General features: G+C 39.9%; 399 protein-coding genes and 12 tRNA genes (2 of these 411 cut by a window edge). 229 read left to right on the forward strand and 182 right to left on the reverse strand.

Annotation, left to right across the window (positions count from 1 at the left end; translation table 11 throughout):
- The 3 genes from B1F84_RS05660 to B1F84_RS05670 all read right to left on the reverse strand — a co-directional run.
- Positions 1–500, reverse strand: the start of a protein-coding gene (locus B1F84_RS05660) for a PAS domain-containing sensor histidine kinase (RefSeq protein WP_131690818.1). Its footprint begins 982 nt before the window's first position; the window shows 500 of its 1482 coding nt (coding positions 1–500); its start codon is at positions 498–500; the stop codon falls past the left edge of the window.
- A 624-nt stretch (positions 501–1124) separates the two neighbouring features.
- Positions 1125–1201, reverse strand: a tRNA-Pro gene (locus B1F84_RS05665).
- A gap of 116 nt (positions 1202–1317) precedes the next feature.
- The gene (locus B1F84_RS05670) at positions 1318–1941 is read right to left on the reverse strand and encodes an arylesterase (protein WP_008114125.1); all 624 of its coding nucleotides are present in this window, start codon (positions 1939–1941) and stop codon (positions 1318–1320) included.
- Between B1F84_RS05670 and B1F84_RS05675 the strand changes: the two genes are divergently transcribed.
- The 20 genes from B1F84_RS05675 (at position 1942) to B1F84_RS05770 (ending at position 15731) form a co-directional block, all read left to right on the forward strand.
- Positions 1942–2655 carry an ABC transporter ATP-binding protein gene (locus tag B1F84_RS05675; RefSeq protein WP_010392805.1) on the forward strand — a complete coding sequence of 238 codons (714 nt, stop codon included), beginning with the start codon at positions 1942–1944 and terminating at the stop codon, positions 2653–2655.
- Positions 2645–5146 (forward strand): FtsX-like permease family protein, encoded by a 2502-nt coding sequence (locus tag B1F84_RS05680; RefSeq protein WP_131690819.1) that lies wholly within the window; start codon positions 2645–2647, stop codon positions 5144–5146. Before B1F84_RS05675 ends, B1F84_RS05680 begins: the two co-directional genes overlap by 11 nt.
- Positions 5147–5278: 132 nt before the next feature.
- Positions 5279–5803, forward strand: a complete 525-nt coding sequence (ruvC, locus tag B1F84_RS05685) for a crossover junction endodeoxyribonuclease RuvC (RefSeq protein WP_131690820.1) — start codon at positions 5279–5281, stop codon at positions 5801–5803.
- Positions 5804–5805: 2 nt separating this feature from the next.
- Positions 5806–6423, forward strand: a complete 618-nt coding sequence (gene ruvA, locus B1F84_RS05690) for a Holliday junction branch migration protein RuvA (RefSeq protein WP_008114133.1) — start codon at positions 5806–5808, stop codon at positions 6421–6423.
- Positions 6424–6430: 7 nt separating this feature from the next.
- Positions 6431–7438 carry a Holliday junction branch migration DNA helicase RuvB gene (ruvB, locus tag B1F84_RS05695; protein WP_008468403.1) on the forward strand — a complete coding sequence of 336 codons (1008 nt, stop codon included), beginning with the start codon at positions 6431–6433 and terminating at the stop codon, positions 7436–7438.
- A gap of 879 nt (positions 7439–8317) precedes the next feature.
- On the forward strand, positions 8318–9022 hold the full coding sequence (tolQ, locus tag B1F84_RS05700; RefSeq protein WP_008114137.1) for a protein TolQ: 705 nt from the start codon (positions 8318–8320) through the stop codon (positions 9020–9022).
- On the forward strand, positions 9009–9440 hold the full coding sequence (gene tolR / locus B1F84_RS05705) for a protein TolR (RefSeq protein WP_008114139.1): 432 nt from the start codon (positions 9009–9011) through the stop codon (positions 9438–9440). Before tolQ ends, tolR begins: the two co-directional genes overlap by 14 nt.
- A gap of 4 nt (positions 9441–9444) precedes the next feature.
- Positions 9445–10350, forward strand: a complete 906-nt coding sequence (gene tolA / locus B1F84_RS05710) for a cell envelope integrity protein TolA (protein ID WP_008114140.1) — start codon at positions 9445–9447, stop codon at positions 10348–10350.
- 8 nt (positions 10351–10358) lie between these two features.
- The gene (gene tolB / locus B1F84_RS05715) at positions 10359–11717 is read left to right on the forward strand and encodes a Tol-Pal system beta propeller repeat protein TolB (protein ID WP_008468400.1); all 1359 of its coding nucleotides are present in this window, start codon (positions 10359–10361) and stop codon (positions 11715–11717) included.
- Positions 11718–11752: 35 nt separating this feature from the next.
- Complete coding sequence (gene pal, locus B1F84_RS05720) at positions 11753–12289, forward strand: peptidoglycan-associated lipoprotein Pal (RefSeq protein WP_008114144.1); 537 nt, start codon at positions 11753–11755, stop codon at positions 12287–12289.
- Between the two features lie 13 nt (positions 12290–12302).
- Entirely contained in the window at positions 12303–13055 is a 753-nt protein-coding gene (gene ybgF / locus B1F84_RS05725; protein WP_131690821.1) for a tol-pal system protein YbgF, read from the forward strand.
- Between the two features lie 171 nt (positions 13056–13226).
- Positions 13227–13302 (forward strand) — tRNA-Lys (locus B1F84_RS05730).
- Between the two features lie 70 nt (positions 13303–13372).
- A tRNA-Lys gene (locus tag B1F84_RS05735) sits at positions 13373–13448 on the forward strand.
- A gap of 70 nt (positions 13449–13518) precedes the next feature.
- Positions 13519–13594: transfer RNA gene (locus B1F84_RS05740), tRNA-Lys, on the forward strand.
- A gap of 65 nt (positions 13595–13659) precedes the next feature.
- Positions 13660–13735: transfer RNA gene (locus B1F84_RS05745), tRNA-Lys, on the forward strand.
- A gap of 65 nt (positions 13736–13800) precedes the next feature.
- Positions 13801–13876: transfer RNA gene (locus B1F84_RS05750), tRNA-Lys, on the forward strand.
- A 189-nt stretch (positions 13877–14065) separates the two neighbouring features.
- Positions 14066–14141 (forward strand) — tRNA-Lys (locus tag B1F84_RS05755).
- Positions 14142–14206: 65 nt separating this feature from the next.
- Positions 14207–14282, forward strand: a tRNA-Lys gene (locus B1F84_RS05760).
- Between the two features lie 148 nt (positions 14283–14430).
- Positions 14431–15471: a quinolinate synthase NadA gene (nadA, locus tag B1F84_RS05765; RefSeq protein ID WP_131690822.1), complete on the forward strand. Its 1041-nt coding sequence runs from the start codon at positions 14431–14433 to the stop codon at positions 15469–15471.
- Positions 15472–15641: 170 nt separating this feature from the next.
- Positions 15642–15731 (forward strand) — tRNA-Ser (locus B1F84_RS05770).
- Between the two features lie 52 nt (positions 15732–15783).
- Here the strand turns inward: B1F84_RS05770 and B1F84_RS05775 are convergent.
- The 4 genes from B1F84_RS05775 to B1F84_RS05790 all read right to left on the reverse strand — a co-directional run bounded on the left by B1F84_RS05775 (position 15784) and on the right by B1F84_RS05790 (position 19773).
- Positions 15784–17433 (reverse strand): diguanylate cyclase, encoded by a 1650-nt coding sequence (locus B1F84_RS05775; RefSeq protein WP_131690823.1) that lies wholly within the window; start codon positions 17431–17433, stop codon positions 15784–15786.
- Positions 17434–17598: 165 nt separating this feature from the next.
- Positions 17599–18474 (reverse strand): c-type cytochrome, encoded by an 876-nt coding sequence (locus B1F84_RS05780; protein WP_131690824.1) that lies wholly within the window; start codon positions 18472–18474, stop codon positions 17599–17601.
- Positions 18475–18738: 264 nt separating this feature from the next.
- Entirely contained in the window at positions 18739–19128 is a 390-nt protein-coding gene (locus B1F84_RS05785) for a DUF2750 domain-containing protein (RefSeq protein WP_131690825.1), read from the reverse strand.
- Positions 19129–19194: 66 nt separating this feature from the next.
- On the reverse strand, positions 19195–19773 hold the full coding sequence (locus tag B1F84_RS05790) for a TetR/AcrR family transcriptional regulator (RefSeq protein WP_131690826.1): 579 nt from the start codon (positions 19771–19773) through the stop codon (positions 19195–19197).
- Positions 19774–19930: 157 nt separating this feature from the next.
- Here B1F84_RS05790 and B1F84_RS05795 point away from each other — a divergent pair, with 157 nt between their 5' ends.
- From B1F84_RS05795 to recD, 7 genes are all read left to right on the forward strand, one after another.
- Positions 19931–20974 carry an alkene reductase gene (locus tag B1F84_RS05795; protein ID WP_131690827.1) on the forward strand — a complete coding sequence of 348 codons (1044 nt, stop codon included), beginning with the start codon at positions 19931–19933 and terminating at the stop codon, positions 20972–20974.
- A 195-nt stretch (positions 20975–21169) separates the two neighbouring features.
- On the forward strand, positions 21170–23443 hold the full coding sequence (locus B1F84_RS05800; protein ID WP_131690828.1) for a TonB-dependent receptor: 2274 nt from the start codon (positions 21170–21172) through the stop codon (positions 23441–23443).
- A gap of 68 nt (positions 23444–23511) precedes the next feature.
- Complete coding sequence (locus tag B1F84_RS05805; protein WP_131690829.1) at positions 23512–24642, forward strand: alkaline phosphatase family protein; 1131 nt, start codon at positions 23512–23514, stop codon at positions 24640–24642.
- Complete coding sequence (locus tag B1F84_RS05810; RefSeq protein WP_131690830.1) at positions 24639–25700, forward strand: alkaline phosphatase D family protein; 1062 nt, start codon at positions 24639–24641, stop codon at positions 25698–25700. The genes B1F84_RS05805 and B1F84_RS05810 overlap by 4 nt, the downstream gene beginning before the upstream one ends.
- 165 nt (positions 25701–25865) lie before the next feature.
- Positions 25866–29165: an exodeoxyribonuclease V subunit gamma gene (gene recC, locus B1F84_RS05815; protein WP_131690831.1), complete on the forward strand. Its 3300-nt coding sequence runs from the start codon at positions 25866–25868 to the stop codon at positions 29163–29165.
- Positions 29152–32718 (forward strand): exodeoxyribonuclease V subunit beta, encoded by a 3567-nt coding sequence (gene recB, locus B1F84_RS05820; RefSeq protein ID WP_131690832.1) that lies wholly within the window; start codon positions 29152–29154, stop codon positions 32716–32718. Before recC ends, recB begins: the two co-directional genes overlap by 14 nt.
- The gene (recD, locus tag B1F84_RS05825) at positions 32715–34733 is read left to right on the forward strand and encodes an exodeoxyribonuclease V subunit alpha (protein WP_131690833.1); all 2019 of its coding nucleotides are present in this window, start codon (positions 32715–32717) and stop codon (positions 34731–34733) included. Before recB ends, recD begins: the two co-directional genes overlap by 4 nt.
- Before the next feature lie 13 nt (positions 34734–34746).
- Here the strand turns inward: recD and B1F84_RS05830 are convergent, their stop codons facing one another.
- Positions 34747–35379, reverse strand: a complete 633-nt coding sequence (locus B1F84_RS05830) for a trimeric intracellular cation channel family protein (protein ID WP_131690834.1) — start codon at positions 35377–35379, stop codon at positions 34747–34749.
- A 120-nt stretch (positions 35380–35499) separates the two neighbouring features.
- The gene (locus B1F84_RS05835) at positions 35500–36789 is read right to left on the reverse strand and encodes an amidohydrolase (RefSeq protein ID WP_131690835.1); all 1290 of its coding nucleotides are present in this window, start codon (positions 36787–36789) and stop codon (positions 35500–35502) included.
- Between the two features lie 333 nt (positions 36790–37122).
- Between B1F84_RS05835 and B1F84_RS05840 the strand changes: the two genes are divergently transcribed.
- Positions 37123–38181, forward strand: a complete 1059-nt coding sequence (locus B1F84_RS05840) for a hypothetical protein (RefSeq protein WP_131690836.1) — start codon at positions 37123–37125, stop codon at positions 38179–38181.
- A 164-nt stretch (positions 38182–38345) separates the two neighbouring features.
- On the forward strand, positions 38346–39407 hold the full coding sequence (locus B1F84_RS05845; protein ID WP_131690837.1) for a hypothetical protein: 1062 nt from the start codon (positions 38346–38348) through the stop codon (positions 39405–39407).
- 48 nt (positions 39408–39455) lie between these two features.
- Here B1F84_RS05845 and ttcA read toward each other — a convergent pair whose 3' ends face one another.
- The 11 genes from ttcA to ccoN all read right to left on the reverse strand — a co-directional run bounded on the left by ttcA (position 39456) and on the right by ccoN (position 49469).
- The gene (gene ttcA, locus B1F84_RS05850; RefSeq protein ID WP_008109797.1) at positions 39456–40370 is read right to left on the reverse strand and encodes a tRNA 2-thiocytidine(32) synthetase TtcA; all 915 of its coding nucleotides are present in this window, start codon (positions 40368–40370) and stop codon (positions 39456–39458) included.
- A gap of 92 nt (positions 40371–40462) precedes the next feature.
- Complete coding sequence (uspE, locus tag B1F84_RS05855) at positions 40463–41389, reverse strand: universal stress protein UspE (protein WP_008468158.1); 927 nt, start codon at positions 41387–41389, stop codon at positions 40463–40465.
- Between the two features lie 106 nt (positions 41390–41495).
- Complete coding sequence (locus tag B1F84_RS05860; RefSeq protein ID WP_008109801.1) at positions 41496–42233, reverse strand: FNR family transcription factor; 738 nt, start codon at positions 42231–42233, stop codon at positions 41496–41498.
- 42 nt (positions 42234–42275) lie between these two features.
- Positions 42276–42947: a sulfite exporter TauE/SafE family protein gene (locus B1F84_RS05865; protein ID WP_131690838.1), complete on the reverse strand. Its 672-nt coding sequence runs from the start codon at positions 42945–42947 to the stop codon at positions 42276–42278.
- Positions 42940–43107, reverse strand: coding sequence for a cbb3-type cytochrome oxidase assembly protein CcoS (gene ccoS / locus B1F84_RS05870; protein ID WP_008109812.1), 168 nt, complete (start codon positions 43105–43107; stop codon positions 42940–42942). Before ccoS ends, B1F84_RS05865 begins: the two co-directional genes overlap by 8 nt.
- A complete protein-coding gene (locus B1F84_RS05875; protein ID WP_008109814.1) occupies positions 43104–45476 on the reverse strand; it encodes a heavy metal translocating P-type ATPase in 2373 nt (790 codons plus the stop codon). Before B1F84_RS05875 ends, ccoS begins: the two co-directional genes overlap by 4 nt.
- Positions 45477–45484: 8 nt before the next feature.
- Positions 45485–45976, reverse strand: a complete 492-nt coding sequence (locus tag B1F84_RS05880) for a FixH family protein (protein ID WP_008109815.1) — start codon at positions 45974–45976, stop codon at positions 45485–45487.
- Positions 45977–46125: 149 nt separating this feature from the next.
- Positions 46126–47160, reverse strand: a complete 1035-nt coding sequence (ccoP, locus tag B1F84_RS05885; protein WP_131690839.1) for a cytochrome-c oxidase, cbb3-type subunit III — start codon at positions 47158–47160, stop codon at positions 46126–46128.
- Entirely contained in the window at positions 47157–47342 is a 186-nt protein-coding gene (locus B1F84_RS05890) for a cbb3-type cytochrome c oxidase subunit 3 (RefSeq protein ID WP_010389598.1), read from the reverse strand. Before B1F84_RS05890 ends, ccoP begins: the two co-directional genes overlap by 4 nt.
- Positions 47343–47348: 6 nt before the next feature.
- Positions 47349–48023: a cytochrome-c oxidase, cbb3-type subunit II gene (ccoO, locus tag B1F84_RS05895; protein ID WP_008109817.1), complete on the reverse strand. Its 675-nt coding sequence runs from the start codon at positions 48021–48023 to the stop codon at positions 47349–47351.
- A gap of 12 nt (positions 48024–48035) precedes the next feature.
- Positions 48036–49469, reverse strand: coding sequence for a cytochrome-c oxidase, cbb3-type subunit I (gene ccoN, locus B1F84_RS05900; protein WP_131690840.1), 1434 nt, complete (start codon positions 49467–49469; stop codon positions 48036–48038).
- 336 nt (positions 49470–49805) lie between these two features.
- Between ccoN and B1F84_RS05905 the strand changes: the two genes are divergently transcribed.
- The 3 genes from B1F84_RS05905 (at position 49806) to B1F84_RS05915 (ending at position 55167) form a co-directional block, all read left to right on the forward strand.
- Entirely contained in the window at positions 49806–50234 is a 429-nt protein-coding gene (locus B1F84_RS05905) for a hypothetical protein (RefSeq protein WP_131690841.1), read from the forward strand.
- A 755-nt stretch (positions 50235–50989) separates the two neighbouring features.
- Entirely contained in the window at positions 50990–53692 is a 2703-nt protein-coding gene (locus tag B1F84_RS05910; protein WP_008109820.1) for a TonB-dependent receptor, read from the forward strand.
- 107 nt (positions 53693–53799) lie between these two features.
- Complete coding sequence (locus B1F84_RS05915; RefSeq protein ID WP_008109821.1) at positions 53800–55167, forward strand: hypothetical protein; 1368 nt, start codon at positions 53800–53802, stop codon at positions 55165–55167.
- A gap of 36 nt (positions 55168–55203) precedes the next feature.
- Here B1F84_RS05915 and B1F84_RS05920 read toward each other — a convergent pair whose 3' ends face one another.
- From B1F84_RS05920 to B1F84_RS05945, 6 genes are all read right to left on the reverse strand, one after another.
- A complete protein-coding gene (locus B1F84_RS05920) occupies positions 55204–55458 on the reverse strand; it encodes a hypothetical protein (RefSeq protein ID WP_008468173.1) in 255 nt (84 codons plus the stop codon).
- Between the two features lie 26 nt (positions 55459–55484).
- Positions 55485–56321, reverse strand: a complete 837-nt coding sequence (locus tag B1F84_RS05925; RefSeq protein ID WP_131690842.1) for a peptidoglycan binding protein CsiV — start codon at positions 56319–56321, stop codon at positions 55485–55487.
- Positions 56321–59794 (reverse strand): transcription-repair coupling factor, encoded by a 3474-nt coding sequence (gene mfd / locus B1F84_RS05930; RefSeq protein WP_131690843.1) that lies wholly within the window; start codon positions 59792–59794, stop codon positions 56321–56323. Before mfd ends, B1F84_RS05925 begins: the two co-directional genes overlap by 1 nt.
- Positions 59795–59844: 50 nt before the next feature.
- Entirely contained in the window at positions 59845–60738 is an 894-nt protein-coding gene (locus tag B1F84_RS05935) for a carbon-nitrogen hydrolase (protein WP_131690844.1), read from the reverse strand.
- Positions 60735–61790 carry an agmatine deiminase family protein gene (locus B1F84_RS05940; protein ID WP_131690845.1) on the reverse strand — a complete coding sequence of 352 codons (1056 nt, stop codon included), beginning with the start codon at positions 61788–61790 and terminating at the stop codon, positions 60735–60737. Before B1F84_RS05940 ends, B1F84_RS05935 begins: the two co-directional genes overlap by 4 nt.
- 110 nt (positions 61791–61900) lie before the next feature.
- Positions 61901–62503 carry a PilZ domain-containing protein gene (locus tag B1F84_RS05945; RefSeq protein WP_131690846.1) on the reverse strand — a complete coding sequence of 201 codons (603 nt, stop codon included), beginning with the start codon at positions 62501–62503 and terminating at the stop codon, positions 61901–61903.
- A 286-nt stretch (positions 62504–62789) separates the two neighbouring features.
- Here B1F84_RS05945 and B1F84_RS05950 point away from each other — a divergent pair, with 286 nt between their 5' ends.
- The 4 genes from B1F84_RS05950 (at position 62790) to phnW (ending at position 68715) form a co-directional block, all read left to right on the forward strand.
- On the forward strand, positions 62790–63347 hold the full coding sequence (locus B1F84_RS05950) for an RNA polymerase sigma factor (protein WP_131690847.1): 558 nt from the start codon (positions 62790–62792) through the stop codon (positions 63345–63347).
- On the forward strand, positions 63344–64420 hold the full coding sequence (locus B1F84_RS05955; RefSeq protein WP_131690848.1) for a FecR domain-containing protein: 1077 nt from the start codon (positions 63344–63346) through the stop codon (positions 64418–64420). The genes B1F84_RS05950 and B1F84_RS05955 overlap by 4 nt, the downstream gene beginning before the upstream one ends.
- Positions 64421–64429: 9 nt before the next feature.
- A complete protein-coding gene (locus B1F84_RS05960; RefSeq protein ID WP_131690849.1) occupies positions 64430–67462 on the forward strand; it encodes a TonB-dependent receptor in 3033 nt (1010 codons plus the stop codon).
- A 155-nt stretch (positions 67463–67617) separates the two neighbouring features.
- Positions 67618–68715 (forward strand): 2-aminoethylphosphonate--pyruvate transaminase, encoded by a 1098-nt coding sequence (gene phnW, locus B1F84_RS05965; RefSeq protein WP_205988837.1) that lies wholly within the window; start codon positions 67618–67620, stop codon positions 68713–68715.
- Between the two features lie 53 nt (positions 68716–68768).
- Here the strand turns inward: phnW and B1F84_RS05970 are convergent, their stop codons facing one another.
- From B1F84_RS05970 to B1F84_RS06020, 11 genes are all read right to left on the reverse strand, one after another.
- Entirely contained in the window at positions 68769–69455 is a 687-nt protein-coding gene (locus B1F84_RS05970) for a GntR family transcriptional regulator (protein ID WP_131690851.1), read from the reverse strand.
- Positions 69456–69543: 88 nt separating this feature from the next.
- A complete protein-coding gene (locus B1F84_RS05975; protein WP_131690852.1) occupies positions 69544–70935 on the reverse strand; it encodes an FAD-dependent oxidoreductase in 1392 nt (463 codons plus the stop codon).
- The gene (gene phnX / locus B1F84_RS05980) at positions 70935–71744 is read right to left on the reverse strand and encodes a phosphonoacetaldehyde hydrolase (protein ID WP_131690853.1); all 810 of its coding nucleotides are present in this window, start codon (positions 71742–71744) and stop codon (positions 70935–70937) included. Before phnX ends, B1F84_RS05975 begins: the two co-directional genes overlap by 1 nt.
- Complete coding sequence (locus tag B1F84_RS05985) at positions 71741–73072, reverse strand: DUF5690 family protein (protein ID WP_131690854.1); 1332 nt, start codon at positions 73070–73072, stop codon at positions 71741–71743. Before B1F84_RS05985 ends, phnX begins: the two co-directional genes overlap by 4 nt.
- Positions 73073–73116: 44 nt before the next feature.
- Positions 73117–75933, reverse strand: coding sequence for a TonB-dependent receptor (locus tag B1F84_RS05990; RefSeq protein WP_131690855.1), 2817 nt, complete (start codon positions 75931–75933; stop codon positions 73117–73119).
- A gap of 169 nt (positions 75934–76102) precedes the next feature.
- The gene (locus B1F84_RS05995) at positions 76103–76546 is read right to left on the reverse strand and encodes a PA2169 family four-helix-bundle protein (protein ID WP_131690856.1); all 444 of its coding nucleotides are present in this window, start codon (positions 76544–76546) and stop codon (positions 76103–76105) included.
- Positions 76547–76717: 171 nt separating this feature from the next.
- The gene (locus B1F84_RS06000) at positions 76718–77656 is read right to left on the reverse strand and encodes a LysR family transcriptional regulator (protein WP_076919116.1); all 939 of its coding nucleotides are present in this window, start codon (positions 77654–77656) and stop codon (positions 76718–76720) included.
- Between the two features lie 16 nt (positions 77657–77672).
- Positions 77673–79391 (reverse strand): bifunctional isocitrate dehydrogenase kinase/phosphatase, encoded by a 1719-nt coding sequence (gene aceK / locus B1F84_RS06005; protein WP_008109841.1) that lies wholly within the window; start codon positions 79389–79391, stop codon positions 77673–77675.
- Between the two features lie 183 nt (positions 79392–79574).
- Positions 79575–80066 carry a DUF4124 domain-containing protein gene (locus B1F84_RS06010; RefSeq protein ID WP_036934386.1) on the reverse strand — a complete coding sequence of 164 codons (492 nt, stop codon included), beginning with the start codon at positions 80064–80066 and terminating at the stop codon, positions 79575–79577.
- Positions 80067–80212: 146 nt separating this feature from the next.
- The gene (locus B1F84_RS06015) at positions 80213–81709 is read right to left on the reverse strand and encodes a DUF3413 domain-containing protein (RefSeq protein WP_131690857.1); all 1497 of its coding nucleotides are present in this window, start codon (positions 81707–81709) and stop codon (positions 80213–80215) included.
- A gap of 5 nt (positions 81710–81714) precedes the next feature.
- The gene (locus B1F84_RS06020) at positions 81715–81927 is read right to left on the reverse strand and encodes a DUF1414 domain-containing protein (RefSeq protein WP_008109847.1); all 213 of its coding nucleotides are present in this window, start codon (positions 81925–81927) and stop codon (positions 81715–81717) included.
- A 63-nt stretch (positions 81928–81990) separates the two neighbouring features.
- Here B1F84_RS06020 and yejK point away from each other — a divergent pair, with 63 nt between their 5' ends.
- Positions 81991–83007 carry a nucleoid-associated protein YejK gene (gene yejK, locus B1F84_RS06025; RefSeq protein ID WP_131690858.1) on the forward strand — a complete coding sequence of 339 codons (1017 nt, stop codon included), beginning with the start codon at positions 81991–81993 and terminating at the stop codon, positions 83005–83007.
- A 920-nt stretch (positions 83008–83927) separates the two neighbouring features.
- On the opposite strand, the gene rne is transcribed toward yejK, so the two are convergent.
- Complete coding sequence (gene rne, locus B1F84_RS06030; RefSeq protein WP_131690859.1) at positions 83928–87149, reverse strand: ribonuclease E; 3222 nt, start codon at positions 87147–87149, stop codon at positions 83928–83930.
- 776 nt (positions 87150–87925) lie between these two features.
- On the opposite strand from rne, the gene rluC reads away from it, so the two are divergent.
- On the forward strand, positions 87926–88885 hold the full coding sequence (gene rluC / locus B1F84_RS06035) for a 23S rRNA pseudouridine(955/2504/2580) synthase RluC (RefSeq protein WP_008109857.1): 960 nt from the start codon (positions 87926–87928) through the stop codon (positions 88883–88885).
- Positions 88882–89541: an HAD-IA family hydrolase gene (locus tag B1F84_RS06040; protein WP_008109859.1), complete on the forward strand. Its 660-nt coding sequence runs from the start codon at positions 88882–88884 to the stop codon at positions 89539–89541. The genes rluC and B1F84_RS06040 overlap by 4 nt, the downstream gene beginning before the upstream one ends.
- Before the next feature lie 4 nt (positions 89542–89545).
- On the opposite strand, the gene B1F84_RS06045 is transcribed toward B1F84_RS06040, so the two are convergent.
- A complete protein-coding gene (locus B1F84_RS06045) occupies positions 89546–90151 on the reverse strand; it encodes a nucleoside triphosphate pyrophosphatase (protein ID WP_008467407.1) in 606 nt (201 codons plus the stop codon).
- Between the two features lie 131 nt (positions 90152–90282).
- On the opposite strand from B1F84_RS06045, the gene yceD reads away from it, so the two are divergent.
- From yceD to B1F84_RS06115, 14 genes are all read left to right on the forward strand, one after another.
- Positions 90283–90807, forward strand: a complete 525-nt coding sequence (gene yceD, locus B1F84_RS06050; RefSeq protein WP_008109862.1) for a 23S rRNA accumulation protein YceD — start codon at positions 90283–90285, stop codon at positions 90805–90807.
- A 9-nt stretch (positions 90808–90816) separates the two neighbouring features.
- Entirely contained in the window at positions 90817–90987 is a 171-nt protein-coding gene (gene rpmF, locus B1F84_RS06055) for a 50S ribosomal protein L32 (RefSeq protein WP_008109865.1), read from the forward strand.
- Positions 90988–90999: 12 nt separating this feature from the next.
- A complete protein-coding gene (gene plsX, locus B1F84_RS06060; protein WP_131690860.1) occupies positions 91000–92037 on the forward strand; it encodes a phosphate acyltransferase PlsX in 1038 nt (345 codons plus the stop codon).
- Positions 92038–92092: 55 nt separating this feature from the next.
- A complete protein-coding gene (fabD, locus tag B1F84_RS06065) occupies positions 92093–93019 on the forward strand; it encodes an ACP S-malonyltransferase (RefSeq protein WP_131690861.1) in 927 nt (308 codons plus the stop codon).
- Positions 93020–93030: 11 nt separating this feature from the next.
- Positions 93031–93777, forward strand: coding sequence for a 3-oxoacyl-ACP reductase FabG (fabG, locus tag B1F84_RS06070; protein WP_131690862.1), 747 nt, complete (start codon positions 93031–93033; stop codon positions 93775–93777).
- A 250-nt stretch (positions 93778–94027) separates the two neighbouring features.
- A complete protein-coding gene (gene acpP, locus B1F84_RS06075; RefSeq protein WP_008109873.1) occupies positions 94028–94264 on the forward strand; it encodes an acyl carrier protein in 237 nt (78 codons plus the stop codon).
- 275 nt (positions 94265–94539) lie between these two features.
- Positions 94540–95778, forward strand: coding sequence for a beta-ketoacyl-ACP synthase II (fabF, locus tag B1F84_RS06080; RefSeq protein ID WP_008109876.1), 1239 nt, complete (start codon positions 94540–94542; stop codon positions 95776–95778).
- 68 nt (positions 95779–95846) lie between these two features.
- Positions 95847–96644 carry an aminodeoxychorismate lyase gene (pabC, locus tag B1F84_RS06085; protein WP_131690863.1) on the forward strand — a complete coding sequence of 266 codons (798 nt, stop codon included), beginning with the start codon at positions 95847–95849 and terminating at the stop codon, positions 96642–96644.
- Positions 96644–97630 carry an endolytic transglycosylase MltG gene (gene mltG / locus B1F84_RS06090; protein ID WP_131690864.1) on the forward strand — a complete coding sequence of 329 codons (987 nt, stop codon included), beginning with the start codon at positions 96644–96646 and terminating at the stop codon, positions 97628–97630. Before pabC ends, mltG begins: the two co-directional genes overlap by 1 nt.
- Positions 97631–97635: 5 nt before the next feature.
- Positions 97636–98262 carry a dTMP kinase gene (gene tmk / locus B1F84_RS06095; RefSeq protein ID WP_008109882.1) on the forward strand — a complete coding sequence of 209 codons (627 nt, stop codon included), beginning with the start codon at positions 97636–97638 and terminating at the stop codon, positions 98260–98262.
- 1 nt (position 98263) lies between these two features.
- Positions 98264–99178, forward strand: coding sequence for a DNA polymerase III subunit (locus B1F84_RS06100; protein ID WP_131690865.1), 915 nt, complete (start codon positions 98264–98266; stop codon positions 99176–99178).
- A 12-nt stretch (positions 99179–99190) separates the two neighbouring features.
- Positions 99191–99517, forward strand: coding sequence for a PilZ domain-containing protein (locus B1F84_RS06105; RefSeq protein ID WP_008109887.1), 327 nt, complete (start codon positions 99191–99193; stop codon positions 99515–99517).
- A gap of 17 nt (positions 99518–99534) precedes the next feature.
- Complete coding sequence (locus tag B1F84_RS06110) at positions 99535–100314, forward strand: YchF/TatD family DNA exonuclease (RefSeq protein ID WP_024601403.1); 780 nt, start codon at positions 99535–99537, stop codon at positions 100312–100314.
- A gap of 4 nt (positions 100315–100318) precedes the next feature.
- Positions 100319–102178, forward strand: coding sequence for an alkaline phosphatase D family protein (locus B1F84_RS06115; RefSeq protein ID WP_131690866.1), 1860 nt, complete (start codon positions 100319–100321; stop codon positions 102176–102178).
- A 1608-nt stretch (positions 102179–103786) separates the two neighbouring features.
- On the opposite strand, the gene B1F84_RS06120 is transcribed toward B1F84_RS06115, so the two are convergent.
- The 4 genes from B1F84_RS06120 to B1F84_RS06135 form a co-directional block, all read right to left on the reverse strand.
- Positions 103787–105109, reverse strand: coding sequence for an O-antigen ligase family protein (locus B1F84_RS06120; RefSeq protein WP_205988839.1), 1323 nt, complete (start codon positions 105107–105109; stop codon positions 103787–103789).
- Positions 105110–105174: 65 nt separating this feature from the next.
- Positions 105175–105789 (reverse strand): hypothetical protein, encoded by a 615-nt coding sequence (locus B1F84_RS06125; RefSeq protein ID WP_131690868.1) that lies wholly within the window; start codon positions 105787–105789, stop codon positions 105175–105177.
- Between the two features lie 21 nt (positions 105790–105810).
- A complete protein-coding gene (locus B1F84_RS06130) occupies positions 105811–107817 on the reverse strand; it encodes an EAL domain-containing protein (RefSeq protein ID WP_131690869.1) in 2007 nt (668 codons plus the stop codon).
- Positions 107801–108502 (reverse strand): transglutaminase-like cysteine peptidase, encoded by a 702-nt coding sequence (locus B1F84_RS06135; RefSeq protein ID WP_131690870.1) that lies wholly within the window; start codon positions 108500–108502, stop codon positions 107801–107803. Before B1F84_RS06135 ends, B1F84_RS06130 begins: the two co-directional genes overlap by 17 nt.
- A gap of 262 nt (positions 108503–108764) precedes the next feature.
- Here B1F84_RS06135 and galU point away from each other — a divergent pair, with 262 nt between their 5' ends.
- Genes galU through B1F84_RS06185 form a run of 10 tightly spaced genes read left to right on the forward strand, consistent with a single transcriptional unit; the run spans position 108765 to position 120510 of the window.
- A complete protein-coding gene (gene galU / locus B1F84_RS06140) occupies positions 108765–109661 on the forward strand; it encodes a UTP--glucose-1-phosphate uridylyltransferase GalU (RefSeq protein ID WP_131690871.1) in 897 nt (298 codons plus the stop codon).
- A gap of 39 nt (positions 109662–109700) precedes the next feature.
- A complete protein-coding gene (gene wecB, locus B1F84_RS06145) occupies positions 109701–110834 on the forward strand; it encodes a UDP-N-acetylglucosamine 2-epimerase (non-hydrolyzing) (RefSeq protein WP_131690872.1) in 1134 nt (377 codons plus the stop codon).
- A gap of 33 nt (positions 110835–110867) precedes the next feature.
- The gene (gene wecC, locus B1F84_RS06150; protein WP_036982954.1) at positions 110868–112118 is read left to right on the forward strand and encodes a UDP-N-acetyl-D-mannosamine dehydrogenase; all 1251 of its coding nucleotides are present in this window, start codon (positions 110868–110870) and stop codon (positions 112116–112118) included.
- A 1-nt stretch (position 112119) separates the two neighbouring features.
- Positions 112120–113253, forward strand: a complete 1134-nt coding sequence (locus tag B1F84_RS06155; protein ID WP_131690873.1) for a glycosyltransferase — start codon at positions 112120–112122, stop codon at positions 113251–113253.
- Positions 113243–114433, forward strand: a complete 1191-nt coding sequence (locus B1F84_RS06160; protein ID WP_131690874.1) for a hypothetical protein — start codon at positions 113243–113245, stop codon at positions 114431–114433. The genes B1F84_RS06155 and B1F84_RS06160 overlap by 11 nt, the downstream gene beginning before the upstream one ends.
- Positions 114423–115622 (forward strand): O-antigen ligase family protein, encoded by a 1200-nt coding sequence (locus B1F84_RS06165; protein ID WP_205988841.1) that lies wholly within the window; start codon positions 114423–114425, stop codon positions 115620–115622. The genes B1F84_RS06160 and B1F84_RS06165 overlap by 11 nt, the downstream gene beginning before the upstream one ends.
- An 11-nt stretch (positions 115623–115633) precedes the next feature.
- The gene (locus B1F84_RS06170) at positions 115634–117820 is read left to right on the forward strand and encodes a bi-domain-containing oxidoreductase (protein ID WP_131690875.1); all 2187 of its coding nucleotides are present in this window, start codon (positions 115634–115636) and stop codon (positions 117818–117820) included.
- 23 nt (positions 117821–117843) lie between these two features.
- Positions 117844–119010, forward strand: coding sequence for an aspartate-semialdehyde dehydrogenase (locus tag B1F84_RS06175; protein WP_165489678.1), 1167 nt, complete (start codon positions 117844–117846; stop codon positions 119008–119010).
- Positions 119011–119049: 39 nt separating this feature from the next.
- Complete coding sequence (locus tag B1F84_RS06180; RefSeq protein ID WP_131690877.1) at positions 119050–119784, forward strand: WecB/TagA/CpsF family glycosyltransferase; 735 nt, start codon at positions 119050–119052, stop codon at positions 119782–119784.
- A 24-nt stretch (positions 119785–119808) separates the two neighbouring features.
- Positions 119809–120510, forward strand: a complete 702-nt coding sequence (locus B1F84_RS06185) for a class I SAM-dependent methyltransferase (protein WP_131690878.1) — start codon at positions 119809–119811, stop codon at positions 120508–120510.
- Between the two features lie 320 nt (positions 120511–120830).
- Here the strand turns inward: B1F84_RS06185 and B1F84_RS06190 are convergent, their stop codons facing one another.
- The gene (locus B1F84_RS06190; protein ID WP_131690879.1) at positions 120831–121787 is read right to left on the reverse strand and encodes an acyltransferase family protein; all 957 of its coding nucleotides are present in this window, start codon (positions 121785–121787) and stop codon (positions 120831–120833) included.
- Between the two features lie 355 nt (positions 121788–122142).
- On the opposite strand from B1F84_RS06190, the gene B1F84_RS06195 reads away from it, so the two are divergent.
- The 8 genes from B1F84_RS06195 (at position 122143) to B1F84_RS06230 (ending at position 131842) form a co-directional block, all read left to right on the forward strand.
- The gene (locus tag B1F84_RS06195) at positions 122143–124344 is read left to right on the forward strand and encodes a choice-of-anchor A family protein (protein WP_131690880.1); all 2202 of its coding nucleotides are present in this window, start codon (positions 122143–122145) and stop codon (positions 124342–124344) included.
- Between the two features lie 158 nt (positions 124345–124502).
- Complete coding sequence (locus tag B1F84_RS06200) at positions 124503–124853, forward strand: 3-phosphoshikimate 1-carboxyvinyltransferase (protein ID WP_240702017.1); 351 nt, start codon at positions 124503–124505, stop codon at positions 124851–124853.
- 190 nt (positions 124854–125043) lie between these two features.
- Positions 125044–126447 (forward strand): undecaprenyl-phosphate glucose phosphotransferase, encoded by a 1404-nt coding sequence (locus B1F84_RS06205; RefSeq protein ID WP_131690882.1) that lies wholly within the window; start codon positions 125044–125046, stop codon positions 126445–126447.
- Positions 126431–127645, forward strand: a complete 1215-nt coding sequence (locus B1F84_RS06210) for an outer membrane beta-barrel protein (RefSeq protein WP_131690883.1) — start codon at positions 126431–126433, stop codon at positions 127643–127645. Before B1F84_RS06205 ends, B1F84_RS06210 begins: the two co-directional genes overlap by 17 nt.
- Positions 127642–128163 carry a polysaccharide biosynthesis/export family protein gene (locus tag B1F84_RS06215; RefSeq protein ID WP_131690884.1) on the forward strand — a complete coding sequence of 174 codons (522 nt, stop codon included), beginning with the start codon at positions 127642–127644 and terminating at the stop codon, positions 128161–128163. The genes B1F84_RS06210 and B1F84_RS06215 overlap by 4 nt, the downstream gene beginning before the upstream one ends.
- 24 nt (positions 128164–128187) lie before the next feature.
- Complete coding sequence (locus B1F84_RS06220) at positions 128188–130395, forward strand: polysaccharide biosynthesis tyrosine autokinase (RefSeq protein WP_131690885.1); 2208 nt, start codon at positions 128188–128190, stop codon at positions 130393–130395.
- Between the two features lie 12 nt (positions 130396–130407).
- Positions 130408–131136 (forward strand): CpsB/CapC family capsule biosynthesis tyrosine phosphatase, encoded by a 729-nt coding sequence (locus tag B1F84_RS06225; RefSeq protein WP_131690886.1) that lies wholly within the window; start codon positions 130408–130410, stop codon positions 131134–131136.
- Positions 131129–131842: a VpsP family polysaccharide biosynthesis protein gene (locus tag B1F84_RS06230; RefSeq protein ID WP_131690887.1), complete on the forward strand. Its 714-nt coding sequence runs from the start codon at positions 131129–131131 to the stop codon at positions 131840–131842. The genes B1F84_RS06225 and B1F84_RS06230 overlap by 8 nt, the downstream gene beginning before the upstream one ends.
- Before the next feature lie 1393 nt (positions 131843–133235).
- On the opposite strand, the gene rsmF is transcribed toward B1F84_RS06230, so the two are convergent.
- The gene (rsmF, locus tag B1F84_RS06235) at positions 133236–134675 is read right to left on the reverse strand and encodes a 16S rRNA (cytosine(1407)-C(5))-methyltransferase RsmF (protein ID WP_131691907.1); all 1440 of its coding nucleotides are present in this window, start codon (positions 134673–134675) and stop codon (positions 133236–133238) included.
- A gap of 265 nt (positions 134676–134940) precedes the next feature.
- Between rsmF and B1F84_RS06240 the strand changes: the two genes are divergently transcribed.
- From B1F84_RS06240 to B1F84_RS06265, 6 genes are all read left to right on the forward strand, one after another.
- Positions 134941–135657 carry a GntR family transcriptional regulator gene (locus tag B1F84_RS06240; RefSeq protein WP_131690888.1) on the forward strand — a complete coding sequence of 239 codons (717 nt, stop codon included), beginning with the start codon at positions 134941–134943 and terminating at the stop codon, positions 135655–135657.
- Between the two features lie 70 nt (positions 135658–135727).
- Positions 135728–136606 carry a methylisocitrate lyase gene (prpB, locus tag B1F84_RS06245; protein WP_131690889.1) on the forward strand — a complete coding sequence of 293 codons (879 nt, stop codon included), beginning with the start codon at positions 135728–135730 and terminating at the stop codon, positions 136604–136606.
- Positions 136607–136631: 25 nt separating this feature from the next.
- Positions 136632–137759, forward strand: a complete 1128-nt coding sequence (gene prpC, locus B1F84_RS06250) for a 2-methylcitrate synthase (RefSeq protein WP_131690890.1) — start codon at positions 136632–136634, stop codon at positions 137757–137759.
- A gap of 114 nt (positions 137760–137873) precedes the next feature.
- Entirely contained in the window at positions 137874–140483 is a 2610-nt protein-coding gene (gene acnD, locus B1F84_RS06255) for a Fe/S-dependent 2-methylisocitrate dehydratase AcnD (protein WP_131690891.1), read from the forward strand.
- Between the two features lie 13 nt (positions 140484–140496).
- Entirely contained in the window at positions 140497–141666 is a 1170-nt protein-coding gene (prpF, locus tag B1F84_RS06260) for a 2-methylaconitate cis-trans isomerase PrpF (RefSeq protein ID WP_131690892.1), read from the forward strand.
- Between the two features lie 190 nt (positions 141667–141856).
- A complete protein-coding gene (locus B1F84_RS06265; RefSeq protein ID WP_131690893.1) occupies positions 141857–143173 on the forward strand; it encodes a sensor domain-containing diguanylate cyclase in 1317 nt (438 codons plus the stop codon).
- A gap of 26 nt (positions 143174–143199) precedes the next feature.
- On the opposite strand, the gene B1F84_RS06270 is transcribed toward B1F84_RS06265, so the two are convergent.
- On the reverse strand, positions 143200–144099 hold the full coding sequence (locus B1F84_RS06270) for a transporter substrate-binding domain-containing protein (protein WP_131690894.1): 900 nt from the start codon (positions 144097–144099) through the stop codon (positions 143200–143202).
- Positions 144100–144273: 174 nt separating this feature from the next.
- On the opposite strand from B1F84_RS06270, the gene B1F84_RS06275 reads away from it, so the two are divergent.
- Positions 144274–145197, forward strand: a complete 924-nt coding sequence (locus tag B1F84_RS06275; RefSeq protein WP_131690895.1) for a hypothetical protein — start codon at positions 144274–144276, stop codon at positions 145195–145197.
- Here the strand turns inward: B1F84_RS06275 and B1F84_RS06280 are convergent.
- Positions 145194–146006: an amino acid ABC transporter substrate-binding protein gene (locus tag B1F84_RS06280; RefSeq protein ID WP_131690896.1), complete on the reverse strand. Its 813-nt coding sequence runs from the start codon at positions 146004–146006 to the stop codon at positions 145194–145196. The genes B1F84_RS06275 and B1F84_RS06280 overlap by 4 nt on opposite strands.
- Positions 146007–146335: 329 nt before the next feature.
- Between B1F84_RS06280 and B1F84_RS06285 the strand changes: the two genes are divergently transcribed.
- Positions 146336–146833, forward strand: a complete 498-nt coding sequence (locus B1F84_RS06285; RefSeq protein WP_131690897.1) for a transposase — start codon at positions 146336–146338, stop codon at positions 146831–146833.
- 549 nt (positions 146834–147382) lie between these two features.
- On the opposite strand, the gene B1F84_RS06290 is transcribed toward B1F84_RS06285, so the two are convergent.
- From B1F84_RS06290 to B1F84_RS06305, 4 genes are all read right to left on the reverse strand, one after another.
- Positions 147383–147459 (reverse strand) — tRNA-Val (locus tag B1F84_RS06290).
- Between the two features lie 237 nt (positions 147460–147696).
- Positions 147697–147773 (reverse strand) — tRNA-Val (locus tag B1F84_RS06295).
- Positions 147774–148009: 236 nt separating this feature from the next.
- Positions 148010–149059 carry a DUF3080 family protein gene (locus B1F84_RS06300; protein ID WP_131690898.1) on the reverse strand — a complete coding sequence of 350 codons (1050 nt, stop codon included), beginning with the start codon at positions 149057–149059 and terminating at the stop codon, positions 148010–148012.
- On the reverse strand, positions 149037–150392 hold the full coding sequence (locus B1F84_RS06305) for an MATE family efflux transporter (RefSeq protein WP_131690899.1): 1356 nt from the start codon (positions 150390–150392) through the stop codon (positions 149037–149039). The genes B1F84_RS06300 and B1F84_RS06305 overlap by 23 nt, the downstream gene beginning before the upstream one ends.
- A 190-nt stretch (positions 150393–150582) precedes the next feature.
- Between B1F84_RS06305 and B1F84_RS06310 the strand changes: the two genes are divergently transcribed.
- On the forward strand, positions 150583–151209 hold the full coding sequence (locus tag B1F84_RS06310; protein ID WP_131690900.1) for a riboflavin synthase subunit alpha: 627 nt from the start codon (positions 150583–150585) through the stop codon (positions 151207–151209).
- Here B1F84_RS06310 and B1F84_RS06315 read toward each other — a convergent pair.
- Together B1F84_RS06315 and B1F84_RS06320 are read right to left on the reverse strand one after the other, a co-directional pair.
- Positions 151206–151409, reverse strand: coding sequence for a CPXCG motif-containing cysteine-rich protein (locus tag B1F84_RS06315; RefSeq protein WP_008464077.1), 204 nt, complete (start codon positions 151407–151409; stop codon positions 151206–151208). The genes B1F84_RS06310 and B1F84_RS06315 overlap by 4 nt on opposite strands.
- A 100-nt stretch (positions 151410–151509) precedes the next feature.
- Positions 151510–152373, reverse strand: coding sequence for a fructosamine kinase family protein (locus B1F84_RS06320; RefSeq protein WP_131690901.1), 864 nt, complete (start codon positions 152371–152373; stop codon positions 151510–151512).
- A 121-nt stretch (positions 152374–152494) separates the two neighbouring features.
- Here B1F84_RS06320 and B1F84_RS06325 point away from each other — a divergent pair, with 121 nt between their 5' ends.
- Complete coding sequence (locus B1F84_RS06325; protein ID WP_131690902.1) at positions 152495–153187, forward strand: DUF445 domain-containing protein; 693 nt, start codon at positions 152495–152497, stop codon at positions 153185–153187.
- 101 nt (positions 153188–153288) lie between these two features.
- Here the strand turns inward: B1F84_RS06325 and B1F84_RS06330 are convergent, their stop codons facing one another.
- Positions 153289–153651 carry a DUF3718 domain-containing protein gene (locus B1F84_RS06330; protein WP_076920381.1) on the reverse strand — a complete coding sequence of 121 codons (363 nt, stop codon included), beginning with the start codon at positions 153649–153651 and terminating at the stop codon, positions 153289–153291.
- A gap of 244 nt (positions 153652–153895) precedes the next feature.
- On the opposite strand from B1F84_RS06330, the gene B1F84_RS06335 reads away from it, so the two are divergent.
- The 3 genes from B1F84_RS06335 to B1F84_RS06345 all read left to right on the forward strand — a co-directional run bounded on the left by B1F84_RS06335 (position 153896) and on the right by B1F84_RS06345 (position 157418).
- The gene (locus B1F84_RS06335; RefSeq protein WP_075169343.1) at positions 153896–154681 is read left to right on the forward strand and encodes a hypothetical protein; all 786 of its coding nucleotides are present in this window, start codon (positions 153896–153898) and stop codon (positions 154679–154681) included.
- 100 nt (positions 154682–154781) lie between these two features.
- On the forward strand, positions 154782–156164 hold the full coding sequence (locus B1F84_RS06340; RefSeq protein ID WP_131690903.1) for an amidohydrolase: 1383 nt from the start codon (positions 154782–154784) through the stop codon (positions 156162–156164).
- 12 nt (positions 156165–156176) lie between these two features.
- The gene (locus B1F84_RS06345; RefSeq protein ID WP_131690904.1) at positions 156177–157418 is read left to right on the forward strand and encodes an amidohydrolase family protein; all 1242 of its coding nucleotides are present in this window, start codon (positions 156177–156179) and stop codon (positions 157416–157418) included.
- Between the two features lie 110 nt (positions 157419–157528).
- Here the strand turns inward: B1F84_RS06345 and B1F84_RS06350 are convergent, their stop codons facing one another.
- The gene (locus B1F84_RS06350) at positions 157529–159751 is read right to left on the reverse strand and encodes an NADP-dependent isocitrate dehydrogenase (RefSeq protein ID WP_076920385.1); all 2223 of its coding nucleotides are present in this window, start codon (positions 159749–159751) and stop codon (positions 157529–157531) included.
- Between the two features lie 453 nt (positions 159752–160204).
- Positions 160205–160423: a cold shock domain-containing protein CspD gene (gene cspD, locus B1F84_RS06355; protein ID WP_008110104.1), complete on the reverse strand. Its 219-nt coding sequence runs from the start codon at positions 160421–160423 to the stop codon at positions 160205–160207.
- A gap of 209 nt (positions 160424–160632) precedes the next feature.
- Between cspD and clpS the strand changes: the two genes are divergently transcribed.
- Together clpS and clpA are read left to right on the forward strand one after the other, a co-directional pair.
- Positions 160633–160941 (forward strand): ATP-dependent Clp protease adapter ClpS, encoded by a 309-nt coding sequence (gene clpS / locus B1F84_RS06360; protein ID WP_008110102.1) that lies wholly within the window; start codon positions 160633–160635, stop codon positions 160939–160941.
- Between the two features lie 68 nt (positions 160942–161009).
- A complete protein-coding gene (gene clpA / locus B1F84_RS06365) occupies positions 161010–163271 on the forward strand; it encodes an ATP-dependent Clp protease ATP-binding subunit ClpA (RefSeq protein ID WP_131690905.1) in 2262 nt (753 codons plus the stop codon).
- Between the two features lie 203 nt (positions 163272–163474).
- Here the strand turns inward: clpA and infA are convergent, their stop codons facing one another.
- From infA to trxB, 5 genes are all read right to left on the reverse strand, one after another.
- Positions 163475–163693, reverse strand: coding sequence for a translation initiation factor IF-1 (gene infA, locus B1F84_RS06370; RefSeq protein ID WP_002962494.1), 219 nt, complete (start codon positions 163691–163693; stop codon positions 163475–163477).
- A 90-nt stretch (positions 163694–163783) separates the two neighbouring features.
- Positions 163784–164488 (reverse strand): arginyltransferase, encoded by a 705-nt coding sequence (locus B1F84_RS06375; RefSeq protein ID WP_131690906.1) that lies wholly within the window; start codon positions 164486–164488, stop codon positions 163784–163786.
- Positions 164481–165197 carry a leucyl/phenylalanyl-tRNA--protein transferase gene (aat, locus tag B1F84_RS06380; RefSeq protein ID WP_131690907.1) on the reverse strand — a complete coding sequence of 239 codons (717 nt, stop codon included), beginning with the start codon at positions 165195–165197 and terminating at the stop codon, positions 164481–164483. Before aat ends, B1F84_RS06375 begins: the two co-directional genes overlap by 8 nt.
- Before the next feature lie 179 nt (positions 165198–165376).
- Positions 165377–168190 (reverse strand): bifunctional aconitate hydratase 2/2-methylisocitrate dehydratase, encoded by a 2814-nt coding sequence (locus B1F84_RS06385; protein WP_131690908.1) that lies wholly within the window; start codon positions 168188–168190, stop codon positions 165377–165379.
- 295 nt (positions 168191–168485) lie between these two features.
- Positions 168486–169436, reverse strand: coding sequence for a thioredoxin-disulfide reductase (gene trxB, locus B1F84_RS06390; protein WP_008110078.1), 951 nt, complete (start codon positions 169434–169436; stop codon positions 168486–168488).
- A 276-nt stretch (positions 169437–169712) separates the two neighbouring features.
- Between trxB and pssA the strand changes: the two genes are divergently transcribed.
- Positions 169713–171038 carry a CDP-diacylglycerol--serine O-phosphatidyltransferase gene (gene pssA, locus B1F84_RS06395; protein ID WP_076920393.1) on the forward strand — a complete coding sequence of 442 codons (1326 nt, stop codon included), beginning with the start codon at positions 169713–169715 and terminating at the stop codon, positions 171036–171038.
- 118 nt (positions 171039–171156) lie between these two features.
- On the opposite strand, the gene ald is transcribed toward pssA, so the two are convergent.
- Positions 171157–172278, reverse strand: coding sequence for an alanine dehydrogenase (gene ald, locus B1F84_RS06400; protein WP_008110075.1), 1122 nt, complete (start codon positions 172276–172278; stop codon positions 171157–171159).
- A 139-nt stretch (positions 172279–172417) separates the two neighbouring features.
- Between ald and lrp the strand changes: the two genes are divergently transcribed.
- From lrp to B1F84_RS06445, 9 genes are all read left to right on the forward strand, one after another.
- A complete protein-coding gene (lrp, locus tag B1F84_RS06405; protein ID WP_008110073.1) occupies positions 172418–172897 on the forward strand; it encodes a leucine-responsive transcriptional regulator Lrp in 480 nt (159 codons plus the stop codon).
- 197 nt (positions 172898–173094) lie between these two features.
- A complete protein-coding gene (locus B1F84_RS06410) occupies positions 173095–175584 on the forward strand; it encodes a DNA translocase FtsK (protein ID WP_076920395.1) in 2490 nt (829 codons plus the stop codon).
- Entirely contained in the window at positions 175584–176210 is a 627-nt protein-coding gene (lolA, locus tag B1F84_RS06415; RefSeq protein ID WP_131690909.1) for an outer membrane lipoprotein chaperone LolA, read from the forward strand. Before B1F84_RS06410 ends, lolA begins: the two co-directional genes overlap by 1 nt.
- Positions 176203–177546 carry a replication-associated recombination protein A gene (locus B1F84_RS06420; RefSeq protein ID WP_131690910.1) on the forward strand — a complete coding sequence of 448 codons (1344 nt, stop codon included), beginning with the start codon at positions 176203–176205 and terminating at the stop codon, positions 177544–177546. Before lolA ends, B1F84_RS06420 begins: the two co-directional genes overlap by 8 nt.
- Positions 177539–177919, forward strand: coding sequence for a fluoride efflux transporter CrcB (gene crcB, locus B1F84_RS06425; RefSeq protein WP_010389726.1), 381 nt, complete (start codon positions 177539–177541; stop codon positions 177917–177919). The genes B1F84_RS06420 and crcB overlap by 8 nt, the downstream gene beginning before the upstream one ends.
- Positions 177920–177928: 9 nt before the next feature.
- A complete protein-coding gene (gene serS / locus B1F84_RS06430) occupies positions 177929–179233 on the forward strand; it encodes a serine--tRNA ligase (RefSeq protein WP_024601694.1) in 1305 nt (434 codons plus the stop codon).
- A gap of 347 nt (positions 179234–179580) precedes the next feature.
- A complete protein-coding gene (locus tag B1F84_RS06435) occupies positions 179581–179991 on the forward strand; it encodes a hypothetical protein (protein WP_076920938.1) in 411 nt (136 codons plus the stop codon).
- A 310-nt stretch (positions 179992–180301) separates the two neighbouring features.
- Positions 180302–180628, forward strand: a complete 327-nt coding sequence (locus tag B1F84_RS06440; protein ID WP_131690911.1) for a 50S ribosome-binding protein YggL — start codon at positions 180302–180304, stop codon at positions 180626–180628.
- Between the two features lie 329 nt (positions 180629–180957).
- Positions 180958–181854, forward strand: a complete 897-nt coding sequence (locus tag B1F84_RS06445; RefSeq protein ID WP_131690912.1) for an alpha/beta hydrolase — start codon at positions 180958–180960, stop codon at positions 181852–181854.
- Between the two features lie 4 nt (positions 181855–181858).
- On the opposite strand, the gene B1F84_RS06450 is transcribed toward B1F84_RS06445, so the two are convergent.
- Positions 181859–183040 (reverse strand): PQQ-dependent sugar dehydrogenase, encoded by a 1182-nt coding sequence (locus B1F84_RS06450; RefSeq protein ID WP_131690913.1) that lies wholly within the window; start codon positions 183038–183040, stop codon positions 181859–181861.
- On the opposite strand from B1F84_RS06450, the gene B1F84_RS06455 reads away from it, so the two are divergent.
- The gene (locus tag B1F84_RS06455) at positions 183025–183486 is read left to right on the forward strand and encodes a hypothetical protein (protein ID WP_131690914.1); all 462 of its coding nucleotides are present in this window, start codon (positions 183025–183027) and stop codon (positions 183484–183486) included. The two genes, B1F84_RS06450 and B1F84_RS06455, sit on opposite strands and share 16 nt — an antisense overlap.
- 77 nt (positions 183487–183563) lie before the next feature.
- Here the strand turns inward: B1F84_RS06455 and B1F84_RS06460 are convergent, their stop codons facing one another.
- Entirely contained in the window at positions 183564–184763 is a 1200-nt protein-coding gene (locus B1F84_RS06460; RefSeq protein ID WP_131690915.1) for an Nramp family divalent metal transporter, read from the reverse strand.
- A 421-nt stretch (positions 184764–185184) separates the two neighbouring features.
- Between B1F84_RS06460 and B1F84_RS06465 the strand changes: the two genes are divergently transcribed.
- On the forward strand, positions 185185–186234 hold the full coding sequence (locus B1F84_RS06465; protein WP_131691908.1) for an endonuclease/exonuclease/phosphatase family protein: 1050 nt from the start codon (positions 185185–185187) through the stop codon (positions 186232–186234).
- A gap of 52 nt (positions 186235–186286) precedes the next feature.
- Here the strand turns inward: B1F84_RS06465 and B1F84_RS06470 are convergent, their stop codons facing one another.
- On the reverse strand, positions 186287–187450 hold the full coding sequence (locus tag B1F84_RS06470; protein ID WP_131690916.1) for a DUF3103 family protein: 1164 nt from the start codon (positions 187448–187450) through the stop codon (positions 186287–186289).
- Between the two features lie 267 nt (positions 187451–187717).
- On the opposite strand from B1F84_RS06470, the gene B1F84_RS06475 reads away from it, so the two are divergent.
- Positions 187718–188137, forward strand: coding sequence for an MAPEG family protein (locus B1F84_RS06475; protein ID WP_076920094.1), 420 nt, complete (start codon positions 187718–187720; stop codon positions 188135–188137).
- 52 nt (positions 188138–188189) lie between these two features.
- Here B1F84_RS06475 and yddG read toward each other — a convergent pair whose 3' ends face one another.
- From yddG to B1F84_RS06490, 3 genes are all read right to left on the reverse strand, one after another.
- A complete protein-coding gene (yddG, locus tag B1F84_RS06480; RefSeq protein ID WP_131690917.1) occupies positions 188190–189092 on the reverse strand; it encodes an aromatic amino acid DMT transporter YddG in 903 nt (300 codons plus the stop codon).
- A gap of 184 nt (positions 189093–189276) precedes the next feature.
- Positions 189277–191124 (reverse strand): ABC transporter ATP-binding protein, encoded by a 1848-nt coding sequence (locus tag B1F84_RS06485; RefSeq protein ID WP_131690918.1) that lies wholly within the window; start codon positions 191122–191124, stop codon positions 189277–189279.
- Between the two features lie 109 nt (positions 191125–191233).
- The gene (locus B1F84_RS06490; protein ID WP_076920097.1) at positions 191234–191689 is read right to left on the reverse strand and encodes a phosphate-starvation-inducible PsiE family protein; all 456 of its coding nucleotides are present in this window, start codon (positions 191687–191689) and stop codon (positions 191234–191236) included.
- A 258-nt stretch (positions 191690–191947) separates the two neighbouring features.
- Here B1F84_RS06490 and B1F84_RS06495 point away from each other — a divergent pair, with 258 nt between their 5' ends.
- Positions 191948–193342: a M28 family peptidase gene (locus B1F84_RS06495; RefSeq protein WP_131690919.1), complete on the forward strand. Its 1395-nt coding sequence runs from the start codon at positions 191948–191950 to the stop codon at positions 193340–193342.
- A 121-nt stretch (positions 193343–193463) separates the two neighbouring features.
- Positions 193464–193910 carry a DUF4826 family protein gene (locus tag B1F84_RS06500; protein ID WP_008110031.1) on the forward strand — a complete coding sequence of 149 codons (447 nt, stop codon included), beginning with the start codon at positions 193464–193466 and terminating at the stop codon, positions 193908–193910.
- Between the two features lie 80 nt (positions 193911–193990).
- Here the strand turns inward: B1F84_RS06500 and B1F84_RS06505 are convergent, their stop codons facing one another.
- From B1F84_RS06505 to B1F84_RS06520, 4 genes are read right to left on the reverse strand one after another with little or no spacing between them, the layout of a single operon-like run.
- The gene (locus tag B1F84_RS06505) at positions 193991–194458 is read right to left on the reverse strand and encodes a glycine zipper 2TM domain-containing protein (RefSeq protein ID WP_131690920.1); all 468 of its coding nucleotides are present in this window, start codon (positions 194456–194458) and stop codon (positions 193991–193993) included.
- Positions 194459–194473: 15 nt separating this feature from the next.
- Complete coding sequence (gene lpoB, locus B1F84_RS06510; RefSeq protein ID WP_041708999.1) at positions 194474–195094, reverse strand: penicillin-binding protein activator LpoB; 621 nt, start codon at positions 195092–195094, stop codon at positions 194474–194476.
- Between the two features lie 8 nt (positions 195095–195102).
- Positions 195103–195528, reverse strand: a complete 426-nt coding sequence (locus tag B1F84_RS06515) for a YcfL family protein (RefSeq protein ID WP_131690921.1) — start codon at positions 195526–195528, stop codon at positions 195103–195105.
- Between the two features lie 8 nt (positions 195529–195536).
- Positions 195537–196901, reverse strand: coding sequence for an adenine DNA methylase (locus B1F84_RS06520; RefSeq protein WP_131690922.1), 1365 nt, complete (start codon positions 196899–196901; stop codon positions 195537–195539).
- Between the two features lie 196 nt (positions 196902–197097).
- On the opposite strand from B1F84_RS06520, the gene B1F84_RS06525 reads away from it, so the two are divergent.
- Complete coding sequence (locus tag B1F84_RS06525; protein WP_131690923.1) at positions 197098–197967, forward strand: DMT family transporter; 870 nt, start codon at positions 197098–197100, stop codon at positions 197965–197967.
- On the opposite strand, the gene B1F84_RS06530 is transcribed toward B1F84_RS06525, so the two are convergent.
- The 7 genes from B1F84_RS06530 to B1F84_RS06560 all read right to left on the reverse strand — a co-directional run bounded on the left by B1F84_RS06530 (position 197964) and on the right by B1F84_RS06560 (position 204617).
- Positions 197964–198659 (reverse strand): M15 family metallopeptidase, encoded by a 696-nt coding sequence (locus B1F84_RS06530; RefSeq protein ID WP_131690924.1) that lies wholly within the window; start codon positions 198657–198659, stop codon positions 197964–197966. The genes B1F84_RS06525 and B1F84_RS06530 overlap by 4 nt on opposite strands.
- Positions 198659–199789, reverse strand: a complete 1131-nt coding sequence (dapE, locus tag B1F84_RS06535) for a succinyl-diaminopimelate desuccinylase (protein ID WP_131690925.1) — start codon at positions 199787–199789, stop codon at positions 198659–198661. The genes B1F84_RS06530 and dapE overlap by 1 nt, the downstream gene beginning before the upstream one ends.
- On the reverse strand, positions 199789–200133 hold the full coding sequence (locus B1F84_RS06540; RefSeq protein ID WP_131690926.1) for an ArsC family reductase: 345 nt from the start codon (positions 200131–200133) through the stop codon (positions 199789–199791). Before B1F84_RS06540 ends, dapE begins: the two co-directional genes overlap by 1 nt.
- Positions 200134–200137: 4 nt before the next feature.
- Positions 200138–200635 carry a PTS glucose transporter subunit IIA gene (locus B1F84_RS06545; protein WP_076920107.1) on the reverse strand — a complete coding sequence of 166 codons (498 nt, stop codon included), beginning with the start codon at positions 200633–200635 and terminating at the stop codon, positions 200138–200140.
- Positions 200636–200641: 6 nt separating this feature from the next.
- Complete coding sequence (locus tag B1F84_RS06550; RefSeq protein WP_175611415.1) at positions 200642–201025, reverse strand: ACT domain-containing protein; 384 nt, start codon at positions 201023–201025, stop codon at positions 200642–200644.
- A gap of 222 nt (positions 201026–201247) precedes the next feature.
- The gene (gene pta / locus B1F84_RS06555) at positions 201248–203401 is read right to left on the reverse strand and encodes a phosphate acetyltransferase (RefSeq protein WP_131690927.1); all 2154 of its coding nucleotides are present in this window, start codon (positions 203399–203401) and stop codon (positions 201248–201250) included.
- Position 203402: 1 nt separating this feature from the next.
- Entirely contained in the window at positions 203403–204617 is a 1215-nt protein-coding gene (locus tag B1F84_RS06560; RefSeq protein ID WP_131690928.1) for an acetate kinase, read from the reverse strand.
- A 263-nt stretch (positions 204618–204880) separates the two neighbouring features.
- Here B1F84_RS06560 and yfbV point away from each other — a divergent pair, with 263 nt between their 5' ends.
- Positions 204881–205327, forward strand: a complete 447-nt coding sequence (gene yfbV, locus B1F84_RS06565; RefSeq protein ID WP_008110007.1) for a terminus macrodomain insulation protein YfbV — start codon at positions 204881–204883, stop codon at positions 205325–205327.
- Here yfbV and rlmA read toward each other — a convergent pair.
- From rlmA to xthA, 3 genes are read right to left on the reverse strand one after another with little or no spacing between them, the layout of a single operon-like run.
- On the reverse strand, positions 205311–206114 hold the full coding sequence (gene rlmA, locus B1F84_RS06570) for a 23S rRNA (guanine(745)-N(1))-methyltransferase (RefSeq protein ID WP_131690929.1): 804 nt from the start codon (positions 206112–206114) through the stop codon (positions 205311–205313). The genes yfbV and rlmA overlap by 17 nt on opposite strands.
- Complete coding sequence (locus tag B1F84_RS06575) at positions 206111–206758, reverse strand: energy-coupling factor ABC transporter permease (RefSeq protein WP_131690930.1); 648 nt, start codon at positions 206756–206758, stop codon at positions 206111–206113. Before B1F84_RS06575 ends, rlmA begins: the two co-directional genes overlap by 4 nt.
- Positions 206759–206763: 5 nt before the next feature.
- On the reverse strand, positions 206764–207570 hold the full coding sequence (gene xthA / locus B1F84_RS06580) for an exodeoxyribonuclease III (RefSeq protein WP_131690931.1): 807 nt from the start codon (positions 207568–207570) through the stop codon (positions 206764–206766).
- Positions 207571–207810: 240 nt separating this feature from the next.
- On the opposite strand from xthA, the gene B1F84_RS06585 reads away from it, so the two are divergent.
- The 3 genes from B1F84_RS06585 to rluB all read left to right on the forward strand — a co-directional run bounded on the left by B1F84_RS06585 (position 207811) and on the right by rluB (position 209970).
- The gene (locus B1F84_RS06585) at positions 207811–208242 is read left to right on the forward strand and encodes an exonuclease III (RefSeq protein ID WP_076920114.1); all 432 of its coding nucleotides are present in this window, start codon (positions 207811–207813) and stop codon (positions 208240–208242) included.
- A 271-nt stretch (positions 208243–208513) separates the two neighbouring features.
- Positions 208514–209104 carry an SMC-Scp complex subunit ScpB gene (gene scpB / locus B1F84_RS06590; protein ID WP_076920115.1) on the forward strand — a complete coding sequence of 197 codons (591 nt, stop codon included), beginning with the start codon at positions 208514–208516 and terminating at the stop codon, positions 209102–209104.
- On the forward strand, positions 209101–209970 hold the full coding sequence (gene rluB / locus B1F84_RS06595) for a 23S rRNA pseudouridine(2605) synthase RluB (protein WP_131690932.1): 870 nt from the start codon (positions 209101–209103) through the stop codon (positions 209968–209970). Before scpB ends, rluB begins: the two co-directional genes overlap by 4 nt.
- A gap of 80 nt (positions 209971–210050) precedes the next feature.
- Here rluB and B1F84_RS06600 read toward each other — a convergent pair whose 3' ends face one another.
- Positions 210051–210797, reverse strand: coding sequence for a YciK family oxidoreductase (locus tag B1F84_RS06600; RefSeq protein ID WP_131690933.1), 747 nt, complete (start codon positions 210795–210797; stop codon positions 210051–210053).
- Positions 210798–211004: 207 nt separating this feature from the next.
- Here B1F84_RS06600 and B1F84_RS06605 point away from each other — a divergent pair, with 207 nt between their 5' ends.
- Positions 211005–213443 (forward strand): VolA/Pla-1 family phospholipase, encoded by a 2439-nt coding sequence (locus B1F84_RS06605; protein WP_131690934.1) that lies wholly within the window; start codon positions 211005–211007, stop codon positions 213441–213443.
- Between the two features lie 51 nt (positions 213444–213494).
- Here B1F84_RS06605 and B1F84_RS06610 read toward each other — a convergent pair whose 3' ends face one another.
- Complete coding sequence (locus B1F84_RS06610; protein WP_131690935.1) at positions 213495–214826, reverse strand: IS4 family transposase; 1332 nt, start codon at positions 214824–214826, stop codon at positions 213495–213497.
- A gap of 163 nt (positions 214827–214989) precedes the next feature.
- Here B1F84_RS06610 and sohB point away from each other — a divergent pair, with 163 nt between their 5' ends.
- On the forward strand, positions 214990–216006 hold the full coding sequence (gene sohB / locus B1F84_RS06615; RefSeq protein WP_131690936.1) for a protease SohB: 1017 nt from the start codon (positions 214990–214992) through the stop codon (positions 216004–216006).
- An 83-nt stretch (positions 216007–216089) separates the two neighbouring features.
- Here sohB and B1F84_RS06620 read toward each other — a convergent pair whose 3' ends face one another.
- Complete coding sequence (locus B1F84_RS06620; RefSeq protein ID WP_131690937.1) at positions 216090–217421, reverse strand: dicarboxylate/amino acid:cation symporter; 1332 nt, start codon at positions 217419–217421, stop codon at positions 216090–216092.
- Positions 217422–217606: 185 nt separating this feature from the next.
- Between B1F84_RS06620 and B1F84_RS06625 the strand changes: the two genes are divergently transcribed.
- Both B1F84_RS06625 and topA read left to right on the forward strand, forming a co-directional pair.
- Positions 217607–220318, forward strand: a complete 2712-nt coding sequence (locus B1F84_RS06625) for an Ig-like domain-containing protein (RefSeq protein WP_131690938.1) — start codon at positions 217607–217609, stop codon at positions 220316–220318.
- A 253-nt stretch (positions 220319–220571) separates the two neighbouring features.
- Positions 220572–223280 carry a type I DNA topoisomerase gene (gene topA, locus B1F84_RS06630; protein ID WP_131690939.1) on the forward strand — a complete coding sequence of 903 codons (2709 nt, stop codon included), beginning with the start codon at positions 220572–220574 and terminating at the stop codon, positions 223278–223280.
- Between the two features lie 166 nt (positions 223281–223446).
- Here the strand turns inward: topA and B1F84_RS06635 are convergent, their stop codons facing one another.
- A complete protein-coding gene (locus B1F84_RS06635) occupies positions 223447–223689 on the reverse strand; it encodes a hypothetical protein (protein ID WP_076920120.1) in 243 nt (80 codons plus the stop codon).
- Positions 223690–223932: 243 nt separating this feature from the next.
- On the opposite strand from B1F84_RS06635, the gene B1F84_RS06640 reads away from it, so the two are divergent.
- A complete protein-coding gene (locus tag B1F84_RS06640; RefSeq protein WP_076920121.1) occupies positions 223933–224487 on the forward strand; it encodes a TIGR00645 family protein in 555 nt (184 codons plus the stop codon).
- 60 nt (positions 224488–224547) lie between these two features.
- On the opposite strand, the gene B1F84_RS06645 is transcribed toward B1F84_RS06640, so the two are convergent.
- Entirely contained in the window at positions 224548–226188 is a 1641-nt protein-coding gene (locus B1F84_RS06645) for an alpha-glucosidase family protein (protein ID WP_131690940.1), read from the reverse strand.
- A gap of 659 nt (positions 226189–226847) precedes the next feature.
- Here B1F84_RS06645 and B1F84_RS06650 point away from each other — a divergent pair.
- The 6 genes from B1F84_RS06650 (at position 226848) to B1F84_RS06675 (ending at position 238978) form a co-directional block, all read left to right on the forward strand.
- Complete coding sequence (locus B1F84_RS06650) at positions 226848–229670, forward strand: TonB-dependent receptor (RefSeq protein ID WP_131690941.1); 2823 nt, start codon at positions 226848–226850, stop codon at positions 229668–229670.
- 114 nt (positions 229671–229784) lie between these two features.
- Entirely contained in the window at positions 229785–231278 is a 1494-nt protein-coding gene (locus tag B1F84_RS06655; protein ID WP_131690942.1) for a tryptophan halogenase family protein, read from the forward strand.
- Between the two features lie 138 nt (positions 231279–231416).
- Entirely contained in the window at positions 231417–233276 is a 1860-nt protein-coding gene (locus tag B1F84_RS06660) for an alpha-amylase family protein (RefSeq protein ID WP_131690943.1), read from the forward strand.
- Positions 233266–234756, forward strand: a complete 1491-nt coding sequence (locus B1F84_RS06665) for an MFS transporter (protein WP_131690944.1) — start codon at positions 233266–233268, stop codon at positions 234754–234756. Before B1F84_RS06660 ends, B1F84_RS06665 begins: the two co-directional genes overlap by 11 nt.
- A gap of 36 nt (positions 234757–234792) precedes the next feature.
- Positions 234793–237195 carry a glycoside hydrolase family 15 protein gene (locus B1F84_RS06670; RefSeq protein ID WP_131690945.1) on the forward strand — a complete coding sequence of 801 codons (2403 nt, stop codon included), beginning with the start codon at positions 234793–234795 and terminating at the stop codon, positions 237193–237195.
- Positions 237196–237265: 70 nt separating this feature from the next.
- Positions 237266–238978, forward strand: coding sequence for an alpha-amylase family glycosyl hydrolase (locus B1F84_RS06675; RefSeq protein WP_131690946.1), 1713 nt, complete (start codon positions 237266–237268; stop codon positions 238976–238978).
- 130 nt (positions 238979–239108) lie between these two features.
- Here B1F84_RS06675 and B1F84_RS06680 read toward each other — a convergent pair whose 3' ends face one another.
- On the reverse strand, positions 239109–240074 hold the full coding sequence (locus tag B1F84_RS06680) for an integron integrase (protein ID WP_131690947.1): 966 nt from the start codon (positions 240072–240074) through the stop codon (positions 239109–239111).
- Positions 240075–240412: 338 nt separating this feature from the next.
- Here B1F84_RS06680 and B1F84_RS17930 point away from each other — a divergent pair, with 338 nt between their 5' ends.
- The 11 genes from B1F84_RS17930 (at position 240413) to B1F84_RS06730 (ending at position 249034) form a co-directional block, all read left to right on the forward strand.
- Positions 240413–240574 (forward strand): hypothetical protein, encoded by a 162-nt coding sequence (locus tag B1F84_RS17930; RefSeq protein ID WP_165489679.1) that lies wholly within the window; start codon positions 240413–240415, stop codon positions 240572–240574.
- Positions 240575–241114: an ABC-three component system protein gene (locus tag B1F84_RS06685; RefSeq protein WP_131690948.1), complete on the forward strand. Its 540-nt coding sequence runs from the start codon at positions 240575–240577 to the stop codon at positions 241112–241114.
- Positions 241114–241617, forward strand: coding sequence for an ABC-three component system middle component 5 (locus B1F84_RS06690; protein ID WP_131690949.1), 504 nt, complete (start codon positions 241114–241116; stop codon positions 241615–241617). Before B1F84_RS06685 ends, B1F84_RS06690 begins: the two co-directional genes overlap by 1 nt.
- On the forward strand, positions 241607–243505 hold the full coding sequence (locus B1F84_RS06695; protein WP_131690950.1) for an AAA family ATPase: 1899 nt from the start codon (positions 241607–241609) through the stop codon (positions 243503–243505). The genes B1F84_RS06690 and B1F84_RS06695 overlap by 11 nt, the downstream gene beginning before the upstream one ends.
- A gap of 162 nt (positions 243506–243667) precedes the next feature.
- A complete protein-coding gene (locus B1F84_RS06700; protein WP_131690951.1) occupies positions 243668–244912 on the forward strand; it encodes an SIR2 family protein in 1245 nt (414 codons plus the stop codon).
- A gap of 90 nt (positions 244913–245002) precedes the next feature.
- Positions 245003–245773 (forward strand): hypothetical protein, encoded by a 771-nt coding sequence (locus tag B1F84_RS06705; RefSeq protein ID WP_131690952.1) that lies wholly within the window; start codon positions 245003–245005, stop codon positions 245771–245773.
- A gap of 213 nt (positions 245774–245986) precedes the next feature.
- The gene (locus B1F84_RS06710) at positions 245987–246403 is read left to right on the forward strand and encodes a hypothetical protein (RefSeq protein WP_131690953.1); all 417 of its coding nucleotides are present in this window, start codon (positions 245987–245989) and stop codon (positions 246401–246403) included.
- Positions 246404–246619: 216 nt separating this feature from the next.
- Positions 246620–246964, forward strand: coding sequence for a DUF6508 domain-containing protein (locus B1F84_RS06715; protein ID WP_131690954.1), 345 nt, complete (start codon positions 246620–246622; stop codon positions 246962–246964).
- Positions 246965–247581: 617 nt separating this feature from the next.
- On the forward strand, positions 247582–248232 hold the full coding sequence (gene yidC, locus B1F84_RS06720; RefSeq protein WP_131690955.1) for a membrane protein insertase YidC: 651 nt from the start codon (positions 247582–247584) through the stop codon (positions 248230–248232).
- A 27-nt stretch (positions 248233–248259) separates the two neighbouring features.
- Positions 248260–248685 carry a GNAT family N-acetyltransferase gene (locus B1F84_RS06725; RefSeq protein WP_131690956.1) on the forward strand — a complete coding sequence of 142 codons (426 nt, stop codon included), beginning with the start codon at positions 248260–248262 and terminating at the stop codon, positions 248683–248685.
- A gap of 109 nt (positions 248686–248794) precedes the next feature.
- Complete coding sequence (locus B1F84_RS06730; protein ID WP_131690957.1) at positions 248795–249034, forward strand: DUF3955 domain-containing protein; 240 nt, start codon at positions 248795–248797, stop codon at positions 249032–249034.
- Between the two features lie 9 nt (positions 249035–249043).
- Here the strand turns inward: B1F84_RS06730 and B1F84_RS06735 are convergent, their stop codons facing one another.
- Together B1F84_RS06735 and B1F84_RS06740 are read right to left on the reverse strand one after the other, a co-directional pair.
- Entirely contained in the window at positions 249044–249676 is a 633-nt protein-coding gene (locus B1F84_RS06735) for a trimeric intracellular cation channel family protein (protein WP_075169453.1), read from the reverse strand.
- Positions 249677–249966: 290 nt separating this feature from the next.
- Positions 249967–250983 (reverse strand): LacI family DNA-binding transcriptional regulator, encoded by a 1017-nt coding sequence (locus B1F84_RS06740; RefSeq protein ID WP_010389839.1) that lies wholly within the window; start codon positions 250981–250983, stop codon positions 249967–249969.
- A 290-nt stretch (positions 250984–251273) separates the two neighbouring features.
- On the opposite strand from B1F84_RS06740, the gene glk reads away from it, so the two are divergent.
- From glk to gap, 5 genes are all read left to right on the forward strand, one after another.
- A complete protein-coding gene (glk, locus tag B1F84_RS06745; protein ID WP_131690958.1) occupies positions 251274–252272 on the forward strand; it encodes a glucokinase in 999 nt (332 codons plus the stop codon).
- A 29-nt stretch (positions 252273–252301) separates the two neighbouring features.
- The gene (locus B1F84_RS06750) at positions 252302–253315 is read left to right on the forward strand and encodes a LacI family DNA-binding transcriptional regulator (protein ID WP_109874710.1); all 1014 of its coding nucleotides are present in this window, start codon (positions 252302–252304) and stop codon (positions 253313–253315) included.
- Between the two features lie 338 nt (positions 253316–253653).
- Positions 253654–255504 (forward strand): phosphogluconate dehydratase, encoded by a 1851-nt coding sequence (edd, locus tag B1F84_RS06755; RefSeq protein ID WP_131691909.1) that lies wholly within the window; start codon positions 253654–253656, stop codon positions 255502–255504.
- Between the two features lie 33 nt (positions 255505–255537).
- Complete coding sequence (gene eda, locus B1F84_RS06760) at positions 255538–256170, forward strand: bifunctional 4-hydroxy-2-oxoglutarate aldolase/2-dehydro-3-deoxy-phosphogluconate aldolase (protein ID WP_054200836.1); 633 nt, start codon at positions 255538–255540, stop codon at positions 256168–256170.
- Entirely contained in the window at positions 256167–257171 is a 1005-nt protein-coding gene (gap, locus tag B1F84_RS06765; protein WP_131690959.1) for a type I glyceraldehyde-3-phosphate dehydrogenase, read from the forward strand. The genes eda and gap overlap by 4 nt, the downstream gene beginning before the upstream one ends.
- A 283-nt stretch (positions 257172–257454) precedes the next feature.
- Here gap and B1F84_RS06770 read toward each other — a convergent pair whose 3' ends face one another.
- Together B1F84_RS06770 and B1F84_RS06775 are read right to left on the reverse strand one after the other, a co-directional pair.
- Entirely contained in the window at positions 257455–257964 is a 510-nt protein-coding gene (locus B1F84_RS06770) for a hypothetical protein (protein ID WP_131690960.1), read from the reverse strand.
- Between the two features lie 184 nt (positions 257965–258148).
- Entirely contained in the window at positions 258149–258703 is a 555-nt protein-coding gene (locus tag B1F84_RS06775) for a hypothetical protein (protein ID WP_131690961.1), read from the reverse strand.
- 223 nt (positions 258704–258926) lie between these two features.
- On the opposite strand from B1F84_RS06775, the gene B1F84_RS06780 reads away from it, so the two are divergent.
- Positions 258927–260051 carry a sterol desaturase family protein gene (locus B1F84_RS06780; RefSeq protein ID WP_131691910.1) on the forward strand — a complete coding sequence of 375 codons (1125 nt, stop codon included), beginning with the start codon at positions 258927–258929 and terminating at the stop codon, positions 260049–260051.
- 44 nt (positions 260052–260095) lie between these two features.
- Here the strand turns inward: B1F84_RS06780 and B1F84_RS06785 are convergent, their stop codons facing one another.
- The 4 genes from B1F84_RS06785 to B1F84_RS06800 form a co-directional block, all read right to left on the reverse strand.
- A complete protein-coding gene (locus tag B1F84_RS06785; protein ID WP_131690962.1) occupies positions 260096–261373 on the reverse strand; it encodes a protein kinase in 1278 nt (425 codons plus the stop codon).
- Positions 261374–261495: 122 nt separating this feature from the next.
- Complete coding sequence (locus B1F84_RS06790) at positions 261496–262209, reverse strand: YebC/PmpR family DNA-binding transcriptional regulator (protein WP_131690963.1); 714 nt, start codon at positions 262207–262209, stop codon at positions 261496–261498.
- A gap of 164 nt (positions 262210–262373) precedes the next feature.
- Positions 262374–264452 carry a M13 family metallopeptidase gene (locus tag B1F84_RS06795; protein WP_131690964.1) on the reverse strand — a complete coding sequence of 693 codons (2079 nt, stop codon included), beginning with the start codon at positions 264450–264452 and terminating at the stop codon, positions 262374–262376.
- 187 nt (positions 264453–264639) lie between these two features.
- Positions 264640–266430, reverse strand: coding sequence for an ABC transporter ATP-binding protein/permease (locus tag B1F84_RS06800; RefSeq protein ID WP_205988845.1), 1791 nt, complete (start codon positions 266428–266430; stop codon positions 264640–264642).
- Positions 266431–266543: 113 nt separating this feature from the next.
- Between B1F84_RS06800 and B1F84_RS06805 the strand changes: the two genes are divergently transcribed.
- The 5 genes from B1F84_RS06805 (at position 266544) to B1F84_RS06825 (ending at position 271272) form a co-directional block, all read left to right on the forward strand.
- Positions 266544–267005, forward strand: coding sequence for a hypothetical protein (locus tag B1F84_RS06805; RefSeq protein ID WP_131690965.1), 462 nt, complete (start codon positions 266544–266546; stop codon positions 267003–267005).
- Between the two features lie 108 nt (positions 267006–267113).
- Positions 267114–268952, forward strand: a complete 1839-nt coding sequence (secD, locus tag B1F84_RS06810) for a protein translocase subunit SecD (protein ID WP_131690966.1) — start codon at positions 267114–267116, stop codon at positions 268950–268952.
- Positions 268945–269874, forward strand: a complete 930-nt coding sequence (secF, locus tag B1F84_RS06815; protein WP_131690967.1) for a protein translocase subunit SecF — start codon at positions 268945–268947, stop codon at positions 269872–269874. The genes secD and secF overlap by 8 nt, the downstream gene beginning before the upstream one ends.
- Before the next feature lie 265 nt (positions 269875–270139).
- Positions 270140–270616 carry a GreA/GreB family elongation factor gene (locus tag B1F84_RS06820; protein ID WP_131690968.1) on the forward strand — a complete coding sequence of 159 codons (477 nt, stop codon included), beginning with the start codon at positions 270140–270142 and terminating at the stop codon, positions 270614–270616.
- A 104-nt stretch (positions 270617–270720) separates the two neighbouring features.
- Entirely contained in the window at positions 270721–271272 is a 552-nt protein-coding gene (locus B1F84_RS06825) for a hypothetical protein (RefSeq protein ID WP_131690969.1), read from the forward strand.
- 28 nt (positions 271273–271300) lie between these two features.
- On the opposite strand, the gene B1F84_RS06830 is transcribed toward B1F84_RS06825, so the two are convergent.
- The gene (locus tag B1F84_RS06830) at positions 271301–271636 is read right to left on the reverse strand and encodes a zinc ribbon domain-containing protein YjdM (RefSeq protein ID WP_076920245.1); all 336 of its coding nucleotides are present in this window, start codon (positions 271634–271636) and stop codon (positions 271301–271303) included.
- A 572-nt stretch (positions 271637–272208) separates the two neighbouring features.
- Between B1F84_RS06830 and B1F84_RS06835 the strand changes: the two genes are divergently transcribed.
- Genes B1F84_RS06835 through B1F84_RS06845 form a run of 3 tightly spaced genes read left to right on the forward strand, consistent with a single transcriptional unit; the run spans position 272209 to position 275280 of the window.
- On the forward strand, positions 272209–273603 hold the full coding sequence (locus B1F84_RS06835) for a RimK family protein (RefSeq protein WP_131690970.1): 1395 nt from the start codon (positions 272209–272211) through the stop codon (positions 273601–273603).
- On the forward strand, positions 273603–274754 hold the full coding sequence (locus B1F84_RS06840) for a GNAT family N-acetyltransferase/peptidase C39 family protein (protein WP_131690971.1): 1152 nt from the start codon (positions 273603–273605) through the stop codon (positions 274752–274754). Before B1F84_RS06835 ends, B1F84_RS06840 begins: the two co-directional genes overlap by 1 nt.
- A gap of 13 nt (positions 274755–274767) precedes the next feature.
- Positions 274768–275280, forward strand: coding sequence for an MgtC/SapB family protein (locus tag B1F84_RS06845; RefSeq protein ID WP_131690972.1), 513 nt, complete (start codon positions 274768–274770; stop codon positions 275278–275280).
- Positions 275281–275293: 13 nt separating this feature from the next.
- Here B1F84_RS06845 and B1F84_RS06850 read toward each other — a convergent pair whose 3' ends face one another.
- Positions 275294–276523, reverse strand: coding sequence for an EAL domain-containing protein (locus tag B1F84_RS06850; RefSeq protein ID WP_131690973.1), 1230 nt, complete (start codon positions 276521–276523; stop codon positions 275294–275296).
- A 228-nt stretch (positions 276524–276751) separates the two neighbouring features.
- On the opposite strand from B1F84_RS06850, the gene B1F84_RS06855 reads away from it, so the two are divergent.
- Positions 276752–277798, forward strand: coding sequence for a GGDEF domain-containing protein (locus B1F84_RS06855; RefSeq protein ID WP_131690974.1), 1047 nt, complete (start codon positions 276752–276754; stop codon positions 277796–277798).
- Here the strand turns inward: B1F84_RS06855 and B1F84_RS06860 are convergent.
- The gene (locus B1F84_RS06860; RefSeq protein WP_131690975.1) at positions 277787–278797 is read right to left on the reverse strand and encodes a helix-turn-helix domain-containing protein; all 1011 of its coding nucleotides are present in this window, start codon (positions 278795–278797) and stop codon (positions 277787–277789) included. The two genes, B1F84_RS06855 and B1F84_RS06860, sit on opposite strands and share 12 nt — an antisense overlap.
- Positions 278798–278925: 128 nt before the next feature.
- On the opposite strand from B1F84_RS06860, the gene B1F84_RS06865 reads away from it, so the two are divergent.
- Positions 278926–280833 carry a beta-ketoacyl synthase gene (locus B1F84_RS06865; protein ID WP_131690976.1) on the forward strand — a complete coding sequence of 636 codons (1908 nt, stop codon included), beginning with the start codon at positions 278926–278928 and terminating at the stop codon, positions 280831–280833.
- A 52-nt stretch (positions 280834–280885) separates the two neighbouring features.
- Here B1F84_RS06865 and B1F84_RS06870 read toward each other — a convergent pair whose 3' ends face one another.
- Entirely contained in the window at positions 280886–282070 is a 1185-nt protein-coding gene (locus B1F84_RS06870) for an acyltransferase family protein (protein ID WP_131690977.1), read from the reverse strand.
- 203 nt (positions 282071–282273) lie between these two features.
- On the opposite strand from B1F84_RS06870, the gene B1F84_RS06875 reads away from it, so the two are divergent.
- Positions 282274–282648, forward strand: coding sequence for a hypothetical protein (locus B1F84_RS06875; RefSeq protein ID WP_131690978.1), 375 nt, complete (start codon positions 282274–282276; stop codon positions 282646–282648).
- Here B1F84_RS06875 and fghA read toward each other — a convergent pair.
- Together fghA and B1F84_RS06885 are read right to left on the reverse strand one after the other, a co-directional pair.
- Complete coding sequence (fghA, locus tag B1F84_RS06880; protein WP_076920254.1) at positions 282602–283444, reverse strand: S-formylglutathione hydrolase; 843 nt, start codon at positions 283442–283444, stop codon at positions 282602–282604. The two genes, B1F84_RS06875 and fghA, sit on opposite strands and share 47 nt — an antisense overlap.
- Before the next feature lie 324 nt (positions 283445–283768).
- On the reverse strand, positions 283769–284890 hold the full coding sequence (locus B1F84_RS06885; RefSeq protein WP_131690979.1) for an S-(hydroxymethyl)glutathione dehydrogenase/class III alcohol dehydrogenase: 1122 nt from the start codon (positions 284888–284890) through the stop codon (positions 283769–283771).
- Between the two features lie 130 nt (positions 284891–285020).
- Between B1F84_RS06885 and B1F84_RS06890 the strand changes: the two genes are divergently transcribed.
- From B1F84_RS06890 to B1F84_RS06920, 7 genes are all read left to right on the forward strand, one after another.
- On the forward strand, positions 285021–285893 hold the full coding sequence (locus B1F84_RS06890; RefSeq protein WP_205988853.1) for a LysR family transcriptional regulator: 873 nt from the start codon (positions 285021–285023) through the stop codon (positions 285891–285893).
- Between the two features lie 136 nt (positions 285894–286029).
- Entirely contained in the window at positions 286030–287247 is a 1218-nt protein-coding gene (locus B1F84_RS06895; RefSeq protein WP_131690981.1) for a lipoprotein-releasing ABC transporter permease subunit, read from the forward strand.
- The gene (lolD, locus tag B1F84_RS06900) at positions 287240–287938 is read left to right on the forward strand and encodes a lipoprotein-releasing ABC transporter ATP-binding protein LolD (RefSeq protein WP_131690982.1); all 699 of its coding nucleotides are present in this window, start codon (positions 287240–287242) and stop codon (positions 287936–287938) included. The genes B1F84_RS06895 and lolD overlap by 8 nt, the downstream gene beginning before the upstream one ends.
- Positions 287928–289172, forward strand: coding sequence for a lipoprotein-releasing ABC transporter permease subunit (locus tag B1F84_RS06905; RefSeq protein ID WP_131690983.1), 1245 nt, complete (start codon positions 287928–287930; stop codon positions 289170–289172). Before lolD ends, B1F84_RS06905 begins: the two co-directional genes overlap by 11 nt.
- Positions 289173–289270: 98 nt before the next feature.
- Complete coding sequence (locus B1F84_RS06910) at positions 289271–289744, forward strand: DUF1456 family protein (protein WP_131690984.1); 474 nt, start codon at positions 289271–289273, stop codon at positions 289742–289744.
- A 403-nt stretch (positions 289745–290147) separates the two neighbouring features.
- Complete coding sequence (gdhA, locus tag B1F84_RS06915; protein ID WP_131690985.1) at positions 290148–291500, forward strand: NADP-specific glutamate dehydrogenase; 1353 nt, start codon at positions 290148–290150, stop codon at positions 291498–291500.
- Positions 291501–291644: 144 nt separating this feature from the next.
- Positions 291645–292733, forward strand: a complete 1089-nt coding sequence (locus B1F84_RS06920; protein ID WP_131690986.1) for a GGDEF domain-containing protein — start codon at positions 291645–291647, stop codon at positions 292731–292733.
- Between the two features lie 69 nt (positions 292734–292802).
- Here the strand turns inward: B1F84_RS06920 and B1F84_RS06925 are convergent, their stop codons facing one another.
- Both B1F84_RS06925 and B1F84_RS06930 read right to left on the reverse strand, forming a co-directional pair.
- Positions 292803–294536 (reverse strand): AMP-binding protein, encoded by a 1734-nt coding sequence (locus tag B1F84_RS06925; protein WP_131690987.1) that lies wholly within the window; start codon positions 294534–294536, stop codon positions 292803–292805.
- Positions 294537–294717: 181 nt separating this feature from the next.
- Positions 294718–295164 (reverse strand): DUF3010 family protein, encoded by a 447-nt coding sequence (locus B1F84_RS06930; RefSeq protein WP_008110482.1) that lies wholly within the window; start codon positions 295162–295164, stop codon positions 294718–294720.
- 374 nt (positions 295165–295538) lie between these two features.
- Here B1F84_RS06930 and thrS point away from each other — a divergent pair, with 374 nt between their 5' ends.
- From thrS to B1F84_RS06980, 10 genes are all read left to right on the forward strand, one after another.
- Positions 295539–297449, forward strand: coding sequence for a threonine--tRNA ligase (thrS, locus tag B1F84_RS06935; protein ID WP_131690988.1), 1911 nt, complete (start codon positions 295539–295541; stop codon positions 297447–297449).
- Positions 297450–297508: 59 nt separating this feature from the next.
- Positions 297509–298069: a translation initiation factor IF-3 gene (gene infC, locus B1F84_RS06940; RefSeq protein WP_008466946.1), complete on the forward strand. Its 561-nt coding sequence runs from the start codon at positions 297509–297511 to the stop codon at positions 298067–298069.
- A gap of 212 nt (positions 298070–298281) precedes the next feature.
- The gene (gene rpmI, locus B1F84_RS06945) at positions 298282–298482 is read left to right on the forward strand and encodes a 50S ribosomal protein L35 (RefSeq protein WP_004587840.1); all 201 of its coding nucleotides are present in this window, start codon (positions 298282–298284) and stop codon (positions 298480–298482) included.
- A 15-nt stretch (positions 298483–298497) separates the two neighbouring features.
- On the forward strand, positions 298498–298860 hold the full coding sequence (gene rplT / locus B1F84_RS06950) for a 50S ribosomal protein L20 (RefSeq protein ID WP_008110477.1): 363 nt from the start codon (positions 298498–298500) through the stop codon (positions 298858–298860).
- A 316-nt stretch (positions 298861–299176) separates the two neighbouring features.
- The gene (locus tag B1F84_RS06955; RefSeq protein ID WP_131690989.1) at positions 299177–300994 is read left to right on the forward strand and encodes a M14 family metallopeptidase; all 1818 of its coding nucleotides are present in this window, start codon (positions 299177–299179) and stop codon (positions 300992–300994) included.
- Between the two features lies 1 nt (position 300995).
- Positions 300996–301637, forward strand: a complete 642-nt coding sequence (locus B1F84_RS06960) for an MBL fold metallo-hydrolase (RefSeq protein ID WP_076920265.1) — start codon at positions 300996–300998, stop codon at positions 301635–301637.
- A gap of 84 nt (positions 301638–301721) precedes the next feature.
- Positions 301722–302180, forward strand: a complete 459-nt coding sequence (locus tag B1F84_RS06965) for an Lrp/AsnC family transcriptional regulator (RefSeq protein ID WP_008110469.1) — start codon at positions 301722–301724, stop codon at positions 302178–302180.
- 112 nt (positions 302181–302292) lie between these two features.
- A complete protein-coding gene (locus B1F84_RS06970) occupies positions 302293–303849 on the forward strand; it encodes a SulP family inorganic anion transporter (protein ID WP_131690990.1) in 1557 nt (518 codons plus the stop codon).
- Positions 303850–304054: 205 nt separating this feature from the next.
- Positions 304055–305128, forward strand: coding sequence for a histidine kinase (locus B1F84_RS06975; RefSeq protein ID WP_076920267.1), 1074 nt, complete (start codon positions 304055–304057; stop codon positions 305126–305128).
- Positions 305125–305949: a LytTR family DNA-binding domain-containing protein gene (locus tag B1F84_RS06980; RefSeq protein WP_076920268.1), complete on the forward strand. Its 825-nt coding sequence runs from the start codon at positions 305125–305127 to the stop codon at positions 305947–305949. The genes B1F84_RS06975 and B1F84_RS06980 overlap by 4 nt, the downstream gene beginning before the upstream one ends.
- A gap of 74 nt (positions 305950–306023) precedes the next feature.
- Here the strand turns inward: B1F84_RS06980 and pyk are convergent, their stop codons facing one another.
- A complete protein-coding gene (gene pyk, locus B1F84_RS06985; protein ID WP_076920269.1) occupies positions 306024–307460 on the reverse strand; it encodes a pyruvate kinase in 1437 nt (478 codons plus the stop codon).
- A gap of 350 nt (positions 307461–307810) precedes the next feature.
- Between pyk and gndA the strand changes: the two genes are divergently transcribed.
- Positions 307811–309184, forward strand: a complete 1374-nt coding sequence (gndA, locus tag B1F84_RS06990) for an NADP-dependent phosphogluconate dehydrogenase (protein WP_076920270.1) — start codon at positions 307811–307813, stop codon at positions 309182–309184.
- Positions 309185–309251: 67 nt separating this feature from the next.
- Here gndA and ansA read toward each other — a convergent pair whose 3' ends face one another.
- Together ansA and sppA are read right to left on the reverse strand one after the other, a co-directional pair.
- Entirely contained in the window at positions 309252–310262 is a 1011-nt protein-coding gene (gene ansA / locus B1F84_RS06995; RefSeq protein ID WP_076919580.1) for an asparaginase, read from the reverse strand.
- A gap of 70 nt (positions 310263–310332) precedes the next feature.
- The gene (gene sppA / locus B1F84_RS07000) at positions 310333–312198 is read right to left on the reverse strand and encodes a signal peptide peptidase SppA (RefSeq protein ID WP_131690991.1); all 1866 of its coding nucleotides are present in this window, start codon (positions 312196–312198) and stop codon (positions 310333–310335) included.
- A 297-nt stretch (positions 312199–312495) separates the two neighbouring features.
- On the opposite strand from sppA, the gene B1F84_RS07005 reads away from it, so the two are divergent.
- The 7 genes from B1F84_RS07005 (at position 312496) to B1F84_RS07035 (ending at position 317783) form a co-directional block, all read left to right on the forward strand.
- Positions 312496–314457, forward strand: a complete 1962-nt coding sequence (locus B1F84_RS07005; RefSeq protein ID WP_131690992.1) for an NADPH-dependent 2,4-dienoyl-CoA reductase — start codon at positions 312496–312498, stop codon at positions 314455–314457.
- Positions 314458–314545: 88 nt separating this feature from the next.
- The gene (locus B1F84_RS07010) at positions 314546–315229 is read left to right on the forward strand and encodes a DoxX family protein (protein WP_131690993.1); all 684 of its coding nucleotides are present in this window, start codon (positions 314546–314548) and stop codon (positions 315227–315229) included.
- A gap of 116 nt (positions 315230–315345) precedes the next feature.
- Positions 315346–315894 (forward strand): NAD(P)H nitroreductase, encoded by a 549-nt coding sequence (locus B1F84_RS07015; protein WP_076921092.1) that lies wholly within the window; start codon positions 315346–315348, stop codon positions 315892–315894.
- A gap of 203 nt (positions 315895–316097) precedes the next feature.
- Positions 316098–316475 carry a hypothetical protein gene (locus B1F84_RS07020; protein WP_205988854.1) on the forward strand — a complete coding sequence of 126 codons (378 nt, stop codon included), beginning with the start codon at positions 316098–316100 and terminating at the stop codon, positions 316473–316475.
- A 92-nt stretch (positions 316476–316567) separates the two neighbouring features.
- Positions 316568–316658 (forward strand) — tRNA-Ser (locus B1F84_RS07025).
- Positions 316659–316772: 114 nt separating this feature from the next.
- Positions 316773–317096, forward strand: coding sequence for a hypothetical protein (locus B1F84_RS07030; protein WP_131691912.1), 324 nt, complete (start codon positions 316773–316775; stop codon positions 317094–317096).
- A 69-nt stretch (positions 317097–317165) separates the two neighbouring features.
- On the forward strand, positions 317166–317783 hold the full coding sequence (locus tag B1F84_RS07035) for an FKBP-type peptidyl-prolyl cis-trans isomerase (protein ID WP_008112467.1): 618 nt from the start codon (positions 317166–317168) through the stop codon (positions 317781–317783).
- 89 nt (positions 317784–317872) lie between these two features.
- Here the strand turns inward: B1F84_RS07035 and B1F84_RS07040 are convergent, their stop codons facing one another.
- Both B1F84_RS07040 and B1F84_RS07045 read right to left on the reverse strand, forming a co-directional pair.
- The gene (locus B1F84_RS07040) at positions 317873–320287 is read right to left on the reverse strand and encodes a TonB-dependent receptor (RefSeq protein WP_131690995.1); all 2415 of its coding nucleotides are present in this window, start codon (positions 320285–320287) and stop codon (positions 317873–317875) included.
- A gap of 171 nt (positions 320288–320458) precedes the next feature.
- On the reverse strand, positions 320459–320848 hold the full coding sequence (locus B1F84_RS07045; RefSeq protein ID WP_076919574.1) for a YkgJ family cysteine cluster protein: 390 nt from the start codon (positions 320846–320848) through the stop codon (positions 320459–320461).
- 204 nt (positions 320849–321052) lie between these two features.
- On the opposite strand from B1F84_RS07045, the gene B1F84_RS07050 reads away from it, so the two are divergent.
- Entirely contained in the window at positions 321053–321478 is a 426-nt protein-coding gene (locus tag B1F84_RS07050) for a tetratricopeptide repeat protein (protein ID WP_205988847.1), read from the forward strand.
- Between the two features lie 72 nt (positions 321479–321550).
- On the opposite strand, the gene yfaE is transcribed toward B1F84_RS07050, so the two are convergent.
- From yfaE to ubiG, 5 genes are all read right to left on the reverse strand, one after another.
- Positions 321551–321823: a class I ribonucleotide reductase maintenance protein YfaE gene (yfaE, locus tag B1F84_RS07055; protein ID WP_076919572.1), complete on the reverse strand. Its 273-nt coding sequence runs from the start codon at positions 321821–321823 to the stop codon at positions 321551–321553.
- Entirely contained in the window at positions 321823–322953 is a 1131-nt protein-coding gene (gene nrdB, locus B1F84_RS07060) for a class Ia ribonucleoside-diphosphate reductase subunit beta (RefSeq protein WP_131690997.1), read from the reverse strand. The genes yfaE and nrdB overlap by 1 nt, the downstream gene beginning before the upstream one ends.
- A 73-nt stretch (positions 322954–323026) precedes the next feature.
- Positions 323027–325309 carry a class 1a ribonucleoside-diphosphate reductase subunit alpha gene (gene nrdA / locus B1F84_RS07065; protein ID WP_131690998.1) on the reverse strand — a complete coding sequence of 761 codons (2283 nt, stop codon included), beginning with the start codon at positions 325307–325309 and terminating at the stop codon, positions 323027–323029.
- 410 nt (positions 325310–325719) lie between these two features.
- The gene (locus B1F84_RS07070; RefSeq protein ID WP_131690999.1) at positions 325720–326400 is read right to left on the reverse strand and encodes an HAD-IA family hydrolase; all 681 of its coding nucleotides are present in this window, start codon (positions 326398–326400) and stop codon (positions 325720–325722) included.
- The gene (ubiG, locus tag B1F84_RS07075) at positions 326400–327110 is read right to left on the reverse strand and encodes a bifunctional 2-polyprenyl-6-hydroxyphenol methylase/3-demethylubiquinol 3-O-methyltransferase UbiG (protein ID WP_131691000.1); all 711 of its coding nucleotides are present in this window, start codon (positions 327108–327110) and stop codon (positions 326400–326402) included. Before ubiG ends, B1F84_RS07070 begins: the two co-directional genes overlap by 1 nt.
- A gap of 178 nt (positions 327111–327288) precedes the next feature.
- Here ubiG and gyrA point away from each other — a divergent pair, with 178 nt between their 5' ends.
- The 10 genes from gyrA (at position 327289) to B1F84_RS07125 (ending at position 338045) form a co-directional block, all read left to right on the forward strand.
- Positions 327289–329988 (forward strand): DNA topoisomerase (ATP-hydrolyzing) subunit A, encoded by a 2700-nt coding sequence (gyrA, locus tag B1F84_RS07080; RefSeq protein WP_131691001.1) that lies wholly within the window; start codon positions 327289–327291, stop codon positions 329986–329988.
- Between the two features lie 117 nt (positions 329989–330105).
- Positions 330106–331188 carry a 3-phosphoserine/phosphohydroxythreonine transaminase gene (gene serC / locus B1F84_RS07085; protein ID WP_131691002.1) on the forward strand — a complete coding sequence of 361 codons (1083 nt, stop codon included), beginning with the start codon at positions 330106–330108 and terminating at the stop codon, positions 331186–331188.
- Positions 331188–332465: a 3-phosphoshikimate 1-carboxyvinyltransferase gene (gene aroA / locus B1F84_RS07090; protein ID WP_131691003.1), complete on the forward strand. Its 1278-nt coding sequence runs from the start codon at positions 331188–331190 to the stop codon at positions 332463–332465. Before serC ends, aroA begins: the two co-directional genes overlap by 1 nt.
- Positions 332466–332572: 107 nt before the next feature.
- Positions 332573–333283 carry a (d)CMP kinase gene (gene cmk / locus B1F84_RS07095; protein WP_016899929.1) on the forward strand — a complete coding sequence of 237 codons (711 nt, stop codon included), beginning with the start codon at positions 332573–332575 and terminating at the stop codon, positions 333281–333283.
- Between the two features lie 95 nt (positions 333284–333378).
- Positions 333379–335046 carry a 30S ribosomal protein S1 gene (gene rpsA / locus B1F84_RS07100; protein ID WP_002961176.1) on the forward strand — a complete coding sequence of 556 codons (1668 nt, stop codon included), beginning with the start codon at positions 333379–333381 and terminating at the stop codon, positions 335044–335046.
- A 67-nt stretch (positions 335047–335113) separates the two neighbouring features.
- The gene (gene ihfB / locus B1F84_RS07105) at positions 335114–335401 is read left to right on the forward strand and encodes an integration host factor subunit beta (protein ID WP_008114744.1); all 288 of its coding nucleotides are present in this window, start codon (positions 335114–335116) and stop codon (positions 335399–335401) included.
- A gap of 21 nt (positions 335402–335422) precedes the next feature.
- Positions 335423–335704 carry a LapA family protein gene (locus B1F84_RS07110; RefSeq protein WP_008114742.1) on the forward strand — a complete coding sequence of 94 codons (282 nt, stop codon included), beginning with the start codon at positions 335423–335425 and terminating at the stop codon, positions 335702–335704.
- A gap of 2 nt (positions 335705–335706) precedes the next feature.
- Positions 335707–336843, forward strand: coding sequence for a lipopolysaccharide assembly protein LapB (gene lapB, locus B1F84_RS07115; RefSeq protein ID WP_010389928.1), 1137 nt, complete (start codon positions 335707–335709; stop codon positions 336841–336843).
- A 33-nt stretch (positions 336844–336876) separates the two neighbouring features.
- A complete protein-coding gene (gene pyrF, locus B1F84_RS07120) occupies positions 336877–337581 on the forward strand; it encodes an orotidine-5'-phosphate decarboxylase (RefSeq protein ID WP_131691004.1) in 705 nt (234 codons plus the stop codon).
- Positions 337582–337670: 89 nt separating this feature from the next.
- A complete protein-coding gene (locus tag B1F84_RS07125; RefSeq protein WP_010389930.1) occupies positions 337671–338045 on the forward strand; it encodes a hypothetical protein in 375 nt (124 codons plus the stop codon).
- 55 nt (positions 338046–338100) lie between these two features.
- Here B1F84_RS07125 and B1F84_RS07130 read toward each other — a convergent pair whose 3' ends face one another.
- Both B1F84_RS07130 and B1F84_RS07135 read right to left on the reverse strand, forming a co-directional pair.
- Positions 338101–338931, reverse strand: coding sequence for a S1-like domain-containing RNA-binding protein (locus B1F84_RS07130; RefSeq protein WP_054200878.1), 831 nt, complete (start codon positions 338929–338931; stop codon positions 338101–338103).
- Between the two features lie 2 nt (positions 338932–338933).
- Positions 338934–340256 carry a DEAD/DEAH box helicase gene (locus B1F84_RS07135; protein WP_131691005.1) on the reverse strand — a complete coding sequence of 441 codons (1323 nt, stop codon included), beginning with the start codon at positions 340254–340256 and terminating at the stop codon, positions 338934–338936.
- Positions 340257–340460: 204 nt separating this feature from the next.
- Between B1F84_RS07135 and B1F84_RS07140 the strand changes: the two genes are divergently transcribed.
- A complete protein-coding gene (locus B1F84_RS07140) occupies positions 340461–341468 on the forward strand; it encodes a rhodanese-related sulfurtransferase (protein WP_010389933.1) in 1008 nt (335 codons plus the stop codon).
- Positions 341469–341595: 127 nt separating this feature from the next.
- On the opposite strand, the gene B1F84_RS07145 is transcribed toward B1F84_RS07140, so the two are convergent.
- Complete coding sequence (locus B1F84_RS07145; protein ID WP_010389934.1) at positions 341596–342024, reverse strand: hypothetical protein; 429 nt, start codon at positions 342022–342024, stop codon at positions 341596–341598.
- Positions 342025–342266: 242 nt separating this feature from the next.
- Here B1F84_RS07145 and B1F84_RS07150 point away from each other — a divergent pair, with 242 nt between their 5' ends.
- From B1F84_RS07150 to B1F84_RS07165, 4 genes are all read left to right on the forward strand, one after another.
- Positions 342267–343262 (forward strand): efflux RND transporter periplasmic adaptor subunit, encoded by a 996-nt coding sequence (locus B1F84_RS07150; RefSeq protein ID WP_055013297.1) that lies wholly within the window; start codon positions 342267–342269, stop codon positions 343260–343262.
- Positions 343263–343264: 2 nt separating this feature from the next.
- On the forward strand, positions 343265–346348 hold the full coding sequence (locus B1F84_RS07155) for an efflux RND transporter permease subunit (protein WP_010389937.1): 3084 nt from the start codon (positions 343265–343267) through the stop codon (positions 346346–346348).
- A gap of 93 nt (positions 346349–346441) precedes the next feature.
- Entirely contained in the window at positions 346442–348337 is a 1896-nt protein-coding gene (locus B1F84_RS07160) for a DUF294 nucleotidyltransferase-like domain-containing protein (protein ID WP_010389938.1), read from the forward strand.
- 3 nt (positions 348338–348340) lie between these two features.
- Positions 348341–349042 carry a 3'-5' exonuclease gene (locus B1F84_RS07165; protein ID WP_131691006.1) on the forward strand — a complete coding sequence of 234 codons (702 nt, stop codon included), beginning with the start codon at positions 348341–348343 and terminating at the stop codon, positions 349040–349042.
- A gap of 78 nt (positions 349043–349120) precedes the next feature.
- On the opposite strand, the gene B1F84_RS07170 is transcribed toward B1F84_RS07165, so the two are convergent.
- From B1F84_RS07170 to pxpB, 4 genes are all read right to left on the reverse strand, one after another.
- Complete coding sequence (locus B1F84_RS07170; RefSeq protein WP_010389940.1) at positions 349121–350701, reverse strand: BCCT family transporter; 1581 nt, start codon at positions 350699–350701, stop codon at positions 349121–349123.
- Between the two features lie 778 nt (positions 350702–351479).
- A complete protein-coding gene (asnB, locus tag B1F84_RS07175; protein WP_131691007.1) occupies positions 351480–353147 on the reverse strand; it encodes an asparagine synthase B in 1668 nt (555 codons plus the stop codon).
- A 320-nt stretch (positions 353148–353467) separates the two neighbouring features.
- The gene (locus B1F84_RS07180) at positions 353468–354406 is read right to left on the reverse strand and encodes a biotin-dependent carboxyltransferase family protein (protein WP_131691008.1); all 939 of its coding nucleotides are present in this window, start codon (positions 354404–354406) and stop codon (positions 353468–353470) included.
- Entirely contained in the window at positions 354399–355058 is a 660-nt protein-coding gene (gene pxpB, locus B1F84_RS07185; RefSeq protein WP_131691009.1) for a 5-oxoprolinase subunit PxpB, read from the reverse strand. Before pxpB ends, B1F84_RS07180 begins: the two co-directional genes overlap by 8 nt.
- A gap of 178 nt (positions 355059–355236) precedes the next feature.
- Between pxpB and msrA (B1F84_RS07190) the strand changes: the two genes are divergently transcribed.
- Complete coding sequence (gene msrA, locus B1F84_RS07190) at positions 355237–356544, forward strand: peptide-methionine (S)-S-oxide reductase MsrA (protein WP_109874668.1); 1308 nt, start codon at positions 355237–355239, stop codon at positions 356542–356544.
- 638 nt (positions 356545–357182) lie between these two features.
- Here msrA (B1F84_RS07190) and B1F84_RS07195 read toward each other — a convergent pair.
- The 9 genes from B1F84_RS07195 to B1F84_RS07235 form a co-directional block, all read right to left on the reverse strand.
- Positions 357183–358061, reverse strand: coding sequence for a LysR family transcriptional regulator (locus tag B1F84_RS07195; protein ID WP_010389946.1), 879 nt, complete (start codon positions 358059–358061; stop codon positions 357183–357185).
- 247 nt (positions 358062–358308) lie between these two features.
- Positions 358309–358965, reverse strand: a complete 657-nt coding sequence (locus B1F84_RS07200) for a 3-oxoacid CoA-transferase subunit B (RefSeq protein ID WP_008114705.1) — start codon at positions 358963–358965, stop codon at positions 358309–358311.
- Between the two features lie 15 nt (positions 358966–358980).
- Positions 358981–359679 (reverse strand): CoA transferase subunit A, encoded by a 699-nt coding sequence (locus B1F84_RS07205; RefSeq protein ID WP_008114703.1) that lies wholly within the window; start codon positions 359677–359679, stop codon positions 358981–358983.
- A 28-nt stretch (positions 359680–359707) separates the two neighbouring features.
- Positions 359708–360607 carry a hydroxymethylglutaryl-CoA lyase gene (locus B1F84_RS07210; protein WP_131691010.1) on the reverse strand — a complete coding sequence of 300 codons (900 nt, stop codon included), beginning with the start codon at positions 360605–360607 and terminating at the stop codon, positions 359708–359710.
- A 1-nt stretch (position 360608) separates the two neighbouring features.
- Positions 360609–362591, reverse strand: coding sequence for an acetyl/propionyl/methylcrotonyl-CoA carboxylase subunit alpha (locus tag B1F84_RS07215; protein WP_131691011.1), 1983 nt, complete (start codon positions 362589–362591; stop codon positions 360609–360611).
- A gap of 8 nt (positions 362592–362599) precedes the next feature.
- The gene (locus B1F84_RS07220; protein ID WP_131691012.1) at positions 362600–363370 is read right to left on the reverse strand and encodes an enoyl-CoA hydratase/isomerase family protein; all 771 of its coding nucleotides are present in this window, start codon (positions 363368–363370) and stop codon (positions 362600–362602) included.
- A 12-nt stretch (positions 363371–363382) separates the two neighbouring features.
- Positions 363383–364990 (reverse strand): carboxyl transferase domain-containing protein, encoded by a 1608-nt coding sequence (locus B1F84_RS07225; protein ID WP_131691013.1) that lies wholly within the window; start codon positions 364988–364990, stop codon positions 363383–363385.
- Positions 364991–364999: 9 nt separating this feature from the next.
- Positions 365000–366175, reverse strand: coding sequence for an isovaleryl-CoA dehydrogenase (locus B1F84_RS07230; RefSeq protein ID WP_008114693.1), 1176 nt, complete (start codon positions 366173–366175; stop codon positions 365000–365002).
- Between the two features lie 35 nt (positions 366176–366210).
- Positions 366211–366645 carry a MerR family DNA-binding transcriptional regulator gene (locus B1F84_RS07235; RefSeq protein WP_008114692.1) on the reverse strand — a complete coding sequence of 145 codons (435 nt, stop codon included), beginning with the start codon at positions 366643–366645 and terminating at the stop codon, positions 366211–366213.
- Positions 366646–366974: 329 nt separating this feature from the next.
- On the opposite strand from B1F84_RS07235, the gene B1F84_RS07240 reads away from it, so the two are divergent.
- The 11 genes from B1F84_RS07240 (at position 366975) to B1F84_RS07295 (ending at position 378345) form a co-directional block, all read left to right on the forward strand.
- Positions 366975–368156 (forward strand): thiolase family protein, encoded by a 1182-nt coding sequence (locus B1F84_RS07240; RefSeq protein WP_010389953.1) that lies wholly within the window; start codon positions 366975–366977, stop codon positions 368154–368156.
- 72 nt (positions 368157–368228) lie between these two features.
- Positions 368229–369719, forward strand: coding sequence for a CoA-acylating methylmalonate-semialdehyde dehydrogenase (locus B1F84_RS07245; protein WP_131691014.1), 1491 nt, complete (start codon positions 368229–368231; stop codon positions 369717–369719).
- Between the two features lie 119 nt (positions 369720–369838).
- A complete protein-coding gene (locus B1F84_RS07250; RefSeq protein ID WP_131691015.1) occupies positions 369839–370996 on the forward strand; it encodes an acyl-CoA dehydrogenase family protein in 1158 nt (385 codons plus the stop codon).
- 10 nt (positions 370997–371006) lie between these two features.
- Positions 371007–371786: an enoyl-CoA hydratase gene (locus B1F84_RS07255; protein WP_076919543.1), complete on the forward strand. Its 780-nt coding sequence runs from the start codon at positions 371007–371009 to the stop codon at positions 371784–371786.
- Positions 371786–372943 carry an enoyl-CoA hydratase/isomerase family protein gene (locus tag B1F84_RS07260; RefSeq protein WP_131691016.1) on the forward strand — a complete coding sequence of 386 codons (1158 nt, stop codon included), beginning with the start codon at positions 371786–371788 and terminating at the stop codon, positions 372941–372943. The genes B1F84_RS07255 and B1F84_RS07260 overlap by 1 nt, the downstream gene beginning before the upstream one ends.
- Positions 372944–372947: 4 nt before the next feature.
- Positions 372948–373847 carry a 3-hydroxyisobutyrate dehydrogenase gene (mmsB, locus tag B1F84_RS07265; RefSeq protein ID WP_131691017.1) on the forward strand — a complete coding sequence of 300 codons (900 nt, stop codon included), beginning with the start codon at positions 372948–372950 and terminating at the stop codon, positions 373845–373847.
- 9 nt (positions 373848–373856) lie between these two features.
- Entirely contained in the window at positions 373857–374627 is a 771-nt protein-coding gene (locus B1F84_RS07270) for an SDR family oxidoreductase (protein WP_008114682.1), read from the forward strand.
- 389 nt (positions 374628–375016) lie between these two features.
- On the forward strand, positions 375017–376069 hold the full coding sequence (locus tag B1F84_RS07280) for a DUF262 domain-containing protein (RefSeq protein ID WP_131691018.1): 1053 nt from the start codon (positions 375017–375019) through the stop codon (positions 376067–376069).
- Positions 376059–376649 carry a HEPN domain-containing protein gene (locus tag B1F84_RS07285; RefSeq protein ID WP_131691019.1) on the forward strand — a complete coding sequence of 197 codons (591 nt, stop codon included), beginning with the start codon at positions 376059–376061 and terminating at the stop codon, positions 376647–376649. Before B1F84_RS07280 ends, B1F84_RS07285 begins: the two co-directional genes overlap by 11 nt.
- A 127-nt stretch (positions 376650–376776) precedes the next feature.
- Positions 376777–377418 (forward strand): hypothetical protein, encoded by a 642-nt coding sequence (locus tag B1F84_RS07290; protein ID WP_131691020.1) that lies wholly within the window; start codon positions 376777–376779, stop codon positions 377416–377418.
- A gap of 375 nt (positions 377419–377793) precedes the next feature.
- On the forward strand, positions 377794–378345 hold the full coding sequence (locus tag B1F84_RS07295) for a cytochrome b (RefSeq protein ID WP_131691021.1): 552 nt from the start codon (positions 377794–377796) through the stop codon (positions 378343–378345).
- 49 nt (positions 378346–378394) lie between these two features.
- Here the strand turns inward: B1F84_RS07295 and B1F84_RS07300 are convergent, their stop codons facing one another.
- Both B1F84_RS07300 and B1F84_RS07305 read right to left on the reverse strand, forming a co-directional pair.
- A complete protein-coding gene (locus B1F84_RS07300; protein ID WP_131691022.1) occupies positions 378395–379939 on the reverse strand; it encodes a methyl-accepting chemotaxis protein in 1545 nt (514 codons plus the stop codon).
- 182 nt (positions 379940–380121) lie between these two features.
- A complete protein-coding gene (locus tag B1F84_RS07305) occupies positions 380122–381639 on the reverse strand; it encodes a leucyl aminopeptidase (protein ID WP_131691023.1) in 1518 nt (505 codons plus the stop codon).
- 230 nt (positions 381640–381869) lie between these two features.
- Between B1F84_RS07305 and B1F84_RS07310 the strand changes: the two genes are divergently transcribed.
- Positions 381870–383687, forward strand: coding sequence for a phosphotransferase (locus tag B1F84_RS07310; RefSeq protein WP_131691024.1), 1818 nt, complete (start codon positions 381870–381872; stop codon positions 383685–383687).
- 56 nt (positions 383688–383743) lie between these two features.
- Positions 383744–384175 carry a DUF3859 domain-containing protein gene (locus tag B1F84_RS07315; protein ID WP_131691025.1) on the forward strand — a complete coding sequence of 144 codons (432 nt, stop codon included), beginning with the start codon at positions 383744–383746 and terminating at the stop codon, positions 384173–384175.
- Between the two features lie 57 nt (positions 384176–384232).
- Here B1F84_RS07315 and B1F84_RS07320 read toward each other — a convergent pair whose 3' ends face one another.
- The 3 genes from B1F84_RS07320 to B1F84_RS07330 form a co-directional block, all read right to left on the reverse strand.
- Entirely contained in the window at positions 384233–384649 is a 417-nt protein-coding gene (locus tag B1F84_RS07320; RefSeq protein WP_008114664.1) for a VF530 family DNA-binding protein, read from the reverse strand.
- Between the two features lie 72 nt (positions 384650–384721).
- Positions 384722–385714 (reverse strand): MDR family oxidoreductase, encoded by a 993-nt coding sequence (locus B1F84_RS07325; RefSeq protein ID WP_131691026.1) that lies wholly within the window; start codon positions 385712–385714, stop codon positions 384722–384724.
- Positions 385715–385763: 49 nt separating this feature from the next.
- Complete coding sequence (locus B1F84_RS07330; RefSeq protein WP_016900341.1) at positions 385764–386399, reverse strand: TetR/AcrR family transcriptional regulator; 636 nt, start codon at positions 386397–386399, stop codon at positions 385764–385766.
- 377 nt (positions 386400–386776) lie between these two features.
- Between B1F84_RS07330 and rmf the strand changes: the two genes are divergently transcribed.
- Positions 386777–386947 carry a ribosome modulation factor gene (gene rmf / locus B1F84_RS07335; protein WP_008114656.1) on the forward strand — a complete coding sequence of 57 codons (171 nt, stop codon included), beginning with the start codon at positions 386777–386779 and terminating at the stop codon, positions 386945–386947.
- A gap of 63 nt (positions 386948–387010) precedes the next feature.
- Here rmf and fabA read toward each other — a convergent pair whose 3' ends face one another.
- Positions 387011–387526, reverse strand: a complete 516-nt coding sequence (gene fabA / locus B1F84_RS07340; protein WP_008114654.1) for a bifunctional 3-hydroxydecanoyl-ACP dehydratase/trans-2-decenoyl-ACP isomerase — start codon at positions 387524–387526, stop codon at positions 387011–387013.
- A 195-nt stretch (positions 387527–387721) separates the two neighbouring features.
- On the opposite strand from fabA, the gene B1F84_RS07345 reads away from it, so the two are divergent.
- Genes B1F84_RS07345 through B1F84_RS07355 form a run of 3 tightly spaced genes read left to right on the forward strand, consistent with a single transcriptional unit; the run spans position 387722 to position 389830 of the window.
- Complete coding sequence (locus tag B1F84_RS07345) at positions 387722–388579, forward strand: 6-carboxytetrahydropterin synthase (protein WP_008114652.1); 858 nt, start codon at positions 387722–387724, stop codon at positions 388577–388579.
- Positions 388572–389390, forward strand: coding sequence for a M23 family metallopeptidase (locus B1F84_RS07350; RefSeq protein ID WP_131691027.1), 819 nt, complete (start codon positions 388572–388574; stop codon positions 389388–389390). Before B1F84_RS07345 ends, B1F84_RS07350 begins: the two co-directional genes overlap by 8 nt.
- Before the next feature lie 5 nt (positions 389391–389395).
- Positions 389396–389830, forward strand: a complete 435-nt coding sequence (locus B1F84_RS07355; RefSeq protein ID WP_131691028.1) for an acyl-CoA thioesterase — start codon at positions 389396–389398, stop codon at positions 389828–389830.
- 198 nt (positions 389831–390028) lie between these two features.
- Here B1F84_RS07355 and B1F84_RS07360 read toward each other — a convergent pair whose 3' ends face one another.
- The 11 genes from B1F84_RS07360 to B1F84_RS07410 all read right to left on the reverse strand — a co-directional run bounded on the left by B1F84_RS07360 (position 390029) and on the right by B1F84_RS07410 (position 400092).
- Positions 390029–391351 carry a Na+/H+ antiporter family protein gene (locus tag B1F84_RS07360; protein WP_076919526.1) on the reverse strand — a complete coding sequence of 441 codons (1323 nt, stop codon included), beginning with the start codon at positions 391349–391351 and terminating at the stop codon, positions 390029–390031.
- On the reverse strand, positions 391348–393321 hold the full coding sequence (locus B1F84_RS07365; protein WP_131691029.1) for a DUF3488 and transglutaminase-like domain-containing protein: 1974 nt from the start codon (positions 393319–393321) through the stop codon (positions 391348–391350). The genes B1F84_RS07360 and B1F84_RS07365 overlap by 4 nt, the downstream gene beginning before the upstream one ends.
- Positions 393314–394072, reverse strand: a complete 759-nt coding sequence (locus tag B1F84_RS07370; RefSeq protein ID WP_240702019.1) for a DUF58 domain-containing protein — start codon at positions 394070–394072, stop codon at positions 393314–393316. The genes B1F84_RS07365 and B1F84_RS07370 overlap by 8 nt, the downstream gene beginning before the upstream one ends.
- Positions 394073–394304: 232 nt before the next feature.
- Complete coding sequence (locus tag B1F84_RS07375) at positions 394305–395210, reverse strand: MoxR family ATPase (protein WP_131691031.1); 906 nt, start codon at positions 395208–395210, stop codon at positions 394305–394307.
- A gap of 7 nt (positions 395211–395217) precedes the next feature.
- On the reverse strand, positions 395218–395601 hold the full coding sequence (locus B1F84_RS07380) for a response regulator (protein WP_131691032.1): 384 nt from the start codon (positions 395599–395601) through the stop codon (positions 395218–395220).
- A 320-nt stretch (positions 395602–395921) separates the two neighbouring features.
- A complete protein-coding gene (locus tag B1F84_RS07385; RefSeq protein ID WP_131691033.1) occupies positions 395922–396335 on the reverse strand; it encodes a DUF1090 domain-containing protein in 414 nt (137 codons plus the stop codon).
- A gap of 39 nt (positions 396336–396374) precedes the next feature.
- Positions 396375–397343 carry an ATP-dependent 6-phosphofructokinase gene (locus tag B1F84_RS07390; RefSeq protein ID WP_131691034.1) on the reverse strand — a complete coding sequence of 323 codons (969 nt, stop codon included), beginning with the start codon at positions 397341–397343 and terminating at the stop codon, positions 396375–396377.
- Between the two features lie 189 nt (positions 397344–397532).
- The gene (locus tag B1F84_RS07395) at positions 397533–398105 is read right to left on the reverse strand and encodes a tRNA-(ms[2]io[6]A)-hydroxylase (RefSeq protein WP_013464932.1); all 573 of its coding nucleotides are present in this window, start codon (positions 398103–398105) and stop codon (positions 397533–397535) included.
- Positions 398106–398173: 68 nt separating this feature from the next.
- Positions 398174–398812 carry a sulfotransferase gene (locus B1F84_RS07400; RefSeq protein ID WP_131691035.1) on the reverse strand — a complete coding sequence of 213 codons (639 nt, stop codon included), beginning with the start codon at positions 398810–398812 and terminating at the stop codon, positions 398174–398176.
- Positions 398813–398818: 6 nt separating this feature from the next.
- Positions 398819–399718 (reverse strand): hypothetical protein, encoded by a 900-nt coding sequence (locus tag B1F84_RS07405; RefSeq protein WP_076919518.1) that lies wholly within the window; start codon positions 399716–399718, stop codon positions 398819–398821.
- A gap of 5 nt (positions 399719–399723) precedes the next feature.
- Entirely contained in the window at positions 399724–400092 is a 369-nt protein-coding gene (locus tag B1F84_RS07410) for an MAPEG family protein (protein ID WP_131691036.1), read from the reverse strand.
- A gap of 111 nt (positions 400093–400203) precedes the next feature.
- On the opposite strand from B1F84_RS07410, the gene B1F84_RS07415 reads away from it, so the two are divergent.
- Positions 400204–401571 carry a DUF2254 domain-containing protein gene (locus B1F84_RS07415; protein ID WP_131691037.1) on the forward strand — a complete coding sequence of 456 codons (1368 nt, stop codon included), beginning with the start codon at positions 400204–400206 and terminating at the stop codon, positions 401569–401571.
- Here the strand turns inward: B1F84_RS07415 and B1F84_RS07420 are convergent.
- From B1F84_RS07420 to ggt, 3 genes are all read right to left on the reverse strand, one after another.
- Complete coding sequence (locus B1F84_RS07420) at positions 401561–402271, reverse strand: SIMPL domain-containing protein (protein WP_131691038.1); 711 nt, start codon at positions 402269–402271, stop codon at positions 401561–401563. The two genes, B1F84_RS07415 and B1F84_RS07420, sit on opposite strands and share 11 nt — an antisense overlap.
- A gap of 109 nt (positions 402272–402380) precedes the next feature.
- Positions 402381–404075, reverse strand: coding sequence for an NAD-dependent malic enzyme (locus tag B1F84_RS07425; RefSeq protein WP_131691039.1), 1695 nt, complete (start codon positions 404073–404075; stop codon positions 402381–402383).
- 357 nt (positions 404076–404432) lie between these two features.
- The gene (gene ggt / locus B1F84_RS07430) at positions 404433–406211 is read right to left on the reverse strand and encodes a gamma-glutamyltransferase (RefSeq protein ID WP_131691040.1); all 1779 of its coding nucleotides are present in this window, start codon (positions 406209–406211) and stop codon (positions 404433–404435) included.
- A 95-nt stretch (positions 406212–406306) separates the two neighbouring features.
- Here ggt and rrtA point away from each other — a divergent pair, with 95 nt between their 5' ends.
- On the forward strand, positions 406307–406894 hold the full coding sequence (gene rrtA, locus B1F84_RS07435; protein WP_131691041.1) for a rhombosortase: 588 nt from the start codon (positions 406307–406309) through the stop codon (positions 406892–406894).
- Between the two features lie 42 nt (positions 406895–406936).
- Here rrtA and B1F84_RS07440 read toward each other — a convergent pair whose 3' ends face one another.
- From B1F84_RS07440 to B1F84_RS07475, 7 genes are all read right to left on the reverse strand, one after another.
- Positions 406937–409438 carry a prolyl oligopeptidase family serine peptidase gene (locus tag B1F84_RS07440; protein WP_131691042.1) on the reverse strand — a complete coding sequence of 834 codons (2502 nt, stop codon included), beginning with the start codon at positions 409436–409438 and terminating at the stop codon, positions 406937–406939.
- Positions 409439–409543: 105 nt separating this feature from the next.
- A complete protein-coding gene (locus B1F84_RS07445) occupies positions 409544–410713 on the reverse strand; it encodes an endonuclease/exonuclease/phosphatase family protein (RefSeq protein ID WP_008114616.1) in 1170 nt (389 codons plus the stop codon).
- Positions 410713–411642, reverse strand: coding sequence for a putative sulfate exporter family transporter (locus tag B1F84_RS07450; protein WP_131691043.1), 930 nt, complete (start codon positions 411640–411642; stop codon positions 410713–410715). Before B1F84_RS07450 ends, B1F84_RS07445 begins: the two co-directional genes overlap by 1 nt.
- A 3-nt stretch (positions 411643–411645) precedes the next feature.
- Complete coding sequence (locus B1F84_RS07455; protein WP_076919509.1) at positions 411646–411870, reverse strand: DUF2798 domain-containing protein; 225 nt, start codon at positions 411868–411870, stop codon at positions 411646–411648.
- A gap of 64 nt (positions 411871–411934) precedes the next feature.
- The gene (locus B1F84_RS07460) at positions 411935–413077 is read right to left on the reverse strand and encodes a 5-(carboxyamino)imidazole ribonucleotide synthase (RefSeq protein ID WP_131691044.1); all 1143 of its coding nucleotides are present in this window, start codon (positions 413075–413077) and stop codon (positions 411935–411937) included.
- A 2-nt stretch (positions 413078–413079) separates the two neighbouring features.
- A complete protein-coding gene (gene purE, locus B1F84_RS07465) occupies positions 413080–413562 on the reverse strand; it encodes a 5-(carboxyamino)imidazole ribonucleotide mutase (protein WP_008114610.1) in 483 nt (160 codons plus the stop codon).
- 153 nt (positions 413563–413715) lie between these two features.
- Positions 413716–415302 (reverse strand): ABC-F family ATPase, encoded by a 1587-nt coding sequence (locus B1F84_RS07475; protein WP_076919581.1) that lies wholly within the window; start codon positions 415300–415302, stop codon positions 413716–413718.
- 613 nt (positions 415303–415915) lie between these two features.
- Here B1F84_RS07475 and B1F84_RS07480 point away from each other — a divergent pair.
- The gene (locus tag B1F84_RS07480) at positions 415916–417124 is read left to right on the forward strand and encodes a porin (RefSeq protein ID WP_131691046.1); all 1209 of its coding nucleotides are present in this window, start codon (positions 415916–415918) and stop codon (positions 417122–417124) included.
- 96 nt (positions 417125–417220) lie between these two features.
- Here B1F84_RS07480 and B1F84_RS07485 read toward each other — a convergent pair whose 3' ends face one another.
- Positions 417221–417403, reverse strand: a complete 183-nt coding sequence (locus tag B1F84_RS07485) for a hypothetical protein (protein WP_131691047.1) — start codon at positions 417401–417403, stop codon at positions 417221–417223.
- Positions 417404–417514: 111 nt separating this feature from the next.
- On the opposite strand from B1F84_RS07485, the gene B1F84_RS07490 reads away from it, so the two are divergent.
- Entirely contained in the window at positions 417515–418036 is a 522-nt protein-coding gene (locus B1F84_RS07490) for a TetR/AcrR family transcriptional regulator (RefSeq protein WP_076919505.1), read from the forward strand.
- A gap of 353 nt (positions 418037–418389) precedes the next feature.
- On the opposite strand, the gene B1F84_RS07495 is transcribed toward B1F84_RS07490, so the two are convergent.
- Positions 418390–419286 (reverse strand): alpha/beta hydrolase-fold protein, encoded by an 897-nt coding sequence (locus B1F84_RS07495; protein ID WP_165489680.1) that lies wholly within the window; start codon positions 419284–419286, stop codon positions 418390–418392.
- Positions 419283–419792, reverse strand: a complete 510-nt coding sequence (locus B1F84_RS07500; protein WP_131691048.1) for a GNAT family N-acetyltransferase — start codon at positions 419790–419792, stop codon at positions 419283–419285. The genes B1F84_RS07495 and B1F84_RS07500 overlap by 4 nt, the downstream gene beginning before the upstream one ends.
- A 99-nt stretch (positions 419793–419891) precedes the next feature.
- Here B1F84_RS07500 and B1F84_RS07505 point away from each other — a divergent pair, with 99 nt between their 5' ends.
- Positions 419892–420095 carry a hypothetical protein gene (locus tag B1F84_RS07505; RefSeq protein ID WP_008115630.1) on the forward strand — a complete coding sequence of 68 codons (204 nt, stop codon included), beginning with the start codon at positions 419892–419894 and terminating at the stop codon, positions 420093–420095.
- A 1-nt stretch (position 420096) separates the two neighbouring features.
- Here B1F84_RS07505 and B1F84_RS07510 read toward each other — a convergent pair whose 3' ends face one another.
- The 3 genes from B1F84_RS07510 to B1F84_RS07520 form a co-directional block, all read right to left on the reverse strand.
- On the reverse strand, positions 420097–420570 hold the full coding sequence (locus tag B1F84_RS07510; RefSeq protein ID WP_131691049.1) for a GNAT family N-acetyltransferase: 474 nt from the start codon (positions 420568–420570) through the stop codon (positions 420097–420099).
- Positions 420571–420587: 17 nt separating this feature from the next.
- On the reverse strand, positions 420588–420782 hold the full coding sequence (locus B1F84_RS07515; protein ID WP_008115633.1) for a CPXCG motif-containing cysteine-rich protein: 195 nt from the start codon (positions 420780–420782) through the stop codon (positions 420588–420590).
- Positions 420783–420877: 95 nt separating this feature from the next.
- Positions 420878–421510: a MepB family protein gene (locus B1F84_RS07520; protein WP_240701988.1), complete on the reverse strand. Its 633-nt coding sequence runs from the start codon at positions 421508–421510 to the stop codon at positions 420878–420880.
- 91 nt (positions 421511–421601) lie between these two features.
- Between B1F84_RS07520 and msrA (B1F84_RS07525) the strand changes: the two genes are divergently transcribed.
- Positions 421602–422198, forward strand: coding sequence for a peptide-methionine (S)-S-oxide reductase MsrA (gene msrA, locus B1F84_RS07525; protein WP_131691050.1), 597 nt, complete (start codon positions 421602–421604; stop codon positions 422196–422198).
- 51 nt (positions 422199–422249) lie between these two features.
- Here msrA (B1F84_RS07525) and B1F84_RS17935 read toward each other — a convergent pair whose 3' ends face one another.
- Both B1F84_RS17935 and B1F84_RS07530 read right to left on the reverse strand, forming a co-directional pair.
- The gene (locus B1F84_RS17935; RefSeq protein WP_165489681.1) at positions 422250–422417 is read right to left on the reverse strand and encodes a hypothetical protein; all 168 of its coding nucleotides are present in this window, start codon (positions 422415–422417) and stop codon (positions 422250–422252) included.
- 45 nt (positions 422418–422462) lie between these two features.
- On the reverse strand, positions 422463–422702 hold the full coding sequence (locus B1F84_RS07530; RefSeq protein ID WP_008464905.1) for a hypothetical protein: 240 nt from the start codon (positions 422700–422702) through the stop codon (positions 422463–422465).
- A gap of 343 nt (positions 422703–423045) precedes the next feature.
- On the opposite strand from B1F84_RS07530, the gene B1F84_RS07535 reads away from it, so the two are divergent.
- From B1F84_RS07535 to bktB, 3 genes are all read left to right on the forward strand, one after another.
- Entirely contained in the window at positions 423046–423927 is an 882-nt protein-coding gene (locus tag B1F84_RS07535) for a LysR family transcriptional regulator (protein ID WP_131691051.1), read from the forward strand.
- 317 nt (positions 423928–424244) lie between these two features.
- The gene (locus B1F84_RS07540; RefSeq protein ID WP_276319963.1) at positions 424245–425570 is read left to right on the forward strand and encodes an aerolysin family beta-barrel pore-forming toxin; all 1326 of its coding nucleotides are present in this window, start codon (positions 424245–424247) and stop codon (positions 425568–425570) included.
- A gap of 232 nt (positions 425571–425802) precedes the next feature.
- Positions 425803–426996, forward strand: a complete 1194-nt coding sequence (gene bktB / locus B1F84_RS07545; protein ID WP_131691052.1) for a beta-ketothiolase BktB — start codon at positions 425803–425805, stop codon at positions 426994–426996.
- A 173-nt stretch (positions 426997–427169) separates the two neighbouring features.
- Here bktB and B1F84_RS07550 read toward each other — a convergent pair whose 3' ends face one another.
- The 3 genes from B1F84_RS07550 to B1F84_RS07560 all read right to left on the reverse strand — a co-directional run bounded on the left by B1F84_RS07550 (position 427170) and on the right by B1F84_RS07560 (position 428522).
- Positions 427170–427478, reverse strand: a complete 309-nt coding sequence (locus B1F84_RS07550; protein ID WP_131691053.1) for a DUF6419 family natural product biosynthesis protein — start codon at positions 427476–427478, stop codon at positions 427170–427172.
- Positions 427479–427600: 122 nt separating this feature from the next.
- Complete coding sequence (locus B1F84_RS07555; protein ID WP_131691054.1) at positions 427601–428179, reverse strand: cold shock domain-containing protein; 579 nt, start codon at positions 428177–428179, stop codon at positions 427601–427603.
- A gap of 109 nt (positions 428180–428288) precedes the next feature.
- A complete protein-coding gene (locus B1F84_RS07560) occupies positions 428289–428522 on the reverse strand; it encodes a hypothetical protein (RefSeq protein ID WP_008113861.1) in 234 nt (77 codons plus the stop codon).
- 118 nt (positions 428523–428640) lie between these two features.
- Between B1F84_RS07560 and B1F84_RS07565 the strand changes: the two genes are divergently transcribed.
- The gene (locus tag B1F84_RS07565) at positions 428641–429639 is read left to right on the forward strand and encodes an IS110 family transposase (RefSeq protein WP_131691055.1); all 999 of its coding nucleotides are present in this window, start codon (positions 428641–428643) and stop codon (positions 429637–429639) included.
- A gap of 481 nt (positions 429640–430120) precedes the next feature.
- On the opposite strand, the gene B1F84_RS07570 is transcribed toward B1F84_RS07565, so the two are convergent.
- Positions 430121–430927: a hypothetical protein gene (locus tag B1F84_RS07570; RefSeq protein WP_131691056.1), complete on the reverse strand. Its 807-nt coding sequence runs from the start codon at positions 430925–430927 to the stop codon at positions 430121–430123.
- Positions 430928–431303: 376 nt separating this feature from the next.
- On the opposite strand from B1F84_RS07570, the gene gloA reads away from it, so the two are divergent.
- Positions 431304–431831 carry a lactoylglutathione lyase gene (gene gloA, locus B1F84_RS07575; RefSeq protein ID WP_131691057.1) on the forward strand — a complete coding sequence of 176 codons (528 nt, stop codon included), beginning with the start codon at positions 431304–431306 and terminating at the stop codon, positions 431829–431831.
- A gap of 73 nt (positions 431832–431904) precedes the next feature.
- Here gloA and htpX read toward each other — a convergent pair whose 3' ends face one another.
- The 5 genes from htpX to bioB form a co-directional block, all read right to left on the reverse strand.
- The gene (gene htpX / locus B1F84_RS07580; RefSeq protein WP_128583812.1) at positions 431905–432768 is read right to left on the reverse strand and encodes a protease HtpX; all 864 of its coding nucleotides are present in this window, start codon (positions 432766–432768) and stop codon (positions 431905–431907) included.
- Positions 432769–432907: 139 nt separating this feature from the next.
- Positions 432908–433591: a dethiobiotin synthase gene (bioD, locus tag B1F84_RS07585; protein WP_131691058.1), complete on the reverse strand. Its 684-nt coding sequence runs from the start codon at positions 433589–433591 to the stop codon at positions 432908–432910.
- A gap of 10 nt (positions 433592–433601) precedes the next feature.
- Positions 433602–434435 carry a methyltransferase domain-containing protein gene (locus tag B1F84_RS07590; RefSeq protein ID WP_131691059.1) on the reverse strand — a complete coding sequence of 278 codons (834 nt, stop codon included), beginning with the start codon at positions 434433–434435 and terminating at the stop codon, positions 433602–433604.
- On the reverse strand, positions 434432–435586 hold the full coding sequence (locus B1F84_RS07595; RefSeq protein WP_131691060.1) for an 8-amino-7-oxononanoate synthase: 1155 nt from the start codon (positions 435584–435586) through the stop codon (positions 434432–434434). The genes B1F84_RS07590 and B1F84_RS07595 overlap by 4 nt, the downstream gene beginning before the upstream one ends.
- A gap of 14 nt (positions 435587–435600) precedes the next feature.
- Complete coding sequence (gene bioB, locus B1F84_RS07600) at positions 435601–436641, reverse strand: biotin synthase BioB (RefSeq protein WP_010390068.1); 1041 nt, start codon at positions 436639–436641, stop codon at positions 435601–435603.
- Between the two features lie 95 nt (positions 436642–436736).
- Here bioB and bioA point away from each other — a divergent pair, with 95 nt between their 5' ends.
- From bioA to B1F84_RS07630, 6 genes are all read left to right on the forward strand, one after another.
- Positions 436737–438038: an adenosylmethionine--8-amino-7-oxononanoate transaminase gene (bioA, locus tag B1F84_RS07605; RefSeq protein ID WP_131691061.1), complete on the forward strand. Its 1302-nt coding sequence runs from the start codon at positions 436737–436739 to the stop codon at positions 438036–438038.
- 179 nt (positions 438039–438217) lie between these two features.
- The gene (locus B1F84_RS07610) at positions 438218–439030 is read left to right on the forward strand and encodes a hypothetical protein (RefSeq protein ID WP_131691062.1); all 813 of its coding nucleotides are present in this window, start codon (positions 438218–438220) and stop codon (positions 439028–439030) included.
- A complete protein-coding gene (locus tag B1F84_RS07615; protein ID WP_131691063.1) occupies positions 439031–440077 on the forward strand; it encodes an ABC transporter substrate-binding protein in 1047 nt (348 codons plus the stop codon). It abuts the gene before it with no gap.
- Positions 440077–441576, forward strand: coding sequence for an iron ABC transporter permease (locus tag B1F84_RS07620; RefSeq protein ID WP_131691064.1), 1500 nt, complete (start codon positions 440077–440079; stop codon positions 441574–441576). Before B1F84_RS07615 ends, B1F84_RS07620 begins: the two co-directional genes overlap by 1 nt.
- Positions 441577–441588: 12 nt before the next feature.
- Positions 441589–442599 carry an ABC transporter ATP-binding protein gene (locus tag B1F84_RS07625; protein ID WP_055012107.1) on the forward strand — a complete coding sequence of 337 codons (1011 nt, stop codon included), beginning with the start codon at positions 441589–441591 and terminating at the stop codon, positions 442597–442599.
- A gap of 30 nt (positions 442600–442629) precedes the next feature.
- Entirely contained in the window at positions 442630–443259 is a 630-nt protein-coding gene (locus B1F84_RS07630) for a Vat family streptogramin A O-acetyltransferase (protein WP_131691065.1), read from the forward strand.
- A gap of 3 nt (positions 443260–443262) precedes the next feature.
- Here B1F84_RS07630 and B1F84_RS07635 read toward each other — a convergent pair whose 3' ends face one another.
- Positions 443263–443697 (reverse strand): ATP-binding protein, encoded by a 435-nt coding sequence (locus B1F84_RS07635; protein ID WP_008113825.1) that lies wholly within the window; start codon positions 443695–443697, stop codon positions 443263–443265.
- A 286-nt stretch (positions 443698–443983) separates the two neighbouring features.
- Between B1F84_RS07635 and asnS the strand changes: the two genes are divergently transcribed.
- Positions 443984–445381 (forward strand): asparagine--tRNA ligase, encoded by a 1398-nt coding sequence (gene asnS / locus B1F84_RS07640; protein ID WP_008113822.1) that lies wholly within the window; start codon positions 443984–443986, stop codon positions 445379–445381.
- Between the two features lie 126 nt (positions 445382–445507).
- On the opposite strand, the gene B1F84_RS07645 is transcribed toward asnS, so the two are convergent.
- From B1F84_RS07645 to B1F84_RS07655, 3 genes are all read right to left on the reverse strand, one after another.
- Positions 445508–446587 carry a heparan-alpha-glucosaminide N-acetyltransferase domain-containing protein gene (locus B1F84_RS07645; protein WP_008113820.1) on the reverse strand — a complete coding sequence of 360 codons (1080 nt, stop codon included), beginning with the start codon at positions 446585–446587 and terminating at the stop codon, positions 445508–445510.
- Between the two features lie 185 nt (positions 446588–446772).
- Positions 446773–447699, reverse strand: a complete 927-nt coding sequence (locus B1F84_RS07650; RefSeq protein WP_008113818.1) for an FAD-binding protein — start codon at positions 447697–447699, stop codon at positions 446773–446775.
- Entirely contained in the window at positions 447700–448449 is a 750-nt protein-coding gene (locus B1F84_RS07655; protein WP_010390086.1) for an electron transfer flavoprotein subunit beta/FixA family protein, read from the reverse strand. It lies immediately after the preceding gene.
- A gap of 220 nt (positions 448450–448669) precedes the next feature.
- On the opposite strand from B1F84_RS07655, the gene B1F84_RS07660 reads away from it, so the two are divergent.
- The 5 genes from B1F84_RS07660 (at position 448670) to B1F84_RS07680 (ending at position 454433) form a co-directional block, all read left to right on the forward strand.
- A complete protein-coding gene (locus B1F84_RS07660) occupies positions 448670–450316 on the forward strand; it encodes an electron transfer flavoprotein-ubiquinone oxidoreductase (RefSeq protein ID WP_131691066.1) in 1647 nt (548 codons plus the stop codon).
- 101 nt (positions 450317–450417) lie between these two features.
- Entirely contained in the window at positions 450418–450882 is a 465-nt protein-coding gene (locus B1F84_RS07665; RefSeq protein WP_008113812.1) for an acyl-CoA thioesterase, read from the forward strand.
- A 250-nt stretch (positions 450883–451132) separates the two neighbouring features.
- Positions 451133–451702 carry an outer membrane beta-barrel protein gene (locus B1F84_RS07670; RefSeq protein WP_013464990.1) on the forward strand — a complete coding sequence of 190 codons (570 nt, stop codon included), beginning with the start codon at positions 451133–451135 and terminating at the stop codon, positions 451700–451702.
- 172 nt (positions 451703–451874) lie between these two features.
- Positions 451875–452579 carry a tRNA (N6-threonylcarbamoyladenosine(37)-N6)-methyltransferase TrmO gene (tsaA, locus tag B1F84_RS07675; RefSeq protein WP_131691067.1) on the forward strand — a complete coding sequence of 235 codons (705 nt, stop codon included), beginning with the start codon at positions 451875–451877 and terminating at the stop codon, positions 452577–452579.
- A 129-nt stretch (positions 452580–452708) separates the two neighbouring features.
- Positions 452709–454433, forward strand: coding sequence for a proline--tRNA ligase (locus B1F84_RS07680; protein WP_131691068.1), 1725 nt, complete (start codon positions 452709–452711; stop codon positions 454431–454433).
- A gap of 198 nt (positions 454434–454631) precedes the next feature.
- Here B1F84_RS07680 and B1F84_RS07685 read toward each other — a convergent pair whose 3' ends face one another.
- The 3 genes from B1F84_RS07685 to B1F84_RS07695 are packed head-to-tail and all read right to left on the reverse strand — an operon-like array spanning position 454632 to position 457430.
- A complete protein-coding gene (locus tag B1F84_RS07685; RefSeq protein WP_131691069.1) occupies positions 454632–455840 on the reverse strand; it encodes an ABC transporter permease in 1209 nt (402 codons plus the stop codon).
- Positions 455833–456621 carry an ATP-binding cassette domain-containing protein gene (locus B1F84_RS07690; RefSeq protein WP_008113800.1) on the reverse strand — a complete coding sequence of 263 codons (789 nt, stop codon included), beginning with the start codon at positions 456619–456621 and terminating at the stop codon, positions 455833–455835. Before B1F84_RS07690 ends, B1F84_RS07685 begins: the two co-directional genes overlap by 8 nt.
- The gene (locus B1F84_RS07695; protein WP_131691070.1) at positions 456618–457430 is read right to left on the reverse strand and encodes a DUF3025 domain-containing protein; all 813 of its coding nucleotides are present in this window, start codon (positions 457428–457430) and stop codon (positions 456618–456620) included. The genes B1F84_RS07690 and B1F84_RS07695 overlap by 4 nt, the downstream gene beginning before the upstream one ends.
- A gap of 107 nt (positions 457431–457537) precedes the next feature.
- Here B1F84_RS07695 and B1F84_RS07700 point away from each other — a divergent pair, with 107 nt between their 5' ends.
- Together B1F84_RS07700 and B1F84_RS07705 are read left to right on the forward strand one after the other, a co-directional pair.
- Positions 457538–459163, forward strand: coding sequence for a M28 family metallopeptidase (locus B1F84_RS07700; protein WP_131691071.1), 1626 nt, complete (start codon positions 457538–457540; stop codon positions 459161–459163).
- 88 nt (positions 459164–459251) lie between these two features.
- Positions 459252–460421 (forward strand): putative manganese transporter, encoded by a 1170-nt coding sequence (locus B1F84_RS07705; protein ID WP_076918671.1) that lies wholly within the window; start codon positions 459252–459254, stop codon positions 460419–460421.
- Positions 460422–460510: 89 nt separating this feature from the next.
- On the opposite strand, the gene B1F84_RS07710 is transcribed toward B1F84_RS07705, so the two are convergent.
- Positions 460511–461373, reverse strand: the 3' portion of a protein-coding gene (locus B1F84_RS07710) for a dihydrolipoyllysine-residue acetyltransferase (RefSeq protein ID WP_131691072.1). Its footprint extends 712 nt past the window's final position; only the last 863 of its 1575 coding nucleotides appear in the window; its start codon lies beyond the right edge, outside the window; it ends in the stop codon at positions 460511–460513.

A 461373-nucleotide genomic window follows, 5' to 3' on the forward strand; every position in this document is an offset into this window, starting at 1 on the left:
ACCGCTTGTATAATGCCCGCTTGGTCAACTATTAACACACCATGTGGTGCAGCCTGAATAGAGCGTTGAAACATATTATTTGCGCGCAGCCTTTGCGATATATCTACTAATGTGGCTAAAACTAACTCTTGTTGTCCGTGTATTGGGTTTAAACCTATTTCAATTGGGATTTGCTTACCATTTTTTTGACTCGCAAATAACTCACGGCCTTCACCCATCAAGCGTTTTCGAGGGTTAACAAAAAACTGACTCATCAAATGGGTATGGTTCGCTTTAAATTGCGCCGGAAGTAAACTATCTATGTTCATTCCTATGAGTTCTGAATCCTCATAGCCCAGTATTTCAGATAGTTGACTATTGGCAAAAAGGATCTGAGCATCAGTATTAACTATCATTGCCCCCATGGGTAAACAATTAACTAGCTGAGTTAAAAATGCTTCATCCATATTTACATCTGCACTTGGCGAATTAGATTTTTTATTTACTTTTTTAAGGTCCATCAAGCATCCGGCAAGTAAATTTAGTTCCCATAATATAGTAATAGTCGAACAAGTAATGAACAGCAAACTTAGAGGAAGATCATGTTATTTAAATACCCATTTTAATAATTTCTTCTTATATTTTAGCGAGTCGTTATAGGTGAAAAAGGCATATTGATTTAGGGTTGGGGTGGGGAATATTAGTTGTAGTGCTTATTAGATATAGCTTTGTTTTAGATAACCCTACACTCTATCGCAAAGGATTCAAAAATGCTGATTTTAGTACGGCTACTATTTGTGTTAACTATTTATTGGCGCTCGGCATGTCTTGAAAACAAACTAATGTATAGAAAAGGCCAAATCTTGACTTCAGACATCATACTTATTGAATGCCTGCCCACAGCTGCATATCAATAAACTCAAGCCAATACATCAAAAAGTAAAAGTAGATACGTGCTTCTTTATTATTTGAAAGTATTTAAATGAGGCGTCACATAACCTCAATACCTTTGAAATCAAAAAAGCACAAAAACAGTCAATAAATTGGTTGGTGCGATAAATGTGCGATATTTTTTATTATTAAATTAGGTAGTACGACAGGAAAATAGTTTTAACTAGAGAAAATAGAATTTAAAGAGGGATTAATGGTCGGTATGGAGAGATTCGAACTCTCGACCCCTGCCACCCCATGACAGTGCGCTACCAAGCTGCGCCACATACCGACTTCGATAGCAATAGTACGTGTATTTATAAAAAAATCAATAAGCTTTTGTTTGTTTGGATGTTTATTGCGCAAGCGTGTGATTTTAAGCGCTTGCGCAGAGTGTTTTACACGGCCTTAGTCTTTATTTAACCACTGGTTGATCGTGTTATACATTTCATCTCGTAGTATTGGTTGGGCAGTTTTGTTAGGGTGTAAGTTATCGTTTTGCATTAGCTCGCTTTTTCCTGCTACTTTAAGCACAAAAAACGGCATTAAATGCGAGTCGGTAGCTTCACTAACACTGGCAAAACTATCGGTAAACATTTTACTGTAACGCGGGCCATAGTTAGGTGGAATATATATTTCCATAAGTGCGGTTTGCGCATCTGCAGCTTGGCTTTTTTCAATTAAAGCCGTTAAGTTAGCCTGCATTTTAGTGATAGGAAAACCGCGTAGGCCGTCATTAGCACCGAGCTCAATAAGTACGTGAGTGGGTTGATATTGCTCAAGTAGCGCGTCTAGTCGGCGCAATGCACCGCCGGTGGTTTCGCCGCTAATACTTGCATTAACTAAGTTGATAGGGCGTTGCTTGGCATCGTATTTATCTTGTAACAATTGCACCCAGCCTTGTTCTTGTTTTAAGCCATAGGCTGCGCTTAAACTATCACCAAGTATTAAAATCGTGTTGTTAGCTGCCGCGTGTAGTGGGTTAATAACTAAAAATAAAATGAATACACAACGTAGGATTGAATGAGTCATATGTCAGCGCTTTCTCAATTAAATATAATTCAAGTAAATGGTCTATCTAAAGTGGTTTCCACCTTTGAAGGTGAGTTGTCCATCCTCAGCGACATCAGCTTTAATGTCAAGCATGGCGAGTCTGTTGCCGTAGTAGGCACCTCTGGTTCCGGTAAGTCTACATTATTGAGCTTGCTAGCAGGGCTTGATACCGCCAGCAGTGGCGAGGTAATGTTAGATGGTGAGCCTTTGCACAAGTTAGATGAAGAAGCGCGAGCAGCACTGAGAGCCGCTAAAGTTGGCTTTGTGTTTCAGTCTTTTATGTTGGTGCAAAGTTTAACCGCACTTGAAAATGTGATGCTACCCGCTGAGCTTGCTGGCGAACACGACGCTAAAGAGCAAGCGCTCGCGTTACTTGAAAAGGTTGGCTTGAGCCATCGTATTGATCATTACCCGTCGCAGTTATCTGGTGGTGAGCAACAACGTGTTGCCATTGCCCGTGCATTTGTGGGTTCACCTAAAATATTGTTTGCCGACGAGCCATCAGCTAACTTAGATAGCAAAAATGGCCATATGATTGAGTCGTTATTATTTGATTTAAATAAGCAAAATGGTACTACGCTTATTTTAGTTACCCACGATGAAGCACTGGCGCAAAAGTGTGAACGTATTATTCAAATAGAGGCGGGGGAGCTGGTACATAACTCAACTGAGGAAATGGCAAATGTGGGCTAAATTAGCACTTAAACTATTTTCTCGTGAGTTTCGCCGTGGTGAACTAACGGTTATAAGCGCAGCCATTGCTTTAGCGGTATTAACCGTGCTTACTTTATCTATGGTGACCGAGCGAATCGCAGAAAGTATTGCCCAAAAAAGCAGTGCCTTTATCGCCGCTGATAGGGTATTGGCCAGTAACCACGCCATAGATACCGCTTTTATTACTCAAGCTGAGCAGCAAAACCTTGAAACAGCGCAAATGGTGTATTTTGACACTATGTTGTTTGCAAACGATGAAATGCAATTTAGCTCGGTAAAGGCTGCATCAAATAGTTACCCGCTTAAAGGTCAGTTAAAAGTTAAGGCGGGCTTAAACGCCGAAACAGAAGTTGCCCCGGGTGCGCCAACCCCAGGTAACGTGTGGCTAAGTGAATCGGTTTTTTACAGTTTAAACATAAATGTAGGCGACCAAGTTGAATTAGGCGCAGCGTTATTTAATGTTGAAAAGGTGATTGTAGAAGAACCTGATGCGCCGTTTAATGTGTTCTCTAGCAGCCGCAGGGTACTTATTAATATTGACGACGTACCAAAAACTGAAGTAATACAGCCCGGTAGCCGTGTATTTTACCGCCAGTTGTATGCAGGTGATGAAAGCGACATAAATAGTTTTTACGATTGGCTAAAACCCCAACTTAAAGAAAACCAAAATTGGTATGGTGTAAAAGATCGCCAATCGCCTATTTCAAATAGCTTAAACAGAGCTGAAAGCTTTTTGTTATTAGCCGGTTTGCTAGGGATTATTTTAGCCGCGGTTGCTATTGCTGTATCGGCTAAGCGCTATTGTGAGCGTCAATACGACCCAGTCGCAATGATGAAAACCTTAGGCGGCAGCCGCGATATGATCCGCAAAATTTACCTTATGCACTTATTAATGGTGTGTACCATGGCGGTGTTTGTTGGTCTAGCTATTGGCTATGGTTTGCAAGAGCTGGCTACCGGTTATTTAGCTAAAAGTATGGGCACCGAACTGCCCATGGCAGGCTTTAAACCTTGGCTAGTGGCTATTAGCACCGGGGTTATTTGTGCTGTTATGTTCTCTATTAAGCCATTGTTAGACTTATTTGATATTCCACCGCTTAGAGTACTTCGCCGCAACTTAGGCGATCGCCTTGCGGTAAGTAAAATTCATTTAGGGCTAAGTGCACTCACCGTGTTTTTATTAATGTGGTTATTTAGTAATAACATTAAAATTACCCTTATTTTGTTTGTCTCAACGCTTGCGCTTATTTTGGTGTTATTTTTAATTTCTAAGTTAATATTTGGTGGTGGCCGCAAGCTTGGCTTAAAGCCGGGTAACAGCTGGTCGTTGGCTATTGCGTCTATTCAAAAGCGCGCCAATGTTAATGCAGTGCAGTTAATTAGTTTTTCGTTAGCGATTAAATTACTATTATTTTTAATTGTGCTTAAAAACGATATTATTTCTGATTGGCAGTCACAATTACCAAGTGATGCACCTAATGCTTTTTTAGTGAATATTACGCAAAATGAACTGGATCCAGTTAATGAATATTTAGCACAAAAGGGCATTCAAGTGTCGGAGTTTTATCCGACTATTCGTGGTCGCGTAAATGCCGTCAACGGTGAAGCGGTCGCGCGTGAAGTGTCACTGCAAGACAACGAGAAAAAAGACGAAGAAGCCCGCTCAGGCATTGGTCGCGAACTTAACTTAACATGGCTTGACGAAGTCCCTTCACAAAATGACATTATCGATGGCCAGTGGTTTGGCGATGACGCTGTTGCCGAGGCCTCACTGGAAGAGTCGATGATGCAGCGCCTCGATGTTAAATTAGGCGATACCCTCACGTTTTTAATTGGTGCGCAGTCGTTCGACGCTAAAATAACCAGTGTGCGAAAAGTAAATTGGGCCACACTCAAGCCTAACTTTTTTATTATTTTAAGCCCTGATGTACTAAGCGACTTTCCGGCGACCTATATTTCATCGGTACGCATTGAACCTGAGCAAAAGCGCGACTTTAGCCAGTTATTACGTACATACCCCACGATTACAGCAATTGATGTAGATAACTTTGTTAAGCAAATACAATCGACTATTGAACAAGTGTCGTTAGCCATTGGTTTTGTATTGGCTATTGTGGTGCTATGTGGTGCGTTGGTATTAATATCGCAGGTGCAAGCAAGCTTAGGTGAGCGCATGCAAGAAATTGTAATATTGCGTACGTTAGGCGCTAAAAGCCGATTAATAAAAAATGCCACCTTGTATGAGTTTTTATTACTGGGCGGTTTAGCCGGACTAGTCGCTGCATTTTTCAGTGATATAGCACTGTTAATAGTACAGCAGCAAATGTTTGATTTGGCAGGTAAGCTGCATCCTAATATTTGGATTATTGGCCCCGTTGCTGGTGGCGTGTTTGTAGCAGGGTTAGGCTATTTTATGATTGCTCGTACGCTCAAACAAAATACTCAAGGCTTAGTGCGCGCTTTAGCGTAAACTTTGCGGCCAAATAGCGTTTAAATGCCTACTTTTTAAGTAGGCATTTTTGTTTTGGCTTGGTACTGGTAATTTATACAGTGCTCTGGCATTATTAGCATTATTAATGAATAACAATAATGAGAGTGCTGTTTGGCCATTATTTTAGGGATCGATCCGGGCTCGCTTTTAACGGGTTACGGTGTGGTTGCGCACCAAGGTGCTAAGTTTACTTACTTAGGCAGTGGCTGTATTAAATTAGCCGATCACGACTTTCCCACCCGACTTAAAATGATCTACCAAGGTATTACGCAGCTTATAGAGCAGTTTTCGCCTGAAACCTTTGCTATAGAAAAAGTATTTATGGCGCATAACCCTGATTCTGCTTTAAAACTTGGTCAAGCTCGTGGTGCTGCCATTGTCGGTGCCTCTATGGCCGACTTACCAGTGTTTGAATACTCAGCACGGCAAATAAAGCAAGCTGTAGTGGGTAACGGTGGTGCCGATAAATCGCAAGTACAACATATGGTTAAAAATATACTTAAACTGCCGGGTACGCCACAAGCCGATGCGGCGGATGCACTCGCGATTGCGATTTGCCATGCTCACTCTGAACAAAATTTAATAAAACTAGCGGGTAGCGCAAGCAAAACCGTTAGAGGACGTCTAAGGAAATAACAATGATAGGTCGCTTAAACGGCGTGTTAGTTGAAAAACAGCCCCCAGAAATATTATTAGAAGTGAGTGGTGTTGGCTACGAAGTACAAATGCCAATGACCTGTTTTTATGATTTACCCAAAGTGGGCGACAACGCCATTGTGTACACTCACTTTGTAGTACGCGAAGACGCACAGTTATTGTTTGGCTTTAATAATAAAACCGAACGAGCCTTATTTAGAGAGCTGTTAAAAGCCAATGGCGTAGGGCCAAAATTGGGTTTAGCTATTTTGTCGGGTATGTCGGCGCAGCAGTTTGTAAGTTGCGTAAATAATGAAGATGCTACCGCTTTGGTTAAATTGCCAGGGGTAGGTAAAAAAACCGCAGAGCGTTTAGTGCTCGAAATGAAAGACCGATTAAAAAATTGGGGCAACGATTTATTTACCCCGTTTAGCGATAGCGCCGTAATAGAGCCTGCGAGCGATGCAACTATAGCCAATAATGCGGCCGATGATGCGGTTTCGGCGTTAGTGGCGCTCGGTTATAAATTGCCACAAGCGCAAAAAGCAGTAAAATCAGTAAGCAAACCCGATATGTCGACTGAGGTTCTAATTAAAGAATCTTTGAAATCAATGCTGTGAGTAAATTATGATCGAAGCTGATCGCTTAATAGATGCTGCTGAAAAAACCAATGAAGACACCATAGACCGTGCTATTAGGCCTAAGTTACTGGCCGACTACCGTGGTCAGCCGCATGTTAAGCAACAAATGGAAATATTTATTGAAGCTGCGCGAAGCCGCAGCGAAGCGTTGGATCATTTATTAATATTCGGTCCGCCAGGCTTAGGTAAAACCACGCTTGCTAATATTGTAGCCAATGAGCTAAATGTAAATATTAAAACCACCTCGGGCCCTGTGCTTGAAAAAGCCGGCGATTTAGCTGCGTTGCTTACTAACCTTGAAGAGGGTGATGTACTATTTATTGATGAAATACATCGCTTAAGCCCGCAAGTAGAAGAAATACTCTACCCTGCAATGGAAGATTACCAGCTCGATATAATGATAGGTGAAGGGCCAGCAGCACGTTCTATTAAGCTTGATTTACCTGCATTTACCTTAATTGGCGCAACCACCCGTGCGGGGTCATTAACCTCACCACTGCGTGACCGCTTTGGTATTGTACAGCGTTTAGAGTTTTATTCTGTGGAAGACTTATCGCATATTGTGGGGCGCTCAGCGCATTACCTTGATTTAGTAATGTGTGACGATGGCGCCGCCGAAATAGCTAAGCGCTCTCGTGGCACGCCGCGTATTGCAAACCGTTTATTGCGCCGTGTGCGCGATTACACCCAAGTTAAATCAGATGGTACGGTTAATGCTGAGGTTGCTCAACAAGCCCTCGATATGATTGATGTTGATAAAAGTGGTTTTGATTACATGGACCGCAAATATTTACTCGCCATTATTGAAAAATTTATGGGTGGCCCCGTTGGGCTTGATAACCTAGCCGCGGCCATAGGCGAAGAAAAAGAAACCATAGAAGATGTGATTGAGCCGTTTTTAATTCAACAAGGGTTTATTCAGCGCACGCCACGCGGACGAATTGTGTCGGATAATGCGTACCATCATTTTGGTTTGTTACCTAAAAAAGATTAAAGATTAATTAGATTCTTTCTAAAGCCACTGTCATTTTATCGACAGTGGCTTTTTAGTATGGGCAAAGATAAATTGAGACGTATTTTACTTTGCCAATAATTCACTGAGCGTTAAGACATATCAGGCTATTGTTCGCCTACTGTGACAGTGTTTAGGCCGAATTTAGATGGTTTGCTAAATTGCAGGCAAAAAAAAAGCCCGCAAAAAATGCGGGCAAACAACAAGTTTAAGGAAGTAATCTAGGGAACTACGTTTTACTTGTTGAGGTCATACCCCAAGAAGTAAAAAAGTAATACGAAATAAATCATATTACGAGGAACTGGATTCAATGAAATAGCTTTCATTTAATGCGCTAGCTCGGTACGGGAGAATAATACCGAAGCGACACAATTTGTTCAAACTAGAAAATTTATATTTTCAGATAAAAAAAACTAATAGCAGCGGTTTTTTGTTTTAGCTTATTGTTGCATGTTAATTAATCATTAATCCTATAAGTTAATGAAATGCTTTGTTTATGTATATTAACATATTAACGTTCGGTATTAGTTTTACTATTACGTTAAGGTAAGGATGTGGTAATTATGAGTGCTTATGCATTAATTTTGAATAAACAGCGTGTTTTTGTAACTCTTTAGTGAATCTAAGCGCGCTAATATACAGCCTTGTTGTTATTTATTTATACAGTAGAACAAGAGTTAAATAGTAAATATTGAGTAAAGCTGTTTTTTTAACGTTTTTTGTTGTCTATTCACAGCAATATCGTTGTCAGCAGGAAATACACTAGATACACTAGCTAAACTTTAATGGTGGCGAATGTATTGCTAAGTTACCTTACTCAAATAAATCAATTTGATGTTTTTAATTATTTAGGAGTTTAACGTGGGATCAGGGCTTAATTTTTTAGATCTAATTCTAGAAGCCAGTTTGCTTGTGCAATTAGTAATGCTAGCGTTGGTAGCTATGTCGGTTATGTCGTGGGCTATTATTTTTCAACGTAAAAAAGCCATCTCTGACGCCTTAGCAAATGCCAAAAAATTTGAGCAACGTTTTTGGTCTGGTGTTGACCTGAGTAAACTATATAACGAAATTTCATCACGCGGTGGCCAATCAGCTGGCATTGAAGCGTTATTCACTTCAGGCTTTAAAGAATTTGCACGTCATAAAAAAAATACCTTTCAAAGTGCGGGCATTGTAATGGAAGGCACACACCGTTCGATGCGGGTTGCGCTTTCTCGTGAAATAGAAAAACTAGAATCAAGCTTATCGTTTTTAGCAACAGTGGGTTCAATTAGCCCATACATCGGCTTATTTGGTACGGTGTGGGGTATTATGAATGCCTTTATTGCTCTAGGTGAAGTAAAGCAAGCAACCTTACAAATGGTTGCACCCGGTATCGCAGAGGCACTAATTGCTACAGCAATGGGTTTGTTTGCGGCAATTCCAGCTGTTATTGCTTACAACCGATTTGCTAATAAAGTTGAAAAGTTAGAATCTCACTACATTAACTTTATGGAAGAATTTGCCAATATCTTACACCGTCAAGCAGCTACCCAAATAGAGGCTCAAGCGAATGTACCAGCGTAAAAAGCGTCGCCCAGTCGCAGAAATTAATGTAGTACCATACATTGATGTAATGTTGGTGCTGCTTATTATATTTATGGCCACTGCGCCGTTAATTACTCATGGTGTAAAAGTAGACCTGCCAAAAATGGAAGAGTCGGACTTAGTCGATACCAAGGACACGCCACCCATTATTGCCTCTATTGATGCCGATGGTAAGTATTACGTAAGTGTAGGTACTGATCCTGAAGAGCCAATGGAAGCATTAGATGTAGCTGCAGTAATTAAACTACAACTAATGAAAAACCCGGATGTACCTGTGATGATAAAAGGCTCGGGTAAAGTGTCGTATCAGGAAGTGTTACTGTTAATGGACTTTTTAAAAAATGCAGGTGTACCGTCGGTCGGGTTAATGACCGAATCCTTTGAGGGGACCAAGTAACTGTATGAGTAGTTCATTAATTAAATCAGTATTGCTGCATTTAGCGTTAGGTGGGTTTTTGTATGCGTCAGCAAACATTCATCCTCCTAAACCTAAAGTAATGGAAGTGACGCTTAATGCGGCTATTCCTGAACCAGAGAAAGCGGTTTCGGCGGTTACGGTTGATCAAAAGCAAGTTGAGCAAAAAATAGCTGAGCTTAAAAAGAAAGAAGATGATAAAAAGCGTGCTGAAGATAAACGCATTCGCGATTTAGAACGCAGAGCAGCCGATGCACGTAAACAGCGTGAAGCTGAAGCAAGGCGCATTAAAAAGCTTGAACAGCAGCGCAGAGCGAAAGAAAAAGAAACCGCAGAAGCGCAAGCACAAGCTAAAAAAGCCCGTGAAATAGAACAACGCGAGCGAGCAAAAGCGAAGCAAGCCGAAAAGCAAAAGCAAGAAGCTGAAAACGCGGCAAAAGCGGCTGCCGATAAACGCAAAGCGGAAGAAGCGGCACTTAAAAAAGCTGAAGAAGAGCGTAAAAAGCGCGCTGAAGAAGCAGAACGTAAACGTCAGCAAGCATTGCAAGAACAAATGTTGCAAGAGCAACTTGCCAAAGAGCAGGCGGCTCGTAATAAAATACGTCAACAGCAAGTAGTCAGTGAAGTTGATAAATTCCGCGCTCTAATTATGGCGCGTATTCAACAAAACTTACTAATTGATGAAAAAATGAAAAACCAGCAATGCCGCATTAATATCCGTCTTGGATTTAATGGGCTAGTAACGCAGGTAAAATCGTTAGGCGGTGATAAGTTAGTGTGTGAGGCTGCATTAAGAGCCGTTCGCATGGCCGACACATTACCGGTATCTAAAGACAAAGACGTATTCGAGCAACTAAAGAATATTAATATAACCATCGCGCCAGAGTTTTAAGGGATGACATGTTTAACAAAATTAAAATAGCCTGTTTAGTTTTAATATTAGGATTTCAAAGTGTGGCACATGCAGCACTTGAAATTGTTATTACTGAAGGTATAGACGGCGCAAGACCGATTGCGATTGTGCCATTTAAATACCAAGGTATTGGTCCTATTCCAGAGCAGCTAAGTGATGTAATTGCTGCCGATTTAATGCGCAGCGGTAAGTTTAAGCCTGTGAGTGTGTCGCAAATGCCGCAACAACCTCACAAAGATGCGGATATTGATTACAGTGCTTGGGTAAACCAAGGTGTAGAGGCTGTATTGGTTGGTGAAGTAGAGCAGCAAACCAACGGACGCTATCTAGTGAGATATGAGCTGGTTGATGTTATTCGCGGCCAAATCACTGGCGGTGAAACACAAATGATGAGCAGCGGTAAGCTGATTCAAAGCCAAGATCATATTTTAGAAGCGCGTCAAAGCGTGATTGGTGAAACTGGCTTTCGTCGTTACTCGCACCGCATCAGTGATGTAATTTATGAAAAACTAACTGGTGAAAAAGGCGCGTTTTTAACAAAAATAGCCTATGTTATTGTTCGTGATACTGATGAAAAGCCTTATCAGTTAGTAGTTGCTGACTACGATGGCTTTAATGAACAAGTATTATTGCGCTCAAAAGAGCCATTAATGTCGCCAGTATGGTCACCAGATGGCACAAAATTAGCGTATGTAACATTTGAAAATCGCCAGAGCCAAATATTTATTCAAGACATTTATACCGGTAAACGTGAATTGATCACCAGCTATAAAGGAATTAACGGTGCGCCGCAGTTCTCGCCAGATGGTAAAAAGCTACTGTTGGTGCTGTCAAAAGATAAAACTGGTGCAACTGAGGTTTACTTATTAGACTTACTAACACGTAAAGAGACACGATTAACTCGCCATCGCAGTATAGATACCGAACCTTCGTGGTACCCAAATGGTCAAGATATAGTATTTACGTCGGAAAGGGGTGGTAATGCTCAGATTTATAAGTTAAATTTAAAAACTGGCAGATCTCAAAGATTAACCTTTGACGGTGACATGAACCTAGCGGGTTCTATTTCGCCAGACGGAAAAGAATTAGTGATGGTAAACCGTACTAACGGACAGTATCATCTTGCTAAGAAAGAGTTGGCTACAGGTGCGTTCCAAGTTTTAACCCGAACTCGCCTTGATGAATCGCCGAGCATAGCGCCAAATGGCTCGATGATTATATATAGCACGCTCCATAATAATAAACAGGTACTTGCGCTAGTATCGATGGACGGCCGTTTTAAAGCACGCTTACCTGTGCTTGATGGACAAGTAAAGGCACCGGCTTGGTCGCCATATTTACAGTAATAATTGCTGGTTTACTCAAAATAGGAATCTACTCAATGCAACTTAACAAAATACTTAAAGGCCTGCTAATTGCTGTGCCAGTAATGACACTAGCAGCTTGTAGCTCATCTTCAGATATCGATGAAAATGCAGCTAACCAGTCAAATCAAGCAACTGTTGAACAAACAACTGATACAGTTGAAGTAGCAACAATGACGCCAGAGCAACAAGCTGAAGAGCAACTTCGTCAAAAGTACGAAGCGCTTCGTCAAGAGCAAATCATTTACTTTGGTTTTGACACTGCAACGATTCAAGGTCAATACGGCGAGCTACTTCGTGCACACGCTGAGTTTTTAGTTAAAAACCCTTCAGTTAAAGTATTAATCGAAGGCCACGCAGATGAGCGCGGTACGCCAGAGTACAACATTGCACTGGGTGAGCACCGTGGACAAGCAGTTGAAAAATACCTACAAAGTTTAGGTGTTTCTGAAAGCCAAATTTCAGTAGTTAGCTACGGCGAAGAGAAGCCAATGGTTAAATCTCGCACTGAAGAAGCTTTCGCTAAAAACCGCCGTGCGGTACTAGTTTACTAAGATAAGAGATATTATGAAGCCGAAAATTATTTTGGCAGCCATGATATTGAGCGGGAGCACCCAGTTAATGGCTGCTCCCGCTCCTGTTTCAGAAGCTGCAAGTTCACAGTCGAGCATTGAAAAGCGTTTAGCGACGCTTGAAAAGATGATGCAACAGCGTAACTTCTTACAAGTAGAGTTACAGCAACAGCTTAACTTACTGCAAGACGAAGTGAGTCAAATTCGCGGTGTTACCGAAGAGCAAAGCTATAAACTAGAAAAAGTATTGCAGCGCCAACGCGAGCTTTATCAAGAAATAGAAAACCGTGTTAGCCAAGCATATGCTAAACCGGCCACTCCAGCACCTACAACAGACTACACGCAACCAGGTAGTGATCAGAGCTACAGCAGTGATTTATCTGAAAACGAAGCGTACGAGCGTGCTGTTGCGCTTATAATGAAAGATAAGCGCTATGATCAAGCTATTCCAGAATTTCAAGCGTTCTTAACAACGTATCCAAATTCAGTGTACACCTCGAACGCACATTATTGGCTTGGGCAATTATTAACGATTAAAAATGACGGTGTAAAAGCAGCCGAGCATTTCAAAGTAGTTGTTAACGAATTTCCAAACTCGAATAAGCGCCCAGATGCAATGTTAAAGCTTGGTACACTTTTACAAGAGCAAGGGTTAAAGGCTGAAGCGCAAAAAATACTGAATGAGCTTATCAATCAGTACCCAAGTACAACTGCTGCTAAATTAGCCACAGATCGCTTATCAAAATAAATGTTGATGCTTGATTAGACTGCTTTTTGTCATAAGCGGTCTAAATTTGCTCAACTAGACATAAAAACTTAAAAAAAGAGACAATTTCGGTTGCACTCATTTTATAAATAAGTATTATAAGCGCCCGCAGCAAACGAATGGTAACCCCACTCGAAATGCGACAAAAAGAGCGGGTCATTAGCTCAGTTGGTAGAGCAGTGGACTTTTAATCCATTGGTCGATGGTTCAAGTCCATCATGACCCACCATCCTTTATTGTTAATAAAGTTTGGTCTTTAATCGGCGGATTTACGTAAAGTGTTAACAAACACACAGAGCGGGTCATTAGCTCAGTTGGTAGAGCAGTGGACTTTTAATCCATTGGTCGATGGTTCAAGTCCATCATGACCCACCATTCTTTTTTAAACTAGAATGGTCTAATCGGCGGATTTACGCGTACTTACTTTTTACAAGTAAACCAGAGCGGGTCATTAGCTCAGTTGGTAGAGCAGTGGACTTTTAATCCATTGGTCGATGGTTCAAGTCCATCATGACCCACCATTCTTTACTGAATGGCTATAATCGGCGGATTTACGCAGCCTTACTTTTTATAAGTAAACCAGAGCGGGTCATTAGCTCAGTTGGTAGAGCAGTGGACTTTTAATCCATTGGTCGATGGTTCAAGTCCATCATGACCCACCATTCTTTACTGAATGGTTATAATCGGCGGATTTACGCAACCTTACTTTTTACAAGTAAACCAGAGCGGGTCATTAGCTCAGTTGGTAGAGCAGTGGACTTTTAATCCATTGGTCGATGGTTCAAGTCCATCATGACCCACCATTCTTTACTGAATGGTTATAATCGGCGGATTTACGCAGCCTTACTTTTTTATAAGTAAACCAGAGCGGGTCATTAGCTCAGTTGGGTGAATAAGAACCGAAACGAAGTTTCGCAGTCTTATGAACGCGAGTCAGGACGACGAGCCGGTCCCACGCTTCAGGATGAATTAATGGCAGTTAGACACAGAGCGGGTCATTAGCTCAGTTGGTAGAGCAGTGGACTTTTAATCCATTGGTCGATGGTTCAAGTCCATCATGACCCACCATTCTTTACTGAATGGTTATAATCGGCGGATTTACGCAGACTTACTTTTTATAAGTAAACCAGAGCGGGTCATTAGCTCAGTTGGTAGAGCAGTGGACTTTTAATCCATTGGTCGATGGTTCAAGTCCATCATGACCCACCACTTCTGGTACACTTTCTCCGTATAATATATTCCTTAGTATCTCCCTTATTTTTATTTATAAACTGCCTGACTAGATTGCTATTATTTAGCGTTCGTTTCTCGTATAATTTGCGCTATTAATTACACTGTAAATAAAGTGGTCGAGAACATGAGTTTAGCTCAAACTATTATGCCTGAAGGTTATATTTTCCCTCCTAAGCCGGCACCGTTAACACAAGACGAAAAAGGCGAATATAAAGCGCGTATAAAACAATTACTGCAAGAGAAAAACGCGGTACTTGTTGCTCATTATTACACTGATCCTGAAATTCAAGCACTTGCTGAAGAAACGGGCGGCTGTGTAGCCGATTCACTCGAAATGGCACGTTTTGGCGCTCGCCATGAAGCCGACATAATCATCGTCGCGGGTGTACGTTTTATGGGTGAAACCGCTAAAATTTTAACGCCTAACAAAACCGTGGTGATGCCTACACTTGAAGCAACCTGTTCATTAGATATTGGTTGCCCTGTGGATGAGTTTTCAGCGTTTTGTGATCAACACCCAGATCGTAAAGTGGTGGTATACGCTAATACCTCTACCGCGGTTAAAGCGCGCGCTGATTGGATAGTTACCTCATCGTGTGCACTTGAAATAGTAGAGCACTTAGATGAGCAAGGTGAAAAGATTATATGGGGCCCAGATAAACATTTAGGCAGCTATATTCAAAAGAATACTGGCGCCAATATGATCATGTGGAACGGCGCATGTATCGTACATGATGAATTTAAAACTAAAGCGCTAAAAGATTTTAAAGTATTGCATCCAGATGCGGGCGTATTGGTGCATCCAGAATCACCGGCTGAAATTGTTGAACTCGCTGATGCTGTTGGCTCTACTAGCCAGCTTATTAAAGCAGCGCAAACTATGCCTAATAAAAGGTTTATTGTGGCAACCGATCGCGGTATTTTTTATAAAATGCAGCAACTATGCCCAGATAAAGAGTTTTTTGAAGCGCCAACGGCTGGTAGCGGCGCTACATGTAAAACTTGTGCTCACTGCCCTTGGATGGCAATGAACGGCTTACAAGCGATTGAGGAAGCACTGATTGATGCCAGCGGTAAAGAAGTGTTTGTTGACATGGATTTGCGCGAAGGCGCACTTAAATCATTAAATCGCATGCTAGATTTTACAGCTAACATGGCAAAATAATAAATGGCAATATAATGCATTAGATAAAGGCGATACTCAGGTATCGCCTTTTTTATTTGCTTATGGGTGGTTAGTTTGATTATTGAGCAGTTAAAAGCGTGATGTTAAAAAGGCCTTGCACCAAGCAAGTGTATTTCATACTATAGCGCGCTGTTGCAATGCAACATTGTGGAGAGATGGCTGAGTGGCTGAAGGCGCACGCCTGGAAAGTGTGTTTAGGTTAATCCCTAACGAGGGTTCGAATCCCTCTCTCTCCACCATCATTCTATATTAGGACGTCTCAGGACGTCCTTTTTTGTGCCTGTAATAAAGTTAAGCGTGTTGGCTTTGTACTTGGCGTTTGTCTTTACGCTGATGTTTTAATGTATACATTCGTTGGTCGGCTAAGGTTAAGCAAGCTTTATAGTCACTACATTCCTCACTACTTGCTAAGCCATAACTCACGCCTGATAACGGCCAGTTTTTCTGAACTTGTTGATGAATATAATTTAACGATTCGTTGATGCTCAGGGTGAGTTGGCCGAGCTGTTGTGCTGATTTAACGTTACACACACAAATAAACTCATCACCGCCAGTTCTGCATACCTCACCTTTATCGGCTAACGCGCTTTTAATTAACCGTGTAACTTCAATGAGTAGTTTGTCACCGTGAGCATGACCTAGGTGATCGTTAACGCTTTTAATATTGTCGCAATCTATAAACACTATGAGGTAAAAATTATCTAAGTTATCGAGCACTTGTTGTAATTGCAGCCGGTTTCCTACTTTGGTGAGTGGATCAATGCGTGATAACTCTAGCGCTTTTATATAATTGTTTTGCTTTATTTTTAGCCATTCAGATAAAGAAAGCAAAATACAGATACAATCAATGGCCAGAGCAATAAGCACCCATAATTCAGGTGAACTTATTTCTATTAAATTTAGGTGCGATAAAATAAAAATAACCAAGGATAAGCTATAAACAAGGTTGCCAGTTAAAAAGTATTTCGCTCTAAAGTCCTTCATCCCCAGCATTGTAAAGCCAAGCTTTAAGCTTAAATACACCCAAATTGCAGCGAGGAAGTGAGCTAAATAGAACACCCAATGAAAGGATAAAAATAGGTTTAAAAAACCACAGGCAAGTGCCGTTATGGAAAAGTACTTTAAAAATCGGCTAATACCAGTACGGGTATGTTGGTCAAAGTTAAATAAGTAATAGGCAAATGAGCTGGCAGAGGCAATAGCAAAGGCAAAAATATACATGCCAAAGTAATGGGTGTTAATCGCATGGTAATTAAAAAGTAGCGCAGCTATCCCCGCTGCGAATGCCCAACCAATGCCATGTAACCCTATGTAACCTGCACAAAATAATGCCACGCGATGTCGTGTTTTAAAAAACATGATCAAGGCCATGCAAGCCAAGGTTAGCATTATCGTTATAGACACTAAGCTTAATGAATTGATATAAAACTGAAGTTTAACAAACCTAGATTGAGGAATAACGTTAATGCTGACAGGTTTGGCAAAGTGCTTAGCATTAACATAAAGCCATAAAACACCGTGTGAATTAGCTTCTAGTTGTAATTCAAAAGCTCGGCTGTGCATTACAATGGCTGATGGGCTGGCACTATCTTGTGAAAAGTCAGCGACTTTTCTGATCCCACTAGCATCTTGATAAAAAGCAACGCCACTATCTAAGTAATTAACTTGGGGTATTATATACCAGCGTCCAGCGCTCGTTGTGGTTAAACTAATTTTTGCTATTGCACTGCCATTCGCACTGTACAGCGAAGTGATGGGAGTATTAACATTGTTATAGGCATTAACGAGTTGCTCACCTTGGATTGGTTTAGCTAAATCTACTTGATGCCAAATAGCTGATTTTAATTGTAAGCTGTCATGTTCGTTTAGTGTTACAGCAGATGCACTAAAACCAATGGTTTGTAGTAGCAAACAACATATTAAATTGAAAGTGTACCGCATGTAATACCTAAGTTAGTGATCCTTAAAAATTATACTGCATTTTTAGCAGAATAATTATCGTTATGACTGTTTCAGCGTATTTTTACTTAAAATGTGGCTGTTAACTTTATATCGCTCCAAGAAGATAAATAAGTGAGTGGCAAATTATTACGCTACAGTACGTTGTTAGCGACGCACATCTTTTGGCGCGCCGCCTTGTGGCCAGTCATTCACTTTATTGGCAAAAACAGGGCGCTCTAAATGAGAAAAATAATAAGCAATGTCTACAGCTTGTTGATCGGTTAACATACCTTCTTGTCCCAATGGCATATTCCCTTTAATAAACGCAGCTGCGGTGTAAGTACGTGCCATGCCCGCACCATCATTAAATGACTGGTTGCCTGCAACAGCAGGGAACATGTAAGTATTATTGGGGTATAAGCCTTGTCCGTCTAGTTGGTGACAGCTTGCACAGTGCTGAGCGTAAAGGGTTTTGCCGTTACCGGCGTTTGGAATAAGCTCTTTATTAATAGTGACAAAACCTGTTTTTCCTTGCAGGTCATCTTTGCTTTTTATATTTAGTGATAAAAAGTTCATATAGCCGACGATAGCCTGCATTTGAACCGAGTCAGTAGCCAGAGGCTGGCCATTCATTGAGCGCTGAAAACAGCCATTAATTCTATCTTCTATGGTATTTATTTTTGCATTGCGAGAGCGAAATTTAGGATACACCACATTCATCCCTACGTAGGGTGCGGCTTTAGCTACGCGTCCCTCGTTAAGATGGCAGGAACTACAATTAAGTCTATTGTTAACGTTGTTCGGAAGTTGTTTATAAGTATCAATAATCAGCAAACGACCATAACGAATGAGATCTGATTCTGGGCTAGCATCGAGATCCTTAATAGCAGGAGTGTCTAGCGTGTTAGGGTGATTTGCCGATAAGTTTATAATTGTCGGCGCATTACTTAGCACTGTTTGTAATGTTGATTGTGTTTCTTGTGAGTATACGGGCAAAGTAAATAACGTCGCTAATACAACACTAAAATGAACTTTAAACATAATATAACCCAAGCTAATAATAAATAGAGTCTCACCATGACTATTGTTAGTTAAGTTTAATTAGCAGCAATGCAATTGATGAGTTTGATGATTCACGCCTATTTAAAATATAGTTAAAAACTATATAGAAGGTTAATGATTCGGCTATTTTTTTATTAATGGATGTTTAGGGCTGGATTTTTGGCAAAAGGAAGGGGTAATTAAAGTGCCGCTGAAAAGAAGTAATTAAAGCCATTTCATTGTGAAATGGCTTTGAGCAGTTGTTTAATACTTGTTCTTTTTGGCACTGAGCTGTGCTTGAAACTCATCAGGAAATAAAATTGTGCCGTCGTCTTCTTCGGTAGGGAACACGGCAACCAGTAAGTCGTCTTCTTCAAGGCCTGGCGTCCAGCGGCTAAACCAATCTGTTGTTGGAATTGCTTTAGGTGTACATCCTTCCCATTCGCCGGTTGCCCATGCTTGTGCAAACTCACGGGTTGGCCATACAGGCACACAGTCGTCGTCTTCGTTAGTGAGCATGACGCAGCCGTCGTCATCATTTAAAATCCACATTTGCTTAAACTGCTGCACAGTTTCGTACATGTATGCGAGTCGTTTTTTTGCGCCAAGGCCTAAAATTACGTCGTCTTGCTTTGATAAATTGTCAGTGGTCATTTTTGGCTCTCTCTCACTGTGGGGGGAATACAAAAGGCAGCGACATACTGCGCTTTAAAATTTAGTTTAGCTAATGGCTGCAAGCAGCTCATCGGCTAGTTGGTTTAGTGCGTCGGGGTCTTGATTTGTTAATGCGTAAGTGCGCAATCCATAAATACCCATAACACAAAATCGTGCTAGTTCTATGGCACTTCGCCCATTGGTAATTTCTTTATTATCTATCGCTTTTTGTAATTGGTGCGCAAAGGCGTGCTCGTACGCCGTTAAATTAGTACGTAATACCTGGCAAATTTGTGGATCGTTACCCTCCACCTCACTAATGCTTTTTGTAAGCAAGCACACTTTAGTTGCTTCGCCGTCAATACATTCTTGCACAATGATATTAAGGTATTGTTTCAGCGTATCTAAAATACAATTACTGTGCTCAAACAGCGCCGTAAACTGTGTATTGCGATCGGTTTGGTATTGCTCCGTGGCGGCTAAAAAAATGCCTTTTTTATTACCAAATGCCCCATACAAAGAACCCGGATGTAAATGGGTGGCTTGAGTCAGTTTTTGCATACTGGTTTTTGCGTAGCCATGCAGCATAAACATGGCCATAGCTTGGCGTAGTACAAACTCTTTATCAAATTCTGCAGTTCTCATAATGACTCTTTTAGTGGAGAGAGTAGTAATGAATAAATTTATTTTTCTTAGGCCTAGGTGGCAGTTTACGCAATCTTAAACAAAGTTTCAAAATTATACTTGAATATTCATTCAAGTGACCTTATCTTGAATGTACATTCAACAAAGGATAAATATTATGTCGATTGACTTACTTTCACCTTTTAAATTAAATAACAGCATAGAACTGCAAAACCGCGTACTTATGGCTCCATTGACCCGCTGTATGGCAGATGACAATTTAGTGCCAACACAAGCCATGGTTGATTACTACGCTCGCCGTGCTGATGTAGGCTTAATTATTAGTGAAGCCATTATTATCCGTGCTGATGCTCAAGGTTATCCAAATACACCGGGTATCTTCACCAGCGAACAAATTCAAGGTTGGAAAAAAGTCACTGACGCTGTACATGCCAATGGCGGAAAAATGTTTGCACAACTTTGGCATGTTGGCCGTGTAGCACACCCACACTTTTTTGGTGGTGATGTACTGGCGCCTTCGGCTATAGGTGTTGATGGCTCAGTACCGCGTATGCGTGAGCTGACTTATGTTACGCCAAAACCTGTAACTAAAGACGACATTAAAGGTTTAGTGGCCGATTACGCTAAAGCGGCAGAAAATGCGATGGAAGCGGGTTTTGACGGTGTAGAAATTCACGGTGCAAATGGCTATTTAATTGACCAATTTTTACATTATGCAGCAAATGAACGTGATGACGAGTACGGCCAAACACCAGAAAACATGTCGCGCTTTGCACTGGAAGTAACCGATGCAGTTATTGATGTAGTAGGCAATGAGCGCACCGCAATGCGCTTAACGCCAGGTGCTTATTTTAATATGAGCGAAGACAATCGCGATAAAGCAGTATTTGATTACTTATTGCCTGAGCTTGAAAACCGCAAGTTAGCTTATTTACACGGTGGTATTTTTGACGACAGCATGCGTTTTGATTCACTAGAAGGTAAATCAACCTCTGAATTTTTACGTGCCGGCTATAAAAGTACTTTAGTGGGTGTAGGGAGTTATAGTTTTGAAACTGCTAAAGAAGCGATTAACGACAATAAATTTGATTTAATTGCTATTGGTCGCCCGCTTATTGCTAATCCAGACTACATTAGTAAAATTAAAAACGGCGAAGAAGTCACACCTTACAGTGACGAAATGCTAGCTGAATTGAAATAGTAACTAATTTAGTAAAAACGATAGGGCACTCATGGGCAGCTATGAGTGTCTTTTTTTATACATTTATTTGCCATAATTTACTCATAATTGTTTAACCTTGCTGTCAATAAAGTTCCCCCTCGTTGTCATATTTAAAAATTAGACTGTGCCCGCTTTCATAATTACCTTTTATAATTAGAATCAAACGGGACAACAATGTACGCTTTAAAAAATAAATCGATTTTGAGCATGGCTGTGGCCATGGCGGTATCAACTTCAGCTTATGCTAACGATAACGTGATAGAAGAAGTAACCGTTACTGCAAAACCAACCAGTTATGCAAACAACGTTATTGAACCTGCCATGCTTGAGCAACAAAGCTCGGTATCGAGTGTGTTATCAGTAATAGATAACTTACCTGGCATTAGCATAAACGAAGGCGACGCATTTGGCGGCGACGATTGGTCAACCACTATTACCATGCGTGGTTTTAGTATTGACTCAAACCAGCAGCAATTAGGTATGACGGTAGACGGTATTCCTAATGGCGGTTCTAATTATGGCGGTGGTGCTAAAGCGAATCGTTACCTAGATAGCGAAAATTTAATCACCGTGGAAGTAGGTCAAGGCACTTCAGATATTAAATCAGCCTCGTTAGAGGCACTAGGCGGTACTTTTAACTTTGTAAGTAAAGCGCCTAGCGTTGAAAAAAGCACCACTTTTGCATATGCCTCAGGCAGCCATGACGCGAGCCGCTATTACGTTAAACACGAAACTGGCACCATTTTCGATAATACTCAAGCGTATGTAAGTTACTCGCAAACCGATACTAGCCGTTGGATTGGTTCGGGTAGCAATGGTGGTAAAGATAATCAACACGCTGAAGCGAAATTTGTCACCACCCTTGATGAGTTAACTATAACAGGGCGTTTATCTTACGATGATGTAAGCGAGACGAATTATAATAGCGTGAGCTTGGCACAATTTGAACAAACTCCAGATTGGGATCAACTAACATGGAACTGGACAGGCGTTCCGCACTTTGACCAAATGTTTGCAGAAGGTTGGGGCACGCTGCGTGAAAACACTCTAGGGTATTTAAAGTTTGAATACGCGATTTCACCCACCTCATTGTTAACCATTAGCCCTTATTATCATAAAAACTCAGGCCGAGGCGATTGGATCCCTCCTTATTTAACGTCCCCTGTAGATGAAAATGGTAACCCAACCACAGAAGGTGGCACAAACGCAGGCTCTTATGGCTTTACAGATAGTAATGGTAACCCACTTGCTCCCAATGCAGGTTGTACGGCTAGCTTAAACTGGCCGTGGGAGTCAGGCCCTGAGCTTAATCCTGCATGTTACGATGCTGATGCAACGCCAGTTATGTCTTATCGTCATACACATTATAATAAAGACCGTTTAGGGGTAACTGCTAATTATCAAGCAAGCATTGGCATGCACGATATTGAAGCCGGTTTTTGGTATGAGCAAAGCGACCGTGATGAGTCACGAGATTGGCATAAAGTTATAGATGCGCGCATTTATCATCACTTTGATAACACCCCTTATTGGACGCAATATAAAAACACCTTTGAGACCGATACGCTCAAATGGTACGCCCAAGACTCAATGTCATTTGACGACTTAACTCTTAACCTAGGGGTTAAAAAGTACTTAGTAGATATAGAAAAGTATGACCATTATCAAAACGCCACCACAGCTAAAGTAAACAGTGATTCAGACCTTCTATTTAGTGGCGGTATTTTATATCAGTTAAACAGTAACACTGAGTTATTTACCAGCTACAGCGAAAACTTTGCCGCCATTAAAGATGGTGTGCTTGAGCGCGATAGCTCTGACTTGTCAGCTATTGAGCCAGAAACCGCAGAAAATATTGATTTAGGGGTGCGTTATGACAATAACGCACTTAAATTAACGGCAACGGCCTATTCAATTGAATTTGATAACCGTATTACCTTTATAGCGCCAGGTAGCGACACGGGTGGTATTGATTACACCATAGGTACTAACGGCTCGTACCTAAATGTGGGCGGTATTGAATCGAAAGGTTTAGAGCTATCAGCAAGTTATATGTTGAGCCCACAGTGGAATGTATATAGTTCATACACCAATAATAACTCTGAATACAAAGGCGATGCGCCAGGGTTTGAAGCAGGAGGCAAAGTAATTGACTCAGTGGATGATTTATTTGTGCTATCAACCGATTACTACAGTGGCGATTTCCGCTTTGGTTTATCGGCTAAATACACTGGCGAGCGTGGCGATGTAGATAGCTACACCGTGGTTGATTTAAACGCAGGTTATGCAGCCGAAGTTAACGCAGGCCCGTTTAAAGCCGTTGATATTGCTTTTGTGGTTTACAACATTACTGATGAAAGCTACCTAGCGGGCGGCACAGGCAATGGAAGCACTTACTTTATTGGCGCCCCACGCACAGCAGCCGTGACGTTAACGGCCACGTTTTAAAACGTAATAAACGTAATTAAGCCCATCATTGATGGGCTTTTTGCTATAAAAAGGTTGATGAGAACACAATGAAAAGCATGATAAAAATAACTGGATTAAGTTTAATTTTATTGTTTAATAATATGGCATTGGCTGCACCACAAAATGTGGTGTTGGTAACTTTAGATGGGGTTCGCTGGCAAGAAGTATTTAATGGTGCCGATAGCAAGCTGATTAATAATAAAGAATTTGTTAAGCAACCAGCACATTTAAAGAGCCAGTTCTGGCATGAAAACCCGCAACAGCGTCAACAATTGCTAATGCCATTTTTAACTCAAACTATCGCAAAGCAAGGCGTTATTATTGGCGATAGAGCTAAAGGCTCAACTATGTCGGTGAGTAATCCGTGGTATTTTTCATACCCTGGGTATAACGAAATTCTCACTGGCGAAGTGGATGAAAGTATCAACAGTAACGACAAGGTTTTCAACCCAAATAAAACTATTTTAGAGCGTTTAAACGCCCAACCTGAATTTAAAAACAGCACCGCGTTATTTGGTAGTTGGGATGTGTTTCCTTTCATTGTAAATACCCAGCGCAGCAAGGTGCAGGTGAATGCGGGGTTTATGCCCGTTGCTGATGATTTATTTGTCGACGCAGCGCTACTTAATGCGCTACAAACAGAAATACCCAGCCCTTGGCACAATGTGCGGCTTGATAGTTTTACCTATCGATTTGCTAAGGCGTATATGCTGGCGAAAAAGCCAAGACTATTGGTGATTAGTTTGGGAGAAACTGATGATTTTGCTCACGATGGGCATTACGACGCCTATTTAAAATCGGTTAAGCAAAGCGATGCATTTATAAAAGATTTGTGGCAAACCATTCAAAGTACCCCAGGTTATAAAAATAATACGACGCTGATCGTTACTACTGATCATGGCCGTGGAAGTCATGCCAGTGATTGGCAGCATCACAGCTCTCGTCGAGCATTGCTAGAGCTTAACCTAGGCGCAGATGTGTTTCCTAACGGCATAGTAGGCTCTGAGCATATTTGGCTTGCTGCCATTGGCCCTGCAATTAAAAATAACGGCTTAATTAAAACTAAAAATGAGCTCAAACAAGCGCAAATTGCCGCCACCGTTTTAAAAGCACTTGGGCAAAATCCACTCATAATTAACGCTAATATGGCACCGGCTATTAATGAGATTTTAAAATGAAACAGTTACTAAAAACCCTTAAGTATTCTGCACTGTTACTGACTATTGTGATTAGCAGTGGAGCAATGGCTGCGCCGTCTAAAATATTATTTGGTTCTTGTGGGCACCAAGATAAAGACATTCCTATATTTAACGCCATTAACAAAGAGCGGAGTGATTTATTTATTTTTTTAGGCGATAACATTTATGGCGATACTAACGACATGGCTGTACTTAAAAATAAATACCAACGCCTTGGGGCAAAGCCTGGCTTTAAAGCACTACGCGCACAAACACCAATAATAGCCATGTGGGATGATCACGATTATGGTCAAAATGACGCGGGGAAAGAGTATCCGCATAAAGAAGCATCGCGGCAAATCATGCTCGATTTTTGGCAAGAACCGGCAAACTCAGCGCGCCGTACCCGCCCTGACGGCATTTATACCTCGTACATGTATGGCGAAGGCGAGCAAACCGTGCAGGTGATCATGCCAGATTTACGCTTTAATCGTGACACACTTAATTCTGTTAGCGAGCTTGAGTATTACACCAAGCGTAAAGCAAATAACCAAGGCCCGTACAGTCCAACTGAAGTTAAAGGCGCGTCAATGCTAGGGGAGGCACAGTGGCAATGGCTTGAAGCCGAGCTGAAAAAGCCAGCGGCAATAAAGCTAATAGCGTCGAGCTTGCAGTTACTGCCAGATTTTACCGGCTGGGAGTCATGGGCAAATTTTCCTGAGGATCGAAACCGTTTATTTGCGCTAATTAAAAAACACCAAGTAAATGGTGTGATTATTATTAGTGGCGATACTCACTGGGGCGAGATTTCAAGGTATCAACAAAACCTTGATTATCCGCTTATTGAAATGACCAGCTCAGGTCTGACAGAAAAGTGGAAAGACGTTAGCCCTAACCAGCATCGTGTGGGTAATTACACACATAATGTTAACTATGGTGATTTAAGCATAGACTGGCAACAAGTCGACCCTGCTATTTCATTAAAGCTTAAAGGCATTGAGGGTCAGGTTATTATGCAAAGTGATTTTAGTCTTTCAAGTATTAGTCCTTATAAATAGCATCACCATTTAAATAATAAACGCACTGCGATTAAAGCTGTGCGTTTAAAAGTTTACTATCGGCGGGCTAACTTGCTGATTTATTAATGCCAATTTCCCCTTAGCGCTACCGCTTAAATTGAAAATATCTTACACTGGCTTTATCTCAAGTAAGGCTGGTATCGTATGCTCAATATTATTCAATCAAACCGTATGGAAGCCCTGCAAGCGCAGTTTCATCAGCTATTAAAAATAAACCCATTGCAAAGCCCATTTGATAAAGAAGTGGTGTTAGTCCAATCGCCGGGCATGTCGCAGTGGCTTAAAATAGGCTTAAGTGAAAATTTAGGTGTAGCGGCGCAGGTTGATTTTCCACTGCCGTCGAGCTTTATTTGGCAGTTATATCAGCAATTACTGCCAGGTGTGCCTAAAGAGTCGGCCTTTAACAAACCTAACCTTGCTTGGAAATTGTTTGCAATTTTACCTCACTGCATAGACGAGCCACTGTATTTACCGCTAAAAACCTATTTAGAGGGCGATATTGACGGCCAAAAAACCTTTGCACTATGTGAAAAAATAGCCGATGTGTACGACCAATACTTGATGTACCGCCCCCATTGGATAGCCAGATGGGATAGTGGCATCGATGAGCTTGATGATGTTGATATAACCATTGCGCCTTGGCAACCCGATTTATGGCGTCGTATAGTCAAATTAAGCAAGCAGCTGGAGCAAAGCCAATTTCACCGTGCCAACATGCAAGGGCAGTTACTCAGTGCACTTGAGAGTATGGATAACAGCTTATTGCCAAAACGCATTAGCTTATTTGGCATATCGGCGATTGCCAGCTCGCAACTTGAGGTGTTTGAAGCCTTAAGTAAAAAAACTGAAGTGTTTTTGTTCTTTTTTAACCCTAGCGAGCATTATTGGGGCGATATCATTGATGAAAAAACAGCGGCTAAAATCACCGCTAAATATGCCAAAATGCCGCTGCTGGAAGCACAGCAAAAAAAGCACACTAACCCCGATGAGGAATACTATTTTATTGGTAATCCGCTGTTATCGTCGTGGGGTAAACTAGGCCGCGATTATTTTGAGCAACTAGTGCAGCTTGATGCCCGCTGGATTGATGGCTTTATAGATGCATTTGACGACAGCTTACTTGGCCAAGTGCAAAGTGAAATTTACCAACTTGCCTTTAAAGGTGAGTCGCTCACCGATAACAAAGAATGGTTTATTAACGATGAGGGCAAGCTGCCAATAAGTGTAAACGATGCAAGCATTACACTTAGCGATTGCCATACACCACTTCGAGAAGTAGAGCGTTTGCACGATTACTTACTTAATTTGTTTAATCAGAACCCAGCGCTTACCCCCAAAGACATCATCGTGATGATGCCCGACGTTGGTACCTACAGCCCTTATATTGAAGCAGTTTTTGGTGGTGCACAGGGCAGCCGATTTATACCTTATGCGCTAGCCGATTTAGCCATAGAGCAAGAAAAGCCAGTGCTGAGTTCGTTTGCTAGTTTAGCTAACCTACCGTTTTCGCGCTTTGGTGTGTCGGATATTCTCGATTTATTACAGGTTACCCAAATTGCTGAAAAATTTGGCTTAGAAGCGCATGAATATGAGCAAATTCAGTATTGGTTGGAGCGCGTTGGCGTTAAATGGGGTGTAAACGCTGAACATAAAAGTAGCTTTGATTTACCCGCAATTGAGTTTAACACTTGGCAACATGGCTTAAACCGGCTACTACTGGGTATTGCCATGCGCGATGAACAATGCCCATTTAATAGTATTTACAGTGCCGATGAGGTTGAGGGCATGGCACTCGATACACTCAACAAGCTGGTACATTTTATTGATGTATTGCAAGACTTTAAAGTTAAGCTCACCCCCGATGATACACTCACTAATAAAGCCCAAATTTTAAGTGAGCTGCTCAATACTATTTATGAGAGCGAAAGCGACGACAGTTGGGATTTATTAGTACTGCAAAAAGTACTCGAAGATATAGGTAAGCACCACAATAACGGTGATTACAGTGAGGCCGTATCGCAGCGCATTGTTAGCTATTTAATTAAACAAGGCATACAAGAGAAAGGTGTCGGCCAGCGATTTTTAGTGGGGCAAGTGAATTTTTGTACCCTCATGCCAATGCGCGCCGTCCCCTTTAAGGTGGTATGTATGCTAGGCTTAAACGATGCCGATTACCCACGCACGGTGCAGCCAATCGGATTTGATTTAGTACCTTATTCTAAAAAGCAAAAGGGTGACCGATCACGTAAACTCGATGACCGTTACCTCTTTTTAGAAGCGCTTCTTAGTGCCCGAGATAATTTATATATGAGCTACATTGGCCGATCATGTTTTGATAACCAGCCACGAATGCCATCAACACTCGTCAGTGAATTGTTAGAATACATAGGTCGCAGCTTTAAACTTAGCGAACCCAGTGATAAATCCTTGCCAGATTGTCTTATTAGCCAACAACATTTACAACCTTTTAATAGTCATTATTATTTGCCAGCTAGCGCTGAACAGGCAAGGCTTAACAACCACAGCTATAACCCAATTTGGCTGCCTAGCGAGGCCATTGAGCCAAAAGCAATTACTACGCTTGATGTAACGCCTCCAGAGTTGCTTGATCTTGATGTGTTTATTCGAAGTGTGTGCCATGCCCAAGAGAGCTTTTATCAGCAAAGCTTAGGGTTACGTTTGCCGCAATTTAACGACATAGCCAAAGATGAAGAACCGTTTAGCTTAGATGCGCTGCGCCGTTATTTTTACCTTGATGAAATACTTGAAGCTAATATTAACGATACCCCACTGAGTACCGAGCAAATACTGCAGCGCGGTGAGTTGCCGCAAGCTCATGTTGGCAGCTTAATTTATGAGAGCATGCAACATCGTGTTGATGCGCTTGCAGGGCAAGTAAAACAACAAATAAAAGCGGGTAAAAGCGAACCGATAGAAGTGTTACTGTCACTTGAAAACACCACTATTGAAGGCTGGCTAAACCATGTGTATATGCAAAAACAAGTGTTTTATCGCAGTGCCAGTATTAAAGCTAAAGATTTAATTAAAGGCTTTATTTATCATCTTGCTGCACAAAGCATGCAACAAGAGGTTGAAACCTTATTGCTGGGTTTAGATAAGCAAATTAGCTTTGTCCCAATGAGTAAAGCCGATGCCGATTTATTGCTCGCAGATTGGTTTGCGCTTTATAAAGCATTACGCAACAAGCCCGTGGCGTTTTTTCCGGTAAGTGGTTATGAATACGTAAAAAGCGGTGGTGATATGGCAAAAGCCAACAGTAAATTTAGTCCACAGTATATTGGCCGAGGTGAGGGGGAAAACCCTTATATTCGTTTAACGGTGCAATCACTTAATGACTGCCAAGACGAATTTATACATTGGAGCGATAAGCTACTCGCCCCATTATTTGAGCACGCCAAGGAGAGTGACTATGCAAGCGCTTAATCCACTCACTATGCCATTATCAGGGCAAAGCTTAATTGAAGCCAGTGCTGGCACAGGTAAAACCTACACAATCACGGGTTTGTATTTGCGTTATTTATTGGGTATGCAAATACCTGGTGAGCTGAATACGCCATTGAGTGTTGAGCAAATTTTGGTAGTAACCTTTACTGATGCCGCCACGCAAGAAATTAAAGACCGTGTTCGTAGCCGTATTATTGCTGCGCGTGATGCGTTACTGGGGCAAGTACCCAATGATGAGCTAATTGAGGATGTAATAGCGGGCGTTGATGACAAGCACCGTGCATTTGACTTACTCGATGCCGCAGCTAAATCAATGGACGAAGCAGCTATTTTTACCATTCATGGTTTTTGTCAGCGAATGCTAAAGCAGCATGCGTTTGAATCCGGTGTGGCATTTAACTTAGAGTTCATTTTAGATGAGCGCGATATTCTGCTTGAAACCATAAAAGACTTTTGGCGCGCGTTTGTATACCCACTTAGTAAAGAAAAAACAGATGCGATTTTAGCGGTATTTGCCGCGCCCGAATCACTATTTAGTCATGTAAGTAGTATTTTAAATAAGGCGAACGCAGAGATAACCCCGCAAGTTAGTTTAGATGCGGTATGGCAAGCGCGAGATGAATACTTGGCGCGTGTTCCAGCTTTTAAAAAAGCCTGCCTAGAGCAAGAGTTTATTGGTGCTGTTAAAGCATCCGATTTAAGTGGCTCAAAAACACCTGGGCGAAAGGGCAGCCTTGCTGCACTTGAAGCATTTTGCTTAGGCAATGATGACTTTTTTGAATTTGGTACCAGTAAGTATTCGTTTGAGGTGTGGAGTAGCGAGAACTTAAGTAATGCCGCTAATTATAAAAAAAATGGCATATTACTGACGCATCCACTTATTAGCCAATTCGATGCCTTAGCCGCACTTAACAACACCATCAACCAAGGGTTAAAAATTGCGATAGTGCAATATGCGGCGAGCTGGGTAAAAGCGGCCATAGTTAAACGCAAACAAGAACAAAGCGTGATCACCCCTGACGATTTACTGACTAATTTACACAGTGCCCTAAAGAGTGAACAAGGTGATGTGCTCGCACAAAAAATAGCGCAGTTATTTCCGGTGGCAATGATAGATGAGTTTCAGGATACCGATCCGATTCAGTACGGTATTTTTAGTAAAATTTATGCTCAAAGCAATACCACTTTAGCTATGATAGGCGATCCTAAACAAGCAATTTATGGGTTTAGGGGCGCAGATATATTTACCTACATTGGCGCAAAAGAAGCGGTAGATGAGCCACAACAATTTACATTGGGCACTAACTTTCGCTCAAGCAGTGATATTGTAAATAGCGTAAATAGCTTATTTAGCAAATACGACAACAGCTTTATTTATAACGATGCCATTCCCTTTAATAAAGTGAAAGCCAAGGGCAAAAAAGCAGATGAGTCGTTTTTAATTGATGGCAAACCGGCCACCGCCTTTGAATTTAATGTGTTTGTAGATGAAGCCGGCGATGAAAAAAATAAGCCGACCAGTAAAGGCGTAGGGCAAGCTCATTTAGCCACCCATTTTGCTAATAAAATAGTTACTTTACTTGAGCAAGCAAACCAAGGTGTTGCCTGTATTGGCGCTAACCCTGTCAGTGCTGCTGATATTTGTATTTTGGTGCGCGACCGCGTTGAAGCACAAATAATGAAGCAAGCGCTGAGTAAAGCTAATATTGCCAGTGTGTATTTGTCTCGCGACAGTGTATTTAGCCAAGAGTTGAGTCATCACTTGCTCAATTTTTTAACGGCTTTGCATGGTCAGTACGATGAGGCATTACTACGCGGTGTATTAGCCGGCCCGTTATTTTGTTTGAGCTATAATGATATTTTTGCTCTAGCCGATGATGAAAATAGCTGGCAAGAACACCTAAACTTTTTTGCTCAACTTAGCCATATTTGGCATAAGCAAGGGGCAATGGCAATGCTTGAACGCTTACTGAGTCATAATCAGCTCAGTGCCAAATGGCAAGGCTTGGGCTATAACGTAGAGCGGTGGCTTACCGACTTTAGACACCTTGGCGAAATACTGCAGCAAAAACAAATTGAGCTTGAAGGGACACTTCGTTTATTACGTTGGTTTGCGCAAAAGGTGAGCCAGCAAGATGGCGAAACAGTGCAAGTTCGCTTAGAAAGTGATGCGAACTTAGTTAAAATTGTGACTATGCATGCCTCAAAGGGGCTTGAATACCCATTGGTATTTATGCCATTTGCCAGTGGTTATCGTGAAACTAAAGACGCGCTTTATCATCAAAACGGCAAGTTGATTTACGATTTAAGTAAAGATGAAGATGCCCTGCAAAAAGCCGAGCAAGAACGTTTAGCAGAAGACTTACGTTTGCTTTATGTGGCACTGACCCGTGCAGTGCATTTTTGTTCGCTGGGCGTGTATAACATTTCTCAAGGGCAAAGTAGCCGTTTAGCAATTCAAAGTAGTGCGCTGGGGCATGTGTTGTTCTCAGGGTTAGAGATAACCAGCAGCCAAGTGTGGCGCACCCATTTAAGTGAATTTTGTGAGGCTAATCATGCTATGCAATATCAGCAATTTACCTCAGGCGAATTAGTTGATCAGGGCATATTTCGGTTAAAAAATAGTGACACTAAACAGCACGATTTACTTATTAATACAGTAACGGCGCAGATTGAACGTGACTGGCGAGCAACTAGCTTTAGTGCCTTGAGCTTTAAAAAGCATACAGAGCAACTTGCTCCTGGGCGCAGCGATGAAGATCATCAAAGAGATGAGTTTGCCGTGCAGCAAGATGAACTTCCTTCACCGTATAGCTTTCCAAAGGGTGCAAAACCAGGGAGTTGTTTGCACGAAATATTTGAGCAGCTTGATTTTACCAGTCCGGTAAGTCATCCCACGAATACAGAGCAAAACTTAACGGCTGTGATTGAGCGTGCTTTTGAAAAATACCATATCGATGAGCAATGGCAGCAAATTACCGAGCAATGGATACTCGATGCACTTAATTGCCCGTTAAACAGCGAGAATAATTTAAGTTTGAGCCAATTAGCGCCAAGTGACTGTTTAGTAGAAATGGAGTTTAATTTACCACTTAGCAGCCTCAGTGCCCCTAAGCTTAATGAAGTGTTGATTAAATATTTTGGCTTTAACCAAAGTAAACTTGAGTTTGCCCATGTTAAAGGGTTACTAAAAGGCTTTATAGATTTAATTTTTTGCTACCAAGGCAAGTATTATATTTTAGATTATAAATCTAATTATTTGGGTAGTACCGCCGCTGATTATGTGCCGGAGCAGCTAGAGCAAGCCATGACCAGCCACCAATATCATTTACAGTATTTAATTTATACCGTAGCGCTGCATCGCCTGCTTAAACAGCGAATTCCCGATTATTCCATAGAGGCGCATTTAGGCGGTGTTTATTATACTTTTTTACGCGGTATGCCAGCAGGAGAGGGAGTGTACTTTAAACAGCTAAGTGCAGATCAAGTCGTTATTTTAGATGGCTTGTTTAGCCAAGGAGCCATGCTATGAGTGATTTAAATCAACAACCGGGTTTGTTTGATGACTTAGATGATGCGCCTTTAGATGAACCTGTGCTCACAACAGCACAGCCAACGATGCAGGCCAGCGAAAGCATTAAAGTCGTGCCGTTGCTAACGTATTTAACGGACGAACATAGAGTGCGTGTGGTTGATGTAAAACTGGCTGAATTGCTCAGTGGCACAAACGCACAGCAAGGGTATGACGACCTCTTTTATATAATTTTAATGCTGTGTTTATCGCAGCAAAGCCAACATAGCTGTTTAACCCTAACAGAGGTTGATTGGACTAATCCGTTTAATTTACGTCAAAGCGACTTTACTAAACTAGAGGGCACACAGCCTGATACTCTGAGCCCATTTAGTGATGACTTTACGACTGAGGCGGCAATAGGTTATTTACTCTCACATCACAGTGTTGGGGAGCAAAAGCCGCTGCAATTGTTTAATCAACGGTTATATTTTTCTCGTTTAGCAGGCTATGAACAGACTCTTGCGCAACGATTACTAACAATGAGCGAGCGACAACTTAACATTGATGATGCAGTACTTGCTCAGTTATTAACTCGCTACTTTCCTGATGATCCGAGTATTGATATTGATTGGCAAAAAGTAGCGTGTGCCATTGCCGCTACAAAAGGTTTTAGTGTGATCACGGGCGGGCCTGGTACAGGTAAAACCACCACGGTGACAAAGCTGTTAGCGATTTTGCAGTCGTTATATCAAGCGGCACCATTGAGCATAAAATTAGTAGCGCCCACCGGTAAAGCAGCGGCGCGACTAACCGAGTCAATTTTAGGGGCCAAAAATAAGCTTAATGAAATACCGGATGAGATTAACGCGTTGATCCCGCAAAGTGCGCAAACCATTCATCGTTTGTTAGGAGTTAAGCCATTTACCAATAAATTTCGGCACGATAAAAGCAATCCGCTGCATGTTGATGTGCTGATTATTGATGAGGCCAGTATGGTCGACTTATCACTTATGGCTAAATTAATTGAGGCCTTGCCAGATCATGCACGATTGATTTTACTCGGCGATAAAGACCAACTTGCTTCGGTTGATACTGGCAGTGTAATGAGTGATTTATGCCAAGGGTTAGTGCTTGGACAAACACCGCGTTATTCAAAAGTACGCTGTGAGCAATTGAACACGCTGTGTTTTAATGGCGCTGTTAAACTCAACGCGCAAAGTCAAAGTGAGTTTAAACTCGCTGACTGCATTGCCTTTTTACAACATAGCTATCGGTTTGATGCAAAAAGTGGCATAGGTCAATTGGCGCTGGCGGTTAATACCAACAACCGTGGGATATTAAACTATGTTGAACAACAAAGCAGCGAAGGGCATTTTAGCGATATTATTTTAGACTATGACTTTGTTTCCACACCAATTGAAAAGTTAGTAAATAGTGCCGCAAGTCATTATGCTAATTACCTAACACTGATAGCCCAAGGTGCTAGTGTTGCACACGTGCATGCAGCTTTTGCCAGTTATCAGTTACTGGCTGCGGTTCGTGAAGGCGATTATGGTGTTAATAGTTTAAACCTGCGTATTGAACGGGTATTACAGCAGCAAGGTTTAATAAGCGTTAACCCTAATCAGCGGCATTATACAGGGATGCCAATTATGGTTAGCCAAAACGACTATCAGCTAAAATTATTTAACGGTGATATAGGGATTTTAATGCCCGATGATAGCGGTCAACTCAAGGCACTGTTTATTGATGAGCAAGGCAATGAACGGGCATTTTCGCCCGCACGATTACCGGCGCACGATAAAGTCTATGTAATGACCATTCATAAATCCCAAGGCTCAGAGTTCAGCTATACCGCGATGGTATTACCGCCGCTCAAGCAAGCGAGTATCGGTATTAACAGGCAATTAGTGTACACAGGAATTACCCGCGCAAAGCATACCTTTGAGCTGGTGGCAGATAAAAAAGTGCTGCAACTGGCCATGGGTAAAAGTGTATCACGGGCGTCAGGCTTGTATGAGCGATTAGTGTAAAGCCATACTTATACTAATCGTTTATTTTTGGGGTTCGCTTTCTAAATAGGTTGGGTTGCCAGCCAAAATGTAGTGCGCCCAATCTTAGAAAAACGGTTACCAATAATGAACCTATAATGCACCATAAATAGGGAGCTTCTAATAAAAATAGCGTGGCATAGGTTAAGCCTCCTGCAAAACACGCGGTGGAGTATAGCTCTTCGCGCATCACCAGCGGTACTTCTCTACAGATCACATCGCGTATTAAGCCGCCAAATATACCCGTCGTCATTCCCATTGTAAGCGCAACCACCATGGTGGTGCCTTCAATTAATGCTTTTTCAATACCGACCACATTAAAGATAGCCATACCAATCGCATCAACCAATAACATGTAATAGTTAGACACATCAGGTAAGTGGCGAATAAACATAACGGTGACAAAAATAGCGCCATAGGTGGCATATAAATAATCGGGGTTGGCTATCCAAAATACAGGTTGGTTAAGAAGAATATCTCTGAGCGTGCCACCACCTAACGCAGTGACTGAGCCAACAACGACAACACCAAATCCACCAATATCTTTGTCGTGGCCTAATAATGCACCTGAAATTGCAAAGAATGCCACGCCAATAAGGCTTAAAAAATTAAAATACTCTGCCGTCATTGAGGCGTCCTTTCCAGATTGAGAATTTATAATTAAAGGTAAGCGAGAGGGGATTTATATTAGCTGAATAACACTCTCTAAGCACAAGGTTATTAGCCCTGTGCTTGTTATACTGGGTTGTTATTGTAAGTAGTCAACGACCAGTTGAGATAATGATTCTACGCCAAGTTGTAATGCGCTTTCGTCAACATAAAACTGAGGTGAATGATTACTTGGTGCCGTTTTAGCGTTTTGATCTTTTGGAGTGACACCTAAAAAGTAAAACAGTCCAGGGGTTTCTAGCGCATAATAACTAAAGTCTTCTGCACCGGTAATCAAGTCTGTTGTAATAATGTTGTCAGCGCCAGCAATACGGGCAAGCGTAGGGGTCATTTTTTGAGTCAGTGCAATATTATTTACTGTTACAGGGTAACCGTGATCTATATGCACGTCGGCTTTTGCACCAGCGGATTCGGCAACCAGCTCAGCGGTTTTAGCTAAACGTTTTTTAATATCGGCGCGCATAGTTTGATCAAAGGTTCTAATTGTTCCAATTAGCTCGACGTTATCAGGGATTATATTTGAGCGTATGCCGCCATTAATCGCGCCAAACGAAATAACAGAAGGTGCTTTAGTTACATCAACTTGGCGTGAGGCGATTGTTTGAGTTGCCATTATAATTTGTGATGAAGCAACTATGGGATCTACGCCATTCCAAGGGCGCGAGCCATGGGTTTGACGACCCGTTACGTTAATTGTGAAAGAGTCTTCACTGGCCATTAGTGGCCCTTCTCTAAAGCCAATTTGACCAGTATTAAGTGAGCTGGTGACATGTAAGCCAAATACCGCCTCTGGCTTTTGTTTAAATAAACCTTCTTTTAGCATTAGCTCAGCGCCACCTTCTTCTCCCTCGGGGGCACCTTCTTCAGCCGGTTGAAATACAAACAGTACCTCACCCGCTAACTGCTCTTTAATTTTTACCAGTGACTCTGCTACGGCCATTAAAATTGCAACATGGGTATCGTGCCCACAGGCATGCATAACGCCTACTTCATTACCACGATAGGTTGAGGTTTGTTTAGAGGCAAAGGGTAAATCAACTTGTTCGGTAACGGGTAAAGCATCCATATCGGCACGAAGGGCGATTAAAGGGCCTTTTTTACCACCGCTTAATTTAGCCACAACACCGGTATGCGCAACATCGGTTTGTACTTCAAGACCCAAAGATTTTAAATGGTTAGTAATGTACTTAGCGGTTTCAAATTCGCGATTACTCAGCTCTGGATATTGATGCAAATGGCGACGCCATGTAATGACTTTTTCACTCACGCTTTGTGTTGCATGTTCAAGTTGGGTGTTAATGCTACTAGCAAAACTAGGCGCTGAAATAGCAGTAAATAAAACACTGCCAAAAATTATTTTTTTTATCATTTTAATTCCTTGGTTTTCATCGTGTGTAATTAACTTACGCTATTACATCAATAAAAAGTAGTGTTGTTTAATAGTTAATCGCAGTCCAAGAAAAGTTTGTTAAAGCTGCTTAAAAAAGTATTTATTGTTATTTTGTTTAGCACAATAGTTTAGCGCTTTTGTCGTATTTTAGTGCAGATTTTTAGCTTTAACGGTGAAAATGATAACAAAATGTTGCATTTTTTGAGTTTGTTCCCAATACTGGTCAATGCATTGCTTTTACCATGCACTGACAACAGCGTGAAATAAGCATTGCCAAACATAAGAAAAATATTCAATCAGTTAAGGATTAATATGAATAACACACACATATTTAAACGCGCGACTTTATTTGCAGCCGCAATAGGACTCTTAATGAGTTTTTCTGCACTCAGTAAAGAGTATAAAGTAGTTTTAATTCATGGCTTGCAAGTATCTCAGCTTACTAATAAAGCAGGCAGTAATGTGGTAAATGACGGTCAAAGTTATTGGCAGTCTTATTGGGTGAATCGTGCAGATGAGCGTATTGATTGGCCTGCATATGAGCGAATAGAAGGCAAAATTACCACAGATTGGGTATGGCCCAAGCTACAACAGATCTCTCGTTCAAATCTATGCGAACCAGGCTGTGTGTTTGTAACCCACTCAACCGGTGATTTAGTTGCCCGATATATCATAGATAACCAAGAAAACTGGCTAGAAAACGCGGGGCTAAAACCGCTTAATATTATAGCGACCTTTGATTTGGCGGGTGCTGGTGGCGGCAGTGAGTTAGCCGACTTAGCCGTGAGCGCGTTAAACGGCGCATCATGGAATTTTGCAGTTGATGCTGCATTAACATGGTGGCTAGGCAGTGAGGTTAATGAAGCGGTAGGCGTATTACATGATTTAAAAGTTAATAATGCACGCAGAATTGCGCCATTACCTGATGCGCGCACACCACGATTACGTTTTGTGGCCGATGGTAATGCTTACTTAGGTTTAACGGCTGGCTTTTTACGTGGTAACGATGATTCGGTAGTCGCTACTCACTCATCATGTGGCGCAAGCTCGGTAAGCTCATTTGGTAGTTGTAGTGCCAATATTGACACCAATGGGCGTTTAACTTCACAAGGTGATGCTGTTAGTAGCTTTATGCCATACCATTATCCCTTAATGATGACTAACAGCTACAGCCATAACGAAATTCAACAAGCGCAGCGCCAAGGTAACGTAACGGTGGCGATGAATAATATTAGCGTAGCTGGTGATACATTAGGATATGAAACTGTCGATGAAACCACCGGTAGCTGGTTTTGGAAAAAACAATACCGTTATGTAAAAGGCTCAGATAATTTGAGTGCATCAGCACTTATATATAATGTGATCCCATAAATATGATTGTGCGTGCGGCTTTATATGCTGCACGCTTTTTATATTAATTCGCTTTATTCAGTGATTTATTTTTAGGTAAGAAAACCTGAATGCAAATAGCAACAGGTTATCGCTCTAACAATGATTAACCATTATTGCGAATTGATGCTATAGGATAAATAACAATGAAAAAATCCTACGTTATTGCTTTAGTGATTATTGTTGCCGGCTTAGTGTGGTTTTTAGGTCAAGGTAATGCTAGTTATTCAGCTTCGCAAACAACAGCTAAAGAGCATAAAAAAACACCTGAACTTGCGACTATGCCGGCAAAATCAGAGGTACCAGCAGTTAAATCAAGCATAAAAAAAATGCCTGAAGAGCAGCATGAGTTTAATGAAGATATAGCTAAAGCAGCATCGGCGGTAGCGCAGCAATATCAGCAAAGCTTAGCATTTCCGCCATATTCGCAACCTCTAACGGTATATGATGAAGACCGGCTTAAGCCAAATCAGTTTTTTCCGGTTAGTAGCCCAGTGGGAGAGCAGGGCGGGGAGTTAACCTTAAGTTTATCTCAATATCGTTATGTCTACCCGCAAGCGATTAAATTAACCATAAGCGCACAAAATTTAGACAAAGCACAGGTAACACTCAGTGCTACTGATACTAAACAGCCGTTAAAAACACACAGCGGTGTTGCTCGTGACAATGAGTTGGCAATTACGTTTAAAGGTGAAGAAGATTTCCCTCGTAATTTACAGTTATTAGTTGAAGCCGACATTGCGGGTAAAATGGTTCCTGTGGTGGCACAAATACAATATATGCCGCCTAGTGCAACCCTAACTAGCTTTGATAACGCGTATCCACGTTATGATAATATGATAGTGCCTGCTAACTTAACAGTGATAAAAAGTGGTTTATATCGTTTAAGAGCTAACTTATACAGTGGAACTTCGCCATTAGCACATTTAGTTGCTAAAGCACGTTTAAATGAAGGCAGCCAACAAATTGATTTTAAAGCGCATTGGTCTGTTTTGCCTAAGCAAACGAATGACTTACGGTTGAGGGACTTTGTTATTGAACGTATGTCGCCAAGCCCAGGTGAGCGTAACAGCTTTGGACAAAGTAAAGTGAGTGAGTTTACTATTGAAGATTTTGCTTACGATAGCTTACAACAGCTGCCTTATCAGGCGAATAAACAAGAAATGCAGAGTTTAGAGTTTTTACAAGGATTAGCTGCCGGTAAGTAGCAGCATAGAACAGAGTGAAGGGTTTGCATTACTGCAAACCCTTAAAAATTAGCTTAAGTTAATAGTAACTACATCTGCTTGATTTGTTTCATCTTGTTCAGGATTAACCGGCGCTTTTGGTATGTCGGGTTTATCTAACGCAATGTCGCCACCATCAATCACGTCACCGGTTTGCAGATTTGCAAAATCAAACAATTGGTTATCAGCTAAATGCGAAGGCACAACATTTTGCATGGCAGTAAAAATACTTTCTATACGCCCAGGGTGCTCTTTATTCCATTGCGCTAGCATATTTTTAGTGTGCTTACGTTGTAAGTTTTCTTGTGATCCACATAAGTTACACGGAATAATAGGGTAGCCTTGGCTAAATGCGTATTGGCTAATATCGGCTTCTTTACAATATGCTAATGGGCGAATAACCATGTGCTCGCCGTTATCACTCATTAGCTTAGCCGGCATACTTTTGAGTTTGCCGCCGTAAAACATATTTAAAAACAAGGTTTCTATCATGTCATCGCGGTGATGGCCTAAAGCTATTTTAGTAGCGCCTAGCTCTTTAGCGGTGCGATACAAAATACCACGACGCAGACGAGAGCAAAGTGAGCATGTTGTTTTACCTTCAGGAATAATATCGGTAACAATACTGTAGGTATCTTCTTCGACAATTTTATATTCAATATTTAAGTTATCAAGGTATTCAGGCAGTACATGCTCAGGAAAGCCTGGTTGTTTTTGGTCAAGGTTAACCGCAAAAAGCTCAAACTTAATAGGGGCAACCCGCTGTAAATGTTGCAGCATATCGAGCATAGTATAACTGTCTTTGCCGCCCGATAAGCACACCATAATACGGTCGCCTTCTTCTATCATGTTAAAGTCCATGACAGCTTGACCTGTGAGGCGGCGTAAACGCTTTTGAAGCTTATTTAAGTTGTGTTGAGCTTTGGCTTGAGCAGAATGAGACACTACGCCCCCTTATAAATAGTACGGCAAAATTAATTGCTAAAAATAAAGGGGCGTATTATATGCCATATGTAATATCACAGCTACAGCAAACGTTAACTTTCTGCAAGGGGGCTTACATAGCCGTCAGGTTTCAATGCAAGTACATCACAATCAAGGCTGTCAATAACATGCTCAGCGGTGTTACCTACTAATGCTGCACTTAAGCCGGTACGTCCCACAGTGCCAATAACCACTAATTCACTATTTAAACGTTTAGCAACATCTGGTATCACATCTTCTGGCAAGCCTTCTTCTATAAAGCACTGCTCAGAGGTTAAGTTAAACTCATTAGCTAGTTCATTAGTTGACTCAATATGATGTTTTTTAACTGATTCGTTGTAAAGCCCGGGGTTAAACTCAGGAATTTCTATGGCAATATTTACCGGTGTAGCAGGGTAAGCATTGACTAAGTTAAGTTTAGCATTAGCGAGTTCACATAAAAACTGTGCATCTTTAATAATGCGCTTATTAAGTGAGAGGTGCTGTTCATTTTCACTGACTGCATTTACGGCAGCTAAAATATTACCTTGTGCTGGCCATTGCATATCTTTTACAAATAATACCGGCGTTGGGCATTTTCTAACTAAGTGCCAGTCTGTAGGAGTAAAAATAACCGCTTTTAGTGCGCCGTGTTGATGCGTACCTTTGATAACTAAGTCGTATTTATCATTGATAACGGTATTAATTATTGCCTCGTATGGTCGATTATGCCAAATAACTTGCGTATCAATATTAATATTTTGATAAGGAGAGACCAGATCTTTAAGCCATAGCTCGCGATCTTTGAGGACGGCTTGACGCATTGCTTCACGTTCATCGCCTGATAACATAGTGGTCATTTCGTAAGAAAAATCGTAAACCGTCATAAAGGCGGTAATGCTCGCACCCGATTTTTTGGCTAAATCTATTGAACGCGCGAGGGCATTTTGATCGTCTTTAGTTGGGTCAATAACCGCGATAATACGTTTAATCGTTTCCATTGTGCTACTCCATTCACTTAACAGTTATATATTTAGTGTAACGCAAATACACAACAGTTAAAGGGGTAGCACTAAGATTATTGTTCTATATCAATTTATTGATCTATTAACGGGGTTTTACAATCGCAGCGGTTTTAGCAAGCGCGTCATTATCTAAAATAGTAATAAACTTACCTTCTACTTTGATCAAATCTGCTTTTTGAAAACGGCTCAATAAACGGCTAATGGTTTCAACAGTTAAACCAAGGTAGTTGCCAATTTCACCGCGAGTCATAGTAAATCTAAATTCTTTACGTGAAAAACCACGTTCACCAAAACGCTCTGATAAATTATAAATAAAACTCGCTAGGCGTTCTTCGGCAGACTTTTTATTAAGTAGTAGCAGCATTTCTTGATCGTAGGTTATTTCACTACTCATTAAGCGCATAATTTGTTGGCGTAGCTTAGGCAGTTTACCAGCAAGTTCGTCAAGGGTATCAAAGGGGATTTCACATACCATTGAGGTTTCTAGTGCTTGAGAAAAGCTTTGATGCTGCATTTTGTTAATGGCATCAAATCCAACAAGGTCGCCAGCTAAGTGAAAACCGGTAATTTGTTCATCGCCTTGCTCAGACAAGGTATACGATTTAAACGAGCCTGAACGAACCGCATAAATTGCATTTAAAGGCGCGCCTGATTCAAATAAGTAGTCACCTTTGTGTAATGGTTTTTTTCGCTCAATGATCTCATCAAGTTTATCCATTTCTTGGCCATTTAAAGAAAATGGTAAACATAACTGGCTAATACTGCAGTTATTACAGCTAATAGCACAATTACCTTTAGCACGACTTTGAGAAAAATCCATAAGTTCAATCCGTTAAATTTCTATGCACGACATTTATCAATGTTAATGCACTAGCTTATCTGTTGCAATGATCAGAAGGTAGATACCGTACCAAATGATAACACTGCCTAATGTTATTCGTGTCCATGGGTGGTTAAAAAGCGTATTTAGCTTTTGTGCAGCCACACCTAAGGTGATCATGGCAGGAAATGTCCCTAGGGCAAATGACAGCATAACCAAAGCACCATTGAGGGCGTTGCCACTGGTCATTGCCCAGGTAAGTGCAGAGTATACTAAACCGCACGGTAACCAGCCCCATAACGCGCCATAACCAAGGGCTTTTAAAGGCGAATCAATGGGCATTAAATATTTATTAAGTTTAATTAAGTGCTGCCAAATAAGGGTTTTACCCAGTTTTTCAAGCCACTGTAAGGTGGCGGCTATGCGCATAATATAAACGCCAACCAGTAACATAAAAATACCGGCTAAAAATGACAAAAATAATGAAAAGGCAGAATTTTGCGTGGCAAACTGGCTACTAATACCCGCAACAAGGGCTCCTGCTAACATATAACTTAAAGCTCGACCGCTGTTATAAGCAAGAGAATATAACCAGGTTTGACGTTTGTTACTGGCAAGTTGTAACGAACTGGCAATACCGCCACACATAGCAATGCAATGACCACTGCCAATTAAACCCATTAAAAAAGCGCTAACAAAAATAGGGTCAATCATTACTTTTATTGTGCTGCTCTTTGTCGTCTTCAAACAAAATACTGTGGCCTTGCTTGTTTAAATCAGAGAATTGCTCGCCTTTTACAGCCCAAAAAAACACGCCAATAGCAATTAATACAAACAAAATAGCAATAGGAACTAAAATATAAATTATGCTCATAACTTTAATAGCCTTAGTGAATTACATATCACAATAATTGAGCTGGCAGACATACCAATAACCGCCATCCACGGCGCAACTAAGCCCATAGCAGCAAGCGGTAATATTGAGCCATTATATAATAAAGAAAGTGTTAGGTTTTGTTTAATTATACGTCGTGTTTGCTTGGCAACGGTTAATAAATGCGAGATGGAGGCTAAGTCACTGTTAAGCAATACAACATCGGCACTGTTTTTAGATATATCGGCACCGGTTTCCATGGCGATAGATAAATGGGCACTGGCAAATACTGGGCTGTCGTTTACGCCATCACCAACCATAGCAACAATTTCACCTTGCGATGACCAGTGATCAACGGCATTTTGTTTATCTTTTGGACTGCAACTGGCTTGCACTGAGTTAAGCTTTAACTTTTTAGCGACTTTGGCACCCGCATCAGATGCATCACCAGTTAGCATATGGCAACTAAGGTTAGCCGCTTGTAAAACATTAATTAGCTTATCGGCATCGGCTTTAACTTTATCTACAAAGTAAAAGCGTGCAACAGCCTGCTTGTTTATGTAAAGCGTGGCCTGTGCGTTGGTTTTCTTTGTATCAAACCAACCACTTTTACCAATAGCGTAATGCGTATTATCAAACTGAGCGCTTATCCCAATGCCTGGGTGGAGTTGTACATCGTCAAATTTACGCTGTCCTTTAAACTCCTTAAATGCACTGGCAATAGGGTGTTCAGAATAACTTTCAAGCTGGGCTGCAATATCAAGAACTTGCTCTTTACTGTAGTTATCATCAAGTATGTCAACCACGTCGAGGCTAAACTTACCTTGTGTAAGCGTACCTGTTTTATCAAAGGCAAATAAAGTGAGCTTTGATAGGGTTTCGAGCACATGCGCTTGCTTAATTAATATGCCTTTGCGGGTTAAGGTTGCTACAGCACAGGTTAACGCGGTTGGAATTGCTAAACTTAATGCGCACGGGCAAGTGGCCACTAACACCGAAATAGTGATCCAAAATGCAACGTCAGGGTCTACCTGATACCAACCAATCGCAGTTATGGAAGCAAATACCAGTAATACAGCAACAAACCACTGCGCCACTTTATCGGTAATTTCAACCAGTCTTGGGCGTTTTGTCAGGGCATTATGTTGCAGGCGAATAATTTGATTAAGCAGGGTGTTTTGGCCTAGCTTATTGATTTTTATTTCAATTATACCATCATGATTAACCGTGCCTGCATATACGTTATGATCAATATACTTTCGTACTGGTTGATGTTCGCCGGTCATCATCGACTCATCAACACTGGTACTGCCTTTAACTAATATGCCATCAGCAGGAATGGTTTCGCCTGCTTTTATTAACACAATATCGTTAAGTTTGAGTTTTTTGGCGGCAATGATGTGCTCATTACCGTGTTCATCGAGCGTACGCGCAGTAAGGGGTAACAACTTTTGCAAGTTAGCAGTAAATTCACTGGCTTTTAAACGCGCTCTAAACTCTAAGTATTTACCTAATAAGAGTAAAAAGGTAAACATACAAATAGATTCAAAGTAAACTTCGCCTACTTCCATTACTGTGGCATAACAGCTAGCGCCATAAGCACCAAAAATAGCCAATGATACTGGTAAGTCCATATTCAGCTGTTTTGCTTTTAAGCCATTAATTGCATTACTTAAAAAGGGCAGGGCGCTGTATAGAATAACGGGGGTGGCGAGAATTAAACTGATCCACCTAAAGTACTGTTCAAAATTGCTGTCCATTCCAGAGAACATGCCAAAGTACATTGCAAAGGCAAACATCATCACTTGCATGGTCATCAAACCTGCAACACCGAGACGACGAATATACGCTTTGGCAGTTTGCTGTTTTTGCTGGGCTTCTAAATCTGATTGGAAAGGGTACGCTTTATAACCTATTTCAGCCAGTGAGGTAATTAGCTCACTTAAAGGCGTGGCGCTTTTATCCCAGTGGATCATGGCACGATTCGTTGAGGTATTTACATCAACGCGTTTTACTGATTTAAGGTTTAATAATTGTTTTTCAATAAGCCAAGCACAGGCAGCGCAAGTTATACCTTCAACACTCAGTAGTACCTCAGAACTGTCATTATGGGTGCTAATAAACTCATCTTGAATATCTTCATTGTCATAGCTTTTAATAAAAGCGAGCTGTTCAGGAACCAGTTGTTCTACTTTACCAGCGCTAACAGTGCGGTATTTGTAGTAATCGGTCATTCCTTGGTCAATGATATTCTGTGCAACAGCCTGACAGCCAATGCAACACATTGGCTGAGATGTATTGTCTATAACTACATGTGCGCTAAACCCAGCAGGCACACTTTCAAGACAATGAAAGCAATTTTTAGACATACTAAATACTACTTATAGTTAGGAGTAACTAAAACGGTGGTTGTGGTTGGTAAAGTGACACTTTCTTTCATTTTCCAACTAGCATCAACGGGTTCAATAAACACTGAGTAAGCACCAGCCGTGTAGCTTTCTAATAATGCAGTAAACTCTTGGTTTGCATTAGGCGTCAAGGTTGCTTCAAAATCGTGGGCTTTAATAGTACGGTGGAAAAATGACAATTTTAGTGCGTGGATGTTGCTCGTATCGCCTTTAGTAAATTTAAAGCTTACTCGCTCATCAGATACATTTAGGTCACCATGCAGATACAAGGCTTTTGCTTTATCAAACTTGATCAGCTCTAAGTTGATTGCTTTGCCTTTTTTATAGTAATCATCAACGACCATATCTGGACCGTTACCTATAGCTGTAATAAATAAACTAATGCAGCCAATAATTGCAGCTAGAGGGAAGAAGATTAAAAACCAAGGCCAAAAATTTTTATACCACGGAGTCGGTTGCATAGTTGCTCTAAAATTGATGAATGTGCAGCTATATTATAATAAATAAAAGAAAAAGACTAAAAAAAAGCCTCCGAGTAGAGGCTTTTTTGATCTGTATTAATCTATTGAAATAAAAAGATTAAAACTGAAACGTTTTGTTAACTTTATCGCTATTTTTCTTGTGATAAGCTGTAAACGTAAGCAGTTAATAGGTGAATTTTGTCTTCGCCTAAAATCTCTTTAAAAGCAGGCATTACACCAGCACGACCGTGGTTTAGTGTTTCTTCAACAGCACGTTGAGAGCCACCGTATAACCAAATGTTATCAGTTAGATTTGGTGCACCAAACGGTAGGTTATGCGCAACTGAGCCTTTACCATCTGCACCATGACAAGCTGCACACATCGCGAATTTCGCTTTACCTGCCGCGGCATCTTTTTGGTTAACAGTACGACCAGAGAGGCTAAGTACGTAAGCGGTCATTTCTTTAACGCCTTGCTCGCCTAATGCATCACCCCAAGGCGGCATTGCTGCAACACGACCTAAAAGTAACGTTTCTCTGATTTTGTCAGGCGTACCGCCATATAACCAGTCGTTATCTGTTAGGTTAGGGAAGCCAGTACCACCACGAGCATCAGAGCCATGACATTGCGCACAGTTTTGAGCAAATAAGCGTTGACCAATTTCAACTGCTAATTGACCCTGCGTTTGTTCATGTTTAGTGCCATTTTCAAGAGCGATTTGCTGCGCAGCATCACCCGCTAATTTAGAGTCAACTAATTCTAAAACAGGGGTTTTTGCCAATTCATTAAAAATCGGACCAAAACGCTCTTCAGCAGCGCGGTATTCTGCATCTAGCTTTACAAAGCGGCCATCTTCTTTAGCATCAATGACTGCTTCTTTCGATTCAGTTAAAGAGGTAACACCTTGATTTGAGCTAGTCCACTTTGCCAAGCCTTCCCAATTACCTAAACCTGGGTAAGCTGCTAGGTAATAAACAGACCATACAAACGTTGCGAAGAACATGTAAGTCCACCATTTTGGTAGTGGATTGTTTAATTCTTCAATGCCGTCAAACTCATGTCCACAGCTTTCACCTTCTTTTACGCCTACATAGTTTTTTAAGTTCCAAACTAGTAGACCAAAGATAATGATTAAGCATGCAAGGGTTAATACAATAACCCATATACTCCAAAAGCTAGTCATTTCTCAGACCCCTTTTCCTCGTTAGAGAGTGTATTGTTGTGTTTTTTTTCATCTTCAAAGATGACATTAGCAGCGTCTTTAAAACGACTTTTACTACGCTTGCTATATGCCCATCCAACAATCACAATAAATAATACTAAAATTACCAGAGTCAAAATGCCTCTGTATGTCCCGTAGTCCATAATAATCTACTTCAAATGTGTGCCAAGTTGTTGCAAATAAGCAATAAGGGCTTGCATTTCTGTTGCACCTTTACCGTCATTCATTGCGTCAACTTTAGCAATGTCAGCGATTAATTCCTCGTCACTGCCATAACCTAAACCCGGGTGTTTTGGGTTTTCTGGGTTAATAGCAAACGTGTCACGGAAAATTTGTAGCTTTTTCAGAGTTAAGCTTGTATCAAGCGTGTTCTCTGCTAACCAAGGGAAGCCTGGCATATTCGACTCAGGAACCACAGCACGTGGATCAACTAAGTGCGCATAATGCCAGTCATCTGAGTAACGTTTACCTACACGTGCTAAGTCAGGACCAGTACGTTTAGAACCCCAAAGGAATGGGTGATCCCATACTGACTCACCCGCAACCGAGTAGTGACCGTAACGCTCAACTTCATCACGAAATGGACGAATCATTTGTGAGTGACAGTTAGCACAGCCTTCACGTACATAGATGTCACGACCTTCAAATTCAAGCGCGTTTAATGGGCGTAACCCATCAACGGGTTTAGTTGTGTCGTCTTGGAACATTAGCGGGGTAATTTCTACTAATGCACCAAAGCTGATTGCGAAAACAGTCAAGATGGCCATAAGGCCGATGTTTTTCTCGATAATTTCGTGTTTATTTTGCGAATTTTTATTGCTCATTATCTGACTCCGTTATGCTAACTGCGCTTGTTCATCAAGTTCTAGCGAGTTATTTTTCGCTGAAACTGTACGATAAACGTTATAAGCCATAACCAGCATACCTGCGACGATGAATACACCGCCTAAGAAACGCATAACATAGAAAGGATGAGAGGCTTCTAACGACTGAACAAAGCTGTACATTAATGTACCGTCAGAGTTAACTGCACGCCACATTAGGCCTTGCATTACACCTGAAATCCACATTGCAACAATGTATAAAACAACACCCACTGTGTGTAACCAGAAGTGTGTATTGATTAATTTAATGCTGTACATACGACCTTGCGAGAATAACGCAGGGATAAGGTGGTAAATAGCACCAATAGAAATCATTGCAACCCAACCTAATGCACCTGAGTGTACGTGACCTACAGTCCAATCCGTGTAGTGCGATAACGCATTTACAGATTTAATTGCCATCATTGGGCCTTCAAATGTCGACATACCGTAGAAAGACAATGAAACAACTAAGAAACGAAGTACCGGGTCAGTACGTAGCTTATGCCATGCACCTGAAAGCGTCATAATACCGTTGATCATACCACCCCAAGACGGTACAAATAAGATAATAGACATCACCATACCTAAGCTTTGCGTCCAATCAGGAAGCGCAGTGTAGTGAAGGTGGTGAGGACCTGCCCAAATGTAAAGCGAAATAAGTGCCCAAAAGTGAACAACCGATAAACGGTATGAGTAAACTGGACGACCTGCTTGCTTTGGTACAAAGTAATACATCATACCTAAGAAGCCAGCAGTAAGAAGGAAACCTACAGCGTTGTGTCCGTACCACCACTGAACCATTGCATCAACCGCACCGGCGTAAATTGAGTATGATTTAGTTAGTGAGACAGGAACAGCCATGCTGTTAACAATATGAAGTACTGCAACAGTAATAATGAAACCAGCATAGAACCAGTTAGCTACATAAATATGTGCTACTTTACGTTTAGCAATAGTACCCATAAATACAATAGCGTACGTTACCCAAACAACAGCAATTAAGATATCGATAGGCCACTCAAGTTCTGCATACTCTTTAGAACTTGAAATACCCATAGGTAGAGTAATTGCTGCTAGAACAATCACTAACTGCCAACCCCAAAAGGTGAAGGCGGCTAATTTATCTGAAAGAAGGCGCGTTTGACATGTACGTTGTACGACGTAATAAGACGTCGCAAAAAGAGCACTTGTACCAAATGCGAAAATTACTGCGTTCGTGTGTAACGGACGAAGTCGAGAGTAAGTTAACCATGGTGTGTCAAAGTTAAGTGCTGGCCAAGCTAGTTGGGCAGCAATCAGAACCCCAATACCCATGCCAACGATGCCCCAAATCACTGTCATAATAGCGAATTGGCGTACAACTTTATAATTGTACTCAGTTTGTGATGCTACTGTTTGGCTCATTTTCTGGCTTCCGCTGCAATAAATGCGTTTAGAAATGAATTACCTACTTGTTAAAGTAGGACCTACTATTATTCCAAAGTATACTATCTAAACCCCACAATATGTGGTTTTAAAGATAATAATCTCAAGAAATACTTGTTTTTTTTGCGGTTGAAATGATAAATTTTTTGGCCTTAAAAAGATAGGTCAATTGCGTAATAATATGACATCAATCAAACTTTATTAAGATGCTGTCTATTTTTTGAGGTGATTTGTACCTTACTCGCTTACTAAAGCCGATAATCAACCAACTTGCCCTAATGATGGGCTCATATATTAAATATTTTGAGAACCTGCATGTATATGTATAAAGTGTGTTTACTTTCTTTTCTATTATTTTTACTAGGCTGTGACTTTTCTGGATCAACAACAACACCAAAAGTAAGCCAATCACAAACCGAGTGTAAAAGTGACGCCCCCTGTATTTTTGCAAATCAAGTTAAAGTGTGGCTGAGCGAGGAAACCCTATCACCGGAAACACCGTTTTCAATTTATGCACAGTTACCGGCTGGCGTAATAATAACAGCGGCTAAGTTAGAGGGAGTAACTATGTATATGGGTTACATTCCCGTACAATTTAAAAATCAGGGCAGCGTTTGGGTAGCTAATACCATGGTAGGGATTTGCTCAGAAAAAAACATGGTGTGGAAGCTTATTCTTACTACTGTCGATACAAACACCGCCACAAGCGAAAATGTTGAATACTTTTTTAACGTTACCTATTAAAGATATTCTATTCAGGTGCGGCTTTTAACTGTGCCATTCCCATAGCATTATAGTGGCAAAGCCAAATGCCTCACATTTAATAGTTATCTGCAATTAAAGTCTATCTGATAAAATAACCATTCTTAATATAGCTTTTACATACCCATTTACCTTCCAAGTTTATAACTTAAGCTTTGTTCGGCTAACTTATTCAATAGTGCTCATACATGCAATAAAGCACCCATATCATTTATAGGTGGGTTTATCTAATGGACCCACTTTGATGACAGTTTTTGCTTTAACTTGTAACCAGTCTGAAACTCTCAATACACATAAAATTTGCATGATTAAAACTTATAACAAAAAATTTCAGACTAAATAAACAATCTCCTTGCATAAATATGGTTAGTAATTAACACCTAGTTTTACCGTTTTAATAACGAGCTGTGATTAACATGTTAACTTTCCTATTTAAGGCACATTATCCCGATAGTTACATTTAATTACAAACTCTACCTATTTGATTTCACCTGTGTTTTTTGTGTGATTGTTTTTAGCTTAGTGTTTGATTTGCATCTGTTTTTATTGGTTAACAATGAAACAACCATTAACACCTGTACCTTTTTTAATCATGCAGAAATTGAGCTGTTCTTTAATTGGTCTTGCGTTAAGTTTTCGTTCAGTTAAAGGCGCCTAAGTTGCTCCCGCTCACTCAAAATTCTCATAAAAGTGGGCATTACCAATTCAGGTAAATTTTCAACAAGTAGGGTTCATCCATGAAAAAATCAACTCTTGGTTTAGCTGTAATTGCAGCAATCCCAATGTTCTCAAGTGTTCAGGTTTTAGCTGCAGACGAAGCAGCAAAGTCAATTGAAAAAATTCAAGTAACGGGCTCTCGTATCAAGCGTTCAGATATGGAAAACGCAAGCCCAGTTACACTTATCGGTGCTGATGACATCCAAGCTATGGGTGCAACAAGTATTGATAGCGTTTTACAAAAAATGACCGCTACAGGCGGTGCAATGACCAACCCTGGTGTTAATAATGGTTCAGGTGGTAATGCACGTATCGATTTACGTGGCTTAGGTGCTAACCGTACATTAGTACTTGTTAATGGTCGTCGTATGATTGCATCTGGTACTGGTGCAGCATCAACGGTTGATTTAAACACCATTCCAGTTTCAATGATTAAGCAAGTAGAAGTACTTAAAGATGGTGCATCTGCTGTATACGGTACTGATGCGGTTGCAGGCGTAGTCAATATTATCTTAAAAGATAATTTTGAAGGTCTAGACATGAACGTCAACACTGCAATTACAGGCGAAGGCGACGCAACAGAAAATTCTATAGATTTCACTGTAGGCAGCTCATTCGACAAAGGTAATATTGTTATCGGCATGCAGTACACTGACCGTGGTAAAGCATCTCAAGCTGATCGTGATTACTCAAACTGTCCAATTGCTGAAGGTGCAAACGGCTTATATTGTACAGGTTCTTCATACAATGAAGGCGGTCATATTTGGAACGGTAACGGTGAAAAAGGCACAACTGTAAACGCTAAAGGCGAAGATACAACAGTTTCTCTTATCGATGATAATGGTGTAACAGGGCGTGGTGGTGATTACCATCGTTATACTAATGAAGATGCTTATAACTACTCACCAGCAAGCTACCTTTACACGCCAATGGAGCGTTTAAACTTAACAGGTATCGCTACATACGAACTATCTGATGACACAAGCGTATTTGCTGAATTTACTTATACAAAGCGTTGGTCAGAGCAGCAAATGGCACCACAGCCAGTATGGTTTGATTTTGAGTACAATACAGAGAATATGGGTGACTCACTATTAACTCAAAGCTATGATAATCGTGTTGATTTAAATGGTGACGGCTACTTAGATAAAGATGCTGATGGTAACTACATCACACAAGAAACGAATTACAAAAATGGTGATGCAATTTCTTACGGTCGTCGTATGTCAGACACTGGCGCGCGTTACTTTGAACAGTCAGTTGATACTGTTCGTGCTGTCGTAGGTGCAGAAGGTTTTGTGGGTGATTATTCTTGGGACGTATCAGCTAACTTCGGTCGTAACGACTCAGTTGATAAGTTAAGTAATCTTCACAACATGGGTGCCATTCAGGATCAAATCACTGAAGGCAAATTCAACCCATTAGATCAAGCTGCATGGGTATCTGAAGATTTCCGCAAAAATGTTTACACAGAAGTTAACAACGGTGGCAGCCAATTATTCATATTAGCAGCGTCTGTTTCAGGTGAAATGTTTGAATTACCAGCAGGTTATGCTGCATTTGCAGCGGGTGTAGAGCGTCGTCAAGAAAAAGCATGGTTTACGCCAGATTCATTAACAGCGCAAGGCCTTGCAAACGACCCAATGGTTGAGCCAACTGCAGGTGGTTTTGATGTAAACGAAGCCTATGTTGAGTTCGCTATTCCTCTACTAGCTGATGCACCTCTTGCACAAAATGTTGAGCTAAGCGCAGCAATTCGTGCATTCGATTACAGTACATTTGGTTCTGATGAGACATGGAAACTAGGTCTTACTTGGAAAGTAAATGATGAATTAATGTTACGTAGTGTTGTTTCAACAGCTTTCCGTGCACCAACGGTTTCTGAGTTATATTCAGGTAATTCACCATCGTTTGATCAAATTGATTTCCCAGGTGCACAAGAACAAGCAGAAGTAACAGTCGGTGGTAATGATGCATTAACACCAGAAGAAGCTGATACTTTAACTGCCGGTATTGTTTATGAGCCACAGTGGTTTGATGGTTTCTCAATGACACTTGATTATTATGAGATTGACATTGAAAATGCGATCACACAAGTTGATAGTCAATACATTGTTGAACAGTGTCTAAATAACCCAGCAAATTCTAGCACAGCACTTTGTAAGTCAGCGGGTGTTTCAATGGATGCAACTGGCCGTGTTAAATTTAATAACCAGTTACAAAACGTAGGTTCTGAAAAAACATCGGGTGTTGATTTAAACCTAGCATACAGCTTTGAAGCTGCAGGCCTTAACTGGAAAGCAGGCTTAGACACAACATACTTAGAAGAGTATGTAGTTGCAGTAACGGGTTCTCCAGTTGATTACGCCGGTGTAATTACTTCTGGTACTGGTGGTTATGCAGATCTTAAGTCAAACCTAACAATTAATGTGTCAGGTGACAACTGGGATGCACAATACCAAATGCGTTACATCGCGGGTATGGACAGCTACGCATGTCTAAATAAAGACACGTGTTATGCACCTACAACACCATCAGTTATCTATAGTGACCTAAGTGGTAGCTACCTAGTAAACGATACTGTTTCTCTTTCAGCAGGTGTAAACAACTTGTTCGATAAACAGCCTCCTTACTACACTGGTAACAACGACTCAAACACTGACCCGTACACTTACGATGTGTTAGGTCGTCGTTTCTTTGCAAGCGTAAACGTTAAATTCTAATTTTAACTAATTAGAATTGCTAAAAGGCCTAGTATTTACTAGGCCTTTTTTGTTGAACAAAATTAAAGAGGCACGTAAACTTGAATATCAGACCCTAGGAGGCATCATTGTTAAAGCAAGACGAAAATTTATCGTTTGTTATTGAACCGCAATTATCACCGCGTGCAGAGCAGCGTCTCGATCTCTATTTTTCTATCCCAAACGAGATGGGTATTAATGCACAAACCCTTAGCGAAGAGTCTTACTTTAATAACCAATTTAAATCTTTTGTAGCCTACAACGCTAATAATATCCACCTTCCATTGGTACGAAGCCGCTTTGTGAGTAAAAACAAAGGTGAGCAACAAGACTACCGACAAAATCTAAATTTATATTGTTATCAAGTACGCCTTGCTATTGATGCTGATATTAAAGATGCGTTAAAAATTCAAGAAAGCGATGAATTTTACCAACGTGCAATGGAGCTTTGCGAGCAAAGCCAAAGCCTACTTCGAAAACTCAGACGTTACACCCCAGATAACGAAAAGTTGATCCCGTTTTATACTAATGCTGATAACTACCTAAGCTGGCAAATTGAACAAACTTTTTTAAAGCTGCTTGATGAAGGCCCGCGTAGTAGCGATCACGCTAAAGAGCGAAATGACTTACTAAACTTTTGTAAGTCAGAGAGTGAGTATCGAGCAGAGCAGCAATATAATTCTGATTCAACACTTAAAGACGCCAATAGAATTACTAATAAGATGCGTTTACTCCAGCGTTTAATAGAGCATGGAGTGATTTTACAGCGCCAAACACGCTATCTTAATAGCTATTTAAAACGTTTGGTAAAAGGCTCTGTAACGGCCGTTATAATGGCTTTTGTAATGGTGGTTATTTTAAATGCGCGTTCTACCTTTACTGAAATAACCGCCTCATTGATTTTGATTTTAGGGGTTATTTACGGGCTGAGAGAAATATTTAAAGAAGATATTACCCGTATTATTTGGCGTGCTATTGTGCGAGGGCGGCCAAAATGGCGGTTTATTTTTAAAAACAGCATCACAAAAGATAAAGTGGCGAGCCAGTTTATTTGGTTAGAATACACCCGGTTTAAAAAAATCCCTAAAGAAGTGAGAAAAATTTTCTCCAAGCGTCGTCAACAAAATAAACAGGCGGCACAATGGCTGCATTTTGCTAGCGAAACACGGGTCAGTGCTAAAGAATTTTTGCCAGGCTACGATAGCTTGCAGCAAACACTGCAATTTAATCTTGCGCCATTTGCACGTTATTTAAAAAAGGGGGAGGGGAAACTCTACCATTTAGAAAATAATAAAATTTCTAAACAGGGAGTCGAAAGACGCTACCAATTAAATATGGTATTAGTTCTAACCGAATCTGATAATGCACTGTATCAACGCTACAAAATCACTTTAAATCGCAGTAAAATTGTCAATATAGAGCTGATTTACACCAGTGACGCTAAAAAAGAGGAATAACATACGTTATTCCTTTATTTCTTAACCTTAACTAGCTTACTTATCTGTTAGCCCTTTTTTGCTGTATAGGGTTACTTTGTCTGATACTAAGGTAATTTCGATGTTTTTAGCGTCATCACCCCAAGTACAGCTAGTATGCAGTGTTTTTTCTACACAATTATCAGCACTACCTAAAATGGCTTCAACTTCAGTTTTGTCCATTCCGATTTTAATTTTTTCGTAATTTTCCAAGCTTACTTTCGAACAAGCCGCAAGACTCAGTGCTGCAGCAATTATTAGTAGTTTTTTCATTGTTATTTTCCTTTGAGTAAATACCGTTAATGATTAAATTTTCGAATTTGTACAATCATCCCCAGTCGAGGGTGATCAAAGTAATGAATATCTTCGCTAAACACCCGTCTAAACTGTGAAAAACGGGCTGACTCTAGCTCTCCATTGTCACGTTTTTCACTAATATCAAAGTGTGCATTAATGAATAAGTAATGGCGCAAGTGTATTTTAAATAGCCCATCTAATTCCCATTTCATTTCGGGAGATTGAGTTTCGATAAATAGTGGCTCAGGCGTATTTATCAAGCTAATAAAATCAGAATTGGCGTAACTAATCGCGGTGTTTATATTGTTCTTTAATTGGCTGCCTGCAAACAAGTGTATGCTAGGCGAACGTGATTTGCTCGCACCTTCAAATCGCCAGCCGGTGTGTAATAAAGGAGTAAGTCCTTTGCGGTCTAGGGCTTGACGTTGTGATTCGAACTGCAATTGCTCAGGGGCTAACAGGTAAGTTTGCTCCATCGTCTCTTGTGCTGGTGCCTGAGGGATTACTGGTAGCACATCGTAACTCTTTATATAATCAATGCTGTCGTTACATGCTGCTGACTGTGGGTTTGAGTTAACTAAGGTGTCAGCAAAGGTACGTGTTTGAAAACGCGGGTCGCCGTTTATACACGCGTCCATTGCTTGGTTTTTATAAACTGGGCTTAGTAAATCTAAGGTGTTTTTATCTTCTATGGCATCGTGCTTTAAGCTAAAGTCTTCTTGTAGGTATGGGGCAGGGCGTTGTTTAAATATCAATACCTCTACTTCAAACCAGCGCTCTGCAAATGCAGTACTGCTGAACAAGCAGCATAAAATAACCAGCGATTTTTTCAGCAACATTAATGGCTAACCTTTTTTTCGAAATCTGCAATCATAGCAGTGATCATTTTTAAGCGTTCACGGGCATTTGCCTCGCTAATGGCAAAGCGTAATTTATTTGCGCCATCCATCTTGTAGATATGCGGCGCACTTTGTATCAAACCAATAATGAAGCTAGGATTAACCTTAGTATTTTGACTAAACTCAAAGTAACCCCCTTTCGGGTTAGCTTCAATTTTTGTTATGCCTAAATTACTCGCCTGCATTTTTAGTTGTTGTAAGCTAAACAAGTTTTTAGCTGCATCGGGTAATAAACCAAAGCGGTCTATCAATTCAACTTGCAACTCATCAATATCAGCAAGACTAGCACAACTTGCTACACGCTTGTACATTCCTAAACGCGCGTTAACATCGTGAATATAGTCATCTGGCAACAGAGCCGGTAGCTTTAAGTCTACTTCTGTCTGTTTTTGTAATAGATTTTCAAGAGTTGGCTCTTGACCATTTTTAAGTGCGTTAACGGCCTGTTCAAGCATTTCCATGTACAAATTAAAGCCAATGGTCTGCATTTGCCCTGATTGATCATCCCCTAATAGCTCACCCGCACCACGAATTTCTAAATCATGAGTTGCTAAGGCAAAGCCAGCGCCTAAATCTTCTAATGAGGCAATCGCGTCTAAACGTTTTTTCGCATCTTTAGAGAGTGCCTTAGGGTTACCGGTAAGTAAATAAGCATAGGCTTGGTGATGGCTTCTACCTACACGTCCGCGTAATTGGTGTAGTTGAGCAAGACCAAGTTTATCGGCTCTATCCATAATTATGGTGTTTGCTGTGGGCACGTCAATACCGGTTTCAATGATTGTGGTACACACAAGGACATTGTATTTTTGATGATAAAAGTCGGTCATTATCTGCTCAAGCTCTTGCTCTCGCATTTGCCCATGTGCAGAGGTTACTGTTGCCTCAGGCACCCATTCACTAATTTCTTGAGCGACACGTTCAATGGTTTCTACGTTGTTATGTAAAAAGTATACTTGGCCGCCACGTTTAATTTCACGCAGTACCGCTTCGCGAATAAGCTCTTCGTCGCGTTGGCGTACAAAGGTCTTAACCGCTAAACGTTTAGCCGGTGGAGTGGCAATAATTGATAAATCACGCATGCCACTCATCGCCATGTTTAATGTACGCGGAATAGGCGTAGCGGTCAGAGTGAGTATGTCTACATCAGCTCTCAGGGCTTTAATTTTTTCTTTTTGACGAACCCCAAATCGGTGTTCTTCATCAACAATTAACAGGCCTAAATCTTTAAAGTTGATATCTTGTTGAATCAATTTATGAGTGCCAATAACCACATCTAGCTTGCCATCACTCATTCTTTCAAGGGTTTCTTTTTGCTCTTTGGTCGAATTAAAACGCGACAGCACACCCACTTCAATTGGAAAATCAGCAAAGCGGTCTTTAAAATTATCGTAGTGTTGCTGAGCAAGTAGGGTGGTAGGGACTAAAATAGCCACCTGCTTATTATCGTTAACTGCTACAAAGGCTGCACGCATAGCTACTTCGGTCTTACCAAAACCTACATCACCACATACTAAGCGATCCATGGCTTGTTTTGACTGCATGTCACCAAGTACCGCTTCAATGGCGTTACGTTGATCATCCGTTTCTTCAAACGGGAAGCTATCGCTAAATTGGCGATAAGCTTGGCCATCAAGCGTAAACTTATTACCAGGCTTAGCTTGGCGTTGTGCATATATGTCGAGTAACTCTGCGGCTACATCACGTACTTTTTCGGCGGCGCGCTTTTTCGCTTTATCCCAGGCATCAGAGCCGAGTTTATGCAGTGGCGCACTGGCCTCTTCACCGCCTGAGTAACGACTAAGCATATGAAGTGCCGATACCGGCACATAAAGCTTTGCTTCACCTGCATAAGTAATTGTTACAAATTCAGTCACCACACCGGCGGCATCAATCGTTTGCAGCCCTTGATAACGGCCCACACCATGGTCAAGGTGCACAACCGGTTGACCTTCTTTAAGCTCTGCTAAGTTACGAATTAGCGCGTCTTGGCTTGCTTCATACTTGTGCTTACGACGTCTGCGTTGTGATACTTTGATCCCAAGCAATTCTTGCTCGGTAATAATGCTCAAGCTTGGTTTAGTACTAAGCACTACACTTTGCTCAAGCGGACTGACAATTAAACCAACGTCATTACTGCTGTTGGTAAACTGCTCAAAACTATCAAATTCTTTAAATTTTAAGCCGCTAGGTTTTAATATACTCAGTAATGATTCGCGTCGACCGTCTGACTCAACACTGATGACAACTCGGCCTTTTTTCTTTTTTTGTTCTGCCACATAATTTATAAATGCATCGTAGGGTTGATGTTGTTTATGATCGATGCGTACATTGGGCAATTCATTAACTGCGAGGTTTTTATTACCTGCTTTGGTGCCTAGCTTTGCTTGCGATAGGCGAATGCGGCCATAATTGCCTAAATTGGAAAACAGCTCATTAATTGGCTGATATAATTCATCGGGCGGTAATAGTGGACGCAGAGGATCTACACGGCGGTTCTCATAACGCACATTAACATCGTGCCAAAAGTTATCTGCTGCATGCTCTAAATCCCCTAACTGCATGACCGTTGTTGAGTCAGGCAAGTAGTCGAATATGGTTGCTAAGCCTTCAAAAAACAGCGGCATGTAATATTCTATACCTGCTGGCCAATTGCCTTTGCTGACCTGCATGTAGACTGAGTCTTGCTCAGCACTTGCGCCAAATTTTTCACGATAGCTTATTCTGAAACGTTCAATATCTGATTCGTTAGTAGGGAACTCATGAGCAGGCAGTAGCTCAATTTTGTCTACTTTTTCGTCTGATCGCTGAGTTTCCACATCAAATAAACGGATGGTATCTAGCTCATCATCAAAAAAGTCGAGCCTAAATGGATGCTTACTCCCCATGGGGTATAAATCAACAATAGAGCCGCGTATGGCATATTCGCCATGTTCCATGACTTGTTGCACATGTAAGTAACCCGCTTGCTCTAAATTTTCTCGCAGGGCATGAGTGTCTAATCTATCGCCTACTTTAAAGTTCAGCGTTGAGCCGTATATAAATGATGCTGGGGCAGTACGCAGCATCAAGGTTGATACCGGCACAATGAGCACGCTTTGTTGCTCTTTTTTCAGTGTATTGAGTGTTGCTAAGCGCGCTGAAATAATATCTTGGTGGGGTGAGAAGTGATCATAAGGCAATGTTTCCCAATCCGGAAATATCATCACTGGGTTATCAGGCAGCAAGTACTCTAATTCTGTTTCAAGGCGCAGAGCACTTGGTGTATCAGGGGTAACAATTAACACCAAGTTATCTTGCTGTTTTACACCTTGTGCAATAGCAATGCTTAAGCCACTGCCTAAAAGTTCGCCCCATTGAATTCTATCTTTTTGAGATTTTACCCAAGGCAAGGCTGCCCATTGCTCAAACGCCATTAATTACTCCATTAAATTAGGCTCTTAACGAATAAGAGCCACACTATTATTTAGTCACGGTAAATTTTTGTTAAATCTTGATAATGATCAATTCTACGGTCGCGTAAATACGGCCAGATGCGTCTTACGTTCTCGCTGCGTTTTTGATCAAGTTTTACCATTAATATTTGTTCATTTTGGTTATCAGCCTCTGCCAACATTTCACCTTGAGGGCCTGCAATAAACGAGTTACCCCAAAATTGAATACCGTCACTTTGACCGCTCGGGTCGCTTTCATGACCAACCCGGTTACAACTAATCACCGGAACGCCATTAGCAACCGCATGCGCTCGCTGTGAAATAACCCAAGCTTCTTTTTGGCGGGTTTGCTCGTCTTTATCATCGCGAGGATCCCAGCCAATAGCTGTTGGGTAAATTAAAAGCTCAGCACCGGCCATTGCCATTAAGCGCGCGGCTTCAGGAAACCATTGATCCCAACATACCAGTACACCTAGTTTACCTACTGAGGTTTGAATAGGCTCAAAGCCTAAGTCCCCAGGAGTAAAGTAAAACTTTTCATAAAACCCTGGGTCGTCTGGAATATGCATTTTACGGTATTTACCTGCAATGCTGCCGTCTTTTTCAAGCACCACGGCGGTATTGTGGTAAAGGCCCGTAGCACGTTTTTCAAATAATGACGCTACAATCACAATACCAAGCTCTTTGGCGAGTTCACCTAAAATATTACTACTTGGGCCTGGTATTGTTTCGGCCAAATCAAATACATCAACGTCTTCGGTTTGGCAAAAATATAAACTACGGTGTAATTCTTGAAGTACAACAAGTTGCGCGCCTTTACTTGCTGCATCGCGAATGCCCGCAATTGACTTTTCAATGTTATGTTCAGCGTTGTCACTGTTGCTTTGTTGCACTAAGGCAACTGATAAATGTGCAGGGCTTGTCATTGTGCTGCTCCAGCTAAAAATCCACGGGGTAATTGCATTGTAATGCAGTGAAGACTGCCAAATTGCTCAATAATAGGTAAACAATTTACACCAATAATTGTGTGCTCTGGGTATGCTTTTTGAACTTGTGTTAAAGCACGTTGGTCGTTTATATCGTCATAAATAGGCACTAATACTGCGTTATTTATAATTAAGTAATTTGCATAGGTGGCAGGTAGACGCGTATTTTCATCGTCATACACGGCTTTTGGCCACGGTAACTCAATTAGCTTATATGGGGTGTTATCAGCAGTTTTAAAGCTTTGTAGTTGTTTTTCCATGGCATCTAGCGCGCTAAAATGCTCATCGCTTTTATCGTCACATTTTACATACACAAGGGTGTTGTTAGGTGCAAAACGAACGAGCGTATCAATGTGGCTATCGGTGTCGTCACCAGCTAAATAACCATGATCAACCCATAAAAAATCAGTAGCGCCTAAGTGCGCTTTTAAAAGTACTTCTATGTCACTTGGGTTTAAATCAGGGTTACGGTTTTTATTCAGTAAACATTCGCTAGTTGTTAGCAATACACCATGTTCATTAATTTCAATACCACCGCCTTCAAGCACCATATCGAGGGCTTGATACTGGTTGTTTGTATTGCTTAGCTGTTTAACTAATGTGTGGTTTATTTGATTATCAAGGGCACTTTCAAACTTATTACCCCAGCCATTAAAGGTAAAATCGTAGACTTTTAATTGCTCTGGCTTTTCTATAGCGCTGCAGGTAAGTGGGCCATGGTCGCGCGCCCACGTATCGTTAGTGGGAGTAACAACAAAATATACACGGGTTTGCTCAATACCAGCATCATTTAGTAATGAGTTAATGTGGGTTTTTAATATTTCATCATGAGCAACAATCACTAAGGCTTGTTGCGCAGTAATATGTTTTGCAAGTTCAATATAAACGGGTTCAACACGCGCTAAATTATCAGCCCAATCGGTATTTTTGTGTGGCCATGTAAGCATAACTGCATCTTGCTCGGCCCATTCAGGTAAAAGTCTAAAGTTCATGGATTTTTAATACAAATAAAGATGGGGCTAGTTTAGCAGTTCAATTACGGCTAAGTCACTTTTAAATAAGTGTTTGAACTACAATTTAAAGCGGTAAATAAACACTGGTGTTACTCGTTTGAACTCTCTTTTGCTTTTTCAAGTTGCTGACGCTTTTTAAGCTGGCGTGTTTGCGCATGTAAACTGGCTCTAACAACTAACTCTTGATCACTGTCTCTTATTGATACAAAGAGCAGGGTATATTGGTAATGCTCATTGTCTTGTTTTTCTATAGCAACGACTTCGCTATAACAATACACTGCAGAGGCTTCGTGTTGTAAAAACAGTTTGGTACGAAATTTCTGACCTAATGTGTACAAATGTTCACTGGTAAACTTAATTCCGCCGCCGCCATAACTGTCGCAATAAATAGAGTTATCTTCAGGTTGTTCTGAAGCTAAAATATGGCTCATGATCAAATCTATTTTGCGCGACTGAGCTTGTAAAAACGTCGTCAGTTCTTGGGCAATATCTCCTAAGTTACGCAAAGGGCCCAAAGCGCTTTGATCTAAACTACTGACTTCGTTAGCAAGTTTAAATAAAGGCGGAATATCTGCGTCTAGTTCAGCTAAACTTTTTGGTACCACCGCGTCATCTACAGTAAATAGATTGACGCGATTGCTTTCTTCAATTTGAAAGTAAAGCTCAAAATCAGCTAATTTTTGATTATTCATTTTTAACTCCTAGCCTCTATCCGTTAATAGTAGCGTTGCGGTTATTAAATTACTACACAGCAAGCCAATAAAAATAAGCTAAATAACGGTTTGGCTTCACTATAAAAACGCTAGGGCTGCTGCTTTTTATACAGTCATAATGATTAAGAACATAATAAATATTAATACATTTATACTGAGTATGTATGTTAGCAACTAATAAATAACCAATAATTAACAAAATGCCTTGTAATTAACCATAAAACTCGTAATCTTACCGTAATAATAATAACAAGGGACTACCCACGTGGCTCGAGGACTTAAATTAGCCAGTACATTCTCAGATATATCCACGCAACTGCGACGCTTTGTGTCTAAAATTGTCTTACCCGACGATGTTGATGATATTGTTCAAGAAACCTTTGTTAAAAGTTATGAAGCAGAGCTAAAACAGGATATTCAATATACCCGCAGCTATATGTTAAAAACAGCCAAGCACCTCGCCTTGAATCATATAGCTAAATGGGATAATAAATTTAGTACTCCTTTGAATCACGAAACTGAACTTCCTAAATTGCTCAAATCGATGCAATTAGAAGATGAATACACCTCCAAAGAGCGTTTTTTACTATTTTGCCGAGCTACTGAGCAATTAAGCCCTGTGGTAAGAAAGTGTTTTATATTAAAAAAAGTATATGGGATGAGCCAAAAAGAGATCGCACAGCAAATGCAGCTAAGTCAAAGCACGGTAGAAAAGCACATTGCTAAAGGACTATTAAACACCATGCTGTATATGCGCGAGCAAGCGCAAGATGAGAGTGAGCATGGGCAACAAAGTGCGAGCATTGTGAGGGCAGTAAAATGAATAACGTCCATCAATTTACTTCAAAAGAATTAATCTTAGAAAAAGCATCGCTATGGATAAGCGCGATTGATCGTGGCTTAAGTATACAAGAGCAAGAGCAATTTAAACTATGGATGCTACAAAGCACCGCTCATCAAAATGCGGTATATGAGTTAGCGCAACTGTGGGACGACTTAAGTGTGCTTAACGAACTTAGCGTATTGTTTCCTAATAAACACTCAGCTGGCATTAAAACCAAGCCTGCCTATGTATATGGTATTGCAGCAAGTATTATTGCAGCCTTAATGATGTGTAGCTATTTTTTGATAAACATTGATAGCAACTTTAGCCAAAATTTAGCTAAAGTAAATTATACAAAAATTTATAAAACAAAGGTTGGCGAGCAAGCAACCTATGTTTTACCAGATGGCACAATAGTTCAGCTTAATACCAATAGTTCATTGGAAGTAGCTTATAGCCAAGGGCGCAGACAGTTATTACTAAGCCGTGGGGAAGGACGTTTTAACGTAGCTAAAGATGCATCACGACCATTTAGTGTGATGGCGGGTGACAAAAGCTTTACCGCACTTGGTACAGTATTTAATGTTCAGCGCAATACCTCATCAGATCTCGAGTTGGTAGTCACTGAAGGTAAAGTGATGATCACCGATCCTAGCGTTGCCGTTAATGCTGACGATTTTAAAGCGTATCAGCAAGCTGATAACAGCAATCACGAAATCCGCCAGATCAATGCCAATATAGTGATATCGGGTGAAAAAGCTATTATTGAACAGAGCGTTACTAAACCAATTACACAATTATCGGTTGATGACGTACAACGCGATTTAGCATGGCAAAATGGCATGTTGATATTCAATGGCGAGCAACTGGTTGATGCCTTAAACGAAGTTAGCCGTTATACCGCCACGCGATTTGAACTGTCATCTGATGAATTAGCGCGTATTAAAGTGGCTGGCGTTTTTAAAGCGGGTGATGTCGCAGGGCTTTTAGAGAGCTTACAAAATAATTTTTCAATTGAGCATGAGCGTTTAGGCGAGCATGTTGTTAGTTTAAAATATCAAAAAAAGTCATAGGTAATGGTAATGAAAATCACGCCATTGTTAATCAATGTTACTCATAAGGGTTTAAAAAGTAATTTAAAGATTAAAAAAATGATAAAAACCTATAGAGGATTTTTGTTTGCTAACTGTTTATATAAGTTGCGCAGTAACCATATGTGTTATTTAAGCCCGTTGGGACTCGTTGCACCGCTGTTTTTTAGTATCAGTGTGCATGCGAATCAAATCCAGGGGCAAATGATGCAGTTTGATATAAAAGCGCAACGAGCAGACAAAGCCTTAATTGAATTTGCCAAGCAAACTGAACAAACAGTGGTTTTTTCGTACGAACTTGCTAAACAGTACCAGGCAAATTCGTTATATGGATTTTATTCTCAACTCGATGCGTTAAACGCATTGTTAGCTGAGACTGAGCTCGATGCGGTTGTTGATCAAAATGGTTTACTGAGTATTAAACTCAAACAAATCAATAGGAAAGATAACAACATGATGAAGCTTTCAGGAGTTAGTGCTGCTGTATTACCTGCTTTACTTGCAGTTAATTCACAAGGAATAAATGCCGCTGAACAAAGCGCAGAACAAAACATCGAAAAAATTGCTATTGTAGGTAGTCGTGTCGCAGGACGCTCAGTTGAAGACTTACCTGTCCCCGTTGATATTTTAAGTGCAGAAGCACTCGAAAATACTGGTCAAACTGAAGTTGGCCGCATGCTTCAAGCTATCGCACCTTCTTTTAACTTTTCAAGTTCATCTATTAGTGACGGTACTGATGCATTAAGACCCGCAACCTTACGTGGCCTTGGCCCGGATCAAACATTGGTATTGATCAATGGTAAGCGTCGTCATCAAGCCAGTATTATTCACATTAATACTTCTGTTGGTCGTGGTACTGCGGGTACTGACATGAATGCGATTCCAGCCTCAGCCATTAAACGTATTGAAGTGCTGCGCGATGGCGCTGCGGCTCAATATGGTTCGGATGCAATTGCCGGTGTTATTAATATCGTGCTAAAAGATGACAGCGAAGGTGGTAAAGCGGCCGTTAACTACGGTGAGTACTCTGAAGGTGATGGCGAAACCGTTAATGTCGACTTTAATAAAGGCTTTGCTTTAGGTGATAACGGTTATTTAAATACAACTATTAACTACCGTGATCGTGCACCAACTAACCGTGCAGGCCTTCATGGCTCATGTCAGTTCTATGGCTGTACTGAACTTTCTGATGGTACCTTGCTTGCAGGTGATCCACGCGAATTAACCGCACCACGTGATACATTCAGAATTGGTGATGCTGATTCACAACAATTTGGTTTAACAGTTAACACCGGCTACGAATTAGGAGCGGGTGAACTATACGGTTTTATTACCTATTCAACTCGTGATAACGAATCAGCAGCATTTTTCCGCCATAATGCTAATGCAGGTGGTAACCCGGTACTCCAAGATGGCGATGCAACTATCCCAGCTGGCTTCTTACCTAAAATAAATACCACGATTGATGATATTTCCTATAACTTTGGTTATAAAACTGAATTTGATAACGACTCAAGCTTAGATTTATCGTACACCTATGGTGAAAACAGTATTGACTACACGACCAGCGATACTATTAACGGCTCTTACGCGAATTTTTTACGTTATGACCAAGGCCTAAGTGCAGCAGATATTCGCGCCACGATTCCACGTCAAGGTTACGCTTATGGCATGGAGCTATCACTGCAAACGATCAATCTTGATTTTACTCAAAATTTTGATGACTACTCGTTAGCAATGGGTGCTGAAATTCGTACCGATGAGTACCGAATTTTAGAGGGTAGTGAATATGCATATCGTGATTACGATACCAACAATGGTGTTAATATTTACGATGGACTAAGCGGTGGTATTGGCAGCGAAAACGCATCCGGTGGCACACAAGGCTTTGGTGGTTCATCGCCAGCATCTTCGGTTGATGAGTCGCGTGATGTGATCTCATTTTACTTAGATGCTGAAGCTTACGTTATTGAAGATGTGATTATCTCAGGGGCGTTACGTTACGACAATTATAAAGGGTTTGGCGATACAGTTAACTTTAAACTAGCCGGTAACTGGTCAGTAACTGAAGATATTTCACTTCGTGGTGCGCTAAGCTCAGGCTTTAGAGCACCTTCAATGCAACAGTTGTATTTTAACAACATCAGCACACAGTTTGTTGTAGGCCCTAATGGCAATTTAGTGGCTGAAGAAGTAGGGACCTTTAGAAACGATTCAACCCTTGCCCAAAGTTTAGGTATTCCTAAGCTCACAGAAGAGAAATCTCAAAACCGCAGTTTAGGTATCGTTTATAACGTAAGCGATAATATTAATGTAACCTTAGATTACTACTCAATCGATATTGACGATCGTATTGTAATTAGTAATCGCTTAGGTAAAGGCTTATCAAGCAGCCTTGATGCCGCGTTATTAAGCTCGGGTGCAGGTGCAGGGCAGTTTTTCTTAAATGGCGCTGATACTGAGACACAAGGTATCGACTTTGTTGCTACGTGGAATACAGAAGGCCTAGGCGGCACGCTTGATTTTACTTTAGCGGCTAACTTTACCGAAACCGATGTGGTGTCGCTATTTACACCAGCAGGCTCTGGCCTTGAAACCGTGCCAGTCGATGATGTGTTTTCTGATCAAGAAATTTCTATTATTGAAGAATGGCAACCAGAAGATCGAATTAACTTAAGTGCACTTTATCGTCGCGACGACTGGACCGTAAACCTATCGCTTAACCGTTTTGGTGAGTACACAGTTGAAGATGGCGGCCGCCAGACTTACGGTGCTGAAATTTTAACGGATATTAAAGTAAACTATTTTGTGACTGATGATTTATCGGTAAATATTGGCGCAAATAACTTATTTGATGTTTACCCTGATGAAAACACCATAGGTAATTCACGTTCAGGCACAATTGTGGATGCTCAAGGTAACACCATTGTCAGCAGTGACGGGGTATTTAAGTACTCACGTCGTTCAGCGCCATTTGGCTTTAATGGTGCTTACTACTACGTAGGCGCAGAGTACCGCTTTTAATAACTCTCCTATTGTTATTTAACAACCAAAGGGCCGTAAGGCCCTTTTATCGTTTTTATAGTTACAGTGTTTATAGTGTCATAAAAACTTCACTGTTTTTAGTTTATGAAATCTTCAATAATATCTGGACTAGACCAGATTGAGTGAAATAAATTATGAACAATTATTTGCTATTAACGCCCGGCCCATTAACGACCTCTAATACTGTTAAGCAGGCGATGCTTAAAGACTGGTGTACTTGGGATGATGATTATAATCGCGACATAGTGCAAACAATACGTAATAAATTAGTATCGCTTGCGACATCACAACCTAATTATACTAGTGTATTAATGCAAGGCAGTGGCACTGCCAGTGTAGAGTCAGCGCTTGGCAGTCTTATTCCAAAAACGGGTAAGTTACTTGTTATTAATAATGGGGCATACGGGAAGCGTATTGCTGAAATTGCCGACTATTTAGCAATTGACTGTCATGTTTTAAATTATACAGAAACGGCACTGCCAAACCTTAATGAGATTGATACTGTTTTAAAAAATAATTCAGGTATTACTCACATTGCAATGGTCCATTGTGAAACGACCACAGGTATACTCAATCCAATTGAAGAGGTTGGCTCACTAGCTAAAAAGTATCAAAAGGTATTTATTGTTGATGCTATGAGCAGTTTTGGCGGTATTGAGTTCGACCTAGCACAGTGGCATATAGATGTAATGATCAGCTCTGCAAATAAATGCATTCAAGGTGTCCCTGGCTTTGGCTTTGTGGTATGTAAGCAGAGTATTATTGAGCAAAGTGAAGGCATTGCGCGCTCCTTGTCGTTGGATTTATATCAGCAATGGTTATGTATGGAGCAACACCATGGTAAATGGCGTTTTACCTCGCCAACTCATGTTGTGCGTGCATTTTATCAAGCCCTGCAAGAGTTAGATGAGGAAGGAGGAATAGCAGAGCGCTTTAAGCGTTACTCGCAAAACCAAAAGACTTTGGTAGCAGGTATGAAAGCGTTAGGGTTTGTACCTTTACTGAATGAGGAAGTTCATTCCCCCATCATTACCTCATTCTTGTCGCCTAGCGAAGAGCATTATGATTTTAAATCTTTTTACAGTGCGTTAAAGCAAGAAGGTTTTGTTATTTACCCTGGTAAAGTTTCTAACGCCGATTGCTTTCGCATAGGTAATATTGGTGAAGTAGTTGAGGCCGATATACAGCGTTTGCTTGATGCTGTGGCAAAAAACCAATATTGGAAAGCTTAAAGCTAATTTTCACCCGTGCAAGCGGTGCTTAATTTTCATTAAACACCGCTTTTTTATTGGCCATCAACCACCATTTCAATGGCATTATGCAACCAGTACTCAATGTTATAATCAACTAACAAACCATGCTCATCAAATCGCTTTCTAATAACGTGTAAGCAGGGTGTACCGCTATTTTTTTCAAGTAGATGACTCACTTCATCAGGTAATACCGTGACATTTATTATGCTTTGCTCATTAACGATATTCGTTGCGTACTGTTTTGCCATAATATCGGTGATAGAGGTATCTAAGGGGTGTAAGTGAAAATCAGCAAAGCGTTTAGCATCACAATAAATATGCTCAAACATTACGGCGCGATTATCTAGACTACGTATACGTTGAAGATGATAAAGCGTTTGGGCATCTAACGCTTGGCAAATTTTAAGCTTTGCCTGCTGTTGCACACTCACGAGTGTCGTTTGTGCAACAAATCCTTGTTGTTTTGCCAATTCATAAAAATTGACTTTAGTAGCAGGGTGCCACTTTAATCTTTTTGGGGTGACAAACCAGCCTTTACGTTTTTGACTGAATATTAGGCCTTCAGCTTCCAACCTCAGAAGCGCTTCGCGAACAGTAATTCGGGTAGAACTAAACTTTTGTTGTAATTCTCGCTCTGAAGGCAACTTATGACCCGCTGCAATCACGTCGGTTTTTAGTAGCGCATGAATATAATTACGGATCTCTTGATATAAAAGCATCGTTTGATTATTTATCCTAAAAATATAATAGCTTAGCTGAGTATAATATGACTTATATTGTTTATGGTGAGCATTATATTCAGCTAGTTTATGAATCGACTTTAGCAGCATTGCCACTTAATTTAGCCAAAAAATTATCAATACTGCGAACTGCTGCATTACTATCTTCTGCGGCCTCTTTACGTCTTATTGCATTACGCACTAAATATGCACCTGCTGTTCGGATGGGTTCAATAGGAAACTGATTTAGTGATTGATTAACTAAGCCACAGTTTTGCCACTTAGGATCATTATTGAGTACCATTGCACAGAGAATTTTTGCACCCAAATAAGATTGTACAATGCCATTGCCAGAGTAGCCACCTGCGTAAAATACATTTTTTTGATTGTTAAGCTGACCAAAGAATGGAAAGCCAGAAACGCTGCGATCGGAAGCGCCCGTCCACGTTCGTTCTATGGGTAAGTGATGCCTTTCAAAGAAATAATTGAGTGATGATTTTAAAATATCATCATAGCTGCTCGGCAAATCAAACTTTGGATGTACCTTATTACAATAACTAAAAAAGTTTCCTCCTTTACCTAACATTAACCGCCCGTCACTGGTGGTCCGGTAGTAATTAACAAACAGACGAGAGTCAATAATAGCACTGCCGTGATTTAAATTTAGTTGCTCTAAAACTTCTGGGATTGGCTTAGTGATGACCATGTCACTAGAAACCAGTACAACAGAGCGAGAAAATACTTTATGTAAACTAGGTAGCCACGCATTAACCGCAAAAATAACTGTATTGGATAATAGGTTCCCCTGACTTGTATGTACGGTTATTTGTTGATCGCCAAAGTGTTGCATATATTCGCATTGCTCTATTATTGTCACTCCAAGCTGTTGCGCGACTCGCTTTAATCCTCTGACGAGCTTCGCTGGTTGTACACTGCCACCATGTGCAGAAAAATGAGCAGTGAGGTTTTGCTTTGAACCGGTTTGTTGTAATTGTTGAGTGTCACAAGAATGCCACGAATTAATTTTAAATTTATCTAAGTAATCAAGCGCGTTACTTAACCGCCCAATTTGACTCGTGTTGGAGGCTGTATAAAAGCATCCATCAATTCGACAATCACAATCAATAGCATAAGTTAGCGTAAAACGCTTAATATCATGGACGGTTTGCTCAGATTGTTGTACTAAAAAAAGGGCGTTTTCTAATCCTACTAATTTAATCAGACTGGGTAATTTAGTCGACCATGTTAACATCGCACCGCCATTACGGCCCGATGCGCCCTGACCACACAACCCTTGTTCAATAATAGTCACTTTTTTTTGGGGCTGCTGTTGCTTGATTTGAATGGCGGTCCAAAGTCCTGTAAACCCCCCACCGATAATACAAACATCGGTGTGATGATTTTCAGGAAGTTGAGGAAGAAGTCTATCGGCATCCTCCTCTTTTATGGCGCTATCAAACCAAAAAGGTTGATAATTCATTAAGGACGCTCTCCTCGAGCGAGTCTCGCTTCAATTTGCATTAAAACAGGTTCAATATCAGCTAAAGAGTCAATCACGAAATGAGCGCCGGCTTGATATAAATGCTGGTATGCTTGACGGGTTAAAACGGCTTGTTCATCGTTTGAGCACGCTGCCCATTCTTGTTCGGTTAAACCGACTGCATTACCACTTAGGGCAACACCAACAGTCCACATTCCTGCATTTAACCCTTCAGCGATGCCAGGTGCTGAATCGTCAACTTTTACACAGTTCGCAACACGTTGAATGCCTAGTGCATTCACGTTTTCAAGTGCCATCCATGGCCCTGGGCGAGAGCCAGCCGTTAGTTCATCACTACCAACGCTATGATCGGGTTGGTAACCATATTCAGCGGCAGCCACTTCAAGCACGTCCATCACTTGGCGAGGATAGCCTGAACAGCTGCCAATTTTAATACCTTGCTCTTTTAAACGCGCTATTACGGGTAATACGCCAGCAATAGGCATAGCACGATCTGCGACTTTAGCTTTTTGTAATGGCATAAAGGTATTGTAAATATGATCTATTTGCTCATTAGTCATTGAGCAGCCAAATTGTGCCTGCCAACGAGATTCAATTTCCGGTAATTTACCTAGGGTTGCAATATGGTCCCATTTTCCCATGCCCATCGGAATACGCGCTTGCGCCAGCGTAATATCAAAATCAAACGCGGCTTTAAATGCCTCCACAAAAATAGTGGTTGGCGCTACAGAGCCATGGTCTACAACTGTGCCGGCCCAGTCTAAAATGAGTGCTTCTAAATGTTTCATATTTCTTCTCTTATATATGTAGGTGTAGATACAGGGTGTAACCTGCGAACTTGTTTGAAAGGGGATAAGCGCATTACAAAGTAGCTTAGTGAGCACAATACCAAGAATGCAGCGATACAGCCGACCCAGTAACAGGCGTTTATAAAAAAGTTAAGCCAACTAATCTCAGGCATCACAAAGGTGCGATAGAGTAAGATACTCACCGAGCCCAAATAACCAGCTGAGTCTGCTAAGTAAATTAAAAACCCGGCATTAGCGGTTGAGCCAACAGCAGAAATCATACGGTCAAATAAGAAGCAATTGTAGGGGATGTAACTAATATAAAGGCCAGCTCCAAGGAGCACCATCCATGCCTTAGCGTTTAGTAATTGGCTTTCAAACGCAAGAGTACTGCCTACGAACAAGCAGGCACCAAACAAAATGAATCCGTGGTTAACATAAAAAGCGGTTTTATTATTTTTTACTAACACCATTGCACCAAGTGCAATCAAGACTATGAATGCCATTCGTATACCTGCATAGGCGAATATAGCTGGCTCTTGGCCATATCCCAGTGCTTGCCAAATTTCTGCGGCAAAGTTATCGCGAAAGTCACGAAAGCCAGTAAATAATAAGAAACTCAGAATTAAACAACTAATACCAAACCAGTATTGTTTGAAAAACTGCCAGCGGGCTCTACCATTCATAGGTAAGCGTTGTTGACGCGCCTGCTGATCCTCTGGTGTTGGATTGGGTAACAAGGTTAAACACTTAACACTAAGTAACAACAAGGGTAAAAATAACGCTCCGGTTGCGGCAGGCATCCACAGTTCCGGAACATTGAGATTATCTATCAGCCATTTACCGACACTGCGCACTAAACCAGACGCCAAAATAAAGGTGACACTGAGAATGGCACCGAGTATCTCAGAAGTTCGTCTGCCTTCTAAGAAACTAAATACAATACCCCAAATCATTCCCAACGATAAACCATTAAAAAATAGCCATACTACGTTGACTCCAACAGGGGTAACGGCAAATAAAATTAGCGATAATTCAGCTGCTGTAATCATACCAATGATGGCAAGACCTCGTTGTTGGTGCCGCATTTCTGCAATGACCTTAACACCAATAAATTTGGCGCATAAGTAGCCAAATACTTGTGCCAGAATGAGCGCTATTTTAAAGCTAATTTGCCAACTTGGATCGTCAAACTCTGTATAGCTGTTAGCTGTAAAGGGTTTACGAAATGCATACATACAAAAGTAAGTCATAAATGCGGCGCTTGCTGCAAATAGAACAAACCCAACACCGTGTGCACGATGTAGCCACTTTGATTGCGTAAACATAGGGTTATCCTTCGCGAGGCTTTCGCCCCGCGTAATACAATAGATTAAAATTGATAATTAATACCGACCATGCCGCGAACACCATAATACTCAACTTGTAACGGGCGATTTTCATCTCCCAAATAATATTTAAGCGGCTCGTTAGTTAGGTTATTTAATTCAAGATAAACTAATGCATTTTCGTTAAGCTGGTATGACGTAGTAAAATCAACGCTAACATTTTCGCCATAATAGCTATCCGATTGCCGATCACTGCCATGCTCTTCGATGTACTCGCCTTTATAATTTAGGGCAACCCGCGCGGCAAAGGAGCTGTCATCGTAATATAAGGTAAAGTTATAGAGGTTATCGGCTTGACGCGGAATCGCTACTTTATCGCCACGATCTGGAATATTCATTTGTGAGTCCATAAAGGTCGCATTCACCATTACTCCAAAGCTATCTAGAGTCGGATTGATGAAGCCCAAATCGCGATTAAAGGCCATCTCAATACCTGCAAGCCATGCGCTGTCGCCATTTTCTGGGCGCACAATATTTACACCACTGTTATCATTAAACTGACCAATTGAGCTACTTTGAAAAATTGGGTCGCTAATGTCCTTGTAAAACAGGCCTGCAGAGACTAAACCAACACGTTCAAAGAAATGCTCAACCATCAAATCAACATTATTTGAGTAAGTGGGTTCGAGTTCGGGATTACCGGTAACAAGTTCGTTATCAGCTTCTAAGTAGGTTGCGCCTGGTGTTAAAGAGCCAAAGTCAGGACGTGAGAAAGAGCGGGTTAATGCTAAGCGGTAGTTGGTTTGCTCGTCGCTGTGATAAGTAACATGTAATGCAGGTAACACCGATAGGTAATAATTTTTAGCATGACTTGGTGTAACTCTATCTTCATCAGCTAGGTATGTATAACCATTCACTTCAGTATCGGTTTGAGTTAGACGTAAACCACCTAGTATTTCCCAGTCGTTATTAATTGTATAGGTTGCCATACCATATAGTGAGGTATGCTGCTCGTTAACATTAAAGTTACGTCCTAACGCACCGCCATTTTCAATTAAGGCAGACTCACTTTTATCAAGTACAAATTTGTCTTTATTGGTATTCCAAAACTGCGCTAGATCGCCGGTATCAACAACTTGCGAAAATTGCTGTTGGTAATCAATAGCTAATTCATTTAAAAAATCATTGCGGCCTGGCTGATCTGCCAAAGTAAAGTCACTTAAGCTTGGCGCAGCGCCATAGTTTGCTTCATCCCACGCGTAAAATTCATCGCTAAAGCGCGCGACACGTTCTTTATCACGGTATTTGGCACCTATTTTTACAGTTAAGTTTGCATCTACTTGCCATTCGAAATCGGCACTCGCGACAATTTTATCTTTCTCATTAACGAATATTTTATATAACTCTACCCATGAAAGATTAGTATTAGCAGGATCGAACGAAAAATCACTAGGTAAATGGTTACTGATTGCATTCCATGGATCGCTGCCACCATCAATCGTATTATAAGCGTAATTTTTGCCTGTGCCCCTGTCTTCTAGTCCTTGAAAGCCAACCTGTTTTTGGTCAAATCTGACAACAAAATAACTGTTGTCTTCGCTATTTGGGGTATTGCCATAACGAAATTCATTCTCGTAACTTGATAACTTCCAACTAAGAGTTTTGTCATAACCAAAATAATGCTCTGCCTCTAACTCAAGCCCAGTCATTTCGGTAATTAATTCATTGCGGATATGTTGTACTTCAGCGCGATTTTTATCAAAGCGCATACGATGCTTATAATGTGTTTCGTCATCAATTAAAGTCCCATACATGGCTGTGGCGCTAATTGTGCCTTGTTCAAGTTGATACTCAACAGCACCATTAAGCCCATAAGTTTCGCGCGTGCCGGTATAATCTCGTAACTCTAAGCGATAAATGCCTAAACCATCATTGCCACGGCGCGGCTCATAGTTATCAGTGGCCCAGTCACGTTGCCACGCAGTCGCATTGATCAAAAAACCTAACTTGTCGTCTAGTAAGCGGTCGCCGTAAAGTAAGTTTGCTGAATAATTAGTGCCATCGGCAAGCTCATTTTGACCAATTGCAAAATTAGTATTAAACACAAAATCATCGGGCGCTTTTTTAGTGATAAAATTAACATTACCGCCAATGGCGTCACCTTCAAGGTCAGGGGTTAGCGCTTTCGACACTTCGACAAATTCAATTAATTCACTAGGGAAAAAGTCAAAAGCTGTTGCTCGACTGGTGGTTTCTTCTTCAGCCGTTGGTAAACGATCGCCGTTAATACTCGCAGAGCTCCACTGTGCCGGTAGACCGCGCACAGCAACAAAACGACCTTCACCTTGGTCACGTTCAATCGATACTCCAGGTATACGCTGTACAGCTTCAGCTGCATTTCTATCAGGTAGTTTTCCAATACCGTCAGCAGAAATAATATTTTTAATACTTTTGGCATTTTTTTGGTTATTAGCTGCCGCCATTTCACCGCGCTGAATTTGGCCGACAGCAATTATTTCTTCAATGGCGTTATTATTATTTGCAGCAAAAAGAGTGATTGGTTTTAGCTTTTTTATTTCGCCTTCACCAACAGTAATATCAACAAAATAAGGCTGATAACCTAAATAAGTCACTTTAAGTTGGTGTTTACCAGGATTTAACTGCGGTAACTCAAATTGTCCCTGATAGTTTGTTACGGTACTTTTACCAGTACCAACTACTGTGATTAATGCGCCAGAGAGCAGTGATTTACTATCTTCTACAGTGCCTACAAATGTAGCGTTACCGGCAACGGCATCTTGGGCAATAAATAACGGGCTAGTACACAGTAATATAGCAGTGGCTATTGCATGTCGTTTCATTATTAGTTTTACCTTAAGTTTATTTTGGTCTAGACCAGATATTTTAACTAATAATAGTGATGAATTTTTACAAACATGTGACGAAACTAATTTTTTTCACAGGAGGGGATTTTTTTAAGGTAACAAAAAGCCCAGCACTAAGGCTGGGCGGTTATTCTTTGTATTAAACTTAATGTTTTTGCATTTTACTCATTTCTGCATGGCAGCTTTGCATGGTAAGTAATACCTTTGATAGCGCTGCTTCACAGTCGTGGGACTGAGGCTTTTTCAACGCTATTTTTATTTCTTCTAAGGTTTTATCTTCTACTTCCTCAAGCTCTTTAACGTAAATTTGATCGTTATCGTTAGTAAATTTACTGATCAAAGCGGTGAATGCTTGGCGTGCTTCTACAACAAACGACGAGCCATCTTCGCGTTCACCCTGCTGATTAATTGCATAAGGTTGTAAACTCTCCACACAGACTTTACGCGCGTCAATCATACGTTGGAATAGGGCGCCTATTGCGGGGTCTTGTATTTTATCTTGTGCTGTTTGGTAAAAGTCGATGCCGCTATTCATTACTTGGATAATGTCGGTAATATGATTTATTTCTTGTCCTTGATGGGTGCTCATAATAATGACCTCTGTTAATTTAAAATACAGTCATTACCAAGCAAGCGCTATTCCAAACAAGCTTTATTTTTAAGTTTTTGTATTTTATGGCTTTTAATTGTTTTTGACGGGGAGGAAGGCTTGCTAACCAAGCGCTAGCAAGCAAATTTTACATAAAGGTATGTAAGAAGGTTATTTTAGCTCATCCGCTACTTCAGCTACTTTTTGGCGTAACCAAATATGGCTAGCATCTCTGTGTAATAAAGGGCTCCATATCATATCAAGTTCAAATGGCGGAATAGGAAAGGGTGGCTCAAGTATTTTAAGCCCAGGATCGTCTAAATAAATATTGGCTGCCTTTGAGGGCAACGTAGCAACTAGGTTTTTCTCTTTCGCTAAATGAATAGCGACATGGTAGTTACGGGTAAAGGTGGCAATATTTCGGTGTTTACCAAAATGAGCCAGTGCTTCGTCAACCCAGCCCAGCTTTTGCACATCTTTAGGATCCATCCCTACACCCACACCAAAACCTGTCTTACTTACCCAAATGTGGCGGGCTTTTAAATAGCTGTCTAGACTAAAGTTTTCAATAATAGGGTTGTCGGATTTGACTAAACAGCAAAAGCTATCTTTCCAAATACGTTTATGATGAAACGATTGTGGTAAATTTTCAAAGCGGTTAATCGCCATATCTACTTTACCGTTTTCAACATCGTGAAAGGTAACATCACTGGGAGTTAAAATATCTAAGGTGGTGTCGGGCGCTTCTTCGTGTAGTTTGCCTAATAAACGCGGTGCCATGGTACTGGCTGCGTAATCACTGGCCATGATCCTAAATACCCGTTTGCTTTGTTTAGCATCGAACTCACGATTAGGTGCCAGTGTTTCTTCCAGGGTCATCAAAATGCCACGAATGACAGGCTGTAGCTCAATAGCACGCTCGGTCGGCACCATGCCATCGCTGGTACGTACTAAAATAGGATCATTAAAAAGATTTCGTAGGCGTTTAAGTCCGTTACTCATGGCCGGTTGAGTAATACTAAGCTGGTTTGCAGCACGAGTAACATTACATTCGCGCAGTAATGTATCGAGGTAAACCAGTAAATTTAAATCTATTTTACTTATATTCATTGTGTGTCCTTAACGTTTACCAATAATGGATAAAACGTTGTGCTGTAGGATAGGGATAAATATGACTCACCTTTCCATTTTTTATATTTTGTTGTGCTTGTTTCCAAAAGTTCACATCAAGTAATTCAGGGTGCGTGCTAGTTAAAAATTGTTTATATGTTGGGTTAGGCATTACAAAAGTACATAGCTGCTCTGGAAATACATCTTGAGGAGCAACCGAGTAACTTTGTTCGTCCATTAAATAATCGTCATAACTTTTTGCTTTGGGTAGTGCTCTAAAGTTCATGTCTGTTAAATATTGCACTTCGTCGTAATCGTAAAAAATAATACGTTTGTGCTTACTTACACCAAAGTTCTTTAACAACATGTCACCGGGGAAAATATTCACGGCAATCATTTCTTTGAGTGCTTGACCATACTCTTCTATGGCATCGGCGGCACTTTTTTCATCTGCATTTTCTAAAAACAGATTAAGCGGTGTCATGCGTCTTTCAATATATAAATGTTTTATAATTAACCAGTCACCTTCAATAACCATTGATGATCCAATGGTTTTATGTAACTGCGCTAACAAGTTACTATCAAAACGCGCTAAAGGAAATACGACGTTTGAATACTCTATAGTGTCGGCCATTCGCCCTACACGGTCGTGGCTTTTAACCAATTGATAGCGTTTTAATACGGTATCGCGACCAAATGGCTTACTTTCACCAAATTTATCTTTGATGACTTTAAATACATAGCCAAATGAGGGCAGAGTAAATACCATCATCACCATACCTGGGGTGCCAGGTGCAATAGTAAATTCGTCATTAGAATGGGTTAAATGATTCAAAAACTCACGGTAAAACTCAGTTTTTCCTTGTTTATGAAAACCAATCGCGTTGTAAAGCTCGGCTAAGGTTTTATTCGGCATCAGTTGGTTTAAAAACCGCACTAACGCGGAAGGGGCGTGAGTTTCTACCATAAAGTAAGCGCGTGCAAAGCCAAAAATAACCCGCATTTGCGACGACTTAGTCAGCAGGGCATCAAGATATAACCCCTGATCTTCATGGTGAAGTACCGCAATGATAAAAGGTTGAACGCCACTTTGCGATACAACACGCCCTACAATATACGCGGCTTTATTGCGGTAGAACGGCGTGTGTAATATATCAAAACGCATTTGCCAATGCTGGTGGTGAGTATCGGGGGCCTGCTTATAAAATGCTTTAACTAATAAACGAATATCGCGCTCAAGATTGACAAAATCGGCTTTAAAATCAAAGTGGTTAATGATGCGTTTAATGGTTGGTTTTAAACCGTCCACTACCGGGAAGTAGCTTCTGTATTCAGCTTCTACAGGCACTGAAGGTGCATCTTTTAGTGTCGCTTCAACAAAAATAAAGTCGTTATGGAAATAGCGGCGGTGGTACAGGCGGCAAAATACGGAGTTATAAAATGTCTCAGCAAGCTCAGCTTGCGGATGAAAACATAAAAAATGCTGGTAAATTTTCTTTACTTCAAGCCATAAGCTTTCGTTTAGCTGGTCTGTTTGCTGGCGTTCACGTAAGGTTTTTGTGGTTTCGTTAACCCGATCATCGTAATAACTAATACGCAAGCGGCTAATATCATTAATTGCTTGCCAATCTCTTTTAGCAAACGCATAGGGCGCTTTTGCTGTTGTTCTTTGAAACAGCAGGTAATGTTTTTTAAATCCGGTTAAAATTAATTCAGCAATTTGGCGTGGTTGCATCAGTACTCCTTAATTGACGCCTTTAGGTGTTTAGCAAAGTGCAGGTGGATACCATTTAAATTGTAAAAGGTGGTTAAAAGAAGTTGCACCACTAAACACGCATTAGAGTTCAAACTCTACGGTTGTTAAGGGTATGTTATTTTATATTTAAAACCAAGCTAATTAAGATGATATTTATTTAAGTTAATTAGTGGCTGATTGGTAGGCATCAATCTTTTTTTGTAATTTTTTAATTCGCTTTTCAATCAACTTTTTATCTTTTTTATATTGCTTATCTAAGCTTTTTTGTGTCTTTTTAATATCTTTACTAATTCGTTTTTTGTCTTCCGCACTCAATATATGATTTAAGCGCTGTTGTTGCTTAAAATCAGCTCTGTCTTTTTCTCGTGTAAGAATGGCGAGTTTATGCTGGTTACTGCGCAGCTCTGCCTCTAAGTTGGTAATTATGGTGTCGCGTTCAAGTTCGTTTAACTGCTGGGTGTAGTTTATTTCTTCACCTGTCTGTTTAGGCTCAGTGGAAGTTATTTTATGCATGGTTGCATTGTTACTACAGGGAAATTGTGAAAATGTCGTTCCTTTTGGAGTAACGCATTTGTAGTAGGTGGTTTGAGCTAATGCGAAAGGGCTAAAACAAAAAAGGCAGACAATAATGATCAGATTAATAACGTTGAACATAATGATTATCCTTTGCATATTCTGATCGAGTTAATAATTTTTAATGCTAAAAACTATAACCTAGCTTGGGGGGATAGCAAGTGCAAAGGAATAAAAATAGAAAATCAAGCGAGCCAGTGCTAATAACCCGCTTGAACTATCAGGTGCTATTGAGAAAAAGTTTTGAGCTTTTTAATACTGTGTACTAAAAACGGAATATCAAGTCCTTGTTCAATTGAAAACCCTTCAGCTGCGGAAATATTTCTAAAATTTCCGTCACGATCAATTAGCGTAATTCTATCTTTTTTATAAGCTATCACGACACCTTGTGAGTAATTAACGCCAATGTTATTACTTTTACTGTATAAGTTTTTACCTAACATTGTCTGCTCTGCAAGGGCATTACAGTTTAAATATTGGCCAAGGGTAGTAGCAATAATATCACTCGGCTGAATTAAGCCGTTCACTTTAGAAATAAACTTATCTGAGCTATATAGCGTTGACGTAGTCACTATTTCATTACTGTTTTGCGACACACTAAATGCAAAAAACTCAGTAGCATCATCGCGTACAGTCGCGCTTTCATTTGCTTTGATAACCCTGATTGCACTGTCTTTGTGTGCTTGCTCGTTAATAAAGCTCAGCTCATCAATACCGTATACTTCTACACTTCGACGTTGGCTTTGCCAAACGGGTAACGTTTGTTGCTCAATAATGTCGGTTTTATAAAATGCAGGCAGGCCGTACACTAAACCAAATAGCATGTCACTATGATCTGTAGGTTGTAAAAATTGCTGATTTTTATAAACGCCTTGTTTGCTGGCAACAAATTTTGCTAACTGCTCGTCATTATCAAAAACTAAAATATCAATTTTAGCTGCGTTGTAATCTTCACATTTTGCTAATGGGGTAGGTATTTGGTAATTAATACCTTGGTTATTAATTTTAACATTATGTGCTTGCTCGTAGCTTTCAACATCCAATAAGTCGTTTTTAGCGAGTAAACTTTTGGCTGTAGTAGGGTACGAAAGTGGCAGTACGTTGTCTTGCTTGGTGATATCAAACTTTAAATTTGCATCAGCCCAAATATGAATGCTGTGGCTTAATGCAAAACAAATCACTAAAAAAGAACCGGCATAACGGGCAAATTTAAATTGCTTCAAACGCCCTAAATGGTGCCAAGTAAAGTTACTAACCGTAAGCTGAAAACCTAAAATAAGTAATACAATACTGCCAGCTAGCAAGGTAGTGAGCGCAGGTGAATTTGTTAAGCGGTGCCACAACAACGAAATAATTTCAGGCAGTGCTGAGGCATTTAAGTGATAGCCTAAGTTAAAATACACATAAGCGTCCAAAGTGAGTATTGAAGCACCTATTGTTGCTATCACTGCTGCCATACCGCGTATATGCTGCGGATAAGGAAACACTAAACTTAAAGGAAAAACCGTCAGCACAAACGCTAAAAATGCAATAAAGCTGGTGTGGCTTAGCCACGTAACCACCATATAAGTAATACCTATATAGGTGGTGGGCGGCGAGTCGGCAAATAAATAGCTTAAGCTAATTAAAAGCGCCAAACCAATATTGGCAAATGTAAACCAATGGCCCCAACTTAATAATTGACTTGCTTTCGATGAAAACTGGTTATGCTGCGATAAATTCATAGAGTTTATTTAACCGACTGAGCGAGTGCTTTTGCAAAGTTCTCAGTAACAGCTTGTCTTTTCCCTGTTGGTACATGCTCTTTTAAGATATGCGTGATAGAATTTCCTAAACACATAAGACTTAAATCAACCGGCGCATTGTGTTTTGATAAAACATCAATAAGCTGATCGACGATTTGTTCTACTTCTTCATTAGAGTATTTTGATAAGATTGGCATCAGTTGGTTCAATAAAAATAGTTATATTCCCGTATTTTAACACCAGAGGCGTGAAAAACAAAGATGACAATAGATGTTAAAAAATTAGTCGTGCACTATGTAGACAAAAAAGATGACGACACCCAAATTCACCTTCGCAACGATGAAATGATGATCAACGACAAAGTCGCTGTATTCATTGAGCAATTACACCATGCCTACAATGGCAAACCGGGCAAAGGTTTTTGTGCTTTTAGTGGCGAAAAAAACAGTATTGTTGCCTCTACTATGCAAAGCTACCGCAATAATGAGCTTGGCTTTTGGCATATGACCGAGCAAGCATCAACGGTATTAAAAGAAGAGTTAGATAAATACGCTTTTAATGAGACTGGCTATTTAGTATTTTGTCATTATCAGTACGTGGCTACTGATTATATGTTGATTGCCATGATCAACATTAAAGAACACTACTCAATGACTTCAGAGCTTGATTTAGCCGCATCGCGCCATTTAGATATTTCGCGTATGCAATTGGCTGCCCGCATCGATTTAACCGCATGGGATACCCAAGCAGACGATAATCGTTATATTTCATTTATTAAAGGCCGTGCAGGGCGAAAAGTAGCTGACTTTTTCTTAGATTTCTTAGGTTGTGAAGAGGGTATTGACCCTAAGCAACAAAGCCAAGTGATGCTAAGCGCGGTAGAAGACTACTTATCAGAGCAAGAATTTGATAAGTCTGAAAAGGACGATTTACGTAAGCAAGTATTTGATTATTGTAACGACTGTGTCACCACAGGCGAAGAGGCTAATGTAAGTGAACTTTCAGCAACGCTGACTAAAGGCGACGACAACCCGTTTGAGAGCTTTTGTAAAGAGCAAAGCTATGACCTAGAAGAGTCATTCCCGGTTGATAAAAAAACGGTAACCAGCATGGTTAAATTTTCAGGCTTGGGTGGCGGTGTGAGCATTAGCTTTGAGCGTAAGCATTTAGGTGAGCGTGTAACTTATAATGAAGCCACTGATACCTTAGTGATCAAGGGCATTCCGCCAAACCTAAAAGACCAACTGCAACGTTTCATGGAACAAGAGCAAGATTAAACTCATGGCGGGCTGCGAGCTACGGGTTGCGGGATCAGGTTCGTAACCCGAACCCCGCAGCCAGCTAACTTTTTTGACTCTAATCTTTGGTTTTTTAACCACAGAGAACACCGAGGCGCTGCGCGCTGCACCGAGAATACATAACAAAACCAATACCCTGTACTTTTTAATTTCATAACATTTGTATTTAATCATTTCCTCTGTTTTCTCCTATCCTCTGTGGTAAATAAATCACTAAAGTCTTATTGTCATGCTTACGGCAAATTGCGAGCTACGAGTTTTGGGCTCAGGCTCGTAACCCTAACCCCACAGCCCGCTAACTTTTCTGCCTCTAGTCTTTGATTTTTTAACCACAGAGAACACCGAGGCGCTGCGCGCTGCACTGAGAATACAAAACAAAAACCAATAATCTGTTATTTTTAATTCTCATAACATTTGTATTTAATCATTTCCTCTGATCCTCTGTGGTAAATAAATCACTAAAGTCTTATTGTCATGCTTACGGCAAATTGTGAGCTACGAGTTTTGGGCTCAGGCTCGTAACCCTAACCCCGCAGCCCGTTAACTTTCGATTGTAACTTTACCCTCTAAAAGCGCAGCGTCTCATAGCCCTCTTTGTGCATAATTCACTTAGATCATTTTTGAACTGAGAGAAGGGAATGAGGAGTAAATGAGAAGATAAAACAAGTGTTAGATGTTAATAAATAACTGTAGACGTAGAGCTTGCTCACGTGTGAAGCGAAGCTTCGAATGTTTTAACCTTTAACCTTTAACCTTTAACCTTTAATTTTCAGTCTTTACTCCTTACCCGATCCTCGCAGCCCAAACCCCGTTTGCCAGATACATAAATGCCAGGCATTAAAAAACCGCGTTAAAATCAATTAACGCGGCTTTTTTATGCTTTGAGCTAAACTTAGTGCTTATTCAGCATTAAGTGTTTTAGTCATTGCTGAGCTTGCACGACCGGCAGGTTTTACCGAGCCAGGGCGAAGGCCGCTGTCAGGGATTAACTCGCGTTTGTCATGTGCCATTGCAACCGATGTATGCTTGGTTTCGCTATCAGCTACAGGTGTTGGCTGTGCCATTGGCGCACTTGCATGTCCAGCTGTAATCACTGTTTTAGCGTTTACATTACTAGAACTCGCTTGTGAAACAGTTTTAGGTTGGCTTGCAACCACTGGTGCTTCTTTCGCTTCTACAGGTGTTTCAGTAGCACTAACCGGTGCGGTTTCAGCTTCAACAGCAACTTCTTCAGTTTTTACTGGTTCTTCAGCTTGTACTGGTTCTTCAGTTTTTACTGGTTCTTTAGCTTTCACTGGTTCTTCAGTTTGTACTGGTTCTTCAGTTTGTACTGGTTCTTCAGTTTGTACTGGTTCTTCAGTTTGTACTGGTTCTTCAGTTTGTACTGGTTCTTCAGTTTTAACTGGCTCTTCAGTTTTCACTGGCTCTTCAGTTTTTACTGGTTTTTCAGTTTTCACTGGTTCTGCAGCTTTCACTGGCTCTTCAGTTTTCACTGGTTCTTCAGTTTTCACTGGTTCTTCAGTTTTCACTGGTTCTTCAGTTTTCACTGGTTCTTCAGTTTTCGCTAATTCTTCCTCAACAATGTTTTGTTCAACTGCATCAGAGGCATCAACGGCCGATTTATGTGCTTTTGCTTTTAGCTCTGCTTCGTATTCAGCAGCGGCTTGATCCGCAACGGGTACAAACGCAGGCGCTTCATCAGACTTTTCTGGTGCGTTTTCACCTTCAGGGCGACGACGGCGTTGACCTGATGCGCGAAGATGACGTGGTGAACGACGTGAACGAGTGCGTGTTTGCTCTTGTTCTTCATCTTGTGCCACAGCGTTATCGTTTGCATCAACAACAGCCTCTGCTTGTTCTTTAGCAGGTGCAGGTGCTTTTTCATCTGATACTGGCGTTTGCTTTTCAGCAACAGGTGCTTGCTCTTGTACTTGTGGCTTGTCTTCTTTCACCACAGGTTGCTCAACAGCTTGCTCTGTTGTTTGAACTTGCTCAGCACTTTCGTCTTGTACGCGAACTTTTTTACGTAAATTACGACGTTGGCGACGTACCTTAGGCTTTTGCTCTTTTGGCTCAGCACTTGCATTTTTGTCAGACTTAGGCGAAGTATCCGCGTTTTGAGTTGCCTCTGCTTTTACTTGCGTTTTATCTTCAGTTTTATGCTCAGGACGTTTACGCGTATTAGAATTGCGACGGCGCTTATTGCGATTCTCATTCTTTTCTTGCGTATCACCTGCAGGCGCTGACTCATTTTTAGTTTCAGTGTCTGTTGTACGTTCGTTACGTGGTTTATTACGTGGGTTGTTATTACGACGACGCTGGTTGTTGTTACGGCGACGATTATCACTACCACGATTGTTATTGGTGCGCTCTTGAGATTTCTTCTCAGAAGACTCTTGTGTTGTTTGCTCGCTTTCGTTTGCAAATAACGACTTAATCCACTTACCCAATGAAGTAAATAAACCAATTTTAGCTTTTGCTTCTACTACCGGCGCTGCTTTTGCTGCCGCTTGTGGAGCAGGCGTTGAAGGCATAACGACACCTTTAAGCTTCGGCTCTTCACGTACAGGTGCTGCTGGCGATTTAGACATTTCAAATGCTTCAGGCTCAGGCGCAACAACTTGCTCGTAGCTTACTGTTTCAAGCGTTTCATCTTTACGTAAGCGCATTACTTCGTAGTGTGGTGTTTCCATGTGTTGATTAGGAATAATCACTACGTCACATTTGTGATGCTTTTCAATGCGGTGAACGCTACGACGTTGCTCATTTAATAAATAAGCGGCAACAGCAACAGGCACTTGTGCATTTACTTGTGCAGTATTGTCTTTAATCGCTTCTTCTTCAATCAAACGTAAAATCGATAGTGCAATTGACTCGTTTGAACGAATAGTGCCTTGACCACTACAACGTGGACAAACACCTTGGCTTGCTTCACCTAGTGAAGGGCGTAGGCGCTGGCGCGACATTTCAAGTAAACCAAAGCGTGAAATTTTACCAATTTGAACACGCGCACGATCTGGGCGAGCGGCATCTTTTAAGCGGTTTTCTACTTCACGTTGATGACGTGGAGGAGTCATATCAATAAAGTCGATAACAATTAAACCACCTAAGTCACGTAAACGAAGTTGACGTGCAATTTCATCCGCTGCTTCTAAGTTGGTGTTAAGTGCTGTTTCTTCAATATCGCCGCCTTTTGTTGCTTTAGACGAGTTGATATCGATAGACGTAAGTGCTTCAGTAGGGTCAATAACAATTGAACCACCTGATGGTAAACGCACTTCACGTTGGAACGCAGACTCAATTTGGCTTTCAATTTGGTAATGCGTAAATAACGGTGTGTCACCTTGATAAAGCTTAACGCGGCTCATAAAGTCAGGACGAAAACGCTCAATGTGCGCTTTAGCTTCTTCAAAAACACGTGGTTTATCAATTAAAATTTCGCCAATGTCACGACGTAAATAGTCGCGAATGGCGCGGAAAATAACGTTGCTTTCTTGGTGAATTAAAAATGGCGCTTTAGCACTGTCTGCCGCTTGTTGAATGGCTTCCCAGTGGACTAATAATGCTTTTAAATCGTAGTTTAATTCTTCAAACGATTTACCAACACCCGCAGTACGTACAATCAAGCCCATACCTTTAGGTAGTTCTAAACGGCTAAGCGACTCTTTAAGTTCAGTACGCTCATCACCTTCGATACGGCGAGAAATACCGCCAGCGCGAGGGTTATTAGGCATAAGCACTAAATAACTACCTGCCACGCTGATAAAGGTTGTGAGTGCAGCACCTTTTTGGCCACGCTCTTCTTTATCAACTTGTACTATTACTTCTTGACCTTCTTTGATCACGTCGCGAATATTCGGACGACCATGGAAGGTGTAACCTTGCGGGAAGTAAGTGCGAGCAATTTCTTTTAATGGAAGGAAACCATGACGATCAGCACCGTAATCAACAAATGCTGCTTCTAAAGATGGTTCAATGCGTGTGATTTTGCCTTTATAAATATTGGCTTTTTTCTGTTCGTGACCTGGGCTTTCTATATCTAAATCATATAGGCGCTGGCCGTCAACCAGTGCTACGCGCATTTCTTCTTGCTGCGTTGCATTGATTAGCATACGTTTCATAATGTTACTCTACTAGTTTGTGTCGCTGACATGACGATGTTTTTCTCGCCTGTTCAGGTGTTCCTATTTTTAGAATGTGCAGCCTCACGACTGGGTCTTTAACGGAACGGCTCTGTATTTTGGTACGCAGTATTTTAAATGCCGGCAAACAATAGGGTGTTATCACGCTATTAAATTCTAAAGGGATTCAAATGTGTCGGCTGTTTAGCTCAATACTCATTTTATCCAGAAGTTGGCCTGTCATATCAATCTTATTAAATGCATTCATATTAGGTGCGTAGGGCTCTTTAGGTTCAAACCATAGTTTCGTTTTTAAAACTACCGTTATCTATTTTATGAGCAAAAATCGCTACCGATGTTAATGAACGCTTATTTATTAGATTTTTTTAGTTCTAAATAAGCTGCTGTACGGTACTACTACAATATTTGAGCGAATTCTGAACGGCGTGTTTTTTACGCCGTCACTATCAGACAAATTATCTGTTCATTGCTTTTACTATCACATTAAAAATCAATTCATGTTCAAACTTAACCAGCAATATATTACGCGCATTGCCGTTAGTTGTGCGCACGTGTTGACTGGGTATGTATAAAAGCTTTGGAAAACTTAACTCGGATCTGTATGATCGGTTACCCAGAATGTGCATCACGAATGTTTTGTTGTGTTAAAAAGCACCGTTGTTATTTGCAAATACTAAATATTTGCGCTGCTGATTATCCCACTATTATAACCGTGTTAGCAACTAAATTATTTTACTTAAATCAGTGATTAGGCAATGTCAGAAAAAACCGGCTTACAAGTATCTTTTGTCACGATCAACGAAGACCACCTAGGTCAGCGTATTGATAACTTTCTTATTACCCATTTAAAAGGGGTGCCTAAAAGCGCAATTTATAAAATTCTTCGTAAAGGTGAGGTGCGTGTTAATAAAAAACGCATCAAACCTGTGTATAAATTGCAGCTAGACGACGTTATTCGTATACCGCCAATTAGAGTGTCAGAGCGTGAAGAGTTTGTACCATCAAAACTCGATAAAGTAACGCGCCTCGAAGACGATATATTATTTGAAGATAAATACCTGATTGTTATTAACAAGCCATCAGGCATGGCTGTGCATGGCGGTAGTGGCTTAAGCTACGGGCTTATTGAAGCATTACGTGTTTTACGCCCAGAAGAGCGCAGCCTAGAGCTTGTGCATCGTTTAGACCGCGATACCTCAGGTTGTTTACTCATTGCTAAGCGCCGCTCAGTGCTGACCGCTTTGCATGAGCAATTACGCGAAAAAACCATGGAAAAAAATTACTGGGCATTGGTAGAAGGCCAATGGGACTCTAAAACAAAAAATGTAACGGAAGGTTTGCGTAAAAATACCCTAAAATCGGGTGAGCGCGTAGTACGTGTTGATAATACCGAGGGCAAACCGTCGCATACCCGTTTTAAAGTGCTTGAACGTTTTAACGATTGCTCATTAGTACAAGCATCCCCTGTAACCGGTCGTACTCACCAAATTCGTGTGCATACTCAGTGTCAAGGCCATGCTATTGCCTGTGATGATAAGTACGGCGACCAAGGATTTGATGAGTCAATGCGTAAACGCGGTTTAAACCGCTTATTTCTACACGCGCATGATTTAAGCTTTTACCATCCTAAAAACGAAACCACTATGCGAGTAGAAGCACCGCTTGATAAAGCACTATCAAGTTGTTTAGTAAAACTTAGAGCAGCAAAGGCGTGATCGTAACCCCAATAAAACATTACAAGCTGGTGATTTTTGATTGGGATGGCACCATTATGGATTCAATTAGCAAAATCGTTAATTGCATTCGCAAAAGTGCCCAATCACATAATATTGAGCCGCCAAGCGATACCGCTAGTAAAAATATTATTGGTTTATCGCTTGAAAACGCAATCGCAACCTTGTTTCCTGATCACAGCGAACATCACGAAACGCTTATTGCAGGTTATAAACAGCAATATGCACTTGATACCACCCCAACACCGGTGTTTGATCACGTTGCACAGGTACTCACTGAGTTAAAAAATCAAGGCGTAATATTGGCGGTTGCCACAGGTAAAAGCCGAGTAGGACTGGAACGTCTACTGAATGAAAGCCAACTGCGTCACTTTTTTAGTGCTACGCGTACCAGCGACGACGCTAAATCAAAGCCTGCTCCCGATATGCTTTATCAATTGCTTGAAGAGCTAGGGATAAGTGTTGATGAAGCGCTAATGATAGGCGACACCCAAATAGATATGGCAATGGCAAAAGCCGCGGGTATGGATAGAATAGGGGTAACCATGGGCGTGCACAACGCAGCGCAATTAAACGAGTTAACCCCGATTGCAACGGCTGACAACTATCAGCAGTTGCAAAATATATTACTTGGTTAATCAGTTAATTTGCGCTAGGCACTTGAGCTGCTAATACATCAACACCAAACTCAGCCAATAATTGGCTGAGTTTAATGAGTGGTAAACCAATTAAGCTGTTTGGATCATCACCACTGAGCTTTTCAAATAAACAAATACCCAAGCCTTCACTTTTAAAACTTCCAGCACAGTTATAAGGTTGCTCTGCATCGCAATAAGCACTTATTTGCGCCGTTGTTAACGTTTTAAAGGTCACATTGAATGGCTCAATAATGGTTTTGCATTGCTTAGTGTGTATATCGTACACACATAAACCAGTTAAAAAAGTGACTGTTTGCCCACTAAATAAGCTCAATTGCTTTATTGCGTTTTCTTTATTGTGCGGCTTACCTAATATTTGGCTATCAAATACAGCAACTTGGTCGGAGCCAATCGCGAGGCCTTGGTCAAAATGATCGACGGCTGCTGCGGCTTTTAATTCACTGAGGCGCTTAACAAGTGTGCTTGGTGTTTCGTTTTTATGCGGCGTTTCGTCAACATCTGGCGAAAACGTTTCAAACGGCAGATTAAATTTTTGTAATAAAGACTGCCTAAATGGCGAGCTTGAGGCTAATATAAGGGGGTGCTTCATGGCATGTTTTCCTAGCGTAAATCAGATTGAGTTAGGATAAATCAGATCCGTGAGTAAAACACGTGAAAAACAACGTAAAATTGGTTTTTTACTTTGACTAACTTACTAACTATCTATATGATGCAGCCCCTATGCAAAAGGTGAAAATTCCCATCACCCTTCATCCGGGCAAAGCAGCTCAGCATCGTTTAAAGTATGACGGCGTTGTACCGCTTGAGAAACTTCCTCGTTTACGAGGGGTTATCCAGGAAGAAGTAGGTGAAATAGCGGTAAAAATTCATTGCAAAAACGATGAGCAAGGTTTAGTTGTGATTAGTGGCAATTTGTCCACACACGTAACTGTCACTTGTCAACGTTGTAATGGTGATTTAGGGTTGGATTTGGATCAAGACTTTGTGTATTCGCCAGTCGGTTTGGATGCAGAGTCAGATGATCTTCCAGAAAGCTACGACGAAGTAGCACTTGATGAAAATGGTGAAATAGACGTGTTTGAGTTAATCGAAGACGAACTTATTTTAGCAGTGCCATTAGTGCCTACCCACAACGAAGCTTCATGCAGTTATACAGCAGAGCCTGCCAGCTTTGGTGTTTTAAAGGCGGAAGATGATAAACCAAATCCATTTGATATTTTGAAACAACTTAAGAAAGATTCTTAGGAGAAGACTATGGCTGTACAAAAAAGCAAAAAGTCTCGTGCAAGACGCGGCATGCGCCGTTCACACGATGCGATCAGTGGTCCAACTTTAACTGTAGACCAAACATCTGGTGAGACTCATCGTCGTCACCATGTGACTGCAGATGGTTACTACAAAGGCGTTCAAGTAATTTCTAACTAAGAGATTGCTTATATGCTGACTAATCTAACCATAGCGTTAGATATGATGGGGGGCGATTATGGCCCCCGTTCATCTATCCCCGCAGCCGTTCGTGCGGTAAATGCTAATGCCAACTTAAAACTCATTTTATGTGGCAACGAGCAAGTAATAGCTAAACAATTAGAATCACTCGATTCACTTTCTCATCCCAGATTAATAATCCGCCATTGTAACGACGTTGTTACCAATGCCTGCGAACCCGCTGTTGCTGTACGCTCAAAAAAAGATTCCTCCATGCGAGTTGCCCTTGATTTAGTTAAATCGGGTGAAGCGCAAGCCTGTGTTAGCTCTGGCAATACAGGGGCGCTATTTTTTATGGCGCATTACGTATTAAAAATGCTTCCAGGAGTGAAACGTCCCGCACTCATATCGGCTGTACCCACTGAACGTAAAAATCCTGTTTACTTACTCGATTTAGGTGCCAATGTGCACTGTGATGCGCAAATGCTGTATCAGTTTGGCATTATGGGTTCGGTAGTGGCAGGACAAGCACTTGGGTGTGATAACCCAAAGGTCAGTTTATTAAATATTGGCGCCGAAGACATTAAAGGTCACGACGAAATTAAGCAAGCCGCGCAGTTAATGCAGCAAAGCGAGCTGATTAATTATATTGGCTATAGCGAAGGTAGTGATATTTTTTCTGGCAAAGCCGATGTTATTGTCTGTGAAGGCTTTGTTGGCAATGTTGCACTTAAAACCTGTGAAGGCATTGCTAAACTTATCATGAAAAAGTTTACCCGTGCCCTTGAAAAGCACGTCGTTTACAAGTGTATGGCGTTTATGTTGGCGCCAATCATAAAAAAACTCTATAAAAGAGTGAACCCCGACCAGTATAACGGCGCTTCTCTGGTAGGATTGCGCGGTATTGTTGTTAAAAGTCATGGAAATGCCTCAGCTAAAGCATTTCATGCTGCAATCGACGAAGCAGTGAAAGAAGTAGAACGTCAACTTCCAGATAAAATAGCTGCTATTTTCGAAAAAACACATTCTAAAGACACGGCGGTTGAATAACAGTTAACGTGCCGTGTTACACATTATTTATTTTGTTTAATTATAAGAGCAAATTATGGCACAAAAAATTGCACTTCTTTTTCCAGGTCAAGGCTCGCAAACTGTGGGTATGTTACAAGAGCTACTAGCGAGTTCTGACATAGTAAAAGCCACATTTGCAGAAGCTTCAACCGCACTTGGTTACGATCTAGCAGACCTTGTACTTAACGGTCCAGAAGAAAAACTAAATCAAACACACCGTACTCAGCCTGCATTATTAACTGCAAGCGTTGCTATTTATCGTCATTGGTTAGCTGCAAACCCAGATGCTGACGTCGTTATGGCAGGTCACAGCCTGGGTGAGTATTCAGCTTTAGTATGTAGCGATGTGATCAGTTTAAGCGAAGCCGTAAAACTGGTTGAAAATCGCGGTTTATACATGCAAGAAGCCGTACCTGCTGGTGTAGGTTCTATGGCCGCTATTATTGGTTTAGGCGACGATGAAATTAAAGCCGCTTGTGCAGCAGCGGCACAAGGTGAAGTGGTTTCTCCAGTAAACTATAACTCGCCTGGTCAGGTTGTTATTGCCGGTCATAAAGATGCAGTTGATAGAGCCTCTGTTGCTTGTAAAGAAGCCGGAGCAAAACGAGCACTGCCATTATCTGTAAGTGTGCCGTCGCATTGTGAACTAATGAAACCAGCCGCAGAAAAATTAGCCGCCGATTTAGCCGCTTTAACATTTAATACACCTAAGTGTGATGTAATTAATAATGTTGATGTAAAAGCTGAAGGTTCAGCAGATGCAATTAAAGAGGCATTAATGCGCCAGCTATATAGCCCTGTACGCTGGACCGAAACGGTTCAAGCACTGGTTGCACAAGGTGTAATGCAAAGTTATGAATTTGGTCCTGGTAAAGTACTAACCGGGCTTGCAAAACGTATTGATAAAGCGATGGTGTGTGGTTCAGTTAACGACCTTGCATCAATCGATTCAGCTAAATAAGAGTATATAAAATGAGTAATTTATTTTCTTTAGAGGGCAAAGTTGTCCTGATCACTGGCGCTAGCCGTGGTATTGGTAAAGCTATTGCAAACACATTAGTAGCGCAAGGCGCAAAAGTAGCGGGCACGGCAACAAGCGAGTCGGGTGCGGCTAATATTAGTGAGTACTTAGGTGATAACGGTAAGGGTTATGCGTTAAACGTAACTGATCCTGCATCAATTGAGGCGACATTAGCGGCAATTAAAGCCGATTTAGGTGATATTGATGTATTAGTGAATAATGCCGGTATTACGCGCGATAATTTATTAATGCGCATGAAAGAAAATGAGTGGGACGATATTATCGATACCAACTTAAGCTCTATTTTCCGTTTATCTAAGGCTGTACTTCGCCCAATGATGAAGAAAAAGAACGGCCGTATCATCAATATCGGCTCTGTAGTGGGTACTATGGGTAATGCGGGTCAAGCTAACTATGCGGCCGCTAAAGCGGGTGTTATTGGCTTTTCTAAGTCACTAGCGCGTGAAGTAGCCTCTCGTGGTATTACTGTTAACGTGGTTGCACCTGGTTTTATTCAAACAGACATGACCGATGATTTGACAGATGAGCAAAAAGCAGCAACGCTTGCAAACGTACCTGCGGGTCGTTTAGGTCAGCCTGACGAGATTGCAGCTGCGGTATGTTATTTAGCATCTGACGCCGCTGCGTATGTATCAGGTGAAACTTTGCATGTAAATGGTGCGATGTACATGGTTTAAGTTCGTAATACGAATTTAATAAACCAAAAATAGTATGCGGGTTTGCTAAAAAACATTGAATTTTTCGCAAACTTGCTTTAAACATACTTGAAATCGCTGTGAAAATAAGCGATAAAAGGTAAAATAAACACTCAACAGGTTTGACCAGCAAATTATTTATGGTCAAAAGATTGAATCAGAGAATTATCGGACGTAAACTACGCCGCAATCTGAAAATAACGCATTGGCGTTTTTAATAAAGGAAAGAAGAATGAGCGATATCCAAGAACGCGTAAAGAAAATTATCATCGAACAGCTAGGTGTTAAAGAAGAAGAAGTTAAAAACGAAGCTTCATTCGTTGATGACCTAGGTGCAGACTCTCTTGATACTGTTGAATTAGTAATGGCTCTTGAAGAAGAGTTTGACACTGAGATCCCAGATGAAGAAGCTGAAAAGATCACTACAGTACAATCTGCAATCGATTACGTTACAGCTCACGCTGAGTAATTAATCGCAAATTAAGGGCAGCATTCGCTGCCTTTAATCTTTATATCCAAACCACCTCAAAGTACATGATTCAATACCAAACCCTCACTCACTATCAGCAATTAAGTTGTTATTGCTCAGCGTTGATTATTGGTTTGAGACTCGCACTTTGAGGTAGCTTGGGTATGATCATCCCCAATACTAATAACATAACTAGCAACAGTAATAGTGTTAACGCTGAAATAAACTAAGCTAAGTTAATTGGTATAATAATAATTCCTTATTGGAGGCAAACCGTGGCTAAACGTCGTGTCGTCGTAACTGGCTTAGGAATGTTGACGCCGCTAGGCAATGATGTGCAATCAACCTGGCAAGGCTTATTAGATGGTAAAAGTGGTATTCAAAATATTACCCACTTTGATACATCAAAATTTGGTACTCACTTCGCTGGTTTAATCAATGATTTTGATGCATCGGCTTATATGTCGCCAAAAGATGCTAAAAAAATGGATTTATTTATCCAGTATGGCATTGCAGCGGGTGTTCAAGCTTTTCAAGATTCTGGCCTCGAAGTCACTGAGCAAAACGCAACACGTATTGGTGTAGCGGTAGGTTCAGGCATTGGTGGCTTAACCCTTATTGAAGAAAACCACATAAAATTATTAAACAGCGGTCCACGTAAGTTATCGCCGTTTTATGTACCGTCTACCATTATTAATATGATCTCGGGTCATTTATCTATAATGCACGGCCTACGCGGTCCTAATATTTCAATTGTGACAGCATGTACTACAGGTCTTCATAATATTGGCCATGCCGCACGTATGATAGCTTATGGCGATGCTGATGCAATGGTTGCCGGTGGCGCAGAAAAAGCGTGTACGCCAATTGGTATGGGTGGCTTTAATGCCGCACGTGCGCTTTCAACGCGTAATGACGATCCACAAGCAGCGTCTCGTCCGTGGGATAAAGATCGTGATGGTTTTGTGCTTTCTGATGGTGCCGGTGTGGTGGTTGTTGAAGAATACGAACACGCTAAAGCACGTGGCGCTAAAATTTATGCAGAGCTTGTTGGTTTTGGCATGAGTGGTGATGCTTACCACATGACATCCCCACCAGAAGATGGCGCAGGTGCAGCTCTGGCAATGGAAAACGCATTAAACGATGCGCAAGTAAATGCAGAGCAAGTTGGTTACATCAACGCACATGGTACGTCTACTCATGCGGGTGACAAAGCCGAAACATCAGCGGTTAAAACCATTTTTGGTGATTCAGCTAAAGATGTGATGGTAAGTTCATCAAAATCTATGATGGGTCACTTACTCGGAGCGGCAGGCTCTGTTGAGTCTATAGTGTCTATTTTATCGTTGACCGAGCAAAAAGTGACGCCAACAATTAACTTAGATAACCCAGACGAAGGCTGTGATTTAGATTACGTACCGCATACAGCACGTGACGCTAAACTTGATTACGCTTTGTGTAACTCATTTGGGTTTGGTGGTACTAATGGCTCGTTACTGTTTAAAAAGGTATAATCTTTTTTAACAACGAATGAGAATAAGAACCCAGTTGTTTAACTGGGTTTTTTTATGTGTAAAAAAATATGCAAACAATAATAACAGCAAGTGAAACCAGTAGCATAAGCACCCGTGATAGGGGCTTAAATTATGGCGATGGCTTTTTTACCACCGCAATGGTTACTGATGGACAAGTTGAGCATTGGGCTTATCATAAAGCACGTTTAATTGAATGTGCGCAGCGTTTGGGCTTTCCTCTACTTGAGTTTAATTCATTAGAGTCGCAGATCACTCAGCAAATAGCATCACATCCTCAAGCGGTCCTTAAAATCGTGATAACACGAGGCGAGGGCGGGCGAGGCTATGCGCCACCAAGCGAATGTAATTTAAATATTATTGTGAGTGTTTTACCTTATCCAGATCATTACAACAGCTTAACAGATTCGGGAATTAGCTTAGCTATTAGCCCGATTAAGTTGGCTGTTCAACCTCATTTAGCTGGGCTAAAAACCTTAAATAGGCTTGAACAAGTACTGGTCAAAAATGCCCTACAAACCCAACACAGCGATGATGCGCTAGTGCTTGATTACAACAACAATGTAATAGAAACCTCAGCGGCTAATATTTTTGCAATTAAAAATCATAAAATATTTAGCCCAAGGCTGGATGAATGCGGCATTAAAGGTGTTTTTCTGCAATCTTTATGTGATAAATTAGCGGTTGAGTTTAAAACTGTCGGCGTTGATGAGCTTACCCAAGCAGACGCCGTATTTATCTGTAACAGCTTAATGAAAATTGTGCCTGTAAAAAGTATAGACGAGCACTGTTTTGATATTGTGCATAGCCAATCATTACTAAACGAGTTACTAGCCAAGGAGGCTTAGTGTTAAAAGTTATATTATCAGTATTACTACTGGCTTTTTTTAGCTCAGTGATTGGCTACCAGCAATTACAAGCAACCATTGAAACGCCATTAAAGGTGGCGCAGAGCACTCAATTTGAAGTTAAAAAAGGCACCGGCTTTAATAAGTTGTGCCGTCAATGGCAGCAACAACAGTGGCTAGAAGACTGCTGGCGGTTTCAAATATTAGCTAAACTAGACCCTACATTAACTGACTTAAAAGCGGGTTTGTACGAGTTAAGCGCGGATAGCGTGATCAACAATATAAAAAAAATAAACCAAGGAGAGCAAGTTAGCTTTAGTTTTACCATTATTGAAGGTCAAGCACTTAGAGATGTATTAAATACGGTAAAAATTGCTCCACATTTACAAAACGATTTAAAACTCGAGCAGCTTGGCGAGCAAATAATCGGCAAGCAAACTCACCTTGAAGGGTGGTTGTTTCCCGATACTTATCATTATCATAGTAACGACAATGCGAGTAGTTTATTAAAGCGTGCAGCGCAAAAAATGCAGCAAACATTGGCAGATGCATGGCAGCAACGGGCAAGTGATTTACCTTACAACACTGCCTATGAAGCCCTGATCATGGCTTCAATAATCGAAAAAGAAACCGCGCTTGCCAGTGAACGTCCGTTAATTGCTTCGGCGTTTATTAACCGCTTAAATATCAATATGCGCTTACAAACCGATCCAACCGTAATATATGGACTAGGCGAAGATTTTGATGGCGATATTAAACGTAAAGACTTGAGAAATTACACCCCGTATAATACCTATCGTATTAACGGATTACCGCCCACACCGATTGCCATGCCCTCCAAAGAAGCCATTTTAGCGGCAGTAAACCCGCCTAAGAGCGAGTATGTTTATTTTGTAGCAAAAGGCGATGGTAGTCATCAGTTTTCAACCACATTAAAACAACATAATGCGGCGGTTAACCGGTATATTTTAAATAAAAAGAATTAGTATTTATGAAACCAAAATTTATAGTTATAGAAGGCCTAGAAGGCGCAGGCAAATCAACCGCTATAGCCCTGTGCCAAGACTTTTTAAACCATCACCATGTTGACTTTATTAATGTACGCGAACCCGGTGGCACGCCTCTGGCTGAATCGTTACGTACCTTAGTAAAAGCAGAGCACCAAGAAGAAATTGCTTTTGAAACTGAGCTGCTAATTATGTATGCAGCGCGTTCACAGCTAATGCATAATGTGATCAATCCGGCACTAGAGCAAGGGCAGTGGGTATTAGCCGATCGTCACGATTTATCGTCACAGGCGTATCAAGGCGGCGGCCGCGGAATAAGTGCAAACACCTTAGCATCGTTATCGTCTATGGTGTTAAAAGGCTTAAAACCCGATTTAACAATTTACCTAGATATTGACCCTGTTATTGGCCTTGAACGTGCTAAAGGTCGCGGCCAGTTAGACAGAATTGAGCAAGAAGCCATTGAGTTTTTTCAGCGCACCCGTATGCGTTACATTGAGCTTGCAAATGATGACGACAGCATAAAAACAGTCGATGCCAACCAAAGCATTGATAAAGTGCATCGTGATATTACCAATGTACTGCGCACATTTTTTTCAGGGTTAAAATAATATGGCATTGCCGTGGCTTAATGAGGTAGAGCAACGCTTAACTCAGAGCTATAAAGCGCAGCGTTTTCATCATGCGCAGCTGTTTTGCGGGCCTATTGGGGTTGGCAAATTTGAGCTAAGTGAGCAACTAGCAAATAGTTTGTTATGCCAAAACACCCAAGCACAGTTAAGTAGTCCAAATAGTGTGTTAAGCCCTTGTGGGCAATGTAAAAGTTGTTCATTAAACTTAGCGGTTACACACCCAGACAAGCGCATTACTCAAGTGGAAGGGCAAAGCATAGGTGTAGACGACATACGCGGCATAAGCGATTTTATGCATCAGTCTGCGGCGCAAAATGGCAATAAAGTGGCAATTATCGAAAACTGCGAAAAAATGACCACCGCAGCCGCTAATGCGTTATTAAAAACCCTTGAAGAGCCAAGTAATAGTCGGTTTTTAATTTTGACAACCAGCCAAGTGGCGCAATTACCTGCCACTATTTTAAGTCGCTGTGCTAAAACTGAGGTTAAAGTAACCAATAACCAATTAGCACAACAATGGTTAAGTAGTTTGGATGTGCCTAACTATACGTGGTTGTCGTTATTTTATAGCCAACCACTGCAAGTAAAGCAGTGGCAACAGCAAAATCAGCTTGAAAACATTGATACGCTTTATAAATTTGCAACTGAGTTTAAACAAAGCCATAATTTCAATGCGTTAGTCGACATAATAAATAAACAGCCTGAGCTTGTGCGTATTTTTACCTTATTTTTAAGTGAGCAGCTCAAACAACAGCTGTTAAATGGCATGAGTTTTGAAGCTTACCAAGTTGCTCAGCAAGCACTGAATGATTTTTTACAGAATAACATACAAATACTTGGGCTAAATTTACCGCTTGCGGTATCACGACTAGCGTACATATTACGTAACCAATAAAAAGGACTAGATATGCAAGAGCTATTAGTAGATATAGACGACCTTGACGAACTATATCGCTGTTATATGCCTTTTTTAAAAAAAGGTGGGTTATTTGTACGCACCAATATGCGCTATGAACCCGGGTATTCACTTGCCTTACGCGTTACCTTACCTGACGCGCTAGAAGACGACGTGGTAACCGGCAAAGTAACCTGGATCACGCCACAGGGCGCTCAGAGCTCAAATCCACCAGGGATCGGCATTAGCTTTTTAGATGATAAAACAAACCTAAACGCGAAGATCGAAAAACTGCTGGGGACTATGTTAAACTCCGGCAATCCAACTTATACCATGTAGTAAAAACAGGCCTTATTTTGATTGTAGATTCTCATTGCCATTTAGACCGTCTTGATTTTGATAAACTCGATTTAAACCTAGACCAAGTACTTGATAACGCCCGCGCTAAAAAAGTAGAACATTTTTTATGTGTAAGCGTCACGCTTGATCAATTCCCCAATATGCTAGAGCAAATAAAACATTACAACGACGTGTCTGCGTCATGTGGTGTGCACCCGCTTGATCAAAAAGACGCACTCAACAAACAGCAATTAATTGATTTAGCCTCACACGACAAAGTAGTGGCCATTGGCGAAACTGGGCTCGATTATTACTACGCAAAAGACACCCATGCCGTACAACAAGCCAGTTTTGTTGGCCATATTGAGGTGGCAAATGAATTACAAAAGCCGCTTATTATTCATACCCGTGACGCCCGTGCCGACACCATTAACTTAATGCGTGAACACAAAGCAGAAAATTGCGGCGGGGTACTGCATTGTTTCACCGAAGATTGGGATATGGCCAAAAAAGCCATTGATATGGGTTTTTATATTTCTATTTCAGGTATTGTAACCTTTAAAAATGCGGTAGAGCTTAAAGAAGTAGTAAAGCAAATTCCTCTCGATCGACTGCTTATTGAAACCGACTCGCCTTATTTAGCGCCAGTACCATATCGTGGTAAAACTAATCAGCCAGCGTATGTGGAAGATGTTGCTTACTATATTAGTGAACTAAAAGGCATTAGTTTTAACGAGTTGGCAAAGGCCACCACTGATAACTTTTATTCTTTATTTAAATTAGCAGCTAAAGGCTAACCTCATGACAACTCTCTCGGTGCAACACCCGCTATTACTTATGGGGCCCATGGTGCGCCGAGCAGAAAAAACTGCAGTCTGTATTCAGTTTGCTACTGCAAAGCCAGTAAATTGCCGTATAGAGCTAATTGGTCACGAATGTTATAGCGAACAAGACACCATAAGGCTAGGGGAATATTTATTCTTACAGTTTGTGGTTATTAAACCCATTAACAGCCAATTCCCACGCGATACCTTATTACCTTACCAGCTATTTTTTGATGACAGCCCGGTTGATTTATCTGCGTTTAGCTTTAACAATCAGCCATTACCTGAATTTGTGATCCCCAAAAAACTGACGCAAATACTACATGGCTCGTGTCGTAATGCGCATCACCCTGCAAAAGACAGCTTAGTAAGCTCTAGCCATTGGCAAGCTGTACAACGAAGTAATGAGCAGCAGGGGGCACAGTTATTATTGCTTTCGGGCGATCAGGTATACGCCGACGATGTAGCAGGGCCTATGTTATTAGCAATACATCAGCTGATTAAACACTTAGGCATATATAAAGAACAGCCACTTAATTTAGATTTACCCGCTGATATTGCAGAGCAACTATATGGTCGCCATTACTTGTTGCCGACTACCTCATGGAAAAAGCGTTCTAAATTAGGCATTGGCTATTGGTTAAAAAAGGACGAACCGCATTTTTCCAGTGTTAAAGCTTATAATCATCTGATTCATTTTGAAGAGTTCGTAGCGCTATATTTACTTAATTTTAGTAGCCAAGCATGGCAATACATTGACCTAAATAACTTAAGTTACTCAGGTGGTAACGAAAAAAATCAAACGCTATTTAATGCAGAAAAAACCGCATTAATTGACTATGCACAAGGTTTAGCAGAGGTAGAGCGGTTATTTGCTAATGTATCTACCTTAATGATGTTTGATGATCATGATGTAACCGATGATTGGAACCTAACCGCAGGTTGGGAGCAAGCCATTAACCAAAACCCTAGCAGCAAGCGTATTGTAAATAATGGCTTAGCAAGCTATTGGTTATTTCAGGGAATGGGCAACGACGCACTACATAAAACCGGATCGTTACTTAGCCCTTTTAACGACTGCTTAGCTGGTGATAAGCAGTGGCAATTTAAATGTTTTGATAAGCACCTGAACGACTTTAGCCATTGGCATTATGAGCTAATGACCATTCCTAAAGTGGTGGTACTCGATACCCGTACGCATCGTTGGCGTAACGAGCAAAACTTTAATGAACCCTCAGGCTTACTCGATTGGGATCGCCTCACAGAGCTTGAAGAGAGCCTATTAAGCCATGACCAAGTAATTATTGTATCGCCCGCTCCCGTGTTTGGGGTTAAATCGATAGAGGCAATTCAAGCCGTATTTAATATGTGTGGGCAACCACTGATGGTTGATGTAGAAAACTGGATGGCGCACGAAGGCTCAGCCAAAAAGCTACTCAATACTTTTAGACGCACCGACACCCCAAATGAAACACTGATTTTATCCGGCGACGTGCATTATTCATTTTGTTTTTCGGTGCAAAAGCGTTTTGGCGATCACCCCAACAGAATTTGGCAGCTCACAGCTAGTGGCATTAAAAACGAGTTCCCGCGTAAGCTAATAAATGTTCTCGACAAGCTCGACTCTATTTTATACGGCCCCAAAAGCCCACTTAACTTTTTTACCAAACGCTGGCATATGGAAGTAGACAAACACCAAACCAAAGGCAAAGGACAAAAGTACCTAGTAAGCGATTCAGCCATTAGCTTAGTTACGCTTGAAGCGGGAAATTTAGCAAGGTACCAATTAATCCATGGCGACGGCCACACCACCGAATTTGATTTAGAAGAGCAGTGATTTAAAGCATAAGTTTTAGGTTGATATTATTGCCGACGTGTAGCAGCGACTTCATGTCGCGTCATATTTTAATGTCGTGAGCGACGGGCGACGGGCGACGAGTTGCGGGCTAAATATCCAAAAGCGCAGCGTCTCTTAGCCTCCTTTGTGAATAAATCACTAAAATATTTTTTGAACAAAGAGAAGGGAATGAGAAACAAATGAGAGGGTCAAGCCAGTTCAAGGTTGAAATTAGTATCGACTTGTAGCAGCGACTTTATGTCGCGTCATTAGCGGAGGGCGACGAGCTTCTAGTTGCGCGCTGCACTGAGAATACAAAGTATTTGCTAATACTTATAACATTTGTATTTAGTTACTTTCTCTTTTTTCTCCTACCCTCTGTGGTAAATAAATAACTAAGTTCTTATTGTAATAATAGTACTGGATGAAGGGCTAAGCTCGAAACTCATTAACTTTATTTAAAACCTTTATTTTTGCACCACAGAGAACACCGAGGCGCTGCGCGCTGCACAGAGAATACAAAGTATTTGCTAATACTTATAACATTTGTATTTAGTCACTTTCTCTTTTTTCTCCTACCCTCTGTGGTGAATAAAATCACTAAAATATTTTTTGAACAAAGAGAAGAGAATGAGAAACAAATGAGAGGGTCAAGCCGGTTCTAGGTTGATATTATTGCTGACTTGTAGCAGCGACTTCATGTTGCGTCATTCTTTAATGTCGTGAGCGACGGGCTTCGAGTTGCGGGCTCAATATCTAAAAGCGCAGCGTCTCATAATCTTCTTTATGAATAAATTACTTAAACCCAAAATATAAAAATTACTCTTGAACCACAGAGGCGCTGCGTAGAGAAAAGGCTTCAATTGCTGAAATCTAATAACTAACCACAATTTTTTAACTTTTGTTTTAAATTACTTTCTCTTTTTTCTCCTACCCTCTGTGGTGAATAAATCACTAAGTTCTTATTGTAATAATAGTACTGGGTGAAGGATTAAGCTCGAAACCCGTTAACTTTATTTAAAACCTTTATTTTTGCACCACAGAGAACACCGAGGCGCTGCGCGCTGCACAGAGAATACAAAGTATTTGCTAATACTTATAACATTTGTATTTAGTCACTTTCTATTTTTTCTCCTACCCTCTGTGGTAAAAAAATCACTAAAATATTTTTTGAACAAAGAGAAGAGAATGAGAAACAAATGAGAGGGTCAAGCCGGTTCTAGGTTGATATTATTGCTGACTTGTAGCAGCGACTTCATGTCGCGTCATTCTTTAATGTCGTGAGCGACGGGCTTCGAGTTGCGGGCTCAATATCTAAAAGCGCAGCGTCTCATAACCTTCTTTGTGAATAAATCACTTAAACCCAAAACATAAAAATTACTTTTGAATGAACCACAGAGAACACCGAGGCGCTGCGCGCTGCACAGAGAATACAAAGTATTTGCTAATACTTATAACATTTGTATTTAGTCACTTTCTCTGTTTTCTCCTATCCTCTGTGGTAAATAAATCACTAAAATATTATTTGAACAAAGAGAAGCGAATGAGAAGACAGAATCAGGTGTTAGGGATTAGGTTCGTAACCCGCTCCCCGCAACTCGCAGCCCGTTAACTTTCACTACGCCGTTTTTTAATTCGCTTTGGTGCCGGTAACTTATTGGTTAATATAGCTAAACATAACACCACTATAAACAGCATTGAGTTTGCACCGGCCTGCAAAGAGTAATCAACCGATGAATGCAGCATCATGGCTAGAATAGCTGTAGCGCAACCAAACGCCACGCCCTGATAAAGCGCCGTTTTACGCGTTCGCATAGTATTAATACACAACCACAAACAATAAAGTACCAGTAGTCCTAACAACGCAGTAGCAGGAATACCCAGCTCAACCGCAAATTGTACATAATCGTTATGCGCATTGTCATAGTAGCCAGAATAAGGCTCAGACTGATACGCAGGAAACGCAGTATAAAAAGTACCGCCACCAGAGCCTAATAACGGGTTATCTAAAATCAGCGGAATTGAGTCACGAACAACTTCATCACGTGTTTCCGATTGCAAACTAGTCTCGCTAATACGTTGTTTTACTTTTTCTACATCGAAAATGGCACCAATGATGATTAAATCGATAATAAAAAAGCTCACAATCAGCAATTTAAATGCTTTGGGTTTTTGCTTATAAACAAATAGCGCCAGTAAACTTACTATTATCAAAGCGATAAAAAACGCCGAGTTACCCATACGGCTGCGAGTTAAAATAAGCGCCACAATAATAATAATTAACGAAATGCGTAAGATTATTTTAGAACTTAATAATACTTCGGCCCAGGCGCGAAGTGTTTGTTTTAAAGTGGGTTTATAGCCATTGTTAGTGCGTTTTAACTCACTGATTAAAACGCCAATGCCTAAACATAAGCACAGCGCTAAATAGTTAGCTAAAAAGTTAGAATAGGTAAAAGTACCAATTGCTCTGTCGGTGTGTTTGTAGCCAAACAAAGGGCTAATTACATCGGGCGATAAATTTAAGTAACTCGCATACAAAGCCTGAAAAACACCGGCACAAATTACAGCATAAATTAATTTTTTAATTCGCTCGGCACTATTGCAGTAGTTAAATACTAACCAGCTCAACATGAGTAAAAAGCTGGTTTTTAATAACATTTGTTTGGTTTGAAATACATCAACACTCACGCTAAACAGCTGTATACCAGAAACTAAAATAACGGCGCTTAAAGTAAAAAATAGTGGCCAAGAATAGCGGGGGGGAAATAGCGATTGGTTGTTATTTAACACACTGAGTGTAAGGTGAGTAATAAAGGTAAAGCTAGTTAAAATACCAATAGCTAAAATTGCCCAAGGGCGGTAACTACCTAAAGGAAGGGGGAGCAAAAATAGGATCAGGCAAATACAAAAAAATATAAAACGATTCAAAATAAACTCAAACAAAGTAAAAACGCAGCCAATAGGCTGCGTTTAAATATTTATACAGGTTGGTATTAATTACCGACTTCAGAAATGCCATTATCACCACCCGTACCACCAGAACCTGGAGGTGTAGGTAATGTTGGTAAGCCTACTACTGGTGGTGGAGCAGGCTGGCCAGCACCTGGGCCTGCAGCAGTAGCTTCTGATGCAACTGTAGCATCAACGCCGGCAGTAATTGCAGCTAGAGTAATGGCATCAGTATTCGAACACGTAGTTGAAAGGCTGTTTAAAAAATCAGAGATTAGCGGATTATCTGCACCTAATTCATCAACAACAGTTGTCACTAAAATATCGATATCTGCAGTATTACAACAAACATCATTTGCAAATGCACCGTTTAACCAATTGCCGTCGCCTGTTTTCTCAGGTTGGTTATTGTCTGATTCATCTTCAGCGCCATTATTTACTACGTTGCTTTTGTTTGAACACGCTTGATTCAATGCAGCAACAAGCTCTTCACGTAATTGCTCTGATGAAGTATCAGCTGTTGCATTATTAAGAATGCTTATAACGCCATCTGTATTTACTTCTTGAACCACTGCAGCATTGTCCGTTTGTGCATAGGTTGGAAGAGCAGTAAGAGCCGTTGTGCTAGCGACTAAGCCAGCTAAAAGTAATTTTTTCATTTCTCGTCCCTTGGTTGAGTACTAATTGCAAAATTTTAGCGCATCGGTGCAAAAAGTAAACTCTTTATTTACGCCATTTTCATTAGATTTAATGATTTTTGATGGTGGTAGTATCAAATTGCCCTGTACACCATCACACCCTAGGTATTCAAGTATTTCTAAAGTCTCGGTTTTTTCAATTAAACAGGCTAAAACTTTAATACCAAAACCATGGCAAATATTGTTAACGGTTTGAATATAAAATTGGCTTTGTGGGTTAGTTACTAAATCTTGAATATAACTACCATCAATTTTAACGTACTCAATATCCAGCCCTTGTAAATACCTAAACGATGTTAAGCTAGTACCAAAGTGTTCAATACACACATTAATGCCCAGCTCTTTTATTGCATCTATATGTAACGATGCAACATGCACGTTATACAATAAGCTTATTTCGTGCAGCTCAAATAGCAAGTTAGTTTTTATAACTGGCTTAGTGTGCGAATAAAGAGTAAGCCATTCTATAAAGTCAGTTGAGTACAAAGATGCCTTACTAATATTTAGGGCAAACACTTCATTTGGGTATTGCTCTTTAATATCTACAAAATTACGTATAATTTTTTTATCAAGTTCTTCGGTTAAATTTAACTTTTCGGCCATTGCAAATAAGTGGCCATTATTTACTTTTTCGCCATCATGAATAAAGTGTGCAAATACCTCAAAGTAACATTGAGAGTGAGCCTTATTGGCTTGTTTTACTGGCTGTACCGAAAAGCTTACTTCACCGGCATTTATAATCGACTTAATAAGAGTACGCCATTGATTTACGCTAAATAGCGATTCTTTATCATCGCAGTTTATGGTGCTGTCTTCGCCAATGGTGCAACCGGTATCAAGTAACGAGAGTACTTCGCCTACACTCACACCTTGTTCAACGGCAACTATGGCTAAATTTGCGTAGCCATTTATGTGCAAGCTGTTTTCTTTTTGGCTTAATTTATCACTCAGATCTAAACGGGCTTTATTTAAAAATAACACGTCATAAGGGGCAAGTAACACAAACGTGCCACCGTTTAACCTAAATACAGTTGAGTTTGGTAATTCTTCTGCAGCATGTTTAAGTATTTTAGCTGCATCAAGCACATGCTGATCGCCATCTTGGTAGCTTACTATTTGGTTTATATTATTTAATGAGGGCAGGGTAAGCATCATTGCAGTAATGGGCGCATCGTCTGAAATATTATTGACCACAGAGTTAAAGTGGTTTTCAAACGACTTACGGTTACCTAGCCCAGTTAACGAATCTATATAAACTTCTTCGGTAAGTGCCTGAGTTTGTTTGGTCAGTGAATCAAACGTACTTTGTAAGTTTATAACCATGTTATTAATGGCTTGGGTTACGGTACGAAGCTCCCGCGCTACCGGAATTTCCTTATTTAAGGTAAAACGTTTGCGAGTGACTAGAGTGGCTTGGTCTTCTACGGCTTTTAATGGCTTAAATACGGCGCGTAAAATTAAAAACGCAATAGCGAGTGATGCAGCTAAAAGTAAAAACGAGCTATATAAACTGCGTAATGTGTGCTGCCACAAGGTTAAATACGACTGCCCAGTATGGCTGGTTACATTAAGTGTGCCTGCCATCATCCAGCCGTTATTAATTTCAGAGTGCATAGTAGGCGCACTCAATTCAACCGCACTAATAAACCAAGTAGGCACAGATTCAACGCGTTTAGGGTTTTGTAACTCAAATACTATGTTGTTTTGCACATCAGTAAATTTAATTTCACTGTAGTAACCAGAGTCGAAAATAGCGGTTGCCATCGTTTGTGCAATCATTAGGCTATCGTCTTCTAAATAGGGAGAGATAGAAAGCCCTAAACTGGTGGCAGTGTCTTGCGCGTGGCTGGCCATTTGCGTTTGTAAGTAATTACGAGTTGTGTCTACGTCGGTAATAACACGCGCGCAAAATGAAATGATCGAAATTAAAATGATCAAGCCATATACTTGGGTCTTTAAACTCAATCCATATTTAAAAATTCGAGACATAACTACTAGTTCCTTTGTTGTTACCACCATTAGCGGGCGCAAGCTCACCTTGTTCAATTCGTTCTAGCATAGTGTTCCAAGCAGAAACCCCACGGCTATTTTTAACCTTATTACCTAAACCTTTCGATTTGGCTAACCACAAGCCTTGGCCATTAAAACTATATATAGGTTTTAAATCGCCACGATTACTAGCAGGCACTAGTTTAGTATTAAAATTATCGAGCACCAGCGGTATTTGATTGGGTTGTTCAAAGTATATCAACACCATGTGTGGTTGGTTAACCGTACGTTGGCGCACATACATAAAACGTATCTTATCTTCTGGGATGCCTAAAGCGATTAAAGTAAAGTATTTAGCAATTACATAATCTTCACAGTCACCCATACCTACCCCTAAACTTTCGAGTGGGGTGGCCCAGTAATCTTTTTTTTGCCAAAGATCGTCATCGGTTTTGTACTTTATATGCTTATTAAAAAAGTCATTAACTAAATGAATTTTTTGCCATTCGCTTTTATCGGCAGAGTCATCAATAAAGCTCAGCCAGTTTTTTATTCGTTGATGGCCAGCATCACCGTAAAACTGTTTGGCACGGGAAATTATATCGCTGTTACGCAAATGTAAAAGCATGTCTTGTGCACAAGCAAAAAAAGACACTAATATAATGATGCAAATTCCAACGCGCACAAAGCCCATCCCTAAAAAGTTAACGAAGTAATTATATTCTCATTAAAACTAAAATGATAGGTTATAAAAAAAGCATCAATATATTAATTAACAGCTTTGCAACATAAAACAATCAAAAAGACTGCTTTTTATATTGAGCGATTGTATGGCTTGTGTATAATAGCCGCCCATATGGATGGTAGCGCTTAAAATCTTTGCTTAATTTGGCAAAAACATCAACAAGTGACTACAGAACAAAAAAGTAACAATAAAAGGAATTGAAGTGAAAGTATTAAAAGCAGTCTTGCCTGTTGCAGGCTTGGGTACGCGCATGCTGCCAGCTACCAAAGCAACGCCTAAGGAAATGCTTCCACTAGTCGATAAACCTCTCATTCAATACGTTGTTAACGAAGCAGTAAAAGCCGGTATTAAAGAAATTATACTGGTTACCCATGCTTCTAAAAACGCAATAGAAAATCATTTTGATACCAGCTTTGAGCTAGAAGCCACTCTAGAAGCTCGCGTAAAACGCAGCTTGCTAGAAGAAGTTCGCTCAATAATCCCGCGAGATGTAAGTATTATTTCTGTTCGCCAATCTGCGCCATTAGGTTTAGGCCACGCAATACTTGAAACTTGGCCAATCATTGGCAACAACCCATTCGCTATTTTATTGCCAGACGTAATTATCGATCAATATAAGTCAAACCTTAAGATTGATAACTTAGCACAAATGATCGCCCGATTTGAGCGCACTCAACATAATCAAATTATGGTTGAACCTGTACCACATGAAGAAGTGCACAACTACGGTGTGGTTGATTTGGCGGGTGAATATATTGCGCCTGGCGAAAATGCAACCATTACTAATATGGTTGAAAAGCCAGACAACGACGATGCGCCAAGCAATTTAGCCATAACAGGGCGTTATGTTGTATCACCCGCTATTTGGGATTTACTCGAATTTACGCCTCCAGGGGCTGGCGGCGAAATACAGTTAACAGATGCATTACTGCAGTTACGCCATCTTGAAACAATTGAAGCGTACCATTTAAAAGGTAAGTCACACGACTGTGGCTCAAAACTAGGTTACATGCTCGCAAACGTAGAATACGCAATGCAATCAAGCCTAATGGGTGAAGAATTTACAAAGCGCGTTAAGCAATTAATGGCAAATGCATAAAGCTATGCAAAATCGGTTAATAAAAAATTAAGGGAAATCATGGCTATTAAAGTATTAAGTATTTTTGGTACACGACCTGAAGCAATAAAAATGGCGCCGCTAGTTAAAGCACTCAATGCAGCTGAAGGCATTGACGCTAAAGTATGTGTTACTGCACAGCATCGTGAAATGCTTGACCAAGTTTTAGCCCTTTTTGAAATTGTACCCGAGTACGACTTAAATATTATGAAACCTGGCCAAAGCTTATACGATGTAACAACAAATATTTTGTTAGGTTTAAAACCTATCCTCGAAGAGTTTAAACCAGACTTAGTGCTTGTTCATGGTGATACCAGTACTACGTTATCTGCAAGTTTAGCGGCGTTTTATCAGCAAATTCCAGTAGGGCACGTAGAAGCGGGTTTACGCACCGGTAACTTAAGTTCACCCTGGCCAGAGGAAGGTAACCGCAAACTCACTGGGGCAATTACAAAACTGCATTTTGCACCAACGCAAACATCGCAGCAAAACTTACTAAACGAAGCAATAAATGCTGACGATATCGTAATTACTGGTAACACCGTTATTGACGCATTATTACAAGTGGTTGATAAAGTAAAAACCGACACCGCTTTAATTTCAACTCTAAAAGCTAAATTTCCAGAACTCGATGAAACTAAAAAGCTTATTTTAGTTACAGGGCACCGCCGTGAGAGCTTTGGTGGCGGTTTTGAGCGAATTTGTGAGGCATTGGTAGAAATTGCAACTGCGCACCCAGATACACAAATTTTGTACCCAATGCATTTAAACCCTAATGTACGCGAACCAGTAAATCGCATATTAAAAAATGTTGATAATGTGCATTTAATCGAGCCGCAAGACTACCTACCATTTGTGTACTTAATGAATCAAGCTCACATAATCGTAACCGACTCAGGTGGTGTTCAAGAAGAAGCGCCAAGCTTAGGTAAACCTGTACTTGTTATGCGTGACACCACAGAACGCCCAGAAGCGGTAGAAGCAGGTACAGTTAAACTAGTAGGCACAGATAAAGTTCGCATAGTGAATGAAGTTAATAACTTACTCACTAACGCTCAAGAATATCAGTCAATGAGCCGTGCACATAACCCTTATGGTGATGGTAAAGCGTGTGAACGCATTGTGGCTAAAATTAAGCAACACTTTAAAGATTAAAATAAAGTTTAAAACTTTTTCAAGGATTTAGTAATGACAATTAAAACAGTTTCAGTTGTTGGTTTAGGCTACATAGGTTTACCAACTGCGGCGGTTATTGCATCGCGCGGTATGAAAGTAATTGGTTTAGACGTAAGCGAAAAAGCAGTTAATACCATTAATGCCGGTGAAATACACATAGTAGAGCCTGATCTCGACATAATTGTACGTGGCGTAGTATCTACTGGTAACTTAAGAGCGACTACAACGCCAGAAAAAGCCGACGCGTTTATGGTAGCTGTACCTACACCATTTATTCACAGCGAAAGTGGTAACCACAGTGCAGACTTAAGCTATATTGAATCGGCTGCAAAAATGATTGCCCCAGTGCTTGAAAAAGGTAACTTAGTTATTTTAGAAAGCACCTCACCTGTAGGTGCAACAGAGCAACTAGCCGCTTGGTTAAGTGAAGCGCGCCCTGACTTAACGTTTCCACAAGATAAAGGTGATGCCGCCGACATCAATGTTGCTCATTGCCCTGAGCGTGTATTACCTGGCTATGTATTACAAGAGTTAGTGTCAAACGACCGTGTAATAGGCGGTATGAGCAAAGCATGTAGCGAAAAAGCTGTTAAGTTATACGAAACTTTCGTGCGCGGCGAGTGTATTATTACCAATGCTCGTACTGCTGAAATGGCTAAGTTAACCGAAAACTCATTTCGCGACGTAAACATTGCCTTTGCCAATGAATTGTCAGTCATTTGTGACAAATTAAAAATTAATGTGTGGGAGCTTATTAAGCTTGCTAATCGTCACCCGCGTGTAAATATTTTAAACCCAGGCCCAGGTGTTGGCGGCCACTGTATTGCGGTTGATCCTTGGTTTATTGTTGCAAGTTGCCCAGACGAAGCAAAAATAATTAAACAAGCACGCTTAACTAACGACGCAAAACCATTTTACGTAATTGAAAAAGTAGCAAAAGCCGCTGATGAATTTAAACGTCCAGTTATTGCATGTTTAGGTCTTTCATTTAAAGCTGATATTGACGATCTTCGTGAGAGCCCGGCATTAAATATTGTTGAAGAATTAGCAGCAAAAAATATAGGTGAAATACTTGCTGTAGAGCCAAACATTTCAGAGCTACCAGCTAACCTAGCAGATAAAAATGTGAGTTTAGTGTCGTTAGAAAGCGCACTGGAGCAAGCAAATGTCGTTGTAGTATTAGTTGATCATAAACAATTTAAAGCTGCAGATAAAACAGAGTTTGCATCAAAAGTTGTTATCGATACCCGCGGGATTTTGTAAAATGGAAAAATATAGTAAATATGATGGCGTAATATGCTTTGCTGGCGAGGATTGGTGGTATCACAATCATGGCCACTTTGATATGAAGGTTATGGAATGCCTATCAAAAGATAAAAAAATATTATTTGTGAATTCCGTTGGCATGAGGGTGCCAACAATAGGAAAGTCTTCGAAGATTTTAAATAAAATAATTCGCAAACTAAAAAGCATTGCAAAAGGGGCTGTTAAAGTTAGCGACAATTTTTTTGTTTATTCACCATTCTACTTACCAGGTAAAAGTTCTGAAAAATTATCAGCTTTTTTATTGAAGATTCAAATAAAGTGGCACGCAAAACAACTAGGTATGAGCAATCCGCTTATTTGGGTAGTTACACCAACAGTTTCTAAAACAGCACTTGAATTATCAAAAGATGTTATTTATCAGAGAACTGATAAGAATGAAGAGTTAAGTGATGGTGATTTTGAATATATAAAGCAGCACGTTAAATTATTGCAAAAAAGTGCGATGCTAACTATATACTCCTCAAATGAATTAAAAAATAGCGAAGAGCTTAGCTGTAAAAAAGCTTTACACATTTCGCATGGCATTGCAGATGTATTTTTTGATAAACGAAGCTACAATTTAAAAAATGAATTGAACAATGATAATGCGAAAAAAGTACTGTTTGTAGGAGCAATTGACTCACATACATTCGATATTAAATTGTTATTAAAAGCTGCAGAACAACATTCACATGTTAACTTTTACCTTGTTGGTGATGTGAGCTTAGATAATGATATAAGTTTACCATCAAACGTGATTTTTTTAGGTAAAAAGGAACAGGAAGAGATACCTTCGTATCTTAATAAAGCAGATGTGCTTGCAATGTATTGGTTGCAAAACGATTGGATAAAATATTGTAGCCCGATTAAATTTAAAGAGTATTTATCAGCAGGAAAACCGATTGTTTCTACTCAATTTAGTGATTGTTATGAATTTGAAAGCAAAGCTGTTTATATTTCTAATTGTCATGACACATTTCTGAAAAATTTGTCATTAGCTTTAAACACAAACATTACGGATAAGCAAAATATGGCAGTCCATACTTGGTCAAATAAAACTAATGACATTATAAAGGCCATAAATGAAATATAAGTTATTAGTTGCACTGGTTGATCAATTTGCCTTTTCAATTTCTAGTTTCTTATTTTTTCTGTACATGGCTAAATTTTCTACTATTGAAAGTCTTGGAATATTCTCTATATGTATTGCTTTAGCTGTTTTTTTTCAAGGTGTGCAAAGAAATCTGATAATCATACCAATGATGACATCAAAGTTTTCATATTCACTTAATAAAAGTAGCTACTTTTACTCACTATCATTTATAGCGAGCCTAATAGCATCTTTGTTTGCTTTATTAGTGTTTTATGTATATTCATTGTTTTCAGAAGTAAAATTAATTATTAATTCCGGGTTTATATTTTTATATGTAATATTTTCTTGGTATTACGAATATAAAAAAAGAACGGCTTGGTTGTTACTCAATTATAATAAAATATTGTGGAGCGTTTTTTTTCTAATTTTTAGCTTAGTGATCTTAAGTTGGTTACTTATTGAAAGTGATTTCATCAGTTATAGTTACCCTCTATCACTTTTATTTGCTTCACTGCCCTTTGGTAAAAAAGAAAAGCTATACAATATTTCTTGTTTAAAAATTATAAAGCGTTTCAAATCAAAACAATATGAAGTGTGTGGAGGTTTTCTGTATGGTTTCTATAATAATTTCTTAATAATATTTGCAGGTGCTTTACTGGGGCCTGTTGCCGCAGGTGTTTATGCTGTTGCTAGAAACTTATTACAACCAGTGCAAGTCTTGATAAGTGCAATTGACTCATTTGATAAAAAAGATTTAGCAAAAAGATATTACAGTAATGGTTTAAAAGCTTTAAGAGTATCAATATTTAAAGCAACTTTGATTTGTATTTCACTTTCCTTAACTTACTATTTACTGGTTGTTTATAATTATAGCATTATCAATTCTATTATTTTTCAGGGCAAGTTTGATGATTTAGAATATCTTATCACATTGTGCTTACTCGCTTATACAGCCATGATATTTGGCCACTTTTTAGAGAACGGTTTATATATTTGTAGTCTTGGAAAAAACATGTTCACTAACCGTTTTTTTGCAAGTGTACTTGCCTTAATAACTCTTTTTTTTACAAACAACTATATGGGATATTTTGCTGTGCCATTTGCAATGTTGATAGGCTGGCTAGTGATTATTGTACTTACTTTGCGACTTTTAATACTTAAAGACAATCATGAAAATTAAACTATCACCTAAATTTGCATTTTATTTATACGCTATTTTGATTTTTATAACGTTGTCATCTTTTCGTAATCGAGGTGTTGAGTCTACAGGATTTGATATACAAATATTAATAAAAGTCATCGTTTGGTCATTTTGTGGTTTGATGGGCTTTGTCTATTGGAAGGCATTAGGTTATAAAATTAAATGCAATTATCAGTCGCTTATAATTATGTTTTCGTTATACATATTTGCAACTTCCCCATTTTCGCCAGCAGGTTTATATTCCGTTGTGACGTCATTTGTATTTGTTTGTTTTGCTACTTTTTATATATATTTATTCACAGTGCTAGACAAAGAACATGTGCTTAAGGCGTTTGTTATTGGAACATCATCTTTAGTAGTTTTGTCATTAGTAGCTACTGTAGCAAGTCCGGATCTTGTGTACCAAGAATATTGGAATGACTTAGGTTACATAGAAGGCGTTCGTTTTAAAGGGCTTACAACTAATGCTAATTCGCTAGGACAGCTTGCTGCAGTAACTTTATTTATTGTTCTAGTGATGAGGAAAAGTATATTTAGAAAAAAAAATATCAATATATGTCTACTTATATTCACATTGTTTTGTATTTTAATATTTAGTCAAAGTAGAACATCTTTGCTGGCATTGTTGTTGGCTTTATCTTACGTTTTTTTCTATCGTCGTTTTGCTTTTTTTTATACAGCTACATATTTTACATTTTGTTTTATAACCGTTATTTACTTTACGGAGTTGTATAAATATCTTTTGCCTAGCTTGTCACGTAGTGGCAGTGTTGATGAGCTATTTACCTTTACAGGACGAACCTTAATTTGGGAGGTTGTTTGGGAGCTAATTAAAGAAAGCCCCTACTTTGGCTATGGCTACGCTTCTTCTAAGGTAATCATACCGCTTAATTTTGAAACAAGCTGGGGCTGGACAACTGTAAATAGTCATTCATTTATGCTGCAGCTTTTACTTTCTACTGGCTTTATTGGGTCACTACCAATATTCCTGTTAATTAGTTTCCAATTCTATCGTTTACTTACTTTTAAAGGCCGCTTATCGTCTGCGCTTTTTGTTTTTGTACTTGTTACAGGTATCTTAGAAAGTGGTGCAATTGGTCCCATACCAAACTTTATGACACTAGTCTGGTTATTATCAATATTCTTAATATATTACGAAAAAACTTAAAGGAATTCTAAATGAAGCAAGTTACTCAAACTCTAAGAACCGGGATCGTTCAAGTTAATGAGGTCCCAGTACCAACGCTAACGGACTCATTTGTACTTGTAAGAAATGCTGTTTCAGTTATTAGTGCCGGTACTGAAAAAACTAAAATTGACATGGGTAAAAAGAATTTATTACAAAAAGCTAAAGCGCGGCCCGATTTAGTCAAACAAGTACTACAAAAAATACAAACTGAAGGATTAAAGAAAACCCTGCAAACGGTAAAGTCGCGGTTAGAATCACCATCTCCTTTGGGTTATAGCTGCGCCGGCGAAGTTGTAGCTGCCGGTGGACTAGTTGAAGGAATTCAACCGGGTGATCGTGTAGCATGTGGTGGCGCTGATTATGCCAATCATGCTGAGTTTGTAACTATTCCTAAAAACCTTGTTGTTAAAATACCTGATTCGGTCACCGATGAAGAAGCAGCCTTTACCACAGTTGGCTCTATTGCGATGCAAGGAGTACGTTTAGCTGAACCGAAATTAGGCGAAACCTTTTTAGTATTAGGTTTAGGATTACTTGGCCAAATTGCAGTGCAATTGTTGCGTGCTAATGGCTGTAATGTAATTGCTACCGATTTAGATGCTAGTTTAGTAAAACAAGCTGAAGATTTTGGTGCTGTAGGTGCAGGCCCAGGTTCTAATGTCGAGTCGCTTTGTAAAGAATTAACCTCAGGTCATGGTGTAGACGGTGTATTAGTATGTGCGGGCACACCAAGTAATCAGCCGATTGAGTTATGTGGTGCTGTAACACGTGAAAAAGGTCGCGTTGTGGTAGTAGGTGCTGTGCGTATGGATATTCCTCGTGAAGATTACTTCAAAAAAGAAATTAGTGTGGTGATTTCGCGCTCGTATGGCCCTGGCCGTTATGATCCGTTTTATGAAGAAAATGGTAATGATTACCCATTTGGTTATGTGCGTTTTACAGAGCAGCGTAATATGCAGACCTTTTTAGAGTTAGTAGGTCAAGGTAAGGTTGATGTTAAGTCATTAATTACGCATCGTTTTATGGTTGATCAAGCGGCAGATGCGTATCAGTTAATTGAAGGCGCCAAAACTGAACCTTATTTGGGCATAGTAATGCAGTACGCTGCAGGTACTGATATCTTAAATAAAGCGTCTCGTATTACAACTAACACCAAGGCAATCCGTAAAAACAAACTGGGCATTTCATTTTTTGGAGCAGGGAATTACGCTACCGCAAGTTTATTACCGCCGTTGGCTGATAAAAATAATGTTGAGTTTATAGGCTTAGTAACAGCTAGTGGCCGCACGGCGCAAGGTGTGGCAAAACAATTTAGTTTTGCATTTTGTACTGCTGAATTTAATGAGATTTTAACTCAAGATACCGATGCAATTATGGTAACAACACGCCATGATACGCACGCATCATCGGTTGTTGCTGCCATTAATGCTAACAAACACGTGTATGTTGAAAAACCAATTGCGCTTACCGTTGAAGAGCTTACTCAAATTCAACTTGCAAAATTAGCTAATAATATAAAAAGTAATACTAGCCAAGTGATGGTTGGTTTTAACCGCCGCTTTGCGCCATCTACCCAAGACGTAATTGAGCATTTTAGTGGTGTAAAAACGCCTTTAGTGGTCAGTATTCGTGTTAACTCTGGTAGTATTCCTGCTGATCATTGGATTCAAGATGTAAAAACCGGTGGTGGCCGCGTGATTGGTGAAGGTTGCCATTTTGTTGATTTAGCTTCTGCACTTGTTGGCAGCAACCCTAAAACTGTGACGGCAATTGGTACTGCAAAAGCTAATAAATCGGCGGTACTTAACGATAACGTGGTGATTAGCTTAACATTTGAAAATGGTAGTGTTGCGACCATTGTTTATACTGCAGATGGCTCAAAAGCCATGCAAAAAGAATATGTTGAAGTTTTTGGTGGTGGCCATAGTGCAGTGATTAATGACTTTAAAGAAGCGGTTTTATATTCGGGCGATTCAAAGCAAGAAATCAAAAAGCAAATGGCGCAAGATAAAGGTCAAAAAGCGATGTTAAACGCTTGGTTAGCGGGTTTAACATCAGGTGTGCCATGTGTTAGTTATGACTGTTTAATGAGTAATAGTTTAGCAACTATTTTGGCGGTTGAGTCATTAGCTTTGGGCACGACACTAAACGTCGATTTATCCATTCTTGAGCAATAATAGCGGGTAATCACTTTATTATTATGAACATAGAGCAAATTAATCCAGCACTGTTAAAAGACGCGCAAAGAAATGATTATGCAGGCCAAGACCCGTTTGATGGCTTAAACAGTTCGCTATTTAAGTTAGCACCGAGTTTAAAAAACGGCCTGTTTGGTTTGGTGTGGATACAACTTCATAAACGTTTAGCCATTAATTTAAGGCCATTGTTTGGCATACCTAAAATGCGCAATCCTAAAGGGATTGGTTTGTTTATTTTAGGTTTGCTTGAAGATTATAAATCCACAGGCCAAAACGATTATTTGCAAGAGGCAATAAAATTGGCAGATTGGTTACTGACCCAGCAAAGTGATAAATCTATTTGGCAGCATAGTTGTTGGGGTTATCACTTTGATTGGAATGCTCGTGCGTTTTTTGTACCAAAAGGTAAGCCAAACGTTATTACTACTATATACGTAGCACAGGCTCTATACGCGTTGAGTGAAATTACCAAAGACAAAAAATATTCAGAACCTGCAATTGATAGTGCGCATTTTATTGTAAAAACATTATATAAAGAATGTGATGGCAGGCAGTTTTTTGGTTATATACCGGGTGAGACTGCATTTGTACATAATGCCAGCCTTTGGGGCGCTGCATGGGTTGCAAAAGTTGCCGTGCTGACTAACAACCAACATTACAAACAGCTTGCTTTAAATGCTGCAAGGCAGTCGGTAAGCGAACAGGGATTTGATGGCTCATGGGTATATGGTGCTCGCCATCATCACCAGTTTATCGATGGCTTTCATACTGGTTATAACCTAGAAGCGTTGCGCTTATTGAGTGATGAGTTGCAAATTGATGAGTTTGAATCGGCAATTGCAAAAGGTCTTACTTATTATAAAACACATTTGTTTGAGCAAGATGGCACCGCAAAATATTATAATAATAATCGCTACCCACTCGATATGCACAGTGTATCGCAAGCTGTTTTTACGTTACTAAAAGTAGGTAAAACGCCAGATGACTTTTCGATGGCCGAAAAAGTAATAAGCCGTGCTATTCAAACCCTATATATGCCTAAAAAGCAGCGTTTTATTTATCAAAAAAACAAGTACTTCACCAATAAGGTTGACTATGTGCGTTGGACACAAGCATGGGTATATTATTCGTTTGCTTATTTTAATAGACAAAAAATTGAACAGCGCTAAAAATGCAGTTATTGAACAACTTTAAAAACGGACTTAAAAATGAAACGTATTGAATTTTTAAAAGCACCCATGGATATTGCCACCATGCAAGAGACGGTGTCTTTTATTGAAAGTAGAATTGAGCAAAAGCAGTTTTTACAACATGTTGTGGTTAATGTAGCCAAAATAGTAAATATGCAAAAAGACCCTGTTTTAGCTGAGTCGGTTAAAGCGTGTGAGGTAATTAATATTGATGGTATGGGTGTAGTGTTTGGTGCGCGTTTTTTAGGGCACCATGTGCCAGAGCGTGTTGCTGGGGTTGACCTGTTTCATGAATTATTAGCAATGAGCGCCAAGCGAGACTTTCCTGTGTTTTTATTGGGTGCCACCGAAGAGGTAGTAAGCAAAACAGTGGAAGTGGTTAAAGCACAAAACCCAAGTTTAAACATAGCAGGTTATAACGATGGCTACTTTTGGGATGATGAAGAGGCCATTGTCACTAAAATCCACGAATCGGGCGCTAAGTTATTATTTGTTGCGATTACCTCACCTAAAAAAGAAAACTTCATTAATAAATGGCAAGACAAGCTTGGTGTAGACTTTGTAATGGGTGTTGGCGGTACGTTCGATGTTGTAGCAGGTAAAGTAAAGCGTGCACCAAAGTGGATGCAAAAAGCTGGCCTCGAATGGCTTTACAGGGTATTACAAGAGCCAGGAAGAATGTGGAAACGATATTTAGTTACAAACTCTAAGTTTGCTTTGTTATTACTAAAAAGTAAATTTTTAACGCGCTAGAAATAGGTAATTTAAGGATGAAATGTGAATAGTTTAAAGCGTTATATATATATGCTATCAGATAGGGCCAGAGCAAGAAGGGCTGAGCTGTTCAATAAACACTTTGATATTAGCCTAGATACAAAGATTTTGGATCTGGGTTCAGAGTCAGGAGATAATATAGCTAAAGTTTTAGAAGGCTGTAACTATTCTGCAAGCAATGTTTATGTTGCTGACATTGCAAAAGACCAAGTTTCGAAAGCTCACAAAGTATATGGCTTCAATCCAGTAGTTATCAATGCAGAAGGGGAGTTACCGTTTCCAGATGAATATTTTGATATCGTTTATTGCTCCTCAGTTTTAGAACATGTAACAGTAGATAAAAAATTTGTATGGAGTATTGTCTCGGGTAAAGAATTTAAACGCAAAGCAAGCAAGAACCAGCTAATTTTTTCTAATGAAATAAAGCGTATTGGTAAGCAATATTTTGTGCAAACACCAAACAAAAATTTTCTAATTGAAAGCCATAGTTGGTTACCCTTAGCTTCTCATCTACCTAGGTGTATATTGATCCGCCTACTAAAGTTTACAAATTCATTTTGGATAAAAAAAACAACACCGGATTGGCATTTGTTGACATCTCATGAATTACAGTCTCTTTTTGAAGATTCTATAATTGAATGTGAAAAATATTTGGCTATCACTAAATCCATCATTGCAATAAAATCAGCTAAAAATAAAAACTAAGTTAAGATGCTTAATATAAAGTCAGTCAAAGTTTAAACCTGGTTTTACAGATAGATTAAATGTTTTGCATAAAATCTAGTGTCAGTTGAACTTCCAGTGTTGAAATTTGTTTAATTTAAGTGTGGTTTAATCGTGGGGTTTGCTTTGTAACTTAGTGGATTAAGTAAAAATGAAGCGACAAAAAGTAAAACGCCCAAAAAACCTTCTGTGTTGAATAAAGTTTCATATTTAAACCATTGACATGACGGTTAATATCATACATTTCAACTACTCTAGCAGAGAGAGTAATCAAATCAAATCGAATACTATTTTTAAGTTTATCATAAGATGATCTTTATTATCCTATTCAACTTTATTATGTAAAAGGAAATGAATACAGATATAACTATAGCCACTATTGTCATTGCTGTACCTTTAAAGTCTGTAATGTACCGTAATGAAGACAATACAAAGGAGTGTATAAAGTATATAGCTGATGAATATAAGGCTATGCTTTTTGTTTTACCTTCCGTATATTTTTTTTGAAAATAAATAAAAATTAGAGGGCATATAAACATAAGAGATAGGTAGTTATCAAAAGCATCATCGCTACCAGATGCATTAAGGTTAATAAAAGACTCTATAATCAAAAGTATAATGCCAAAAATAATACCAATGATAATGTGCGTATTCGAATAAAGGTTGTCAAGTGAATGTTTATTTATTAAGAAACCAGTACAGAAAAAAGGAAATGATAGAAAAATAAAATTACGATGGATCCAAGTTGTGTTTAAAATTTCATCAATGTTCGAGTTCTTAAATATGTGATAATTACCACTGTATTGAATTATGACACCAATGAGAAAAGTTAATACAATTAATCCGAACATGGGCAGAGTATGAATGTTTTTTAAAAGCATCAAAAGCAAAGCCGCACCGACAAGGCCCGATATATACCAAAGGTGATGGTACCCTATGATTGAAGTTATGAGTATATTAGCAATTGGTTCCGATTTTAAATAAGGTATTACAAACCAGATGGGCGCATAAAAAGCCATCCATACCAAGTAAAGGATAGTAATTTTTTTTAACCAAGTTACCTGAGTATTATTGACTAACGAAGAATAAAAATAATAACCATTTATAATGAAAAAAATAGGTACGGCGATCCTGAATACACCATTTACAAATAAAAATTCTGCTGACTTACTATAGTCACTTAAAAAACCAGCGTGTAAGCCTAAAACCATAAGTGCCATCGCCAGTTTAAGTATGTCAAGAGATATATTTCTTTTCAAGTAACTATTCCTTGTAAACTCTAATATTATTTTCACTTTACAATTAATAATTAGCAAATACTACTTAATAAATAAAAATATAAAACAACTTAAAGGTTAACCATTTGTTAACATTTTATGGTCATTTAGTGTTACTCCCTCTCTTTCTATATCTTTTATTTTAATATAAGTTACTGATTTTAAGTTTTATCCTTTTTTAAATCTATAATAATTGGTACTTTCGTAGTGTTTTTTATTCCTTTTGGTTTCGTTTGTATATATAATAATCTCAAGATATCTAGTGAAAACTAATTTTCATTATACAAATGACTAAAATTTGGTGCCTACGATGCACTTTTCATTTTCGAGGGATAAAATGACAAATTCATTACTAAAACTTAAAAAGCTAAGCGCAGTGATCGCGCTTACTTTAGCTAGTTCTACAACACTAGCTTCAGACTTAGGCGTAGCCAATAATTTTTCAGCATTTGTTTTTGAAGATTTCAAATCGAATTTTGGCCGTGCAGATGGTGCTATTGCTGCAGGTGAAATTGACCTTAAAGGCTATAGCGTAGGTTACACTCGCCCTTACAGCCCAGAAGAATATTACCTAATTAGTGAATCTACCATCGATTTTAAATACGGTCGCCAATACGTAGGCAGTATGATAGCCGGTGGTGGTACTGATATTCACTGGAGTGTTCGCTGGGGTATGGAGTGGGGTTCTAAAATCCTATCTAACCAAGATCTATCGGCACTGCCATTTAACTTTGATGAGCAAGAACAATACTACAAAGATTTAAGCTCAGAACTCACTGAACTAGACGAAACAGGTACAGTTTATCGTAAATGGGGCGGCCTGTATTTACAAGGTGATGGCAGTTCAGATAGGCAAGTATTTAATTTAGATGCTCGTGATTTTGCCAAAGCGCATACTTTTAAAGTATGGGGTATTCCTGCTGATGCAACAGTAATTTTTAATATTACGGGCGATGATAATGTAAATGTAAAAGGTAAAAGTTTTTGGCGCTTACGCCACCATGCAAGTAAAACCGTATTTAACTTCGCTAATGCACAAAAGCTCGATATTAAAGGCAACCGTTGGCAAGGTGTAATATTAGCACCACATGCTGATATTAGAGGTGTTTACGGTACCGCTAAAATGCCAATTGTTGGTCAAAGTTTTTATGGCTCTATGGCATTGTTGGGTGGCGAATTTAATGGTGATTTACCATCAGTTGCAAAGCCAATCGCCCCATTTAGAATGCAACAAAAGTGGCAATGGAATACAAGTGACTTCTTGCCTGAGTCAAATCAAGTTATAACTGCGCCAGTTACTGCGCAATTAAATGATGATAATGGCGATGGTATTATTGACAATAACGATGTTGCAGATGTTTTGATATCTTCTTTTATAAGAAATACTGAGGCTGGTATCCTCAGAGCTCTAAACGGTAAAAATGGTACTGAGTTATGGTCATATTCAACAGGAGCTATTTCTGTAGATGCAGGTTATACAAGCGCCGTTGCAGATATTGATAACGACGGAATTGTTGAAATCATAGCTACCGATACGTTATCAAACTCAATTAAAATAGTTAATTATAAAGGCGAATTAATCAAGTTAATTGAAAAGAAAACAGCTAATTTGATTAAAAGTAATGTTGCTTTATCTGATGTTAACAATGATGGGCAAATTGATATTTTAGCAGGTGATGGTGTTTACAGCATCAATGGAGATCTTTTATATTCTTATCTATGGACCCCTAGCCCTATAGCGGTTGATATTAATGATGATGGTTACCAAGAAGTTGTTGCTGATAGAAGTGTTCTTGATATAAACGGAGTGCCATTGTGGTCATTTGGAACCTACTTTAGATCTTGGTTCTCATCTGTTGGAAATTTCGATGAAGATGATGAGCCAGAGATTCTAGTTTCGATACCAAATTATAATACTTCTAGAAATAGTCTAACGTTATTTGAGTCTGACGGTAACATTAAGTGGGAGTTGTCCAACTTAGATAATATTGGTGGAGGTGTTCAATCTATCTCATCTTTCTTTGAAGGTGGTAAAATAGGAATTGTTTATTCAGGTTATCTTTCAGTTGATATGTATAATGCCAATGGTGAGCTTGTATGGTCAGTAGTTAATGATGATGAGTTTAGCGGTAAAATTGGAGTAAATGCATATGACTTTAATGGTGATGGCATTGATGAAGTAATTGTTCAGGATCACTATAAAGTAAGAGTTTTAAATAGTATCAACGGTGAAATGTTATCAAGCATTCCAAATTCATCAGCTACACTTTGGGAATACCCTATAGTCGTTGACCTCGAAGGTGATAATAATGCTGAGCTGATTACTGTATCTAATAATTACGATAGTCGCTATAGTATTAACAATGGTGTAACTGTGTATGGTACAGCCGATAGCAGTAAACCTTGGAAAAATGCAACTCGTATTTGGAACCAGCACTCGTACCACCAAACAAACATTAACCAAGATGGCACAGTACCTACGGTAGAGTTGCCAAGCTGGTTAAATAACAATACTTATCGCTCTAGTACGTTAAAATAAAAAGTACTTTTAGCAAATAAAAAGCCAATTAAGTTTTAATTGGCTTTTTATTATTAAATAGTTGTTTAAAATAATTGGCAATTAGTAATCACGTTGAATTTGAGGTTTTTTTGTCGAACTTACAGCAAGACCCCGCTATTAGAAGTTTACTGGAGAGAATGCCTAAAAACATTCAAACTACGTTTACCGATGAACAGTTAGCGCATTTAAAAGTAGCTATTGGCGCTAGGCAGTGGGGTAATCATGCTATTGATTGTAGAGGTGTAGTTAAGTTTTTTAAATACCGTTATTACTATGTTTTTTTAGCAGGGCGAAACAGGCGTGAATTAAGCATAAAAGAGCAAAAAATAGCAAGCTTTACTCAAGCGCTTATTTTAAGTACGACGGTTACTTTTATTATTTTGTTTATATTGCTGGTTTTATATTTACTTAAATCGGCATTGGGAATTGATATTTTTTCAGGTTATTCGTTTGGGATTTGGAGTTGGTTTAAAGGGTTATTTAATTAAACCTAAATAAAATGTGAGTATTTTTTTGATACTTAATGAACAAAACAAGAGTTAGCTCAAAAGTTATAAACATGAATTTTAGTACTTTTGTCGGAATCAGTAATTGAACAAAATTGGCTAATACTATATTATCCCCGTGGATTTTGTGGGGCGTTACTCACACTGAATTAGCTATAAGGAATTAAGCGAAATGACATATCCAAGGACTTTTAAACCCTCAGGTTCCTCTGATGCCAATTTTTACCGATTGTTTGATATATTTGCGTTATTTTTAGCGTTTCAGTGCGCAGCCCTTCTTTACAATTTTAAACTTACCCCTATTTATGCCGCTTCAGCGCTAACCGTTGCATTGAGTTACTTGTACAGTGCCGAGGTTTTCTCAACTTATCGCTCTTGGCGGGCAGGTAAGTTTAAAAGCATGGTGATGTGTGCTTGGGGTAGTGTGGTGATTGCTTTTGCATTTTTATTGGTTGTTTCTTTTTTATTTAAATTTACCGAGTCGCTTTCTCGTGTAGGTATAACCATTTGGTTTATTTTAAGCGTAGTATATTTATATATCTGGCGTTTGGGTGTGTATTTGTACAAGCGCAATCGCCGGAAATTAGGCTTATCGCAACGTAATGTTGCCATTATTGGTGCTACCGAATCTGCTGCCTATTTACATGCTGAAATTACAAAACACGACGAATTAGGATTTAACTTTAAAGGCTTTTACGACGACAGAAACCCTGAACGCCTGTTTGAACAACTTGAGCAACAAGGTATTGAGGGTCGTATTCAAAGTGCGGTAGATGCTGCGCGCAACGGCGAAATAGACATACTTTACATTGCATTGCCTATGAAAGCACAAAAACGTATAGCCGATATTTTATTACAGCTAGGCGATACTACCGTAGATGTGCATATAGTGCCCGATTTTTTACTCTCAAACTTAATACATGCTCGTATTGAACATGTGGGCGATGTAGACACGCTAAGCGTGTTTGAGGCGCCTTGTATTGGTGCTCACGAATTTATAAAACGCACTGAAGATATAGTAGTTTCAGCTATTATTGTTACTTTAATTACCCCCTTACTACTAACGATTGCTGCCGCAATAAAGCTGACATCTAAAGGGCCTATTATTTTTAAGCAAGACCGCTATGGCTTAGATGGCCGAAAAATAAAAGTGTGGAAGTTCCGCTCGATGACGGTAACCGAAAACAGCGATGTGGTAACTCAGGCCACAAAAAACGATGCACGTATTACCCCATTAGGTGGTTTTTTACGCCGTACTAGCCTCGATGAACTGCCACAATTTATCAATGTTTTAAAAGGCGATATGTCTATTGTTGGGCCAAGGCCGCATGCGGTTGCCCACAACGAAGAATACCGAAAAAAAGTAGAGTTTTATATGTTTAGGCATAAAACCAAACCGGGTATTACTGGTTGGGCACAAATTAACGGCTGGCGCGGCGAAACCGATACTCTCGATAAAATGGCCAAGCGAGTTGAATACGACTTACATTACATTAAACATTGGTCTTTATGGTTTGATGTTAAAATAATTTTTATGACAATTTTTAAGGGATTTAAAAGTGAAAATGCATACTAATAAAATTACATCTTTAGTTGTAGCATTAGGGCTCTCTGCTCCTGTTGTTGCTGTTGAGCTACCCGTAGGTAGTATTATTACCAAAGATGGCGCTGAGGTTACACCTACGCTACAGCTAGGCGTAAGCAGCAACGACAACTTTTTTATGACACCGTCGGCCACTCAGTCACGTTTAATATGGAATGTAGCGCCAAGTTTAAATACATTAATTGAAGATGGCCCAGACAGCTATAAATTTGATATTGCCTCAAGCACGTCGTTTCATAATAAAGACACCACCGATAACTTTACACAGGTTAATATTGGGGCAGGTGTACATAAAGAGTTTACCAGTCAACACCGCCTTGATGTAATAGGCGATAGTGACTGGCTATATGAGCCGCGCGGTGCAGGCTTAACCGAAGGCCAAGGCAGTGCCATAAATGAGCTGGTGCATTATCAGCAGCAAAGTTTAAACGCTCGTTACGAATACGGCGCATTAAGTTCAAAGGCGCAGCTTGCTTTAATAACGGGTTACTATAATAAAAATTATCAAAACTTTACGGCAATCTCGCAATTCCGAGATTACGATAAGCCGATGCTAGGTATTATTGGTTATTATAATACTCAAGCAGGCACGCGGGCATTTTTAGAAGTAAAGCAAGAAAACTACCATTATGATGTAATTGACTCAAATGGAATTACCCGTGACTCAGATGACGTAAAAGTATTATTAGGTATGGAGTGGGAAGCCACTGCCATTACTACTGGCTCGTTTAAAGTGGGTTATCAAAATAAAGATTTTGAGTCAAACCTACGTGATAACTTTAGCGGTTTAAGCTGGGAAGCTGCTGCTGTTTGGAAGCCATTAACCTATACAACGTTACAACTGGTTACTAGCCGTGCCGCTAAAGACCCTTTATTAGAAGGCGATTACATTCGCGAGAGTGTTTATGGTGCTACGTGGCAACATGAATGGAGCGACTATTTAAGCTCGGTAGTAAGTGCTAATTACATAGATCAAAAGTACTCGGGTAACTTTAATCGAAAAGACAAAGTTAAAAATGCTCGCTTAGGCTTAAATTATTTAGCCACAAATTTTGGCATGGTTAGTGGTTATGTAGACTTTATAGACCGTGATTCTACTAGGGCGGATATTGAGTTTGACCGTGTAATAGTCGGCCTTAATTTTACATTTGCATTAAAGAGTAATAAATGAAGGTTAAAATTTTAATAGCTTTAATATTTATATTGAGCTTTTGTAGTTTTGCCAATGATTCGCAAAACTACATTTTAGGGGCCGGTGATAAAATAGAAATAAAAGTATTTGGTCAGCCTGATTTAGATGTAACCTCACTGCTTGGCAATAGCGGTGAAATTAATTACCCATTTTTAGGTAAAGTTAAACTAGTGGGTTTAAGTGTTTCGCAAGTTGAGCAAACCATAAGCGAAGGCTTACAGCCTGATTATTTAGTAAACCCTAATGTGTATGCGCAAGTAGTCGAATATCGCCCATTTTATATACATGGTGAAGTTAAAGAGCCTGGGGCTTACCCTTATCAACCCGCTATGACGGTGAACCAAGCAATAGCATTAGCCGGTGGATTAACCGAGCGTGCTTCGGTTGATAAAATTTATATTTTTAAAGAGCAAACCAAACAGCAGCAACAAAAGGGTAGTTTAAACAGCCAAATTGCAGCGGGTGACACCATAAAAATAGAACAGCGCTTGTTTTAAGCAGTTTAAGGCAGTAATTAAAAAATGAATACACACTCTGAAAAACCTAACAACAACGAGGAAGTTATTGATTTAGGTGCTTATCTTAATGTTATTAAGCAAAGTAAATGGAAAATTTTAGGTTTTGCAATTGTAGTTACCTTGCTTACTATAATGGTTGCATTAACGTTAGTGCCCAAGTATACCGCTAAAGCCACTTTATTGATTGAGTCGGAACAAACCAAAGCGGTAAGCTTTGATGAAATATATGGCTTAGACTCTACAAAAAAAGAATATTACTTAACCCAGTTTGAAGTCATTAAGTCAAACAGTATTGCCCGTGAGGTAATTACTAAACTCAATTTAAAAGATCATCCCGATTTTATTGCTAAACCGTCACTCACCGGTGAGCTAAAAGGCATGATTAAGCAGCTTTTGCCCTTTTTAAATAAAAAAGAAAGTTCTGATCTTAGCGAAGAAGAGCAAGCAGAGCGCGAGATGTTAGGTTTGCTTGCTGCATTCAAGTCACGTTTGAGTGTGTCTCCTATAATGAAAACGCAATTAGTGCGTGTAAGTTTTGAGTCGAGCGACCCTAAGCTTGCAGCATTGGTAGCTAATACAGTAGGCGAGGTTTACATAGAAAGCCAAATGCGCGCTAAAATGGGTATTACCCAGCAGGCATCGAGTTGGTTAAACACCCGTTTATCTGAACTACGTATACAACTAGATAGCTCAGAAGTGCGTTTACAAGCTTACCGAGAAGAGCAAAAATTGGTTGATATAGAAGGTATAGCAGGGCTTGTTACCCAAGAGCTGGAGCAAACCTCAAAGCAGCTAGTAGATGCGCGAGCGACTAAAAATAACCTAGAAAGCATTAACCGTGTTATTAGCGAATATGGCAACGATAACATAGAGCTATTGGGTAGCATGCCTGAAATTACCTCACACCGCGTAATACAAGACGTTAAACGTGAAGTTGTACTGGTTGAACGAAAGGTAAGTGAGCTGGGCGAGGTTTATGGTTCTAAACATCCTAAAATGATTTCAGCTAAATCTGAGCTTGCCACGGTTAAAACTAACCTCAACAAGCAAATTAAAGGGTTAATTACCGGTATTGAAAAGGAGCTGAACAGAACAACTCGTACTGTAAATGCGCTTGAACGTGATTTAGCTAAAATTCGTGCTGAGTATCAAGACATCACCCGTAAAGAAACCCAATATAACCAACTAAAGCGTGAAGTAGAAACAAACCGTAATATTTTTAATACCTTTTTATCTCGCTCTAAAGAAACCGAAGTAACCAGTGATTTTAGCTCTGCAGCTGCACGCTTTACAGATCGTGCTTATGCACCAAGGAACCCTAGTAAACCTAACAAAAAGTTAATTGTTATTTTAGCCTTTGTGGCTAGTTTTGGGTTTGCAGTGGTAATGACCTTTGTTTTTGATGCCTTAAATGACACAGTTAAAAACAAAAACGATGTCGAAAATAAACTCGCACAGCGCATGTTAGGATTATTACCGCATGTTGTAGTGCCTAAAAAGAGCTTTTTCCCGATACATGCTTATTTAGAAGATACCTATCGTCGCTTTGCTGAGTCGGTACGTACCTTACGCACTAGTTTATTGCTAACTCAATTAGATAGAGCGCATCAAGTTATTGCGGTTACCTCTACCTCACCAGGAGAGGGTAAAACCACCACCTCTGCTAATTTAGCGATGTCGTTGGCACAAATGGGCAAGGTATTACTAATTGATGCCGATTTACGTAAACCAACGTTAGCTAAACGTTTTGATATACCGGTATTTCACCCTGGTTTAAGTAATTTAATGATAGGTACTGAGCAACTAACTGAGTGTGTACATGTTGATACGCAATCGGGTGTCACTATTATGCCAAGCGGGCAAATACCGTCGAATCCGCTTGAGCTTTTATCAAACCCACGCTTTGCTGAGTTACTTAGCGAGTTAAAAACGCAGTACGATCACATTATTGTTGATACACCGCCTACACAAGCAGTGAGCGATGCATTGGTAATCGCACAAAGTGTTGATTCGGTAGTATATGTTGTTAAATCTGACATAACCCGTATTAAACCAATTACAGCCGGCCTTGAGCGTTTATTTGAAGTAAAAGCCCATGTTGCTGGTGTGGTACTTAACCAGGTAGATATGAGCAAATCTAAAGATGAGCATAGTCATGGTTACTATGATTATTACGATTACTCACAGCAACCTGCAAAGCCTCAAGTGTAATTAAGTTAATTTATGATTGATATTCATACGCATATATTGCCGGGTATTGATGATGGCGCTAAAGATTTAACTGAATCTTTAGCGCTTTTAAAATTGGCTGAAAACGATGGCGTTACTCACATGGTGGCAACGCCACATATACATGTGGGTCGCTTTAACAATGCGACTGCTCAAATACAAAACGATTTAGAAAGTTTAAAGCTACAGGCGGATAAAGAAGGTATTAATGTTAAATTAGCTGCTGCTGCTGAAGTACGTTTAGACGTAGAGCTTATGGCAATGGTGATGGCTAATAAACTGCCTTTTATTGGTAAAATAGCAGACAAAAACGTGTTGTTATTAGAGCTACCGCATTCACACATGCCGCAAGGTTACGATAAGTTTATTCAGTGGCTCGCTAAACAAAATATACGCGTTATTATTCCGCACCCAGAGCGTAATCGCGATATTCAGTCAAACCTTTATTATATTCAACACTTAAACCAATTAGGCTGTGATTTTCAGCTAACGGCATCGAGTATTGAAGGCGAGTGGGGCGAAAGCGCACAAACGATAGCGTTACAAATGCTAAAAGATGGGTTAGTGAACTATGTTGCCTCTGATGCTCACTCAATAAAGCGCCGACCGCCTATTTTAAGCCAAGCTAGAAAAACAGTTTCGCAGTTAATAGGTGAAGAGCAGGCCACAACCCTTTTTGTAACTAACCCGCTGCAGCTAACTGAGTGCTTATTTAATGGCTAAATTAAACATGTTAAAGGTAGTGCCTGCTGTTACTTTAACTATGGTAGTGCTTGTAATCGTTTATATGAGTATGCAAAGTATGCGCGCTAATGCGTGGTACTTTAATGCACTTAATATAGTGCAAGAGTCGGATGGTGCTTTATCTGGTTCATCGCTTCAAGCCGCAGAGAATGCGATTACATTGGCTACCAATATGGATCCTGATCATCCTCATTATTGGCATTTTTTAGCCCATATAAAAATGTTAGGTTTAACCGGCACTGATACAACATCAAGCGAGCAAGCCGAACATACTCAGCAAGTATATAAACAAGCTGAGCAAGCGTTGTTAAAGTCGGTTGAGTTAAGGCAAGCTTGGGCGCTAACTTGGATAAGTTTGGCACAAGTAGTAAGTTATCAAGAGGGGCCTACCGAGCGGGTATATAATTATATTCAGCAAGCTAAAAAAGTTGGCCCGTATAAGTTAGATGTTCACTTAGCTATTATTCAAATTGCGTTAATGCATTGGCATGATCTATCACCCACCTACAAAGCCCTTTATGTGAACGAACTAAAATTAGCTTCTAAATATGGTTATAAATTTTATGATGTATTTAGTATGGCTGAGCAAATGAATCGCTTGCCAATAGTGTGTTTATCGCTTCAATTTGGTTCTCATTATGAGGCGGTTAGAGGCAGTTGGATGTTTAATAAATACTGTGGTTAAAACACGAGCCACGGGCTTCGAGTAACGGGTTTCGGGCCTTGAGCCTCGCAGCTCGTTTACTCTGAACTTTAACTTTTTTTGAACCACAGAGAACAGCGAGGCGCTTTTTGCTGCACAGAGGGAAAGCTTCAATTGCGAAAATCTAATAATTAACAACAGTTCTTTAACCTTTGTCTTTAATTACTTTCTCTGTTTTTTCCTATCCTCTGTGGCCCCAGGTCCGGTTGTCCGATCCCCGCAACCCGTTAACTCTCGACTTTAACCTTTTTTGAACCACAGAGAACACCGAGGCTCTTCGCGCTGGACAGAGAAAAAGCTTCAATTTTGGAAATCCAATAACTAACAACAATTCTTTAACCTTTTTCTTTAATCACTTTCTCTGTGTGCTCCTATCCTCTGTGGTAAATAAATCACCAAGATCTTATTGTAAAGCTCGCGGCGGGTTGCGAGATTAAGTTAGTAAACCAGCCCCTGCAGCTCGTTTACTCTGAACTCTAACCTTTTTTTGAACCACAGAGAGCACCGAGGCGCTTCGCGCTGCACAGAGAAAGAGCTTCAATTTTGGAAATCTAATAACTAAGAACAGTTCTTTAACCTTTGTCTTTAATCACTTTCTCTGTGTGCTCCTATCCTCTGTGGTAAATAAATCTTTAAGAGCTTATTGTAATGCCCAGGTCCGGTTGTCCGATCCCCACAACCCGTTAACTCTCGACTTTAACCTTTTTTGAACCACAGAGAACACCGAGGCCCTTCGCGCTGCACAGAGAAAGAGCTTCAATTTTGGAAATCTAATTACTAACAACAGTTCTTTAATCTTTGTCTTTAATTACTTTCTATGTTTTCTCCTATCCTCTGTCGTAAATAAATCTTTAAGAGCTTATTGTAATGCTCAGGTCCGGTTGTCCGATCCCCGTAACCCGTTAGCTATCTCCTAAAACCTTTTTTTGAACCACAGAGAGCACCGAGGCGCTTCGCGCTGCACAGAGAAAGAGCTTTAATTGCGAAAATCTAATAACTAACAACAGTTCTTTAATCTTTGTCTTTAATCACTTCCTCTGTTTTCTCCTATCCTCTGTGGTAAATAAATCACTAAGTTCTTATTGTAATAATAGGGCTGGGTGAGTGACTAAGCTCGTAACCCGACTCTCGCAGCCCGTTAACTTTCGCCTAGACAAAAAAAGACCCAGAGCTATAAGAACTCTGGGTTATAGAGGGGCTCATATGTGAGCCCTGCGCTAACTAAAGACACTTTCAGATTCTTAGGGAGAAGAAGAAAGTTATTTAAGTATAGTCAAAAGCTTCAAAAACACATACTTTTGTTCGTTTTTTATACTGCAATAATTACAGTGGGTTACAATTGTTATGCACATCTTTATTACACTTAAGTTAGGGTTTACTCCCAGTTTATTAACTGCGTATTTTGCACTAAATCCCGAGGTAGTGAGTTTTTAACCTTATTTTTTTGCCATTTACCTAAGCCAATCGGGCAATCACATAAAGTTAATATTACTTCACCCGTTGCCTTGACAACGTCATCCAAACGAATGTCTTTGCCATTAAAGTAATCGCTGGCTTGTTGATTGGTTAATTCCAGTACATTACTTTTACATTGCTTACCAAATACGGTGGCAAACTCGTGAGCGAGGCGCACGCCGTTTTTATGAATAACGCCTACCTGAATACCTAACCGCGCGTATTTTATTTTATTTTGTACCGCTTCAAATTCATTTGGGAACAGCCAAAGCTCTTTGTCGCGCTGCATTAAAGTACCTGGCAGGCTTGTTAAACCAAATTGCTTTTTGAGGGAGCTCATAAACGCATCTTGCTGTTTACTGTCAAAGTGGTTAAACGGGAATGCCCCTTTTTTCACTTTAATGTTTTGGTTTTCGCAGCTGCTGTGCTTTTTAAATTTAGCAATAAAAAAGCCTTCACTATCGAAGGTTTGCGGCCATACATGCAAATAACCTTGCTCAGTGGTGGCCTTTTCGGCCCCAGGAAAAAGGTCATTTAAAGGCTCTGGCGTAATGTATTCGCCAAATTCCTCCAGCAATGCATCACACACTTGTTGGTTTTCGAGTGGGGTTAATGTACAGGTTGAATAGACCAGTGTACCGCCAGGTTTAAGTGCATAAAATGCGCTTTTAATCAGATCTTTTTGTACTTGGGCAATAGTAATGTTTGATTCGATAGACCAATTTTTTAGTGCATCACTGTCTTTACGAACCGTGCCTTCACCCGAGCAGGGGGCATCAAGCAAAATACTATCAAAGCATTCAAACATGTAATTACCAAATACAACGCCATCAAAATGCGATAACGCACAGTTACCTACACCCATGCGCTTTAATGTGGCACTAAGCACTTTTAAACGCGACGACGACAGCTCATTTGCAACCAAAACACCTTGATTGTTCATTAGCGCAGCCAGTTGTGAGGTTTTAGAACCTGGTGCCGAGGCCATATCGAGTACTGTGTTACTGGTTTTTAGGCTTTGTTTTAGTGCCATTGGCGGCAACATTGAGCTTGCCTCTTGTACGTACATAGCGCCGCTTAAATGTAAGTCGGTATTACCTAGCGCTAAATTTTGCTCTTCATCATTTGGGCGCTCTAGCCAAAAACCTTCATCGCACCATGGAATGGCAGTGAGTTGCCAATTTTTTTGAGCCGCGTGGCGTTTAAATTCTTCAACACTCATTTTTAATGTATTAACGCGAACAGACTTACGTAAAGGTCGACGACAGGCATTTAAAAAATCATCTAACGTAAGGTGATCAGGCAGATAAGTTTTTACGTCGTCTATAAATTGCTCTGGGATATAAGTGTTAGCGTCCACGATTTGGCTCATACAATAAAAATTAAAGCCGGATAATAGCATTTTTGACGATTTTTTTCAGTGTTAAAAATGAAACAGTAACCCTTTAAAAGTGTCGACACCTTATTGAGTAAAACGGCTTAAATACTATTTTTTATTATACTTTTAGCTAATGCTGTCGACAATGTGGTGGTTTTTTATTCATTTTTAGTGTTTTCAGGGTTGACACTGTAGGTTAAAAAGCACATAGTTAAACCATAAATTGTCGACAATATAAAAATACTTTATGACACAGCACTTTTTAAACGACACCGCAGTTACAACCGCTTCCGATAAAGTGTTTGTAGATATGCGCCGCGAGATAGTAGAAGGCAGTATTGCACAAGGCAGTAAAATATCAGAGCCAGAGCTTGCAAAGCGTTATGGTGTAAGCCGTGCAACCCTTAGAGAGGCATTAAACCGTTTAGAGAGCTGTTACTTGGTTGAGCGTAAAGCCAATATAGGTTGTCGCGTTGTGGCGTTGACCGCAGAACGTTTAATTGAAGTGTATCAAGTGCGTAGTGCCCTTGAAGGACTTGCATGTAGGTTAGCTGCCGACAATATGGAACCAGATGAAGTTCAAGGCTTAAAACAATTACTCAACCAGCATTTGCACACTCAGCGTGTTAAAGAAGGTGAGTCGTACTATCAAGAAGCCGGCGACTTAGATTTTCATTATCGAATAATTAAAGGCAGTAAAAACGCTCACTTAATTCATTTGTTATGCCACGACCTGTACCAATTAATAAGAATGTACCGTGTGCAAATGGGCATGGTTGGGCCACGCGTATCGAAAGCGTTTGACGAACATTTAGCGATTATTAACGCCATAGAAAACCATGATGGTGAGCTGGCCGAAATGCTAATGAAGCGCCATATCAGTGCTTCTCAAGCGAATATACAAACAAAATTTGATGGATATCAACAATCAGTACAAGCCACTCAAAATGAAATGGCAAACTAGTACAGATGTAACATTTTTAAAAAATACTAAGCTGCCAAAGAGCAGCCCCGTTCAAAGTTAGGAGAAGGTAATGTCAGCAGGATTAAAATTTAAACAGGCAATTGCAAATAACCACCCGTTACAGATTGTGGGTACTATAAACGCTTATACCGCGATGATGGCTGAAAAAATGGGCCATCAGGCTATTTATTTATCGGGTGCGGGTGTGGCTAATGCTTCATTTGGTATGCCAGATTTAGGTATGACGAGTCTTGATAACGTGCTTGAAGATATTCGCCGTATTACCGGTGCTAGCGATTTACCTTTGTTAGTGGATGCCGATACAGGTTGGGGCGGGGCGTTTAATATTGCCCGCACCGTTAAAGAAATGACTAAAGCAGGTGCAGCTGGTTTTCATATTGAAGACCAAGTAGCGCAAAAGCGTTGTGGCCATCGCCCTAATAAAGAAATAGTTACTCAAGCTGAAATGGTAGATCGTATTAAAGCCGCAGTTGATGCTAAAACCGATAGCGATTTTTACATTATGGCGCGTACTGATGCATTTCAAAAAGAAGGCTTAAATGCAGCAATAGACCGTGCAGCTGCCTGTGTAGAAGCGGGTGCCGATGCCATTTTTGCAGAAGCCGTTCATGACCTTGCTGATTACCAAGCATTTAGCAAAGCGATTAATGTGCCGATTTTAGCCAACATTACTGAGTTTGGCCAAACCCCTATTTACACCAAAGAGCAATTAAGCGATGTGGGTGTAGAAATGGTGCTTTACCCATTGAGTGCCTTTAGAGCAATGAATAAAGCGGCACTTAATGTGTATTCGGCTATTTTGAATGAAGGGTCGCAACAAAGCCAAATTGAAAACATGCAAACGCGTGCAGAGCTTTACGACTTTTTAGATTATCACTCGTACGAAAACACGCTCGATAACCTTTTTTCAGCAAAATCTGACAAATAATAAAAAATTCAACAGGAGACAAATCATGGTAGATAAAGCATTAGGTGGCGCAGGCTTACGTGGCCAAGTAGCAGGACAAACAGCATTATGTACAGTAGGGCAAACAGGCTCAGGTTTAACTTACTGTGGTTACGACATTAGCGAACTGGCTGAAAAAGCGCAGTTTGAAGAAGTGTCGTTTTTACTTTCACGCGGCGAGCTACCAACATCAAGCGAACTGGCAGAGTACAAAGCTAAACTTAAAAGTTTACGCGGTTTACCAGAGGCACTAAAAACAGTGCTTGAGAACATTCCTAAAGACGCACACCCAATGGATGTAATGCGTACAGGCTGTTCTATGTTAGGTAACCTTGAAATGGAAAACGACTTTAACGAAGCAAACGATGCGATTGACCGCATGGTGGCAATTTTCCCAAGTATTATTTGTTACTGGTATCGTTTTACTCATGACGGTGTTCGTATTGAAACCCAAACTGATGATGATTCAGTAGGCGCACACTTTTTAACGCTATTACACGATAAAGCGCCAAGTGAATTATTTGCACAAGTGATGAATGTATCACTAATTTTGTACGCAGAGCATGAATTTAATGCCTCTACCTTTACCGGTCGCGTATGTGCATCAACGCTTTCTGATATCCATTCTTGTGTAACTGGTGCAATTGGTACCTTACGTGGCCCACTGCATGGTGGCGCAAACGAAGCAGCCATGGATATGATTGAAAGCTTTAGCAGTGCTGATCAAGCTGAAGACGCGCTTATGGGCATGCTTGAGCGTAAAGATAAAATTATGGGCTTTGGTCACGCTATTTACCGTGAGTCGGATCCGCGTAATGTTATTATTAAAAAATGGTCTGAAAAATTAGCCGCAGAAGTGGGTGACGATGTGCTTTACCCAGTGTCTGTTCGCTGCGAAGAAGTTATGTGGCGTGAGAAGAAGTTATTCTGTAATGCTGACTTTTTCCATGCATCGGCGTACCACTTTATGGGTATTCCTACCAAGTTGTTTACGCCTATCTTTGTAATGAGCCGTGTAACTGGTTGGACAGCTCACGTAAAAGAGCAGCGCGCAAATAACCGTATTATTCGCCCAAGTGCTGATTACACAGGGCCAGATGCGCGTAGCTACACGCCAATTGAATCAAGAGGCTAATTAGTTAGCGTTTAAGGTGAGCCTAGCTCACCTTTTATTGTTTATAGCGTTGATGATTACTCATTTTAGCGCTTTTTCCTTGTTCATCCCCGTCACCAAATTAGCGAATTTATTATGACCATTATTAATAACACCCAATACCGTAAGCCATTACCAGGCTCAAATGTAGATTATTACGATACCCAAGCCGCGGTAGATGCCATTAAACCGGGCGCTTACGCCACACTGCCTTACAGTTCGCGGGTATTTGCCGAAAACTTAGTGCGCCGCTGTGAACCTGATATGTTAACCGATGCGCTTAGCCAAATTATTGAGCGCAAGCAGGATTTAGACTTTCCGTGGTATCCGGCACGCGTTGTATGTCACGATATTTTAGGGCAAACCGCTTTAGTTGATTTAGCGGGCCTGCGCGACGCTATTGCTGCAAAAGGTGGCGATCCTGCAAAAGTAAATCCGGTTGTGCCAACACAATTAATTGTCGATCACTCGTTAGCGGTAGAGCATGCAGGCTTTGATCCTGAAGCATTTGAGAAAAACCGCGCCATTGAAGACCGACGCAACGATGACCGTTTTCATTTTATAAACTGGACTAAAACTGCGTTTAAAAATATTGATGTGATCCCGCCGGGCAATGGCATCATGCATCAAATTAACCTTGAAAAAATGTCACCAGTAATTCAAAACCGTGACGGTATTGCATTCCCAGACACGCTAGTAGGTACCGACAGCCATACACCGCATGTTGATGCATTAGGTGTTATTGCTGTTGGCGTGGGCGGCCTGGAAGCAGAAAGCGTAATGTTAGGACGCGCATCGTACATTCGTTTACCCGATATTGTAGGCGTAGAGCTTACCGGTAAACGCCAACCGGGCATAACTGCAACCGATATTGTATTGGCTATTACCGAATTTTTACGCGAGCAACGTGTGGTATCGACTTACCTCGAATTTTACGGTGAAGGGGCTGATGCATTAACTCTTGGTGATAGAGCAACCATTTCGAATATGACCCCAGAATTTGGCGCAACCGCGGCTATGTTCTACATTGACGATAAAACAATAGATTACTTGCGTTTAACAGGTCGTGATGAAGAGCAAATTGCCCTTGTAGAAAACTACGCTAAAACAGCAGGGCTATGGAGCGACAGCTTAAAAACAGCGCATTACGATCGTGTACTTAAATTTGATTTATCAAGTGTAGGGCGCAACATTGCAGGGCCTTCCAATCCGCATCGTCGTGTATCTACTAGCGATTTAGCAGCGCAAGGTATTTCGGGTGTTGTTGAAAATGAAGAAGGCTTAATGCCCGATGGCGCCTGTATTATTGCCGCTATTACTAGCTGTACTAATACCAGTAACCCGCGCAATGTAATTGCTGCAGGTTTATTAGCGCGTAACGCCAATGCAAAAGGTTTAATGCGCAAACCTTGGGTTAAAACCTCATTGGCACCGGGCTCTAAAGCAGTGCAATCGTACCTTGAGGATGCAAAATTATTACCAGAACTAGAACAACTTGGTTTTGGTATTGTTGGTTTTGCCTGTACTACCTGTAACGGCATGAGTGGTGCACTAGACCCTAAAATTCAACAAGAAGTGATTGATCGTGATTTATACGCAACGGCAGTGCTTTCGGGCAATCGTAACTTTGATGGTCGTATTCATCCGTATGCTAAGCAAGCATTTTTAGCGTCTCCACCGCTTGTAGTTGCTTATGCTATTGCCGGTACCATTCGTTTTGATATAGAAAAAGACATCCTCGGTAAAGATCAGCAAGGTAACGATGTAACCTTAAAAGATTTATGGCCATCTGATGAAGAAATAGATGCAGTGATCAAGCAAAGTGTTAAGCCTGAGCAGTTTAGAAAAGTATACGAGCCAATGTTTAACTTAACCGTTGATTACGGCGAAGATAACGACCCATTATACGATTGGCGTCCAGAAAGTACCTATATTCGCCGCCCACCTTACTGGGAAGGGGCTTTGGCAGGTGAGCGCAGTATGACAGGTATGCGCGCGTTAGCAGTACTGGGCGATAACATTACAACCGATCATTTATCACCTTCTAATGCAATTATGGCAAGTAGCGCTGCAGGTGAATACTTAACTAAAATGAACGTGCCAGAGGAAGACTTTAACTCGTACGCAACGCATCGAGGCGATCACTTAACTGCGCAGCGCGCCACGTTTGCAAACCCTAAACTATTGAACGAAATGGTATTGGATGAAAACGGCGAAGTGAAGCAAGGATCGTATGCGCGTATAGAGCCTGAGGGTAAAAATACGCGTATGTGGGAAGCCATCGAAACCTACATGCAACGTAAGCAACCGCTTATTATTGTTGCCGGTGCCGATTATGGGCAAGGTTCGTCGCGCGATTGGGCGGCAAAAGGCGTAAGGCTTGCTGGTGTTCAGGTTATTGCAGCTGAAGGGTTTGAGCGTATTCACCGTACTAATCTCATTGGTATGGGTGTGCTACCACTGGAATTTGCTGCAGGTACAACCCGCAAAACACTTAACCTAGATGGTAGCGAAAGCTATGATGTAAAAGGCGAACCAGCACCAGGGGCAACTTTAGAATTAGTGATCACCCGTAAAAATGGTGAAGTAGTCACTGTGCCAATGAAATGCCGATTAGATACGCAAGAAGAGCTTTCTATTTATGCTGCAGGCGGTGTATTGCAACGCTTTGCACAAGACTTTTTAGAAGCAACGCAAGCATCATAAGGATATAAAACAGATGTTTAAACCACAAATTAAAGTGCCAGCGACATACATGCGTGGCGGCACCAGTAAAGGCGTATTTTTTAATTTAACCGATTTACCCGCATCTGCCCAAGTGGCAGGTGAGGCGCGCGATAACTTATTACTGCGCGTTATTGGTAGCCCCGATCCTTATGGTAAACAAACTGATGGTATGGGTGGCGCAACATCAAGCACCAGTAAAACGGTTATTTTAAGTAAAAGTGAACAGCCCGATCATGATGTTGATTATTTATTTGGGCAAGTTGCTATCGATAAGCCATTCGTTGATTGGAGTGGTAACTGCGGCAATTTAACCTCTGCTGTGGGCGCATTTGCCATTAGCAATGGTTTAGTTGATAAAAGCAGAGTGCCTGATAATGGTATTGCTATTGTGCGTGTATGGCAGGCGAACATTAAAAAAAGCATTTTAGTGCATGTACCAATGATTAACGGTCAAGTACAAGAAACCGGTGACTTTGAGTTAGATGGTGTTACCTTTCCTGCAGCTGAAGTAAAGCTGGAATTTATTGACCCTGCTGATGGTGATGGCGCGTTATTCCCAACAGGCAATGTGGTAGATGACTTAGAAGTACCAGGCGTCGGCACGTTAAAAGCAACCATGATCAACGCAGGTATTCCGACTATTTTTGTAAATGCAGCGGATATTGGTTACACCGGTACAGAGCTGCAAGATGATATCAATAGCGATAATGCGGCGTTAACTATGCTTGAAAGCATTCGTGCCCATGGGGCAGTAAAAATGGGCTTAATTAATAATATTAATGAAGCGCAAGCACGCCAACATACACCTAAAGTGGCTTTTGTTGCTCCAGCAAAAGACTACACAGCCTCAAGTGGTAAGCACATCAATGCCAGCGATATAAGTATATTGGTTCGTGCCATGTCGATGGGTAAGTTACATCATGCCATGATGGGCACAGCCGCGGTTGCTATTGGTACAGCGGCTGCGATAGAAGGCACCTTAGTTAATGCTGCCGCTGGTGGCGGAGCCATTAATGAAGTTAATTTTGGTCACCCTTCTGGCACATTAAAAGTGGGTGCTGAGGCGGTTGTTACACAGGGCCAATGGCAGGTTAGCAAAGCTAGTATGAGCCGCAGCGCTCGTGTGCTAATGGAAGGTGTGGTGAGAGTACCTTTTAACTAAACGAGTACTAATTTTAGTCATACAAAGCACAGAGCTGATAACTTAACGGTTATCAGCTTTTTTTTGTGGTTTATATTTCTAGGAAGAAAGGTTAATTTTTTCTGTTATAACAGTAAATATTCACATATATTAAAAACGCTCACCCACATTTATAGCTGTTTATTAGAAGTACGTGTTTACGGAGTTGTTAATGGATTTATCTAGGCTTAATGCAGAAAAATTAATCAAAAACTTGCATACAGGAGTGGTTGTACACGCACCTGATAGCAGTATTGTTTATGCAAACCCTGCTGCATTAAGTATTTTACGTATCACACAAAAGCAAGCTTTAGGGCATGACGTTTTTGATAGTCAATGGAATCTAATTGACGAACTGCGTAAACCTCTCAGTGTTGATAATCATCCCGTTAATTTAGTTATTAAGAGTAAAAAACCGATCAGTAATATTGAGCTAGGTATTTGTGATGGCTCATGTGAAGAAATAACCTGGGTATTGTGCAACGCCTATCCAGAGTTTGATGAGAATAATAACCTCGCAGAGGTAGTGACCACCTTTATTGATATAACCCATCAAAAACAAACGATCCCATTTAAAGAGATAGTTGAACTTGCTAATGATGTTATTTTGGTTACTGAAGCTGACCCAATCATTGAAAATGGACCTAAAATTGTTTATGCAAACCAATCTTTCACTAAATTAACGGGGTATCATTTAGATGAAGTTAGAGGAAAAACGCCACGAATTTTACAAGGCCCTCAAACTCAGCAAACAACGCGAGATAAAATAAGGCATGCGCTAGAAAATAAACAGCAAGTGTCAGAGCAAATACTTAATTACAAAAAGTCAGGTGAGCCTTATTGGATTGATATGAATATTTTTCCACTAAAAAATGCCTTGGGTGAAGTGGCTTATTATGCGGCTATTGAGCGTGATATTACTAAAATGAAACAGTATCAAGCGCAGTTAAAAGACTTAACGATTAAAGATCCTCTTACAAATTTACTTAACCGTAGAGGATTTATTGAATCGAGTACACTTGCACTTGATACCTGTTTTAAAAATGAACAGCATTTAACGCTAACTATGATAGATATTGATCATTTTAAGCGTATAAACGATGAATTTGGCCATGAAGGTGGTGACTTGGTCTTACAAAGTATTGCTGAAACGTTCAAATCATTTTGGGACAATAATGACATTGTAGCGCGTTTGGGCGGTGAGGAGTTTTGCATTGTTTCGCAGGATAAATGTGTTACTACTGTAGTTAAAACATTAGCAAAGCTTCAGGATTTTTTAAAAGATAATCCGGTTGAGTTACCCTGTGGCCAGTATGTCAGTTACACAGTGAGTAACGGGGTATCGAGCTTAACCTCTGAGTCCTGCACTTTGCAAGGCTTATTAAAAAATGCTGATAAAGCACTTTATAGAGCAAAGAAAATAGGCCGTGACCAAACCGTGGTGTTTAATGAAAGCCTATATGGTACAGACCTAAAAACAGCAGACTAAGGCAATTTTATTCAGTTTATTAAGGGTTATCCTAAGTTATAGCACTGTTGCTTTTTATTGTTTATAAAGCTTTCAAAAGTATTATTCTTACGCATAATGACAATTTCAGCGTTGATGTCAGCTAATATAGATTGCCAGTTAGCCGTGCTTTTACTTATTTCATAGTACAAGGCTTTGTATTCTATACTTGGTGATAGTGCAACGAGGGCATTTAGCATCATTTTTTTATCTCTATTTGATAAAAGTGATTTATAAATGCTGGCCTTCAGTACTTCTAAATCGGCGACAATAAGTTCAACGCGACCGTTTAAAAGCAAGTGAATAAGCTGATATTCACTGTTAGCAACAATGGTTTTTATTTTACCTTGATCAATAAGTTCATCTAATTCATCACTGTTTTTATATGAACGAACCACGCCCATCACCCTATTTTTTACAGAATTAATACTGCCATCGTAGTCAATAGTGTGATCTTTAAGTGCCACAAATGATAAGTCGCCACCCGGAATAGGTTCAGATAGCGCCAATAACTGATTTCGTGTCTTGGTTAAAATATTTTCAGACATAACATCGTCAGTAATATAGTACTCAGGGAATAATATATCGGCTTTGCCTAGTTCTGCTTCACGCACCGCGCGAGCCCACGGGTAAAATTCAATATGAACGCCATAACCACGTTTTACCAGCATGCTTACTGTGAGCTGATAGAGCCAGCCTTTATTGCAGAGGTTATCATCTATATAAGGAGGCCAGTTGAGTGTAACCAAACGAAGGACGGTATCAGACTCTAAATTATAACCGTAACCACTTTTGTATTTTTCGCCAGAGAGGGTAATATTTTTATCGTCAACAGAGTAGGTTACAGGCGCAGGGTCTGCGTAAGTAAAAAGTGATAAAAGTAAGGGGATGACTAAAAATATTCTCATAAGGATAATGCATTTTTATATGTACATATAAGTTTAGTGCGTTATCTGGAATAAACAACGTAAATGGTCAAGTTCTTTTAATATAAATATAGCCTTAAAAAGCGATAGCTATTAACATGCGACTATAAGAAATTTAACTTAAATACGACATAATAATTATTAGAGGGAACTTTTATGGCTAATAAGCCAATAAGTGAGGATAATCCATTTGCTAATTTATCTGATGTGCAGTGTGAGCAGATCCAAAATTGGTATCAAAAGCATATTTCTTTAACTTTAACCACGTTGCTCAAAGGCAGTAAGTCTGGCCAAGTAATAGAAAGTAAATTAGAGCATGCCTTAAACCAAGCATTATGCAAAAGTAAACGGCTCACGACCCAATCAGGTAATGGTAATTCGCCTATAAAATTACAAAATGCAAGCGTATTGGCAGAACTCAAAGATACGCGTGATTTGTTTCATGGTGCACAAGTTAAAATAAATAAGCTAGAACAAAAAATAACAACAAGTGCTGACGAAATACTATTGCTAGAGACTCAAAAAAGCGAACTACAGTTAGAGGTACGCAGTTTACAGCAACGGTTAAACCATGTTTTATCACGGTTAGAGTCACAAGGTGTCTCGTTTCAAAAAAGCCATTATGTAGGGCGTATATTGGTACATGCTTTACGAGCAAGCTTTGAAAATTGGCAGCAAACACCCTCTGGTGAGCCTTTCAAAAATCATGACTTTTATAAGCTTTTCCCCCGGGTTTTGTACTCAAGTTTACTAAAAGAGATAGAGAAACTGCTAGGGGAGCATGATTATAATCAAATAGAGCGCTCGCTCAGTGATTTCGTGTTTCAACAAAAGGGCTCACCAGTAGAGAATTGGCCGGATGAAGACCCGATATACGAGACACAATTAGTTAACCAAAAGCAGTCTGAGCTTTTAATTAAATTACAAAGCCAACACCAGCAGCGAAAAAACTTTACCGCCTATTTAGAAAAGCGTCTTTCTAATACTGGCTTTACTCATAAACACAGTGATTTACTGATGACCTTAGTTGATTTTGCGACAAATAATGAAAATAGTAAGTTTTCTAGTTATTGCCATTAATTTGGAGTAATCGTTTGGCTAGGCAAAGGTAAAGGTGTTAGGGGATGCTGTTGAAGGCCAAGCTGTTTTAGTCTAGCTGCAATGTTGTCTTGCGCGAGTGCTCGTTTTACCCATTTATACAAAGTGCTTATATCGAGGGTGTGGGTTGGGCGAAGTAATAACTGATGGTTATAGGTTTGTGCAATTCGTTCAGAAACAAGTAGCAAACGCTTGCTTTTTGGATACTTGCTAAAGTATTGGTTTAAGTAAGAATGCGTGACGATGGCGCTATCGCTGCGTTTTTTTAATACCAATTCAATACTTCTTTTATGACTGCTTAATAAAGTCATTTTATATTCGTTTTCAAGTACTGCGGGGTTACTCTCATAATTTGCTAATGGGTAATGGTAGCCTAAAATACCCACCAAGGTTCTATTTTCTAAATTATCAAACCAAGCCTGTGACTTTGCAAATTGCTTTAAAGCAATAAATACCTCACTGTCTGTGGCTATAACAGGGGAATTACTAATTATATTATTCCCTTGCAGCCATCCCCAATCCGGGTTTTCAAAAAAAACTGAATCGAATAAGCCTTTTTGGTAATCTTTAAAGCGACGAACTGGCGTGGTTAGTACCAATTCAAAATGATAAGAATGCTGCATTTTATTAAGTTCGCTGATTAACTCAACAGTAAGGCCAGAAGCACGTCCATCAACAATCTCTATATAAGGAGGGAATTCATAACCGCCTACTTTAACCACTGTTTTTGCATGAGCTTCTTCAACTGAAAAACCAAGTAAGGCTAATAAAATGAGCGTAACAAACTTCATAGTTAAATCCTTCCTTAGCGTGCTTTTGATGTATCAATTTATAAGATAGTCTATTTGTTAACATAGTATGAATTATCAAGCAATGTATTCTAACTTTTTGAGTTAAATTAAATGGGTAGTTATACGATGTTTGCAACGGAATTTAAGAGTGGCATGCGCTTTTTTTTGGTGTTTCCCCAAAGTCGGGTGGCGTGGCTTCGCCACTTAACCGACCTACGTTCCCAACAATTAGCGTAGGTTGGATAAGCCGGAGGCGTCATCCGACGATGTTGGATAATTCAAAGGCGTCATCCGACGATGTTTAGTCGCTTATGATAAGGAGATTTTTTGTGAGATATCGTCGAAATTATCAACCAGGAGGAACGTATTTTTTTACGGTTAATTTGCAGGATCGTAATAAATCATTATTGGTTGAGCATATTGATTTATTGCGTGAGGCTGTGCGCTGGGTAAAAATGCATAAACCATTTTATATTGATGCTTGGGTGGTGTTGCCTGATCATATGCATGCAGTGTTAACTTTACCCAAAGATGATAGCGATTATTCTGGCCGTTGGCGCGAAATTAAAAAACGTTTTTCTAAAGGCTTGGCTAAAAACGAACATTTATCACTCGCACGCGTTAATAAAAATGAACGAGGGATTTGGCAACGCCGTTTTTGGGAGCATACTATTGTTGATGAACGTGATTATTGGCAGCATGTAAATTATGTGCATTTTAACCCGCTTAAACATGGTTTGGTTGAACGGGTGGCTGATTGGCCTTATTCAAGCTTTCATAAAGCAGTCGAATCAGGAATATACAGCCGCAATTGGTGTGGGGAATAATTAATACATTTTATGACGGGTGTTTCCCATACGTTACCAATAATGAACGTAGGTTGGATAAGCCAGAGGCGTCATCCGACGATTTTGGATAATTCAAAGGTGTCATCCGTTGTTATTGGATATTGGTCGGTACCGGTGCAGGTTTTGCTTTATGTCGGGTGGTGCTTGGTATTGGGATGTTACCTAATGCCGGGTTTTCCCCAATGTCGGGTGGCGTGGCTTTGCCACTTAACCGACCTACGTCCCCAATAATTAACGTAGGTTGGATAAGCCGGAGGCGTCATCCGACGATGTTGGATAATTTAAAGGCTCATCCGTTGTTGTTGGATATTAATCATTACCGGTGCAGGTTTTGCTTTATGTCGGGTAGTGCTTGGTATTGGGATGTTACCTAATGCCGGTTTTTCCCCAATGTCGGGTGGCGTGGCTTCGCCACTTAACCGACCTACGTTCTTTTTTGAATTGGTACGACTGAGTGGATTCTAACCAGAGACCTTTGGACCGGGTGATTAAGAGTAGGTAGTGCTTTTTATTGAGATGTTTTTGAATTGGTACGACTGAGTGGATTCGAACCACCGACCCCTACCATGTCAAGGTAGTGCTCTAACCAACTGAGCTACAGTCGTACAATTTTAAATACATTTTTTACTAATTTTGGTACGACTGAGTGGATTCGAACCACTGGCCTCTGGACCGGGTGATCAAGAGTAGGTAGTGCTGTTTCCTTCAACGTACTTTAAATACAATATTCACTAATTTTGGTACGACTGAGTGGATTCGAACCACTGGCCTCTGGACCGGGTGATCAAGAGTAGGTAGTGCTGTTTCCTTCAACGTACTTTAAATACAATATTCACTAATTTTGGTACGACTGAGTGGATTCGAACCACCGACCCCTACCATGTCAAGGTAGTGCTCTAACCAACTGAGCTACAGTCGTACTATAAGTTTACATACTATTTAATTCATCCATGAAGCTTCATCCTGTCGGCGTCCTGCCTCCACCTCGTTCGGCTGCGAAGCTTCGCTTCGGTCCAATCTCGCCCAACTGAGCTACAGTCGTACTGCATGTATTTAAGAATTGTTAATTGCTTAACAACGGTCGCTAATATATAGCGTGATGGGGAGTGAATCAAGCATGTTTATGTTATTTGAGTTTATTTGCCGTTTTTTTATTCATATTGGACTGATTTCACACGTTTTATAAAATTTTTGCCACCAGATAACATGCTCTTTTGCTGACGATTTTAGCTGAGCGAGTAAGTTTTTTGCGTTTGGGTCAAGTAGGGCATTTATTTCTTCACTACTTACTGCTTGATTAAACCACAGCTGCACATACAGCGGCTGCAATGTTTCTAAATAGCCACTCAACTGCGCCTGATAAGGCTGAATTTGTTTTAAATAATATTTATTAAATATATTACTGATAATTTTAGCCTGCTGCTTGTTTTTACCTTTTGGGCATATATCTTCAAGCGTTAAAGTATTTACAAATTGGGTTGCGGTATGATTTAAGCTAATTTGTTCGCGCGCGGCTTGAATAAGTTGTTGGTCAAATTTGTATCTGTTGAGCGGCTCAAGCGCTAACAAAATATCACTGCTGTTAATTGCAATACTATTTTGAGTTTCTATTTGCTGTTTTATAGTGGTGAGTTTTTTTAGTGCCTCAACCGTGTCGCTAAATCCTGCTGGTTGGGTGCTGAGCTCTTGACCAGTTAGTTGCCAAGTGCGATTGAGCTCTGGCTCATTATATAAAGTGTTGTTGAAAAACTGAGTGAGTTGGGCTTGTTTTTGAGTTTTTGCCGCTGCAATTTTGTTGTAAATCTTGCTTTGTTTATCCAAGGTATTTAAACAGTTTTGCGCGCTTTGAATAAAATCTATTTGGTACTTCAATTGGCTGGCAGCGGTGGCTGTTTTACCTAATTGATTATTATGCTCGCTTATTAGAACGTTCAGTTTACATTGGCTAATACCAGCAAGTTCAGTTATGCCAATTTTAATAGCAGGTTGAAAGGTGCTTGTAGGCGCAACTAAAGAGAGTTGTTGCAGTGAGTGTGTGTTCGGCTCGGGAACTTGCAAAGTATTACTTAAGCGAGACAAATAAGTTTTATTTGCCTCACTAGGCTGCTCTGTGCAGCCAATAAGAAATGCACAACACACTGCCAGTAACCAACTAAGTGGCAGTGTGTTATTTTTAGATTGTTTAAGAGAGAATAAATGGTTCACGTTTAAATCGCCTATGCACTGTCAGCATTAGCAGTATAGCTGCTACTGATAAGCCAACGATGATACCTATCCAGAATCCATGCGGGCCCATTGCTGGCACTATTAAGTCTGTTCTTGCTAATACGTAGCCTAAACTAAAGCCGATTAACCAGTAAGAGATAAAAGTAATATAAGAAATTGGCGCGGTGTGCTTTAAGCCTCTCAATATACCATTTGCAGCTACTTGTAATGCATCAGGAAGTTGGTAAATACAGGCTAAAATCATAATAGATGAAGCAAGTGCGAGTACCGCAGGGCTATCGCTATAAAGTTGGCTGATCACATCGCGACCTATAAAAGTAATAAAAGCAACAAACAAAGCAACCATCGCTGCCATAATATAACTTGTCGATACCGCTACTTTTAATTGATCTAAATGATTTTGCCCAAATAAATTACCAATTCGTATGCTAATTGCAATTGAGAGGCTCAGAGGCATCATAAATAATAGTGCAGTAACACTGGCTGCAATTTGATGGCCAGACACGGCTACAGCACCTAAGTGCGCAATAAATAAAGGTATACAGGCAAACAAGGTCACTTCAAAAAATGTCGCCAGTGATATAGGAATACCGAGTTTTGTAATAATACCTATGGTTTTAAAGTTTGGTTTTTCAAAGCCAGTTAATAAGCCTTTAGCATCTATTTTTTTACTGAGTTGGCAATAAGTCACCTGCGCAATCGCCATAACAGTAAATACGAGTGCGGTAGCAATACCACAACCGGCTCCGCCAAATGCTGGTAGGCCAAATAAGCCATTGATAAAAATATAATTGAGTGGAATATTTACCGCAAGCCCCAATAGGCTGATATAAAATGCGGGCTTGGTCATCCCCATGCCTTCGGTCATATTTCTGTAAACGGTAAAAATTAAAAAGCCAAACACACCCCATTTAACAAAATGAATGTAGTCAAAAGCAAGTCCAGCAATCGCAGGGCTGGTATCTAGCTGTAAAATAACGGTATTGGCAAGCTGGGCTGCACTAAAACCAGCAATACTTAACAGGAGGGTTAAATAAAGGGCTTGCTGAAAATAATGGCTGATGCCGTTACGATCTTTAGCACCCGCAAATTGGGCAATAACGCCTGTTAATGCTAATAGAATACCTTGTATTGCTAATAAAATGGGGTTCCATATTCCTGTAGCAATTGACAGTGCTGCTAAATCGGTAGGGCTCACTTGTCCGGCCATTATGGTATCAACCACAGACATTAATACTAAAGTTACTTGTGCTAAAAAAACGGGAACCGCGAGGGAAAGTAAACGTTTGGCTTCCCAACTACAAAAAGTCATAAAAAACAGCTATTCAGAAAAACATAGTCGCATTGTAATCTATTGTGATCTGCCAAGCTATGCTGGTGGTCGGTGTTTGTATTTAATTCATCTTGGCGGTGAAAATAACCATCAATAAGTACTATTAAGTGAATGATTTTGCCTTTTGATACGTTAAACTAGCACTTTGTTAGAAATAGAAGCGATTTTTATGTTTACCGGTATTATTCAAACTCAAGCAACGGTAGTTTCTAAAACCCATGCACAGGGCGTGTTACGCTTGGTAGTTTCTGTCAATGAGCAATACGTGAAGCATTTAGACTTAGGTGCCAGCATTGCTATAAACGGCTGCTGTTTGACGGTGGTAAAAGTAGAGCTAAGTAATCACGATGTGGTTGCTCAAGTGCATTTTGATGTTATTGATGAAACCCTGCAGCTTACTAATCTTGGGCAACTGGAATTGGGTAGTTTAGTTAATTATGAGCGTTCAGTATCGTTTGGAACTGAGTTAGGTGGGCATATAGTATCTGGACATATCCACTGTACTGCCAAAATTGCGCAAATAGTTAAGTTAGAAAACAACTACAAAATACAGCTTAGCCTGCCACAAAAATGGCAAAAATATGTATTATACAAAGGCTTTGTATCTGTTAATGGTGCCAGTTTAACGGTGGGAAATATTGATGAGCAAGGCTTTTGGCTGCATTTAATACCAGAAACACTCGATATTACTAATTTAGGTGAAGCCGTTGTGGGTGATGAGTTCAATATTGAAGTCGACCAGCAAACCTATACAATTATAAACACCGTTGAAAACTACATGCGCCAACATAGCTAAAATATTTGTTCGTCATCGCTGTCCACATGTAACTCTAACTTATTACGTGCATAGTCTATATGCATGTTCAAATGAATAAGGTTACAACAGGCACTACATTCTTCATAGTAGTCTTGGTCGCCCATACTAGCATCAAGATCTAAATGAATATGGTGTCCACAATGTGGGCATGCGATACGTTGTGATAAAAAGTCTTTCATAATAACACCTCATAAAAACTAAGTTATTTTACGTGGGTAGCACACAACGGGCTTACTCTGATTATAGTGCTTATATTTTGTTTACTGCATTTATTTAAGTTTAGTAGTTTAGTAGTTTATCAACGTGCTCTTTGGCCTGATTTAGATAATGCCCAGCATAAATGTTGGCGTTGTTTAAAATAGGGTAAAGCTGGTAAACAAGCTTACGTTGCTCATAACCCTGAGCTAAAGGATAGTGTTGATTGTAGGCACTATAAAACTCCTCAGGTAGGGGGGCATAGAGTTCACTCATAGCAATATCTACCTCCCGATCACCGTAATAGCAGGCGGGGTCAAATAATGTCGGAATGTTATTCACAAATCCCAGGTTACCGCGCCAAAAATCGCCATGTAATAATGAGGGTAAAACATGATGACTATGCAGTTGCTCCTTTACCTGATTTATTAGTTGCTCTGAGTCTGCCAACACAATGTTTTTTTCAGCTAAAAGTTGTAATTGCCAACCAATACGTTCTTCTGCAAAAAAAACATCCCATTTTTTATGCCACTGATTAGGTTGAGGTGTTGAGCTTAAATAATTGTCGGTATCAAAACCAAACATCGCTTGCTGGTGTTTTTGATGTAACATGGCAAGGTGTTCACCCATCGTTGACCAATGGGTGTGGGGAAGGTCATCAAGTGTAAGCCACTCTAATACAATAAAGGCGTATTCTATATTGGCCCCAGTAGTAATACAGTCGGGCACCATAAAAACACTGTTTTGAGTAAGCTGTTTTAAACCTTGAGCTTGAGCCTCAAAGCGCTCTAGCTCATTTTTTTGCGCAATTTTAACTAAATAATTGTGCTTGCCATCGCTTAAGTGAAACAACTTATCGGTTGATGTGTTTTGCAACTGACGTTTATGGGTGTGTTTAAAATCGTAATGGATAGCTTGGCTGATCTGTTGATTGATTGTTTTCCACATAACAATAGTCACCTTTTAAACCTATAAATAAACTATGGCAAAAAGGGATTAAATAAACAAATTAATCGGTGTAAAATTAAGAGTATCAATTTCTGATACAAATCACTGAAATGGAATAAAAATGAATAAAAGTTTTATCACTAACCTATTAGCAGCATGTTGCGTTGTTTTTGGTTTTGTATTTGATCAAGCCATTGTACTTTCGGTGGGCTTATTTGCACTCTCTGGTGCGGTTACAAATTTACTCGCTATTCATATGCTGTTCGAAAAAGTGCCGTTTTTATATGGTTCAGGTGTAATTGCGCTTAAGTTTGAAAGCTTTAAAGTAGCAATAAGAAATTTAATACTTACTGAGTTCTTCTCTGAGAATAAAATCGATAAACTTCTAAGTAAGGCTCAACCAACGATAGATTTTGAATCAGTCATTTATAAAGTGGATTTAAACCCTGCTTTCGATAATTTGTTAGTGGTTATTGAACAATCACAATTTGGTAGCATGCTTGCAATGTTTGGTGGCACTGAAGCCGTTGAGCCAATGCGAGAAAAGTTTATTGAAAAAATGCAGTCATCACTGGTGCAAATAAGCGACACCGACGATTTTAAAATACTATTAAGCGACATGTTAACCCAAAGCAATAACGCGGAAAGTTTGCATAACACGGTGCTTAAGTTAGTGGATGAACGCCTAGATGAACTCACCCCTAAAATGGTAAAAGAAATAATTCAAACCATGATCCGCGAGCACTTAGGCTGGCTCGTTGTTTGGGGTGGAGTATTTGGTGGCTTATTTGGTTTGTTGGCAGCGCTTATTTAATAATAAATACACGTTAAGCAGGTATTTAGAACCTGCTTAACGTGTTTGACTCGAGTAAATTAAACGCATTCAAAACTCACGATTTTTAATTAGAACTCAGGTTATTTAGACCCCGCCATAATAACCACAAGCGGTTTGTTTACTTTCGCTAAATCTCTTATTGATGTACTGGTAGACGTTTCCATATTTAAAAATCGTGCTGATTTGTTTAAATCATAGAGCGCTACAAAATCACCCACTGATAAATCATTACAGAGTAATTTTTTACTAATTACATGTTTACTAATACGCAGATCTTTTATGGTTCTGTGAAGTGTCAGTCTTTTGTTAGATGCAACTGCCATACAAGCTTGTGTACCAGGTGATGAGTCAGCGGCAATAAATGTGGTTGCCATTACAGGTGCTGTTAATGTTGCTGCGCCTAATAATACAGTTGAATATAGTGTTGCTTTAAGAGAAATCATTGTGTTTGCCTCTTTGTTTATGTGCAACTTAAGTATTGCTTAATGTAGCCAAAATGTTGTTAATTGAATGGGGCAAGCTGTAAGAAAATGTGTATGTAAATTGTGCTATTTTGTAGGTGTATGAAAAGTTGCTCATAAATAATTTATTTTTGACACAGTTTAGCGTTTTCCTACTGAAATATTTTTTCAGACTGTTATTATCGCGCCCTAAATTTGTGGCATTTTATCTTTTTGGAGCGCAATTGTGAATAAAACGTTAGCCAGTTACTACCAGCAAGCCTATGCGTGTGAGCAACAGCATTTTAACCAATGTTTTTATTGCGGCTGTGAAGCAACAGAGCGCGATCATTGCCCGCCATTGCATATGCTACAAAGTATTATTGATCTAGGTGAAGAAGCTGACTTTGTTGCCATTGCAGCCTGTTACGAATGCCATGCATTACTTCACAATGAGCGATTAATGACCATTGATGAGCGATTTAGCAAACTTAAAAAGAAATTATCTAATAAGTATGCAAAGCCTTTGCGTGTTTACAACATGTGGGAAGAAAACGAACTCGCTGACATGAGTGATGAATTTGCTCATAGTATTCAAGCCGGTATGAAACTCGGTAAAGAAGCTGCAGAGCGACTCGCTTTTACGGGGTTTAGTTACGCCACTGAGGAAGCACGTGTCACAGTGCGTGAAAAAACCAAAGAGTTTGATGTAGAAGGCACTGTATTTACCGACTTTAAAGAAGCGCTTAACTATTGCATTAATGTTTTAAAGGTGCAAAAAAGTGATTTTTATAAAATTTTGGTGGAAGACTATCAAGGTGATTTTAATAAGGCATTGAGCCAATACAGACATCGTCATGATAAAGTCACAGCCGCAAAAGATGGTAATACATTGATTAAAGATTTTTCAAAATTACATAAGCAAAACTCAGATTTTGTAACCCGAACGGTTAAACACTTTATCAGTAAAGATCCATCGCTCACCACCGAAGGAGCTCTGGATAAGCTTTATAACAATTATATAAAAAAATAATTACAGAAACTCACCTTAAATAACCGCCTTTTCACCTGTTTTTTTAGCTTTATGCGTTTGCTTTCGCTAAAGTAGTAAAAAAACAGGAGAACCTAAAAACATGCAAAAATTTGCTCCCTCATTGTTAGCTGTTGGTTTAGCAGCAGCACTTGTTGGTTGCCAAGAAAGCGGCCCACAAGATGACAAAGTAACCATTAATAAAAACCCATACCCAAGTACTTATCAGCCAGTCGCGACATCAAGCACCTTGATCACTAATGCAACTGTATTAACAGGTACAGGTGAGCGTTTAGATGAAGCGGACGTACTGATTGTTGACGGTAAAGTGCAGCAAGTTGGTAAAGATTTAACCGCTAATGCAGACACCACTATTGACGCGCAAGGTAAATGGGTAACACCAGGCATTATTGACGTTCATTCACATTTAGGTGCTTATCCAAACCCATCGGTTGAGTCTCATCAAGATGGTAACGAGATGACCAGCCCTAATACGGCAGAAGTATGGGTTGAGCATTCAATTTGGCCACAAGATCCAGGTTTTAATCGTGCACGTGAAGGCGGTATTACGTCATTACAAATATTACCTGGTTCAGCTAATTTATTTGGTGGACGCGGCGTTACGCTTAAAAATGTACCGGCTCACACCATGCAAGGGATGAAATTTCCTGATGCGCCATACGGTTTAAAAATGGCCTGTGGTGAAAATCCTAAACGTGTTTACGGTCGAAAAGGTGTATTGCCGATGACACGTATGGGTAATATGGCAGGTTATCGCACAGCATGGATTGGCGCGCAAGAATATAAGCGTGAGTGGGATAAATACGATGCTGATTACGCTGCGGGTAAAAACCCAGAAGCTCCACATCGCGATATTAAATACGATACATTACGCGGTGTTTTAGAAGGTGACGTTCGTATTCATAATCACTGCTACAAAGCAGAAGAAATGGCGATGATGATCGACCTTTCAAAAGAGTTTAATTACCATGCCGGCACATTCCATCACGGTATTGAAGCCTATAAAATTGCTGATTTACTGGCTGAAAACGGCTCGTGTGCTGCACTTTGGCCAGACTGGTGGGGCTTTAAAATGGAAGCCTACGATATGGTACAAGAGAACGTAGCTATTGTTGATGCCGTTAAAAACTCATGTGCCGTTGTGCACTCAGATTCTGACACGACGATTCAACGCTTAAACCAAGAAGCAGCGAAAGTAATGTACAGTGCAAACCAAAATGGGTTTGATATTTCTGAGCAGCATGCAATTAAGTGGATCACAGCTAACGCCGCTAAATCGTTAGGTATTGAAGATAAAACAGGCTCACTTGAAACAGGTAAACAAGCTGATGTTGTTATTTGGAATCAAAGCCCGTTTAGTGTTTATGCAAAAGCAGAGCAAGTGTTTGTTGATGGTGCAAAAGTTTACGATAGAAACGATAGCGCATTCCAAGCACAAAGTGATTTTATGTTAGGTCAACAATAAGGAGCACCCAGAATGAAAAAATTATCATGTTCGTTTTCGCTTTCTCTGGTTGCTGCAGGGCTATTAGCATCGGGTACCGTGAGCGCAGAGTCACTGGCAATTATTAATGCAACTTTGCATACATCTTCAGAGCAAGGTGTATTAGAAGGAGCTAGCATAGTTATGAATGATGGCAAAATCACTGCCATTAACCCTAGCGATGTTAAAGCTGACAAAGTTATTGATGCTAAAGGTCAAATAGTGACCCCAGGTTTTATTGCCAGTGTAAATCAACTTGGCTTAGTTGAAGTAGGTGCGGTTGCCGGTTCTCGCGATGCAGGAGAAGAAAAAGCAGGTATTGATTTTGATGCAAGCTTGGCATTTAACCCTCGTTCAACTTTAATCCCTTATGCACGCAAAGGTGGTATTACTCGCGATTTGATCACCCCGTACGGTGGCGATAGTATTTTTGCAGGCCTAGCAAGTGTTGTCGATTTAAGCGGCAGCTTTGAAAGCGTAAATAAAAAGCAAGCAGCACTAGTGATTCATTTGGGTGAGCGTAGCAAAGGCTCTCGTGCTTTTACCCTGCAAACGCTCATTAAAAAATTAGATGAGCATCAAACTAAAGCAAGCAAAGAAGCCAAAAAAGACGACGCTAAGCCAAGTGCTGAAGACACCATAATGGCTAAAGTACTTAAAGGTGACATGCCGGTACTGATCAGTGTATCGCGTGCAGCAGATATTGTTGAATTAATAAAAGTAAAACAGCAATTTGGTATCAATATTGTACTTAATGGTGTGCAAGATGCCGTTGTAGTTAAAGATCGAATCGCTAAAGCTGGCATTCCGGTGATTATCAGTGCTATGGATAACTTACCAGGCAGTTTCGACTCACTTAATGCAAGCTTAAATAATGCCGGAATACTAGAAAAAGCCGGTGTTAAAGTGCTATTAACTGTGGGTGGTGACGCAAGTCACAATGTTTACCAGCTTCGCTACGATGCCGGTAATGCAGTGTCTTACGGTATGAGTCAACAAGGCGCATTAAAAGCCATGACCTCGAATGTAGCTGATGTATTTGGTATTAATGCCGGTAGCTTAGAAGTAGGTAAAGCCGCTGATGTTGTTATGTGGAGTAACGACCCGTTTGAGCTGAGCAGCCACGTGAATAAAATGTTTATCAATGGTGTTGAGGTTAGTACTGAATCTCGCCAAGATAAACTGCGTGAGCGCTATACAACAGAATCGAACATGCCACGCGCATACACAAAATAAACTTTTTAAGTTGAATTTAAAAGGCCGCATTAGCGGCCTTTTTTACGAACACCTTTCGCCTAAGCACAAAAAAGGCGCTCTGTGAGCGCCTTTTCGTTCATTTAACTGATTTATACTAGTTTAGATAAAATCTCGTTAAATGTTGTGCTTGGACGCATTGCTTTAAAGGCTGCATCATCATTTGGCTGGAAGTATCCGCCAATGTTCATTGCAGGGCCCTGTGCATCGTTTAGCTCGTTAACAATTTGCTCTTTGTTGGTTTCAAGGTCGCTAGCAATTTGTGTAAATTGCGCTTTAAGCTCGCTATCTTCATTTTGCTTAGCAAGTTCTTGAGCCCAGAATAAAGATAAGAAGAAATGAGAACCACGGTTATCAATTTCTTTTACTTTACGTGAAGGCGATTTGTTTTCAGCTAGGAATGTGCCCGTTGCTTTATCAAGCGTATCAGCAAGTACTTGTGCCTTGTTGTTACCTGTTGTCGTGCTTAGGTGCTCAAGTGACGCAGCAAGTGCTAAGAACTCACCTAAAGAATCCCAACGTAAGTGGTTTTCTTTTTCAAATTGTTGAACGTGCTTAGGAGCAGAACCACCGGCACCTGTTTCAAATAAACCACCGCCATTCATTAGTGGCACAATTGAAAGCATTTTAGCACTAGTACCCAACTCTAAAATTGGGAATAAATCTGTTAGGTAATCACGTAATACGTTACCTGTTACAGAAATCGTGTCTTTACCTTCTTTGATGCGTGCTAGTGAGAATAAGGTTGCATCCATTGGCGATAAAATTTGAATATCTAGGCCAGCAGTGTCGTGATCTGGCAGGTATTTATTCACTTTTTTGATTAGCTCAGCATCGTGTGCACGTTCTGCATCTAACCAGAAAATAGCCGGATTACCAGTTGCGCGAGCGCGGTTTACTGCAAGTTTAACCCAATCTTGAATTGGTGCATCTTTAACCTGACACATGCGCCAGATATCGCCTTGCTCAACACTGTGCTCAAGTAACGTATTGCCATTTGTGTCAACAACACGAATAGTACCGTCAGCTTTTGCTTCAAATGTTTTGTCATGTGAGCCGTATTCTTCCGCTTTTTGAGCCATAAGGCCAACGTTTGGTACGCTACCCATAGTCGTAGGATCAAAAGCACCGTGCTCTTTACAAAAATCAATTGTTGCTTGGTAAACGCCAGAGTAACAACGATCTGGAATTACAAAGCTTGTGTCTTGTAATTTATCGTCTTTATTCCACATTTGACCGCTTGAACGAATTGCAGCTGGCATAGAAGCATCGATGATCACGTCACTTGGTACGTGTAAGTTTGTAATACCACGATGAGAATCAACCATGGCGATAGCAGGGCGGTTAGCGTAAACCGCTTGAATGTCTGCTTCAATTTCTTCGCGCTTAGCGTCATCTAATGTTTGAATTTTAGAGTACACATCGCCTAAACCGTTGTTTACATCAACACCTAGCTCTTCAAAAAGTGCACCGTGTTTTGCAAAAACGTCTTTGTAGAATACTTTTACAGCGTGACCAAAGATGATTGGATCAGATACTTTCATCATGGTTGCTTTCATATGAAGCGAAAATAACACGCCTTTTTCTTTCGCTGCATTAATTTCGGCTTCTAAGAATGCTTGTAATTTCGCAGCACTAATACGTGATGCATCAATTACTTCACCAGCAAGTAATGGCGTGCTTTGCTTAAGTACAGTGATATCGCCATTAGCCGCTACGTGTTCAATACGAACATCCGTTGCTTCATCAACAGTTACTGACTGTTCAGAGCCAAAGAAATCACCTTCTTCCATGCTTGCAACATATGATTGAGAATCTTTGCTCCATGCACCCATTGAATGCGGGTTATTACGCGCATATTCTTTTACTGAACTTGGTGCGCGACGGTCAGAGTTACCTTCACGAAGAACTGGGTTTACTGCGCTACCTTTAATTTTGTCGTAGGCTGCTTGAATGGCTTTTTCTTCATCGTTTTTAGGTTCAACCGGATATTCTGGAAGTGCATAACCTTTTTCTTGAAGCTCTTTAATTACAGCGCGAAGTTGTGGAACTGAGGCACTGATGTTTGGTAATTTAATGATGTTAGCTTCAGGTGTTTTTGCCATCTCGCCAAGTTCTGCAAGTGCATCACCAATGCGTTGTTCTTCTGTTAGGTAATCCGGGAAGCTCGCAATTACACGACCAGCTAATGAGATGTCGCGTGTTTCAACTTCAACACCTGCCGCATTTGTGTACGCTTGGATAATAGGTAACAACGAATAAGTTGCTAATGCCGGAGCTTCGTCCGTTTTTGTATAGATAATTTTTGATGTCATCATCATTCCTAGATAGTAGGCCGCATTGGCCAAATTCAACAATGCAAAGAAATCATCGCTTAATACTTATAAATAAAGCATTAATATATGCAATGAGTAGTCTGTTAGGTGTTGGTACTCGTATAACCTAAACAAGGTGAGAATAATCACACCTGACGGACTAGTGTCTTTTATAACTAAAATTTATGTAAATACAAACTAGCCATTAGGCTAAAGTAATTACGTTTTACAGGACAAAGAGTGTAACAAGCTTGGCTAAAAAGGGCTAGGATTACGCGCTAAACGCCAGCAGTTAAACACCTAATACTGAAATTATTGGGGTAGATAAAATAAAATCAAGGAGTGGGGTTGAATTAACACACAATGAGGCAATTTATATTGAAGTGGTTAGGGATTTTTAGGGAATTAAGCGAGGATCTAAACAGGTCGCTCGCTTTAGTCTCATATTTACAATCACTCTATAATATCGCCGTTAGGGGCTATATTAGTAGCGTGTAGACCTTTAGGGCCCTGTTGTAATTCGAAGGTAACATCTTGACCAGCTTTAAGTGTCTTGTATCCGTCCATTACAATAGTGGAGTAATGAGCAAAAATGTCGTTCTCGCAACCGTCTTCTACGATGAAACCAAAACCTTTGGCGTTGTTGAACCATTTGACTTTACCACAAGCCATACTTCTACATCCTTCTATAAGTTGACTAATTTAGTTATCCTAAACTGTATTGTTTGCTAGACTGACTAAGGTTTAATCAATCACCATTTGACTGTAGTTTATTTAAGCAACCAGTCAAGTGTTTTAGGTTATTTTTTAACATTTTATTTATTTTTTTATTCAAGTTTGCTTGAGTTACAAAGACAAGACTATATTTAATTATGAGTGGTATGAAAGATTCTGGTGTTATCGACACCGTTCGCGATAGTGAAAAGCAAAAGTTGCAGCCACCGCGAAAATATAAAGTTGTGTTAAACAACGATGATTACACGCCGATGGATTTTGTAATAGAGATCTTAATGACGTTTTTTAATATGGATAGCGATAGAGCAACTGATGTGATGCTGCAAATACATCAGCAAGGTAAGGGCATATGTGGTGTTTACAGCGCCGATGTAGCACATACCAAGGCTGAGCAAGTTAACCGCTACTCAAGGGATAACGAGCATCCACTGCTATGTAGTTGTGAGCAGGAATAAATACCACAAAGGTGAACTTTCATCTTTGAAGTGCGGTATAAAATTATTATCTCTGTAAGGGGTTGCCAATGCTAAATAAAGACTTAGAACTAACTTTGAACACCGCGTTTCGTGAAGCGCGTACACGTCGTCATGAGTTTATGACCGTAGAGCATCTTTTACTCGCTCTACTCGACAATCCATCAGCTGGAGAAGCGCTCAATGCGTGTGGTGTTGACGTTTCTGGATTAAAAACAGAGTTACTTGAATTTATTGATGAAACCACACCGGTTATTCCCGATTTAGAAGAAGAACGCGAAACTCAACCAACACTTGGTTTTCAGCGTGTATTACAGCGCGCGGTATTTCATGTGCAATCTTCGGGCAAAAATGAAGTAACCGGCGTGAATGTGCTGGTGGCTATTTTTTCTGAACAAGAAAGCCAAGCCGTGTATTTACTTAAAAAGAATGATATTTCTCGTCTTGATATTGTTAACTTTATTTCTCATGGGATTGCCAAAGGTGACGACGAATTAGGCGATGACACCGACGATATACATGAAGAAGTTCAAGAGGTTGCCAGTGAAGAAGCGAGCAAGCTCGACAGCTTTACTACGAACCTTAATATACAGGCTACAGAGGGTAACATTGACCCGCTTGTTGGACGTGACAGTGAAGTAGAGCGCACGGTACAAGTACTGTGTCGTCGCAAAAAGAATAACCCATTACTGGTTGGTGAAGCCGGCGTAGGTAAAACCGCTATTGCTGAGGGTTTAGCCTATCGAATTGTTAACGAACAAGTGCCTGAAGTCATTGCTGATGCGGTTGTATACTCTTTAGATATGGGCGCGTTACTTGCCGGTACCAAATACCGAGGCGATTTTGAGAAGCGCTTTAAAAGCTTATTAAAAGAGCTGCAAGCTAAACCAGGCTCTATTTTATTTATTGATGAAATTCACACCATCATTGGTGCAGGTGCTGCATCAGGTGGGGTAATGGATGCCTCAAACTTAATTAAACCGCTACTTTCAAGTGGGCAATTACGTTGTATGGGTTCAACGACTTACGGCGAGTATAAGAATATTTTTGAAAAAGATCGTGCCTTGGTACGTCGCTTTCAAAAAATTGATGTGCTTGAACCTAGCGTTGAAGACACCACTAAAATTCTTAACGGCTTAAAAGAGCGTTATGAAGCACACCATGGTATTCGTTACACGCAAAAAGCGTTGAAAGCAGCCGCAGAGCTTAGTGCTAAGTATATTAATGAACGTCATTTGCCTGATAAAGCGATTGATGTGATTGATGAAGCGGGCGCAAGCCAACGTTTACTGCCTACCTCTAAACGTAAAAAAACCATTAACGTTGCTGATATCGAGTTGATTGTCTCTAAAATGGCACGTATTCCGCCACAAAATGTATCATCGTCTGATAAAGAAACGCTTAAAAACTTAGACCGGAATTTAAAAATGCTGGTGTTTGGGCAAGATCAGTCTATTGATGCATTAACTTCTGCTATTCGTTTATCTCGCTCAGGTTTAGCGAACGAGAACAAACCGGTTGGTTCATTCTTATTTGCAGGCCCAACAGGGGTAGGTAAAACAGAGGTTACCAAGCAATTAGCTAAGTGCATGGGTGTTGAGTTTATTCGTTTTGATATGTCTGAATACGTTGAGCGCCATGCGGTGAGCCGTTTAATTGGTGCGCCTCCGGGTTATGTAGGTTTTGAGCAAGGCGGCTTATTAACAGAAGCGGTGATTAAAAACCCACATGCAGTGGTATTACTGGATGAAATTGAAAAAGCGCATCCTGATATATACAACATTTTATTACAAGTTATGGATCACGGTACGCTAACTGATAACAACGGCCGTAAAGCCGACTTTAGAAATGTCGTGGTGGTGATGACTACCAATGCCGGCGTACAAGAAACCACACGTAAGTCGATTGGCTTTAGTGAGCAAGACCATACACACGATGCGATGGGTGAAATTAATAAAGTATTTTCACCTGAATTTAGAAACCGCTTAGATAACATTATTTGGTTTAATCACCTCGATAAAGAAGTTATTTTACAAGTGGTTGATAAGTTTGTTGTGGAGCTTCAAGCGCAACTGGATAAGAAGTCAGTTAACCTTGAGCTTACCTCTAAAGCACGTGAATGGTTGGCTGACAAAGGCTATGATAAAGCAATGGGCGCGCGTCCCATGGCACGTGTTATCCAAGAAGATCTTAAAAAGCAATTGGCAAACGAAATACTGTTTGGTGAGCTAATTTCTGGCGGTACGGTAAAAGTATCGGTTAAAGATAAAAAGCTGCGTTTTGATTACGAGAGTAACTTAACGCCAGCCTAACCTAAAAATAGTTAGCGATTTAAAAAAGCCTGCTTTGCGCAGGCTTTTTTTATTTGCCAAAGAAATAGGCAACAAAAAACCCAGCAAAGGCTGGGTTTTTTGTTTATTAAATGTAATTACTGGCTACTACCATTAATTACATTTAATAAACGCTTAAAGCTAGTTTTCACTAGCCAAAAACTAAATCTCGTTTACGCACTTACTTAGCGAGCACGGAATACGATACGACCTTTCGATAAATCGTAAGGAGTCATTTCTACCGTTACTTTATCGCCGGTTAAAATACGGATATAGTTTTTGCGCATTTTACCTGAAATATGAGCCACAACTACGTGACCATTTTCTAGCTCAACTCGGAACATTGTATTTGGTAAAGTATCAAGGACTGTCCCTTGCATTTCGATTACGTCTTCTTTCGCCATGTTTAGCGTAACACCTCTTTAATAGTTAAACGCTGCAGATTTTGCCCAAAATACGCCAATAAGTAAAGGCGCAGGGGCTATTTTTGTAAATTAAATAGCCACCCACTGGTCATTGAGCTGTTTTTGGGCGGGTAAAAACTGGGTTTTATACTTCATTTTGTCACATTCATCTATTTGATAGCCTAAATAAACAAACTGTTTGCGCTGCTGTTTAGCAAATTTAAGCTGCTGTAATATCATTACAGTGCCTAAACTAAAGTGTTCGTAGTCAGGGTCAAAAAATGTATAAATAGCCGAAATAGCGTTGTCCATACAATCAGTTACAGCAACGGCCACTAAGTTTTCTTGATCCCAAAGCTCTATAAAGGTGATGGTTAACCAGCTACAAAACAAAAAGCTTTGAAATTGTGATTTATCAGGTGGATACATAGAACCGTCTTTATGACGTAAACTAATGTATTTACTGTAAAGTGGATAGTATTGTTCGCGTTCAACTTGAGAATATTTTACCTCAAAGCGGTTTTTTGCTTTGTTAAGTTTACGTTTTTGCGATTTTGTAGGGATAAACTCATCAGCTAAAACGCGCACAGAACTACACGCGCTGCAAATAGGGCAGTGCGGACGGTAAATTTGGTTACCACTGCGACGAAAGCCCAATCCTAATAACGACTCAAACTTATTGCTGCTATAACAACTTGGATCGAGTATCACCAGCAGTTGCTCTTGGCGATCTGGCAAGTAACTGCATTCAAATGGTTGGCTTAGGCCTATACGAGCTGGAAGTTGTTCATTCATATATCGCGATTAGCTCCTGTGGCTGCCACATACTGGCAGCTGGGGTGTAACACTGTGCTTTATTAAGTTTAGTTAAAAATTCTTCACGTGGAATCACGCTGGCACCTAACGACATTAAATAAGGATTTTCTAATTGGCAATCAATAAAATGCGCATTATGGCGTTTAAGCCAATTAACCAGCGCCCACATAGCCAGTTTGGAGCAATTTGTTTGATGATGAAACATTGATTCACCACAAAAAATACCTGTTTGCATAATCCCATATAAGCCGCCTGCAAGCTCTCCCTCGCGCCATACCTCTAAACTATGGGCCAAGCCATTGTGATGGGCATTAATGTACGCCTGTTGCATTTGCGGGGTGATCCAAGTGCCATCAGTATCAATGCGTTGATCGCGGCACGCTTCTATCACTTCTTCAAAGGCATGGTTAATAGTTACGGTGACCGGGTGCTTTTTTAAATGTTTTTGTAAGCTTTTACTAACATGAAAGTCATCAAGCTCAACAATACCGCGCTCACTGGGTGACCACCACATAATTGGCTCGTGTTCACTAAACCACGGAAAAATACCAGATAAATAAGCATTTTTTAATCGCGTTACCGATAAGCATCCACCAATGGCAAGTAAACCATCTGGATCATCTAATGCATGGCTGGGATCAGGAAAAGCAAAATGGCTCGTAGCGAGTTGATAGAGTTGTTTAGTCATAACACCGATTGAATAACTGCATGGTCAAGATAAAGTGTAACCTGTTGCTTTAAAATCACAAACCACAAATTATTGTGTTGTCCATAGAGTTGAGCAGGGCTTACATTCCTGTTAGGTAAATTTTAGCCAAAAAAAAGCGCGTTAAAAAACGCGCTTAATTAAATGGTAAACTAATCGAATTAGCTAACCACTTTTACTGGTACAGCTTGTCCTGCGTTGAACTTAGTTGTCATTGCTTCTTCAACAGGTGTAAACGATGTAAGGTCAATACCTTCAACCGCAGACTTGTACTCTTCGATAGTCGGGAAGCGACCAAGAACAGAAGATAGAACTACAACTGGCGTAGAACCTAGAAGTGACTCACCTTTTTTCTCAGATGTATCGGCTACTACACGGCCTTGGAAAAGACGTGTTGATGTTGCGATAACAGTATCACCAGGTTCTGCTTTTTCTTGGTTACCCATACATAAGTTACAACCAGGACGTTCAAGGTATAAGATATTTTCATACTTAGTACGTGCAGCCGTTTTTGGTTTTGCATCGTCAAATTCAAAACCTGCGTATTTAGCAAGAATATCCCAATCGCCTTCAGCTTTAAGCTCATCAACAATGTTGTATGTTGGTGGCGCAACAACTAATGGCGCTTTGAATGAGATAGAACCGTTTTTCTTCTCAAGGTTACGTAGCATGTGAGCAATAATTTTCATATCGCCTTTGTGAACCATACACGAACCAACAAAACCTAAATCAACAGGCTTGTCGTTGTAAAAAGAAACAGGGCGGATCACATCGTGAGTATAACGCTTAGAAACATCATCGTTATTTACGTCTGGATCGGCAATCATTGGCTCAACGATTTGGTCCAAATCAACCACAACTTCTGCGTGGTATTTAGCGTTGTCGTCTGGAGAAAGTGCTGGCTCTTCACCAGATTGAATACCTGCAATACGCTTGTCGGCTAAATCGATTAGACCTTGTAGCGTTTGTGCTTCGTTTTCCATACCTTTGTTGATCATGATTTGGATACGTGACTTAGCAAGTTCAATTGACTTAATTAACGTTTCATCATTTGAAATACAGATTGACGCTTTCGCTTTCATTTCTGCAGTCCAGTCAGTGAAAGTAAACGCTTGGTCAGCCATTAGGGTACCAATGTGAACTTCAATGATACGACCTTGGAACACGTTTTCGCCGCCAAATTGCTTAAGCATTTGCGCTTGCGTTGCATGTACAACATCGCGGAAATCCATGTGCTTAGCCATTTTGCCTTTAAACGTTACTTTAACTGAATCAGGAATTGGCATCGCTGATTCACCGGTTGCAAGTGCAACAGCAACAGTACCTGAATCGGCACCAAAGGCAACGCCTTTAGACATACGTGTATGTGAGTCACCACCAATGATGATAGCGCGATCATCAATTGTAATGTCGTTCAATACTTTGTGAATAACGTCAGTCATTGCATGGTAAACGCCTTTCGGGTCACGTGCAGTGATCAAACCAAACTTATTCATAAACGCCATTAGTTTAGGAATGTTTGCTTGTGCTTTGCTATCCCATACTGATGCTGTATGACAACCAGACTGATAGGCACCATCAACAAGAGGTGAAATCGTTGAAGCAGCCATGGCTTCTAATTCTTGCGCTGTCATTGGACCGGTTGTATCTTGCGAACCAACGATGTTCACTTTAACGCGAACATTTGAGCCTGCGTGAAGTGGCGTATCTGATAGTACACCTACCGCATTGCGGTTAAAGATTTTTTCAACCGCTGTTAAGCCTTGGCCTTCATGTGAAATTTCTTTTGAAGGTGCATAAACAAGCGGAGTTTCAATGCCAAGAGTCTCAGCAGCAAACGTTTGTAGTTTTTTACCGAATACAACAGCGTAAGAACCACCGGCTCTCATAAATTCAACTTTTTGCGGTGTGAATGCTGATGAAATATCAACAAGTTCTTTATCGCCGTTATAAAGCTTTTTCTCTTTAGTATTGATTGTTAACACAGTACCAGTAGCAACAGAGTAAGCCTCTTCAAGCACTGCATCACCATTTGCATCAGTTACTGTATTGCCGTCTGCATCTACTTTCTTAACCCAGTTTTTAAGGTCAAGACCAATACCGCCAGTTACATCAACCGTGGTTAAGAAGATTGGTGCAATGCCGTTAGTACCTGCAACAACAGGTGCAATGTTGATGAAAGGAACGTATGGACTTGCTTGTTTACCAGCCCAAAGTGCTACGTTATTCACACCAGACATACGTGATGAACCAACGCCCATGGTGCCTTTTTCAGCAATAAGCATTACTTTAGCGTTAGGGTGTTTCTTTTGAAGGGCAACAATTTCTTGTTGTGCTTCTTCAGTGATCATGCACTTACCGTGTAATTCACGGTCAGCACGCGAGTGTGCTTGGTTACCTGGAGACAGTAAATCAGTTGAGATGTCGCCTTCACCAGCAATGTAAGTTACTACTTCGATTTTTTCTTCGATGTCAGGTAGTTTTGTGAAGAATTCAGCTTTTGAGAAGCTCTCTAGTAATTCTTTAGCAATTGGGTTACCTGCTTCGTAGGCCGCTTTAATGCGCTCCATATCTGCATCGTATAAGAATACCTGAGTTTTCAGTACTTCTGCAGCTTGTGCTGCGATTTTTGCGTCATCAGCAAAGGCTAAATCAATTAGCATTTCAATCGATGGGCCGCCTTTCATGTGTGAAAGCAGTTCAAATGCAAATTCTGGAGTGATCTCTGCAACGTGCTCTTCACCTAAAATGATTTCTTTTAGAAACTGTGCTTTAACGCCCGCAGCACTGGTTGTTCCAGGTAAAGTATTAAAAATAAAGAAATGCAGTGAATCTTTACGGTGCTCGTTATTAGTATCTTTAATTTGATTAATTATTTCTGATACTAGTTCAGCGCTATCGATTGGTTGTGGGCTTAATCCAAGCTCCGTTTTACGGGTTTGGATTTCTTCCATATATTTTGTATACAAACTCATAGAAAACTCTCGGTAATTTACTTGATATGAAGTTAAGCATTTTAACTGATTTTACAGTTTCTAGTAATGCCTAAATGAATAAAGCTTTTATTCCTGACGATAATTATAGCTAGTTTTACTTATATAATTTGACGGTATTTGTTGCTCACCCTTAGATCCTATCGCACCTAAGCCATTAATTGTATAAATAAAACTAATTTCAATTATAAGTACAATGAATTTTGGTGTGAGTACAGTTATGTTTGGGCATAAAAAAGGGCTGAAAATTCAGCCCTTTTTTAATTTAGATTCTAAATTACAGATTATCTAAAAAGCGTTCTGCATCAAGTGCAGCCATACAGCCAGTACCGGCAGAGGTAATCGCTTGACGGTAAATATGGTCAGATACATCACCAGCAGCAAATACACCTGGCACACTGGTTTGGGTTGCATTACCGTTTAGACCAGATTCAACCACTAGGTAGCCGTCTTTCATTTCTAGCTGACCTTCAAACATATCGGTGTTTGGCTTATGGCCAATGGCAATGAACACACCCGCTAAATCAAGTTCTTCAGTAGCATCTGATGCCACATCTTTGATGCGAACGCCGGTCACACCCATTTGGTCACCAAGCACTTCATCAAGTGTACGGTTGTAGTGCATTACAACGTTACCGTTTGCTGCTTTTTCAGCAAGGCGGTCAGCAAGAATTTTTTCACTACGGAAACTATCACGACGGTGAATAACATGAACTTCATCAGCAATGTTAGACAAGTATAACGCTTCTTCAACAGCCGTATTACCACCACCAACAACCGCTACTTTTTGGCCTTTATAGAAAAACCCGTCACAGGTTGCACAAGCAGAAACACCACGACCTTGGAAATTAGTCTCAGATTCTAAGCCTAAATATTTAGCAGAGGCACCTGTTGCAATAATTAAAGCATCACATGTGTAAGTACCTTGGTCACCGGTTAGTGTGAAAGGGCGCTTAGATACATCAACTTTGTTGATGTGGTCGAACACAATTTCAGTTTCAAAGCGTTCTGCATGCTCTTTCATACGATCCATTAATGCAGGGCCGGTTAAACCGTGTGCATCGCCAGGCCAGTTTTCAACTTCAGTGGTGGTTGTTAGCTGGCCACCTTGTTGAATACCTGTAATTAAAACAGGGTTTAAATTAGCACGTGCAGCGTAAACCGCGGCTGTGTAGCCTGCAGGGCCCGAACCTAAAATAAGTAACTTACAATGTTTTGCTTCAGTCATGATCTTTTCCTAAACGTTTAATACGGTTTTAATGCGCCCGATTCTAAGAAAAACAAGCAGGAAGTAAATAAAAGATGAGATTATTTTTTTTCGCAAATTACAAAGCTGTTCATTAATGTGTACTAGTAAATGCATTAAAGGTAGCGCCCGCCTAATAAATAGACTGTTAGCCAATAAAACAACGTTAATTCATGACCAGCCTGATTTTTTTTGTTATCTTTTAACTAATTTTGATTTGTCACTGCTTAATTATGTGACCTAAGTGAATAGGCAACTATGTTATTTTGGCAAGAGAAACCCGCATTTGGGTTGACTTCAAAAGACGTTAACGTCTTAACCAATGCGCAAGAATACCGTACGCAATTGTTAGATTTAATTGCCAACGCAAAAAAACGAATTTATATCACCACACTTTACTTACAAGATGATGAAGCGGGTCGTGAAATATTAGCCGCACTACACAGTGCATCGTTAGCTAACCCTTCGCTTGAAATTAAAGTACTGGTTGATTTTCATCGCGCCCAACGCGGTTTAATTGGTGCAGAAAAGTCAGAGGGCAATGCAAGCTTATATTGCGACAGCTTAGAGAAGTTTAATTCAAACGTTCAAGTGTATGGTGTTCCCGTAAAAGCCAAAGAACTGTTTGGGGTATTGCATTTAAAAGGCTTTGTTATAGACGACACATTGCTCTACAGCGGTGCCAGTTTAAATAATGTGTATTTGCAATATAGCGACCGATACCGACTCGATCGCTACTTTTTAGTCTCGCAAAGCGAATTATGTGACTCAGTGGTCGATTTTATTGAATCAACTTTATTAAGCTCTGAAGCGGTACCAAGAATAGATCAACGACCGCTTAAACGCATGGCTGACTTTAAGCTTGAACAAAAGCAACTTATGCGTGAGCTTAAATCGGCAAGCTATAAAAGTGCGCAGAACTTGAATACTCATGCAATGGGCATTCGTTTATTTTTAGGTTTAGGCCGTCGTAATAATGAGCTTAATCGCTTAATTAAAGCGTTATTTGATACCACCGAGCAAGAGCTGGTGTTATACACGCCGTATTTTAATTTTCCGGCGCCATTAATGCGCTCTTTACGCAGGCTATTAAAGCAAGGTAAACAAGTAACTATTGTGGTGGGCGATAAAACTGCAAACGATTTTTACCTGCCACCTAGCGAGCCATTTAGTAAAATTGGTGCGTTACCGTATTTATACGAAACTATTTTACATAAGTTTGTAAAATCGCAAAAACGCCACATAGATAATGGCAACTTAAACGTATACCTTTGGAAACACGAGAGTAACTCGTTTCATCTAAAAGGGATTTGCTGTGACCGTAAAGTGCATTTACTTAGTGGGCATAACCTAAATCCGCGCGCGTGGGGGCTAGATATCGAAAATGGCATTCTGATAGAAGATCCTGAACAATCTATCATGCGCGATATTGATAATGAACGCCAAGAAATTTTAAAGCATTGTCGCCGTTTAACTGGGCCTGATGATTTAGAAACCATGGACGATTACCCGCAGCCGGTGAAAAAACTGCTTGGTCAAGCTAAGCGCGTAAAAGTCGACTTTATTATTAAACGATTTATATAACATTAGGGTCTGTTGACCACAGACCCTAAAATTTAGATACAAAAAAAGCAGCTAATTAGCTGCTTTTTTAATGCTTATACCTAAATTATGGCTTAGGTATAAGCGGTAACAATAACAGTTACGCGTTTTCTACTGCAGTGCGTGGGTCAACATATTCCATGTTGAACGCTTCAGCTACTTCTTTGTAAGTTACTTGGCCTTTAATTACGTTTAAGCCTTTTAAGAAGTGAGCGTCATCTAGTAGTGCCTTTTTGTAACCTTTGTTTGCAAGGTTAATAATGAACGGCAATGTTGCATTGTTAAGTGCAAACGTAGATGTACGTGGAACAGCACCTGGCATGTTAGCAACACAGTAGTGAACAACTTCATCAACGATGAAAGTAGGATCAGCGTGCGTAGTTGCTTTAGACGTAGCAATACAACCACCTTGGTCAATGGCAACATCAACAATGGCAGCACCTGGCTTCATTGCTTTAATGTGTTCAGCAGTCACTAGCTTAGGTGCAGCAGCACCCGGGATAAGTACGCCACCAATTACTAGATCAGCTTCAAGTACGTGCTTTTCAAGCGCGTCAGCTGTTGAGTAAATAGCTTTAACTTTATTACCAAACTGTGCGTCTAGTGCACGTAATACATCGATGTTACGGTCAAGTACAACAACCTCAGCACCTAGGCCAACGGCCATTTGTGCAGCGCTACGACCAACCATGCCGCCGCCAATAACAACTACTTTAGCTGGCTCAACACCTGGTACACCACCTAGTAACATACCACGACCGTGGTTTGCTTTTTCTAGCGCTTGTGCACCTGCTTGAATAGACATACGGCCAGCAACTTCACTCATTGGCGCTAAAAGTGGTAAACCACCGCGTGAATCAGTCACAGTTTCATAAGCAATACAGATTGCTTTACTTTTAACAAGGTCTTCAGTTTGTGGAAGATCCGGTGCAAGGTGAAGGTAAGTGAAAAGAATTTGGTCTTCACGTAACATTGCACGCTCAACAGCTTGTGGCTCTTTTACCTTGATGATCATTTCTGCTTTTGCAAAAACATCAGCAGCTGTTTCTAAAATTTCAGCGCCTGCTTGAACATAATCATCATTTGTAAAACCAATGCCCATACCAGCATTCGTTTCAACAATCACTTGGTGGCCGTGATTTACAAGTTCGCGAACACTCGCAGGAACCATACCTACACGGTACTCATGGTTTTTAATTTCTTTAGGTACACCAATAATCATAATTTTGCCTTGTTAGAACGGGATAAAAATTTTTCACTATTATATTCATGCTAGGGTAGTGTGTCCCACCTTTTTTTAAGCTCTTTGTAGTGTTAGTATCTGTAAAATTAATTTTATTAGAATAAAAAACTAAAAAGCCATGCATAACTTATTAGACCGTATTGATCGCAAAATTTTAGTCGAATTACAACTTGATGGCCGCCTGTCAAATGTTGAACTGGCCCGACGAGTTGGCCTAAGCGCCACGCCCTGTCTAGAGCGAGTGAAAAAGCTTGAACGAGAAGGTTACATTTTAGGCTACAAAGCGGTGGTTGATCCCGCCAAGCTTGGTCAAGGGCTTTCTGTGTATGTAGAAGTAACCATTACCAAAACATCGCCCGACGTATTTGAAGAGTTTAGTGCTGCTGTTAGAAAGCACGAAGAAATTATAGAATGTCATTTGGTATCAGGTAATTTCGACTTTTTATTAAAAACCCGGGTTAACGATATGTCAGAATACCGCGGCGTGCTCGGTGATATATTATTAAAGCTGCCCAATGTGAGTGAAAGCCGCACCTATGTAGTCATGGAAGAAGTAAAGGGTGAAGAGGGCGTTGTTATTCGTCCTTTTGTTGCTTAATGATAGAGTAACAGCCTTTAAAATACTTTTATTGTCGCAGTCAATTTTGCTTGGCTTAAGAAAAAGCCGATTAAATAATAAAAACTTGTTCATAATCAGGCCATCATGGTTAAGATAAAGTGCATCAAAATACATTTCCTGCTAAGGTATTCTATTGCCAAGTGAGTGTAAAAAATAATAATGAGGGATAGGTAATTATGCGCCTAAACGGTGTACAAAGACTATTAGAAACGGGGCTCATCGTCAGCACCTTTGCAGCGGTATTTATTTTATGTGCTTTAATTAGTTTTCATCCTGCCGATCCTGCTTGGTCGCAAACGGGTGAATTTACCAATGTACAAAATATAACGGGTACAGCGGGCGCGTGGGTGGCCGATATACTATTGCTCACTTTTGGTTGGCTTGCCTATTTTGTACCAGCGGCTATTCAGCTGCTAGGTTACCTGGTATTTAAGCAGCCGCACCGTATTTTACAACTCGATTACACCACACTTGGATTACGCATTATTGGCTTTGCGCTGTTTATTACCTCAGCAACTGCTATCAGCAGTATTAATTTTGACGATATTTATAATTTTTCATCCGGTGGGGTAGTGGGCGATGTGATTGCATCGGCGATGATGCCTGCGTTTAATTTTACCGGCACCTCTATTTTACTGCTGTGCTTCTTTTTTGCAGGATTAACGCTATTAACGGGTGTGTCGTGGGTACAATTTGTTGATTACTTGGGTGATTTAATTGTTAGGTTATACCGCTTTTTGGTTACCTATGCTCGCGGTTGGATGCAACGTGAACGCATTGCAGGTAAAGTACAAGACGAGCAACCCGATGCCTATTTTGAAGACGACACACGCCAACAAGAACCTGAGCTTGCTAATAAAACAGCAGACAAACCAAAAGCACTCGACAAACCAACAACTAAAGTAAACGCGCCGCAAGACGACGAGTTTATGCCGTTTGACGAGCTTGACCAAATACTCGATCAAGAAATTAGCTTTAGCGCCATAGACGATGAACCTATGGACACAGAAGCAGCACTTAATGCGCTAGATCAAAGCCCAGTGGTTGAACCTGAAAAACCAGCTACAACCGTGGTTTCACCAGCAAGACCCATTAACAAGCCAAAATCAGGGTTTCAACCGCCGCCAACTGCCAAAGAGAAGTTTGAGCAATTATTAGAGCAAGAGCCACCTCCGGGGCCATTGCCATCATTGGATTTACTAGACAGACCCGACAAAGCAAAAAACCCAATTTCGCAAGAAGAGCTTGATAGCGTATCGCGCCTTGTAGAAACAAAATTACTCGATTTTAACGTGCAAGCTACCGTGGTTGGAGTTTACCCCGGGCCCGTTGTTACTCGTTTTGAGCTTGATTTAGCACCGGGTATTAAGGTGTCTAAAATTACTGGGCTTTCAAAAGATTTAGCGCGCTCGTTATCGGCAATTAGTGTGCGAGTGGTTGAAGTTATTCCGGGGAAAACCTATATCGGTATTGAGCTGCCTAATAAATATCGTGAAATTGTGCGTTTATCAGAAGTGATAAACGCACCTAAGTTTGAGCAAAACCCATCGCCGTTAACCATGGTGCTTGGAAAAGATATTGCAGGACAACCTGTGTGTGCCGACTTAGGTAAAATGCCACATTTATTAGTTGCCGGTACAACGGGTTCAGGTAAGTCAGTGGGCGTTAATGTAATGATATTAAGCTTACTGTATAAATCGGGCCCAGAAGATGTTCGTATGATCATGATTGACCCGAAAATGCTTGAGCTTTCTGTTTACGAAGGCATCCCGCATTTATTGTGTGAAGTTGTGACCGACATGAAAGAAGCCGCTAACGCGCTGCGTTGGTGTGTAGGTGAAATGGAACGCCGCTATAAGCTGATGTCGGCTTTAGGTGTACGTAACTTAAAAGGTTACAACCAAAAAGTAATGGAAGCCAAAGAAGCGGGCTACCCAATAATGGATCCATTATTTAAAGACACCGATGGCATGAAAGAGGGCCCAGATGAGCTAGATAAGTTACCTAGCATAGTGGTGGTTATTGACGAATTTGCCGACATGATGATGATTGTAGGTAAAAAAGTTGAAGAGTTAATTGCTCGTATTGCGCAAAAAGCGCGTGCTGCGGGTATTCATTTAATTTTAGCAACGCAGCGTCCGTCGGTTGATGTAATAACCGGTTTAATTAAAGCGAATATACCTACACGTATGGCGTTTCAAGTATCAAGTAAAATAGATTCGCGCACCATACTTGATCAACAAGGCGCTGAAAACTTATTAGGCATGGGTGACATGCTTTATTTACCGCCAGGTACCAGTGTACCAGAGCGTGTGCATGGCGCGTTTGTAGACGACCATGAAGTACATGCCGTAGTAAACGATTGGAAAGCTCGTGCTAAACCAAATTACATAGACGAAATTTTAAATGGCGATGCCACCGAAGATATTTTATTACCAGGTGAGGCCAGCGAAAATGGCGATGAAGAGTCAGATCCGTTATACGACGAAGCGGTCGCCTTTGTAATAGAAACCGGTAAAGTGTCGGTATCATCAGTGCAACGTAAATTACGTGTAGGCTATAACCGTGCTGCACGTTTAGTAGAACAAATGGAAACATCAGGTATCGTGAGTGCACCAGGACACAACGGCGCACGCGATGTATTAGTACCTAATGGAGCAAATTAATGAAAAAATTAAGTAGTTTATTATTAGTATTGGGCAGTTTAGTGGCTATGCCCAGCTTTGCTGGCGACAGCCAAGCATTACAAGATAAGTTATCAACGTTAAAAAGCTTTAAAGCACAATTTAAACAAAACGTAACCGACGGTGAAGGCCAATTGGTAATGCAAGGCCAAGGCAATATTGCGCTGCAACAGCCATTGATGATTCGCTGGCAGCAAACTAACCCAGACGACACCTTATTTGTGTCAAACGGCGATAAAACCTATTACTTTGATAGCTTTGCTGAGCAAGTAACCATCATGAAAACCAGCGGTTTAATTGATTCTACACCGTTTATATTGCTCACCTCTAAAGACCCTGCGCAATGGGAAAAATACAGCGTGCTTGCCACCGATTTAGGCTTTAGCATTACCCCAAATAAAGGCGTAGAAAGCCAAGTAGAGCAGCTTGATATTACTTTTGCTGATAACGAAAAAGGGCTTGCAAAACTGGTAGTTAAAGATAACTCAGGCCAGCTATCTGCGTTTACATTTAGCAATGCACTGGTTAATACTGAGCTTGATAAAACAACTTTTGAATTTACCCCGCCAGCGGGTGTAGAAATAGACGATCAGAGTAACGGTGAGTAATTTAGGTTTTAACTTTGGGCCCGATGTACGTCCACTCGCTGCGCGTATGCGCCCTTTATCGCTTAACGATTACATAGGGCAACAGCATTTACTAAGTAACGACAAACCGCTGCATCAAGCCATTGTTGCAGGGCGTTGTCATAGTTTAATTTTATGGGGCCCGCCAGGGGTAGGTAAAACTACGCTAGCGCAAATTATTGCCAATCATGCCGATGCTGAACTAATTCAAATGTCGGCAGTAACGGCGGGCGTAAAAGATATACGCGATAGCGTAACCCAAGCGCGCGATAACTTACAAAGCCGTGGCCAGCGTACTTTAATGTTTGTTGATGAAGTACACCGCTTTAATAAATCTCAGCAAGATGCGTTTTTACCGCATATTGAAGATGGCACTTTTATATTTGTAGGCGCGACCACCGAAAACCCCTCGTTTGCGCTTAATAACGCGATTTTGTCTCGTGCAAGGGTGTATGTTTTAAAATCCTTACAGGAAAGCGATTTATACACAGTAATAGAGCGTGCACTTAAACAAGATGAGCAATTAAGCCAAAAACATATCGTGATTGCAGATAACGCCAAACAGGCGCTATGCCAAGCAAGTGGTGGCGATGCTCGTAAAGTGCTTAATTTACTCGAGCAAGCAGTCGATTTAACCACTGAGCAAAACGGCCAATTTCATGTTGACGAACAGGTACTCAGCCAAGTACTGCCCACGCATTTAGCCAAATACGATAAAGGCGGCGATGAATTTTACGATTTAATTTCGGCGTTTCATAAATCAGTTCGAGGCAGTTCACCCGATGGGGCGCTTTATTGGTACTGCCGTATTTTAGCCGGTGGCGGCGACCCGCTTTACGTTGCAAGGCGCTTATTAGCGATTGCTACAGAGGACATTGGTAACGCCGATCCGCGCGCGATGGAAGTGGCTTTAAACGCATGGGATATATTCCAACGAGTTGGCCCCAGTGAAGGTGAGCGCGCCATTGCACAGGCCACCTTGTACTTAGCCAGCGCGCCTAAAAGCAATGCGGTTTATATGGCGTTTAATCAAGCTAAAGACGATGCTAAAAATCAGCCAAGCTACCCGGTGCCAGAGCATTTACGCAATGCCCCCACCAACTTAATGAAAGACTTAGGCTATGGCGCAGAGTATCGTTACGCGCATAACGAAGAAGGCGCATTTGCTGCTGGCGAAAAATACCTACCGCCAGAAATGGATGGCAAACAATACTACCAGCCAAGTGATCGTGGACTTGAGCAAAAAATTAAACAAAAGCTCGATTATTTAAAAGAGCGCGACGCACAAAGCCCAGTAAAACGTTATGAGCATGATTAAACTTTACATGATGATCGCTCTTGGCGGAGCGTCAGGAGCCTGTTTACGGTTTTTTATTAGCGAAACCATGCTAAAACTCCTCGGTAGGGGATTCCCTTTTGGCACGTTGACGGTTAATATTCTGGGTTCATTGTTGATGGGCATTTTGTACGGTTTAATCGATAAGCAGGTTATTGCCGTTAGTCCCGCTAAAACCCTCATCGGAATTGGCTTTTTAGGTGCGTTAACCACCTTTTCAACATTCTCAATGGATTCGTTGTTGTTATTACAACAAGGTCACTTTATTAAAATGGCCCTCAATATCATCTTAAACGTGATGGTGTGTATTTTTATGGCTTGGCTGGGCCTTCAGCTAGTAATGCAAAAAGGTTAAAAAACTAACATGTTAGATTCTAAATATTTACGTCAAGATGTCGAACAAACTGCAGCACGTTTAGCCGCACGTGGTTATGAACTAGATGTAGCGGTAGTGACTGAACTTGAAGAAAAACGCAAAACATTACAAGTAAAAACGCAAGAACTTCAAAGTCAACGTAACGCCAGTGCTAAAGCCATTGGTCAAGCAAAAGCAAAAGGCGAAGATGCGCAGCCATTGCTAGACGCAGTTGCTAACTTAGGCAGCGAATTAGACGCAGCTAAAGCTGAGCAAGACGAAGTGTTAGAAGCAATTAAACAAATTGCCTTAGCAATTCCAAACTTACCTGACGAGTCGGTACCAGAAGGCGCTGACGAAGACGACAACGTAGAAATTTTAACGTGGGGCACCCCTAAAAAGTACGATTTTGAAGTTAAAGACCACGTTGATGTAGGGCAAGACCTAAACGGCCTAGACTTTGAAATGGGCGTTAAAATTAGTGGCGCACGCTTTACCGTAATGCGCGGCCAAGTAGCGCGTATGCACCGTGCACTTACCCAATACATGCTAGACACCCACACAGACAAAAACGGCTACACAGAAATGTATGTACCGTACTTAGTTAATAGCGCAAGCCTTTACGGCACCAGCCAATTACCTAAGTTTGCCGGCGATTTATTCCACACATTAGGCCTAGTGAACGATGATGGCGAGCAACAAGCTGGTTTTAGCTTAATTCCTACGGCAGAAGTACCGCTTACCAACAGCGCACGTGATGAAATTTACGAAGAAAGCGATTTACCAATTCGCTTAACAGCGCACACGCCATGTTTTAGAAGTGAAGCAGGCAGCTACGGTCGCGATACTCGCGGTTTAATCCGTCAGCATCAGTTTGATAAAGTTGAACTAGTTCAGCTTGTAAAACCAGAAGATTCAATGCAAGCGCTTGAAGAGCTAACAGGCCATGCTGAGCAAATTTTACAAGCACTAGAGCTACCATACCGTAAAGTGATTTTATGTATGGGCGACATGGGCTTCGGCGCAGCAAAAACATACGATTTAGAAGTATGGTTACCAGCGCAAGACACGTACCGCGAAATTTCATCATGTTCAAACATGGTCGATTTCCAAGCACGCCGTATGCAAGCACGTTTTCGTCGTGAAGGCGCTAAAAAACCAGAGCTTTTACACACACTAAACGGTTCAGGTTTAGCGGTTGGCCGTACACTTGTAGCCATACTAGAAAACTACCAACAAGCCGACGGCTCTGTAGTAGTACCAGAAGTATTACGCCCATACATGGGTGGACTTGAAGTGATTGGGAAAGCTTAAAGTACTAGCTGTAAGCTGTCAGTTTTTAGCTATAAGCTCTAGAAAGAAAGCCGCTGTTTGTAATGAACGGCGGCTTTTTTGTGGATAAAAAGTTAAAGGTTCAAGGAGAAAGGCTCAAGGCGAGAGAAAAAGTCTAAGTTTTATTAGTCCATTACTCTTTTTTCCAATATTACTGTTCTCCACCATTTTGGTGTTTTTCTACATTCCGTAAATTTAGGTGAGAGGTAACTAATTGTTTACATGTGCTTATTCGCTAGTTACATTAGACTAATTGTAATATTTAGATATTTGTCGGTTTATAAAACGACAAATGTAGGATACAGAGTTGTTAGGCATTAGGAGAGTATATGGACATTTTTTCCCTAGCTGTTGGATTTGTCGTTGGCGGTTTTACCGGTGCAGCGGGCACTTTTTATGGTAATAAATTTACAGATCAACGACGCAGAAAGGAAAACACAAAAGCGGAGTTCAACCAATGGGAATCTCTCAAACTAAAATTTCCAACAATCATTGAAGAGATGATTGAGGACGTAAAGAATCCTGATTTCGCTGGTGTACGCACTTTTTTTATTAAATGTAGCCGGACTTCAGTGAATAAATCTGAGCCAAGTTTCGAATACCACACTGATATACATCCAGAATTAAACGCTGCGATTCTATATATGCAAGACTTAGGGTACATTGAAGATATTACGCCTAAGAATTGCCCTAAATATCGATTCTATGAGCATTTCTACGACTTGTTGAAAAATGCCTAACAAACGCATCAAACCTGACTCCGCAAGCAGGCCAATTTTTTGCAAAACACACGGCGCAAAAATAAAACCAAAGTGGTCAAATCTTGACTTCAGACATCAGAACTTAAATTCACAAAAGCGCAGCGTCTCTTATCCTCTTTGTGAATAAATATCTTCATTAAAAAGTACTCAGATAACAATTGAGCGTAATTAGTTAAGTTCTAACTATTTGTTAAATATTAAATTTTCTTTGGATTTTTCTTCCTTATAACTTACTCTATGTACCTCATTGGCAGATTAATAAGTTGGCGTCATATGCCAAAGGATATTTATGAGTACTAAAAGTAGACGATTACGTAAGAAATTGTATTTAGATGAATTTGCTATTCTAGGTTTTGAATTTACTTGTAATTTAAATGTAACAGAGGAAGAGTTTGATTTATTGCTAGATGAGCTTTTAGAATTTATTGATAAAAGAAAACTTTGTATTGCTGGTGGAGGTGACTGTAAGTCATTCAGTGGTTTTATTTGTTCTGTTAATCGTTATGGTTCGGCGACTAATCAAGATAGAGCAGACGTTGAGCTTTGGTTAAAGTCTAAAGAAAACATTTCAAATATTGTTGTTAGTCAATTAGTTGATGCAAACTACGGAGTGTAATGATTTATTTAAAGATTATTTGGTTGCACAACAGAATTAGCAAATCTTAACTCCACACATCAAAACTTAAATCTTATTGCGGCTTAATTTAAGTCGCTATTTTGCATATTAAGCACAGCGTGATAAATCGGGTTGTCCCAAGTAAATCCATTATCTTTTTGTCGGATGGCGTGGCTTCGCCACTTATCCGACCTACGTTAAAAGGTAGGTTGGTTAAGCCAAAGGCGCCACCCAACAGAGTTCTAATTTAGATGACACAAGTTAAGAAGTTAATTAAGGTAGTAACTTAGTTTATGTGTTTATAACCCTATAAAAGCGGCTAAATTGTCATGAATGTCATTAGTAACACTACAATAATCACTGACTCATTAGCTTCGTGGTATAAGAGCCAGTCGACGTTTGAATTTCAAGGTCATGACATTGCATATCATGTGCAAGGGGAGGAGGGCGCGCCGTGTTTATTACTGATCCATGGTTACCCAACGGCAAGTTGGGATTGGCATAATCAATGGGCTGCGCTCACTCAACACTTTAAGGTATTTACTCTGGATATGCTGGGTTTTGGTTTTAGTGATAAACCGCAAAATGTTACCTACACCATTAGTATGCAAGCGGATTTACTGACTCATTTTTTAAAGCTTTTCAATGTAAAAGCAGCGCATATTTTAAGCCACGATTACGGTGATACGGTAGCGCAAGAGCTACTTGCTAGAAGCAACTTAAATGAAGCACATGCCATAAAAATACAAAGCATTTGCTTTCTTAACGGCGGGTTATTTCCAGAAACACATAAACCGGTATTATTGCAAAAGCTGTTACTTAGCCCTATAGGTGCTTTAGTGTCGCGACTTGCGAACTATAAAAGCTTTAAGCGTAACTTTGATAATATATGCGCTACGCCCCTTGCTGAAAAAGAGCTCAAGGAGTTGTGGCAGTTAATTGCATACAAACAGGGCAAGCCAGTCATGGCAAAACTGATTTATTACATCACAGAGCGTAAATTACATCGCGCTCGTTGGGTGAGCGCTTTACAACAAGCAGATGTACCCATGCGGTTAATTTGCGGTATGGACGACCCCGTTTCGGGTCGTCATATGGTTAAACGTTATCGCGAATTAATCATTAATCCAGATATTATTGAACTAGAAGGGGTAGGCCATTACCCGCAATTAGAACAACCAATTCAAATAACTCAGTCATTTTTTGAGTTTCATAATTTTAAATAAATGACTAATTTGGCGTTACCAGCATCAGCTTTGCCTCTTTGCCATCCGTTAATATCGCTACATTACCTTCAGCAGTAACAAATACATCTCTGAGCCTACCTGTAGCCTCTGGGAAAATATGCGACTGGGTGTATTCACTATCTGCTAAATTAACACTGTAGAGCTTTTTATCGACTAATGTAGTAATAAGCACGTGACGTTGCAGTGAAGGGAAGGCTGTATGCATAGAACCATAATATGCCATGCCTGATGGCGCAATTGAAGGCGTCCAATCTACGGTTGGTTTAGCCATTCCGGGGTAGTCTCTAAAGGGGGAAATACGTGCTTGTGAATAATCGTCGCCGTTAGTGATTACCGGCCAGCCGTAATTGGTGCCAGCTGTTAAATAGTTGAGCTCGTCGCCGCCTGCGGGGCCGTGTTCGTGACTAATAATTTGCTTGGTATCATCATCGTATACTAAACCTTGTAGGTTCCGATGGCCAAGTGAATAAATGGCATGCGCGTTAGCGTTTTCATGTTTAATAAACGGGTTATCGGTTGGAATAGTGCCATTTAAATTAATTCGTAGCACTTTACCTAATTGGCTGGTTATAACTTGTGCTTGCTCGCGGTAGTCAAAGCCATCACCACTTGAAAACAGTAAGCTATTATCGGGCAGTACAAGCGCGCGGCCAGAGTAATGCTGCGGTGTGCCCTTATCGGTGGCGACTCTATAAATAATTTTTGGTGCTGAAAATTGCTCGCCATCAAACTTAGCTTTGGCAATAACGAGCCTGTTTGCATCAAGCTCACCTTGAGCATAAGTGAATATAATTTCTTTTGATTCACTGTAATTGGGCGAAAGCACTATGTCGAGTAAACCGCCTTGCCCTGCAACGTACAAGCCCTCGAAATCTAGTTTAACTCGGGTTTGTTGGTTGTTTTTAATGATGACAACATGGCCATCACGCTCGGTGATTAACCAGGTATGGTTTGGGAGTTTAACCATGCTCCACGGTGAATTGAGGCCTGTTGCTAAGGTGCTGGTAGTGTATTGCTGTTTTGGGAGCTCGGCACTGGCGTTACACGAAAACACTAAAAGCGAGAGTAGCGTAATACAACGTAGAGATTGTTTACCCTGCAAGCCTTTGCTAGTGTAAGGAAAAAGTTTCATTTTAAGTTGAGATAACCATGCAATTTTTAACACGTATACTCCCTTCATTTTTAGTTTCTTGGTTACTTACATTCACTCTTGCTAGCTTGTTTCATAGCCAATACGTTGTCAATCAATTAGTTAATGTAGGTGTAATGGTGGGCTTTAATGATCGTGTTAATTTAACCTTTGAAGATTGGCTCGGATTACTACCCACTTACGGCGCTATTATAGCCATTGCATTGAGTTTTGCATTTTTAGTGACTTGGTTTATTGCGAAAAAGCTTAAAAATCAGGGGGTACAATTATTTGTAATTGCGGGTGTGGTAGCGTTTGCAACGGCGTTAATTGCTATTGAGTCAATTATGAATATTACTATTATTGCAGGCGCAAGAGGCTGGGGTTTTTATGCGCAATTACTTGCTGGTGCAGTAGGGGGTTATGTATTTGCAAAACTCATTAAGGCAAATAAGCAAAAGACAGAGCATCACGGTTTTTAAGTGAGTATTGGTCTGCAATGAAAAAAGCCGCTGCACATGATGCAGCGGCTTTTTTATGTATAAATTACCTAGTGATATCAAAAAATCAAACTAAAAAGTTTATAACCACTTAAGCCAAAAATAAGCACTAACACCGGTAAAGTAAATAGATTTACCAGCAGTGAGTTGGTGTATTTGCCCATTACTGTTTTTTGGTTAACCAGCCACACTAGGTAGGTGGTTACAATAGGCAGTAATAAGCCATTAGCGGCTTGGGCAAAAATTATCACGGCAACAGGGTCTAAACCCAGTGAGGCCACCGCCGCACCAAATAATAAAATAACAATGGCAACGCTTTTAAAGCGAGTGTTATCCATTTTATTTGACCAACCTAACATCCCACACACTGCGTAGGCACCGGCAAGGGGGGCCGTGATTGCGCTTGTTAAGCCTGCGGCAAATAAACCAATAGCAAAAAAGTAATGGGCGGCATCACCTAGTAAGGGTTCAAGCTGCACCGCCATATTAGCAGCGCTAATTTGCCCTGCATCTGTGCCATAAAATGCCACTGACGCGGTTGATAAAATAGCTAGCGTGATCACGCCACCTAAGGTGATAGACACACCGGTATCGATGTTGGTTTCTTTAATCACCTTTTGTTTATCGCTTTCGCTGTCATGGCGGGCAGCAAGCACACCCGAATGTAAAAATAAGTTGTATGGCACTATGGTAGTGCCTACCAATGCTAATACTGTGGTGACTGAGCCCTCTGGCATGCTAGGAATAAAGCCTGCTAACACATCACTGAGCGAGGGAGCCGCCATAACAAGCGTAGAGATAAACACTAGGCTCATTAAAATCACTAGTAAAATAAGCGCATTTTCAACAACTTTGTGTTTACCGCTATAAAGTAGTATGGCACTTAAAAATGCAATCAGTGGCGTCCAAAGTTGGGCATTTACCTGAGGGAATATTTCAATTAATCCCATGCTGGCACCGCTTAAATTACCAGCCTCGTAGGCGGCACTGCCAACACCAATGGCGCTGATCACTAAAAATATAGCGAGAGATTTAAATAGGGGAGTTTCAATATGGGCTCTTAGTGCTTGTGCTAAGTCTTGCCCAGTGGCTACGCCTAGGCGCGCCGCCATAGATTGTAATAATATGGTGGCAATTACTGAAAATAGTAATGTCCATATTAGTGCAAAACCAAAGTTTGCACCCGCTACGCTCGCGGTGGTAATAGTCCCTGGTCCAATGAAGGCAGCGGTGACGAGTAGTCCTGGTCCTAATCGCATAGTTTGACCCTAATAGTGCTTTTTATATTTCTATTTAAAGTTACACCTAACGTTTGTTTAACGTGATGCCTGTAATATTGCTGCCACTTATACTAAGTGCCTTGCAGCATTAGCCGCCCCTTGGCTTTGCCTTTTTTGATAACCATATGTTAAAAAAGGTCGCGTAGCATACCAACTTGTATATAAATTTAAAGGGGATAGGTTTCGTTTGCTTAAACTTTAAACTATTTAATTGGTTTTAGTTGTTATCAAGCTTTGGCACTCAGCAAAAATCTTATATGATGTTGACAATAGCACACAATATAAACTTTCAAAGGCGACCATTATTAGTGACTGTAATACATCACCTTTAACTGATAACTCAGAACAATCCCCTGAGATGATGATAACCAATTCAACATTAAAAATAGCCACATTTAACCTGTTTAATTATCTTGAGCCACCTAATGCTTATTATGAGTTTGAGCGGATATATACCGCAGAGCAATGGGCAAAAAAACAGCGCTGGATTATTGATTATTTAACCGAGCATCAGCCCGATGTAATTGGCTTTCAGGAAGTGTTTAGCATTGAGTCGCTTAAAGAATTAGTAAAGCAGCAAGGTTATGCGCACTTTGCTGTGGTGGATGAGCCACAGGTAATAGATGATTTTATTTATAAACGCCCCGTTGTTGCAATAGCAGCAAAATACCCCATCGTTGAAGTAGCGAGCGTTAAACACGACTATGAGCTTGCCAATACTTTAGGTTTAACTGAAGATTTTGCCTTTAGTCGTAAAGTTCTTAGAGCCACAATAAATTTGCCGCATATCGGTAATACCGATTGCTATGTGGTGCATTTTAAATCTAAACGGTCATCAATTGAGATTGATGAAACTAATAAAGAGCTAACCGCTGAAAAAAACATTATTGAAATTTTAAAAGCGAATGTAGCGGGTGGCTGGGGCTCAACTATTCAGCGCGGTAGTGAAGCAACATTGCTGATGATAGAAATGATAAGTCGTCGTGAGGCCACGCAACAGCCTATGATACTAATGGGAGATTTTAATAACGACCTAGCTGATGGCGTTTTAAGCCATTTATTAACCAATACACTGCGTTTTGCCCCCACGTTTGATAGTAAAACCTACCTTGCAAAATATTGTCTTAACGATGCGTGGCAGTTATTTACAAAGTTAAACGATGATTGCGAGCCTGATGAAGTAGCTAGTGAGCCAATAAAAGGTGTTACCGATAAAGATAGCCAAGGTTTAAAACCACGACGAAAAGCAACACATTACTTTGGCGCAAGCAGCTCTGTGCTTGATTATATTTTGCTATCTTGTGAGTTTGATTCTGGCTATGACGACAGCTTTTTTGAAGTAAGCGATTATCATACTTACGATCGTCATTTAATTAACCCACAATTTGAGCGCGACGATTTAAGTACCGATCACGGTGTAGTTTGTATCACGCTTAAACTGAGGGAGTAATGATTAACTCACCACTGTTTAGTTACCAAGCCAAACAGTGGCGAGTCGCTATTTACTGACGAGGGTTAATTTCTAAAGGTGATAAGGTAATGGTGGCATTACTACTTGCGCCTTTATAACCTTGATACTCTTTGTTTTCAAACAGCGTGTAAAAAACATCGACATAATCATCATTATTGGTAAACCATTCATCAGGCATTGCTTTAAGTAACTCATTAGTGAGTTTGGGAATAATAGTATAGCCCTGTGCTTGTAAATCAGGGATGCTTGCCATTACTTGCTCTGATATTTCTAATAACTTCATTGCTAAGGTTTTATAATTTGTGTTGTCATCTTGCTCCATTAAAAGCAAATCAACTGCCTGCCAACGATAGCGTTGCCAATGAATTAAAACCTGATTTGGGCTGTAATTGGTTTGGTCATGATCTAAATAAGGCAAATCAACAATATCTAATATTGGTTCATCTCTGCTAGGATCGATCCCCGTAACAATGGCATAAACCTCTGCTTTTCCTGAAATCCAAGGCTCTTTATCATCCTCTAAGTGTATTTTTTTCAGCACGCTAGTTTGTAATGGCTGCTCATTACTTAATTGATTTTGTGGGCTAACCATTTTTTTGCTGAGCTTATTAGCAGATAAAATTCCTTTCATTACTGCAATACCCGCATCCTGTACTTTTTGTTGATCTAACTCCACAATAAAAACAGGTTGGGTTGGCATTTGGTCAACACTCAAGTAATGAATGTCACCAAACTGATCGAACGCTTCAATCTCGCTCCATTGGCTATCGTCACCAGCGGGTGTAAATGCGAATAAAGGGCTTTCTCCTTGTTGCCAATCAGTAAGCATGGTTTTGCTAGCTAAACGTACTTGTAACAAGCTTCCTGTATTGTTAGGTAAGCCTTTAAGCTGTTGTAAGGCACTATTTGCCTGACTTATATCACGTTGTGTATGCCGTGCTACTGTTGATAACTGATCAGCATTTAAAACTAAGTTATATTTATTTACTGATTGTTTTAAATCAGCATTCAACACTGAATAATTAAGTGCTACTTGCTTTGCGAAATTACGCTTAATAGTTGCTACGTTTTTGTATTGAGCTTGCTGTACCAAGCTTTCTGCATTTTCAATATGAGCTTGAGCTGAAAAAGCAGGTACTGATATAAAGTTCAATAATGCCGCTGTAGCTAAAGATTTGGTTATTTTATTTTTCATACAAATTCCGCCGTTCCGTTTCTAGTAACACTATAAAACAATACTTAGAATAAATGCTCAAGTTAAATTTATAAAATACGTAATTAGTATTAATGTTGGCTTGCGGTTTGATATACATTACATAAACACCGTAATTTTTATATAAAGCAGGAATCTATTACAAAAAATGTATTTTTTATAAAATAATTTATATACATATCAGTGGTTTAAATTTGGCTTAATAGTTGCTGTAACAATTACTCTAATAACAACACAAAGGATTAAACAATGACCGATATTGCACACTCTGCGTTTGTAGCATTTTATCTGTATTTAATTATGGTTTTAGTGCAGTGGGCCGTGGCGACGTTTAGTAAGGCTAAACAACCCGGTGCCGTGCCAGGGAAAATTGATAAAGAGCTATCTCATGGGAGCTTTATATTTAGGGCACATCGTACTTTTCATAACACCTTAGAAAACAGTGCACTGTTTATAGGAACGGTTTTATTTGCTTTTGTGATGAATTACCACAGCTCGGTATTTGCAATATGTATTTGGGTATATGTGATTGCACGTTTAATTCATATGGCACTTTATTACGCGATAGCCACCGAGAAAAACCCAAGCCCGCGTAGTTACTTCTTTTTAATCGGTGTGATTGCAAACATTGTGATGTTAGTGCTGTTAGGACTGCGATTAGCCAGTTAATTAAATGATTAAAGCGAAAAGCAGACAGTCCCTAGCTTTTCGCTTACTTATTTTATTGGGCTGGCTTTGTTTTTCGGGTCACCATAAAACACATTAATGAGCCTAATGTCACTAACACAACGCCTTGCCAAAATGCGTTGGTGAGCGATATTGACAAGTAAATAGAGGCAAATAGCGTAGACAATACAGGAATAAAGTAAGACAAGGTGCCTAACAACACTAGGTTACCGCCAATGATTGCTTGGTTCCACAATGCGTAACCTCCACCAATAACCACACCTGCTAATACTAAGGTCAAGCTAGAATCTAGGCTAAACTCAAAGCTGGGTTCATTACTCAATCCGTAACTTATCCATAAAGAGATTGCCGTGGCTGCAAAAAATACACTAATGGCATTTTTACCCTCGCTAAGTTTTACCGTTACACTGCAATACACAGCCCAAATAAACGCCGCTGCAAACGCCATAGAGTAGGGTAATGGATTGTCACTTATATTAGCGGTTAATACTCCTACAGATAAACCACTATCACCTGCAATGCACCATGCAACGCCTAAAAACGCAATCAGTATGCTCGGGTAGACTAATACGCTTACTTTAGTACGGTTAACAATAATCGATAATAAAATAGTTAACGCTGGCCAAAGGTAGTTAATAATTGCCATTTCTAACGCTTGCTGGCGACTATTTGCAAAGCCAAGCGATAAAGCTAAACATATTTCGTAAATAACAAATAAGCTGCCACCAAAGACTAAATACCGTTTTGGATAATTGCTTAGCTTTGGTACACCCATGACTAACATTAAAAAAATCGCACTGACGCTATAAATCAAAGCGGCACCGCCAATTGGGCTAAATAATTCTGATAAATCACGAATAAAGGCAGTTAAACTGCTCCAAAGTAAAATAGCGAGCACTCCATAAAGGGTGTATTTATGTTTGCTTAATAAAGACATGGTGAATTGCCTGATGAATGATAAAAAAGTCAGTCGCGAATGTGACATTTTAAAAATAGTGAGGCAAGAGGTAGATTATAAAATTCGACTAAAAGGCTATAAATAGCGTTTAAAATCAATAAATAAGTTAACTTTTAGTAAACAAGAGCAGGCTATAATGATAGCCTGCCCTCAAGTAGTTTAATTACTCAACGCCAATAAAGCCGCCAGTTTGATGTGCCCACAATGCAGCATAAATGCCGCCTTGGGCAATTAACTCATCGTGACTGCCTTGCTCTACAACGCCACCTTCATCAAGCACAATAAGCCTGTCCATTTGTGCAATGGTTGATAATCGGTGTGCAATAGCAATAACCGTTTTGCCTGTCATTAAATCATCTAAGCTGGCTTGAATAGCTGCTTCTACCTCTGAGTCTAAAGCGCTGGTGGCTTCATCAAGTATAAGAATAGGCGCGTTTTTAAGTAACACCCGAGCAATAGCAATCCGTTGGCGTTGCCCGCCCGAGAGGGTTACTCCTCGTTCGCCCACTTGTGCCTCAAAGCCTTTATTGCCTTTGCTGTCTTCTAAATCGGTTATAAAATCGAGCGCTTTGGCTTGTTTGGTCGCATCGAGCATTTCCGCTTCTGTGGCATCGGGCCTGCCGTATAAAATGTTATCTTTTACTGAGCGGTGTAGTAAGGATGTGTCTTGGGTAACCATAGCGATATAGCGGCGCAAGCTTTCTTGGCTTACATCGGTTATATTTTGGCCGTCAATACTAATACTGCCCTTGTCGGTATCGTAAAAGCGCAGCAATAAGTTAACCAATGTGGATTTACCTGCGCCAGAGCGACCTACCAAGCCAATTTTTTCGCCCGGTTTAATATTTAAGTTTAAACCGTTAATTACTGGGCCTCGGTTATTTTCATTGGCGGCTTTACCATAATTAAAGTGTACATTGTTAAAGTTGATAGCCCCTTGAGTTACTTTTAGGCTGTCGGCTTTTGGCTTGTCATCAACCGCAATCGGGTTCGAAAGGGTGCGCATACCATCGGCTACAGTTCCAATGTTTTCAAATAAGCTGCTAATTTCCCACATGATCCACTGGGCCATACCATTAAGCCTTAACGACAAACTCAATGCCACTGCAATAGCCCCCGCACTAATGGCACTTAACGACCATAAATACAAAGACACCGCTGCCACAGAAAATACCAGTAAATAGTTCAAACTTTGAATAACCACGTTAAGGCTGGTTACTAAACGCATTTGTTTATAAACAGGCTGTAAAAATACATCCATGCTTTGTTTAGCGTATTGCTCTTCGCGTTGAGTGTAAGAAAACAGCTTAATGGTTGAAATATTGGTATAGCTGTCAACAATACGGCCGGTCATTTCTGAGCGTGCGTCAGCTTGTGAGCTAGCAATGCTTTTTAACCGTGGTACAAAGTAAATTTGCACGCAAATATATAATGCTAACCACACTAATAACGGCAGCATTAAGCGCCAATCTGAGGCGGCCACTAAAAACACCATTGAGCCAAAATAAACGGCAATGTACATTAATACATCAAGTAACTTAGTGACTGACTCACGCACAGCCAATGAAGTTTGTAACACTTTAGTGGCTATTCGTCCGGCAAATTCATTTTGATAAAAGCTAACACTTTGGCGTAATAAATAACGGTGCGCTAGCCAACGTATCGACATCGGATAGTTGCCTAATAAAGCTTGATGTAAAATGGCCGACCTAAAAAATACCACCACAGGCATCACTACTAGGAGCATTAGCCCCATTTTTATTAATTCGGATTGTTGCTGCGAAAAAAGTTCTTCAGGGGTGTACTCGCCAAGCCAGTCAACCAGTTGTCCCATGTAACTAAATAAAGACACTTCTAAAATAGCTAATAATGCGGCACTGAGAGACATAAGTACCAACGACAGTTCCATGCCTTTGGTGTAATGGCGGCAAAATGCAAATAAGGTATTAGGAGGCTGAGACGGAGAACGCTCCGGAAACGGTTTAGTCATCCGTTCAAATAGTCGATACATATTAGAAGCTTATTAAGTATTTATAGAGGTATCCCACTATACCATTGTAAAGCACAAAGACGCAGTGGGAATGAGGTGTTTACCCGTTATCTTAGGTTGAATTAACGCTTTAAAGTTTTGTATGACCGGTTTTATTTTTTACCAGCCAGTAAGATATACCCAAGGCTATCGTTACCAATGCAAGGCCAACAATTTGTTCTGAGGTTACTAATTTTAAATCTAGAACAATAATTTTACGGGCAACGGCCATTAGTGCAGTGGCAATTACCAGTTCAACCGGTAGTGAACTTGAACCTAAATATAAACGAATATTAGTAAATATTTCTACTGCAATAAGCACCACCATAAAAGCACCAAATGTTTGCAGAATGTCTTCAATGTTTAATAAAAAGTAAGGGGGAGAGCTCAATCGCATATATAAAACATACACAACATCAGCAATACTCCAAAAAATAACCAGCACCATGAGTACCGCTAATATCTTAATAGCAAAGCGAATCGCATGATGTAAGTGTTGCATAAGCGGATCAACATGATCTTCAGGTAATTCTTCGTGTTTCTTCATATTTTTACAGCACCTTATTATTTTTAAACTGGGTATATAAAATGATAGCTGATTAATTGTGATTATCTTTTTAATATACGTACAAAACAGCATAAGTGATTATTTTTATTAAATTAGAAGCCGAGCAAGCGGTAGCTAAAGTGAGCGTGTTAATTAAATGTAATTTAACCTGAGGTTTTTAACGTTTATCTCAAAAGCATTGCTGTATACCTACAGAGCTGTCATTTTAAAAACATCAATAATAAGGATTAAACTGCTATGTCAATTTCACCTTTAAAGTTAGTTACTCGGATTATTAAGTATAGTGCGGTTGCATCTGTTTGTAGCGCGTCATTTTATAGTGTGGCGGCACAAACCACACAACAAGCTTCATTGCACCAAATTGCAGGGCAAATTTCAGCGCAGCGTATTGGAGATGATATTCAAACGCTGGTGGACTTTGGTACTCGCCATACTTTATCTGAAACTAAATCGGATACCCGTGGTATTGGCGCGGCAAGACGTTGGATAAAAAAAGAATTTGAAGCAATTTCTGCACAGTGTGGTGGCTGTTTAGAAATACTAGAAGTAAAGCAAACCATTTCAGGAGAAAAGCGTATTCCTAACCCTGTAGAAGTGGTTAATATAATCGCGATTCAGCGCGGTAGCACCGACCCTAATCGTATGGTGATGATGTCGGGAGATATAGATTCACGTGTCAGTGATGTCATGGACTTTACTAGCGATTCGCCCGGGGCAAACGATAATGCATCAGGGGTTGCCGGTGTGATTGAGGCGGCGCGGGTGTTATCGCAATATACATTTAATGGCTCAGTGGTATATGCAGCACTCTCAGGTGAAGAACAAGGTTTATTTGGCGGTAAAATTTTAACTGCTTACGCACAAAAAAATAACTGGCAAGTGCATGGTGTTTTGAATAACGACATGATTGGCAATATTACCGGTATTAATGGCGTAACCGATAACACTACGGCACGTATTTTTTCTGAAGGTACGCGTGTAGTTGAAACTAAAGAACAAGCCCGTACGCGTCGTTTTACTGGCGGCGAAGTTGATTCGGCGAGCCGTAATTTAGCACGTTACATAGACACCATTGCTGATAAATATATTGAAAACCTAGACACCATGCTGGTATACAGACTCGACCGTTTTGCTCGAGGCGGGCATCATCGTCCGTTTAATGATGCAGGCTTTGCGGCTGTTCGCATTATGGAAACCAACGAGCATTATGATCGCCAACATCAAGACCTACGCACCGAAAATGGGGTCGTATACGGTGATACAATTGATGGGGTGGATTTTGATTACGCCGCAAAGCTAACTTCATTAAATGCGGTAAGCCTTGCGTCCATGGCGTGGGCTCCTGCGCCACCTAAAGAGGTGAAAATTAGTGGTGCCGTACGCGCCAGTACCACACTTTCTTGGCAGCCAACAGAGGATAAAAATGTAGCGGGCTATCGTATATACTGGCGCTACACCAGTGAGCCACAATGGCAATACAGTCAATGGGTTGATAATGTCAGTGAATTTACGCTAAAAAATGTGGTTATTGATAACTACTATTTTGGGGTTGCTAGTGTTAACAAACAGGGTATTGAATCGCCAGTGGTATTCCCAGGTGATGTAGGATCGTTTGATCACAACATAAAGTAAGAGTGTTTTGTTTAAAAACCCAGCAAACAGCTGCGAATAAGGTGTTAAGCTCGCTATTTATGCTTGCGCCTTATTTGTTATGCCCTTAAAGTGTAAACAAAGAAGTAAAAAGGTTATTAAAATGCAGCAACAAGAACAAAAACCATTAACACCAGAGCAGCAAGCTGAACTTCAGCAACAAGAAATTCAATGGCAGCGCGAATGTTTTCAAAATGCGCAAAAACATTTAGCTGAAAAAGGTATTATGCCTAAAACCTTGCTTGAAAAAGAAAGCCGTTTTTTAGCACCTTTATGCGCACTTTGGAAATTTAAAGCGCAAAACGGTAAAAGCTACTGGGTGATCACCGGTCGTTTACCAACCGATCACGCTGAAGCGTCTGCAGCAAAAGATGCACGCGATGCCATGCGTTATTTTTCATTGCAGTGGCAGTTAAAAGCCGACCAAATTATTACCGCGGGTGCACGAGATAAAACCCAAGCCGACTTTGCAAACTTACTTATAAATCGTGCTCACGGCTTATATGAAATGCATGAAAATGAGCAGCTTTGGGCAAAAGAACCAGCTTAAAATAAAGGTAATTAATCTTTAAAAAAACCTAACTTAGTTACCTAAGTTAGGTTTTTTTCAGCTATACCCTTGCAAGAAGCTTAATACGCGCTATCTACTCGCACCGTGTTATTGGTTAAGTAGATAAGGCGAACATTATCCCCTTGGTGAAAACGCATAGCGGGATCGCTGTCTTGTACCACCATAAATTGCTCTCCACTTTCTACTTGTATTAGTAATTCAACGAGCTGTGTGTGTTCATAGCGCTGTGTTTGCTGCTGATTATGAGCAACGTTACCACCAATCACCGATCCTAAAATAGTCGCTACAGTACGACCACTGCCGCCGCCAAACTGGTTACCAATAACACCGCCTAGTAAGGCACCGCCAAAGGTTTTCCAGCCGTTACTTTTGTCTTGTACTAATTGTTGCTCAGTAATAGTGCGAACCGACTTTACTTTACCAAATAGTACTTGCTGTACAGGAACGGCTTTATTGCGTTCGTACTTGGCAAACGTTGGGGTACTTACTACTAATAAAGCGCATAAAATTAAGCTAAGCGTTTTCATAATTCGCTCCTGTTATTACCAACCAAACGTTGATTTTTCACGCGTTTTACGAATTTCAGTTTCGTCAGCCCATTCAACAAGGCCGCTTTGCATATCCATTAAACGCATTGTAAATTTGTAGTACACATCGGCTTTATCTGCATTAGATTTAACAATGCTTGATAGGTTACCGTACAGCATATATTGCGCACCAATTTGCTTACCAAAAGCCACCGCAGTACTTGGGTTGACTAAGGCGTCTTCGTTTTGAAATGTAATTTGCTCACGAACCGCCTCTACACGGGTCATATCAACAAATCTAAATTTGCCGCTACGCAGTAATTGAGTAGAGATTGAGTCGGTGATTGATTCTGTATCTATGTGTTCACTGGTTTTATTTTTAATACGCTCTACAAATACCACAGGGCGTGTATTGGCGGTCATAGTCCCAACCACAGGCGAACTAAGCAGAGAGTCGGTCATTTGCGAGGCAACTTTTTGTAAGTCAGTAGAGCCAAAGTTTATATCTGTGGTTTCTACGGCTTGGGCATCACCATAGCTGACAACAGCTTTGTTGGCACAGCCTGCAAGTGTCAGTGCCGCTAAGCCTAAAATTGCATAACTAGACAGTGATTTAAATTGTTTATTGATCATCATGATTTCCTTTAATCTTTAAATTCTTGTGCGTCGGTTGAAACTTCTCTTACAGCTAATGAGAAGGTAACGGCATTAGAGCTAGGTGCTAGTCCTGCAAGCTGAGTTTTAGCAAAGCCAAATAATGTTAGGGCTTGCCACGGTGAGTGATTGCCTTTAATAACAAAGCCATCTTTATCAAACCAGTTAAATTGATACTGTAAGTATTGCGACTTTTTATAGGTACTCGCTAAAGTAACCACTACATCGGTCAGGTTATTTGTTTGACGCGTTTTTACATCACTAATTAAAAGCTTTTTAGCTAATTGCGGGTTATTAACGTTGAGCTGCTCTTTGTAAGCGTCGGCAGTTTGCTCAACCCCAATACCTGAGGTTACAGGTCGGCTGCTACATGCGCTGAGCATAATTAACGCAATAACGGGAAGTATGTATTTCATGATGGCTCCTAAAGTTGCACTACATGGGAGTTAAAATAGTTATTAACAGAGGTTAGGTAGATTAACGTTAACCCTTGCTTACTAACGGTAAAATTTATTGGCGGTTGTGAGCCAACATTTAAAGTATGTTCGCCTGCTTTTACGGCACTGCGAGCAAGGCTGATCTGATTAGGCAGGGTAAGCCAACTGCGCGTATCTGCTTGCTCAGATGCAAGATTATATAAATTTGCTAAAATGTTCCCCACATCACCGGCACTGCGCGCAAGCTCTGCACGCATTTTTTCTTTAGCGACAAGGCGTAATATTTGCCTTGAAACACGCCCAGCTACTTGCTGCTCTAAGGTTTTAGCAGCCAGTGCTTCTAAATGCACTAACGGACTTAATGCTAATACTTGGTTATTAACCTTTATATTATTTACTGCGCTGCTGTAGGCATTATTTATATAAACGGGCATTGCTAGGCTATAAAAGCGGGCATCTCCCTGCGAAGTATAAATAGGCAATCGCAATTTAAACTCGTGCTGTTTTGGTATCAGGCCTTGTTCAAATAATATAACTACTTCGCCTTGATTTTTATCTATGGCGTTTACTTCACCAAACTGTCGCTTAAATTGCTGGTAGTCATCCGCAAAACCTTGCTGCTTAGCAAGGCGCAATATATCTTGCTGTAAATACGGATTGTTAGGTTGTATTTCGAGCGCTTTTTTATAGTCTATGTAGGCATCATCGCCTTGCTTTGCCGTTTCATATAACAACCCTGATAAGTAAAACGTGTACGCATTTTGAAAGCCATTTTTTACCGAGCGAGTTAAATTATCCATGTCTGGGTAGTGTTGCTGTGCTTGAGCAACGGCATTATCAAACTCGCTTTGATTATCGAGTAGTGCATCAACTTGTACTTTATTGGCACGGCGTATTTCAACTAACGCGCTCTCAATATCGCGTTTATAAACATAATTAAGTGCTTTGTAGCTATGCAACATACTCATTTCGTAGGCTGGTGGGATATAACCTATTGCTGAATCGTTAGTTAACAGCGCATTACTTTGTTCAAGCCCTGCACTTACTTGTATTTTGGCTGCTTGGCGCTTTGCTTGCATCTGTTGGTAGACAGTTTCAAAATATGTTTGCGCACTATCTGGATTATTAGCTAAATCAGCAATACGCCCTTGCTCTAATTGGTTCAGTAAATAATTACTGTGGGCTTTACTGTTGGTTTTTATAAGGGTGCGTGCATTTTCAATATTATTATTGCTAATAGCTTGCCTAACAGGGGTGGTGTTTGTGGCATAATCATTAAACAGATCGTCAAAGCCTATAGTGCTGCAACCACTTACAATAAAGCAAAAACTGAAAATTAAAATGTGACGCACACGCACTCCTTTTATCTATTTTGTAAGGTTAACACATGGCTTATAAATGTAGGTGTGAAAGATTGTAAAAAAGCGTAGTGTATAAACATAGATTAAAAACCCTTTATTATTAAAAAATAATCATGTTAACGTCTAAAGGTTAATAATTAACGTAACCGTGTCTAAAGCGGTGCTATTTTTTAGGTTAGGAATTCATTTGAAAGCCACTCTGTTTACTATTATCGCGTTAGTTGCTTTTGCTGCCAATTCGTTATTGTGTCGTTTAGCGTTAGCCCAAGGTTATATTGATGCGTGGAATTTTACTGTTATACGGCTATTCAGCGGGGCGGTGTGTTTGGCTATTATTATGCTGCTTTATACAAGGCAGTTAAATAAAAAAGCACAATTAAGTAGCCCCGTTATTAATGATACCGGAAGTTGGCGAAGCAGTGCGAGCTTGCTGATATACGCGCTGTGTTTTTCTGTTGCCTATATAGAGCTAGATACCGGCTTGGGCGCGCTTATTTTATTTTCTGCGGTGCAATTTACCATGATTGGTTGGGGTATATATAAACAAGAGCGCTTATCTGCTGTGCAATGGCTTGCATTTATTGTGGCGTTTGCGGCTTTTGTTTACTTAATGCTACCCTCGCAAACAGCACCACCGTTAATGGCGGCATTATTAATGAGCATAAGTGGCGTGGCATGGGGAATTTATAGCATTAGAGGCAAAGCGTGTGTGTCACCACTTAGGGCCAATACTTATAACTTTATTCGCAGCTTATTGGCGCTACCTATTTTGATTGTTGTGGGCATGAGCCAGCTTAAAAATATTCGTATGGAAGGGGTGTTACTTGCCATCGGCTCAGGTGCGATAGCATCGGGTGTTGGTTACAGTATTTGGTACGTGGCTATGCCATTATTAAAAAGCACGCATGCAGCTATAGTGCAGTTATGCGTGCCCGTTTTGGCGGCTATTGTAGGAGCGGTATTTTTATCGGAAACATTAACTCTACAATTTATGCTCTCCAGCAGTATCATTTTATTAGCGATATTGGTTTTTACGTTAAACAAAAAAACTAACTAACACTGCTTAGCTGGTGGACTGACATTGATCACAAAGCGCTCATATAAAGCAGGTAAGTGGTTTAAAATAGCGTCTTTACCTAATAAATCACTCTCTTTAATACAGTTGTGTAATACCTCAAGTGATAAATGGCTCATAAGCTGCTCTGATTGCGCAATGTGGCTAATATGCCAAAGCTCAGGGGCAACACCGCCTAAATCGTGCTGATAAGGCCGATAAAATCCAAATTCTGCTAGGTGAGTGTCTAGCCATTGACTCAGTTCGGCAAAAGGTCCGCCATGCTGATATTCATCGGGGGTTAGTTGCAACTCATAATCGTCACTCACTGCGCTTTTATCAAAAATATCTAAGTCAGTGCCTAAATGGTGGCGACTTGCTCCAGGCAGTGCTGAATACAGCATAATGGCGGTACATTTTTCAATATCACTCAGTGAATTTAGCTCAACGGCTTTTTGCGCTTTGTTTAACACCACGCGCTTATTTGAAAATTTAGCATTCCAAATAGCCGATTGACGATTAAAATCCCGAAAGCTTGATGCAATACATAAATCAAAGCCAGCGGATGCGGCCGCTGATTGCAGTGCAATAAAGTCGTTGACAATATTGGCATGCAAATAATGGTTTTGTATAGCAACTAGGTGTGCATCACTTTGGCCGGTGATGCACTGTGTGAGTTCTTTATTTGCATTCATTAAGTTAACAGTTGTTCTAATATTTGCTCATAAATATCCGCCAGCGCGATTAGGTCGTCTGTACTGACACACTCATCCACTTTATGAATTGTGGCGTTACGTGGCCCCAGCTCGATTACTTTAGCGCCAGTTTGGGCAATAAAGCGGCCATCTGAGGTTCCACCTGTTGTTTCTAAGTTAGTGGTTAAGCCAGTTACTGATTTAATGGCAGCGACTGTAGCATCAACTAACGGACCGTGATCGGTTAAAAACGGTAGGCCGTTTACAATCCAATTTAGTTCGTAATTCAAATTGTGTTTTTGTAAAATCGCGTTCACTTTTTGTTGCAGCTGCTGATGAGTAACTTCAGTGCTAAACCTAAAGTTAAATTGTACTTCAAGCTCACCGGGGATCACATTACCAGCACCTGTGCCACCATTAATGTTAGAGATTTGAAAGCTGGTGGCTGGGAAAAAGTCATTACCCATATCCCACACAGTTTGGCTTAGCTCAGTTAAAGCTGGCGTGGCTAAATGAATTGGGTTTTGTGCTAAATGTGGGTAAGCCACATGCCCTTGTACACCGGCTATGGTTAGAAAACCAGTGAGTGAACCACGACGACCGTTTTTAACCACATCTCCGAGCACATCGCGCGATGAAGGCTCGCCAACAAGACACATATCAATTTTTTCTCCGCGCTCTTCTAAAGTATCTATTACGCGGGTAGTGCCGTTGATAAAAGGGCCTTCTTCATCTGAGGTGATCAAAAACGAGATAGAGCCTTTATGATCAGGGTGCTTGGTTACAAAACGCTCTGTTGCCACAACCATGGCTGCCAGTGAGCCTTTCATGTCGGCTGCGCCACGGCCATGTAATAACCCGTCTTCAATTAGCCCAGCAAAAGGGGGGTGCTGCCAATTTTTTTCAGGCCCAGTGGGCACCACATCGGTATGACCTGCAAAACAAAAGTGTGGTGATTGCGACCCTTTTCGTGCCCAAGTGTTGAGGGTGTCGGTAAAAAACAGCGATTCGATGTCAAAGCCAATTGCGCTTAGACGCTCATTCATCATATGTTGACAGCCTGAATCTTCAGGGGTAACGGATTCACGCTGAATTAAAGCTTGGGCTAGGGTAATTACTGGGTGAGTCATTATTTAAAGATCTCATCGTACTGGGCTGCTTTAAAGCCTAAATGGTATTGCCCGTTATTAATAAGAACAGGGCGTTTAATCATTGCAGGTTGTTCAACCAATATATCGATAGCAGTTTGCTTAGTTAAACTTTGCTTTTGCTCATCAGACAAGGCTCTGTATGTTATACCACGTTTATTAACAAGTTGCTCCCAGTCAATATGCTCTGCAAAATCGCTGACCATACTGTAATTAACGCCGTCTTTACGATAGTCATGAAAAGTGAATGCGATGTCATTATCGCTTAAGTATTTTTTTGCTTTTTTAATAGTGTCGCAGTTGCTAATGCCATAGAGAGTGATCATAAATCTACTTCTTTTTGATAATAGTTAATAAGGTATCTACACCTGCATTGACCTGCGGGTGAGAATAATGAAAAGTGCCTAAATCGTGGCCATTGAGAATAATAAGGCTGGCTAAAATAGGCGCATCGAGTTCACGCAAATCAAAATAAGCAAGCCGTTGGCCTTTGGTTATTTTGCTGCCATTAAGCTGGGCAATATGAGTATGTGTGAGAGTTTGCGAATCAGGAACGGCTAAGTTTATTAATACTTTTAAGCCATTTTTAGCTTTTAGAATAAATTCGCACCCGCCGCTTTTAACTTGCAACAAAGTCCCATTAAATGGCGCTAACACTTTATGGCTTGATAAACTGACAATAATCCCTGGACCTAAAGTTCCAAAGCGGAAAAAAGCTTCAGGGTGGGCGTCCATTGGCATCACTTTGCCACTGAATGGACTCGTTATTTGTATTGCGCTTCGGCCAATTTTATTTTTAGTTAAATAGCTAACGTCTTCAGATTTCATTATTAATTAAGTTACCACGTTGTAGCCATCGGCTTTAAGAGCAGCGATTGCTTTGTTGACCGTTTGTTTTTTTACTAAAATATAGTCGGTGTCGTAGGTTGAAATTGAAAAAATCGATATGCCAGCTCTTGCTAACACCCCTGAAATATTTGCCATGATACCGGTTAACGAAAACCCTAAGGGGCCAATTACTTCCAGTGCTTGCCAATTTGACTCTGTATCTTGGCTGTCAATTATAAACTCATCAGGGCAGACAACCGACAGTTCATCGTGCGTTTTTGAAATAAAAAACAATGGTTGTTTTAACAGTGCAGGGGGAATGTCAGCATCAAGCGCTAAACTATGAATTGATAAAACAGTACTGTGTAGTTGTAGTGTTTGTTTTGACATAAAACCCATCGCTAGCAGCAATATAATAGCTTTATAGTATAGAGTATTGAATCTAAATTAAAGGCTCAAACTTAGCCGTTGTTAAAGTTTTTACTAATTAAAAAATAATTGTCCACAATTTCTGTGGATAAGCTTGGGGGTTGTAAGGTATAAATAGCCTAACCTATTAATAATTAATTAAAAATTGGCTAGGCTATAAAAGGCACATGTAAATGAAAGGGGTTAATTAAGTGCCTCAACTTGTGCTGCTTGTATGGCTGTCAAAGCAATGGTGTACACTATGTCGTCGACTAATGCGCCACGGCTTAAGTCGTTAACCGGTTTACGCATCCCTTGTAACATAGGACCAATACTGATCAAATCAGCGCTTCGCTGTACTGCTTTATAGGTGGTGTTGCCGGTATTTAAATCAGGGAATATAAACACCGTTGCTTTGCCCGCAACAGGGCTGTTTGGTGCTTTTTTAATTGCTACACTTTCCATAATTGCCGCATCGTACTGTAGTGGCCCATCGATAATTAGATCAGGGCGCTTTTGCTGGGCAAGCTTAGTTGCCGCTCGCACTTTTTCTACATCAGCCCCACTGCCTGAATCACCCGTACTGTAACTTATCATGGCTACGCGAGGCTCAATGCCAAATGCCGCTGCTGAGTCGGCAGATTGAATTGCAATGTCGGCCAGTTGTTCGGCATTAGGATCGGGATTAATTGCGCAATCACCATAAACCAGTACCTGATCAGGCAATAGCATAAAGAACACAGATGACACTAATGATGAACCTGGCGCGGTTTTAATTAACTGTAACGGTGGGCGAATGGTATTGGCAGTGGTGTTTACCGCACCCGATACCAGACCATCGACTTTTCCTTGCTCTAGCATCATGGTGCCAAGTACCACGTGATCTTGTAGCTGCTCTTTGGCTATTACGTCAGTAAGGCCTTTATTTTTACGGATTTCCACCATAGGTGCCACGTAGCCATTTATAATACTGCTTGGTTCAACAACGGTTACATGCTCGTTGAGCTCAATGCCTTGTTGCTCTGCAATACGTAATATTTCATCACGGTCACCCAATAAAATAGTTTTAGCAATGCCGCGCTGGCCACAAATAGCGGCTGCTTTAATGGTTCTAGGTTCGTTACCTTCAGGTAGTACAATTGTTTTATCGGCTTTGCGGGCTTTTTCAGTTAATAAGTATCTAAAAGCAGGAGGGGATAGTTTACGCGTTTTCCCCACACTTTTAGCTAAGCTGTCTAACCAATCAGAATCTATATATTCTGCATTATGATCTTTTACTTTTTCAATGCGTTGTTCATCATCGCTTGGCACTTCTAGGTTAAAGTTATGCAGCAATAATGAGGTACGCCAAGTATCGCCTTCGGTTGCTAAAATAGGCAGACCTGTTTGCATGGCCTGTTCGCATAACGCCATAATACGCGGCTCAGGCTCAAAGCCACCGGTGAGCAAAATAGCACCTAGTTTGGTACCGTTCATAGCAGACAAACAGGCTGCTACCAGTATATCTGAGCGATCGCCTGGGGTAACTAGCAATGCACCTGGGGTAAAATAATTTAAAATATTGGATACTGTGCGTGCACAAAAAGTAATGCGTCTAAGACGACGGTGCACCATATCGCCTTCGTTAATAATAGTGGCTTTTAAATAAGCACTTAAATCTTTAACGCGCGGCGCTACTAGCTCAAAGTCCCATGGAATTGCACCAAGTAACATAAAAGGATTTTTTCTAAAAATAGGTAAAGAGGCTAGGCGATTAAGCTCGTTATCCAGTGCTTCTGGCTTGTAAGTATCGACTAAATCAGCGCGAGCGCGACCTTCTTCATCTAGAGGAGCATTTACTTTGTTGAAAATACAACCCAGCACACGAGGGTGATCAATGCCACCGTAATTTCCGGCAGCAATTTCAAGGCGATCTTCAATTTGGGTAATACTGTAATTTCCAGGAGTAAGCACAAATACAATATCGGCCCCTAAGGTTTGTGCAATTTCACGGTTTATGCGACCCGCATAAGGTTGGCGACGAGTAGGCACCATTCCTTCGATTATGGCCACTTCGTCATCGTTTATTTTACTTTGAAAACGTTCAACAATTTCCTCTAATAAATCATCACCTTTACCATCGCCAATCATTTGCTCTGCGTAATCGAGTGCAAACGGTGTTGGCGGATTAATTGGTGAGCCTTGAGTGACAATTTGAGTAGACTTTTCAGGGCCAGTTTCGCCTGCGCGCGGTTGGGCGATAGGTTTAAAAAAATTAACCTTAACCGTCTTTTGTTCCAGCGCTCTTACTAAACCAACTGATACTGAGGTTAAACCTACCCCTGTAGAGATAGGAACCAACATAATACGACGAGCCATATTATAACTCCTTGCTGATGTTTGCGGCATCAAGTGCAATAACCCATTCTTCGTTGGTTGGCATAACCACCGCTTTGCTTGTTGAATTGGTGGTACTAATTAATCCAGCTTGGCCAAACCGTGCATCAAGGTTTGCTTGAGGGTCTAAATTGATACCTAAAAAGGCTAACTGTGTGAGTACTTTTTCTCGAATGATATCGGAATTCTCGCCAATCCCACCGGTAAAAATAACTGCATCTAATTTTTGTAGCGGTACCATATAGGCGGCTATTTGTTTTGCTAAGCGGTAGCAAAACATATTAAGTGCCAGCATGGCTTGCGAGTTGCCAGCAATAGCAGCCTCTTCAATAGTACGGCAATCGTTTGATAACTCGCTTATTCCTAATAAGCCACTCTTTTGATTTAGCAGGTCATCAATTTGCTGCGCAGTGTAATCAAGCTGTGTGGTTAAAAAGTTAAACAAGCCTGGGTCAATGTCGCCACAACGCGTACCCATAACTAGTCCTTCAAGTGGGGTTAAGCCCATACTGGTATCGACACTTTTTCCGTTTTTAATCGCACACACAGAGCAACCATTACCTAAGTGGGCGCTAATAAAGTTACTTTCTTCAACAGGTAAAGACAACATTTTAGCGGTTTGACCCGCCACATAAAAATGGCTGGTGCCATGAAATCCATAGCGCCTAACCCCAAAGTCTTTATAAAGCTTATAAGGAAGGGCATATAGATAAGCAACTTCATCCATGGTCTGATGAAATGCCGTATCAAACACGGCTATTTGTGGTAAATCTTTAAATGATGCTTGTGCAGATGAAATACCCAGTAAATTAGCATGGCCATGTAAAGGAGCTAATGTGGCTGCTTGGGTAATACCTGAAATGACGTTTTCGTCGATTAACACAGATTGGGTAAAATGCTCGCCGCCATGAACTACACGATGACCCACTGCCACTAATTGCTCGTCTAGGTTGTGATCTTTTATTAAATCAACCAGCGTATCAATTGCATGAGCATGTGCTTGATTAGCAGCAAGCTTGATAGTGGTTTTTTCTCCCTTGAACTTATATTTGATTGAGGGAGCATCATCACCTAGGCGCTCAGCTAAACCTGAAATAATGTCGTTTCCTGTGCTTGCATCAATAATCGCAAACTTCAGACTTGAGCTTCCACAATTGAGTACCAAAACATGGTTTGGATTATTTAGGAGTGTTGGCATAGATTCATTTTCCATTTAAGTATTAATCAGTACACTTGGTTGATGTATAAGCCCTGTAGGCTCAAATGAGTGTAGACTAAAGTGTAGTTGACTTTATTGAAAGGGCTTTGTGAAATTCTTTCGATAATTTATGCTTTTTGTGAGTTTTACTTATGAAATTAAGCATTTTTACCGATAAAGTGAAAGCAGCTATAATTGTGTTACACTTTTATAGGTATTACGTTTGTTGAAGTGTTACAAACCGTGACGGTGAGGATTTATTAATGCAAAAAAGTGTGATGTCGCAAGTTCAATTAGGGCGTTCTTATGCTAAAACGTGGCCAATGCGTAAAGAGGTTGCGCCATTATTTGCAGAATTTAAAGTGATCAGAGCCACTGAGCTTGCGATTACAGTAATGCCAATATTAGCCATGCTGACCCTGTTTTTTCAGATTAATTACTTAGGCTCGGATTTTCTGCCCCAAGCGATTGCCAGTAGTCTGTTTTTTATCTCGTTGCCATTGCAAGGGCTTTTATGGTTGGGTAAACGTGCACAAACTGAATTAGAGCCCGCTATGCTGCAATGGTATAACGAGTTATTTGCAAAAATGGTTGCTAACGGTTATGACGCGCAAATGGGGAAAAACAAGCCCCGCTATTTGGAGCTTGCCGAATTACTAAAAGATATGTTCGATAAAATGGATAAAACGTTTACTAAAGAGCAGTTTTAGTAAATTGCGTGACATAAAATGACAAGGTGACGCTATGCTGTTGTTTTTGCTCAAGTGCTTGCCAATGTTCTGGCCTGAACTTCCACGCAAATGGTGTCATCATAATTAAGTTTTTAACATCGTTAAATGTAAGCGATACCTGCTCTGTGATTAATTGTTGCGATGTATTTTCAAAGCCCGCAGGTGCTGCTATTTCAGTGTGTTCGTTTACGTTGCTATAAATATAATCTTTTAGTTCTTTCAAGTGAGTTGGGCCTGGGCTTGCCACAATTAAGCGACCGTTATTTTTAATCAGACGCGCAAGTTCACTGTCAAATAAAGGCGCAAATACACTAACTAATACGTCAGCAAGCTGATCATCAAAAGGCGCTTGGCTGATTGAAGCAACGCTAAAATGGCATTGTTTGTAACGTTTTGCAGCATACTTTACTGCCGACTTTGATATATCAACACCATATACGTTAGCTTGGCTGCTGTTAGCAATGGCATGAGTATAAAACCCTTCACCACACCCCAAATCAATCACTATTTCGGCATTAAGTGGCTTAACGATATTGGCTAAAGCCGTTTGTAAAAAGCCATAATAACCTTGTTCTAAAAATGAGCGCCTAGCCTGTACCATTTCTAACGAATCGCCAGGCTGTTTAGAATTTTTGTTCTGCACAGGGAGTAAGTTTACGTAGCCTTCTTTGGCAAAATCGAAGCTGTGCTTATTATCGCATCGTAATGTTTTATCATCGAGCGCTAGTGGCTGTTTACAAATAGGGCAATGGTAATGAAGACTCATGAGCCTAAATAGTCCTTATCAAAAAAAGTTTTTACCCAATGTGGGCGATAGGTGATCAGTACAGTGATTGCCATACCGTTTAGCATAGCTTCAGGAAAGGCCAAAATAGGACTTAGGTAAATATAATTCTCGCTCAGCTCATGCCAACTGTATTCACCTATTGCATAATAAAAAGCACCACCGAGTATAATGTTAACGCAGGCAACAACACCTGCCGTTAAAAAGCTACAAACAAATATATAGATAAAAAAATGCCGTGCTAAATAGTGATAACAGACAATAAAAACTAAATAGGTGAATAACACCGGTATAAAGGCACTAATAATGAGTTTTAATGCCACTAATTCTAGTGTTATTTGTCCAAAAGCAGTTAAAAGCGCTGTTGCCAGTGCACAACTTAAAATAGCAAGGCGCCACCCTAGTGTTAGAGTAACCGCGGTTATACCTAATATATGCAAGTCGAGACCGGGCAAAATACCGGCCTTGATACGCCATAAGAAAGCGAGCACCAGCGCACAAGCAAATACACCTGTTTGTCTTGCTGGGGTATTAAATAAGTGACTGTATGTTGATTTGTTAATGCTTAAAAAGCCGATAACGATGACAACAACCCACAGTAACCCTTGTAATTGCGCGCTCAACATAATCGTTAATTAAACTCTGACCAAATAGGCGCATGATCTGACGGTTTATCAATAGCACGTAATTCGTAATCTATACCAGTGTCGATACAGCGAGCTGCTAAGTCGTGCGTTGCCAGTACCACATCAATTCGAAGGCCGCGGTTATCAACAAACCCTTTTGAACGATAGTCAAACCAAGAGTATTGGTCGTTAGTTTCTGGATTTTGTTCTCTGAAGGTGTCTTTGAAACCCCAGTTTAATAGGGTAGCAAGCCACTCGCGTTCAACGGGTTGAAATGAACATTTCCCCGTTTTTAACCAACGTTTTGCGTTTACCTCGCCAATACCAATATCTAAATCGGTTGGTGAGATATTTATGTCTCCCATGACAATTACATCTTGATCAGGGGTGAAATGGCTATTTAAGTGAGTCATTAAATCTTGATAAAATTGACGCTTGTACGGGAACTTGGTTTCGTGATTAATGTTGTCGCCTTGAGGGAAATAACCATTCATTACATGCAGGTCACGGCCATTTTCTTGTTCTACAGTGACACTGATCATGCGCTTTTGCGACTCATCGGTGTCGGTAGTGAACCCTTTTAATACCGATTTAGGCTCTTTTTTGCATAACATTGCCACACCGTAATGCGCTTTTTGCCCATGAAAATAAACGTGGTAACCCATCTTTTGTACATCGTCTAGCGGAAACGCTTCATTGTGCACCTTGATCTCTTGAAGACCAATAATATCTGGCTGGTGTTTATCAATAATAGCTTGTAACTGATGGAGGCGAGCACGCAGGCCGTTGATATTAAAAGAAATCACTTTCATAAAGTTTACCTTCAAATTTATTTTCATTATTGGCTAAATTGTATCAGCATTTAGAGCGACATAACATGACTGAAATGAGAAAATAACTGCACAAATGTTGATCAATTACTGCTTAATGTTTAAACATTGTAAATGCGATATTAAATAATAAAATAAATAAAATATTCAATTGATATGTTAAAAGTTGTCTATATAATGCGCAAAAATCGTTTGTTTAACTCGTTCAAATAGGACTACCTGATGAAAACTCAATTACTTTTAGCTGCCTCTCTTTTTGTTTCTGTTACCGCTTCTGCACAAAGCAATGCGTATTACAGCAAAGACAACAAATTAGAGTCAAACTTATGTGTAGTAAGCGCCAATGAAGGTTTTTCAGCTGCACGTAAAATGGCAGCAAAGCATGGTATATACTTATCTCGTTATTCAAAAAGTATCCTATGTAACGGTCAAGACATTCGCGATATTGCAAAAGCGCAAACTGCAGTACAACCTGCAGCATCAAAAGTTGAAGTATTTGCAAAAGATACACATCAAGAAACACAGTTATGTATAACTGCATTAAAGCAAGGCTTACAACCAGTACGTAAGCAAATTGGTAACCTAAACACATTAAAGTGTAATGGCCAAAACGTTACTGACTTCGTTAAGCGTTACCAAAACGCTGCAATCTAAATTTAAGTGTTAGATGCACTGACTGAAGCCCAGCCTATGCTGGGCTTTTTGCGCTGAAATTATAATGTTTTGCTGAAGTAAAAAGAGTGAAGTTGCTAAAAGTTAGAGTGCATCTTTGTTTAATACAAACTGTGGGTATTTAATATTTTAATGGTGCTCTAATAGCGTATGTTTCATCCATTATTGAGTTATTTACACAATATGTTTTCCTAGTTTGCGGTTGTTCTGTCATAATAGATGGCTGTGTGTTTTTATTAACTTAAGAGTGATTATGGTAGGTCGGCGAATTAGTGATGAACAATTAATTGAAATCATTGAAGCGGCGATTTTTGTGGCAGATAAGCCCGTATCAAAACGTCATCTTAAGGACACGGTTTTAAACGACTTAGCAATTTCTATGGCGCGCATTAATGATGCTGTAGAGGCCATTCAAGTTCACTATCAAACGCGTGGAATACGTTTAGTTGAGGTAGGCAGTGGTTATCGTTTTCAAGCGTGTAGTAGTTTAAGCCCATGGTTGAGTAATTTATGGCAAGAACGTGCCCCTAAGTACTCTCGAGCCTTACTCGAAACCCTGTCGCTAATTGCCTATAAGCAACCCATTACCCGTGGTGAAATTGAGCAAGTGCGGGGCGTAGCAACTGGCTCAAATATTATTAAAACGCTGCTTGAAAGAGAGTGGGTTAAAGTAGTTGGGCATAAAGAAGTACCCGGTAAACCGGCACTTTATGCAACGACTAAACAATTTTTAGATTATTTTTCGATAACGGGACTTCATGATTTACCCGCATTGCCAGAGCAACAGCAAAGTAAAATTACCCAGTTATTAAGTGATCCTTCTGTGAGAGAACCATCCGAATGAGTATACAAGGTGAAAAGTTACAAAAAGTCCTAGCCCGTGCAGGGGTAGGTTCACGACGTGAAATGGAAAAATACATCGACGCTAATCGCGTGAGTGTAAATGGTAAAGTGGCAAAATTAGGTGACAGGGTTGAAGAAACCGATTTAATCCGTGTTGACGGTCACACTGTTAAAATTGAAGAAAAAGCAGACAGAATTTGTCGTGTAATTATGTACAACAAGCCTGAAGGCGAACTAAGTACCCGTAAAGATCCAGAAGGTCGCCGAACGGTTTTCGACCGTTTGCCTCGCATTGATGGCGATCGTTGGATAGCAGTAGGGCGATTAGATGTTAATACGTCAGGGCTGATGCTTTTTACCAATGACGGTGAATTAGCAAATCGTTTAATGCACCCAAGTTACGAGGTTGAACGCGAATATTCAGCACGTGTATTTGGTGAAGTGACTGACGAAGCAATGAAAAACTTACTTCGTGGTGTAGAGCTTGAAGATGGTCCGGCTAAATTTACCGGTATTAAGCCTATGGGCGGTGAAGGCATTAACCGTTGGTACAACGTAACACTTAACGAAGGTCGTAACCGTGAAGTTCGTCGTTTATGGCAATCACAAGATGTGGAAGTATCACGTCTTATTCGTATTCGTTACGGTAAATTAGAGCTTGATAAGCGTGTACCACAGGGTGGCTGGATTGAGTACGATTTGGATACGGTTAACTATTTACGTAAAACAGTTAAACTTGGTAAAGAAACGCAAACTAAGCTGTCGGTTATCCCTGAAAAGCGTAAAGATAAGCGCGCGAAAATAAATCAAATTCGTAAAGCAGTTAAAAAGCACAACCAACGTGTAAAACCGACTAAACGCAAGTAAGCGAGATTTTGGTTAAATCATTATGAAAAACAAAAAGCCGCTTTAATAGCGGCTTTTTAACATATTTAAATAACTAAGCGTTATTTTTTAGCTTGTGCATCCAAAGATTGGCCATTGATATCTTTTGAGTCATCGCTCATTAAATACAGGTATGTTGGCATTAGATCTTCAGGAGTCGCAAGTAAATCTCGGTCTTCGCCCGGGAAAGCACTTGCTCGCATTGATGTACGCGTTGCGCCTGGGTTGATACAGTTAACACGAATTGGCGTTTTTTCGACTTCACACGCCCACGTTTGCATCATACCTTCTACCGCAAATTTAGAAATAGCGTATGGTCCCCAAAACTCTCTTCCTTTACGACCAACACCCGAAGAAGTAAATACCACTGAGGCACTCTTTGATTTGCGCATAACAGGAAACAATGCTTTTGTGATCATGGCTTGTGCCGTCACGTTTACTTTCATGACGTTTTCAAATGTTGATGAACAAAAATGTTCCAATGGGCCTAAAGTACCTAAAATACCCGCATTATTTAATAACCCATCTAAGCGACCAAACTGACTTTCGATAGTTGCGGCTAAATCACGATAGTTCTGCTTGGTTGCACCTTTTAAGTCCATAGGCACAATAGCTGGCTGTGGGTAGCCTGCATTGACGATTTCGTCATATACACATTCTAGTTTATTAGTTGTTTTTCCTAATAAAATAACGGTTGCACCATGTTTAGCATAGGAAATAGCTGCGACACGGCCAATACCATCACCTGCGCCTGTGATCAAAATCACTTTGTCTTTGAGTGCGTTTTCAGTTGCTTGATAGGTATGCATAAAAGTACCAATGTTTAGATTTTTTTTGATTTTAACATAGCAAATCGACAAGTAATCGAATTTATTGCAAATATAGGTGGCGAAACTAGAAACTTTACGTTAAGTTTAACTGGTCTAATGTCTCATTAATATACTGGTTACATTGTTTTAACTTAATTACACTGACTATAAACACACTATAAAAATAAGATTTGTGCGGAGAACAATATGAAAAAAATGCTACTCTCGCTCTCTGTTGCAGCTGCTCTAGCAGGCTGTGGCGGCGGAGAAACGTTAGAAGATGTAAAAAATGACTCGGTTACAGTTATTCCAAAAGCTACGGTAAAATTTGACCCTGCTAATGGTGTAATTTCGGTTCCTAATGACTTATTAATGAGCGGTACGCGCGATGGCACATTGAATATTCCTGGGGAATTAAATGACGAAAACGTTTCAATCCCTCGCGCAGCATATGCCGATCCACAGTTAGCCTTAGGCGCGCTTGATGGTTGGTCTACCCAAGTTCCATTTAAAATTGATTTAACTTTTCCACCTAATGTAAGCCTAGATGCTACATCAGCGGGCACCCCAGGTTCTGTTCGTATTTTTGAAGTTATAATGGGTGCAAGCTTAACAGATGCCGAATGTTCACAAGCACCAGCCGGTGCTGCATGTAAATTAGTGGGCGAATTAACCTTTGGTGTTGATTTTGTGACCCAAGCTTCAGGCGATGCGGTGGCCATTATTCCACTTAAACCATTTAAAGCAGGTAGCTCATATATTAATGTATTAACGACTGGGCTAAAAGATTCAGAAGGGCGTGCAATTGAACCATCTTCAACATATGCCACTGTTAAACAAGAAGCGCCTTTAGTAACGCCATCACAACTTGCGCTGCAAGGAGCTGTGAATAGTTATGAAAACGTAGTAGTAAGCTCTGGTGATATTACAAAAGACGATATTATTTTTTCTGCTGCTATGACAATGCAATCAGCAGGACCAGTGCTTGGCACGATTAAAAAGATTTTAGCAGCAAGCTTAACAGAGCCAACAATTCCAACCCCTGCGTTGCAAATTCCAACTCAGCCTATGGCTAACGTACAACAAGCTTTTGCATTGCAGGGAGTGACTGTACCTGACGTGTTCCAAGCTGCACAGTATCAAAAAGGCAGCATTCAATTACCTATGTATTTAGGCACGCCTGAAGGTAAAGAGATCAGTGATTTAAACGATACTTACTGGCAAGGTATGTGTGATAGTGCTGTCGCTATTTTAGGCTATAAAGCGCAAGCTGGTGAAGCGTTCCCAACCGATCCTATTAGCACTAACGATGCAATGTGTGCTGCTTTGAGTGATGGACAGCTTCGTGATTTAGGGCTTGATAGCACTAAACACTTAACTAAATATAATTCACTTCCCAAAGTGCAGAGCATGGCTAATGTGCCAGTGCAAATTACTAAGCCGATTTTACCGGTTGTTAATGCATACCGTACAGGTTTAGGTTTAGAGCCATTTACTGCTATGCCAGCAGGTGGTTGGCCAGTAGTGATTATGCAACACGGTATAACCACACAAAAAGAAAGCATGTTAACACTAACGGCGCAGCTTTCACTGCAAGGCTTTGCCACAGTTGCAATTGACCATCCTCGTCATGGCGAGCGTGGTGTAGACGTTGATTTAGACGGTAATGATGACTTTAATGCAACTTCTGGAAAAGGCTCTGTACTTAGTTACATGAACTTGAATTCGTTATTGGTAGCTAGAGATAGCTTGCGTCAGTCAAGTGCTGACTTACTTGGTTTACGCTTAAGCTTAAGATTCAGCGGTGATAGTTCACTCAGTTATACCGATGTATCTTATATTGGCCATTCACTGGGCTCAATTGTAGCACCTGCATTTATTGCACAAGCTAATAGCCCATTGGCCGATCAAGTAGATCCATTATTTAAGGTTAACGCTGTAGCATTAGCAAGTGGCGGCGGCGGTATTGCCAGCTTCTTGTTAGAATCAGCAGCATTTGGTCCATTTATTCAAGGCTCTGTACTTTCTCAAGCAGGTACTGCTGAATCGATAGAGTTTAAGGCATTCAGAGATGGCCCCGCTGTTTCTAACTGTGGTGAGTCAGCGCAAACGCAAGCAAGTATCTCATGTGGCTTTACTGAGTTTGCAAAAGCACTAACGATGGCCGGCGAAACTGATAAGCTTGCTAATATTAAAGGCGTGATGACGCAGTTTGTATTTGCAGCTCAAACAGCATTAGACAGTGGCGACCCTACTAACTACGCTGCTACGGTAAAAGCACTAGAAACACCTGTTTACATGAACGTAGTGGTAGGTGATGGCACAGATAATAACAAGCCTGATCAAGTTATTCCGCCGATGACTGCCAATAACCCAATTGCAGGTACTGTCCCTTTGGCTAACTTTATGGGGTTAGACACGGTGAGTACCAGTCAAGCGCCAACAGAAATGGGCTCTAGCTATTTAGTTAAGTTTACTCAAGGTCATCATGGGTCAATATTAACACCAGCACAAGATGAAGGTGAGTCGTCTACAGTTGCGGGTAGTGCAGCTGCGAATGCTGAAATGCAATTGCAGGTTGCTACTTACCTAGCTTCAAGAGGTCGCCTTTTAATGGTGCAAAACACTGAGATTGTGACGAATTAATAATCAACCATTCAATTAAGTACTAAAAGCCACTGTATAGTGTAATGCCAGTCAGTTAAGCTGACTGGCATTTTTCTTTTTAGTCGGATACTTCTTTGGCTTTGGTTTTACCCATCTTGGGTAGCTCCTGTCTTCTCGCCTTTCTGGTAACAAGAAGAAGCTCATTTTCGTGAGTAAGGCATTGTATGCTTTAGGAATATTGCCTGGACTGCTCAACGATACAGTAACGAAGAAGTGTGTAATAGCCATTGAACAGCTGGTAAAACTGAGTTGATTGGGTAACACACCTCCTAATTTCCCTGCTGCTGCCGTCATTCCTTGCCTGATTAAGTTATAGCACAGCAGTACGCCCCATAGTTCTTGCCTAATCATATCTGGGCGTTTACTTCTTAGCGTATATTCGCTGTTAAGAAGTGATTGCTTCATCTCGCGGTAGCCCAACTCAATTTCCCATCGGTATCGATATAATTCAACCATCTCATCACCTGGAAATCGCATTGGGTCTACCATTGACGATAACATTCGATACGTTTTCCCTTTTATCGTTTTCGTGACTAATCTTGCTTCGACGTATTCAGGCAAGTCAGTGAATTTCTTCCTTGCCTGTGGTGTGCTGGTTAAACGTATATGCTGGTCCTGTTTGCTAAAGCTACGTAGCACCTCATACTGAAGGTCTTTTTTCGCGGGTATCATCCAGTGTCTTTGCTCACCTGCTTGATGCCAACGATTTAGCAGACCAAGAGAGTAATACCCCTTATCAAACAGCGTTAAAGAATGATTTGGAGTCGTGCTTACCAACTCCTCGGCCAACTTCATTTCATTGGTGCGGTAACCCGAGAAGGCGCTATTGATAAGTTGATGGCTGGTGATTTCCATGTGGCAAACCATACGGATCTGAGGATAAGTATTCTCTCTATGTTGATTACTCTGTGTCTCAAACACTTCATGATTTTCCTGCGTATCAGCCGTTCGCCAGACAACACCATCAACAGCCAGCAAATTTAATCCAGCCCAGGTTTCAAATTGATTAGACTCATAGCTATGCTTTGCCATCACGCGAAACACCTCTCGGACAGCGTCTTCCCCCAACCTCTGTCTTGCCTGAACCAACGCACTGGGCGCGACCAATGGTTTCTTATCGGGCAACATAATGTCCATTTGTGTTGCAATATCCCAAACCGATTTCTGACGATATAAAGACATGCCGATAATTGACCACAGAACCGTTTCAAGCGGCAATCTTCTTTTACGAATGGTAGCCACACCAGCTTGTTCAAAGCCTTGCTGAATAAGTTGAGGGGAAAGTAGCTCAGCATATTTTTCGAATGTATGAAAACTACCACAAGAGTTAAAAGCGACCGCTAATTCATTTTCAAAGCGCATAAAAAAATCCGATACCAGAGACAGATATCGGATTTTGAAAGCGTTAAAAAGATCAGTCAACCGATCAAAAATATTCTTAACTGATCGGCATTACACTGTATTGTGGCTTTTTTTTATTTTAAAGCATGCTAAATTGGCTGAAATTTATAAATGGAGAACACAGTTGGAATTTTTATACGAGTACGGTTTGTTTTTTGCTAAAACCATTACCTTTGTTATTGCTATCGCTGTCATTTTGACCTTAATTGTAAGCTCGGCTGTTAAGCCAAAAGCAAAAAAAGGTGAGATAGAAATAGATGACTTATCAGAGCAACTTACCAATATAAAAGAAAGCTTTTTAAATAATACGCTAGGTAAAAAAGAGTTAAAAGCCTACCAAAAGCAACAAAAACTAGAGCAAAAAAAAGCTGAAAAAGAAGCCCCTAAATCACGACTCTACGTTATTGATTTTAATGGTAGTATGGATGCGCATGAAGTAGAAAGTTTACGCGAAGAAGTGACTGCGATTATTTCAATCGCGGACCCTAAAAAAGATAAAGTGCTAGTTCGTCTTGAAAGCGGTGGTGGCGTGGTACATGGTTATGGGTTAGCTGCATCACAACTACAGCGGTTTAAGTCAGCTGGTATTGAGTTAACAGTATCGATAGACAAAGTCGCCGCCAGTGGTGGTTATATGATGGCTTGTGTCGCAGATCATATTATTGCCGCACCGTTTGCAATTGTTGGCTCTATCGGTGTGATTGCACAAATTCCAAACTTTAATAAAATTTTAAAGAAGAATGACGTAGATTTTGAACAAATTACGGCGGGCGAATTTAAACGTACACTCACACTCTTTGGTGAAAATACAGATAAAGCCCGCGAAAAATTCCGCGAAGAGATAGAGCAAACCCATGTGTTATTTAAAACCTTTGTTAGCACGCAGCGCCCAAGTTTGAATATGGATTTAGTGGCCACAGGTGAGCACTGGTTTGCAACACAAGCTATTGAGAAAGGGTTAGTTGATACCATTAAAACCAGTGATGATGCCTTATTAGAGCAGCAACATCAGCATCAAATATACAAGGTGCAATACAAAATTAAAAAAGGGCTAAGTGATAAGTTTGCAATAGGACTTAGCCATAGCGTGAATAAAGCAGGTGTGAGCTTAATGTCAAAATTCAAGGCGTTAAACCCTTAATACTTTGATAGCTTATAGACAATAAAAAAGCCTTGTTACTTAAAAAGTAGCAAGGCTTTTTTTATAACTAACGATAGAAGCTGTTAGTCAATTGACTTGTGATAGTCTTCTAAATCTTTAGCTGCATTTGGGTCGTTAAAGATATTTTCATCTAGTTCACCCTCACTTTTAGCGACAACACAAGTTACCATACAGTCACCGGTTACATTTACTGCGGTGCGGGTCATATCAAGTAGTCTATCAACACCTATTATAATTGCTATGCCTTCAACAGGTAGGCCTACTTGGTTTAATACCATAGCCAGCATTATCAAGCCAACGCCAGGAACACCTGCTGTGCCAACCGAGGCAAGCGTTGCTGTTAATATCACCATTAAGTAATCAGAAATAGTTAAATCAACACTAAATACTTGAGCAATAAATACCGTAGCGACACCTTGCATAATTGCAGTGCCATCCATATTAATGGTTGCGCCTAATGGAATAGTAAATGAGGCCACTGAGTTATTAGCACCGAGCTTCTTAGTCGCAGTTTCAAGTGTGATAGGCATAGTTGCGCTTGAACTTGAGGTGCTAAAAGCAAATAAACAGGTGTGCTTCATTTTAGCTAAGAAAGTGAGCGGGTTTAGTCCTGTAAGTATTTTTAGCAGTAGGGTGTAGTTTACGAATGCATGCAATAACAGGGCTAAAACAACGACGCCAAAGTACTTAGCTAAGCTTACAATTAAGTTAAGCTCGATAGTAGTAAATAACTTAGCCATTAAGAAGAATACGCCGTAAGGGGCAATATTCATTAACAAAGTAACTAGTTTTAAGATAACAGTATTTAAGTCTTCAAATACTGTTGCTACACGTTTACCTGCTTTACCGCTAAGTGCCATTGCGATACCAAATAATAAAGCAAACACAATAACTTGTAGCATGTTTCCTTTTGCCATTGCTTCAAATGGGTTGGTAGGGAACATATCAATGATAACACGAGCTAAAGTAGGCGCTTCTTTTGCGTCGTAGCTTGCTTGAGAGGGTAAACCAATACCTTCACCTGGGTTAAATAGTAGCGCTAGTGTAATTGCCACTGTAATAGCAATTGCTGTGGTCACCAGATATAAACCAATCGACTTTCCACCTAAACGGCCCAATTTTTTAGGATCGCTTAAACTACAAGTACCACACACAAGGGATACAAATACCAAGGGAACAACTAGCATTTTTAAACTAGCTATAAATATTTGCCCACCTACATGAAATAGGCCATCAACAAAAAAAGCTTTAATTGGCAAAGAGAATAACCCAAGAGGGATTAGGTAATCGTCTTCACCAGCTAATATAGCCTGAAATATAAAGCCTACTGCAACACCAAGCACCATACCAATCATGATGCGAGTAGTTAAACTCATTGAACGGATTTTAGACATATTTCCAATCTATTTTTTATAAATTTGGCATAGACTAACAGCATGTAATTTTTTTTACAGAAAAAACGTCAACTTTTTAAAAATTTTTATCGCAAAAAAGAGTAAAAATCTGAGATTTTAGACTAAGTTATAGGTTAACATTAAGTAAATAAGTTTAACTTAGTAACTGTCCAATGGAGAAACCTATGCCTTTAAACCGTTTGCTCAGCATTATATTGCTCAGCTCATTACTCATCGCTTGTGGCGGTGGGGGCTCACTTGAGAAAGAAAGTGGAACCGTTGGCGGTGATACTGGAGGCACCGGTGGTGACGTTGTCGAACAAGCTATTCAAGTTGAGCTTAACTTCGAAGATCGTATTGTTACAGCTGACAATCCGTTAGAGGTAGTTGCAACGGTAACTGGCAGTGATGGAGAGCCAGTTGTTCGTCAAGAGGTAAGTTTTACCACAACACTTGGCTCTTTCATACCAGCTACAGCAAGCGCATTAACAGATTCGAGTGGTATAGCAACGATTGAACTTAGCGCCGGCAGCGTTGAAGGAGCAGGAACTATCGTTGCCAGTTATGAAGATGCCACAAGTAAGCTTGGCTTCTACACTGCGGGTGATGAGCCACAATCTAACGACTCTGTTGCAAATATTGATATCAAGATTTTACAAAACTGTCCTGATAGCTGGTTAAATATTGACAGAGATTCTATTGAACTTAATCCATCAGACTGTTCTCAAAATAGTAATTTGCTTGGGCAACAAGCCATTGTGTACGCAAAAATCACAAAACCTGGAAGCAATACGCCAGCAAGTAATGTATTGGTTCAAGCGACAACCACGCTAGGTATTTTATTACCTGAAAGCTTAACGGCGAAAACAGATGCGTTTGGTGTTGCTATTTTAAACTTATTGCCTGGCAGCAGTTCAGGTGTAGGTCAAGTTGAGTTAACAGCTGAAGGCGGTGTAGGAAGTGCTTTATTTGAAATTAATGCTGTTCAGGTAAATGTCAATTTAAGTGCCGGTATTGCAGCTACTGATGTATTGTCAGCAGGCTCTACCACTATTATTACAGCTGAAATTCTAGACGGTAGTAATAACCTATTTACCACACCGCTGGAAGTGCAATTTACTTCTGCTTGTGCAGAGGAGTCTACTCCTAAAGCCACTATCGATAATGTAGTAACTAGTATTGGTGGGACGGCAAACGCAACCTATAAAGCTGATGGCTGTAATGGTATAGATACGATAACAGCGACTGTGGTGACTGGTGGCAATGTAGCAACAAAAACTATAAACATAAATGTTGCTGCGGCTCAAACTGGCTCAATTGCCTTTATGGGCGTGACCAATCAAGTATTAGCTATTAAAGGAGCGGGTGGTCAGACCTTGACTGAAAACTCAGAGCTTACCTTTAAGCTCTTAGATGTGAATGGAAATCCAGTGGGTCAAAAGCAAATTGATTTTTCACTTTCACAAAACCCAGGTGGCGTGTTGCTAGATAGTGCATTTCAGTTTACTAATAACGAAGGATTAGTGACTGTAAATGTCCGTTCGGGAAGAGCTGCTGGTGTTTTATCTGTTATTGCTTCTCACCAAATTGATAGTGGAGATACTTCACAGAATAGTGTGATCTCTATTGTGTCTAATGACATTACTATTACTACAGGTGTACCTGATCAAGACAGTTTTACGCTTGCAGTGCAAACGTTTAATACCGAGTCATTAAATGAAGCCGGAGTGACTACAGATTTAACTGTATTTGCAGCTGATCATTTTAATAATTTTGTTCCTGATAACACGGCAGTTTATATTGCCAGTGAAGGTGGTGCAGTTGGCACTATTGATGGTCAACAATTTACACCTTTATTACTTTGTCGCACCACAGACGGTGTGTGTAACGCTCAGTGGCGCAGCCAAAACCCTGTCCCATACCATTACAGCATTTATAATAATTCTGTTGCTGATAAGTGTGACCGCTATTTTGGTCAAGCTGCTCCTTGTTCTTTAGGTATTAGAGAGTCAGAACTGGACGCAAATGGCAATTTAATTAATTATTTAGATAGCAATGGCGATCCAATAACATTAACTGATGCGCCTAATAACGCGCCAATTGATTATCCACTTGGTGGGCGTGTTAGTTTGCTTGCTTATTCTGTGGGTGAAGAGTCGTTTAATGATGTATCTGCCAACGGTGAATTTAATCAGAACGAGTTTGACTCAACTTTACAAGATTTGCCTGAAGCCTTTATAGATTTTAACGAAAATGGTGTGTTTGATGGGAATTTACCAGCACCAACAAACCCTGTGGATTCTAATGGTGGTGAGGATGAATGGTACGTGGAACGCTCAGGGCCATTAAATAATGGTCAGTATGACAGTGGTGATGGAATTTATAACGGCTTGTTGTGTAGCGATGAAGCTTTAGCTGCAAATGCGTGTACACGTGAAACTGTTAATGTGCGTGCTCGCTCAGAGTTAGTTATGTCAGGTAGTACACCTTATATTAGAGCTGTGACGGCTTTAAATGACTGTAGTTTAAGTGATGGTATTCGCTTAGAAGCTTCTGATATGGCAGGTATGTGCGACATAAACCTTATTGATATTAGCAACTCAACACCTTACAGCGCGATTTCAGTAACCATTTTCTTTAGTGATATTCACAACAACCCAATGCCGGCAGGTACTACTGTTACTGTAACGGCCGATAATGGTGTATTAAGAGGGTTAACAGATTACACCGTGGTTAATACTGCACAAAAAACGCCAATCTCAGTTTCCGTTAACATTACTAAAGAGTCAGAGCCAAATGAGGTTGATTCTGGGTTCTTATACATTGAATTTGAAACGCCCGGTGGTGTGAAAACTCAATATACCGTAATGTCGATTTTAGACGAACCTAAGGTTTAGAATATGTGAAGTCTAAAAAATGCCAACCAATAAGGTTGGCATTTTTGTTTCTATTCTATATATTCCACATCAATTATTCAAAAAACGCTGGTTTGTTTAAATTAACAACAGAAATTGTTTGTTTATTCAGTAAATACTGAAAAGTTTGTATTAAAAGCTTGTAAGAACTAGTGTTTGTAGATATACCTATAAATATTCGCGCCGCATGAGTCGGCTAAACACATTTAAAAAACTAGGTTAGAAATAGGCAACTATGGGCAAATCGCTAGTAATTGTAGAGTCACCTGCTAAGGCTAAAACAATTAATAAATACTTAGGTAATGATTTTATCGTTAAGTCCAGTATTGGACACGTACGAGATTTACCTACATCAGGATCGGGCAAAAACAAAGTACCAGCAAGCAAAACACCTGCTGAGGTTCGTAAAATGCCACCTGATGAGAAAGCAGCGTATAAACAGCAACGTGACTATTCTAACTTAGTCGCGCGCATGGGCATCGATCCTGAAAAAGGGTGGGAACCACATTACGAAGTATTGCCGGGTAAAGAAAAGGTTGTTCAAGAATTACAAAAGCTTGCCCAAAATGCTGATCAAATCTATCTCGCAACGGATTTGGATAGAGAAGGGGAAGCAATTGCTTGGCACCTTCAAGAGCTGATAGGCGGTGAGCCTGAAAAGTATAAGCGCGTTGTGTTTAACGAAATCACTAAAAATGCAATTCAACAAGCGTTTGAAACTCCGGGTGAATTGAACACCGATATGGTTTATGCACAGCAGACTCGTCGTTTCCTAGACCGTGTTGTAGGTTTTATGGTTTCGCCTTTATTGTGGGCTAAAGTTGCACGAGGTTTATCGGCAGGACGAGTTCAATCTGTTGCAGTGCGGTTATTAGTAGAGCGCGAACGTGAAATTAAAGCGTTTATTCCTGAAGAGTTCTGGGATATTCATGCAGATGTTAAAAATAGCGAGTCTGACTTACGTTTAGAAGTCACTAAACAAGCAGACAAGCCATTTAAGCCTGTAAATGAAGCACAAGCTACAGCAGCAGTTAAAAGCCTTGAGAATGCCGAATATAAAGTTGTAAGCGTTGAAGAAAAACCAAGTAAGAGTCGCCCAAGTGCGCCATTTATTACTTCAACCATGCAACAAGCAGCCAGCACTCGACTCGGTTATGGCGTTAAAAAGACCATGATGCTTGCGCAGCGTCTATATGAAGGCGGTTATATTACCTATATGCGAACCGACTCAACTAATCTATCAAAAGATGCGGTTGAGATGTGTCGTGAGTATGTAACCAATGAGTTTGGTGCAAAATATTTACCAGCAGATCCAATTAACTACAGTTCAAAAGGCAATGCACAAGAAGCGCATGAAGCAATTCGTCCTTCTAGCGTATCGGTACTTTCAGGACATGTTGAAGGTGTTGATGCCGATGCGAAAAAGCTTTATGAGCTTATTTGGCGTCAGTTCGTGGCTTGTCAAATGGTGCCTGCTGAATACGACTTAACCACATTAACCGTTGCCGCCAATGATTTCACATTAAAGGCAAAAGGCCGTGTGCTTCGCTTCGATGGTTGGACTAAAGTACAGCCAGCAGTGCGTAAAAAGAACGAAGAAGATCAATCGCTTCCTGCTGTTAAGCAAGGTGAAGTTCTCACCTTAGTTGAGCTTGATCCTAAGCAGCATTTTACCAAGCCGCCAGCACGTTTTAGTGAAGCGAGCTTAGTTAAAGAACTTGAAAAACGTGGTATTGGCCGTCCTTCAACTTACGCGTCTATCATTTCGACTATTCAAGATCGTGGCTATGTTCGAGTAGAAAATCGTCGCTTTTTCGCTGAAAAAATGGGTGAAATTGTTACCGATCGCCTAGTTGAAAACTTTACTGATTTAATGAACTTCGATTTTACCGCTAAAATGGAAGGTCGTTTAGATGATATCGCCGAAGGCGAGCGTGTTTGGACGCAAGTTCTCGATAAATTTTATGCTGATTTCTCAACCCAGTTAAACATTGCTAAAGGCGAACCAGATGAAGGCGGCATGCGTCTTAATCAAATGGTAGAAACCGATATTGACTGTCCAACCTGTGGCAGAAAAATGGGCATTCGTACTGCTTCAACAGGCGTATTCTTAGGCTGTACAGGTTATAACCTGCCACCTAAAGAGCGCTGTACTACCACTATGAATTTAGTGTCGGGTGATGAAGCGGTTGCAGCTGATGTTGAAGACGTTGAAACAGAAACATTAATGCAAATGAAGCGCTGTCCAATTTGTGAAACAGCGATGGATTCATACCTTATCGACGAAACCCGTAAACTGCATGTGTGTGGTAATAACCCAGCATGTCAGGGGCATGTTGTTGAAGAGGGTACCTTTAAAATTAAAGGCTACGACGGCCCTATTATCGAGTGTGATAAATGTGGCGCTGATATGGAGTTAAAATCAGGTCGATTTGGTAAGTATTTTGGTTGTAACAACGATGAATGTAAAAACACACGCAAGTTGTTAAAAAATGGCGAAGCTGCGCCACCAAAAGAAGATCCAGTTCATATTCCTGAATTAGAATGTGAAAAGTCTGAAGCCTACTTTGTATTACGTGATGGCGCGGCCGGTATTTTCTTAGCAGCAAATACGTTCCCTAAATCACGAGAAACACGCGCTCCTAAAGTAGAAGAGTTACAACGCTTTAGAGATCGTATTTCGCCTAAGTTTTACTACCTAGCTGATGCACCAGCCAAAGATCCTGATGGCAACCTTGCTGTTGTGCGTTACAGTCGTAAAAACAAATCTCAATATGTGATGACTGAGGTTGACGGTAAAGCAACAGGTTGGACGGCTCATTACGAGGGTGGTAAATGGGTAGAAGAGGCGAAGAAAAAAGCTGCGCCTAAAAAGAAAGCCGCCGCGAAAAAAGCCCCCGCTAAAAGTAAAGCAAAACCAAAAGCTAAAAAAGACGGCGAATAATTAATTATTCACCGCTTTAATAATAAAAAAAACCGGAACGCACAGCCTGTGACAGTTCCGGTTTTTTTTTGCAAGATTAAACCTATCGCAATGGCGTTTTTAATCTGATTTTTTCTTTCAGGATTAAAAATGTAACCAATTTAGGTTTGATCCGCTCAATTATTCATTAAATTTTAACAGCAGTGACTTTGTTATAGCCTTCAGATGTTAGTTCATCATTCACACACTTTAAAACGTAGTTATAAAGCTCTTCATTGCTTACGTCGTCTTCTTTAGCCCAACTAACGCACATTTCTGTGAATTCTTGAATCGTTTCGGCTGAAGCGTCTGTAGCATCGTTTGCAACAGCATTAGCAGCTGAAAAAACGAAAAAAGGTGCAACGATTAACGCGAGTAATGCTTTATTCATTTTCTTATTCCTAAAAATGGAGTAACAATCGAATTATGCATTCAAATAATGTCTGCATAAGACAAGTGTAACCAAGGCAGAACATCTCTGTTGGTAAGTCGATTTTTAATCACAATTCACACAAAGGAAAACGAAATATTTTTATCGTCAGGATAAGCGTATTGCGTACCTGTCTCTGGGTTTAAGTTATTGTGTTACAGTTAAATTTAAGCTAATGTCGCGTTTTAATTTTTAGGTGCCCTTATGTCAGAGCCACACACAAATAATACAAATAAAAAAATACAACCTGTTCATAAAGTAGAGCACGCGCTTGAGTCGTTTATATTTAAAGGACGCTGGTTACTCGCCCCGTTTTTTGTAGGCCTATTATTTGCAGTGGTTTTACTACTTATAAAGTTTTTTAAACAGCTATATTTGATGGGTATCGCGACGTTTACTGCCAGTAATCAGGAGTTATTAGTTGGTATATTAACGTTAGTTGATACTGCTTTGTTAGCAGGTTTGCTGTTGATTATTATATTTAGTGGCTACGAAAATTTTGTCTCTAAGCTTAATATTGAAAATCATGAAGACCGCCCTGCATGGATGGGAAAAGTGGGCTTTTCGGGTTTGAAAATGAAATTGATCAGTGCAATAGTAGCCATTTCAGCCGTTGAGCTACTTAAGGTGTTTATAAGTTCTGCGTCTCATTCTAATGATGAATTACTCTGGAAAGTGCTGATACACGTTACCTTTGTGGTATCAGGTGTACTATTTGCTTTTACCGATTATTTAAATAGTAAAACAGTTAACCACTAAAAATTTGCTATAAAAAACCCGAGCAATGCTCGGGTTTTTTTTACGTATAAATGCTAACTATTAACTGCAGCGGGCGTAATAGCAGCCAAAAGGTTCAACAGTCAGTGTTGCATTGTTAAGCTGTGCGTTGTGATGAGAAAGCGCGCTATGTTCTTTTTCAACACTTACATCAATATCAAGCTCTGCTTTTGCCCCGATTAAATTAAATACACACAACATCTTTTCTTCGTTTAATGTGCGGTAAAACGCCAAAATTGGCTCGGCAGTTTGTAAAAACTCAATATCACCTTCAAGTAATACCGGCTGGTTTTTACGCCAGGCCATAAATTCACGGTACGCATTTAATATTGAGTTTGAATCACTTTCTTGTTCAGCAACTGCTTGTAGCCTATGTTGTTGATCAACAGGTAACCACGGTTTTACCTCACTAAAGCCCGCATTGTGTGCATTGCTTTGCGAGTTATCGAGGTTTTCCCAAGGCATTGGGGTACGACAGCCATCGCGACCTTTAAAGTTTGGCCAAAACGTAATGCCGTAGGGGTCTTGCAAATCCTCAAAGGCGACGCTGGCTTCACCGAGTCCGAGTTCTTCACCTTGATACATACACACGCTGCCACGAAGAGAGGCAAGCAGGGCAGTCAACATTTTACATTGCGCTGGGTTTACCTTTCCTGTTTCGCTCCAACGGCTTGCAACGCGCTCTACGTCATGGTTACTAAATGCCCAACAAGGCCAGCCTTCAGTCATGCGTTGTTCAAGTGTAGTAACGGTGTTTCGTATATACTCGCTAGAGTAATCATCCGTTAGTAGCTCAAAGCTATAACCCATGTGCAATTTATCACCGCCTTGGGTGTATTCTGCCATTGTGGCTAATGAATCTTCAGATGAAATTTCACCCAGTGATACGGTACCAGGGTATTTGTTAAGTAAAGTGCGAATATCACGCATAAACTCTATGTTTTCAGGCTGCGTATTATTGTAGTAATGATACTGAAATGCATACGGGTTATCTTCGCTAAAGCCACGGCCTTGACGCTTTTCTTTTGGTTTTGCTGGGTTATCACGAAGCAAAGCGTCATGATAGCAAAAGTTAATGGCGTCTAACCTAAAGCCATCCACGCCCTTTTTAAGCCAAAACTCAACATTATCGAGTACGGCTTGGCGAACATCGGGGTTATGAAAGTTAAGATCCGGTTGTTCAGTGAAAAAGTTATGTAAGTAGTATTGTCCACGACGCGGCTCCCATTGCCATGCACCACCACCAAAAATAGACAACCAATTATTAGGTGCTGTCCCGTCCTCTTTAGCATCGGCCCATACATACCAGTCAGCTTTATCGTTGGTTAAGTCTTCACGACTATCAATAAACCATTGGTGTTGATCTGAGGTGTGGCTTAGCACTTGGTCAATAATAATTTTAATGTCGCGTTGATGTGCTTGTGCAATTAACTCATCAAAATCATCTAAATTACCAAAAAGCGGGTCAATATCACGATAGTCGCTAATATCATAACCAAAATCTTTCATCGGCGATTTAAAGAAAGGTGAGATCCAAATAGCATCCACCCCTAAGCTTTTAATGTAATCAATACGATTTATTATCCCTTTTAAATCACCAATGCCATCGTTGTTGCTATCTTGAAAGCTACGCGGATAAACCTGATAAATAACCGCACCTTTATACCATTGCTTTTGGGCCATGCTTTTCTCCGTTTTCACACTGTCTTTGTGTTGTTCTTTTTTTAGAGGTAATAATCCCCGTTTATTTGAAAAAGCATACTTGAAGCCTGTCATACTGTAAAAATCCTGCATACGTATGCACCGATTTTAAGGTATTAAAACTGGATGAAATAATCGTTCAGGCAATCGATTTGAGTCGTGGATTATTCTTATTTTACTTTACCAATTTTAATATTGAGTTGTTAATTTATTGTTTGCGCCATATGTGTGCGCAAAAACAAAGGTTTGCACTGAGTTGGTGTTTTTTGATATTGGTCTTACCAATTGCATTTGAATGGAGAGTGTTTTTAATAATAATTTTAAAAATAAAATTATCTTGTTTCACTTTATTATCGTTTTATGAATGGTTTATTTTATAAAAAAATAAATACAGGCTATCACTAAACTTATAAATTGCGTTTGCACCAAAATAACCCAATGTAAAACAGCTAGTTATATATTGGGTTGTGAATTTAATGTTAACTTTTGACGGGTGGTGCTATTTTGAATACGTATGCATAAAGTTGTTAATAAAATAATACGAGCGTTAATATTCATCCTGACAACAAAATAAGCTCGCATGTTTAACTATCACTTAAGCAAGTAAGCGGGTATCACATTATGGGTAACGGGAAAACATTATGGCTATGTTCAAACCAAGTATACTAACGCTAGCATTAACTGCTGCCGGACTATCTAGCTTTGCCACCACTGCGGCACAAGAAGAAACAATAAAAAATGATGATGTAGAAATCATCGAAGTAAAAGGTTTTCGCGGTAGTGTTGTTGAATCAATTAATACTAAGCGCTTTTCAACACAGGTTGTTGAGTCAATTTCTGCAGAAGACATTGGTAAACTTCCTGACTCATCAATTGCAGAGTCAATCGCGCGTTTACCAGGTTTAACAGCCCAGCGTCTTGATGGTCGTGCTAGCCGCGTTAGTGTTCGTGGTTTTAGCGAAAACGAAAGCGCAACCACCTTTAATGGCCGTGAGCAAGTTTCTATTGGTGACAACCGTGGTGTTGAGTTTGACCTTTACCCATCAGAAATAATGAGCGGTGTTACTGTATATAAAACGCCAAGTGCTAGCATTGAAGCTGAAGGCATTGCCGGTGTAATCGACATGCAAACGGTAAAGCCTTTAAGTAAAGGTGAACAAGTGATCATGTTTAATGGTCAGTATGAGCAAACTAGCTTTGATAAACTAAACCCGGATGGCGATGACAAAGGCTTTCGTGGCACCGTTTCATACATAGACCAGTTTGCAGATGACACTATAGGTGTAGCATTTGCTTACAACACAATGAGTTCTCCAAACCAAGAAAAACGTTGGAATTCATGGGGCTACCCTGATTACAGTATCTCAGAAAATAAACTTAAAGATGACACTACTGTGGGGCCATATAATCCTATTTTAGGCGGCGCTAAACCTTTCGTACGCTCATCAACACTTGAACGTGATTCAGCGATGCTTGTTGTAGAAGCTGCACCAAATGACCGTTTAAACATGACGTTTGATGCATTATATGTAGATTTCAACGACGAAAAAATCTTACGTGGAATTGAAGTACCATTCGCCTGGGGTCAAGGTAGCATCGACCCAAATAGTGTTACTGTAGATGAGCAGTCTGGCTTTATTACCAGTGCAGTAACGCAAGGTCAGCGAGTTGTTGTTCGAAACGACTATGAAGAGCGAAAAGCAGAACTATCACAATTTGGTTTTAACGCTAAATATGATATTAACGATGATTGGTCAGTTGAATTTGATGCCAGCCGCTCAAAAGTAGATCGTACTATTTGGAGTATTGAGAGTTATTCAGGTACTGGCCGTGGTGATTCAAATGGTATCGCTGATAACATAGGGTATGCATTTGATGGTGGAAATACGGGGGCACAATTTACTCATGAGCTTGATTACAGCGACTACGACTTAATTCAGTTAGGTGGCCCGTTATCATGGGGTGGCAGTGCTGCGCTAAATAATAAGTACGGCTTAAATGATACGGCTTATCAAAATACCGCACAAGATGGCTTTATTAATGCCCCAGAAATTAGCGATGAGCTTTCAACGCTTAAGTTAGCGGCCAGTAAAGTACTTGAAAACGAATACTTTAGCCGTATTAACTTTGGTTTATCTTACCGCGACCGTGAGAAAGTAAAACAGTCTGAAGGCTACTTCATGACTTTAAAAGATTTTTCTTTAGATAATCCAGGCATGGTATCAGTATCAGAGCAATACCGTTTAGGTTCGGCAAGTTTAGACTTTATTGGCATGGGGGATATGATTGCTTATGACACTAACGGCCTAGTAAATGATGGTTATTACGATCTACTGCAAGAAAGCTTAACGGATCAAAAACACTTAACCCGTTCGTGGACAGTTCAAGAAGAAGTTACCGCTGCATTTATTCAAGCAGATATTAACGCTGAGATTGGTGGCATACCTGTAACAGGTAATGTAGGTATACGTTATGTACGCACTGAGCAGTCATCACAAGGCTTTGAAGCATCAAATATTAATGGTTTAGTTGTTGCATCACCTACTGATATTAGCCATGACTATTCAAATGTATTACCAAGCTTAAACTTATCTTTTGCAATCGACCAAGAGCAAACAATTCGTTTTGGTGCGGCTAAAACAATTTCTCGTGCTCGCCTTGATGAAATGCATGCATCGATTGAAACAAGTTATAACAGCGAAAAGCCAGACGAAAATGGTAACTACTGGTCTATTTCTGGTGGTAATGCAGAGCTTGAACCAAAAGAAGCAACAGGCTTTGATTTAACATACGAAAACTACTTTGATGCAGAAGGTTACTTCTCAGCAGCGTTATTTTATAAAGACATTGACCAATGGATTTTTGATGAGCGTTACGATGTTGATGTAACAGGCAAAGAAGACCCTGCAACAGGCGAAGTTCCACCTGCGGATAGAAATACGGCTACCCGTTCAAGTAAAGTGAATGGTGGCGACGGAAGTTTATGGGGTTATGAGCTTTCATTATCATTCCCTTTCAGTGTATTACATGAATCGTTAGAAGGTTTTGGTTTAATTGCCAGCCACACAAGCGTTGAGCAAGACTTGCAAGATCAAAACGGAAACGATTACGAGCTACCAGGTTTGTCAGATAAAATTGATAGCTTAACTGTGTACTTCGAACGCAATGGTTTCCAAGCACGTACCAGCATGCGTAAGCGTAGTGACTTTAAAGGTGATATCTACGGTTCAGGTTTTGCAACACAACAAGTTGATATACTTGGCGAGACTATTTGGGATGCGCAAGTAGGCTATGACTTTGCTGATTCTGGTATTGCTGGTTTTGAGAACTTATCAATGACGTTCCAAATTCAAAACATTACCGAAGAAGCGTTTACATCATTGCAAGGCGATAATGCACTGCAAGTGCGTGACTACCAAGACTATGGCCGCACATACTTACTCGGTGTAAGCTACAAGCTATAATAAGTTTTGTATTAAGAAGCCCTTGTAATTAGTTTTACAAGGGCTTTTTTATAACTACTTTACCTAAGTTTTATCAAACTTTTTAAATTCTGATTTAAAAAAGTGAGCAATAATATGAAGCCAATAAAACATGTCGTCATTGCAGGCGGTGGAACAGCCGGTTGGATAACCGCAGCACTACTTAATAAAGTGTTAGGTAAAGTAATTAATATTACCCTTATTGAATCAAGTAGCATTGGTACTATAGGTGTGGGAGAGGCCACTATTCCTCCTATTATTAGGCTTAATAATGCGCTCGGTATTAATGAGCAAGATTTTATAAATGCTACTAATGCGTCTATCAAACTGGGTATAGAGTTTGAAAATTGGAAAACACCAGGGCATAGCTACATGCATGCATTTGGCTCGTTTGGTAAAGATTTTCCCTTTTGTGACTTTTATAATTTTTGGGTAAAAGGACACATTAATGGCAGCGAGGATTCTTTATGGGATTTTTCTCTTAACTATCAAGCCGCTAAACAGCACAAATTTACGCTACTAAATACTATTCCTAATACTCAATTACCAGGACTTAGTTATGCTTTTCATTTTGACGCCACTTTATATGCTGAATATTTAAAAAATCTTGCATTATCACGCGGCGTTAAACACATTGATGCAAAAATAGAACACGTTGAGCAATGCCCAGACACAGGTAATATCACCAACTTAACACTTGACGATAATAGCCAAATCCAAGGCGATTTATTTATAGATTGTACTGGCCAGCGCGCACTTTTAATTGAGCAAACTCTCAATACGGGGTTTGTTGATTGGTCATATTATTTACCATGCGATAGGGCTGTTGCAGTGCAATCAACAGGCAGCAACGAATTAAAGCCCTATACGCGCTCCATAGCACATGACGCAGGTTGGCAGTGGCAAATTCCGCTACAAAATCGAACAGGTAATGGCTTAGTGTATTGCAGCCGTTATTTATCGGATGAGTCAGCAACCGCGCTTTTATTAAATAACTTACCGGGTGAGCCAACAACAAGCCCGCGTTTAATTAAATTTAAAACAGGTCGACGTTTAAAGCAGTGGCATAAAAATGTAGTCGCAGTAGGGCTCTCTAGTGGATTTTTAGAGCCCTTAGAGTCTACTAGTATTCACTTAATACAAAGTGCGGTTACACGTTTAATTAAGTTGTTTCCTCATAATGGGGTTAGTGATGCGTTAGTAACTGAATTTAATAAGCAAAGCATCAGTGAAATCGAGCATATTCGTGACTTCATTATTTTGCACTATAAATTAACTGAGCGAGAAGACACCCCATTTTGGCGTCAATGTAAGCAAATGGAAATTCCTCAATCGTTAGCGCATAAAATGGATTTATTTAAACATACGGGCAAAGTAGTGCGCGAAAACGACGAGTTATTTGCAGAAGTAGCTTGGCAGCAAGTATTTATAGGTCAAGGCCTAATACCAGATGACTATAACAGTATTGTTGATTCATTAAGCAGTGAACAACTAACGGATTTATTCGTAACTTTAAAAACCCTAATAAATTCAACGGTAGATAAACTACCTACTCATAAAGAGTTTTTAGCTAAGTTAAAAACAAACTAAGTGACGTGACATGGTGCTTTAGTTGCGGGTTAATTGTCACTGAATATGGCTGTGAATACGTATGCAGCAACTGTAACCAAGCCTTACTTAGCTTTAGTATAAACCTATAACAACACTGAAATAAAAATGACACACACAATGAAAAAAAGATTTTACACGCCGTTGCTTATATGTAGCGCATTGCTGGTGCACGGTTGCAGTGATGACAAAGAAACAAAAACAGATTTGTTAGTTAAGCAAACAGACCCAGTTAAGCCAGTGGTATATCAAGTATTTACTCGTTTATTTGGAAACACCCAAACCGCTAATGTGCCATGGGGAACCAAAGAGCAAAATGGAGTTGGTAAGTTTGCTGATTTTAACGACGCGGCATTAAAAGGCATTAAAGAGCTAGGTACCACGCATGTGTGGTACACCGGCGTTTTGCATCATGCCTTGGTGGGTGATTACACTGAGTACGGTATAAAACAAGACGATCCTGATGTGGTAAAAGGGCGTGCAGGCTCGCCTTACGCAATAAAAGATTATTACGATGTAAACCCTGATTTGGCAATTAATGTTACCAATAGACTCGAAGAGTTCAGCGCGCTAATTGAGCGTACTCACGAGCATGACATGAAAGTAATTATTGATATTGTTCCTAATCATGTAGCACGAGATTATCACTCAATAGCAAAGCCTAACGGCGTGAAAGACTTTGGTGAGGACGATGATACCAGTAAGGCATATGCTAAAAATAATAATTTTTACTATGTACCGGGTGAATCATTTAAAGTACCAACAAGCGACAGTTACCAAGTGTTAGGTGGCAACAAACACCCTTTAGCCGATGGTCAATTTAGTGAAATCCCAGCAAAATGGACTGGCAATGGTGCACGTGCTCCAAAGCCTGATATAAACGACTGGTACGAAACGGTAAAAGTTAACTACGGTGTTAAACCCGATGGCAGCCTAGACTTTCCAACTTTACCTAAATCGCTTGAAAACCAAGATTACCGTGCACATTATGAATTTTGGCAAGATAAAGAACTGCCAAATAGTTGGTATAAATTTAGAAATATTGCCCTTTATTGGCTAGATAAAGGGGTTGATGGCTTTCGCTATGATATGGCTGAAATGGTACCCGTTGAATTTTGGAGCTTTTTAAATTCATCAATAAAAACACATAAACCCGATGCGTTTTTACTCGCCGAAGTATATAACCCATTGATGTACCGCACCTATATTCACCAAGGTAAAATGGACTACTTGTATGACAAGGTCGGTTTTTACGACACCCTAAAAGGGATTATGCAAGGTAAGCAACCCGCTAACACGTTATTTAAAGCACAAGCTGAAGTGGCAGATATTGAACAGCACATGCTGCACTTTTTAGAAAACCATGACGAACAACGTATCGCAAGTCCTGACTTTGCTGGCGACGCTGCATGGGGTAAACCGGCTATGGTGGTTTCTAACTTAATTAGTCGTTCGCCAACCTTGCTTTATTTTGGCCAAGACGTAGGTGAAGATGGATCTGAAAACGCAGGCTTTGGTTCGCCTACACGCACCAGTATTTTTGATTACATTGGCGTACCAGCGCACCAAGCATGGATGAATAATGGCAAGTTTGATGGCGCAAATTTAACTCCTGAGCAAGCACAGTTACGTCAATACTATATCGCAATTATGGAACTTAATGGCTTACCTGCTGTTGTTGCCGGTGATATGGCACCCTTGATGGTAACAGGCAGTGATAGAGTGGTGGGTTTTGTACGCACCTTAGGCCAGCAATCATTATGGGTGCTGAGCAACTTTAGCCAGCAATCACAAACAGTCACTATTACGCTCACGCCGAATCAAGCAACTATGCTCAAACCAAACTCAACGCTATACGACCTACTAGAGTCGCATAGCAGTATTTTGGTGAGCGATGAGAAACAAAGTACAACCTTTACGCTGACCCTTGATGCACTCAGCAGTGCCGTTTTAACAAATAAGGCTGATCATGAATTATAACAACAAACCAACCTTAAGCTTTTGGCAAATATGGAACATGTGCTTCGGCTTTTTAGGCATTCAATTTGGCTTTGCACTGCAAAACGGTAACGTAAGCCGTATATTTCAAACACTCGGCGCTAATGTCGACGATATTCCTATTTTATGGGTTGCAGCGCCGCTCACGGGCTTAATTGTGCAACCAATTATTGGTTATTGGAGTGATAAAACTTGGGGCAAATTAGGCCGCCGTCGTCCTTTCTTTTTATACGGCGCTATATTAACCACGTTATCGCTTTTTATTATGCCAAATTCTTCCACGCTTTGGATTGCTGCGGGTATGCTGTGGATTATGGATGCCTCAATTAACGTTACCATGGAACCGTTTCGTGCATTAGTAGGCGACAACTTGCCAAACAAGCAGCGCGCCACAGGCTATGCCATGCAAAGCTTTTTTATAGGTGTGGGAGCGGTGGTTGCATCAGCACTGCCTTGGATGATGACCAACTGGTTTGATATTGCTAATACCGCACCGATTGGTCAAATTCCTGACTCTGTAAAGTATTCGTTTTACTTTGGTGGGGTTATTTTATTTATTGCAGTTGGCTGGACTATTGTCACCACAAAAGAGTACTCACCTGAGCAGCTCGCACAATTTAATCAACAAGAATCACAAACAACACAAACCAATATTACTAATAGCGTTAATTTTACCAAAGGCGGCGTTATTTTTAGCGGCTTAGGTTTGCTTGTTTTAGCCACAGTATTAGGGCTGGATCTGGAAAAAGAACTTTACTTGCTGGCTGCTGGGTTAGTTAGTTTTGGTGTTATTCAATTTATTGCAGCGGCATTAAAAGCTAAACAGCACACTAGCGGCGGTTTTTATAATGTAGTGAATGATGTATTTACTATGCCTGAGGCGATGAAGCAATTGGCATGGGTACAATTTTTTAGTTGGTTTGCGTTATTTGCTATGTGGATTTATAGCACCTCAGCGGTTACTAGCTTTCATTACGGTAGTACCGACACCAGCTCGTTAGCGTACAACAACGGTGCAGATTGGGTGGGTATATTATTCGCTGCATACAACGGCTTTGCCGCGATTGCTGCTTTATGTATCCCGATCATCGTTAAACGCGTGGGATTAAAAGTAGCACATGCACTTAACCTTATTTTAGGTGCGTTGGGCCTAGCGAGCTTTATGTTTATAAAAGATCCCAGTTTACTTATTTGGCCAATGATAGGCGTAGGTTTTGCGTGGGCGTCTATTTTATCACTGCCTTATGCAATGTTAAGTACTTCGGTACCGAGTCATAAAATGGGTGTTTACATGGGTATTTTCAACTTTTTCATTGTGATCCCACAATTATTAGCCGCCAGTGTGCTGGGGTTAATATTACGCCACTTTTTTGAAAACCAACCTATTTACGCATTAGTACTGGGCGCTGTGTCGTTTGTACTTGCAGCGGTTGCGGTATTGCGTGTTAAGCACACTCAGTAACGTAACGAGTAAACTGAAATTAATTAAGGCTTTAAAATGAAAAAATTAAATACAATTACCACCAGTTTATTAATGCTTGGTTTAACAGCTTGTGGCGCGCAGCAAGAGCCATCAAACAGCGCTGTAATGCAGGTATCGTCACCAGGTGCCCCTGGGGCAGAGCCATTTTGGGCTTATGCAGGTAAAACTGGTATTGGCACATCTTTTGAGCAATATCAAAATGGCCATTACAGTGATGAGGCCCCCACAGGAGCGGTTTCAAAAGTATGGTTTTCAATTGCCAAAGGGATGATCACCGAAACGATGTTTGGGCTTATTCATCAAGCGCAAATTAAAGACATGCAATTTGTGGTAGTAGGAAAGGATTTTACAGTTACCGAAGCTGATGACTTAGACGTTACCATTGACTACTTATACAAAGACGATAAAGGCCGCCCGTTATCATTAGCTTACAAAGTAGTAAGCAAAGATAAACAAGGCCGCTTTAGCCTCGAAAAACACATATTTACCGATCCTGATGGGCAAAGCTTATTTGTACGCAGTATTTTTAATACCCAGCTTGAAGGCGTTAAGGCCTACGTAAGCGTTAACCCGTATGTTGATAATAACGGCCTTGATGATTTTGCTAAAACTACAGAACAAGGGCTGCTGGCATGGCAAGACAACAGCTACCTTTCATTACAAGGTGCGCAGCCATTTAAACAAACGAGTGTTGGTTTTACAGGTGTAAGCGATGGTTTAAGCCAGCTTAAAACAACTCAGCAGCTTACACAGGTTTATAAAAATACCGGTGAACAATCGGGTAATGTTAGCCTACTTGCAGAGCTGGGTGAAATTGGTGAAAACAGCCAGTTCGATTTAACCCTAAGCTTTGGTAATAGCGAACAAATCAGTTTTAAACAAGGCCAAGCTACGTTAGCCAAAGGTTACCAAGCGGTGCTTGATAATTACAACGGTAAAGGCGAAGCGCTTGGTTGGCAAGACTACCTACAAAGCCTTGCACCGCTAAATAACATGATCGAACAAACCGTAGATAACGGCAAGTTACTTTACACCAGTGCCATGGTACTTAAAGCGCAAGAAGATAAAACTCATGCAGGTGCGCTTATTGCCTCACTATCTAACCCATGGGGCGAAACCGTATCGGCTAAAACAGGCTCTACTGGTTACAAAGCGGTATGGGTGCGCGACTTTTATCAAGTTGCCATGGCGTTTATGGCCATGGGCGATAATGCGACCGCTAAAACCGCATTCGAATACCTTGAAAAAGTTCAAGTAAACAGCAAAACCCCAGGCAATAAAGGCGATACAGGGTGGTTTTTACAAAAAACACATGTTGATGGTGAACTAGAATGGGTAGGTGTACAGCTTGACCAAACAGCAATGCCACTCATGCTTGCTTGGAAACTCCATCAGGCAGGTGTATTAAGTGATGCAGAGCTGAGCGATTGGTATAGCCGTATGTTAAAACCTGCGGCAGACTTTTTAGTTGAGGGTGGTCGTGCAAACATTCTATGGAACGATACACAAATAACGCCGCCAGCCACTCAGCAAGAACGCTGGGAAGAGCAAGAAGGGTATTCGCCATCAACCACCGCCGGTGTTGTTACTGGTTTAATTACTGCAGCCGATATCGCTAAACTAGCAGGTGATGAAGCCAATGCAACACGTTACCTAAATACAGCTAAGCGTTATAACAATGATATTGAAAAATTAATGTTTACAACAGCTGGTAATTTAGAGTCGAGCGCTTCTGATGGTGAATATTTCATTCGCATTGGCCAAGACAAAGACGCCAATTCAAATACTAAAATTAACGCTAATAATGGCCGTGAAGGCTTTAATAAAAAGCAAATACTTGATGGTGGCTTTTTAGAACTCGTTCGCTATGGCGTACGCGATGCACTATCGCCTAGCATAGTAAAAACACTGCCAGAATATGATGACGAAACCCTAACAGATAACCTACAAGTTAAATACAGCTTTGAGTTTACTGACGGCAGCGGCACTTTTGCAGGCTACCGCCGCTATGGTAACGACGGATACGGTGAAGACGAAGTAACTGGCGCTAATTATGCGCAAGGTGGAAAAAACAGCTCAGGGCAACGTGGGCGAGTTTGGCCATTTTTTACCGGTGAACGAGGTCATTACGAAATTGCCGCCGCAAATGCCAATAATAGTTTAGATGCAACAAAACAGCAGGCTATTAAAAATAGCTATGTAAAAGGGCTAGAGCAATTTGCTAACCAAGGGATGATGCTACCTGAACAAGTATGGGATGGTGTAGGCATTAATAAAGCGGGTTACACGTTAGGCGAGGGTACAAACTCGGCCACACCACTGGCGTGGACACATGCGGAATACGTTAAGCTAGTGCGATCACTAAGCGACAAGCAGGTATGGGATCATTACCCGGTGGTAACTAAAGCACTAAAATAACCGCAAACTAATTAACATAGCCGTAGTAAAATACGGCTATGTTATTTGTTACAATAATAACGAGGCTGAAATGAAAACATTTACCTTGAGCGCATTAGCATTAGCAATCATGCTAACAGGCTGCGAAAGCGCACCATCATTAAATAACATCACTAATAACACCGAAACATCGCCACTAAACACTGAACAACAAGCAAGCCCTTGGTGGGAAAGCGCCATTTTTTACCAAATTTGGCCCCGCAGTTTTTACGACAGCGATGCTGATGGCCATGGTGATTTTAATGGTATGACCCAAAAGCTCCCGTATCTACAAGAGCTTGGCGTTAACGCATTGTGGTTAACCCCGATGTTTGAAGCACCTTCTTATCATGGCTATGATTTTACTGAATTTTATCAAGTAGAAAACGACTACGGCAGCATGGCCGAGTTTGAAGCCTTTATAAAAGCTGCTGACGACAAAGGCATGAAAGTCATACTTGATTTAGTTATAAACCATATATCAAGTAACCATGAATGGTTTCAGCGTTCAGCAAAACAACAAGCCCCTTATGCAGATTACTTTATTTGGCGCGACGATATGCCAAAAACCGGAAGAGGCTGGGGACATGCTTGGAGTAATAACGACCAACCCGATGCCGTATGGCATTGGAATGAAACACGCCAGCAGTATTACTATGGTGCGTTTGGAGCAAGCCAACCTGATTTGAATTTACGCCACCCTGATGTTGTTGCCGAAATGGAAAAAATGGCTAAGTTTTGGCTTGATAAAGGTGTTGCAGGGTTTAGATTAGACGCAGTACGTTTTGCAATGGAAGGTGGCGCAGATGCGCAAGCCGATACCGACGAAACCATTGCATATTGGCAGCATTTTAACCAATACGTAAAAAGCGTTGATCCAGACGCGTACTTAGTAGGTGAAGCATGGGCTGACATTCCCGTTGCGGCAAAATACTTTGGCGAAGGTAAAGGCCTCGATCAAGGCTTTGATTTTGAAGTAGGCTATAAAATATTGGGCTTATTAAAACCCGATGCCAGTGGTGAAGCGCAATTTGGCACCATGCAATCTAATCAACAAGTCAGTAAAGTTGATGCCAATGTGCTCAAACAAAATTTACAACAGCGTATTGATTCAATTGCACCGCTTGATTTTTTTGCACCGTTTTTAACTAATCACGACCAAGAACGAGTGGCTTATCAACTTGCTGAACACGACGATAAAGCAAAACTTGCCGCCGCCATGTTATTTAGCTCTCCTGGCACGCCGTATATTTATTACGGTGAAGAAATTGGCTTAACACAAGGTGGCACAGGTCACGATGTGTATAAACGCGCGCCAATGCAGTGGGATAACAGCAATCAAGCTGGCTTTACTCAAGCTCAAACAAGTTGGGTTGAGCAGGCTGAACTGTTTGGTAATAACTACACCCAGTGGTGGCCTGAATATTTAGCACAGCAAATTAATGCTGCTGATCGCAATGTAAAAACGCAACAAGCACAATCTAATTCACTGTGGCGTTTATATCAGCACTTAATCGCACTAAAAAAACAGCGCCCAGAGCTGGGCATTAAAGGCAGTTATGAATTAACACAGCATAGCAATGGCCTAGTTGAAATAACCCGCGAGTTAAACGGCAGTAAAAGTATGTTTGTGCTTAACTTAACCGCTAACCCGCAAAGCGTCAGCAGCATCAAACGCGATGATTTAACGCCAAACTGGCAACACGACCTCAATGGCGAGCAACTCGCTGGTTACGGTTTGTTGTTACTAAATAACACACTGTAAATAAAACACACACAAAAGGGGCCAACATACGTTAGCCCCTTTTGGTAAAAGTGCTTTTATTGCATTCCCCCAAGTTATAGCGCATTTTTAAAGCTTATTAGATTAGATAAAAGTCTTTTAAATTCAAACTTTATAATATTTTACTTAGTGGGCTAATTACCCCGTTCGCGCCTTGTTGTAAAACATGCGTATATATTTGCGTAGTGCGAACATCGCTATGGCCGAGTTGTTCTTGCACAGTGCGTATATCTGCACCAGATTCAAGTAAGTGGGTAGCGAACGAGTGCCGTAGTGTATGGCAGGTAACATTTTTTTGAATTTTTGCCAGCTTTGCTGCCTGTTTAATTGCTTTACGAACCGTTGTTTCATCAATATGGTGGCGACGCAGCTTTTTACTTTCTGGGTCCATGCTTAACTGGGCAGAAGGAAACAAATATTGCCAGCTCATTTCATAAGGAGCCGCTGGGTATTTTCTAGCTAATGCATTCGCAAGCCAGACACCTGCACAGTCTGTTGCTTGTTTGTCTCGATGCCAGTAGTCATTTACCAAGTGACTTTGGCTGCGCAACAACGGCAGTAGTTCGAGTGCTAATGTTACTCTGCGGTTTTTATTGCCTTTGCCCTGCCAAATCATTAATGAGACATAGTCATAATCGACATCTTTTACCCGTAGCCTTACAGCTTCCATTAAACGTAGACCACTACCGTAAAGTATCTGAGCGATAAGTTTATACTTTGGAGCCATTGCCAATAATAAACGCTGTATTTCTTCACGGGTCAGTACTATAGGTAATTTAGGTGACACGAGTGATTTATTAAAATTCATTTCAAGTGATAACGGTCGACTAATAATATGACGGTATAAAAATACCAAAGCATTTAAAGCCGTTGCCTGAGTTTTCATTGCAACATTACGCTGATTGCTTAAATAAGATAAGAATTGCTCAACCTCCGACTCTGCCAATTGCGCCGGATGTTTTTTACCATGGTATAAAATGTAAAATTTTATCCAATATTGATAAGTGTCTATAGTACGCTTTGCATAACGACGCGTTATCATAAAGTCACGGATTGATTCTAAAAATATAGAAGCCATAATCTGCTCTAGCTGGTACTGTATATACAAACAGTAGTTGTATTTAGTTTTTTTTCAACAACTCGCGGGATTATTTCTTGTATTTTACAACAACAAAAAAACAACAAATATAAATCCCTTGATTTACATTTAGATACAGAGTTAAACTTAAAGTATTAAAAAATCAAAGGATTTTATGTCTACAACTTGCGGGTTTAGATCCTTTGAATAAGCTGTTATAAGCCCAAGAAGGTTTTCCGACAATACAGTATCTAGATGAGAAAACACTACTTCAACAAAGTGTATTTATAAAAGTGTTTGGTTGAATTGTTACATTAGAAATTTTAAAGGGAAAAGAAATGGATAACTTAATGGTAATTGGCTTAATAGCTGTCGCTATTCTAGCAGTGTTAGGGCTTGGTATAAAGGTAGTAATGCACTTTAAAGGTGGTAGTAAAACCAGCTTCAAAAATATTGAAGCGGGTGGGGATGTTGTTGGTAGAGACAAGGTTCAAAAGTAGATGTTAAGTTGGATCAGAAATATCACTGCGGGCGGGGATGTCGTTGGGAGAGACAAGGTTACAAATATTTTACCGAGCCCTACTCAAATGGATTTATTATCTCAGAAGTATGTTGAGGAAAAATCCAACCATCAAATGACTAATGTGGTTATTGATGAACTAACGCACTACAGTAATGAAAACTACGATATTAGGGATTTGAACGAGAAACTAGAAGATGCCGGTTTTGGTTATTTAATTGAGATCGGAGAAGAGCTAAAGGAAGAAGTAAGCAAGCTAATTATTCGTAATCAGCATTATAAATCTGCTCAGAAAATAATTACCTACTTACTAGCAGAAGTAGAGTCAACCTTTAACGCCAACATAAAAGGAAAGTTACTTACAACTAAAGAAGAGTCTGCTCTTAAACTGCTATTTAGAACTCACTTAGAAAAAGAAATTCAAACCCACCTAGGTGAAAATGTTCTTGAAATATTTAATCGTCAAATAAATGGAATGGTTTATTTCTTAACAGGCAATTGCCATCTGGAGTGGAAATAATGCTCCTATATAATAAAGCTTTAGATGCAAATCACACACTGCTTCGCATGACAGCATTATTAGCCGCTTGGAAAGCAGTAACAGTAGAGGGTGAAGCCCTAAGATTATTTGACTTTTTAATAGCAAATCCGGCTCATATACATAAGTTGTCAGTGCCAAGAGGTAAGTTTGCTGCAAAGAATGATTTTAAAAGTTATAAAAACCGATATCAGAGCTTTGAGCCAAAGAGCCTCTTCAATGCAATGAAAGAAACGCATTGTGTGGTTATTGAACGGTTTGTGGATCTAGGTATTCTACAACCGCATAACAATCACTCGGAATATAAGGTACAGCTTGAAAATATCCCTGAGGAATTAAAAAAATTAGCTGAATCAAGCGAGAATAGTATATCAAGCCAGGCTATCCACTTTATTATAGAAAACTTAATTTCTATCCCTATTACTGGCTCTGATGGGTTAAAAAAAATAACAAATTTAATGGAATATAAGTACGATGTTAATTAACCCTACTTTGAATATAAAGAGGCTTTATGTAAAAAAAGGCTCTCAAGTTGCTTTTGACGAAACTTTTCATCAAGGGGTCAATGTTTTATTTGGAAAGAATGGTTCAGGAAAAACTTCTGTAATTCAATTGTTAATGTACGGGCTAGGATATGAAGTTCCTAACTGGAAAGATGAAGCTGGATTATGTGACAATATTTATGTGGAATTAATAGTTAATGGCAACCCAGTTACGATTAGACGAAAAAACAATGGTTCAGATAAACAATCGATGGACTTTTGTTTTTCGGAACTGGATGTTGCATTAGCCTCACCTCTCACAAGCTGGTTTAATCATCCTTATGCAATAGGTAGTAAACCTAGTTTTTCCCAACAAATGTTTGATTTACTTGGTTTGCCTGAAGCAAAGGCAGATGCAAATAGTAATAACGTAACCCTACATCAAATATACCGCCTTATTTACGCGGATCAATCAAACGCCTCTAGCGCTTTGTTTAATAATGAGCCTTTTGATTCTGCATTTAAACGTGAGTCAATAGGTAAATACTTATTAGGCCTATACGATAACGAACTTTACGATGCAAAGATTAAACTCGTTGAAGAAGAAAAAAATTTACAAAAAGTTATATCAAAACTTCAAGCAATTCATTCAGTCATTGGTAAGACTTCTTTTAGCGAAGGCCTCGAAACCATTGAAGAGCAGAAGACTGGTATTTTAAACAAAATAGCCTTAATAAATGTGGAAATTGTAAAGGCTAAAGAAGAGTCTTTGGTTTCATATAGTGCCGAAAAAAAGGAAACTGAATCTTCGGCTAAAAGTAGTGTTGCAATTCGAAGTAAGTTATTGGAGGTTGAAACTGATATTCAACAGCTGAATTACAACATACTTGATTCTGAAGACTTTGTGTCTGAGCTTTTAGATAAACAGTGCGCATTAAGAGATTCGATAAAGGTTGGCGGAGTAATTGACGGATTTGAGTTTTCTTCATGTCCAAGTTGCCATAAGCCCCTCAAGAAAAAAAGCAAGGATTGCTGTGGTCTATGTGGTGAGCCGAGAGAATCAAAAGATAATTCAAATAGTCTTCTCAGAATGAAGAATGAAATCGAAATCCAACTTCGTGAATCAGAGAAACTATTGGAAAAGAAAAAACAAAAACTAACGGAACTTACAGCTAAACGAAAGGAATTAAGAACATCTTTCAGAAGGCAGGTTAGTAAAGTAACAGCGACTATGAGTTCGGTTGACGCAAACAAAGAAAAGCAGATATATGAGCTTTACCGACAAACAGGAGAGTTAGAAGAAAAGCTTCAGACATTAGATAAAATTGCGGAACTACATAGGTCTTTACTTGAATTACGAGGCGACAGGGACTCTGCTCAAACTGAAGTTAATAACCTCAAAGATAAAATTGATTTAATTGGTAAACAAAGACTTAAGCGCGAGCCTGAAATTAATGAACTAATATCGAATAAGCTTTGTGAATTGCTTAGAAAAGACAATGGCGCAGAAAAAGAGTTTAAAAATGCAAGTTATGCAGAGTTTGACTTCGCAGCCAACAGCGTCTCAGTAAATGGTAAAACAGCATTTTCTGAAAGTGGAACAGTGTTATTAAATAATGCTTTTCATGTTGCCCTTTTAATGGCTGCACTTGATAAAAAGTACGTGCGACTACCCAGATTATTAGTTCTTGATGGAATTGAAAATGGTGGGATGGAAGATGACCGTTCGAAGAATTTTCAGAAGGTTGTAGTTGAAGCACTGGCCAATTATGAGATAGATTTTCAATTGATTTTCGCGACAAAAAATATAGATGAAAGTTTAAAGTCAGAAACCTATATGGTTGGTGAGGAATATAGTGAGTCAAACAAAAGCCTAAAATCTTTTAGTTAAATTTAACAAATATGACCTTGGCGAAAAAAGGCTTATAACAAAGCCTTAAAGTCGGATTCGTAACAGTTGGCTCGGTCCGCTTCGCTTCACATTTTAGCCAACTGTTACTCGCCGCTTAAGGCGGCGTTATGCTCACCAAAACCAAAAAGATATATTTAAAGCATGAGTGACGAAGATAAAATTAACAAAGATGTTGATTATTACATCAAGACAAAGGACGGCAAAACCCTCCTTGTCGAGCCTAAGACGCGCCCTCAATCCGAGTATACGAAAAGAATCTGGAGGAACCTCAGCGAGGATAAATCTGCAGATGATTTTAGCGATATCTTTGCATCTGTCTTTGATGATGTATTCAAAAGCATAAAGGATAAAACTGCTGATTTTGTTGAAAAAACTCTTGAGGATTGGGATGCAGAAAGACGTAAAAGTATTCGAGAGTTAAAGGGCCATTATGAAAACGAGACTCTAACATTGATATTAGGTGCTGGCGTATCAATGGATTTTGGTTTGCCTTCGTGGGATGAACTATTAAAAAGGCTCTTGGCAAAAACTCTCGAAGAGGATGACTCAGAAAGCCAATTAATGGCTGGAATGTTTAATTCTGTTTTTGGCCCAAGCAGCCTTATTGCAGCAAGGTACCTAAAATTACATTTTGAACAAGAAAAGCAAAAAGGGACTAGAAAATACCCTTTTGAAACTGAAGTAAGAAAAGCCCTTTATGAAAATATTACCGATGTCGACAGCCCAATTTATAAAGCTGTTGTCCAACTTTGCGTATCTCCAGGAAAGAACCCAAGTCTAGACTCAGTAATAACCTACAACTACGATGATATCCTTGAGCAAAAGTTAAAGGAGCTTGATTTAGGTATCAAATTCAAGAGTATCTACACTCTTGGTATGAATCCAAGAAAGGATGAACTACCTATTTATCATGTACACGGGTTTCTTCCTAGAACTGGTAATGTAACAGATAAGCATGCTGTCATATTGTCAGATGATAGCTACCATAAGCAATATATGGATTTATACCACTGGAGCAATCTAGTTCAAATTAACAAATTTAAAGATTCAAACTGCTTATTTATTGGCCACTCTTTTTCTGACCCTAATTTAAGACGACTGTTAGATATCGCTAAATCTCAAAGAGGTCACGATAAAACTCAGCATTATTTAATTAAACGCAAATACAAAGTAGAGAAGGTTACTGAAATCCTGACAGAGCTTCTTGCAAAAGATGGATTCTTTGACAAAGAAGGTGCGGATGAAAAACTTGAGACGATAGCTAAAGGACTTGTTAGAACTGTGCATACATTCGAAAACAATGACGCAAAGTCGTTTGGTGTAGATATTATCTGGGTTGACGAGTTTTCTGATATTGCTAACATCGTAAATGAAATATCAAAATAGCATAACAAACGCGTTAGTTAGGACTCTCGCAAGCTCTTGCCTATAACGCGGGCGTTATGTGCTAAAAGTTTCGGTATCGGAATAAATTATATGTCAAAAATAAATCGAAGCATAAGTACGAAAGATACATCTATTTTGATTGCAAATGCGGGTGGTCGATGTAGTTATAATTTTAATAATGATATCTGTAACAAAGTTCTAGCAGATGGACGAGTCAACTTAGGAGAGAGAGCACATATCATAGGTGTGAATGGTCCAAGATCTGAATTTAAAACAAATGATTTAGAGTTGAATGGTTATGAAAATTTAATTTGGCTTTGTAAAGACCATCACGCAATTATTGACCATCCTACCAATCTAAACGTTTTTACAGTATTTGAGCTTCACAATATGAAGTCTCGTCATGAACAAAGAGTAAGAACTGGTAGGCTTCCTTATTTTGGCACTGAAACATCAGTTCAGGACTATGCTTCTTTATGTACCTTGTTTTTATTTCTTGATATCCATGCTTTGTATGGAAATGTAGCTTCATTCCCTCGAATTCATATTAATTTTTATGATGTGGAAGATATGTATGAAGCCTACTGTATGGATAATCCTCCTAGTTTGAGTTTGTTTGAACCTCTACTGAGGGATAGATTCGATCGTTTTATAAATTGTTATTTTGATCTTGCCAACCATCTCAGAGGCTTGCCTAATATTAAAGAGGATCAGTTTAGCGGCTGGATGGAAAAACAATTTGATCAAGTATCCTATCAAAAAGTCGTCATATACTTGGAATCTGTTGAATCTCTTATTTCTATAATAGATCAGCGATTCCCGCAAATCTTACAACAAGACGTATACAATGCATTTGACTAAATGCACATAACAAGGCAATGCAATCTGACTCTGAATCTGTCACGTTTTTTGCTGCGCAAAAAGACGTGACAGATTGCTACGCAGTTGATTGCGGCGTTAAAGTGTAGTGGTCTAACGTTGTTGTAATATCCGTTGATATAATCACTCACACTATGTTTAGCCATCTAATATTGTACGCCGTTATTGCGGCTTTTTTATAGCAAGGAGGTTGCTTTGAGATATTTAAGCATGTTGCTATTCGCACCTTTAATAATATTTCCGGCATTAGGCGTTGTATTTTTATTCGCTAGTATTTTCTCTGTACAACTAGGTGTCACCCAAAGTGGACTCTGGGAAGCTTACAAGATGATCAGTTTTTTTGGGGGGGTGATTGCATATATGGGTAATACAGTAATTGGTATTCCTATCATTTTCATTCTTGATAAACTTAACCGTTTAACTTATTTAAATATAATGGGTTGTTTACTTTTTCTGGCCTTAGTCTTTGTTATAAAGGACGGCCGCTTATTTTCTTTTAATATTGCATCACCCGATAGTACAAAGTACTTATTGTGGAAATACCTTGGCGTACTTTACTTTTCTATATGTGTTGCAACTATTGACTATCTTATGGTTAAAAATAAGCAATAGTAAGACATGTTTCTGTCGTGCTTCTTAAATTTTTTTGATAAGTGTGATTGTTTGTGAATTGAATATTAGGTTTACTGTGTACATTGTTGGTTCAATAAAAATAAAGCTTACAACCATCTTAATTTCTTTGTGATGAATGTCATGTTAGAGTTTCTGGGTTTGAATTAAGCTAACACCGTATGTGAGTTATTATGTCTAGTGTTTCATGGAGGATGTATGTTTTCAAAAAGTGATGTGGAAAAACTTGAAAAAGACTATAGGCAGGCTAAGGAGGCGTTACCAGATATAGAATACTTAGGTGGTTACCCTAAATATCCTGAAGTTATTTCTAAATTTATGAATGCTCTATGTGCTCCCCCATGGTTTAAAATTGATTATGACCCACGTGAAGTAAAAAAGATCATGTCCAATATAGATATTGCTTCCCATGATAATTTACGTAATGTACTAACAAATGCGAATCGTATTGAACGTTTTGGTGATGGACAATGGGCTGTACTGTTAAAAGAAGATTTTTTTCCTTTAGTTATATCCCGTGCATACGTACTTACGAAAACCTAAAAAACAATTTTAATAAGGACGCGTATAGCTCGGCACGCGCTCGTTCCTTGCTAATTTAGTTAGCAAAAGCTTTAAGAGAGAACATGGAAGTATTCAAGTACGTATTTTGGATTTTGACGACTTACTTATTCTTTACTCTTTGTCTAAGAGTTTTTTGGTTTGTTAGAAGTCGTTATTATCAGTTAAGTTGGTTTGCAGAGTGGTTCTTAGCCCTTACTTGTTGTGTAGGAATTTACGGAGTTGCTTACAATACCCAAATAATAAATCAGGGCTTTTGGTGGTTTGTGTTAGTTTTAATTATCGTAAGTTCTATTTTAAGGTTACGTAGTTTAGTCCTACAATCTCAACTTAAACAGCTCACAAATTGGCAATTGCTATTTGTTCGTTGCCTAATGGCATCGTTTACATTACCACTAGTAACTGGCGTGTTTTTCAATGCGGCGAACTTAAGTGGTATTTGGTAAGATTGCTAATAAAGTTTTAGAGTCGATTTTTGCTCTTTTCCCCGTTTAAGTGGACTCTCGAACACAGCAAATCTCTTTTAGTTTAAAATAAATCATTGACATAATATGTCGTGGTGGTTACTTTTAATGCATAATATTAAAAGGAAAACTAAAATGGAAATTTGGAATTTATTTACTGATTTTATTGTGCAATCAATCACCTTTTTTACTCAAGAAGTGGGCGTAAGCCAAGCGGCTGCTATTATTTTGTTTACCGTTATTGGGCGATTAGCTTTAATGCCGATTAACCTTGTAGCTATGGCTAATATGGTTAGAAATAAAAAAGCAATTGCCGCACTAAAACCTGAGCTAGATAGCATAAAAAGCAACCATAAAGACCAGCCCAGTGAAATCGCAAAATTAACTATGGCGCTGTATAAAAAGCACAATATTAAGTTTATCGATAAAAAAAGTGTGATTAATATGGCAAGCCAAGGGGTATTTGGCCTTGGAACTTTTCAGGCTTTGCAACAAATTGTATTTAATAGTAAGTTTGCTTGGATTGCCAGTATTGCAAAGCCTGATATTGCGCTTTCGTTACTAGTGGGGGCTATTACATATTTATCTATAATGATGATGCCAGGTAGCGCAGAACAAACCAGCACCTTATTGTTCCTAATTCCCGCAATTATTTGTGTGGTTACTCTCGTTAATTTTCCTTCTGCAATTGCTTTGTACTGGGCTACATCCAGTAGTACTAGCTTGTTGCAGTCATTATTAGTAAATAAATATTTTAAAAACCAGCAAACACAACAAGTTTTGTAAAGGTCGCTAAACAAAGGAATGACAATAATGAATATGTGTTATCAACCCACAGCTGATTTAATGGCATCGGCACTGTTAACCTACACCAATATGCGTGGATATTATGAGCATTATGGTGTTGATTGGCAGCAACTTAAAATATGTGAGCAAATTTCAGACCTTGAAAATTGGGATGTTTTGTTAAATGGCGATGTAGTGGGTGCAATGCGCTTGGCTTTTGATGATGAGGGTTGCTATATACGTGACCTACAAGTAGATGCTGCGTTTCAAAATATGGGTATTGGTGCAGCAGTAATTAATGAGGGGGCTCGTTTAGCTGTGCTCCAAGGTGCTATGCAACTTAGGCTTCGCGTTTTTAAAATAAGTCCTGCGCACAAGCTTTACACACGTTCAGGTTTCAACATAGATAAAGCAGACGACAGGTTTTATTATATGTCTAAAAGCTTAGTTTAATGAGCGTGACTTTTATTTAAAAAATTAATGTTGCTCAGTCACTGTAGATTAATATTCGCTCATTCACACTGCTATCCCGACAATTTAATAAAATATTTACGGATAGATTATGCGCTTTTTTACAAACAAAACAGCCACATTAAGTGTTTGCTTTTTATTGCTTGGCACGAGTTTTATGCTGATAGAAAACAGTGTGTATCAATATGTTGATCATAATGGTGTTCTACATGAAAGCTTGTTTATGCCTTTGAGCATACTGTGTTTTGCTTTGGGAGTTCTTTTTGTGGTTAGTTCGTTAGCCCGAAAAGTATTCGGGCTATTTAAAAGTGCTAGGGCTGGTGGGCATTAACCACTGCTGTTATTGCTCATTGTTTAAATTAGCGGGCTCTAATAAATTAAATGTCGGTAAGCGCCACTTAAAGCGCACCGACGCCATACGAATTAAATAGCCTACCACTAAACTTGCAACCACACTGATATTGTCATCAATGTTGTAGTGGTGCAGTGCTAAGTATAAACACGCAACAATAAGCGCTACGCTTGCGTAAAGTTCATGATGAAGCACCAATGGCGCTTGGCGACAAATTAAATCACGCAATAATCCACCAAATACACCTGTTACTATAGCTGCGACCACACAAATTCCATAGTGCAAACCCATATTTAACCCAACTTGGCAGCCAATTATACTGAACGCTGCAAGCCCTAAGGCATCTAGGCGCATAAATATGCCTTTAAATTTAACCACCCATTTGGCCAACCAAGTGGTAACAATACCGGCTAGGCAAGTGATCAGTAAATATTCTGGGTGTTTTACCCAAGTCAGAGGGTAGTTACCTAATAAAATGTCTCGCACGCTACCACCACCAATGGCTGTGGCACTGGCTACCAACATAACACCAAACCAATCCATATTTCTGCGTCCAGCGCTAAGAGCCCCAGTCATGGCTTCTGCTGTAATACCTATAATATAAACGATGGTTAATAGCATGAGATGATCACTTGAAAATTTAACATGAAAATAAAAGCAGGATTGTAGTGATAAAAGCGTGCATTGACGAGTGAAAAATTACATCAAAAACAGCCAGTTTCAGATTAAAAAAACTAATGTGATAGCGAGGTGTGAATAGCCTGTTAATGCAACGAAAGCACCAGCTTTAGTATTGAAAGCAAAAAGGACAAATGACCGTAAAAATGCAATAAAGCCTGAATTAATATAAGGTAAAAGAGCGCTGTCGTCTTTAATTTTGTTGCTTCTTAAAAGTGGTTTTACTGAATGAATTAGCTTGAGCCACGTGCAATTAAACGCGGTGGTAGTAGGGTACTTTGCACTTGCTCGCCACGGATGAGTTTTAGTAAGTTCTCAACCAACATTTGCCCAGCAATAGTGGTATTTTGTTCTATGGTTGTTAGCGGCGGATTAATGTAACTGGCAATAGATATATTATCAAAGCCTATCACGGCTACATCTTTTGGTACGTTAATATTGGCTTCTTTTAATGCCCGTATTGCGCCAATTGCTATAAGGTCGCTGGCTGCAAAAAGTGCATTAAAGGTAATGTTATTAGCAATTAACGAACGCGTGGCGTGATAGCCAGACTCTTCGGTAGAAATAGCATTGGCAATCTTACGCTCATTAAGTGTAATGCCGTTTTGTTGTAACGCGTCTTTAAAGCCATTAAAGCGGGCAAAAAATTCGGGGCTATGATCAGAGGCATCGCCTATAAACGCGCAGTCTTTTCGGCTATGTGCCAATAAATGCTCAGCGGCGAGTTTACCGCCGCCATAATTATCGCAACTTATGGTTAAATCAGGGCGGTTATCAACACTTGCTCCCCAGCAAACAAATTTGGTGTTTTGTTCAAGTAAGGTGTTAAATTTAGGCTGAAAATCTATATAGTCGCCATAACCTAATAAAATGATGCCATCTGCACGGTGACTGTCTTCGTAATCTGCCTGCCAATCAGCACTGGCAGATTGAAATGACACGAGTAAATCGTAACCCTCTTTAGCGCAAGCGCGAGTAATACTGCCCAGCATGGCTAAAAAAAACGGATTGATTTGCGATTCATCTGAGGTCGGATCTTCAAACAACAATAAAGCTAGGGTGCTACTTTGTTGAGTGCGCAGGTTACTGGCGTTTTTATCAACTTTGTAATTAAGCTTTTTGGCAATGTCATGAACCCGCCTTCGGGTTTCATCATTTACCAAGGGACTATTTCGTAAAGCACGAGAAACTGTAGATTGAGACACCCCAGCATAGTGGGCTATATCAAATGAGGTGGCTTTACCTTTCATCACGATTACTTATTTAAGAGGACAATAAGGGGCTATTCTCGTTTATTAGTGATTTTTTTCAAGCTTATTTGTCAATAAAGGCATTTTTTTATTGATTTTTTCATGACACCGGTGTCACAATAAGGACGTTTTATCATTTTGTTGTCAAAACGTATTAGCTACCTTTATTATTAAAGGTAGCCTTTTTTACAGTGATAGCTGCTTTGAGGTGATAGCTCAAAGTAAATAAGTATCAATGATACCCCATTAAAATAATAAGTACTCATTACTTAAACAAAAGAGATAACACTATGGGTTTACACTCTAGCACACACTTTGATCCAATTCTGGTTGCCGATATTGGCGGTACAAACGCCCGTTTTGCATTGATAACTGGGTTCGACGAATCAAGTAATCAATTTACCATTGAACATAACCATACGTTTCCAAGTGCTAGTTATGGATCACTCGAGAGTGCCACTGAGTATTATTTATCAACAGTGTCTCATATAAATCCTAAACGCGCATGTCTTGCCGTAGCAGGTCCAATTAACGCAGGCCAAGTTCACTTAACTAACTTAGGTTGGCACTTTAGCGTTAATGATTTCAAACACCACTTTGACCTAGAACAATTAAGCGTTATAAACGACTTTGCAGCTTTTGCGTACGCCGCGCCGTATCTAGACCCTTCACAAAACGTGACCGTTAAACCAGGCCAAGCAGACGACGCTGCTAATATTGGTGTAATGGGTCCTGGTACAGGCTTTGGTGCAGCGTGTTTAGTGCGTACTGCACATTCATGCGCGGTAATGAGTTCAGAAGGTGGTCATATTTCATTAGCGGCTGTAAACGAACTTGACGCTCAACTTATTCAAGAGCTTAAAAAAGACCACCCACATGTATCGGTAGAAACAGTGTTTTCTGGCCCAGGCATTGCTCATTTGTACAAAGCTATGGCAGCAGTTAAAGGGGTGGCTGCAAAAAATTTAGATGCGGCACAAATTAGTAGCTTAGCCAATAGCGGTGAGTGTGAAGTGTGTGAGGCAACCCTTAATCAATTTTGTGATTGGATTGGCAGTGTTGCTGGCGATTTAGCGCTTGCTTATGGCGCTCTTGGTGGCCTTTACATTGGTGGTGGCATATTACCAAGAATGCAGGCTCGTTTACTGGAAAGTCGCTTTATTGAGCGCTTTTCGCAAAAGGGCATTATGTCGCAATATACAGGCCAAATCCCGGTCACATTAGTAACACAAGACAACATTCCTTTAATTGGTGCTGCCGCGTGTTTGCATACGAGTCAACAGGTTTAATTACGTTGCATACATTTGGAAATAAATAGATGAAAAAAGTCACTATAAATAGCGTCGCCAGTTATGCAGGTGTATCTAAAAAAACGGTATCGCGCGTACTAAATAACGAACCAAATGTGAGTGCGGCTACACGCGAGAAAGTATTAGCGGTATTTAAAGAGCTTGATTACACACCCAACCCCATTGCTCGAGGACTTGCACAAAACCGTAGTTTTATTATTGGTTGCTTATACGACAATCCAAGTAAAAGTTATATTACTCGTGTGCAAACAGGCGCATTGGCTGCATGCCAAGAAAACAACTATAACTTGTTGATTCACCCTTGTGAGCTCAGAGGTGAGGCACTCATTAATAACATAGAGCAGCTATTACAGTCATCACGCCTTGATGGTTTAGTGCTTACGCCGCCATTTTGTGACTTTTCAGAACTGGTTGATTTTTTAAAGTCGAAAAAAATTCCTTATGCTCGAGTGGCTTCTGCTATTTTAGAAGATGACTCTATTTCTGTTACCAGTAATGACGAGCAGGGCGCATTTGAGATTACCGAACATTTAATAAACCTAGGGCATACCTCTATCGCGTTTATTAAAGGTCATCCTGATCACAGTGCTACACAGCAGCGTTTTAAAGGCTACAGACGCGCACTGGCAAGCCATGGTATTGAATTTAACGAACGCTTAGTTGAAGAGGGTAACTTTAGTTACCATTCAGGGGTAGACAGTGCTCGGAGTATTTTGGATTTATCGCCACGTCCTACTGCTGTATTTGCATCGAATGATTACATGGCAGCCGCTGTGCTTAAATTAGCCACGCAGCGCAACTTACGCGTTCCAGACGATATTTCTATTGCAGGCTTTGATAATGCGCCCATAGCGCGTCATATATGGCCAGGCCTAACGACCATAGCGCAACCTGTGGAAGAAATGACTAAACAAGCGGTTACCCAATTAATTACCCACATTATTGAACCGCAAGAGTCACCATATAAAGTGATTTTAGAAGCCAAATTAATCACGCGTGAGTCTACCGCAGCCGTAAAATAACATCGATTTTTCACAGTAGCCCGAGTATGAGTGACGCTTACTCGGGCTTTTTTTTATCTGCATTTTTAATCTTCATTATTTGCCGCTGATATTTCATTAAAAATTCACGTTTATTTATTGTACATGTTAAAAAAATGACTATTTTTATTACTCAGGGTTGACACCGGTGTCAGTGTCATGCGTTAATACCCTGACACCGGTGTCAGGGTTGTTGTGAGAGGCTCCCTGGTAGCGTACCTTTGAACGGGTAAGTCAAAGATGCTCAGTACAGTTATTTTCGTGGAGTCTATAATTGTTACTGAGCCTTTATCCTCTAACGAATAGAGATGAGTAAAATTATGTTGCACCCTCGAATTCAAGAAGTCACAGAACGCGTTATTGAGCGCAGTAAACAAACCCGTCAAGCCTATTTAGATCGTATTTCGCACGCAAAAAAACAAACAAGAGTTCGTGCTGGTTTAGGCTGTGGCAATATCGCCCATGTTATGGCTGCGTGCAGCAGCGACGACAAAGCGCGTTTAAAAGCAGATGAGGTGCCAAACCTTGCAATTATTAATTCATACAATGACATGTTATCTGCACATGTGCCTTACAAAGAATACCCAGATTTAATTAAAAGCATTGCCACTAAATTTGACGCGACCGCGCAAGTTGCTGGCGGTGTACCTGCGATGTGTGATGGCGTTACCCAAGGGCGTGACGGCATGGAGCTATCGCTGTTTTCTCGTGACGTGATTGCTATGTCTACTGCGGTATCGTTATCGCATGACGTGTTTGATGGTGTGTTTTGTTTAGGTGTATGTGACAAAATTGTCCCAGGCCTATTAATTGGTGCTTTATCATTTGGCCACTTACCTGTGTACTTTTTACCAGCAGGGCCAATGCAGTCAGGTATTCCAAATAAAGACAAAGCACGTATTCGTCAAAAGTTTGCACAAGGCTTAGTGTCTCGTGAAGAGCTATTAGAGGCAGAAAGTGCATCTTACCATAGCGCTGGTACCTGTACCTTTTATGGCACTGCAAATTCAAACCAAATGCTAATGGAAATTATGGGCTTACACCTTCCAGGTAGCTCGTTTATCAATCCATACACAGAATTGCGCGATGGCTTAACCGGTAATGCTGTTGAAACCATGCTTAAGCAGCTTACAGAAAACAAAGATGGCCCGTGTTTAGCGGATGTGATCAGCGAAAAAACCATTATTAATGGTCTCGTTGGTTTGCTATCAACTGGTGGCTCAACTAATCATGCAATCCATATTGTGGCAATTGCAAAAGCAGCTGGTATTCAGGTTACGTGGAAAGACATGTCTGATTTATCAGCAGTTGTACCATTACTGACGCGTATTTACCCTAATGGCTCAGCTGATGTGAACCATTTCCAAGCAGCCGGTGGTATGGGCTTTTTAATGCGTGAATTAGCAGGTGCTGGTTACCTACATACAGATGTGATGACTATTTTAGGCGAAGGTCTTGCACCTTACATGTGTGAGCCGCTACTCGATAAAGACGATAACCTAATTATGAGTGATGCCAATGGCCCAAGCAAAGTTAAATGGGTTGCGTGTCCAGAAAACTCACATGATGAAGAAGTACTTCGCCCTGTGAGTAATCCATTTAGTAAGCAAGGGGGTTTACAGCTATTAACGGGCAACTTAGGTAAAGCCGTTATTAAAGTCTCTGCTGTTGCAGAGTCTCATCAAGTGGTGTCGGCACCGGCTAAAGTATTTAGCTCACAAGGTGAGTTACAAGATGCTTATAGCCGTGGCGAACTTAACCAAGATTTTATTGCTGTACTTAAAGAGCAAGGGCCAAAAGCCAAAGGCATGCCTGAGCTTCATAAGCTCACACCGGTAATGGCCACATTACAAGATCAGGGCTATAAAGTGGCTATTGTTACCGACGGTCGTATGTCGGGCGCATCAGGTAAAGTACCTGCAGCAATTCACTTAGCACCTGAAGCGGTTGAAGGCGGTATTATTGCTAAAATTCATGAAGGCGATGTGGTGACACTAGATGCACCTAATGGCATTTTGAAACTACACGTAAGCGATGAAGAGCTTGCACAGCGTGAGCTACAAATTAGCCAAGCAAGCCAAACATTTGGTACAGGCCGTGAATTATTTACTGGATTTAGAAATATCGTAAGCAGTGCCGATTTAGGTGCAAGTGCTTTTGGACTTGAATAATAATTAGCCATATTGGGTAATGAGGAACAAGTAATGAGTATTGAAAAAATCTTAGCATCGGCACCGGTTGTGCCAGTGGTGGTAATCGAAAAACTAGAAGATGCCGCACCACTTGCAAGAGCGTTGTACAACGGTGGCTTAAAAGCACTTGAAATTACACTACGTACACCAATTGCTGCACAAGCTGTAAAGTTAATGAAAGCTGAAGTACCAGAGGCCTATGTAGGTACTGGCACTGTGGTTGATAAAGCAAGCTTTAACGCGTCAGTAGAAGCGGGCGCTGACTTTATGGTGAGCCCAGGCGTAAGCGATGAACTATTAGCATTGGCAAAAGAGTCAAGTATTCCTTTTTTACCCGGTGCAGCAACCCCAAGCGAAGTGATGAACTTAGCAGCGCACGGCTTTAAATTTTTAAAGTTTTTTCCTGCAGAAGCCGCAGGCGGAACTGCGATGATTAAGTCGATTGGCGGCCCATTACCTGATATTACTTTTTGTCCAACCGGTGGCATTAGTTTAGCTACTGCGCCTAATTACTTAGCACTTAACAATGTTATTTGTGTAGGTGGTACGTGGATGTTAGACAAACAACTTATTGAAAATAAAGACTGGCAAGCTATTGAAACGCTTGCTCGCCAAGCATGTGAAGTTAATAGGAGTCAAAAATGATTAATGTAGCAATTAATGGCTACGGCCGTATCGGTCGTAATGTATTGCGTGCACTGTATGAATCAGCGCAAAATAATGAAATTAAAATTGTAGCTATTAACGATTTAGCGCCAGCCAATGTAAATGCTCATCTGACTCAGTTTGACTCAGTGCATGGTCGTTTTTCACAGCAAGTAACGCTAAAAGACAACACCATGCTAATTGGCGATGATGTGATCACGCTAACGCAAGAACGTGACCCTGCTAATTTACCGTGGAAAGCACTAAACGTTGATATCGTGCTTGAATGTACGGGTTTATTTACTTCTCGCGAAGCAGCTAATAAACATATTGAAGCGGGTGCCAAAAAAGTAGTGGTATCGGCTCCTGGTACTGATATGGATGCAACGGTAGTACACGGTGTAAATAGCGATGTAATTAATGCCGATAGCAACATTATTTCTAATGCTTCATGTACAACCAATTGTTTAGCGCCTGTTGCTAAAGCGATTAACGATACAGTAGGAATTGAACAAGGTAGCATGACCACCATTCATGCTTACACTAACGACCAAAATTTATCTGATGTATACCACCCAGATTTATACCGTGCGCGTAGTGCAACTCAATCTATGATCCCAACTAAAACGGGCGCTGCAAAAGCGGTTGGTTTAGTACTGCCTGAGCTGGCAGGTAAATTAGATGGTATGGCGGTACGTGTACCTACAATTAATGTTTCTTTAGTTGATTTAACGTTTATTGCTAAACGTGACACAACCATTGAAGAAATTAACCAAGTGGTTAAAGCAGCCTCAGAAGGGCCAATGAAAGGTATTTTAGAGTACAACGAGCTGCCGCTTGTTTCTATCGACTTTAACCATAACCCAGCCTCATCTATTTTTGATGCAACGCAAACACGTGCTGATGGTAAATTAGTTAAAGTAATGGCGTGGTACGACAACGAATGGGGTTTCTCAAACCGCATGTTAGATCAAGTTAAAGCGCTGGGTGCCTATTTATAAATTTTCCGTGTAGTTAATTTAGCTTTATCCAGCCAAGCCACGCATTGCGTGGCTTTTTTTGTTGTCGTGAACCTAAATATAAGCTGAGAGGAATAAATGCTAAAACCTAAAAAGAAATATATAAGGCTATTTTTTCCATATCTTAAAAAGAATTCGACATACTAAAATTGGAAATACACTTACGAGTCCATAAAACATAGCTTGCCTAGTATCAGCTGAAGATGAAAACCAGTGATAAGTCATTGCAATAAATATAAATAGATAAATGAGTAAATTAAGTAGTTTATTCATTTTTATAATCGCAAACATTTTTAATTTGAGCTGAGATTTTGGTTAACTCATTCATAACTTTTGATATATTCGCAGATTTGATATTTGTCGATATAATTGTTTTCAAAAAATAATTATTCAAGTTGCTATTGATTTGAATTAAAAATAAATCGAAAGTATCGCTTTGCTGAAATACCGCTTTAATTATCCTTTGGTGTCCATGTAATATTTTTATATCAGTCATAACTTCAGTCTCATAAAAAAGCATATCTTCTAAAGTGTTTTTTTGATATGAATTTAAAATGCTTTTGTAGATTGATACTGGTTTATTACTAAGATCAATATCACTTTCCAAAAGCCTATTTTCTCTTAATGGCCAAATACTCAAATTATATGATGTTTTTTCTGAAGTTATTTGTTCAGAATATAAAGGTACTTTGTGAGAGTTATAGTTACATTTAGCGTATGCATTATCGAGATAAAAAATGCTAAGAAATAAAGCTATTAGGATTCTTACACTCATTTTATTGGCTTATTCTCTTCTGTCTTTAAACAAGACAGATAATTTAAGTAAATAAAAATAACCACTAACGAACTAAAAAATACAATGTCTTCTTGGAGATTATTCATTGTAAAATTCCACGCTAGAAGCATCAACATGGTCATACAAAATGTTAATAGTATGTGAGCAGTAAAAGTTTTCATGATTAAGGTTGAATATTTATTGTTCTAATTGAGCTTCGACGTTGAATTTCATTATTTACTTTTGATAGCTCTGATTTATTAAATAATACAGTACCCCAAATGACGAGAGTAACGACTCCACCTTTGGTCACTTTTCTATTACTCCAAAGCTTTACTAATAAATCCTTTCCACTTAAAGCCGAGGCTCCAACACCAATATATGATGCAAAGTTATCAACTTGACTATGAAAATACTGATCAGCTATAAGTTCTTCCGTTGTAAAAGACCATATGCCCCAATCCTTATTAACGAATGTAGGCTCAACAGCTATTGATATAAGCTTCGCTTTTAACGCCCCATTTGGTACGGATCTAATTAAGGTCATTGCTTCTATTTTTTGATGACGGTCTAAGTGCCTATAAAGAATTGCACCACATATAGCCTCCACTTCATTTTGACCACCATCTTTGACTAAGGAGAAAGGTATTTTAACTATATTTGAAAGTATTCTGAGTTGCTCATTTAAGTTGTTTGGTAAATCGTATGGAAGATTACTAATAGAAAATGATGATGACATTTTTATTCCTTTAAAAATATAATATAAAGAAATGTTACTTAATAATACATGTTAGGTCAACAGCCAAAATCAAATTAAAACAACTACTCTACTTTTTTGTACAAAATATCCGAATGGTAGTAATTAATGAGTAGTTTCTATTTGTAAGGGAAAATAATCTTAGGATTTTAGCATTTAGTAGCGAATATTCTATTCTAGCGAAAAATTGAAAAAGTATAATTCAATACTTAGTCATATACTCCGCCGCTTATTTCGTACCAGCCTCCTGCAAATTGGTGATGGTAATATCAGCGGTTATATTGCTTGCTTTTTAGCAATATTAAGTTGCTTAGGAGTGCTTGCATTCCACTTCCCTGAATATTTAACGACTCCAGAATTGCGTAAAAGTTATAGCGTCGAGTTTTTACGTCAACTTATGTTTGTTGCCCTTATTATTTCAGGAAGCCTGGATTTACTTAATTTTGTACGAAATACCAATAAGCGCTTGGGGGCGACTGCGTGGTTTTTTATTGTACTAGCAATTGGCTTTGGCGGCCCGAATGTTGAAGTGAATGACTTTGCAGATAACACCCCTTATATTGGCTTAGATTGGTTTATATTAGACTTATTAGGCTCAACCTTAATTTTTATTTTAATTGAAAAACTGCTTCCGCATCGAAAAGAGCAAAAAATACTGCGTAGTGAATGGCGCGGGGATTTAAACCACTTCTTTGTTAATCACTTAATAGTGGGCTTTGTATTACTGGTTACTAATCATTTTGTTCATTATGGTTTTGGTTGGGCGGTTTCGAGCACACTGCAAGCTTACATAGCGCAAATGCCGTTTATACTACAGCTATTTTTAATTATTTTGGTGGCTGATTTAATGCAGTATTGGACGCATCGTGCGTATCACGAAGTGCCATTTATGTGGCGATTTCATGGTGTGCATCACAGTGCCAAAGAAATGGATTGGCTCGCAGGCTCTCGTCAGCATATTTTAGAAATACTGATCACTCGTAGTTTAGTGTTAACCCCTATATTTGTGCTGGGGTTTTCACAGCAAATAATTAGCTTATATGTAATTATTGTTGGTTTTCAAGCCGTATTTAATCATGCTAACGTGAATGTAAAATTTGGGTGGTTAAAATATTTTATGGTTACTCCGCAGTTTCACCATTGGCATCACGCATTCGATAAAGCTGCCATTGATCGAAATTATGCAGCCCATTTCTCGTTTTTAGATTATTTATTTGGTACTGCGGTAAAAGGCCAAGCAGAGTGGCCTAAAGAATATGGTGTTGTCGGGGACTACATGCCTGTAGGTATGCTAAAGCAACAAGTTTACCCGTTTAAAAAACAAAAATAGTCTGTAGTTTTAGATTGCGGCCATAAGATCCATGGCCGCAGCAATCATAAAAAGTCAGCTAATACTCTAAGCGTTGGCCGCTGTGCAACATTTTCGCTCATGCATAGCTGCGAAATATGTTGTAAGTGCATTACTTCAGCACTTTGCTCGTGGCAGGTGGTAAGTAAATCCTCAATTAAACACCCTAAAGCGCGCACTTCTATTAATTGCATTTGTTGACGTTGATAATCACTCAGCATAGTAAGATCAGTAGCTGCGCCAAAATCACCAAACAGAACCCTTGCTTGCGGGTTTACCATAGTATTGTGCGCATAAATGTCACCATGGCTTATATTGTGTTGGTGCAAGTGTGCCACAGTACTAACCATTTGCTTTGTAATGCTATAAATTGTATCGGCAGAGTAATGGCAATCGCTTTCAAATGTATCACGAGTACAGGTATCAAGGCTGGGAGGTAAGCCTAGATTCGTAAAGCTTGAATCAATTAACTCCATCACTAAACCAAGCTGCTGCTGTTGTTCAATGTAAGCCAGTACTTTAATTAAGTTTGGATGCTCAAGCGCTTGCAAGCAGCAATTAACTTCATCCAGCGGATAACCATCGCTTGTAATACTCCCTTTAAATAACTTAACAGCAACCGGCTCTTTATTTGTTGAATAAGCAAGATGAATAATTCCTGATGCGCCTTGGCCTATTACTTTACTGAGCGAGTAGTCACTCAGTGGTTTATTGGTTAAATTTGATTGGGTAAGGCACTGTGATTTATTAAAGCAATTACCTGCAAATGCAAGCCAAGTAAGCTTAGGAAGTTCAAATAGCCAATCATCAACATGAGTTAATTGATTTGCAGAGAGCCTAATTAGTTCTAAGTTATGGCAGTTTGCCATGCTTGTTGGTAGAGCACTGAGTTGGTTACCTGCCAAAGCCAGCTTTTTAAGCGCAGTGTATTGGCCAAATGTTGCAGGCAGTTTGGCTATTTTATTATCTGTAAGAATAAGCCATTCAATCGCTTTAGGCAGGCTGTTATCTGCAAACTCAGTTATTTGGTTACCTTTAAAGGCAACCATGATAAGAGCGGGGCACTTAGCGAGTATTTTAGGTATATGGTTAAACTGATTAAACGACAAAAACAGTCGTTTTAATTTTGTTAAGCAAGCAAATTCATCAGGTAAATCAGATAAATTGTTATTTGATAAATCCAAGACTTCAAGGGTATCGGCAAGAGTGAAAATTTCTTCTGGAAAGTCAGTGAGGTTTTCAGCCAATTGTAAGTGACTAACACCAGTTAAGGCACCGGTACGCAGCTTTGTCAGGGTATTCAAAATTAACTAATCCATTTTACATAAAACAAAAAGGCCAACTAAGTTGACCTTTAAACATTATTTGATCTGAACTCTGCTTGAAACAGATTTATTATTCGAAGTTCAGGTTGTTCGCTTAACGATTAAAATTGAGCGTTATGGTACACGTTTTGTACGTCATCACAATCTTCAAGCATGGCTAAAAAGCGCTCCATAACTTCAACGTCTTCGCCTTCAATAGGGGCTTCAACTTGAGGTACAAAGGCAATTAAGTCTTCGTCAAATTCTGTAACACCTATTTCTTCAAGTGCTGTGCGGGTATTGTTGTATTCAGTGTGCGGTGCAAATACGGTCACTTTGCCGTCTTCTACTTCAACGTCGGTAACATCAACATCTGCCATCATCAGTGCTTCAAGTACGGTTTCATCGTCGTCACCGTCAAACACAAAAATAGCAAGGTGATCAAATAAGTGTGAAACTGAGTTTTGTGCGCCAATTTTAGCGTTTGCTTTGGTAAAACATACACGTACATCAGCAAAAGTACGTTTGTTGTTGTCGGTTAAACAGTCAACAATAATCATACAGTTACCTGGCCCGTAGCCTTCGTAACGCGTGGCTGCATAGTCTTCACCGCCGCCACCTTTGGCTTTATCAATAGCACGTTCAATTACGTGAGCCGGTACTTGGTCTTTTTTAGCGCGTTCAATTAAACGACGTAGTGCTAGATTGCCGTCTGGATCAACACCGCCATTTTTAGCACAAATATAAATTTCTTTACCGTATTTAGAATAAACTTTAGTTTTAGCACCCGCAGTTTTAGCCATTGAATCTTTTTTGTTTTGGTAAGCTCTTCCCATCTGCGTTTCGCCTTAATATGTATAAATAATTGAAAAAATTTGCAAGCCCATATTCTAAAGGTAAATACGGGGTAGGGCTAGTAAGTATTGTTAGTAGCCAAAAATAAAACAACCCGCATAAGCGGGCTGTTTATTCGTTACAAACGATGAACGTTTGTCAGGTATTACCAAATACGAACGCGTTCTTCTTCTGGTAGGTATAACTCATCGCCTGGTTTTACATCAAATGCTTTATACCAAGCATCATGGTTACGAGGCGCTTGTGCTCTAAAGCGACCTGGTGCGTGTGTACCACCACGTAATTGGTTTAACATACTTTGCTCAGTACGTTTTTCTTTCCATACTTGTGCCCATGCTAAGAAGAAACGTTGATCGCCGGTTACACCGTCAATTACCGGTGCTTCTTTACCATTTAAGCTTAGTTTGTAAGCATGATAAGCCATGGCTAAACCACCCACATCACCAATATTTTCACCTAAACTGTTGCGGCCATTTACAAAGTTACCTGGAATTGGCTCATATTTGCTGTACTGAGCCGCCAGTTTGTCAGCTTTAGCATCAAAAGCAGCACGATCTTCATCAGTCCACCAGTTACGTTGAATGCCGTTAGCGTCAGATTTTGAGCCTTGATCATCAAAGCCATGGCCCATCTCATGGCCAATTACAGCGCCAATGCCACCGTAGTTTACTGCTGGATCTGCATTTGGATCGAAAAACGGCGGTTGTAGTATAGCGGCAGGGAATACAATTTCGTTAAACGAACTATTGTAGTAAGCATTAACACGTTGTGGTGTCATGCCCCAACGATTACGGTCGGTCTTTTTCAGCTCTTTTTCTACACTTTCAGCTTGGAAAAACTCACGCATATTTTTTACATTAGCCATTAAGTCATTTTTGCTAATGCTTAAGCCTTCATACGATTGCCATTCATCTGGGTAACCAATTTTTGGCACAAACGCCGCTAATTTTGCACGCGCATTTACTTTTGTTTCTGCGCCCATCCAATCTAAGTTATCAATACGCTCACCAAGTGCTGTGCGTAAGTTTTCAACAAGCTCTGACATTTGTTGCTTAGATGACTCAGGGAAATAACGATCTACGTAAATTTTGCCAATTGCAAAGCCCAATGAGCTAGTGCCAGACATTTGGCTGATAGCGCGTTTCCAGCGTGGACGTGGCTCTTGTTGACCATTTAACTCTTTTCCATAAAAGGCAAAGCTAGTGTTAAATATTTCTTCAGATAATAGTCGTGAGTTACCATTAATCGCATGATATGTAAGGTAGTCTTTCCATACGCTTAAATCTTCGTTATTGATTAAGTCAATCATGGCTTTAACAGGTTCAGGCTGCGATACATTTAATTGTGGTACTTTATAACCTGTTTGTGCAAAGTATAAATCCCAGTTAAATCCTGGGTATTGCGCACTTAACTCATCGCGTTTTACTTGGTTTAGGGTTAAATCACGATTACGGCGTTTTTCACGTGGCCAATGACCTTCTGCAATTTTGGTTTCAAGCGCTAAAATCGCTTGTGCACGCTCTGTGGTATTATCAACCCCTGCAAATTTAAGCATATCGGCAATATGTGCAACATACGCTTCACGGGTTTTTACAAAACGTTCTGCATCTTCAAGGTAGTAAGAACGATCAGGTAAGCCTAAGCCACCTGCACCTAATGACATTTCGTATTTATTGGGATCTAAACGGTTAAACCACATACCGCCACCAAGTGGTGCACTTACACCCGTAAGCCAAGATTGGCCAAATACTTTTGCCAAATCATCAGTAGAGGCAACCGAATTGATGTCGTTAAGCAACGGCTTAATTGGCGTGATACCAAGCTTGTTAAGCGTCTCAGTATCCATGTACGAGTTATAAAAGTCAGCGACCAGTTGCTCTTCGGCGTTTAAGTTTTCACGTGCTGCAATTTCTTCAATAATTTCTTTAACGCGATCTTCACTGCGCTCAGCTAGCGCAGAGAATGCACCATAGCGGGTTTTATCTGCTGGCATTTCATAGTTGTCGTACCATGAACCACTGGCGTACATGAAGAAATCGTCGCCTGGCTTTACAGCTTCGTTACGCGCAGTTAAATCAACCCCAAACGTGCCTAATTCGGCTTGCTCTGTTACTTGTGGTTTTTCTGCAACTGCTGCTACTTGCTCAGTTTTTGTTGTTTGTGGCTCAGAACAGCCAGTAATAAATGTGGCAGCGAGCGCCGCTGCAATTAAACTCTTTTTCATTATTTTCCCCTATGAATTCACGTTATTTAATTCGTTATATTTTTGTTATAAAAATAGCTACTTGATTGTATTGATAACTTCACTGCAAACAAACCTTTTGAGGTGAATAACCGTACCGGTCGATAAGATGAATGAAATACTAGTAAAATAGCACTCAGATACTTAAATTGTACCCGAGTGGCTTAGTTTATTGCGCTTTGGACTGTTTTTGTTGCAAGGTCCACATATGAGCATATTCACCATTTTGCATGAGTAATTCATCATGTTTACCTTGCTCTACCACTTCTCCGGCCTTAAGCACTATAATAGTATCGGCATCGGTAATTGTTGATAAGCGGTGCGCAATAACAATACTGGTGTGGTTAGAGGCTACTTCTCGCATAGCGTTTAATATGGCCTGCTCAGATTGTGAGTCGAGCGCGGAAGTGGCTTCGTCAAAAATTAAAATCGGCGATTGCTTTAAAATAGCGCGAGCAATAGCAATACGTTGTTTTTCGCCGCCAGAGACTTTTAGTCCGCGTTCACCGACTAAGGTTTTATCGCCTTTATCTAGGCTATTAATAAAGTCTGTTAGATGCGCCATGTTTATGGCTTTGTTTACTTCATCTTCACTGGCGCTAGGTCTGCCATAGTGAATATTTTCGCGTATGCTGGTATTAAATAACACAGTATCTTGCGGCACTATGGCAATAGTTTTACGCAAACTTGCCAAGGTGACTGTGTTTATGGCTTGATTATCAATTTTTATAGCGCCTGATGAAAGTTCATAAAAACGATATAACAAGCGGGCTAACGAACTTTTACCTGCGCCACTAGCACCTACAACCGCTACCTTAGCACCAGGGTTTACATGAAAACTGACGTTCTTAAGAATAGGGCGTTTACTATCGTAGCTAAAGCTGACATTTTCAAAGCTAATTGCCCCATTTTTGAGTGCTAATGGTTGCGCGGTTTCGCTATCTGCTACTTTGGGTGAGGTATTTAATAACCCAAGCATGTTTTCAAGGTCGGTAAGGGCACGGCGTATTTCACGGTACACAAATCCCAAAAAGTTAAGCGGTAAAAAGAGTTGAATCATATACGCATTGATCATTACCAGCTCACCAATGGTTAACTCGCCGGTAACAACTTCATTAGCGCCAAGCCACATTAATGCGGTTATGGCACACGCAATGATCAGCGCTTGCCCTGAATTAAGCGCCAATAACGAGAGTCTATTTTTTAATCGAGCTTGTTCCCAGGTTGCTAAAAATGTGTCGTAAGTTTTGGCTTCATACTGTTCATTATTAAAGTACTTTACGGTTTCGTAATTTAATAGGCTGTCGATGGCGCGGGTATTACTTTGGTTGTCGGCAGCGTTTGACTCACGAATAAAGCGGTTTCGCCATTGGGTAACCGTCACGGTAAAAAAGATATAAATAGCAACAGCAAGTAGGGTGATTAACGCGAACCAAATAGAAAACAAGGTGCCAAAAATAATCGCTACGGTCATTATTTCAAACAACGTGGGCACAATATTAAACATTAAAAAACGCATTAAAAAGCTTAAGCCACTGGTGCCGCGCTCTATGTCTCGACTTATACCGCCAGTTTGTCTGTCTAAATGAAAGGCTAAATCTAGCGAGTGCAAATGTTTAAACACTTTAAGGCCAATATCTCGCATGGCATGCTCGGTGACTCGCGAAAATACTGCATCGCGTACTTCACCCAAAAATACGCTAGCAAATCGCAATGCGCCGTACATAACGAGTAATAAAGTAGGAACGAGTAGTAGTGGGTTAATTGATTTATCAACCGCATCAATTATTTCCTTTAAAGCCCATGGCATGAGTAATGTCGCCCCTTTAGCACCGACTAGCGCTAATATGGCAATCAGCACACGGCCTTTAAATTTAGTGATATAAGGCCAAAGAGTTTGAATGCTTTGTTTTAAATTCATGGCGTCGGGGCGTTTTACTGAACTTTGTCTGGAGCGCATCGAGGATCTCAGTATTTGTTTTTATATAAATTAATTAGCTTAAGAACTGCTATTGTATTTTAATTAGCTGCCCTTATATACTAGCTATCCTTTATTTTAGTTTTAAATGACCAATGTTTAAATTTCGCGTTTTTTTAGCTACTTGCTTGTTTTTTGCTGCACTCTTTAGTGTGCAAAGCCATGCTATGGGCGTAAAGCACGAATTAAACAGTAACCAAAGCAGTTATAGCGATGTTATTAATGTTGACCATTTAACTAACATTTCCGTACCTACAAAATCGCTTGGCGATTTACAGCATAAAAACTCAAAGCATTCTGATTTTGATGCGCATCAACCTAGGCTAACAGCCAATAACTCATTTTTATTTTTACATAGTGCGCAGGGCGATCCTGAATACGATGTAGTGCATGAGTTTTTTGCCCTAAATGGGTGTAGGCATATTTTTTTGCGACCGCAAGCAATCACTATAAATCAGCCTTGGTATACCTGGGTATTTAAAAGTAAAAAGTCGCGCTTGAGCGGCTGGAAAGACGCTAACCTGTTATACACCGCTGTAACTACCTACCACGCTTAAAGTTTCTTATTTAATGTTAATTGGTTTTAACGCATCGCGTTTTGACCTGCAGATTAATTGTGCCTAATAGGTACGTTACTGGGCTATGCCGAGTAATAAGGAATAACTATGTTAAGTCTAAAAAAAGAGAAAAAGCCATTTAAGGCTAAGTTTAAATTGAGCTATGTAGCCATGCTGATTGTATTAGTGTTACTAGCAATAAGCGCCTTACCTAATTTATATCCCAATAAGTCATGGTTGCATATTAGTGCAGCTTCTGATGTTAAAACGCAAGTAATGCCAAGTACTGAGAACCTAGTTAGCTTTTTAAATAGCCAAGGTTTCGAAGTGAGTGAAAGTTTAAAAGACCCAGCACATATTAATGTACTTTTAAATACGCCTACACAAAGTGCGCAGGCTCAAGCGGCTTTAAAATCAAACTTTCCAAATGCACAGGTTAAAATTGTTGAACATGCAACCAGCCCTATTTGGTTACAAGAGTTTGGCTTATCGCCTATAAAACTGGGTCTTGATTTAAACGGCGGGGTATTGTTTGTACTTGATGTTGATTTAGATAAAGCCATTGATGAGCAATTGCTCAGTGCATATCAACAAACAAAAGCCATTATTGTTAAACAAAAAGCCTATGGCGTTAAAGCGCAGCAGACTAATCAGGGCTTTGAAATAAGTGCGCTTGAGAATGCTGGCGATAAGCTAACAGTTGTCATAAAAGAGCTTAAAAGCCGTTTTGAAAACCTCACTACAACCACATCAACTAATGGCAACTTACAGGTCGTTAAAATTAGCTATTCTGAGCAAGGGCGCAGCGCATTTGATAAAGAAGTGATGAGCCAAACACTCACCACACTTCGCTCACGTATTGAAGAGCTCGGTATAACTGAGGCCGTTACACAGCGCCAAGGTAAGCAGCGCATTCGTATTGAGCTACCTGGCGTGCAAGATCCAGCTGAAGCAAAACGCATAATTGGTGCAACCGCGTCATTGGGGTTTTATCAACTTAAAGAGAGAGGCGGGCAAACGTTTAATTTGCAATCGGGAGGGACTATTAAGCTCGACCCTGTACCTATATTTACCGGTGAGCATATTAATAACGCTAATATAGGCCGTGATGACTGGGGTAAACCTTTGGTACAACTGAGCTTAGATGGCCAAGGTGGCGATGCTATGTCGGCTTTTTCAAAGGCGAATATAGGCAAACCGATGGCAACGCTTTATTCAGAGTATTCACAAAATGCTAAAGGTGAAGTGGTTAAAAAAAGCGAAGTCATTAATGTGGCGAACATTGCCCAGCATTTAAGCTCGCGGTTTAGTATAACCAATATGCAAAGCCAGCAAGCGGCTGCCGATTTAGCGCTGTTACTGCGTGCGGGATCGCTTACTGCGCCCGTAACTATAGTGCATGAGCAAACTATTGGTCCAAGCCTTGGCCAAGACAATATTAATAATGGATTAGCAGCGTTAATGTTAGGTATGGGTTTAACACTTGCGTTTATGGCGCTGTGGTACCGCCGTTTAGGGCTTATTGCAAATGTTGCGTTAATTTTAAACTTAACCTCTTTAGTGGGGTTAATGTCGTTATTACCGGGAGTGGTTTTAACCCTTCCTGGCATTGCAGGCTTAGTGTTAACCATAGGGATGGCGGTTGATACTAACGTGATTATATTTGAGCGTATAAAAGAAGAGCGCCGCAAAGGACGTCCTCCATATCAAGCGATACAAGAGGGCTATAAACAGGCAGCGAATACTATTTTAGATGCCAATATTACCACGATGATCACCGCGATTATTTTATATGGCATAGGTTATGGCCCGGTAAAAGGCTTTGCTATAACGCTGGCGCTAGGACTTATTACATCGGTATTTACTGGTGTGTATGTATCGAAGTATTTAAGCCAAAGCTTATATTTAAAGCTGGGTAAAAAAGCAGGAGTAAACGCGCATGCTTAACACTTTTTTAGAATGTGAGGCAGGGTCTCGTATACGTTATACAGGCATGCTGATCAGTGCTATGTTTGTGTTGTTATCGGTATTCACCATTGCACAAAAAGGGCTCAACTTTGGCCTTGATTTTACGGGTGGATATTTAACAGAGTTCACCACCAGCCAAGGTGTTGAACTAAAACAGCTTGAGCAATTTATTGCTAAAAACCACCAAGGTGAATTTGAACTAACAGCACAGGGCAATAATCATTTTCAATTAACACAAGGCCCCATTAATACAGGCAATAACGATGACTGGAAAACGGCCATTAGCCAAAACCCTGCTATAAATGCTGAAGTTTTATCATCGGCTTATATTGGCTCTCAAGTGGGTGATGAACTATTTGAACAAGGCTGCTTAGCATTATTTGCTGCTATGGTTGCGGTAATGATTTATTTAGCTGTTCGTTTTGAATGGCGTTTGGCATTAGGCTCTGTGGTGGCTTTATTACATGACTTGGTGCTAGTGGTTGGCTTATTTGCATGGTTACAAATAGAGTTTAACCTAACCGTTTTAGCCAGTTTGTTGGCGATTATTGGCTACTCACTAAATGACTCAATAATAGTGGGTGACAGGGTGCGCGAGCTGTTGCGCATACCAACAAACATCACACTCAAACCAAGCAGTATTATCAACAGTGCTATCAAAAGCACCTTAACTCGTACGCTTATTACCTCCGGGACTACGCTCGCAACGGTGGCCAGTGTTTGGCTGTTAGCAGGTGCGCCGCTTCAGGGATTTGCAATTGCTCTGTTTGCAGGAATAGTCGTAGGCACGTTATCGTCCATTTGTATTGCTGCAACATTACCCGAGCTACTTGGGTTAAGTGTTAAAAACTACGATAAGCAAGTGGATCAGCAAACGCAGGCATTAATGGATATGCCATAGGCTTAAATTAGCATTGTTGTTACTCAGCAAAGGGATAGTGTTCGATGTAGCAACAATGCTAATACCAACCTGCATAAATATTTGAACAATTTAACGAATTAAATTCCCCTATAACGTTGTTAAAATTTTTTCATTTAGAACAACTAGATGTCAAAAATTTTGCCTAGTTATAGAGCAATTTTCTTATCGTTAAAATAGGTCCCATATCCAAGTAGATTGGTATAAAATAGCAAATTATTTTTACCGAATTGAGTGAATTCTCCAAATGAATAAAGCCCATGTTACTGAGCACCTGCGTTTTGCATTAGATGAGCAACTAAACACTGCAAAAATTGCAGCTCAAACAGCCCACGATACCGCTACTCATGAAGAAAGTATTGCAGAAACCCAATACGACACCCTCGGGCTTGAAGCTGCCTATTTAGCACAAGGTCACGCAGAGCGAGTTAATGAGTGCTATAAAGAAATACAACTATTTGAAGCCATATACAACGAACCCGTTACAGGCACCATCGCTATAAGCTCATTAGTATGTTTAGAAGACGATGCCGGCACACAAAAATGGTTTTATTTAGGCCCAGCAGCTGGTGGATTAACCGTTGATATTAAAGGCACAACTATTCAAGTACTTACCTCTGGTGCCCCTTTAGGGCAACAGTTATTAGGTAAACAAGTCGATGATGAAGTTAACTTAACTATCGGCGATGTAAAACATAGTTACGATGTGGTTAAAGTGCTTTGAATGTAGTATTTATTTGTCTCTTACTCTGAGGCGCAGCATCTCGTAGGCCTCTTTGTTAAATTATTGCCTAAAACTTATAGAATAAAATTAAAGATGAGCCGTTTATGAACTTAGTATTGGTCAGTGATATTTTTGGTAATACAGCGGCTTTAAAAGCATTAGCTGAAAAACTAAACGCTCAGTCTATTGTCGATCCCTATGGCGGGGTTGATATGGCGTTTAACTGTGAACAGCAGGCCTATGAGTATTTTAGCCAGCATATTGGCCTTGATGAGTATGTAGCTATTTTACAAAAAGCGATTAAACCACTCGCTGGCAACACTATATTGATAGGTTTTAGTGTTGGCGCATCGGCAATTTGGTCAATGTCTGCACACCCGGCGATTAAAACGATAGCTAAGGGCATTTGTTTTTACAGCTCACAAATTAGGCACCATACAGATATACAACCACAATTTGAGATTGAACTCATATTTCCGTATTATGAGCCGCACTTTGATGTTAAATCACTACAGGTGGAGCTTGCAACAAAGGCTAATGTTAACGTAAAGCATGTTGATTACTTACATGGTTTTATGAACCCACACTCAAGTGATTTTAATCAGAATGCCTACGATCAAACATTAGCTGCGCTATCTAAAGAACTAAAAAATTAGCAGTTAAGCGTTATTACTTTCTGTAATTTCATGCTTTTTTCACAAACTTGGCCGTTACCATCATTTCGCCAATACCATCGACTTTACAATCTAGCTGGTGATCTTTTTTATCAAGCACACGTCTAACTACCGCTTTCGTGCCAATTTTTATAACCTGAGAACTGCCTTTAATTTTTAAATCTTTGGCTACGGTTACTTTGTCACCATCGGCTAGTAAAGTGCCGTTTGCATCTTTTACCAAAATAGCGTCTTCATCGCTTGTATTATTTGGGTTCCATTCATAAGCACATTCTGGGCATATAAGCAGCTGTTGGTCTTCGTAAACGTATTCACATTGGCATTTAGGACAAGCGGGAAGAGACATAATGATCACTTTTAGTATTAAATTTTGGCTATTTTAAAACACAAATTAGCAATAAAAAAGTTCATCAAAAATTTTTATCTTTACGCTAAAAATATCTCGTTTGTGCGTATCTAAAAAAGGGCTTATAAAGCAAGTGTCGCTTAAGCAATTTAAGCGCTAACGTTTATAGTAGATATTCGTTAAAGCACCTATCGTATTAAGTGATTTGCTAAATGCTGCACTTAGTGCGATAGGTGTTTCTATTTGCTGTTTAACTACCTGAGCTAACTAGCCAGGGATTTTTATATTTTGACTCAGGGCCTGTTGACCTTTGCGGATTAAAATTTGTTCAAACTAGGGGCGGTTTAATCGCGGCGTGAGGCTTGTAACCTAGTGGACTAAGTCAAAGCCGAGCAACAAAGAGTAAATCGCCTCTAGGCAGAACCCTACGGGCAGCGCCTGTTTGGCATTGATGCTGCGTTATCGCCTATTTATGTGGAGAAAACCACACCACATAGGCTCCGCCTTGCCTAAATACCAAACAGACTGCTGCAAATTTAACCTTTAAAGGTCAGCAGACCCCAGGAAAAGTCGTGTTTAAAACCTTAATTGTGGTTGATAACAATGAGCAAGCACTTGCTCTTTCATTTGAAAATGTAATTACATTTGACACCTATTTACGAGATTACCCCAAACGTAACGAACCTAAAACCCGCATTATTAATTTATGCGACTCAAGCCAATACTTGAGTAAGGGTTATTATTGTTCTTTGCTTGCAGAAGCCCGCAAACACCAAGTATTACCAAGCGTTAAAACAATAAACGCGCTTAGAAGTGGACAAGCACCTATTTTAAATACTGGGCATATTGATGGCGCAGTATATTTTGGTAATGCTCTAAACGAATTACAAGGTAAAGCGGCTAAATCGGTATTTAAACAATACCCAGCGCCTATTTTATTTGTCGATCAGCAAGGTTTATTGCAACAAGGCTCTTTAACCTCATTAAGTGAGCAACAATATGCTGCGTTTATTGAAAAGCTCAATGAGTTTACCCAAACGCAATGGCGTATTGGTAAAGTAGAGCGCCGTTTTCGTTGGGATATGGCGATATTGGTTGATCATAACGAAAAAGTACCGCCAAGTGATAAAGATGCAATAGCCCGTTTTATAAAAGCAGCAGCGAAACATGGTATTAACGCAAAAGCACTCAGCTTTGATGAAATAGACAATATTGCCCAGTTTGATGCATTATTTATTCGCCAAACTACAGCAATTGACCACCCAACCTACCGGCTTGCAAGTAAAGCGCAAAGCCTCGGGTTAGTGGTAATTGACGATGCTGAATCTATTTTACGTTGTTGTAATAAAGTGTACTTACATGATGCATTCAATTATCAAAAAGTACCGAGTTTAAAAACAGTAGTAGTGGCTGATAAATCAAGCGATACCATTGAGCAATTAGAAGCTGCATTTACTTATCCGCTGGTATTAAAAATGCCAGAAGGGTCGTTTTCAAAAGGCGTTTATAAAGTTGCTAATCGTGATGAATTAGAAGCTAAGCTTAGTGAATTATTCGCACTGAGTGCGCTGGTATTGGCACAAGAGTACATGTACACCGAATACGATTGGCGCGTAGGGGTACTTAATGGTCGTGCTATTTATGCATGTCGTTATTTAATGGCGCGTAACCATTGGCAAATATACAACCATGACGCTAAGCGGTTTTTTTCCGGTGGCTTTGAAACGTTACCTACCTTTGAGTTACCAAAAGCCGTGTTAGACGCTGCTTTAAAGGCCTGCAAAACAGTGGGTAAAGGTTTATACGGTGTAGACGTAAAAGAGCACCAAGGTCGTGCGTATGTATTGGAAGTAAACGACAATCCAAGCATTGATCACAAAGTAGAAGATGGTTACTTAGGTGACGAGCTATACATGATCATTATGGATGAGTTTAAACAGCGTTTAGAAGCACGAGGCCGCGGCTAATGCCTATTGCTCTGGCTGAAAAAGTAATAATGGCAGAGGCGACTAAGCTAGTTATTCGCCCTGCAATAACCTCTGACTTAAAGGCGTTGGTGGCGCTTGAAAATACTTGCTTTAGTAACGATAAGCTAAGTGCGCGAAGTTTAAAGCGCTGGCTTGGGGCTAAACATGGGATTTTATTAGTTGCTGAGCAAAATGCGCAACTATGTGGCTATGGTTTAGTGTGGTGCCATAAAGGCACGCGTTTAGCGCGTTTGTATTCGTTAGCCGTATTACCAACGATGCAGGGCAAGGGGATAGCCAAAAAATTACTCAATGCGCTTGAAAAAGCGACCAGTGAGCGTGGACGTATTTATTTACGCCTAGAAGTTGCAGTAAATAACGACAGCGCCATTGGGCTTTATAAAAGTGTGGGGTATCGCGTATTTGGTCAATACAGTGATTATTATGACGATCACAGTGATGCCTTACGCATGCAAAAAAATATTCGCCAAACCAGTGAGTTGCAGGTTGAGCGTTTAACGCCATGGTATCAGCAAACCACCGAGTTTACCTGTGGTCCTGCTGCGTTATTAATGGCAATGGCTGCTCTTGACTCAAACACAGAGCTGAGTCAGTCACATGAATTAGCTTTGTGGCGTGAAGGCACCACTATTTTTATGACCTCTGGACATGGCGGGTGTCACCCGTTTGGTTTAGCACTGGCTGCAAATAAACGCGGTTTTACAAGTGAGGTAATTGTTAATACATCTGAACCATTATTTTTAGATGGGGTTCGCAGTGATAACAAAAAAACAGTATTGGCCACGGTTCATCAACAGTTTGTTGAAGGTATTGCAGCGGCAAATATTTCAGTTACACAAAAAGATGTTGAATTAACTGACATAGAAAACTGGTTGAGTCAGGGATTTAGTGTGTTGCTGTTAATTAGTACCTATCGGTTTGATGGTAAAAAATCACCGCACTGGGTGTGTGTAACCCATTTAGATGCACATTGTGTTTACGTACATGACCCATTTTGCGAGCCTGGTAATGACAACCAGCTAGCAATAGATTGTCAGTATGTACCAATTGCACGCAGCGACTTTAGTAAAATGTCGGTATTTGGTAGCCAAAGGCTCAGAACGGCAGTTGCTATTGGAAAAGTAAAATAGATTAGGATATTAAGTGACATTTTTAGATTTTATCGATGTAGCGCCATATTCATGGGCAGCCATCGGCACCGCTGCTTTTTGTGGCGCTATTATTGGTATAGAACGCCAATTGCGCGGCAAACCCGTAGGTATTCGCACATCTGCGTTAATAACCTTAGGTACATATTTGTTTTTATCAACGGCATTTAACTTACAGGGAGATGTGATTGATCATTCTCGAGTAGTGGGGCAAATAATCACGGGTATTGGCTTTTTAGGCGCAGGCGTTATGCTGGCAAAAGATGGTGCCGTGGTAGGGGTTACATCCGCTGCCACTATTTGGGTGCTCGCGTCTATTGGGGTGATGATAGCAACCGAAAACCTAGGTGCTGCAATTAAGCTTTCTATACTGGTGGTTGGTATTTTATATGGTGTTGATGTGCTCGAAGCTAAGTTTAAAAGTCTCAGCAAAGGTGTGCACGCTAAAGTAAAAAGTTATCATAAACGTTATTATCGAAAAGACAGTATAGATACCGAACGCCACTAAATAGTGGCGTTTTTTATGCTGGTAGAGTTGCGTTTAGTAAACTAAGTGCATCGTTAATTGCTGCGGGGCGGCCAATAAAATAACCTTGCACACTATCTACATTGAGCTTTCTTAACGAGTTGAGTTCTTCTTCGGTTTCAATTCCTTCGGCAACGATGGTGCAGTCGATTGCTTTTGCAAACCCGCACAGTGCTTTGGCCAGCAAAAATTTTCGATCGTCAGTGTTTATGTTTTGAGTGAGGCTGATATCTAATTTAATAATGTCGGCTTCAAGCTCTAATATGTGCTGAAACGATGAAAAGCCTGCGCCTACATCATCAATAGCTAAGCGAAGCCCTCTGTTTCTAAGCGGCGTAAGTGCAGCTCGCATTTTTTCGTAGTCTGAGATTGGCGAATGCTCGGTGATCTCTAACACCAGCCTGGTGCAGTCACTTTGTTGTAATGTATGTTCAAGTGCACCGCTTAGAATATGCGAAGGTGAGCAATTAATGGCAATGTAAATTGTATCATTTAATTGTGCCATGTCTTTGACTGCATTTTTAATGGCTAGCATTTCTAATGCTTCATTTAAGCCAACCTTACTTGCTTCTTTAAACCATATATCAGGGGTTTTATAAGGAGTGGTAAAAAACCGAGCAAGTGATTCAAAACCCGCAATTTTATTATGGCGTAGACTATAAATAGGCTGGAAATACATACTAATATCATTATCGCTAATAATTTGCTGAATAACTGATTTGGTATGAGTGTGCGATACACTTTTGGATAAGTTTTTTTCAATTAAGTCCGTCGCTATTTCAGAAATAATATTTAAAAACGATAAATCGCGATCGTTTAAACTCTCATCATGATGTGATTTATAACAACAAAACGTGCCATACAGTTTGCCGTTCGACAGGTTGATAGGAACACCTATATAAGCGCCTATACCTAACTTTTTGGTCACCGGCATAGCCTTGGTTATAGGGTTAGCTTTGGTATTAGTAATAATTGGACTGAGCTTTTCATCGGTGATTTTTTGGCAATACGTTTCATTAATTGGATCGGCATTGCCCACTTTAACAATTTGGTTTTCAGAGGGGTTATCAACCACTTTAAAAACCCGCTCATCGTTAATAAATTCAGATATAAAAGCAACATCCATATCTAAATGTTTGCGTACCAACGCGAGTAAGTTAGTTAGTTTAGCCTCAATGGATGTGTTGTTTTGTTGATCGACAAGTAGATTGGTAAATTTATCCATTGTGCTATCTCCCTGTTGTAATTTCACCACGCCTAATAGCTAATACTATAATTTATATGTATAAAAATATCTAATTAATAACTGCATCAATCTGTGTTCACTCATATTTAAACTCAAGCTAGCTGTATATAAGTAGGCTCAGCTATAAGTTGTAGTTATTATCTATTTTGTTAATGCTAGGTTAATATGCGTGAGATTTATGGAAAGTAATAATTTAGAGGGATATTAATGCATCAGCATTCATTTGATAAAACAGACGAAGTGAGACTCATTGTATTTAAAAATATGAGTCTAATTATCTCAGTGGTTGCACTGATAGTGGCTTATATCAATATTTTTATAAATAAAAACATTGCTTTAGGTTTTATTGAACTGGCATTGGCTATTTTTTGTATTTTTACCTATCAACAAATACTAACAAAGCGTTCTAAGTTGTGGCATCGTTACGCTGTTATCTATACTTACTTTGTGGTGGTGCTGCTTGCAATCGCAGTCATTAAATTAGACACAGGTATATCACATTGGCTGTGTACCTTTCCTGTATTGGTTTATTTATTATTTGGAAAGAAACAAGGCTTAATCAGCAGTTTTAGTTTATTGCTTGCCGTGTTACTCATTTTTTATATTATTGATAAAACGGTAACTCAGGTAAATTTCAAACTCATTACCAATGTATCTCTTACTTATATTATTGTATGGGGTATTTCTCACGTATTTGAATCAATGCGGGCCTCTAATCAAGAGGAAATTATTAATCTGGCACTTCGTGATACGTTAACTCAAGCTTACAACCGCCGTGCTTTTAAAAGTCATTTTGATAAGCATATCGACTTTTCAAAGCCCTATTGTTTTGCTTTAGGGGATCTCGATTTTTTTAAAAAAGTAAATGATGAGTATGGCCACGACGCTGGTGATGCAGTACTAGTGCAATTAACCCAGTTATTTAAAACACATTTGGGTGATGAGCATGTTTACCGCTTTGGTGGTGAAGAATTTACATTAGTAGTAAATAATGATCTAGAGACGGCGATCACCGTAATGAATAAATTAAGAATTGATATAGAAAATCATCAATTTACTTATTTGCAAAGCACATTAAATATCACCATTAGTCTAGGCTTGGTCGACATTGAAGCACGTGAGCATACTAACCTAAGTGATATTTTAAGGTTAGCCGACAACTATCTGTATTTAGCAAAACAGAATGGTCGAAACTGTATAGTGAACGGCCGAACTAAAATATCAAACGAGTGTAGAGAAGTATTAACCAAATAACTTTCGTCTGACTACTTTTCTGTATTCACTGGGTGTTTGGCGTAATACTTTTTTAAATACTCGGGTTAAATGCCCTTGGTCGTTGTAACCAACCTCTAGTGCAACCTCTTGAATTGACAAGTTAGAAGAAGCCAATAAATCTTTAGCGCCTTCTACTCGTAGCTGTTGCCAATACTCGATGGGGCTTTGGTTGGTGGCACTTCTAAATCGACGGGTAAAGGTGCGATAACTTAAACTAAATTGAGCTGCCACTTGTTGTAAATTAAGTTCACTGGCTAAATTTGTTTTTAACCAAAATTGTATTTGTGCAATCAGTTCATCAGGGTGCCTATCTACTGCTCCCTCTAAATAACGTTGATCTTCGTAGGGTTTACGAATTTCATGGGAAAAGTTGCGCTCTACATGTTGCGCCGCTTCTTTACCGTAATATTGACTAATAATATGCACGATAACATCAGCAAGTGCATTTAAACTGGCTACGGTATACATACGCTCTGACTGAGTGATAAAAAAATCCGGTTTTAAACTTACATTAGGGTAGTCATGCTTAAACTGCTTAGCATAATGCCAATGCGTAGTTGCGGGGTGGCCGTCAAGTAAACTAGCCTCTGCGACAAAGCAATTACCTGTGCCTACTCCAATTATATGACTTCCTACAGTAAAGCTCTCGCTCAACCAAGTGACTAATTGTTGATTAGTGCGAATCACTGGGCGTGGGTTACGCCAAATGCCTGGCACAATCACTAAATCGCAATAAGGTGAATTTTCGCTAGTACAATCAGGAATAATCGATAGTCCAGTTCGCGTCTTAATGGCATCACTATTTTTAGCCACTAAATGAATAGCCAGAGGTTTAAAGCTGTTTTTATCACTATGGCCTTTAGCAAATGCTTCGCCGGCACTTAGCATTTCAATCGGTAGTGTAAGACTGGTTACCAGCAAGTGTTCAAACACCGCAATACCAATATTAATGGGAGGGGGTAATGGGTTATTGCTCATTATGAATGCTCCGACCAGTTGTTTTTGGCCTTTTATGCCGCTTATTTGGCTATTAAAGCACAAAGGTGTATCTGTAATCCAATTAAACTAATGTCATATTCTTATAACACGCATTTTAAAGGTAAATTATGACTGCATTACCCGTTATTGTAGGCATGGGAGGCATTAATGCCGCTGGCCGTACTTCTTTTCATCAAGGTTATCGTCGTATCGTGTTAGATAGCTTAGCGGCGCAAGCTCGCCAAGAAACGTTTTTAGGCCTTGCCACACTGATGAACTTGGTGACTACAGTAAACGGCCAACTTAAAGACAGCCATGGTAATCTTGTTGAGCAAAGCGACATTGAAGCACGCTTTGGTGAGCAAATTATTGCCGGTACTTTGATCCGTAAAATTGAAAAAGAACATTTTGATGTTGATGCCACACCTTGGCAGCAAAAAATGACCTTAACGGCTTCAGATGATAGTGCAATTGTGTTTGAAACACGTCGTCGTGACTTACCATCGCCTTTACCAAGTAACTGGCAAATAGATGATCTTGATAATAAAAAAGTAAAAGTCACGATTGCTGCTGAGCTTGATGTAAAACATGACTCAACCCGTGATAACCCGATTAAGTCGGCAGGGCAATTTCCAACAGGCTTCGATCCTGCCATCATGTATAACAGCCGCTACCAGCCGCGCGGTTTACAAGCAACTATATTTGCTGCCACCGATGCAATTAAATCAACAGGACTCGATTGGCAACACATTATGAATAGCGTAGAGCCTGACAAAATTGGTACCTACTCGGCCTCGGTTATTGGTCAAATGGATGATAAAGGCTTAGGTGGATTAGTTAAAGCACGGCAGCAGGGCGATCGTGTAAGTACTAAGCAGTTAGCGCTGGGTTTAAATACAATGTCGACCGATTTTATTAACGCCTATGTTACTGGGAATGTGGGGACGACTTTTTCAACCTCAGGCGCATGTGCCACATTTTTATATAACTTGCGCGCTGCCGTTAACGATATTCAAGCTGGCCGTACCCGTGTTGCAGTGGTTGCCAGTGTTGAATGTGCGATTACTCCAGAAGTGGTTGAAGGTTTTGGTAATATGAGCGCGCTGGCCAATATTGAAGGTTTGCGTCGTTTAGATAATTTAAGCAATGATGATGAGCCTGATTACCGTAAAAGTAGTCGTCCATTTGGCGAGAACTGTGGCTTTACCTTAGGCGAGGGCGCACAAGTTGCCATATTAATGGATGATGCACTGGCATTGGAGCTCGGTGCAGATATTATGGGCAGTGTGCCGGATGTATTTGTGAATGCCGATGGGGTTAAAAAATCAATTACCTCACCTGGTCCTGGCAACTACATCACCATGGCGAAATCAGCAGCACTTGCTACTAGCTTATTAGGCAAAGAGGCACTGCAACAACGTAGCTTTATTTTAGCCCATGGCTCAAGTACACCACAAAACCGTGTTACTGAATCTTTAATTTATCATAAAGTTGCGCAAACATTTGCTATTGATAACTGGAAAGTGACTGCGCCTAAAGCCTATGTAGGCCATACTATTGCGCCTGCTAGTGGCGATCAGCTTGCCATTGCGTTAGGTGTATTTAGTCATAATATTATGCCGGGTATTACCACCATTGATAAAGTAGCCGACGATGTTTACGCCGAACATTTAGATATTCGTAATAGCCACTACGATTGTGGTGATATGGATATTGCGTTTATTAACTCAAAAGGCTTTGGTGGAAATAATGCAACAGCCACTGTGCTAAGCGCAAAAGTAACTATGCAGATGCTTGCTAAACGCCATGGTGATGCGCTGATGAATAGCTACACTGAAAAAAATAGCCAAGTAAAAGCGGCGCAGCATACTTACCAAACGCATGCTGACTTAGGTCAATACTCACTAATTTACCGTTTTGGTGATGGTTTAATTGAAGAAAATGAGATTGTTTTAGATGAGCACAGCATTACGCTGCCAGGCTTTGAAAAAGCAATCACATTTAGCACAACAAATTCCTATCAAGATATGTTCTAAGCACACATACTTGTTAGCAAGGCGCTTTTATAGCGCCTTTTTTAATGTCTATTCAAATATACTTAGCAATTAAACTGTGTTTATTTTTTTGCTTCCATGCTAAATAATAATTGGCAAAAATGGCTGTTAAGCCAATTACGACTGCAATAAATACTAGTGTTGCAACATAGCTCATACCGTATCCAGTTGGTAAACCCACCAGCGTTTCGCCATAAGTCATATCAGAAAAACTAAAGCCTAAAACAGGGATAAGTAACCAACTTATTGCATGCAGTAAATACAAGTGAGCTAAGTACGAGAACATACTGGTTTTACCCAATGCTTGTAAAAATGTTGGCGAAAAGTCACTTTTTAGCTTGCTCAATACTTTCAGCATAATTAGACCTATACCAACGGTTAACAACATAAACTGCAGGGAAAGTGGGTATTTGGTCGGGTTTAAAAATGACATTATAGTGAGTAAATAAGAGTCACTAATCGTAAATAGCGACGCGTCACCATAAAGGTTAAAGCCACGTAAAAGCGTATATAAAATTAGGCAGCTGACACCTAAAATTAAGCCATAATCCAGCACCCGGCTACTGTATTGCTTGGCCTTGTAATAAACACCTGCACAATAGGCTAACGCCATTAACCCAACAATAGGTGCAATGGGGTAGGTGGTTCTAATTTTAAAGTTAAAAGGAAGTTCGAGTACATTTTTTTGATGTAAAACAGACCATATAGTATTTGCGAGTGTATTTGGCGCAAAGTTGACGGCATCAAATAAGTTGTGGCCAAATACTAAAATTAAGCCCATGGCAAAAATGGCATACAGACCAACTAAGCGTAAAAGCCCTAGAATAATAAATCCCCAACCTATCGCCCAAATAACCTGAGCGTATAACATTGGAAATAGTGGGTTAAAGCTCCAAGACCACGACACAATAGTAAATTCAAATAATATAAGCACTAGTCCACGTATAATTAAGCTTTTTGAAAATGCTTGTGTGGAAGTGTATTTATGTTCGGTTATCGCTGCTGAAAGACCCGCTAAAAATATAAATAATGGCGCACAAAAGTGCGATATAAAACGAGTAAAAAAAGTAAGCGCATCTGTTCCTGGTATGGTCATGGGATCGGTCACTGAATAATTTAGGCAATAATACATGCCGTGATCAATCACCATAAATATAATGATAAGACCCCGAAGTAAATCTATATGATGCAATCGATTTTGGGTTATAGGTAATGACATAAAAATGCTTTAGTAAGATGGAAAAAACGAGCTTAATTGTATGTTATATTATATCAATTTGCGAGGGTGATTATAAAATACTTAAGTGTAACTTATGTTGTAAACGATTTTGCTCACTAACAGATTTTTACAGTTTTGTTTTTTAATAGAGTTACTATATAAATAATTAAATCCTTCATCCACTAGCAATTCAAAGGCCAAACATGCAAAAAATATTTATTCTTTTATTAATGATTATGTCGAGTGGCTGTACCTTTGTTGGCGCTTTATTAGATGGGCAAGCCGTTTCAAATGCAGATGATAACCAAAGAATGAATAATCCAGCTCGTTCTACGCCCTATAAAAATCCACTTGAACCGGTTCCAGTTGATAAAGATGGATTCAATTTTACCGATCTCGGTTTAAAAATAGACTCTGCAGTATTTGGGTTAGTAAAAGGAGATGACGGGGTGATTAAAAAATGCAGGCAGGTTACTAAGGTCTTAAAAGAATGTGTAGAAGTAGATAAATCTACTCTACACAGTAATGAATCTAAGCAGTTAAAAACTGATGATGAAATAATAAGTGTTGGTCTATAAAACTACTAATAAAATAGTAACTATGGTCGTAGCCAGCTTGCATTTCGAGTGTTAACGGATAGTCCTTCTGTGTTGCAACTGCCACTAAGTTTTGTGGCTTAAGTTGTTCTTCTAAAAAGTTATCGGCATCACCTTGGCTGACCAACATAGGTAAATAATCAGCTTGTTTGGCTTGTTGCATTAACTCGCAGCTATCATATTCTGCCCACTGGGCTTTATCAGTACCTAAATAACCAGTAAAGGCTTTAACACCCCAAGGGCAATCTATCGGGTTAACAATTGGGCTAAATGCTGTAGCGCTGGTATACGCTTTAGGATTTTTAAGGGCAATCATTAATGCGCCGTGGCCACCCATAGAGTGCCCAGAAATTGCTTTTTTAGCCGTTACCGGAAAATGTTGCTCTATTAATGCGGGTAGTTCCTTCACCACATAGTCGTACATATTAAAATGAGTATTGTAAGGTGCCTGCGTTGCATTGACGTAAAACCCTGCACCTTGAGCAAAATCGTAGCTGTCTTCGTTAGGAACGTTTTCACCACGCGGACTGGTATCAGGTGCGACAATAGCAATGCCTAGCTCAGCCGCTTTTTTAAACGCGCCTGCTTTTTGCATAAAGTTTTCATCAGTACAGGTTAATCCTGATAACCAATAAAGTACTGGTACTTTATTTTTTTCACTGGCGCCTGGTGGTAAAAATACCGCAAAACGCATGCTGCAATGGGTGCTTGAGGAAGTATGGCTATACTGCTTATGCCAGCCACCAGCCACTTTTGCTGTTGAGATATTTTCTAACATAACAATCCTTAAAAGCCGTTACTAAATAGCAACGGCTGGTAATGGTGATTAAAAGAAATTAGGGTCTGTTGATCTTTCAAGGTTAAATTTGCAGCAGTCTGTTTGGTATTTAGGCAAGGCAGAGCCTATGTGGTGTGGTTATTCCCCATAAATAGGCGATAACGCAGCATCAATGCCAAACAGGCGCTGCCCGAAGGGTTCTGCCTAGGGGCGATTTACTCTTTGTTGCTTGGTTTTTACTTAGCCCACTAGGTTACAAACCTCGCGCCGCGATTAAACCGCCCCTAGTTTGAACAAATTTTAATCCGCAAAGGTCAACAGACCCTAGTAATGAATAACAGTACGAATACTCTTACCTTCATGCATTAAATCAAAGGCATCGTTAATTTCTTCAAGGCTCATGGTGTGGGTAATAAAGTCATTAAGGGCGAATTCACCCGCCATGTAGCGTTCAACAATTTCAGGAAGTTGCGAGCGACCTTTAACGCCGCCAAAAGCGCTACCACGCCATACACGACCGGTTACTAATTGGAACGGGCGAGTTGAAATTTCTTGGCCAGCACCGGCTACACCAATAATTACTGACTCTCCCCAACCTTTATGACAACACTCAAGGGCAGAGCGCATTACATCAACGTTACCAATACATTCAAATGAGTAGTCAACACCGCCATCGGTCATCTCTACAATCACTTCTTGAATTGGCTTGTCGAAATCTTTTGGATTAATTAAGTCGGTAGCACCGAGTTTAGTCGCAAGATCGAACTTAGAGGTATTAATATCAACACCGATAATACGGCTAGCCCCAGCCATTTTTGCGCCAATAATGGCAGACAAACCAATGCCACCTAGACCAAAAATAGCCACTGTATCGCCCGCTGTTACTTTTGCCGTATTTGTTACAGCGCCCATACCGGTAGTGACACCACAGCCTAATAAACAAATTTCTTCTAACGATGCTTCTTTATTTACTTTAGCTAGTGAGATTTCAGGAAGTACTGTGTACTCAGAAAAGGTTGAGCAACCCATGTAGTGATAAATTGGTTGGCCGTCTTTGAAAAAGCGCGTTGTGCCATCTGGCATTAAGCCTTTGCCTTGTGTTTCGCGTACAGCAGAGCACAAGTTGGTTTTGCCAGAAGTACACATTTTACATTCACCACATTCTGCGGTGTATAAAGGAATAACGTGATCGCCAACTTCTACACTGGTAACGCCTTCGCCCACAGCGTAAACCACCCCAGCGCCTTCATGGCCTAAAATAGCGGGGAAAATACCTTCAGGATCTTCACCTGATAAAGTAAAAGCATCTGTATGGCATACACCTGTGGCAGTGATTTTTACCATCACTTCGCCTTTTTTAGGCATCATCACGTCAACTTCTTCAACGCTTAAAGGCTGATTAGGGCCCCAGGCAATTGCTGCTTTTGATTTTATAAATTCAGACATGTGTATATCCTTTGTAGTGGTTTGAATATCAATTGTAGACCCAAACTGTTTGGGTGATGTGTCTATTGTATTTATTTCTATAATAATGATAATCTCTAAATTAATAAAACACTTTTACAGTATGGTAATAATAATGCGTTGGGAAGGGATTGATGAGTTTATAGCTGTTGGCGAAGAGGGAAGTTTTACTCAAGCTGCACAGGCGTTGGGTTTATCGGTTGCCCATATTAGCCGCCATGTTACTAAGCTTGAACAACGGTTAAATACCCAACTATTAACGCGTACAACCCGAAAAGTTGTATTAACCAAAGAAGGTGAGCAGTTTTTACACCAAGTAAAACAATTACAACAGGCTATGGATGAGGCCACTCAGGGGCTAGCCTCTGTGCAAACATCCCCTAAAGGTAAAATAAAATTAACCGCACCGGTTATGTATGGTGAGAGTTTTATTATGCCTATAGTGCATTCGTTTATGCATGATCACCCAGAAGTAGAAGTAATCGCAACACTCTCTAATGAGCAAGAAAACCTGCTGGAAGGCGGCTTTGATTTAGCCATTCGATTAGGCCATTTAAAAGACTCAAGTCTAAAAGCGCGGCGCTTGAGCTCAAGACGATTTATTATGTGTGCCGCACCGAGCTATTTAGCGCGTTTTGGCGAACCTCATACGCTAGGTGAGCTAAACCAGCATCAATGCTTAATTGGTAACAGTAGTTATTGGCGAGTAAATGAAAATGGTCGTGATAAGCATATTAAAGTAGCAGGGCGATTGCATTGTAATAGCGGCTGGGCACTGGTTGACGGCGCTAAAAAAGGCTTGGGTATTGTTCAGTTGCCTGATTACTACATTGAAAATGAAATTAAATCCGGTCAGTTAGTACCTATATTAACTGCATACCAACCACAACAAGAAGGGGTATGGGGTGTTTATCCGCCGCGGCAATTTGTTGCTACTAATGTACGCGTTTTACTTGATTATTTAGTAACAGGGTTGAAGGTTTAGCTAGGTTTACGGGTTTGCTCATAATATAGCCAAGTATCAGATTTATAAATTATTTCTTACATTTTTGATGATATTCAATTGCGCTGAGTTCGTGCTACTATAAAGCCACACTTTTAGCATTAATGTTTTAATTAATATGTTTCAACCTGTTAGCCTGTTTATCGGACTTAGATATAGTCGCTCTTCTAAAGGCAATGCGTTTATTTCGTTTATTTCTTTTTTTTCTATTGCAGGTATCGCGATTGGTTTAATGGCGCTCTTTACAGTAAGTAGTGTCATGAACGGCTTTGAAAGCAGCTTGAAAACAAATATGCTCGGGCTCATTCCACACGTTGAAGTGCAGGCCAAACAACACTCTAAAGCGCAGATGAACACCCTTAAAGCTGATCTTGAACAATCACTGTATGTTGAACATGTTAGTTTATACCGCCATGGTGAAGCCATACTGCAAACCAATAAAGACCTGCATGGTGTGTTACTGCAAGGGCTCTATGATAATAATGATTCGCTTTATAAAATCACTGACAAAGTAGTGCAGGGTAATTGGCAAAGCGTATTAAATAATAATTATCACATTGCCATTAGCCGCTATTTAAGCCGTAAACTCGGCGTTGGCTTAGGCGATAAACTGCGCGTTATTATGCCTAATGCATCTACTTATACACCCCTTGGTCGTGTTCCAAGTCAGCGTTTATTCAAAATTGCTGCTATTTACGAAACCGGATCTGAAATTGACATGGGACTGGCATTTACCAGTGGTGTGTCATTGCAACGAGTATTAAAGCAAAGTAGCTCTACACCCCCTAATTTAAGTGTGTCACTGCATGAGCCATTTGCACTTGATGAATTTATTCAAGACAGCCAACGTATCCTCAAGAATTTTAGCTACACAGATTGGCGCAGTAGCCAAGGCACTTTATTTGCCGCTGTCGCGATGGAGAAACGCATTATGTCTATGTTATTGGGCTTAATCGTGCTGGTGGCGGTGTTCAATATTGTGTCGGCGCTCACCATGATGGTGAGTGAAAAACAAAGCGAAGTCGCCATATTGCAAACTCTTGGGCTAACGCCAAGCCAAGTACAAACTGTATTTATGGTTCAAGGTTTATATAACGGTGTGATTGGTACGGCAGTGGGTGCCTCTTTAGGTATTTTATTTAGCTTATATATTAATGAACTGCTGGCGTTGGTTGGCTTAAATTTATTATCGGGGGTTTCACTGCCGGTCAAATTTGATGTGCTTAGCTTAAGTGTGATTGCTGTTTTAAGCTTAGTCATGAGCTTTTTAGCGACTTTATATCCCGCGCGTCAGGCCGCCAAAGTAAACCCAGCAGAGGTATTACGTTATGAATGATTTAGTAATTAGTTGTGAACAAATAAGTAAAGCCTACCAAGACGGGCAAAACCAAGTTGAGGTATTAAAAGGGGTTGATTTAGCCCTAACCCAAGGTGAAATGTTAGCTATTGTAGGCAGCTCAGGTTCAGGTAAAAGCACCTTGTTGCATATTTTAGGTACCTTAGATACCGCCAGTTCTGGCAGTGCAAAAATAAAAAATCAAGATGTGGCTAAACTGTCTCGCAGCCAACAAGCCGCGTTTAGAAATCAAAACTTAGGGTTTATTTATCAATTTCATCATTTATTAATGGAATTTAGTGCGGTTGAGAACGTTGCTATGCCACTGTTAATAAAAGGCTTGAGTGCCAAAGAAGCAAATATAAAAGCGCTCGACATGCTTGATAAAGTCGGCCTTGCCCACAGAAGTAGCCATAAACCGTCGGCACTGTCTGGCGGTGAACGCCAACGTGTTGCCATAGCGCGTGCTTTAGTGACTGAGCCTGCACTGGTTCTTGCAGATGAGCCAACGGGTAATTTAGATAAGCAAAACGCGATTAAAATTTACGATTTAATTAACCAGCTAAATAAAAGTTTAAACACCAGTTTTGTGGTGGTGACTCATGATTTAGAACTTGCCGACAAGCTGGGTAAAATAGCGTATTTAGATGATGGTAAATTATCAATAAAAGAGTCAAACCATGTTGCTTAGTGCCTTTATAAGTAAGCGTTTCAGAGCCTACTCAGGCCATAAAGATGAAAAAAACGCGTTTGTTAGTTTTATTGCTAAGGCATCTACTATTGGTATTTTACTTGGTGTTGCCGTTTTAATTGTGGCGTTATCGGTGATCAATGGTTTTGAACAACAATTGGTTCATCGTTTATTAAGTGTCGTGCCACAAGTTGAATATGTAGCACCAAGCAGGCCGATTGCTGATTGGCCCAGCAAAGTCGAAAAATTAAAACAGCAACCACAAGTAACAGGAGCAGCCCCATTTATAGCAGTAAATGGTATGGCGAAATTTAAAAGCCAATTAAAAGCAGTTGAAATACGTGGTGTTGAGCCTTCGCTAGAGAGCGACGTATCAGCGGTTAACCAATTTACACAAGGTAAATTAGTCAGTCAGCTAGCACTTGAGGATGTTATTTTAGGCAAGCAAATTGTCACTCAACTTAACTTATCAATAGGTGACAATGTCACTTTACTGATCCCCCAAATTAGTGAAAAAGGGCAATCATTACTTGCGCCAAAACGGGTCACACTGACTCTCGCAGGCATTATAGAAATGGGCGGGCCTATCGATAGCAGTGCCGCGTTTATTCACCTTAGCAAAGCACAACAAACCTTAGGTTACGATCAAAGCCAAGTAACCGGCCTACGTTTACGGGTTGATGATGTGTTTGCAGCGCACCAAATAGCGTTGAGAGTAGGGCAAACAGTCACTGATTATGTGTATATATCGAGTTGGTTTAGAACTCAAGGCAGCTTGTATCAAGACATTCAAATGGTGCGCACGATTGTTTATATTGTGGTGTTTTTAATTATTGCAGTCGCTAGTTTTAACATTGTTTCGTCATTAGTGATGGAAGTGCGCGAAAAAGAAGGCAATATTGCCATTTTAAAAACCATGGGTGCCAAAGACAGTACTATTTTGGCTACTTTTGTAATGCAAGGCTTAACCCAAGCGTTTGTTGGCGTGGTTTTAGGCTCTATTATTGGCGTTATTCTAGCAATCAATATTAGTGAGCTGTTTACTTGGCTGAGCTTATTGATGGGTGAAAACCCGCTAGAAGGTGTGTATTTTATCGAATTCTTACCGAGTAAATTAGTTTGGCAAGATATTGTGTTGACCGTTATTGCCACCTTTGTGCTTGCAATATTGGCGACGCTATATCCAGCATGGCAAGCAACACGTGTTGATCCGGCAAAAGTATTGGGTAATTAAACACAGTATTTAATAGGGCGCTTAGTGTAACTCTGATAAACTGCGCCGCTATTAAACAGCTTTTGTTTGCTGAGCACTTATTTACCTTGGGATTTACTTTGACAAATAACGATATTTTACGCCGTATTCGCTACACCTTTGATTTAACCGATTCAGCAATGGTTGGCGTGTTCGCCGCTGCAGAGCACAGCGTAAGCACTGAGCAGGTGATTGCATGGTTAACTAAAGAGGGCGAGCAAGGTTACACCCCAATAAGTGACACTGAATTTGCGGTATTCTTAAATGGCTTTATAAACACTAAGCGCGGTAAACGTGACGGTGAGCAGCCAATCCCAGAGACTAAATTAAACAATAATATTATTTTTATGAAATTACGTATTGCTTTAAATATGAAAGCAGAAGACGTGATTGCCACACTAGCCTTAGTTGATTTTGTTTTAAGTAAGCATGAACTCAGTGCATTTTCACGTAAAGTTGAAAACAAACATTACCGTGTATGTAACGATCAAGTTTTACGTTTATTTTTAACTGGTGTGCAGCGTACTTTTCGCCCAGATGGCGAAAAAGCTTAATGCATTTTATGGAGGTTGATTAGCAACCTCCATTTAAACCGCTTAAACGAACTCACTAAAATCTACGCTATTATCAGTCTTACCCCTTCTACAACTTCAGTCTTATAAAGCATTTTATGCTGTCGCTCGCGTAAAAACGTCGCGTCGTATTTTGTTTTACTATTTTTTTAATACTTTTAACGTGTTATCCATTAAAGCTGGTGTTTTTAGCATACAAATTCTTTTTTAATGGGTTTGTATACAAAAGAAACAACAATTTAATTCAACATCAAACACGTGTATCCAGTTTATCTATGATGTTAAAGTGTAAAAATAATGATCGCATAATCAATTTCTCCACTAACAATAGCGTTGATCATTTTTCCTGTTTCGAATTAAAAAATACCCACATGGAAGAATAAATATGAATTATATACACAGAACAATTGCGCAATTAAAGCAGACGAGCCCTGCGCAATGTGAGTTTTATCAAGCAGTAGAAGAAGTGCTGGACTCGCTAGAGCCTATATTTGCGCAAACCAGTCATTACCAACAACAAGCAATTATTCAAAGAATGGTAGAGCCAGAGCGTCAGTTAATGTTTCGCGTGCCTTGGGTTGATGACGAGGGCAATATTCAAGTAAATAAAGGCTACCGTATCGAATTTAATTCAGCGCTGGGCCCTTACAAAGGCGGCTTACGTTTTCATCCAAGTGTAAATGCCAGCATCATAAAATTTTTAGGCTTCGAACAAATTTTTAAAAATGCACTGACTGGTTTGCCTATAGGCGGTGGCAAAGGAGGCGCTAACTTTGATCCTAAAGGACGCTCTGATGGCGAGATAATGCGTTTTTGCCAATCGTTTATGACCGAGTTATATCGCCATATTGGTCCTACAACCGATGTACCTGCAGGGGATATTGGCGTAGGGGCGAGAGAAATTGGTTATATGTTTGGCCAATACAAACGCTTAACAGGGCGCTATGAAGGCGTACTAACCGGTAAAAGCTTACTTTGGGGCGGATCGCTTGCTCGCAAAGAAGCAACGGGTTATGGCGCAGTGTATTTTGCTAACTATATGCTTGAAGATCGTGATGACAGCTTATCAGGAAAACGCTGTTTAATTTCAGGCTCAGGCAATGTGGCTATTTATGCCATGGAAAAATTATATCAATTAGGGGCCACACCTATTGCCTGTAGTGACTCAAAAGGCACTTTGTACGATGAGAGTGGCATTGACTTAAAACTTATTAAGCAATTAAAAGAGCACTCACGAGGATGCCTAAGTGACTACCTAGATACTCATCCTCAGGCAAAGTATACGCCCCGCGATGAGTACCCTCAGGATGGTCATGCTGTATGGCGTTACAGTGCGGATGCGGCTTTTCCTTGTGCTACGCAAAATGAATTAACCCAAGCGGATGCAAAAGCACTACTTGAAAATGGTTGTATTTTAGTTAGTGAAGGGGCAAATATGCCTTCAACCAAAGAAGCGATTGATTGCTTTATTGAAGCAAAAATAGCTTATGGCCCTGGCAAAGCAGCGAATGCCGGTGGGGTAGCAACCAGCCAATTAGAAATGGCGCAAAATGCCAGTATGCAAAGCTGGACGTTTGAAGAAGTTGATGAAAAGCTTAAACAAATAATGAAAGATATTTTCACCACAGCTAACGACACTGCAAAAGAGTTTGATCAACCCGGCAACTTACTACTAGGCGCTAACATCGCTGGATTTAGACGTGTAGCCGATGCAATGATTGAGCAAGGTGTAGTGTAACCACTCTCTTAATTTATGAGCCTATATAATTAGATTATGTGGGCTTTTCTTAAGTTTTTTATTAGGTTAATTAAAATTTGATTCGCTAAACAAGGTGAGTCTACTATATTATTTTGATAAGGATGCCTAACAAGGAGAGTGACATTGCAGCTCTTACCTTCACAGTTTTATTTTTCAAGTGCCACCGAGCATGACTTTCAATACTTATTGAATAAAAACACGCTTCACATTGCTAATGTGACGCTGTATTTAGTTACGGTATTTTTATTGTCCTTTATTTTTATTTCTTGGTTTGATGATAAAAAAGAGAGTACCTCAACCATTAATATTCTGAGGATTATAATGGTGGGTTTGTCGGTTTATTTAATTTACATAAACAAAAAATTAAAACCTGAAAAATTGCATATTCGCTACTTTTTATACGGCATTTTATTTTGTTTATTATTTGGTTATTTCTTTTGGACTTATGTCAAAACCTATTATGAACTCCACGAAGGTGGCCCGATGTTAGTTGCGGCTGCATTTGTCGCTATTCCCATGTTACATTTAGGTCATAAGCTAGTCCTGTGGTCAATTATAGCTATCAGTTTATTAGTAATTGAACTTTATTCTTCTATATCAATTATCTGGACGCTCTATTTTTACTTCAGTATGGTTATTGTGATGGCCATAATTCAATATCAACTCGATATTTTACTACGTAAACAATACCAGGCTGAGCTCTTAGAAGCAGAGAAAGCCAATATTGATCAACTTACCGGTATGAGCAATAGGCATAGCTTTGACAAGCACTGTAAAACCTTAATAAAAAAGCTAAAACCCTCTCAATATTTAGCGCTTGCGATGATAGATGTTGATTATTTTAAAAAATATAACGATAACTATGGTCATTTAGAGGGTGATAACGTGTTGGTTGAAGTTGCAAACCGACTGAAAGATTGTGGTGCTGATATTACTGTGCGCTTTGGTGGGGAGGAATTTATATTAGTTAAAACGGTCGATGAAAATGAATTACATTGGCTGAGTGATTTAACACTGCGCTTTGCAAATGAGCCTATTGCTCATGCTTATTCTCCGTTTAATTACGTAACTGTATCTGCAGGGGTAGCTTATGATAAATATTGTCAACATAGGCCATCAATCGAAACTTTATTGGCTACAGCTGATACTGCCATGTACAAATCAAAAGCAGCAGGTAGAAACAGGCTTACTGTTAAAGTCATTAAGTCTTAGCTAAGTAATTTATAATAAAATACAATGCAACGTTTAATCGTTGCATTGTAATAAAGTAGCCGTTAACTATTACGAAAATGCAGACTCGGCGAGTTCTTCTTGCATTTGTTCGCGCATTTTAAATTTTTGCAATTTGCCGGTTACCGTCATTGGGTAATGTTCGACAAAGCGAATATATTTAGGCTGTTTAAAGTAGGCGAGTTTGTCTTTTAAAAACAATCGAATTGCTTGCTCATCAAGTACTTCACCTTCTTTAGGTTGGATCCAGGCACACACTTCTTCGCCAAACTTTTCATCGGTAATACCAAAAATTGCCGCATCTTGTATCCCTGGGTAGGTGTATAAAACCTCCTCAATCTCACGGGGGTATATATTTTCACCGCCGCGAATGATCATGTCTTTAATTCTGCCAACAATACTGACAAAGCCTTCACTGTCCATTACCCCCAAATCACCTGAATGTAACCAGCCTTGATTATCGATAGTGGCTTTGGTTTTCTCTTCATCATTCCAGTAGCAACGCATTATGCCGGCACCACGGCTACAAACCTCACCGGGTTGGCCTATTTTTTGAACTTCACCCACTTCATCAATAATTTTTACTTCAGTGTGCGCAAGTGCTCTTCCTACTGTGGTGACTTGACGTTCAATTGATGAGTCGGTTTCAGTGATATTGTTGATTGGGCTACACTCTGTTTGTCCATAGGCTATAACGACTTGGTTCATATTCATCAGTGTTTGTACTTTACGCATAACTTGTTCGGGACAGGTTGAGCCAGCCATAACGCCGGTTCGTAATGTACTTAAATCATAATCACTAAAGTTATTAAGCTCTAATTCGCTTATAAACATGGTAGGCACGCCATGAAGTCCGGTGCACTTTTCTTGTTGTACCACCTCTAATGTGGTTTTTGGATCGAAAGAATCACTAGGATAAATAGCTGCAGCGCCTTTACTTACGCACAATAAGCTGCCTAAAACCATGCCAAAGCAATGATAAAGCGGTACAGGGATACACAGCTTATCATGTTCAGTAAAATGCATTGCTTGGGCAACAAGCAGTGCATTATTAAGAATGTTTTTATGCGTTAGCGTAGCACCTTTAGGGTTTCCTGTGGTGCCAGAGGTAAACTGAATATTAATGTCTTGATTACAGTTTAAGGTTTTAGCCACCGCTTGAAGTTCTAACTGGTGGGCTTCTGAGGGTAAAGCGAGAATTTCATTAAATGAAAACATGCCATTTACTGGCTCATCACCTATGCAAATTACATTTTTTAATGAAGGAAGCTGAGCGGCTTTTAATTCCCCTTTTTGGCAGCTATCTAGCTCTGGGGCTAAACTTTGTAGCATATTAACGTAGTGACTGCCCTTAAACGCTGTGGCAGTAATAAGTGTAGAGCATTCAACACTATTAAGCGCATATTGCAGTTCACTGGGGCGGTAAGCTGGGTTAATACACACCATGATTGCGCCGATTTTAGCTGTTGCAAATTGTGTTAAGCACCACTGTATATTATTGGGTGACCAAATACCGACCCTGTCACCTGATTTAACCCCTAATGCCAACAACCCCATAGCAAGTTGATCAATCTGTTGCTGAAATTCCTTATAGTTTAAGCGAATATTTTGGTGAGCAACAACAACTGCCAATGCCTCTGGGTTATTGTCGACAATTGAATCAAGGTATTCTCCAATAGTTTGCTCTATTAGCGGTGTGCTTTGAATCCCCTTAAAATAACTATTTGATAGCGGTATAGTGTTTATTTGTTCTACTTCTTTATGCACTGTTTGTGTCGCTTTCATGACATTCTCCATGTTTTTATCTATCCAAGGCTTGTTGATTAAATAAACATGAATTGTCGACAAAGGGAAGAGGGTTAGACTAATGTCTTACACTTTTATTTGAAAATTTAGACATAAAAAAACGCGTAATAAAACGCGTAATATTGAGCTATTACGCGTTTTTACAAGGATGCAATTGGTATTACATTTCGTCGCTGCGGTAGGTTTTTTTCATGATATAAACATAAGCATTAACGAATGCATTTTCTTGATATTTTTTAAGACCAGTGTCTTCGAACGCGATAGGGATTGGGTTGCGTTTTACTTGCTCTTTTATTTCAGTAGTTGAAAACACGCGAACATCGAGGTTGTCGATTAATTGAATAGCCGTTTCCATTTTGAACCCTTTAGCGCTACCTGCAAATTTACCTTTAGGCTGGCGTTCGCGAATGGCAACAGAATCAATTTGATAATCTTGCATTAGTTTTGCAAAATCAAATTGAAATTTACGCATTACTTCAGTGTCGTTACCGTTACCTAAGGTAAAGCGTGTTTGGCGCACGTCACGAATATCAAAAACGTCGTTATCTTTACTTAAAATACAAAGTAGTACATCACTACCGGTAATTTCTACACCACATGTTCTCATTGTTAATCTCTACTATAACTTAATTACCGGTTATTATACGCAACACGCATTAAAATGCGAGTTTAAGCAGTTTACGTGCTGCTTTAATATCGTGTTTAACGTTAATTTGAGATTACCTGACTGAAGAAAAGTTATTAATTGCACATTTATGCTAAAATTGCGTGGTTTTTAATAGCTTAAAACTTGTAATTAACGCTGCAGCACGCGACAATATCTTTTTTGTAGTTGAGCAGACTCAGCACCTACATTAGCCTTTGTCGGCGAAAAATAGTCAATGCTTATTCGTAAAAGCGTTGTCGAGTCATTCTCATTTAATTAATTAAAAAATACACGTGATACATTGTAGGTGTCACCACTGTATGTAAGGATTTATAATGCCAGTTATTACTCTCCCTGACGGTAGTCAGCGTAGTTTTGAAAACCCTGTAAGCACGCTTGATGTTGCAAACGATATCGGCCCTGGTCTTGCTAAAGCAACCATTGCTGGTCGTGTGAATGGCGAACGCGTGGATGCATGTGATTTAATTTCAGCCGACTCTCGTCTTGAAATTATTACAGCAAAAGATGACGATGGTTTAGAAATTATTCGCCATTCTTGTGCCCACCTAATTGGTCATGCAGTTAAGCAACTTTTCCCAGACGCTAAAATGGCGATTGGTCCTACTATCGATAACGGTTTTTACTATGATATTGATATGGAACATTCGTTATCTCAAGATGATCTTGATGCTATTGAAAAGCGTATGTTACAGCTTGCAAAAACAAACTACGATGTAGTGAAAAAAACCGTTAGCTGGCAAGAAGCACGCGATACGTTTGCGGCGCGTGGCGAAACATACAAAATAGAAATTCTTGATGAAAATATTACTCAAGATGATCGCCCTGGTTTATACCACCACGAAGAATATGTAGATATGTGTCGTGGACCACACGTTCCTAACATGAAATTCTGTCAAAACTTCAAAATTATGAAGGTAGCAGGTGCATACTGGCGTGGTGATTCTGAAAATAAAATGCTGCAGCGTATTTACGGCACAGCGTGGGGCGATAAAAAGCAACTTAAAGCGTACTTAAAGCGTTTAGAAGAAGCTGAAAAACGTGATCACCGTCGTATTGGTAAAGCACTTGATTTATGGCACTGGCAAGAAGAAGCGCCAGGCATGGTATTTTGGCACAACGATGGTTGGAGCATTTACCGTGAATTAGAAGAATTTGTGCGTGAAAAATTACGTGAGTACCAATACGAAGAAGTTAAAGGTCCAATGATGATGGATCGTTCGTTATGGGAAAAATCAGGTCACTGGGAAAAATATTCAGAAGCCATGTTTACTACGGAGTCTGAAAAGCGTGAATACGCAATCAAGCCAATGAACTGTCCAGGTCACGTACAAATATTTAACCAAGGTTTAAAATCATACCGTGATTTACCACTGCGTATGGCTGAGTTTGGTTGTTGTCACCGTAACGAGCCATCAGGCGCACTTCATGGTTTAATGCGTGTGCGTGGCTTTACTCAAGATGATGCGCATGTATTTTGTACTGAAGAGCAAATCATGGATGAAGTATCGGCCTGTATTAAAATGGTTTACGATACGTATGAAACATTCGGCTTTGAAAAAATTGTAGTTAAACTTTCAACTCGTCCAGAACAACGTATCGGCGAAGATGAAATGTGGGACAAAGCTGAACTTGCACTTGCTGATGCACTTAAAGCAAATGACATTGAATTTGATTACCTACCAGGTGAAGGGGCGTTTTATGGCCCTAAAATTGAATTTACTTTGTACGATTGCTTAGACAGAGCGTGGCAGTGTGGTACAGTGCAACTAGACTTTGCATTACCTGGTCGTTTAGGCGCAACATATGTGGCTGAAAATAACGAACGACGTACACCTGTTATGATACACCGCGCTATATTAGGGTCTATTGAGCGCTTCATTGGTATTTTAACAGAAGAGTATGCTGGTTTATTCCCAACGTGGCTTGCGCCTAAGCAAGTGGTGATTATGAATATCACCGATAAACAAGCACCGTATGTTCAGGAAATTGTACAAAAATTAAATAAACTTGGAATTAGAGCCGCTGCTGACTTGAGAAATGAGAAGATTGGCTTTAAAATCCGTGAGCATACACTTAAGCGTATTCCTTACTTATTGGTTGTTGGCGACAAAGAAGTTGAGCAACAAGAAGTAGCAGTACGAACTCGCACAGGTGAAGACCTAGGCAAATTTAATGTCGATGATTTTGTAGCTAAAATCAGTGAAGAAATCAAAAATCGACAGTAAAAATCGAGCGTGTAGGGCAAGCAAAAATAGCCAGCTACACGCTTATATTATTGATATTCTTGGAGGAACGTACTATTAGAGGCGGCAAGAAAGGGCAACAAACAGCTCAAAAAAATCGTATTAACGAAGAAATTACAGCGCAAGAAGTTCGTTTAATCGACATCGACGGCGAACAAGCTGGAATTCAGTCATTAAAAGACGCGCAAGCTATGGCTGATGCAGCGGGTGTTGATCTTGTAGAGATCAGTCCAAATGCTGAGCCGCCTGTTTGTAAGGTTATGGATTACGGTAAGTTCATCTTTGAAAAAAGCAAAGAACTAAAAGAGCAGAAGAAGAAGCAAAAGCAGATCCAGATTAAAGAAATCAAATTCCGTCCAGGTACGGATGAAGGTGATTATCAGGTTAAGCTACGCAACTTACGCAAGTTCTTAGAAGCTGGCGATAAAGCTAAGATAACTATCCGCTTCCGTGGTCGTGAAATGGCTCACCAAGAAATTGGTATCGAATTATTAAACCGTATTAAAACCGATTTAGAAGAATTAGCAGTTGTTGAATCTTTCCCAAATCGTGTTGAAGGCCGTCAAATGGTTATGATGATGGCGCCGGTTGCTAAAAAGTAATAATTAGGCGATAATACGCACCGAATTTAGCTCAGGTTTGCAAGTGATATGAAAATGTCCACCTGAGTTAACCGGTTTTAAAGTAAAATTGCGGTATTTATATCGGGTTTTCACCGGAACATAGCAGTAAGTTAGGCCTTTAAAGTGGAGCTATAGCAATATATCTCACGCCTTCTTACTAATTTTAAAGCAATACAATTGGAGTTATTGCAATGGCTTACAAGCTAAAAAGTCACAGAGGCGCAGCTAAGCGTTTCAAAAAGACTGCTTCTGGCGGTTTCAAGCGTAAACAAGCGCATCTTCGTCACATTCTGACTAAGAAAACTTCTAAGCGTAAGTTACACCTACGTCCTAAGATGATGGTTCATAAAAATGACCATGGTCTAGTTTCACGTATGTTACCATTCGCTTAATAGGGGTTTTTAGAAATGGCAAGAGTTAAACGCGGCGTTGTCGCACGTGCACGTCACAAAAAAGTTTTAAAACAAGCGAAAGGTTACTACGGAGCACGTTCACGTGTTTACCGCGTAGCTTTCCAGGCTGTTACTAAAGCGGGTCAATACGCTTACCGTGACCGCCGTGCTAAGAAACGTACTTTCCGTCAATTATGGATTGCACGTATCAATGCTGCTTCACGTCAAAATGGTCTGTCTTACAGCCGTTTTATTAATGGTCTTAAAAAGACATCTGTAGAAATCGATCGTAAGATCCTTGCAGATATCGCTGTTTACGACCAAGTTGCATTCGCAGCGCTTGTAGCAAAAGCAAAAGAAGGCCTAGCGGCAGCTTAAGTTTTTGTATAAGTATTGAAAAGGAGCCTATGGCTCCTTTTTTTGTGCCTGCTATTTACTGTTTTAGCTATGTCATACCTTTTAGTGCCGTGTATCCATTTAACTTAACTAGCTAAACCAGAATTTTAGGCATGTTCATTGTTGCTCTTAAGGTTGATATTAATTATGTTTTTATCAGCACTTGACTAGGACTTGAGCAAATAATCAAAGGAAACTGCAATTGGCTGCATTTTTTTGTTGAACTACCGCAGTTTTGGCATCTAAAAAGCTTTAATTGCTATAATTTTTTTAATTAATGCGTTTGCTAGAGAAGTATATGTTTATAAGTTTATTGGTTTTATCTGCAAGTATGGCGAATAACAGTCATTTACCGCCATTATTACCATGGGAAGGTGCGAGCACGTCGCTATTGCAACAACAAGGACCTTTAACCACAGACTTCGAAATTTCTGCAGGAGTCTCGTCTCCTAATTATGCTGATACCATGTCATTTGTTGATAGATTGGTGGCAGCTAATCCCACTCAATTTAAATCAAAAACGATTGGCTATAGTAATAGTAAACGAGCAATAAAAATGTTAATTGCCAGCGAACAAGGCTTTTTTGACGCTGGGCAAATGGCTAATAGCACCAAACCAACCGTGCTTATTCAGGCCGGTATTCACGCCGGTGAGATTGATGGTAAAGATGCAATGTTTATGTTGCTTAGAGATATTGCCACGGGTAAACGTCGCGATATATTAAAAAAGGTAAACATTTTATTTATTCCGATTCTCAATGTTGATGGCCATGAACGCAGCAGTGCATTTAATCGAATCAATCAGCGCGGCCCAGTAAAAATGGGTTTTAGAACAAACGCCAATAACCTTAATTTAAATCGTGATTTCACTAAGTTAGATACCCCTGAGGTTAAAAGCGTACTTGCAGTGATTAACGATTATAATCCGAATTTATATATAGACGTGCATGTGACTGATGGGGCCGATTACCAATACGATGTAACCTACGGCTATAACCCAGTATTTGCTAGCGAGTCGCCCGCTATTTCAGATGCGCTTAACCGTTACTTTAAACCTGTTATTGATCAAACTTTAACCGAGCAGGGACATATCCCTGGGCCTTTAGTTTTTGTGATGGATAAACAAGAGTTTAAATCAGGGTTAGCGGGTTGGGTGGCGACGCCTCGTTTTTCTAATGGCTGGGGTGATTTAAGGTCATTACCAACTATTTTAGTCGAAAACCATTCTTTAAAACCCTATAAGCAACGGGTGTTAGGGACTTATGTGTTTATAGATGGTGCTATTGAAGCGTTAGCAGCTCATAAAGATAAACTCGCCAATGCGGTAAAAAAAGAACAGCAATTTGTGCCTAAGCAATTAATTGTTAAACGTGGCTACGCTGAGCAAGCTGATTATATTAAGTTTAAAGGCATTGCTTATTCTAAGAGTGTAAATGCGTTGTCAAATCAGCAAGAAGTAAGCTATTTAGGTAAAAAACAAGATTATGACAAGCTGCCTATTTTTTGGCAAAAAGAAGTACAGCACACGGTCGAAGTCCCAAAATCGTTTTTTATTCCGCCAGTTTATACCGATATTATTGAAAAACTTGCCTTGCATGGGGTATCAATTAATAAGCTCAGTGGTGCCAATACACAACCGTTAAAAATGGCAAAAGTATCGCAATATAGCTTTGATAATGCACCATTTGAAGGGCGTTTTAGAGTGTCGGCACGTTTTGACTATGTACCGGCCACGAATGTTGACTTAGATGGTTGGTTTGAAGTCAGTACCCAACAAAAAGCAGGCGAGTTAGCTGTACATCTATTGCATCCAGAAGCCCCTGATTCTTTTTTTGCATGGGGTGAATTTAATACAATTTTTCAGCGTACAGAGTACATGGAAAATTATGCTTTGATCCCATTTGCTGAGAAAATGCTCAGTGATGATCCTAAATTAGCCGAAGCATTTAATAAAAAACTAAAGCAAGATAAAGCATTTGCTACAAATCCTGAGGCGCGTTTAAATTGGCTTTATGAGCACAGCCCGTTTTACGATCAAGCATATTTAAAATACCCAATTTTAATGTCATATGAACAAGATATAGTTATTCCAGCGCAAAAAGATAAAGAAATATAAGATGAAAATAATCACAATTCCCGTAACGCAGTTTATGCAAAATTGCCGAATTATAGTATGCGAGCAAACCCAGCAAGCTGTGGTGATTGACCCTGGTGGTGATGTTGACAAAATTAATGCAACGCTAAAACAGCATAACTTACGTTTGTCAGCAATATGGTTAACCCATGGACACTTAGACCATGTGGGTGCAGCACACAGTTTACGCCAGCAACACAATATAAAAATTATTGGTCCACATAAGGATGAGCGCTTTTGGTTTGATAACTTACCAATGCAAGCCACTATGTTTGGATTTGAACCTATCAGTGCTTTTTACCCAGATGACTGGCTAGCACATGGTGACACCATACAAGTTGGCCAACTTGTATTTAAAGTACTGCATTGCCCAGGGCACACCCCTGGACACGTTGTATTTTATCAAGACAGGCAAAGCACCGTTATTGTCGGTGATGTTATATTTAAAGGCTCAGTCGGGCGTACTGATTTTCCAAAAGGAGACAGTAAGCAGCTTATTAGCTCAATACAGGCCCATATAATGACGTTGCCACTGAGTACCACAATTTTAAGTGGTCATGGTGAAGATACTGATGTCGCTAATGAGAAGGCAACCAATCCGTTTGTAAGTGGTCAGTTTGGTTGATGTGTTTAATTGTTAAAAATATGCAGACTGCTTTTTAAAAAGGCTGTATAATTTAACCAATTTATTAGATAAATAAGAAATAAAATGTCTCTAAATCACGTAGATCGCCAAATATTGGCACTTTTACAACAAGATGCAAGTTTATCAACCGCTGAAATTGCAGACAAAGTAGGCTTATCTCAGTCTCCTTGTTGGCGTCGTATTGCTAAATTAGAACAAGATGGCTACATCAAAAGTAAAGTCGCATTGCTTGATGAAAAAAAGCTGGGCTTTGATATGTTGGTTTACGCCCATGTACGTTTATCAAACCATGGCAAAAAGAATCTAGCCGAGTTTGAAAAACTGATACTTAGCTATGATGAAGTGACTGAATGTTACACTATGGCGGGTACTATGGACTTTATGTTGCGTATTATCTCTCAAGGCATAGAAGGTTATGAGCACTTTGTTCGCGATAACCTACTTAGCTTAGAGTACGTGCAAGAGGTTCATTCTAACGTGACCATGACCTGTGTAAAACGTAGTACAGCCTTACCACTGTAAAATAAAAATGAGCCGATGATAAACAAATCGGCTGCATTAAAATTGTGAAATGAGCGCTAATTTGATAGAATTTAGCGCTTTTTTTATTAGCTAAATAAAACTGAGGAACTCAATGTTTAACTTACTCAGCAAAGCGCCAAGCTCTGCTAAAAACGATATTCTCTCTGGATTGACCGTGGCACTTGCCTTGATACCAGAAGCTGTTGCATTTGCCTTTGTTGCAAATGTAGAACCCCTTGTTGGTTTATATGCCGCATTTATTGTTGGCTTAATTACGGCTATTTTTGGTGGTCGTCCGGGTATGATTTCGGGTGCAACCGGTGCGCTTGCGGTTGTAATGGTAAGTTTAGTACTTGATCACGGAGTGGAATATCTATTTGCCACCGTGTTGCTCATGGGGCTATTACAAATATTGGCTGGGGTATTTAAGCTCGGTAAATTTATACGTATGGTTCCACATCCGGTGATGCTCGGTTTTGTTAATGGCTTAGCAATTGTTATATTTTTAGCTCAGCTTGGGCAGTTTAAAGTGCCTGATGGTGCGGGCGGTCAAGAATGGATGACGGGCAGTGCAATGTACATTATGCTCGGTTTAGTGGCGCTAACTATGGCTATTATTCACTTTTTACCAAAATTAACGACCGCAATACCTTCGTCTTTGGTTGCCATTGTGACAGTAACTGGCTTAGTTATTGGCCTTGACTTAGAAGCGCGCACTGTACTTGATTTCTTAAAAGGAATGACAGGTAATGAAGCCGCAACAATTGCCGGTGGTTTACCGCAGTTCCATATTCCTATGGTGCCTTTTAATTTAGAAACACTGCAAATTATCTTCCCGTATGCGCTTATTTTAGCGGCTATCGGCCTAATTGAATCACTGTTAACATTAAGCTTGATTGACGAAATTACAGAAACACGTGGCCATTCTAATAAAGAATGTATTGGCCAAGGTGCTGCAAACGTCACATGTGGTTTCTTTGGTGCAATGGGTGGCTGTGCCATGATTGGCCAATCGATGATCAACATTAATTCGGGTGGCCGCTCGCGTTTATCTGGTATCAGTGCTGCGTTGATGTTACTTGCATTTATTATCTTTGCCTCAAGCTTAATTGAAATGATCCCATTAGCAGCACTGGTGGGTGTTATGTTTATGGTAGTACTGGGCACATTTGAATGGGCAAGTTTTAAAATGATGAAACGTGTCCCTTTATCTGACGCATTTGTGATTGTATTGGTATCGGGTGTCACAGTTATCACTGACTTAGCCATTGCAGTGTGTGTGGGTGTGATCGTATCAGCACTAGTATTTGCTTGGCAGCACGCTAAACATATATACACAACGAACTATATCGATAAAGAAGGTTCAAAAGTGTACGAGTTACACGGGCCTTTATTCTTTGGTTCAGTTAAAAACTTTGCCGATTTATTTGATGTAAAGAACGACCCTAAAGATGTTATTGTTGAGTTTAAATACAGCCGTGTTGCGGATCACAGTGCAATAGAAGCAATTGATAACCTAGCTGATAAGTACAATAAAGCCGGTAAAAAGTTGCATTTACGTCACTTAAGTAAAGACTGTACTGAACTACTTCATAAAGCGCGTGACTTAGTAGAAGTTAACGTAATTGAAGATCCAACTTATAAAGTTGCTTCAGACAAACTAGCTTAATAAATAAAAAGTAAACATTGAGAAGCGAAAGGTACCTACCTTTCGCTTTTTTTATGCGTATAGCCAAAGTGAAATGCTTAATCATAAATGCATAAGCCTGCGTTATAGTTTGCGATAGGGCTATTAAAAAGTAAGACAGTTGGTAGTGCTATACCCGTTGATAAATCGATATAATAGTGACAAATTTACAAGGTAATAATTAATTTTGAATTGGCAGTCTTTGATTGATAACAGACAACGCTTTTTCTGGCTTTTGCAAATTGCTGGCTGGATAGGGTATGCGTTAGTTAACTATATTGGTTCTAAAGTATTCGAAATGCGTGATATTTACGTATTCGTTATTTTACTCAATGCCTATGCGGGCTGTTTAATGACTGTCCCTTTGCGTTATATTTATCGCAAAATTTGGAACTCCTCACCTTGGGTCTTAATTATTGTTGTATTTGGTGCCTCTTATGTAACAGGTACGCTCTGGGCTGTAGTACAAAAGTTTAATTTGTGGGAGATATATCGCCATGGTTATCGTCCTGAAGAATGGTTTTATTATTTACAGCAAGGGCTAGATTCCGTTTATATTATTTTGTGTTGGAGTGGCTTGTACTTTGGGGTTAAGTATTACCAGTTACTACAAAGTGAACGTCAAAAAGCGTTAAAAGCAACCACAATGGCGCACGAAGCGCAGCTCAAGATGCTCAGGTATCAGTTAAACCCGCACTTTTTATTTAATACCCTTAATGCTATTTCCACTTTAATTTTGGTTAAAGAAAACAAAGATGCTAACTTAATGGTGTCTAAGCTGAGTGACTTTTTACGTTACACGCTCAATACTGATCCAATTAAAAAAGTGCCGCTAGAGCAAGAGCTACATGCATTAATGTTATATTTAGAGATTGAACGTGTGCGCTTTGATGAACGGCTACAAGTTAATGTTGATGTGAGTGATCAAGCACAACAAGCCTTGGTACCTAGCCTAATATTACAACCGATCATTGAAAATGCTATTAAGTATGCCATTGCCCACATGGCAGAAGGTGGCGTGATTGATATAAAAGCACAAGTATTTGCTAATGAATTATTACTTGAAGTGGGCGATAATGGTCCTGGCACTGAAATTGTAAATGGCCAGTTAGTTAATGCACAAGGCGTGGGTGTGGCAAATACCCGAGACAGATTAAAAACGCTCTACGAAAATAATTACTCGTTTGTATTATCACATAATACGCCAAGTGGATTAAAAGTTAATCTGCGAGTCCCGTTTGAGAAGGCTGTGAAGAAATGACAAGAATAAAAACGCTTATTGTTGATGATGAACCATTAGCACGTAAAGGTTTAGCCGTCAGGCTTGAAGAGTTTTCTGATATTGAAGTGATCAAACTATGTAGCTCAGGAGCCGATGCGATTGAAAGCTGCAAAAACGAAAAAATTGACCTCGTGTTCTTAGATATTCAAATGCCTGGGATGAACGGCTTTGAGGTTGCGCGCGCACTGAGTGAAAGTAGTAAAGATTTGCCAGCTATTGTGTTTGTGACTGCGTTTGATCATTTTGCTGTTAAAGCATTTGAAATCCATGCTTTAGATTACATTTTAAAACCCGTTGATGATAACAGATTAAAACAGGCGGTAGAAAAAGTGCATACCTATTTAAAAACACAGCAGGACAACGCCCATAAGAAAAAATTAGCTAGCTTTGTAGCTGGAATAACGGGTAATAACTGTGAAGAGATTTTAAAGAAATTAGCCACAGGTGATACCTTAACTGATCGTCGCTACCCTGAATCATTAGCAGTAAAAGAGCAGGGCGAAATTGTCAGAGTGCCAGTTGCTACCATACAGTGGGTAGATGCAGCGGGTGATTATATGTGTTTACATTGCCAAGATGGGCAAACGCATATATTACGTAAAACCATGAAAGAGCTAGAACAAGAGTTAGATCCAAGCTTATTTGTACGTGTCCATCGCAGCGCAATTGTTAACACTAAACAAATTAGTAAGCTGGTTACTCAGGTAAGTGGTGAGTACCTATTGGTACTTGAAAACGGTCAAGAGCTCAAAGTTAGCCGAAGCTATCGAGACAAAGTAAAAGCAGCGCTGGCAAGCTAAATTAACCAGAGTTCAGGTTAAATTAACAGCATAAAAAACGCGAGCATATAGCTCGCGTTTTTTTGTAGTAACTTTTACGAAACAGTCACAATCTTCATCGTGTTGGTTGCACCAATCGTTTCCATCGCATCACCATGGGTGATAATCACGGTGTCGCCTACTTGCAGTGAGCCTGCAGCCACTAATGTGCTTAATGCGTCTTTAACCATGTTATCTTTTTCACATTTTGTAGAGTCAAAAAACACTGGGTAAACACCACGGTATAGTGCTGTTTGACCTAATGTACTGGCATGACGTGAAAGTGAGTAAATGGGTAAGCCAGAGCTAATGCGCGACATGAGTTTTGCTGTGCTACCTGATTCAGTCAGGGTAATTATCGCTTTCACAGAATCTAAGTGGTTCGCTGCATACATTGCAGAGAGTGCAATTGATTCCGCATTAGATGAGAAACGGCTATCTAAACGATGCTTAGAAACATGGGTCTCTTTTTGCGACTCAGCACCTAAACAAACGCGTGCCATTGTGGCAACGGTTTCTTCAGGGTAATCACCTGCAGCTGTTTCCGCTGAAAGCATGACTGCATCGGTGCCATCAAGCACAGCGTTGGCAACATCCATTACTTCTGCACGGGTTGGCATTGGGTTATCGATCATCGATTCCATCATTTGCGTGGCCGTTACAACAGTACGATTAAGCGAACGGGCACGACGAATAATGAGTTTTTGCTTACCCATTAGTGCAGCGTCACCAATTTCAACACCTAAATCACCACGGGCAACCATCACAGCGTCAGACGCTAAAATGATATCATCTACTGCTTCTTGTGTTTCTACTGCTTCAGCACGTTCAATTTTAGCTAAAAGCTGTGCATTAGAGCCTGCAGCTTCTGCAAGAGAACGTACATAACGCATGTCATCGCCACTACGCGGGAAAGAAACGGCAATATAATCAACATTAATTTCAGCCGCTGTGATTAAATCTTCTTTGTCTTTGTCGGTAAACGCAGGCGCGGTTAAGCCACCACCTAAACGATTAATCCCTTTATTGTTCGATAGTACGCCACCCACAGTAACAACAGTGTGCACTAAGTGACCTTCAACATGCTCTACAGTAAGCTGAATTAAACCATCGTTTAAAAGGAGTAAATCACCAGGAGCCACATCTTGTGGTAGCTCTTTGTAATCAATACCAACGGCATTAATATCGCCTTGGCCTTTTTCCATTTTTGCATCAAGAACGAATTTTGCACCAACCGCTAAAGTCACTTTACCTTCTTTAAAGGTCGAAACACGGATTTTAGGGCCTTGCAGGTCAGCAAGAATTGCAACGTGCTTACCCAATTTAGCAGCTATATCTCGAACAGCTTGTGCACGGTCTTTATGATCTTGTGCAACACCATGTGAGAAGTTTAATCGAACGACATTAGCGCCTGCACGAATAATTTTTTCTAAGTTATTATCTCTGTCTGTTGCAGGTCCAAGTGTCGCGACTATTTTTGTACGTCTTAACATTAAATTCTCCTGTGCGCTTATTTTAAGCAAGTTGACGGTTATTTTGTTTTTTGCGATTACTAATAAAGAGTAATCTTTAGTTTTATGCAATTTTTATAACATTGCGACTATTATATACAAAATGAATATGTCATCATTATGACACCGGTGTCACAGGGCGTCAATGATCTAAAAATTTAAATAGCAGCGCTATTTCTTCCCCTGTGAGGGCGGTTGTTTGATATAATTGCAGTGTTTATTTTAACTGTAATAAATGCATGTAGCTTTGCTCATGGCTTAGGTCTGAGTATAATGCACGCGGTATTATTTTAATTTACTAACCAAATAGTTGTTACCGAGGAGGGCACTAAATGCAAGTTGCATTAGTAGGGTTAGGCGTTATGGGGAAAAATCTTGCCCTGAACTTGATTGAAAAAGGGATAACGCTGGTCGCTTATGACAAAAACCCAAATGCGGGTGAAGAATTATTAAGTTGTGCTAAATCACAAGGCATGGCTGACAAACTTCACATTGTCTCTGATCTAGGGGATATGGTTAGGCGTTTAGAAACACCGCGTTCTATTTTACTACTTGTGCCTGCGGGTGAATTGGTTGATGCGGTTTGCAACGAGCTGATTGAAGCGGGTGTTCAATGTAGTGATATTATTGTTGATTGCGGAAACAGTAATTATAAAGATGGTATTAATCGCAAGCTAAAATACCAAGATAAGTTTGAATTTGCCACTATGGGTATTTCAGGTGGTGCTGAGGGGGCGCGTCATGGTCCGGCTATGATGGCAAGTGGTTCTGAAGGTGGCTGGGAGCGTGTCGAGCCATGGTTTACAAAGGTTGCTGCAAGCTACAAAGGCGAGTCGTGTTTTGCACGTGTTGGCCAATCAGCCAGCGGTCATTTTGTAAAAATGGTTCATAATGGAATTGAATACGCACTGATGCAACTTATTGCTGAGGTGTATCAGCTACTTCGTCACGGAACGAACCGCTCACCAAAAGAAATTGCTGAGATATTTAATGAATGGTCGCAAGGCCAGTTAAATAGTTATTTACTATCAATTTCTAGCCATATTTTATCACTTGAAAATTCGCAAAATGTGCCGCTTGTTGATTTAATTGATAACAAAGTTGGCGCAAAAGGCACAGGCTTATGGACAGCTCAAAATGCACTTGAGCTAGGTATTGCGGTACCGTCATTAGTGGCTGCTGTTCAAGCTCGTCATTTAACTAATGCATGCAATACCACTGCTGCACAAGAGATGACATACAGCACGCAAAATACTACCCAGGTTGATGTTGATTTAGATGAATTAAAAGATGCATTCACCCTTGCAAGTTTGCTGGCGTATCGCCAAGGACTTGCATTAATTAAAGGTGCTTCGCGTACTCATCAGTGGAAAGTTGATTTAGCTAAAACACTACAAACATGGCGTGCAGGGTGTATTATTCGTGCAGATTACTTAGATAGTGTCGCGCAAGGTGTCGAGTTTATTGACACCCTTGAAAAAGAGTCACTTGCTATGCGTAAAGTAACGGGTCAAGCAGTTATGACCGGTCTGGCATTCCCTGTACTGAGTGCAACACAAACCTATTTAGCAACGTTAACAACACCAAGTAATGGGCATTTAGTTCAAGCCCAGCGTGATTACTTTGGTGAGCATGGCATTAAAACCCACAGTGGTGAAACGTGTCACTTAACTGACTTAGTTGATATTGACGCAAAAGTTCGTTAATAAAATCTAACTAAACTAAAAAGGACGCTTCATAGCGTCCTTTTTTGTTATTCGTTTAGCTGAATACCTAACGAGTTAACTCACCACGCAAATTATCTTGCATTAAATGGCGAATCGTTTCGACCTCTAAATTTTGACTAAAAAGATAATGCAATTTAGTTAAACACGCTTCTAAGGTCATATCAAAACCACTGATCACGCCTATGTTTAACAGCGCATTACCTGTGGCGTATCCGCCCATATTTACTTGGCCTTTTAGGCATTGAGTGAGGTTTGTGATAATAACGCCGCGCTTACTTGCCTCATCAAGGATATCTAAAAACTCAGGGTCTTGCGGTGCATTACCAACACCAAAACTTAACAATACCAGCGCTTTAATATTGCCATTAACTAAGCTTTTAACCACTTCTTTGCTGATCCCTGGGTATAAATACAACACACCAATGGCTTGCGGTGTAATAGGGGTAACTTGTAATTCATTTTCTACATACGGACTTAATTGCCCTTTGATCAGTTGAATATTAATGCCAGATAGCGCTAATGGTTCTAAATTAGGTGAGGCAAATGCATCAAATCCATCGGCATGGGCTTTAGTTGCACGATTACCTCTGAACAACTGATTATTAAAAAACAAACTGACTTCTGCTATCGGGTAGTTAGCGGCTAAATACATGGCATTAAGTAGGTTAACTTGGCCATCTGAGCGCAATTGTGAGAGCGGAATTTGTGAGCCGGTTACAATAATAGGTTTTGTTAAGTTTTCAAACATAAACGACAAAGCCGATGCAGTATAGGCCATGGTATCTGTACCATGAAGTACCACAAAGCCGTCGTAATCTTGGTACTTACTTTTTATGTCATCAGCAATAAGTTGCCAGTGGGCAGGAGACATATCTGAAGAGTCAATGAGTGGGCAGTACTCATGAATATCGAACAATGGCATTTCTTCACGATTAAATTCTGCGTTATTAACCACGGTTTCGGTTAAAAACCCTTCGGCAGGAATATAGCCGCGGATTGATTTTTTCATTCCTATAGTACCGCCAGTATAAGCGATATAAATGCGTTTACGTTTCATAAAAAAAGCCCAGTAAAAAAACTGGGCTTAGTATAACGCTAAGTGCTAATCAATACAGCCTGTTAGGGCATTATTGTGCAACTGTACATTCTAAACAGCGCGCATAAACACCTTGTGGATCGTTATAATCTTTCAGGTTTTCTACTTCGCTACTTAATTGCTTAATCACAGTTTGCAGATTAGCTTGGCTAGCTAATACTGCTGATTTTTGTGTTTCAAGTCCAAGTACAGATTTAACCGCGGCGCTACCAAAAATATCTTGAAGCATTTTTTCTTGCGGGCTAAGCGATTGTTTAATTGTTTTAACTTCATAGAAGTTAAGCTTAGCAAGTTCGGCAGCCGCTTTGATAGCATCTTGCTTGTTACCTAATTTATCAACTAAACCAAGCTCTTGTGCTTGAGATGCAATCCAAACCCGACCCTGGGCAATTTTATCAACTTGCTCTGGGGTCATATTACGTGCATCGGCAACCACATTTAAAAAACGCTCGTAAGCTTCTTCAACACTCATTTGAATCACTTGTGCCATTTTTTCATTTAATGGGCGAGTGATTGAAAAACCGGCCATTTCTGTAGTGGCTACGCCATCAGAGTAAACACCGATTTTAGCTAAGGTATCTTCAAAGGTCATAAAGGTACCAAACACACCGATAGAACCGGTAATTGTACTCGGTGCAGCCCAAATTTCATTTGCCGCTGATGCAATCCAATAACCACCTGATGCAGCGACTGAACTCATTGAAGCGATAACAGGTTTACCTGCGGCTTTAAGCGCCAATACTTCGGCACGAATAACTTCAGAAGCAAACATGCTGCCACCGCCAGAGTCAATACGCAGTACGACTGCTTTGACTTTGTCATCAAGGCGTGCCTTGCGTAATAGCGCAGCTGTTGAATCACCGCCAATCTCACCGGCACGACGTTCACCGTCTACAATGGTCCCTTTCGCTACAACAACAGCCACTTTTTCTGTCATCGGGTTATCAAATGCAATAGGCGGTTTAACTAAGCTTAAGTATTCACCAAAAGACACTTGTTTAAATGTTTTACCGTCTTCTTCAGCGCCAACTAGATCAATTAACTGCTGACGAATTTGTTGATTAGTTTTAAGTGAATCAACCCATTGGTTATCCAATGCGTATTTACCAGCATCCCCATTGGCTGCCTGCATTTTGGCTAAATAGGTATCCATTGTTTCATCAAAATTCGATTCGTCAAATGGGCGCACCGCACTTACATCTTGCTTATATTGCTTCCACAAAGCACCTAACCATACGCTGTTAGCTTCTTTGGCAGCTTCTGACATATCATTCCTGATGAAAGGTTCAACCGCTGATTTAAATGTACCTACACGAAATATATGCTGCGTGACTTCTAATTTTTCTAATGCTTCTTTAAAGTAAAGCGGGTACATACCGTAGCCTTCAATCATCACACTCCCGTAAGGGTGCATAGCAATTTCGTCTGCATGCGCAGCAATATAATATTGTGCTTGGGTATAATAATAGCCTGAGGCAATTACTTTTTTACCTGTTTCTTTAAATGCATCAATTGCATGAGTAATTTGCTTAAGCTTATTTAAGTGCGCTTTTGGCATTTCTTGTAGATCAAGTAAGATAGCACTAATGCGTGAATCTTGTGCCGCTTCATTGATTACTTCAATTACATCATCAAGTAATATTTCAGTAGGCGTATCGGCACTTGCAGTTGCATCATTTATGGCCGCCTCAACAGGATCTATGTAGGTTTTTTCTTCTACAATAGGGCCATTTAGGTTGAGCCTGAGGACTGAGCCCTCTTCGACAATGATTTTATCGCCGTCACTTGATATTGAGACAATGAAAATGATAACCAAAAATAAAAATAATAAGTTTAGTACTAAACGACGCGAGAAATTAATCCCTGTCCATATACCTTTAAATACCTTCGCTATCAAAATAGCTCCTTAAATTCGTACAGCTAAAACGTTATTGCCATAGTAGCTTAGAATATAAATTAATTTAACTGCTAAATCGTAACGAAACATTTATAAATTCAATTACACTTATGATTATATGAATGTTTATGCCGCTTTTAGCCGTGTTGTAGTATTAACGGTTATACATAAAATGACCGTATTTAGGTTAGTTTAAATTAAAAATTTTAAGTTTAAGCTGCTCATATATTGCTTATTCTGCGTCATTAACGCAAAATTGAACAAACACACAGGTTAGACCAGTTATTGGGGCACAGGATGTTAGAACAAAAACTAGAACTAAAACACACACAACTACGCAACCGTTTAGTAATGGGATCAATGCACACCGGCCTTGAAGAGGGTTGGCACAATCGTAAACGTCTTCGTGCTTTTTATGAGGCACGTGCCAAAGGTGGCACTGCGATGCTTATTACTGGGGGTTATAGCCCTAATTTACGCGGTAAGCTCACGCCTATCTCTTCATCATTCAATAGTTATTACGACGTATTTAAACATCGCGCGTATACGCAAGCAGTTCACCAACATGGCGGAAAAATATGTTTGCAGTTATTACATGCAGGGCGTTATGCGTATCACCCTTTTAATCAAGCACCGAGTGCTATTAAAGCACCAATTAATCCTTACAAGCCTAAGGCAATGTCTTTAAGCTCAATTAATAAAACGATTAAAGACTTTGCTAATTCTGCTTATTTAGCCGAAAAAGCCGGTTACGATGGCGTAGAAGTAATGGGCTCAGAAGGTTATTTGATTAATGAGTTTATGGCACCGCACACTAATAAACGAGATGATGAATTTGGTGGTAGTCTTGAAAACAGAATGCGTTTAGCCGTTGAAATTGTAAAAGCGGTGAGGGCGAAAGTATCGGATAAATTTTTAATTATTTTTAGACTCTCTGTGATTGATTTAATCCCTGATGGTTCAACCCCAGATGAAGTAACACAACAAGCAATTGCACTTGAAAAAGCGGGTGTTGATATTTTTAATACCGGTATTGGTTGGCATGAAGCGCGCGTACCGACAATTGCTAGTATGGTACCTCCGGGTGCGTTTAAAGAAGCGTCAAAGCGCTTGAAAGATGTTATTAGCGTGCCTGTTATTGCGGTAAACCGTATTAATACCCCAGAGATTGCCAATGATATTTTAAATGCGGGTGAAGCTGATTTAATTTCTATGGCCCGTCCATTATTAGCCGATCCAGAATTTTTTAATAAATACGCGGCGAAGCAGTCTGAGCATATTAATATTTGTATTGGTTGTAACCAAGGCTGTTTAGATCATGTATTTAAAGGTAAGCGGGCTACCTGTTTAGTTAATCCACAAGCCGGTTTCGAGCTTGATTACCCGCTAGAAAAAGCAGAGAAAGCTAAAAACGTATTAGTGGTTGGCGCTGGACCTGCAGGGTTATCGTCTAGCTGTTATTTAGCGCAAAAAGGGCACAATGTAACTCTGATTGATCAAAAGCAGCACATGGGTGGTCAATTCAATTTAGCCATGCAAATACCTGGTAAAGAAGACTTTAACCATACATTGGCTTACTTCACTAACGAACTTAAGCGTCTCAATGTAACCATTGAGTTAGGTAAAGCATTTGATGACAGTATGCTAACGCAGTTTGATGATGTGGTATTTGCAACTGGCGTAAGACCGCGTGAAGCTACGATTAAGTGCAGCGATGATAAGCGTATTTTTGCCTACGATGAAGTGATCCGCGGTGAAGTCGAGCTAGGCAATTCTATCGCTATACTCGGTGCAGGCGGTATTGGTTTTGATATGGTGGCATTTTTAAGTGAGCATAAGTCACAAAGCATCAGCGATTTTAAAACTCAGTGGGGCATAGAGTGTGAAGCTCAACCGCATAAAGATGATCGTCAGCTTTACATGCTAAAACGCAGTGCAGGGCGCTTTGGCGGTGACTTAGGTAAAACAACTGGTTGGATCCACCGTCAAGTTGCCAAACAGCATGGTGTTAAACAAATTGCAGATTGCCAATACCATAGTTTTGATAAAAACGGCCTTACTATTAGTGTTGCTGGTGAAACTCAAGTACTGCCAGTTGATACGGTTATTGCCTGTATTGGTCAAGTGTCTAACGACGAGTTATTTAAGGCGCAAGCTGAGAACGCCAAAGTGCATGTTATAGGTGGCGCTAAACTCGCTGCTGCTATTGATGCTAAACGCGCAATCTTTGAAGCGTTACAAGTAGCAAGGGATATTTAATTTTTAAGTGTGAAATAATTTAACCCTGTGCGCGGTCATGTTTGTTTATAGTCTATACCTAAATAAACAATGAACATACAGATTGCGCATGAAAAAATTAATTACGCTTTATGACAATATTAAGGGTAAATTATCTTTATTAGATGGTTTACCTGCTTTGCTTTTTCGCTTGATTTTAGCGCCTGTTATGATTATCGCAGGCTATAATAAACTCGCAATAAGCGGTGATACCAATGGTTTTTTTTATCATTTTTTAGCCTCTGATGATGTCGTTCAGTGGTTTGGTAATAGTGAGTGGGGTTTAGGATTACCATTTCCTGATTTGCTGGCCTTTTTAGCAGGTTGGAGTGAGTTTTTAGGAGGTTGGTTTTTACTTATTGGTTTATTTACGCGTTTAGTGAGTATTCCACTGATGTTCACAATGGTGGTTGCAGCAACAACGGTACACTGGCATAACGGCTGGTTTGCTATAGCGCCAACAAATCCACAAACAAGTGCAGCCCAAGTACTTGATTGGCTATCAATCCCCGGTGCCAAAGAAAGCCTTGAAAACTCAATAGAAGTAAAAGTCCGCATAGATAAAATTAGCAGCTTAGTGCAAGAGTACGGCTTTGCAGATTACTTATATGAAAAAGGAAAACCAGCAATACTAAATAACGGCATCGAATTTTCTGCTATTTATTTTGCCATGTTACTGAGTTTATTTTTTACGGGAGGTGGGCGCTTTGTAAGCCTAGATTATTGGTTTAAACGCGATACCTTACATCAATAGCTAATAGCATATAAACACTCGCATCATTAATTTTATCTGCTTGATAGTTTTGACCTACAGTGTTTATTTTTTACTTATAAATGTTACTCTTACGTTTTGAATTTTGAGAGCACACTATGGATGCTATTGAGCTTTTATTAAGCCGTCAATCTGATGCAAAGTTGACAGAGCCAGGCCCTAATGAAGAACAATTAAACATTATTCAGCAGGCTGGTCTGAGAGTGCCCGATCATGGCTGTATTGCACCGTGGCAATATATTATTGTTCAGGGTGATGCGCGTCATAAGTTGGGTGAAATTTATTATCAAAGCGCTTTAGCAGAGCAGCAGGCCGAAAAAGTAATTAATCGCGCTAAGGAGTTACCGCTTAGAGCCCCAATGATTATTATTGCGATTGCAAAATATCAACCACACCCAAAAGTGCCTAGAATTGAACAAGTACAAAGTGCAGGTTGTGGCGTATTGGCTATGCAACAAGCCGCATTTGCACAAGGTTTAGGTGGTATTTGGCGCACGGGTTACTTTGCACAAAGCGTAAGTGTTAAACAAGCACTTAACTTAAGTGATGATGATGAAATCGTGGGTTATTTGTATTTAGGGACGCCTGCAATCGAATGTAAAAAGTCACCGAGGCACAAGCCAGAAAACTTTTTTAGTTTTTTGTAAAAATAGTATGAACTTTTTATATTCAATATAGTCATAATTCATTAAGTTAATCGTGTTACACTACAGCGGTTAATATTGTAGCTGCGAGAAGCGCACGGAAGCACCATACGCAATAAATCTTCTTCAGTTTGTTTTTTAATCGGTTGTTTTTTGGTAATGTATGGAAAGTCTTACCAATAATAACGATAAAGAAGACGAAAATGATGGGAAATTTATTTTTACGCGAAAAAGAAAACTGGTTTGCTTGGTCAATCTGGGGTGTTGTTGGCGCGCTTGCGACATTTTATGTTGCAATGAGCACTCAAGCTGAGCATTTTATTGCTGCGACAGCAATAGGGGTGCTGGTATTGCTAACATGGTGGATGCAACAGTCGAAACGATTTGATTTTGGCAGAGCCTTTAAAATATGTTGTTATGTTTTATTGTTCACCTTACTGCCTTCATTTATATTGGTTGTGATCCCAAGTGATGATTTTAATCGCTTCGATTTGATATTCCAAAGTATTGCATTTTTAACAGCCAGCTTATTGGTATGTTTAGTGTGCTCTTGGATTGCACGTAGGCCTAAACAATATTATTAGTAACTAAAACGGTTAATATTTAACTATTTAGCTGGTTTTATTAAAATAGGACTTTACAAGCTAAGCGTATGATCTTATTATGCGCGCCGTACGGAGAGATGGCAGAGTGGTCGAATGCACCGGTCTTGAAAACCGGCAGGGGTTTATAGCCCCTCTAGGGTTCAAATCCCTATCTCTCCACCATTATTTAAAAAACCGCCTTATTGGCGGTTTTTTGCTATCTGGAGCTTTATCATGTCACAGTCCCCGGAGTTATCCTTTTCTAAACGTTTACTTAAGCACATCCTGCTATGGACTGTGTTTGGTTATTGTTACCAAAGTGCCATATCGTTATTACAAAAAATGGCTATTGATGCTTATCCAGACGATGCACTGATGATGACCTTATTATACGCCGTTGGGTTTAATACTTTATCGGCGCATTTAATCACAAAATACGATCATTTTTGGCCAGTATGGGGCGCGTTTTATATTGGCATTATTGGTTTAGTGGCTGTGCCTCTTTTGCTGGTCGGTGTGGCCGGATTGTTGTCGATGAGCTTACTTGTTGGAATTTTGCTCAGTTTACCTGTATGTACCTTTGCTATTGGTTTAATTAAAGAAAAACTCAATAAAAACTAGCCCCAAACGGCTTTTATTTTGTGATAGCATATACGGGTCTTTTAACTAACAAAACGTGAATAACACATTATGTCAGATAATTTTACTACAGATGCTGAAAAAGCAAGTTACGGTATTGGCTTACAAATGGGTGAGCAACTTAAGGCTAACCCTTTTGAAGGTTTAAACTTAAATTCAGTATTTGAAGGCATGAAAGATGCGTATGCAGGCAGTGCTTTTCAAGTAGAGATCCCTGAAATCCAAGCTGCGTTTGAGAAAATTAACGAAGAGATCCAAGCTCGTCGTGAAGAAGAAGCTAAAGTATTGGCTGCTGAAGGCATTGCATTTTTAGAAGAAAACGCAAAACGTCCTGAAATCACAGTAACTGAGTCAGGTCTTCAGTACGAAGTACTTGCAACAGGTGAAGGCGAGAAGCCAACTGCAGAGTCTACAGTACGTGTTGATTACCACGGTACTTTAGTAAACGGTACTGTTTTTGATAGCTCATACGAGCGCGGTCAACCTGCTGAATTCCCAGTAGGTGGCGTGATCAAAGGTTGGACTGAAGCATTACAAATGATGCCAGTAGGTACAAAATGGCGTTTATACGTTCCTCATGAGCTTGCTTATGGTGAACGTGGTGCCGGTGCAGCAATCGCACCTTACTCAACACTTGTATTTGACGTTGAGTTACACGCAATTCTTTAATTAGAACGCACATAACATTTTAGTTATGAAAAAACCGCATTCATTAATTTGAATGCGGTTTTTTATTGTCTCTTTAAACTTATCTCGGTTTAAAAGTAGCCTCTCACTCCAAATTGGAAATTACGTCCAGGAAGTGGCGCCGTGTCTTTAATAAACGAGCTATGTACAAAGCCAAGTTCATCAGTAATGTTATCAATACTCAAGTAGAGCTGTGTATCCACTGCACCTAAATCAAGCTGATAATTGGCTTGTAAATCAATCAATGTATAGCCATCTGTTGCTGTTTCGTATGCACTAATATCATTTTGTTCAAAGTAATGTGTTCCTGTTAAGGTAAATTGCGCGCTACCTAGGGTGTATTGCAGTTCTGAACCCAATTTATTAGCAGGAATGCGTGGTAAATTACCTTCATTATCTTTTAGCTTGGCACGAGTTGAGTCACCAAATACTTTTACCATGGCGCTGGGGTTTATTTGATAATGTACATCAAATTCAAAACCATACAGCTCAGCATCTTTACTAGTAAATTGATAAACATCAATCGCATCGCTGTGACCACTGGTTGCAGCTTCAAAACCATCCATCTCATCAAACACTAATCCTGTGTTTTGCTGATAATAAAAGTTTTTAATATCGTTATAGAAAAAGTTTACGGTGTAACCAAAGTCACCGCTAAAACGACGTAAACTAATATCCAGGTTGGTTGATGTTTCTTGTTTAATTTCTTCAGGCTCAAAATGCGCTTCGTTACCTTCAATATGGTAACCCAAACCAAGTTCGTAAGTCCCTGTGGCAACATGAACACCGTTAGAAAGTAACTCAGCTGAAAGTGGCGCTCGCTCTGAATGTGACAAGCTAACAGCTAGGTTATGACTTGGCATATATTCCCAAATCGCACCCGCTGAGGCGCTTAGATTAGTAAAGCTCTGCGTGTAGTTAATTGTTTCATCTGTTGATACAGGTTCGTCATCATGGCTGTGTTGATGCGTATCTACATCACTTTTAATATCATAATCTTCTAAACGGGCACCAAGCTCTATAGTGACATCGCCAAAGGTACGCTCTTCAAGTAAATATAACGCATGTGTTGTTGTAATACTTGCGGGCGTAAAGGCTTCTTCGCCAATCGCATCATAATCAGATTCACTGTAGTGATAGCCAATCATGCCATGCCATTGGCCTAACTGGTGCTCTAGGTTTAAACGTGCTTCAGTGGTTTCATTACTAAAAGTGGTGCCAATTGCGCCATCTTCAATTTCACTATGCGTATAGTCAGTGTAACCAAGGCGAAGGTTAATAGATTCAATCCAGTTGTCATGAAACGAATAACTGACCAGCCCTTGCCAACGGTCTTGTTCTAAATGAGCATAAACAGGGGTTTCTTCATGTTCTTCACCTGCGTGTTCTTCATGTTCTTCACCTAAGTGTTCTCCATGCTCGTCTTCTTCTTCATGACCATGCCCATGATCATGTGAATGGCCAGGAATACCATAATCTGTTTCTATATTGCCGTATGAAAAGCCAACGGTTAAATGCTCACCCACATAACTCGTACCAAAATTAACTGTTTCACTGTCTATAAAGGTATTTTCAACTGAAGTCGCTGTTTCTTCATCACCTTCAACATGCAGTTCACCTTCTTCATGTTCATCTGGTAAGTTAAAACGAGGTGTTTGGTAATCATCACCGCTGCGTTTAGTACCATCAAAATGGAAATTAAAGTTATTGCTGCCAGTTTCTAGTTTTGCAGCGTAGGTATTCGCATTTGAAACAGTATCGTGTGTGTATTGCGCAGCTCCAGATAGAGACTCAATATTATTAGTTGGAATACGGTTATCAACCACATTCACTACACCGCCAATAGCGCCAGAGCCATAAAGTAGGGTGCTTGGGCCACGTAATACTTCAATTTGCTCAGCCGCTAAGCTATCACTTGATGTCGCGTGATCAGGTCCAATGCGAGACGCATCGCTGCTATCTAAACCGTTTTGAGTAATTTTAACCCTAGGACCACCTAGGCCGCGAATAATCGGGCTTGAAGAAACAGGGCCAAAATAACTGGCATTAACACCAGGAATGCCTTTAAGTGTTTCACCTAGGGTGGGTTTGGCTTTATTTTTAAGTTCATCACCTGATAGAACACTCACCGGTGAAATCATTTCTAAGCTATTTTTATGCAGTGCCGAGGCATATACAACAACAGTTTCAACCGAAGAGGGCTTTAATGTTACATTAATTGTATTGTCTGTATTTTCAAGCGATATGCGTGAGTCTTGGTAATTATCTTTACTAATATGTAATTGGCTTTTAGCATCTATATCGATACTAAACTGACCTTGTGCATTACTTTGTACACTTTGTGACTTACCATGAACATGAATCGTCGCATTGGCAATGGGTTGCTTGTTTGCATCTGTTACTGTGCCATTAATCGTCGCTGCTAGTGCAGAGTGAGAACACAAAACAGACAGTAGTGCTGAGGATATGAGTGTTAGCTTAGTCATAATTACTTCAATTCGTGGTTGTTATGTTGTGATATAATATAACACTACAAAATTGCGCTATCAACAATGTTATACTATAACTTTTAAATTTGCGTTGAATGACAAAAAAATAGCGATAAATTAAAATAGCAGCTCAATATGACAGTTCATGTATTTGTTATATGTATTAGTTTAAGAGCGACTATCTATCATTAGTATGTCTAACGTCTTTTGCGCTTTAAAATGATTTTGTTTATCGGCAGGCTCAAGCATTTCACAGCCATCGTTTATCATTTCTGAAATTAAGCTAGGGTAGTGTCGGCAATCTTGGGGGCGGTCATGATAAATACTGCAGGTGTATTTATCTTTCTCTTGTGGAAATGTTTTACTGGCAAGCTCTAAAAATGGGCATTGTGTTAATTGCTCACCTGTTTTTGGATCAAACCATAGCTTATCGTTTTTAACATATTGAAATATCTCAGGGTTAAATAGTGCCCACATTTCAATTTCTTGCTGATTTGTATCTAAATTTGCTGCACCATATTTAGTGCAGCATTTACCACATTGATTGCAATTTTGCATAGGGTAGATATTGACTGTTGCTATTAAAAGTAAGTATTAAGTGTAGCACTCTAATGTCGGCGTGATTCAATTAAACAGCTTTTTATCGCTTATAATACTTTTGTAACAACGCATCGCTTAATAATAATGTACTATTAGGTATATATTTCGAATACGGCGCTCTTAAAAACTCAAAAAGGCGCGTTAATAAGGTAGCGAGTAATTATGAATACTAAAGTATACAAAGCGGTTCACGATTTGGCGGAAAAGCTGATGGCAGCGGCTAATAAAAATGATACTAAACAGTTTGAATCTTTATATGCTGAGCTAAAAGCTATTTGTATTGAAAACGAAAATACAGCGAAAGATCACCCTGTTCAGTGGGAAACATTGGCTGATTTCACCGAAGAGCTAGAAGAAGCTATCGAGACTTACGAAAAAGCGTTACAGAAGTCGATAGAAATTAATAACAAAGATCATATGTCGTCTGTTGCCTTTTCTATGGCTACTTTACAGCTTGAGCTGGGTGATAAAGAAGCAGCAATCAAAAATCTACAAGATGCCAAAGTCAGTGCGAATAAAATTGAAGACAAAGAATTAAAATCAGAGATCCATGATTTATTAGAGTCTTTGGTTGAAGAAGAAGGTTAAGCTCATTTAGCGTAATTTAAAAGCGTAGTAATAAACTCGTTGTTGTTTTGCTGTGCTTTTAGATTTTGCTGATCACTTTAAATTAATACTTATATCACCATTTGGTTTGCAACAGCATAGTAGTATTTCACCATCGCGAACAAACGCTAACGGCTCTTCATTGTAATTAACTTCACCTGAGACAAGTGTTGCACGACACGCACCGCAATATCCCTCACGGCATTGGTAAGCGGCATCAATCTTATTTGATTCTAGGCAATGTAAAAGAGAAGGGCAGCCAGCGGCAAAATCAATACGCTGGCTGTTATCTGCAAGCGTGATACTTGCAGTCGTTCTATCAGTCATTATAAATCGAAGTCACCAAATTCATCGGCATCTACTTGTGAATCAATTTGACCAACTAAGTATGAGCTAATTTCGGCTTCTTGGGGAGCAACTTGCACGTTATCCGACACTAACCATGAGTTGATCCATGGAATAGGGTTACTGTTATTTTCAAACTGTGCAGGTAGACCAATCGCGGTCATACGCGCATTGGTAATGTATTCAACGTACTGACATAGAATGTGTTTATTCAAACCAATCATCGAGCCATCTTTGAATAGGTATTCGGCCCATTCTTTTTCTTGCTCTGCGGCTTCAACAAACATCTTAATTGCTTCTTCACGGCATTGTGCGGCAACAATCGCCATTTCAGGGTCATCTTTGCCATCTTGCATGATATTTAAAATATGCTGAGTACCTGAAAGGTGAAGTGCTTCATCACGGGCAATAAGCTTTATAATTTTAGCATTACCTTCCATCAATTCACGCTCTGCAAACGCAAATGAACAGGCAAAGCTCACATAAAAGCGAATAGCTTCAAGGATGTTCACTGACATCATGGCCAGGTACAATTTCTTTTTCAGCTCAAATAAATTAACGACTACGGTTTGGCCATTAATTTCGTGTTTGCCTTCACCGTATAGGTTGTAAAGCGATACAGAATTGATTAGGTCATCATAATAAGTAGTAACGGCATCGGCACGCTCACTAATTTTTTCATTGCTAACAATGTCATCAAAAATAAGTTCAGGTGCTTGAGTTACGTTACGAATAATATGGGTGTACGAACGACTATGAATAGTTTCACTAAACGCCCATGTCTCAATCCATGTTTCTAGCTCAGGAATAGACACAATTGGTAATAGTGCTACGTTAGGCGAACGACCTTGAACACTATCAAGCAACGTTTGGTATTTTAAGTTGCTTAAAAATATATGCTTCTCGTGATCGGGAAGCGCTTGAAAGTCTAAACGGTCTTTACTTACATCAACTTCTTCAGGTCGCCAAAAGAAAGACAATTGTTTTTCAATTAATTTTTCAAAAATAGGGTATTTTTGTTGATCGTAACGTGACACGTTAACGGTTTGACCAAAAAACATTGGCTCTTGCATTTGGTTATTATGATTTCTGCTAAAAGTAGTATAAGACATGTTTATCACTCAAAAAACTATCACTAAAACTATCAGGACAAAGCGGGCAAGGCGCCCGCTTTAAGTTTAACTATTAAATTTTACACGCGCCGCCTGCACAATCATCATCTTCCACTTCTGGAGTGTCTTCTTGAGCATCTGATGCGCCATCGCGGGTATTATGGTAATACAGTGTTTTAACACCTAGCTTGTAGGCACTAAGTAAGTCTTTTAGTAAGACTTTCATAGGTACTCTACCGCCTTCGTATCTGTTTGGATCATAATTAGTATTTGCTGAAATTGTTTGGTCGATAAATTTCTGCATTATGCCTACTAATTGTAAGTAACCATCGTTTGATGGAATATCCCACAGTAATTCATAGTTATCTTTAAGGCGTTCGTACTCAGGGACAACCTGCTTTAAAATACCGTCTTTACTTGCTTTAACACTAATATGGCCACGTGGTGGCTCAATACCATTGGTTGCATTTGAGATTTGCGATGATGTTTCTGATGGCATTAATGCGCTCAGCGTTGAGTTACGCATACCGTGCTCTTTAATGCTGGCACGTAACGTATCCCAATCAAGGTGCAGTGGTTCATCACAAATTTTATCTAAATCACGCTTGTACGTATCTGTTGGCATAATACCTTGTGAGTACGTAGTTTCGTTAAATTTAGGACATGCTCCACGCTCTTTTGCAAGCTCATTAGATGCTTTCATTAAGTAGTACTGAATCGCTTCAAATGTTTTGTGCGTGAGTGCATTTGCGCTGCCATCTGAGTAACGCTTACCGTTTTTAGCTAAGTAGTAAGCGTAGTTAATCACACCTATACCTAGGGTACGACGTCCCATAGTGGCATTTTTTGCCGCCGGTACTGGGTAGTCTTGGAAATCAAGTAGGTTATCAAGTGCACGAACGGCAAGCTCAGCTAACTCTTCTAATTCATCCAGTGACTCAATCGCGCCTAAGTTAAATGCAGACAAGGTACATAAGGCAATTTCACCTTCTTCGTCGTTTACATTACTTAGTGGTTTAGTCGGTAATGCAATTTCTAAACATAAGTTAGATTGACGAATAGGCGCCACTTTCGAGATAAATGGACTATGCGTATTACAGTGGTCAACATTTTGTAAGTAAATACGACCGGTGCTGGCACGTTCTTGAGCAAACATAGAAAACAGTTCAATGGCTTTAATACGTTTTTTACGAATTGACTCGTCTTGCTCATACTTTACATAAAGTGCATCAAATTCATCTTGATCTTCAAAGAATGCATCGTAAAGGCCCGGCACGTCTGATGGACTGAATAAGGTAATGTAATCGTCTTTAATTAAACGCGAATACATTAGTTTATTAAACTGCACACCGTAGTCTAGGTGACGTACGCGGTTATCATCAACACCACGGTTGTTTTTAAGTACCAGTAGGTTTTCTACTTCTAAATGCCAAAGCGGGTAGAATAAAGTAGCGGCTCCGCCACGTACACCGCCTTGCGAACAGCTTTTAACGGCTGTTTGAAAATGCTTATAAAACGGAATACAGCCAGTGTGGTACGCTTCGCCATTGCGAATAGGGCTACCTAATGCACGAATACGTCCGGCATTAATACCAATACCAGCACGTTGAGAAACGTATTTAACAATCGCTGATGATGTCGCATTTATCGAATCTAAACTGTCACCACACTCAATTAATACGCATGAACTAAATTGACGAGTCGGTGTACGAACACCAGCCATGATAGGTGTTGGTAAAGATATCTTAAATAACGAAACCGCATCGTAAAAACGTTTGATGTAATCAATACGCGTATCACGTGGATAATCTGAGAATAAGCTTGCCGCTACTAAGATGTATAAAAACTGTGCGCTTTCGTAAATTTCACCGGTAACACGGTTTTGAACAAGGTATTTACCTTCAAGCTGCTTCACGGCTGCATAGCTAAAGTTAAGATCGCGTGAATGATCTAAGTAAGCATCTAGTTCATCAAGTTCTTGCTCTGTGTAATCAACAAGCAAATGTGCGTCGTAGCGTTTTTGTTCAACCATGTTAGTAACGTGGTCAAAAAGACGCGGTGGCTCAAATTGGCCATACGCTTTTTTACGTAAATGGAATACAGCTAAACGAGCAGCAAGATACTGATAATCAGGTGATTCTTTTGAGATCTGATCCGCAGCAGCTTTGATAATCGTCTCATGAATGTCTTTAGTACGAATACCGTCATAAAATTGAATATGCGATTTAAGTTCAACTTGTGAAACCGAAACGTTGTTTAAACCTTCGGCGGCCCATTCAATAACGCGATGGATCTTGTCTAGATCAAGCGGCTCTTTACGGCCGTCACGTTTGCTTACAGATAACTGTTGGTTCATAGTTTTGCCTGTATTCCTTGGGAATTAAATATTTTTGACCAATGAGTGCACTTAAAACGCCCAGTGCCTATTCTTTTATTGTTATTTCTACCGCATAGGTAAATTTAATCGAATAACATTTAGCCACAATATCTGGTGTTGTTCAAATTAGAGATCACAAGATAGTGTGGTCTGTGATCTTTTGCAAGGGACAGAAACCGCTCTCATTGTGGATAACGTTGGGATAACGTAATTGTGTTAGTAGGCATTAACCTTTGATCATTCGGTTAAGTTGAAATTTGTAAAAATCAACTAAGGAAAGATTAAATTTACGCTTTTTAAAAATAAATTTTGTCTGCTTTTTTTATCATCAAGCTTTGCGTAAAAACTAACACAATCACAATATGTAGTGTTTATTAATTAACATGGCACTATATGTGGTTAAATGCATCAATAGGGCTATGCCAATTAAAATCTGCATTCCAAGCCAATGCCTCGTCTACACTCGGTACATATCCCCATAGTGCGGTAGCGGTGTGCATATTCGCTGCTTTTCCTGCTTGTATATCTCGCTGTGCATCACCTATATATAGGCAGCGCGAAGGATCAACACTCATTTGCTCAGCACAATGTAATAAAGGAAGGGGTGAGGGCTTAGATTCTGCTAAGGTATCACCACTTATCACAATTCGCGCATTTTTTAACGCAGGAATGGCTTTGACTAAAGGATCGGTTAAAAAACCAGGCTTATTTGTCATAATACCCCACGGGATCCCTTTATTATCAAGTGCAATGAGAAGTTGCTCTATACCAACAAAACAGTGGGTGTGGGTGGCAATATTGGCAGTATAGTGTGCAACTAGCTCTGCTAAAAGTTGCTCTTGCGGTTGTTGTGCCCAAGCTTCTTTAAAACCAGCAGCAAGTAATGCTGCTGCGCCATTTGAAGCTGCGGGTCGATATATATCACTGCCCACTTGGGGCTGTTGATGATTATGCAGCACACTATTTAGCGCGGCGCCTAAATCATCAGCGGTATCGAGTAAAGTGCCATCTAAGTCAAACAGCAATGCTTGATATTCAATCGGGCTAGTAGGTGTTTGCAAGCTTGTCATTACGCTAACTTCTCAAAGTGCAGCATATAATTTACGCTAACATCATCATTAACCGTATATTGCTTTGAAAGTGGGTTGTAACTTAACCCTGCACTGGCACGTACTTTTAAGCCTGCTTGTTCTGCCCATGCGATTAATTGCGCGGGTTTAATAAACTTTTTATGATCATGGGTACCTTCTGGCACCATTTTTAACAGTTTTTCTGCACCGACAATAGCGTATAAATAAGCTTTAGGGGTTTTATTAAGGGTAGAGAAGAATACATCGGCCCCTGGTTTTGCTAATTTAGCGACCGCATGAATAATAGAAGCAGGGTCGGGAACGTGCTCTAACATTTCCATACAAGTGATCACATCAAAGCGCTCAGGGTGCTCATCAGCAAATTGTTCTGCAGGTACTTTTATATATTCAACGGGTACGCTGGTTTCTAAGCTGTGTAACTTGGCGACAGTTAAAGGCTCTTGCCCCATATCGATACCTGTTACGTCTGCGCCCATTCGTGCCATGCTGTGACTTAAAATGCCGCCACCGCATCCTACATCTAAGGTTTCTTTATCAAATAACCCTTTAGTTTTGTCAGCGATAAAATCTAATCGTAATGGATTAATTTCGTGTAAGGGTTTAAATTCGCCTTCTAAATCCCACCAACGCTCTGCGATGGCTTCAAACTTTGCTATTTCTGCGTTATCTACATTTTGATGTTCGGTCATAAAATACTTCCTCGTCAATCTGAGGCCATTATATAGGGCTAAATTGATAAATCGCAAAGTTTTGCGCCTGTAAATTAAAATTAATTGTGATAGCATGGCTGCTTAGAAATAATAACAAACACTCTTAATACCTAATACTGGGTTGTTGAGAGCTGATACTGAAGGAATGTGATATCAAATGACTGATCTCGCCAATGAAATTCTGCCAGTCAATATTGAAGACGAGTTAAAAAACTCCTACTTAGATTACGCCATGAGTGTAATCGTAGGACGTGCATTACCAGACGTACGTGACGGTTTAAAACCTGTTCACCGCCGCGTCTTGTTTGCAATGAACGAGCTTAGTAATGACTGGAACAAGCCTTACAAAAAATCGGCCCGTGTGGTCGGTGACGTAATCGGTAAATACCACCCACACGGCGACAGTGCAGTTTATGACACCATCGTACGTATGGCTCAGCCATTCTCTCTACGTTATATGCTAGTTGATGGTCAGGGTAACTTTGGTTCGGTTGATGGTGATTCAGCAGCGGCAATGCGTTATACAGAAGTACGTATGGCAAAAATGTCGCACGAATTATTAGCCGATCTTGAAAAAGAAACGGTTGATTTTGTGCCTAACTATGATGGCACAGAGCAAATTCCTGATGTATTACCGACTAAAATACCTAACCTGTTAGTCAATGGTTCGTCGGGTATTGCTGTTGGTATGGCGACAAATATTCCGCCACACAACTTAACAGAAGTAGTGAATGGTTGTTTAGCGCTTATTCAAAATCCTGAATTAACCATTACTGAGTTAATGGATTACATTCCAGGTCCAGATTTCCCAACTGCGGCAATTATTAACGGTAAAAAAGGCATTGAACAAGCTTATCAAACCGGTCGCGGTAAAGTGTACATGCGTGCGCGTGCTGAGATCGAAACTGATGAGAAAACCGGCCGCGAAACGATTATTGTTCATGAAATCCCTTACCAAGTTAACAAAGCCCGTTTGATTGAAAAAATCGCTGAGCTAGTTAAAGATAAAAAGATTGAAGGGATCAGTGCATTACGTGATGAATCAGATAAAGACGGTATGCGTATCGTTATTGAGATCAAACGTGGTGACGTAGGTGAAGTTATTTTAAACAACCTTTATTCACAAACTCAGTTACAAACTGTGTTTGGTATGAATATGGTTGCGTTAATTAATAACCAGCCTAAGTGTTTCAACTTAAAAGAAATGCTTGAAGAGTTTATTATTCACCGCCGTGAAGTTGTTACCCGTCGTACGGTGTTTGATTTACGCAAAGCTCGTGACCGTGCACATACGCTAGAAGGTTTAGCGATTGCACTGGCAAACATTGACCCAATTATCGAACTTATTCGTAAGTCGCCTACGCCTGCTGAAGCAAAAGTTGCACTAACAGCGCGTCCTTGGGAATTAGGTAATGTTAAAGCCATGCTTGATAAAGCAGGTGAAGACAATGTTGCACGCCCAGATTGGCTAGCAAGCGATCTTGGTATTCGTGATGGTCAGTACTATATTTCTGAGCAGCAAGCTCAAGCAATACTAGATCTACGTCTACACAAACTAACGGGTCTTGAACACGAAAAAATTCTAACCGAGTACCAAACTTTACTTGATTTGATTGCTGAACTACTGTTTATTTTGGCAAACCCAGATCGTCTAATGGAAGTTATTCGCGACGAGTTAGTTGAAATTAAAGAACAATATGGTGATGAGCGCCGCACTGAAATTAATGCAGCTGCACACGATATTAGTCTTGAAGACTTAATTAACGAAGAGAACGTGGTTGTGACCTTGTCACACGAAGGGTACGTTAAGTACCAAGCGTTAAGTGATTACGAAGCGCAGCGTCGTGGTGGTAAAGGCAAGTCAGCAACTAAGATGAAAGACGAAGATTTCATTGAACGCTTACTTGTTGCCAATACGCACGATACTATTTTATGTTTCTCTACTGCGGGTCGATTATACTGGCTTAAAGTGTACCAGTTACCACTTGCAAGTCGCGCAGCGCGCGGTAAGCCAATTGTTAACTTATTACCACTTGAAGCAGATGAACGTATTACAGCTATCTTACCTGTACGTGATTATGAAGATGATAAATACATCTTTATGGCTACAGCATTTGGTACGGTTAAGAAAACACCATTAACGGCCTACAGCCGTCAACGTGCAAGCGGTATTATTGCTGTTAACTTAAACGAAGGTGATAGCTTAATTGGTGTTGATATTACCGATGGTAGCAACGAAATTATGTTGTTCACTGATGCGGGTAAAGTTGTACGCTTTAAAGAAGCTGAAGAAACCACGGTAGTTGATGAAAATGGTAACCCTGTTCTTGATGAAGAAGGTAAGCCTGAGATTCGCTTCAAAGGTGTACGTCCTATGGGTCGTACTGCAACGGGTGTTCGTGGTATTAAGATGCCTGACGATCAACGTGTTGTATCACTAATTGTACCGAAGAACGATGGTGCAATATTAACAGTGACAGAAAATGGTTACGGCAAGCGTACTCAACTTGAAGATTACCCATCTAAGAGTCGTGCAACACAAGGTGTTGTATCCATTAAGGTGAGTGAGCGTAATGGTGCCGTTGTTGGTGCTGTACAAGTTGATGACAACGACGAAATAATGATTATTTCGAATCGTGGCACCTTAGTACGTACTCGCGTTAATGAAGTTTCTACGGTTGGACGTAACACCCAAGGTGTTATTTTGATCAGAACTATTGACGAAGAGCAAGTAGTTGGTTTACAACGTATAGAAGAGATTGAAGTGACAGAAAGTGACTTGATTGATATCGAAGACGTTGAAACAGTAGATACGGTTATAGATGAAGTAGCGGATGATAATCCTCCTTCAGAATAATTGAGATTGAAAAAAGCGGCCTTGGCCGCTTTTTTTTATGTAGTTGAAAAAAACTAAAGACACTTGAATTAGTTTAATTCAAGTTAAACAGTAAATTACTGGAATGAGGAAAAGGTAATGAGTATTTATAATTTTTGTGCGGGTCCTGCAATGTTACCACCGGCTGTAATGCAAAAAGCACAAAAAGAGTTTTTAGACTGGCAAGGGCTTGGCGTTTCAGTAATGGAAATGAGCCATCGCAGTAAAGAATTTTTAGCATTAACGGCGAAGTGTGAAGCTAGTCTGCGTCGTTTAATGAATATTAGTGATGAGTTTGAAGTGCTATTTATGCACGGTGGTGGTCGAGGTCAATTCAGTGCCGTGCCTTTAAACCTCCACGTTGATGGAAAAAAGGCGGTGTATTGTGAAAATGGCGTTTGGTCAAAAAGTGCAACTAGCGAAGCCGATAAGTTCACTCAAACCCACACTATTGATGTACGTAATGATGATAACGGTTTATTTTCTATCAAGCAGGTAGCCGATTGGGTTTTACCAGCCGATGCTGCATATATTCATTACTGCCCCAATGAAACAGTAGATGGCCTAGAGATTTTTGATGTACCACGTCACCCAACGGCGCCAATTGTTGCTGATATGTCGTCGACTATTTTATCGCGCGAAATTGACGTTAATCAATTTGACTTAATCTACGCTGGTGCGCAAAAAAATATCGGTCCATCGGGCATTGCTATTGTGATTGTTCGCAAAACGCTACTTGAGCGTGAAGGGCTCGCCAAGCCGGGTATTTTAGATTATGCCCTTGAAGCAAAACAAGGTAGCATGTTCAATACCCCACCTACATTTGCATGGTATTTAGCAGCTGAAGTATTTGCATGGCTTGAACAAAATGGCGGTGTAAAAGCCATGGAAGCACATAATACTGCCAAAGCGCAGCTGCTTTATGATTTTATTGATGAGTCAGATTTTTATACCAATAAAGTAGCGAAGCATTGCCGTTCACGTATGAATGTGCCATTTTGGCTGGTTGATGAAAGCTTAAATGATAAGTTTGTAAAAGAGTCAAAAGAAGCAGGCTTGTTAGCGCTTGAAGGTCATCGTATTGTTGGCGGGATGCGTGCCAGTATTTATAACGCGATGCCATTGGAAGGCGTAAAAGCCCTAGTTGATTTTATGGCTAACTTCGCCAAGGAGAATAGTTAATGGAGCAACTTTCCTTAGCCCCTATTTCACAAGTTAATGGCAGTGTGACATTGCCGGGCTCAAAGAGCTTGTCAAATAGAATTCTATTATTAGCAGCATTATCTTACGGCACCACGGTTGTAGAAAACTTATTAGACAGTGATGATATTCGTCATATGTTGGGCGCATTAGCGCAGCTCGGTGTAAATGTAACACTTAATGATGAGCGAACCATCGCGACCGTCGAAGGTGTAGGTGGCGTATTTAAAACGCCAACTGAACCACTGTTTTTAGGTAATGCTGGTACAGCATATCGTCCGTTAACGGCCGTGCTTGCAGCGATTGCTGGGGAGTATGAGTTAATTGGTGAGCCACGTATGGAAGAGCGACCAATTGGTCACTTAGTTGATGCACTGCAAGCCTTAGGTGGTAATGTTAGTTATTTAAAAAATAAAGATTATCCGCCACTTAAAATTGTCGGCGGGAAAATAGCGGGTGGTGAAGTCGAAATTGACGGTAGTATTTCAAGTCAATTTTTAACGGCGCTGCTCATGGCTGCGCCATTATTTAAAGGCGATACACACATTAAAATTAAAGGCACGTTAGTGTCTAAGCCTTACATTGATATTACTCTTGATGTAATGGCGCGTTTTGGTGTTACCGTTGAGCATGATAATTACACCACGTTCTTCGTTAAAGGTGCACAACAGTATCAAGCCGTTGAGCGAATTATGGTCGAAGGGGATGCTTCATCTGCTTCTTACTTTATTGCTGCTGCAGCAATTGCCGGCGGCGAAATAGAAATTAAAGGCGTCGGCGCAAAATCAGTTCAAGGTGATATTGGCTTTGCTAAAGTGATGGAGCAGGTCGGTGCCAAAATTGATTGGTATGACGAACGTTTAGTTGTTCGTAAAGGTGAGCTTAACGGTATTGATATTGATGCTAATGCAATACCTGATGCTGCAATGACCCTAGCTACAGTTGCCTTGTTTGCAAAAGGGCCAACGGCAATTCGCAACATTTATAACTGGCGAGTAAAAGAAACTGACCGTTTACACGCTATGGCCACTGAGCTTAAAAAAGTAGGGGCTGAAGTAGTAGAAGGGCACGACTTTATTGAGATCACACCGCCAAAACAGTTTAATAATGTGGCTGTAGATACCTATGATGACCATCGTATTGCCATGTGCTTTGCAATGGTGGCAGTAGGGGGTAAGCCCATAACGATTAACGATCCAGCCTGTACTTATAAGACATTCCCAACATTTTTCAACGTGTTAGCATCTGTCAGTAAATAGGCTATTTATAAGTATTTATAAAAAGTTACATACTAAAAGCGGATAATCTTTATTAATTGGCGTATAATGTGGCGGTTTATTTTGGTGTGCATTGAAGGAGGTTTTAAATGCCGGCGTTATTAATGCCCGTAATCACCGTAGATGGCCCAAGTGGTTCTGGTAAAGGAACTGTTTGTCGCCTATTGGCTGAAAAATTAGGCTGGGATGTGTTAGATAGCGGAGCAATTTATCGCGTACTATCACTTGCAGCACTTCATCACCAAATTGCGTTAGATAACGAAGAAGCACTCGTCCCATTAGCTGCAAATCTTGATGTGCAGTTTTTGATAGACAGTGACACTAATGCAGGAAAGATTATTTTAGAAGGCGAAGATGTCACAACCACTATTCGAAATGAAGAAGTGGGTGCTGCAGCGTCTAAAGTGGCCGCATTACCGCGTGTTCGAGAAGCGTTGCTTCGCCGCCAGCGTGCGTTTAGGACAGAAAACGGTTTAATTGCCGATGGCCGCGATATGGGCACTGTGGTATTTCCAGATGCGCCATTAAAGATATTTCTAACCGCAAGTGCAGAAGAACGTGCTCGCAGACGTTTTGTTGAGTTGAATGAGCGCGGGCTTGATGTTACACTAAGTGGTCTATTACAGGACATTCAAGCACGTGATGATCGCGATATGAATCGCGCCGTTGCGCCGCTTGTACCTGCAGAGGATGCGATTGAGCTTGATACTAGCGAACTCAACGCACAGCAAGTCTTTGATAAAGTTATAACTTTATTAGATGCGAGCATCTCAGAAGGTAAGCTTCCTAAACGAAGCTAAATACATTTTATGCACCAGCAGGATGCCAGTGCTATTTTAACAACCCCATGCAGCATGGTTGCTTATTGGTATTAATATATGAGACGTATATTCGTATGTCAGAAAATTTTGCGCAGTTATTTGAAGAAAGCTTAAAGGGTTTTGAAGCAGAGCAAGGCTCTATCGTTAAAGGTACAGTAATCTCAATCGAGAACAACATTGTACTTGTAGATGCTGGTCTTAAATCAGAAAGTGCTATCCCTGCAGAGCAGTTCAAAAATGCTGCTGGTGAACTAGAAGTTGCTGTTGGCGACGAAGTAGATGTTGCACTAGATGCAATCGAAGACGGTTTCGGTGAAACTATCCTTTCTCGTGAGAAAGCGAAGCGTCACGAAGCGTGGATCCGTCTTGAGAAAGCATGTGAAGAGCAAGAGACTGTTACTGGTGTTATCAACGGTAAAGTTAAAGGCGGTTTCACAGTTGAAGTTGATTCAATCCGTGCTTTCCTACCTGGTTCACTTGTTGATGTTCGTCCAGTACGTGACACAACTCACCTTGAAGGCAAAGAGCTTGAATTTAAAGTAATCAAGCTTGATCAAAAACGTAACAACGTTGTTGTTTCACGTCGTGCAGTTATCGAATCAGAAAACTCACAAGAACGTGAAGAGCTTCTTGCTAACCTTGTTGAAGGTCAAGAAGTTAAAGGTATCGTTAAGAACCTTACTGACTACGGTGCATTCGTTGACCTTGGTGGTGTTGATGGTCTACTACACATTACTGATATGGCGTGGAAGCGTGTTAAACACCCTTCAGAAATCGTTAATGTTGGCGACGAAATCGCAGTTAAAGTTCTTAAATTCGACAAAGATAAAACTCGTGTATCTCTAGGCCTTAAACAGCTTGGCGAAGATCCATGGGCAGCTATCGCTGGTCGTTACCCAGAAGGTTCTAAACTTTCTGGTCGTGTAACTAACCTTACTGATTACGGTTGCTTCGTAGAAATCGAAGAAGGCGTTGAAGGTCTAGTACACGTTTCTGAAATGGATTGGACTAACAAGAACATCCACCCTTCAAAAGTTGTTTCACTAGGTGACACTGTTGAAGTTATGGTTCTTGAAATCGACGAAGAACGTCGTCGTATTTCTCTTGGTCTTAAGCAATGTATTGCTAATCCTTGGCAGGAATTTGCTCGCCTACAAAACAAAGGCGATCAAGTTACTGGTAAGATCAAATCAATCACTGACTTCGGTATCTTTATCGGTCTTGACGGTGGTATTGATGGTCTTGTACACCTTTCAGACATTTCTTGGAATACACCTGGCGAAGAAGCTGTACGTGAATTCAAGAAAGGCGACGAAATCACTGCTATCGTATTGCAAGTTGACCCAGAGCGTGAACGTATTTCTCTAGGTGTTAAGCAAATCGAAGCTGACCCATTCAATAACTACCTTGATGCAAACAAAAAAGGTGCTATTGTTAAAGGTAAAGTGACTGAAGTTGATGCGAAAGGCGCAACTGTTGAACTTATCGAAGGCGTTGAAGGTTACATCCGTGTAGCTGATATCGCTCAAGAGCGCGTTGAAGATGCAACTACTGTTGTTTCTGTAGGCGACGAAATCGAAGTTAAATACGTTGGTGTTGATCGTAAGAACCGCACTTTAAGCTTATCTGTTAAAGCTCTTTTCGAAGCAGAAGAGAAAGAAGTACTAGAGAAGCTTAAGAAAGAAGAGCCAGTGTTCGAAAACGCAATGGCAGCTGCTTTCGCAAATGCACAAAAAGACTAATTAATTATAGTCTTTTAATTGGAAGGGCAGTTTATGCCCTTCCACTATTTCTTTTTAAGGAAACGCTATGACTAAGTCAGAACTGATAGAAACACTTGCTGAACAACATTCACATATTCCTGTGAAAGATGTTGAGAACGCTGTTAAAGAAATTCTTGAACAAATGGCCGGCTCATTATCTTCTTCAGATCGTATTGAGATCCGAGGTTTTGGAAGTTTCTCTTTGCATTACCGTGCGCCTCGTACAGGTCGCAATCCTAAAACAGGTGAAACTGTAGAGTTAGATGGTAAGCATGTACCTCATTTTAAGCCAGGCAAAGAACTACGTGACCGTGTAAACGAGAGCATTGCTTAGTAAACTTATTGGAGTAGTTACTTGTTCAAGGTATTAAAAATTATTCTGGCAGCACTATTTTTAATTGGTGCATTTGTATTGGGTTCGCAAAATCCACAATTAACACAAATTAACTACATAATAGCCAGTAATACATTACCTTTAGCCGTTATAATAAGTATCTGCTTTTTGTTAGGTGTTGTAGTGGGTTGCTTTGTGAGCTTTAAATTGTTTACGCAATTAAAGTGGCAAAATTATCGTTTAAAAAAGCAATTAACGCCTGAAAAAGATAATAAAAAGCGTATTGCCAACAAAGATACCTAATTATGATTGAGCTGTTGTTTTTACTGCTTCCTGTTGCCGCCGGTTATGGCTGGATCATGGGGAAAAACAGTGCGAAAAATCAGGCTCATCAATTTAATCGTCAAATTACTTCTGAATACAGTAAAGGCTTAAAGTTTTTACTAGACAGAGAAGAAGATCAGGGGCTTGAGCATTTAATTAATTTGCTCGAAGTAGCTGCTGACTCTGTAGAACACTATTCTACCTTAGCCACTATGTTTCGCCGCCGTGGTGAGCTCGACCGCGCAATAAAAATTCATGAATTGCTATTAAAACACCCAAGCCTTAACGAGAAACAAGCTGCCAATAGCCGGTTAGAATTAGCCGAAGACTATATCATGGCAGGTTTACTCGATAGCGCAGAAGAACATTTAATATGGCTGGTAAAAAATAACCATGAAGATGCTCTTGAGCCAATTATCTCCTTATATTCACAGACCCGTGAATGGGAAAATGGCATTAATATGTTTGAAGCGCATACTGAGCTTTTTTCAAAAGAGCAACACTTCAAAGCCATCGCAAACTTTTACTGTGAACATGCTATTGCCAGTAATAACCCTCAACTTATGCGCAAAGCTATTAGCTTAAACTTTAAAACAATCAGACCTCTATATGAACTCGGTTTGTCTGCCTATACAAAAGAGGATTACGTTAAAGCAATTTATTATTGGCGAGAACTTATCTGCCAATTTACCTTTTTTGCGCCATTATTTATTGATAAGTTAGCGCATAGTTATAAGCAACTAAAATTAACCCATCAGTTTCATGAACTCGTTGCTGAGTTATTAGAAAAAGGTGGAGTAATGATAAAAATACAGCACTGCCAAGCGTTGCTTGAGCAAGGCCACACAGAACAAGCCTTTGAGTTTTTAACTGATAGTTTAAAACGTCAGCCCACAATTCGTGGTTTTAGTTTTTTATTACAGTTAATGAGCGCCGAAAATAAAAATACAAAAGATGTGCTTAATCAAATAGATAAACTTGTTACCTCATATATTGCTACTAAGCCTGACTTTCAATGTCAGCATTGTGGCTTTACAAGTTACACCATTTATTGGAATTGCCCTTCGTGTAAACATTGGGAAACCATTGTGCCTAGCAGAGGCTTAGACGGATTTTAATCTTTATACTTTTCGCTCACTAGTAGGATAGTTATGTCTTTCGAACAATCAAAAAAAATTCTTATCGCTCTTGATTATGATGATCAGCAAACTGCTTTAGCTTTTGTTAAACAGTTATCACCGGATACCTGTCGATTAAAAGTGGGTAAAGAAATGTTCACTTATTTTGGCCCTGCATTTGTTAAAGAGCTGGTTGATTTAGGTTTTGATGTATTCTTAGATTTAAAGTTCCACGATATTCCAAATACCGTTGCTAAAGCGGTAACTGCGGCGGCTAAAATGGGCGTGTGGATGGTTAATGTCCATGCAAGTGGTGGTTTTGAAATGATGCATAAAGCTAAGCAGGCACTTGAGCAGTTTGGCGATAAAGCCCCATTATTGATTGCAGTGACCGTTTTAACCAGCATGGATGAAGTAGAGCTTAAACGTTTAGGCATTAGTAAATCACCACAAGAGCAAGTGATGCATTTAGCAAAATTAACAAAGCAAGCAGGGCTTGATGGTGTAGTGTGTTCAGCACAAGAAGCTGAAATTCTAAAAGCGGCTTTAGGCAGAGAATTTAAACTAGTAACCCCAGGTATTCGTCCTGCTGGTAGTGATGCGGGCGATCAAAAACGTATTATGACACCTAAAGAAGCCATTGAAGCTGGCAGTGACTACTTAGTAATAGGCCGTCCTATTACTCAGGCACAAAACCCGGTGCAAGTATTAAGTGATGTAAATAAATCAATAGCTTAAACTTAAAGTATGCATAATTATAAGGAGTTTATTACAACTCTTTTTGTTTGTGCTACATTTAATTACGGCTATGCAGTGAGGAACTAACTTTGCGTTTAATAATGTTTGTAGTGGTAATTATCATTAGTGGCTTTGCTGTTAATAAATATGTTTTTTCAACTAAAATGTATGATGATGTTTCGAATGTTACTGATTTGGTATCTGATTACCCCGTTGATTTGTTTAAGTTTAAAAAAATCGCTCAAAATTATGCTCAGCATTTGTGCTATACAAATGAAGGTGTTTTAGCTGGCCTTAATATAAGTAGCAAAGAGTGTGTTGATGTACACGATGAAATGCAGAATGAGTGTACAAAAAAAGTTTTTAGATTAGCGCCGTTAAATATGACGTCTAAGAAAGAATTAATTGAATATTCAAATCAATATTCACGTTGTACCTTACCTTACAAAAACATTAAGTTATAAATTTTAAATACGAAAAAGCCACCTAAGTTTATACCTAGGTGGCTTTTTTATTGAATTATTTTAAACGAATAGACTTAGCTTCAATATCAATTAAGCCTTGTTTAAATAACCCACCAATGGCTTTTTTGTAGTTTGCTTTACTGGTCGAAAATACTTTTTTAATTAATTCAGGTTCAGACTTATCGCCTATGGCTAATATGCCACCTTCATCTTTTAGTTTTTCCATAATTTTTTCGCCAAGTTCACTGACTTTACCCATACCTGGCTTTTCAAGTATGACGTCAATTTTTCCGTCTTCACGTACTTTTTGAATAAACCCTTTGAGCTTTTGACCAACAAATAGGTTTTTAAATACCATGTTGTAAAATACAACACCAAAATGAGATTCTTCAATAAGTACTTTGTAGCCGATATCGGTTTTACCTGCCACAATTAAATCAACTTCTTGCAAGTGGCTATATTGCGGCTCGTCTTTTGATAAAAAGCGATTAAAGTTGGTTGAAGCACAAATTCGTTGACTAGCATTATCAAGATATAAACGGACTAAATAAGAGTAGCCTTCTTGCATACGCGGTTTTTGTTCATTAAACGGTGCAAGTACGTCTTTTTCTAAACCCCAATCTAAAAAAGCCCCAATGCTGTTTATTTCTTTAACGCGCAGTAGGGCATATTCACCGACTTGTGCGTGTGGTTTTTTAGTTGTTGCTGTTGGCAGGTTTGCGTTATCTAAAAAGGTAAAAACGCTGATGCTATCGCCAGCTTCAAGTTCATGTTTAATCTCGTGTTTAGGTAAAAATACTTCACCTAAGTCATGGCCATCTAAATAGGCACCTTCATTACTGACTTCTTTTACAAATAGGGTTTGGGTAGTTCCAAGGTTACTCATAATTATTCCTGCTCAGGCTTTTTTTTACGACGCATCGGGGTATCACCATCAATGTTGAGTGGTGCTTTAATTGGGGCTGCTGGTTTTTTAGGTTTCGCTTTGCGTTTTTGATGTGGTTTTTTATCAGCCACTACCTTTTTAATTGGTTTAACTGGCGTAACCTTTTTCTCTTTGATGCCTTTAAATTTCGCTTTTAAACCATCAACCACCGCAAACGACAATTCGTCATTTAAAAATGACTTTATTGCTAAGTAACTTGCCCAATCTTTAGGACCAACAAATGATAGCGCGTTGCCTTTAAAACCAGCTCGGCCTGTGCGACCAATACGGTGAACGTATTCTTCAGCGTGTTTTGGTAGATCAAAATTAATAACATGGGTAACACTGAGTAAATCTAAACCGCGAGATGCAACATCAGTAGTAATTAATATTTTAAAGTTCTCACGGCTAAACGCATCCATGATATCAAGGCGCTTACTTTGAGTTAAATCCCCGGCTAGTGCGACAGACTTAAAGCCTTTACTATTTAATGCCTCGCTTAAGCGACTGGTATCAGCACGTGTTGCAGTAAATATAATACATTGCCCTACATTACCTTGATTAAGGAAATGCTCAAGTAGCGCTTCTTTATGATCAAGATGATCGGCTAAATACAATGTTTGTTTAATATCACTGTGTTGCTCATTGGCTGCACTGAGCATAATTTGTTTTGGTTTTTTTAATAAATTACGCGAAAGGGCATCTACTTGAGCATGATCTAATGTCGCTGAAAACAATAGGGTCTGGCGTAATCGGTGATCTGCCAGTTCATTAATTAACTTAAGCTGGTCGGTGAAACCTAAATCCAAAATACGGTCAGCTTCATCAAATATAAGTAGCTCTAAGCCACTTAACTGTAAAGAGCGTTGCTTTAAGTGATCGGCTAAGCGCCCTGGTGTAGCAACCACAAAATGTGGGTCGTTGCGCAGTGCTTTAATTTGGTCGTTAAAGTTTTCACCACCGAGAATTTTAACTGCCTTGATATTGGTACCGGCAATAAGTAATCGTAGTTGGGTGAACACTTGGGTTGCAAGCTCACGAGTTGGAGCAACAATAAGTACACGAGGATCACGTTTACTGAGTGCTTTTTGTTTCATTACTCGCTGCACTGCAGGTAATAAAAACGCTAAAGTTTTGCCTGACCCAGTTTTTGACTGAGCGAAAATGTCATGTCCAGCGAGTGCCGTTGGCACAGCATGAGCTTGAATATCGGTAGGCTGGGTGATCCCTTGGTGCGCTAATTGTGTTTCTAGGCGAGTATCAATCCCAAGATCAGTAAAGTGCAATGTATATTTCTCCAATATGAGCAAGTCTTGTAAATTTATCCGCGCATTATAGCCCACTGAGCCACTGCGCTAACAGTAAAAAGCGCATTATCATCCATTTTTTTGCATTTAAATAAAAAAAGCGTAAAATACGCGCCCCATATGCGCCGGATTTACGATTCGGTAAACGCCCCTTGCGGGGTTTAAAGGCAAAATAGGAAAACCATGACTGCTATCCATAAAGATAATGTAACCAGCGATCACTTTGTTGTGTGCGCACTGTATAAATTTGTTTCTTTACCTGATTTTGAAGCACTTCGCCAACCTTTACTTAATGTAATGGAGCAAAACGACGTGCGTGGTACTTTGTTAATTGCCGCAGAAGGAATTAACGGAACTGTTTCAGCAAAACGTGAAGGCATTGATAACTTACTGGCGTGGTTAGACACCCAGCCTAATTTAGACAATATTGTTACTAAAGAATCATATGATGACGAATGCCCGTTTTATCGCACTAAAGTAAAACTTAAAAAAGAAATCGTGACTATGGGTGTTGAGGGCGTTGACCCATTAAAAGTAGTGGGCAGTTATGTTAAGCCAAATGAATGGAACGCCCTTATTTCTGATCCAGAGGTTATCCTTGTTGATACCCGAAATGATTATGAAATTGAAATTGGTACGTTTCAAAACGCGGTCGACCCAAACACGAAGACGTTCCGCGAATTTCCGCAGTGGGCCAAAGAAAATCTCGACCCAGAAAAGCATAAAAAAGTAGCTATGTTTTGTACAGGTGGTATTCGTTGCGAAAAATCAACAGCTTATATGAAAGAGCAGGGCTTTGATGAGGTATACCACCTTGAAGGCGGCATATTAAAATACCTAGAAGAAGTACCAAAAGAAGAAACCATGTGGGAAGGCGAGTGCTTTGTATTTGATAACCGTGTCGCGGTAAATCATGACTTACAAAAAGGCTCATATGATCAGTGTCACGCATGTCGGATGCCTATCACAGAAGAAGAAAAGCAAAAGCCTGAATACATGGAAGGGGTGTCGTGTCATCATTGTATTGATGATGTAACCGACGAGCAGCGTGAACGTTTTGCTGAGCGTCAAAAGCAAATAGAATTGGCACAAGCACGCGGTGAAGGCCACATTGGTAACGAAGCACAAGCTGCTTTACAGCAACGTAAAGAAGCAAAAAAAGCGCAAAAAGACGCACAACGAAATAAATAATACCACGCGTTTATTTATTCATTAAAAAACCTCAGTAAATATTGAGGTTTTTTATTTAAAAGTAATTTATAAATAGCGAGCTACATTGCTTAGCAGCTTAAAGGTTTGATACTCACTTTGAGCTTAATCAACGAATACAATAACTTTTATCTATCGGCGTAAGTGTAATTTTATTAGCTGAATTTACAAGAACACATTCTGTGTTTTTATCGAGTTTTTTCTTTTGAATAACCGTAAATTCACCTTCATCAGCAGCGTATAAGTTATACTGATAAGCCGTATTACCTCCCTCAAATAATGCAGTAAATAACCCTCCAACTAAACCGCCGACAATAGCGCCACCAATCATTTCTTCGCTGTTGCCATCTAAGCTGTCAACAAAGCCAAAACCCGCTCCCGCAGCTATGCCTGTTCCAACTTCAGAGGAAAGTGTTACTTTTTGCTCTGACTCAACAGATGCATAATAGCGTTTAATTAATTGATTTTGACTCGTACGATCAACCCCTTGTGATGCACAGCCACTAAGTAGTAAAACCAAAATTATACTTTTATTCATAAATACTCGTTTGTATATTCACTCTAATGACCAAATCATAGTGTTTAATACGCACAAAATATGTGGTGATTTTGTAGGCTGGTGTAAGAATATGTATTAAATACGTGGGTGTTTAATTTCAGCGTGTTGTTTTGCTAATTAGTCGTACTAAGCTATTTATTGATCATAGAGGTGTTAAACTGCGTAACATAATGGAAATAATAATTAATTAGGGTGATCCTTTGAAGTCGCAAAATCTTTTAATGGGCATAACGGCCTTATTTTTATCGGTTAGTTTGCCAGTAACTGGTGCTAGCGTGGTCGTTGAAAATATCGCTATGGAACAAGCCCAACAGCAGGTTCAGGCTGTTGGTAATGCTGAAGCTATCCATTCTGTTATTTTATATCCTGCCGTAGGTGACAAAGTAGCAGCGGTTCATTTTAAACCTGGCGATAAGGTTAAAGAAGGTGATATTTTACTTGAGCTAGATTCACGTAGGCAAAAAGCGGCCCTTGAAGAGGCTAAAATAAAATTAGCAGATAGTCAGCGAACTTTAAAACGTTTAAAACAAAGCCAAGCTAAAGGAGCTGTTCCGCAAAGTGATGTAGACGATGCAAAAACCATCGTGGAGCTTGCAAAAGTTACTCTCACTCAAGCCGAAACTGAATTAGAAGACCGCCAAGTCCGTGCCCCTTTTAATGGCACTATGGGGCTGACTGACATTGAAGTGGGTGACAGAATCACAACACAAACAATGATTGCTAGCATCGATGATACCCGCCAGTTATACATTAATTTTAACGCGCCTGAATCAGCGATTGCGATGCTCAGAAATAATGCTAGTGTACGCGTGTTCCCATGGCAATCGCAAGCGCCTGTTGAGGCAGAAATAGCTTATTTAGACTCACGTATAGACCCACAAACTCGTACCTTAAGAGTCAAAGCAAAGTTAAATAACAAAGATCAACAATTCTTACCGGGTATGAGTTTTCGAGTACATATAGAAGTATTAGGTCAACGCTTTGCCGCTATTCCTGAAGCAGCACTACTGTGGGGCGCAACGGGTCCATATGTGTGGACGAGTGTGGATAACAAAGCTACCCGGGTTGATGTGAAAATAGAGCAACGCTTGGCAGGGCGCTTACTCGTATCAGGGGCATTACAGCCAAACGATACGTTAGTTGTTGAAGGCGTTCAGCGCTTGCGAGCCAATCAAGAATTAAGCTTTACTGCACCTATCGCTAGTACGCAGGAGTAGCCATGAAACAGCAACCTATGATGCAAGACTTGCCGTCTATGGCAATTCGCCGCCCTGTACTTATTGTGGTGCTTAATTTATTAATAATTATTGCCGGTATCGCCGCTATAGCTGGCGTAGAAGTGCGAGAGCTTCCTGATGTCGATAGGCCGCGTATTACGGTATCAGCTTCGTTTCCAGGTGGTTCCCCAGAAACCGTTGACACTGAAGTCACCAGCAAACTTGAAGGTGCTGTTGCCCGTGTGAGTGGAGTTAAATCTATTCGTGCACAAAGTGAAGAAGGCAGCTCACGTATTGTGGTTGAATTTAGACCTGGTGTTAATCTGGATGATGCCGCTAATGAAACGCGCGAGTCAGTTTCGCGAGTGCAAAGAGAGCTCCCAGAAGAGGTTGAGCGTGTCTCCATTATAAAAGCCGATAATGATGCTGAGGCGGTCGTATCACTCACCGTATCAAGTGAGAGTTTATCGTTAGAGGCATTAACCGAGCGAGTTGATGTTGACTTAGCACCACAGTTTTTAACTATTCCCGGTGTTGCTGATGTGCGCTTAAACGGTGATAGAGAACGAGTGCTTAGAGTACGTATAGATCCGCTTAAGCTCAGTAGCTTTAATTTAACTATTCCTGATGTTGCTGACGTTCTCAGGCAAGCTCCCTTTGATGTGCCTGCAGGAAGTTTAAAATCAAACGATCAGCAAATTATTGTGCGTGCTGATGCTACTTCGGTTACACCAGATCAAGTCGGTGATATTATCATTCGTGGTGATACCCGTATTAGCGATATCGCCGCGGTATATTTTGGCCCGGCCGATCCACGCTCTATGGTTAGGCTCAATGGTAAACCCGTTATTGGTATGGAAATTATCCGCCAAGCGCAATCTAACACCATAGAAATATCAGATGAAGTTCTAAAGCTTATAGAGGGAATGCGTGAACGCTTTCCTCAGATGGAATTTACCTTAACATCAGATGATGCACAATTTATTAGAAGTTCAGTGGATGAAGTTATTAACTCATTAGTGCTGACAGTGCTGCTAGTGATCATTACTTTATGGGTGTTTATTGGCTCATGGCGCGCAACCTTAGTGCCAGCATTTGCCATTCCGGTTGCCTTGATAGGCTCGTTAGCACTGATATGGGCACTGGGTTTTTCCATTAATATTTTAACCTTACTCGCATTGGTACTTGCGACTGGTTTAATCGTTGATGATGCGATTGTGGTGAGTGAAAACATTCAACGCCAGCGTGGGTTAGGGCTAGGCAGGCGTGCCGCAGCGGTTGTTGGTACCCGTGAAGTATTTTTTGCCGTTATTGCCACCACGGCAGTGTTAGCAGCTGTGTTTGTTCCCATCGCTTTTTTACCCTCTACAGCAGGGCGTTTATTCAGAGAGTTTGGCGGTGTTCTTGCCGGTGCAGTGATCATATCAAGCTTTGTTGCGTTATCGTTAGTGCCGGCACTTACCTCTAAGCTAAAGCTTAAACAAGGCGGTTTTCATCCATTTGCTAAGCTTGGTAACGTACTTGCTAATTTATATACCAAAACAATTCATAAAGTACTCGATCATGCGTGGCTTACCTTTATTGCTTGTTTATTAGTGGCTGGTGGTTCAGGTGCGTTGTATATGAGCTTAGATAACGAGTTACTACCAACAGAAGATCGCGGTAAAATTAGAATATTTGCTCGTGGTCCAGATGGCGTAGGCTTAAACTTTATGGACAGGCAAGCCATTAAAATGGAAGACACCTTACTGCCTTTCGTCGAAAGCGGTGAAATTGAATCTATTTACACAGTAGTTGGTCAATGGGACCCTAATATTGTGTTCATCACTGTACCTTTAAAGCACTGGGATGAACGTAACTTTAGTCAACAAGAAATCATCAATAAAATTCGTCAGCCTTTAATGAATATTCCTGGAGCACCCGCATACGCAGGAGGCGCTAATAGTTTAAATTTACGTGGCCAAGGTGGCGGAATCGAAATTGCTTTGCTGGGGCAAGATTACCTTGAAATATTTAAAGCTGCACAGCAGTTTTCAGCAGATCTTGAAAAAGCAGTACCTGAGGTTGCACCTGTTCGCGTATCGTATCAGCCATCGCAACCACAACTTCGCGTCAATATAGACAGACGACGCGCAGAAGAACTCGGTGTATCGTTAAGTGATATAGCCATTACTTTAAGAGCTGCCATTAATGGCGACGATATAGCCGATTTAAATATTGGCGATCAGTCAATACCAATTATGTTACAGGCTCAAAATCAAACCATTAATGACCCCAGTGATTTAGCAAATTTATATGTAAGCGCCCGCGATAATCAATTAGTACCGCTCAGTAGTGTCGCTAATATTACAGAGGAAGGCGTAGCTGCAGAGCTTGAGCGCCATGCTCAGCGACGTGCCATAGAATTAAGCATGGAATTACCCGAAGGTTTAACTATTGCCACGCTGGTTGAGCAAATAAAACAAGTGTCTGAGCAATCATTACCAGCAGGTATTACTTTAGCGTTTAAAGGGGAAGCTCTGACATTTGAAGAGACCTCAAACGAAGTATTAATGACCTATGTATTGGCATTTTTAATTGTATTTTTAGTATTGGCAGCACAATTTGAAAACGTTAACAGCGCCATTGTGGTGATGATTACTGTGCCATTTGGTATTACATCCGCTATTTTAGCACTGTATTTAACCGGCACATCACTCAATATTTATTCGCAAATTGGTCTGGTAATGCTTATTGGTTTAATCGCTAAAAACGCAATTTTATTGGTCGAGTTTGCTGATCAATTAAGAGATAACGGGCTTAGTGTTCGAAAAGCGGTTGAACAAGCTGCACTGGTACGCCTACGACCCATTACCATGACCTTAATTTCTACTTTATTGGGTGCATTACCGCTTATTATGTCAACAGGTGCGGGCGCTGAGGCGCGTAATGCGATTGGCTGGGTGGTGTTTGGTGGACTAGCATTAGCGGTATTGTTTACGCTTTATTTAACACCGGTGATTTATTTAGGACTTGCACGTTTTACCAGCCCTCGCGGCGATGAGTCAAAACAATTAGCGCAGGAGTTAGAGCAAGTAGATAATTAATCGCTAACTATTTACGTAAATTGGCTATTTTTCTTTGAAAAAATAGCCAATTAGGCTCACAATTCAACTAGATTCACGCCACAAGGATTCCCTATGCAGGCCGAGCAAGTTGAAATAGCCCAATTTTTAGTTGAACATCCCCCATTTGATACGCTTCCTACTGAGGCATTGAACGAATTAGCAATGCAAATAGAGGTTGCTTACTTTCGTGCCGAAACTGATATCCTGCATTTAGGGCAAGATATTAGTGACTTGTATATTATTCGTAGTGGCTCAGTTGAGATTTCACGTCGTAATGGTGAACTCTATAACCGCTTAGCTACAGGCGGTATTTTTGGCCAAATGGGTTTATTGATGAACCGCAAAGTGCGGTTTCCAGCTCGTGCACTTGAAGATACCTTAACGTATTGTATTAATGTTAATACCTTCAACGAATACTGTGATAAATACGAAACCTTTGCTGACTTTTTCGAAGTGGATGGCAACGTACGCTTGCACCAAGCAATAGTAGAGCAAGCCGACAGCAATGATTTAACCACCGCAAAAGTTAAATCATTATTACATCGCGATGTAGTCACTGTTACTACACAAACCCCCATACAAGACGTCGCGTTTTTGATGACACAAGAATCGGTCTCTTCAGTACTTGTTACTGATATAGAAAAACAAATAAGCGACGATCCAGAAGAAGACGACGGTCAAGTCGTTGGAATTATAACCGACAGAGACATTCGCACTAAAGTGGTCGCCCAAGGGTTAACATATGATACACCCGCCAAAGAAGTAATGACATCAAGCTTAGTACTACTTGATAGCAACGCCTATGTGTTTGAAGCCGTTTTAGCCATGCTCAGAGATAACTTACATCACTTGCCTGTGGTACATAAAAAGCGACCAATAGGGGTGATATCGCTATCTGATATTTTACGCTATGAATCACAAAGTAGCTTATTGTTAGTACGCGGTATTTTAGCTCAACAATCGGTAGATGACTTAGTTCATTACGCCCGCCAATTACCTAATGTGTTTGTGCGTATGGTAAACGAAGATGCTAATTCGCATATGATAGGGACCGCTATGGCAGTAATAGGACGTACCTTTAAACAGCGCCTATTAGCGCTAGCTGAAGAAAAGTTTGGCGAGCCGCCCATTCCTTATTGTTTTATTGCGCTGGGCTCAATGGCACGGGATGAGCAGTTAATTGTAACCGATCAAGATAATGCACTGATTTTAGATAATAGCTTCGATGAGGCATTGCACGATGAGTATTTTCAAAACTTATCAGACTTTGTGTGTGATGGCTTGGCTAAGTGTGGCTATACCTATTGTGATGGTGAAATTATGGCCTCGTTTAAAAAATGGCGTATGACCCGCGAACAATGGCAAGAAAAATTTGCTAGCTGGATGGCCGAGCCCAAACCGCAAGCACTGCTCAATAGCTCGATATTTTTTGACTTAGATGGTGTGTGGGGTAAGTTAAAGTGGGCCGATGAGCTTAAAACGCTGGTGGCAAAAGAAAGCAAAGTAAATAAACGCTTTTTAGCTAACCTTGCTGCTAATGCTCGCAATCGAACGCCACCATTGGGATTTTTTAACGGCTTTGTACTTGAGCACAATGGCCAACATAAGCGCTCAATGAACTTAAAACGTCGTGGTACAGCGCCGCTATCTGATGTGGTTCGCGTTCATGCATTAGCGGTCGGTTCACGTAAACAAAATTCGTTTGAGCGCTTAGAGGATATTATCGAGGCTAACTTATTACCCAAAGGCAAAGCACAAGATTTGCGTGATGCATTTGAATATATTGCCACTGTACGTATTCGCCATCAGGCATGGCAGATAGAGCAGGGTGAAGCGCCCGATAATGATTTAGATCCGCATTTACTCTCACCATTTGAGCAAAGTAATTTAAAAGAAGCTTTTGCGATTTTAGAAAAAGCGCAAAGCTTTTTAAAGTTTAGTTATTCTGCTCATTCAGGTGTGAAATAAGTTATGGCTAAATCACCGTTAGATTGGCCACGTCGTTACGAGCAGCTTTTACATAGTGCGCAAAACTCGTTGCTTAAGGAGTTTTATAAGCAGGCATTTACCAATCAGACTACTCCACTTAAAGATGTACCTTTTGTGGCGCTAGATTTTGAAACAACAGGTCTGGACGCTAATACCGATGATATTGTTAGTGTGGGGTTAGTGCCTTTCAATGTTAATCGTATTTACTGTAAAGAGAGCCGCCATTGGGTAGTACAACCACGACGAGATTTGAGTGAAGAGTCGATTGTTATCCATGGTATTACCCACTCAGAAGTGGACGAAGCTCCCGACCTCAATCGAATTTTAGCCCCACTTCTTGATGCACTTAAAGGGAAAGTGGTGGTGGTGCATTATGCCGCCATTGAGCGCCACTTTTTTTATAATGCGCTGCTCACACGTATAAAAGAAGGGATTGAATTTGCTCTAGTCGACACTATGGAAATTGAAAGGCGAGCGCTTAGAGCGCGTCAAGGGCTACTAGGTAGGCTATTTAATACAAAACTAGGCTCATTACGGTTAAGTGATACAAGGGAGCGTTATTCCTTGCCATTGTATCAAAACCATAATGCACTGACTGACGCTTTAGCCACCGCAGAATTACTGCAAGCTCAGCTGAGTTATCATTATCGGTTAGATACGCCACTAAGTGAAATTTGGCTTTAGTGAAACGTTATAAAAATATTATAGGAAAAATAGAGTAAAAAAAACGCCGCAATTAGCGGCGTTTTTTAATGTAGGGTGTTATTTAACTGGGCGAGGCTCAGTTCGTAAACCTAAAATTAAGCTTACACACATTAATAGTAAAACAATGGTAAACGGTAGACCGGTTGAAATAGCCCCTGCTTGTAGTGCTTCAATCGCTTGAGTACCACCAATCCAAAGTAATGCAGCAGCAATTGCGCCCTCAACAGTAGCCCAAAAAATACGCTGTGGTACCGGTGCATCAATTTTGCCACCTGCTGTGATTGAATCAATTACAAGTGATCCTGAATCAGAAGAGGTAATAAAGAATACCAGTACTAATACAATAGCAATGAAAGAAAGCACACTCGCCATTGGCATTTCATCAAGCATTTGGAACATCGCCATAGGCACACTTGTTAGACCGTCAGTCCCAAGAGCACCAATACCATTAACTACTTGGTCAATTGCGATGCCACCATAGATAGACATCCACAGGATAGTAACCGCTGTTGGAATAAGTAATACCGCGGTTAAAAATTCACGGATTGTACGACCACGCGAAACACGCGCAATAAACATACCTACAAACGGTGACCATGAAATCCACCAAGCCCAGTAGAATACTGTCCAACCATGCATCCATGTTTCATCTTCACGGCCATGTGGGTTACTCAATGGAATAATGTTCTCTACATACCCCATTACCGTGTTAGGGATATTACCCATAGAGACCGCAAAACCAACTAAACATACAAATACTAGTAATACTAAAGCAATGAGCATATTTACGTTACTAAGTAATTTAACGCCGCCATCAATGCCTCTAATAACAGAGACGACTGCTAGTAACGTAACACCTGTAATAACCAGAATTTGTGAACCTACGCCACCTTCAAAACCAAATACATGATTAATACCGGCAGAAGCTTGTTGTGCACCTAGCCCAAGTGACGTTGCTAAACCAAATAAGGTTGCTAATACAGCTAAAATATCAATTATGTGACCAGGCCACCCCCACGCTTTATCACCTAAAATTGGGTAAAAAATCGAACGAATAGAAAGCGGTAAGCCTTTATTGTAAGTAAAAAATGCTAACGAAAGCGCAACTACAGCATAAATTGCCCAAGGGTGAAGACCCCAATGGAACATAGTTGCACCCATTGCCATTTTCGCGGCTTCTGGTGTGTTAGCTGTTACATTGAGCGGCGTTTCATACCAACCAGTGTAGTATGCAACTGGTTCAGCAACCCCCCAGAACATTAAGCCAATACCCATACCTGCAGCAAATAACATTGCCAGCCAAGAAATACGAGAATGCGATGGTTTAGCATCGTCACCGCCTAAGCGGATATTGCCATATGGTGAAAAAATTAAAACTAAACAAAAAATAACAAAGAAGTTGGCAGCCCACATAAATAAGCCGTCAAAATTATTAATAATATCGGTTTTGATACCATTTAGTGTTGTTTTAGCTACTTCGGCATCTGACACTAGTACGGCGATTAAAAAAAGTGCTATTAACCCTGCACTGATCCCGAATACAGGGTTATGTATATCAAATCCCCACTTTTGTACGTTGTCTTGACCTACGGTGTAGTCCGTATTATCAATACTGTACTTGTCATGATTCTCGCTCATGCAATACCTCATTGGTTAATGAAACAGGTTGGCTTAATGCCAGTTTTTTATAGTTCACTGTATTCGTCTTATTAGATTTATAACTAAAGCTAATAACACGAATAGTTAGAAGACTAACTAATTTAATTGCCCATCATACCTTTACTAATAGGGGAGTTAAATATTAAATGCAAAAGATTTAACACTTTGGCAAAACTTTAAGCTACTTTTGTCTTTTTATTGTACATATCTGGCAGCTGAACAAATGATAACTAATGTGTCAGCTAATTATTTTATAGTCGTATATAGCATTGAATGCAAAGCTAAGTGAATGAATATTCGGCCTAATCAGACAAGTAAATAACTAAAAAAACGCTATTGAATACGTAAAAAACTAAGTCAGCGTTTTAAAATCACTATTCATTTATTAAATGATTTTTTAATGACATTTTAACTATGTTTTTATGATTTGGGATAATGAGCTAGATAGATATTGTTCATGAGGTTAATGAAAAAGCGAGATTGAAATAGTTTTTATAAAAAGCGACTAAATCTTACTGTTTAAACTAAATTGGTCAAAGGTTTATTTCATCTTTGCGATTTAATTTACAAAAATGGCAAAGAAACGCTGCGCTTGTAAAGAAGTGACAAATAACAGTGATTAAACATAAATGATTAAATTGAATGGTTTTGATTTCTCATTCACTTCTTTTAGTGGAATAAAAATTTCAAGAAATTATTCATTAAGACAGCGAAGAAAAGCTGCAGTTTTTAACCTGCAGCGTAGATAGGGGGGTAACTATTTTTTATATGCTTCATTGTGAACGCCTGCGGCGCGCCCAGATGGATCTGCATTGTTTTGAAATGATGCATCCCACGCCAGTGCTTCGGGGGTTGAACATGCTACTGATTTACCATGTGGTACACAGTTAGCAGAGGCATCGCCCGGGAAGTGCGATTCAAAAATACGGCGGTAAAAATACGCTTCTTTTGAATCTGGCGTGTTAATTGGGTATTTAAATTTAGCATTCGCTAGTTCTTGATCTGTTACTTGCTCATTCACATACTCTTTTAAAGTATCAATCCAGCTGTAGCCAACACCATCAGAGAATTGTTCTTTTTGACGCCATAACACTTCGTCTGGAAGGTAGCCGTCGAAGCCAGCACGTAAAATATGCTTTTCAATTTTTTCGTCTTTACACATTTTAGCTTCTGGGTTGATGCGCATTGCCACATCAACAAATTCTTTATCTAAAAATGGCACGCGTGCTTCAACACCCCAAGCAGCCATTGATTTATTAGCACGTAAACAATCAAACATATGCAGTTTTGATACTTTACGGTTTAGCTCTTCATGAAACTCTTGTGCATTGGGTGCTTTATGAAAATATAAATAACCACCAAATAATTCATCGGCACCTTCACCTGAAAGTACCATTTTAATGCCCATAGCTTTAATTTGGCGTGCCATTAAGTACATAGGGGTTGATGCACGAATAGTGGTTACATCGTAGGTTTCAATGTGATAAATCACTTCTTTAAGAGCATCAATACCTTGTTGAATAGTAAAAATAATAGGGTGGTGAATAGTACCTATCATATCAGCCACTTTTTGCGCTGCAGCTAAATCGGGTGAGCCCTCTAAACCCACAGAAAATGAGTGCAGTTTAGGCCACCAAGCGTCACTTTCGTCGTTGTCTTCAATACGTTTTGCAGCAAAATGTTGAGTAATAGCTGAAATAACCGACGAATCTAATCCACCTGATAGTAATACACCGTAAGGTACGTCACACATAAGCTGGCGTTTTACCGCGGCTTCTAGAGCATCTTTTACATCTTCTGCCTTGGCATCGTTGTTTTTAACTGCGTCGTAGCTTTGCCAATCACGTTGGTAGTACGGTGTTAATTTACCGTCTTTGCTGTAAAGGAAATGCCCCGGTGGGAACTCCTCAATATGTTTACAAATAGGTGAAAGCGCTTTTAGCTCTGATGCTACATAAAAGTTGCCATGCTCGTCGTGGCCTGTATACAGCGGAATAATACCAATATGGTCGCGACCAATTAGATAAGCATCTTGCTCTTCATCATATAAACAAAAGGCAAAAATACCATTTAAGTCATCTAAAAATGCAGGCCCTTTTTGTTTATACAGGGCTAAAATAACTTCACAATCTGACTGGGTTTGAAAATCAAACTCGACTTCTAAATTAGCGGCAAGCTCTTTGTGGTTATAAATTTCGCCATTTACCGCTAAAATATGCGTTTTTTCTGGGTTGTATAATGGTTGCGCACCGCTTGATACGCCTACTATTGCTAAGCGTTCGTGCACTAAAATTGCTTTGTCTGATGAATACACCCCTGACCAATCAGGCCCGCGGTGGCGAAGCAGTTTGGACATTTCGATTGCCTGAGCGCGTAACTGGCTGGGATCCGATTTAATATCGAGTACGCCGAATATTGAACACATAATTTTTCCTCATTCCTATTAAGTGCCTACGATAGCGAGTTTGCTAAAGACTAACCTTGTTTTATCAGAAATAAATACCTAAGTCACACGGCTTTTTTAAAATAATAAGAATAATTTATGCACCAAATAAATTGGCGTTGCACCAATGTGGTGATATTGGCAAGGAGATTAAAATGCAATGTGCAATTTTTAATTTAAAATTACGTTAAAGTTAAATTAAATTGCAACAATTAGTTCGCCTTGCACCAAGAAAGTGCAAAGCGAAAAATAAATAAATAGCGGTTGAGTTACTCAGTGAGTGAGCGTGAGTGCACTATTAATTAATCCCAGTAGCGGCTTAAACTCAGCTTAAGTTGTGCTAGGTGAGCATCGAGCTTATTTTTTGCAGCATTTGCTTGCTCAAGTGATACAAATTCAAAGGTGATTGGATCAGCAGTTCTAAATTGTGCAAACTGATGTAAGTCGGCTTCTATCACATGCGCTATTAAAGGATAACCCCCCGTTGTTTGCCCGTCATTTAATAACACTATAGGATTGCCATCAGGTGGAAGCTGTATGCTCCCAGGTGCTACGGCTACAGAGGGCAATGAAAGTGTATGTTGCATAATATCAGCATTTTTATGGTCTAGGCGTACGCCCATACGATTACTATTTGGATTAATAGTAAATGCGGTATCACAAAAAGCATTAATGCACTCGGGTGTTAGTAGCTCATAATGAGGACCAACATGTAAACGGATAATATTACGTTTTGGCGGGGTAAGGGCGCCCTTATTACATAACCAAGGTTTAGTATAAGGACTTATGGCTACCACATCGCCACTTTGCAGTGCACGGCCATTAAAGCCTCCAATGGCTGCCCCTAAATCGGTAGATTTAGAACCCATAACCTCTGGGCATTCAATACCGCCTTTTACTGCAATATAAGCACGGGAGCCACCACGGCCAGTTGCAAATTTAAGTGTTTGCATTGCTTTTATTGGGTAACTCCAGCCTGGATAAAGTGGGTGTCCATCAAGGGTTGCTTTGAGGTCGGCTCCATGAAGGGCAATAACGGTATCACACTGAAATTGCAGTTCGCATAAACCCACGGTTAATTCCAGCACGGCAGCGTTGTCGGTGTTATTTAATAAACGGTTCGCAATAATGTGTGCATAGGTATCAAGGCTGCCTGAGCGGCTTAGCCCTAAATGTCGAAAACCCACACGGCCTAAATCTTGGATTGTTAGTTGAATACCGCTCTTGATTACTTTAATCATTGCTTACTCCTTTTACAGGCACAAACTCTATGGTATCGCCAGGTTTAAATAAGCAAGGATTAGCCGCTTTAGAATCAAATAAGCAGGCATCAGTGTAAGCTATAATATGCCAACCACCTGGCGAATCTTCAGGGTAAATACCAGTTTGATCTGCTCCAATAGCAATTGCGCCTTTAGGTACACTCACTCGCGGGTTATCGCGCCTTGGGGTAAATAACCGTGAGTTGAGCCCATGTAAATAAGGAAAACCGGGAACAAAGCCTAAAAATAGAACGTGATATAACTCTTTACTATGTAAGTTAATCACTTCATCAATTGTGAGTTGATGATAGTTAGCTACGTAATCTAAATCTTCACCTTGGTAGTAGGTATTAATTTGGTGGTGCTGGCTATCAAACGGGTAATCATCCACTTCATCCCATAACTTAGCTAAGGTGTTGTACCATTTATTAAGCATTTCTGAGGACTTTAAATACAAAGTTAACGAGTTCATAGCTGGTACCAAATCGATAAATTCATTGCTGTTTTTACAGTGTTGGGCGAGTGCCCAAAGCTTTTTTTGCGTTGCAAGTATGTGTGGTTCGCTGTAGTGAGAAACATCAAAAAGCAGGCTAGAGTTCGTTAAAATTTTTATACTAGGAATCATGCTCATATCGATAACTCATTAATATTAATTACATTTAAGCTATCACAGTCGTTGTACTATTACGATATTAATAGACAAGCTCGGATCGAATAAACTCCCTCATTCGTAAAGTTTTGTTGTGTGTGAAATTTATTGTTGAGTTCACAGGTCTGCTTTAGAGTAACTAAAACTAAGAGGTAATCGTATGTTTAAGGGGTTAATATTAGCTACATTTGCTATGTTGGGATTACTAAGTACGATGAGCGCTATCTCGTCAGATGAGGTAACTAAATCCAGTGATTTAAATGCCACTATGCATGTAGAAAAGCTAGTGCTTGGCTCGGGTTGTTTTTGGGGGGCAGAAAAACGCTATGAAGCACTTAATGGAGTACTCGATGCAGAGTCGGGCTATGCCGATGGGCATGGGTTTAAACCAACCTACAAAAATATAACTAAGTTATCGCGTCGCTTCGATGAAGATAACTACGCTGAAGTGGTGCAGGTTACATTTAATAGCAATATTATTTCGGCAAAAGAGCTGCTGCAAAATTATTACGAAAGCCACGATCCGACTCAAAAAAACCGCCAAGGTAATGATGTAGGCACGCAGTATCGCTCTATTATTTTAACTACAAGTGACGAGCAAGCAAACACCGCGATTGCTGTAACACAGCAGTACCAGCAGTTACTCACCAAAGCAGGTTATGGAACAATAGCTACACAAATTAAGCCACTAGAGCAATTTTATTCTGCTGAAGAGTATCATCAAAATTACCTTGAAAAAAATCCAAACGGTTATTGCCCAGACCATTCAACCGGTGTTGTTTTTAGTCAAGACGAAAAGCAGCAGGTTGATAACACTGCATTGTCGACTGGCAAACAAATTGTTATTTTAGACTCTCGCGATTACTGCCCTTACTGTGAAAAGTTTAAAGCGGCGGTAGCCAATGACTACAAAGGCACAATACCAATGACATTTCGCCATGCTGATCAGCTTAGCGGCTTAACTATCAAAAGTGCAACTTGGGCTACACCCACCATACTATTTTTAGAAGATGGAGTAGAAGTGTATTCTCGCCAAGGTTATATGGATGCCGAGCTGTTTTATAAAGCGCTAGGTGCATTTAAACTCGGTGACAGTGAAGCTTATAAAGTAGCGTTTAACGCTAAAACCGACAGCCCATATTGCAAAGAATACGCTATTTTTAAAAACACCCCCGATGGCATTTTTATCGATAAACTCAGTGGTGAACCCTTGTTTGATACCCGCGACAGATTTAATTCGGGTACTGGCTGGTTGTCGTTTACACACCCTGTAAAAGACAGCGTAACGCAGCATGAAGATAACAGTTGGGGCATGCAACGTATTGAGCTTAAATCTAAAAGTACCGGGATTCATTTAGGGCATTTATTCCCCGGTGAAGGGCCAAATGGTCAAGATAGATATTGTATTAATGCCACTGTCTTAGAATTTGTTGCTCGTGAGGAAATAAACAGATCAGATGATGTTTAAATAAGGAAATTTTAAGCAAAAAAAAGCAGCGATACTTAAAAAAGGGCGCTGCATTTCAATTGACAACATCTTCACACACAATAAAGATTCGGGGGGTTGTATTAGTAAAAACTAATGCTGAATTATTGTTGCTGATGTGAATGTAAATAAAAACAACTCAAGCTCAGTCACCACCGAACTTGAGTTGCTTTTTACACTGACAACATCTTCACACACAATAAAGATTCTTATATTTATTGGCGGGTGTAAGCGTAAAATAAAAACAACCCAAGCTAAGTCACCACCGAACTTGAGCTGTTTTTTACACTGACAACATCTTCACACACAATAAAGATTCTTTTTTACTAGCTTGTTGTTACAAACTAATTAAATTTGGTTTCAGTAACGCGTTTTATTATTTTTGGTCGTTGCTGATTTGTTGAGTTAACTTTAGAGCTTTTACTCAATTTCGACAAGCGATAAAAACAAAACTAATAAGTGAAAAAAACTAATCTATAAATTCAGTCAACAAGGGGCTGCTCAAGTAGTTGATAATGCTGGTTATATTTTATTTTTTGAGGTTTACGTGATACACGAAAAAAATATTTTAAAAAGGTCGTAAATAATAAAACGCCCATAAAAGGGCGTTTAATTAATAGTCACTTTGTTTGTCTGAAGGTGTTAATTACCCACTTGGCAAATAAGTCGAGCGGGTGGTTTGCCGTACTAGAGCCGTGTTGTACCAAGTAGTATTTATCTTTGGTGGTAAGGGGTTGTTCAAACAGTTTATAGAGCCATTGCTCATCCAGCCAGCTTTGGCTAATTGGCAGAGGAATAAGTGCAATCCCCATTCCTTGTTGCGCCGCTCTTGCTACACCAAACATACTATCTATTTGAATAATTTGTGTTGGTGAAAAGTCATCAATCCCAACTTTTTCTGCCCACTGATGCCAAGCCCAAGGCCGTGCTTTATGCACAATAAGCGGCACTTGATTAAGCGCTTGGCAATGATCGTTTTGCCATTGTTCAAGTAGTTTTTTATTACACGCTGGAATATATTCTAAATTAAATAACTCAGTAGCCAGTCCATCAAGCGGTTTACTTGAAGATAAAATTATAGATAAATCACTTTGGCGAGTTAGTTCTTTGCGCGTTTTGAGGGTATCCATGTGTAAATTAATATTAGGGTGCTCGCTGGTCCATTCACTGAGCTTAGGCATTAACAATTCACTGGCAAAAAATTCGGGCAGAGTAATGGTTAAGTTTACATTTTGTTGTAACTGACTAAATTCATTAATGGTGCTCTCTAGCATATTTATAATTGGATAAATTGCTTCAAAAAAGTTTTTACCTGCAGGCGTTAAACTAATAGAGCGAGTTTGTCTTTGAAATAAATCAATGCCTAGCTGCTCTTCTAGCTGTTTAATTTGGTGGCTTACAGCCGAGGGCGTTAAGTAAAGCTCTTTAGCAGCATGTTTAAAACTTAAGCTTTTTGCGGCAAAACAAAAAGAGCGAAGGCCGCGAATAGGTGTTTGCATGGTATCCAGTATAAAGTTATTTCAATCGCCTAGTAATAGGCAATAATTAAACCAAAAATAAAAACTAACTATATCAGCAATTTATTTATTTTATTAGGTCGAATTCACCTAAGTGGTGCGTTAAATTGTCACTATAGTGCAAAAACTAAAATATAGACAAAAAAAATCCCTCTTACGAGGGATTTTGGGTAACTCAGCGCCATTGGCACTGGGAATGAGGTCGGTACAGAGTGAAATTATGAGTGGTTTAAAACACCATCTCAGGAATATCACCATTAACAAGCAATTTACCTGCCGTTTTGCTAATAATTTCATCAACTGATACGCCTGGTGCGCGTTCTAGTAAATGAAATGCGCCGTCTTTTACTTCTAGAACGGCTAAATCAGTAACTATTTTTTTAACACAGTTAACGCCCGTTAGCGGTAACGTACAGCTTTCTAATAACTTAGAGTCGCCGTGTTTACTGGCATGGGTCATGGTAACAATAATGTTTTTTGCACCTGCGACTAAATCCATCGCTCCGCCCATGCCTTTAATTAATTTTTTAGGGATCATCCATGAGGCTATAGAACCGTTTTGGTCTACCTCAAACGCGCCCAGAACGGTTAAGTCTACATGACCACCCCGTATCATGGCAAAACTATCTGCACTATTAAATATAGCTGCACCGGTAGCTGCCGTCACGGTTTCTTTACCCGCGTTGATCATATCCGCATCAACAGTGGCTTTAGTAGGGTATTCGCCCATGCCTAAAAGACCATTTTCGGACTGTAGCATAACTTCTATGCCATCGGGTACATAGTTTGCGACGAGTGTCGGAATACCAATGCCCAAATTAACATAAAACCCATCTTGTAACTCTTGAGCTACGCGCATTGCGACTTGTTCACGTGATAATGCCATTGTTAGTGCTCCTGCTTAATCTCGTGTGGTAACACGTTCAATGCGTTTTTCAAAGTTACCTTTTATAACGCGGTTAACAAAAATTCCTGGCGTATGTATTTGGCTTGGCTCAAGTTCGCCTGGTTCAACAATTTCCTCTACTTCTGCAACGGTAATTTTACCCGCAGTAGCCGCCATTGGATTGAAGTTCATGGCTGTATGACGAAATACTAAGTTGCCGTAGCGATCCGCTTTCCATGCTTTTACAATAGCGAATTCACCGGTAATTGACTCTTCTAAAATATAAGGGCGACCATTAAACTCTTTTACTTCTTTACCCTCAGCAACCGGTGTGCCGTAACCTGTGGCTGTGTAAAAAGCAGGTATTCCTGCACCACCAGCACGCATTTTTTCAGCAAGAGTACCTTGTGGCGTAAGTTCTACATCAATCTCGCCACTTAGTAGTTGCTGTTCAAACAAGGCATTTTCGCCAACGTATGAGGCGACCACTTTTTTAATTTGCTTGTCGTGCAGTAACAGCCCTAAACCAAAGTCATCAACACCACAGTTATTGGAAACAACGGTTAATTCTTTAGTTTGCATTTTTTTAATTTGGGCAATTAGACCCTCAGGGATACCACATAAGCCAAAACCACCGGCTATTATTGTATCGCCGTCTTTTAAACCTTCCATTGCAGCTTCATAACTAGAAACTACTTTATCAAAACCGGCCATGAGTCACTCCTCATTCTGTGCTATTTAATTATTGTGCGTGTAATGCTGCAGAAACCTTGCTAGCAGGTTGTTTGTTCAGTGCACTCGTAATTTGCCAACCTGCCTCAGCAAGCCTTTGTAAATCAATTCCATGCTCAATGCCAAGTCCTTGCAGTAAGTATACAACATCTTCGGTGGCAACATTTCCTGACGCGCCTTTGGCATATGGGCAGCCACCAAGGCCGGCAACAGCACTGTCAACCGTTGCTATACCAAGGTTTAGAGCAGCGTAAATATTTGTGAGCGCTTGCCCGTATGTGTCATGAAAATGTACAGCAAGTTTAGATTTATCAATATGTTTAAGTAGCAATGTAAGTAGCTCTATTACTTTAGCGGGTGTGCCAACACCTATGGTGTCACCTAGGCTAATTTCATAACATCCCATTTTTAAGAGTTTAGCAGCAACAGCCAGTACAGTATGAGGGTCAACATCTCCCTCATACGGGCAACCTAATACACAACTTACATAACCGCGCACGCGAATGTTATGCGCCTTTGCAAAAGCCATAACTTCACTAAAACGCGCCAAACTTTGCTCAATAGAGCAGTTAATATTTTTTTGGCAAAATGCTTCGCTCGCTGCGGTAAATATTGCAAATTCTTTAATACCTACAGCATGGGCTGCCTCTGCCCCTTTTAAATTAGGGGTAAGGGCACTGAGATTAACCTCAGGTAAATTAAGTGCGCTTATTACTTCACTAGAGTCTGCCATTTGTGGCACCCATTTAGGTGAGACAAACGCACCAGCTTCTATGTCTTTTATGCCTGCAGCGGCGAGTGCGTTAATAAGCGTTATTTTATCAGCAGTTTCTACAGCGGCTTCATTTTGAAGTCCATCTCTGGCGCCCACTTCAACAATGCGCACTGCTTTAGGTAATAATGAACTCATATTAAGCGGGTTCCTCTGCAGTTGTGTCTTCAACTATGGCCAGTAAAGCGCCATGGCTTACCAGTTCACCCTCAGCAAAACAGTAACTTTTTAATACGCCATCATGTGGGGCATTAAGCGTGTATTCCATTTTCATTGCTTCAATTATAACCACTGCATCGCCTTTAGTAATGGTGCTTCCCACCTCTAACAAGTGTTTAACTACAGTACCATTAAGTGGCGCAGCAAGGGGTAAAGCCTCATTTTCATGTGAGCTGATGAAATGTTTATCAACACATTCAAACTTAGTTTGCAGTGCTTGGTTCATTACAGTAATGGCATTATCAACGTGGCTAACATGCGCAGTGTGTTTAGCGCCATTAATCGATACGTTGCAGTAGCCATTAGTTAACTCACCTTGCACTTCAAAGGTGTTGTCATTAATGGTCATGCTATAGCCCTTCGCGGTTTTTATTGCGTTTAAGGGGGTATCGCTAAATGGAATGTTAACTTGTTGCGGCGCATTTAAACTAAACCCATGTAATTGTTGCCATGGATTTGCACTATTTGTATTACTACCAAGTGATGCTAAATACGAAAAGCCAGCAATTAAGCGGCTAGTTTGTAATAAAGACGGGTCAATAGTAACTAACGCTTCACCTTGCTCTGCAATAAAGTGGGTGCTTGGAGCACCTTGTTTAAAGCGTGGATGAATCGCTAAATTATACAAAAAGCTGATATTAGTGCTAAATCCGGCTAAATGAAATTGTGTTAATGCTTGTTGTAAACGGGAAAGTGCTTGGTCGCGGTTATCATCATGAACAATAAGTTTGGCAATCATTGGATCGTAATACGGGCTTATTTCATCACCTTGGGCAATACCAGTATCAATACGTACATATTCACTGTTAGCGGGCGTATATAGTGCCTCAATAGTGCCAGAGCACGGAATAAAGTCATTACTTGGATCTTCAGCATAAATACGTGCTTCAAAGCTGTGGCCTTGTAGCTGAATATCTGCTTGCGCTAAAGGTAACGCTAAACCACTGGCTACATTAATTTGCCAATTAACTAAATCAACGCCTGTGACCATTTCACTCACTGGGTGCTCTACTTGCAAGCGAGTATTCATTTCCATGAAAAAGAACTCATCACCACAGAGTAAAAATTCCACAGTGCCAGCGCCTCGGTAGTCAATTGCTAGGGCACATCGTACCGCGGCTTCGCCCATTTCTTTTCGCAATGAGTCTGATAAACCGGGGGCAGGCGCTTCTTCAATCACTTTTTGATGCCGACGCTGCAATGAACAATCACGATCACCTAAATACACACAGTTGCCATAGTTATCAGCAAATACTTGTACTTCAACATGGCGTGGTTGGTCAACATAACGCTCAAGCAAAACCAGATCATTACCAAAACCGGCAATAGCTTCACGTTTAGCGCCTTCTAATGCGCTTATAAACTCACTGGCTTTTGAAACAATACGCATGCCTTTACCACCGCCACCAAAGGCCGCTTTGATAAGCACAGGGTAGCCAATTTTTCCAGCCTCAGCTTGTAAAAAGCTAGGGTCTTGTTTATCGCCATAATAACCTGGCACCAAAGGAACATTAGCGGCTGCCATAATTTCTTTTGCACGGGTTTTAGAGCCCATAGCTTCTATGCTGCTTGCTGGTGGCCCAATAAAGGCAATGTTATTGGCTTCACAAACATTAGCAAATTCGCTGTTTTCAGATAAAAATCCATAACCAGGGTGAATACAATCGGCGCCACTCATTTTGGCAACGTTTAGTATTTTATCAGCAACTAGGTATGAGTCTTTACTCGGCGCTGCACCAATATGGTAGGCTTCATCAGCCATTTTTACATGTTGAGCGTTTTTATCTGCATCTGAATAAACCGCAACCGTGGTCAAGCCCATTTGCTTTGCTGTTCGCATAATACGACAAGCAATCTCTCCGCGATTAGCAATCAGAATTTTTTGTAAGTGTACTGTGTTCATAATGCGTCCTAGAGTTGCCATTGGGGAGAGCGTTTTTCAAAAAAGGCAGTTAGGCCTTCTTGACCTTCGTCTGATACACGAATTTTGGCTATACGTTCTGCAGTGAGCGCAATTATTTCGTTATCGATTTCTTTGTTTGCCACATCATTAATAAGCGCTTTAGCTGCTTTAACCGCTACCGGGCCATTATCTATCAGCGTTTGTAGTAGGTTATCCAGTGCACAGTCTAAATTCCCTGTAATTTGGTGAACTAGCCCCAGCTGTTTAGCCGTATGCGCATCAAATACCTCAGCCGTTAAAAAATAGCGACGAGCAGCGCGCTCACCAATAGCTTTTATTACATAAGGGCTAATAACAGCAGGAATTAAACCTAATTTAACCTCACTTAAACAAAATTGAGCGTCGTCTTTACTGAGCGCGATATCACAGCAAGCAATTAAGCCCAATGCGCCACCAAATGCTGCGCCTTGTACCGCACAAATTGTAGGGTGTGGGCTTTGTGCTAAAACTTGCATTAACTTAGCCAGCTGCATTGAATCGGCCAAATTATCGTTATAGTTGTTATCTGCCATCGATTTCATCCAGGCTAAATCGGCACCGGCTGAAAAGTGTTTACCCTCAGTTTTTAATACAAGGGCACGAATATCGAGCGTATTAGCATGTTCAATACATTGAATAAGCTCATGGATAACGTCGCTATTAAAGGCATTGCGTTTTTCTGGGCGACTTAAAACAAGTACAGCCACATTAGATTTTGTTATTTGTAGTGTTACTGACATTTTAAGCTCCCATTACATTCTAAATACGCCAAATTTTGATTCACGCTCAGGAGCATTTTTAGCTGCGCTAAGTGCAAGCCCTAGAACATTGCGTGTATCAGCAGGGTCAATAATGCCATCATCCCACAAACGGGCACTGGCATAATAAGGATGACCTTGCTGTTCGTATTGATCGATGATTGGCTTTTTAAAATCGCTAATTTGTTGCTCGCTCATGCTTTCGCCTTTGCGGGCTAAACCATCTTGTTTTACTTGCGCCATTACACCAGCGGCTTGTTCACCACCCATAACTGAAATACGGGCATTCGGCCACATCCACATCATGGTCGGTTCAAATGCTCGGCCACACATACCATAGTTACCTGCACCGTATGAGCCACCGATTAAAATAGTAAATTTGGGTACATCGGCACACGATACCGCCATCACCATTTTAGCGCCGTGTTTAGCAATGCCTTCAGACTCGTATTTTTTACCGACCATAAAGCCAGTGATGTTTTGTAAAAATACCAGTGGAATATTGCGCTGAGCACATAGTTGAATAAAGTGCGCGCCTTTTTGCGCTGACTGACTAAATAAAATACCGTTGTTGGCCACTATGCCTACGGGATGACCATAAATACTGGCAAAACCTGTTACCAGTGTTTCACCAAAGTAGCGTTTAAATTCATCAAACGATGAATCATCAACAGTACGCGCAATGACTTCACGGACATCAAATGGCTTTTTAAGATCAGTACCGACAATGCCGTAAAGTTCGTTAATATCATAACGAGGGGCTTTTACTTCTTCTATTAATGGTGAGGTAGGGCGCGAATAGTTAATTCGTTCAATACATTGGCGAGCAATCGACAAGGCATGAGCATCATTTTCTGCGTAATGATCGGCCACACCTGATGTTTTACAGTGTACATCGGCGCCACCAAGCTCTTCTGCAGTAACTACTTCACCGGTGGCAGCTTTTACCAGCGGCGGACCAGCTAAAAAGATAGTGCCTTGCTCTTTTACAATAATACTTTCATCGGCCATAGCAGGAACATACGCACCACCTGCAGTACATAACCCCATAACCACAGCAATTTGTGGAATGCCTTTACCCGACATACGCGCTTGATTATAAAAAATACGACCAAAATGCAGTTTGTCAGGGAATACGTCGTCTTGCTCAGGTAAGTTTGCGCCACCTGAGTCAACTAAATAAATACACGGTAAATGACAACGTTCGGCGATGTCTTGAGCGCGTAAATGCTTTTTAACAGTCAGCGGGAAATAGGTGCCGCCTTTTACTGTCGCATCATTAGCAATCACCATACATTCGACGCCTTTAACGCGACCAATACCTGCAACCACACCGGCACAAGGAATATCTTGTTCATAAACGCCAAAGGCAGCAAATTGCGATATTTCTAAAAATGGCGAGCCTTCATCTAGCAAAGTGGTAATACGGTCACGGACAAACAATTTACCGCGGCCTTCATGGCGCTCTTTTAGCGCAGCGCCACCGCCTAAACGTATTGTTGCTGCTTTACTACGTAAATCATCCACTAGCGCCGACATGTTGTTGTGATTTTGCACAAAATTTGGATCATGCGGATTAACGCTCGATTTTAAAATCGTCATAACTAATCCTTAGCGGCTTTCAGTGAATAATTCGCGACCAATTAACATACGGCGTATTTCAGAGGTGCCCGCACCAATTTCATATAATTTCGCATCACGCAGTAAGCGACCTGTTGCGTATTCGTTTATGTAACCATTGCCGCCTAAAATCTGAATTGCATCTAATGCCATTTTAGTTGCAAGCTCAGCAGCATATAAAATTGCGCCAGCAGCGTCTTTACGGGTGGTTTCGCCGCGATCACATGCTTTTGCTACTGTGTACACATATGAGCGAGCTGCGTTCATTTGTGTATACATATCAGCAATTTTGCCTTGTATTAACTGAAATTGACCAATAGGGCTGTCAAATTGCTTACGCTCATGGATGTAAGGCACCACTATATCCATACACGCTTGCATTATGCCAAGTGGGCCAGCCGCTAAAACAACACGCTCATAATCAAGGCCACTCATAAGTACCTTAACGCCTTCGTTTAAGTTACCTAAAATATTTTCTTCAGGTACTTCACAGTTTTCAAATACCAATTCACAGGTATTTGAGCCACGCATGCCGAGTTTGTCGAGCTTTTGTGCGGTTGAAAAACCAGGAAATGTTTTTTCTACAATAAAGGCCGTAATCCCTTTAGCGCCGGCGTTTAAATCTGTTTTTGCATAAATTACCAACGTATCAGCGTCAGGGCCATTAGTGATCCACATTTTATTACCGTTTAAAATGTATTTATCGCCTTTTTTCTCTGCTTTAAGTTTCATAGAAACAACATCAGAGCCCGCGTTAGGCTCACTCATCGCCAGTGCACCAATGTGCTCGCCGCTAATTAGTTTAGGTAAGTATTTTTCTTTTTGTGCTTGTGAACCATTACGGTTTATTTGATTAACACACAGGTTTGAATGCGCACCGTAGCTTAAACCAATAGAGGCACTTGCACGGCTAATTTCTTCCATGGCAATAACGTGCTCTAAATAGCCTAAACCAGCACCACCAAACTCTTCATCCACGGTCATGCCAAGCACGCCCATTTCACCCATTTGCGGCCAAAGTTCATTGGGGAACGCATTATCAAGGTCAGTTTTTTCAGCTAGTGGGGCAATTTCTTGACTGGCAAAGCTGTTTACGTGACTGCGGATCATATCTGCAGTTTCGCCAAGGCCAAAGTTCATTTCTTTATATAGTGAAATAGTGCTCATGATTAATTCCTGTGTGTTGATGACGTTGTTATATTTTATTCATCTATTTTGCTAAGCGTGTCGCGACAGCGACGTTCAGCGGTGACCAGTTCCATAAGAACCACTTTAATGTCATCCATCTGTTGTGAAAGATCGGCTTTTTTCTCACTGATAAGGTCAAGCATAGTAACTAACTGTTTTGCACTTGATTTATCAGCATCATACAGTTCAAACAAACGACCTGTTTCAGCTAAGGTGAAACCTAAACGTTTACCGCGCAGTATTAGCTTAAGGCGTACCTTGTCGCGCTTTGAGTAAATACGTGTTTGACCATTGCGCTCTGGCGATATTAACCCTTGGTCTTCGTAAAAACGGATAGAGCGGGTGGTAATATCAAATTCTTTAGCCAATTCACTAATGCTAAAAGTTTGTTCGTTTTTAGCCGGCTCGTTGGCTGAATTTGCAAAGTTTGTTTGATTATCTGATTTCATTGTAATGTTTACCTCATTCGAATAACTCCAATATAAGTGAAGTTTACGTAAAGGTAAAGTGCGATCTGGTCGTTATACTTTAGACGTATAAAATAAAAGCGGATATGCAGCAGAAGTTGAGTGTTTATAAACGTTATAAGCCAGTTAGACAGTATGTAATAAATTTTTAGCAAGCTAACTTTACAGTTTTTACACTAATTAGAAAGTTGATTTTAGATTTACGTTGGCGTAAACGTAAATTTTATGTATGCTCGTATTTATCAGATTAGTTTAAACATTAAGCTAAACATAATAAAACATGTTTGCGTTAATTGAAAATGGAGCCTTTTATGTCTTTCGAAAGCGTTGTAATTGTAGCAGCAAAACGCACCCCAATGGGTGGATTTATGGGCGCACTAAGTGATGCGCAGTCTACCGAATTAGGTGCTACGGCCATTGCAGGCGCACTTGCTCAAACGGGTTTAAGCAATGATGCAATTGATGAAGTAATTATGGGCTGCGTATTACCAGCCGGTTTAGGCCAAGCACCTGCGCGTCAAGCAATGCTTAAAGCAGGGCTTGCACTAAGCACCGGCGCTACCACTATTAATAAAGTATGTGGCTCTGGATTAAAAGCAGCGATGTTAGCGAATGACCTTATTAAAGCAGGTTCTATTGAATCAGCAATCGCTGGTGGTATGGAAAGCATGACCAATGCACCTTACTTTATTCCTAAAGCCCGTGGCGGTATGCGTATGGGACATGGCGAAATTAAAGATCACATGATGAGTGATGGCCTAGAAGACGCCTACGACAATAAAGCAATGGGATGCTTTGCTCAAGATACAGCCGATGAATATGGTATTGGTCGTGAGCAAATGGATACGTTTGCACTGGGTTCATTAAGTAAAGCAAACGCAGCCATAGACAATGGGTGGTTTGATAACGAGATTACTCCGCACACTATTAAAACGCGTAAAGGCGATGTCACGGTTTCAATTGATGAGCAACCTGGCAACGCACGTCCTGAAAAAATTCCAAGCTTAAGAGCTGCATTTAAAAAAGACGGCACTATTACTGCCGCTAATTCATCGTCTATTTCAGATGGTGGTGCTGCGCTAATACTAATGAGCGAATCAAAAGCAAAAGCTGAGGGTTTAACACCACTTTGTAGAATTGTTGCTCATAGCACTCACTCTCAAAAACCAAGTGAATTTACCGTAGCCCCAGTGGGCGCAATGAACAGCGTTCTTGAAAAAGCTGGCTGGACAACCGCCGATGTTGATTTATGGGAAATTAATGAAGCGTTTGCCATGGTCACTATGCTGGCTATTAATGAATTAAAGCTCGATGAAAGCAAAGTAAACGTGAATGGTGGTGCATGTGCACTAGGCCACCCAATTGGTGCTAGTGGCGCACGTATTTTAGTAACACTTATTCATGCGCTTAAAAACCGAGGCCTCAAAAAAGGCGTTGCGTCTTTGTGTATAGGTGGCGGTGAAGCCGTTGCTATGGCAGTCGAAGCACTTTAACTGATAACAAAGCCGCAGCAACTATAAAAATCACAGCGCTGCGGAAATTAAATTGAGTCAATAGGATTTATTATGCACCAAGTACCTTTACTAATTAACGGCGAGTTCGTTCAGTCAACGTCAAATGAATTAATCGATGTTGTAAACCCAGCTAATCAAGAAGTGCTCGCGCAAGTGCCATGTGCAACAGACGCAGAGATGGATGCGGCGATTGCATCAGCAAGCGAAACATTTAAAACATGGAAAGATGTGCCTATTACTGAGCGTGCGCGCATCATGATGAAATACGCGGCGCTATTAAAAGAAAACCATGATGAACTAGCCACTATTATTTGTCATGAGCTAGGCAAAACCTTTGAAGATGCAAAAGGTGATGTGTGGCGTGGTATTGAAGTAGTTGAACAAGCTGCTAATGCGCCGTCGTTAATGATGGGTGAAACCATGGAAAACGTAGCGCGCAAAATCGATACGTATTCTTACATGCAACCACTGGGTGTGTGTGCAGGTATTACGCCATTTAACTTTCCGGCAATGATCCCATTGTGGATGTTCCCACTGGCAATTGTGTGTGGTAACACCTTTATTTTAAAACCCTCTGAGCAAGATCCACTTACTCCAATGCGCTTAGCTGAGCTATTTATTGAAGCCGGTGCACCAAAAGGCGTGTTACAAGTTGTGCACGGTACTAAACCACAAGTAGACCGCTTATTAGAAGACAAAGCCGTTCGTGCTATTTCATTTGTGGGTTCATGTGGTGTAGGTGCCTATATTTACTCTAAAGGCACACAAAACTTAAAACGCGTTCAAGCGTGTGTTGGCGCAAAAAACCACATGGTAATTATGCCTGATGCGAGTAAATCGCATGTTGTTAATAACCTTGTGGGTGCCTCTGTAGGTGCGGCAGGTCAGCGCTGTATGGGTATTTCTGTGGCGGTATTTGTTGGTCAAGCAAAAGACTGGGTTGATGAAATTAAAGCAGGCTTTGAAGGTGTACGCCCAGGTGTTTGGGATGATGCAGACGCGGCTTATGGCCCACAAACATCGCCTGCTGCAAAAGCACGTATTTTATCACTGATTGCCGATGGTAAAGCACAAGGCGCTACCTGTTTAATTGATGGCTCTGATTTTACCGTTGAAGGTTACGAGCAAGGTAACTGGGTAGGTCCTACGTTATTTACTGATGTAACCAAAGATATGAACTTGTACAAAGAAGAGATTTTTGGCCCTGTATTGGCGTGTATGTTTGTTGATACCCTTGAAGAAGCCATTGCGCTTATTAACGAAAGCCCTTACGGCAACGGTACCTCACTATTTACCTCAAGTGGTGCGGCTGCGCGTAAATTCCAACACGAAATTGAAGTGGGTCAAGTGGGTATTAATGTGCCAATTCCTGTGCCTTTACCATTTTTCTCGTTCACGGGTTGGAAAGGCTCATTCTACGGCGATACTCACACGTATGGTAAACAAGGTATTCGTTTTTACACAGAAACTAAAACCATTACCTCACGCTGGTTTGAAGATGATATCGCTTCAGGCCCAAATATGAGTATTAATCTTAAGTAACATTTTAACCGCATAATCAATAAAAAAGAGGGGCACAACATATAATGTTGTCGCTCCTCACTAATAACTCCCGTTATGGGATGCACCGACAACAAATAAAACACAACAAGAGGTCTACCATGGACTTTAACTTATCTGAAGATCAACAAGCTTTTGCGCAAACGGCGCGCCAATTCGCAGAATCTGAACTAGCACCACATGCTGCTAAGTGGGATCGCGAACATATTTTCCCAAAAGACACAATAAAAGCCGCTGGTGAGCTTGGTTTTTGTGGCTTATACACCCCAGAAGAAGCCGGTGGCTTAGGTTTATCTCGTTTAGATTCAAGCATTATTTTTGAGCAACTTGCACTGGGTTGTACAGCAACTACAGCTATGCTGACCATTCATAATATGGCAACCTGGATGATCGCAAGCTTTGGTACCGATGCTGTAAAAGACAAATACGTTGAGCAATTGGTAATGGGTGAATTACTGGCATCGTACTGTTTAACTGAGCCAGGCTCTGGCTCTGATGCTGCGTCATTAAAAACTAAAGCAGTTCGTGATGGTGATGAGTATATTATTAACGGCTCAAAAATGTTTATTTCAGGCGCCGGTGAAACAGAAATTTTAGTGGTAATGGCACGTACAGGGGCTGATGGCCCAAGTGGCATTTCAGCGTTTGTTGTACCTGCAGATGCCAAAGGTATTGAGTACGGCAAAGCAGAAGAAAAAATGGGTTGGAATGCACAACCAACACGCTTAATTAGTTTTGAAGATGTACGAATTCCAGCAGCAAACTTATTAGGCGCTGAGGGCGAAGGCTTTAAGTTTGCCATGCAAGGCTTAGATGGCGGCCGTATTAATATTGCAACTTGCTCTATTGGTACTGCACAAGCGGCACTTAATACCGCACGTGAGTATTTAAAAGAGCGTACCCAATTTGGTAAGCCATTGGCAGCATTTCAAGCGCTACAATTTAAAATTGCCGATATGAATACCGAGCTTGTAGCAGCACGCCAAATGGTTCGACTCGCTGCGTTTAAACTTGATACTAACGACAGTGAAAAAACCACTTACTGTGCTATGGCTAAACGTTTTGCAACCGATGTCGGTTTTACTGTGTGTAACGATGCGCTGCAAATTCATGGGGGCTACGGTTACATTAAAGAGTACCCACTTGAACGCCATGTACGTGACGTACGTGTTCATCAAATTTTAGAAGGCACTAACGAAATTATGCGCGTGATTATTGCACGTCGTATCTTAGCCGAATCAGCCAGCGAAGTTTTATAAGGAGATTAGTATGTCAAATCCTAGCATTGAATTAACTATTGAAGGTCATGTTGCTATTTTAACTATGTCGAATCCGCCAGCGAATACCTGGACGAAAGACACCTTAGTGGCGCTTAAAGACACAGTTAATCAGCTCAACACCAATAAAAATATTTATGCATTAGTACTGACTGGTGAAGGCGAGAAGTTTTTTAGCGCCGGTGCCGACCTAAATGTATTTGCCAGTGGCGACAAAGGTGTAGCTGCAGATATGTCATGTGTATTTGGTGAAGCGTTTGAAGCGCTAACTAATTTTAGAGGCGTGTCGGTTGCAGCCATTAATGGTTATGCAATGGGTGGCGGGCTTGAAGTAGCGCTTGCTTGTGATATTCGTATTGCAGAAGAGCAAGCACAAATGGCATTGCCTGAAGCCAAAGTGGGTTTATTACCCTGTGCTGGTGGAACGCAAAACTTAGCATGGCTCGTAGGTGAAGGCTGGGCAAAACGCATGATTTTATGCGGTGAGCGCTTAAAAGCCGATAAAGCGCTGCAAATTGGCTTAGTGGAAGAAGTAGTTGCACAAGGTGAAAGCTTTGCTGCAGCACTAAAACTGGCAAACCAAGTGTCAGAGCAAAGCCCATCGTCGGTTGCTGCATGTAAAACATTGATTCAAAAAGGGCGTCATCAGCCAATGGCGAATGCATTGCCACTGGAGCGAGAGCTGTTTGTTGGTTTATTTGATACCGAAGATCAGCAAGAGGGCGTGAACGCCTTTTTAGAAAAACGCAAAGCTAATTGGGTGAATGGCTAATGAGTGAATTAACCCGTTTAAATTCAGCTGATGCTGCCGTGGTATTTGAAACGGCAACCACAGACAATGGCCGACTCATTGGTTTTGCTACGCTTAACGCGCCTAAGTCATTAAACGCGTTAAATTTTGAGATGATCAGCTTACTCGAGCCACAACTACAGCAATGGGACAAAGACGATAACATTGCATTAGTGGTTCTTAAAGGCGCAGGTGAAAAAGCATTTTGTGCCGGTGGCGATGTAGTGAGCTTACACAAAGCAATGAGTGAGGGTAAACCGAGCTCATTGGTTGAAGAGTTTTTTACTCAAGAGTATCAGCTCGATTACCTAATTCACTGCTACAACAAACCCATTTTAGTGTGGGGTAACGGTATTGTAATGGGCGGCGGTTTAGGTTTAATGGCCGGTGCCAGTCATCGTGTTGTTACCGAAACATCACGCATTGCTATGCCAGAGCAAACCATTGGTCTTTACCCTGATGTAGGTGGCAGTTATTTTTTACATAAAATGCCCGCCCATGTTGGTTTGTTTTTAGGGCTGACCTCGGCATCTATAAATTGTGAAGACGCTAAGCTTGTATCGCTTGCCGATCACTTTGTAAATGCCGATAAATACCCAGAGCTTGTTGAAGCGTTACTCAATACTAAATGGGGTAAAACAGCAAGTTTAAACCACGACAAGCTTAGTAACTTGCTTATTGAGTTAGATAACAACTCTAGCCGTATGCCTAAAGGCAATTTAAAAACTAACTTATCGCTAATTCAAAAGTTAGGCGAGTTTGACACGTTACAGCAGCAGGTAGATTACATTTTAAACCTAACCACAGATGACAAATGGCTACAACGTGCACAAAAATCGTTGGCGCATGGTTGTCCATTAAGTTGTGCTTTAGTGAGTGAGCAGCTTAAACACAGCAAAGGTAAAAACTTAGCTGAGTGTTTTAAAATGGAATTGGGCATGTCGGTTCGTGCTGGCGAAGTGGGCGAATTTCAAGAAGGTGTACGTGCCTTACTAATCGATAAAGACGGTACGCCACAGTGGCAATTTAACACTCTTAAAGATGTGCCAAGCGAAGTAGTAGAGAGCTTTTTTGCAAATCGCTTTGGCGAGCAACATCCGTTAGAGCCGTACTTTTCACAACTAAATTTACAAGGGTAAAGCGATGAGTAAACTTAATATAGGATTTATTGGTTTAGGAAACATGGGCGGCCCAATGGCAGCAAACTTAGTTAAAGCAGGCCACAGTGTGCGCGTTTTTGACTTAAGTGCAGAGGCCGTTAAAGAGCTTGTGAATCATGGGGCTAGTGCGGCGCAAAGCGCAAGTGACTGTGCGCACGAGGCTGATGTGCTAATTAGCATGCTACCGGCAAGCAAACATGTTAAATCACTTTATTTAGGCACAGACGAGCAATCGGGTTTAATTAAAGTACTGAGTAAAAGTACCTTAGTGATTGATTGTTCAACCATAGATGCACAATCGGCTCGTGATGTAGGCCATGCCCTTGGCGAGCAAGGCATTGCGTTTGTTGATGCACCTGTATCGGGTGGTGTAGCAGGGGCAACGGCAGGCACGCTTACGTTTATCGTTGGTGGTGAGCAAACTGCATTCGATAAAGCCAATACTGTATTAGTCGATATGGGTAAAAACATATTCCATGCTGGTGATATTGGTGCAGGGCAAGTTGCTAAAATATGTAACAATATGCTGTTGAGTATTTTAATGGCAGGTACTAGTGAAGCCATTCAAATGGGCATTAATAACGGTCTCGACGCAAAAGTACTCAGCGATATAATGAGCGCAAGCTCGGGTCGAAACTGGACGTTAGAACTTTATAACCCCTGCCCAGGTGTTATGGAAACCGCACCAGCTAGTAACGACTATAAACCCGGCTTTATGGTTGATTTAATGGCTAAAGACTTAGGCCTTGCTATGGAAGCGGCGCAGCAGAGTAATTCACTGACGCCAATGGGCTCAATGGCTAAAAATTTATACACTATGATGCAGCACCAAGGTGCAGGCAGTGATGATTTTAGTGCCATTTTTAAATTGTTTTCGAAGTAGGAAAGTATTGTGGAAATAAAAAATAATACCGTAGTTATTACCGGCGGCGCACAAGGCTTAGGTTTTGCAATGGCGCAAAAGTTTGCCTTAATGGGCGCTAATATTGCCTTAATTGATATGGCGCAAGCCCAGTTAAATGAAGCAACCGAGCAGCTATCTGCATTAGCAGGCGTAACAGGCACTATTAAAGGCTACAGCGCTAATGTAACCGTTGAGAGCGAAGTTGAAGACGTATTTAATACCATTAACAGTGACTTTGGTCATATTGGGGTATTAATTAATAACGCCGGCATTTTACGCGATGGCATGTTTATAAAAGCCAAAGACGGCAAAGTGGTTAAAAAAATGTCGCTTGATCAATTTCAATCAGTGATTGACGTTAACCTAACAGGTGTATTTTTGGCAGGGCGCGAAGCGGCTAGCCACATGATTGAATCAGGTAAAGGCGGCGTAATTGTAAATATGTCGAGCGTAGCGCGTGCGGGTAATATTGGCCAAACTAACTATGCCGCCTCAAAAGCCGGTGTTGTGGCACTAACCACTACATGGGCTAAAGAGCTTGGCCGTTTTGGTATTCGCGTTGGCGCCATTGCCCCAGGTGTTATTAGCACCGCAATGACCGATGTAATGAAGCCAGAAGCTAAACAGCGCATGCTTGCTGTAACACCAGTAGGGCGCTTAGGTGAAACCGCTGAAATAGCCCATACTGCTCAGTATATTATCGAAAACGATTTTTTTACTGGCCGTGTAGTAGAGATAGACGGCGGTATTCGTTTGTAAACTAATCTTTATAAACGTATGAGTGTTAGTTTATTAAAAAGCACAGCCTTTTGGGTTGTGCTTTTTTTGTTTTAAAGCGCACCATTATAATTTAATCATGTTTAGAAACAGAGATTTAATAAACGATATTCAACTTAAAAAATAATGCTGTACATATAGACAGTTAACAATGTTTTGTCTAATAACATTGTTAAAAGTCGTTTTGGTGTATTTTAACAACGGTAATTTTATAACTTGTTTACATTGAAGTTATTTAGTGGAATTATTGAGCCATGTAATATACGCCGTTTTGGGGTTTAATAACCCCCCAAAGTGATGTTCAATAAGCTGTTATGTGCCAGTTTTATATCGAACCATATTTATAATCTTATAATTAAAGAAGAAACTATATGAGTGATTCATCACAAGAAAAAATGTTAAGTTTATATCCTTTAGATTACCCCTTCGAAACACTGGTAAGTAGAATTAACTCCAAACCAGCTAAGTTAAAATTAGATCCTGATTTTCAAAGAAAATATAAATGGGATAAAGATGGTTGGGGAAGATCCTCGAAGTTTATAGAATCATGTTTAATGAGAATACCGTTGCCTTCTTGTTATTTTGCTGAAGATGAAGATGGTACCCATATGGTAATAGATGGTTTACAGCGTTTAACAACCATAAATCGTTTTTTTAAAAATGAGTTTGCTCTAGAAGGGTTAACTACATTTAAAGAGCTAGAAGGGAAAAAATTCTCAGAATTAGGCTCTTACCAAACAGATCTAGAAACAACAACAATTAGATGTATAGTTTTAAGGAAAGACAACCCTAAAAGCTTAATAAGAGAAATTTTTTCACGCTTAAACCAAGGCGCTGTTGAGTTATCAGATCAGGAAATAAGACACGCTATTTATCCCGGTGAATTAGATCAACTTTTAGCCGAGTTAGGTGCTGATGATGAAATTAAGAGATTTGGCTTAGCAGACAATTCAAACTCAGTCAGAGATGGTTTGGAGCCGGAGGAGCAAGTATTGCGCTATTTTGCTTTTTCTGATGATAAAGCCCTGTCAAATTTTGATAACAATTTAAAATCATTTTTAGACAACTACATGGAAAAAAATAGTTCACTTGATGCCCATGAATTTATAGAGCATAGAGAACGTTTTTTGAAAGCACTAAGTACTTGTAAAGAAATTTTTGGTGATGACGTATTTGTGAATCCTTCGGTTGACAGGAAGCGTAAAGGCCTAGTTCATTATGACCTTATGATGACTACTGTTGGTGAGTTAGATCCTGAAATTGCAAGAAAATATGCAGCCGAAATTAAAAATGCATACTCCACCCTGTGTCAGAGTGATGAATTTAAGAGAACTTTATCAGGTGGTTTACAAAATAAAGGTTCAATACAAAGACGTAGAGCCCAGTGGGATACCTTGCTAAAGGGTGTTTTAAATGCAGTTTAATGAGTTATATGGAAAATATGAAAGGTTACTGACATCACTTAAAGGAATTATCAGTCAGTCAGAATCTAGGGTCTTGAAAGAAGATCCGGACGAAATTTTTTCGGATAATATCAATTTCTTTGTTAAGTCTTACTTAATAAATATTTGTACCTATTTGGAAGCCTACTTGCAAGATGTTGCCTTTGAACATACAAATAGAATTAGTGAGCGGTTAAAAGATGCATCTATACCACATAATTTTTTGTACTGGAAGTTAACCAAAGACGTCAAAGAAAAAGAATTGGCATTTGAAGATGCTAACTATAGATTTAACAAAAAAGAGATTTCAGATGCAATTTCAGGCAATCCTTATAAAACGATCAAAGCATTTAAATTAATAGGAATAGATTTAAATTCTGATGATAAGTTTAATGAGCATAAGGAACTTATTAACTCTATTGTAAATAAAAGAAATAATATAATTCATCACAATGATGATGCTAGTGATATATCTTTCTCTGATTTGATTGCAAATGTTGATGTATTCCTTGAATACATGTCATCTATAGACAAGTTTATAGCAAATTTAAATGGGGAGTAGGCACATAACAAGCACATCAAATCTGACTCCACAAACTGAGCGATTTTTTGCAAAAACAATGAGCGCAAAAATATCACCCAACTTGTTCCGCAGTTTATGCGGCCGTTATATTTATTAAGGACGATTCGTGAAAAATTTTAGAATGCCATTTTTAAAAATGGGCATAATGATGGACTTGGAAACGTTTAAACAACATACAAGAAATGTTGAGTCGTTTCTAAATCAAGAAGTAAAAGCATTTGAAAAACATGCAGCAGAGATAACTGCTGAATGGGAAGATTTTGAAAGAGCAGAATACTACGAAAATTCTCATGATGAATACTGGGAGTTAAGTAAGGTTTACCCTAACATCCAACGAAAATCGGAACTTATTAGTATTTATACTATTTTGGAAGACACAATCAATCGAATTTGTTTGGTGTATCAATCTTCTATAGAAAACCCAGTAAAAATGAAAGACCTTGAAGCTAACGGAATTATTGATCAAGGCAAGCGCTACCTCGAAAAAGTTGTTCTTTTGGATTTTCCAACTAGTCACAAATCATGGAAAGAAATTACCAAGATTCAGCAAATAAGAAATAGCTTTGTTCATGTTGCTGGTCATGTAAAAACAGGGAATAGTGATTTAATCAAGTATATTAATCAATCTCAACACCTTGAATTAAAGAATAATAAAATTGAAATTCTAAGTGGTTTTTCCGAACATTGTTTGAACATATTTGAAGACTTCTTTAATGAGTTATTTACCCGAATGGAAGCGTTAAAATAAATAAAACCAAAGGGGTAAAATCTTGACTTCATACATCAACAGAGCGAGCTGTATAAGCATTGGTTAGCAAACAAAGACTGACGACCTAGAAATTCATTCAATTTTAGCGATTTATTATTTCTAAAACACGTTAATTGTTTAAAACGGTAACTTAAGGTTGCAGTTTTTTTATGCCTACTATTTAAGTTTATTTTAAGCTTGCTCAGTTATTGTAACTAATACTTAAATTCCAGAATCATTAAACCATTGAACTGAATTAGTAACTCATTTTATGTTTTAGATCATTAAACAGTGAGTGATTAAAGGTTAGCCTGTAAATGTATACTCATACGCATAAGTGGCTTTTAACTTCAATGCGTTTAATTAGGAGGTATTATGAATTTTAAAAATACAGATACTCATTACAATACACTTTCTGTTGCTTTGCATTGGTTGATGTTTATTTTAATTGTGACTGTGTACGGCAGTATTGAACTTCGTGAATTATTTGAAAAGGGTACCGAAACCCGTGATGCCTTTAAAATGTGGCACTTTATGTTGGGTTTATCGGTGCTAGCTTTAGTTAGTGTGAGGTTAGTTGCGCGTTTAGTGGGTGGTGCAGTACCTGCTATACAACCTGAGCCTGCGAAATGGCAAAATAAGTTAGCTACATTTGTTCATACTGCGCTGTATGTGTTTATGTTTGCTATGCCTATAGCTGGTTGGTTAATTTTGAGTTTAGCAGGTAAACCCATCCCGTTTTTTGGTTTAGAGTTGCCTCCATTGGCAAGTGAAAACAAAGAGCTTGGTAAAACCATTAAAGAAATACACGAAACAGCGGGCGAAGTTGGTTATTACGTAATAGGCTTACATGCGGCGGCTGCATTATTTCATCATTACATTTTGGCTGATAATACCTTTAAACGTATGCTGTTTTCTAAAAAATAAACACATCATCTATAAAAAGGGAGACCATGTGTCTCCCTTTTTATATTAATTAATGAGTTGTACTCTTAAACCCTATTCTAAACCCGCCCCAATGTTTACCGTTTACATAAATTGGCACCGAAAGGTCATGCAGTATTTCACCGGTATCACGTTTATAGGTTTGTAATAAAAAGCTTTCGGTGTGGCTACCACAACGAATGCCTGTGGGGTCATTAAAAATTCGCTTAGTGCGATTATTAATTAAATCTTGTTCGTAGTTGCCACTAAGAGGCTGACTAAAACGTTTATTATGCGTTGGAAAATACCCTTTTTTGTCCACAGCGCCAGCAAATATTATCTCTTTATTTTCAAGTATGGGCTCTTGGATTGCTGGCAATGTTTGATCGCATAGTGCGTCGTAATCAGTGGAATATTTAGGCGGCTTAGTATTAGCAATAGGTGTATAGTTTTGGCTAAACAGTTGCTGCTGCGTAATTTTATTACTGGCTATCCACTGGGTAAAGCATTCACTAATTTTTTTACTCGCTTTTGTGGCTTCTTCTAATATGGGTTTGAAAAACGCATCATGCTCTATGCTGTCAAGTTCTCTAAAAATTGATTCTGATCCCAATGACAACGATGAAGCCTGCTGCGCTATTGAGCCGCTTTTAGTGGTTACCTCACCGAGTAAATGGCTAATGCTAGTTACTGAACTATTAATTTGTGTGGTTGCTTGCTGAAATGTAGCAACACCTTGATGCATGCTCTCTAGTGCCGCAGATGATGAGCCAATATCTTGATTAATAGCAATGAACGATTCAGTGACGGTTTCAAGCTCAGACTTTACTGTGGCACTGTTTTGGGATACTTGTTTCATATCGTCATTGGTTTTTATGCTGTTAGCATTAATTTGAGTGAGCATATCGGCAATTTGCTTAGTGGCGTCGTTGGTTTTATTTGCAAGGTTACGCACTTCATCGGCAACAACAGCAAAGCCACGACCTTGTTCACCTGCGCGTGCGGCTTCAATGGCCGCATTTAACGCCAGTAAATTGGTTTGCTCTGCAATATTTTGAATAACTTGGGTAATGCTCTGTATATCGTTTGCGCCTTTTAATAAAATATCGAGTTGTAAGGCAACGTTATCAATAGACTCACCCAGTGACTCTATTTGTTTGGTTGCTGTTTGTAAACGACTATCGGCAGTGCTAGATGCTTGGGCGGTTTGAAGCATTGCTTGGTTTATGGTGGTCATGTTGTCGCTGAGCTCAGTGCTATTTTGTGAAAGCGCTTGGGTTGCAAGTCCCACCGTTTCGCTTTCTTTATAACAGGCATCAATTTCTTTAGATAAGCTATCAACATAAAACGATACTTCAGCAGCCCCTATGGCATTTTGCGAGGTGGCTTTTGTAATGTTTTGCGCAATTTTATTGGTGAAGCTTTGCACAGACGTTGAGTCTTGATTATGTGTAACTTTTGAAGGGGCAGACTTTATATAAAACAGGCCAGACAATAGTACTATAACACCAGCTGCAATGGCTGAGAGCTGTTCAAAAAAGAATAGAAAACAAATAGATAAATAAAAAATGCTATAAAGCAGGTAGGTTACTTTCATTCCATTGACCTCATTACTGTTTGTTTTTTCATCTTTGACTATAAATCAAACAAAATCAATTAATAAAACGGTTTTAACAGTTTATTTTATGAGGTCTTACCTATAAACCAACTCAGTAGAATGCAAAAAGCGCCAAAACAGTAAACCATTTTGGCGCTTTTAATTAATCAAATTAATGATGATTAGTTAGCTAATAACCACTCGCTAAGTAAACGTACACCAAAACCTGTACCACCTGGTGAAAGCTCATCTTTGCCTTTTTTCACTAATGCATTACCTGCGATATCAATGTGCACCCAACGGGTTTCACCAGCAAAATGCTCTAAGAAAGTAGCGGCTGTGGTTGCACCAGGGCCACCTGAACCTACATTTGTTATATCAGCAATGTCAGACTTCAACATATCTTTATAACCTAATGGTAAGCGCCATAGGTTTTCGTTTACTTGTTTACCTGCCAGGGTAAGTTGCGATACTAGTGTGTCATCATCAGAAAATACCGCTGCGTATTCATTACCAACAGCACGAATTTTAGAACCTGTTAAGGTTGCAACATCAATCATGATCTCTGGTTTGTAGTGCTCACGTGCATACCACATTGCATCACTTAGTACTAATCGACCTTCAGCATCGGTATTTAAAATTTCTACACTTAAGCCTTCAGCTGTGCGAACAACATCGCCTGGTGCAACAGCAAATTGCGATACCATATTAGCTGCCATGCCCATAACGGCTACTACGTTTTTATCGGCTTTAGCTAACGCCATTGCTTTTACAGTACCAAGCACTGCAGCAGCACCGGCCATGTCTGATTTCATACGTGCAATAGACGCACCGGTTTTGATGCTGTAACCACCTGAGTCGAACGTAATGCCTTTACCAACAAGGGCAATAGGGGCATCGTCAGAGCCTTTATAATGAGCTACCACTAAACGTGCACCTTGCTGGCTTCCTCTACCTACAGCTTCTAGTGCGCCCATGCCAAGCTCTTTTAGCTCTTTTGGCTCTAACACTTTAATAGTAACACCTAAAGATTCTAATTCTTTTGCTGCATTGGCAAAATCAACCGGCGTCATTTCACTAGCCACTTCTGAGGTTAAATCGCGTGCTAAAAATACACCTGCTTGAACACTCTCTAATTGGCTGTAAAGCTTGCGAGTTTGCTTGGTGTTATCAACATCAAACGTATAGCTAACTGTTTCAGTGCTTGGTTCTTTTTTGTAGTTTTCAAAACGGTGATCGCGTAAGTTTGCACCGTGGGCAAAATTAGCAGCAAGCGCAGCATTATCATTTGCGCCAGTTACATCATCAAAAATAACACTGGCAGTGCCTGCTTTAGCTTTAACTAGGCGAGCATGAATATTACCGCCTAACTTAGCCGCTTTTGCTTTATTTAATTCGTCTGCTTTACCTGTACCTACAACCAAAATACGGCTGTAGTTACTTTTACTGGGCGCGACAAGTTGCGCGACTTTTGCGTAATCGCCAGTGAAATTTTCAATATCGATAACACGTTTTAATTGGCCATCAAATTGTTTATCAAGTGTTTTAAATTGGCTGTTGCTGCCATCTTGGCTATAAAATACAACCAGCGTATTTGCGTCGCTGTCTACTTTTGTAGAAAAATTAAAGTCTGCTGCTTGTGCATTAATACACATACCCAGTGCAAGCGCGATTGAAGAGGCTTTTATAATACGTTTCATTTTTTAACTTAAGAATAATTTAAAGGGGTGTTTTACCCTATTTAGACTGTTATGGGTAAGTAGGATACGGTGAAACCGCAAATATCAGCGATATACGTCAAAATCATTAGTAAATAATATAAATTTGACTAATGGAAGTGACCTTAAAGGTTTAATAAAAATAACGGTCGCGTTACTATCAAACATAAAGGCATTACGCAGCTTTAAACCACCAACCTAGAGAATCTGCATTGAAAGCAAAAGAAATTCGCAACTTTTATATTAACGAAGAACAGTCTGTTTATTTGCTGTCACACCGTGACGCTAAAAAGCATCGCCAATGGCTTAACATTTGTATTAAACAGCTAACACTACTTGGTTATAAAAATGTTGAAATGATTGGCTCTGGTGCGTTTGGGTTTGTATTTGCGGGTGATGATGAACATGGCCTGCCTTGGGTGTTTAAATTTTCAAGAATTACGCTGGCACAAAGTGTACGAGATCGCCTTGAAGACGAAGCGTATATGCTGTCTCAAATTGATAATCCGTTAGTGCCACAATTTTACGGTTTTGAGCGAATTAAAAAACAGGGCATTTTGATGATGGCTCGTGCAATAGGTGAAGATCTTGAAAAAGTATCACTTAAGCAAGGGCGGCTATCTGCCGCAAAAATAATGAACTTAGCGGTAAAATTGAGAAATGTGTTGCTTGATTTACGCCATCATAAAAACGGATTAAGCCCACAACCTATTGTGCATGGCGATATTAAACCCTCTAACTTGGTGTGGGATGAAAAAGCCAAGCAGCTTTCATTGGTTGATTGGGGGAGTTCGGTATATGCCCAAGTAGATGAACAAGGCAACCCTATTGCCAGTAATTTTATGGATTTAATGTCGGGTGATTTAAGCACCACTAACGCACGAATGGGTGATGTGTATTTTATTGGTGATGCGCAAATGTCTGGTGAAAAGTCATCCCCTCGTTTTGATGAGCAGGGGGTTGCATCAACTTTATATGCACTTGCATCGGCTCAGTCTTGTCGATTTGGCGCTCAGGCTATTCCGGCCAGTAGTTTAATGCTACCTAAAGAGCTGGCGAATGTAATTGATGGCATGCTTTCAAAAGAGCGTAGTGTAAGGGATAAAGCCGGCGACTATTTTATGCGTAACATAGAAACTATGGCAAAAGCATTTTTACCAGAGCTACCAAAGCAAGACACTAAAGCACGCATTCCTTTTTGGTTTAGCCAAGATCCTGAGCCCGAAACCGTTGTATATAGTTCCCGCAAACAGTTTTTACGCCAAGCCGACCATAAACAGCAATTACTCGATGTAAACGATGCTCAGTTAGATAGGTATTACAAAGAATTTTTATTTGATACCGGAGATACCGAAAAAGCGTTTTTAGCCTCTATTAGTCGCTTAGCTAAATACCCTGTAGTAGGGGGGCTGAGTTTTCATTGGAAAGATGAATCTTTGTATGTTGAGTCATCACTTATTATGCACGATGAAGCTTTAGCAACCGCATTTACTGATGCGGTAAACAATACAGTAATGCTTGCGCAAGCGATTAGTCAAAAGGGCTTATTTAAGTGTTGTTTATTTGATGCCCGTAAAACGATTCAGTTAGAGCGCGATGGTACCGGTGCGTTTAAATTTAACCAGTTACCTGAGCTTGACTATGAAGTGGTTAATGTAAAAGCCAGCGAGGTAACCCGTCCGCATTCCTATTTTGAAGATGGTAAAGATCCCGATGAACAACTGCAACTGCCTAAAAAGGTGATTAAATGTGTATTTGAGCTAAACCAGATACATCATACGGGTTGTATTATTTTTGAAGCACTACCAGATAGGATGAAGATTCACCATTACTATCGATTACTCGATGCTAGTAAAGAAGTTGAATTTAAACGTTTGCTAAATAAACTCATGCAGTACGCGGTTAATATAACTGATGTGGGGGTAGCTGGTTTTATGAAGTTGCCGTATAAAAATACTCGCGAGTTTAGTTTATGCGAGCAGCAACCCAGCAATTATTATCCTAAAAATCCAAAACAACTACTTAATTAATAAGTCACTCGCTGAGGCTGGTGGCTTAACAATAGAAAGAAAAAATAGAAAGTTAAATGGCAAAATCTAAACCACAAATTACATTAGAAAGTTACGGTATATATTCCAACTGGGACAAAGCCAGTAAATCGTTACCACAAATCACGCAATTCACCACAAAGGTAACCGCGTGTATTGATGTGGAATTTGGCCTAATAGTAAATATCAAAAAAGCCAAAGGCGAAAAGCTACATTATTGTATTTATCACCCCGGTATTATAGATTCCGATGGCGAAGTGATGCAGCCTTTTGAGGGGAATGTATACGTTAAAGATAACGATTGGTCGTTTTATTTAGGGGATACGGTATGGGAGCCTATAGAAGATAAAGTAGGTGACTGGCGCATGACCTTATCTTTAGCAGGTAAAATCATTGCTGATAAGACATTTAATCTAATCAATGAAAAAACCAAAACTGAAGACGATTTTTGGAAACATCGAGGGTATTAATTTTCTCATTAAGCACAAAAAAGCTAACAATAAAGTTAGCTCTTTTATGAAATCAGCTTAGTTACCCCAAGGGTTACTTGAATTTGAACGTTGTTTACGAGTACGGGCACGTTGCTTGGCTGCTTTTTTCTCTTGAATACGCTTAGCATCAGAAAAGCTTAACTCGCATGGTTCACCTGGTTTATCGCCTTCAGGGATAATACGGTCTCGTGGAGGCAGTTCGTATTGTACGTCATCTGGGCGTGGTAAGTTTTTTAGGCGGTACAAATAGAAATTATCTACTTTTTGTTGTGCCCACTCGGTTTTACGTAAAAATTTAACCGCAGATTTAATGTCAGGGTTATTTTTAAAGCAGTTGAGTTGTAAGTAGGCATGCAGGAGTTCCCACCCATATTGCTCAACCAGTTCTTCAACCACTTGCTCTAATTTAACGCCTTGCAGTGGGTTATTACTGAAAAGTTCTTGGTTGCTCATAGGTGTTCTCTCGTTATTAAAAATACGGCCAGTATTATAAATTTAATAACGAGAGTTTAATAGCAAAAATGCTTAACTTTGACAATTAACCACAACACGACCACGAATTTGGCCCTGCATGAGCTGTTCGGCATTTTCAATAACTTGATCAAGTGTGATTTCGGTCGAAATTTTATCTAAGTAATCGCTACTAACTAGGGATGCTAAACGATCCCATGCTTCAACACGGTCCGCTTTAGGGCGCATTACGCTATCAATACCCATCAAAGAAATACCACGTAAAATAAATGGCGCCACAGACGCTGGCAAATCCATACCTTGTGCAAGCCCACAAGCTGTTACTACGCCACCGTATTTAAGTGAGGCACAAATATTAGCAAGTGTGTGACTACCTACAGAATCAATTGCAGCAGCAAAGCGTTCTTTTTGTAGTGGTTTACCTGGATTTGAAAACCCATTCCTATCAATTACATTAGTTGCACCTAATGATTTTAAATAGTCAGCTTGTTCCATGCGACCTGTTGCTGCGGTTACTTGATAACCTAGCTGGCTTAGTAAATAAATAGCAAAACTGCCTACGCCACCATTAGCACCGGTCACTAACACTTCACCTGAGTCAGGTGTGATCCCTTGTTTTTCAAGGGCAATCACGCTCAACATTGCCGTATAACCGGCAGTACCAATTTGCATAGCTTGTTTAGCTGATAAGTTGGCGGGTAGGGGAATTAACCAATCACTGCTCAGTGCCGCTTTTTGGGCTAGGCCACCCCAGTGCTTTTCGCCAACACCAAAACCATTTAAAATAACGTGGTCGCCACTTTTAAATTCAGCACTGTCGCTGCTAGTCACTGTACCCACTAAATCAATCCCCGGCACCATAGGAAAGCTACGCACAACAGGCCCTTTACCCGTGATGGCTAAGCCATCTTTATAATTTAAGGTACTGTAAAGCACATCAATTAATACATTTTCGTTTGGCAGATCGTCACTGTTTATGGTGCTTAGGGCTGCACTGTAATTGTCGTCTTGCTTATCTATAACAATAGCTTTAATAGAATTGCTCATTAGATTTCCTTTTAGACCGATCGTCTTTAAATTAGTAATAAAAAATGCATTAACTGAGTAATGCGCGTAAAAACATTTCTGTGTATAAAGTAAGTGGCTTACTTGATTGGGTTAGTTTAGCTCGCATTACTGCGCCTTCCCAACCCACCCAAAAATATTCACTCATTTGTTCGGTATTAATGTGTGGATTAATAGTTTGTTGCTGCTGGGCTAAATCTAAACATCGTTTTAATTGTTGTTGCCAAGCGATGTAGCTTTGCATTAAACGAGTTTTAAAGTCGTCACTTAAATGATTAAGCTCTTGATTTAAGTTACCCACCAAGCACCCGCGTTTGTAATCATACTTTTGCATTCCAGCAATTGCGCTTTGGGTGAAATTAACAATGCGCTCAAGTGCGGGGACTTCAGATTGCTCTAGGTAAAATTTAAGTTTATTTATAAAAAAATCGTCGTAGGCATCAACAAGAGCCAAACCATAGGCTTCTTTACTTTTAAAGTAATGATAAAAAGAGCCTTTGGGAACTTTAGCTTTTTTTAATATGGTGTCGAGCCCTGTGGCACTAAAGCCAAACTCTGTTAAGGTTTCTAAGCCCACACGAATGAGCAGCGCTTTTGTATCTGCGCTGTCTCTGGCTATTTTTGGTGGGCGGCCACGCCTAGTTGCAACTGCTGGTGTTTTGTTCATGCCTTATATTAGACCGATCGGTTTTAATTAATCAAGCCTTTATTTGGAATGTTTTTAAAACAGCGATGTTAGTTTATTTTTCGATTACAAATTAATTGGGAACTTAGGCTAATTTATCGCGTCATATAAATGGTACATAAGTACAAAACCAAAAATTTTTGAGGTGTATGTTTTAGCCATTTTATTGCTGCGATTAAACAATAAATCACGCAATAAAAGTTTTTTAATGTTAATTCATTTTTGCATCAGCAGCTTAGTTAAAGTCAAACAAATTAATTGCTTTTACAGTTTGAATTAAACATTTTTATTAGCTATTTATTAAATGTAGATGAAATTAATGCTACAAAAATATAAATATAAAGGTGAGGATTTTACCGATGAAGAGACAGAAAAGAGATCGTTTAGAAAGAGCTCATTCTCAAGGTTTTAAAGCAGGTTTAGCTGGTCGCTCTAAAGAGCACTGCCCTTATCAACAAGTTGATCCTAAGTCTGAGTGGCTTGGTGGTTGGCGCGAGGCAATAGAAAATCGCAATATGTATAAAACATAAACTCATAACGAATTAAAGCAAAAAGGCCTCCAAATGGAGGCCTTTTTGCTACGTGTTTTAAACTTAAAACGCGCTGGTATCTTGGAACAAGCCTACCTTTAAATCTTTTGCTTCGTAGATAACGCGGCCATCTACTTCTACGGTTCCATCAGCCATACCCATAAACAATTTACGCTTAATAACGCGTTTCATATCGAGACGGTAGGTTACTTTTTTAGCTGTTGGCAATATTTGACCGGTAAATTTAACTTCACCTACACCGAGTGCACGACCAAGACCAGGACCACCAGACCAACCTAAGAAAAAGCCCACAAGTTGCCACATAGCATCCAAGCCTAAACACCCCGGCATTACAGGGTCGCCTTTAAAGTGGCAGTCGAAAAACCAAAGGCTAGGGTCGATATCTAGCTCTGCAATTATTTGACCTTTACCATGTTCACCACCGTCATCGGTAATTGAAATGATACGATCCATCATTAACATGTTGTCACTTGGTAAACGACAGTTTCCTTCACCAAACATTTCACCTTGACCACAAAGGATCAAATCTTCTTTTGTATAGCTATTTTTAGGTTCCATAACACTTTATCTTTGCTTAGAAATTGCCCCGTACTTTAGCGTACACTTGTACGCTAAACAACTCGGAGCAGTTAAAAAATGGTTTAATTATAAGCAATCAGTTAATGCAACTGATTTTAGTATGATTAAACCGCGCAATTACTAACAGAAATCATTATAATTAGGGCTGACTTTTAATCAGTTTAAAGGAAATTTATGACCCTTTTTGTTAACTCACTCACTGTGATTGATTTTTCTTACTTATGCAATAAACGCGGTGCAGTTGGCGAAAGTTGGATTGTTGATTTGACTTTACATGGCAAACTAAACGAAGAGTCTATGGTGTTAGACTTTGGCTTAGTTAAAAAGCAAATTAAAGGCATTATTGATGAGTGTATTGATCACCGTTTAGCTGTTCCTAACAACATAAACGGCAGCATTAACGAATTTGCTGATCACAAAACATTAGATTGTACATTTGCTGATAATAAGCACTTAGCAATGAGCGCGCCACATCAAGCATATTGTTTAATAGATACTGATGAAATTACCGTTGAATCAGTGACCGAGTATTTAGTTGCCACCATACTGCCACAGCTTCCTGATAATATTGAAAAAATAGAATTGGTGTTAAAGCCTGAGCACAATCAGAGTTTTTATTACCACTATAGTCATGGCCTTAAAAAGCATGATGGTAATTGCCAGCGTATTATTCATGGCCATCGTTCACAAATAGGTATAAGCCTAGGCGGTATTTCTATGCCTCGTTTGCAAAAACAGTGGGCTGATAAGTGGCGTGATATTTACTTAGCAACTAGTGAAGATCAAATTACCGCTTCTGAATTAAAACATATCACAGCTAAAAATGATGATGTTTGTTTTGCGTATACTGCAGCGCAAGGTTATTTTGAAATGGCCATTAGTGAATCACGCTGTGACATTTTACCGATTGATACCACGGTAGAATGTATTGCTGACTACATTGCCAGCCAAGTGAAATTAGAGCACCCAGAAAAAGACGTTAAAATTACCGCCTACGAAGGCGTTGGTAAGGGGTCGATTAGTTATGCTTAAAACCTTATTAGTTTCGGCGTTAATCGTATCAACTAGCTTTAGTGCTATGGCGCTTGAGCTAAAAGGGCACTTAACTCAAGGCGGACTAGTAACAGGGCAATTAGAAAACGCTAAGTCGGTGAGCCTTAATGGTAAGTTGTTAAAGCTTGCAGACAGTGGTCTATTTGTATTTGGTTTTGGCCGAGACGCAAAACCTGTGCATACATTAAGCTGGGTAGATAACAGCGGTAAAAGCCACAGGCAAGATTTAGTTATAACTCTTCGCGATTACGATATAGATAAAATTACCGGTGTTGCTAAAAAATATGTATCGCCCCCAAAAGCAGTAAGTGAACGTATAAGCCGTGAAGCCGTTGCCGTAAGAAAGGCTCGCGCTGTTAACTCTGATTTAGAATACTTTTTACAGCCAGTACTTAGGCCTGCAAAAGGGCGTATTTCAGGTGTGTATGGTAGCCAACGTTACTTTAATGGCGAACCTCGCAGGCCTCATTTTGGTTTAGATATAGCAAACAAAACAGGTTCACCTGTGTATGCGCCGATCAGCGGTACCGTAGTATTTGCAGAACCCGATTTATATTACTCAGGTGGCACATTAATTTTAGATCACGGTCATGGGGTTACCTCTACTTATATTCATTTAAGCAAGCTTGATGTAAAAGTAGGGCAGAAAATTGAACAAGGTACAAAGGTGGCTGAAATAGGTGCTACTGGCCGTGTAACTGGCCCGCATTTAGATTGGCGATTTAATTGGCAAGGCGAACGCCTTGACCCTGCATTATTAATGCAAGACACATTAGCAAACAAAAAGTAGAGATTATGACTCAAGTAGAGCGCGAAGCCATTATTGCGCAGCGTATAAAAGATTCAACCACCTCGGTGACAAAAGCAGTCTTTCCTGGGCGTACTAACCATCATAATACGTTATTTGGTGGTGATGCATTAGCATGGATGGATGAGGTTGCTTTTATAGCTGCCACCCGTTTTTGTCGTAAACCATTGGTAACTATTTCATCAGATAGAGTCGATTTTAAAGAGGCTATTCCGGCAGGTTCATTTGCCGAATTAATCTCAAAAGTGTCGCATGTTGGTAATACCAGCTTAAAGGTAGATGTTGAAATATTTTTAGAAACCATGCACAAAGATAATAAGCATTCTGCCATTACGGGTAGTTTTACCTTTGTTGCCGTGGATGATAACCACAGGCCAACACCTATCGTGTGTGACAAAATGCTGCATGGTTTTGAGTTATAACACCTAACAGTAAAAATAATATAAGCACCATGATTGGTGCTTATATTATTAACCATAAAGAACACATCATACTTTATTTATCTAATGGCCAACTTAGCAATTGAATATAATAAAAAGTATTAGTTTTTCAATAAGGAGGGCGTATTAAAGTAATAAATGAGACTAATAAAAAGGCGTGCAATGCACGCCTTTAAATAACTATAAAACCATAGCGGCTATCCAGCCAAACACCAATAACGGAATATTAAAGTGGATAAAAGTTGGCACAACCGAATCCCAAATATGGTCATGTTGTCCGTCAGCATTAAGTCCTGATGTTGGCCCTAATGTAGAATCAGACGCAGGGGAGCCGGCATCACCTAATGCGCCAGCAGTACCAACAAGCGCAGCGGTTGCCATTACAGAAAAGTTTAGTTCTAAACATAAAGGCACAAATAAGGTGGCAATTATAGGCACAGTCGAAAATGAACTACCTATACCCATAGTTATAAATAAGCCCACTAATAAAATTACAGCGGCTGCTATGGGTTTATTACCGTCAAAAATGGCGGCGCTGCTATGCACTAGGCTGGCAACATGTCCTGTTTCTTTCATTACCGCTGCAAAACCTTGCGCTGAAATCATAATAAAGCCAATCATTGCCATCATGGCAACACCTTTACTAAATACGTCGCCGTTTTCTTCCCACTTAACCACACCAAATACACTAAATATAACCACACCAACTAGGCCACCTAATATCATTGAGCCACTGGCATTTTGAGCAATGAGTGATGCAAGCACTGCAAATAAACCAACCAGCATTACCTTTTTAGGGTTTTCAACATCGGCTTGTTGGCTTTGCACAGTTAATGCTGTGCTTGTGTATTCACGTCGTTTTCGATAACTAATAAACAGGGCAATCAACAAGCCAACAAACATACCAATAGCTGGAATGATCATCGCTAGCGGAACACTGGTATTAATAATTTCAAGGCCATTATCAACCAAGTTTTTATGTAAAATTGAATATAAATAAATACCACCAAAGCCATACGGCAGCACCATGTACGAGGTGGCTAAACCAAAGGTTAAAATACAAGCAATGGCACGTCTATCTAATCGCAGTTTATTAAACACCACAAGAAGCGGCGGAATTAAAATGGGGATAAAAGCAATATGTACCGGTACCAAATTTTGTGATGAAATAGCACAAATCAAAATAATAAAGAGGATAAAGTAGCTTAATACGGTTTCACTAGAACCCGTTTGTGCATTTACTTTGGCGAGTAACTTAGCGGCTAAAATTCGGGTCAAGCCTGACTTTGAAATCGCAACAGCAAAGGCACCTAACATCGCATAGCTTAAAGCAATTTCGGCGCCCGATGATAAACCAGAATTAAATGCATCAATACTTTCTTTTAATCCCATGCCAGCGGTTAATCCGGCAACCAGTGCACTTATTGTCATTGCAACAATCACATTTACGCGGACCAAAGTGAGTCCCAGCATTAAAATAACGCCAATAATAACTGCGTTCATAGATTTCTCTGTTTTATAGATTTAATTAATTTTATCAGATCTTTAGCCTGATTTTTACGTTCTTTGGTAAATGGTTGCCTTGCATAGCGCACTTGCTCAAATAAGTGACAAAAGGCGGTTATTTGTTGCTCTGCATAGGGGGCATGTTGACTAATGTGCAGTAAAGTTTGAACTGGCGGGGCATTTTCAGGGTAGTTTATAGCCTGCTTATTAGCCCATTTTAGTAGTTGATAGTACTCGTTTACAAGGGGAGGTTGTTTGGTGGTAACTTTGGGACGGTTTATATAAATAAAGTAAGCACTAAAACTTAAAATTAAAACAATAATAACCCCTAGCGGTACTAACCAAATATAAGTGTTACCAAATAGGGACGCTAATAAATCTTGTTGTTTGTTTTTATCAAACCCCAGCACCCAACTAGACCATTGGTAATCTAGATTTTCTAATTCAAGGCGAAGCCAGTTTATGGCAGCATAATTACTTAAGCTAACTAAACCAAAATTAATATTATTTTTAAATTCGTCATTTAATGCTGCACTTTGCGATAAAGAGCCATTTAATCGTTCGGGGGCTACAACCGCTGTAGCATCAAATATTCTCCAGCCTGCATTAGTATAAACCTCAACCCAAGCATGCGCATCGTATTGACGAACGGTAATATAGTCATTGCTTTGATTGTACTCGCCGCCTAAATATCCGCTGACTACCCGCGCTGGTACGCCTGCACTTCTAAAAATAAAGGCCGCTGCACTGGCATAATGACCACAAAAGCCACGCTTATTGTTAAACATAAATTGATCAAGCGTATCATCGCCGCGCATAGGTGTTGGTGTAAGAGTATAACTGAAGTTATTTTGCGAAAAATAATCTAGCAGTTTATTAAAAAGCTCATCGGCGTTAGCACTACTGTTTTTTAATTGTTGCGCCAGTTGATAACTTTTTTGGTTATTACTCACCGTAAGCGTTTTATAAAAACGCTGCTCTATGTTGTTAAGTTTTTTACTAGATAATGGTTCAGTGCTAACAGAATATTGCAACACTTTCGATTTATATTGTTTTTTACGCAGTAAACCCACTGAATTGGAAATTACATTTTCATTGTCACTGTTGGCATAGCCAATCCCATATAACCAATCAGCCATTGCTGGCTCAGCAATTATTGAGTATTGAGTGGTATTTCCATTGCTGCTATTTTGGCTTGGCAACATCATTGCTTGTTTTAAAAACGAAGATGTTTTCCAAGCTTTACCGTCAAATTCATCATGTACAATAGCGCGCCAGTAATAAGGGGTAGAGGGTGAGTTATCATCAAACTTAGCTCTAAAAACCAATTCATCAGAGTTTGATAATTTAGCTATATCAAATGGTTCTACTTGTTCAGATAGGCCTGTTTGCGCCATTTTTGGCCCAGGTAATTGCCAAAATGCAGGGAGTTTTGGTAAAAATAATAAGAGCACAACAGCCAAAGGAAAAGCCAGCAGCATTATTTTAGCGCTTTGTTTCGATGACAGTTTTAAACTATGACTCGATTCGAGCAAACCGAGTACCGCAAAGTTTAAAACATACAGTGTGCTAATAATTAAAGTAGTAAAAATAGTTTGGCTAAACAAATACACTGCTGAAAGTGAAAAGAATGTGAGGGTGATGATTAATTGATAATGCTGCTTTGTTTTTGCCTGTAGTAATTTAAAAACGCATGACAGCAAAAGCATAGCAACAAACAACACCACGGTATCTTTAAAGCCAATACTGCTAAGCATAATAATTAATGCTATTGCAGCGAGTCCGTTTGCGAGCCACGCGTTGGGCTTTTGTTTGTATTTAAGGGTTAAATAAATATTCCAGCCACATAACATGCCAAGCATAATAATAAAGGGCAGGGGCAAGTGCTCTATAAAAAAGCTCACTAACCCTAAGTAAATAAATGACAGAGAAAAATTTATAACGCGTTGATTTTTGATCTTATTCATAATCAGTGCCTACACTACTTAAGGCTTGCAAACAGCGTTGCTGATGAAACTTTCCGGAGCCATTTTCTATGACCTTATTGGGCAATTTCAACGAGTATTTAATGTCGCTTTCAAACGCTTGGCATACTAGATAACACAACTGCCCTAAGCGTTGCTCGGTATCGCCAGTCATTAAATTAAAGTCAAATTGTGTCTCGGCAGATTTAAAATCACTAAATTGCTTTACTAATAATTGCTGAGTTTTTGCGTAGTGTTTCCACGAAATTCGCTGCAACCCCATTTCTGGCAAATGAGTAATTAAACTTTCAAACTCGTCATCGCCTTGGTGTTTTTCAGCTCCTTCATCATCATTAGCAGTCATTTGGCTTAATTGTTGATTAAGCGTTTTAATAATTGACGGATAAACATAAACTGCATGACTAGGTTGAATATAACTCCACACACTAACCAAACCAAATGGATAATTGCTGGCAATTTTTATTGGTTTTAATGAATAGCGACCGCGATTTAAATAAGGCAATGATAACTGGCATTGTATAGCGTCGGTTTTAACATTAGCTATATAGCAGGTGTGTTCAAAATTATTTGGATAACTTAAAGTAATTGACTGACATGTGTCGTTTGCTTTTATTAGCCACACTAATTGGGGTGGCTGAGGTGCATAACTCTCAATGGCATATTTAAAGCTAACAGTTAATCCTTTTGCGTTGCTATAACCTAACAACAAGGCAAAAATAATAATCACAAACATTAAGTACGCCATAAAAAGAATTAAATTGTTCTGGTAGTTAATCCCCATTACAAAGTTTAATAGCGCAACTATCGTAAAATATACACCCAGTGTGGAAGGCAAAACATAAATAGTATTATGCGTTAAAGTGATGCTATTTTTTTTGTGCTTATTTTTTAATAAGGCCGTTAAAATTGCACTTTTTATAGCATGGATAAAAGTAGGGCGTTTTATTTTAAAAATACCCATTGGTTTAAACGGGCACTAAAACATGTTTTAAAATGTCTGCAATTTGGTTGTTGCCCGCTTCACTGTGCAAACCTAATCTATGCTGGCACACACTTGAAAATACCGCTTGTACATCTTCAGGTAGTACAAAATCTCGACCTTCAATATAGGCCCATGCTTTTGCTGATTTTGCCAACGCCATACTTGCTCTTGGTGAAAGCGAAGCCGATAACGATTGTGCCTCACGAGTGTAAGTCACTAATTCAATAATATAATCAACAACCGGAGCGCTTAGCGTAATATTAGCTATAGATTCTTGTATTTGTTTAAGTTGTTGTTGGTTAATTCGTTGTGGTAATTGGGAGTAATCGCGCTTTTGATTGTTTAATAGTAATCTTTTTTCAGCGTTTTTAGGTGGAAAACCTAAGCTTATGCGCATTAAAAAACGATCTAATTGCGATTCTGGCAGCGGATAAGTTCCTGCTTGATATAAAGGGTTTTGCGTAGCAATAACAAAAAACGGAGTAGGGAGCAGGTACTTTTCTCCATCTACAGTCACTTGTTGTTCTTCCATGGCTTCTAATAACGAACTTTGGGTTTTAGGACCCGCACGATTTATCTCATCAGCAAGTACAACTTGACTAAAAATCGGGCCTTTATGAAATGAAAAACTGTGTTCTTTATTATTAAAAATATTGGTACCAATAATATCAGCCGGTAATAAATCGCTGGTAAATTGTATACGCTGATAAGACAACCCCAAAACGGCAGCCAATGCATGCGATAAAGTGGTTTTACCCATGCCAGGTAAGTCTTCAATTAGTAAATGGCCTTCACTAAACAAACAGGCTAATGCTAATTTTATTTGTTGTTGTTTGCCAAATATAACCGTAGATAGGTCATCAATAATGGTGGTAACAATGTGCTGCATAATTTAATTAATCTATAAGTTCTAAACGTTTCATTACGGCATCAACTTTTTGTGCGTTGAAAGGTTTGGCTATAAATTCTTTTGCACCAAGCTCCCAAGTGTTTTGTACGGTTTCAAAGCTGTTGTGGCCAGAACACATAACCACATGGGCATGTGGATGCTCGTTGTTAATTGACTCTAAAATTTCAACGCTTTCAGAATCAGGCAAATCAACATCTAAAAAAATAACGTTAGGCGACTTTTCAATAAGTAAGGGTTTAGCACAATTAAAATTATCGCATTCAATTATGTCGTCGAAACCCAAGCCAGCTAAAACTTGGCTTAAATCAGCACGGATCTGTTTAACATCATCAATGATTAAAATAGGTTCGAGTGGGCGTACAAATTCCATATGAATACTTCAACATTTTTTACGGCTTGTGGTTTAATATTAAGCCAAGCAATCAGGAACCTCAAGGTGATAACTATGAATAACCGTATTTGCCGTTAAAATGCACGTTATGTCCGATACCGTCTAGTATTGGACTTAGTGAGAGTGCTAGAACCAAAATACAGTGCTACATATAAGGATAAGCTTAACTACCTATAATTTATATTATGTTAAATAGGATGGGTTAATACTTTACAAGCTTACGGCACGGTGTTTATGCACGTTATTATCACTGTATCTGAGCCCTTTTCCCATAAAGATGTATTCAACTATAAAACTCACTACGCGCTATTTGCTTTGTTTAAACTATTAAGCTCATTAGTTAATTGTTGTAACTGCTTAGTTTTTTCATTTAGCTTTTGCTGATACTTTTCAATTTTATCGAACTTGCCTTGTTGCTTAGCTTTATTTATATCAGCTTTATATTCTTCAATTTCGATACTGGTCTTATCTATTTTTTGTTGTAACTCTGTAATTAATCCTTCGTGGCTACAATGTGAATTTATACTCTTTAGTGCTTTATCAAGGCCCGCGACTTTGTGATCATTACCTTGTTGTTTTGCAATTAATAATTCTTGGTTAACTTCACAGGCTTTCTTTTCACAGCCGTTTAAATTCATACAATTGTTTTGAGCTAACACGCTTGCTGAGCTTACTAATAACAGGCTTATTGCTATACCTCTTAAATATTTCATTTATAGTTTCTCATTCTGGATATTATGCTTATTTAATTACTATCTACAAAATACAGATAACAGCCCTTGTAGCTCGTCACTAATAACGTGTTGTTTAACAACATCTTGCATAGGTGTATTAGCGACTGCGTTATTTAATATACCAACCATTATAGCGGTTTCCCCAGCACATAATGCTTTTACACTTTGTACACCCAATCTTATTGCTAACATACGATCAGCAGCCGATGGATTACCACCGCGTTGTAAGTGCCCTAGTTTAGTTACACGTAAATCTATATTTGAATTTACAGCAGCTATTTTTTCACACACATGCTCAACACCAATTTCGTCGCCTTCAGACACTACCACGATAAATGCGTGTTCACTGTGATAATCTCTAATTTTATTCAATAAATCATCAATGTCTTTATCATTTTCAGGAATTAATATTGAGTCGGCACCAGAAGTTAGCCCTGCATAAGTACCAATATAGCCAGAATCACGCCCCATTACTTCAATAATAAACACCCTATTATGGGATTCAGCTGTATCTCTAATATTATCAATGCATTGCATTGATGTGTTTACTGCTGTATCGAACCCTAAGGTGTAGTCTGTGCCTGCAATATCATTATCAATAGTGCCAGGAATACCTATATAAGGGATGTTGGTAATGTGCGATAACCATAAACATCCTCTAAAAGAGCCATCGCCACCTATGACAATTAAGGCATCAACATTATTATGTTCAATTGCAGCTAAAGCTTGCTGCCTACCTGTCTCTGTTCTAAATCTTTCACTGCGTGCAGTTTTTAACACAGTCCCACCCAAGTGCATACTTTGTTGCAAACTTTTATAGTCCAAGGGAATTAAGTCATTATCAATAAGACCCTCAAATCCTTTGCGAACCCCTGATACTTTGATCCCTTGTTGTTGAGCGGTTTTTACTATGGCAAATAATGCGGTGTTCATTCCCGGAGCATCCCCACCAGAGGTTAGCACGGCAATATGTTGAATTGGCTGCATTGGTTCACATCCTATTAAGCTATACATTAATAATTGATAATAGCTGTTTATGAGTAGGCTGTGTAAAGTAAGCGCAGTAAAGTTGATCTACTTAGGGTTTATTTGATTGTTTAATCAGTATGAAGGGAGCAGTAGTAACTTGAAAAGTTGGTATGTTGCTTTTGCTTTATCAACAACATACCGTGATTTTTAATGAAGAGCCGCTGTAAAAGGAATGTTTTTACAAATTTCGGCTTCTATTGTTAGTAACTCGTCTAAGCGTTCGTCAACTTCTTGCTTATCAAAGTATTCGTAGGCAAGCTCTACAAATAAATTTTTATGTTTTTCTTCTGATTTAGCAATTGCGACATAAAAATCTTTTTCTTTTCCTTCAGGTAGTGCCTCGGCAACTAAAGAAAAACGTTCATGTCCCCTCGCCTCAATTACCCCACCTACTAATAGTCTGTCCATTAAAAAACCATCACGACCATGCCTAAAGTGTGCACGAATTTGTTTAATGTAAGGATCTTTTTTATCATCACCCAAATTAGTATCGCGTTCAATTAATAGTTTAAGTACTTGTTTAAAATGAATTAACTCTTCTAGTGCTAAGTCAGTCATGGCTTTAACTAACTTACGCTTATCTGGATAATGTGAAAGCATAGACATGGCCATGCCCGATGCTTTTTTTTCAGCAGCTGCGTGGTCTTGTAAAAAAGTTTCAAAGTCAGCTAAAACAACTTCGGTCCATTCAAATGGCGTGTGGTATTTTAATTCAAACATAAGGATACAACTTATAAAATAATGCGTGGATTTTAGCGTATTTAAAAATAAAAATCTTGGCTCATGGTTTAAATTTGGCTCTCATAAGGTAAAAATTTATCTATCCGCCCTTTCGCGGTCGACTCAATTTTTAATGGATGCTTTATATCATTCCACGCGGTGACTTTACCGCCCATATTCATTTTTTCAAATCCGGCTAATTCAGAGCTTATATTTAAAAAATCACAAAGCTGACTAAAACTGTTAGGTTTAGCTATATCTATCGCTAAAAAATCATTTTCTCGATTACTGAAATAAGCCTTAGCATTATTAATATGCTTTTTATAACAGTCAGTTAAATATTTATCGTTATTTATGTTTTCTAGTGAAAAATCTTTAAACGTATTCAAATAACAGCGTTTTAAATGAATATTAAAGCCACCATCTGCCCGGGTTAAATTAGTGTGCATTCGCTGTAAAAGCTGACGGATAGAAGGTAACCAAGCAGCAAGATCTCGCTCTAAATATATAAATTTTGCGCCTGGATAGAATTTATCTAATGCTTGAAAATCGTTAAATACAGGCGTATCTGCTATAGCCAGCGCATTATCAAAACAAGCGGTGGTATATGCAGTATGAGCGGTTGGTATACCAAATTGTAAAAATGCATTGCATACACTGGTGGTCCCGGTTCGCGGTAAACCTATAATAAATATTTTTTGTGTCATGGGGAGTTAAATATCTTTTTCTGAAAACCAAAGTGCAGCATCACCTAAGGGAGTTAATGCTGGTAACTGATTGTTTTTTAGTTTAATAATTGTTTTATTTTTTATATCAGCGTGCTCTATTGCACTGCGGTGATACGCATTAAATAAGCGGTCGAACTCACCGTTACTGCGCATTATTTCGAGTCCTTTTTCGACGGCTTGCGCAATTTTCGGTGTGTCTTTGTTAAAAAAGAAGTAGATGGCGGCTGGGTATTGCAACATTAAATGTGGCACCAAGGTTAAGTTTGCACCTGTATCATCTTTAAAGGTATTTAGCTCTGTTTCAACCTCAAGCAACGATCGAGGAAATACATCCCCCCTGCCTTTTATTAACATATTAAATAATGAGCTGTATTCAATTGATGTTGATACAGTTAATCCACTATCTAATAATATTTTTGTATCAGGCCAATCATGTCCTTGAATAAAATGCACTGGTTTGAGGTCTCTCAGGCTCTCAATACTTGATAAGCTACTAAGCTTGTTTTGTGTGGTTACTAATAAACGCCAGCCATATAATCCTTTAAAAATAGGCACTCTTACAGGTAGGAGTTCTTGCTCTCGCTGCTGTGAAGTCATAGTCCATGCAACATTAATTTCATCGTTATGAATAATTTGTTTTAAAGAGCGGCTTTGTGCCATCGAAATACTCGAAGCATTTAATGTGAAACTCTCACCACTGGATTGCAAGGCGGCCCTTAATAATACTATTGGGTATAAAATTTCATTTTCGCCACTGCGCATGGTTTTTGGATAGACAACTTGTAAAGTATCGCTGGCGTTTTTTGTGTTGTTTTCTATTGCCGATGCACCAGGTGCAACTAAGCTAATAAAATAACAAGTTGAAAAAACAATAGCGAATCGCATCGTTTCTATCGACTTAACAATAAAATTAAGGAACTTACAAAAAGAATAGCGAAAGTCATCACCATACTTAATGCGCGTGCTTTCAAATTGTTAGTACTAATAGCAGAGCCATGAAGCGCACGGCTAATAAATAACAAACCACCGAGTGCATGCACATAGTGACTCGCTAACCCTTGATACTCTAATAAGAACAGTAAAATTAGGCTAATTGGCACGTACTCAATAAAGTTACCGTGAGCCCGAGTTGCACGCTCAAGTGCCGGATGACTCCCATTACCAAGTGAAATGCCTTCAGCCTTGCGTATTTTTACAACATTAATACTCAAGTAAATATAATATAGTGCCAGTAAAGCGGCATAACTTGATATGATCACAGTATTTTCCATTTAATTTTTAAGCAATAATAACACATAACTTAAGCAGTAAAATCACCATTTGTGGTAGAGTGATTTATGAGCTGGAATCGTAATTAGTAAGGATATTATGTGTATTTAAGAACGAGAATAACCAATATCTATCGGGAAATAATTAACAGTATTGGATTTTACCCCTCACTCTTGTCGGTGGCATTTTTATTTTTTGCTGTGCTGACTATGTCAGTCGAGTACTTAGCCCCCATAGAACAATTTAAAACATTAATTTCTTTTATATTAGTTGATAGTGCAGAAAACGCACGCACCATTTTAAGTACTCTTGCAGGCAGTATTATTTCGTTAACCGTCTTTAGCTTTTCTATGGTGATGGTGGTATTAAATGCAGCTAGTGCAAGTTTATCACCGAGAGTTGTTCCAGGGTTGATCACACGCAAGTCACATCAAATGGTATTAGGGTTTTATTTGGGTAGTATTATTTATTCAATTATCATGTTGATTAACATAAACAAACTTGATAATGGTGATACCGCTATTCCGTCTCTTGGCGTGTTGTTTGCGCTTGTTTTTGGGTTAATCTCTTTAGGGTTATTTGTATTTTTTATTCACTCTATTTCAAAAGCAATTCAAGTTGATAACGTATTAAATGGGTTGTTTAGGCAAACCAAAAAAGAAATTCAAGACATTATCAATATGCAAAATGAAAACCCCGTTGATAACTTTCCCGAGTTTTCAAACTGGCATTCAATAAATAGTACGACCGAGGGTTACTACAAAGGGGTTCACACTAATAAATTGTGTGCCCTGCTAGCAGATGAAAACATTGAGCTGTTTATTACGGTTAAGCAAGGTTACTTTACAGTTAAAGGTTACCCGTTTTTAAAATGTAATAAGGATATTTCTGAGAACGAAGCGTTAATTGAGAAAATCCTAGACTGTTTTATATTTTATATAGAAGAATACATTAGTGACCATTACCGCTACGGTTTAACGCAAATTTCTGAAATTGCGGTAAAAGCAATGAGTCCAGGAATTAACGATCCGGGTACTGCGGTTAAATCAATTGATATGCTCAGTATATTATTAATTGATCGACTGAAAATTAATGCAATTAACTATGCGTGTAATCAATCTGAAGCGTCGCCATTACTATATTTTCACGAAACCAGTTTTGATGAACTACTGCATGATAACTTCACCCCTTTACGCAATTATGCAAAAGGCGATGCCTATGTAATGACTAACGTTATTGAAGCATTTAAAAATATTTTATTTATTGCTAATGAGGATGTGGATGCACGCAACAGTGTGTTTAATTATTTAAATGCCATTGTTGATGATATTAATCAGCATATAGTTAACGAATATGATCGCCAAGAAATTAGTAATATGCTGTATGCCATTGTGCGCATTAGTGAATCACAGGGAAAGCAGTTGGTGGCACGTTTTGAGCGCCACCCTAAAACAACATTTAGTCTATAAAATAAATGGCATAGCTTGATGCGCTTATTGTAATTTCACCAGCATGATAGGCATCGGGTACATAGTTACTCGGTGCACTATCAGCCATTAATACTTTTTCACTGCGCATGTAAGGCACTGATGGCATATCAAGTGGACTTAATGACGCACTATATAAGCCTTTCAATTCAACATCAAAATCATCAGTTAACTCTTTTGCCGCTGCTTTAGCTTGTTTAATAGCTAATTTTTGTGCTTTTTTGTGCAGCTCATCGTAGTTGCTCGCTAAAAATTGGGTTTGCCTAATTTCATTAATGCCATTATTAACTAAGCTTTGTAGTAATTCAGGGTATTTATTAATCGCAGAAAGTTTAATTGTCAGCGAGCGTGACACTTTAAACCCGGTAAACTCTTGCTTACCTGTTTCGCGGTTATATTGATTATCGCGATAGATTGAGATTTGACCAGCATTAATATCGGCATCAGCAACGCCTAGTTTTTTTACTAAACTAATTGCGTTGGCCATAGTGGTGTCGGTTTGTTTTTTTGCGGCAATTAAGTTTTTATCTATTTCAGTAATACCTACCGTTAATAGAACATGATCGGGCATAGTTGTTAGTGAAGCTTCACCTTTAACATAGATATGCGGCTCTTCAGGAGCACTGGTTGCATAGGCTGACGTACTGAGCAAAGCAGCCGTTATTATCGAAAGCGTTTTCATAAGTCTATCCTTTTAAATTTGATTGCCTTAGTTAACACCTTATGTGGTTAATTGCAGATGAACAAGCATAAAAAAACAGGCAAAAGCCTGTTTTTTTAGTAATGAAGCATTAAATGCTGCAACGCTTGTAGTTACGATACTTCGGTAACCAGTAGTTTCTGTCGATGGCTGCCCACAGTGCATCATCTGAAATTTCAAGGGCAACGCCCTCTTCAATCGCTTTTTTAGCGACTGCAAAAGCAATGCGTTTACTCAGCGTTTCAATTTCTGTTAACGCAGGTAATAAGCTACCTTTACCTGTATTGGCTAATGGTGATGACTCTGCCAACATTTCGCTCGACATAATTAACATTGCATCGGTAATACGCGTTGCTTTAGCAGCAATTACACCTAAACCAATACCAGGGAAAATATAGCTGTTATTACATTGAGGAATGGGGTAAGTCACGCCGTTATAAACAACAGGCTCAAATGGGCTACCTGTGGCTACAATCGCTTTACCATCAGTCCATTTGATAACATCTTCTGGGTAAGCTTCTACTTGTTTAGATGGATTACTTAACGGGAAAATAATAGGTGCTTCACATTTCGCGTGCATAGCGCGAATAACTTGCTCAGTAAATAAGCCCGGTTGACCTGATACACCAATTAAAATATCTGGTTCAGCGCAGTGCATTACATCTAATAATGACGCGTATTCGCCGCTGTAAGTCCAATCGGCTAGGCAGCTTGTTGGTTGCGCTAACATTTGTTGGAAGTCGCGTAAGCCTTCCATGCCATCAGTTAACAAGCCAAAGCGGTCAACCATAAACACTTGGCTGCGTGCTTGTGCTTCACTGATGCCTTCAGCCACCATAGTGCTAACAATTTGTTCAGCAATACCACACCCTGCAGAGCCTGCGCCGACAAACACGACTTTTTGAGTCGATAGTTTAGCGCCTTTAACACGACAAGCTGCTAATAAAGAGCCCACAGTAACCGATGCAGTACCTTGAATGTCATCATTAAAGCTACAAATTTCATTACGGTAACGCTTTAATAATGGCATAGCATTTGGTTGTGCAAAGTCTTCAAATTGCAGTAACACGCTTGGCCAACGACGCTTAACCGCTTTAATGAATAAATCTAAAAACTCATCGTACTCATCTTGCGCAATACGCTTATGTCGAGCACCCATGTACATTGGGTCGTTTAATAGTTTTTCGTTATTGGTACCTACATCAAGCATAACCGGTAATGTGTACGCTGGGCTAATACCGCCACAGGCGGTATACAAAGAAAGCTTACCAATTGGAATCCCCATACCGCCAATACCTTGGTCGCCCAAGCCTAAAATACGTTCGCCATCGGTAACCACGATAACTTTAACTTTACCTTTAGTGGCATTACGTAAAATATCGTCAATTTGAAAGCGATCTTCATAAGAAATAAACAAACCACGGGCACTGCGATAAATATCAGAAAACTTCTCACAGGCATCACCCACCGTTGGGGTGTAAATAATAGGCATCATTTCTTCAATATGATCGCGTACCAAACGGTAGTAAAGCGTTTCGTTATTGTCTTGAATGGCACGTAAATAGATGTGCTTATTTAAGTTGTCATTAAAACTTGAGTACTGTTGGTAACAACGCTCAACTTGCTCTTCTATTGTTTCGTAACGAGGTGGAAGTAAACCAGCAAGATTAAAGTTTTCACGCTCTTTTTGGCTAAATGCACTTCCTTTATTCAATAACGGGGTTTCAATTAGGCCTGGGCCAGAATAAGGAATATAAAGATAATTTGGATCGGTATTTGTAGTCATATTTCCAAGCTTTACTGAATCTTAAATAATGATCTGCCATTATCATTGTTAAAGGCTAAATTGCAATGACATTTAAGCTTGTCAGACCATTGAAAATGTACAAATACAAGCGCTACTTTAGTATAAAGCCACTCATATTTGGTGAATATGTTAGCTGCCTGATGTGGGTTTAAAACGTTAAACGCGCATTAAATAATGTGCGTGCTTTGTTTAATGGTTACAACAGTGCCAATTATGTTTAGGTTTGCTAATTTTTTTACGTTAGTTAACATGCTATTTTCAACCAAATAGTTATTAACTATTAATCTGTTACATTTAAAACAGCAGGCAGCAAACCTGCTGTTTATTATACATGTTTTAAAATTTAAATGAGGCTTTAATATTACTTAAATCAGATAACGCCATCCCTTCTCTGCGCGGATCGGCAGCGCCATACAAACGGTTGTTTTTTACCTCTACCGCATGCAAGCCTGAGTTTAGGTCAATCACACGTACATCATGGCCGCGCTCTTCAAGCTCTGGTACAAGCGCTTCAAGCTCAGTACCTTTCTCAAGGCTAGTATAATCATTACGATTGGTGGTTCGGGGTAAATTAATGGCTTGTTGGGCGTTTAAATCCCAATCTAGAACACCAATAACCACTTGCGCTACATAATCAATAATACGACTCCCACCAGGAGAACCCACCACTAAGCGTAAGCTGCCATCTTGGTTAAATACCATCACCGGTGACATTGAGCTACGCGGGCGTTTATGCGCTTCTACTCTGTTAGCCACTAACTTGCCATTTTTACGTGGCGAAAGTGAAAAATCAGTTAGCTGATTATTTAAAATATAACCATTTACCATCACTGTTGAGCCAAACGCCATTTCAATAGAGCTGGTCATTGATACGGCGTTGCCGTTGCTATCAACAATCGATACGTGTGAGGTAGAGGGCAGCTCAAAAGAATCATCGTTTGCATAGCTTAAGTAATCTACTGGGTTGCCTGGCTGTGCTTTTTGATCTTTTTCAGTAATTAATTTCGCGCGGGTGGCAATATAGTCTTTATCTAATAATTCTTGGGTAGGTACTTGGGTAAAGTCAGGGTCGCCAATGTATTTATTACGATCGGCAAACGCAATACGTGAGGCTTGGCTAAAGTAATGAATTGCATCGGAACTATTGGCTTTTATGCTAGCCATGTCTTTGTGTTCAAGCAAACCTAAAATTTGTAGCACTGCAACACCACCACTGCTAGGAGGCGCCATAGAGCACACATTATACACTCGATATTTTATACAAACGGGTGCACGCTCTTTACTGCTGTAATTAGCAAGGTCTTGCACAGATAATTTACCAGGCGCGATTTTTGATTTTTGCACCGCTTTTACCATGGCTTTAGCGTTATCGCCTTTGTAAAACGCATCTATTCCTTTTGAAGCAATATCTTTATATAAATTAGCCAATGGCTGATTTTTTTTAATACTACCTACTTCAATTACTTTGCCATTAGGAAAAAAATACTCATTAATCACCGGCATACTCATTACGCCTGGGTTTAGTTGCCTAACCAGTAACCCATGTAATCGAGGCGATACTTCAAACCCTTGCTCAGCAAGGGTAATTGCAGGTTTAAATAAGCTAGCCCAAGGTAAGGTGCCATACTGTTTATGGGCGCTGGCAAACGCATGTAATATACCAGGTACGCCTACAGAGCGGCCACCTACAACCGCTTCTATCCATTTTACTGCATTGCCGTGTTTATTTAAAAACAGGTTAGCATCGGCATTACTCGGTGCGGTTTCGCGGCCATCAAAGCTGGTAAGTTTATTATTAGCTTTGTTGTAATACATCATAAATGTACCACCACCAATGCCTGATGATTGCGGCTCGACTAATGTAAGTACTAATTGTGTGGCAATAGCGGCATCAACAGCACTACCGCCTTGGGCTAAAATGGCTCTACCCGCTTGTGAAGCATACGGGTTTGCCGCGGCAACCATATATTTATCACCAGCCACTAATTGTTTTTGTACAACGCCAGTAGCCGCTTCAGGTTCACGTGTTTCAATTGTGCTTGCTTGCTGTGCAAATAAAGGTAAAGACAGTGCACTTAAAGAGAGAGCAAATAAAGAGTGGAGCTTAAAATTCATAATTACTGATTAAACTTAAATTGCATGGAAGATAATTGGCATCTTAAAGTTAAACAGGCACAATATGCAAAAATAAATATAAAAATGATCCCTAAATGCTTAATTTACCTCTTCAGCCGCGCTATGTTTTCCCTCCTTTGTGTTTAATTTTATTAAGCTCACTTTTAGCATGGCTGGGTATAAACGACGAACTTGAATTTAATCGTCAACTGATTGAACAAGGCCAACTATGGCGTTTATTTACCAGCCAATTTGTACATGCCAACTGGGCGCACTTAGGGCTGAATTGCGCTGGTATAGTGCTTATTTGGTTATTGCATGGTGAGTACACATCACCAAGCAGATATGGTTTTAATATTGCCACATTGGCAATTTGGTGTGGCTTAGGTGTTTTTTGGTTTTGCCCCACAATTACAATTTACACAGGGCTTAGTGCCCTATTGCATGGCGTGATCATTTGGGGAGCGATAAAGGATGTCACTGTTGGACTTAAATCGGGTTATGTGTTGTTTATTGGTGTGTGGGTAAAGTTAATCGCTGAACAAATAAATGGCCCTAGTGCTGATATAGGCGCATTGATCAACTCAACGGTGGCTGTTGATGCACATTTAATAGGCGCAATTGGTGGCGTATTGTTAGGCGCTCCTTTAATTATTAAATTCATCAGCAGAAATAAAGAATAAAAAAACGCCACATTGTGGCGTTTTTTATTAATTTACCGCTATTTATAGTGTTTCTTTAAACAACTTATAAATACGACGGTATTCGTCTAACCAGCTCGAAGGCTGCACAAAACCATGCGGCTCTACTGGGAAGATTGCTGTTTCAAAGTTTTCTTTCTCAAGTTCTATTAAACGCTGCACTAAACGCACTGAATCTTGAAAGAACACATTATCATCAACCATAGGCGCATTGATTAATAAATGCTTTTTAAGCCCTTCTGCATAGTAAATAGGTGAACTACGCTCATAAGCAATTGGGTCAACATCTGGGTGATTCAAAATGTTAGCGGTATAGCCCGTGTTGTAATGTGCCCAATCAGTCACAGGGCGAAGCGCCGCTCCTGATTGAAACAAATCTGGCGCGGTAAATAACGCCATAAAGGTCATAAATCCGCCGTATGAACCACCATAAGTACCAACCGCTTGAGTATCAACGTTGGCATTTTCAGCCATCCATTTTACGCCGTCAGCTAAATCTTGTGTTTCAGGTGTTCCCATTTGGCGGTAAATAGCAGTACGCCAATCACGGCCATAACCTTTAGAAGCACGGTAATCCATATCCATCACTACGTAACCTTCATCGGCAAGTAATGAATGAAACATAAATTCGCGAAAGTAACCAGACCAACCCATGTGTGAATTTTGCAGGTAACCGGCACCGTGGTTAAAAATAACCGCTTTACGGTTTTTACCTGTTTCACCTTCTTGGTAATCAGCCGGGTAATAAACTTTGGCGTATATTGGCTGATCTGTATGGCTTGAAGGCACAGCAACAATTTTAGGCGCCGTGAGTTTTTTAGCTAAAAACGTCTCAGATACCGTGTTAGTTAAACGAGTTGCGGTTGTGTTTGCTTTAGCCTCAGCCACATAAAGCTCAGTGGGCATTGTGATTTTAGAGTGTCTTAATAATAACTTAGACTGATCTGGGCTTAAGGTGTAATCCGTCATGCCGTTTAAGTCTGTTACTTGCTCACTAACACCTGTTTGTGGGTTTACACGGTAAATTTCGTAAAGACCAGGATGCTCAACATTCGCTTTATAGTAAATAGCGTTATTGTCATCAGTGAGGGTTAAATTAGATACTTCAAATTTACCCATGGTTAGCGCAGTCGCTTTACCATCGAGTGGCTTTTTATAAAGCTGGCTATAGCCCGATTCTTCAGATAAATAATACAAGGTAGTGGAATTATTTAACCAACCAAAGTCGTTAAACGCATAGGCAATCCACGCATCGTCATGTAAACGATGTTGAGAGACAAGTTTGTTATTTTCAAAATCTACAGTGGCTAACCAACGATCTTTGTTATCCCATGCTTCAAGCATAATAGCTACTTGGCTACCATCATCGTTCCAGCTAATAGGTGATTGATTCCAACCCCAATCTGAAATAACGTTAATACCACGAGGCTGTTTTTTAGATTTATAGGTTTTGCCTTCACGGGCGTAGTTTTCTTTTTTAACCTCAGCAAGTACATCTTCATCAAAACCAGGTAAAGTATTGAACCCTAATGTGGTTTGGCTTTGATCTGCAAGGTTAATATAAACAAGCTCAGAAGTTTGCTCTTTAGAATCAGCTACGCGGCGGCGAACTTTTTTAGGCTCTATCGTCGCATCATCAGTGATGTAATTAGGCATAATATCGCCTTCACCACGCCATGAGCTTTTTTCTTGTACGACTACAATTAACGCATCGCCATTTGGAGAAAGCTCTGCTTCATCAACCGTGTTGCCATCGCCTAAATAATAATGAGTGTTAGCAATTGAGCTGTTATTGGCTTTTACTTGCTCTTTACGCGCATGCTTATCTTGTTTATTTTTGTGCTGCAGTGCAATGTAATCAATAAGCTTATGTTGCTCTTTGGCAATATAAGTTGATGGTTCTTTTACGCCTTGTGGTTTGTCAGCGAGTTTTAAATTGGCTATTTCGCGGGTTAAACCTGTGGTTAAATCCACTTTGAAAAAGATATTACCTTGACGATACACTAAGTTACCATCGTTTAAAAACTGTGGTTTTGACTCAGTAGCAGAGCTTTGCGTAATTTGTTTAATTACGCCTGACTTTACGTTTTTGATAAATACGTTACCCTCAAACACATAAGCTTGAAGTGATTTATCGTTAGAAAAAACAGCTTTACTTGAACCAACACGGTGTAATTTTTCTAGTGCCACTTGCTCTGCTGTTTGTGAGTTTACAGCTTGAGTGAATAAATCTCTTAGCTCACTACCTTGCTGCTTACGCGCATAAATAATGGTACTTGAATCTGCACTCCAAAAAGCGCTTTGTGGCTGGCGTCCAATCCAGTCAGGATGCGCCATGGCTTGTTCAAGGGTGATTTTTGATTCGCCCAAATCTGCGGGCGTGTTAACAACATTAGCAACGGTGGTATTTGTTTGAATAGATGAGTCAGTAGAAGTTGTGGAGGTTGCGGTACAACCCGCTAACATAACACTTGATGCAACAGCGATTGCAACAAGTGTTTTAGAAGATGAGAATTTAAAAATCATAGTGCTTCTTGACGGTTATTATAATTAACCATATTTAAGCAGAAGCACCTTTATAATTGCAATTATTTAAGATAAACAACGCTGATATTGGGGTGAATAACCCGTTTATTCAACCGTTAAATCAAGCCATACCATGCGGTGGTCACTTGATGCATTTCTATCTTTAATTAAACGATATAATTCGCTTTGCTTTTTCGGCCAAAATACACCGCCATCTTTAATGGTTAATCCATAGTTTGAAGGTAAAACGTAATCAACCCGTGCTTGCCAGCTAGCGGTATAATTTTTAGCATAAGCTTGTGAGTATTGCTCTTTAGCGCCCTCACTTGTTGGAATGAAGCCAGCGTTAATCAATGGGCTTTTAAGTATTTGATCTGTTGTATTAGTGCGCTTTTTATCACCCTCAGCAGTGGCATTTAAGTCACCTAAAATCACAAATCGGGATTGTGCTGCAAGGCCACCCTTTTTACCGTTATCATCATAGAGGTAACTTTCGTTATTAACGTAATCAGCAATGAGCCTAATTTCATCATGGTTGCGAATGCCATTTCTGTCTTCATCGCCGTCAAACACAGGCGGTGTTGGATGCGACGCTAACATATGGACTACTTTATCGTTTACCTTTACGGGTATATCCCAAAAAGATTTAGAGCTTAAACGTAAAGCATTCCACTCGGCATCGTTATACCAATTGGTATTGGTTTTTGGGTCAACCGGCATTTTTACATTGGGTAAATCTTTGTGCTTAAAGGTTTGCAGGGTTCTGATATTGTCAAAATCAATTGGATAACGAGATAAAAACGCCATTGCATAATGGCCTTCAAAAAAACCAAAGCCCTGTGCATCACCCATTACACCGGTTTTTTTACCATCGTTGTCTAAGTCAAACTCAGTTGCTAAGCCAGTATTAACGGGGGCAATGTAAACGTATGGGTAATCAATTGCTGCTTGATTATTTTGCCCTACATTTAAGTAGTGGCTTTTAAAATACTCAATACCTTGCTCTTTTGGAATGTAGTCAAACTCATTGAGTAACACCACATCTGGGCGGACACGTTGGATTATTTCAGCAATATTTTTAATTTGCTGGTGGTCTGAACGAAGCGCGTTTACCAATGCATCACTTTTTACTTGTTCATTTTTAGCGGTGTAATTAGTGGCGTCCATACTAACATTGAAGGTTGCTACGCGTAGCGATTCAGCCAATACAGGGCTGGTAGAAAAAACAGCAAATAACACACTGCTGATTGCTGTAATACTCAGATTACGTTTCATTATATGAATCCATCTATAATTAATAATAAAATAGTGCTGCTGACAATAACCCACAAAGTAATGGCCATCAAAAACGGCTTTATACCTGCTTGTTTAAGCACTGATAACGACAAACCACTGCCAATTAGGAACAGTGTCATCACTAATAATTGCTTAGCCGCACTATTAATAAGTTCCCATGTGGATGAAAACGACGGCATATAAGTATTAATTAATGCGGCTAATAAAAAGCCCACAATAAATAAAGGAATACTCGCCTTTTCGTCAGAGCGCATAAACACTCCCGCAACCGCTGTATAAGGAATGATCCACATCGCACGGGTCAATTTTACCGTAGTGGCAATACTCAGTGCCACAGCACCATAAGTAGCCGATGCTCCCACTACGCTGCTAGTATCGTGAATGGCTAATGCGGCCCACAGACCAAATTGCTGTTGGGTTAACTCAAAATAGTGCCCAATTGCGGGAAACAACAATAATCCCATGCCATTGAGTAAAAATACAATCCCTAAGGCAACAGCGACTTCGTGATCTTTAGCTTTTATGACCGGTGCCATAGCGGCAATGGCGCTGCCACCGCAAATAGCGGTACCAAATGAAATTAGCACGCCTGTATTACGATTAAGCTTAAAAACCTGGGTTAAAATCTCTCCAAGCCCGATTATGGCAGTAATACTAACAATTGTTAATACTAAAGAGCTGCGTCCCACCTCAATTACTTCATTAAAATCAACAGCAAAGCCTAGGCCCACAACGGCAAGCTTGAGCATCACTTTACTGGCCTTTTGAGAAAGCTCACTAAACGGGTTGCCTAAGGTAATGGCAAATATTGCGCCTAATACCAATGCACTTCCTGCTCCTATAAACGGAGTCATACACAGTGCCAGTAATAATATGAATGTTGGCTTATGCAGTTTAGCGATCATCATAGTTTAAGCCCGAATAAGTTTATTAGTCAGTTTATGGACAACGGGGGCAACAAATACAACTGTGGGAAAGGCAATACAAAAAGCAAATAACCACGCTTTAAGCCATATAGTTACAATATTATCGACCATGCCCACATTAAATATTGAAATAACAAATGACATAAACCCAGACATGAAAAGTGCCATAAAAAAAGCAAACACAATAGTACGAAACTTTGGATGAATCATTGAAAAACAACCTTTAGAAGGTAAAGCGATAAATTGGATTAAATTTATCGCTTTATTTTTTAACTTATAATAGCGATTTGCTGGTAGCTAATACACCTGGGTAATCCTGCTCTGGCAAGCAAGATGTAAGTTCACTTAGGCGGCTACCTAATTGCTGTAAACTCTCACCCGAGACATTTATATGCCCCATTTTACGACCTGGCTTAACACTTTTACCATACCAGTGACTGGTTACATCCGCTGTTTTTAAAACATCAGCAGGAATTTGTGCTTGGCCTAATACATTGATCATAGCAGTAGGATGCTTAATTTGCGTATTACCCAAAGGTAAACCTGCGACAGCGCGCATATGGTTTTCAAATTGCGAGCAATGAGCACCTTGCTGAGTCCAATGCCCTGAGTTATGCACGCGAGGGGCAATTTCGTTAACTAATAACGTGCCCTGTACATCAAAAAACTCTATGGCCAATACACCTACATAATTAAGCTCATTAGCAATACGGGTAAACGCCGAGGTTGCTTGGCTCTCTACTAAACTATTATCTTTACCGGCTACCGAAAGCGTTAATACACCATGGGTATGTTGGTTTTCGGTAAGTGGATAAATTGCAACGTTACCCTCTTTGTCGCGCACGCCAATAATAGAGACTTCACGATCAAACGGGATCATTTTTTCAGCAATAATTGAATGAGGTGCACGCTCTGTACCTGATGCAATAAAGTCGGCCATTTCAGACCAAATAGTGTCTATTTCATCATCTGATTTTAAACGCCATTGGCCTTTGCCGTCATACCCTGCTTGGCAGGTTTTTATTACTAACGGTTTACCTAATGTTTTAACTGCTTGCTCAAGGTGCGCTTTTTCAGTAATTAGTTGGTATGGCGCGCAAGCCACTTCGGTTTTATCTAACAAGGCTTTTTCAAGCGAACGGTCACCACCGGTTTTAATAGCTTGTTTACCTGGATAAAACTTATTGCTATTACAGCAAAGCGTTAATACATCATCGGGAATATGTTCAAACTCAGCGGTAATCGCATCGGCATCATCGATAGCTTGCTCAAGTGTGGTTGAATACACTTGGTTGGTTAGCGGGTGCACAATTTTTTGGCTGCCAACATCATAAGCAACCACATTTAAATTAAGCGGTGCGCCAGCAAGGCTCATCATTCGCGCAAGCTGCCCAGCACCTAAAATTAATATAGTCATTATTACTCTGCAGGATTTGGGTTAGCTAGAATAGTGTCGGTTTGCTCTTTGCGAAACGCTTCAATTTTGGCGAAAATTTCAGGATTTTGACAGCCTAATATTTGTGCAGCCAATAAACCTGCATTAGCTGCACCTGGCTCACCAATAGCCAATGTGCCTACAGCAACGCCCTTAGGCATCTGGCAAATAGACAATAATGAATCAACACCATTTAACGCTTTTGACTTAACTGGAACGCCTAAAACAGGCAATGATGTAAACGCTGCAGCCATACCCGGTAAGTGAGCCGCCCCACCTGCGCCTGCAATAATTACTTTAATGCCACGCTCGCTTGCTGAACTTGCATAATCGGCAAGTAATTGAGGAGTGCGGTGAGCAGAAACCACTTTAGTTTCATAAGCAATGCCAAATTTTTCTAGCATCAGCGCAGCGTGTTCCATGGTTGGCCAATCTGATTTAGAACCCATAATAATGCCAACAGTCATAAATACTCCTCAGTAATGTATTTTAAAAATAGCGGACTTATGTCCGGTTTTATGGCGGGTATTATATACTTAAATACCGCAATAATGCGACCAGCAGGCAATAAAAAAGCCATGTTAAACATGGCTTTTTTAAAATGCTTGAAATACTTGCTGTTATGCTTCTTTACTCGCCAAGTATTCGCTGTAGTTTCCTCTAAAGTCGATTATTTTACCGTCTTTAATTTCCCAAATACGGGTAGCAACTGATGATACAAACTGACGATCGTGTGATACAAACATCAAGGTACCTTCATACGCTTCAAGTGCTAAGTTAAGCGCTTCTATAGATTCCATATCCATGTGGTTAGTCGGTTCATCCATTAATAAGATATTTGGTTTATGCATCATGATTTTACCAAACAGCATACGACCTTGCTCACCACCTGAGATAACTTTTACAGATTTTTTGATATCGTTTTGTGAAAACAACATACGACCTAAGAAACTACGAACAACTTGCTCGTCATCGCCCTCTTGCTGCCATTGTTCCATCCACTCAAATAAGTTCATGTCTTTTTCAAACTCATCGGCATGGTCTTGCGCATAATAGCCAATGTTAGCATTTTCGGACCATTTAAACTCACCGCTTTTAGGTGCTAAACGCCCTGCTAAGGTGTTTAGTAGTGTTGTTTTACCCACACCATTCTCACCAATAATAGCAATGCGTTCACCTACTTCAACGAGGCCTTCTAATCCTGAGAATAAAGTTTCTTCAAAGCCTTGCGATAAGCTGGTCATTTCAAGCGCGTTACGGAATAACTGCTTTTCTTGTTCAAAACGAATAAATGGCGACTGACGTGATGAGGCTTTTACTTCGTCTAATTGAATTTTATCAATACGTTTTGCACGTGAAGTTGCTTGCTTCGCTTTTGAGGCATTAGCAGAAAAACGCGATACAAACTGCTGTAGTTCAGCAATTTGACTTTTCTTTTTGGCATTTTCACTCAATAAACGTTCGCGAGCTTGAGTTGCTGCAAACATATATTCATCGTAATTACCCGGATAAATACGTAACTCACCATAGTCAATATCGGCCATGTGTGTACAAACCGAGTTTAAAAAATGACGGTCATGCGAGATGATAATCATGGTACAGTCACGTTGATTAAGTACATCTTCTAACCACTTAATCGTGTATATATCCAAGTTATTGGTAGGCTCATCAAGTAACATGATATCAGGGTCTGAAAACAATACTTGCGCTAATAGCACGCGCAGTTTAAAACCTGGTGCAATTTCAGACATAGGGCCGTAATGTTGTTCAGTAGCAATACCAACACCCAAAAGTAGCTCACCCGCTTTAGACTCAGCAGAATAGCCGTCCATTTCAGCAAACTCAGTTTCGAGATCGGCTACCTTCATGCCGTCCTCTTCACTCATTTCCGGTAAGCTGTATATACGATCGCGCTCTTGTTTGATGTCCCAAAGCTCTTTGTGACCCATTATTACAGTGTCGATCACAGAGTATTCTTCGTAGGCGAATTGATCTTGATTTAGTTTAGCAACACGTTCATTAGGATCTGTGCTTACATTACCCGATGATGGCTCAAGCTCACCGCTTAGAATTTTCATAAACGTTGATTTACCACACCCATTGGCACCAATTAAACCATAACGGTTTGATTCGCCAAATTTAGCTGAGATATTTTCAAATAACGGTTTAGCACCAAATTGCATGGTGATGTTAGCTGTACTAATAATAGCGCTACCCTCCAAGGGAGACTGAAGTATTTAAATTGCGCGCAGTTTAAACCAAACGAGTGATTTTTTCTATGAAAGTTTATGTAACAACCTAAAGTAAACAAGCTCTGTTTATTAACTATTAAAGCATTAAAACAGACAAAGGAATGGACGGATAAATGGACAAAAAAGCTGAGTAAAATTCACTCTTGTGCTGTTTATGCAGTAAAAATATGTTTAATAAAAAAACAATCGCCGTTACAGACAAATAACTAAATTAAACGTGCTAAACCGCTAATTGGTCGCATTTTACTTTTATTAACATTTTATACGGCTATATTAACGTTTTTTATAGTATTAGAGTTTTAGCTCTACCTATGCCGAAAGTAATAACTATGAAAAAAACTCAACTCCCACTCCCCTGCATTTAAGCCAAATGTCTTATTCCAAAATTCGATAGTAGTTTATACGGCTACAAAATGAAAACAGCATTAACTTAAAATGAACAACACCCAATTTTTGCATTAATATTCATTGATAATTTTTCACTTTTGAGCCTTTTATTGCTTTGCTAGTCTGCACCACTTCAAATTTAGTAATCATAAAAACGTCTTTATTAGGCAAGGCACACACAATGAAAATAAAATTAGTATCGCTGGCGATTGCAGGTGTTTTAGCTACACCGAGTGTTTCAGCAATTGAAGTATTTAAGGATGAAAAAAATACAGTCGCTATTGGCGGTTATATTGATGCGCGAGTAATTAATACTCAAGGTCAAAATGAAGTGGTTAATGGTGCCTCACGAATTAATTTTGATTTTAAACGCCAATTAAAGAATGGCTGGGAAGCGCTGACCAAAATTGAATGGGGCGTAAACCCAGTTGGTAGTAGTGATATTGTGTATAACAACCGTTTTGAGTCAATTCAGGATGAGTTTTTATATAACCGTTTAGGCTATGCTGGTTTAAAGCACGACAAATACGGCCAAATTACCATTGGTAAACAATGGGGTGCATGGTTCGACGTAGTATATGCAACTAACTATAGCTATGTTTGGGATGGCAACGCCGCCGGTGTGTATACCTATAACAAAGACGACGGTGCTGTAAATGGTACTGGCCGTGGCGATAAAACATTGCAATACCGTAATAGTTACGGTGATTTTGATTTTAGCGTACAAACTCAGTTAAAAAACAGCGCATTTTACACTTGTGATGTAACGGATATTACAGAGTCACAATGCCAGGCTAATTTTGAATCGGGCGATACTGCTGCGCAACAAGTTGAATTTAACTATACATTTGGTGGTGCAGTAACTTATAACGTGACTGATAAGCTAAAACTGACCGCGGGTATTAACCGCGGCGAGTTTGAATTAACTTATGGAGACGGAACAACTCGTTCAGTTGACGATTTAATTTACGGTGCGGGTGTTATTTGGGGCAATATTGATGCGCCAGGTTTATATGTAGCAGCTAATATAAACAAAAACGAAAACCACGATACAGATAACATTGGTCGCTTAATTGAAGATGCAATTGGTATTGAAACATTTGTGTCGTATCGTTTTGAAAACGATTTTAGACCATTTATTGCATACAACTTGTTTGACGCTGGCGACGATTACGTTATTCAGCCAAATTTCAATGCTGATCCTAATGATGTATTTAAACGTCAATTTGCTGTTATTGGTGTTCATTACTTAATAGATGAAAACACCCAACTTTATGTAGAAGCACGTAAAGACTTTGGTGATTTTGAAAGTAATAATAAACAGCAGCAAGCGCTAATGGAGCAATCTGAAGATGACGGTATTGCTTTTGGTTTTAGATACGTTCTTTAATATGAGTTGAGCTTTCAAGCTTAAAATCACAAAGCTAAACTTAAAGCCCTGCAAAATAGCAGGGTTTTTTTTCGATTTGTTTAGTTGAAGCTTGAGCTATTTTTTCTTAAATGCTTTTTTTAACGCACGCGTCCCCTCTGTTGGCCCTAGAATAAGCCATAAAAAAACAACCCCACCTGGGACTAAAACGGCTTTTAGGATTGGGCCGAGAATAAAAGAATAAAAATAAATAAGTGGAATAAAAAGTACATAACCAATAACACGTTTGATAAACTCCATGTATCACCTTTAGATTAATTGAGCATGCTCACAAATTTAATTGAGCGCGCTCAGTTAATCAAGTGCTAATTTAGGCCCAACTTCCAACAAAGATATAAAGCGTTGAATAGTATGAGTAAAAAAGAAAAAACACGGGATAAAATTTTAGCTTCAGCATGGGAGCTTTTCTTATTACAAGGTTATGACCACACATCAACAAGGGAAATTGCTGTTGCAGCTAATGTGGCAGTGGGTACGGTGTTTAGCCATTTTGAAAATAAAATTGATTTGCTTATGGCAGGTATGCAGCAACAAATTGAAGTTATTATTGAGCAAGCAAAGCAGTCAGATACTCAGCGACCTCCTCGATTAAAGTTACGCCACTACGCTCACCCCCTCTACTCCTTTTATTGTGAAAACAGTGAATTTAGTAAATTACTAATTAGCGACATTATTTGGCGTGCTGATTTTTTTAAAGCACAAATGGATGAATTTAAAAAACTGCTATTTAGTGAACAACCAGAATTTGATGAAACAAAAGCAAGTGTGATGATGGACTGCTATTTTATGACCCTGATCACAGGTTTAAACGACGAGCTACCTAATGCAGAAAGCATGCTAAGGCAATTGAGCAACAAAATTGCATTGTTGTAACGTCAATTAATAAAAGGCTTGAGTTTAATTCTGTGAAGTACTAAAACACTAATGGAAAATCCGATGTTAGCTGCAATCAACGTGTGTTATTTGAACATCTAAAGAATGACATTTTTGCTTCGATCTGGTTTTCCTGCGGCTACACAACTCACTTAATAAAACGTGTAGTATAATTAACAACAAACGATCAACGCACATAAATAAACCTACCCCTTCCTCTGGTTATCGTTCTTAAAATTAATCAATAGCTGAGATTGCCTTTAATATAAATTTAGTATGATGTGTTCTTTTATCTATTACCCACCAGCAATAAATTCTAAATATGGCTATATTTAAATTAAAGCGGTCACTGATTAATTAAACGACGTGTTAGTTTGCGAGCTTAAGAACTCAGTATAATTTAATAGTGCTTTATTTACACTCAGTGCAGGGTTTTGATTATGATCAGCATTTATGGTAATTGTGTTTTCCCACTTAAGCCAGCTGTTTGGATGTTTTGCTAAACTAGTAACTAAATTATTATATGCAGCTAACATTAGGGAATGTTCTGCCCCACCAACAGTGATATATAAAAATGTAGGCTGTTTTATACTATTCATGTTTGTTTTTAAAAACGCGTCAAACTGTTTTGTCACTGTCATATCGTCATACCAAGCGGCTGGGCTAAACACAAAATAAGCATTAAATAGCTGAGGCTTAGTATGTAAAGTATATAGAGTAAAGCTTCCACCTGCAGAAAAGCCTATTAACCCACGTTGACTAGTTAACTTATAATTAGCCGCTATATATGGCAGTAATTCTTGCTCTATAAAAGCTAAAAACAAATCAGCTTTACCAAAAAGTTCAGGCGAAGTTTCATTGTTAGGTCGAGGATTCGTATTAACGTCCTTCCTTGCATAAGGTGGCACAAGATCACGATTTCGAGTATCAGTAAAAAACTGATTAGGTACGGCAACTAAAATAGCCTCATTAAATATACTTTCGGGATTTAATGCTTTTAGCGCCTTATCCCAATTAGCTAAATTAAAATTGCCATCTGTTTTTATAAAAAGTGGATAAGCTTTAGTTTTATCATAATTGTTAGGTAATCTGATAAATACTTTTCGAGACTCTTCAAGCACTTTCGAATCTAGGGTTACATCAACAAACTCTGATACATCATTTTGATAATAACTAAACCCAATTGTTGCAACCCCAAATGCACCAACAGCAAACAACAGATTCAAAATAATCGTTTTTTTAATTCTCATGCGGGGCTCATTTTAGTTAATTGCTTATGCCATACACCACTATTAAGTTGCTGGTTAAATACAAAGCCAAGTTTAGTGAGTAAGTTATAACAGCGAACATTTTTACCATGAATTTCTGCGTATAGGTGCTCAATGTTTAATGAGCTATGCACCTCACTGATAAAGCTTTTAAGTACTTCATGCATTAAGCCTTGTTGCCAATAAAAAGGATCGAGCTCAAAGCCCAAATAAGCAGTTTTAGTCTGGTTATTAATGTTATACAGACCACAAGTACCAATGAGGTCGCCTAATATATTATGTTCAATCGCAAGCCGAACACCTTCACCTTGATAATAACTCGATATATCATCTTGAATTAACTGCTTAATATGCTCTTTATTAAGCGGCGCTTTATAATCATTAAATTCATAAACAAGGGGATTATTCAAAATATTTAATAGCGCTGCGCCATGTTTGTGAGTAATTAAACGAAGAGTTACACGGGGTAATTTTATACTTTTAAACATGCCTATGCCAAATAAAGTAAACGCGCTTTAAATAGCACTTTATAGAACGTCATTATTAACTTACCATATCGTATTAACAAGCATTAATTGAGATAAACTATGAGCGACAATTTTAAAGTAATACAACCAACTACTACTGTTTACTGCCCAAAACGTGGTGAAGGTTGGACCCTTACCGGCATTACTAATATTGATGAGTTTACATCGGTTATGTTTGATGGCGTTCGTTATACCTTACCAGCGAGAGAAATTGTTGAGCAGTTATTGCCTAACCAATTAGCGCGAGAACAGCAAAATAGCTAACTTAAACGTAATTTATTGCTTTAACCATATAAACACAGTTATCTGGTAATGAGCTTTTCTCTTGATTCGCCGCAACTATAAATCCTAGCTTTTTATAAGCCAAAACTGCTGCTAGGTTATTTTCATAAACAAACAATGAACTATCAGTAACATTTAAGTTTAATTGCCCATGTTTACATAGTTTTTTAATCAGGGGGGCTGCAATTCCCTCCCTCCTGTATATAGGGTTTACTACTAAACGAGCCAAATGGCATTTGTTTTTTCGTTGATAATATTGCCCAAAAGCGAATAATTCGTTTTGTTGTCCAACCAATACAAAAGAAGCCGAGCCACCAAGGTTTAAGTCCTCAATAAACGTCTTCTCTGTAAATGGATATCTAAAACATGGGCCAGCCCATTGAGTTATGTCATGTTGACTGTTAAACCAACTCATTAGCTCGATGATATTCGTATTATCAAGTGGTTGTAATGTCATTAAGCTTACTTACTCCTTCAAAACGCCTCATCTTCACTGTATACATTTACATTAAGTTCGTCGTTATCTTCAAATACGACAAACGAAATAGGCTTACAACACACTTGGCAGTCTTCTATGTATTGCTCATCAATATCAGCCACATCAATTAATACTTCTATGGTTTCTCCACAGTAAGGGCAACTAATCGATTGTTCTGTTAACTGGTTCATGATTTTCCCTTTTAAATTTACACAAGGTTATAATTTCACTTTAGTAAACAACCTTATATAAGACAATGCTGGTAAAGTGACTTAATAATTTAAATTTAAACAGCGTTAGCTAAAATTTTGTTTAACTTAGATAAATCAATTAGTTTATATTGATCTTGCTGTAAAAAATAATCGCATTGCCAACGCTGAGTGCTTTTTGCTGCGTAACTAAATACACCTGAACCATTCAGAGCCCTGCTTTCGCTCCATGGTGGAAACACCCTAAAAGCCGTTTTTCCTTTCCGGTTAGTACCTGTAACTATGCCTTTTTTAACTAACAACTCAACCGGAAATAAAAATAAACCGCTTTGTATATTTGCTAATTGGTTATTAATAGTGGTTAATCCATCACTTGCAACCGCTACTAATAAATAGTCAAACTCGTTGGTAAATGGGATTGGTTTAGAATTACTTCCATCCGCTGGCCGTTTCCACAGTGCTAAAAAAGCGCCAGGTCTATCGGGAGTAACTTTAGCTTTTCTGTAAATTATTCGCTTATGGTTTATAGTGAATGCAAATCCATGGTACTGAGCATTTTGACTATGAGGTATTAAATCATCAGCGTTTGGAAGTTTATACCCTAATGGAGTAAAGTTGTTTTGTAGAACGACTAACAATTCATCATACAAATTATCAGTCGTCATTAAACTTTTCATATATAGCATCCGTTTTATATAAAGTAAGTTCAAACCCTTCAGCCATTTTGTAATGAAAGAGTTTTTAAAGTTAGCGGGTCTTACTATACAAGTATTTATACATAACTACAGGTGATAAATTTTTATGAAACACACTTTAGCGCTAGCATTAACCTCTGTGGGGCTTTTGTTTAGCTCATTAACGTACGCTAAAACTGAACAAGCTATTTTAGCCGGAGGCTGTTTTTGGTGTATGGAAAGCGATTTTGAAAAACTCGAAGGTGTAACCGATGTGATCTCAGGTTTTACCGGCGGTGAACTTAAAAACCCTACCTACAATGGTAATCACCGCGGCCATTACGAAGCCGTTCTAGTTACCTACAACACTGACGTATTAAGCTATCAAGATATTTTAAACCATTACTGGGTTAACATTGACCCTTTTGACGCCAAAGGCCAGTTTTGTGATAAAGGCCCAAGCTACCGTAGCGCGATTTTTGTTGCTAATGAGCAACAACGACAATTAGCTAAGCAATCTAAACAAGCTGTAGTTAACGAATTTCCTGATCAAACAGTGGTAACGCCAATTCTCGACGCTAAAACCTTTTACCCGATAAAAGGCGATGAAAGTTATCATCAAGATTACTATAAAAATAATCCTATTCGTTATAACACCTATCGCTGGCGCTGTGGTCGCGACAGTCGCCTAGAAGACATTTGGGGCGATAGAGTTACCCATTAAGTTTATTAAACCAAAAAGGCTGCAAAAAATGCAGCCTTATTAATATTTAAGCTATGATAATTTCTTTTTTACAGGAAACACCTTAAACCAAAATGCCATTTCAAAAACAAAGCCCGCAATAATAAAAATAAATAAGCCGGTAGTGCTACCGTATGAATAACACGCAATAGCGGCAATAATTAATGCAGCTAAAATCAACCATTTTATAAATACATTCATCTCTAATACCCTATTGGTTAATAATATAATTTGAATTAGCAACTATCAGTTATTTCTTGATTCTTTAATAAAGCGATATCTAAATTCAGACAAGTAACCGAGTACCATAACCAACATTGTAGAATTAAAATCACCATTAATAAGAAGCGTCCAAATATACTCTTTAGTATTAAAGCTGATGTATACGCTCATTACAAAAGCAACAATGCTACACCCCTTAAATGTCCATGAATATTCACCAAAAAAAGACTCAAACATACTTTTGTCAATAGGTTTATCTTCCATAATAACTCCTTGCATTTACGACGTTTTTTAATAAGTTTGCTTATCGTAATAGCTAGCTTATTGTGTGTCTATTATATCGTTAAAGTTAAATGTTACGGTTTGTTTCTGCATCGCTTTTATTATCAATAAGGGTTATTTGAAGAACCTTAAGTTACCAGTGTGTCCATACAAGTACATCCTAGCTTAAAACAAGTTACTAGATGATTTAATTCAAAGGTAAAATTTTTTGTTGCCACAAAAGGGACTAATGAGTACTTTAATTAAATAACTAGTTTTATAACCTAACCTAGTTATTAAGTACTAAATACAATTTCATACCTTAAATTTATACAGGAGATTTTCCTTGCTTGATATCATCGCGCTTTTTATAAAAGTAAATCATTACAAAACATTTAATGAAGCGTCAGTAAAGTTAAATATTCCTTTACCCACGTTACAAAGAAAAATAAAAAAACTTGAAGAAGACTTATCGTTAGCGTTGTTTTATCGTGAAAAAGGAAGGCTGCGATTAACAGAGCCTGGAAAGAGTTTCTATAGCCACTGCCTAGCCCATGTAGAAGGTTTACAAACTACGCTGTGCAATTTTAAGAACTTCAGTGAAAATAAAGTGAGTAAAATTAAACTAATAGCGCCGCAAAACTTTATAAAGAGTGTGTACTTCTCAGGCGTTATAAATCAATTCACATTACTTTATCCAAATATTAAGATTCATATGATGCTATCGGATGAACGCCTTGATTTAAAAGCCACTGAGTTTGATTTAGCCATTAGAATTGGAAAACTAGATAGCTCACAAAATATATGTAAAGTTATTAACCAAATGAGTTTTGTTTTAGCTTGTTCATCGAGTTTAATTGAGCAATATGGCATACCAAGTAATTTTGACGATTTAGCTAAACTACCCCACATATCGTGCTCGCCATTCGAAAACTGGTCCTTTAAAGCAAATAAAAGTGAACAGGTAATTTTTAAACCTCAAGCCAACTTTATTTCTAACGATATAGAAATGTGTGCATTAGCTGCTATTGAAGGAAGAGGTGTTTATTATGGTCCAAAATATTGTTTATTACCGCATATAAAAGACCAAAGCCTAGTAGAGGTATTAACTCAGTACACACCCATTAAGCGAGATGTAAACCTGATATGGCCTGATAAACTAATTCCAAAAAGTACACGCTACTTAATCGATTTTTTAGAGCATTCTCTTAAAGGGATCAAAATGTAGATACCTCATCACTTATACTTTTATTAATTTTTTGTAATGTTTAAGCAACTAATATTTTTGAAAAACCAACTTTCATTTAAGTCTCTATAAAAAATTAGCTAGTTCTTTAGAATCAAAATCGGTCCAAAATTAGATTATTTAATTAGGGCCTAGTTTAAATATAATTTTTTAAAGGATGTAACTTAATGAAAAGAATATTACCCCTATTGCTTTTGTCACACACTAGTTTTGTAAGTGCCAACACAACGGCAATTTATCCAGATCAACTTAAAAATGAAAGCTTAGGCGCTGGATTATGCTGAGCTGATAATAGATTAATAACAAAGGCCGAAGCGCAAACCTACAGAAACGAGCTTATTAATAAAATGGGTAAGTGGCAAATAACGGGATTAGCTGATGGTTGGGTTATTATGGGCTCTGGCTACGCAGGTGAAATAAAACAAGGGTCTGCTGCAAATTCTTGGTGCTACCCTACCGATCCCATTAATGAAATTCCTACATTAAGTCCAGTAAAAGTATCCCCTGGCAGTCAAAGCCAAATTGAATGGGACTTAGTAAATCAAAAAGAGAGTTTTATAAAACCCCTTTCATACCTTGCTCACACAATGGGATTTGCGTGGGTTGGTGGAAATCGTTCAAGCTATGTTGGTGATGACATGGAGGTGACCAAAACGGGCTCAGGATGGAAAATACAAGGTTACAACGGTGGCAGTTGTGATGGTTATCGATGTGACGAGAAAACAGCGATTACCGTATCTGACTTCGAATATGTGATGGATAACGAATCATATAAAATAACAGGTGATATTGTTACTGCTGACAAAGAACTAATTAAAACGTTATCAGTCCCTGCAGTGAATGACACGTCAGCAGCTCAAATATCTGTCGTTACAATTGAATACGATGCAGCAACCAATTGGTCAAAAACCAATGACTACAGTATTTCAGAATCTGTTACCCTTGAAAACACATGGAAGTCCCCTTCTGTTACTGGTGGATCAGACACTTCATTATCTGTCACAATCGCAGCGGAGCAAGCTTGGGGAACAAGTAACGGCGGCTCTGAAGCCGAACGTGTTGTTGTACAGGCAAGAGCCAATGTACCAGCATACACACAGCTTAATGCAAAGGTCGATTTGTTTAAATCATCAATATCGTATCCTTATGCATTTGATGCAGATATTACCTATAACCTATCAATAGATGGCTTTATGCGATGGGGAGGCAATGCTTTATTAACTCACCCAGAAAACAGACCTGATGAAACAGCTAATTTTGTAATTGGTCGTTGGGCAGGTCAAGAAAAAAGCATTGAGTATCAATGGGAACACCGCTATATACCAGGTGAGAATAAAAAATGGGATTGGCCTTGGATGATACAACAAACAAGCTTATCAACAATGCAATACTATTTAAGTCATGTTTTAAGACCTAAAAAAACAACCCTAACAGGCCACTTTTATGCACAAAGTCAATTTGCTGGTAGCGTTTATTTTGGTGACGAAACACCACTTCTCACCAACCAAAGAAGTAAGCGAAGCATTTCAACGAGTGAATACTCTAGTGCTGAAAAGTTAAAAAAAGAGTTTGAAGATGCTGGTTTTAAAAATGTAATTGTTAATATTGAAATGATTGATTTATAAATCCCCGCGGGCTCTCATAATGAGAGCCCTATTTTATCAGTTAAAACTAAAAATATAATTATTACCCACCTCTTTTACTGTTCACTTTAATAGAAAACACATTCAGCTAAACCAACTTCGCCTTTAGTTTATTTAAAAGTTATGCTTTGATGCACTAATAAAAGGTTTAATCTCTTGAGTCTACTAACTAGATTTCAGTACAACATAATTATAAAAATAATAAGAGAACACAATGGCACAAAATACAAACAACAGCGTAGTAATACTCAGTGCGGTTCGTACCGCTATCGGCAGCTTTGGTGGCAGCCTCAAAGATTTTAGCCCAGCTGAGCTTGGCACTTTGTGCGCAAAAGAAGCCCTAAATCGGTCTAAACTATCTCCTAATCAAGTAGGTTCATGTGTGGTAGGCAAAGTTATTCATAACGGCCCTAAAGACGCATACCTATCAAGAGTCATTGGTCTCGATGCTGGGTTGCCTATAAGCAGCCACGCTGTAACGCTTAATCGATTATGTGGTTCAGGGCTTGAAGCAATCATACAAGCGGCACAACAAATTCAATTAGGTGATGTAGATGCAGCCATTGCTGGCGGAGCAGAAAGCATGAGTAGCTCTGCCTATACTCTCGAAAGTAATCGCTGGGGGCAAAAAATGGGAAATAGTACCATTGTTGATGAGCTCACCACGACCTTACAAGACCCATGGGATAATAACCCGATGGGTATAACTGCTGAAAACATTGCAGAAAAATATTCAATTAGCCGTCAGCAGCAAGACGAGTACGCAGCAAACAGCCATCACAAAGCAGCAAAAGCCATTGCTGCAGGTCATTTTAAACAGCAGATTGTGCCCATCGAGATTAAATCACGTAAAGGCACGCACGTTTTTGACACCGACGAACATGTTCGCGCCGATACCACAGACGATAAACTTGCCACTTTAAAGCCCTACTTTAAAAAAGATGGCACCGTTACCGCAGCAAGCTCATCAGGTATAAACGATGGTGCAGCCATGTTGGTACTTATGTCAGAGCAAAAAGCAAATGACCAAGGCTTAAAACCGCTCGCTCGTTTAGTGAGTTATGCCAGAGCAGGCGTTGATCCTACTTTAATGGGTATCGGCCCTATTCCTGCAGTACAACAGGTATTTGAAAAAACCGGCTTAACCATCGACGATATGGATGTGATTGAGTCTAACGAGGCCTTTGCAGTACAAGCACTGTGCGTTGCTAACGAATTAAACTTTCCTGCCCATAAGGTAAACCCGAATGGCGGCGCCATTGCCTTAGGCCACCCTGTAGGCGCAACAGGTGCAATTTTATCAACTAAATGCTTGTACGAACTTAAACGAATTCAAGGTAAATATGGGTTAGTCACAATGTGTATTGGTGGCGGGCAAGGCATTGCAGCCATTTTTGAAGCGCTTTAGTTTTAAGTTTGTAACAGCTGCTTTATATCACATTAGATTTAAACATAAGGGCTCCATTCACTAGGAGAACCAACAGACGCTTTGCTTTTAGAGGAAAAACAGGGAGCAAAGCGCTGCTACACCTTATTGCTTAACAACAAAAAGCTTGCCTCAAACGTAGGCAAAACTCTCGTCTACAAAACGTGTTTTAAAGTTAACTTTCTTACGCCTACTAAAACACCACCAAATGAGATTGAAAATAATATCGGTAAAAACAGTAATGTTTCGGTGTTTTCTATATTTATAGCTGGGCTACCAATAACTGCCAGCGTATTAATTAACAGCAGTATCAAACTTGATTGCAGGTAGCCCTTGTAACCAATAGCCCCTGCGAACAACAGCATAATAAATGAACCTGAAACCGCAGGCGTAAAAGGCGCCGCGGCGAGTAACATACAAAAAAACGAAAATATAACAGCACATCCAATTATTACTTTAAACATAACAACCTCCATGATAAATGGCTTTTAATCCACCAGCTATTTATAACTGTATTACTAAAAATCGTATTCCACTTAACAGGTATCAACTAATTTTTAGTTTATTAATAACCCCAATATAAAAACTACCTATTTCCAAACTGCCGTTCACAAGGCTCGCCATCTTTATCCCCGTCCATTTTGGTATTTGGGCAATGTTGAATAAAAAATAATGCCTCTGCATACGAGGTCATTTGGCTACAATGTTGGCGGCCATCACAACGAAATGTTGGTGGTGTTTTATTAAGTGAGCTTGAACTAGCGGGCATAAATGACTCTAAGTTAGCATTAGTCACTACTGGTGTTTGCTTGGTATTTAAAAAACCGGTTTTATACACACTAAAACCAATACTAAAAATAATACCAAGTGTTATAAGTTTCATTAAAGGTGAGTTCTTACCTGAGGTTTTACTTATTCTAACCGGCCTTGATGAAGCTTTTATGTGTGGTTGTGCGAGTACGCCCTCAATACGGCAATTTACAGCTTTAGTTTTACCGTTAGGCTCAGTCGCAACCTCAAAATAGATAATGTCACCCACTTTAGGTTTACGACACATATGTTTTAGCGATGAAATGTGTATAAAGGTATCGTGTTGTAGTGTGGTTGATTTAATAAAGCCAAAGCCTTTATCGTCATTCCAAGATTTTAATAATCCTTTGTTCATCCTTGAATCATCCATTTAATAGCTGTTAATTTTACACCCGTTTTAAAAAAGGTTTAAAACCAAGCAAGCCTTAGTGAGTTAAACTTAGCAATTTTCCCTATTAACTAACTCATTTTGCAAAAAAGCGTATTTTTGCTTCTTTTAATGTGCTTAAAAATACAGAAAACGCACAAATTCCGCCCCCCATAAACGCAATTTGAAAGCTTGATAGTGACGAGAAACTAAATTGCTGAGAATACATGTACTGCCCAAATAACTGTGCAAAGGTAGCCACACCTAAAATAATTAACAATGGGCACACAACTAGCGTAAACCAAAACCAAATACGTTTAATACCTTTCATAAAAAATCCTTTTATTTTAAATTTAACTTAGAGATTAATTAACTTATAAGCTACCAGCATTTTATTTTTAAAACAGCTTATAAGATTGCCGCATGAATTTGATGTCTAAAGTCAAGATTTGACCCCTTTGGTTCATTACGTCAGTATCATTGATAATACAGGACTTATCCTTGTTCACAAGAAAATTAAAGATGACCCAGAAGCACTACTAAAACTACGTAAACCGTATACCGGTGACATTGTGGTTGGCGTAGAATGCATGCATTGCTGGTATTGGGTCGCTGACTTTTGTAAAGAACACACTATCGACTTTATTCTCGGTCATGCGTTATATATGAAGGCGATTCATGGCGGTAAAGCCAAAAACGATAAAATAGATTCATATAAAATTGCCAAACTCATCCGAGGGGGAAACTTCCCACTTGCTTATGTGTATGACAAAGATATGCGTGCTACGCGCGACTTATTACGCCGAAGAACTAAAATTGTTCGCCACGGGGCTGATTTAAAAGCCCATGTCGCCAATACCGCCAGCCAGTACAATTTACCTGCCCACAACGTGAATTTAAAGAACGTCTGCGACAGAGAAAAGATGCGCTATTATTTCCCTGACCCCGTTGTGCAACGATCTATTAATTTAAATATGGCCATACTCGATTGCTATCACAATGAGCTTAAGCCTTTAGAGCATTATATTGAACAAATGGCCAAGCAACACAACCCTGTCCACCTTAATATCTTGCAAACAATTAGTGGTATAGGCCGCATTCTCGCACTTACCATTATTTATGAAATTGGTGACATCAATCGCTTTTCAAGCGTACAAAAGTTCGCTTCATATAGTCGGTTAGTCAAATGTAAAGCAGAGTCTGCCGGCAAAACCTATGGCACCCAAGGTAACAAAATTGGCAATGCACATCTAAAATGGGCGTTCTCCGAAGCCGCTGTATTGCTGCTGCGTCACAATCATAACGCCAACAAATACCTCGAAAAACTACAAAAACGAATGAGCAAAGCCAAAGCACTGTCAGCGCTTGCGCATAAGCTTGGTCGCTGTGTTTATTATATGCTTAAAAAAAAGACGGTATTCGATGAAGCAAAATTCTTAAAGAGTTAGTCACGGTACTGAGTGAGCTGAACATCTAACTGGATATAAGGCTGAGCATCAATCAATTGGGTGAATTAATAACCAACAAGGTTTAACCTGATTATATGCCTACAGACCTAAGCCACTTGTCTTGATTAGACGCTCAGTACGCGTGCATTAATACAATAAACAAAGTCGCTTACACCTGACTTGAGCCTGAAACTAACTGGATCATAATGATGAAACCAGCCGCCTTGAATAGTGCCATGATGAGGTTAACCGATGAATGTCTAGTGCCTCAGCAACCCCAAAAGGATATGGGAAAAACCTGGCTGCGATGAGATCGCAATAAGAGAGCCTCTATATGTGTTTGCCGTAAGCTACTTGCTTAACAGCCGTATCGACAGACGAAGTAAACGAATTTGTTTATTGGTTTAGAATTGACCGTCAATTTATAAAAACGGTCAAAAAGAACACTAATGCCTATTGACAGAGTTAAGGCTCATATGTGTTAGTTTCCATTTTCACCAAACTTATTCAACAACTTTTCAGTTAGCATTTGCGCCTGTTCAATATCTTGAAATTCCATATTTTGATGAATACGATGCTTGATAAAATCTAATTTCAAGTAAATATCGTTATCCTCTACTATTTTTAACCCAAAGTCTGCATATGCTATGACTTTTAAATAGTTTGGGTTTCCAGTGTCAGGATCGTAATTTTGATACTCTTTTACCAGCCTTAATATTGACTGCTCTCCACCAGTCAAAGCAACACTTTCGGAAAGGCGGTATTTCAATTTATTAAATTTAACTCTTTGCTTTATTGTGTCTTCTCTGCTTAATTCATCTAAGCCTTTACTTTGAAAATATTCTCTATCCGAAACAGCCCATAACTCTGCTACGGCATTATCGGAACCTAATTCAATTGCTTTAAAAAGTAATTCAACAAAGTCATCAGATATAAAATTAAATTGTGAACAGCGCTCAAAACGAGACAAAACCTCTTCGATATACTCGTAGGGCTCACCCACCTCATTTACTTTGCTCATCCATTTATCAAGTTCATCTTGAGTTTTGGGTATTGCGCTGCAACGACGTATTTCTTTTGCTTCAAGTAAGTATTCTTCTGCGGATGCAAGTTCACTAACACCTATATCAGTTTCAATCGTTGATTTTTCTTTGCGCTTTAAGTCTTTAGAAACAGCGTTTTCACTATCATTTTTATCTCTAAACTTTTCAATTTCACTATGTTCTTTTGGAATAAAATAGAAAACAACTAAGGCCAAAATTGATATAGCAAGAGCAAATTTTTTCACGAAACCTCGACAGGAAACTAACAACTTTGTCTACGACATTTGTCGTTTTATAAACCGACAAATGTCCATATATTACATTGCATTTATCTTAGCCCTCAAATAAACACCTGTAAACAACTAGTTAACTACGGCTCATACTTCATAAATGCAGAAATACCCCAAAATGGTGGAGATCAGTAATATTAGACAAAACACCACCACTGTATAAATAACCAGTATCGCTAAATGTGCCATTTTCCGCTTAAAAACACCCAACTAACTGGCTGTAAATTTAGCCTGGTGGTTTTAATTTTTGCCGCTGTTGATTATGATGTTCGTATTGCCTGCCTTTTTAAATCCATTAAGGTTTTTCAGTCATTTTATTAAGGATTATCTCATGTCTAGCTATAACGAATCTCCAGAGCAAATTGCACAGGCCACTGAGGGCTATGTGATGCAGCAAACCATGTTGCGTATTAAAGATCCAAAACCGTCGCTGGCATTTTATGAAAACGTATTGGGTATGAAGCTGTTAGGAAAGTACGACTTTCCTGGTATGGAGTTTACCTTGTACTTTTTAGGCTATGAGCAAGATATGCCAAAAGGCAGTGATAAAGAAAAAACCCAGTGGGTGTTTCGCCGCCCTGCGCTGATTGAGCTTACCCATAACTGGGGCACTGAAAACGACGACAGCTTTACCGGTTATCACAGTGGTAATGAAGAACCAAAAGGCTTTGGCCATATTGGTATAAGCGTACCCGATGTATACGCTGCTTGTGAGCGCTTTGCTAAATACGATGTGGAGTTTGTAAAACAGCCAGATGGCGGCTCAATGAAGGGCCTTGCATTTATTAAAGACCCTGACGGTTACTGGATTGAAATACTTTCGCCAGAGGGCATTACAGACATTATTCAATCACAATAAAAACTATTAAACATAAAAAAGCCTGCAAATGCAGGCTTTTTGTTTACAAGTACTGTGAAAAACTTGAATTTTTTTAACGACGTAGTGCGTCTATACGTGCATCAAGCGGTGGGTGAGATGAAAACAACTCAGCCATGCCTTTACCACTGGCTATACCAAAGGCCATCATTGAGCCTTCTAATTGCGATGGGTGGTTTTGCTTTAATCGCTCAAGGGCTGAACGCATTTTATCTGCGCCTACCAACTGAGCTGCACCGTTGTCGGCTGCAAATTCACGCTTGCGGCTGTAATGGGCAACCACCACACTGGCTAATACACCAAATAATACTTGGAATAACATATCGAATAAGAAGTAAGTCCAGCTGCTGCCGCCCTCTTCTTCATCGCTATTTATAAAATTATCTACAATGCCCGCCAGCACTTTTGCGGCAAAAATAACAAAGGTATTAACCACGCCTTGAATAAGCGTTAGCGTTACCATGTCGCCATTAGCCACGTGCGATACTTCGTGTGCAAGCACTGCCTCGGCTTGATCTTGGGTCATGCTGTGTAATAAACCCGTACTTACCGCCACCAGCGAGTTATTTTTACTCGGGCCGGTTGCAAAGGCGTTCATTTCTGGGCTGTCGTAAATCGCCACTTCAGGCATATTAATACCGGCTTTTTTAGCTTGCGTAGCAACGGTATTCATTAACCACTGTTCGGTTTCGTTGCTTGGTTTAGTAATAACCTGTGCACCGGTTGATTTTTTCGCCATCCATTTCGACATATACAAAGAAATAAACGACCCACCAAAACCAAATACAGCAGCTATTAATAAAATACCACCCAGGCTACGATGGCTTAAGCCCAGCGCACTCATTATGATTGAAAGCACAACACCTAATACCAACATAACCGCGAGGTTAGTTAATAAAAATAAAAATACACGTTTCATACATGGTCTCCAAAAATAACATTTATTGCTGAGCGATTTACTATGTTTGATCGGCTTTGAGCAATCACTGCGTTATGACACACTATGTCATAACGTCAGCGCTATTCTGTGACAAACTATGTCACAACACAAGGGTTATTTATGGATTTAGTAATAATTTTTCAAGCAGGGTTTTATAAATTTGTAATTTAGGGATTTGCTCGGTATAGGGGCTTATAGCAAGCAACGGGAATGGTAAACGTGCTTTAAGTGAATCTAAGTTTGCTTGGTATTCATCCATAGTGCCATCAACTTGGTTAGCAATCCAGCCAATGCAATTAACACCCATACTTTGCATATGGGCTGCAGTGAGTAAAGCATGATTAATACAGCCAAGTTTCATCCCTACCACTAATATTACGGGTAGTTGCTCTGCTTTTACCCAGTCGTATAAATATTCGTTATTATTAATTGGCAATGCCCAGCCGCCCGCACCTTCTGTTAAAAGGTAGTCGGCACCTTGTTGCTTCACATTTTTATAAGCGGTACGTAGCTTTTCAACACTTAGGTTTACTCCTACTTGCTCTGCTGCAATGTGCGGAGCTATGGCGGGCTTAAAAGCAAACGGATTAATAATGTCGTACTTAGCGCTCACGGTCGCGCTTTCCATTAGCATTAAGGCATCGGCATTCACAAGCTGATCAAACGCAAGTTCACACCCTGATGCAATCGGTTTAAAGCCTATTGCGCGCTGCTTATGTTGGGCGAGTAACTTTAATAGCAAACTAGTTACGTGGGTTTTACCAGCGTCGGTATCGGTACCGGTAATAAAAAATTGCTGCATTGCCTTACCTTTAAATTTTTGCTTTTTCTAATGATAACAATACCACATGGTAAGATACATGGGCTTGGTTGTTTATAAGCGGATACGCAGCACATATTTTTTGCAGCGCCGATTTAGTTAATAAACCAGGGCGTTGGGTTGCTTTATTTTGCGACGTTGCGCCAATGGCTTTAATTGAACTAATCGCTTTAAGCGGGCTTGTAAACTCATCGGTATAAATAACCTCTGTCGCGCTATTAATAATAAACCCTGCCTTTTCGACCGATTGGTTTATATTGTCGCTACTTAAAAAGTTATTAATGTGGCTATGCGAATCAAGCGCTGCAAACGCGGTTTTTATTTCACCAAGTGAGCCTTCTACCACCGTACTTATGTACGCCTGCCCTCCGGGCTTTAAAGCTGAATGTAATGAATGCATTAGCATTTCAAAATTAGCCGACCACTGCAGCGCAAAATTACTAAATACCACATCAATACTATTTTGTTGTAATGGCAAATTATCCATGTCGGCGCAAATACGCGGTGCGTTTACTGCACTATTTTTAAGCATGTTGAGGCTTAAATCCATGGCAATTACCTGTTTATATATTCCTTGTAACTTTTGGGTATTCACTAACGGCCCTGCGCCTAAATCAACACAGTGTTTGTGCTTTGTGCTCGCATCAAGCTTAATGAGTTTAATTAAATCGATTGCTGCTTGTTTTTGCACATGCGCATGGGCTACATATTGGTTTGCCGCCGTTGAAAACTTGCGTTGCGTTACCTGCTTTAAACTATTAACAGCTAAACAAGCTAACGGTGACTTTATACGCGAGTTCGTATTTGTAGCGTGTGCGCTTATCATGCAATGGCCTTTTTTAAACAATTTACCAATGTTGTTATGTCTTGCTCGGTATGGGCGGCGGTTAAGGTAACGCGTAGCCTTGATGTATTATGCTGCACAGTTGGCGGGCGAATAGCGGTTAGCCAAATACCCTGTTGTTTGAGCTGCTCACAGGCTTTTAAAGTCTGTTCGGCACACCCTAAAACTAAGGGTTGAATGGCAGTGGTCGAATCCATTAAGGCAATTTTTTGCTCATTGGCTAAACGTTTAAATAAAGCAATATTAGCGTTTAATTTGGCTCGCTTGTCGTTAGCATCACGTATGGTTTTAATTCTTGATAATGTATGCAAAGCAATAAATGGCGACATTGCGGTCGAATAAGTGTAATCGCGGTTAAACTGCAGCATGTAATCAATAAATTCACTCGAACCTAATACACACGCCCCGCTACTTGCTAGCGCTTTACCAAAGGTGATCACTAAAATATCTGGTAAATTATCTGCCGCTATAAGTGGCTCACAGCTTCCCAAACCCGATTTTCCCAGTACGCCAAAGCCATGCGCATCGTCTATCATTAACCAGGCGCTATGTGCTTTAGCTAAACTCAGTAACTCAATTAATGGTGCTTGGTCGCCATCCATTGAGAATACCCCCTCACTCACAATCAGTTTATACTTAGCATTTGACTTTTCGAGCCGTGAACGTAAATGATTCATGTCGTTATGATTAAAGCGCACAAGTGCTGCGTTTGCATGCAGTGCACCGTCGATTAAGCTCGCATGATTAAGTTTATCCTGAAAAATCGCACTTTGTTGAGCAATAGTTTTATCTTGAAATAACGCTTTTATAACACTGCTATTAGCACTAAAGCCCGAATTAAACAGCATGGCATTGTTATAGCCCAACTGAGCACATAAGTATTTTTCGAGCTGTTGCTGCGCACCTTGATAGCCTGTTACTAAAGCAGAGCTATGACTTCCTAAGCTATGCATACCTTCAAGCAAAGTGGGCTCATCCGCAAAGCCTAGGTAGTCGTTACTAGCAAAGTTAAGATAGCGTTTATTATCAACTATAATTTCACGCGCACTGGCTTGCTCAATAACATAACGCTTGCGGTTAAGCGCGCTTTGCTGGCGCGCTTGTAAATGGCTATTTATAAAATCAAATGACATAGCAATACACAATGTTAAGCAGGATAAAACAATTCTGAACTGGCTTTATCGGCCACTTTAGAAGATAACGACGCAGCAACGGCTTCATCTGAATAGTCTTCGGCTGTTTCAGGGTTCATACCCAGTTTTTTAATTAATTGCATATCGGCATCTGCTTCTGGGTTTTCGGTAGTCAGGAGTTTATCACCATAAAAAATTGAATTAGCACCGGCAAAAAAACACATCGATTGCATTTGCTCATTCATTGCACTGCGCCCTGCCGATAATCGCACATAGCTATGCGGCATCATAATACGCGCGGTGGCAATAGTACGAATAAACTCAAACTGATCTAAGTCGTCTACGTTTTCAAGCGGTGTCCCTTTTACTTTTACTAGCATGTTAATTGGGACGCTTTCTGGTTGCTGCGGCAAATTAGCCAATTGCATTAATAACCCATAACGATCGCTGGGTTGCTCACCCATACCGACAATACCACCAGAACAAACTTTCATACCGGCATCACGCACATGATCAATAGTGTTTAGTCTGTCTGCAAAGGTACGGGTAGATATAATTTGTTCGTAGTATTCAGGTGAGGTATCTAAATTATGGTTATAGTAGTCAAGCCCGGCATCACTCAGCGCATGGGCTTTTTCATTGGTAAGCTTACCTAGGGTCATACAGGTTTCAAGGCCAAGCTCTTTTACTTCTTTAACCATTTTTGAAATGTACGGCATATCACGATCTTTAGGATCTGACCACGCAGCGCCCATACAAAAACGGGTGGCGCCTTTTTGTTTTGCAAGGCGTGCTTGCTCTACTACTTTTTCTACTTCTAGTAGACGCTCTCGTTCTAGGTCGGTTTTATAATGACCAGACTGCGGGCAATATTTACAATCTTCAGGGCAAGCACCTGTTTTTATTGATAGTAAAGTAGAAATTTGCACCTGATTAGGATTAAAATTAGCACGGTGAACGGTCGCGGCTTTAAAAAGCAGATCGTTAAACGGCATTTCAAATAAGGCTTTAACCTCGCTATGGGTCCAATCGTGGCGAACTGTTGCAAGCTCCATAATACTCTCTTTTATTTTTTGCTCTTGGTGTTATTGGCTTAGAATACGTATTGCCGTACCATTGTCAACGAACCCCACTTAGTTAAAGTTTACATATGAACATAAAACACACAATAGACCTTGATTTTGACCGAAATCACATTTGGCACCCTTATACATCAATGACTCAGCCGATTCCGGTTTACCCTGTTACACATGCCAATCACAACCTTATCTACTTAGAAACAGGTGAAAAACTCATCGATGGTATGGCCTCTTGGTGGAGCGCAATACATGGCTACAATCATCCCGTTTTAAATCATGCGATGACAGAGCAAATCAATAAAATGAGCCATGTAATGTTTGGCGGCATTACCCATTACAGCGCAGTGGAGCTTTGTAAAAAGCTAGTAGCAATAACGCCTGATAATTTAAATAAAGTATTTTTAGCCGACAGTGGCTCGGTAAGTGTTGAAGTCGCGATTAAAATGGCACTACAGTATTGGTTAAGCCAAGGTATAAGTACTAAACAAAAGTTAATGACTCCGTTTAAGGGCTATCATGGCGATACTTTTGCAGCCATGAGTGTGTGCGATCCGGTTAATTCTATGCATAGCTTGTACTCTGGCTTTTTACCTGAGCATGTATTTGTACCTGCACCTGTTAGCCAATTTAATGACGAGTTTAATCAAGCCGAGTCGGATGAACTAGAACACTATTTTTTAAATCACCACCAGCACGTTGCCGCCTTTATTATTGAACCCATAGTACAAAACGCAGGAGGAATGAACTTTTATCACCCTGATTATTTAGCCTGTGTGCGCAAGTTATGTACTCAATACAATGTACTGCTCATTTGCGATGAAATTGCCACGGGCTTTGGCCGTACCGGTAAAATGTTTGCTGTAGAGCACGCCAATGTACAACCAGATATACTTTGCATTGGCAAGGCACTTACCGGTGGCAGCATGACTTTATCAGCCACGTTAACGACCGACAAAATAGCAATAGGCATTAGCGAAGGTGAAGCCGGTGTTTTGATGCACGGACCTACATTTATGGGCAATCCACTCGCCTGCGCCGTAGCATGTGCCAGTATAGACTTGTTGCTGGGGCAAAATTGGCAACAGCGAATTAGTGAAATAAACCAAGCGTTACAGCAATTACATCAGTGTAACTCACTTACTGATGTAGCGAATGTTCGCACTTTAGGTGCAATTGGCGTGGTAGAGCTGACAGATGAGGCAGGCATAGTAGATGTAGCTAAAATTCAGGCTTATTTTGTTAGCCAAGGGGTTTGGATACGACCCTTTGGTAAACTAATTTACCTAATGCCACCGTATATAAATGACGATACCAGTATAAAACACCTTTGTGATGCAATATATAACGCCATAAAGGGTAAACATTACGTATAGATGGTTAATTATTTTAGCCACGACAGTTAAAATTTAATTGATACTACTGTTTAGTTATTATTCCTCTGTAAAGTTTAGTAAATTTAGTCCTTTGGCTTGATTTAGTATGTTGATCTGAGGGTTTTTTAGGGATATGATAATGACTATCATTTACAATAACATTTATGGACTCACTTGCTATGAAAATATTACTTAAGCCTGCCAAGACATTAAGTGCAACTTTTTTACTCGCCTCTGCGATTTTTGCACAACCGGCACTTGCTAATGGCCCAATTGGTGAGCATGTTAATCACCTTCAAGCTAATTTAAAAACCTACAACGAAGACGTTGAGTGGATGGTTTCAAAGGTTGATACCCTAGTAAGCCATTACGAGAAAAAAGGCGCTAAAGCAGTTAACACTGATGACTTAATTGAGTACTGGGAATCGGTTAAATTTCACAGTGCCATAGAAACAAATTATGTCCCTGTGTATGCCTCTATTTGGCAAGGTTTGTATGGCATAAAAATGGCTATTGATAACAAAAAGCCAGCCTCAGAAGTACGTTTGCAGCAACAAGCAATGAACAATGCTTTATGGCAAGGCCTAGGCGCAGTTAAGCTTGCGGCTCAGTTTCAACAAAAAGGGTTATTAAAAAGCGTTAAAGCCACAGCAACAAAAGAAATGACGCAAAGCGCGACCATTGATGAAATTAAACACAAATTAGACCGAGTGGTCGCTAAATACGCAGAGCGTTTAAGCGATGAAGCAACCAGCATAGTTCACGATACATACCTGCACTTATTTGAAGGCGTTGAAGGCAAACTCATTGAGCAAGACGCTAACTTAGTAGAAGTTCTTGAAAAAGACTTTAACGTAACCCTACCGCAAGCTATTTCAGCTAATAAAACAGTAGACCAAGTACGTGACGTAGTTGTTGATATGCAAACTAAGTTAACTCGTGCACAAACGCTAATTGAAAAAGCTGAAAAATCACGTAAGGATGTATTTTAAGTGAAACGCAGAACCTTTATTCAAGGCTTAGCTGCGTTAGGGGTAGCGGGTGCTTTGCCGCTATCGCTTTCACGCGCTTTTGCTGCTGATATTGCTATTGCAAACCCCGTGTCTGTTGATACATTGCCTAAATTAAAAGGTGCATTGACCCTTTATTTAGGCCGTGGTGAAGGTGGCTTATACGAAAACGTTTTACAAGCCATTCAAAAAAAGAACCCGGATTTAGACCTTGCTATTCGACGCGGCCCAACTGCAGCTTTGGCTAATACGATTGTTGCCGAAGCTAAAGCAGGTGTTAAACGTGCTGACTTATTTTGGGCTGTAGACTCGGGCGCTATTGGTTTAGTAACCGATGCAGGGCTTGCTAAACCTATGCCTAGTGATTTATCTGCACAACTACAACCACAGTTTAGATATGATGAGTGGGCACCTGTAACTGGTCGTATACGTACTTTGCCATTTAATACTGAGCGTTTAACCAAAGAGCAAATTCCAACAAGCATTATGGAAATAGCCGACAGTGATTTAAGTATTGGTTGGGCACCCGCTTATGCTTCTTTTCAATCGTTTGTTACCGCTATGCGAATTTTAGAAGGCGATGATAAAACTGCTAAATGGCTTAAAAAAGTGCAAAAACGCTCAAAAACTTACGCTGGCGAACTCGGTGTAGTAATGGGCGTTGAACGTGGTGAAGTAGATATTGGTTTTGCTAATCACTACTACACGTTACGTTTGAAGTCTGGTAAGCCCGACGCTAAACTCGATCTTGCATTTACAGAGCAAGATGCCGGTTGTTTAGTGAATGCCTCCGGTATTTTATCGCTATCTGACGACCCACTAGCAACTAACTTTATGCGCTATTTACTCAGCGTTGAAGTACAGAGTTATTTAGCGAGCGAAGCGTATGAAATTCCGCTAGTAAATGACATAAAGCAACCTGATGGCTTGCCTAAATTAACCAGTATTTCGCCACCTAAAATAGACTTAACCCAGTTGGCTGACTTACGTCCAACTATTGACTTAATGCGCAGCAGCGGCGTTTTATAATGCGAATACCACCATCTTATCCTATGGCGCTGCTTGCAGCGCTTGTTACCCTTACTCCTATTTTTGTTTTAATAACGCTTGCCAGTGACGCAAGCTCTTTTTTTGATAGCCATAATTTAACCATTTTAGGAAATACCCTGTCGTTAATGGGCTTAACTGTATTAGGCTCAATTTTAATTGGTGTGCCACTGGCGTTTATTAGCGCTTATGTGCAGCTGCCATTTAAAAAGTTTTGGTTAGTAGTATTTGCCGCCCCTTTAGCTATACCAAGTTATATTGGTGCATTTACGCTTTATGCTGCATTTGGCCCTGGTGGTGAAATACATAACTTACTTGGTTTTGAAACCCCTTCTATGTATGGCTTAACTGGCGCCGCCATTGTAATGACCCTATATACCTTCCCATTTGTAATGATGACAACCCGCTCCTCCTTACTCAGTCTTGATGCCAGTATGGTCAATGCAGCTCGTACATTGGGTATGTCGATGACACAAAGCGTGTTTAAAGTTATTTTGCCCCGTGTTGTAAATGGTATTGCTGCGGGTTCGTTACTCGTTGCCTTATATACGCTATCAGACTTTGGTACACCGGCAATGATGCGTCTAGATACTTTCACTCGTGTTATTTACGTAGAATATAACGCCTTTGAACTGAGCCGTGCGGCTATGCTGTCTATGCAGTTAATGGTGATTGTTGGTTTTTTACTAATGATTGAATCGCAAATTAAAACTGCGTCTGAACGCCAAGGCCGGCCCCTTATTTTATTCCCAAAAAAATGGCAATTAGGCGCGATGTTTGCCACCTTTGCACCAATTTTATTACTTGCTATTGGCTTACCACTCGCAGTATTTACACTTTGGCTAATGCGTGATGGTTTTAGTTCGTTTGATTTTAGTATTGCTTGGCACTCTACTTACGCTTCAGCCATTGCAGCTATTGTTACAGTTATTGTGGCTATTCCTGTAGCGCATGCAGCATTAACTGGAAAAGCAGGTAAAGTAATGGAACGCGTTACTTACTTTGGTTTTGGTATTCCGGGGATTGTTATGGGCACAGCGCTTGTATATGGCGGCTTACAACTGCCATTTTTATATCAAACACTGGGCTTGTTGATCATTGCTTATATGCTACGTTTTTTACCGCTTGCGGTTGGCTCTGTGCGTACCAGCACCGAGCACCTTGATCCAAGCTTAGTAAAATCAGCCCGTGTGTTAGGCGCAAGCCCACGTGAAGCTTTCACACGTATTACTTTACCACTGACTATGCGTGGTATTATTGCAGGTGCTGCTTTAGTATTTTTAGAGTCGATGCGTGAATTAGAAGCCACACTATTATTGGGTCCAACTGGTTTTGAAACCTTATCTACGTATTTATGGCGTGTTTACGAAGCCGGTTATTTTGGCCGCGCAGCAATACCTGGTTTATTGTTGGTGGTGATTTCGGCGGCGGCTTTAGCTATTATGATGTCTGGCGAGAAACGCAACCAGTTTGAACATTAAGGATTTATATAAATGCTATCTGTAAGTCAGTTGTCTATAGATTATGGCAGTAATCGTGTTGTTAGTGACTTAAATTTCACTTTAGGTGAAAGCGAAATTTTAATGCTTGTTGGTCCAACAGGTTGTGGTAAAAGTACTATTTTACAAGCCCTAGCTGGGCTTTTACCAATTAGCGACGGCGAAATTAAAGTCGCTAAATGGACTGCTACACCAAAGCATACTGTAGCCCCTGAAAAACGCAGTGTGGGTATGGTGTTTCAAGACTTTGCGTTGTTTCCCCATTTAACGGTTGAGCAAAATGTGTGTTTTAAACTTAAAGACATCAGCCCTGCCGATCATTGGATAAAGCTACTCGGTTTAGATGCGTTTAGACATAAAAAACCAGCTACACTTTCTGGCGGACAAAAACAGCGTGTTGCATTAGCGCGCACCCTAGCCCACCAGCCAGACTTTGTATTACTTGATGAGCCACTATCAAACTTAGACGCGGCTTTAAAAGACATGCTACGTTGGGATATACGTAATGCGCTTAAAGAAGCCGGCGTACCCGCTATTTGGGTAACGCACGATCAAGAAGAAGCACTTTCGGTGGGCGATCGCGTGGGTGTACTAAAAGGCGGAAAAATACAGCAAATTGATAGCCCAGAGCAATGCTTTAGTGCACCCAATAATCGCTTTGTGGCACGCTTTCTAGGTGAAGCTAGTTTTATAAAAGGAACGCTGAATAACGGCCAAGCACTAACCGATATTGGTAATGTTCCCGCTCATGGTGTTGACTGTGAAAACGGTGAGGTAGAGGTGTTACTTCGTCCAGATGATGTATTATTAGTACAAAGCAGTGTAGGAAATAATGGCGAAGTAATTTGGGTACGCTTTGAAGGCGGCAGCAGATTATGCGCCATAAAACTAGCCTGTGGTACTGTGGTTACAAGTCGCGTGAGTCATGAAGTAGTGGTAAATCCTAGTGATAACGTACATGTATCGCTTAGTACCTCTCATCCACTGGCGGCATTTAAAAGCTAGCGCTTTATATATTCTACTTTGGAGGAAACTATGAACGGACCAAATCCAAGCAATCCATCACCTATGGAAGGGTTTCCTCAAGTAGGTTATTTAAAAAACTTTATCACCTCTGCGAATATAGACGTTGGTGATTACACCTATTACGACGACCCTGACGGCCCTGAAAACTTTGAAAAAAATGTACTTTACCATTTCGATTTTATCGGGGACCGTCTTATCATAGGTAAGTTTTGTGCGATAGCTAAAGACGTTACTTTTATAATGAATGGGGCTAATCATCAAACCTCCGGCTTTTCTACCTATCCATTTTTTATATTTGGTAATGGCTGGGAAAAATCTGCACCTCAACAAGGTGATTTACCTTTTAAGGGAGATACTGAAATAGGTAATGATGTGTGGATAGGTTACAACGCTACTATTATGCCTGGGGTCAAAGTTGCTGATGGTGCCATTATAGCAAGTAAATCTGTGGTAACGTCTGATGTGCCTGCCTATGGCATTGTTGGCGGTAACCCTGCAAAATTGATAAAAAAGCGTTTTGATGATGCGACTATTAATAAACTTTTAGCGATTGCATGGTGGGACTGGAGCAGTGAAAAAATCACCGCTCATTTAGATGCCATTACACACTCTGATATAGACGTATTAGCTAAAATTTAATAATTACCACTCAAACATGTAGGCCATTTTACTAATGGTTTTTAACGGTATGTTATGGCTATTGCGTTTAGCGTATAAGTGTTGCATTGATTTATCTTTTACTTCGCCAACAATCACTTCTTTTACCTGATAGCCTAAAGCAATGGCTGCTTGTGAATAGGCAATAAATTCCCACTTTTTAATATTGGTGTTATCCACTATTACCAGTTCAATGCCTTGTGCTAAGGCATTAATAAAACGGGCCAAGTTTAAGTTATGATATTGCGATAATTTAAACTTATCAAAATGGTACTCACCCTGCTCGTTAACAAAGTAATCATCTGTTGAGCAAATAAAATATTGGCTTTCATCTGCACCGGAAAGTTCCTCGGCGAGATTTTGCGCATAATATGACTTACCACTGCCTGGTAGTCCTCGTAAAATAAAAACTTGTTTCATAGCATCCATTTTTTATTAATACGTCAATTCGGTTTATTTACTAATAATGCCACAAATTGATGAAATTTCAGAGCAACAAATGGTAATTGTGGTTATTTAACTGTAAAAATTGGTTAAAAAAACAACGTACCACTAAAAACTTTTAAAGAGTTGCCCACAGCAGTTTTTTTATTTTACTTTACTAGGTATTATATAAGGTTCAAGTGCAGTGACCTCAAATGCTAAAAAGCATGAGTAACGCACAGTTAATTTATATAGTTAGGCAACTTATATCATTGGAGTGAAGATGAGCCATTTAGCGATTTCAGAGCTATTAAAAGGCAATGTTGCGGTAGACAGCCAAGTAACCATTAAAGGCTGGATCCGTACACGCCGCGATTCAAAAGCAGGAATATCATTTTTAGCCGTTCATGACGGTTCGTGTTTTGATCCTATTCAAGCGGTAGTTCCTAATTCACTGAATAATTATGATGAAGTTACAAGCTTAACAGCAGGCTGTTCTGTGTCGGTTACCGGTGTATTAGTACAATCAGCAGGACAAGGTCAATCTTTCGAAATTCAAGCTAACTCAGTAACTGTGTTAGGTTGGGTTGAAAACCCAGACACCTACCCAATGTCGGCTAAACGCCACAGCATTGAGTATTTACGTGAACACGCTCACCTTCGCCCTCGCACTAATATGATTGGCGCAGTAACACGTGTACGTAACTGTTTAGCACAAGCAATCCACCGTTTTTACCATGAGCAAGGGTTTTACTGGATCAGCACGCCTATTATTACTGCAAGTGACTGTGAAGGCGCAGGTGAGATGTTCCGCGTATCAACGCTTGATATGCAAAATCTGCCAATGACAGACAAAGGCGAGATTGATTACAGCGAAGACTTTTTTGGTAAAGAAGCCTTTTTAACGGTTTCAGGCCAACTTAATGGTGAAACGTACGCTTCAGCAATGTCAAAAATTTACACCTTTGGCCCAACGTTCCGTGCAGAAAATTCAAATACATCTCGCCACTTAGCAGAATTTTGGATGGTAGAGCCAGAAGTTGCGTTTGCTGATTTAGAAGATATCGCAAAACTGGCTGAAAACATGCTTAAGTACGTGTTTAAAGCCGTATTGGAAGAACGCCGTGACGACATGGAATTTTTCGCATTACGTGTTGAAAAAACAGCCATTAGCCGTTTAGAAGAATTTGTTGAAAAAGACTTTGCCCAAGTTGACTACACCGACGCTGTAGAGATTTTAAAAGCGTGTGGCAAGAAATTTGAGTACGACGTTGAATGGGGTGTAGATTTACAGTCTGAGCACGAACGCTACCTAGCTGAAGAACACTTTAAAGCACCGGTTGTTATTAAAAACTACCCGCGTGATATTAAAGCATTCTACATGCGTCAAAATGAAGACGGCAAAACTGTTGCAGCTATGGACGTAGTTGCACCAGGTATTGGTGAGATCATTGGTGGTTCACAACGTGAAGAGCGTCTTGATGTATTAGATGCACGCCTTGAAGAGATGGGCTTAAACAAAGAAGACTACAGCTGGTACCGCGACCTACGTAAATACGGTAGTGTGCCACACTCTGGCTTTGGTTTAGGTTTTGAGCGTTTAGTTGCTTATGTTACCGGTATGGGTAACGTACGTGATGTTATTGCCTTCCCACGTACTAAAGGCAGCGCAACGTACTAAGCTAAGCTTTGTAACGTTAAATAAAAAAACCAACCCGCGGGTTGGTTTTTTATTGTCTGATATATTAATGTGCATAAATACTTGAACAATTAGCCTCCCGCTTAGGGAAGCAAATTGTTATAAATACTAAATCTTTATAAATATTTTTCGTTTATAAAGCATATTCGAAATTACCCAAAAGCCAATAACATGCAATAAAGCAAAGGTGAACGATGCCAATTTAGCGCTCATAACCAAGGCGAGTTGCTGATACATCCAATCCCCCAAGTTTAGCTCGCCAATATTAATCAGTGAATAGCTCAGTACCCACACAGCCGATAATACATATATAAACAGTGGGTTTGACCCATACACAATTAATGGATTAACAAGGCGCTCAGGTTTAACAATGTCGCAAAGCCAAACAAAAAATGCCAACACAATACAAGCAATCCCGGATGTGTAAATAACAAAGCTACTAGTCCAAAGCGATTTATTAATTGGCATCACCATTGAGGTTAATTGCCCAATAACAACTGCAACTACACCAATAACTAACAGCCGTTTAATACTTGCCCACTGGCAACTTGTGCTCGTTAACAGGCGCGTTACTTCAAAACCAAATAAGACACTCACCACAGCGGGTAACGTACTGATCAGCCCTTCTGGATCAAATGCGAGCCCTTTGCCTTGCCATAAATGCGACTCACCTAGTACGGCAATATCAACCGCTCTAACTAGGTTATGTTCGAGTGTATAAGCGTTTTCAGCGCCAACGCTTAACAGTAATAACCAATAAGCAACTAAGATAATAACCGATAGCGTTAACACCCCTCGCCTATTTAAAAACAACACACAGATAGACGCTAAAATATAGGCTATCCCTATACGTTGCAGTACACCTAATATTCTCAAGTTTTCAATATTGGTAGTAAAGGGATAAATATTTAAAGCTAGACCAATGGCAAATATAATTGCTCCACGTTTAACTAGTCTTAATACTTGGCTAGCACTGGCTGCACTGTTAGTTTTTTTGAACGAAAAAAACATCGCAGAGCCAATAATAAACATAAAAAACGGAAAAATTACATCCGTAGGGGTACAACCATGCCAATCTGCATGAAGTAAAGGGGCATACACATGGGACCACGATCCCGGAGTGTTTACCAGTATCATTAACGCTATGGTTAGCCCACGCATAGCATCAAGTGCTTTATATCTTGTCATTTTGGCTCCTATTTAATAATTTGTATTTCTACAAATGACAACGCTGTCACTTTGTAGTAAAAAAACTTAAATCGCAAGTAATTTAGATAAGTGGAGTTGTTGAATTAAAAAAGCCGCAGAATCAATAATGAAACGGCGGCTTTAAATCAGAATTTGTTACTTTAGGAGCGGTTTATTGCTGTCCTTTATAGTGCTTGCTCTAACTGTGGTAAAACATCAAATAAGTCAGCAACTAAACCGTAATCAGCTACTTGGAATATTGGCGCATCAGGGTCTTTATTAATGGCAACAATAACTTTTGAATCTTTCATACCCGCAAGATGCTGAATGGCACCACTAATACCCACAGCAATATATAAATTAGGCGCGACAATTTTACCTGTTTGCCCTACTTGCATATCGTTAGGCACAAAGCCCGCGTCAACCGCTGCACGTGATGCACCAATAGCGGCACCGAGTTTATCGGCAATGCCATTTAATAATGCAAAATTTTCACCATTTTGCATACCACGACCACCCGAAATAACCACATCTGCAGCCGTTAGCTCTGGACGCTCTGATTCAGTTTGTTCAACACTAACAAAACTGCTTAACTGTGAATCAGAGACTGCATCTACAGCGGTTACATTAGCTGGAGCTTGCTCGCCTTGTAAATCAAAGCTACTTGCACGTACTGTGATCACTTTTTTACTATCGAGCGATTTAACCGTTGCAATAGCATTACCCGCGTAAATTGGGCGCTTAAATGTATCAGCATCTATTACATCAATAATTTCTGAAATCTGCGCTACATCTAATAATGCGGCAACACGCGGCATAAAGTTTTTACCTGTGGTAGTGGCACTTGCCACAATATGGCTGTAACTGTCAGCTAGTGATAACACTAGATCTGTCATACTTTCAGCAAGTTGATGCTCATAAACTGCATTATCAGCAAGTAAAACATTCGCAACACCCTCAATGCTCGCGAGTGACTCACTCATGGCGCCAAGGTTTATGCCTGCTAATAATACATCTACGTCAAAGCCTAATTTTTTAGCGGCATTAATCGTTTTTGAGGTTTCTGGTTTTAAGGCACCGTTATCGTGCTCTGCAATTACAAGAGTTTTCATTTAAATCACCTTTGCCTCTGTTTTAAGTTTTTCTACAAGCTGTGCAACATCTTCAACAATAATCCCGCCGCTACGTTTTGCAGGCTCTTCTACACTGACCAATTCAATACGCGGGGCTAAATCTACACCTAGCGAATCAGCCGCAATAACTTCTAACGGCTTACGTTTAGCTTTCATAATATTAGGTAGTGACGCATAACGTGGCTCGTTTAAACGTAAATCGGTGGTGACTATTGCGGGTAAATTAAGTGCAACAGTTTGCAAACCGCCATCAACTTCACGAGTAACATTTACTTTGCCATTTTCAATAACAACTTTAGAAGCAAACGTGCCTTGGCCGCGATTAGTCAACGCTGCTAGCATTTGACCTGTTTGATTGTTATCAGAATCGATAGACTGCTTACCTAAAATAACCAGCTCAGGCGATTCTTGCTCTACTACTTTTGCAAGCAATTTTGCTATGTGTAAAGACTCTAAATTTTGCTCTGTTTCAACATGAATCGCTTTATCTGCGCCCAAAGCTAATGCTGTACGTAATTGTTCTTGTGATGCTTTTGCGCCAATCGTAACAACAACCACTTCGGTTGCAGTACCCGCTTCTTTTAAACGAATCGCTTCTTCTACCGCAATTTCACAAAATGGGTTCATGGCCATTTTTACGTTAGTTAAATCAACACCGCTGTTGTCAGGTTTAACGCGAGCTTTTACGTTGTAGTCGATCACTCTTTTTATTGGTACGAGAACTTTCATAGGGACTCCATAATTATTTAAACCTATAAGCTAACGTCTACGTCAACCTATTTATTTTATGAAATCAGACTACTTCCTGTTGACGTAAACGTCAACCTAAAATAACCTTAAACTATTCACAACCTGTAACGATTAATTTGCATAACAAAGAAACAGGTTGCTTAGCTTACTTTTTGCCAAATAATGCAAAGGTGAGTCCGTCATAGATAAAGAGGTTATTATGATTGAACGCGAAACCATGGAATTTGATGTTGTAGTTGTAGGGGCAGGTCCTGCGGGGCTTTCAACAGCAATTAAACTCGCGCAGCAAGCACAAGAAAAACAACAAGAGTGCATGATATGTGTAGTTGAAAAAGGCTCAGAAGTTGGCGCACATGTATTATCAGGTGCCGTTTTTGAAACCAAAGCACTTGACGAATTACTGCCAAATTGGCAGGAACTCGGTGCTCCTGTTTCGACTAAAGTGGTAAATGATGAGATTTACTGGTTTAACAACGAACATAAAGCAACCTCAATTCCTCACTTTGCTACACCAAATACATTTCATAACAAGGGTAACTACATTGTTTCTATGGGTAATGTATGTCGCTGGTTAGCAGAGCAAGCAGAAAACCTTGGAGTAGAGATATTTCCAGGCTTTAGTGCGCATTCAGTCATTATTGAAGATGATGTTGTAAAAGGCATCATTACTGGCGATATGGGTGTAGATAAAAATGGCAATGAAAAAGACGGTTACATGCCAGGTATGGAGCTACGCGCTAAGTACACAGTATTTGCTGAGGGCTGTCGCGGTCATTTAGGTAAGCAACTGATCAATCAGTTTGCTTTAGACGATGAAAGTTCACCACAGCATTATGGTCTAGGTTTTAAAGAAATTTGGCAAGTTGATGAATCTAAACATCAATTGGGTAAAGTTGTACACGGAACCGGTTGGCCATTAAGCGGTGACACTGGCGGTGGCGCCTTTATGTATCACAGCGAAAACAACCAAGTGGTTGTGGGGTTAATTGTTGATTTAAATTACTCTAACCCACACTTAAGCCCGTTTGATGAATTTCAACGATTAAAACATCACCCTATTTTCAAAAATACACTTGAAGGTGGTGAGCGTATTGCTTATGGTGCGCGCGCCATTGCCAAAGGCGGTTTACACTCTTTGCCTAAAATGCATTTCCCGGGTGGCTTGTTAGTGGGCTGTGATGCAGGCACGCTTAATTTTGCAAAAATTAAAGGTAATCATACGGCTATGAAGTCAGGCATGATAGCCGCTGAGGTCATTTTTAATGCGCTACAAAACGATTTAGCTAATAATGATTTAACCCAGTACACCGCTGAGTTTAAAAAGTCATGGGCGTATAAAGAGCTGTATCAGTCTCGTAATTTTGGCCCTGCTATGCATACCTTAGGTAAATTTGCAGGCGGCGCATATAACATGCTTGATCAAAATATATTTAAGGGCGCCCTACCGTTTAGTTTTAAAGATAACGTACCTGACCATGCAACTTTAAAAGACGCTAACCAAGCTGAAAAAATTAACTACCCTAAGCCTGATGGCAAACTCAGTTTTGATAAGCTTTCTTCGGTATTTTTATCTAATACTAATCATGAAGAATCGCAGCCGTGTCACTTAAAACTGAAAGATGCATCAATTCCGATTAACGTTAACTTAGTTAAATTTGACGAGCCAGCACAGCGCTACTGCCCTGCCGGCGTTTACGAAGTACAAGAAGTCGAAGACGAGCAATCCTTTGTGATCAACGCGCAAAACTGTGTGCATTGTAAAACCTGTGACATTAAAGATCCGAGCCAAAATATTACCTGGGTAACTCCCGAAGGTGCTGGTGGCCCTAACTATCCCAATATGTAACAACCTTTCTATAGAAATTATAAACTTATCCTAAATTGCAGGGGCTTCGGCCCCTTTTTTGCGCTATGCTGTTAAGTAATATGAATGAATGAGAGTGTGTTATGGCGTCGTCGAGTGTAATTTTTCGTTTTTTAGCAGAACCAACCGATGTGAATTTTGGTGGTAAGGTGCATGGCGGTGTGGTCATGAAGTGGATTGACCAAGCGGGTTATGCCTGTGCTGCGGGCTGGAGCGGCCATTACTGTGTAACAGTATCGGTTGCGGGCGTTAAGTTTAGCCGTCCTATCTTAGTTGGCCAAATTGTTGAGGTTGAAGCAAAAATTGCACACACCGGCAAAACCAGCATGCAAATTTTTATTCAAGTTCGCTGTGGCGACCCGAAAACGCAAAACTTAGTTGAAACCAATCACTGTGTTATTAGCTTTGTTGCTATGGATGAAACGGGTTACCCTGTGGCGGTACCAGAATTTAAATCGGTTACCGACGAAGACAAAAAGCTTGAGAACTACGCAATTAAAATGAAGCAAATAGCCATCGAAACAGAAAACTTATTAGATAAAGTTTAATTTAGTTACTTTTATAGGTATGTAGAAACTACAACAAGCTGTAAATTCTACAATTTTTATTTTTTAACAAATTAACAGTACGCTTAACAGCTGGATGTTTTGCGTACTGAAACCACCAAAAAAGTTCAATAAATACACTTTAAGAGCAAATATTAAACAAAAAAATTATTGGCATGTTCACTGCAATTAGTAAATCGACGTTTGATGAATCTATCGAACATTAGATTTTATTTTTTAAAGGAGCTATACAATGATTAAAACACTTTCTCTTTCTGCACTTGCTTTAGCAACACTGGGTTTTAATTCAGCAGCACAGGCTGATGTTACCGACATGGACTCTCCACGTATTTATACGGGTATTGGTTACGGCCAATATTCATTTCAGTTTGAAGATAGCGAAAACGACACCGATTTCGATGACGACGCGCAAATGTTAAAAGGTTATATCGGTACTCAATTTAATGAACATTTAAGCCTTGAACTTGCCTATCAAAATTTTGATGAAGTGAGTGACATAGACAGTAAAGCAGAAATTGATGGGGTATCACTAGCAGCGCGTTTTGCAGCGCCAATCACTGAAGATTTTTCTGTTTATGCAAAAGGCGGTTGGTTTGAATGGGATGCTGATTTAACTCAAGAACTACCAGTAGGCAGCGTTAGCGTATCACAAGACGGTGGTGACGTATTTTATGGTGCAGGTATTGAATATGCTTTCACAACCAATATGCAAGTGCGTTTAGAGTATGAGCGTTACGAATTAGATGATGATATTGATCCAGAAATGGACGTTGCGTCAGTATCTTTCCAATATATGTTTTAATAACAACTCAATAGTTGCAATGTAAGGGTAAGGCTAGGTTTAGCCTTGCCCTTTTTTATTCCACATTTAAACCAATCAGTCTAAACTCTCTTTATGCTGATTATATTAAGCTAATGCCACCAATGGTAATTACAGGTAGAATACCCCCCTATTTTATTTGTTAGCGAGCATTATGAGCGATTATCAGATTTCGGCTATTGGCCATATCCAATCACCGTATAAACAAAAATTTGCCATTCCTAGACAACCTCGATTAGTGCCAGAAGCAAAAGCTAAACTAATTTTTGCTGCAGATTTTAATCGTGAAGAATTTGTTCGTGGTTTAGATGAATTTAGCCACATTTGGCTGTTATTTCGTTTTCATGAAACCGCGGATAAAGGCTATTCAGCAATGGTGCGCCCGCCGCGCCTTGGTGGTAATGAACGTAAAGGCGTTTTTGCTACCCGCGCCACATTCAGACCTAACGCTATAGGGATGAGTGCTGTTAAGTTAGAGGGAATTGAATACAAAAATGGGCAGTTAGCGTTATTGCTCGCCGGTATTGATTTACTTGATGGTACACCTATTGTTGATATTAAGCCTTATTTGCCCTATTCAGACTCATTACCCGATGCCAGTGCAGGCTTTGCCGACACGCGCCCAGAAACTCACATGAGTGTTGAATTTAGTGAGCAAGCTTTGGAATTTATAAATAAACAAAGCCACTATCCTGAGCTACAAGCGTTTATCAGCAATGTGCTAAAACAAGATCCTCGCCCAGCGTATAAAAAGCAAAAACAAGGCATGCAAAGTTATGGTATGAATTTGTATGAATACAACATTACCTGGCAAGTGACTGACTCTCATCATCTGGTTACTCATATAGAGCCCAGTTAAACTAACTTTAAAACCCTGCTATGGCTATAAAATGCGATAAAAAATCACTTAGCGCTTTAGTGTCAATGCATCCGCTGGTAAACTGAGCGCCTTAATTAAAAGAACATATTACTCTATTTCGGAAAAAACATGCGTACTAGTCAATATATACTCGCTACACTTAAAGAAACGCCATCAGATGCGGAAATTGTATCGCATCAATTAATGCTTAGAGCCGGAATGATCCGTCGCGTCGCTTCGGGTTTATACACTTGGCTACCCTCTGGTTTACGTGTGCTTAGAAAAGTAGAAAACATTGTACGCGAAGAAATGGATAAAGCAGGCGCAATTGAAATGCTAATGCCAGTAATTCAACCGGCTGACTTATGGGAAGAATCGGGCCGCTGGAGTGAGTTTGGTCCTGAGCTTATGCGCTTTACTGATCGTCACAATCGTGAATTTGCCATGGGTCCTACCCATGAAGAAGTGATCACCGATTTTGTCCGCAAAGAAATTAACAGCTACAAGCAACTGCCTATTACTTTGTACCAAGTACAAACTAAAGTACGTGACGAACGTCGTCCGCGCTTTGGTGTTATGCGTGCTCGTGAATTTACTATGAAAGATGCCTACTCATTCCATTTAACCGATGAATGTTTAGATGCAACTTATCAAGTTATGCACAAAGCCTACTGTAATATTTTTGAACGTTTAGGCCTTGATTTCCGCCCTGTTATTGCTGATACCGGCTCTATAGGCGGTAGTGTATCGCATGAGTTTCACGTACTTGCTGAATCTGGCGAAGACGCTATTGCCTTTAGTGATGCCAGTGACTACGCCGCTAATATTGAAAAAGCAGAAGCGCTAGCGCCAACTGAATCGCGCCCTGAAGCAAGCAAAGAGCTAAAAGCATTCCCAACGCCTGATGCTAAAACAATTAATGAGCTGAAAAAACACTATGGTGTAAAACCACATCGCGGTGTTAAAACACTGATTGTTTATGGCGCCCCTGATGAAGACGGAAAACGTGGCTTAGTTGCACTAGTACTGCGTGGCGATCACGAGCTTAATGAACTTAAAGCTGAAAAACACCCACTGGTTGCTGCACCACTAGAAATGGCAACCGAGGCAGATATTGTGGCTGCCATTGGCGCAAAACCGGGTTCTTTAGGCCCTGTTGGCTTAAACATGCCAATTATTGTTGATAGAACGGCGAATGTAATGGCTGATTTTGTAGCTGGTGCCAACAAAGACGATGAGCACTTTAGTGGTATTAACTGGGATCGCGACGTAACAGACTACGAGGTTGCTGATATCCGTAATATTGTTGAGGGCGATCCTAGCCCGTGTGGTCAAGGCACGTTGCAAATTAAGCGCGGTATTGAAGTTGGTCATATTTTCCAACTAGGTACTAAGTACTCAGAAGCAATGAAAGCAGGTGTATTAAGCGAATCAGGTAAAAACCAAATAATGACTATGGGTTGTTATGGAATTGGTGTATCACGTATTGTTGCTGCAGCTATTGAGCAAAATAACGACCAATACGGTATTACATGGCCTAAAGCTATCGCGCCTTTCGATTTAGCAATTGTGCCAATGAATATGCATAAATCGCATCGTATTCCTGATATTGCTAATAACCTATACCAAGGTTTAAAAGATGCAGGCTTAGATGTGCTATTTGATGACCGTAAGGAGCGCCCTGGTGTTATGTTTAACGACATGGAATTACTTGGTGTGCCTTACACGCTTGTAATTGGTGAGCGTAACCTTGATGAGAATAAGGTAGAACTTAAAAACCGCCGCACTGGCGAAAAGCTAATGATAGATATTGATAGCGCGATTGAAACTATTAAAGCGCAATTTAACGCATAAGCTTAAAGTTAATTAAAAAACCGCTGTATGATTTTTTCATACAGCGGTTTTTTTATTAATTGCTTATAAAACAAGGTTCGCTTATCTAGTACTCTTTAAACACAAAACTAAAGCTAGGCATATAGTACTCTCTCATCATGATAATTTATAAAAAAAGGTCGCTGTGCGACCTTTTTAAATACTTTGCAATTAAAATGGTTATCTAAACAACACGTCTTCACGGTTAAACCATTTAACACAAAATGCCAATAGTGCACCGGCTATCAGTGCCGTAGCCAAAAATATCAATCCCACCAGCGTGTAATCGACTGTGCCTTTAATAATTTCTTTAATTGCTAAGGCGACGTTAGTAACCGGAATAAAGGCTGTTTTAGCGGTCAGTTCCATATTAGGCATTATGGAAATAATAATTGGGAAAAATACCACCATACTTAATGGCGTCATGTAATTTTGTGCTTCTTTAAACGAACGTGCATAGATTGATATAGCCAATGCTAATGCGGAAAAAATAGCTGCAATTGGCAATAACAATACAAAAATCATCAGCAAGTCTGTAATACCTAATGTACTAAACGCGGCTTTAATAAACTCTAGATCAGCAAATGCGAGTGCTAATGCTATCCAACACCCCATACTAATCACGGTGATAGTAGTTGATGCGATTGAAGTAGTGAGTAGAGTTATAAATTTACCCAATACTAGCTCTGTACGAGTAATTGGCGTAAGTAGTAAAGTTTCTAACGTGCCACGTTCTTTTTCGCCGGCGCCTAAATCAATTGCTGGGTAAGTTGCCCCCATTAGCACTAGCGGGATAAGTAAATAAGGTAAAAACCCACCCACTTTTTCACCTAAGTTTTCACGTTTATCTGCAGTATCTACTTTAACTACATTAATTGGCTTTAAAATAGATTCTTGTGCGCTTTTATCGATACCAAAGCTCAATAGTTTACTTTCTTGAAGTGTATCGCTGTATTCTTTTGCGAGTTCTTTTACACGCTCAAATAAGAAATTTATTGATTTTGAATCATTAAATACAACTTGCCATTCACTTTGCTTTTTATCATTTAATGTTTGTACTGCATCGCTTGGTAAGTATATTCCCATGTCGATATCGCCAGCAGTTACTCCTGCTTTTAGCTCCTCAACACTATTAAAAGTTTTAACGCCTTTATATAATTCAAAGCTTTTATGATAAAACACTTTATCAGTAAATTCTGGGGCAAAGTCGCCATTGATAATCGCATAAGTATTCACTTTTTGCTCTGCATCAAGCGCGGCTTGCGAAGAGATAAACGCAACCACAGCAAATAACAACGGAAAAACCACAATCGGAAATACCACCACAAACAACAAGGTTTTTTTATCGCGTAGCAGCTCGGTTAATTCCTTTTTAAATACCTCAAACATCTTGCTTCTCCGTTAATATGTTCATAAACGCTTGGTTTAATTCTTCGCTGTTACCCGCTTGTTTAAATTCAGCGAGGGTGCCATCAAAACAACTTATACCTTCATTAATAACCGCTACACGGTCGCATAAAAGTGCAACTTCATCTAAATGGTGCGTTGAGAAAATAACCGGAGTTCCTTGTGCTTTTAAGCCTTTAATAAAGTTAATTACTGTTTGCGTGGTCATAATATCAAGCCCGGTAGTTGGCTCATCAAGAATAACAACATCTGGGTGATGCACTACAGCACGCGCTATATTGGCTTTTTGTTTCATACCGGTTGATAAGTTTTCAGCGCGCTTATCAATAAATTTATGCATATCGAGTAAGGTAAATAACTCTTCACAGCGTGCCTTGATTGCTTGCTTGCTCATGCCATGTAGCTTTGCAAAATATTCGATATTTTCTTTTACCGTTAGACGGCCATATAAACCAGTAGAGCCAGACAAAAACCCGATAGATTTACGCCCAATGAGTGGCTTTTTAATTATGTCATTTCCAGCAATAGTAATACTGCCATCATCCGGTTTTAATGCGGTTGAAATCATTCTTAAGGTGGTGGTTTTACCCGCGCCATTAGGCCCTAATAGCCCTAATACTTCGCCTTTTGCACAGCTAAAGCTGACATTTTTAACCGAGTGAAAATAATCTTTATCTTCGCGTGGGTCTATTTCATCTGTTTTATTTTTTTTATGATCTTTAGTGAGCTTAAACTTCTTTTTAAGCGCGGTGACTTCTATCATTTTCGTGTCCTTCGTTTCGGTCTAAAATAGTCCGTGTTGTCGTAAAATGATGAATTGTTATTCTCCTCACACCAACCAGGAACACCTAATAAGGGTAAGGGTGAAAGCTGTTTATTATCGGCTAAACAATCATCGTTTTTAATCATCTCATAAAGTCGCTGATCTAGGTACTGGTATTGCGTTACTAAATCTTTACAAAATATTTCATCCGGCACACTTACAAATAAGGCTTTGCCTGTGAGCCCAATATAAGGCTTAGTCAACATTTCATAATTAGCATGGCCAAACATAAATGGCGCTATGGTTTTACCCCACAGCTCTCTATGCTCTATAAACGCTGTTTTCCATTGGTGGTCTCTTAACCACTCTTTCCACTGTGATTCACTAATAGCTAAAACCACACCGCATTCGTCAAATAGGGTTAAAGCGTTACGATGTTTACTACGCTGTTTTAATCCATGCAACGCTATTTCATCAACATGACGCTGATTAATAAGGGCTTTTGTTTTTGGAAATAAGCACCAAATAAAACCACCAAACAGATCATGCCAATTTTGTTGGCGCGTGGGGACTTCCCCTGTTTCAAAAATGACTTGTTCATAATAACGCTCTGCAAAGTCAACCTTGGCATCATCGACAAAACGAATGGGGAGATTATTTGCGTTTATGGCGTTTAAGTACGGGGAAAAATACGCAGGTTCAGGCCAGTCTGATTGTTGATGAATTTTAAACAACTGACGTAAGTGAGCAAATGCCCCTGTGTTTAGGCTAGTTGCTTGGAATTGTTCTGGGGGAGTAAAACGCTTCATTGTTACCTTTACTGTACATTTTTATCCCTAACAGTTTACCGCAAAAACTGGTTCTAATTAACAGAAGTTCATATACTAACGCCACTTAGAACAAAAAAAGAGCCAATATGAAACGTTATTTTTCTTTGACCTTAATCACAACCGCAATTTTAGCAGGTTGTGCAACAACAAGTATCACTTCTGACGATGTCGCTAAAGGCTATAACAGCATTCAAGCCGATGAAATTGCAAAGCACGTAAAAGTGTTAGCTTCTGATGAATTTGGTGGCCGTGCCCCTTCATCTGAAGGTGAAAAGCTTACGCTTGATTACTTAACAAAAGAATTTACTGCATTGGGTTTTGAACCGGGTAACGGTGATAGCTTTTTCCAAGAAGTACCGCTTGTATCATTAGAAGCAGACTCAGACATGGTGCTTAATATTGGCGGTAAAGACTACCAATACAAAAAAGACATGGTAATGGGTAGTAGCCGTATAAGTGCGCAAGAAGGGATTGAAAATTCAGAGCTGGTATTTGTCGGCTACGGTGTTAACGCACCTGAATATAATTGGAATGATTACGAAGGCCTAGATGTTAAGGGTAAAACCGTCGTGATGCTGGTAAATGATCCTGGTTTTGCAACTAAAGATCCTGATTTATTTACCGGCGATGCCATGACCTACTATGGCCGTTGGACTTATAAATACGAAGAAGCAAGCCGTCAAGGTGCAGCGGGCGCTATTATCATTCATGAAACGGCTCCTGCTTCTTACCCTTGGTCAGTGGTTGAGAACTCGTGGAGTGGCGAGCAGTTTGGTTTTGTAAAAGATAATAACAACATGGATCGTGTTGCTGTTGAAGGTTGGGTTACTGTTGATGTAGCAAAAGAGCTATTTACTAAAGCAGGCCTTGATTTTGATACTGCTAAAGCAGAAGCAGCTAAAGGCGCTTACCATGTAGATATGGGCGATTTAGCTGCCACTGTGAATGTAAAAAATACCATCAAAAAATCGGTATCTTATAACTTTATTGCCACTCTTCCTGGTAGTAAAACGCCAGATGAGCATGTTATTTACTCTGCGCATTGGGATCATTTAGGAACAGATAAAAATCGTAAAGGCGATCAAATTTACAATGGTGCCCATGATAATGCGACAGGTACTGCCGGTATGATCGAAGTGGCTGAAGCTTTTACCAAACTAGGTAAACGCCCTGACCGCTCAATGACCTTTTTAGCGGTAACCGCTGAAGAACAAGGCTTGCTTGGCTCAAAATATTACGCCGCTAACCCGGTTATTCCAGCAAATAAAACCGTTGCTAATATTAATATGGATAGCTTAAACCTATTAGGAAAAGTAAAAGATATTAGTGTGGTGGGTATTGGTAAATCGCAAATGGATGAACTATTAGCAACGGCTGCAAAGGAGCAAGGCAGAACAGTATCGGGCGACCCTAAGCCATCTTCAGGTGGTTACTACCGCTCTGATCACTTTGCCTTTGCCAATATGGGTGTACCTGCTATGTATGCCGGTGGTGGTTCAGAAGCATTTGACGAAGAAACGGCTAATTATCGCAAGCGTATGAGTTTAGTATTGCGCGGTTGTTACCACCAGCCTTGTGATAGATATCGTGATGAGTGGGATTTATCAGGTGCGGTTCAAGATTTACAACTATTTTATAAAGTAGGTTTTGATATTTCACAGCAAACTCAATGGCCTACTTGGAATGAAAACTCAGAGTTTCAACGTAAATAAACGTTCTCAAGTAACCACCTAAATGATATTGATTATCATTTAATAAAATAGTACAGTGCGATCTAGTTTATTAATTAGGTCGTACTGTATGTTTTTAACAGAACATTTGGGAGTTATTTCGCCAGCTGCAAAACGTGTTTTTCATCAAAATAAACGCCTAATTTTACCACTGTTAATTTTAGTTTGTTTAGCCCTGCCCAGCTTACGCACTATAACAATCACTGCACTTAGTGATGCTTTTTTTCAAGTCAGTGTGTTTGTTGCTGCGACCCTATTTATTTACTACTACGCGATTGATCATTTACCCCAACTAGAGCTTCGTTATCTAAATGCTAAGTCTCCTGTGTTAGAGGTCAGCTTTGCTGCTTTTTTAGGTATGCTGCCAGGCTGTGGTGGTGCAATCATTGTGGTGACTCAATTTACAAAAGGACAAGCAAGCTTTGGGGCTATTGTCGCGGTATTAACAGCCACTATGGGTGATGCTGCGTTTTTATTATTAGCTACACGCCCTACTGACGGGTTAACAATAATGGCCATAGGCTTAGTCGTTGGAACGCTAGCAGGCTTGCTAGTTAATAAACTACATAAAACGGGTTATTTATGCCCTACCAATCAAAAGCAAACACAACCGGTGACTGTATTGCCAACCAGAATAATAAAGTTGAGCAAGCCTATTTGGTTAATGGCTATTATTCCTGGATTATTGATTGCTTTTATACTGGCGTTTAATATTGATTTAAGCCAATTTGGCAATCATGTAGTAAATGCGGTCAGCTTTTTTGGTGCTTTAATGGCACTATTTGTGGTGTTTATGTGGGCGCTATCATCAAAAGGTGAAAGCTATAAAGAAGTAACCTCAGAAGATGATGTATGCAGTCCGCCTTCAAAAATAACAAAAGTACTTCAAGATACTCATTTTGTAACTGCGTGGGTGGTTGCCTCCTTTGTGTTATTTGAACTACTGGTTACCGTGTTTGGCCTTGATTTAAAAACATGGTTTTTAAATTTTGCCTATTTAGCACCGTTTATTGCGGTATTAATTGGCTTTTTACCCGGTTGTGGACCGCAAATCATTGTCACCACTTTATACATTCAAGGCGTGATACCGTTTAGTGCTTTAGCTGCGAACGCCATTTCTAATGATGGCGATGCGCTTTTCCCTGCCATTGCTATGGCACCCAAAGCGGCCATTATTGCCACACTATATACCGCAGTTCCGGCGTTATTAGTGGGTTATGGACTGTATTTTTTCAGCTAAATCGCTTTACCTTTTATTAATTTACTTTTCAAGATATAAAAAAACCAGCTAATTTGCTGGTTTTTTTATTAACAACTTAATGAAAAAGATTAGCGCATTGCCATCATCATTTTAGCTGGTTGCTCTAAGTATTCTTTCCATAAATTGTTAAAGCGCGCTATCGTGCCGCCATCAATTACACGGTGATCACCTGACCAACTTACTTGCATAATTGCACGTGAAACTACCTGCCCATGCTGATCAAAGCGTGGAAGGTGCTGTAATTTACCAAGTGCCACAATCGCGACTTCTGGCTTATTTATGATTGGCGTTGCAATAGTGCCGCCAATTGCACCAATGTTAGAAATGCTAATAGTGCCACCTTTTAAATCATCAGGTGCAACTCGCCCTTCGCGAGCAGAATCAGTAAGCTGAGTTAAACTGTTAGCAACCTCTACAATGCTTTTAGTTTGACAAGCTTTAATATTAGGCACTAATAAACCCACTTTAGAATCTACCGCAACTCCAATGTTATGATCGTCATAGTAAGTAATTTCGCTACAATCATCATTTACTTTTGAGTTAAGTACTGGAAATTGACTCATAGCCAACGATAACGCCTTAATAAAGAATGGCATCATAGTTAACTTAACGCCCTGAGCTTTATATTGCTCTTTCAGATCAGTTCGAAGTGCAATTAAATCAGTTAAGTCAATTTCATCACTGTAGGTAAAATGTGGAATAGTAGAAACCGACGCTATCATTTGTTTTGCCATGGCCGCTTTAATACCTTTAATCGCTTCTGTTCGCGTTCCACCTGTGCTCGCTGTATGTTCAGTACTGCTGGTTTTTTTACTCTCAGAAGCTTGTGGTTTATTAAGCTCAGAAGTATCCATACCAGATGGCACTTCATTTTTTATAAACGCTTCAATATCTTGTTTATAAATACGACCATTTTTACCACTGCCTGGTA

The organism is Pseudoalteromonas sp. DL-6 (genome assembly GCF_004328665.1).
Classification (GTDB): Bacteria; Pseudomonadota; Gammaproteobacteria; order Enterobacterales; family Alteromonadaceae; genus Pseudoalteromonas.

Coding starts and splice junctions, on each gene's coding strand:
- B1F84_RS05670 (WP_008114125.1), bottom strand. CDS start 1,941: ATGACTCATTCAATCCTACGTTGTGTATTCATTTTATTTTTAGTTATT.
- B1F84_RS05675 (WP_010392805.1), top strand. CDS start 1,942: ATGTCAGCGCTTTCTCAATTAAATATAATTCAAGTAAATGGTCTATCT.
- B1F84_RS05680 (WP_131690819.1), top strand. CDS start 2,645: ATGTGGGCTAAATTAGCACTTAAACTATTTTCTCGTGAGTTTCGCCGT.
- ruvA (WP_008114133.1), top strand. CDS start 5,806: ATGATAGGTCGCTTAAACGGCGTGTTAGTTGAAAAACAGCCCCCAGAA.
- ruvB (WP_008468403.1), top strand. CDS start 6,431: ATGATCGAAGCTGATCGCTTAATAGATGCTGCTGAAAAAACCAATGAA.
- tolR (WP_008114139.1), top strand. CDS start 9,009: ATGTACCAGCGTAAAAAGCGTCGCCCAGTCGCAGAAATTAATGTAGTA.
- tolA (WP_008114140.1), top strand. CDS start 9,445: ATGAGTAGTTCATTAATTAAATCAGTATTGCTGCATTTAGCGTTAGGT.
- tolB (WP_008468400.1), top strand. CDS start 10,359: ATGTTTAACAAAATTAAAATAGCCTGTTTAGTTTTAATATTAGGATTT.
- pal (WP_008114144.1), top strand. CDS start 11,753: ATGCAACTTAACAAAATACTTAAAGGCCTGCTAATTGCTGTGCCAGTA.
- ybgF (WP_131690821.1), top strand. CDS start 12,303: ATGAAGCCGAAAATTATTTTGGCAGCCATGATATTGAGCGGGAGCACC.
- nadA (WP_131690822.1), top strand. CDS start 14,431: ATGAGTTTAGCTCAAACTATTATGCCTGAAGGTTATATTTTCCCTCCT.
- B1F84_RS05775 (WP_131690823.1), bottom strand. CDS start 17,433: ATGCGGTACACTTTCAATTTAATATGTTGTTTGCTACTACAAACCATT.
- B1F84_RS05780 (WP_131690824.1), bottom strand. CDS start 18,474: ATGTTTAAAGTTCATTTTAGTGTTGTATTAGCGACGTTATTTACTTTG.
- B1F84_RS05785 (WP_131690825.1), bottom strand. CDS start 19,128: ATGACCACTGACAATTTATCAAAGCAAGACGACGTAATTTTAGGCCTT.
- B1F84_RS05790 (WP_131690826.1), bottom strand. CDS start 19,773: ATGAGAACTGCAGAATTTGATAAAGAGTTTGTACTACGCCAAGCTATG.
- B1F84_RS05795 (WP_131690827.1), top strand. CDS start 19,931: ATGTCGATTGACTTACTTTCACCTTTTAAATTAAATAACAGCATAGAA.
- B1F84_RS05800 (WP_131690828.1), top strand. CDS start 21,170: ATGTACGCTTTAAAAAATAAATCGATTTTGAGCATGGCTGTGGCCATG.
- B1F84_RS05805 (WP_131690829.1), top strand. CDS start 23,512: ATGAAAAGCATGATAAAAATAACTGGATTAAGTTTAATTTTATTGTTT.
- B1F84_RS05810 (WP_131690830.1), top strand. CDS start 24,639: ATGAAACAGTTACTAAAAACCCTTAAGTATTCTGCACTGTTACTGACT.
- recC (WP_131690831.1), top strand. CDS start 25,866: ATGCTCAATATTATTCAATCAAACCGTATGGAAGCCCTGCAAGCGCAG.
- recB (WP_131690832.1), top strand. CDS start 29,152: ATGCAAGCGCTTAATCCACTCACTATGCCATTATCAGGGCAAAGCTTA.
- recD (WP_131690833.1), top strand. CDS start 32,715: ATGAGTGATTTAAATCAACAACCGGGTTTGTTTGATGACTTAGATGAT.
- B1F84_RS05830 (WP_131690834.1), bottom strand. CDS start 35,379: ATGACGGCAGAGTATTTTAATTTTTTAAGCCTTATTGGCGTGGCATTC.
- B1F84_RS05835 (WP_131690835.1), bottom strand. CDS start 36,789: ATGATAAAAAAAATAATTTTTGGCAGTGTTTTATTTACTGCTATTTCA.
- B1F84_RS05840 (WP_131690836.1), top strand. CDS start 37,123: ATGAATAACACACACATATTTAAACGCGCGACTTTATTTGCAGCCGCA.
- B1F84_RS05845 (WP_131690837.1), top strand. CDS start 38,346: ATGAAAAAATCCTACGTTATTGCTTTAGTGATTATTGTTGCCGGCTTA.
- uspE (WP_008468158.1), bottom strand. CDS start 41,389: ATGGAAACGATTAAACGTATTATCGCGGTTATTGACCCAACTAAAGAC.
- B1F84_RS05860 (WP_008109801.1), bottom strand. CDS start 42,233: ATGGATTTTTCTCAAAGTCGTGCTAAAGGTAATTGTGCTATTAGCTGT.
- B1F84_RS05865 (WP_131690838.1), bottom strand. CDS start 42,947: ATGATTGACCCTATTTTTGTTAGCGCTTTTTTAATGGGTTTAATTGGC.
- ccoS (WP_008109812.1), bottom strand. CDS start 43,107: ATGAGCATAATTTATATTTTAGTTCCTATTGCTATTTTGTTTGTATTA.
- B1F84_RS05875 (WP_008109814.1), bottom strand. CDS start 45,476: ATGTCTAAAAATTGCTTTCATTGTCTTGAAAGTGTGCCTGCTGGGTTT.
- B1F84_RS05880 (WP_008109815.1), bottom strand. CDS start 45,976: ATGCAACCGACTCCGTGGTATAAAAATTTTTGGCCTTGGTTTTTAATC.
- ccoP (WP_131690839.1), bottom strand. CDS start 47,160: ATGACTAGCTTTTGGAGTATATGGGTTATTGTATTAACCCTTGCATGC.
- B1F84_RS05890 (WP_010389598.1), bottom strand. CDS start 47,342: ATGGACTACGGGACATACAGAGGCATTTTGACTCTGGTAATTTTAGTA.
- ccoO (WP_008109817.1), bottom strand. CDS start 48,023: ATGAGCAATAAAAATTCGCAAAATAAACACGAAATTATCGAGAAAAAC.
- ccoN (WP_131690840.1), bottom strand. CDS start 49,469: ATGAGCCAAACAGTAGCATCACAAACTGAGTACAATTATAAAGTTGTA.
- B1F84_RS05905 (WP_131690841.1), top strand. CDS start 49,806: ATGTATATGTATAAAGTGTGTTTACTTTCTTTTCTATTATTTTTACTA.
- B1F84_RS05910 (WP_008109820.1), top strand. CDS start 50,990: ATGAAAAAATCAACTCTTGGTTTAGCTGTAATTGCAGCAATCCCAATG.
- B1F84_RS05920 (WP_008468173.1), bottom strand. CDS start 55,458: ATGAAAAAACTACTAATAATTGCTGCAGCACTGAGTCTTGCGGCTTGT.
- B1F84_RS05925 (WP_131690842.1), bottom strand. CDS start 56,321: ATGTTGCTGAAAAAATCGCTGGTTATTTTATGCTGCTTGTTCAGCAGT.
- mfd (WP_131690843.1), bottom strand. CDS start 59,794: ATGGCGTTTGAGCAATGGGCAGCCTTGCCTTGGGTAAAATCTCAAAAA.
- B1F84_RS05935 (WP_131690844.1), bottom strand. CDS start 60,738: ATGACAAGCCCTGCACATTTATCAGTTGCCTTAGTGCAACAAAGCAAC.
- B1F84_RS05940 (WP_131690845.1), bottom strand. CDS start 61,790: ATGAACTTTAGACTTTTACCTGAATGGGCCGAGCAAGATGCAGTTATG.
- B1F84_RS05945 (WP_131690846.1), bottom strand. CDS start 62,503: ATGAATAATCAAAAATTAGCTGATTTTGAGCTTTACTTTCAAATTGAA.
- B1F84_RS05955 (WP_131690848.1), top strand. CDS start 63,344: ATGAATAACGTCCATCAATTTACTTCAAAAGAATTAATCTTAGAAAAA.
- B1F84_RS05960 (WP_131690849.1), top strand. CDS start 64,430: ATGAAAATCACGCCATTGTTAATCAATGTTACTCATAAGGGTTTAAAA.
- phnW (WP_205988837.1), top strand. CDS start 67,618: ATGAACAATTATTTGCTATTAACGCCCGGCCCATTAACGACCTCTAAT.
- B1F84_RS05970 (WP_131690851.1), bottom strand. CDS start 69,455: ATGCTTTTATATCAAGAGATCCGTAATTATATTCATGCGCTACTAAAA.
- B1F84_RS05975 (WP_131690852.1), bottom strand. CDS start 70,935: ATGAATTATCAACCTTTTTGGTTTGATAGCGCCATAAAAGAGGAGGAT.
- phnX (WP_131690853.1), bottom strand. CDS start 71,744: ATGAAACATTTAGAAGCACTCATTTTAGACTGGGCCGGCACAGTTGTA.
- B1F84_RS05985 (WP_131690854.1), bottom strand. CDS start 73,072: ATGTTTACGCAATCAAAGTGGCTACATCGTGCACACGGTGTTGGGTTT.
- B1F84_RS05990 (WP_131690855.1), bottom strand. CDS start 75,933: ATGAAACGACATGCAATAGCCACTGCTATATTACTGTGTACTAGCCCG.
- B1F84_RS05995 (WP_131690856.1), bottom strand. CDS start 76,546: ATGAGCACCCATCAAGGACAAGAAATAAATCATATTACCGACATTATC.
- B1F84_RS06000 (WP_076919116.1), bottom strand. CDS start 77,656: ATGAATATAAGTAAAATAGATTTAAATTTACTGGTTTACCTCGATACA.
- aceK (WP_008109841.1), bottom strand. CDS start 79,391: ATGCAACCACGCCAAATTGCTGAATTAATTTTAACCGGATTTAAAAAA.
- B1F84_RS06010 (WP_036934386.1), bottom strand. CDS start 80,066: ATGTTCAACGTTATTAATCTGATCATTATTGTCTGCCTTTTTTGTTTT.
- B1F84_RS06015 (WP_131690857.1), bottom strand. CDS start 81,709: ATGAATTTATCGCAGCATAACCAGTTTTCATCGAAAGCAAGTCAATTA.
- B1F84_RS06020 (WP_008109847.1), bottom strand. CDS start 81,927: ATGCCAATCTTATCAAAATACTCTAATGAAGAAGTAGAACAAATCGTC.
- yejK (WP_131690858.1), top strand. CDS start 81,991: ATGACAATAGATGTTAAAAAATTAGTCGTGCACTATGTAGACAAAAAA.
- rne (WP_131690859.1), bottom strand. CDS start 87,149: ATGAAACGTATGCTAATCAATGCAACGCAGCAAGAAGAAATGCGCGTA.
- rluC (WP_008109857.1), top strand. CDS start 87,926: ATGTCAGAAAAAACCGGCTTACAAGTATCTTTTGTCACGATCAACGAA.
- B1F84_RS06045 (WP_008467407.1), bottom strand. CDS start 90,151: ATGAAGCACCCCCTTATATTAGCCTCAAGCTCGCCATTTAGGCAGTCT.
- yceD (WP_008109862.1), top strand. CDS start 90,283: ATGCAAAAGGTGAAAATTCCCATCACCCTTCATCCGGGCAAAGCAGCT.
- rpmF (WP_008109865.1), top strand. CDS start 90,817: ATGGCTGTACAAAAAAGCAAAAAGTCTCGTGCAAGACGCGGCATGCGC.
- plsX (WP_131690860.1), top strand. CDS start 91,000: ATGCTGACTAATCTAACCATAGCGTTAGATATGATGGGGGGCGATTAT.
- fabD (WP_131690861.1), top strand. CDS start 92,093: ATGGCACAAAAAATTGCACTTCTTTTTCCAGGTCAAGGCTCGCAAACT.
- fabG (WP_131690862.1), top strand. CDS start 93,031: ATGAGTAATTTATTTTCTTTAGAGGGCAAAGTTGTCCTGATCACTGGC.
- acpP (WP_008109873.1), top strand. CDS start 94,028: ATGAGCGATATCCAAGAACGCGTAAAGAAAATTATCATCGAACAGCTA.
- pabC (WP_131690863.1), top strand. CDS start 95,847: ATGCAAACAATAATAACAGCAAGTGAAACCAGTAGCATAAGCACCCGT.
- tmk (WP_008109882.1), top strand. CDS start 97,636: ATGAAACCAAAATTTATAGTTATAGAAGGCCTAGAAGGCGCAGGCAAA.
- B1F84_RS06100 (WP_131690865.1), top strand. CDS start 98,264: ATGGCATTGCCGTGGCTTAATGAGGTAGAGCAACGCTTAACTCAGAGC.
- B1F84_RS06105 (WP_008109887.1), top strand. CDS start 99,191: ATGCAAGAGCTATTAGTAGATATAGACGACCTTGACGAACTATATCGC.
- B1F84_RS06115 (WP_131690866.1), top strand. CDS start 100,319: ATGACAACTCTCTCGGTGCAACACCCGCTATTACTTATGGGGCCCATG.
- B1F84_RS06125 (WP_131690868.1), bottom strand. CDS start 105,789: ATGAAAAAATTACTTTTAGCTGGCTTAGTCGCTAGCACAACGGCTCTT.
- B1F84_RS06130 (WP_131690869.1), bottom strand. CDS start 107,817: ATGTCTCGAATTTTTAAATATGGATTGAGTTTAAAGACCCAAGTATAT.
- wecB (WP_131690872.1), top strand. CDS start 109,701: ATGGCTATTAAAGTATTAAGTATTTTTGGTACACGACCTGAAGCAATA.
- wecC (WP_036982954.1), top strand. CDS start 110,868: ATGACAATTAAAACAGTTTCAGTTGTTGGTTTAGGCTACATAGGTTTA.
- B1F84_RS06155 (WP_131690873.1), top strand. CDS start 112,120: ATGGAAAAATATAGTAAATATGATGGCGTAATATGCTTTGCTGGCGAG.
- B1F84_RS06160 (WP_131690874.1), top strand. CDS start 113,243: ATGAAATATAAGTTATTAGTTGCACTGGTTGATCAATTTGCCTTTTCA.
- B1F84_RS06165 (WP_205988841.1), top strand. CDS start 114,423: ATGAAAATTAAACTATCACCTAAATTTGCATTTTATTTATACGCTATT.
- B1F84_RS06170 (WP_131690875.1), top strand. CDS start 115,634: ATGAAGCAAGTTACTCAAACTCTAAGAACCGGGATCGTTCAAGTTAAT.
- B1F84_RS06175 (WP_165489678.1), top strand. CDS start 117,844: ATGAACATAGAGCAAATTAATCCAGCACTGTTAAAAGACGCGCAAAGA.
- B1F84_RS06180 (WP_131690877.1), top strand. CDS start 119,050: ATGAAACGTATTGAATTTTTAAAAGCACCCATGGATATTGCCACCATG.
- B1F84_RS06195 (WP_131690880.1), top strand. CDS start 122,143: ATGACAAATTCATTACTAAAACTTAAAAAGCTAAGCGCAGTGATCGCG.
- B1F84_RS06200 (WP_240702017.1), top strand. CDS start 124,503: ATGCCTAAAAACATTCAAACTACGTTTACCGATGAACAGTTAGCGCAT.
- B1F84_RS06205 (WP_131690882.1), top strand. CDS start 125,044: ATGACATATCCAAGGACTTTTAAACCCTCAGGTTCCTCTGATGCCAAT.
- B1F84_RS06215 (WP_131690884.1), top strand. CDS start 127,642: ATGAAGGTTAAAATTTTAATAGCTTTAATATTTATATTGAGCTTTTGT.
- B1F84_RS06220 (WP_131690885.1), top strand. CDS start 128,188: ATGAATACACACTCTGAAAAACCTAACAACAACGAGGAAGTTATTGAT.
- B1F84_RS06225 (WP_131690886.1), top strand. CDS start 130,408: ATGATTGATATTCATACGCATATATTGCCGGGTATTGATGATGGCGCT.
- B1F84_RS06230 (WP_131690887.1), top strand. CDS start 131,129: ATGGCTAAATTAAACATGTTAAAGGTAGTGCCTGCTGTTACTTTAACT.
- B1F84_RS06240 (WP_131690888.1), top strand. CDS start 134,941: ATGACACAGCACTTTTTAAACGACACCGCAGTTACAACCGCTTCCGAT.
- prpB (WP_131690889.1), top strand. CDS start 135,728: ATGTCAGCAGGATTAAAATTTAAACAGGCAATTGCAAATAACCACCCG.
- prpC (WP_131690890.1), top strand. CDS start 136,632: ATGGTAGATAAAGCATTAGGTGGCGCAGGCTTACGTGGCCAAGTAGCA.
- acnD (WP_131690891.1), top strand. CDS start 137,874: ATGACCATTATTAATAACACCCAATACCGTAAGCCATTACCAGGCTCA.
- prpF (WP_131690892.1), top strand. CDS start 140,497: ATGTTTAAACCACAAATTAAAGTGCCAGCGACATACATGCGTGGCGGC.
- B1F84_RS06265 (WP_131690893.1), top strand. CDS start 141,857: ATGGATTTATCTAGGCTTAATGCAGAAAAATTAATCAAAAACTTGCAT.
- B1F84_RS06270 (WP_131690894.1), bottom strand. CDS start 144,099: ATGAGAATATTTTTAGTCATCCCCTTACTTTTATCACTTTTTACTTAC.
- B1F84_RS06275 (WP_131690895.1), top strand. CDS start 144,274: ATGGCTAATAAGCCAATAAGTGAGGATAATCCATTTGCTAATTTATCT.
- B1F84_RS06280 (WP_131690896.1), bottom strand. CDS start 146,006: ATGAAGTTTGTTACGCTCATTTTATTAGCCTTACTTGGTTTTTCAGTT.
- B1F84_RS06305 (WP_131690899.1), bottom strand. CDS start 150,392: ATGACTTTTTGTAGTTGGGAAGCCAAACGTTTACTTTCCCTCGCGGTT.
- B1F84_RS06310 (WP_131690900.1), top strand. CDS start 150,583: ATGTTTACCGGTATTATTCAAACTCAAGCAACGGTAGTTTCTAAAACC.
- B1F84_RS06315 (WP_008464077.1), bottom strand. CDS start 151,409: ATGAAAGACTTTTTATCACAACGTATCGCATGCCCACATTGTGGACAC.
- B1F84_RS06320 (WP_131690901.1), bottom strand. CDS start 152,373: ATGTGGAAAACAATCAATCAACAGATCAGCCAAGCTATCCATTACGAT.
- B1F84_RS06325 (WP_131690902.1), top strand. CDS start 152,495: ATGAATAAAAGTTTTATCACTAACCTATTAGCAGCATGTTGCGTTGTT.
- B1F84_RS06330 (WP_076920381.1), bottom strand. CDS start 153,651: ATGATTTCTCTTAAAGCAACACTATATTCAACTGTATTATTAGGCGCA.
- B1F84_RS06340 (WP_131690903.1), top strand. CDS start 154,782: ATGCAAAAATTTGCTCCCTCATTGTTAGCTGTTGGTTTAGCAGCAGCA.
- B1F84_RS06345 (WP_131690904.1), top strand. CDS start 156,177: ATGAAAAAATTATCATGTTCGTTTTCGCTTTCTCTGGTTGCTGCAGGG.
- B1F84_RS06350 (WP_076920385.1), bottom strand. CDS start 159,751: ATGACATCAAAAATTATCTATACAAAAACGGACGAAGCTCCGGCATTA.
- cspD (WP_008110104.1), bottom strand. CDS start 160,423: ATGGCTTGTGGTAAAGTCAAATGGTTCAACAACGCCAAAGGTTTTGGT.
- clpS (WP_008110102.1), top strand. CDS start 160,633: ATGAAAGATTCTGGTGTTATCGACACCGTTCGCGATAGTGAAAAGCAA.
- clpA (WP_131690905.1), top strand. CDS start 161,010: ATGCTAAATAAAGACTTAGAACTAACTTTGAACACCGCGTTTCGTGAA.
- infA (WP_002962494.1), bottom strand. CDS start 163,693: ATGGCGAAAGAAGACGTAATCGAAATGCAAGGGACAGTCCTTGATACT.
- B1F84_RS06375 (WP_131690906.1), bottom strand. CDS start 164,488: ATGAATGAACAACTTCCAGCTCGTATAGGCCTAAGCCAACCATTTGAA.
- aat (WP_131690907.1), bottom strand. CDS start 165,197: ATGACTAAACAACTCTATCAACTCGCTACGAGCCATTTTGCTTTTCCT.
- B1F84_RS06385 (WP_131690908.1), bottom strand. CDS start 168,190: ATGAGTTTGTATACAAAATATATGGAAGAAATCCAAACCCGTAAAACG.
- trxB (WP_008110078.1), bottom strand. CDS start 169,436: ATGACTGAAGCAAAACATTGTAAGTTACTTATTTTAGGTTCGGGCCCT.
- pssA (WP_076920393.1), top strand. CDS start 169,713: ATGTTATTTTGGCAAGAGAAACCCGCATTTGGGTTGACTTCAAAAGAC.
- ald (WP_008110075.1), bottom strand. CDS start 172,278: ATGATTATTGGTGTACCTAAAGAAATTAAAAACCATGAGTACCGTGTA.
- lrp (WP_008110073.1), top strand. CDS start 172,418: ATGCATAACTTATTAGACCGTATTGATCGCAAAATTTTAGTCGAATTA.
- B1F84_RS06410 (WP_076920395.1), top strand. CDS start 173,095: ATGCGCCTAAACGGTGTACAAAGACTATTAGAAACGGGGCTCATCGTC.
- lolA (WP_131690909.1), top strand. CDS start 175,584: ATGAAAAAATTAAGTAGTTTATTATTAGTATTGGGCAGTTTAGTGGCT.
- crcB (WP_010389726.1), top strand. CDS start 177,539: ATGATTAAACTTTACATGATGATCGCTCTTGGCGGAGCGTCAGGAGCC.
- serS (WP_024601694.1), top strand. CDS start 177,929: ATGTTAGATTCTAAATATTTACGTCAAGATGTCGAACAAACTGCAGCA.
- B1F84_RS06435 (WP_076920938.1), top strand. CDS start 179,581: ATGGACATTTTTTCCCTAGCTGTTGGATTTGTCGTTGGCGGTTTTACC.
- B1F84_RS06440 (WP_131690911.1), top strand. CDS start 180,302: ATGAGTACTAAAAGTAGACGATTACGTAAGAAATTGTATTTAGATGAA.
- B1F84_RS06445 (WP_131690912.1), top strand. CDS start 180,958: ATGAATGTCATTAGTAACACTACAATAATCACTGACTCATTAGCTTCG.
- B1F84_RS06455 (WP_131690914.1), top strand. CDS start 183,025: ATGCAATTTTTAACACGTATACTCCCTTCATTTTTAGTTTCTTGGTTA.
- B1F84_RS06460 (WP_131690915.1), bottom strand. CDS start 184,763: ATGCGATTAGGACCAGGACTACTCGTCACCGCTGCCTTCATTGGACCA.
- B1F84_RS06470 (WP_131690916.1), bottom strand. CDS start 187,450: ATGAAAAATAAAATAACCAAATCTTTAGCTACAGCGGCATTATTGAAC.
- B1F84_RS06475 (WP_076920094.1), top strand. CDS start 187,718: ATGACCGATATTGCACACTCTGCGTTTGTAGCATTTTATCTGTATTTA.
- yddG (WP_131690917.1), bottom strand. CDS start 189,092: ATGTCTTTATTAAGCAAACATAAATACACCCTTTATGGAGTGCTCGCT.
- B1F84_RS06485 (WP_131690918.1), bottom strand. CDS start 191,124: ATGTATCGACTATTTGAACGGATGACTAAACCGTTTCCGGAGCGTTCT.
- B1F84_RS06490 (WP_076920097.1), bottom strand. CDS start 191,689: ATGAAGAAACACGAAGAATTACCTGAAGATCATGTTGATCCGCTTATG.
- B1F84_RS06495 (WP_131690919.1), top strand. CDS start 191,948: ATGTCAATTTCACCTTTAAAGTTAGTTACTCGGATTATTAAGTATAGT.
- B1F84_RS06500 (WP_008110031.1), top strand. CDS start 193,464: ATGCAGCAACAAGAACAAAAACCATTAACACCAGAGCAGCAAGCTGAA.
- B1F84_RS06505 (WP_131690920.1), bottom strand. CDS start 194,458: ATGAAAACGCTTAGCTTAATTTTATGCGCTTTATTAGTAGTAAGTACC.
- lpoB (WP_041708999.1), bottom strand. CDS start 195,094: ATGATGATCAATAAACAATTTAAATCACTGTCTAGTTATGCAATTTTA.
- B1F84_RS06515 (WP_131690921.1), bottom strand. CDS start 195,528: ATGAAATACATACTTCCCGTTATTGCGTTAATTATGCTCAGCGCATGT.
- B1F84_RS06530 (WP_131690924.1), bottom strand. CDS start 198,659: ATGAATGCAAATAAAGAACTCACACAGTGCATCACCGGCCAAAGTGAT.
- dapE (WP_131690925.1), bottom strand. CDS start 199,789: ATGACTCACCCAGTAATTACCCTAGCCCAAGCTTTAATTCAGCGTGAA.
- B1F84_RS06540 (WP_131690926.1), bottom strand. CDS start 200,133: ATGATCACTCTCTATGGCATTAGCAACTGCGACACTATTAAAAAAGCA.
- B1F84_RS06545 (WP_076920107.1), bottom strand. CDS start 200,635: ATGAAATCTGAAGACGTTAGCTATTTAACTAAAAATAAAATTGGCCGA.
- B1F84_RS06550 (WP_175611415.1), bottom strand. CDS start 201,025: ATGTCAAAACAAACACTACAACTACACAGTACTGTTTTATCAATTCAT.
- pta (WP_131690927.1), bottom strand. CDS start 203,401: ATGGCTCGTCGTATTATGTTGGTTCCTATCTCTACAGGGGTAGGTTTA.
- B1F84_RS06560 (WP_131690928.1), bottom strand. CDS start 204,617: ATGCCAACACTCCTAAATAATCCAAACCATGTTTTGGTACTCAATTGT.
- yfbV (WP_008110007.1), top strand. CDS start 204,881: ATGCAAAAAAGTGTGATGTCGCAAGTTCAATTAGGGCGTTCTTATGCT.
- rlmA (WP_131690929.1), bottom strand. CDS start 206,114: ATGAGTCTTCATTACCATTGCCCTATTTGTAAACAGCCACTAGCGCTC.
- B1F84_RS06575 (WP_131690930.1), bottom strand. CDS start 206,758: ATGTTGAGCGCGCAATTACAAGGGTTACTGTGGGTTGTTGTCATCGTT.
- xthA (WP_131690931.1), bottom strand. CDS start 207,570: ATGAAAGTGATTTCTTTTAATATCAACGGCCTGCGTGCTCGCCTCCAT.
- B1F84_RS06585 (WP_076920114.1), top strand. CDS start 207,811: ATGAAAACTCAATTACTTTTAGCTGCCTCTCTTTTTGTTTCTGTTACC.
- scpB (WP_076920115.1), top strand. CDS start 208,514: ATGGTAGGTCGGCGAATTAGTGATGAACAATTAATTGAAATCATTGAA.
- rluB (WP_131690932.1), top strand. CDS start 209,101: ATGAGTATACAAGGTGAAAAGTTACAAAAAGTCCTAGCCCGTGCAGGG.
- B1F84_RS06600 (WP_131690933.1), bottom strand. CDS start 210,797: ATGCATACCTATCAAGCAACTGAAAACGCACTCAAAGACAAAGTGATT.
- B1F84_RS06605 (WP_131690934.1), top strand. CDS start 211,005: ATGAAAAAAATGCTACTCTCGCTCTCTGTTGCAGCTGCTCTAGCAGGC.
- B1F84_RS06610 (WP_131690935.1), bottom strand. CDS start 214,826: ATGCGCTTTGAAAATGAATTAGCGGTCGCTTTTAACTCTTGTGGTAGT.
- B1F84_RS06620 (WP_131690937.1), bottom strand. CDS start 217,421: ATGTCTAAAATCCGTTCAATGAGTTTAACTACTCGCATCATGATTGGT.
- B1F84_RS06625 (WP_131690938.1), top strand. CDS start 217,607: ATGCCTTTAAACCGTTTGCTCAGCATTATATTGCTCAGCTCATTACTC.
- topA (WP_131690939.1), top strand. CDS start 220,572: ATGGGCAAATCGCTAGTAATTGTAGAGTCACCTGCTAAGGCTAAAACA.
- B1F84_RS06635 (WP_076920120.1), bottom strand. CDS start 223,689: ATGAATAAAGCATTACTCGCGTTAATCGTTGCACCTTTTTTCGTTTTT.
- B1F84_RS06640 (WP_076920121.1), top strand. CDS start 223,933: ATGTCAGAGCCACACACAAATAATACAAATAAAAAAATACAACCTGTT.
- B1F84_RS06645 (WP_131690940.1), bottom strand. CDS start 226,188: ATGGCCCAAAAGCAATGGTATAAAGGTGCGGTTATTTATCAGGTTTAT.
- B1F84_RS06650 (WP_131690941.1), top strand. CDS start 226,848: ATGGCTATGTTCAAACCAAGTATACTAACGCTAGCATTAACTGCTGCC.
- B1F84_RS06655 (WP_131690942.1), top strand. CDS start 229,785: ATGAAGCCAATAAAACATGTCGTCATTGCAGGCGGTGGAACAGCCGGT.
- B1F84_RS06660 (WP_131690943.1), top strand. CDS start 231,417: ATGAAAAAAAGATTTTACACGCCGTTGCTTATATGTAGCGCATTGCTG.
- B1F84_RS06665 (WP_131690944.1), top strand. CDS start 233,266: ATGAATTATAACAACAAACCAACCTTAAGCTTTTGGCAAATATGGAAC.
- B1F84_RS06670 (WP_131690945.1), top strand. CDS start 234,793: ATGAAAAAATTAAATACAATTACCACCAGTTTATTAATGCTTGGTTTA.
- B1F84_RS06675 (WP_131690946.1), top strand. CDS start 237,266: ATGAAAACATTTACCTTGAGCGCATTAGCATTAGCAATCATGCTAACA.
- B1F84_RS06680 (WP_131690947.1), bottom strand. CDS start 240,074: ATGGCTTCTATATTTTTAGAATCAATCCGTGACTTTATGATAACGCGT.
- B1F84_RS17930 (WP_165489679.1), top strand. CDS start 240,413: ATGGATAACTTAATGGTAATTGGCTTAATAGCTGTCGCTATTCTAGCA.
- B1F84_RS06685 (WP_131690948.1), top strand. CDS start 240,575: ATGTTAAGTTGGATCAGAAATATCACTGCGGGCGGGGATGTCGTTGGG.
- B1F84_RS06690 (WP_131690949.1), top strand. CDS start 241,114: ATGCTCCTATATAATAAAGCTTTAGATGCAAATCACACACTGCTTCGC.
- B1F84_RS06695 (WP_131690950.1), top strand. CDS start 241,607: ATGTTAATTAACCCTACTTTGAATATAAAGAGGCTTTATGTAAAAAAA.
- B1F84_RS06700 (WP_131690951.1), top strand. CDS start 243,668: ATGAGTGACGAAGATAAAATTAACAAAGATGTTGATTATTACATCAAG.
- B1F84_RS06705 (WP_131690952.1), top strand. CDS start 245,003: ATGTCAAAAATAAATCGAAGCATAAGTACGAAAGATACATCTATTTTG.
- B1F84_RS06715 (WP_131690954.1), top strand. CDS start 246,620: ATGTTTTCAAAAAGTGATGTGGAAAAACTTGAAAAAGACTATAGGCAG.
- yidC (WP_131690955.1), top strand. CDS start 247,582: ATGGAAATTTGGAATTTATTTACTGATTTTATTGTGCAATCAATCACC.
- B1F84_RS06725 (WP_131690956.1), top strand. CDS start 248,260: ATGAATATGTGTTATCAACCCACAGCTGATTTAATGGCATCGGCACTG.
- B1F84_RS06730 (WP_131690957.1), top strand. CDS start 248,795: ATGCGCTTTTTTACAAACAAAACAGCCACATTAAGTGTTTGCTTTTTA.
- B1F84_RS06735 (WP_075169453.1), bottom strand. CDS start 249,676: ATGCTATTAACCATCGTTTATATTATAGGTATTACAGCAGAAGCCATG.
- B1F84_RS06740 (WP_010389839.1), bottom strand. CDS start 250,983: ATGAAAGGTAAAGCCACCTCATTTGATATAGCCCACTATGCTGGGGTG.
- glk (WP_131690958.1), top strand. CDS start 251,274: ATGGGTTTACACTCTAGCACACACTTTGATCCAATTCTGGTTGCCGAT.
- B1F84_RS06750 (WP_109874710.1), top strand. CDS start 252,302: ATGAAAAAAGTCACTATAAATAGCGTCGCCAGTTATGCAGGTGTATCT.
- edd (WP_131691909.1), top strand. CDS start 253,654: ATGTTGCACCCTCGAATTCAAGAAGTCACAGAACGCGTTATTGAGCGC.
- eda (WP_054200836.1), top strand. CDS start 255,538: ATGAGTATTGAAAAAATCTTAGCATCGGCACCGGTTGTGCCAGTGGTG.
- gap (WP_131690959.1), top strand. CDS start 256,167: ATGATTAATGTAGCAATTAATGGCTACGGCCGTATCGGTCGTAATGTA.
- B1F84_RS06770 (WP_131690960.1), bottom strand. CDS start 257,964: ATGAGTGTAAGAATCCTAATAGCTTTATTTCTTAGCATTTTTTATCTC.
- B1F84_RS06775 (WP_131690961.1), bottom strand. CDS start 258,703: ATGTCATCATCATTTTCTATTAGTAATCTTCCATACGATTTACCAAAC.
- B1F84_RS06790 (WP_131690963.1), bottom strand. CDS start 262,209: ATGGGAAGAGCTTACCAAAACAAAAAAGATTCAATGGCTAAAACTGCG.
- B1F84_RS06795 (WP_131690964.1), bottom strand. CDS start 264,452: ATGAAAAAGAGTTTAATTGCAGCGGCGCTCGCTGCCACATTTATTACT.
- B1F84_RS06800 (WP_205988845.1), bottom strand. CDS start 266,430: ATGCGCTCCAGACAAAGTTCAGTAAAACGCCCCGACGCCATGAATTTA.
- B1F84_RS06805 (WP_131690965.1), top strand. CDS start 266,544: ATGTTTAAATTTCGCGTTTTTTTAGCTACTTGCTTGTTTTTTGCTGCA.
- secD (WP_131690966.1), top strand. CDS start 267,114: ATGTTAAGTCTAAAAAAAGAGAAAAAGCCATTTAAGGCTAAGTTTAAA.
- secF (WP_131690967.1), top strand. CDS start 268,945: ATGCTTAACACTTTTTTAGAATGTGAGGCAGGGTCTCGTATACGTTAT.
- B1F84_RS06820 (WP_131690968.1), top strand. CDS start 270,140: ATGAATAAAGCCCATGTTACTGAGCACCTGCGTTTTGCATTAGATGAG.
- B1F84_RS06825 (WP_131690969.1), top strand. CDS start 270,721: ATGAACTTAGTATTGGTCAGTGATATTTTTGGTAATACAGCGGCTTTA.
- B1F84_RS06830 (WP_076920245.1), bottom strand. CDS start 271,636: ATGTCTCTTCCCGCTTGTCCTAAATGCCAATGTGAATACGTTTACGAA.
- B1F84_RS06840 (WP_131690971.1), top strand. CDS start 273,603: ATGCCTATTGCTCTGGCTGAAAAAGTAATAATGGCAGAGGCGACTAAG.
- B1F84_RS06850 (WP_131690973.1), bottom strand. CDS start 276,523: ATGGATAAATTTACCAATCTACTTGTCGATCAACAAAACAACACATCC.
- B1F84_RS06855 (WP_131690974.1), top strand. CDS start 276,752: ATGCATCAGCATTCATTTGATAAAACAGACGAAGTGAGACTCATTGTA.
- B1F84_RS06860 (WP_131690975.1), bottom strand. CDS start 278,797: ATGAGCAATAACCCATTACCCCCTCCCATTAATATTGGTATTGCGGTG.
- B1F84_RS06865 (WP_131690976.1), top strand. CDS start 278,926: ATGACTGCATTACCCGTTATTGTAGGCATGGGAGGCATTAATGCCGCT.
- B1F84_RS06870 (WP_131690977.1), bottom strand. CDS start 282,070: ATGTCATTACCTATAACCCAAAATCGATTGCATCATATAGATTTACTT.
- B1F84_RS06875 (WP_131690978.1), top strand. CDS start 282,274: ATGCAAAAAATATTTATTCTTTTATTAATGATTATGTCGAGTGGCTGT.
- fghA (WP_076920254.1), bottom strand. CDS start 283,444: ATGTTAGAAAATATCTCAACAGCAAAAGTGGCTGGTGGCTGGCATAAG.
- B1F84_RS06885 (WP_131690979.1), bottom strand. CDS start 284,890: ATGTCTGAATTTATAAAATCAAAAGCAGCAATTGCCTGGGGCCCTAAT.
- B1F84_RS06895 (WP_131690981.1), top strand. CDS start 286,030: ATGTTTCAACCTGTTAGCCTGTTTATCGGACTTAGATATAGTCGCTCT.
- lolD (WP_131690982.1), top strand. CDS start 287,240: ATGAATGATTTAGTAATTAGTTGTGAACAAATAAGTAAAGCCTACCAA.
- B1F84_RS06905 (WP_131690983.1), top strand. CDS start 287,928: ATGTTGCTTAGTGCCTTTATAAGTAAGCGTTTCAGAGCCTACTCAGGC.
- gdhA (WP_131690985.1), top strand. CDS start 290,148: ATGAATTATATACACAGAACAATTGCGCAATTAAAGCAGACGAGCCCT.
- B1F84_RS06925 (WP_131690987.1), bottom strand. CDS start 294,536: ATGAAAGCGACACAAACAGTGCATAAAGAAGTAGAACAAATAAACACT.
- B1F84_RS06930 (WP_008110482.1), bottom strand. CDS start 295,164: ATGAGAACATGTGGTGTAGAAATTACCGGTAGTGATGTACTACTTTGT.
- thrS (WP_131690988.1), top strand. CDS start 295,539: ATGCCAGTTATTACTCTCCCTGACGGTAGTCAGCGTAGTTTTGAAAAC.
- rpmI (WP_004587840.1), top strand. CDS start 298,282: ATGGCTTACAAGCTAAAAAGTCACAGAGGCGCAGCTAAGCGTTTCAAA.
- rplT (WP_008110477.1), top strand. CDS start 298,498: ATGGCAAGAGTTAAACGCGGCGTTGTCGCACGTGCACGTCACAAAAAA.
- B1F84_RS06955 (WP_131690989.1), top strand. CDS start 299,177: ATGTTTATAAGTTTATTGGTTTTATCTGCAAGTATGGCGAATAACAGT.
- B1F84_RS06960 (WP_076920265.1), top strand. CDS start 300,996: ATGAAAATAATCACAATTCCCGTAACGCAGTTTATGCAAAATTGCCGA.
- B1F84_RS06965 (WP_008110469.1), top strand. CDS start 301,722: ATGTCTCTAAATCACGTAGATCGCCAAATATTGGCACTTTTACAACAA.
- B1F84_RS06970 (WP_131690990.1), top strand. CDS start 302,293: ATGTTTAACTTACTCAGCAAAGCGCCAAGCTCTGCTAAAAACGATATT.
- B1F84_RS06980 (WP_076920268.1), top strand. CDS start 305,125: ATGACAAGAATAAAAACGCTTATTGTTGATGATGAACCATTAGCACGT.
- pyk (WP_076920269.1), bottom strand. CDS start 307,460: ATGTTAAGACGTACAAAAATAGTCGCGACACTTGGACCTGCAACAGAC.
- gndA (WP_076920270.1), top strand. CDS start 307,811: ATGCAAGTTGCATTAGTAGGGTTAGGCGTTATGGGGAAAAATCTTGCC.
- ansA (WP_076919580.1), bottom strand. CDS start 310,262: ATGAAACGTAAACGCATTTATATCGCTTATACTGGCGGTACTATAGGA.
- B1F84_RS07005 (WP_131690992.1), top strand. CDS start 312,496: ATGTTAGAACAAAAACTAGAACTAAAACACACACAACTACGCAACCGT.
- B1F84_RS07010 (WP_131690993.1), top strand. CDS start 314,546: ATGAAAAAATTAATTACGCTTTATGACAATATTAAGGGTAAATTATCT.
- B1F84_RS07015 (WP_076921092.1), top strand. CDS start 315,346: ATGGATGCTATTGAGCTTTTATTAAGCCGTCAATCTGATGCAAAGTTG.
- B1F84_RS07020 (WP_205988854.1), top strand. CDS start 316,098: ATGGGAAATTTATTTTTACGCGAAAAAGAAAACTGGTTTGCTTGGTCA.
- B1F84_RS07035 (WP_008112467.1), top strand. CDS start 317,166: ATGTCAGATAATTTTACTACAGATGCTGAAAAAGCAAGTTACGGTATT.
- B1F84_RS07040 (WP_131690995.1), bottom strand. CDS start 320,287: ATGACTAAGCTAACACTCATATCCTCAGCACTACTGTCTGTTTTGTGT.
- B1F84_RS07045 (WP_076919574.1), bottom strand. CDS start 320,848: ATGCAAAATTGCAATCAATGTGGTAAATGCTGCACTAAATATGGTGCA.
- B1F84_RS07050 (WP_205988847.1), top strand. CDS start 321,053: ATGAATACTAAAGTATACAAAGCGGTTCACGATTTGGCGGAAAAGCTG.
- yfaE (WP_076919572.1), bottom strand. CDS start 321,823: ATGACTGATAGAACGACTGCAAGTATCACGCTTGCAGATAACAGCCAG.
- nrdB (WP_131690997.1), bottom strand. CDS start 322,953: ATGTCTTATACTACTTTTAGCAGAAATCATAATAACCAAATGCAAGAG.
- nrdA (WP_131690998.1), bottom strand. CDS start 325,309: ATGAACCAACAGTTATCTGTAAGCAAACGTGACGGCCGTAAAGAGCCG.
- B1F84_RS07070 (WP_131690999.1), bottom strand. CDS start 326,400: ATGACAAGCTTGCAAACACCTACTAGCCCGATTGAATATCAAGCATTG.
- ubiG (WP_131691000.1), bottom strand. CDS start 327,110: ATGACCGAACATCAAAATGTAGATAACGCAGAAATAGCAAAGTTTGAA.
- gyrA (WP_131691001.1), top strand. CDS start 327,289: ATGACTGATCTCGCCAATGAAATTCTGCCAGTCAATATTGAAGACGAG.
- serC (WP_131691002.1), top strand. CDS start 330,106: ATGAGTATTTATAATTTTTGTGCGGGTCCTGCAATGTTACCACCGGCT.
- aroA (WP_131691003.1), top strand. CDS start 331,188: ATGGAGCAACTTTCCTTAGCCCCTATTTCACAAGTTAATGGCAGTGTG.
- cmk (WP_016899929.1), top strand. CDS start 332,573: ATGCCGGCGTTATTAATGCCCGTAATCACCGTAGATGGCCCAAGTGGT.
- rpsA (WP_002961176.1), top strand. CDS start 333,379: ATGTCAGAAAATTTTGCGCAGTTATTTGAAGAAAGCTTAAAGGGTTTT.
- ihfB (WP_008114744.1), top strand. CDS start 335,114: ATGACTAAGTCAGAACTGATAGAAACACTTGCTGAACAACATTCACAT.
- lapB (WP_010389928.1), top strand. CDS start 335,707: ATGATTGAGCTGTTGTTTTTACTGCTTCCTGTTGCCGCCGGTTATGGC.
- pyrF (WP_131691004.1), top strand. CDS start 336,877: ATGTCTTTCGAACAATCAAAAAAAATTCTTATCGCTCTTGATTATGAT.
- B1F84_RS07130 (WP_054200878.1), bottom strand. CDS start 338,931: ATGAGTAACCTTGGAACTACCCAAACCCTATTTGTAAAAGAAGTCAGT.
- B1F84_RS07140 (WP_010389933.1), top strand. CDS start 340,461: ATGACTGCTATCCATAAAGATAATGTAACCAGCGATCACTTTGTTGTG.
- B1F84_RS07145 (WP_010389934.1), bottom strand. CDS start 342,024: ATGAATAAAAGTATAATTTTGGTTTTACTACTTAGTGGCTGTGCATCA.
- B1F84_RS07150 (WP_055013297.1), top strand. CDS start 342,267: ATGGGCATAACGGCCTTATTTTTATCGGTTAGTTTGCCAGTAACTGGT.
- B1F84_RS07155 (WP_010389937.1), top strand. CDS start 343,265: ATGAAACAGCAACCTATGATGCAAGACTTGCCGTCTATGGCAATTCGC.
- B1F84_RS07160 (WP_010389938.1), top strand. CDS start 346,442: ATGCAGGCCGAGCAAGTTGAAATAGCCCAATTTTTAGTTGAACATCCC.
- B1F84_RS07165 (WP_131691006.1), top strand. CDS start 348,341: ATGGCTAAATCACCGTTAGATTGGCCACGTCGTTACGAGCAGCTTTTA.
- B1F84_RS07170 (WP_010389940.1), bottom strand. CDS start 350,701: ATGAGCGAGAATCATGACAAGTACAGTATTGATAATACGGACTACACC.
- asnB (WP_131691007.1), bottom strand. CDS start 353,147: ATGTGTTCAATATTCGGCGTACTCGATATTAAATCGGATCCCAGCCAG.
- B1F84_RS07180 (WP_131691008.1), bottom strand. CDS start 354,406: ATGATTAAAGTAATCAAGAGCGGTATTCAACTAACAATCCAAGATTTA.
- pxpB (WP_131691009.1), bottom strand. CDS start 355,058: ATGAGCATGATTCCTAGTATAAAAATTTTAACGAACTCTAGCCTGCTT.
- msrA (WP_109874668.1), top strand. CDS start 355,237: ATGTTTAAGGGGTTAATATTAGCTACATTTGCTATGTTGGGATTACTA.
- B1F84_RS07195 (WP_010389946.1), bottom strand. CDS start 358,061: ATGCAAACACCTATTCGCGGCCTTCGCTCTTTTTGTTTTGCCGCAAAA.
- B1F84_RS07200 (WP_008114705.1), bottom strand. CDS start 358,965: ATGGCATTATCACGTGAACAAGTCGCAATGCGCGTAGCTCAAGAGTTA.
- B1F84_RS07205 (WP_008114703.1), bottom strand. CDS start 359,679: ATGGCCGGTTTTGATAAAGTAGTTTCTAGTTATGAAGCTGCAATGGAA.
- B1F84_RS07210 (WP_131691010.1), bottom strand. CDS start 360,607: ATGAGTTCATTATTACCTAAAGCAGTGCGCATTGTTGAAGTGGGCGCC.
- B1F84_RS07215 (WP_131691011.1), bottom strand. CDS start 362,591: ATGAACACAGTACACTTACAAAAAATTCTGATTGCTAATCGCGGAGAG.
- B1F84_RS07220 (WP_131691012.1), bottom strand. CDS start 363,370: ATGTCAGTAACACTACAAATAACAAAATCTAATGTGGCTGTACTTGTT.
- B1F84_RS07225 (WP_131691013.1), bottom strand. CDS start 364,990: ATGACGATTTTAAAATCGAGCGTTAATCCGCATGATCCAAATTTTGTG.
- B1F84_RS07230 (WP_008114693.1), bottom strand. CDS start 366,175: ATGAGCACTATTTCACTATATAAAGAAATGAACTTTGGCCTTGGCGAA.
- B1F84_RS07235 (WP_008114692.1), bottom strand. CDS start 366,645: ATGAAATCAGATAATCAAACAAACTTTGCAAATTCAGCCAACGAGCCG.
- B1F84_RS07240 (WP_010389953.1), top strand. CDS start 366,975: ATGTCTTTCGAAAGCGTTGTAATTGTAGCAGCAAAACGCACCCCAATG.
- B1F84_RS07245 (WP_131691014.1), top strand. CDS start 368,229: ATGCACCAAGTACCTTTACTAATTAACGGCGAGTTCGTTCAGTCAACG.
- B1F84_RS07250 (WP_131691015.1), top strand. CDS start 369,839: ATGGACTTTAACTTATCTGAAGATCAACAAGCTTTTGCGCAAACGGCG.
- B1F84_RS07255 (WP_076919543.1), top strand. CDS start 371,007: ATGTCAAATCCTAGCATTGAATTAACTATTGAAGGTCATGTTGCTATT.
- B1F84_RS07260 (WP_131691016.1), top strand. CDS start 371,786: ATGAGTGAATTAACCCGTTTAAATTCAGCTGATGCTGCCGTGGTATTT.
- mmsB (WP_131691017.1), top strand. CDS start 372,948: ATGAGTAAACTTAATATAGGATTTATTGGTTTAGGAAACATGGGCGGC.
- B1F84_RS07280 (WP_131691018.1), top strand. CDS start 375,017: ATGAGTGATTCATCACAAGAAAAAATGTTAAGTTTATATCCTTTAGAT.
- B1F84_RS07285 (WP_131691019.1), top strand. CDS start 376,059: ATGCAGTTTAATGAGTTATATGGAAAATATGAAAGGTTACTGACATCA.
- B1F84_RS07295 (WP_131691021.1), top strand. CDS start 377,794: ATGAATTTTAAAAATACAGATACTCATTACAATACACTTTCTGTTGCT.
- B1F84_RS07300 (WP_131691022.1), bottom strand. CDS start 379,939: ATGAAAGTAACCTACCTGCTTTATAGCATTTTTTATTTATCTATTTGT.
- B1F84_RS07305 (WP_131691023.1), bottom strand. CDS start 381,639: ATGAAACGTATTATAAAAGCCTCTTCAATCGCGCTTGCACTGGGTATG.
- B1F84_RS07315 (WP_131691025.1), top strand. CDS start 383,744: ATGGCAAAATCTAAACCACAAATTACATTAGAAAGTTACGGTATATAT.
- B1F84_RS07320 (WP_008114664.1), bottom strand. CDS start 384,649: ATGAGCAACCAAGAACTTTTCAGTAATAACCCACTGCAAGGCGTTAAA.
- B1F84_RS07325 (WP_131691026.1), bottom strand. CDS start 385,714: ATGAGCAATTCTATTAAAGCTATTGTTATAGATAAGCAAGACGACAAT.
- B1F84_RS07330 (WP_016900341.1), bottom strand. CDS start 386,399: ATGAACAAAACACCAGCAGTTGCAACTAGGCGTGGCCGCCCACCAAAA.
- rmf (WP_008114656.1), top strand. CDS start 386,777: ATGAAGAGACAGAAAAGAGATCGTTTAGAAAGAGCTCATTCTCAAGGT.
- fabA (WP_008114654.1), bottom strand. CDS start 387,526: ATGGAACCTAAAAATAGCTATACAAAAGAAGATTTGATCCTTTGTGGT.
- B1F84_RS07345 (WP_008114652.1), top strand. CDS start 387,722: ATGACCCTTTTTGTTAACTCACTCACTGTGATTGATTTTTCTTACTTA.
- B1F84_RS07350 (WP_131691027.1), top strand. CDS start 388,572: ATGCTTAAAACCTTATTAGTTTCGGCGTTAATCGTATCAACTAGCTTT.
- B1F84_RS07355 (WP_131691028.1), top strand. CDS start 389,396: ATGACTCAAGTAGAGCGCGAAGCCATTATTGCGCAGCGTATAAAAGAT.
- B1F84_RS07360 (WP_076919526.1), bottom strand. CDS start 391,351: ATGAACGCAGTTATTATTGGCGTTATTTTAATGCTGGGACTCACTTTG.
- B1F84_RS07365 (WP_131691029.1), bottom strand. CDS start 393,321: ATGAATAAGATCAAAAATCAACGCGTTATAAATTTTTCTCTGTCATTT.
- B1F84_RS07370 (WP_240702019.1), bottom strand. CDS start 394,072: ATGTTTGTGATTATTATTTTTGCCTTGTTGTTAGGTTATAGCAACGCA.
- B1F84_RS07375 (WP_131691031.1), bottom strand. CDS start 395,210: ATGCAGCACATTGTTACCACCATTATTGATGACCTATCTACGGTTATA.
- B1F84_RS07380 (WP_131691032.1), bottom strand. CDS start 395,601: ATGGAATTTGTACGCCCACTCGAACCTATTTTAATCATTGATGATGTT.
- B1F84_RS07385 (WP_131691033.1), bottom strand. CDS start 396,335: ATGAAATATTTAAGAGGTATAGCAATAAGCCTGTTATTAGTAAGCTCA.
- B1F84_RS07390 (WP_131691034.1), bottom strand. CDS start 397,343: ATGCAGCCAATTCAACATATTGCCGTGCTAACCTCTGGTGGGGATGCT.
- B1F84_RS07395 (WP_013464932.1), bottom strand. CDS start 398,105: ATGTTTGAATTAAAATACCACACGCCATTTGAATGGACCGAAGTTGTT.
- B1F84_RS07400 (WP_131691035.1), bottom strand. CDS start 398,812: ATGACACAAAAAATATTTATTATAGGTTTACCGCGAACCGGGACCACC.
- B1F84_RS07405 (WP_076919518.1), bottom strand. CDS start 399,718: ATGCGATTCGCTATTGTTTTTTCAACTTGTTATTTTATTAGCTTAGTT.
- B1F84_RS07420 (WP_131691038.1), bottom strand. CDS start 402,271: ATGAAAACGCTTTCGATAATAACGGCTGCTTTGCTCAGTACGTCAGCC.
- B1F84_RS07425 (WP_131691039.1), bottom strand. CDS start 404,075: ATGACTACAAATACCGATCCAAATTATCTTTATATTCCTTATTCTGGC.
- ggt (WP_131691040.1), bottom strand. CDS start 406,211: ATGAATTTTAAGCTCCACTCTTTATTTGCTCTCTCTTTAAGTGCACTG.
- rrtA (WP_131691041.1), top strand. CDS start 406,307: ATGCTTAATTTACCTCTTCAGCCGCGCTATGTTTTCCCTCCTTTGTGT.
- B1F84_RS07440 (WP_131691042.1), bottom strand. CDS start 409,438: ATGATTTTTAAATTCTCATCTTCTAAAACACTTGTTGCAATCGCTGTT.
- B1F84_RS07445 (WP_008114616.1), bottom strand. CDS start 410,713: ATGAAACGTAATCTGAGTATTACAGCAATCAGCAGTGTGTTATTTGCT.
- B1F84_RS07450 (WP_131691043.1), bottom strand. CDS start 411,642: ATGATGATCGCTAAACTGCATAAGCCAACATTCATATTATTACTGGCA.
- B1F84_RS07455 (WP_076919509.1), bottom strand. CDS start 411,870: ATGATTCATCCAAAGTTTCGTACTATTGTGTTTGCTTTTTTTATGGCA.
- B1F84_RS07460 (WP_131691044.1), bottom strand. CDS start 413,077: ATGACTATATTAATTTTAGGTGCTGGGCAGCTTGCGCGAATGATGAGC.
- purE (WP_008114610.1), bottom strand. CDS start 413,562: ATGACTGTTGGCATTATTATGGGTTCTAAATCAGATTGGCCAACCATG.
- B1F84_RS07480 (WP_131691046.1), top strand. CDS start 415,916: ATGAAAATAAAATTAGTATCGCTGGCGATTGCAGGTGTTTTAGCTACA.
- B1F84_RS07485 (WP_131691047.1), bottom strand. CDS start 417,403: ATGGAGTTTATCAAACGTGTTATTGGTTATGTACTTTTTATTCCACTT.
- B1F84_RS07490 (WP_076919505.1), top strand. CDS start 417,515: ATGAGTAAAAAAGAAAAAACACGGGATAAAATTTTAGCTTCAGCATGG.
- B1F84_RS07495 (WP_165489680.1), bottom strand. CDS start 419,286: ATGAGAATTAAAAAAACGATTATTTTGAATCTGTTGTTTGCTGTTGGT.
- B1F84_RS07500 (WP_131691048.1), bottom strand. CDS start 419,792: ATGTTTAAAAGTATAAAATTACCCCGTGTAACTCTTCGTTTAATTACT.
- B1F84_RS07505 (WP_008115630.1), top strand. CDS start 419,892: ATGAGCGACAATTTTAAAGTAATACAACCAACTACTACTGTTTACTGC.
- B1F84_RS07510 (WP_131691049.1), bottom strand. CDS start 420,570: ATGACATTACAACCACTTGATAATACGAATATCATCGAGCTAATGAGT.
- B1F84_RS07515 (WP_008115633.1), bottom strand. CDS start 420,782: ATGAACCAGTTAACAGAACAATCGATTAGTTGCCCTTACTGTGGAGAA.
- msrA (WP_131691050.1), top strand. CDS start 421,602: ATGAAACACACTTTAGCGCTAGCATTAACCTCTGTGGGGCTTTTGTTT.
- B1F84_RS17935 (WP_165489681.1), bottom strand. CDS start 422,417: ATGAATGTATTTATAAAATGGTTGATTTTAGCTGCATTAATTATTGCC.
- B1F84_RS07530 (WP_008464905.1), bottom strand. CDS start 422,702: ATGGAAGATAAACCTATTGACAAAAGTATGTTTGAGTCTTTTTTTGGT.
- bktB (WP_131691052.1), top strand. CDS start 425,803: ATGGCACAAAATACAAACAACAGCGTAGTAATACTCAGTGCGGTTCGT.
- B1F84_RS07550 (WP_131691053.1), bottom strand. CDS start 427,478: ATGTTTAAAGTAATAATTGGATGTGCTGTTATATTTTCGTTTTTTTGT.
- B1F84_RS07555 (WP_131691054.1), bottom strand. CDS start 428,179: ATGAACAAAGGATTATTAAAATCTTGGAATGACGATAAAGGCTTTGGC.
- B1F84_RS07560 (WP_008113861.1), bottom strand. CDS start 428,522: ATGAAAGGTATTAAACGTATTTGGTTTTGGTTTACGCTAGTTGTGTGC.
- gloA (WP_131691057.1), top strand. CDS start 431,304: ATGTCTAGCTATAACGAATCTCCAGAGCAAATTGCACAGGCCACTGAG.
- htpX (WP_128583812.1), bottom strand. CDS start 432,768: ATGAAACGTGTATTTTTATTTTTATTAACTAACCTCGCGGTTATGTTG.
- bioD (WP_131691058.1), bottom strand. CDS start 433,591: ATGCAGCAATTTTTTATTACCGGTACCGATACCGACGCTGGTAAAACC.
- B1F84_RS07590 (WP_131691059.1), bottom strand. CDS start 434,435: ATGATAAGCGCACACGCTACAAATACGAACTCGCGTATAAAGTCACCG.
- B1F84_RS07595 (WP_131691060.1), bottom strand. CDS start 435,586: ATGTCATTTGATTTTATAAATAGCCATTTACAAGCGCGCCAGCAAAGC.
- bioB (WP_010390068.1), bottom strand. CDS start 436,641: ATGGAGCTTGCAACAGTTCGCCACGATTGGACCCATAGCGAGGTTAAA.
- bioA (WP_131691061.1), top strand. CDS start 436,737: ATGAACATAAAACACACAATAGACCTTGATTTTGACCGAAATCACATT.
- B1F84_RS07610 (WP_131691062.1), top strand. CDS start 438,218: ATGAAAATATTACTTAAGCCTGCCAAGACATTAAGTGCAACTTTTTTA.
- B1F84_RS07620 (WP_131691064.1), top strand. CDS start 440,077: ATGCGAATACCACCATCTTATCCTATGGCGCTGCTTGCAGCGCTTGTT.
- B1F84_RS07625 (WP_055012107.1), top strand. CDS start 441,589: ATGCTATCTGTAAGTCAGTTGTCTATAGATTATGGCAGTAATCGTGTT.
- B1F84_RS07630 (WP_131691065.1), top strand. CDS start 442,630: ATGAACGGACCAAATCCAAGCAATCCATCACCTATGGAAGGGTTTCCT.
- B1F84_RS07635 (WP_008113825.1), bottom strand. CDS start 443,697: ATGAAACAAGTTTTTATTTTACGAGGACTACCAGGCAGTGGTAAGTCA.
- asnS (WP_008113822.1), top strand. CDS start 443,984: ATGAGCCATTTAGCGATTTCAGAGCTATTAAAAGGCAATGTTGCGGTA.
- B1F84_RS07645 (WP_008113820.1), bottom strand. CDS start 446,587: ATGACAAGATATAAAGCACTTGATGCTATGCGTGGGCTAACCATAGCG.
- B1F84_RS07650 (WP_008113818.1), bottom strand. CDS start 447,699: ATGAAAACTCTTGTAATTGCAGAGCACGATAACGGTGCCTTAAAACCA.
- B1F84_RS07655 (WP_010390086.1), bottom strand. CDS start 448,449: ATGAAAGTTCTCGTACCAATAAAAAGAGTGATCGACTACAACGTAAAA.
- B1F84_RS07660 (WP_131691066.1), top strand. CDS start 448,670: ATGATTGAACGCGAAACCATGGAATTTGATGTTGTAGTTGTAGGGGCA.
- B1F84_RS07665 (WP_008113812.1), top strand. CDS start 450,418: ATGGCGTCGTCGAGTGTAATTTTTCGTTTTTTAGCAGAACCAACCGAT.
- B1F84_RS07670 (WP_013464990.1), top strand. CDS start 451,133: ATGATTAAAACACTTTCTCTTTCTGCACTTGCTTTAGCAACACTGGGT.
- tsaA (WP_131691067.1), top strand. CDS start 451,875: ATGAGCGATTATCAGATTTCGGCTATTGGCCATATCCAATCACCGTAT.
- B1F84_RS07680 (WP_131691068.1), top strand. CDS start 452,709: ATGCGTACTAGTCAATATATACTCGCTACACTTAAAGAAACGCCATCA.
- B1F84_RS07685 (WP_131691069.1), bottom strand. CDS start 455,840: ATGTTTGAGGTATTTAAAAAGGAATTAACCGAGCTGCTACGCGATAAA.
- B1F84_RS07690 (WP_008113800.1), bottom strand. CDS start 456,621: ATGATAGAAGTCACCGCGCTTAAAAAGAAGTTTAAGCTCACTAAAGAT.
- B1F84_RS07695 (WP_131691070.1), bottom strand. CDS start 457,430: ATGAAGCGTTTTACTCCCCCAGAACAATTCCAAGCAACTAGCCTAAAC.
- B1F84_RS07700 (WP_131691071.1), top strand. CDS start 457,538: ATGAAACGTTATTTTTCTTTGACCTTAATCACAACCGCAATTTTAGCA.
- B1F84_RS07705 (WP_076918671.1), top strand. CDS start 459,252: ATGTTTTTAACAGAACATTTGGGAGTTATTTCGCCAGCTGCAAAACGT.